This window comes from Lacinutrix sp. MEBiC02595 (genome assembly GCF_053601555.1).
On record NZ_JBSHNU010000222.1, the window covers coordinates 229727 to 691099 of the forward strand.

At 32.8% G+C, this 461373-nt stretch carries 404 protein-coding genes, 5 tRNA genes and 3 pseudogenes (2 of these 412 only partly in view); 218 read left to right on the top strand and 194 right to left on the bottom strand.

Annotated features, from left to right (window positions below):
- The 3 genes in view from xdhC to ACVCZW_RS10910 are tightly spaced (at most 58 nt apart) and all read left to right on the top strand, a layout consistent with a single transcriptional unit that may run on beyond the window.
- On the top strand, positions 1–42 hold the 3' end of the coding sequence (gene xdhC, locus ACVCZW_RS10900) for a xanthine dehydrogenase accessory protein XdhC (RefSeq protein ID WP_452232426.1). Its footprint begins 747 nt before the window's first position; the window shows 42 of its 789 coding nt (coding positions 748–789); the start codon falls outside the window, past its left edge; the stop codon is at positions 40–42.
- Between the two features lie 58 nt (positions 43–100).
- Positions 101–1108 carry a hypothetical protein gene (locus ACVCZW_RS10905; RefSeq protein ID WP_452232427.1) on the top strand — a complete coding sequence of 336 codons (1008 nt, stop codon included), beginning with the start codon at positions 101–103 and terminating at the stop codon, positions 1106–1108.
- Positions 1105–1596: a nucleoside-triphosphatase gene (locus ACVCZW_RS10910; protein WP_452232428.1), complete on the top strand. Its 492-nt coding sequence runs from the start codon at positions 1105–1107 to the stop codon at positions 1594–1596. The genes ACVCZW_RS10905 and ACVCZW_RS10910 overlap by 4 nt, the downstream gene beginning before the upstream one ends.
- Positions 1597–1772: 176 nt before the next feature.
- Here the strand turns inward: ACVCZW_RS10910 and ACVCZW_RS10915 are convergent, their stop codons facing one another.
- The 4 genes from ACVCZW_RS10915 to ACVCZW_RS10930 form a co-directional block, all read right to left on the bottom strand.
- Positions 1773–2282 carry a hypothetical protein gene (locus ACVCZW_RS10915; protein WP_452232429.1) on the bottom strand — a complete coding sequence of 170 codons (510 nt, stop codon included), beginning with the start codon at positions 2280–2282 and terminating at the stop codon, positions 1773–1775.
- Positions 2283–2399: 117 nt separating this feature from the next.
- Positions 2400–4730 carry a xanthine dehydrogenase molybdopterin binding subunit gene (locus tag ACVCZW_RS10920; protein ID WP_452232430.1) on the bottom strand — a complete coding sequence of 777 codons (2331 nt, stop codon included), beginning with the start codon at positions 4728–4730 and terminating at the stop codon, positions 2400–2402.
- Positions 4723–6132, bottom strand: coding sequence for an FAD binding domain-containing protein (locus ACVCZW_RS10925; protein ID WP_452229739.1), 1410 nt, complete (start codon positions 6130–6132; stop codon positions 4723–4725). The genes ACVCZW_RS10920 and ACVCZW_RS10925 overlap by 8 nt, the downstream gene beginning before the upstream one ends.
- Positions 6133–6293: 161 nt before the next feature.
- Positions 6294–6767: a nucleoside deaminase gene (locus ACVCZW_RS10930; RefSeq protein WP_452229740.1), complete on the bottom strand. Its 474-nt coding sequence runs from the start codon at positions 6765–6767 to the stop codon at positions 6294–6296.
- 264 nt (positions 6768–7031) lie between these two features.
- Between ACVCZW_RS10930 and ACVCZW_RS10935 the strand changes: the two genes are divergently transcribed.
- The 11 genes from ACVCZW_RS10935 to ACVCZW_RS10985 all read left to right on the top strand — a co-directional run bounded on the left by ACVCZW_RS10935 (position 7032) and on the right by ACVCZW_RS10985 (position 26727).
- Entirely contained in the window at positions 7032–10988 is a 3957-nt protein-coding gene (locus tag ACVCZW_RS10935) for a PAS domain S-box protein (RefSeq protein WP_452232431.1), read from the top strand.
- Between the two features lie 42 nt (positions 10989–11030).
- Positions 11031–13559, top strand: coding sequence for a PAS domain-containing protein (locus tag ACVCZW_RS10940; RefSeq protein WP_452232432.1), 2529 nt, complete (start codon positions 11031–11033; stop codon positions 13557–13559).
- Positions 13560–13642: 83 nt separating this feature from the next.
- The gene (locus tag ACVCZW_RS10945; RefSeq protein ID WP_452229743.1) at positions 13643–14011 is read left to right on the top strand and encodes a response regulator; all 369 of its coding nucleotides are present in this window, start codon (positions 13643–13645) and stop codon (positions 14009–14011) included.
- Positions 14012–14018: 7 nt separating this feature from the next.
- Positions 14019–19268 (top strand): PAS domain S-box protein, encoded by a 5250-nt coding sequence (locus ACVCZW_RS10950; protein WP_452232433.1) that lies wholly within the window; start codon positions 14019–14021, stop codon positions 19266–19268.
- 184 nt (positions 19269–19452) lie between these two features.
- Positions 19453–19866: a hypothetical protein gene (locus ACVCZW_RS10955; RefSeq protein ID WP_452229745.1), complete on the top strand. Its 414-nt coding sequence runs from the start codon at positions 19453–19455 to the stop codon at positions 19864–19866.
- A gap of 77 nt (positions 19867–19943) precedes the next feature.
- On the top strand, positions 19944–21920 hold the full coding sequence (locus tag ACVCZW_RS10960) for a T9SS type A sorting domain-containing protein (RefSeq protein ID WP_452232434.1): 1977 nt from the start codon (positions 19944–19946) through the stop codon (positions 21918–21920).
- Positions 21921–21922: 2 nt separating this feature from the next.
- Positions 21923–23383 (top strand): hypothetical protein, encoded by a 1461-nt coding sequence (locus ACVCZW_RS10965; protein WP_452232435.1) that lies wholly within the window; start codon positions 21923–21925, stop codon positions 23381–23383.
- A gap of 184 nt (positions 23384–23567) precedes the next feature.
- Positions 23568–23990, top strand: a complete 423-nt coding sequence (locus ACVCZW_RS10970) for a DUF7793 family protein (RefSeq protein ID WP_452232436.1) — start codon at positions 23568–23570, stop codon at positions 23988–23990.
- Complete coding sequence (locus ACVCZW_RS10975; protein WP_452232437.1) at positions 23980–24411, top strand: DUF7793 family protein; 432 nt, start codon at positions 23980–23982, stop codon at positions 24409–24411. The genes ACVCZW_RS10970 and ACVCZW_RS10975 overlap by 11 nt, the downstream gene beginning before the upstream one ends.
- The gene (locus ACVCZW_RS10980) at positions 24392–26236 is read left to right on the top strand and encodes a PAS domain S-box protein (RefSeq protein WP_452232438.1); all 1845 of its coding nucleotides are present in this window, start codon (positions 24392–24394) and stop codon (positions 26234–26236) included. The genes ACVCZW_RS10975 and ACVCZW_RS10980 overlap by 20 nt, the downstream gene beginning before the upstream one ends.
- A 14-nt stretch (positions 26237–26250) precedes the next feature.
- Positions 26251–26727: a response regulator gene (locus tag ACVCZW_RS10985; RefSeq protein ID WP_452229751.1), complete on the top strand. Its 477-nt coding sequence runs from the start codon at positions 26251–26253 to the stop codon at positions 26725–26727.
- Between the two features lie 267 nt (positions 26728–26994).
- Here the strand turns inward: ACVCZW_RS10985 and ACVCZW_RS10990 are convergent.
- A tRNA-Phe gene (locus ACVCZW_RS10990) sits at positions 26995–27070 on the bottom strand.
- A 180-nt stretch (positions 27071–27250) separates the two neighbouring features.
- On the opposite strand from ACVCZW_RS10990, the gene ACVCZW_RS10995 reads away from it, so the two are divergent.
- From ACVCZW_RS10995 to ACVCZW_RS11025, 7 genes are all read left to right on the top strand, one after another.
- The gene (locus ACVCZW_RS10995) at positions 27251–27979 is read left to right on the top strand and encodes a type III pantothenate kinase (protein ID WP_452232439.1); all 729 of its coding nucleotides are present in this window, start codon (positions 27251–27253) and stop codon (positions 27977–27979) included.
- On the top strand, positions 27979–29286 hold the full coding sequence (locus ACVCZW_RS11000; protein WP_452229753.1) for a hypothetical protein: 1308 nt from the start codon (positions 27979–27981) through the stop codon (positions 29284–29286). Before ACVCZW_RS10995 ends, ACVCZW_RS11000 begins: the two co-directional genes overlap by 1 nt.
- Positions 29287–29306: 20 nt before the next feature.
- Positions 29307–30635 (top strand): hypothetical protein, encoded by a 1329-nt coding sequence (locus tag ACVCZW_RS11005; protein ID WP_452229754.1) that lies wholly within the window; start codon positions 29307–29309, stop codon positions 30633–30635.
- Complete coding sequence (lptC, locus tag ACVCZW_RS11010) at positions 30635–31186, top strand: LPS export ABC transporter periplasmic protein LptC (protein ID WP_452229755.1); 552 nt, start codon at positions 30635–30637, stop codon at positions 31184–31186. Before ACVCZW_RS11005 ends, lptC begins: the two co-directional genes overlap by 1 nt.
- 44 nt (positions 31187–31230) lie before the next feature.
- Positions 31231–31425 (top strand): hypothetical protein, encoded by a 195-nt coding sequence (locus tag ACVCZW_RS11015; protein ID WP_452229756.1) that lies wholly within the window; start codon positions 31231–31233, stop codon positions 31423–31425.
- The gene (locus ACVCZW_RS11020; protein ID WP_452229757.1) at positions 31425–32714 is read left to right on the top strand and encodes a hemolysin family protein; all 1290 of its coding nucleotides are present in this window, start codon (positions 31425–31427) and stop codon (positions 32712–32714) included. The genes ACVCZW_RS11015 and ACVCZW_RS11020 overlap by 1 nt, the downstream gene beginning before the upstream one ends.
- 315 nt (positions 32715–33029) lie before the next feature.
- Positions 33030–35153 (top strand): peptidylprolyl isomerase, encoded by a 2124-nt coding sequence (locus ACVCZW_RS11025; protein WP_452229758.1) that lies wholly within the window; start codon positions 33030–33032, stop codon positions 35151–35153.
- An 84-nt stretch (positions 35154–35237) separates the two neighbouring features.
- Here the strand turns inward: ACVCZW_RS11025 and ACVCZW_RS11030 are convergent, their stop codons facing one another.
- From ACVCZW_RS11030 to ACVCZW_RS11040, 3 genes are all read right to left on the bottom strand, one after another.
- Positions 35238–35873: a hypothetical protein gene (locus tag ACVCZW_RS11030; RefSeq protein ID WP_452232440.1), complete on the bottom strand. Its 636-nt coding sequence runs from the start codon at positions 35871–35873 to the stop codon at positions 35238–35240.
- Positions 35874–35997: 124 nt separating this feature from the next.
- Positions 35998–36963, bottom strand: coding sequence for a GYDIA family GHMP kinase (locus ACVCZW_RS11035; RefSeq protein WP_452232441.1), 966 nt, complete (start codon positions 36961–36963; stop codon positions 35998–36000).
- Positions 36964–36966: 3 nt separating this feature from the next.
- Positions 36967–38259, bottom strand: a complete 1293-nt coding sequence (locus ACVCZW_RS11040) for a hydroxymethylglutaryl-CoA reductase, degradative (RefSeq protein WP_452232442.1) — start codon at positions 38257–38259, stop codon at positions 36967–36969.
- A gap of 190 nt (positions 38260–38449) precedes the next feature.
- Between ACVCZW_RS11040 and ACVCZW_RS11045 the strand changes: the two genes are divergently transcribed.
- The 4 genes from ACVCZW_RS11045 (at position 38450) to ACVCZW_RS11060 (ending at position 44751) form a co-directional block, all read left to right on the top strand.
- Positions 38450–40681 (top strand): S9 family peptidase, encoded by a 2232-nt coding sequence (locus tag ACVCZW_RS11045; RefSeq protein ID WP_452232443.1) that lies wholly within the window; start codon positions 38450–38452, stop codon positions 40679–40681.
- A gap of 36 nt (positions 40682–40717) precedes the next feature.
- Positions 40718–42307 (top strand): peptide MFS transporter, encoded by a 1590-nt coding sequence (locus ACVCZW_RS11050; RefSeq protein WP_452229763.1) that lies wholly within the window; start codon positions 40718–40720, stop codon positions 42305–42307.
- Positions 42308–42349: 42 nt separating this feature from the next.
- The gene (locus tag ACVCZW_RS11055; protein WP_452229764.1) at positions 42350–44128 is read left to right on the top strand and encodes a peptide MFS transporter; all 1779 of its coding nucleotides are present in this window, start codon (positions 42350–42352) and stop codon (positions 44126–44128) included.
- 74 nt (positions 44129–44202) lie between these two features.
- Positions 44203–44751 carry a thioredoxin family protein gene (locus ACVCZW_RS11060; protein WP_452229765.1) on the top strand — a complete coding sequence of 183 codons (549 nt, stop codon included), beginning with the start codon at positions 44203–44205 and terminating at the stop codon, positions 44749–44751.
- Positions 44752–44756: 5 nt separating this feature from the next.
- Here the strand turns inward: ACVCZW_RS11060 and ACVCZW_RS11065 are convergent, their stop codons facing one another.
- The 5 genes from ACVCZW_RS11065 to surE all read right to left on the bottom strand — a co-directional run bounded on the left by ACVCZW_RS11065 (position 44757) and on the right by surE (position 49668).
- Positions 44757–46793: a ComEC/Rec2 family competence protein gene (locus ACVCZW_RS11065; RefSeq protein ID WP_452232444.1), complete on the bottom strand. Its 2037-nt coding sequence runs from the start codon at positions 46791–46793 to the stop codon at positions 44757–44759.
- Between the two features lie 58 nt (positions 46794–46851).
- Positions 46852–47415, bottom strand: a complete 564-nt coding sequence (locus tag ACVCZW_RS11070; RefSeq protein WP_452229767.1) for a C40 family peptidase — start codon at positions 47413–47415, stop codon at positions 46852–46854.
- A gap of 8 nt (positions 47416–47423) precedes the next feature.
- Entirely contained in the window at positions 47424–48542 is a 1119-nt protein-coding gene (gene lpxB, locus ACVCZW_RS11075; protein ID WP_452229768.1) for a lipid-A-disaccharide synthase, read from the bottom strand.
- Positions 48543–48824: a hypothetical protein gene (locus ACVCZW_RS11080; protein ID WP_452229769.1), complete on the bottom strand. Its 282-nt coding sequence runs from the start codon at positions 48822–48824 to the stop codon at positions 48543–48545.
- Between the two features lie 61 nt (positions 48825–48885).
- Complete coding sequence (surE, locus tag ACVCZW_RS11085) at positions 48886–49668, bottom strand: 5'/3'-nucleotidase SurE (protein WP_452229770.1); 783 nt, start codon at positions 49666–49668, stop codon at positions 48886–48888.
- Between the two features lie 185 nt (positions 49669–49853).
- Here surE and ACVCZW_RS11090 point away from each other — a divergent pair, with 185 nt between their 5' ends.
- Together ACVCZW_RS11090 and ACVCZW_RS11095 are read left to right on the top strand one after the other, a co-directional pair.
- A complete protein-coding gene (locus tag ACVCZW_RS11090; protein WP_452232445.1) occupies positions 49854–51974 on the top strand; it encodes a carboxy terminal-processing peptidase in 2121 nt (706 codons plus the stop codon).
- A gap of 8 nt (positions 51975–51982) precedes the next feature.
- Positions 51983–53077: an ABC transporter permease gene (locus ACVCZW_RS11095; protein WP_452232446.1), complete on the top strand. Its 1095-nt coding sequence runs from the start codon at positions 51983–51985 to the stop codon at positions 53075–53077.
- Positions 53078–53136: 59 nt separating this feature from the next.
- On the opposite strand, the gene yihA is transcribed toward ACVCZW_RS11095, so the two are convergent.
- Both yihA and ACVCZW_RS11105 read right to left on the bottom strand, forming a co-directional pair.
- Positions 53137–53742, bottom strand: a complete 606-nt coding sequence (gene yihA, locus ACVCZW_RS11100; protein ID WP_452229773.1) for a ribosome biogenesis GTP-binding protein YihA/YsxC — start codon at positions 53740–53742, stop codon at positions 53137–53139.
- A 133-nt stretch (positions 53743–53875) separates the two neighbouring features.
- Complete coding sequence (locus ACVCZW_RS11105; protein WP_452229774.1) at positions 53876–54640, bottom strand: alpha/beta fold hydrolase; 765 nt, start codon at positions 54638–54640, stop codon at positions 53876–53878.
- A 295-nt stretch (positions 54641–54935) separates the two neighbouring features.
- On the opposite strand from ACVCZW_RS11105, the gene mraZ reads away from it, so the two are divergent.
- The 19 genes from mraZ (at position 54936) to ACVCZW_RS11200 (ending at position 76013) form a co-directional block, all read left to right on the top strand.
- A complete protein-coding gene (gene mraZ / locus ACVCZW_RS11110; RefSeq protein WP_452232447.1) occupies positions 54936–55406 on the top strand; it encodes a division/cell wall cluster transcriptional repressor MraZ in 471 nt (156 codons plus the stop codon).
- Positions 55393–56289, top strand: coding sequence for a 16S rRNA (cytosine(1402)-N(4))-methyltransferase RsmH (gene rsmH, locus ACVCZW_RS11115; protein WP_452229776.1), 897 nt, complete (start codon positions 55393–55395; stop codon positions 56287–56289). The genes mraZ and rsmH overlap by 14 nt, the downstream gene beginning before the upstream one ends.
- A 134-nt stretch (positions 56290–56423) precedes the next feature.
- Positions 56424–56744, top strand: a complete 321-nt coding sequence (locus tag ACVCZW_RS11120; protein ID WP_452229777.1) for an FtsL-like putative cell division protein — start codon at positions 56424–56426, stop codon at positions 56742–56744.
- A 61-nt stretch (positions 56745–56805) separates the two neighbouring features.
- Positions 56806–58767: a penicillin-binding protein gene (locus tag ACVCZW_RS11125; protein WP_452229856.1), complete on the top strand. Its 1962-nt coding sequence runs from the start codon at positions 56806–56808 to the stop codon at positions 58765–58767.
- On the top strand, positions 58764–60227 hold the full coding sequence (locus ACVCZW_RS11130) for a UDP-N-acetylmuramoyl-L-alanyl-D-glutamate--2,6-diaminopimelate ligase (protein WP_452229778.1): 1464 nt from the start codon (positions 58764–58766) through the stop codon (positions 60225–60227). Before ACVCZW_RS11125 ends, ACVCZW_RS11130 begins: the two co-directional genes overlap by 4 nt.
- A gap of 68 nt (positions 60228–60295) precedes the next feature.
- Entirely contained in the window at positions 60296–61537 is a 1242-nt protein-coding gene (mraY, locus tag ACVCZW_RS11135; protein ID WP_452229779.1) for a phospho-N-acetylmuramoyl-pentapeptide-transferase, read from the top strand.
- A gap of 77 nt (positions 61538–61614) precedes the next feature.
- The gene (murD, locus tag ACVCZW_RS11140; RefSeq protein ID WP_452232448.1) at positions 61615–62952 is read left to right on the top strand and encodes a UDP-N-acetylmuramoyl-L-alanine--D-glutamate ligase; all 1338 of its coding nucleotides are present in this window, start codon (positions 61615–61617) and stop codon (positions 62950–62952) included.
- Positions 62953–63071: 119 nt separating this feature from the next.
- Entirely contained in the window at positions 63072–64265 is a 1194-nt protein-coding gene (locus ACVCZW_RS11145) for an FtsW/RodA/SpoVE family cell cycle protein (protein WP_452229781.1), read from the top strand.
- Positions 64265–65359 (top strand): undecaprenyldiphospho-muramoylpentapeptide beta-N-acetylglucosaminyltransferase, encoded by a 1095-nt coding sequence (murG, locus tag ACVCZW_RS11150; protein ID WP_452229782.1) that lies wholly within the window; start codon positions 64265–64267, stop codon positions 65357–65359. Before ACVCZW_RS11145 ends, murG begins: the two co-directional genes overlap by 1 nt.
- A 51-nt stretch (positions 65360–65410) precedes the next feature.
- Positions 65411–66766 carry a UDP-N-acetylmuramate--L-alanine ligase gene (gene murC / locus ACVCZW_RS11155; protein WP_452229783.1) on the top strand — a complete coding sequence of 452 codons (1356 nt, stop codon included), beginning with the start codon at positions 65411–65413 and terminating at the stop codon, positions 66764–66766.
- A 16-nt stretch (positions 66767–66782) separates the two neighbouring features.
- Positions 66783–67475 carry a cell division protein FtsQ/DivIB gene (locus ACVCZW_RS11160; RefSeq protein WP_452229784.1) on the top strand — a complete coding sequence of 231 codons (693 nt, stop codon included), beginning with the start codon at positions 66783–66785 and terminating at the stop codon, positions 67473–67475.
- A 3-nt stretch (positions 67476–67478) separates the two neighbouring features.
- The gene (gene ftsA / locus ACVCZW_RS11165; RefSeq protein WP_452232449.1) at positions 67479–68801 is read left to right on the top strand and encodes a cell division protein FtsA; all 1323 of its coding nucleotides are present in this window, start codon (positions 67479–67481) and stop codon (positions 68799–68801) included.
- A 32-nt stretch (positions 68802–68833) separates the two neighbouring features.
- Positions 68834–70849: a cell division protein FtsZ gene (gene ftsZ / locus ACVCZW_RS11170; protein WP_452232450.1), complete on the top strand. Its 2016-nt coding sequence runs from the start codon at positions 68834–68836 to the stop codon at positions 70847–70849.
- A 163-nt stretch (positions 70850–71012) separates the two neighbouring features.
- Entirely contained in the window at positions 71013–71462 is a 450-nt protein-coding gene (locus ACVCZW_RS11175) for a GatB/YqeY domain-containing protein (protein ID WP_452229787.1), read from the top strand.
- Positions 71463–71553: 91 nt separating this feature from the next.
- Positions 71554–71627 (top strand) — tRNA-Arg (locus ACVCZW_RS11180).
- Between the two features lie 598 nt (positions 71628–72225).
- Positions 72226–73044 carry a hypothetical protein gene (locus ACVCZW_RS11185; protein ID WP_452232451.1) on the top strand — a complete coding sequence of 273 codons (819 nt, stop codon included), beginning with the start codon at positions 72226–72228 and terminating at the stop codon, positions 73042–73044.
- 26 nt (positions 73045–73070) lie between these two features.
- Complete coding sequence (locus ACVCZW_RS11190; protein WP_452232452.1) at positions 73071–74636, top strand: phage tail sheath family protein; 1566 nt, start codon at positions 73071–73073, stop codon at positions 74634–74636.
- 363 nt (positions 74637–74999) lie between these two features.
- Positions 75000–75086 (top strand): contractile injection system tape measure protein, encoded by an 87-nt coding sequence (locus ACVCZW_RS11195; RefSeq protein ID WP_452229857.1) that lies wholly within the window; start codon positions 75000–75002, stop codon positions 75084–75086.
- Positions 75087–75128: 42 nt separating this feature from the next.
- Entirely contained in the window at positions 75129–76013 is an 885-nt protein-coding gene (locus ACVCZW_RS11200; RefSeq protein WP_452229790.1) for a zinc-dependent peptidase, read from the top strand.
- Here ACVCZW_RS11200 and rpe read toward each other — a convergent pair.
- From rpe to ACVCZW_RS11230, 6 genes and pseudogenes are all read right to left on the bottom strand, one after another.
- Complete coding sequence (rpe, locus tag ACVCZW_RS11205) at positions 76010–76672, bottom strand: ribulose-phosphate 3-epimerase (protein WP_452232453.1); 663 nt, start codon at positions 76670–76672, stop codon at positions 76010–76012. The genes ACVCZW_RS11200 and rpe overlap by 4 nt on opposite strands.
- Before the next feature lie 241 nt (positions 76673–76913).
- Positions 76914–77777, bottom strand: a complete 864-nt coding sequence (locus ACVCZW_RS11210; RefSeq protein WP_055442537.1) for a sigma-70 family RNA polymerase sigma factor — start codon at positions 77775–77777, stop codon at positions 76914–76916.
- Positions 77778–78086: 309 nt separating this feature from the next.
- A pseudogene (locus ACVCZW_RS11215) lies at positions 78087–78947 on the bottom strand (SDR family oxidoreductase).
- 53 nt (positions 78948–79000) lie between these two features.
- Positions 79001–79552: a TetR/AcrR family transcriptional regulator gene (locus tag ACVCZW_RS11220; RefSeq protein ID WP_452232454.1), complete on the bottom strand. Its 552-nt coding sequence runs from the start codon at positions 79550–79552 to the stop codon at positions 79001–79003.
- A gap of 133 nt (positions 79553–79685) precedes the next feature.
- Positions 79686–80051: a VF530 family protein gene (locus tag ACVCZW_RS11225; protein ID WP_452232455.1), complete on the bottom strand. Its 366-nt coding sequence runs from the start codon at positions 80049–80051 to the stop codon at positions 79686–79688.
- A 481-nt stretch (positions 80052–80532) separates the two neighbouring features.
- Positions 80533–81261: an SDR family oxidoreductase gene (locus ACVCZW_RS11230; RefSeq protein WP_452229796.1), complete on the bottom strand. Its 729-nt coding sequence runs from the start codon at positions 81259–81261 to the stop codon at positions 80533–80535.
- 145 nt (positions 81262–81406) lie between these two features.
- Between ACVCZW_RS11230 and ACVCZW_RS11235 the strand changes: the two genes are divergently transcribed.
- Complete coding sequence (locus ACVCZW_RS11235; RefSeq protein WP_452232456.1) at positions 81407–82297, top strand: LysR family transcriptional regulator; 891 nt, start codon at positions 81407–81409, stop codon at positions 82295–82297.
- Positions 82298–82347: 50 nt separating this feature from the next.
- Here ACVCZW_RS11235 and ACVCZW_RS11240 read toward each other — a convergent pair whose 3' ends face one another.
- The 6 genes from ACVCZW_RS11240 to tamL form a co-directional block, all read right to left on the bottom strand.
- Positions 82348–83745 (bottom strand): glycosyltransferase, encoded by a 1398-nt coding sequence (locus tag ACVCZW_RS11240; RefSeq protein ID WP_452229798.1) that lies wholly within the window; start codon positions 83743–83745, stop codon positions 82348–82350.
- 225 nt (positions 83746–83970) lie between these two features.
- Positions 83971–86211 (bottom strand): polyribonucleotide nucleotidyltransferase, encoded by a 2241-nt coding sequence (locus ACVCZW_RS11245; protein ID WP_452229799.1) that lies wholly within the window; start codon positions 86209–86211, stop codon positions 83971–83973.
- 243 nt (positions 86212–86454) lie between these two features.
- Positions 86455–86724 (bottom strand): 30S ribosomal protein S15, encoded by a 270-nt coding sequence (gene rpsO / locus ACVCZW_RS11250; protein WP_452229800.1) that lies wholly within the window; start codon positions 86722–86724, stop codon positions 86455–86457.
- A gap of 149 nt (positions 86725–86873) precedes the next feature.
- Positions 86874–87731: an acetyl-CoA carboxylase, carboxyltransferase subunit beta gene (gene accD / locus ACVCZW_RS11255; RefSeq protein ID WP_452229801.1), complete on the bottom strand. Its 858-nt coding sequence runs from the start codon at positions 87729–87731 to the stop codon at positions 86874–86876.
- A gap of 296 nt (positions 87732–88027) precedes the next feature.
- The gene (gene fbaA, locus ACVCZW_RS11260) at positions 88028–89095 is read right to left on the bottom strand and encodes a class II fructose-bisphosphate aldolase (protein ID WP_452229802.1); all 1068 of its coding nucleotides are present in this window, start codon (positions 89093–89095) and stop codon (positions 88028–88030) included.
- A 121-nt stretch (positions 89096–89216) separates the two neighbouring features.
- Positions 89217–91736, bottom strand: coding sequence for a translocation and assembly module lipoprotein TamL (gene tamL, locus ACVCZW_RS11265; RefSeq protein ID WP_452232457.1), 2520 nt, complete (start codon positions 91734–91736; stop codon positions 89217–89219).
- 102 nt (positions 91737–91838) lie between these two features.
- Between tamL and ACVCZW_RS11270 the strand changes: the two genes are divergently transcribed.
- A complete protein-coding gene (locus ACVCZW_RS11270; RefSeq protein WP_452232458.1) occupies positions 91839–92558 on the top strand; it encodes a TrmH family RNA methyltransferase in 720 nt (239 codons plus the stop codon).
- Positions 92559–92959: 401 nt separating this feature from the next.
- Here the strand turns inward: ACVCZW_RS11270 and porT are convergent, their stop codons facing one another.
- Entirely contained in the window at positions 92960–93673 is a 714-nt protein-coding gene (porT, locus tag ACVCZW_RS11275; protein ID WP_452229805.1) for a type IX secretion/gliding motility protein PorT/SprT, read from the bottom strand.
- 3 nt (positions 93674–93676) lie between these two features.
- Positions 93677–94402, bottom strand: coding sequence for a bifunctional demethylmenaquinone methyltransferase/2-methoxy-6-polyprenyl-1,4-benzoquinol methylase UbiE (gene ubiE / locus ACVCZW_RS11280; protein WP_452229806.1), 726 nt, complete (start codon positions 94400–94402; stop codon positions 93677–93679).
- Between the two features lie 221 nt (positions 94403–94623).
- Between ubiE and trkA the strand changes: the two genes are divergently transcribed.
- From trkA to ACVCZW_RS11295, 3 genes are all read left to right on the top strand, one after another.
- Positions 94624–95973, top strand: coding sequence for a Trk system potassium transporter TrkA (gene trkA, locus ACVCZW_RS11285; RefSeq protein WP_452232459.1), 1350 nt, complete (start codon positions 94624–94626; stop codon positions 95971–95973).
- The gene (locus tag ACVCZW_RS11290) at positions 95974–97476 is read left to right on the top strand and encodes a TrkH family potassium uptake protein (RefSeq protein ID WP_452229808.1); all 1503 of its coding nucleotides are present in this window, start codon (positions 95974–95976) and stop codon (positions 97474–97476) included.
- 248 nt (positions 97477–97724) lie between these two features.
- Entirely contained in the window at positions 97725–97988 is a 264-nt protein-coding gene (locus ACVCZW_RS11295) for a hypothetical protein (protein WP_452229809.1), read from the top strand.
- Between the two features lie 318 nt (positions 97989–98306).
- On the opposite strand, the gene ACVCZW_RS11300 is transcribed toward ACVCZW_RS11295, so the two are convergent.
- Both ACVCZW_RS11300 and ACVCZW_RS11305 read right to left on the bottom strand, forming a co-directional pair.
- A complete protein-coding gene (locus ACVCZW_RS11300) occupies positions 98307–99494 on the bottom strand; it encodes a pyridoxal phosphate-dependent aminotransferase (RefSeq protein ID WP_452229810.1) in 1188 nt (395 codons plus the stop codon).
- Positions 99495–99529: 35 nt separating this feature from the next.
- Entirely contained in the window at positions 99530–100624 is a 1095-nt protein-coding gene (locus ACVCZW_RS11305; RefSeq protein WP_452229811.1) for a fatty acid desaturase family protein, read from the bottom strand.
- A 142-nt stretch (positions 100625–100766) separates the two neighbouring features.
- On the opposite strand from ACVCZW_RS11305, the gene rsmG reads away from it, so the two are divergent.
- On the top strand, positions 100767–101396 hold the full coding sequence (gene rsmG / locus ACVCZW_RS11310) for a 16S rRNA (guanine(527)-N(7))-methyltransferase RsmG (RefSeq protein WP_452229812.1): 630 nt from the start codon (positions 100767–100769) through the stop codon (positions 101394–101396).
- On the opposite strand, the gene ACVCZW_RS11315 is transcribed toward rsmG, so the two are convergent.
- The 3 genes from ACVCZW_RS11315 to pruA form a co-directional block, all read right to left on the bottom strand.
- Entirely contained in the window at positions 101393–101857 is a 465-nt protein-coding gene (locus tag ACVCZW_RS11315) for a cytochrome c oxidase assembly factor Coa1 family protein (protein WP_452232460.1), read from the bottom strand. The two genes, rsmG and ACVCZW_RS11315, sit on opposite strands and share 4 nt — an antisense overlap.
- A gap of 82 nt (positions 101858–101939) precedes the next feature.
- A complete protein-coding gene (locus ACVCZW_RS11320) occupies positions 101940–104324 on the bottom strand; it encodes a T9SS type A sorting domain-containing protein (protein WP_452232461.1) in 2385 nt (794 codons plus the stop codon).
- A gap of 145 nt (positions 104325–104469) precedes the next feature.
- Complete coding sequence (gene pruA, locus ACVCZW_RS11325) at positions 104470–106098, bottom strand: L-glutamate gamma-semialdehyde dehydrogenase (protein ID WP_452232462.1); 1629 nt, start codon at positions 106096–106098, stop codon at positions 104470–104472.
- Between the two features lie 144 nt (positions 106099–106242).
- Here pruA and ACVCZW_RS11330 point away from each other — a divergent pair, with 144 nt between their 5' ends.
- Positions 106243–106968, top strand: a complete 726-nt coding sequence (locus tag ACVCZW_RS11330; protein ID WP_452232463.1) for an NRDE family protein — start codon at positions 106243–106245, stop codon at positions 106966–106968.
- Entirely contained in the window at positions 106961–107956 is a 996-nt protein-coding gene (locus ACVCZW_RS11335; RefSeq protein WP_452229817.1) for a DUF6695 family protein, read from the top strand. Before ACVCZW_RS11330 ends, ACVCZW_RS11335 begins: the two co-directional genes overlap by 8 nt.
- Here the strand turns inward: ACVCZW_RS11335 and apaG are convergent.
- On the bottom strand, positions 107953–108339 hold the full coding sequence (gene apaG, locus ACVCZW_RS11340; protein ID WP_452229818.1) for a Co2+/Mg2+ efflux protein ApaG: 387 nt from the start codon (positions 108337–108339) through the stop codon (positions 107953–107955). The genes ACVCZW_RS11335 and apaG overlap by 4 nt on opposite strands.
- Positions 108340–108445: 106 nt before the next feature.
- Complete coding sequence (locus ACVCZW_RS11345) at positions 108446–109693, bottom strand: type IX secretion system plug protein (protein ID WP_452232464.1); 1248 nt, start codon at positions 109691–109693, stop codon at positions 108446–108448.
- A gap of 196 nt (positions 109694–109889) precedes the next feature.
- On the opposite strand from ACVCZW_RS11345, the gene ACVCZW_RS11350 reads away from it, so the two are divergent.
- The 20 genes from ACVCZW_RS11350 (at position 109890) to ACVCZW_RS11445 (ending at position 138070) form a co-directional block, all read left to right on the top strand.
- Positions 109890–111245 carry a Na(+)-translocating NADH-quinone reductase subunit A gene (locus tag ACVCZW_RS11350; protein ID WP_452229820.1) on the top strand — a complete coding sequence of 452 codons (1356 nt, stop codon included), beginning with the start codon at positions 109890–109892 and terminating at the stop codon, positions 111243–111245.
- A 39-nt stretch (positions 111246–111284) separates the two neighbouring features.
- Positions 111285–112490 (top strand): NADH:ubiquinone reductase (Na(+)-transporting) subunit B, encoded by a 1206-nt coding sequence (locus ACVCZW_RS11355; RefSeq protein ID WP_452229821.1) that lies wholly within the window; start codon positions 111285–111287, stop codon positions 112488–112490.
- Between the two features lie 2 nt (positions 112491–112492).
- Entirely contained in the window at positions 112493–113239 is a 747-nt protein-coding gene (locus ACVCZW_RS11360; protein ID WP_452229822.1) for a Na(+)-translocating NADH-quinone reductase subunit C, read from the top strand.
- Positions 113240–113242: 3 nt separating this feature from the next.
- Entirely contained in the window at positions 113243–113887 is a 645-nt protein-coding gene (locus ACVCZW_RS11365; RefSeq protein WP_055445098.1) for an NADH:ubiquinone reductase (Na(+)-transporting) subunit D, read from the top strand.
- 29 nt (positions 113888–113916) lie between these two features.
- Positions 113917–114633, top strand: a complete 717-nt coding sequence (gene nqrE / locus ACVCZW_RS11370) for an NADH:ubiquinone reductase (Na(+)-transporting) subunit E (RefSeq protein ID WP_452229823.1) — start codon at positions 113917–113919, stop codon at positions 114631–114633.
- 1 nt (position 114634) lies between these two features.
- A complete protein-coding gene (gene nqrF, locus ACVCZW_RS11375) occupies positions 114635–115948 on the top strand; it encodes an NADH:ubiquinone reductase (Na(+)-transporting) subunit F (RefSeq protein ID WP_452232465.1) in 1314 nt (437 codons plus the stop codon).
- 185 nt (positions 115949–116133) lie between these two features.
- The gene (locus ACVCZW_RS11380; protein WP_452229825.1) at positions 116134–117900 is read left to right on the top strand and encodes an OmpA family protein; all 1767 of its coding nucleotides are present in this window, start codon (positions 116134–116136) and stop codon (positions 117898–117900) included.
- 76 nt (positions 117901–117976) lie between these two features.
- On the top strand, positions 117977–118852 hold the full coding sequence (locus tag ACVCZW_RS11385; protein ID WP_452229826.1) for a hypothetical protein: 876 nt from the start codon (positions 117977–117979) through the stop codon (positions 118850–118852).
- A gap of 282 nt (positions 118853–119134) precedes the next feature.
- Positions 119135–120901, top strand: a complete 1767-nt coding sequence (locus tag ACVCZW_RS11390) for an OmpA family protein (protein ID WP_452232466.1) — start codon at positions 119135–119137, stop codon at positions 120899–120901.
- An 85-nt stretch (positions 120902–120986) separates the two neighbouring features.
- Positions 120987–122075 carry an MSCRAMM family protein gene (locus ACVCZW_RS11395; protein WP_452232467.1) on the top strand — a complete coding sequence of 363 codons (1089 nt, stop codon included), beginning with the start codon at positions 120987–120989 and terminating at the stop codon, positions 122073–122075.
- A 347-nt stretch (positions 122076–122422) separates the two neighbouring features.
- A complete protein-coding gene (locus tag ACVCZW_RS11400; protein ID WP_452232468.1) occupies positions 122423–122800 on the top strand; it encodes a Na(+)-translocating NADH-quinone reductase subunit F in 378 nt (125 codons plus the stop codon).
- Positions 122801–122807: 7 nt separating this feature from the next.
- Positions 122808–123788 carry an FAD:protein FMN transferase gene (locus ACVCZW_RS11405; RefSeq protein ID WP_452232469.1) on the top strand — a complete coding sequence of 327 codons (981 nt, stop codon included), beginning with the start codon at positions 122808–122810 and terminating at the stop codon, positions 123786–123788.
- A 91-nt stretch (positions 123789–123879) separates the two neighbouring features.
- The gene (locus tag ACVCZW_RS11410) at positions 123880–125862 is read left to right on the top strand and encodes a tetratricopeptide repeat-containing sensor histidine kinase (protein WP_452232470.1); all 1983 of its coding nucleotides are present in this window, start codon (positions 123880–123882) and stop codon (positions 125860–125862) included.
- An 87-nt stretch (positions 125863–125949) separates the two neighbouring features.
- On the top strand, positions 125950–126702 hold the full coding sequence (locus tag ACVCZW_RS11415; protein WP_452232471.1) for a LytR/AlgR family response regulator transcription factor: 753 nt from the start codon (positions 125950–125952) through the stop codon (positions 126700–126702).
- Positions 126703–126793: 91 nt separating this feature from the next.
- On the top strand, positions 126794–129718 hold the full coding sequence (locus ACVCZW_RS11420; protein WP_452232472.1) for a histidine kinase: 2925 nt from the start codon (positions 126794–126796) through the stop codon (positions 129716–129718).
- 205 nt (positions 129719–129923) lie between these two features.
- The gene (locus ACVCZW_RS11425) at positions 129924–132440 is read left to right on the top strand and encodes a T9SS type A sorting domain-containing protein (protein ID WP_452232473.1); all 2517 of its coding nucleotides are present in this window, start codon (positions 129924–129926) and stop codon (positions 132438–132440) included.
- A 154-nt stretch (positions 132441–132594) separates the two neighbouring features.
- On the top strand, positions 132595–135003 hold the full coding sequence (locus tag ACVCZW_RS11430; protein WP_452229835.1) for a LamG-like jellyroll fold domain-containing protein: 2409 nt from the start codon (positions 132595–132597) through the stop codon (positions 135001–135003).
- 141 nt (positions 135004–135144) lie between these two features.
- Positions 135145–136647 (top strand): T9SS type A sorting domain-containing protein, encoded by a 1503-nt coding sequence (locus ACVCZW_RS11435; protein WP_452232474.1) that lies wholly within the window; start codon positions 135145–135147, stop codon positions 136645–136647.
- 152 nt (positions 136648–136799) lie between these two features.
- Positions 136800–137600 carry a T9SS type A sorting domain-containing protein gene (locus ACVCZW_RS11440; protein WP_452232475.1) on the top strand — a complete coding sequence of 267 codons (801 nt, stop codon included), beginning with the start codon at positions 136800–136802 and terminating at the stop codon, positions 137598–137600.
- A gap of 152 nt (positions 137601–137752) precedes the next feature.
- Entirely contained in the window at positions 137753–138070 is a 318-nt protein-coding gene (locus ACVCZW_RS11445) for a hypothetical protein (protein ID WP_452232476.1), read from the top strand.
- A 400-nt stretch (positions 138071–138470) separates the two neighbouring features.
- Here ACVCZW_RS11445 and ACVCZW_RS11450 read toward each other — a convergent pair whose 3' ends face one another.
- The 4 genes and pseudogenes from ACVCZW_RS11450 to map form a co-directional block, all read right to left on the bottom strand.
- Complete coding sequence (locus tag ACVCZW_RS11450; RefSeq protein ID WP_452232477.1) at positions 138471–138839, bottom strand: DUF423 domain-containing protein; 369 nt, start codon at positions 138837–138839, stop codon at positions 138471–138473.
- Between the two features lie 21 nt (positions 138840–138860).
- Positions 138861–139625, bottom strand: coding sequence for a class I SAM-dependent methyltransferase (locus ACVCZW_RS11455; RefSeq protein WP_452229840.1), 765 nt, complete (start codon positions 139623–139625; stop codon positions 138861–138863).
- A gap of 48 nt (positions 139626–139673) precedes the next feature.
- Positions 139674–140054: pseudogene (locus ACVCZW_RS11460) on the bottom strand (GxxExxY protein).
- 68 nt (positions 140055–140122) lie between these two features.
- Positions 140123–140941 (bottom strand): type I methionyl aminopeptidase, encoded by an 819-nt coding sequence (gene map / locus ACVCZW_RS11465; RefSeq protein ID WP_452232478.1) that lies wholly within the window; start codon positions 140939–140941, stop codon positions 140123–140125.
- 123 nt (positions 140942–141064) lie between these two features.
- On the opposite strand from map, the gene ACVCZW_RS11470 reads away from it, so the two are divergent.
- A complete protein-coding gene (locus tag ACVCZW_RS11470; RefSeq protein ID WP_452229842.1) occupies positions 141065–142336 on the top strand; it encodes an acetyl-CoA hydrolase/transferase family protein in 1272 nt (423 codons plus the stop codon).
- On the opposite strand, the gene ACVCZW_RS11475 is transcribed toward ACVCZW_RS11470, so the two are convergent.
- The 5 genes from ACVCZW_RS11475 to ACVCZW_RS11495 form a co-directional block, all read right to left on the bottom strand.
- Entirely contained in the window at positions 142333–142752 is a 420-nt protein-coding gene (locus ACVCZW_RS11475) for a BT0820 family HAD-type phosphatase (RefSeq protein ID WP_452229843.1), read from the bottom strand. The genes ACVCZW_RS11470 and ACVCZW_RS11475 overlap by 4 nt on opposite strands.
- 31 nt (positions 142753–142783) lie before the next feature.
- Positions 142784–143320: a thioredoxin family protein gene (locus ACVCZW_RS11480; protein WP_452232479.1), complete on the bottom strand. Its 537-nt coding sequence runs from the start codon at positions 143318–143320 to the stop codon at positions 142784–142786.
- A 6-nt stretch (positions 143321–143326) separates the two neighbouring features.
- Positions 143327–144844, bottom strand: a complete 1518-nt coding sequence (gpmI, locus tag ACVCZW_RS11485) for a 2,3-bisphosphoglycerate-independent phosphoglycerate mutase (protein WP_452232480.1) — start codon at positions 144842–144844, stop codon at positions 143327–143329.
- A gap of 82 nt (positions 144845–144926) precedes the next feature.
- A complete protein-coding gene (locus tag ACVCZW_RS11490; protein ID WP_452229846.1) occupies positions 144927–145697 on the bottom strand; it encodes a M48 family metalloprotease in 771 nt (256 codons plus the stop codon).
- A gap of 24 nt (positions 145698–145721) precedes the next feature.
- The gene (locus tag ACVCZW_RS11495) at positions 145722–146450 is read right to left on the bottom strand and encodes a M15 family metallopeptidase (RefSeq protein ID WP_452229847.1); all 729 of its coding nucleotides are present in this window, start codon (positions 146448–146450) and stop codon (positions 145722–145724) included.
- A 63-nt stretch (positions 146451–146513) separates the two neighbouring features.
- Here ACVCZW_RS11495 and ACVCZW_RS11500 point away from each other — a divergent pair, with 63 nt between their 5' ends.
- Positions 146514–146939 carry a GNAT family N-acetyltransferase gene (locus tag ACVCZW_RS11500; RefSeq protein WP_452229848.1) on the top strand — a complete coding sequence of 142 codons (426 nt, stop codon included), beginning with the start codon at positions 146514–146516 and terminating at the stop codon, positions 146937–146939.
- On the opposite strand, the gene ACVCZW_RS11505 is transcribed toward ACVCZW_RS11500, so the two are convergent.
- Positions 146936–148072, bottom strand: coding sequence for a gliding motility-associated C-terminal domain-containing protein (locus ACVCZW_RS11505; RefSeq protein ID WP_452229849.1), 1137 nt, complete (start codon positions 148070–148072; stop codon positions 146936–146938). The genes ACVCZW_RS11500 and ACVCZW_RS11505 overlap by 4 nt on opposite strands.
- 1 nt (position 148073) lies before the next feature.
- Positions 148074–153635 (bottom strand): beta strand repeat-containing protein, encoded by a 5562-nt coding sequence (locus ACVCZW_RS11510; protein WP_452232481.1) that lies wholly within the window; start codon positions 153633–153635, stop codon positions 148074–148076.
- 177 nt (positions 153636–153812) lie between these two features.
- Here ACVCZW_RS11510 and ACVCZW_RS11515 point away from each other — a divergent pair.
- A tRNA-Gly gene (locus tag ACVCZW_RS11515) sits at positions 153813–153885 on the top strand.
- Between the two features lie 142 nt (positions 153886–154027).
- Here the strand turns inward: ACVCZW_RS11515 and pepE are convergent.
- Positions 154028–154735: a dipeptidase PepE gene (gene pepE, locus ACVCZW_RS11520; RefSeq protein ID WP_452228564.1), complete on the bottom strand. Its 708-nt coding sequence runs from the start codon at positions 154733–154735 to the stop codon at positions 154028–154030.
- A 146-nt stretch (positions 154736–154881) separates the two neighbouring features.
- Between pepE and ACVCZW_RS11525 the strand changes: the two genes are divergently transcribed.
- From ACVCZW_RS11525 to ACVCZW_RS11560, 8 genes are all read left to right on the top strand, one after another.
- Positions 154882–155685 carry a hypothetical protein gene (locus ACVCZW_RS11525; RefSeq protein ID WP_452232482.1) on the top strand — a complete coding sequence of 268 codons (804 nt, stop codon included), beginning with the start codon at positions 154882–154884 and terminating at the stop codon, positions 155683–155685.
- Between the two features lie 181 nt (positions 155686–155866).
- Positions 155867–156667 carry a carboxypeptidase-like regulatory domain-containing protein gene (locus ACVCZW_RS11530; RefSeq protein WP_452232483.1) on the top strand — a complete coding sequence of 267 codons (801 nt, stop codon included), beginning with the start codon at positions 155867–155869 and terminating at the stop codon, positions 156665–156667.
- Positions 156654–157427 carry a carboxypeptidase-like regulatory domain-containing protein gene (locus tag ACVCZW_RS11535; protein WP_452228567.1) on the top strand — a complete coding sequence of 258 codons (774 nt, stop codon included), beginning with the start codon at positions 156654–156656 and terminating at the stop codon, positions 157425–157427. The genes ACVCZW_RS11530 and ACVCZW_RS11535 overlap by 14 nt, the downstream gene beginning before the upstream one ends.
- Before the next feature lie 95 nt (positions 157428–157522).
- Positions 157523–158026 (top strand): DUF6702 family protein, encoded by a 504-nt coding sequence (locus ACVCZW_RS11540; RefSeq protein WP_452228568.1) that lies wholly within the window; start codon positions 157523–157525, stop codon positions 158024–158026.
- Between the two features lie 64 nt (positions 158027–158090).
- Complete coding sequence (locus ACVCZW_RS11545; protein ID WP_452228569.1) at positions 158091–160397, top strand: M1 family metallopeptidase; 2307 nt, start codon at positions 158091–158093, stop codon at positions 160395–160397.
- Positions 160398–160479: 82 nt separating this feature from the next.
- The gene (locus tag ACVCZW_RS11550; RefSeq protein ID WP_452228570.1) at positions 160480–160767 is read left to right on the top strand and encodes a Sec-independent protein translocase subunit TatA/TatB; all 288 of its coding nucleotides are present in this window, start codon (positions 160480–160482) and stop codon (positions 160765–160767) included.
- Between the two features lie 251 nt (positions 160768–161018).
- Entirely contained in the window at positions 161019–162533 is a 1515-nt protein-coding gene (locus ACVCZW_RS11555) for a S8 family peptidase (protein ID WP_452232484.1), read from the top strand.
- A gap of 279 nt (positions 162534–162812) precedes the next feature.
- Positions 162813–165071, top strand: coding sequence for a response regulator (locus ACVCZW_RS11560; protein WP_452232485.1), 2259 nt, complete (start codon positions 162813–162815; stop codon positions 165069–165071).
- 3 nt (positions 165072–165074) lie between these two features.
- Here ACVCZW_RS11560 and ACVCZW_RS11565 read toward each other — a convergent pair whose 3' ends face one another.
- The 9 genes from ACVCZW_RS11565 to kynU form a co-directional block, all read right to left on the bottom strand.
- A complete protein-coding gene (locus ACVCZW_RS11565; protein WP_452228573.1) occupies positions 165075–165716 on the bottom strand; it encodes an O-methyltransferase in 642 nt (213 codons plus the stop codon).
- 36 nt (positions 165717–165752) lie between these two features.
- Positions 165753–166229 (bottom strand): hypothetical protein, encoded by a 477-nt coding sequence (locus ACVCZW_RS11570; RefSeq protein ID WP_452232486.1) that lies wholly within the window; start codon positions 166227–166229, stop codon positions 165753–165755.
- A gap of 34 nt (positions 166230–166263) precedes the next feature.
- A complete protein-coding gene (locus ACVCZW_RS11575; protein ID WP_055442963.1) occupies positions 166264–167349 on the bottom strand; it encodes an amidohydrolase family protein in 1086 nt (361 codons plus the stop codon).
- A 103-nt stretch (positions 167350–167452) separates the two neighbouring features.
- A complete protein-coding gene (locus ACVCZW_RS11580; protein ID WP_452228575.1) occupies positions 167453–167980 on the bottom strand; it encodes a 3-hydroxyanthranilate 3,4-dioxygenase in 528 nt (175 codons plus the stop codon).
- Between the two features lie 247 nt (positions 167981–168227).
- On the bottom strand, positions 168228–169010 hold the full coding sequence (locus tag ACVCZW_RS11585; protein ID WP_452228576.1) for an SDR family oxidoreductase: 783 nt from the start codon (positions 169008–169010) through the stop codon (positions 168228–168230).
- Between the two features lie 113 nt (positions 169011–169123).
- Complete coding sequence (locus ACVCZW_RS11590) at positions 169124–170560, bottom strand: aldehyde dehydrogenase (RefSeq protein WP_452232487.1); 1437 nt, start codon at positions 170558–170560, stop codon at positions 169124–169126.
- Positions 170561–170639: 79 nt separating this feature from the next.
- Positions 170640–171074, bottom strand: coding sequence for a RidA family protein (locus ACVCZW_RS11595; RefSeq protein WP_452232488.1), 435 nt, complete (start codon positions 171072–171074; stop codon positions 170640–170642).
- A 312-nt stretch (positions 171075–171386) separates the two neighbouring features.
- On the bottom strand, positions 171387–172787 hold the full coding sequence (locus ACVCZW_RS11600) for an FAD-dependent oxidoreductase (protein WP_452232489.1): 1401 nt from the start codon (positions 172785–172787) through the stop codon (positions 171387–171389).
- Positions 172788–172864: 77 nt separating this feature from the next.
- Positions 172865–174124, bottom strand: a complete 1260-nt coding sequence (kynU, locus tag ACVCZW_RS11605; protein ID WP_452228580.1) for a kynureninase — start codon at positions 174122–174124, stop codon at positions 172865–172867.
- A 171-nt stretch (positions 174125–174295) separates the two neighbouring features.
- On the opposite strand from kynU, the gene ACVCZW_RS11610 reads away from it, so the two are divergent.
- Positions 174296–175057 (top strand): IclR family transcriptional regulator, encoded by a 762-nt coding sequence (locus tag ACVCZW_RS11610; RefSeq protein ID WP_452232490.1) that lies wholly within the window; start codon positions 174296–174298, stop codon positions 175055–175057.
- A gap of 153 nt (positions 175058–175210) precedes the next feature.
- Here ACVCZW_RS11610 and ACVCZW_RS11615 read toward each other — a convergent pair whose 3' ends face one another.
- Entirely contained in the window at positions 175211–175876 is a 666-nt protein-coding gene (locus tag ACVCZW_RS11615) for a hypothetical protein (RefSeq protein WP_452232491.1), read from the bottom strand.
- Positions 175877–175947: 71 nt separating this feature from the next.
- Between ACVCZW_RS11615 and ACVCZW_RS11620 the strand changes: the two genes are divergently transcribed.
- Positions 175948–176748, top strand: coding sequence for a class I SAM-dependent methyltransferase (locus ACVCZW_RS11620; RefSeq protein ID WP_452232492.1), 801 nt, complete (start codon positions 175948–175950; stop codon positions 176746–176748).
- 47 nt (positions 176749–176795) lie between these two features.
- Here the strand turns inward: ACVCZW_RS11620 and msrA are convergent, their stop codons facing one another.
- The 3 genes from msrA to ACVCZW_RS11635 form a co-directional block, all read right to left on the bottom strand.
- Positions 176796–177461, bottom strand: a complete 666-nt coding sequence (gene msrA, locus ACVCZW_RS11625; RefSeq protein ID WP_452232493.1) for a peptide-methionine (S)-S-oxide reductase MsrA — start codon at positions 177459–177461, stop codon at positions 176796–176798.
- 109 nt (positions 177462–177570) lie between these two features.
- Positions 177571–178350, bottom strand: a complete 780-nt coding sequence (locus tag ACVCZW_RS11630; RefSeq protein ID WP_452228585.1) for a zinc ribbon domain-containing protein — start codon at positions 178348–178350, stop codon at positions 177571–177573.
- 3 nt (positions 178351–178353) lie between these two features.
- Positions 178354–179448 carry a Nif3-like dinuclear metal center hexameric protein gene (locus ACVCZW_RS11635; protein WP_452232494.1) on the bottom strand — a complete coding sequence of 365 codons (1095 nt, stop codon included), beginning with the start codon at positions 179446–179448 and terminating at the stop codon, positions 178354–178356.
- Between the two features lie 152 nt (positions 179449–179600).
- On the opposite strand from ACVCZW_RS11635, the gene lpxK reads away from it, so the two are divergent.
- A complete protein-coding gene (lpxK, locus tag ACVCZW_RS11640) occupies positions 179601–180605 on the top strand; it encodes a tetraacyldisaccharide 4'-kinase (protein ID WP_452232495.1) in 1005 nt (334 codons plus the stop codon).
- On the opposite strand, the gene ACVCZW_RS11645 is transcribed toward lpxK, so the two are convergent.
- The 11 genes from ACVCZW_RS11645 to ACVCZW_RS11695 form a co-directional block, all read right to left on the bottom strand.
- Entirely contained in the window at positions 180598–182832 is a 2235-nt protein-coding gene (locus tag ACVCZW_RS11645) for an ATP-binding protein (RefSeq protein ID WP_452232496.1), read from the bottom strand. The genes lpxK and ACVCZW_RS11645 overlap by 8 nt on opposite strands.
- Before the next feature lie 48 nt (positions 182833–182880).
- Entirely contained in the window at positions 182881–183879 is a 999-nt protein-coding gene (gene gap, locus ACVCZW_RS11650) for a type I glyceraldehyde-3-phosphate dehydrogenase (RefSeq protein ID WP_452232497.1), read from the bottom strand.
- Positions 183879–184757, bottom strand: a complete 879-nt coding sequence (lipA, locus tag ACVCZW_RS11655; RefSeq protein ID WP_452228590.1) for a lipoyl synthase — start codon at positions 184755–184757, stop codon at positions 183879–183881. Before lipA ends, gap begins: the two co-directional genes overlap by 1 nt.
- A gap of 53 nt (positions 184758–184810) precedes the next feature.
- Positions 184811–186025, bottom strand: a complete 1215-nt coding sequence (locus ACVCZW_RS11660; RefSeq protein WP_452228591.1) for an Nramp family divalent metal transporter — start codon at positions 186023–186025, stop codon at positions 184811–184813.
- On the bottom strand, positions 186025–186573 hold the full coding sequence (locus ACVCZW_RS11665) for an RNA polymerase sigma factor (RefSeq protein ID WP_452228592.1): 549 nt from the start codon (positions 186571–186573) through the stop codon (positions 186025–186027). Before ACVCZW_RS11665 ends, ACVCZW_RS11660 begins: the two co-directional genes overlap by 1 nt.
- Entirely contained in the window at positions 186564–187676 is a 1113-nt protein-coding gene (locus tag ACVCZW_RS11670; protein ID WP_452228593.1) for a glycosyltransferase, read from the bottom strand. The genes ACVCZW_RS11665 and ACVCZW_RS11670 overlap by 10 nt, the downstream gene beginning before the upstream one ends.
- A gap of 6 nt (positions 187677–187682) precedes the next feature.
- Complete coding sequence (locus tag ACVCZW_RS11675) at positions 187683–187886, bottom strand: membrane or secreted protein (RefSeq protein WP_452228594.1); 204 nt, start codon at positions 187884–187886, stop codon at positions 187683–187685.
- Positions 187887–187997: 111 nt separating this feature from the next.
- Positions 187998–188789 (bottom strand): anti-sigma factor, encoded by a 792-nt coding sequence (locus ACVCZW_RS11680; protein WP_452228595.1) that lies wholly within the window; start codon positions 188787–188789, stop codon positions 187998–188000.
- The gene (locus ACVCZW_RS11685; RefSeq protein WP_452228596.1) at positions 188782–189330 is read right to left on the bottom strand and encodes an RNA polymerase sigma factor; all 549 of its coding nucleotides are present in this window, start codon (positions 189328–189330) and stop codon (positions 188782–188784) included. The genes ACVCZW_RS11680 and ACVCZW_RS11685 overlap by 8 nt, the downstream gene beginning before the upstream one ends.
- Before the next feature lie 64 nt (positions 189331–189394).
- Positions 189395–190408 (bottom strand): UDP-N-acetylmuramate dehydrogenase, encoded by a 1014-nt coding sequence (gene murB, locus ACVCZW_RS11690; protein WP_452228597.1) that lies wholly within the window; start codon positions 190406–190408, stop codon positions 189395–189397.
- Positions 190408–191598, bottom strand: a complete 1191-nt coding sequence (locus ACVCZW_RS11695) for a pyridoxal phosphate-dependent aminotransferase (RefSeq protein ID WP_452228598.1) — start codon at positions 191596–191598, stop codon at positions 190408–190410. The genes murB and ACVCZW_RS11695 overlap by 1 nt, the downstream gene beginning before the upstream one ends.
- A gap of 122 nt (positions 191599–191720) precedes the next feature.
- On the opposite strand from ACVCZW_RS11695, the gene ACVCZW_RS11700 reads away from it, so the two are divergent.
- Positions 191721–193061: an aspartyl protease family protein gene (locus ACVCZW_RS11700; RefSeq protein ID WP_452228599.1), complete on the top strand. Its 1341-nt coding sequence runs from the start codon at positions 191721–191723 to the stop codon at positions 193059–193061.
- 61 nt (positions 193062–193122) lie between these two features.
- Here ACVCZW_RS11700 and ACVCZW_RS11705 read toward each other — a convergent pair whose 3' ends face one another.
- The gene (locus ACVCZW_RS11705; RefSeq protein WP_452228757.1) at positions 193123–193548 is read right to left on the bottom strand and encodes a DUF1573 domain-containing protein; all 426 of its coding nucleotides are present in this window, start codon (positions 193546–193548) and stop codon (positions 193123–193125) included.
- A gap of 248 nt (positions 193549–193796) precedes the next feature.
- Between ACVCZW_RS11705 and ACVCZW_RS11710 the strand changes: the two genes are divergently transcribed.
- The gene (locus tag ACVCZW_RS11710; protein WP_452232498.1) at positions 193797–196433 is read left to right on the top strand and encodes a valine--tRNA ligase; all 2637 of its coding nucleotides are present in this window, start codon (positions 193797–193799) and stop codon (positions 196431–196433) included.
- Positions 196434–196645: 212 nt separating this feature from the next.
- On the opposite strand, the gene ACVCZW_RS11715 is transcribed toward ACVCZW_RS11710, so the two are convergent.
- The 10 genes from ACVCZW_RS11715 to ACVCZW_RS11760 all read right to left on the bottom strand — a co-directional run bounded on the left by ACVCZW_RS11715 (position 196646) and on the right by ACVCZW_RS11760 (position 208003).
- The gene (locus tag ACVCZW_RS11715) at positions 196646–196783 is read right to left on the bottom strand and encodes a hypothetical protein (RefSeq protein WP_452228601.1); all 138 of its coding nucleotides are present in this window, start codon (positions 196781–196783) and stop codon (positions 196646–196648) included.
- A gap of 147 nt (positions 196784–196930) precedes the next feature.
- Positions 196931–198385: a TlpA family protein disulfide reductase gene (locus ACVCZW_RS11720; RefSeq protein ID WP_452232499.1), complete on the bottom strand. Its 1455-nt coding sequence runs from the start codon at positions 198383–198385 to the stop codon at positions 196931–196933.
- A 112-nt stretch (positions 198386–198497) separates the two neighbouring features.
- Entirely contained in the window at positions 198498–198704 is a 207-nt protein-coding gene (locus ACVCZW_RS11725) for a hypothetical protein (RefSeq protein ID WP_452228603.1), read from the bottom strand.
- Positions 198705–198787: 83 nt separating this feature from the next.
- Complete coding sequence (locus ACVCZW_RS11730; protein ID WP_452232500.1) at positions 198788–200077, bottom strand: HlyD family secretion protein; 1290 nt, start codon at positions 200075–200077, stop codon at positions 198788–198790.
- Positions 200078–200142: 65 nt separating this feature from the next.
- Positions 200143–200307 carry a hypothetical protein gene (locus ACVCZW_RS11735; protein WP_452232501.1) on the bottom strand — a complete coding sequence of 55 codons (165 nt, stop codon included), beginning with the start codon at positions 200305–200307 and terminating at the stop codon, positions 200143–200145.
- A gap of 139 nt (positions 200308–200446) precedes the next feature.
- Positions 200447–202639 carry a peptidase domain-containing ABC transporter gene (locus ACVCZW_RS11740; RefSeq protein ID WP_452232502.1) on the bottom strand — a complete coding sequence of 731 codons (2193 nt, stop codon included), beginning with the start codon at positions 202637–202639 and terminating at the stop codon, positions 200447–200449.
- A 131-nt stretch (positions 202640–202770) separates the two neighbouring features.
- Entirely contained in the window at positions 202771–203034 is a 264-nt protein-coding gene (locus ACVCZW_RS11745; protein ID WP_452232503.1) for a hypothetical protein, read from the bottom strand.
- Between the two features lie 123 nt (positions 203035–203157).
- On the bottom strand, positions 203158–204768 hold the full coding sequence (locus tag ACVCZW_RS11750; RefSeq protein ID WP_452232504.1) for a vitamin K epoxide reductase family protein: 1611 nt from the start codon (positions 204766–204768) through the stop codon (positions 203158–203160).
- 41 nt (positions 204769–204809) lie between these two features.
- Positions 204810–207446, bottom strand: a complete 2637-nt coding sequence (locus ACVCZW_RS11755) for a CHAT domain-containing protein (protein ID WP_452232505.1) — start codon at positions 207444–207446, stop codon at positions 204810–204812.
- Between the two features lie 20 nt (positions 207447–207466).
- Positions 207467–208003, bottom strand: a complete 537-nt coding sequence (locus tag ACVCZW_RS11760; RefSeq protein ID WP_452232506.1) for a hypothetical protein — start codon at positions 208001–208003, stop codon at positions 207467–207469.
- 83 nt (positions 208004–208086) lie between these two features.
- On the opposite strand from ACVCZW_RS11760, the gene ACVCZW_RS11765 reads away from it, so the two are divergent.
- From ACVCZW_RS11765 to ACVCZW_RS11780, 4 genes are all read left to right on the top strand, one after another.
- Positions 208087–208650, top strand: coding sequence for an RNA polymerase sigma factor (locus ACVCZW_RS11765; protein ID WP_452232507.1), 564 nt, complete (start codon positions 208087–208089; stop codon positions 208648–208650).
- Positions 208647–209447: a tetratricopeptide repeat protein gene (locus tag ACVCZW_RS11770; protein ID WP_452232508.1), complete on the top strand. Its 801-nt coding sequence runs from the start codon at positions 208647–208649 to the stop codon at positions 209445–209447. The genes ACVCZW_RS11765 and ACVCZW_RS11770 overlap by 4 nt, the downstream gene beginning before the upstream one ends.
- Before the next feature lie 200 nt (positions 209448–209647).
- Positions 209648–212632 (top strand): T9SS type A sorting domain-containing protein, encoded by a 2985-nt coding sequence (locus ACVCZW_RS11775; protein ID WP_452232509.1) that lies wholly within the window; start codon positions 209648–209650, stop codon positions 212630–212632.
- Positions 212632–213438 carry a DNA/RNA non-specific endonuclease gene (locus ACVCZW_RS11780; protein WP_452228616.1) on the top strand — a complete coding sequence of 269 codons (807 nt, stop codon included), beginning with the start codon at positions 212632–212634 and terminating at the stop codon, positions 213436–213438. Before ACVCZW_RS11775 ends, ACVCZW_RS11780 begins: the two co-directional genes overlap by 1 nt.
- A 39-nt stretch (positions 213439–213477) precedes the next feature.
- On the opposite strand, the gene ACVCZW_RS11785 is transcribed toward ACVCZW_RS11780, so the two are convergent.
- From ACVCZW_RS11785 to gcvP, 4 genes are all read right to left on the bottom strand, one after another.
- A complete protein-coding gene (locus ACVCZW_RS11785; RefSeq protein ID WP_452228617.1) occupies positions 213478–214326 on the bottom strand; it encodes a glycosyltransferase family 2 protein in 849 nt (282 codons plus the stop codon).
- Between the two features lie 58 nt (positions 214327–214384).
- Positions 214385–214906 (bottom strand): methyltransferase, encoded by a 522-nt coding sequence (locus ACVCZW_RS11790; protein WP_452228618.1) that lies wholly within the window; start codon positions 214904–214906, stop codon positions 214385–214387.
- A gap of 51 nt (positions 214907–214957) precedes the next feature.
- The gene (locus ACVCZW_RS11795; protein ID WP_452228619.1) at positions 214958–216016 is read right to left on the bottom strand and encodes a 3-oxoacyl-ACP synthase III family protein; all 1059 of its coding nucleotides are present in this window, start codon (positions 216014–216016) and stop codon (positions 214958–214960) included.
- 94 nt (positions 216017–216110) lie between these two features.
- Positions 216111–218963, bottom strand: a complete 2853-nt coding sequence (gene gcvP, locus ACVCZW_RS11800; protein WP_452232510.1) for an aminomethyl-transferring glycine dehydrogenase — start codon at positions 218961–218963, stop codon at positions 216111–216113.
- 188 nt (positions 218964–219151) lie between these two features.
- Here gcvP and ACVCZW_RS11805 point away from each other — a divergent pair, with 188 nt between their 5' ends.
- Positions 219152–219991 (top strand): hypothetical protein, encoded by an 840-nt coding sequence (locus ACVCZW_RS11805; protein ID WP_452228621.1) that lies wholly within the window; start codon positions 219152–219154, stop codon positions 219989–219991.
- On the opposite strand, the gene ACVCZW_RS11810 is transcribed toward ACVCZW_RS11805, so the two are convergent.
- From ACVCZW_RS11810 to ACVCZW_RS11845, 8 genes are all read right to left on the bottom strand, one after another.
- Positions 219959–220222 carry a hypothetical protein gene (locus ACVCZW_RS11810; RefSeq protein ID WP_452228622.1) on the bottom strand — a complete coding sequence of 88 codons (264 nt, stop codon included), beginning with the start codon at positions 220220–220222 and terminating at the stop codon, positions 219959–219961. The genes ACVCZW_RS11805 and ACVCZW_RS11810 overlap by 33 nt on opposite strands.
- A gap of 2 nt (positions 220223–220224) precedes the next feature.
- Entirely contained in the window at positions 220225–220779 is a 555-nt protein-coding gene (locus ACVCZW_RS11815; protein ID WP_452228623.1) for a sigma-70 family RNA polymerase sigma factor, read from the bottom strand.
- A 49-nt stretch (positions 220780–220828) separates the two neighbouring features.
- A complete protein-coding gene (locus tag ACVCZW_RS11820; RefSeq protein WP_452232511.1) occupies positions 220829–221731 on the bottom strand; it encodes a TIGR01777 family oxidoreductase in 903 nt (300 codons plus the stop codon).
- Positions 221732–221735: 4 nt separating this feature from the next.
- On the bottom strand, positions 221736–222167 hold the full coding sequence (locus tag ACVCZW_RS11825; RefSeq protein WP_452228625.1) for a hypothetical protein: 432 nt from the start codon (positions 222165–222167) through the stop codon (positions 221736–221738).
- A 3-nt stretch (positions 222168–222170) separates the two neighbouring features.
- The gene (locus ACVCZW_RS11830) at positions 222171–222596 is read right to left on the bottom strand and encodes a hypothetical protein (protein ID WP_452232512.1); all 426 of its coding nucleotides are present in this window, start codon (positions 222594–222596) and stop codon (positions 222171–222173) included.
- Positions 222597–222604: 8 nt separating this feature from the next.
- Positions 222605–224641, bottom strand: coding sequence for a M3 family metallopeptidase (locus tag ACVCZW_RS11835; protein WP_452232513.1), 2037 nt, complete (start codon positions 224639–224641; stop codon positions 222605–222607).
- 351 nt (positions 224642–224992) lie between these two features.
- On the bottom strand, positions 224993–225472 hold the full coding sequence (gene purE / locus ACVCZW_RS11840; RefSeq protein ID WP_452232634.1) for a 5-(carboxyamino)imidazole ribonucleotide mutase: 480 nt from the start codon (positions 225470–225472) through the stop codon (positions 224993–224995).
- Between the two features lie 58 nt (positions 225473–225530).
- The gene (locus ACVCZW_RS11845) at positions 225531–226685 is read right to left on the bottom strand and encodes a 5-(carboxyamino)imidazole ribonucleotide synthase (RefSeq protein WP_452232514.1); all 1155 of its coding nucleotides are present in this window, start codon (positions 226683–226685) and stop codon (positions 225531–225533) included.
- 205 nt (positions 226686–226890) lie between these two features.
- Between ACVCZW_RS11845 and ACVCZW_RS11850 the strand changes: the two genes are divergently transcribed.
- The 3 genes from ACVCZW_RS11850 (at position 226891) to ACVCZW_RS11860 (ending at position 229894) form a co-directional block, all read left to right on the top strand.
- The gene (locus ACVCZW_RS11850; protein ID WP_452228632.1) at positions 226891–228000 is read left to right on the top strand and encodes an adenylate kinase; all 1110 of its coding nucleotides are present in this window, start codon (positions 226891–226893) and stop codon (positions 227998–228000) included.
- Between the two features lie 169 nt (positions 228001–228169).
- Complete coding sequence (gene obgE, locus ACVCZW_RS11855) at positions 228170–229168, top strand: GTPase ObgE (protein WP_452228633.1); 999 nt, start codon at positions 228170–228172, stop codon at positions 229166–229168.
- A 201-nt stretch (positions 229169–229369) separates the two neighbouring features.
- Positions 229370–229894 carry a DUF4136 domain-containing protein gene (locus ACVCZW_RS11860; RefSeq protein WP_452232515.1) on the top strand — a complete coding sequence of 175 codons (525 nt, stop codon included), beginning with the start codon at positions 229370–229372 and terminating at the stop codon, positions 229892–229894.
- A gap of 4 nt (positions 229895–229898) precedes the next feature.
- Here the strand turns inward: ACVCZW_RS11860 and ACVCZW_RS11865 are convergent, their stop codons facing one another.
- The 3 genes from ACVCZW_RS11865 to ACVCZW_RS11875 all read right to left on the bottom strand — a co-directional run bounded on the left by ACVCZW_RS11865 (position 229899) and on the right by ACVCZW_RS11875 (position 238177).
- On the bottom strand, positions 229899–231284 hold the full coding sequence (locus tag ACVCZW_RS11865) for a M64 family metallopeptidase (RefSeq protein WP_452232516.1): 1386 nt from the start codon (positions 231282–231284) through the stop codon (positions 229899–229901).
- A 2-nt stretch (positions 231285–231286) separates the two neighbouring features.
- The gene (locus ACVCZW_RS11870) at positions 231287–231793 is read right to left on the bottom strand and encodes a hypothetical protein (protein WP_452232517.1); all 507 of its coding nucleotides are present in this window, start codon (positions 231791–231793) and stop codon (positions 231287–231289) included.
- 294 nt (positions 231794–232087) lie between these two features.
- Positions 232088–238177: an alpha-2-macroglobulin family protein gene (locus ACVCZW_RS11875; protein ID WP_452232518.1), complete on the bottom strand. Its 6090-nt coding sequence runs from the start codon at positions 238175–238177 to the stop codon at positions 232088–232090.
- Between the two features lie 161 nt (positions 238178–238338).
- Between ACVCZW_RS11875 and ACVCZW_RS11880 the strand changes: the two genes are divergently transcribed.
- Both ACVCZW_RS11880 and ACVCZW_RS11885 read left to right on the top strand, forming a co-directional pair.
- Positions 238339–239292: a tetratricopeptide repeat protein gene (locus ACVCZW_RS11880; protein ID WP_452232519.1), complete on the top strand. Its 954-nt coding sequence runs from the start codon at positions 238339–238341 to the stop codon at positions 239290–239292.
- Positions 239293–239565: 273 nt separating this feature from the next.
- Entirely contained in the window at positions 239566–240921 is a 1356-nt protein-coding gene (locus ACVCZW_RS11885) for a UDP-N-acetylmuramate--L-alanine ligase (protein ID WP_452232520.1), read from the top strand.
- Positions 240922–240935: 14 nt separating this feature from the next.
- Here the strand turns inward: ACVCZW_RS11885 and ACVCZW_RS11890 are convergent, their stop codons facing one another.
- Positions 240936–241376: a hypothetical protein gene (locus ACVCZW_RS11890; RefSeq protein WP_452228640.1), complete on the bottom strand. Its 441-nt coding sequence runs from the start codon at positions 241374–241376 to the stop codon at positions 240936–240938.
- 448 nt (positions 241377–241824) lie between these two features.
- Between ACVCZW_RS11890 and ACVCZW_RS11895 the strand changes: the two genes are divergently transcribed.
- Positions 241825–242472 (top strand): hypothetical protein, encoded by a 648-nt coding sequence (locus ACVCZW_RS11895; RefSeq protein ID WP_452232521.1) that lies wholly within the window; start codon positions 241825–241827, stop codon positions 242470–242472.
- Here ACVCZW_RS11895 and ACVCZW_RS11900 read toward each other — a convergent pair.
- A complete protein-coding gene (locus ACVCZW_RS11900) occupies positions 242459–243064 on the bottom strand; it encodes an FMN-binding negative transcriptional regulator (protein WP_452228642.1) in 606 nt (201 codons plus the stop codon). The two genes, ACVCZW_RS11895 and ACVCZW_RS11900, sit on opposite strands and share 14 nt — an antisense overlap.
- Positions 243065–243158: 94 nt before the next feature.
- Here ACVCZW_RS11900 and radC point away from each other — a divergent pair, with 94 nt between their 5' ends.
- The 6 genes from radC to ACVCZW_RS11930 all read left to right on the top strand — a co-directional run bounded on the left by radC (position 243159) and on the right by ACVCZW_RS11930 (position 248845).
- Positions 243159–243857: a RadC family protein gene (gene radC, locus ACVCZW_RS11905; RefSeq protein WP_452228643.1), complete on the top strand. Its 699-nt coding sequence runs from the start codon at positions 243159–243161 to the stop codon at positions 243855–243857.
- A 98-nt stretch (positions 243858–243955) separates the two neighbouring features.
- The gene (locus ACVCZW_RS11910; protein WP_452228644.1) at positions 243956–245257 is read left to right on the top strand and encodes a polysaccharide deacetylase family protein; all 1302 of its coding nucleotides are present in this window, start codon (positions 243956–243958) and stop codon (positions 245255–245257) included.
- Positions 245250–245936: a YjjG family noncanonical pyrimidine nucleotidase gene (locus ACVCZW_RS11915; RefSeq protein WP_452228645.1), complete on the top strand. Its 687-nt coding sequence runs from the start codon at positions 245250–245252 to the stop codon at positions 245934–245936. The genes ACVCZW_RS11910 and ACVCZW_RS11915 overlap by 8 nt, the downstream gene beginning before the upstream one ends.
- A gap of 50 nt (positions 245937–245986) precedes the next feature.
- Positions 245987–246562 carry a hypothetical protein gene (locus ACVCZW_RS11920; protein ID WP_452228646.1) on the top strand — a complete coding sequence of 192 codons (576 nt, stop codon included), beginning with the start codon at positions 245987–245989 and terminating at the stop codon, positions 246560–246562.
- Positions 246559–247977, top strand: a complete 1419-nt coding sequence (locus ACVCZW_RS11925; protein WP_452232522.1) for a DUF5723 family protein — start codon at positions 246559–246561, stop codon at positions 247975–247977. Before ACVCZW_RS11920 ends, ACVCZW_RS11925 begins: the two co-directional genes overlap by 4 nt.
- Positions 247967–248845 (top strand): hypothetical protein, encoded by an 879-nt coding sequence (locus ACVCZW_RS11930; RefSeq protein WP_452228648.1) that lies wholly within the window; start codon positions 247967–247969, stop codon positions 248843–248845. The genes ACVCZW_RS11925 and ACVCZW_RS11930 overlap by 11 nt, the downstream gene beginning before the upstream one ends.
- Before the next feature lie 13 nt (positions 248846–248858).
- Here the strand turns inward: ACVCZW_RS11930 and ACVCZW_RS11935 are convergent, their stop codons facing one another.
- Entirely contained in the window at positions 248859–250136 is a 1278-nt protein-coding gene (locus ACVCZW_RS11935; RefSeq protein ID WP_452228649.1) for a replication-associated recombination protein A, read from the bottom strand.
- Between the two features lie 119 nt (positions 250137–250255).
- Here ACVCZW_RS11935 and ACVCZW_RS11940 point away from each other — a divergent pair, with 119 nt between their 5' ends.
- Positions 250256–251014: a rhomboid family intramembrane serine protease gene (locus tag ACVCZW_RS11940; protein ID WP_452228650.1), complete on the top strand. Its 759-nt coding sequence runs from the start codon at positions 250256–250258 to the stop codon at positions 251012–251014.
- An 11-nt stretch (positions 251015–251025) separates the two neighbouring features.
- Here the strand turns inward: ACVCZW_RS11940 and rlmB are convergent, their stop codons facing one another.
- From rlmB to ACVCZW_RS11970, 6 genes are all read right to left on the bottom strand, one after another.
- On the bottom strand, positions 251026–251760 hold the full coding sequence (rlmB, locus tag ACVCZW_RS11945; protein WP_452228651.1) for a 23S rRNA (guanosine(2251)-2'-O)-methyltransferase RlmB: 735 nt from the start codon (positions 251758–251760) through the stop codon (positions 251026–251028).
- 398 nt (positions 251761–252158) lie between these two features.
- Positions 252159–253049, bottom strand: a complete 891-nt coding sequence (locus ACVCZW_RS11950; RefSeq protein ID WP_452228652.1) for a hypothetical protein — start codon at positions 253047–253049, stop codon at positions 252159–252161.
- 20 nt (positions 253050–253069) lie between these two features.
- Entirely contained in the window at positions 253070–253960 is an 891-nt protein-coding gene (locus ACVCZW_RS11955) for a hypothetical protein (protein ID WP_452228653.1), read from the bottom strand.
- A 17-nt stretch (positions 253961–253977) separates the two neighbouring features.
- Entirely contained in the window at positions 253978–255396 is a 1419-nt protein-coding gene (locus ACVCZW_RS11960; protein WP_452232523.1) for a SusD/RagB family nutrient-binding outer membrane lipoprotein, read from the bottom strand.
- A 13-nt stretch (positions 255397–255409) separates the two neighbouring features.
- Positions 255410–258547: a SusC/RagA family TonB-linked outer membrane protein gene (locus ACVCZW_RS11965; RefSeq protein ID WP_452228655.1), complete on the bottom strand. Its 3138-nt coding sequence runs from the start codon at positions 258545–258547 to the stop codon at positions 255410–255412.
- 120 nt (positions 258548–258667) lie between these two features.
- The gene (locus ACVCZW_RS11970; RefSeq protein ID WP_452232524.1) at positions 258668–260362 is read right to left on the bottom strand and encodes a POTRA domain-containing protein; all 1695 of its coding nucleotides are present in this window, start codon (positions 260360–260362) and stop codon (positions 258668–258670) included.
- 180 nt (positions 260363–260542) lie between these two features.
- Between ACVCZW_RS11970 and rpsL the strand changes: the two genes are divergently transcribed.
- The 38 genes from rpsL to ACVCZW_RS12160 all read left to right on the top strand — a co-directional run bounded on the left by rpsL (position 260543) and on the right by ACVCZW_RS12160 (position 284755).
- Positions 260543–260917 (top strand): 30S ribosomal protein S12, encoded by a 375-nt coding sequence (rpsL, locus tag ACVCZW_RS11975; protein WP_008269190.1) that lies wholly within the window; start codon positions 260543–260545, stop codon positions 260915–260917.
- Between the two features lie 21 nt (positions 260918–260938).
- Positions 260939–261415, top strand: coding sequence for a 30S ribosomal protein S7 (rpsG, locus tag ACVCZW_RS11980; RefSeq protein ID WP_452228657.1), 477 nt, complete (start codon positions 260939–260941; stop codon positions 261413–261415).
- A gap of 3 nt (positions 261416–261418) precedes the next feature.
- On the top strand, positions 261419–263545 hold the full coding sequence (gene fusA / locus ACVCZW_RS11985; RefSeq protein ID WP_452228658.1) for an elongation factor G: 2127 nt from the start codon (positions 261419–261421) through the stop codon (positions 263543–263545).
- 12 nt (positions 263546–263557) lie between these two features.
- Entirely contained in the window at positions 263558–263863 is a 306-nt protein-coding gene (gene rpsJ, locus ACVCZW_RS11990) for a 30S ribosomal protein S10 (protein WP_010181931.1), read from the top strand.
- A 121-nt stretch (positions 263864–263984) separates the two neighbouring features.
- Positions 263985–264602 carry a 50S ribosomal protein L3 gene (rplC, locus tag ACVCZW_RS11995; RefSeq protein WP_452228659.1) on the top strand — a complete coding sequence of 206 codons (618 nt, stop codon included), beginning with the start codon at positions 263985–263987 and terminating at the stop codon, positions 264600–264602.
- The gene (rplD, locus tag ACVCZW_RS12000) at positions 264602–265231 is read left to right on the top strand and encodes a 50S ribosomal protein L4 (protein ID WP_452228660.1); all 630 of its coding nucleotides are present in this window, start codon (positions 264602–264604) and stop codon (positions 265229–265231) included. The genes rplC and rplD overlap by 1 nt, the downstream gene beginning before the upstream one ends.
- Positions 265232–265238: 7 nt before the next feature.
- Positions 265239–265529, top strand: coding sequence for a 50S ribosomal protein L23 (gene rplW, locus ACVCZW_RS12005; protein WP_452228661.1), 291 nt, complete (start codon positions 265239–265241; stop codon positions 265527–265529).
- 10 nt (positions 265530–265539) lie between these two features.
- A complete protein-coding gene (rplB, locus tag ACVCZW_RS12010; RefSeq protein WP_452228662.1) occupies positions 265540–266364 on the top strand; it encodes a 50S ribosomal protein L2 in 825 nt (274 codons plus the stop codon).
- Positions 266365–266367: 3 nt separating this feature from the next.
- On the top strand, positions 266368–266646 hold the full coding sequence (gene rpsS / locus ACVCZW_RS12015; protein WP_055442880.1) for a 30S ribosomal protein S19: 279 nt from the start codon (positions 266368–266370) through the stop codon (positions 266644–266646).
- Between the two features lie 4 nt (positions 266647–266650).
- Complete coding sequence (gene rplV, locus ACVCZW_RS12020) at positions 266651–267058, top strand: 50S ribosomal protein L22 (protein WP_452228663.1); 408 nt, start codon at positions 266651–266653, stop codon at positions 267056–267058.
- Positions 267059–267065: 7 nt separating this feature from the next.
- On the top strand, positions 267066–267788 hold the full coding sequence (rpsC, locus tag ACVCZW_RS12025) for a 30S ribosomal protein S3 (RefSeq protein ID WP_055442879.1): 723 nt from the start codon (positions 267066–267068) through the stop codon (positions 267786–267788).
- Positions 267789–267808: 20 nt separating this feature from the next.
- Complete coding sequence (gene rplP, locus ACVCZW_RS12030; RefSeq protein ID WP_452228664.1) at positions 267809–268228, top strand: 50S ribosomal protein L16; 420 nt, start codon at positions 267809–267811, stop codon at positions 268226–268228.
- 12 nt (positions 268229–268240) lie between these two features.
- On the top strand, positions 268241–268432 hold the full coding sequence (gene rpmC, locus ACVCZW_RS12035) for a 50S ribosomal protein L29 (RefSeq protein WP_452228665.1): 192 nt from the start codon (positions 268241–268243) through the stop codon (positions 268430–268432).
- Between the two features lie 13 nt (positions 268433–268445).
- Positions 268446–268703, top strand: a complete 258-nt coding sequence (gene rpsQ / locus ACVCZW_RS12040; protein WP_055442877.1) for a 30S ribosomal protein S17 — start codon at positions 268446–268448, stop codon at positions 268701–268703.
- A 2-nt stretch (positions 268704–268705) separates the two neighbouring features.
- Positions 268706–269074 (top strand): 50S ribosomal protein L14, encoded by a 369-nt coding sequence (rplN, locus tag ACVCZW_RS12045; protein WP_452228666.1) that lies wholly within the window; start codon positions 268706–268708, stop codon positions 269072–269074.
- 14 nt (positions 269075–269088) lie between these two features.
- Complete coding sequence (rplX, locus tag ACVCZW_RS12050) at positions 269089–269400, top strand: 50S ribosomal protein L24 (RefSeq protein ID WP_055442875.1); 312 nt, start codon at positions 269089–269091, stop codon at positions 269398–269400.
- Positions 269401–269402: 2 nt separating this feature from the next.
- Positions 269403–269954, top strand: a complete 552-nt coding sequence (gene rplE / locus ACVCZW_RS12055; protein ID WP_452228667.1) for a 50S ribosomal protein L5 — start codon at positions 269403–269405, stop codon at positions 269952–269954.
- A gap of 3 nt (positions 269955–269957) precedes the next feature.
- A complete protein-coding gene (gene rpsN, locus ACVCZW_RS12060) occupies positions 269958–270227 on the top strand; it encodes a 30S ribosomal protein S14 (protein ID WP_033960808.1) in 270 nt (89 codons plus the stop codon).
- Between the two features lie 68 nt (positions 270228–270295).
- Positions 270296–270694 carry a 30S ribosomal protein S8 gene (rpsH, locus tag ACVCZW_RS12065; protein WP_452228668.1) on the top strand — a complete coding sequence of 133 codons (399 nt, stop codon included), beginning with the start codon at positions 270296–270298 and terminating at the stop codon, positions 270692–270694.
- 17 nt (positions 270695–270711) lie between these two features.
- Positions 270712–271254, top strand: a complete 543-nt coding sequence (gene rplF / locus ACVCZW_RS12070) for a 50S ribosomal protein L6 (protein WP_452228669.1) — start codon at positions 270712–270714, stop codon at positions 271252–271254.
- A gap of 10 nt (positions 271255–271264) precedes the next feature.
- Positions 271265–271621 carry a 50S ribosomal protein L18 gene (gene rplR / locus ACVCZW_RS12075; RefSeq protein ID WP_452228670.1) on the top strand — a complete coding sequence of 119 codons (357 nt, stop codon included), beginning with the start codon at positions 271265–271267 and terminating at the stop codon, positions 271619–271621.
- A 6-nt stretch (positions 271622–271627) separates the two neighbouring features.
- Entirely contained in the window at positions 271628–272152 is a 525-nt protein-coding gene (gene rpsE / locus ACVCZW_RS12080; RefSeq protein WP_452228671.1) for a 30S ribosomal protein S5, read from the top strand.
- A 12-nt stretch (positions 272153–272164) separates the two neighbouring features.
- Positions 272165–272347, top strand: coding sequence for a 50S ribosomal protein L30 (gene rpmD / locus ACVCZW_RS12085; RefSeq protein WP_055442868.1), 183 nt, complete (start codon positions 272165–272167; stop codon positions 272345–272347).
- A 14-nt stretch (positions 272348–272361) separates the two neighbouring features.
- Positions 272362–272814: a 50S ribosomal protein L15 gene (gene rplO, locus ACVCZW_RS12090; RefSeq protein ID WP_055442867.1), complete on the top strand. Its 453-nt coding sequence runs from the start codon at positions 272362–272364 to the stop codon at positions 272812–272814.
- Positions 272815–272827: 13 nt separating this feature from the next.
- Complete coding sequence (gene secY / locus ACVCZW_RS12095; protein WP_452228672.1) at positions 272828–274174, top strand: preprotein translocase subunit SecY; 1347 nt, start codon at positions 272828–272830, stop codon at positions 274172–274174.
- A 10-nt stretch (positions 274175–274184) separates the two neighbouring features.
- Positions 274185–274400 (top strand): translation initiation factor IF-1, encoded by a 216-nt coding sequence (infA, locus tag ACVCZW_RS12100; RefSeq protein ID WP_007094967.1) that lies wholly within the window; start codon positions 274185–274187, stop codon positions 274398–274400.
- A gap of 10 nt (positions 274401–274410) precedes the next feature.
- Positions 274411–274527, top strand: coding sequence for a type B 50S ribosomal protein L36 (ykgO, locus tag ACVCZW_RS12105; protein ID WP_076732133.1), 117 nt, complete (start codon positions 274411–274413; stop codon positions 274525–274527).
- 2 nt (positions 274528–274529) lie between these two features.
- Positions 274530–274904, top strand: a complete 375-nt coding sequence (rpsM, locus tag ACVCZW_RS12110) for a 30S ribosomal protein S13 (RefSeq protein WP_055442865.1) — start codon at positions 274530–274532, stop codon at positions 274902–274904.
- Between the two features lie 98 nt (positions 274905–275002).
- Entirely contained in the window at positions 275003–275386 is a 384-nt protein-coding gene (gene rpsK / locus ACVCZW_RS12115) for a 30S ribosomal protein S11 (protein ID WP_055442864.1), read from the top strand.
- 176 nt (positions 275387–275562) lie between these two features.
- Positions 275563–276168: a 30S ribosomal protein S4 gene (gene rpsD / locus ACVCZW_RS12120; protein WP_452228673.1), complete on the top strand. Its 606-nt coding sequence runs from the start codon at positions 275563–275565 to the stop codon at positions 276166–276168.
- A gap of 94 nt (positions 276169–276262) precedes the next feature.
- On the top strand, positions 276263–277255 hold the full coding sequence (locus ACVCZW_RS12125; RefSeq protein WP_452228674.1) for a DNA-directed RNA polymerase subunit alpha: 993 nt from the start codon (positions 276263–276265) through the stop codon (positions 277253–277255).
- A 62-nt stretch (positions 277256–277317) separates the two neighbouring features.
- The gene (gene rplQ, locus ACVCZW_RS12130; RefSeq protein ID WP_452228675.1) at positions 277318–277788 is read left to right on the top strand and encodes a 50S ribosomal protein L17; all 471 of its coding nucleotides are present in this window, start codon (positions 277318–277320) and stop codon (positions 277786–277788) included.
- Between the two features lie 87 nt (positions 277789–277875).
- Positions 277876–278583, top strand: coding sequence for a hypothetical protein (locus tag ACVCZW_RS12135; RefSeq protein WP_452232525.1), 708 nt, complete (start codon positions 277876–277878; stop codon positions 278581–278583).
- Positions 278584–278953: 370 nt separating this feature from the next.
- Positions 278954–279673, top strand: a complete 720-nt coding sequence (locus tag ACVCZW_RS12140; protein ID WP_452228677.1) for a hypothetical protein — start codon at positions 278954–278956, stop codon at positions 279671–279673.
- Positions 279674–279774: 101 nt separating this feature from the next.
- Positions 279775–280881, top strand: a complete 1107-nt coding sequence (carA, locus tag ACVCZW_RS12145) for a glutamine-hydrolyzing carbamoyl-phosphate synthase small subunit (protein ID WP_452228678.1) — start codon at positions 279775–279777, stop codon at positions 280879–280881.
- Positions 280882–281024: 143 nt separating this feature from the next.
- Positions 281025–282317: a phosphopyruvate hydratase gene (gene eno / locus ACVCZW_RS12150; protein ID WP_452228679.1), complete on the top strand. Its 1293-nt coding sequence runs from the start codon at positions 281025–281027 to the stop codon at positions 282315–282317.
- Between the two features lie 172 nt (positions 282318–282489).
- Positions 282490–283776: a citrate synthase gene (locus tag ACVCZW_RS12155; RefSeq protein ID WP_452228680.1), complete on the top strand. Its 1287-nt coding sequence runs from the start codon at positions 282490–282492 to the stop codon at positions 283774–283776.
- Positions 283777–283840: 64 nt separating this feature from the next.
- Positions 283841–284755 (top strand): dimethylarginine dimethylaminohydrolase family protein, encoded by a 915-nt coding sequence (locus tag ACVCZW_RS12160; RefSeq protein WP_452228681.1) that lies wholly within the window; start codon positions 283841–283843, stop codon positions 284753–284755.
- Here ACVCZW_RS12160 and ACVCZW_RS12165 read toward each other — a convergent pair whose 3' ends face one another.
- From ACVCZW_RS12165 to ACVCZW_RS12175, 3 genes are read right to left on the bottom strand one after another with little or no spacing between them, the layout of a single operon-like run.
- Positions 284756–287296, bottom strand: coding sequence for a TonB-dependent receptor (locus tag ACVCZW_RS12165; protein ID WP_452232526.1), 2541 nt, complete (start codon positions 287294–287296; stop codon positions 284756–284758). It lies immediately after the preceding gene.
- Positions 287283–288194: a FecR family protein gene (locus ACVCZW_RS12170; RefSeq protein WP_452232527.1), complete on the bottom strand. Its 912-nt coding sequence runs from the start codon at positions 288192–288194 to the stop codon at positions 287283–287285. Before ACVCZW_RS12170 ends, ACVCZW_RS12165 begins: the two co-directional genes overlap by 14 nt.
- A gap of 54 nt (positions 288195–288248) precedes the next feature.
- The gene (locus ACVCZW_RS12175) at positions 288249–288764 is read right to left on the bottom strand and encodes an RNA polymerase sigma factor (protein ID WP_452228684.1); all 516 of its coding nucleotides are present in this window, start codon (positions 288762–288764) and stop codon (positions 288249–288251) included.
- 304 nt (positions 288765–289068) lie between these two features.
- On the opposite strand from ACVCZW_RS12175, the gene ACVCZW_RS12180 reads away from it, so the two are divergent.
- The 4 genes from ACVCZW_RS12180 to ctlX all read left to right on the top strand — a co-directional run bounded on the left by ACVCZW_RS12180 (position 289069) and on the right by ctlX (position 292575).
- Positions 289069–290121 carry a hypothetical protein gene (locus ACVCZW_RS12180; RefSeq protein WP_452232528.1) on the top strand — a complete coding sequence of 351 codons (1053 nt, stop codon included), beginning with the start codon at positions 289069–289071 and terminating at the stop codon, positions 290119–290121.
- A 77-nt stretch (positions 290122–290198) separates the two neighbouring features.
- Complete coding sequence (locus ACVCZW_RS12185; RefSeq protein WP_452232529.1) at positions 290199–290975, top strand: membrane metalloprotease; 777 nt, start codon at positions 290199–290201, stop codon at positions 290973–290975.
- Between the two features lie 19 nt (positions 290976–290994).
- Positions 290995–291588 (top strand): porin family protein, encoded by a 594-nt coding sequence (locus tag ACVCZW_RS12190; protein WP_452228687.1) that lies wholly within the window; start codon positions 290995–290997, stop codon positions 291586–291588.
- A gap of 51 nt (positions 291589–291639) precedes the next feature.
- Positions 291640–292575: a citrulline utilization hydrolase CtlX gene (ctlX, locus tag ACVCZW_RS12195; RefSeq protein WP_452228688.1), complete on the top strand. Its 936-nt coding sequence runs from the start codon at positions 291640–291642 to the stop codon at positions 292573–292575.
- Here the strand turns inward: ctlX and ACVCZW_RS12200 are convergent.
- Positions 292572–294662 (bottom strand): tetratricopeptide repeat-containing sensor histidine kinase, encoded by a 2091-nt coding sequence (locus ACVCZW_RS12200; RefSeq protein WP_452228689.1) that lies wholly within the window; start codon positions 294660–294662, stop codon positions 292572–292574. The two genes, ctlX and ACVCZW_RS12200, sit on opposite strands and share 4 nt — an antisense overlap.
- A gap of 385 nt (positions 294663–295047) precedes the next feature.
- Here ACVCZW_RS12200 and argS point away from each other — a divergent pair, with 385 nt between their 5' ends.
- The gene (gene argS / locus ACVCZW_RS12205; RefSeq protein ID WP_452232530.1) at positions 295048–296862 is read left to right on the top strand and encodes an arginine--tRNA ligase; all 1815 of its coding nucleotides are present in this window, start codon (positions 295048–295050) and stop codon (positions 296860–296862) included.
- A 248-nt stretch (positions 296863–297110) separates the two neighbouring features.
- Here argS and ACVCZW_RS12210 read toward each other — a convergent pair whose 3' ends face one another.
- Positions 297111–297665, bottom strand: a complete 555-nt coding sequence (locus tag ACVCZW_RS12210) for a hypothetical protein (RefSeq protein ID WP_452232531.1) — start codon at positions 297663–297665, stop codon at positions 297111–297113.
- 114 nt (positions 297666–297779) lie between these two features.
- On the opposite strand from ACVCZW_RS12210, the gene ACVCZW_RS12215 reads away from it, so the two are divergent.
- From ACVCZW_RS12215 to ACVCZW_RS12225, 3 genes are read left to right on the top strand one after another with little or no spacing between them, the layout of a single operon-like run.
- Positions 297780–298376, top strand: coding sequence for a SprT-like domain-containing protein (locus ACVCZW_RS12215; protein WP_452232532.1), 597 nt, complete (start codon positions 297780–297782; stop codon positions 298374–298376).
- A gap of 4 nt (positions 298377–298380) precedes the next feature.
- The gene (locus ACVCZW_RS12220) at positions 298381–299460 is read left to right on the top strand and encodes a mannose-1-phosphate guanylyltransferase (RefSeq protein WP_452228693.1); all 1080 of its coding nucleotides are present in this window, start codon (positions 298381–298383) and stop codon (positions 299458–299460) included.
- 2 nt (positions 299461–299462) lie between these two features.
- On the top strand, positions 299463–300974 hold the full coding sequence (locus tag ACVCZW_RS12225; protein WP_452228694.1) for a DUF389 domain-containing protein: 1512 nt from the start codon (positions 299463–299465) through the stop codon (positions 300972–300974).
- 80 nt (positions 300975–301054) lie between these two features.
- On the opposite strand, the gene ACVCZW_RS12230 is transcribed toward ACVCZW_RS12225, so the two are convergent.
- Positions 301055–301822, bottom strand: a complete 768-nt coding sequence (locus ACVCZW_RS12230) for an ABC transporter ATP-binding protein (protein WP_452228695.1) — start codon at positions 301820–301822, stop codon at positions 301055–301057.
- Positions 301822–302559 carry an MlaE family ABC transporter permease gene (locus ACVCZW_RS12235; RefSeq protein WP_452232533.1) on the bottom strand — a complete coding sequence of 246 codons (738 nt, stop codon included), beginning with the start codon at positions 302557–302559 and terminating at the stop codon, positions 301822–301824. The genes ACVCZW_RS12230 and ACVCZW_RS12235 overlap by 1 nt, the downstream gene beginning before the upstream one ends.
- Positions 302560–302680: 121 nt before the next feature.
- Here ACVCZW_RS12235 and pafA point away from each other — a divergent pair, with 121 nt between their 5' ends.
- Positions 302681–304360, top strand: a complete 1680-nt coding sequence (gene pafA / locus ACVCZW_RS12240; RefSeq protein ID WP_452232534.1) for an alkaline phosphatase PafA — start codon at positions 302681–302683, stop codon at positions 304358–304360.
- A 155-nt stretch (positions 304361–304515) separates the two neighbouring features.
- Here the strand turns inward: pafA and ACVCZW_RS12245 are convergent, their stop codons facing one another.
- The 7 genes from ACVCZW_RS12245 to rsfS form a co-directional block, all read right to left on the bottom strand.
- Positions 304516–304854: an SdpI family protein gene (locus ACVCZW_RS12245; RefSeq protein ID WP_452232535.1), complete on the bottom strand. Its 339-nt coding sequence runs from the start codon at positions 304852–304854 to the stop codon at positions 304516–304518.
- Positions 304851–305117: an acyl-CoA-binding protein gene (locus tag ACVCZW_RS12250; RefSeq protein WP_452228699.1), complete on the bottom strand. Its 267-nt coding sequence runs from the start codon at positions 305115–305117 to the stop codon at positions 304851–304853. Before ACVCZW_RS12250 ends, ACVCZW_RS12245 begins: the two co-directional genes overlap by 4 nt.
- On the bottom strand, positions 305117–305767 hold the full coding sequence (locus tag ACVCZW_RS12255) for a phosphatidylserine decarboxylase family protein (RefSeq protein WP_452228700.1): 651 nt from the start codon (positions 305765–305767) through the stop codon (positions 305117–305119). The genes ACVCZW_RS12250 and ACVCZW_RS12255 overlap by 1 nt, the downstream gene beginning before the upstream one ends.
- Positions 305757–306578: a phosphatidate cytidylyltransferase gene (locus tag ACVCZW_RS12260; protein WP_452228701.1), complete on the bottom strand. Its 822-nt coding sequence runs from the start codon at positions 306576–306578 to the stop codon at positions 305757–305759. Before ACVCZW_RS12260 ends, ACVCZW_RS12255 begins: the two co-directional genes overlap by 11 nt.
- Before the next feature lie 89 nt (positions 306579–306667).
- The gene (locus ACVCZW_RS12265; protein WP_452228702.1) at positions 306668–307276 is read right to left on the bottom strand and encodes an LUD domain-containing protein; all 609 of its coding nucleotides are present in this window, start codon (positions 307274–307276) and stop codon (positions 306668–306670) included.
- Positions 307277–307393: 117 nt separating this feature from the next.
- Positions 307394–309313, bottom strand: coding sequence for an ATP-dependent zinc metalloprotease FtsH (ftsH, locus tag ACVCZW_RS12270; protein WP_452228703.1), 1920 nt, complete (start codon positions 309311–309313; stop codon positions 307394–307396).
- Between the two features lie 8 nt (positions 309314–309321).
- Positions 309322–309693: a ribosome silencing factor gene (rsfS, locus tag ACVCZW_RS12275; protein WP_452228704.1), complete on the bottom strand. Its 372-nt coding sequence runs from the start codon at positions 309691–309693 to the stop codon at positions 309322–309324.
- 86 nt (positions 309694–309779) lie between these two features.
- Between rsfS and ACVCZW_RS12280 the strand changes: the two genes are divergently transcribed.
- Entirely contained in the window at positions 309780–310511 is a 732-nt protein-coding gene (locus ACVCZW_RS12280; RefSeq protein WP_452228705.1) for a biotin--[acetyl-CoA-carboxylase] ligase, read from the top strand.
- Here the strand turns inward: ACVCZW_RS12280 and ACVCZW_RS12285 are convergent.
- Both ACVCZW_RS12285 and pyrE read right to left on the bottom strand, forming a co-directional pair.
- A complete protein-coding gene (locus ACVCZW_RS12285) occupies positions 310508–310903 on the bottom strand; it encodes an SRPBCC family protein (RefSeq protein ID WP_452228706.1) in 396 nt (131 codons plus the stop codon). The two genes, ACVCZW_RS12280 and ACVCZW_RS12285, sit on opposite strands and share 4 nt — an antisense overlap.
- A gap of 66 nt (positions 310904–310969) precedes the next feature.
- Positions 310970–311614, bottom strand: coding sequence for an orotate phosphoribosyltransferase (gene pyrE / locus ACVCZW_RS12290; protein ID WP_452228707.1), 645 nt, complete (start codon positions 311612–311614; stop codon positions 310970–310972).
- A 90-nt stretch (positions 311615–311704) separates the two neighbouring features.
- Here pyrE and ACVCZW_RS12295 point away from each other — a divergent pair, with 90 nt between their 5' ends.
- A complete protein-coding gene (locus ACVCZW_RS12295) occupies positions 311705–312286 on the top strand; it encodes an NUDIX hydrolase (RefSeq protein ID WP_452232536.1) in 582 nt (193 codons plus the stop codon).
- Here the strand turns inward: ACVCZW_RS12295 and ACVCZW_RS12300 are convergent.
- From ACVCZW_RS12300 to ACVCZW_RS12315, 4 genes are all read right to left on the bottom strand, one after another.
- A complete protein-coding gene (locus tag ACVCZW_RS12300) occupies positions 312270–312965 on the bottom strand; it encodes an N-formylglutamate amidohydrolase (RefSeq protein ID WP_452232537.1) in 696 nt (231 codons plus the stop codon). The two genes, ACVCZW_RS12295 and ACVCZW_RS12300, sit on opposite strands and share 17 nt — an antisense overlap.
- Positions 312962–314188, bottom strand: coding sequence for a glutamate-cysteine ligase family protein (locus ACVCZW_RS12305; RefSeq protein WP_452232538.1), 1227 nt, complete (start codon positions 314186–314188; stop codon positions 312962–312964). The genes ACVCZW_RS12300 and ACVCZW_RS12305 overlap by 4 nt, the downstream gene beginning before the upstream one ends.
- A 2-nt stretch (positions 314189–314190) precedes the next feature.
- Entirely contained in the window at positions 314191–315636 is a 1446-nt protein-coding gene (locus tag ACVCZW_RS12310; RefSeq protein WP_452232539.1) for a RimK family protein, read from the bottom strand.
- A 99-nt stretch (positions 315637–315735) separates the two neighbouring features.
- Positions 315736–317469 carry a M14 family metallopeptidase gene (locus ACVCZW_RS12315; protein ID WP_452232540.1) on the bottom strand — a complete coding sequence of 578 codons (1734 nt, stop codon included), beginning with the start codon at positions 317467–317469 and terminating at the stop codon, positions 315736–315738.
- Positions 317470–317567: 98 nt separating this feature from the next.
- Between ACVCZW_RS12315 and ACVCZW_RS12320 the strand changes: the two genes are divergently transcribed.
- Positions 317568–319229 carry a SulP family inorganic anion transporter gene (locus ACVCZW_RS12320; RefSeq protein ID WP_452232541.1) on the top strand — a complete coding sequence of 554 codons (1662 nt, stop codon included), beginning with the start codon at positions 317568–317570 and terminating at the stop codon, positions 319227–319229.
- 101 nt (positions 319230–319330) lie between these two features.
- Positions 319331–321502 (top strand): ATP-binding protein, encoded by a 2172-nt coding sequence (locus ACVCZW_RS12325; RefSeq protein ID WP_452232542.1) that lies wholly within the window; start codon positions 319331–319333, stop codon positions 321500–321502.
- Here the strand turns inward: ACVCZW_RS12325 and coaD are convergent.
- Both coaD and ACVCZW_RS12335 read right to left on the bottom strand, forming a co-directional pair.
- The gene (gene coaD / locus ACVCZW_RS12330) at positions 321497–321955 is read right to left on the bottom strand and encodes a pantetheine-phosphate adenylyltransferase (RefSeq protein WP_452228715.1); all 459 of its coding nucleotides are present in this window, start codon (positions 321953–321955) and stop codon (positions 321497–321499) included. The genes ACVCZW_RS12325 and coaD overlap by 6 nt on opposite strands.
- A gap of 92 nt (positions 321956–322047) precedes the next feature.
- Positions 322048–323022, bottom strand: a complete 975-nt coding sequence (locus ACVCZW_RS12335; protein ID WP_452232543.1) for a D-alanine--D-alanine ligase — start codon at positions 323020–323022, stop codon at positions 322048–322050.
- 104 nt (positions 323023–323126) lie between these two features.
- On the opposite strand from ACVCZW_RS12335, the gene ACVCZW_RS12340 reads away from it, so the two are divergent.
- The 3 genes from ACVCZW_RS12340 to yaaA all read left to right on the top strand — a co-directional run bounded on the left by ACVCZW_RS12340 (position 323127) and on the right by yaaA (position 326155).
- The gene (locus ACVCZW_RS12340) at positions 323127–323681 is read left to right on the top strand and encodes a PASTA domain-containing protein (protein ID WP_452228717.1); all 555 of its coding nucleotides are present in this window, start codon (positions 323127–323129) and stop codon (positions 323679–323681) included.
- 74 nt (positions 323682–323755) lie between these two features.
- The gene (locus ACVCZW_RS12345) at positions 323756–324796 is read left to right on the top strand and encodes an RluA family pseudouridine synthase (RefSeq protein ID WP_452228718.1); all 1041 of its coding nucleotides are present in this window, start codon (positions 323756–323758) and stop codon (positions 324794–324796) included.
- Between the two features lie 600 nt (positions 324797–325396).
- A complete protein-coding gene (gene yaaA, locus ACVCZW_RS12350) occupies positions 325397–326155 on the top strand; it encodes a peroxide stress protein YaaA (protein ID WP_452232544.1) in 759 nt (252 codons plus the stop codon).
- Here yaaA and ACVCZW_RS12355 read toward each other — a convergent pair whose 3' ends face one another.
- A complete protein-coding gene (locus ACVCZW_RS12355; protein ID WP_452228720.1) occupies positions 326156–326287 on the bottom strand; it encodes a 30S ribosomal protein THX in 132 nt (43 codons plus the stop codon). It lies immediately after the preceding gene.
- A gap of 113 nt (positions 326288–326400) precedes the next feature.
- On the opposite strand from ACVCZW_RS12355, the gene ACVCZW_RS12360 reads away from it, so the two are divergent.
- The 3 genes from ACVCZW_RS12360 (at position 326401) to ACVCZW_RS12370 (ending at position 328244) form a co-directional block, all read left to right on the top strand.
- On the top strand, positions 326401–327123 hold the full coding sequence (locus ACVCZW_RS12360; RefSeq protein ID WP_452232545.1) for a hypothetical protein: 723 nt from the start codon (positions 326401–326403) through the stop codon (positions 327121–327123).
- Between the two features lie 96 nt (positions 327124–327219).
- A complete protein-coding gene (locus tag ACVCZW_RS12365; RefSeq protein ID WP_452228722.1) occupies positions 327220–327561 on the top strand; it encodes a hypothetical protein in 342 nt (113 codons plus the stop codon).
- Positions 327562–327563: 2 nt separating this feature from the next.
- A complete protein-coding gene (locus tag ACVCZW_RS12370; protein WP_452232546.1) occupies positions 327564–328244 on the top strand; it encodes a uracil-DNA glycosylase family protein in 681 nt (226 codons plus the stop codon).
- 1 nt (position 328245) lies between these two features.
- Here the strand turns inward: ACVCZW_RS12370 and ACVCZW_RS12375 are convergent, their stop codons facing one another.
- The 3 genes from ACVCZW_RS12375 to ACVCZW_RS12385 form a co-directional block, all read right to left on the bottom strand.
- Complete coding sequence (locus tag ACVCZW_RS12375) at positions 328246–330540, bottom strand: TonB-dependent receptor plug domain-containing protein (protein WP_452228724.1); 2295 nt, start codon at positions 330538–330540, stop codon at positions 328246–328248.
- Positions 330533–331429, bottom strand: coding sequence for a FecR family protein (locus tag ACVCZW_RS12380; protein ID WP_452232547.1), 897 nt, complete (start codon positions 331427–331429; stop codon positions 330533–330535). Before ACVCZW_RS12380 ends, ACVCZW_RS12375 begins: the two co-directional genes overlap by 8 nt.
- Positions 331430–331511: 82 nt before the next feature.
- Positions 331512–332027 carry an RNA polymerase sigma factor gene (locus ACVCZW_RS12385; protein ID WP_452232548.1) on the bottom strand — a complete coding sequence of 172 codons (516 nt, stop codon included), beginning with the start codon at positions 332025–332027 and terminating at the stop codon, positions 331512–331514.
- Between the two features lie 143 nt (positions 332028–332170).
- Here ACVCZW_RS12385 and ACVCZW_RS12390 point away from each other — a divergent pair, with 143 nt between their 5' ends.
- The 5 genes from ACVCZW_RS12390 (at position 332171) to ACVCZW_RS12410 (ending at position 339005) form a co-directional block, all read left to right on the top strand.
- The gene (locus ACVCZW_RS12390; protein ID WP_452232549.1) at positions 332171–333910 is read left to right on the top strand and encodes a LamG domain-containing protein; all 1740 of its coding nucleotides are present in this window, start codon (positions 332171–332173) and stop codon (positions 333908–333910) included.
- A gap of 205 nt (positions 333911–334115) precedes the next feature.
- Positions 334116–335444: a signal recognition particle protein gene (gene ffh, locus ACVCZW_RS12395; protein WP_452232550.1), complete on the top strand. Its 1329-nt coding sequence runs from the start codon at positions 334116–334118 to the stop codon at positions 335442–335444.
- 129 nt (positions 335445–335573) lie between these two features.
- Entirely contained in the window at positions 335574–336452 is an 879-nt protein-coding gene (locus ACVCZW_RS12400; protein WP_452228729.1) for a bifunctional 5,10-methylenetetrahydrofolate dehydrogenase/5,10-methenyltetrahydrofolate cyclohydrolase, read from the top strand.
- A gap of 17 nt (positions 336453–336469) precedes the next feature.
- Positions 336470–337192, top strand: coding sequence for a YwaF family protein (locus tag ACVCZW_RS12405; RefSeq protein ID WP_452232551.1), 723 nt, complete (start codon positions 336470–336472; stop codon positions 337190–337192).
- Between the two features lie 127 nt (positions 337193–337319).
- Positions 337320–339005 carry an alpha/beta hydrolase-fold protein gene (locus ACVCZW_RS12410; protein ID WP_452232552.1) on the top strand — a complete coding sequence of 562 codons (1686 nt, stop codon included), beginning with the start codon at positions 337320–337322 and terminating at the stop codon, positions 339003–339005.
- A gap of 3 nt (positions 339006–339008) precedes the next feature.
- Here ACVCZW_RS12410 and ACVCZW_RS12415 read toward each other — a convergent pair whose 3' ends face one another.
- The 7 genes from ACVCZW_RS12415 to ACVCZW_RS12445 form a co-directional block, all read right to left on the bottom strand.
- Positions 339009–339431: a VOC family protein gene (locus ACVCZW_RS12415; protein WP_452228732.1), complete on the bottom strand. Its 423-nt coding sequence runs from the start codon at positions 339429–339431 to the stop codon at positions 339009–339011.
- Positions 339424–340170, bottom strand: coding sequence for a pseudouridine synthase (locus ACVCZW_RS12420; protein WP_452228733.1), 747 nt, complete (start codon positions 340168–340170; stop codon positions 339424–339426). Before ACVCZW_RS12420 ends, ACVCZW_RS12415 begins: the two co-directional genes overlap by 8 nt.
- A gap of 58 nt (positions 340171–340228) precedes the next feature.
- Positions 340229–341053 (bottom strand): alpha/beta hydrolase, encoded by an 825-nt coding sequence (locus tag ACVCZW_RS12425; protein ID WP_452228734.1) that lies wholly within the window; start codon positions 341051–341053, stop codon positions 340229–340231.
- Position 341054: 1 nt separating this feature from the next.
- A complete protein-coding gene (locus tag ACVCZW_RS12430; protein WP_452232553.1) occupies positions 341055–341420 on the bottom strand; it encodes a cupin domain-containing protein in 366 nt (121 codons plus the stop codon).
- A 51-nt stretch (positions 341421–341471) separates the two neighbouring features.
- Complete coding sequence (locus ACVCZW_RS12435; RefSeq protein WP_452232554.1) at positions 341472–342443, bottom strand: YitT family protein; 972 nt, start codon at positions 342441–342443, stop codon at positions 341472–341474.
- A 12-nt stretch (positions 342444–342455) separates the two neighbouring features.
- Positions 342456–343010, bottom strand: a complete 555-nt coding sequence (locus tag ACVCZW_RS12440) for a hypothetical protein (protein WP_452228737.1) — start codon at positions 343008–343010, stop codon at positions 342456–342458.
- A 110-nt stretch (positions 343011–343120) separates the two neighbouring features.
- Positions 343121–344647, bottom strand: a complete 1527-nt coding sequence (locus ACVCZW_RS12445) for a helicase HerA-like domain-containing protein (protein WP_452232555.1) — start codon at positions 344645–344647, stop codon at positions 343121–343123.
- Positions 344648–344854: 207 nt separating this feature from the next.
- Here ACVCZW_RS12445 and ACVCZW_RS12450 point away from each other — a divergent pair, with 207 nt between their 5' ends.
- The gene (locus tag ACVCZW_RS12450; RefSeq protein ID WP_452228739.1) at positions 344855–345487 is read left to right on the top strand and encodes a 7-carboxy-7-deazaguanine synthase QueE; all 633 of its coding nucleotides are present in this window, start codon (positions 344855–344857) and stop codon (positions 345485–345487) included.
- A gap of 56 nt (positions 345488–345543) precedes the next feature.
- On the opposite strand, the gene ACVCZW_RS12455 is transcribed toward ACVCZW_RS12450, so the two are convergent.
- Positions 345544–346089: a DUF2911 domain-containing protein gene (locus ACVCZW_RS12455; protein ID WP_452232556.1), complete on the bottom strand. Its 546-nt coding sequence runs from the start codon at positions 346087–346089 to the stop codon at positions 345544–345546.
- A gap of 268 nt (positions 346090–346357) precedes the next feature.
- Here ACVCZW_RS12455 and asnB point away from each other — a divergent pair, with 268 nt between their 5' ends.
- Positions 346358–348031 carry an asparagine synthase B gene (asnB, locus tag ACVCZW_RS12460; protein ID WP_452228741.1) on the top strand — a complete coding sequence of 558 codons (1674 nt, stop codon included), beginning with the start codon at positions 346358–346360 and terminating at the stop codon, positions 348029–348031.
- A gap of 203 nt (positions 348032–348234) precedes the next feature.
- Here the strand turns inward: asnB and ACVCZW_RS12465 are convergent, their stop codons facing one another.
- Positions 348235–349731 (bottom strand): ATP-binding protein, encoded by a 1497-nt coding sequence (locus ACVCZW_RS12465; protein ID WP_452228742.1) that lies wholly within the window; start codon positions 349729–349731, stop codon positions 348235–348237.
- Positions 349732–350118: 387 nt separating this feature from the next.
- Between ACVCZW_RS12465 and gyrB the strand changes: the two genes are divergently transcribed.
- The 6 genes from gyrB to secDF all read left to right on the top strand — a co-directional run bounded on the left by gyrB (position 350119) and on the right by secDF (position 360221).
- Positions 350119–352068: a DNA topoisomerase (ATP-hydrolyzing) subunit B gene (gyrB, locus tag ACVCZW_RS12470; protein WP_452228743.1), complete on the top strand. Its 1950-nt coding sequence runs from the start codon at positions 350119–350121 to the stop codon at positions 352066–352068.
- Positions 352069–352402: 334 nt separating this feature from the next.
- A complete protein-coding gene (locus ACVCZW_RS12475) occupies positions 352403–354418 on the top strand; it encodes a T9SS type A sorting domain-containing protein (RefSeq protein ID WP_452232557.1) in 2016 nt (671 codons plus the stop codon).
- Between the two features lie 274 nt (positions 354419–354692).
- Positions 354693–355283, top strand: coding sequence for a tetratricopeptide repeat protein (locus tag ACVCZW_RS12480; protein WP_452232558.1), 591 nt, complete (start codon positions 354693–354695; stop codon positions 355281–355283).
- Positions 355284–355349: 66 nt separating this feature from the next.
- Positions 355350–356276 (top strand): malate dehydrogenase, encoded by a 927-nt coding sequence (locus ACVCZW_RS12485; protein WP_452228747.1) that lies wholly within the window; start codon positions 355350–355352, stop codon positions 356274–356276.
- Positions 356277–356381: 105 nt separating this feature from the next.
- The gene (locus tag ACVCZW_RS12490; RefSeq protein WP_452232559.1) at positions 356382–357002 is read left to right on the top strand and encodes a hypothetical protein; all 621 of its coding nucleotides are present in this window, start codon (positions 356382–356384) and stop codon (positions 357000–357002) included.
- 246 nt (positions 357003–357248) lie between these two features.
- A complete protein-coding gene (secDF, locus tag ACVCZW_RS12495) occupies positions 357249–360221 on the top strand; it encodes a protein translocase subunit SecDF (protein ID WP_452228749.1) in 2973 nt (990 codons plus the stop codon).
- 305 nt (positions 360222–360526) lie between these two features.
- Here the strand turns inward: secDF and ACVCZW_RS12500 are convergent, their stop codons facing one another.
- From ACVCZW_RS12500 to folE, 6 genes are all read right to left on the bottom strand, one after another.
- A complete protein-coding gene (locus tag ACVCZW_RS12500; RefSeq protein ID WP_452232560.1) occupies positions 360527–361375 on the bottom strand; it encodes an alpha/beta hydrolase family protein in 849 nt (282 codons plus the stop codon).
- On the bottom strand, positions 361365–361853 hold the full coding sequence (locus ACVCZW_RS12505; protein ID WP_452228751.1) for a DUF192 domain-containing protein: 489 nt from the start codon (positions 361851–361853) through the stop codon (positions 361365–361367). Before ACVCZW_RS12505 ends, ACVCZW_RS12500 begins: the two co-directional genes overlap by 11 nt.
- A 98-nt stretch (positions 361854–361951) precedes the next feature.
- Positions 361952–362878 (bottom strand): prolipoprotein diacylglyceryl transferase, encoded by a 927-nt coding sequence (gene lgt / locus ACVCZW_RS12510; RefSeq protein ID WP_452228752.1) that lies wholly within the window; start codon positions 362876–362878, stop codon positions 361952–361954.
- A 215-nt stretch (positions 362879–363093) separates the two neighbouring features.
- Positions 363094–363327 carry a membrane protein insertion efficiency factor YidD gene (yidD, locus tag ACVCZW_RS12515; protein WP_452228753.1) on the bottom strand — a complete coding sequence of 78 codons (234 nt, stop codon included), beginning with the start codon at positions 363325–363327 and terminating at the stop codon, positions 363094–363096.
- A gap of 247 nt (positions 363328–363574) precedes the next feature.
- Positions 363575–365056 (bottom strand): cysteine--tRNA ligase, encoded by a 1482-nt coding sequence (gene cysS, locus ACVCZW_RS12520; RefSeq protein WP_452232561.1) that lies wholly within the window; start codon positions 365054–365056, stop codon positions 363575–363577.
- A 69-nt stretch (positions 365057–365125) separates the two neighbouring features.
- Complete coding sequence (gene folE / locus ACVCZW_RS12525) at positions 365126–365803, bottom strand: GTP cyclohydrolase I FolE (RefSeq protein WP_452228755.1); 678 nt, start codon at positions 365801–365803, stop codon at positions 365126–365128.
- Between the two features lie 202 nt (positions 365804–366005).
- On the opposite strand from folE, the gene ACVCZW_RS12530 reads away from it, so the two are divergent.
- The 3 genes from ACVCZW_RS12530 to ACVCZW_RS12540 all read left to right on the top strand — a co-directional run bounded on the left by ACVCZW_RS12530 (position 366006) and on the right by ACVCZW_RS12540 (position 378113).
- Positions 366006–369827: a T9SS type B sorting domain-containing protein gene (locus tag ACVCZW_RS12530; RefSeq protein WP_452232562.1), complete on the top strand. Its 3822-nt coding sequence runs from the start codon at positions 366006–366008 to the stop codon at positions 369825–369827.
- 240 nt (positions 369828–370067) lie between these two features.
- Entirely contained in the window at positions 370068–376253 is a 6186-nt protein-coding gene (locus ACVCZW_RS12535) for a T9SS type B sorting domain-containing protein (RefSeq protein ID WP_452232563.1), read from the top strand.
- Between the two features lie 15 nt (positions 376254–376268).
- On the top strand, positions 376269–378113 hold the full coding sequence (locus tag ACVCZW_RS12540; protein ID WP_452228239.1) for a T9SS type B sorting domain-containing protein: 1845 nt from the start codon (positions 376269–376271) through the stop codon (positions 378111–378113).
- 76 nt (positions 378114–378189) lie between these two features.
- On the opposite strand, the gene ACVCZW_RS12545 is transcribed toward ACVCZW_RS12540, so the two are convergent.
- Together ACVCZW_RS12545 and ACVCZW_RS12550 are read right to left on the bottom strand one after the other, a co-directional pair.
- Positions 378190–379728, bottom strand: a complete 1539-nt coding sequence (locus ACVCZW_RS12545; protein WP_452228238.1) for an OmpP1/FadL family transporter — start codon at positions 379726–379728, stop codon at positions 378190–378192.
- Positions 379729–379817: 89 nt separating this feature from the next.
- Positions 379818–380801 carry a hypothetical protein gene (locus ACVCZW_RS12550; protein WP_452232564.1) on the bottom strand — a complete coding sequence of 328 codons (984 nt, stop codon included), beginning with the start codon at positions 380799–380801 and terminating at the stop codon, positions 379818–379820.
- 101 nt (positions 380802–380902) lie between these two features.
- On the opposite strand from ACVCZW_RS12550, the gene proS reads away from it, so the two are divergent.
- The 3 genes from proS (at position 380903) to rpsT (ending at position 382909) form a co-directional block, all read left to right on the top strand.
- The gene (gene proS, locus ACVCZW_RS12555) at positions 380903–382381 is read left to right on the top strand and encodes a proline--tRNA ligase (RefSeq protein WP_452228236.1); all 1479 of its coding nucleotides are present in this window, start codon (positions 380903–380905) and stop codon (positions 382379–382381) included.
- A 172-nt stretch (positions 382382–382553) separates the two neighbouring features.
- Positions 382554–382625: transfer RNA gene (locus tag ACVCZW_RS12560), tRNA-Glu, on the top strand.
- Between the two features lie 32 nt (positions 382626–382657).
- A complete protein-coding gene (gene rpsT / locus ACVCZW_RS12565) occupies positions 382658–382909 on the top strand; it encodes a 30S ribosomal protein S20 (RefSeq protein WP_452228235.1) in 252 nt (83 codons plus the stop codon).
- Between the two features lie 271 nt (positions 382910–383180).
- Here rpsT and rho read toward each other — a convergent pair whose 3' ends face one another.
- Positions 383181–384854, bottom strand: coding sequence for a transcription termination factor Rho (rho, locus tag ACVCZW_RS12570; RefSeq protein WP_452228234.1), 1674 nt, complete (start codon positions 384852–384854; stop codon positions 383181–383183).
- 197 nt (positions 384855–385051) lie between these two features.
- Between rho and ACVCZW_RS12575 the strand changes: the two genes are divergently transcribed.
- Positions 385052–385462, top strand: coding sequence for a DUF4293 domain-containing protein (locus tag ACVCZW_RS12575; RefSeq protein ID WP_452228233.1), 411 nt, complete (start codon positions 385052–385054; stop codon positions 385460–385462).
- Between the two features lie 124 nt (positions 385463–385586).
- Here the strand turns inward: ACVCZW_RS12575 and ACVCZW_RS12580 are convergent, their stop codons facing one another.
- Positions 385587–386078 carry a metallophosphoesterase family protein gene (locus ACVCZW_RS12580; RefSeq protein ID WP_452228232.1) on the bottom strand — a complete coding sequence of 164 codons (492 nt, stop codon included), beginning with the start codon at positions 386076–386078 and terminating at the stop codon, positions 385587–385589.
- A gap of 143 nt (positions 386079–386221) precedes the next feature.
- On the opposite strand from ACVCZW_RS12580, the gene truA reads away from it, so the two are divergent.
- Together truA and ACVCZW_RS12590 are read left to right on the top strand one after the other, a co-directional pair.
- Positions 386222–386971, top strand: a complete 750-nt coding sequence (truA, locus tag ACVCZW_RS12585) for a tRNA pseudouridine(38-40) synthase TruA (RefSeq protein WP_452232565.1) — start codon at positions 386222–386224, stop codon at positions 386969–386971.
- Positions 386961–388730 carry an ABC transporter ATP-binding protein gene (locus ACVCZW_RS12590; RefSeq protein ID WP_452232566.1) on the top strand — a complete coding sequence of 590 codons (1770 nt, stop codon included), beginning with the start codon at positions 386961–386963 and terminating at the stop codon, positions 388728–388730. The genes truA and ACVCZW_RS12590 overlap by 11 nt, the downstream gene beginning before the upstream one ends.
- On the opposite strand, the gene ACVCZW_RS12595 is transcribed toward ACVCZW_RS12590, so the two are convergent.
- The 4 genes from ACVCZW_RS12595 to folP are packed head-to-tail and all read right to left on the bottom strand — an operon-like array spanning position 388727 to position 391875.
- Positions 388727–389533 carry a DUF3667 domain-containing protein gene (locus ACVCZW_RS12595; protein WP_452232567.1) on the bottom strand — a complete coding sequence of 269 codons (807 nt, stop codon included), beginning with the start codon at positions 389531–389533 and terminating at the stop codon, positions 388727–388729. The two genes, ACVCZW_RS12590 and ACVCZW_RS12595, sit on opposite strands and share 4 nt — an antisense overlap.
- Position 389534: 1 nt before the next feature.
- The gene (locus tag ACVCZW_RS12600; protein ID WP_452228228.1) at positions 389535–390320 is read right to left on the bottom strand and encodes a diadenylate cyclase; all 786 of its coding nucleotides are present in this window, start codon (positions 390318–390320) and stop codon (positions 389535–389537) included.
- Between the two features lie 35 nt (positions 390321–390355).
- Complete coding sequence (locus ACVCZW_RS12605) at positions 390356–391051, bottom strand: hypothetical protein (protein WP_452232568.1); 696 nt, start codon at positions 391049–391051, stop codon at positions 390356–390358.
- A complete protein-coding gene (gene folP / locus ACVCZW_RS12610) occupies positions 391051–391875 on the bottom strand; it encodes a dihydropteroate synthase (RefSeq protein WP_452228226.1) in 825 nt (274 codons plus the stop codon). Before folP ends, ACVCZW_RS12605 begins: the two co-directional genes overlap by 1 nt.
- Positions 391876–392186: 311 nt before the next feature.
- On the opposite strand from folP, the gene ACVCZW_RS12615 reads away from it, so the two are divergent.
- The 13 genes from ACVCZW_RS12615 to ACVCZW_RS12675 all read left to right on the top strand — a co-directional run bounded on the left by ACVCZW_RS12615 (position 392187) and on the right by ACVCZW_RS12675 (position 401178).
- On the top strand, positions 392187–392723 hold the full coding sequence (locus ACVCZW_RS12615) for a DUF1599 domain-containing protein (RefSeq protein WP_452228243.1): 537 nt from the start codon (positions 392187–392189) through the stop codon (positions 392721–392723).
- Between the two features lie 102 nt (positions 392724–392825).
- A complete protein-coding gene (locus ACVCZW_RS12620) occupies positions 392826–394148 on the top strand; it encodes a BT_3928 family protein (RefSeq protein ID WP_452232569.1) in 1323 nt (440 codons plus the stop codon).
- Positions 394149–394307: 159 nt separating this feature from the next.
- The gene (locus ACVCZW_RS12625; RefSeq protein ID WP_452232570.1) at positions 394308–395384 is read left to right on the top strand and encodes an ABC transporter permease; all 1077 of its coding nucleotides are present in this window, start codon (positions 394308–394310) and stop codon (positions 395382–395384) included.
- Between the two features lie 140 nt (positions 395385–395524).
- Positions 395525–396016: a TlpA family protein disulfide reductase gene (locus ACVCZW_RS12630; protein WP_452228223.1), complete on the top strand. Its 492-nt coding sequence runs from the start codon at positions 395525–395527 to the stop codon at positions 396014–396016.
- Positions 396017–396047: 31 nt separating this feature from the next.
- Positions 396048–396797, top strand: coding sequence for a triose-phosphate isomerase (tpiA, locus tag ACVCZW_RS12635; RefSeq protein ID WP_452228222.1), 750 nt, complete (start codon positions 396048–396050; stop codon positions 396795–396797).
- Positions 396798–397598 carry a class I SAM-dependent methyltransferase gene (locus ACVCZW_RS12640; RefSeq protein WP_452228221.1) on the top strand — a complete coding sequence of 267 codons (801 nt, stop codon included), beginning with the start codon at positions 396798–396800 and terminating at the stop codon, positions 397596–397598. It abuts the gene before it with no gap.
- 46 nt (positions 397599–397644) lie between these two features.
- Positions 397645–398481 (top strand): 50S ribosomal protein L11 methyltransferase, encoded by an 837-nt coding sequence (prmA, locus tag ACVCZW_RS12645; RefSeq protein WP_452228220.1) that lies wholly within the window; start codon positions 397645–397647, stop codon positions 398479–398481.
- A gap of 21 nt (positions 398482–398502) precedes the next feature.
- Positions 398503–398778 (top strand): ATP-dependent Clp protease adaptor ClpS, encoded by a 276-nt coding sequence (locus tag ACVCZW_RS12650; protein WP_452228219.1) that lies wholly within the window; start codon positions 398503–398505, stop codon positions 398776–398778.
- A gap of 60 nt (positions 398779–398838) precedes the next feature.
- Complete coding sequence (gene idi, locus ACVCZW_RS12655; RefSeq protein ID WP_452228218.1) at positions 398839–399366, top strand: isopentenyl-diphosphate Delta-isomerase; 528 nt, start codon at positions 398839–398841, stop codon at positions 399364–399366.
- Positions 399363–399773: a 6-pyruvoyl trahydropterin synthase family protein gene (locus ACVCZW_RS12660; RefSeq protein ID WP_452228217.1), complete on the top strand. Its 411-nt coding sequence runs from the start codon at positions 399363–399365 to the stop codon at positions 399771–399773. The genes idi and ACVCZW_RS12660 overlap by 4 nt, the downstream gene beginning before the upstream one ends.
- 9 nt (positions 399774–399782) lie before the next feature.
- A complete protein-coding gene (locus ACVCZW_RS12665; RefSeq protein WP_452232571.1) occupies positions 399783–400748 on the top strand; it encodes a type I phosphomannose isomerase catalytic subunit in 966 nt (321 codons plus the stop codon).
- A gap of 27 nt (positions 400749–400775) precedes the next feature.
- Positions 400776–401045 carry a hypothetical protein gene (locus tag ACVCZW_RS12670; protein ID WP_452228215.1) on the top strand — a complete coding sequence of 90 codons (270 nt, stop codon included), beginning with the start codon at positions 400776–400778 and terminating at the stop codon, positions 401043–401045.
- A gap of 59 nt (positions 401046–401104) precedes the next feature.
- Positions 401105–401178: transfer RNA gene (locus ACVCZW_RS12675), tRNA-Thr, on the top strand.
- 445 nt (positions 401179–401623) lie between these two features.
- On the opposite strand, the gene ACVCZW_RS12680 is transcribed toward ACVCZW_RS12675, so the two are convergent.
- The 5 genes and pseudogenes from ACVCZW_RS12680 to ACVCZW_RS12700 form a co-directional block, all read right to left on the bottom strand.
- On the bottom strand, positions 401624–402316 hold the full coding sequence (locus tag ACVCZW_RS12680; RefSeq protein WP_452232572.1) for a DUF4369 domain-containing protein: 693 nt from the start codon (positions 402314–402316) through the stop codon (positions 401624–401626).
- Between the two features lie 98 nt (positions 402317–402414).
- A complete protein-coding gene (locus ACVCZW_RS12685) occupies positions 402415–403725 on the bottom strand; it encodes a DUF819 family protein (RefSeq protein ID WP_452228213.1) in 1311 nt (436 codons plus the stop codon).
- Between the two features lie 246 nt (positions 403726–403971).
- Complete coding sequence (locus ACVCZW_RS12690; protein ID WP_452228212.1) at positions 403972–404397, bottom strand: hypothetical protein; 426 nt, start codon at positions 404395–404397, stop codon at positions 403972–403974.
- Between the two features lie 2 nt (positions 404398–404399).
- Positions 404400–405323, bottom strand: coding sequence for an alpha/beta hydrolase (locus tag ACVCZW_RS12695; protein ID WP_452228211.1), 924 nt, complete (start codon positions 405321–405323; stop codon positions 404400–404402).
- A 372-nt stretch (positions 405324–405695) separates the two neighbouring features.
- Positions 405696–405833, bottom strand: a pseudogene (locus ACVCZW_RS12700) (alpha-ketoglutarate-dependent dioxygenase AlkB); the annotation flags it as partial.
- Positions 405834–405900: 67 nt separating this feature from the next.
- Here ACVCZW_RS12700 and ACVCZW_RS12705 point away from each other — a divergent pair.
- Positions 405901–406935: an alpha/beta hydrolase family protein gene (locus ACVCZW_RS12705; protein ID WP_452232573.1), complete on the top strand. Its 1035-nt coding sequence runs from the start codon at positions 405901–405903 to the stop codon at positions 406933–406935.
- Between the two features lie 199 nt (positions 406936–407134).
- Here ACVCZW_RS12705 and ACVCZW_RS12710 read toward each other — a convergent pair whose 3' ends face one another.
- Entirely contained in the window at positions 407135–407515 is a 381-nt protein-coding gene (locus tag ACVCZW_RS12710; RefSeq protein ID WP_452232574.1) for an alpha-ketoglutarate-dependent dioxygenase AlkB family protein, read from the bottom strand.
- Between the two features lie 54 nt (positions 407516–407569).
- Between ACVCZW_RS12710 and ACVCZW_RS12715 the strand changes: the two genes are divergently transcribed.
- On the top strand, positions 407570–408235 hold the full coding sequence (locus ACVCZW_RS12715) for a M15 family metallopeptidase (protein ID WP_452232575.1): 666 nt from the start codon (positions 407570–407572) through the stop codon (positions 408233–408235).
- A 1-nt stretch (position 408236) separates the two neighbouring features.
- Here the strand turns inward: ACVCZW_RS12715 and ACVCZW_RS12720 are convergent, their stop codons facing one another.
- The 3 genes from ACVCZW_RS12720 to ACVCZW_RS12730 form a co-directional block, all read right to left on the bottom strand.
- A complete protein-coding gene (locus tag ACVCZW_RS12720; protein WP_452232576.1) occupies positions 408237–409223 on the bottom strand; it encodes a hypothetical protein in 987 nt (328 codons plus the stop codon).
- A 189-nt stretch (positions 409224–409412) separates the two neighbouring features.
- On the bottom strand, positions 409413–411203 hold the full coding sequence (locus ACVCZW_RS12725; RefSeq protein ID WP_452232577.1) for a DUF885 domain-containing protein: 1791 nt from the start codon (positions 411201–411203) through the stop codon (positions 409413–409415).
- Positions 411204–411307: 104 nt separating this feature from the next.
- Positions 411308–411655: a DUF6249 domain-containing protein gene (locus ACVCZW_RS12730; RefSeq protein WP_452232578.1), complete on the bottom strand. Its 348-nt coding sequence runs from the start codon at positions 411653–411655 to the stop codon at positions 411308–411310.
- Positions 411656–411794: 139 nt separating this feature from the next.
- Here ACVCZW_RS12730 and ACVCZW_RS12735 point away from each other — a divergent pair, with 139 nt between their 5' ends.
- On the top strand, positions 411795–412385 hold the full coding sequence (locus ACVCZW_RS12735; protein WP_452232635.1) for an RNA polymerase sigma factor: 591 nt from the start codon (positions 411795–411797) through the stop codon (positions 412383–412385).
- Positions 412366–412779, top strand: a complete 414-nt coding sequence (locus ACVCZW_RS12740) for a hypothetical protein (RefSeq protein WP_452232579.1) — start codon at positions 412366–412368, stop codon at positions 412777–412779. The genes ACVCZW_RS12735 and ACVCZW_RS12740 overlap by 20 nt, the downstream gene beginning before the upstream one ends.
- A 1-nt stretch (position 412780) precedes the next feature.
- Here the strand turns inward: ACVCZW_RS12740 and ACVCZW_RS12745 are convergent, their stop codons facing one another.
- The 16 genes from ACVCZW_RS12745 to ACVCZW_RS12820 form a co-directional block, all read right to left on the bottom strand.
- Complete coding sequence (locus tag ACVCZW_RS12745) at positions 412781–414094, bottom strand: hypothetical protein (protein WP_452232580.1); 1314 nt, start codon at positions 414092–414094, stop codon at positions 412781–412783.
- A 336-nt stretch (positions 414095–414430) separates the two neighbouring features.
- Entirely contained in the window at positions 414431–415672 is a 1242-nt protein-coding gene (locus ACVCZW_RS12750; protein ID WP_452232581.1) for a DEAD/DEAH box helicase, read from the bottom strand.
- 108 nt (positions 415673–415780) lie between these two features.
- On the bottom strand, positions 415781–418039 hold the full coding sequence (locus tag ACVCZW_RS12755) for an FUSC family membrane protein (RefSeq protein ID WP_452228200.1): 2259 nt from the start codon (positions 418037–418039) through the stop codon (positions 415781–415783).
- Positions 418040–418115: 76 nt separating this feature from the next.
- Positions 418116–419123: a transglutaminase domain-containing protein gene (locus ACVCZW_RS12760; protein WP_452232582.1), complete on the bottom strand. Its 1008-nt coding sequence runs from the start codon at positions 419121–419123 to the stop codon at positions 418116–418118.
- A gap of 11 nt (positions 419124–419134) precedes the next feature.
- A complete protein-coding gene (locus tag ACVCZW_RS12765; RefSeq protein ID WP_452232583.1) occupies positions 419135–419812 on the bottom strand; it encodes a carboxypeptidase-like regulatory domain-containing protein in 678 nt (225 codons plus the stop codon).
- 116 nt (positions 419813–419928) lie between these two features.
- Positions 419929–420411: a hypothetical protein gene (locus tag ACVCZW_RS12770; RefSeq protein ID WP_452232584.1), complete on the bottom strand. Its 483-nt coding sequence runs from the start codon at positions 420409–420411 to the stop codon at positions 419929–419931.
- Between the two features lie 99 nt (positions 420412–420510).
- Positions 420511–421092, bottom strand: coding sequence for a tRNA isopentenyl-2-thiomethyl-A-37 hydroxylase MiaE (gene miaE, locus ACVCZW_RS12775; RefSeq protein ID WP_452228196.1), 582 nt, complete (start codon positions 421090–421092; stop codon positions 420511–420513).
- Position 421093: 1 nt separating this feature from the next.
- Positions 421094–422968 (bottom strand): Xaa-Pro dipeptidyl-peptidase, encoded by a 1875-nt coding sequence (locus tag ACVCZW_RS12780; RefSeq protein WP_452232585.1) that lies wholly within the window; start codon positions 422966–422968, stop codon positions 421094–421096.
- Positions 422969–423120: 152 nt separating this feature from the next.
- On the bottom strand, positions 423121–423528 hold the full coding sequence (locus tag ACVCZW_RS12785; RefSeq protein WP_452232586.1) for a hypothetical protein: 408 nt from the start codon (positions 423526–423528) through the stop codon (positions 423121–423123).
- On the bottom strand, positions 423528–424391 hold the full coding sequence (locus ACVCZW_RS12790; protein ID WP_452232587.1) for a hypothetical protein: 864 nt from the start codon (positions 424389–424391) through the stop codon (positions 423528–423530). Before ACVCZW_RS12790 ends, ACVCZW_RS12785 begins: the two co-directional genes overlap by 1 nt.
- A 184-nt stretch (positions 424392–424575) precedes the next feature.
- Positions 424576–425343 (bottom strand): M15 family metallopeptidase, encoded by a 768-nt coding sequence (locus tag ACVCZW_RS12795; protein WP_452232588.1) that lies wholly within the window; start codon positions 425341–425343, stop codon positions 424576–424578.
- A 6-nt stretch (positions 425344–425349) separates the two neighbouring features.
- Complete coding sequence (locus ACVCZW_RS12800; RefSeq protein WP_452232589.1) at positions 425350–426537, bottom strand: YARHG domain-containing protein; 1188 nt, start codon at positions 426535–426537, stop codon at positions 425350–425352.
- A gap of 519 nt (positions 426538–427056) precedes the next feature.
- The gene (locus ACVCZW_RS12805) at positions 427057–427365 is read right to left on the bottom strand and encodes a TM2 domain-containing protein (protein WP_452232590.1); all 309 of its coding nucleotides are present in this window, start codon (positions 427363–427365) and stop codon (positions 427057–427059) included.
- Between the two features lie 379 nt (positions 427366–427744).
- A complete protein-coding gene (locus tag ACVCZW_RS12810; protein WP_452232591.1) occupies positions 427745–428101 on the bottom strand; it encodes a DUF6567 family protein in 357 nt (118 codons plus the stop codon).
- 151 nt (positions 428102–428252) lie between these two features.
- Positions 428253–429092: a T9SS type A sorting domain-containing protein gene (locus tag ACVCZW_RS12815; RefSeq protein ID WP_452232592.1), complete on the bottom strand. Its 840-nt coding sequence runs from the start codon at positions 429090–429092 to the stop codon at positions 428253–428255.
- A 303-nt stretch (positions 429093–429395) separates the two neighbouring features.
- Positions 429396–430349, bottom strand: a complete 954-nt coding sequence (locus tag ACVCZW_RS12820; RefSeq protein ID WP_452232593.1) for a T9SS type A sorting domain-containing protein — start codon at positions 430347–430349, stop codon at positions 429396–429398.
- A gap of 245 nt (positions 430350–430594) precedes the next feature.
- On the opposite strand from ACVCZW_RS12820, the gene ACVCZW_RS12825 reads away from it, so the two are divergent.
- On the top strand, positions 430595–431410 hold the full coding sequence (locus tag ACVCZW_RS12825) for a T9SS type A sorting domain-containing protein (RefSeq protein WP_452232594.1): 816 nt from the start codon (positions 430595–430597) through the stop codon (positions 431408–431410).
- 188 nt (positions 431411–431598) lie between these two features.
- Here the strand turns inward: ACVCZW_RS12825 and ACVCZW_RS12830 are convergent, their stop codons facing one another.
- From ACVCZW_RS12830 to ACVCZW_RS12845, 4 genes are read right to left on the bottom strand one after another with little or no spacing between them, the layout of a single operon-like run.
- On the bottom strand, positions 431599–431934 hold the full coding sequence (locus ACVCZW_RS12830; RefSeq protein ID WP_452232636.1) for a response regulator: 336 nt from the start codon (positions 431932–431934) through the stop codon (positions 431599–431601).
- A 29-nt stretch (positions 431935–431963) separates the two neighbouring features.
- Entirely contained in the window at positions 431964–432941 is a 978-nt protein-coding gene (locus tag ACVCZW_RS12835) for an endonuclease/exonuclease/phosphatase family protein (RefSeq protein ID WP_452232595.1), read from the bottom strand.
- Between the two features lie 39 nt (positions 432942–432980).
- A complete protein-coding gene (locus tag ACVCZW_RS12840) occupies positions 432981–436433 on the bottom strand; it encodes a pyruvate carboxylase (RefSeq protein WP_452232596.1) in 3453 nt (1150 codons plus the stop codon).
- Between the two features lie 24 nt (positions 436434–436457).
- Positions 436458–437519: a hypothetical protein gene (locus ACVCZW_RS12845; RefSeq protein ID WP_452228182.1), complete on the bottom strand. Its 1062-nt coding sequence runs from the start codon at positions 437517–437519 to the stop codon at positions 436458–436460.
- Positions 437520–438074: 555 nt separating this feature from the next.
- Here ACVCZW_RS12845 and ACVCZW_RS12850 point away from each other — a divergent pair.
- Positions 438075–438932, top strand: a complete 858-nt coding sequence (locus ACVCZW_RS12850) for a YitT family protein (RefSeq protein ID WP_452228181.1) — start codon at positions 438075–438077, stop codon at positions 438930–438932.
- Positions 438933–438976: 44 nt separating this feature from the next.
- Here the strand turns inward: ACVCZW_RS12850 and ACVCZW_RS12855 are convergent, their stop codons facing one another.
- The 3 genes from ACVCZW_RS12855 to corA all read right to left on the bottom strand — a co-directional run bounded on the left by ACVCZW_RS12855 (position 438977) and on the right by corA (position 441909).
- Complete coding sequence (locus ACVCZW_RS12855; RefSeq protein ID WP_452232597.1) at positions 438977–439924, bottom strand: tRNA dihydrouridine synthase; 948 nt, start codon at positions 439922–439924, stop codon at positions 438977–438979.
- Positions 439925–439983: 59 nt separating this feature from the next.
- Entirely contained in the window at positions 439984–440643 is a 660-nt protein-coding gene (locus ACVCZW_RS12860; RefSeq protein WP_452232598.1) for a hypothetical protein, read from the bottom strand.
- A gap of 165 nt (positions 440644–440808) precedes the next feature.
- A complete protein-coding gene (gene corA / locus ACVCZW_RS12865) occupies positions 440809–441909 on the bottom strand; it encodes a magnesium/cobalt transporter CorA (RefSeq protein WP_452228178.1) in 1101 nt (366 codons plus the stop codon).
- Positions 441910–442083: 174 nt separating this feature from the next.
- On the opposite strand from corA, the gene ACVCZW_RS12870 reads away from it, so the two are divergent.
- Positions 442084–442287, top strand: coding sequence for a hypothetical protein (locus ACVCZW_RS12870; RefSeq protein WP_452232599.1), 204 nt, complete (start codon positions 442084–442086; stop codon positions 442285–442287).
- 108 nt (positions 442288–442395) lie between these two features.
- Positions 442396–443136, top strand: coding sequence for a hypothetical protein (locus tag ACVCZW_RS12875; protein WP_452232600.1), 741 nt, complete (start codon positions 442396–442398; stop codon positions 443134–443136).
- A 162-nt stretch (positions 443137–443298) separates the two neighbouring features.
- Here the strand turns inward: ACVCZW_RS12875 and ACVCZW_RS12880 are convergent, their stop codons facing one another.
- Both ACVCZW_RS12880 and htpG read right to left on the bottom strand, forming a co-directional pair.
- Positions 443299–443481, bottom strand: coding sequence for a hypothetical protein (locus tag ACVCZW_RS12880; protein WP_452228175.1), 183 nt, complete (start codon positions 443479–443481; stop codon positions 443299–443301).
- Between the two features lie 610 nt (positions 443482–444091).
- On the bottom strand, positions 444092–446005 hold the full coding sequence (htpG, locus tag ACVCZW_RS12885; protein WP_452232601.1) for a molecular chaperone HtpG: 1914 nt from the start codon (positions 446003–446005) through the stop codon (positions 444092–444094).
- Positions 446006–446255: 250 nt separating this feature from the next.
- Between htpG and ACVCZW_RS12890 the strand changes: the two genes are divergently transcribed.
- On the top strand, positions 446256–447821 hold the full coding sequence (locus tag ACVCZW_RS12890) for a GMC oxidoreductase (RefSeq protein ID WP_452232602.1): 1566 nt from the start codon (positions 446256–446258) through the stop codon (positions 447819–447821).
- Positions 447822–448022: 201 nt separating this feature from the next.
- Complete coding sequence (locus ACVCZW_RS12895; protein ID WP_452228172.1) at positions 448023–449033, top strand: 3-oxoacyl-ACP synthase III family protein; 1011 nt, start codon at positions 448023–448025, stop codon at positions 449031–449033.
- 380 nt (positions 449034–449413) lie between these two features.
- Here ACVCZW_RS12895 and ACVCZW_RS12900 read toward each other — a convergent pair whose 3' ends face one another.
- Positions 449414–451786, bottom strand: a complete 2373-nt coding sequence (locus ACVCZW_RS12900) for a TonB-dependent receptor domain-containing protein (RefSeq protein WP_452232603.1) — start codon at positions 451784–451786, stop codon at positions 449414–449416.
- Between the two features lie 120 nt (positions 451787–451906).
- Here ACVCZW_RS12900 and ACVCZW_RS12905 point away from each other — a divergent pair, with 120 nt between their 5' ends.
- Positions 451907–452269, top strand: coding sequence for a CoA-binding protein (locus ACVCZW_RS12905; RefSeq protein ID WP_452228170.1), 363 nt, complete (start codon positions 451907–451909; stop codon positions 452267–452269).
- Between the two features lie 7 nt (positions 452270–452276).
- On the opposite strand, the gene ACVCZW_RS12910 is transcribed toward ACVCZW_RS12905, so the two are convergent.
- Positions 452277–453713 (bottom strand): sodium:solute symporter, encoded by a 1437-nt coding sequence (locus ACVCZW_RS12910; RefSeq protein ID WP_452232604.1) that lies wholly within the window; start codon positions 453711–453713, stop codon positions 452277–452279.
- Positions 453714–453795: 82 nt separating this feature from the next.
- On the opposite strand from ACVCZW_RS12910, the gene recR reads away from it, so the two are divergent.
- The 3 genes from recR (at position 453796) to ACVCZW_RS12925 (ending at position 456954) form a co-directional block, all read left to right on the top strand.
- On the top strand, positions 453796–454413 hold the full coding sequence (recR, locus tag ACVCZW_RS12915) for a recombination mediator RecR (protein ID WP_452228168.1): 618 nt from the start codon (positions 453796–453798) through the stop codon (positions 454411–454413).
- A gap of 9 nt (positions 454414–454422) precedes the next feature.
- Positions 454423–455520, top strand: a complete 1098-nt coding sequence (locus tag ACVCZW_RS12920) for a glycosyltransferase family 2 protein (protein ID WP_452228167.1) — start codon at positions 454423–454425, stop codon at positions 455518–455520.
- A 102-nt stretch (positions 455521–455622) separates the two neighbouring features.
- Positions 455623–456954 (top strand): dihydrolipoamide acetyltransferase family protein, encoded by a 1332-nt coding sequence (locus ACVCZW_RS12925; protein WP_452228166.1) that lies wholly within the window; start codon positions 455623–455625, stop codon positions 456952–456954.
- A gap of 116 nt (positions 456955–457070) precedes the next feature.
- On the opposite strand, the gene ACVCZW_RS12930 is transcribed toward ACVCZW_RS12925, so the two are convergent.
- Both ACVCZW_RS12930 and ACVCZW_RS12935 read right to left on the bottom strand, forming a co-directional pair.
- On the bottom strand, positions 457071–457706 hold the full coding sequence (locus ACVCZW_RS12930) for a glutaredoxin family protein (RefSeq protein ID WP_452228165.1): 636 nt from the start codon (positions 457704–457706) through the stop codon (positions 457071–457073).
- 10 nt (positions 457707–457716) lie between these two features.
- Entirely contained in the window at positions 457717–458340 is a 624-nt protein-coding gene (locus tag ACVCZW_RS12935; protein WP_452232605.1) for a glutaredoxin family protein, read from the bottom strand.
- A gap of 64 nt (positions 458341–458404) precedes the next feature.
- Between ACVCZW_RS12935 and ACVCZW_RS12940 the strand changes: the two genes are divergently transcribed.
- From ACVCZW_RS12940 to ACVCZW_RS12955, 4 genes are all read left to right on the top strand, one after another.
- Entirely contained in the window at positions 458405–459181 is a 777-nt protein-coding gene (locus ACVCZW_RS12940; protein WP_452228163.1) for an exonuclease domain-containing protein, read from the top strand.
- 97 nt (positions 459182–459278) lie between these two features.
- The gene (locus ACVCZW_RS12945) at positions 459279–459890 is read left to right on the top strand and encodes a fumarylacetoacetate hydrolase family protein (RefSeq protein WP_452228162.1); all 612 of its coding nucleotides are present in this window, start codon (positions 459279–459281) and stop codon (positions 459888–459890) included.
- On the top strand, positions 459891–460232 hold the full coding sequence (locus ACVCZW_RS12950) for an Hpt domain-containing protein (RefSeq protein WP_452228161.1): 342 nt from the start codon (positions 459891–459893) through the stop codon (positions 460230–460232). It begins immediately after the preceding gene.
- Positions 460232–461373 carry the 5' portion of a competence/damage-inducible protein A gene (locus ACVCZW_RS12955; RefSeq protein ID WP_452228160.1) on the top strand. The gene runs 112 nt beyond the window's last position, so only the first 1142 of its 1254 coding nucleotides appear in the window; the start codon lies at positions 460232–460234; its stop codon lies off the right edge, out of view. Before ACVCZW_RS12950 ends, ACVCZW_RS12955 begins: the two co-directional genes overlap by 1 nt.

A 461373-nucleotide genomic window follows, 5' to 3' on the forward strand; every position in this document is an offset into this window, starting at 1 on the left:
CTGCAAGTGCATTATCAAATTGTGCCCTCGAGGGGACTTTAGGGGTATTTTCGAATTAATCATTATTAGATTTAGATTCCTATTTTCTCAGGAGGCAAACATGAAAAACAACAAATCCATTATAGATAAACTAACCGCACTTTGGGCTTTAAATGAGTCTGGGCTTGGTGGCTTTTTACATGTTTTTAATTCGCCATTTACGGGATTAATTGTTGGCGGAATAGCCATTTTACTCATTAGCTTAATTGCATATTATGCCGAAAACAAATGGCAAGCAATTTTAAAAGCATTAGTAATTGTCTTGATTATAAAAATGGCCGTGAGTCCGTATTCGCCATTTACAGCCTATGTTTCTGTAAGCTTTCAGGCTGTTTTTGGTGCATTTTTGTTTTCTAATTTTTCTTGGAAAGGAATTACTTTAATCCTTTTAGGAATGATAACCTTCTTACAATCTGCACTTCAAAAACTATTAAAACTAACCATTATTTACGGTACAGATTTTTGGGAAGCGATCAATATTTATGGTAGTTGGATTCAAGAAAAAATTAACTTTATTACCCAAACATCTACCACTTCCGTTTTAATTAGTATCTACCTTTTGGTTTATGGAATTAGCGGACTTCTAGCCGGACTTTTTATTAAAAGTATGATTGGTATTATTTCTGAAAAAGAAGAAACGAGTTTCTATTTAAAATCTCCCGTTATGACTTCCGAAGAGAAAAAAACTAAAAAGGGAATGAAGTCTAAAGTTATTTGGATTTGGTTAATCACTGTTGCAATTATTGTTTTGGCTTTTACATTTTTTGGATGTGCTTTATTCGGATGGCAAAAAGCGATATATATTATTGCAAGAAGCTTTTTGTTTTTAATGCTTTGGTATTTGGTTTTAGGACCTTTTGTATTGAAGTTCATTCGGAAATATCTTGCTAAAAAGGAATCGAAGTACCAAGAAGATATTACGAATGCGATGGATTTGTTTCCGTATTTCCGACAAATAATTGCATGTACATGGAAAGAAACCAAACAGCTCAAAGGCTATACGCGTTTTAAATATTTTATAGCCAATAGCATTTCTAATTGTATTCATTTTAAAATCCCTTCGAAATGATTTATATACTCACAGGAGCCATTAGATCTGGAAAAACAAGCGCTTTATTAGATTGGTCTAAAACGCGAAACGATGTCGATGGATTGTTATGTCCGGATAATGAAGATGGAAAACGTTATTTTCTGAAAGTGAAATCCAAAAAGGAATTTGAACTTGAAACGGAATCGGAATCTGAAGACGTCATTAGGATAGGGCACTTTAAGTTTTTAAAGTCTGCTTTTAAAGAATCGAATGATTATTTGATTTCTATTGCTTCGGAAGCTGAAAATAAATATCTAATTATAGATGAAATAGGGAAACTAGAATTAAGAAATGAAGGTTTACATCGTTCCGCGGAAGCGTTAATTTCTAGATTCAAAAGGGATAATTCGCAACACGTAATTCTAGTGGTTCGTGATTATTTGTTGGATGCTGTGTTGAAGCATTATGCTATTTCTGAATATAAGATTCTCACAAAAGAAGATTTGGAATTATTGGGTAAGACCTAGCTATTCAGAAAAGATTAAGAATGTAAAATAGGTTTTCTTAGAAGTTATCCTTCGAGGTTTCCAAAACCTTGTAGGTATGAAAAAACGATGTAGAGCTACAAGGTTGAAATAAACCTTGCAGGAAATACGACAGTAGTAAAGTTTCAATTTATGAGATTCCTGCCTTCGCAGGAATTTTAGCTAAAAAGCGTCTCACTCAACGCGTAATAAATGGCCATAATTGCCGAAAATACAGCAGATCCCATAAAACGCCATTTCAATTTAAATCGGTTTTGAATAATATAATTCGCAGTAAATGAAATAGGAATATTTGCCAAAAATGACCAAAAGGCAATCTCTAAAAGATGAAAACCAATCGCTTCAAACTTTCCCGAGAACAATTTAATAAACAGTAAATGTCTAGCAATCCAAAGTGGATTGAAGTATAAAATAGCTAAAACAGTTTTGGTTAGTGTAGCTTTTATACCTTTTAAAAATTGGGTCTTTTTAACAATCCAATCAAAATAGTTGGGGATTTCAAAAGCATAAAATGTTGCGCCAATGAGCATCATTCCTAATAAACGATGGTATGAAAATTCGTCTAGCAAGAAAGCAGCAATAGAATCTCCAGCACTGTAAATAAGTGCACCTTTAAGGATGTTTTGTTTTTTGTAATGCAAAGAAAATGGTTTAATTAAATTTGTCAATTCGAGTGAGTTTTACGATTGAAAATGAGTAAAATTTGTATCGAGAATAAGAATTTAGTTTCCGTAGGTTCTCGATACAATTTTCGTTCCTCAAATCACTCGAACTGACAATTGTTTTTATTTCGTGTTTTCATACAAACCCATCAAAACTTTCTCTGGAGTCATTGGCGCATGAAACTCTAAATCGTAATTCGGATTAAACGCTTTAATGGCATTTTGAAGCGCAAAATAAGCACCAATTCCGTACATTAAAGGAGGCTCACCAACGGCTTTCGATTTTAAAATAGCCATGTCATTTCCTTCCGTTTCTACGGGAATCACTTCTACCGTTTTTGGTACCGAAAAGATATCTGGAACTTTGTAAGTAGACAAGGCGTTCGATAGTAATCTTCCATCTTTATTATAGGCGATTTCTTCCATGGTCATCCAACCAATTCCTTGAATTAATGCACCTTCTACTTGTCCCAAATCAATACCTTCACTCATGCTTTTTCCGTAATCGTGAACAATTTTAACGCTGTCAAACGCATACGTACCACGTGTACAATCTATAGTTGTTGTGGTTATTGCTGTTCCGTAAACGTGATAGGCAAAAGGATGTCCTTTTTCTTTCGTTTTGTCGAAGTGAATTTCTGGTGTCGCATAATGTGCGTTTTCCGTTAAGGCAACACGTTTTAACATAGCAGAACTGATGAGGTTGGTCCATGATAAATCGGATTTCTTTCCGTTTACAAAAATAAATTCTTCCTTTAAAGTAATACTGTCTTCCGGAACATTTAAATCTTCCGAAGCTACTATTTTCAACCGTTCTAAAAGCGAGTTACAAGCCATTAGCGTTGCTTTTCCGTTTAAATCTGCAGTAGAACTCGCAGCAGAAGGAGAGGTGTTTGCAACTCTTGTGGTATTGGTAGTTTCTATCTTGATTTTTTCAATGGAAATAGAAAAGACATCCGCAGCAATTTGCATCATTTTTGTATTTACACCTTGACCCATTTCTACGGCGGCAGTACTAATTCCGATACTTCCATCTAAATAAATATGAACCAAAGCACGAGCGTGATTCATTGGTGTATTGGTAAACGAAATACCAAAAGTAATAGGCATAAACGAAAGTCCTTTTTTAAACGCGGTATTGTTTTTATTGAAGTCTGCAACATCGCGTTCTAAAGCGTCACTATTAAATATGTTTTTAGCAGAATTCCAAGTGTTTTTGGCTTCTACTTTTGTAGCTATTTGTCCGTAAGAAAACGTATCATTTTCATCTAGTAAATTAGCTTCCTGAATTTGACTAGCAGGGACACCAATTTCATGAGCAGCTTTCGCAATAGCAGATTCTATAACAAACATGCCTTGTGGTCCACCAAAACCTCGAAAAGCTGTATTTGGAGGTAAATTGGTTTTGCAACTCAATACTTTTGTGGTCACGTTTGGTACGTAATAACTGTTGGTAGCGTGAAATAATGTGCGTTCTGCAATGGCAGGAGATAAATCTGCTGCGGCGCCAGAATTTTGTAAAAACTCCGTTTGGTAGGCTATAATTTTTAAGTCTTTTGAAAGTCCGATTTTATAGGAGCTTTCATAGGGATGTCGTTTTCCAGTCATGCGTAAATCGTCATGGCGATTCAGTATTAATTTCACCGACTGGTTTAAATGGTAAGTGGCCAAAGCAGCCATTACTGCCCAAGGTGTTGCTTGGTCTTCTTTACCTCCAAATCCGCCACCAAGCCGAGTGACGTCGACTTCAATTTTATGCATGGCAATACCCAAAACTTTCGCAATAGTTTTTTGAACAGCCGTTGGGCCTTGTGTAGAAGAAGTTACTTTTATATTGCCGTTTTCTAATGGTTCGGCATAAGCACCTTGTGCTTCAATGTATAAATGTTCTTGTCCGTTGGAAAAGGTTTCCCCTTCAAAAACATAATCGCAATCTGCAAATGCTTTTTCAGTATCTCCTAAACTAAAAGATCTGGGTGCATTGATAAAGCTTCCTTTTGCTTTTGCTTCTTTTGCAGTGGTGATTACTGGTAAATCTTCAATTTCGATTTCAATTAAACCTCTTGCTTTTCTTGCGATAAATTCCGATTCGGCAACAATTAATGCAATTGGCATTCCCCAGAAATGTACTTCATCTTCTGCAAATAAAGGCTCGTCAGCAATAATACCACCAATTTCGTTTTCGCCAGGAACATCTTTGTAGGTGAAAATACGTTCGACACCTTCCAAGGCTTCCGCTTTAGAATAATCAATGCTTTTTATTTTTCCGTGTGCTTTTGGTGCGTCGAAAACTACACAGTGAAAGGTTCCTTGTCTAATGTTTACATCGTCTACATATAAGGATTCTCCACGCACATGCGTGTAAGAATCTAAGTTTTTAATGCTCTGCTTTAGTGCAATAGAAACGGCATCTAATTTAGAATCTAAGACTTTATTGGATTTGTTTTTATGCATGCTGAACAAAATCGTTTAAGGTGAATAGCTTCGGAAATAATCCCGTGAAATGTGCAAAAAATAACTGTCTTGCAAGCAAACGTTTATAGTCTGTTGTGCCACGAACATCGCTAATTGGTGCAATTTCCTTTTGAAGTATTTCGTTGGCTTCCAGTATAGTTTCTGTAGTCAACGGTTTTCCAATTAAGAAAGCGGAGGTTTCATGTAAATACTTCGGGATAGCAGCAACGCCACCAATAGAAACGTGTGCTTCTGTGATTGTTTCATTTTCAACAGAAATATGTATTGCAGAATTTACACTTGCAATATCTAAATGGGTTCGTTTACAGACTTTTTCAAAATTGAAAAAAGAGTGTTTCGTTGGTAACTTAAATCGAATTTCTTTTAAAAGTTCTCCAGTATGTAAATCGAATTTTTTATAATCTTGATAAAATGTATTTAATGGAATAGTTCTTTCTTTTTCTTCGGAATCTATTATCGTAATCGTACTATTAAGTGCTAAAAAGAATATGGTCATGTCACCAATTGGCGAAGCGTTGACTAAGTTTCCGCCTAAGGAAGCCATATTTCTAATTTGTTCTGAAGAAACCAGTTTTAAGTGTGTTCTTAAGTTTGGAAAAATGGTGTTTAATTTTTTATGATTCCATAAATCGGAAACGGTTGCATTTGTACCAATAGTGCACATTCCGTTCGCAATGGTAATCCCTTTTAAATAATCTTTTTCGGCAATAAGATGTACGTTATTACCTGCTAAATTATCTGCTTGTTGTACATATAAATCGGTTCCGCCAGAAACATATTTTCCTTTAGGTTGATTTAAATCAGCAACCTCCATGTCTTTTAAACGTTTAGGAATACTTTCAAAATAGTCTGGAATAAATTCATTTTCAATGAGCCAATTAAAAGAATTCTTTTCTTGACTCTCTAGTTTTTCAACTACTTGATGCGCTGCTTTTTCAATCGCTTTATAACCAGTGCATCTGCAAATGTTTCCGCTAATGGCGTCTATTGCGTTGCTATAATTGTTTTGTGAATTTGACAAAGCAAAACCAGTTAAAGCAACCACAAAACCTGGTGTGCAAAATCCGCATTGTGTGGCGTAATTTGCTCGCATTGCTTCTTGCGCAGTGGTTAATTTGTTTTTAAGATTAGTGCCTTCTACCGTTACAATGTGTTTGCCGTGCGCATTTCCTAAAGGAGAAATACACGATGTGATACTTTGGTATTCTATGGTATTGTTTGTTAACGTGCCAACTAAAACAGTGCAAGCACCGCAATCGCCTTCACGACAACCAATTTTGGTTCCTGTGAGACGTTGTTGGTAACGAACAAAATCTAATAAAGTCATTCCAGAATGTTCTGGTGTTTTAATAGTTTTGTTATTTAAAATGAAGGTAATCATGTTAATTATTTCAATTATAAATGAATTAGAAATCTAACTATATTGTCACTTCGAGTGAAATTCCTTTTTCGGAATTTTGTATCGAAAAGCTTCCTCTGTCCTAAAGCTTCTCGATACATTTTTCGCGCAGTCTAAACATTCGAACTGGCTTAGTCTGCAATTTAATATTCTGTTTTGTCCATTTTTTTAGTCCATTCTTGAAATGGTTCTAATGCAATTTCACGCGCTAACTGCTCAAAAGGAATACTTCGTTCTGCATAAGGTAGTGGAATTTCTTTATAAATAAATTCGTCATCAAAACCAATATTTGCAGCATCTACTTGATTGCTTCCATAATATACTTTGTCTGGTCTAGCCCAATAGATGGCTCCTAAACACATTGGACAAGGTTCGCAAGAGGTGTAAATTTCGCAACCATCTAATTGAAAAGAATCTAAATTTTTACAAGCATCTCTAATTGCTGTAACTTCTGCATGTGCCGTAGGATCGTTTGTTGAGGTTACTTTGTTGTTTCCGCGGCCTACAATTTTCCCGTCTTTAACAACTACGCAGCCAAATGGTCCGCCTTCGTTGTTATTCATTCCTTTTAAAGCTGCGTTTACAGCTTCTTTCATAAATTGATCTTTATTACTCATTTTGTCTTTTTTTCTAACAAGCTAATATACTATTTTTAAATAGTGATTAATAGAAAAGAAATTCAAACTTAATAGGTGTGAAAAATAGGAGTACTTATTTTTAATATTGCTTTTGCTAGCGTATAGAGAAGATTGTATTAGTGATTAGTTTGATTCGTTAGTGTTATGACTTCTACTGAGGCTATATGGTTTTTTTGATTTATTCTTTTTACTTTTCAAGTAAATAGCGTATTTTTAAGATCCCTAGCTTAACCAAATCATCTTATGAACATATATACTATAATACTTATTGAGTTTTTACTCATATCTGCCAGTATTCTTTTATTATTTAAATTTAGAAACGTACTAGGCTTAGCGCCTCTTTATCTTTTTTTAGGTGCAGTTAGATATTTACAAGCGCTTTCGGGTACAATGATAAGTTTTACTGTTTTTGATGAACTAGTAATTTACCCTACATCTGTTATTATATTTAGTTCTCTTTTGTTTGCGGTTTTATTGATTTATATCAAAGAAGGCGTTTCTAGTGCTAGAGCCCTTATTTTAGGTATTCTCATTTCAAACCTTCTTTTGTCTGCATTGTTCGCTGTTGCCAATGTGCAAAACTTGGGGGATATGGAATCATCCTTCGCTTTTTTAATAGACGATACGTATTTTATTACTGGTACGGTCTTGTTGTTGCTTGATTTTTTGTGGCTAGTAATAATCTATCAATTTTTGATTTCCGTAATTAATAAGCAATATTTCTTTTTCACACTCTTTATTTCGCTATTAGCCGTTTTTGTTTTTGACGCATTTATTTTTAATATAACGCTCTATTTTGGGGATGCGAAATTTTATAATTTATTGGCAGGTAGTATTATAGGGAAGTTTTTTGCAGCACTTTTGTTTTCTGTGATTCTCTATATATATATAAGGTATATAGATAATGAGAAAAGCAAAACTTCTTTTATTGCTAATCAAGAGCGAGAAGTATTTTCTATATTAAGATATGAAAAGAAATATTTAAAACTAAAGGCAGAAAAGAACCAGTTGAAGGAGAGTTTAACCTCTCAATTAGAAACCTCTTTAAATAGCATTTCAGGTGGTTTTATTTCTTTAGACACTAATTGGTGTTATACGTATGTTAATAAAAAAGCGGCGGAGTTATTAGGAAGAAAGCCAGGAACATTAGTGGGGAAACATATTTGGACCGAATTCCCGGAAGGTGTGGACCGTTCTTTTTATAAGGCGTATTATAAGGCTATGGAGACGCAAAAAACGGTATACTTTGATGATTATTATGAGCCGCTAGATAAATGGTTTGAAAACAGGATATACCCATCTCCAGAAGGGTTAACAATTTATTATACAGATATTACCGAAAAAAAGAAAACAGATGCTAATAATCAAATGTTGTTGTCTTTAATAGAAACTAATGATGATTTTATTGGCTTAGCAAGCTTAGAGGGAGAACCACTTTATTTAAATGATAATGGTAGGCAATTAATAGGGTTGGCATCCGATGAAAAAATGCCAGCTTCTATTTCTGATTTTTTTCCTGAAGATTACCGTGATAGGATTACAAATGAGCATATGTCTAGTATTTTTGAAACGAATAGGTGGTGCGGGGAAACGTATTTTAAACATTTTAAAACCGGGAATCTAATTCCAATTGAAATGTCCGGTTTCTTAATTAAAGATAAAGTAACGGGTACCTCAACAGCATTAGGAATCGTGGCTAAAGATATTACCAAACGTAAAGAAGCAGAAGAAAAGTTAATATATAGTGAGCAATTGTTTAGGCGATTAACGTCTAAAGCGCCAACTGGTATCTACCAAACAGATAGAGAAGGTTCTTGTGATTATGTAAACGAAAGGTGGTTGGAGTACGCGGGAATATCTTATGAAGATGCCATGGGATATGGTTGGGCTACAGCGATTCATCCTGATGATGAGGTAAGAATACGTAAAGAATGGGAAGCGTACGTTGTATCTGGAGCAAGTGAACTGGAGACTGATTTTAGATTTCTGCATAAGGATGATAAGGTGATATGGGTGTCTGTAAAAACGATAGGGACCTATGATGCTCAAAATAATTTGTATGGTTATATAGGTATGGCTATTGATGTTACCGAGAGCAAAGAAGCCGAAGAAAAGTTAATAAATAGTGAGCAATTATTTAGACGATTATCTTCTAATGCGCCCGTTGGGATTTTTGAAACAGATAAAAATGGTGTTTGTAATTATGTAAATGAAGAATGGATAAAATATTCTGGATTAACTTTTAATGAATCCATAGGGTTAGGTTGGTCTAACGCTATTCATCCAGAAGATAGAGATAGAGTTGTGCGCGAGTGGGAACAAGCAGTTTCTAGTAAGACGGAATTAGTTTCAGATTTTAGGTTGCTAAATAAAAAAGGAGGAATAAAATGGATTTCGGCTAAAACAACCAGTTTATATGATTCTAATACGGAGTTATATGGTTATATAGGCACGCTTGTCGATGTTACCGAGCGTAAAGAAGCAGAAGAACAAATTATTCAAAGTGAAAAGTATTTGTATAATATTATAAATAGTATTGGTGATCCTATTTTTGTAAAAGATGGAGAAAGTAGGTTTGTATTGGCTAACGAGGCGTTTTATAACTTGTTTAATTTTTCAAAAGCAGAGATAATAGGTAAAACTCTAGAGGAAAGTTTACCAATGGATGAAATGAAAGGTTTTTTAAGTATTGACAAAGAAGTCCTGTCAACAGGTATTGAAAATATTAGTGAAGAAATATTGACTTTAGATGGAGGCGATATTCGTATTGTTTCTACTAAAAAAACAAGATATATCGATGTGGCTGGTGATAAGTATCTAATTGGCGTTTTTAGAGATATTACAGAGCTAAGGAAAACAGACGAAGAAATAAGAAAGGCACATCAACGCCTTACTACACATTTAAATAATTCTCCGTTAGCCATCGTGGAGTTTAATACCGATTTTTTCATTACTAATTGGTCTGTACAAGCAGAAAATATATTTGGTTGGAAAGCATCTGAAGTTATCGGAAAACAATTAGCCGACTTGAACTTGGTTTATGAAGAAGATCTCCCTTCTACAGATTTTATTGCTAGTGAATTAAGAAGCGGTAAGGTAAAGAATAATAGGATTGTGAACCGTAATAATACGAAATCCGGAAAAGTCATTTACTGTCAATGGTATAATTCTGTTTTACAATCTCCAGACGGAGAGGTAGAAACTGTTTTAGCACTGATACAGGATGTTACCGAAAGTAAAAAAGCAGATGAAGAAAACCGAAAGGCGCATCAACGCCTTACTAGTCATCTAAATAATTCTCCCTTAGCTATAATTGAATGGGATAAGAATTTAGTTATTTGTCGTTGGTCACCACAAGCCGAAAATATCTTTGGTTGGAAAGAACATGAAGTAGTAGGAAAACATTTTGGCGATTTTAATCTCGTTTACGAAGAAGATTATGCGTCTACAGAGATTGTTTCTAGTGAATTAAGAAATGGAAAAGTAAGGAGTAACAAGATTATTAACCGTAATAATACTAAATCTGGAAAAGTGATTTACTGCCAATGGTATAATTCTCTTTTAAAATCTCCTGACGGGGAAGTAGAAACTGTTTTATCTTTGGTGCAAGACATTACGGAACATATAGAAGCAGAAGATAATGTAAAAGAAATTGCCGAAAAATTCTCTAAAGCTTTTGATTCCAATGTCATTGGGAAGGCAATACTTAATAAAGAAAAAACTATTGTTGAAGTAAACGAAGCATTGGCAAACATTGTCGGTTTTGAAAGAGAAGAGATGTTAGGGAATACGGCAGAAGAAATAGGGTTATTCAATTTTGATAATCAAAAAAATGTAGAAAATCAAAATAAACTATGGGGTGAATTTGATGAAAAAGGCTATGTTTCCAATATTGAATTAGAATACCAAATGCAGTCTGGGAAAGAGCTTTTCCTATTAATTTCTTTACAATCGCTTCAGTTAAATAATGAAGGTCATGTTTTGATTACTATCATAGATATCACCGAAAAGAAAAATATTGAAGAAGAATTGGCAAAGCATAGAAATAACCTAGAAGAGTTAATTAAAGTTAGAACCGAAGAAATCTATTTAAAAAATAATCAATTAGAACGTATGAATAAATTGTTTGTTGGTAGAGAATTAAAAATGAAAGAATTAAAGAATGCTATTAAAGATTTGCAATCGAAAATGGATAATTAAATCTGCTATTAAAATTAATAATCTCTTTAACTTTGCTTTCTTATGAATAAAAGTACTTTGCTCCTTTTTTTTAAAAAACCTCTGGTATTAGCTTTTTTGTTTTTTATAGTACTGCTTTTTGCTACGCAATATATTGCTTATCAAGAGTATATCATAAATAAGAATGAACAACAACGAGAAATAAACAATCAAGTAAATTTAATTCAAGAAAAGCTACAATCGTTAGTTATGTATAGCTATTCGGCTACTAAATCACTAGAGTATATTGTAGAAAGAAATGGAATACCATCAGATTTTGATAATATAGCAACCGAGTTATTAAATAGAAGTAAATATTTTGATGTTGTAGAATTAGTAGATCGTGAAGGGTTTATTACACACGTTTATCCTTTAAAGAATAATGAAGTTATTGGTTTTAATATTCTAACAAGCCCGGAAGCAAGTAGTGGATCGCTCACTACTATTAAAAGAAAAGATTTTTTTATTGCAGGTCCGGTGCATCTAGAACAAGGAGGTGTTGGTATGGTAAGTAGACAGCCGATATTTATAGATGGTGAGTTTTCAGGGTTTTCGGCAGTGGTTACAAAGCTTTCTACTTTTTTTAATGACTTGATTACAGCTAATTCTAATGGACATAATTTTATTTATCAATTGTCTAGGGTGAATTTGGAAACTGGTGAGGAAGATTTTTTTTTAGAAAGTGATATATCTTCTTTTAAAGAATTTGCAGTGCCTGTGGAGATGTCTGTTGGGGAGTGGAAATTGTATGTTGTGCCATTACAACAAAAATTTAATACCGCAATATGGTCTTCTATTCTTGGCGTTTTAATTGCGTTTTTTAGCAGTTGGAGCGTTTGGTATTTTGGTGGTCGATCTGCTCGGTTAAATGAATTGATTTCCTCTAAACTTTTAGTACAGGAAAAGCAATTAAAATCCATACATCAAACCACATCAGAAAAAATACAAAAAAGTGAGTCTAATTTAAGAAAAGCACAACAGATTGCTAAACTTGGTAGCTGGGAGTTGGATAAAGAGCGGAATAAATTATCCTGGTCTAATGAAATGTATCGGATTTTTGAAAAGAATCCCAAAGATTTTGAGGTTACTTATGATGCGTTTTTAGATGCTATTCATCCAGATGACATGGCAATGGTAATGGAAATCTATGCAGATTCCGTGAAAAGCAAAAATCCTTATCAAATAATTTATAGATTAAAGCTGGATAATGAGCGAATTAAGTATGTGAATGAACGGTGCGAAACATTTTATGATGAAAATCAGATAGCTATAAAATCTTTTGGTACCATACAAGATGTTACGAGTAGAATAAAAACGGAAGAAGTTCTTAAAAATAGAGAATTATTGTATCGTAGTCTTACTTCTAATGCACCAGTTGCTATTTTTAATACCAATGAAAAAGGAGAGTGTACGTATGTTAATGAAGAATGGCTAAAATATACAGGAATGAATTTTTTAGAAGCCATGGGTTTGGGATGGGAAAATGCCTTGCATCCGGAAGATAAAGAAAGAGTATTGAAAGAGTGGCAAGAAGCAGCCACTACAGGCGCAGAGTTTAAAGGAGAATTTAGATTTCAGGATAAAAATAATAAAATTACTAGCGTTGCCGTAAAAGCAACAAAGCTTTTAGATACAGATGATAATATGCATGGATATATTGGTATCGCTGTGGATATTACCGAAAGAATTGCAAACGAAAAAGAGTTGTTAATTTTTAAAAATAATCTAGAGGAATTAGTGAATTTAAGAACCGAAGAGCTCAATGATAGTAAAGAAGCTTTATTAAACCTCTTAGAAGATATAAATCTGCAATCTACCGAATTGGAAAAAGAAAAGGTAAAAGCACAATCTGCAGATTTAATGAAATCCGCATTTTTAGCAACCATGTCTCATGAGCTAAGAACACCAATGAATTCTATTATTGGTTTTACAGGGATTTTACTAAAGGAGTTGGCAGGGCCATTAAATCAAGAGCAGAAAAAGCAACTCTCTATGGTTAAAAATAGTAGCGCCCACTTATTGAGTTTAATTAATGATATCTTAGATATTTCTAAAATAGAGGCAGGGAAATTAAAAGTATCCTTTTATCCATTTAAATATCTTACATCCTTAGAAAATACCATTGATTTTCTAGAACCACAAGCTTCTAGAAAAGGGCTTACCGTAAAGACAGAGATTTCTAATTTTGATATTACGCTTATCAGTGATGAAAGACGTGTGGAACAAGTTTTATTAAACTTGCTTTCTAACGCTATTAAGTTTTCTGAAAAAGGAATCATAGTTGTAAAAGTCCATATTGAAGACAATGTACTCGTTACGCAAGTTATAGATCAAGGAATAGGAATCACTAAAAAAGATGCTGTTAAATTATTTATGCCTTTTATTCAGATAGAAGGAGGTCTTAATAGAAAGCATGAAGGTACTGGTCTTGGATTGGCTATTTGTAAAAGTCTAGTGGAAAAATTGGGTGGTACCATTCGAGTAGAAAGTGAATTAGGTAAAGGCAGTAATTTCACGTTCAAGATACCGTTAGAATATGTCGATAAAATATAATGCCCTTATAAATTAGTTTATAATATCAATTTTAATATATTTAAGGCTTAACCTGTTGATGTTAAATTTTATACGTAAAAAAAATGAAACCTACCATTTTAATAATTGAAGATAATGAACAAAATATGTATATGCTTTCGTACCTCTTAGCAAATAGTGAGTATAGTGTGCTTAAAGCTTATAACGGAATTGATGGGTTAAATTTAGCACATGAAAACCATCCGGAAGTTATTTTAATAGATATACAACTACCAGATATGGATGGTTATGAAATTTGTAGTAAGTTAAGAAATAATGGGTTACCAAAAAACACCGTAATCATAGCAGTAACGTCTTATGCAATGGCTGGAGATAAAGAAAAAGCGATGGAAGCTGGTGCAAATGGGTATATAGAGAAACCTATTAATCCAGATACTTTTGTAAATCAAATGGAAAGTATATATAAAGCATAATTAAGGCATGAAGACTATATTAATAGTAGATGATACTTTTGAAAACCTATATTTACTTAGAGTTATACTTGAGGAAGTTGGTTATGTGGTTGTAGAAGCCAAAGACGGTAAAGAAGGTTTAGAAAAACTACGCGAATGTAGTGTGGACTTAATTATATCAGATATCTTAATGCCTGTCATGGATGGGTATATGTTTTGTCAAGCTTGTAAAAAGGAGGAATCCTTTAAAAACATCCCATTTATTTTTTATACGTCTACGTATACGGAAGCGCTTGATGAAGATTTTGCTATAAAATTAGGAGCAGATCAATTTCTAAGGAAACCAACAGACCAAAATAAGATAATAGCAGTAGTTCAAGATCTATTTGGTAAAGTTAAACCAGACGCAGAGCCTGCTAAAAATGTCAAATTTACAGAGGAAGAAGTTTTAAAGCTTTATAGCAAACGCTTAATTAGTAAGTTGGAGCATAAAAATTTAGATCTCGAAAAAGAGGTTTTAGAACGAGAAAAAGCGGAGCAATTATTAATTCATAAAAATGAAATACTAGATTTAATTTCCATAAATACACCTTTAAATGAGATTTTTGACCGTTTGCTTTTAAACTATCAATCTGTTCATCCAGGTTATTATGGCTCTATTAGTTTAATGGATGAAGATGGTATACATCTTAATTTATCTTCTGGACCTTCCATGCCAGAACTTTATACTTTAGCTATAAAAAGACTTGTCATAGGTGAAAATGCTGGCTCTTGCGGTACAGCAGCATTTACGGGAAAGACCGTTATTGTTTCAGATATAAGTACAGATCCGTTATGGGTAGATTATAAAGACATTGCGCTAGAACACCATTTGTACGCGTGTTGGTCTATTCCTATTCTTTCAGAACACAAGGCTGTTATAGGTACTTTTGCTATTTATAGCAAGGCTATAAGTACACCTTCATTAAGTGATATTCGCGAACTTAATTTCACGTTAAATCTAGTCAATATTGCAATTGAGAAATCTAGAATTGTAGCAGAAATTAAGAAGAAAGATGAATCGTATAGAGCATTAATTGATCAGGCGAATGATGCTATAATTTCCTATTCTTTAGATGGCGAAATACACGATTTTAATAAATCGGCCTATACTAGTTTGGGATATACCAAAAGCGAGTTTTTAAACCTAAGAATTCAAGATTTTAATATTGGTGGTTTTGTTCAAAACCCAGAAAATCACGAGCGATTACTTGCTGGTGAAGCCGTTATTTTTGCTAGAAAGTTTCTGCGTAAGGACAAATCTTTATTAGATTTAGAAGTCTCTGCAAAACTGCAAAAAGACGGTAAAATACTTGGTATTGCACGGGATGTAACCGAGCGTAGAAGAGCAGAAGAAAAACTTTTAGAAAGCGAATATAACTTAAGACAATCTCAAATAGTTGCCAATATTGGGTCTTATACTGTAGATATTCTTACAAAGATTTGGGAGAGTTCTGCTGTTCTTAACAAGATTTTTGGAATTAATAAATCCTATCTAAGAACAAAGAAAGGTTGGAGTGATATTATTCATCCAGATCAAAGAGAAGAAGTATTAGCTTATTATGAGAATTGTGTTCTAAATAGAAAGAAAATTAATTTAGAATACAAAGCTGTAAGAGTAGATGATAACGAAGAAATTTGGGTACACGTTAGGGGAGAGTTCCTTTTTGATGACGATGCAAACCCTATAAAAATTATTGGTACTACGCAAGATATTACAGAGCGTAAAAAAGCGCAATTAAAACTTCAAGAAAGCGAATATAATTTAAGACAATCTCAAATAGTTGGTAATATAGGCTCTTACGCTATAGATTTAAAAACAATGACTTGGGAAGGCTCCTTATTCTTGTATACTCTTTTTGGTATAGATGCATCGTATGCTAAAACAATTGAAAGTTGGGGGGAGCGTATTCATCCTGAAGATAAAGAGGAAATACGTAGTTATTTAGAGTATTGTATTGTAAATAATAAAAGGTTTAATAAAGAGTATCGAGTTTTAAAACTAGATACTAATGAAGAAATTTGGGTGCATGGTGTTGGAGAATTAATTTTTGACACCGAAGGGAATCCTGTAAAAATAATTGGTACCATACAGGATATTACGAATAGGAAACATTCAGAAATAAAACTTCAAGAAAGTGAATACAGTTTAAGGCAATCTCAAGTAGTTGCTAATATTGGTTCTTATGTTTTAGATTTACGCACAAGAAGTTGGGAGTCTTCCCCTGTTTTAAATAGTGTTTTCGGTATCCCGGAATCCTATGCGAAAACAATTGAGAGTTGGGTTCGTATTATTCATCCAGATGAAAGAGAGTTGATGTTTAATTATTTAGAAAACGGCATCCAAAATAATAGAAAGTTTGACAAAGAATATAGAGTCATTAAATTAGAATCTAAAGAAGAAATTTGGGTACATGGTACTGGCGAATTTATTTATGATAGTGAAGGACAATCTGTAAAAATGATTGGTACCATGCAAGATGTTACCCATCGTAAACAAGCAGAGTTAAAAATTCAAGAAAGTGAAAAATCACTATTAGCAGCTCAGGAAGTAGCAAAAATAGGTAGTTTTAATTTAGATGTAAAAAAATTAATAGGTGTTACCTCTATCACCTTTAATGATATTATAGGAATAGATAAGAATACTATAGTAGATTTTGATCTATGGAAATCAGTAGTCCACCCTCAAGATAGGTCTCTCATTAAAGAAAATGTTTTCAAAAGTCTAAAACATAAACGAAAATTTGATTTAGAATATCGAATCCTGACTAAAAACAAAAAGGAATTAAAATGGATTCAAGGTTTAGGCGAAGTTGTTTATGTTAATGGAGTAGCCAACAGTTTTGTTGGTACTATTCAAGATATTACCGAACGTAAAAAAGCCGAATTAGATTTAAAAATAGCCAATGATTTTTCATCCAGTCTTTTAAGTGGAATGCATGAAGGCTTATATGCCATAAATCTAGACTCCGAAATAATTAGCGTAAACCCTTCGTTTTGTAAAATGACAGGTTTTACGGAAAAAGAATTAATAGGAGTTAAGCGTCCATATCCTTTTTCACCACCTGAATTAAAAAAAGAAAATACCAATCGTTATAAGTTATTAATACAAAATAAAAATAATAAAGATTATGAAAATACATACATGCGAAAAAATGGAGAGCGTTTTCCTGTGCATGTATTGGTTTCTAGTATATATGACGAAAATGGTGTAAAAACAGCCAATTTTGCTACGGTAGAAGATATTACAGTTCGAAGAAAATCGGAAGTAGATTTAAAACTAGCTAAAGAATTTAATGACAGGCTTATCATGTCTATGCAAGAAGGGTTGCTTATGCTAGATATGCCTGGTAGAATTATAAAAGTAAACGAGGCATTATGTGAAATTCTGGGGTATTCAGAACAAGAGCTTATTGGTATGGAGTTACCATATCCATTTGTGAAAGCAGAGGACTTAGAAAGAATGCAAGAAATTGAAATAAAAGTAGCTAAAGGAGAAGCGCCATCCTTTCAATTTGAATTTGTTAGAAAAAATGGTACACAATTTACAGCTTCATTTTCAGCTGGAAATATAAAAAATGATAATGGAGAAGTTATAGCCATATTTGCAACAGTGAAGGATGTATCGGAAGAAGAGAAGGCAAAAAGGTTGTTAGAGGAAAATGCCAAAAAATCATTAGAAAGAAAAAATGTCATTATCGAATTGGCTAGCTTAGTTGGTACAGATTATAAAGAAGCATTAAATAGAATTACAGAGCTTTCTGCAAAAACCTTAAATGTGGAGAGAGGAAGTGTTCTCAAATTTAATAAGAATAAAACAGAAATGTTTTGCGAGAAATTATACTCGCAAACAAATAGGGAATATGAAAGCGGCCAAGTCTATTCTAAAAAAGGTAATAACCGCTTTTTTGATGCGTTAATTGAAAATAAAATAGTTTCAGCTTCCCATGCTATTAGTCATGCGCTTTCTACAGGTTTTATAGAGGATTACCTTATCCCGCTAAATATAAAATCTAAATTAAGTATTCCTATTCAAGGTGCAGATGAGGTTTATGGGGTTTTATGTTTTGAACAAGTAGATACTACGCATGTTTGGACTACCGATGAAGAGGAGTTTGCTACTTCTATTGCTAATCTAGTATCTTTAATGGTGGAAAGTACCGAGCGAAAATCAGCAGAAAATAAAATTTTAATTACAAACCAGAAACTAACAGAAGCTAATAAGGAACTAAATGTATTAAGAAACCAGTTAGAACAAGAAAATGTATATCTAAGAAACGAGTTAGATCTAGTATTTAATTATGAAGAAATGGTGTATGGTAGTGAAGAATTTAGTAATGTTCTTACAGAGGTTGAAAAGGTGGCGCCAACAAATGCTACGGTGTTATTGTTGGGGGAATCTGGAACTGGGAAAGAATTATTAGCAAGAGCGATCCATAATATTAGTTTGCGTAATAATAAACCGTTAATTAAGGTGAATTGTTCCGCAATACCTAGAGAGTTAATTGAAAGTGAATTATTTGGTCATAAAAAAGGTTCCTTTACAGGGGCTATTAATGATAAGATTGGGAAGTTTGAATTGGCAGATAAAGGTACTTTGTTTTTAGATGAAATAGGGGAGTTGCCGTTAGATATGCAACCAAAAATATTACGATTTTTGCAAGAAGGAGAAATTGAGGTTGTTGGTGGTACTACAGGAATGAAAAAATTAGATGTTAGAGTAATTGCTGCAACCAACCGAAATTTAAAAGATGCCATTCAGAAAAAGGAGTTTAGAGAAGATCTGTATTTCCGTCTTAATGTGTTTCCAATAGAAGTCCCTCCTTTAAGGGATAGAAAAGATGATATTCCTTTATTGGTAGAGCATTTTGTAGATAAATTTAATAAGGCTTACGGAAAAAGCATCCAATATATTACCGATGACGCTATGAGTCAGTTAAAAGCATACAATTGGCCAGGAAATATAAGAGAATTAGAAAACTTAATAGAACGTGCTTCTATTTTGTCTAATACAGAAACCTTGGTAGTTCCGGGTTTTGAGTCTTCTACACAAAAGGCGAAACCAATTAACAATAAAGATCTCACTCTTGACGCAGTGCAGCGTAATCATATTATCTATGTGTTAGAACAATGTAACTGGAAAATAAGTGGGCCTAAAGGAGCGGCTGTTGTACTTCATTTAAAGCCTAGTACGTTACGGGATAGAATGACTAAACTAGAAATCTCGAAAATGCAATAAAATTGACGGAATACCGTTAATCGTTGCTTTTTATCTTAAAAATGTGCGGTATAGCGATGTTTTTAATATTGTCCAAAATTTATATTTAAATCATAAAGCGTTTATTGTGAGCGCTTTATGATTTTTTTTTGGTCCCTAACGGTTTTTGGCATCTGTATTGAAATACGTTTTTCAAAATAATACTATGGAAAACAAGAAGTTAACAAATAGTTTTAAGTTTAGAGTAGATCAAAATATAATCTTCTGTAACGTGTTTAATGATTTGAACGAAAAAGATTTGGATAACGATTTAGAAGAAATCTTTGTTCAGGCTATTTCTAAGTTATCAAGAGGTACTCATATGCCTATTTTAATAAACTTAGAAGCGCTCGATTTTTATACCGGAATAAAAGCTTTTAGGTTTTTGTCTAATAATTCAAAAATTAAATCCATAGTACTTTCGGAAACCTTCTTGGTAGACTCTTACCGTTTGAAGTTTTTTTTAATGGTTCAAAACATCATGGATATAACTATTATTCCGGATGCGGTTTTTAAAAATTTTCAATCTGCAAAGCTCTATTGTAATAAAAATAACAAGATGTATAACGCATTAAGTTAGTGATCTATAAAAATAATAATCCCTTTTAATTTTAAATAGCTATTAAACAAATTTATTCTAACCCCAAACCTTAACCTATGAGAAAGAAATATTTTATTTGTAATTGCTTCCTTCTTTTTACCTTTTTATGTGGTTATTCACAAATTGTGAATGAAGGCATATTGGAAATTGAACCAGCAACAAGTGTGTATTTTGAAAATGAATACACAAATAAAACGAGTGGTGTGCATGACAGTAACGGAAACCTTTATTTAAACAATAGTTTTGTAAATAATGGGGCTACTTCCTCTGCTTCTGGAACCACGTATTTTAAAAGTGCAGCAAACCCGTTACTCAGTATTTCCGGTTCTTCATCTGCTGTTAATTTTAATAATTTAGAAGTAGATATTACGGCAGCGAGTCAGAAAGGCCTTTCTGTAGCAGATGGTTTTGCTTTAAATATTAGCAATGCATTAAATTTAGTGAGTGGCGATGTTAGGTTAATAGACGAGGCGCAGCTTATTCAAACACATCTTGGTGTAAATGCTAACTCTATTGGCTCTGGTAAAATATTAATAGACCAGCAAGGATATGCGTCCGGATTTAAATTTAATTATTGGTCGGCACCAGTGAATAGTGGTGGGACATTCTCTTTGTTAGGAAATAAGTATGATGGTACAGATGCCAGTCAAAACCCATTTAGCCCGCAACAAATGTTATTTAGTGGTAGCTCTCCATACAATGGGGCGCCATCTGTATTAGATGGTGGTAGTAATGTGACTACTTCCTTGACGCTTAATACGAGATGGATATATTCATACTTACAAGGAACGGGAGCATATGGAGACTGGGTTGGTTTGAATGCTACTAGTGTTATAAATCCAGCAGAAGGTTATACTATGAAAGGTAGTAATACGCTTTCTGCGAATCAAAACTATGTGTATTACGGCGCGCCTAATAACGGCGAATATCTAATGCCTATAAATGCAGGAGAAGAATCCTTATTAGGTAATCCGTATCCTTCCGCATTAGATGCTACTAAATTTATACAAGATAATTTATCTATGCTCGATGCTCTTTATTTTTGGGTAGATGGAGGTTCAAATTCGCATGCTACTACAGATTATTTAGGTGGTTACGCGATACGTAATTTATCTGGAGGTATTCCTCCTTCTGTTTCATCTCCTTTAATTGCAGGTATGGGTAATTCGGGAAGTGTTACAGCTCCTAAGCGATATGTTCCAGTTGGTCAAGGTTTTTTTGTTAGTGCCTACGGAAGCGGATCTGTTCTTTTTAATAATTCACAAAGAAAATTTAAAACAGAATCTACAGGAGATGCTATTTTTTATAAATCTTCGGAGGATACAGATGAAGATCCAGAATACACTGTCAATAATCAATATATACGAATAGGTTATGAGGATCCTGAAGGATTTCATAGACAATTGCTTTTAGCTTTTATGCCTAGTTCTACTGCAGATATTAATTATAACCAAGGTTATGATGCAGTGTTAAATGAGTATAGAAACGATGATTTGTTTTTTGTAATAGAGGAGGATGTAAATAAAAAATATGCTATTCAAGGATTAGATAGTTTTAATGAAGCACTGGAGTTTCCGTTAGGGTTGTTGATTAGCGAAGCTGGTTCTCATCAAATTATGATCGATGAAATAGAGAATTTTTTAGGACCGATTTATTTAAAAGATAATATTTTAAATACTACACATAGTTTAACTGGGTCTAGCTTTAATGTCAATTTACCAATAGGACAGTATTTGGATAGATATTCTATTGTTTTTGCGCCGTCAGAAACGCTATCTGTAGACGCGGAAGAAACTAAAAACATCAAGATCTTTTATGATGGAAACAATAACATCGTGGTAAGTAACCAGGATCAACTTGCATTAAAAAAGGTCGCAATATTTAATATTTTAGGACAAGAAGTTTTAACGCTAGATACGAACCTTAATAATAAAGACAGAATAGAAATACCATTTAACCATAGTGACGGGATTTATTTGGTAAAAGTACAAACAACAAATCGCGAATTAATGCAAAAAATCTTAACCTATTAATTATGAAAAATTTTAAACTAAAATTAACCGTATTAACCATAGCAATTTGTACTAGTTGCAATTATAGTGCATTTGCTCAAGTAGGAGTGGGAACATTAACACCAGACGCTTCCGCTATGCTCGACTTAACCTCTACCAGTAAAGGTATGTTAGCGCCAAGAATGACATCAACGCAGAGAATTGCAATTTCTAGCCCAGCAAATGGTTTGCTAGTATTTGATATTACTGAAAATGCATTTTATTTTTATAATTCTAGTTCTTGGACTAAAATGGATTCCAAGTCTAGAAATAAACATAAAATTATAAGTTCAGCAGCAGATTTAAGTGCAGAGCTTGCAGCTGGTGGAGGGAGTAAGTATTTATTATCTTCAGATACTTTATATGAAATAAATGGGGAAATTACTTTGGCGCAATCCATAGATTTAAATAACGCTTATGTAACAGGAATTGATACTAATGAAGATATCTTAACTAAAACTGGTGGAACTATGTTTGTAGGAACTACTGGAGGAACTATAAAAAATGTGACACTTACAGCGACAGGAGGAACTGTTTTTAACATGACAGGAACGGCTGCTGATGGTTTTGTTTTTAGAGACGCTATAGTGAAAAATTCAACATCTGTAGGTACTATTGATGGATATGGATTAGCTTTTTTGAGTATTGTTCAGTTTTTAGGAAATACAACAGGAATAACATATAGTAATGTTAACCAATTATTACTGAGTAATATGGGATGGTTTTCTACTAATTTAGGAACCTATGAAACGTTTACAGGAACTTTTAATATTCTTGAAAAACAAGGAGGTTTTTCTCAAATGAATGGTGCTGCTGTTGGTATAGATGTTAGTTCTAATCCTGTGGTTTTATACGGTATATTAACAGGGGCTAGTTTTAGTGGTACTAGTACACAGTATGTTAAAAGATATACAGTAGGTTCTTATGCAGGATATAGTTTTACTAATGCATGGACAGTAGATTGCCCAGGTTTACCTGTAGAATCTGATCAAGTTGCAACGGGAAATATTTATTATGATGGAACGATTACTACTGGTTTCGGGCAAAGTGTTACCAATGGAAGCGCATTAAACCTGGCAGGAAATGGTAACTCAAATTCTACTACTGCAGTAAACTTAATGAGAATGTCTTCTCCTCAAGATAATAGAATTACTTATTTAGGAAAAAAGACGAGAACATTTCAAATCAATGCATCTTTATCTGTTAGAGGATCTACCACAGTTGGTAATTATTACGCCTTTTTTATTAGAAAAAATGGATCTACAACATTGGTAGAAACAAATACCTTAATGCGTGTTAATAATACATCCGATATTTCTAGTAATTCTATTACTGGAACGGTAGAACTTGCTCCAGATGATTATATCGAAATATGGGCACAAAGATTAGTTGGGTCTGGTAGCTCATCTCTAGCTGTTTTTTCATTAAACCTTAATATAAAATAAGTGACGGAATACCGTTAGTTGTTCTGTTTTGTCTTTAGAATTCGTGGTATAACGATGCTTTATTAGTCTTCTCTAATTGAAATAAAAATACGCAATAAATTGATTTACAAAGTGTTGCGTATTTTTTTTATGTGAATTAAACTTTTGGCACTCCTATTGGTTTAGTTTTTTCTAAAGGATAATAATGAGAAACGAAATACTAATAAACAATATTAAATTTTGGGTAGACCAGAAAATTGTCTATTGTAAATTATATGATGATTCTGATGTAGACTATTCAGATAAAGATATTCAAGATATATTTTGTGAGGCTATTTCATTGTTGTCAGATAGTGCTTATTTACCTGTAATATTTGATTTTAAAGAGATTAATAGTGCGCTTTCGGTGAAACTATTTAAACTTTTATCAAGCAATATTAAAATCAAAAGTGCTGTCCTGTCAAAAGCATTTTTAGTAAAAAATTATAAGCATAAAATACTTCTTTCCTTTTATGTAATGTTTAGTGATTCTAATGTGCCAAATTTAATTTTTAAAGACCCCGATTTGGCAATACAATATAGTAATCAAAATTATGCAATTTTTAATTCTGTAACCTATGACAATTAGTATGAAAGACATGATTGAGATCGGAAATTCTAAATTTTGGACAGACAATGATATTCTTTATTGTCAGTTTAGAAATAAGGATGCGAATTCTAAATTAGAAACAAGTAAGATAAAACGATATATAGACGCAATTGTTAAATTATGTGAAGGCAAAGCGATGCCTTTTCTAATTGATTCCAGAGATACCCGAGGAACATATACTCGTGAAACCGCTAATTTATTAGCGAACTCTGCAATATTAAGTAAACTAAAAATTTCAGAAGCCTTTGTTTTTAATTCTATGGAAATAAAACTAGTGATCGCTTCGTACAAAAGAATTTATGAGCCTATTACTCCTTTTGGTGTATTTAATAATCTAGAATCTGCAAGAGAATATTGTGTAGAAACTAAAAACAATTTCTATGGAAGCAATCAAATATAACCTTTCTCATGTTCTTAATGATAGCGTACTAGTGGATGTTATTGAAAATTCTATTGTATCTGTAACAGATGCGTTAGGCAGAATAGAATATGCGAATGATAAATTTTGTGAAATTTTAGAATGTGATGCTAACCGGTTAGTTGGTGAAACGCATAAACTACTAAAGTCACCTCTTTATTCAGGGGAAATATATAAAAACCTTTGGAGAACCATTAAAATGGAAAAAAAATGGAATGGGGTCTTAACAGATGTTTCTAGTACAGGAAAAATATTTTGGTTAGATACAACTATTATACCTATAAGAAACGAAGGAGAGAAAGGACTGAAGTACTTGTCCATTTATAAAGATGTTACTAAATATCACAACGAGAATGAAAAGCTTGTAGCATGTAAATCCACTAATGAGAGTTTTTTGCAATCCATGCCTTTAAATGTGTTTACTATTACAAGACATGGGAAGATTTTAAATGCGAATAAGAATTTTTGCAATAAAGAAATCGGGGAGTTAATTGGTACCTATATCTATGATTATTTTATTACTACAAGCTTTGAGGCCTTTAAAAATAATATAGATAAGGTTTATATAGATAAAGCAATAAACCAGTTTGAATTGTATGATTTTGATTCCAATGGTAAAAAAATATTCTTTTCGGCAGTAGTTTCCCCAAATTATGACAAGTTGGGCGTGATTATTTCTTCAACAATTGCTTTGCGTGAAATTACAGATTTTAAAGATTTAAGTGATGATCTTATAGATAGCGAGGCAAAATTTAGAGCAATCTATCAATCTATTAATGTCGGTATTATTGTAGTAGCAGATGAAAAAGGTAATGTTACCGAATGGAATAAAGGAGCAGAGGCTGCTTTTGGTTATGCAGAAGAGGAGATAATTGGTAGATCACTAACGGTTTTAATGTCTAAAAAGTATAGAAACGGGAATATTAAAGAGTTATTAAGAGTCGTTAATAAGATAAAAAATAAACAGAATGTAGATATCATTGAGATGTGTTGTCTACGTAAAAACGGAGAGCATTTTCCTGTAGAGTTTGCTTTAAGTAATGGTAATGTTGGTGAAAATATTTTTTATTGTGCTATGATGTTCGATATAAGTAATCGTAAATCTCTAGAAAATAAATTAAACAAAAAAACAGAAGAATTGGAGTTGTTCTTGTATCGCTCAGCACATGATCTTAAAGCGCCATTTTCTTCTGCAGAAGGAGTTCTTAGTTTATTAAAAGAAGAAAAAGATCAAGATAGAGTTGTTTTTTTAACAGATATGCTAGATACCGTCATAAAAAACGGAAAAGAATTATCAGAAAACCTTTCTCAAGCATCCTGTGTTACAGCGAAGAAAAAAGAATCTAATAAGATTAATTTTTCTAAAACAATAGATGGTATACTGGTGTTGTTAAGTGGTGCAAATAAATTTGATAACATAAAATTTAACATTGATGTTGTAGACCCTTTTGGTTATAATTCTAATCAAGAAATGATAAATTCTATACTTCAGAATTTAATTCATAACGCGGTAAAGTATTCTAGAGTACCAAAAGAAAATGAAAAGGCTTTCGTAAATATAGATGTAAAAACATTAGAAAAGGAAGTTGTAATTACTATAGAAGATAATGGTGTTGGAATATATAAGAATAAAATAGATAAAATATTTGATTTGTATTACAGAGCAAATAAATATGACGTGCCAGGGCATGGTTTGGGGCTTTATATTGTTAAAAACATGGTAGATGATTTAAAAGGAGTAATAACAGTTAAAAGTAGTATTAAAAACGGTTCTGTTTTTAAAGTGGTATTGCCTTCTGCTATATAAAAAAGATTTAAAATATGAATATGAACATTATGATCGTTGATGACAACAAGATAGATTTGTTTGTAGGTCAAAAAATTATTGAAAAAGTACATGCTGATAGTAATATTAGAACATTTGCTAGTGCGAATGCTGCTATTGTTTTTTTGAAAATTTTAGAAGGTAAAGATGTCTATCCAACCATGTTTACTCCAGATATAATATTGCTAGATGTTAATATGCCAGAAATGGATGGATTTCAATTTTTAGATGAATTTAATAAGTTAACCAGAATAAACAAAACCAAAATTAAAATATATATGCTAACCTCGTCAACGAACTCTCAGGACATTAAAAAGGCTGAAAACCAAAACTCTTGTGCAGGTTTTCTTAATAAACCACTTACAACTAGTAATTTTGAAAAGATTGTAGTAGAATTTAGACCATATCTTAACAGATTCGATGCAGAAGCAGGAGATGTAAGTTTTATGGAGAATAGAATGCAACTCCAATAAGAAAATATAGGATTAGGGATTCTGTTTTTTCAAAACATAACGTTTGTTTTGAATAGGAATCGAATAAACAGGTTTTTTTTTGGTAGTACGAACAACTACAAATTTATTTTAAGCGCCTCTCTCTGGGTAATAAAACAGTAAAGGAGTGTGCTAGAATAAGAATGGTTAAATGAATAAGGCATTAGTTATTAGAAGAAATTCAATAGCTGTGACAGTCTGTGTCTTCTAAAAACCAAAAAACCCGATTCAAAAGAATCGGGTTTTTTTTGGTGGTGCCTCCAGGAATCGAACCAGGGACACATGGATTTTCAGTCCATTGCTCTACCAACTGAGCTAAGGCACCAGTAGCATAAAATTGCGAGTGCAAATATATGTACCTTTTTGTTATTCACAAAGAAAAAATTATAAAAATTTTATATTATTTTTTCTTGGTATTAAAAATCTTGCTTTAAGTAATTATTAAAGTGGGATTTAGAATATAATTTATAACGCATTTTGTAAATTTGAAGCCATAAGAAAAAATATGAACTTAATTATTGATGTTGGTAATTCCTTTGTTAAAATCGCTGTTTTTCAGGAGGATAAGATAATCTCTAGTCATAAAGTGAAAAACAAAGAGGTTTTAAAAACCTTAAGAAGTATTAGAAAAGAATATAAAAGCATTAAGAAAACCATTTATTCATCCGTAGGGAAATTAAGAAAAACAGATATTGCGTATCTTGAAAAATATTATGATACACTTATCTTAAATCATGAAACAAGAGTTCCTTTTGCAAATTTATATAGTACTCCTAAAACTTTAGGAATCGATAGAATTGCTTTGGTTAGCGGTTCTGTGCAACAATTTCCAAATAAAAATGTTTTAATAATTGATGCAGGAACTTGTATTACTTTCGATTTTATCACCAAGAAAAACGAATACTTAGGCGGGGCAATATCACCAGGAATACGAATGCGTTATAAAGCATTACATCATTTTACAGCAAATTTGCCGTTATTAGAAACAAAGATGCCCAAAAATATTATTGGAGATGCTACGGCAACGGCGATGCATTCCGGTGTTGTACAAGGTGTTTTACTTGAAATTGATGGGGCAATTCAAGAATATAAGTTAAAATACCCTGATTTAACAATTATTTTAACAGGAGGAGACGCTAATTTTTTGTCTAAACAATTAAAAAGTAGCATATTTGCCAACTCAAATTTCCTTTTAGAAGGATTAAATTTTATTTTACAATATAATATACACTAATGATAAAAAAACTGGTTATAGTTTTTATTGCTTTTTTTGCAATTCAAAGTTTCGCTCAAGAAGGTACTTCTTCACCATATTCGTTTTATGGAATTGGTAGCCTAAAATTTAAAGGTACCGTAGAAAATAGAAGTATGGGAGGACTTAGTATTTATACAGATAGTACACATGTTAACCTAAGAAACCCTGCGTCTTATGGAGGGGATAATTTAGAGTTATATAACAATGAAGGTCGTCCAATGATATTTTCTGTTGGAGGAACGCATACCTCTACCAATTTAAAAAGTGCATCTAATAGTGATCGCGCTTCTACTTCAACCTTCGATTATCTAGCGATTTCATTACCTTTAGGGAAATTAGGTATTGGTTTTGGTTTAATGCCTTACACTTCTGTTGGGTATAAACTAGAAAACTATGATGCAGAGAATATTACCAATAAATTTAGTGGAGATGGTGGCGTTAATAGAACATATTTGTCTGCAGGGTACCAAATAACAAAAGACTTAAGCGTTGGTGTCGATGCCCAATATAATTTTGGAAACATTGAAGGAAGTACTATTGAGTATGTGTACAGTGGTGGCGAATTAGTACAATACCAAACAAGAGAAGATAATAGATCCGACTTAAGTGGTTTAAGTTATAATCTTGGTCTTACTTATAAAACGAAATTGACGAATAACCTAGAATTGACTTCTGGGGTAACTTTTTCTCCTAAAAGTGACTTAAAATCTAAAAACGAAAGATCTATTAATACCGTTACTATTATTTCAAGTACAGAACAAGAATTTGTAATAAATACGCTGGAAGCAAATTTAGAAGAACAAGGATTAAAAGAAACTACATTAACATTACCAGCTAAATTTTCTTTTGGTGTTGGTATTGGTCAGCCAAGAAAATGGTTTGTTGGTGTAGAAAGTGTTTTTCAAGAAACTAGTAAGTTTAGTAACGAACTTTATGCTAATCCAAGTACAGAAACAACATACGAAAACAGTAATACTTTTTCATTAGGTGGTTTTTATATTCCGGATTATAATGCATACAAGTCGTATATAAAACGTATAGTTTATCGTGCAGGAGTTAGAGCAGAAAAAACAGGATTAGTAATTAATGGAGAGTCCATAGATGAGTTTGGCATATCTTTTGGAGTAGGTTTACCAGTTGGAAATTTATTCTCTAATGCAAACCTAGGTTTTGAGTTTGGTAAAAGAGGAACAACGAACAAGAATTTAATTCAAGAGAATTTTATTAATTTCCAATTAAGTTTATCTTTGAATGATAGATGGTTCGAAAAAAGTAAATATAACTAACAGCATAAATTATTAAGACAATGAAAACGAAAATCACATTATTAGCAATATTATTCCTAGGACTTGGTTTTGGCTTTGCGCAAAACGAAGAAGCTATGACCAAACTATCTATCTTTCACGAATACGTAAAAGCAGGGAATTTTGATGCAGCTTACGGACCTTGGATGGAAGTGCGTACGAAGTACCCAAAATTTAACAATGCAATTCCTGTAGATGGAGAAAAAATATTAAAACATAAAATTAAGAACTCTACAGGAGCGGAACAAGTTGCTTTTATTAATGACCTTTTAAAACTTTGGGATGAAAAATTAGAACACTTTCCTAGTAAAACGAAAGTAGGTGATATGTTATCAGATAAAGCACAATTAATGTATGATTATAAAACCGAATTAGGTTTAACAGATACCCAATTGTATGAAGCTTTTGATAAAGCATTTACTACCGATTTAAAAACCTTTAAAAATGCGAAATCATTGTATGTTTATTTTTCTTTAATGGTAGATTTATTTGATGCTGGAAAGAAAACAGACCAACAATTATTTGATAAGTATGATGATGTTGTTGATAAAATTGAAACAGAAGTAAAAAGCAATTCAGAAGGATTAAATAAATTAATGGCTAAAGAAGAAGCAGGAACTGCTTTAACTAAAAAAGATGGTCAATACAAAAGATATTACGAAAGTTCATTAACCGCTTTCGAACAAATTTCTGGTAGTGTAGATTCTAAATTAGGAGATAGAGCAAACTGTTCAAACCTTATTCCTTTATACCAAAAAGATTACGAAGAAAATAAGAATAATGGTGTTTGGTTACAAAGAGCAATGAATAAGTTATATGAAAAAGGATGTAAAGAAGATCCAATGTTTGTTAAAGTTGTAAAACAAAAAAACAGCATTGAGCCTAATGCAAAAACATCATACTACTTATATTTAATAACCGGAGAGCAACAATATTTTGATCAAACGTTACAGTTAGAAACAGATCCTTTTAGAAAATCTAAACTTTACAATACAATAGCTAAAGACTTTAAGCAAAAAGGAAGCTATGGTAAAGCAAGAGAATACTTCATGAAATCTTTAAGTGCTAACCCTTCAGATAAAAGTCCTCATGTTCAAATTGCTTACATGTATGCTGCTAGTGCGAACAGTTGTGGAGATACAAACTTTAACAAAAGAGCCGTATTCTGGTTAGCTGCAGCAGAAGCGAGAAAAGGTGGTAATAGTAGTTTAGGTGCTAATTATGAAGCTAAAGCGCCAAGTAAATCTGAGATTTTCTCTGCAGGAAAAGCAGGACAGTCTATTAGTATTGGATGTTGGATTGGTAGAAGTGTAACCGTACCAAAAATATAATGCAAAACAAGAATTTATATATAAAAAGCATAGCCACAGTTTTAACTGTGGCTATGCTTTTTTCATGTAAAAGTAACTTTAACGAGGTGCAAAAAATTGGTGTTTCAGAAGATCAACCAATTGGTGTTGCAGAAGATATAAATTTAAAGTATACAGATTCTGGGAGAGTAACAGCAAATCTTATTAGTCCGAAGATGCTAGACTTTACAAATAGAGCATTTGGGTATAATGAATTCCCAGAAGGTGTTGTCTTACATATGTATGACGATTTAAATCAGGAAAATACAGTGATAGCAGATTATGCTATTTCATATAAAGAAACAAACCTTATAGATCTGCAAGGTAATGTGATAGTAACTTCGCATAAAAAAGACACGTTATTTGCAGAGCAATTGTATTATGACCAGTCTAAAGAATGGCTATTTACAAACAAACCAGTAACGTTTAGACAAGGTCGTGACTTAATCAATGGAAATGGTTTTGACTCCGATTCCGAATTTAAACAAGCAGTAGTTTTAGAAATAGATGGTATTATCACACTTGAGGAATAATACTTATCTTTGCTGCAAAATAAATTTCAACCTAAATACCAAAAATGAAAACCGCTAAGTTTTTTCAATACATATACTTGTTTTTTGCCGCATTATTTTTATACGATGCAGTAAGTAATTGGAGTGTAGACAGAAATAGAACCTATATATCTTTAGCTTTTACAGCTTTGGCTATTTTTATGTTTTTCTTCCGTAGAAAATTCAATAAAAAATTTGAAGACCATAATAACGCGAAGTAATGAGCGTATATATTGTTATTATAATTGTTTGCTTAATACTTTCCGCTTTTTTTTCAGGTATGGAAATCGCGTATGTATCTTCTAATAAAATACATATAGAAATTGAAAAAAAGCAAGACGGCTTTCTTGCCAAAATACTTTCTAAACTTACCGTAAAACCATCCAAGTTTATTGCAACCATGCTTATTGGTAACAATATCGCTTTAGTTGTTTATGGTTTTTTTATGGGAGATTTGTTAGTCCATTGGTTTCAGTCTATGTTGCCATCTAACAATAGTGTAGTAAACTATTTATTTGTAGATTTTAGTTTGTTTACACAAACCATCATTTCAACTATTGTAATACTAATAACGGCGGAGTTTTTACCTAAAGTGTTTTTTCAAATTTATGCCAATTCCTTATTAAAAATATTGGCTTTCCCTGCATATATGTTTTATATGCTTTTTACTTTTATTTCTGACTTTGTACTTTGGATTTCCGATTTTGTACTGAAAAAATTCTTTAAAACAGAAGGGGATCAAGTGCAACTAGCTTTTACTAAAGTAGAACTGGGTAATTATATTAGTGAGCAAATGGAATCTGTAGAAGAGCATGATGAGATAGATACCGAAATTCAAATCTTTCAAAATGCCTTAGAATTTGCGGAAGTAAAATCTAGAGAAGTAATGGTGCCTAGAACCGAAATTATTGCGGTAGAACTTCATGAATCTATTAAGAATCTAAATACTATTTTTACCGAAACAGGTTGCTCTAAAGTTATAGTGTATAAAGAAAATATAGATGATATTTTAGGTTATGTGCACTCCTTTGAGTTGTTTAAAAAACCAAAAACTATAAAGTCTATTATACTTCCTGTAGAGTTTGTGCCAGAAACCATGTTAATAAACGATGTGCTTAACGGATTAATAAAAAAACGTAAAAGTATAGCGGTGGTATTAGATGAATACGGAGGGACTTCTGGTATCATGACAGTAGAAGATATTGTAGAAGAACTTTTTGGTGAAATTGAGGATGAACACGATACGGTAGTTTTAATTGAAGAAAAGCTAGATGAAAATAATTATAAATTTTCAGCTAGAATAGAAGTCGATTATATAAACGAAACGTTTAAAATTAATTTGCCAGATGAAGAAAACTACGAAACTTTAGGTGGTTTAATAGTGGCACATACCGAGGAAATTCCGAAAAAAGACGAAATAGTAATCATAGAAAATTTTCAATTCACCATTTTAGAAGTTTCAAATACTAAAATAGATTTAGTAGAACTGAAGGTTTTGCAAGAAGATTAATTTTACAGTCTCCGTAATCCATTACAACTTAGATATTACATCTAACGGTTCTCTGTCTTTACCAGATGTAGTATAAACAATATCCTTTTTTTATTTGAATTATAAAAAAGAAAACAGCTTCTAGGCTTAGCAAGCGTTTTTAATATTTATTTTGAACTTGAACTTCTTAATGATAGTTTTTACTGGATAATAGATATCCGAACTCCTTTTTTAGTTCAATTTCCACTTGAAATTCATTTTATCAAAATAACCCTTTCATTATTAAATAGAAAATGGTATTTTCGCGCACTATATTGAATAAAATTTATACCAACAATGGCAATTTTAAATAACATTAGAAAACAATCATTAGTACTAATAGCAGTAATTGCTTTAGCATTATTCTCATTTGTATTAGCAGATTTGTTTAGAAACAGTGACGCACTTACAGCAAAATCACAAAATGTAGTAGCTACAATAAATGGCAAAGACATTACACGTGAGGCTTTTATGCAAAAAGTAGAAGCAATGCAACGTCAAATGGGAGGAAACGGAACGAGCACACAAGCGATGAACAACGTTTGGAACCAGGAAGTACGTCAAGCAGTTATGCAAACACAATTTGATGCTTTAGGTTTTACAGTAGAAAAAGACCAAATGCGTGATTTGTTAAGAACAAATTTATCAAATAATGCAGATTTTCAAAATGAAGCAGGTGCTTTTGATGAAAATAAAATGAACGAATACATTGCTAGCTTAAAAGAAACTTCTTCTATAGCTTACCAACAATGGATTGATTATGAAGAAGGAGTAGCTTCTAATGCACTGAACCAAAACTATGTGAATATGGTTAAAGCAGGAATGGTTGGTACACTTGCTGAAGGAGAATTACAACATAAATTAGAAGGAGATCTAAGAGATATCAAATTTATTCAGGTTCCTTTTTCTTCTATCGTAGATAGTACCGTTACGGTTTCTAATAGTGATATTACAAACTATATGAATAGCCACGTAAAGCAATATACTGTGGAAGCTTCTAGAAATATTAATTATGTGCAGTTTCTTGAAGTTGCATCTCTTGAAGATGAAAATGCTATCCAGAAAAACTTAACCAATCTTTTTAAAGATCAAGTGGTATATAATGAGGTTACAAAAAGAAATGATACGGTTTTAAGTTTCTTAAAAGCAAAAGACAACGAAGCATTTGTAAATGCAAATTCAGATATTAAATTTGATAATCGTTTTATTAAGAAATCAGATTTACCTGTAGCGGTTGCAGATACTATTTTTAATTTAAATGTAGGTGAAGTATTTGGTCCTTATAAGGATGCCAACAACTTTAAGATTTCTAAAGTGGTTGCTGTAACACAAATGCCAGATTCTGTAAAAGCAAGACATATACTATTACCTTTTATTGGATCTCGTTCTGCAACAGCAGAAACAGTACAAACAAAAGAGCAAGCTAAAGTAACGGCAGATAGTATTATGAACGTGGTTAAATCTTCGCCATCTAAATTTGTTAGCTTATTAGATTTTTCAGCAGATAAAGTAAGTAATGAGAAAGAAGGAGTTTTAGATTGGTTTACGTACAACGCTATGGTTCCAGAATTTAGAGATTTTTCTTTTGAAAACAAAACAGGTGATTTTGGTGTAGTTGAAACTACTTTTGGATATCATATTATTGAAATCTTAGGGCAAAAGAATATGCAACGTACTATTAAAGTAGGAACGATTGCTAGAAAAATTGAGCCTAGTGAAAATACAATTTCTAAAGTATTTAGAGATGCTGCTAGTTTTGAAAACGCTGTAGCAAACGGTAAATTTCAAGATATAGCTAAAGAAAGTAACTTTGTTGTTCGTCCTGTAGACGGAATCAAAGTTTTAGATGAAAATATTCCTGGTTTAAATAGCCAAAGAGCAATTGTTCGTTGGGCATTTGAAGCAGATGCAGAAGTTGGTGATGTTAAAAAATTCCCGATATCTAATGGTTTTGCAGTGGTGCAATTAACTGCTAAAAACAAAGCAGGTTTAATGAATACACAAAATGCATCTGTTACTGCTTTACCAGCAATACGTAAAGCTAAAAAAGCAGACATGATTAAAAGTAGAATTTCTGCAACAACGTTAGAAGATCTTGCAAGTGCAGAAGGACAAACAGTAAGAACTGCTTTAGCAATTAATATGAAAACACCAACAGTTTCTGGTGTTGGTAGAGAGCCTAAAGTTGTAGGTGCTGCTTTTGGTTTGAAAGAAGGAGAAACTTCTAAGTTAATTGTTGGTGAAAACGGTGTGTATATGGTACAAGTAACTAAAGCTACTCCTGCAGTAGAATTAGCAAACTACCAATCTTTTGCTAACCAAGTAGGACAACAAAAACAAATGGCAATAGATTCTAGATTATATACTGCTTTAAAAGATGCTTCTACTATTGAAGATAACAGAGCAAATACAGTGCAGTAATAAACTTACATTATAAAATATAAAAGCCCTTTTAGAGAAATCTAAAAGGGCTTGTTTTTTGTCATCGGACACTTGTTTCAATATCTATTTCAATTTTCTTTTCCAATATAGAATGTAAATCGTGCCCAGAAGAGAAGGCAAGATCCAAGAAAGGATACTTCCTATTCCTAATCCTGCCACTATAAACGCCGTAATAGATGCTATGAATGCTCCAATCATTTTTCCTACATGATTTGTCAGCCAGCCGTTTTTAGAGCCTCTACAGTTTTTATAGAAGATAAAATCTCTGATGGTTAATAGAAGTCCGAAACCACCAAAAAAGAGATAAAGGATATTTCCTGTGATTCCTTTAAATAAGCCATAAAATCCAAATAAGATCATCGTTATAGAAAGGACTAACATGCCACCCGAAATAATTTTATCTAGTGGTTTTGGAGCTAGCTTCCTTTTAGATTTAAAGGTCAGTATTTGGTTTCCAGAGAGTACTAAATAAATAGTAAATAGACCTATTAAACAAAGAAAGGTGTTTTTGTGATTCGGCAATAATGAAATGGGAATAGAGATTAAAGAACTGATTAACATGCCTATGGAAAATGATTTCCCCAATCTTTTATGTGGAACGCTACCTTTTTTTACCAATATACTACCTAATCCGGAGATTAACCCTAGTCCGCCAAAAAACGCATGTATATAAATGAAAATTTTAATTATTTCTTCCATGAGATCTTGTTTATGACAACAAGGTGAAATTAGGAATGAAATGAAGGGTCTATAAAAGTAAATTTCTGAAGTGTCGTTTTTAAACGATAGAATGTAAAACAACTGTTTTAGTGATGAAGTAGTGTTAAAAAGTACTAGAAACCATTTCATCAAACTTTAAAATAGTAGGAAAACCTTTATTCTTAAAGTAGTCTGTCGGATTCGTTTGAGAAGCCACTAAAACAAAATCTCCTCCCCAAGCACCAAGACTTTTAATACTTCCATTAAAGTCCTTAAAAAGCATTTCTTTAACGGGCTTTAATTGTATTATTTTAGCAATGATTTGCTCGTGTTTACCCATTAGTAAATCGAAAGCTTCTAGGGTTTTGCAAGTAATAATAGCTTCGGTTATTTTATTTATGGCTGCAATAGTTTCATCTAGATTAGTAGTGTTCTTTTTGTATTGCGCAATACCATCGCGACTATTTTGTTTTTTGTTTAAATGCACAAAATAGAGATGTTCCTTGAAAATAGGATTAAATAATACGAGGTTAATATTTCTGCTGTCACTCTTAGCTAGTTCGCCATCATTATGAGTTTGTCGAGAAATCTCCTGATTTAGTTGGTACGTAATTGCATCATCATGTTGCGCACAAGCAATATCATAACCACTGCCACCAAACGTTTTTTCTAAAAGTTGGTAGGCGTCTACTTCAGCCCAATTTGCAATATTATTGATTAATGTAGAAGAAGTGCCAAGTCCCCAGTTTTTTGGAAACTCTAATAGCGTTGTTATTTTGTAGCCTTTCTTGTCCTTTAAAAATTCCGGATTGAGTTGTTGAGTAGCCTGAAGTATTTCTAAAAGTCTGTTCGTTATCTCGTTGTCCTTTTGAGCTGGGCGCGAAATCTCATTATTGTAAATATCAAATGCGGTTTCACACCAAACATTCCCTTTTTCATCGAAACTTTCCCAAATTATTTTAGGCGCTTCAATTTCTTCAACAACTAAACTTTGTCCATATTTTGTTGGTACAGCAAGTGCTAGTGCACCATCCAGAACTACATATTCTCCGGTAAGTAATAATTTTCCGCTGCTATAGAAAGTTTGCATGTATTATTTTTTCAATCTTAAATTATTAAAAGCTTCTACAACGGCACTATGTGTTACAGTGTTTGTTTTAAAATGATGTACAATCGTTTCTTTTTCTGCTTCCGTAGCTTCCATTTGGTTCAAGATATTCATCAAGTGCATTTTCATGTGGCCTTCTTGAATTCCTGTTGTGGTTAAAGAACGTAAAGCACCAAAATTTTGTGCCAATCCAGCTACGGCAACTATTTGCATCAATTCTCTAGCACTTGGTTTATGTAATAATTCTAAAGCCAGTTTCACTAAAGGATGCAAATTGGTTAATCCGCCAACGGTTCCTAATGCTAAAGGGATTTCCATCCAAAAGGTAAATACGCCATTTTCAATTTTAGCATGAGTCAAGCTACTGTATTTTCCATTTCTAGCAGCATACGCATGCACTCCAGCTTCTACAGCTCTAAAATCATTTCCGGTAGCTAAAACCACGGCATCAATACCATTCATAATACCTTTATTATGTGTAACAGCGCGATATGGTTCTACTTCTGCAATACGAACTGCTTGTACAAACTTTTCAGCATCAAAATCGTCTTTTGGTAAATCTTCTAATTTGCAACTTACTTCTGCGCGAACTAAACAATCTGGAACGTAATTAGACAAAATACTCATTACAATTTCTATGGTGTCTTGTAATTGTTTTTCCGCTTCCGCTTTAAACGTTTTTGCAAACTGCTCTAAACAAGAATTTATAAAATTCGCTCCCATGGCATCTTGTGTTTCAAAGGTTGCATGCAATTGGTAGTAACCAGGGATGGCTTCAGTTTTATCTTTTAAAATAATATCTAAAACACCACCACCACGTTTTTCCATATTCTTGGTAATTGGTTTTACCTCTGTAATAATTTGTGTTTTAACTTTGTTAAAAAAGCGTTCTAGTGTTTTGAAATCTCCAGAATACATAAAATGTACTTGTCCGATTTTAGTGGTAGAAAGTACCTTTGTTTTAAAACCTCCATGTGCTAACCAAAATTTAGCAGCTTTACTAGCAGCAGCAACGACAGAACTTTCTTCAATGGCCATTGGTATGGTGTGCATTTTGCCATTTATTAAAAAATTAGGCGCAACACCAAATGGTAAATAATAGTTGGTTATGGTGTTTTCTATAAACTCATCATGTAAGTTTTGTAGTGCTATATTGGAATTCCAATATTGCTTTATGATTTTTTTAGCTTCGTCCTTATTTGAAAAATAAGTTTCAATAATCCAATCTATTTTTTTAGATTTAGTTAATTTAGAAAAGCCAGAAATAGGTGCACTCATGTACTATGTTTTTGTAACACAAAGATAGTATTCCCATTTTTAATGGTTTTCATTTAAGTCACTTAAGTTTTTGTAACTTAAAACCGAAGCTATTTTAAGTATTTACAACCTCAATTTACTGTTAATGTTTACGGTTTTTTGCTTATTTTTTAGTAAACTTGACATTCAATTCATAAAATCATTATTTTTAATGCGAACTTTTAAATTCTTCCTATTTAGTTGCTTTTTAATAACAGCGATTTCTACTACCGCACAAACCAAAAATATTTCACTTGAAGATATCTGGAATGGATCTTTTAGAACCGAAAGAATGGATGCTTTGCATTCTATGAAAAACGGACAACAATATTCTGTTTTAAATTTCGATAGAGATTCAAAAATCACAACTATAGATGTTTACGATTATAAGACATTAAGTAAAGTGAATACTTTGGTAAGCTCTTCAGACATTGAAGCGATACCTTATTTTACAGATTATACATTTAGTGATGATGAAACCAAAATTGTTTTAGCTACAGATGTAGAGTCTATTTTTAGACGATCTACACTAGGTAAATTTTATGTGTATGATACCAAAGACGGTTCGGTTACTTTAATAGCTGAAGAAAAAATACAAGAACCAACCTTTTCTCCAGATGCTACTAAAGTGGCTTATGGTTTAAATAATAACTTATATGTGAAAGATTTAGTTTCTGGTACAACGAAACAAATCACTTTTGATGGCGAAAAGAATAAAATTATTAATGGTATTACCGATTGGGTTTACGAAGAAGAATTTGGATTTGTTCGTGCTTTCGAGTGGAATGCCGCTAGTGATAGAATAGCATTTATAAGATTTGATGAAACAGATGTTCCAGAATTTTCAATGGATGTTTACGGTACTGCTTTATACCAAACACAACAAGTTTTTAAATACCCAAAAGCGGGTGAGAAAAATGCGGTTGTTTCTTTGTACTTATACGATTTGAAATCGAATAAAGCTTCCGAAGTAAAATTAGATAAAGCATACAACGATTTTTATATTCCTAGAATAAAATGGACGAATGAAGCAAATGTCTTAAGTGCGCAATACATGAATAGACATCAAAATGAATTGGATCTTTGGATGATTGATGCTAAAAAGGACAAGGCAACTTTGGTATTAGCCGAAAAAGATAAAGCCTATGTAGATGTAACCGATAATCTTACTTTTTTAAAGGATGATAGCTTTATTTGGACTAGCGAAAAAGATGGATACAACCACATTTATCATTATGATAAAAACGGAAAACTTATCAATCAAATCACCAAAGGAAACTGGGAAGTAACCAGCTATTATGGTTTTGATGAAAAAACGAATGCAATCTATTACCAATCGGTAGAAAATGGTTCTATAAATAGAGATGTGTATAGAATAGATTTAAGTGGTATAAATAAAACGCGATTAACCAAAAGCATAGGTACAAATAATGCTTCGTTTAGTGCCGATTTCACTTACTTCATTAATACGTTTTCTAACGCAACAACACCTCCAGAATATACGCTAAACAATGCTGCAACAGGAGATTTAGTAAAAAGTATAAAAGATAATGACGCACTTGCTAAAAAAATATTAGACTATACCACTTCTAAAAAAGAATTTTCTACCATTAAGGTAAATGGTAACGATTTAAACATGTGGATGATTAAACCCGCAGATTTTGATGCTACTAAAGAATATCCATTATTTATGTATCAATATTCTGGCCCAGGATCACAACAGGTTGCAAACCGTTGGAATGGCGCTAATGATTATTGGTACCAACATTTAGCACAACAAGGATATATTGTTGCTTGTGTAGATGGAAGAGGAACAGGATTTAAAGGGGCCGACTTTAAAAAAGTAACACAAAATGAATTAGGTAAATACGAGGTAGAAGACCAAATAGAAGCTGCAAAACAATTAGGAACAAGATCTTATATTGATGCGTCAAGAATTGGAATTTGGGGTTGGAGTTATGGTGGCTTTATGAGTAGTAATGCATTGTTTAAAGGAAACGATGTATTTAAAATGGCTATTGCCGTTGCTCCGGTAACTAGCTGGAGATTCTACGATTCTATTTATACCGAACGTTATATGACTACGCCTCAGGAAAACGCAAGTGGTTATGATGAAAATTCCCCAATAAATCATGTAGATAAATTAAAAGGAGACTTTTTATTAATTCATGGTACCGGAGATGATAACGTACATTTACAAAACACGATGCGAATGGTGGAAGCTTTAATACAAGCAGATAAGCAGTTTGAATGGATGGTGTATCCAGACAAGAACCATGGTATTTATGGCGGAAACACAAGATTGCATTTGTATAAAAAAATGACAAACTTTATTAATGACAAGCTTGGTGATAAATTACCAAAGGCAGAAACGAAAGAAGTACAAAAAAATATTAAAGGATAAACTAACTAACTAACTAACTAACTAAAATAAATAAACATGGAATATAAATTTGGAGGTTCTGCAGAGAACCAGAAAACAGTTTTAGGACATCCTGCAGGATTGTTCGTGCTTTTCTTTACCGAAATGTGGGAACGTTTTTCTTATTATGGAATGCGTGCTTTATTAGTGCTGTTTTTAGTATCTACTATATTAGATGGTGGCTGGGAATGGAGTAGAGCAGATGCATTGGTTCTTTATGGATGGTACACAGGACTGGTTTATTTAACCCCAATTATTGGAGGTTTTATAGCAGATAAATTTATGGGGTATCGAAGAGCTGTTGTTCTTGGAGCCTTTATTATGACCTTAGGTCATGCTTCCATGGCATTAGAAGGAATTACATCTATGTTTTTCTATGCTGGATTAACGTGCTTAATTATTGGAAATGGTTTTTTTAAGCCAAATATTTCTTCCATGGTAGGTCAATTATATAAAACACAAGGAAAAGAGAAAGATGGTGGTTATACTATTTTCTATATGGGAATTAATGCAGGTGCTTTTTTAGGTATCTTATTATGTGGATACATTGGAGAAAATATAGGATGGCATTTTGGTTTTGGACTTGCTGGAATTTTTATGTTTTTAGGAATGTTACAATTTTATTTCACACAAAAGATTTTTGGAAAAATTGGATTATCACCAAAACAAACGGAAGATTTTGAAGAGGTTATAGAACATAGTGTTGAAAAATTAGAGCATGATATTGAAGACGTTGTTGTAGAAGCAGAAAATTCGAAAGTAGTAAGAGATAGAATGTTTGTGATTGGAGTCTTTTCTTTATTTGTAGTGTTTTTCTGGTGGGCTTTTGAACAAGCAGGTGGTTCGATGACCGTTTTTGCAGCAGATTATACCGATAGAGCTTTGGTTGGTAGTGCGGCGATGACTTTTAAAATAGTAAATACCATAATAACAGTAGTGCCAATGTTGGTAATAACCTATGTTTTAGCAATGCTGTTTAAACAAACATTTAGCAAGTACTCTTTAGCTAATATCTTATTAGGTTTAAGTTTTGTAATTATTTGGATCATCGTAATTTGGATGTTAAATAGAGAATTTCAATCGGATGCAACAGAAGTTCCTGCATCATGGTTCTCTGTATTAAACTCTTTATTTATTATCTTATTTGCACCATTGTTTTCTAAACTTTGGGAAAGTAAATTAAATCCTTCAGGACCAGTTAAGTTTGCAATAGGTTTACTATTAGTAGGTTTAGGATTTGGAATCTTGGCTTATGGAGCTTCTGCAATTCCTGATGGAGCAAAAACAGCTTCTGTAAGTTTAATATTCTTAGTTGGTGCCTATTTCTTGCATACCATGGGAGAACTTTGTGTTTCACCAGTTGGGTTGTCTTACGTGAGTAAATTAGCACCGGTTAAATTAGTTAGTTTGATGTTTGGTATTTGGTTTACAGCCAATTTCTTTGCCAACCTTTTGGGAGGTTTTACAGGAAGTTATATCGATCCAATTTCAGAAGAATATGGTCTATCCAATTTCTTTTTGATATTTACGGTAATTCCAATAGCCGCAGCTGTAATTATGTTACTATTAAGCCCAATGCTTAAAAGAAAAATGCACGGCATTGAGTAAGCGGTTATTTTTATACTAAAAAGTGAACTAAACTATATATAAATGAATACAGATATTGAAAATCTATTTAAAGACAAAGTAATTGGGCATCCAGCTGGATTATTTGTGTTGTTTTTTACGGAAATGTGGGAACGTTTTTCATTTTACGGAATGCGTATTCTTCTAGTATTATTTTTAACAGCTCCTTTAATAGGTGATAACCCTGGTTGGGAATGGCCAAGAGAACACGCATTGGCATTAATTGGTACCTATGCATCCCTTTTATATTTAACGCCAATTGTTGGTGGTTGGGTTGCAGATAAGATTACTGGGTATAAATGGGCAGTTATAATTGGTTGTTTTATCATGATGCTAGGTCACGCTGCTATGGTTTTTGAAACGCGATTTACGCTGTATTTAGGTTTAGCACTATTGGTTATTGGTACTGGTTTTTTTAAACCTAACGTAACTTCTATGATTTCTGAAATGTATAAAGGCAAAGAATCTAAAAAAGATGGCGCATACACCATATTTTATATGGGTGTGAATGCTGGAGCCTTTTTTGGTATGATGCTTTGTGGTTATTTGGCCGAAAATATTGGATGGTCTTGGGGATTTGGTCTTGCAGGAATTTTTATGTTTTTAGGAATGTTACAATTCTGGTTAGCTAAAGATTTATTTGGACAAATTGGTGAAAAGCCTTCTAAGGTTTATGAAGTAGAATTACCGCAAAATATCAATGAAGTTAGTCCTACAGAACATAATCCAACAGAAGAGAAATTAAACCCTTTCACAGGAGTAGATAAAATTCTAATAATCCTTTCTGCTTTAGGAGGGCTTTTATATCTATTTAATGATCCAATGTCTAAAGTTGGGGATGTGAATCTTTTAGATTTTAGTATTGGTGGTTTAGAAGGTTCTAACGTTACCATTCTAACGGCTTTAGTCTTATTTTTATATTTAATTATTACAAGAATTTCAAGATATTCAAAAATTATAAGAGACAAAATTATTGCAGTTTCTATTTTTGGGGTCTTTACGGTATTTTTCTTCGCAGCTTTTGAACAGTCTTTAGGGTCTATGACTATTTTTGCTAGAGATTATACAGATAGAGTTTTAATAGGTTCTTCTGCAATGATATTTAAAATTGTAGATTTAATTTTAACGGTAGGACCTCTAGCTATTATTACTTGGGTTTTATATTTATTATTCCAAAAAACATATTCCAAAATACCGTTTTCCAATATTATTTTAGCAATCGCATTTCTAGCACTTTGGGGAATAGTAATTTGGAAAGTGAACAGAGAGTTTAGTAAAGACGCAACAGAAGTAGGAGCATCTTGGTTTGGTATTTTAAACTCCTTCTTTATTATTACTTTGGCACCTTTATTTTCTAAATGGTGGGAAAGTAAATACAATCCTTCTGCTGCCATGAAATATGGTTTAGGTCTTATCCTTTTAGGTTTAGGTTTTGGCGTATTAGTTATGGGAACCATGGGAATTGAACAAGGAGCACAAACAGCCTCTGTTAGTATGTTCTTTCTAATATTTGCGTACTTATTTCATACCATGGGAGAACTTTGTATTTCACCTGTCGGATTGTCTTATTTAAGTAAACTAGTACCAGGGAGAATGATTGGTTTTATGTTTGGTATTTGGTATCTAGCAATTGCTATCGGGCAAAAAGCAGCGGGGACAATGGGAGGAATGATTGATAAAATTTCGGAAGAACATGGTTTATCCACTTTCTTTTTAATTTTTACACTAGTACCAATTGCAGTTGGTCTAGTTTCTATAGTTTTAAACCCTATTCTTAAAAGATTAATGCATAACGTGAAATAATTTGTAATTTTGGAATAGTCTTTGAGACTGTAATTCTGAAAATATACAATTCATAATTAAGTTATTTATATACAATGAAAAATTTAGCACTTACACTTTTATTCGCAGTTTTAACCGTTGGATCTATTACTGCACAAGACATTAATTGGGTTTCTTTTGAGGAAGCTTTAGAACTTCAAAAGAAAGAACCTAAAAAAATCCTGATGGACATGTATACCGAATGGTGTGGACCATGTAAAATGTTGGATAAAAATACTTTTCAAAATAAGGAAGTTGCTGCCTATGTAAATAAAAATTTCTATGCAGTAAAATTTAATGCAGAAGGTAATGCCGTTGCGAACTATAAAGGGAAAGAATATACAAATCCTAATTATGATCCGGCTAAAGCAAAGAGACGTAATAGCGCACATCAATTGGCTAGATTTTTTCAAGTAAACGCGTATCCTACTATTGTATACCTAGATGAAAAGGCCGAACTGATTGCTCCTATTAAAGGATATCAAACGCCAGTTCAGATAGAGCTGTATTTAAAGATGTTTGCAAGTGATGACTATAAAGAACTAAGTACGCAAGACGCATTTGATGCATATTATTTAGCATTTAAACCAGAATTTAAAGGTTAGATTTGTCATTCTGAATTTGTTTTAGAATTTAATATAAAAGCTCCCTTTTTGCCAGTTTGGTGAAATGGGAGCTTTCTTTTTTTACAGGTCTTTTCCCATCGTGCTACATACGATTTGTAATTACTGCCATCTGCAATAATGGCTTTTGGTTTTAAAGAGTCAATCAGCCTTTCTAGATTTATTTTTGGCGAATTATGCAATAATACATAATCGGGTTTTATGCTTTTAATGGTATAAATACCAAGGCTATCTACTAATAGAATTTTTTTGTTTTGGAAGAAAAAGAGATCTTGTAATGTGTCTGTTGTAGTAGATTCAACATAGTTTGCTGTAGCAAAAGTGACTAAGGTTTTGTTGCTTGTAATGGAATCTAAATTATGAAAAATCTTCAGCATTTTGTTGCGTTTTAAACCTATAACTGTATTTCTGCTTTTATGAAAAACAATAAAGGCATCCTTGCTATTTTCGTATTTAGTATACATAATTGCTATTTGAAAACTTAATATCGAAAGACATAAAAACACCAAAGAGTAGAAGCTCTTCTTTACATATATTCGTACCAACGCTAAGAGGATTAAATACGAAGTAAGCACATAAAGGATATTAAAAGAAATCCCTTGAAATAGGAACTGTTCTTTACTCGCAATCCATTCAAAAAAAGTATTCATGAAACGTATGATACTTCCGAAGCCATCTGCAATAAATTGCGGCAATGCATGTAATAATGCCAAAATTATAACCAAAATTCCACTTGTTAAAATAATTCCTATCAACGGAATAACCACAATATTAGACAACCAAAACAATCCAGGAAACTGATGAAAATAAAACAAACTAATGGGCAGAACTCCAAATTGTGCAGCGATAGTTACCGTGGTAATTTGCCAAAGCTTGTCCGCTAGCCAAAACCGAGGTTTCCAAATTTTATAAAGTATTGGCTGAATAGCAACAATGGCAAGTACAGCCATATAACTTAATTGAAACCCAACATCAAACAAAAACAAAGGTTTAAATAGTAGAATGAAAAAAATCGAAATTGCCAATGTATTATATATGTTGCTTGGGCGTTTTAAGTGCATTCCAATGGCAACGATACTAAACATAGTTGCAGCTCTAATAATAGAAGCAGAAGCGCCAGCAAGAAGTGCATAGCACCAAAGTAGGATTAGAATGATAATCGTTTTTACCAGTTTGCCCTTTTTTATGCTTTCTAAAGGTTTAAAAAGTGTGTTTAGTAGCAGTAGTAAAATCCCAACATGCAAACCAGAAACGGCAAGAATGTGAATAGCGCCAGCATTTACATAATTGGTGTACACACCTGTACTAATACTTTGTCTTTGTCCTAAAATTAATGCGTTAATAATAGATAGCTCGTCGGGTTTAAAAGGATACTTTTTAAGTTGTTTGTTTATTGTATTTCTTAATAAACTAGCATAACCAATTAGCGTGTGTTTGGTATCGCTTACGCGGAATAGATTTTCCGTTTTAGCATATATTTGATGATAGATATATTGCTTTTCTAGATAGTTTTTATAATCGAATTGATTGGGATTCAAAGTCTGTGAAATTTCCTGAAAACCTTCCGTTGTAATTAAGATTTCGTCTACTTCTAGTTTCTTCTGAAGACTATCCTTTTTGATATTTAGTAGCGCTTTCCCGGTAACCGATTCGTCTTCCGCTTTAAGAATATCTACAACATATTTAGTGTTATAATTACCAGGTTTTAAAACTTCCTTTATCCGAAATGTGATTTGCTTTGGTGTGTTTTTTAAATGCGTATAGTGCTTTTTAAAATGTTTTGGATTATGCATATTTGTGCTTACTATTCCAATAGAAATAGTGGTGAAACATACCAAAACGCCAAACCAAATGGTTTTGATAAATTGTTTTCTAGAAAGGAATAGGGAAATAGTTAATAGTAAAAAATGGAGAAGCGCATTATACAAAGACCAGGTTAAAGGAATTACAATGGAATAGGCTAAAACAATTCCTATACATAGACAAGCGCTTAGTTTGATGACGGTAAAATTTAGAATTCGCATATATAAATATAGTAAATAATCTATATTTATAGCGAAAATATTCTACATTAGAAAAATGCTACAATATTCGTCTAGCTTGTACATAAGATAAATACCAATAGCGTTCTGCCAGGTTAGAAACCATAACGCCTTTACTTGATGACGCATGAATAAACTCCACATAGCCAACTCTTGCTGTAGTTACAATCCCAACATGGTTTACTTTTCGGCTGTTCTTTTTCGTAGCAAAAAATAGCAAATCACCTTCTTGTACTTCTTTGAGATCTATCCAATCACCAGTGGTAGATAAACCGTGGGTGGTTCTAGGAAGTGTAATGGCTTCTTTTTTAAACGAAGTATATATTAAACCAGAACAATCCATTCCTTTTTTGGTTGTTCCTCCATATTTGTATTTTACACCTTCAAAAGTTTTAGCATAATCTATAATGCTTTCTACATTTGCATTGCTTTTTGTAGTAACAGTATTAGTAGTCGCCGTTTTTGTAGTTGATTTTTTAGGAGTTTTCTTTTTAGTAACTGTTTTTGTTGTTCGTGTTTTTTTGGTAACAACACGTTTGTTTTTACTGGATTTACAAGCGGAAAAGGAAATTAAAAGAATAAGAATTAGGGCAATTTTTTTCATGTACAAATTTAAGTGTTTGGTGATAAAGCTTTATAAATAAGTTTAGCGGTTTTCTCACTTGCACCTCTTCCTCCAAGCTCTTTTTCTAATTCGTAATAGCTCATAAAGAATTTAGTTCTATGGTATTCGTCTAAAATAACGTCTAATTCTTTTTTAAGCCTTTTGGTGTTAAAATCATTTTGAATCAATTCAGTAACCACTTCTTTATTCATAATTAAATTGACCAAAGAAATATATTTTAGTGTGATGATACGTTTTCCAATTTGATAGGAAAGCCAACTCCCTTTATAACAAACAACTTGTGGTACTTTAAACAGTGCAGTTTCTAGTGTTGCAGTTCCAGAAGTAACTAAAGCAGCAGTAGATACGCTAAGTAAATCGTATGTTTTATTAGAAATAAAAGTAACATTTTTAGTGGTTATAAATTGCGAGTAAAAACTATAATCCTGACTTGGTGCGCCAGCAATTACAAATTGATAATCCGGATAGTCGCTAACCAAACTAAGCATTACCGAAAGCATTTTCTTAATTTCTTGTTTTCTACTCCCTGGAAGTAATGCAATTATAGGTTTGTCGTTGAGTTGGTGTTCTTTTCGAAAGGTGTATTCATCTACTTGCGTTCTGTTGGCAATAGCATCAATTAAAGGATGTCCAACAAAATTCACCTTGTAGTTGTGCTTTTTATAGAAATCTTCTACAAACGGAAGAATAACATACATAGCATCTACATATTTTTTTATTTTTTCAACGCGTTTCGCTCTAGACGCCCAAACTTGTGGAGAAATATAATAGTGTGTTTTAAAATGTTGTTCTTTTGCCCATTTCGCGATGCGTAAATTAAAACCAGAATTATCAATAAAAATAACAACATCTGGTTTGTAACTAGCAATGTCTTTTTTGCATAAGCTAATCGCTTTAAATATAGAGTTTATATTTAAAAGTACTTCTGCAAAACCCATGAAAGCTCTTTCTTTGTAGTGCTTTACTAAAGTACCACCAACACTTTGCATAAGGTCTCCTCCCCAGAATCTAAATTCGGCATGTACATCTTCTTTCTGTAATGCTTTCATTAAATTCGAGCCATGTAAATCGCCCGAAGCTTCTCCTGCAATAATGTAATACTTCATTTATATAAATTTAAAAAGAAGGGTTAAGATTGCTATACATATGGTAGCGATAAGTACGCCTTTTGCGCGATTATCTTGTTTTCTGCTTAAAAAGAAAAAGAACGCAATAAGGTTTAAAATAGCACCTAAACTGATGAGTTTACCAATAAAATCTTGTGCATTAGCCGTTTCAATAGCTTCCATGAAACCGCCTCCTTGACCTAATACTTTAGTCGCAATAAATAAACCTATAATGTTGGCAATAAAACCAACTACTAACCCAATTGTAATATCTTTTTTCATCTTTAGTTTCCGCGAAAGCGGTATTCTCTTTTTTGTTTTCCACGAAAGTGGCATTAATTTTTTACTGTTTTAGGCTAAAGTCCCACGTGTTTAATTTTTGTATACTATGATGCGCTGTTAAATCAAATTGCACAGGCACCACAGAAATATAACCATTTTGTAAAGCCCATTCATCGGTATCTTCTCCTTTGTCTAAATTAACAAATTTTCCGGTAAGCCAATAATATTCTTTGCCTTGCGGACTAATTCTTTTATCAAATTTTTCGACCCAATTTGCTTTTGCTTGTCTGCAAATTCGTACTCCTTTTATAGCTTTTTTTTCTAGTTTTGGGAAATTTACATTCAAAACAACACCTTCTTGCAAACCATTTTCTAAAACATTTAGTGCAATATTTTTGGCATATTCTTTAATCGCTTCAAAGTCTGCATTCCAATTAAAATCTAATAAGGAAAATCCAATAGATGGTACACCTTCTAATCCTGCTTCAATAGCAGCACTCATGGTGCCAGAGTAAATTACATTGATAGAAGAGTTAGAACCATGATTAATACCAGAAACGCACAAGTCTGGTCTTCGGTCTAATATTTCGCTAATTCCTAATTTTACACAATCTGCAGGTGTGCCAGAACAACTGTATTCTTTTTGGTCGCCATTGTCAATAGTTACTTGTTCTAAATGTAATGTAGAATCTAGAGTAATAGCGTGACCCATTCCACTTTGCGGACTATCGGGAGCAACAACCACAACGTCACCTATGGTATTCATCACTTCAATTAATGCGCGTAGTCCGGGAGCAGTTATGCCATCATCATTGGTTACTAATATTAGCGGTTTTTTTGTCATGTAGCGTCCTTTTTTTTGCTATGCTAAAATACATATTTTATACAGCTTATTCGGCATATTTACGGTTTAACAAAAAATTAGTACCTATTCGTTTTAATTGGCACAGTTTTTTCTTTAAATTAGTGAATTGAGACAAACCCCTAACTTAAGCTATAAAAGCTTAAATTAATTAATGCATTTAGAAAATGAAAAAGAAATATAATGTATTTATCCTACTGCTTTTATTAGCATTTGCATCTTGTAGTTTTACGAGTAAGACTTTTGATGATCCAGATAAAGATAAGCTACTAATACAAGTGATAACTTACGTTTTAGAGCGTGGGCACTTTGACCCTAAAGTTTTAAATGATGAATTTTCATCTGCTGTATATACCGATTATTTAGAGCAATTAGATCCTTTAAAACGTTATTTTTATAAATCAGATATAGAAGAATTTGAAAAATATAAAACAGAATTAGATGATCAACTTAAAGCGTATGATATCGCTTTCTTTAATCTAACGCATGAGCGTTTATTAAAACGTATCGAAGAAACGAAAACAATTTATAAGGATATTTTAAATAAACCTTTTAATTATTCTGTAAATGAAAGCTATAGTTCCGATTATGAAAAATTAGAATACGTTAAGAATAAAAAGCAAATGAAAGAACGTTGGAGACAACAACTTAAGTTTACTACTATTTCTAATTATGATGACTTAGTTACCGAAAATATAAAAAGTGACAAAGAGAAAAAGTCGTTAGCAAAGCTAGAAGAAGAATCTCGTAATGAAACTTTAAAATCTATTGATAATTATTACAATGATTATATAGATGATCAACAACGTAAAGATTGGTTCTCTATTTATGTAAATGCCATTGTAGAAGAATTTGATCCGCACACATTTTATTTTGCACCAGAAGACAAAGATCGTTTTGATCAGCAAATGTCTGGTAAGCTAGAAGGAATTGGAGCAAGATTATCTAAGAAAATGGATAACACTAAAATTGTAGAATTAATTTCTGGAGGTCCAGCTTGGAGAGGAAAAGAATTAGAAGTTGGTGATATTATTCAAAAAGTACGTCAAGAAAATGAAGAGCTAGCGGTTAACATTGTAGGTATGCGTTTAGACGATGCAATTAAACTTATAAAAGGCCCAAAAGGAACGGTTGTTAATCTTACTATCAAAAAAGTAGATGGTACTATTGATGTGATTTCTATTACTAGAGATGTGGTAGAGTTAGAAGAAACCTATGCTAAATCTTCTATTGTAAAGAATAATGATAAACGTTTTGGGGTAATCAATCTTCCTAAGTTTTATGTAGATTTTGAAGATTACAAAAAACGTAACGCTGCAAGTGATATCAAACAAGAAATTGAGCGTTTAAAAGAAGAAGGAATGGAAGGTCTTGTTTTAGATCTTCGTAATAATGGAGGAGGATCTTTACAAACCGTTGTAGATATGGCAGGTTTGTTTATTAAAGATGGACCAATAGTGCAAGTACGATCTACTGGAGAACCAAAAGAAGTTTTAAAAGATAAAGATAAATCGATCAGTTGGGATGGACCATTGGTGATTTTAGTGAATGAGCTTTCGGCATCTGCTTCAGAAATATTAGCAGCAGCAATGCAAGATTATAAAAGAGCTATTATTATAGGTAGTAAACAAACCTATGGTAAAGGTACTGTTCAAAATGTATTGGATTTAAATAGAATGGTGCGTAATAACTCGCAAGGAGATTTGGGAGCTTTAAAACTTACTACACAGAAATTCTACAGAATTAATGGAGGTTCTACTCAATTAGAAGGTGTGAAGAGTGATGTTGTTGTTCCAGATAGATACAGCTATATTAATGTTGGCGAAAAGGATCAAGAAAATCCATTACCTTGGGATAAAATTGAAGCTGTAGATTATACTTTTTGGGATAGTTATTTCGATTACGATTCTACCATTAAAAAGAGTCAGGAACGTATGAGTAATAATGCCCAGTTAAAGCTAATTGAAGAGAATGCAAAATGGGTAAAAACTAGAATGGATGAAAATTCACACGCTTTAAACTATACTGCATACAAGCAAAAAATAGAATTAACAGAAGAAGAAGCAAAACGATTTGATAAAATATCAGAATATCAAACAAATCTAACCTTTGAGTCTTTACCTTACGAAAGTGAATTGTTTGCAACAGATTCTATTTTAAAGGATAAGCGCGATAGATGGCACGAAAGTCTGAGTAAAGACGTGTATATGGAAGAAGCATTACATGTTTTAGAAGATTTGAAAATGTCTTACAGCATTGAAAAAGTAGCTGCAACAGTAAAAGACTAAATAAATTCATGAGTAGTAATACCAACTCATTAAGTGCATTAGCGCTCCAAAAATTTAAAAGCAATTTTTGGGGCGTTTTTAGTTTCTGGTGTATCGTGTTAATTGGCTTAATATCCGTTTTTGCTTACGCAATAGCTCCAGATAATTCGCAATATGCAAACCAGATGCATTTGGCAATACATTCCAAAAGGCCAGGGTTTAAAGTGCAAATGCTAACCATTCCTTCTACTATTAAAAATGAACAAAGTTTTTTAGATACCCTTTTCTTCGGAAGAAAAAATACAGAAACTGAAATTCCTATTACTAGTTATACCGTTGAGCAAAATAGTCTAATCTATACAGAATATGCTTCCGATGGATTAATTGGAGCAAACAAAACGATAGATTTTGAGCAATTAGATGCTGCCAAATTAAAATCATTAATTGCAACAAAAACCTTTCTTTTCGGAACCGATAAGTACGGAAGAGATCTGCTAAGTAGAATATTAGTAGGCGCGAGAATTTCGTTTTTTATTGGCTTTGTAGCTGTTTTTATATCCCTATTTATAGGTGTTTTCATGGGAAGCGTTGCTGGGTATTTTGGCGGTAAAGTAGATGCTTTTATTATGTGGATCATTAATGTAACTTGGTCTATCCCAACGTTATTATTAGTGATTGCAATTACATTGGCTCTAGGTAAAGGTTTTTGGCAAGTCTTTATTGCTGTAGGTTTAACTATGTGGGTAGAAGTTGCTAGAGTGGTAAGAGGTCAAATAATTAGCGCTAAAGAAATGCAATACGTGACTGCTGCAAGAGCTCTAGGTTTTAATAATTTTAGAATTATTACTAAACACATTTTGCCAAATATAATGGCGCCAGTAATTGTGATTTCGGCAGCCAATTTTGCAGCAGCTATTTTAATAGAAAGTGGTTTAAGCTTTTTAGGAATCGGTGCACAACCGCCAATGGCAAGTTGGGGCGCAATGATTAAAGATCATTATAATTATATTATTCTAGGAAAGCCTTATTTAGCGTTAATACCAGGATTGTGTATTATGACTTTAGTGATGGCTTTTATGCTAATTGGTAATGCACTTCGTGATGCACTGGATGTTAAGAATTAATTAGTTTATGGTAGCAGTTGCAGTTTTTAGAAATAAGTTATTCAACTTCAACTTCAACTTCAATCCAGCTCCATGTTCGCATTCAAAGAATCTATATACTCCAAAACTTCCTCTTTACCAACATCTTTAGATGAAGAAGTAATAAAGTAGTTAGGCACTTCTTCCCAAGTTTCTAAAAGAATTTTCTTGTAATCTTCTACATGGTTTTCTATAGCCTTAGGTTTAAGTTTATCCGCTTTTGTGAAAATAATAGAAAACGGAATGCCATTTTCTCCCAACCATTTCATGAAATCTAAATCTATTGGTTGTGGTTTGTGTCTAATATCTACTAAAACAAAACCAGTAACTAGCTGTTCGCGTAAAGCAAAATACTGTGTTATAAATTTCTGAAAAGTCTTTTTTGCAGATTTAGAAACACGAGCATAACCATAACCTGGTAAATCTACTAAGTACCATTCTTCATTAATTAAAAAATGATTTATAAGCTGCGTTTTTCCTGGTCTACCAGAAGTTTTTGCAAGGCTTTTTCTGCTAGTAAGCATGTTGATAAGCGAAGACTTACCTACATTACTTCTACCAATAAAAGCGTATTCCGGAATGTTTTTGGTTGGGCATTTTGCAACATCAGAGTTACTCAATACAAATTCTGCAGATTTTATTTTCATGGCGATAGCATTTCCGTGAAAACGGAAGTCTCATTAAATTAATACTAAAAGCTCAAAGGTAAAGACATCCGTGTAAGTTACCAAAATAGTTATGGTAAAAGAATAAGGGTCTTTATATATACGCTAATTTGTTTTAGAACTTTCTGTCCTCTAACCAATCATTAAGAATTTGGTTGAACGTTTCGGGATGTTCCATCATGGCAGCATGACCGCATTTGTCTATCCAGAATAAATCAGAATCTGGTAACAAAGCATTAAATTCATCAGCAACTTCTGGAGGAGTAACAGTATCGTTTTTTCCCCAAATAATACAAGTAGGTACTTTCATTTGTGGTAAATCACTAGCCATATTATGTCTTATCGCACTCTTTGCAATTGCTAATGTTTTAATAAGTTTGTTTCTGTCGTTTACCGTATCGTAAACTTCATCCACAATTTCTTTGGTTGCTACAGCAGGGTCATAAAAAACATCTTGTGCTTTCTTTTTTATTACCTCGTAATCGCTACGTTTGGTGTAGCCTCCGCCCATGGCACTTTCGTATAAACCAGAACTTCCTGTAATTACAAGCGCTTTAACTTTTTCAGGATACAGTTTTGTATGATATAAACCAATATGTCCACCTAACGAATTCCCTAATAAAATCACATTATCTAAGCCTTTGTATTCAATAAAGTCATGTAAATATTTTGCAAAAGTTTTTACATTCGTTTTTAGTAAAGACATGCTGTAAATTGGCAACTCAGGAATAATAACCTTGTATCCTTTTTTGCTAAAATGCTTAGTAACCGCTTCAAAGTTGCTTAATCCTCCCATAAGTCCATGAAGTACAATTATAGGATTACCTTCTCCTATCTCAATGTAGCTGTAATCCTTCTCTTTTTTTAAGCGATGCATCATGAATTAGTTAATCATTTCTATGAAAAACAAATATAGTTAATTCATTCAAATTATAACAACTTAAATAAAAACACTGTAAGAGTTTCTTAAATGAGATGTTAACAATCGTTTTTAAGTTTTTTACCCACAAGTTAACCCGCTGTTAGTTAGTGGTTCTTGGGCTTTAATTGTTTTTGTAATCGAAATAATGCTTCGTTTGGTCGAAAATTTATTAACAATGTGGTAAATAGTGGTAAATAGTGGTAGAATTTTCAATATATTTGACTCTTAATCGTTTTAACACGTAAAAGTTACAGTGAACTCATTAATAGGAACATACGAATGCAAGGTAGACGCAAAAGGAAGGCTTATGCTTCCTGCTGCGCTTAAAAAGCAGTTGTCTCCGGTGTTGCAAAATGGATTTGTGCTTAAACGAGCAGTTTTTCAGCCTTGTTTAGAGTTGTATCCAATGAGTGAATGGGAGGCTTTGATGACTAAAATGAATAAACTTAATCGTTTTAAAAAGAAGAATAATGATTTTATAAGACGATTTACCGCAGGAGTTAAAATAATTGAGGTAGATGCGACAGGACGATTATTGATTCCTAAAGACCTGGTGGCTTTTGCAGATATAGCAAAAAACATAGTGGTTTCTTCAGCAATTAATATTGTGGAGATTTGGGATAAAGATAAATATGAACAAACCATTGATGATGCAGCTGTAGATTTTGCAGATTTAGCAGAAGAGGTAATGGGACAAGACGATGAAGAAAATGGAATATCATAACCCAGTTTTATTGAAAGAAACCGTGGACGGTTTAAACATTGTTGAAGATGGTGTTTATGTCGATGTCACTTTTGGAGGTGGAGGACACAGTAAAGAAATATTAAAAAGACTTGGAGTAAACGGAAAGTTGTATGCTTTTGATCAAGATCCAGATGCGCTTGAAAATACTATTGATGATGCTCGTTTTACGTTAATTCATGAAAATTTTAGACACATGAAGCGCTTTTTAAGGTTTTATGGTGTGAAGGAAGTAGATGGTGTTTTGGCGGATTTCGGAGTTTCATCACATCAATTTGATGTTGCAGAGCGTGGTTTTTCAACCAGATTTGAAGCGGATTTAGATATGCGTATGAATCAGAAAAGCGAAATTTCTGCATATCATGTAGTTAACGATTATGAAGAAGAGCGATTGAAGCAAGTGCTTTTGCAATATGGCGAATTAAGGCAAGCTCCGGCAATGGCTAAAGAAATTGTAGAGCAAAGAAAAGAGTCGCCAATCATAACTAGTGATCAATTAAAAAAAGTATTAAAAAGCTTTTTACAGCATAAAAAAGAAAACAAGGTTTTAGCGCAGATTTATCAAGCTATTCGTATTGAGGTGAATCAGGAAATTGAAGCTTTAAAAGAGTTTTTATTGCAAATGCCAGAGGTTTTGAAGCTTAATGGTCGTTTGAGCTTTATATCGTATCACTCTTTAGAAGATAGATTGGTAAAGCGTTTTATTAGAAATGGTTTGTTTGAAGGGGAGCCAGAACGCGATATGTTTGGAAACTTTGAAGTGCCTCTTAAAAAAGTTGGTGGTTTAATAGTGCCAAGTAGAGAAGAGGTAAAAATAAACAATAGAGCAAGAAGCGCTAAACTTCGTATTGCTAAAAAAGTATAAATAAGTATCGCCCCTCGCGTTGGTTGCGATGGAAATGTGTTTTCGTGGAAAGCACATTGTAAAGCAAAACGAGAGGTCTCAATAGAAAAGAAATAACTTAAACAGATGGATTACCGCTTTCGCGGAAACCGAAGATGAAAAAAAATATCTATAGCATATTAAAAGGAAGGTTTCTCGTTAGCGATGATGCCTTTAAAAACTGGAAAATGATTCTATTTATTTCTGGTTTGGCTATAGTGATGATTGCGAGTTCGCATAGTGCAGATAAAAAAGTACATGAAATTGCAAAACTAAATAATCATGTTAAAGAGCTTCGTTCTGCTATGATAGATGGCAGGGGAAGACTCATGAAGCTTAAAAAAGAGTCGTTTTTAGAAGGAGAAATGGCAGGGAAAGGAATTGCTATATCAGAAGTTCCACCAAAAAAAATAAAAGTTAAATCACAAAAAGAATAGTTCCATTTTGGCAGCAAGCGAAAAGAACATATTAAACCGATTGTATTTCATAGCAGGATGTATGTTCATCTTCGCTCTAGCAGTTGTGTTTAAACTTTTGACTATCCAGTTTGTGCAAGGGGACAAGTATAAAGCATTAGCGCAAAGTAGAACGATTAAGCCCGTGCCAATTCTTGCAAACAGAGGAAATGTTTATTCTGTAAACGGAAATTTATTAGCAACGTCTGTGCCTAAGTACGATATAAGAATCGACGCTATTACGCCTTCCGCTAAAACCTTTGAAGAAAATTTAAAACCTTTGAGTCTGGCACTTTCAAAATATTCAGGAAAGCCAGCTTCGTATTATCAAAAAGAACTCCGTAAAGCAAGAGCAAATAGAAATAGATATTACTTATTGGCTAGAAATATTGGGTATTCCGATTATATTAAGTTTCGCAATTTCCCAATGTTAAAACTTGGTGCTTTTAAAGGTGGTCTTATTGTAGAGCAAACTACAAAACGCGAGCATCCAATGGGAGGAATTGCAGAGCGTACCATTGGTTATGAGCGTACAGATGAGGATGGAAATGTTACTAGACCAGGAATTGATGGTGCTTTTGGAGTGAAATATTTACGTGGCACAGATGGTTTGCGTTTAAAGCAAAAAATAGGAAAAGGACAATGGAAGCCTATTGTAGATTATGACCAAGTAGAAGCTAAAGATGGTTATGATGTGTACACAACAATAGATGTAAATATTCAGGATATTGCACATCATGCCCTTTTAAAACAATTAGAGTATTACGAAGCAGAACATGGTTGTGTGGTTGTAATGGAAGTGAAAACAGGGGAGATTCGAGCGATTTCTAATCTTGGTAGAACAAGTAAAGGTAATTATTACGAAAAACTAAACTATGCTGTTGGGGAGTCTCATGAACCTGGATCTACATTTAAGGTGATGGCTTTAATGGCTGCTTTAGAAGATAAAGTTATAGATACATCTACGGTTGTAGATACAGGAAATGGAAGAAAACGATTTTATGGAAGAACGATTAGCGATTCGCATCGTGGTGGTTTTGGTAAAATTTCGGCAGCAAGGGCTTTAGAGGTTTCTTCAAATATTGGTTTGGCTACTATTGTGGATGATAACTATTCCGAAAATCCAGAGAAATTTCTTAAAAGGTTACGAAAATGGAAATTAGATCAGCCACTGGGTATTTCTATTATTGGCGAAGGTAATCCTGTAATACCAAGACCAGGAGATGCTATTTGGAGTAGAAATGCATTGCCATCTATGGCTTACGGTTATAATATGCAATTAACGCCATTGCAGACTTTGGCTTTTTATAATGCTATTGCTAATGATGGCGAATTGATAAAGCCTAGGTTTTTAAAAGCGGTAAAAGAATTTGATAGAGAGATTGAAGTCTTTGACAAAGAAGTGATCGTGGATGAGATTTGTTCTGCGGAAACACTTGCTCAAATGAAAGATATTCTAAAAAATATTGTGGTTAGAGGAACAGGAAAGAAGTTGTATTCTGAAACTTTCTCCATGGCTGGAAAAACAGGAACGGCAAGAACAGATTATGCTAATAATGAAGAGTGGAAGAGGAATCCTAAATACATTTCTTCTTTTGCAGGATATTTTCCAGCGGAAAACCCTAAATATTCTTGCATCGTAGTTATTCATAAACCAAGTACAAAAGTCGGCTATTATGGAGCAGATGTAACGGGGCCTGTATTTAAGCGTATTGCGCAAAAAATATTTACAGATACGCCAATTGTAGATGAGGTAGAATCTTTAGAGGTGCAAAATGCTTCGGTAGATAAGGAATACCAAGGGTATTATAATACGGCGCAAACCTATAAAACAATTATGCCGAGTGTTATCGGTTTGCCTGCAATGGATGCTATTTCCTTATTGGAAAATATGGATGTAGATGTGCAAGTAAAAATATCAGGTTCTGGTATTGTTAAAAAACAATCGGTAGATAAAAACACCAAACTTAAAAAGAAACAAACTATAGTTTTAGAAGCATCGTGATAGATTTTAAAGACATATTATATAAGGTAAATATCAATGCGGTTGTTGGTAGCACAAACGTGTATATACGAAACATAGATTTCGATTCACGTAAAATTGCTATTAATGATGTCTTTGTTGCTATTAAAGGTTCTCTTGTAGATGGTCATGACTATATTGATATTGCGATAAAGCAAGGAGCAATGGTTGTTGTTTGTGAAAAAATGCCACACAATCTGAATGCTAAAGTGACTTATGTGCAAGTGGAAGACGCAACAAAGGCATTGGCAATTATGGCGAATAATTATTATGGTTCTCCTTCTAAAAATTTAAAGCTTGTTGGTGTTACGGGAACGAACGGAAAAACTACTATAGCAACCCTTTTGTATCAGTTGTTTAAAAATGCTGGTTACAAGGTTGGTTTGCTTTCCACAGTAAAAGTGATGGTGGATACTAAAGAATATAAGGCAACACATACAACGCCAGATTCTTTAACGATCAATCGCTATTTAAAAGAAATGAATGATGAAGGCGTTGAGTTTTGCTTTATGGAAGTGAGCTCGCATGGAATTCATCAAAATAGAACAGAGGCGCTTTATTTTGAAGGCGGAATTTTTACGAACCTATCCCACGATCATTTAGATTATCATGACACGTTTGCGGAATATCGCGATGTGAAAAAATCCTTTTTTGATAATCTTCCGTCGGAAGCATTTGCACTTGTGAATGTGGATGATAAAAATGGAATGGTGATGCTTCAAAATACGGCAGCTAGAAAATATACGTATGCTTTAAAAAGTTATGCGGATTATAGAGCGCAAATTTTAGAGAATCAGTTTAGTGGTTTGTTGCTTAAGGTGGAAGATGCTGAAGTTTGGACAAAACTTATCGGAAAATTTAACGCTTATAACGTATTGGCAATTTATGGTACTGCGGAATTATTAGGATTAGAAAAAGGTGAAATCCTTCGTTTAATAAGTGAATTGGAAAGTGTAAGCGGAAGATTTCAGTACTTAATTTCAGAAGAAAAGATCACGGCAATTGTAGATTATGCGCACACTCCGGATGCTTTGCAAAACGTGTTAGAAACCATAAATAGTATTCGTACAAAAAACGAAGAACTGATAACGGTTGTTGGTTGTGGAGGCGATAGAGATAAAACTAAAAGACCTAAAATGGGAAATATAGCTTCTGCTTTAAGTACTAAAGTGATTTTTACAAGCGATAATCCTAGAAGTGAAGTTCCAGAAACTATTATAGAAGAAATAGAAGCAGGAGTGGATCCTGTAAACTTTAAAAAAACCATGTCGATTGCAGATAGAAAACAAGCTATCAAAACAGCATGTCAGCTAGCAAAAGCAAACGATATTATATTAATAGCTGGGAAAGGACATGAAACGTATCAGGAAGTTCATGGTAAACGTCATGATTTTGATGATTATAAAACCGTGCAAGAGTTTTTAAAACAATTGCAAAAATAAATCTTGTCATTCCTGCGAAGGCAGGAATCCATAAAAAATAATAAAAAAAATAATAAAAAATAGTATAAATGCTGTATTACCTATTTGAATATTTAGAAAAACATTACCAGTTTCCAGGAGCTTCACTTTTTGGGTTTATAACCTTTAGAGCAGCTGTGGCTATACTAATATCTCTATTGTTTTCTACCATATTTGGTAAACGCATTATTCGTTTTCTACAAAAACAACAGGTAGGAGAAACGATTAGAGATTTAGGTTTAGAAGGGCAAGCAGAAAAAGCAGGAACACCAACTATGGGAGGAATTATTATCATTCTTGCTACGTTAATTCCAGTCTTACTACTTGCAAAGCTAGAAAATACATACATTATTTTATTAATTGTTACCACGTTATGGATGGGAACTATTGGTTTTATTGATGATTATATCAAAAAATTTAAGAATGATAAAGAGGGTTTAAAAGGAAGATTTAAAATTTTAGGTCAAGTTGGTTTGGGTATTATTGTAGGTGCTACTTTATACTTCAGTCCTAATGTGACCATTAAAGAGAAGCTTCCAGTAGCGCAACAACAAGAGATTTTGGCGGAAAACCCAAATGCTTTACCAGGAAAGTTTTTTGCAGCAGAAGAGCAATCCACTAAAACAACAATCCCTTTTGTAAAAGGAAATGAGTTTGATTATGCCGATTTAATTACATGGATAAATCCAGAATGGGGAAAATATGCTTGGATTATTTTTATCCTTGCTTCTATTTTTATTATCACAGCCGTTTCTAATGGTGCAAATCTTACCGATGGAATTGACGGACTAGCAGCAGGAACTTCAGCTATAATTGTACTAACCCTTGGGATTTTTGCCTTTGTGTCTGGACATATTGTGTTTTCAGATTATCTGAATATTATGTACATACCAAGAATAGAAGAAATTACTATTTATATCGCTGCATTTGTTGGAGCGTTAATTGGTTTTTTATGGTACAATGCCTATCCAGCGCAAGTGTTTATGGGAGATACTGGAAGTTTAACTATTGGAGGAATTATTGCTGTAATTGCAATTGCCGTTAGAAAAGAATGGTTAATCCCCGTTTTATGCGGAATATTTTTAGCAGAAAATCTCTCTGTAGTAATGCAGGTAAGTTGGTTTAAATACACGAAGAAAAAATATGGTGAAGGACGACGCATTTTTAAAATGTCGCCTCTACATCATCACTATCAAAAATCGGGATATCACGAAAGTAAAATTGTTACCAGATTCTGGATTATCGGAATCTTATTAGCAATTGTATCTATTGTAACACTGAAAATTAGATAATAGTTGTCATTCCGCGCTGAATGCGGAATCCATATTAACAAAAGCAGATTCTGCGTCGTAGCGCAGAATGACAAATAATGAAAAAAAAGAGATTAGTCATATTAGGAGCAGGAGAAAGTGGTGTGGGAACAGCGCTTTTAGCAAAGGCAAAAGACTATCAGGTTTTTGTTTCCGATAAGGGATTAATTAAAGATAAATATAAAGAAGTTCTTATACATAATGAAGTGGAATGGGAAGAGCAGAAGCATACAGAATCAAAAATTCTTAATGCAGATGTGGTAATGAAAAGCCCAGGGATTCCTGAAAAAGTTGCTATAGTGCAGCAGTTAATTAAGAAGGGTATTCCTGTTATTTCAGAAATTGAATTTGCTTCCAAATATACCAATGCAACACTAGTTGGTATCACAGGAAGTAATGGTAAAACTACAACGGCTACACTAACAGATCATATTTTAAAACAAGAGTTAAACGTTGGTTTGGCAGGTAATATTGGAGACAGTTTTGCAAAGCAAGTTTTAGAAAAAGATTATGAAAACTATGTCTTAGAGATTAGTAGTTTTCAGTTAGATGGTATAGTAGATTTTAAACCGCAAATTGCTGTAATAACCAACATTACTCCAGATCATTTGGATAGATATAATTATCAATTTGAAAACTATATCGCTTCCAAATTTAGTATTGCTAAAAATCAGACAAAAGAAGATTATCTGATTTATGATGCAGACGATGAGGTAATCACAGATTGGTTGAAAACGCATCCAGTACAATCCACATTATTGCCATTTTCTTTAGTAAAGAAAATTGAGAATGGCGCGTATTTAGAAAAAGAAAATATAATAATAACAATAGATAACAACCAAATAATTATGCCAACAAGCAAAATAGCATTAGAAGGTAAGCACAATGTTAAGAATGCAATGGCTGCATCGACAGTAGCGCATTTATTAAAAATAAGAAAGCAAACGATTCGTGAAAGTCTGGAGAATTTTCAAGGAGTAGAGCATCGTTTGGAGCATGTGTTAAAAATTAACAAAGTGCAATATATAAACGATTCTAAAGCAACAAATGTAAATGCAACATACTACGCGTTAGAAAGTATGGATGCACCAACGGTTTGGATTGTTGGAGGCGTAGATAAAGGAAATAATTACAATGAATTATTCTCTTTTGTAAACGAAAAAGTAAAAGCAATTATTTGCTTAGGTGTAGATAATGAAAAGTTGATGCGCACTTTTGGTGGCATGGTAGATATTATTGTGGAAACGCAATTTATGAGCGAAGCTATAAAGATTGCTTATAAAGTTGCTGAATCTGGTGATAATGTATTGTTGTCTCCAGCTTGTGCAAGTTTTGATTTGTTTGAAAACTACGAAGACAGAGGAAGACAATTTAAAGAAGCAGTACGAAGTTTATAATAAATTCCTGCGAAGGCAGGAATCTATAAAAGTAATGCGTGAAGCGAAATGAAATTCGTGGATAAAAAGAAGAGCGTAATAAATTTAAAAAGAGATGTCTGCCTACGCAGGAATAAGGAATGCAAGAAATATTTAATAACATAAAAGGAGATAGATTAATTTGGGCAATAGCAGCGCTATTGGCTATTTTTTCATTCTTACCTGTGTACAGCGCAGCAAGCAATTTAGCTTACGTTGGTGGTACAGGTAATACTTTTTCTTTTTTTATTAAGCACTTTATGCATTTGTTTTTAGGTTTTGCTATAATGTATGGCGTGCATAAAATTCCGTATCGATACTTTAGAGGTTTATCGATGGTTTTAATTCCTGTAGTACTAGTATTATTGGTTGTTACAATGCTACAAGGAACTACTATTGAAGGAGCCAATGCTAGTCGTTGGATTCAAATCCCAATAGTAAACATGTCGTTTCAAACATCTACTCTTGCAGCAGTCGTACTTATGGTATATGTAGCAAGATATATGTCTAAAATTCAAGAAAAAGAAATTACTTTTGTCGAAACTATTTTACCGCTTTGGATACCTGTATTTCTGATACTAATACTAATCCTTCCAGCAAATTTTTCAACCGCTGCAATTATGTTTGTTATGGTCGTTATGTTGGTGTTTTTAGGGGGGTATCCTTTACGCTATTTAGCGGTGATTATCGGTTCTGGTATTTTCGCATTGGTGCTGTTTGTTTTGGTTGCAAAGGCGTTTCCTGATGCGATGCCAAATAGAATTGATACTTGGATGAGTAGGATTGATAGTTTCTCTAATGATGATAATACAGAAGCAGACTATCAAATAGAACATGCAAAAACAGCAATTGCCTCTGGAGGAATTCAGGGTGTTGGTCCAGGAAAAAGTATTCAGAAAAATTTTTTACCTCAATCATCATCCGATTTTATTTATGCAATTATAGTAGAAGAATATGGTTTAATAGGTGGCTTTTTACTCATGATATTATACATGTGGTTGCTGTTTAGAATTGTAATTGTAGCGCAGAAATCCGATACCATTTTTGGTAAACTCTTGGTGCTTGGTGTTGGTTTGCCAATTGTGTTTCAAGCATTAATAAATATGGCCGTTGCTGTAGAATTGTTTCCGGTAACGGGACAAACTTTACCATTAGTGAGTAGTGGAGGAACATCCATTTGGATGACCTGTCTTGCAATTGGGATTGTATTGAGTGTAAGTGCAAAGAGAGAAGAAGATAAGAATAAAGAGAATAGTGAAGATAATCCGTTAGAGGTTTTAAGCGAAGCAATTTAATGAAGAAACATAAAATCATATTATCTGGAGGAGGAACTGGAGGACATATTTATCCTGCAATTGCCATTGCTAACGAGTTAAAATCTCGTTTTCCAGATGCGGAGTTTCTGTTTGTTGGTGCAAAAGACAGAATGGAAATGGAAAAAGTACCGCAAGCTGGTTTTGCAATCAAAGGACTTTGGATTTCAGGTATTCAGCGTAAGCTTACATTAAAAAACCTATTGTTTCCGTTTAAATTATTAAGTAGTTTATATAATGCAAGGAAAATAATAAAACAGTTTAAACCAGATATCGCTATTGGTACAGGTGGATTTGCAAGCGGACCATTATTACAAATGGCAACTGTAAACGGCGTGCCTACTTTAATACAAGAGCAAAATTCGTATCCGGGAATTACAAACAAACTGTTATCTAAAAAGGTGCAGAAAATTTGTGTTGCTTATGATGGTTTAGAACGCTTTTTTCCGAAAGAAAAAATGATTAAAACAGGAAATCCTGTTCGCCAAGATTTATTAGATATAGATTCTAAAGTAGCCGAGGCTAAAAAATATTTTAATCTAGTAGAGGGAAAGAAAACCCTTTTGGTTATTGGTGGTAGTTTAGGTGCAAGACGCATAAATGAGCTGATAAGAGAAGAGCTAGATTATTTTAATACGTTGAACATGCAAGTGATCTGGCAATGTGGAAAACTGTATTATAAAACGTATAAAATTGATGGTAATGAAAAGCAAGTGCAGCTGCATCAATTTATAAATAACATGGATTTAGCGTATGCTGCAGCAGATATTATTATATCTAGAGCAGGAGCAGGTTCTGTTAGTGAATTGTGTATTGTTGGTAAACCAGTAATTTTTATTCCGTCACCAAATGTGGCCGAAGATCATCAAACTAAAAATGCGATGGCTGTTGTAAATGAAAATGCAGCGATGTTAATTAATGAAAGTGATTTGGTAGTAGATTTTGAAAATAAATTTACGCAATTAATGGCTTCACCAGAGAAACAAAAAGAGCTAGGAGCAAATATAAAAAAGCTAGCATTAGTAAATGCTACTAAAGAAATAGTAGACGAAGTGGAAAAGCTTCTGAAACATTAAACTAAAAAGAAAATGTTTGGTCGATCGCAATCGCGACCTTATTTAAAAAGAATGAACTTAAACAACATACATAACATCTATTTTATTGGCATTGGTGGCATTGGCATGAGTGCGCTTGCGCGATACTTTAAGGCGAGCAATAAAAACGTGGCAGGTTATGATAAAACCCAAACGGAAATTACAGATAGTTTGGAAGATTTAGGTATTCAGGTTCATTTTGAAGATTCTATAGCGCAAGTAGAAGATGCTTTTTTAAATTATGATACCACGTTGGTTGTTTATACTCCAGCGGTACCAAAAGATAATAGAGAGCTTGCTTATTTTAAAAACGACAGAAATTTTACCGTTTTAAAAAGATCTGAAATTTTAGGCCTAATTACAGAAAACACGTTTTGTTTAGCTGTTGCTGGAACGCATGGTAAAACTACAACGACAAGTATTTTAGGACATTTGTTATACGAATGTAATGTAGAATTAACCGCTTTTTTAGGCGGAATTAGTGAAAATTATAATTCTAATTTAATCTTAAATGGAAACAAAGTTTCTGTGGTAGAAGCAGATGAATTTGATAGATCCTTCTTAACTTTGTCTCCAGATTTAGCATGCATAACATCTATGGATGCAGATCATCTAGATATTTATGGAGATGCTTCCGAATTAATAAAAACATTCAAAGATTTTTCAGAAAAAATAAAACCTAATGGAAAGCTGTTTGTTAAAAATGGTTTACCGCTAAAAGGAATTACCTACGGAATGGAAGACGATTCCGATTATTCCGTAAAAAATATAAAAATAGAAAATGGTGCGTATGTATTTGATGTGAAAATGCCAAATGCAACACTAGAAAGAGTTCAATTTAACCTGCCTGGTAGACATAATTTGTCGAATGCGTTAGTAGCCTTGGCGATGGCTGTAGAATATGGTTGCCCTCACCAGCAGCTCGCCAAAGCTTTAGCATCTTATAAAGGTGTGAAACGCAGATTTACGTACCAAATTAAAACGGAAGAATTGGTGTTTATAGATGACTATGCACATCATCCAGAAGAAATTAATGCAGTGTATCAAGCCGTTCGAGAAATGTACCCAAATAAGAAAGTGTTGGCAATATTTCAACCGCACTTATTTTCTAGAACCAAAGATTTTGTAGATGATTTTGCTGAAAGTTTGTCGCAGTTTGATGAAGTATTATTGTTAGATATTTATCCAGCAAGAGAGCTGCCAATAGAAGGCGTTACTTCTAATTGGTTATTAGAAAAAATTAAAAATGAAAACAAACAACTTGTTGCTAAAAATGAGTTAGTTGCAAAAATAAAAGAAAGTACAGCACAAATAATTTTAACTATTGGTGCTGGTGATATTGGAGCAGAAGTGAAACATATTAAAAAAGCGTTGCTTGGTGAAAGTTAACTGGAACTATATAAAAATGTTTGTACTACTAGTGTTAGTAGTGTTTTTGTATGCTTTTTCGGCAACAAAAAATAAGGTTAGAGATGTGTCTCAACCTCAAGTACAATTTTTAGGCGATAATAACCTGTTTATTACGCAGGCTAATGTTAGTAAGTTGTTAATACAAAATCAACAATCTGGTGCAAAGGCGTCTAAAGAAATTTTAGATTTGAACAAATTAGAATCTGCCCTGAATTCTAATCCAATGATCAAATCTGCCGAAGTGTATCTTTCTGTAAATGGGGAACTTAAAGCAGAAGTGAAACAAAAAAAACCTATAGCTAGAGTTAGTACTAATTCGTCGTATTATATAGATGACCAAGGAAGTTATATGCCTTTGTCTTCTAATCATGCAGCAAGAGTGCCTTTGGTAACCGGTTTAGTGAAAAAAGATGCATTGGATAATGTGTTTAAAATAGCAAAAAAGGTAAATAGCGATGCCTTTTTAAATAAATACGTGATTGAGATTCATCAAAATGAAGACAATAGTGTTTATTTAAAATTGAGACAATCCACTTTTATAGTGCATTTAGGGGATTTAAATCAATTAGATAAAAAGATAAATAACCTAAAGGTATTTTATCAAAAAGCGTTAAAAGAAAAAACACTTAATAGTTACAGTAAAGTTAATTTACAGTTTGATAACCAAGTAGTGTGCACCAAAACGTAAACTATGGAGAATAATATAGCAGTAGGATTAGACATTGGAACCACAAAGATTGTGGCTATGATTGGTCGTAAAAATGAATATGGTAAGGTAGAAATTTTAGGTATTGGTAAATCTAAAAGCCTTGGTGTACATCGCGGTGTGGTAAATAATATTACGCAAACCATTCAATCCATTCAATTAGCAGTGCAAGAAGCAGAAACTGCGGCAGGAATGAAAATTGAAGGAGTAACCGTTGGTATTGCTGGGCAGCATATAAGAAGCTTACAGCATAGCGATTATATTACGAGATCAAATTCTGAATTGGTTATAGATGAAGAGGATATTGACCGATTAATTAATCAAGTGCATAAGTTAGTAATGCTTCCTGGTGAAGAAATTATTCATGTTTTACCACAGGAATATAAAGTAGATGGTCAAGCCGAAATAAAAGAACCAGTAGGAATGTATGGCGGAAGATTGGAAGCTAATTTTCATGTGGTAGTTGGACAAGTTTCTTCTATCCGAAATGTGGGAAGGTGCATACAAAGTGCTGGATTAAATCTGGAAGGAGTTACACTAGAACCTTTAGCGTCTTCTAATGCTGTATTAAGTCAAGAAGAAAAAGAAGCAGGAGTTGCACTTATAGATATTGGAGGAGGAACAACAGATTTAGCCATTTTTAGAGATGGTATTATAAGACATACTGCTGTAATTCCTTTTGGAGGAAATGTAATAACAGAAGACATAAAAGAAGGCTGTTCTATTATAGAAAAGCAAGCCGAACTTTTAAAAATAAAATTCGGTTCTGCATGGCCAGGAGAAAATAAAGACAATGAAATTGTTTCTATTCCAGGATTAAGAGGCAGAGAACCAAAAGAGATCACATTAAAAAATCTCTCTAAAATTATTCATGCTCGCGTAGTAGAAATTGTGGAGCAAGTGTATGTAGAGATTAAAAATTATGGTCACGAAGAGCAAAAAAAGAAACTTATTGCAGGAATTGTTTTAACAGGTGGTGGTGCACAATTAAAGCATTTAAAACAATTAGTAGAGTACATAACAGGAATGGACACTAGAATAGGGTTTCCTAATGAGCATCTTGCAGGAGATAGTGATGATGAGATTACAAGTCCATTGTTTGCTACAGCTGTAGGTTTAGTAATGGATGGCTTAAAAAGAAATGAAAGAAAAAAAGCCGAAGTTATTGTGGAGGAGTCCGATTTTCTAGTCGATGAAACAGAAGAGGCAAAAGAAGAAACGGAAGTAAAACAAGTAGTAAAAGAGAGACGGACGTTTTTAGATAAACTGACCGAGAAAGTAAAAGATTTTTTAGATAACGCAGAGTAAAGTAATTAAGTAAGAAAATAAAACCGAAATTCATGAGCAGCAACAAAGAATTCGAAACCAATATAGCATTCGATTTACCAAAAAATCAATCCAATGTGATTAAAGTTATTGGAGTAGGTGGTGGTGGTAGTAATGCTATCAATCACATGTTTCAACAAGGTATTAAAGGAGTAGACTTCGTAATCTGTAATACAGATGCGCAAGCACTTCAAAATAGTGGTGTACCCAACAAAATTCAATTAGGTCTTAACCTTACCGAAGGTTTAGGTGCAGGAGCAAATCCAGATGTAGGAGAGCAATCTGCTATAGAGAGTTTTGAGGATCTACAACGTATGTTAGATACCAATACCAAAATGATCTTCATTACCGCAGGAATGGGTGGAGGAACAGGAACAGGAGCAGCCCCGATTATTGCTAAAATGGCTAAAGATTTAGATATTTTAACAGTTGGAATTGTTACTATGCCTTTTCAATTTGAAGGAAAAATGCGTAACGAACAAGCGCAAAATGGTATTGAGAAACTACGAAACGTAGTAGATTCATTAATCGTAATAAACAATAATAAACTTCGTGATGTTTATGGTAATCTTGGTTTTAAAGCAGGATTCTCCAAAGCCGATGAAGTATTATCGACTGCAGCACGTGGTATTGCAGAAGTGATTACACATCACTATACACAAAATATTGATTTACGTGATGCTAAAACGGTATTAAGTAGCAGTGGAACAGCTATTATGGGTTCTGCTAGTTCTTCTGGGCAAAATCGTGCACATGATGCCATTCGTAAAGCTTTAGATTCCCCATTATTAAACGATAATAAAATTATAGGTGCCAAAAACGTATTGTTGCTAATCGTTTCTGGAGCACAAGAAATTACTATCGATGAGATAGGAGAAATCAATGATCATATTCAAAATGAAGCTGGTCATGGAGCAAATATAATTATGGGAGTTGGTGAAGATGATTCTTTAGATGAGTCTATCGCTGTAACCATTATTGCTACGGGTTTTGATATTGAACAACAAGATGAAATTTCAAATACCGAAACAAAAAAGGTTATTCACTCTTTGGAAGAAGAGCAAACTTCGGATAAAGATTTATCTAAAAAAGATAAAAGTCCAGCAATTATAACTCCAAATATTGAGTTACAAAAAAAGGTAGAACCAGTAATTGTAAAGCACACTTTAGATTTAAATGAATTGGAAGATGCTTTTGAAACAAGAAGAAAAGTAGGTGCTAAACCATTAAATTTAATTCCAACTTCAGAAATCATCAAAAACATGAATGTGGTTTATGATGAAGTACTTGCAACGAAGGATGCACATGTAGAAGAAACTTTACCAGAAGAAGATTTTGTAATCACTAACGCCACTCCGGTAGCTGAAGCTGCTAATGATTTTGAAGAGGAGCAACAAATCACGCTAACTTTTGATATGCCATTAAGTGAGCCTCTTGCGCCTATTGCACAAGAAATTCAAGAGGTTAAAGAAGAAGTTAAAGAAGTTGTACAGGAAGAAAAAGTAGTTCATAATCTAAATGCAGAAGAGATTAAGGCATTGCCTGTGAATGACTTTATAGAGCTTGTAAATGTTACAGAAACAAATAAAGATGGCGAAATTCGTTATGCTTTAGATGATTATTTAGAATTTGAAGCTACAAGCGAACCAAAGAAAAAAGAGCCAGTTGTAGAAGTGGTAGATAAGGTCTTGGATCAAGAAATTGTTTTCGAAAAGAAAGTGGTGAAAAACAATGTTGTTGAAGAGCAAGTGGAAGAAATTGACCCAATGAACAGTCCGATTTCAGACATGTTAAAAGAAAGAGCAGAAGAACGCAGACGTAAAATGAAGGACTTTAATTATAAATTCAATACTTCAAAAATTGATGATATAGAGAAGATTCCCGCGTATAAGCGCCAAGGTGTAGATTTGCAAGATGTGCAACATTCATCACAAAGAACTAGTATTTCTGGTACTTCTATAAGTACAGATGATAATGATGATATGCTTTTAAGAAGTAATAATTCGTTTTTACACGATAATGTAGACTAAGTTAAGTTTAGTGTTTAACTTCAACTAACCCGAAAAACTCACCCAAAGGTTTTTCGGGTTTTTTATTTTAATCATTTCTTATATTTTCTAAATTTAGGTTGCTTATGGAGTACTATCAACTGCTCACTTTTTTATATCTTCGCAATTCAAAACAAATAAGATTATGAGCTTACAAGAAAGTATCATGACAGCTATGAAAGCTGCAATGAAATCTAAAGACCAAACAGCATTAGCTGCTTTAAGAGCAGTAAAATCTGAAATACTTTTAGCACAAACAGAAACTGGATCTAAAGAAGAAATTACAGAAGATCAAGAAATAAAAATATTATCTAAATTAGTAAAGCAACGTAAAGATAGTGCTGCTATTTTTTCGGAACAAAACAGAGAAGATTTAGCAGAGCCAGAAATAGCACAAGCGGCAGTAATTAGTCAGTTTTTGCCAGCGCAACTGGACGAAGCAGAAATTGAGAAAGTGGTAGTAGAAACTATTGCAGCAACAGGAGCAGCAGGTATGAAGGATATGGGAAAAGTTATGGGAATGGTAAACCAAAAACTTGCAGGACAGGCAGATGGTAAAACCATTTCTACTATTGTAAAGGCTAAATTGTCTTAAATAAATAATAAGATTCCTTCTAGGAATTTGATGGCCTCGTAGTTCAATTGTCTTTTTTGAGATTTAGTTGTACTACAAGTCCGAAAAAAATGGCCTCGTAGTTCAACTGGATAGAATATCAGATTTCGGCTCTGATGGTTGGGGGTTCGAATCCCTTCGAGGTCACGAATAAAAGAAAAAGCTGTGCGTCAAATCAAACTCGTTTGAATTTGTAAGTACAGCTTTTTCTTTTTCAAAGCGGAGCTTTATAGGGAAAAGCGAGTGCAGCGAGTTAATCCTCTTTTTAATTACGTCAAATCAAACTCGTTTGAATTTTTAAATGCAACTTTTCTTTTTTCAAAGCGGAGCTTTATAAGGAGAAACGATTGCAGCGAGTTAACCCTCTTTTTAAAGTCAAATCAAACTTACTTTTCAAAGATTTTAAATATTGTTTTTTTTTAATGATCTCGGAGTATTAATTTTTCCGAATAATCTAACTGTTTTTAACTTATTTTTCACCTAACTTACTTAGTGTTAAATATTTTTGTACATTTAAGTTCTCCCTAAAACTTCCGCGTTTATTCTGTTAAGTGGAATAAAAACAACGAATAGCAAGATGGTATTTTTATACTGTCTTAGATTTTTATTGGTATTATTTTCTAAAAATGGAAAACCTACCGTTTAAAATTAGAACAAGTCTAGCACTAATTTTAAACCATGCCGTTTGTTGCATTCTATTCTTTAGAAATTAATCTTTAACTAGAAATTTTTTTAATAAAATTCGATGATGAGCGTAGTTTCGTATAAAAAAATATTCCGTATTAAAATAACCCACGATTATTTTAGTGACTTAATAGATGGAAGTATTTCTTTAACCCTAGGATTAATTATGGAAGAATTAAAAAAACGATTTGATATTCAAATTCAGAATATACAAAGTGCTTACAACATATATATAAATTCAGAAGTATCAACCGAAGTATTTTTAAGCCATTTAGAAAGTACAACTTCTAACCATTTCTTTGATTTTAATATTCAAGTTTCAAATCCGAACTTTTATAACTATTCAGATATTCCTACCGACTTTATTGGAACTTATGTATATGAAAGTAATGCTTCAGAAAACAGGTTAGATACTAATGTTACATTATTAAATCCTAAAATAAATACTACCGTTTCTCATAATTTATTAGGTGAAGTAAAAATCTATTTTCACGATATTTTGGAAAACCCTTCTGGAGCAACTACTTTTTTGATTGCTTTAAAAGCTAGAGCAACTTTTTGGCAATATGATATCGTTCAAAGTAAACTAGATCGTTTCTCTAATCTATATGTGGATGGCAGTTTTTCTAATTTTTTTGAAGGACCAGAACAAGTCACTTTACCAAATAATAAAGTAGCAGTTCGTTTTATCACACCGCAACCTTTAAAATTAAGCGAAGTACCAAAATATAAATTCCAATTGTTTGGTATTCGAACTACGGCAAGCGCTTTAAATAAAAATCTTAATATGGAATTACCAATTCCTGATGGTAGATTTACTATAACAAATAATGAAAATCGAGACCATAAGGTGTTATCACCAATGTATATATATCTATAAACGTAACACAAATAAAATAGAAACGTATGGCAGCAAAATATAAAACACCCGGAGTATATATAGAAGAGTTAAATGGGGTTCCAAATTCTGTAGTTCCAGTAGCAACGGCTATTCCTGCATTTGTTGGTTATACGCCACAGGCTATCTTTGAAGGAGAGTCGCATATAAATGTGCCAATCAAAATTTCTTCCTTTGCCGACTTTCAGGCCATTTTTTGCTTTCCAGATACCGATTCTAAAAAACAATATAATCCGCACTATTATTTAATAAAACAAGCTAGAAATCCGGAAAGAGGGAGTTTTATGCAAATTGGTAATGATTTTTATGCTGTAGTTCCAGACCCTAACACTATTTATTATATGTATAATAGTATCCAGTTGTTTTATCAAAATGGAGGGGGTGATGCGTACATTGTTTCTGTTGGTAGCTATGGTGAACCTTCTAATGATCCATTGCGACCAGGAGATGTATTGGTGAATCCTAATGTGCAATTAGACGACTTGCAAAATGGGATTGCTTTGTTGAAAAATGAAACAGAACCGACTATGTATATTTGTCCGGAAGCTACTTTGCTTTCCGTTGTAAATAATGGAGCACTCATGCAATCTATGTTATTTCAAAATTCTGAAATGCGCACAGCAATTAGCATTTTTGATGTTATTGGAGGAGCTAATCCAGATCCAATATTATATACGAATGATATTGATAACTTTCGGAATAATACTGGAGCCAGAGGATTATCTTTTGGTTGTGCTTATTATCCTTTTATAGGAACTGTTATTATGCAGGAAGATGATTTAGATTTTACGAATTTATTTGGTGGCAATTTGGATGCATTAGAAGCGCTTTTAAATCCTTCGGAAAAACCAAATAAAGATGTTGCTGAAATTTTTAAAAAGATCAAATGTCTAGACGACGCAAAGTATACTCTTTCAGAATTTCATAAAGCATTATTAAACGGAAGCACTTTATACACATCCATTATCCAAAAGGTATTGTTAGATGCTAATGTACTTCCACCAAGCGGAGGGATTGCTGGCGTTATTACTAAAACAGATAATCAAGAAGGCGTTTGGAAAGCGCCTGCAAATACTTCTATAGTTGGCGCTGTTTCTTTACCTATTAGACTTACTAGTCAAGAACAGGAAGGTTTAAATGTAGACGCTATTTCTGGTAAATCAATTAACGCCATTCGTCTTTTTCCAGGAATGGGGATTCTAATTTGGGGAGCACGAACCTTAGATGGTAATAGTAGGGAGTCGCGATATATTTCGGTACGACGGACACTCATTTTTATAGAACAATCTTGTGGGGCTACCATACAATCTTTTGCTTTTGAACGAAACGAAAGAAATACTTGGGATGCTGTAAACAATAGTGTAAGTAGCTTTTTATATTCCATTTGGAAAAAGGGAGGATTACAAGGAAGCATGCCTGATAACTCGTTTTTTGTGCGTTGTGGTTTGGGAGAAACAATGACTGCAGACGATATATTAGAAAGTAATATGATAGTTGAAATAGGTGTTGCTGTAGTTCGTCCTTCGGAATTTATTGTTATTCGAATGTCACAAAAAATAACAAGTCAAACCTAATAGATTTAAATTATAAAAAAGAAATAATATGGCAGACGATGGAAGCGCAGGAGCAACATCTAATAGCCCAAGTGAAGGGCCTTTTTTTCTTTTCCTTTAAAACCGATGGTATCAAGATACCAGAAATATATTTTGTTCATGCTTTAGAAATTGCCAAAGAAGCATATGTAGTGCGCCATAAATGGATTTGTCTCTAGATTAAAAAGAACTTATAGAAGGATTACTCAAAGTTGCTATGGATTATTGGCCTGCAATTAGTTAAAGGTATATATCTGGATTTAGAGGTAATTGGATGCTGCGAGAAGGCATTCTTTCTGAAACATCGGATAACTTTGTGTTAACTGTCGAAAAATAGCTTATGATATTTTACTGTCTAAAGCACCTTTTTCCTTCTCAATAATTAAATTGCCTTGGATGTTAAAACCATTACGTGTAAATTGGGGCTATTAAATAGTTTCCATACATTAGATAAAGCAAGCCTACTAAAACTTTATGATTAGATCCCTTTTACTTAATCAAACCGATTATGAAACGCCACCACTAGCAATTATAATACTGACCGTTATATTAATCGTGTTTACAGTGGTGTTAACAATCATTATGACGGTTCGAGGGACTTTTACCTTTTTAGAAAAGGTACGCGTAACGTATTTTAAAAAGAAACAATTCTTTACACATGTTTACTTGAAAAGGAATAAACTTGCTATAGAACATAAAGCTATTCTGCAAAAAGAATTTGATTTTTATAAACGGTTAAGCCTTTTAGAAAAAAAGAACTTCGAGCATCGACTTAATTACTATATAGAAAACTGGGAATTTATTGGGAAAGAATCCAAAATAACCAATAGCATGCAAGTTTTAATTTCTGCTACCGCTGCAAAGCTTACTTTTGGGTATAGAGATTATAAAATTGAGTGTATAGATAAAGTGATTATTTATGATAAAGCATATTATTCTACCATGAATAAAGACATGCATAAAGGGGAATTTAATATGGCTTACAATGCTTTAGTTTTTTCTTGGGAAGATTTTGTAAAGGGATATAATATTGAAGATGATAATATGAATTTAGGAGTACATGAATGTATTCATGCCATGCATTTTTCGTTTTTGAAATCGCGAAGTTATAGTACTAGTGCTGCAATTTTTTTAGATTCTTTTCAAGAACTTACACAGTTAGTGGATACAAACGAGGTGTTAAAGCAAAAGCTGACGACTTCAGGTTATTTTAGAGACTATGCTTTTGAAAACCAGTTTGAGTTTGTTTCCGTTTTAGTAGAAAATTTCATAGAAACCCCAAGCGAATTTCGATCGGAGTTTCCTAAAATTTATGACAAAGTAAAACAAATGCTAAATTTTAACTTTCCTGGTTATTAAGCATTAGCAAGCTTCTTTAAATTAGCAATAGCAGCAGTTGGATTCGCACTTTTAAAAACATGACTTCCAGCTACAAAAGCATCTGCTCCAGCGGCTACTAGTTTTTCTATGTTTTTATCGGTAACACCACCATCAATTTCAATTCTAGTATCTAAACCTTGCTCGTCTATCATTTTACGAAGCTTTCTCACTTTTTGATAGGTGATTTCTTCAAACTTCTGACCACCAAAACCAGGATTAATAGACATTAATAAAACCATATAGCATTTCGGTAAAATATCTTCTAAAACACATACCGGAGTCGTTAAGTTTAAAACCACACCAGCTTTACAACCAGCATCTTCAATTTGTGTAAGTGTTCTGTGTAAATGCACCGTAGATTCGTGATGCACCGTAATAATATCGGCACCAACTTTTGCAAATTCTTCAATATAACGCTCTGGCTTTTCAATCATTAAATGCACATCTAACGGCTTTGTTGCATGCTTTTTAATAGCGGCGATTACTGGCATTCCGTAAGATATGTTTGGTACAAAATGACCATCCATTACGTCAATATGAAACCAATCGGCATCACTATTATTAACCATTTCTGTATCGCGTTGTAAGTTACCAAAATCTGCGGCAAGCATAGAAGGAGCAATTAATTTGTCAGACATTTTCTTAGTTTTTGTTGTGTTTGCACAAATATAGAAAAGTCTTTTTGAAGTAGCTTCCCAAAGGAAAGATAAAAATTTCTAGAAGGATAAAGAGAAAATAAGGAAAGTATTAAAATGAGTGAACCCAGAGTAATCAGCTCTGGGTTCTTTCATCAATCAAAAAACGAACAGCTTTCGTACCCACGAAAGTGGGTATCTAATTCTGTTTGTTGGGGTAATTTAGTTGTAATTTTTAAAATTACTATCCTAAATAAGTTTTTAATATTTTACTTCTAGACGTATGTTTTAATCTACGAATAGCTTTTTCTTTAATTTGTCTTACACGCTCACGAGTTAAATCAAACGTTTCACCAATTTCTTCTAAAGTCATTGGGTGTTGGTTTCCTAAACCAAAGTATAAACGAATAACATCTGCTTCACGAGGCGTTAATGTTTCTAGAGCACGCTCAATTTCGGTACGTAAAGATTCATGTAATAAATCACGATCCGGATTTGGAGACTCACCAGAATTTAATACATCATATAAGTTAGAATCTTCCCCTTCTACCAAAGGCGCATCCATACTTACGTGACGACCAGAATTTTTCATAGACTCCTTAACATCGTTAATAGTCATGTCTAATTCTTTAGCAATTTCTTCCGCACTTGGAGGTCTTTCATGTGCTTGTTCTAAAAATGCAAACGTTTTATTAATCTTATTAATAGAACCAATTTTATTTAAAGGCAAACGTACAATTCTAGATTGTTCTGCTAATGCTTGTAAAATAGATTGTCTAATCCACCATACCGCATAAGAGATAAATTTAAAACCACGCGTTTCATCAAAACGTTGAGCCGCTTTAATTAAACCTAAATTACCTTCATTAATTAAATCTGGTAAAGTTAAACCTTGATTTTGGTATTGTTTCGCTACAGATACAACGAAACGTAAATTAGCCTTTGTCAATTTCTCTAAAGCCAATTGGTCACCAGCTTTAATACGTTGTGCTAATTCTACTTCTTCATCAGCTGTAATTAAGTCAACTTTTCCTATTTCTTGTAAATATTTGTCTAATGATGCGGTTTCTCTATTGGTAACCTGCTTGGTAATTTTAAGTTGTCTCATCTAATGTCTCGTGTAAAATTAAGTGTGAATAAAACGTTCTATATAGTTATACGTGGAAAGAGCAGTAAATGTTACAAAAAAGTTTATTTATTTTTTATGAATTGTAAATCAAAGCATTAATAAAGGTTTGGGCGTTCCGTTTTTAAACCTAAAATGGTTTTAAAACGTCAGGCTATCACTAATATCCTCCCTCGAACGAAGTTCTCAAATTCCCACAATAAACCAAGCCTCCCAATAAACAAAAAACCACCAAGCTTTCGCTAAGTGGTTTTATAATTAGATAGATATAATAATCACGTAAATAACAGCCTACAAAAAACTAGCTCTTACTTCTGCAACTAATTTAGTGCCGTCTGGATCTGCTTTTGTTTTAAGCTTACAAAAATCTTCAGCCCATTGTGAGGTTCTAATACGTAAAGGCGGATGGTTATTTTGTGCCACTTGTAAAGCCACGGTTGCGACTTCTAATCCGGTTTGATAAAGTGATACTTCGCTTAATTTGGATCTCTTTTCAATTCCAGCCATGTATTGATTAAAAATAGGTGCGTACTCTCCGGTTGCTAACTGTCCTTCGGTGGTTGTTTTAGTAATGGCTGAGGTCATAAATGCTGTTGCAATTCCTCCTGGTTCTAAACACGTAATTTTAATATTAAAAGGATCGCTAACATAGGTTGCTAAGGCTTCCATAAAACCTTCTACCGCAAATTTGGCTCCGCAATATAGCTCGTTAAAAGGTTGTCCAACCAAACCACCAACAGAGGTAATACTAATTATTTGTCCCGATTTTTGTTTGCGCATGTGTGGTAAAACAGCCTGTGTACAATACACCACACCAAGATAGTTTACGTTTGTGACCCATTATATTTCGGCTTGGGTTGCTTGTTCAGTTGTTTTTGCAAAACCTGCACCAGCGTTATTCAAAAGGAGGTCTATTTTTCCATCGTTTTTAATAATGGTATCTACTGCAGCTGTTATAGTTTCTGTTTTTGTAACGTCTAATGGGAGTAAATGGATGTCTAAATTATGGTTGTCAATTTGATCTTGTAATGCTGTTGCTTTGTCTAGATTACGCATGGTAGCGTAGACCTTAAAATTATTTTTAGCAAATAGAATAGCGCTTTCAAAACCTACTCCTGTAGATGTTCCTGTGATTAATATATTTTTTTTCATAATTTTTGTTTTTATTGGAGTGAATGTTCATTCCAAATTAATAATAAATTTTTTTATGCTTTTATTGCATCCCAAAGCATGTGCATTTGGTTGCTAAGTGATGTTTTGTTGTGTGCTTTCTGATTAAAATACCAACGTAAATAGGCTAATATAGAGCTACCAATAAACATTAATATTTCGTCTATATTTATGGCTTTAATATGGCCATCTTCTTGTCCTTTTGTTAGCAAATTGCAAACTGGAATAATAGATTTTCCGCCTTCGTTTCTACTGTCTTCTGTAATAATAGGAGAGGCTTGCAACTGCTCCATAAATTTAAAATAGGTAGGATTGGCTATAAAAAAATCAATCATAGCTGTGCAGTAGGTTTCAAATTGCGTTTGAATAGATTTGTTAGCGTCGAACTCTAAAAACAGGTCTTTTTCTTCGTGTTTTATGCTAACGTAAATGGTATTTATTAATATTTCTTTGTTTGGGAAATAGTTGTAAATCGTACCCATTCCTGTGCCTGCTGCTTTAGCAATAGCAGACATTGGTGTGTTGTGTACCCCTTTTTGAGTTAATAGCGTAATGGCAGCAGATAGTATGGCTTCTTTTTTATTCACGATGCAAAGATATATTTTTTTTGGAATGATTATTCCAAAAGTTTAACTTTATTTTAATTATTGGCTTTTGGGTTGGATTTTGATATGCTGTTGCGTCCAATTTTTTAGCAGATGTAACAACCTTAGTAAAGATTTATTTTTTTAGTATTTTATCTTGCGCTCTTTTTCTTTCCACCATTTCCAAATAGATGTCCTCTACATGTTCTCGTGCCCAAGTGGTACGTCTTAAAAAACCGAGACTTGATTTCATGGTAGGATTGTAGATAAAACAGCGAAGATTAGTACGGTCGCCCAAATATTCCCAACCATAATGTGCTACTAAACGCGCTAATACTTGTGCTAGTTTTACACCATGAAAAGGGTTGTCTAACTGCTCTTGAGTCGCTTGTTTTCTTATGCGTTTGGTCGGTTTATCTTCATTGGTGTTGTTATCCAACAATTTATCTGGCTGCATCTGTTTATTAGTCTGCTCACTTTTGTTATTGTTTTGTTTGTCCATTATGGTGTATGGCTTGTGGTGTTCTTTTTTATAATGTATAGTTGCAATTTAAACAAAAAACACCTTGCTATCGCAAAGTGTCATTTTTATAAAACACTCCTTTTTAAAGGTCGTAAAAGTTGTTACGTTATCTACTGTTGCAAGTTTACGGGATTCTGAGAATTTTTCTGCATCAGCGATTACAAATAAGATGTTTTAGTTTTCTGTAACCCATTTTTTTAATATTGGATGTTCCTTTAATACTCAAGCGTTTGGTTTGCTAGTGCGTTTTATACGACTATAAAAACAATCCAAATGTTGAATTTTGGTAGCATCGAGAAAGTTGTTTTGTGTTCCTGAGGTTACAAGTTGCTTTTGGGTAGGGGCGTTTTCGATTTTTAAATAAAAACAAATAAGAATTTTATATAAAAAAAAAACAGCAGTAAAAGCCAAAGATATATTGGATTTATACTGCTATTTTTAATTTGTATGTAAACGATGATTAGGCGTCTTGCATGGTGTCTGAAATAATTATTTCACGTAATAAAACGGCTTGTGGTAATTGGTATGCAAATTTTATGGTGTTTGCTACATCAGCCGCTGTGATATTTATAGCACCCAGATTTTGATTCCAATCGTTATAATCATCGATTATCGACTTGTCGGTTGTATGTCCTAATAATTCCGTTTTCACTGCTCCAGGCTCTATAGAAATCACTCTAACGTTATAAGGTGATAACTCTAATCGTGCGGTTTGTGTTAAACCTCTAACGCCAAATTTACTAGCCGCATATGCTGCGTGATTTTCAAATGCTTGTATCCCAGCCATAGAAGACAGGTTAATGATAGTACCGCTTTTGCGCGCTTTCATTTTTTGTATTACTGCAGACATTCCGTTCATAACACCAAGAATATTAACGTCTAGCATTTTTTTCCATTCCGCAGGATCTTGTGTTGTTATATCTCCTAAAAGCATTACTCCTGCATTGTTTACAAGCAAATCGGTTTCACCATAAATTGCTTCCGCTTCAGCGATAACTTTTTCAAAATTTTCTTTGTTGGTAACGTCCAATTTTCGGCATAACGTATTCGGTAAGTGTAAAGCCTCCATTTTTTCAACTCTTCTTGCTAATAATAAAAGCGGATACCCATCTTTAGAAAATGCTTTCGCCATTTCTAATCCAAATCCTGAACTTGCTCCTGTGATTACGATAAGTTTTTTAGTTTCCATACTATGTTTTTGTTATAATAAATATTAATGATAATTTTGATTTTTGAATTTTAACGGAGGTGTTTTAGATTGAATACAAAGATAAGCTATCAAAAAATGACATCAAAATACTATGTTTTTATGTTTATCATAATTTAAATTTATAATGGAAGAACGTCTTTTAAAATTTTTTGTAGCGGTTTACGAAGAACAGAATCTAACTAGAGCAGCAGAAAAATGCTTTGTATCACAGCCTAATATTTCTAACGGAATAAAGCAGCTGGAAGAAAAGATGGGTAAAAATCTTTTTAGAAGGCATAAAAGAGGAGTAGAACTAACTAATGAAGCACATTATTTGTATCCTATTGCTAAGCGCTTGTTAGGGGAATTAAAAGAATTACCAGACTTATTTTTGAAGCAAGACTTAACCAACGAAGTTACTATTGGTGTTGCAGATAGTTTACCACAAGAATATAAATTGCAATTTTTTAAAACAGCGACTCGTTTAAACACTTCTGTGTTGTGGAATGTAAATGAAATAGGAAGAGGAAATGAACTGAATTTATTAGTGCGGGAATGGAAAGATGAAGAAGATTTATTTTTACCAATTTGGAAAGAAAATTACGTGCTGTGCATACCAAATGGGCATTCTCTTTTAGAAAAAGATGAAATTGATTTAGTGGAAGATTTAAAAGACGAAAATTTTATACATTGTCCGCCTTGTGAAGCTCATAAACAATGCATTTCTATACTTAATTTTTCTAATCAATCCGTGAATACAGTTGGGAATTGTTCTACTAAAACCGAAACCTTAACGCTTTTAATGGCGGGATTGGGCTTGACTTTTTTACCAGAATATTTTATTGATGGTTGGTATGGTTTTGAAACCAGACCATATAAAGGTCCGGTTTATTATAGAGAAGTAGGTTTGGCCTATTCGCGTAATAGTTTACAAAATCCTGCAATTGCTAAAATGGTAAATCATTTTTCTAAAAATGAATTAAAAGGAAATAAGTTTAGTGATTTGGGCGCTTATAAAAAAGTGCAGACTAAATAGTTGATCTGTTAGTATTTATGCAGATAGACTCCTTTTATTTCGTATATCTATTAACGTGTTAACCAACCACTTTTATTGGCTGTAGCTATGGCATAAGGTGTAATCCAGAATAGACCAAAGGTGTATAGAATACTATAGGTATAAGCCCAAAATCCTTGGGATGTTTTATATCTATTGGTAAAGAATACTAAAGAAAAAGTCGATAAAATTAAGATACTAACCAAAGTAGATCCTACAAATAGTAAAGGATGTATCAAAATAAAAAATAGCATAAAAATTAGTAATGGATAACTCATAACAAGTCTAGAGAAATGACTAATAAATAATAAACGCGTTCCCATTTTTTCGCCTTCTCTAAAGTTTGTAAAAACGTATTTAGACATTTCTAGATTTTCACGTACATTACTGCGACCCCAGCGGATAAACATTTTATATAAACCTAAATATTCTTCAGGAACATTGGTGTATGCAACCGCATTCTTTTGAAATAGTACATGTTTCCCTTGTTTTAAAATCATGTTTGTCATGGCGCGATCTTCACCAATATCTGAAGGTTGTCCCATAAATGTTTGATTTATCCATTCTGGTAAGCATTTAAATACTGCAGTACTTCTATATGCAGCCAAAGCTCCTGGTGTGCATAATACGGAATTTAAATTGCTTTCTGCAGATCGTACAAATTCAAAACTCATTACAAAACTAACATCCAACATTTTAGGAAGCATTTCCTTTTTGTTATTTAAAACACGGATGTTTCCTGCAACGGCACCACATTGTTCGTTATTAACAAACGGACTAACTAGATTTCTAAGGGTATCTTCGGTAACAATAGAATCACTATCTACGGTCACGTAAATATCTCCTGTACCTAAATTAAATCCACGGTAAAGGGCGTGACGTTTTCCTTGGTTTTCAGGTTGTTGGTAGATTTCTAATCGATCTCCTAATTTATCTTTAGCATCCAGCATCCAATCCCAAGTATCATCCTTGCTGCCATCATCTATAGATATAATCTGAATTTTATGTTCTGGATAATCACTTTTTGCTAGACTCATCAAGGTGTCCCATACTTGTTTTCCTTCATTATAAGCAGGCACAATTACCGTACATGTTGGTAATTCATTGTCTGTTACAGAAGCAACGGGTTTGTATTTTATAAAGTTGTATGCGGTATATGTGAAAAATATTAATTTATAAGCAAATAGGGTTGCTGCAATAAGCATAAAGCTAACGCCAAGAGAAGATTCCATATTATTGGTATTGAATGTTTCAAAATCGGTATGAAAAACATAAAAAAAGTAAACCCCTATTAGTAGGAGTAAAAAAGTACTTAAAAGAACTATTCTATTTTGAGGGTTTTCTAATTTTCTATTACTTCGGAAGAAAGACGTAATTTTGGATTCTCTTTTTTTATGATTTGGCTGGAGATTACTAGTGTTTTTGGTCATAAATCTATTTGGATGGGTGGGTTGACTTAAAATAGATGTACGTGACAAGCTTTGGTTTAGATGTTTATAAATATTTATTTAAGAAAAATTTATAATTTGATGGGTTATGGAATGAAAATGATAAGGGATCTTTTCCTATCCTAAAATGGTGATTTAAAGAAGGAAACGAAAAAGCCTATTCAAATTAATGAATAGGCTTTTAAATATATTAAGAGCTAAAAAGAATTAATCCTTTTTATCTTCTCTTGGTTTTCTGTCATCACGACCTCTATTGTCACGAGAGCCTCTGTTATCACGTCCACCAGAACGTTTATCATCTCTTGGTGGTCTTGCAACATAACCTTCTGGTTTTGGTAACAAAGCTTTTCTAGAAACTTTTTCTTTGCGTGTTCTTGGATCTTGTCCAAAATACTTTACATCAAATACGTCTCCCATGTTTACAACATCGGTTACGTTTTCTGTACGTTCCCAAGCTAATTCACTTACGTGTAATAAAACTTCGTTTCCTGGCGCATCCATATACTCAACAACAGCACCAAAATCTAACATTTTGATTACTTTTACTTCGTAAACGCTACCAACTGTTGGTTTAAATAAGATAGAATCTATTTTTGCCATAACAGCATCAATACCTTTTTTACCTACACCTAAAATTTCAACAATACCTTCTTCAGTAACAGGATCCTCGTTAATAACGATTGTAGTCTCTGTTTCTTTTTGCATTTCCTGAATTACTTTTCCACCAGGTCCAATTAAGGCTCCGATAAATTCATTAGGAACACGTCTTGTTACCATGGTAGGAGCATGCTCTTTTACATCTGCATTTGGAGTAGCAATTGTATCTGTCAATTTCTCTAAAATATGTAAACGACCAGCACGTGCTTGTTGTAAAGCATTTACAAGAATTTCGTAAGAAAGACCTTTTACTTTAATATCCATTTGACAAGCAGTAATACCATCGGCAGTACCAGTTACTTTAAAATCCATATCTCCTAAGTGATCTTCATCTCCTAAAATATCAGATAATACAGCATATTTTCCAGATTCTGCATCCGAGATTAATCCCATTGCAATACCCGAAACAGGTTTTGTCATTTGCACACCAGCATCCATAAGTGCCATGGTACCAGAACAAACTGTTGCCATAGAAGAAGAACCGTTAGATTCTAATACTTCAGATACTACTCTTACTGTGTAAGGGCAGTCTGCAGGAATCATTCCTTTTAATGCACGTTGTGCTAAGTTACCATGTCCAACTTCTCTACGAGATGTTCCACGAATTGGTCTTGCTTCTCCAGTACAAAAAGGAGGGAAGTTATAGTGTAAATAGAAACGTTCTTCACCTTCTTTAGATGGCATATCTATTTGATTTGCATCTCTAGAAGTTCCTAAAGTTACGGTTGCTAAAGCTTGCGTTTCTCCACGAGTAAAGATTGCAGAACCATGTGTTGATGGTAAGTAATCTACTTCACACCAGATAGGTCTGATCTCATCGGTTTTACGACCATCTAAACGTAAACCTTCATTTAAGGTTAAATCGCGAATGGCAGCTTTTTCCGCTTTGCGGTAATAGTCAGAAACTAAACCACCATAATCTGCTAATTCTTCTTCCGAAAAAGTAGCTTTAATATCTTCTTTGATTTGTTGAAAAGCAGCACTTCTTTCATGCTTAGCAGATCCAGCTTTTGCAATAGCATACACTTTATCGTAAGCCATGTCATGCACTTTCTTCTCTAAATCTTTTTCTTCTCTTTCTCCTGCATATTCACGAACTTCTTTCTTTCCAAATGCTTCTGCTAATCTTAATTGAGCAGCACATTGTACTTTAATCGCTTCATGAGCAAACTTAATTGCATCTGCCATTTCTTCTTCAGAAATTTCATCCATTTCACCTTCTACCATCATTACTGAATCTGCAGAAGCACCAATCATCATGTCTAAATCAGACAATTCCATTTGTGCTGGTGTTGGGTTGATTACAAATTCACCATCTATACGACCAACTCTAGCTTCAGAGATAGCACATTCAAAAGGGAAATCTGATAATTGAATAGCTGCCGAAGCTGCTAATCCTGCCATTGCATCTGGCATAACGTCTGGATCATGAGACATTAACTGAATCATCACTTGAGTTTCAGAGTGATAATCTTTTGGGAATAATGGACGTAAAACTCTGTCTACTAAACGCATCGTTAATACTTCACCATCACTTGGTCTTGCTTCTCTTTTGAAGAAACCACCTGGATAACGACCTGCAGCTGCAAATTTCTCTCTATAATCTACCGTTAAAGGAAGAAAATTAAGATCTTTCTGTTCGTAATTGGAAACTACTGTACATAATAACATACATTTTCCCGATTGCACAACAACGCTTCCATGCGCTTGTTTTGCTAATTTTCCGGTTTCGATAGAAATTTCTCTACCATCACCAAGGTCTATGACCTCTCTAAATACTTTTGGAATCATAAATAAGTTTTAATACTAATTAAACATTGGTAGTTGTGTTGTGTAGTTGTTGTGGCCAATGAAAAACTGTAATTTAGCTTCTTCAATTTTTTGTCATTCCGAGTCCAAACATTTTTGTTTGGATGTGGCAATCTGTTTCTTTTGGAAGAGATTACCACGTCGTTACACTCCTCGTAATGACACTGTAACGTTGTTAGTTTATACCAAAAAACCACGCCGTTAAGCGTGGTCTTTGTATCGAGATTATTTTCTTAATCCTAATTCTTTAATTATTGCACGATATCTTAAGACATCTTTCTTAATTAAGTAATCTAGTAAGCTTCTTCTTTTTCCTACTAACATTACTAACGAACGCTCTGTATTATAATCTTTACGATTACTTTTTAAGTGTTGTGTTAAGTGCTCAATTCTTTGCGTAAATATTGCGATTTGTCCTTCTGCAGAACCAGTGTTTTTTGCGTTACCACCGTGTTTTTTGAATAATTCTTCTTTTGCTTTTTGATCTAAATACATGCTAATATTGTTGTAAATGATTTTTATGTACACGAAAGCCTATCTTTCGAGCGGCAAATATAGTTATTTTTATTTATATAGATATATAAAAAATAAAAAAGACCTTTATTTTTAAAAAATAAAGGTCTTTTTTATTAGTGTGTTAATCTTTAAGCTCTTAAAGGTTGGTTTTGTACTAAATCTATATACAGATTTACTCTGTTTTTTAATTCTTTTCTATGTGTAATAAAGTCTAGAAAACCATGTTCTAATAAAAATTCTGAGGTTTGAAAACCTTCTGGTAATTCTTTTCCAGTGGTATCTCTTACAATTCGTGGTCCGGCAAAACCAATTAATGCTCCGGGTTCTGCAATGTTAATATCTCCTAACATGGCAAAGGAAGCTGTGGTTCCTCCAGTGGTTGGATCTGTACATAATGAAATATAAGGTATTCCTGCATCTGCAAGTTGTGCTAGTTTTACGGAGGTTTTTGCTAATTGCATTAGAGATAATGCTGCCTCCATCATACGTGCTCCTCCAGATTTAGAGATAATCATGAATGGTAGTTTTTTATTTAGGGCATAGTCTGCGGCACGAGCTATTTTTTCTCCTACTACGCTTCCCATAGATCCACCAATAAAACTAAAATCCATTGCCGCAATTACTAAATCTTTTCCTTTAGATTTACCAACGGCTGTACGTACAGCGTCTTTTAATTTGGTTTTTTCTTGTGCTGCTTTTAAACGGTCTGGATACTTTTTTGTGTCTTCAAATTTTAAAGGGTCTTTAGATTCTAGTTTAGCATCTAACTCTTTATATTTATTGTCGTCAAAAAGTATTTCAAAATATTCGTTACTACCAATTCGTACATGGTAACCGTCTTCTGGACTAACGTAAAAGTTTTTTTCTAGTTCTTTTGCGTCTACTATTTTACCTGTTGGTGATTTGTACCAAAGGCCTTTTGGTGTGTCTTTTTTTTCTTGAGTCGAGGTGGTTATCCCTTTTTCTTTTCTTTTAAACCAAGCCATATAGATTTACGATTTTAGTTTTCTAAAATTAATTTAGTTCGTTCTTATTTAAAATAAAATAAGTGTACAAAATTACTCATTTTATTAATACAACTCAAAAATAGATGTAGCTATCTTGTTGTGTTGTATTATTAATGCATAAAAAATTCCGTTTAAGTGCTGATTGTATTCAGTTTAAACGGAATTTTAATTTTTATAATTACCTGGATTAGCGTTAGGGATTGAGCAATTGTTGGAGCACATCTTTGATTGCGACTTGTGAAAGCCCGACCCTTTTGGGTAACGCCAAAATAATTTTAAAGCGTATTTACGTTGTTAAGGTCTTCAAATGCTTTTTTAAGACGTTCTACAAAGGTAATCTCTCCTTCTCTTAACCATTTTCTTGGGTCGTAATATTTTTTATTTGGAGATTCTGGTCCGTCTGGACTACCAATTTGGGATTGTAAGTAGTCTGTTTTTTCTGCCATGTAATCTCTAACTCCAGACATGAAAGCGTATTGCATGTCGGTATCGATATTCATTTTAATAACACCATAACCTATTGCTTCTCTTATTTCTTCTAATGTAGATCCAGATCCACCATGAAATACGAAATCAATATGGTTGTGAGGTAAATTGTGTTTTTTAGATAAAAATTCTTGAGAGTTTTTAAGGATTTTTGGAGTAAGTTTTACGTTTCCTGGTTTGTAAACGCCATGTACATTACCAAATGCTGCTGCAATGGTAAATTGGTCACTTACTTTGCTTAACTCTTCGTAGGCATAGGCTACTTCTTCTGGTTGCGTGTATAGTTTAGACTCGTCTACATCACTATTATCTACACCATCTTCTTCTCCTCCAGTAATACCTAATTCTATTTCTAGGGTCATTCCCATTTTGCTCATTCTGGCAAGATATTCTTTGCAGATTGCTATGTTTTCTTCTAGTGGTTCTTCACTTAAATCTATCATATGTGAGCTGTACAATGGTTTGCCAGTTTCCTTAAAATGTTGCTCACTAGCATCTAATAAACCATCTATCCACGGTAATAATTTTTTTGCACAATGGTCAGTATGTAAAATAACAGGGACCCCATAAGCTTCTGCCATTAAGTGGACATGTTTTGCACCTGCAATACTTCCTGCAATTGCTGCTTTTTGGTTTTCATTACTAAGTCCTTTTCCTGCATTAAAAGCACCACCTCCATTTGAGAACTGTATAATTACAGGAGCATTTAATGCCGCTGCAGTTTCTAAAACACCATTTATAGTGTTGGAACCAATAACATTTACTGCTGGTAAAGCAAAGCCTTTTTCTTTAGCAAGTTTGAAAATTTCTTGTACTTCACGACCTGTTGCAACTCCTGGTTTTATGTTATGTGCCATTTTATTATTTATTTTTGTTGATAATTTGTTTATCCAAAAGTACGAAATTTTTAAATAATTATTAAAGAATAAGTGGATTCTTAACGGAAAATTATACGATAACGTTTGCGTTATAAATGGCTTAAAACGGATAGTTTATACCAATGTTATAGACCGCATTTCCAAAGTTGTAGTCCTGAAACCAACGGTTGTTATCATCTGCAGGGTTGTAGGTTTTAAAGCCTAAGTCTAATCTTGCTACTGCGAAACCAAAATCATATCGAATTCCAAAACCAGAACCAACTGCTATGTCTTTTAAAGAGGATAAACTGGTGAAAGTTGCATTGTCATCTTCTACATCATCCAGCACATTCCAGATATTACCGACATCGATAAAAAGTGCTGCGTTAACATCTCCAAAGACATTAAATCGGTTTTCAAAACTAAAAGCTAGTTTTAGGTTTGCTTCATTAAACTCATTGTTTGATCCAGAGCTTCCAGGTCCAAGGCTGTAGGCTGTCCATGCGCGATTATCATTGGTGCCTCCGGCAAAGAAACTTTTAGAGAACGGTATGTTGGTAGAGTTGCCATAAGGAATTGCAATACCAATAAAACCTCGCGCTGCAAGTACATTCTTTTTTCCTAAATCCCAATGGCGAATATAATCGAACTCGGTTTTTACGTATTGTGAGAATGCTACATTAAAAAACTCATATTGATCGTTACTGTTTTTTTGTAAGCCAAAAGCACTCGATGCTGCGGAAAAAACATTTCCCGCTAATTCTAGTTTAAATCGGAAAATAGAAAAGGTTTCATCGAATAAATTTTCACGCTTATCTTTGGTATAGTAGTAATTTGAAGAGAAAATAAGATTGTTCTCTGTCAATCTATCTTTACGCTCGCTAATAGCAGAAATGGTCTGGTAATCCTCATTACTTGAGGTTAACGAAGTGTTTCCGTTTAATACATCAGCAATAAAAAGATTAGCCTGATCTGGAATGCTTAAATCTGCATTGTCTGTATTGTAGTTTAAATCTTGTGCAATAGTATTTAAATTATCATAAGAGGTTTGATAAACGTTAAAATAATTATCAGTATTTAAGTTTCTTACGTATTGCGCATTAAAAACATCTAATCTATTGGTTACCGTTTTGTTTGGAACCCATTTATAGTTAAAAGCTCCTGTAACCGTTTGTTTATCTAAACCAATATTTGTTTGACTAGACATAGCTAAGGATATGATAGTGCTGGGAAACATGTGTTTAGGTATTATTTTTTCGGTGTTAAAAGGAAAGAATAATCTAGGTATGGTTAATCTAAGGTTTGCACCTATTTCATTAATGTCAAAAAACGGATCGCCATCAGTGGATGCATCTTTGGAAGCACCAATAGATCCAATAGCAGAGAGTTCAAGGGTTTCTGCGCCTCTAAATACATTACGCATTAAAATACTAGGGTTTAAAGCAAAACCTACGGTTTGTATATCGCTTTGCGAAACTTCTGCGCTAAAACCAAACTTAAATTTCTTTAAAGGGGATAAATATATGTTTGCAGTTAGCGTGGTATCCTGATTTTCTATATATTCTATGTCCGGGTATTTAAACGTTTTCAAGTTGCTTAAATGTCGGTAAGAGCGCGTTTTGCTGATGTCTTTAAAAATGCTATTTGGGGTAATAAAAACAGCATCGGTTAGTGCTTTAGGTTTAAAACGCATTTTACCAACGCTAAATAAATTATAACCGTTATAAGTTAAAGTATCGGTTATCGTTTTATTTCTGTTTTCGTAAGAACTATTGGTAAAAATATTTACGTCTTTAACTTTATAGATTTTAAAAGGGATTCTGTAAGCAGAATCTTGTTTTCTAACCTGGCGATTTTTTATTTGTAAATCCACCAATACTTTTTGGTTGTTGTCAATAGAATCCATTTCAAAATAAATATATTCTTGACTAAAATGATATACACCAGAATTTTTAAAATGCTCTGTAATACGTTGTAGTTCGTTATCGAACGTACTTGTTTTGTATTGTTCTTTTTTAAGGAATGATTTATGCGATTGCGTTTTATATAGAGAATCTAAAATAGGAGAATCAATAGATGTGGTTAGAGAATCTACAAAATAAGCTTTGCCAGTATTTACCATGTAATCTACAGTTGCTTTTTTATTGCTAAGTGTGTCTATTTTTGAGCTAGCTTTAACATTAAACCACCCATTGTTAAAATAATACGCTTTTAAAAGATCTAATGATTTTTTTGTTTTGGCTTCCTTAATAATTACCGGAGCTTCCCCTGTTTTTTTAATCCAAGAATTAAAATCTATTTTTGCTTGTAAGTAGTTGTCTAGTTGTTTTTTAGATAAAAAGCGCTCTAGCCTTTTCTTACGTTTTGGATTTCTGTTTATTTTTTCGTTTACAATAGAGTCAATGTTTGGTCTTGCAGTGTTGTAAATATGTAGACGTAGTGGGATGCCTAAAAGTTTTCGGTTTGGGCTTTGGTATAAAAGATTGTTTATTCTTTCGGAATTTACTTTTTTGTTATTCACCACAATAGTGTTGTTAACCAGTAAGTGTTCCTTTTCGCCAACTCTTTTAACGGTATCACAAGAAGCAAAAAACATTGCAAGTAATACAAATAATACTATATTAAAGGGTTGTAATTTCAAGAATGTTATGTGATAAATTAATACTAATTTTGCTTTAATGAATTTAAGGTTTCATCTTTAACCCGTAAAAACCTTTTATAGTTTCAAAAATACATTATTTACATGTTATCCAAAAGCCAAATAAAATTAATAACTAGTTTAAAGCAAAAAAAGTATAGACAGCAGGAAGGCTTGTTTGTTGCTGAAGGTTTAAAAACGATAAAAGAGCTATTAAATTCTTCTTTAAAACTGTATCATGTTTTTACTACAACGTCTTTTGAAATGGATGTCATAGAAGAAACGGTTATTTCGGAAAAGGAATTAAAAAAAATCAGCTTTTTAACGACACCAAATACCGCTTTGGCAGTTTTTAGAATTCCGGATGCTACCGAAATAAAGACTAACCGTTTAATTGTTGCTTTAGATGCTGTTAGAGATCCTGGCAATTTAGGAACCATTATTAGGTTGTGTGATTGGTTTGGAATTGTAGACCTGGTTTGTAGTAATGCTACTGTAGATTGTTATAACCCTAAAGTAGTGCAAGCAACTATGGGCTCGATAACCAGGGTTAATGTGAGTTATTTGAATTTAGAAAACTTTTTAAAGCAAAGTAATACCGACGTTTTTGGTGCTTTTATGGATGGCGAAAATGTATATAAAAGCGAATTGCCAAATGCAGGTATTTTGGTTTTAGGAAACGAAGCTAATGGCATTTCTGCAGCTATGGAAGCTTTAGTAACAAAAAGAATTAGTATTCCAAGGTTTGGACAATTGCAAGCAACAGAAAGTTTAAACGTTGCAACAGCAACCGCTATTTTGTTGAGTGAGTTTAAGCGGGGTTAGTAAACAGTGTTCAATAAACAGTGTTCAGTAAATAGTGTTCGGTAAGCAGTGTTCAGTAAACAGTGTTCAGTAAACAGTGTTCAGTAAACAGTGTTCGGTAAGCAGTGTTCAGTAAACAGTGTTCGGTAAACAGTGTTCGGTAAACAGTGTTCAGTAAACAGTGTTCAGTAAATAGTGTTCAGTAAACAGTGTTCAGTAAATAGTGTTCGGTAAGCAGTGTTCAGTAAACAGTGTTCAGTAAATAGTGTTCAGTAAATAGTGTTCAGTAAACAGTGTTCAGTAAACAGTGTTCGGTAAACAGTGTTCGGTAAACAGTGTTCGGTAAACAGTGTTCGGTAAGCAGTGTTCAGTAAGCAGTGTTCAGTAAACAGTGTTTGGTAGGCAGTGTTCTGTATTCTAGATTATTGAAAAGTCAAGTTTATAAACATACCTCTAGTTTGCATGCTAGAAACATTTCCTGTCCAAGGACTATTAGGATCTACATCAGGAACAATTTCATCATTAAATGCAAATATACCACGAATGGAAGGTGTGAATTTAAAAAAGAACATATAGAAGTCGATACCAAAGCCAATTTCGTAAAACAAATTATTCTTTTTCATTCTAAACTCACCAGCCGAATTATCGTCCGGATTGTCTTGATTACTAGAAAGGTTTAATGCAGTAGAGATACCACCAACTATAAAAGGTTTGAAATTATTAAGTCGTTTTGTAGAAAGTTTCACTAATAATGGGATGTGTATATAAGTAGATTTAACTTCTCGTATTAAATCTGCATCTGAGAATTCTGTTCCATCAAAATAGCTTTCATCATAAATTAAATTTCTAGAAGTTATTGATAAGCCTGGCTCTAATCTAATATCTATGTAATCGTTAATTCTTAAGTTTCCAATAAGTCCAACATTAAAACCGGTGCTTGTTTCTACTTGAATATCTTTTTTGTCTTCGTAATAGTCAAAATTGAAATCATAACTATTAAATCCAAGGTAGTAACCATAGCTTAAACGAGCTTTATCTACGTTTTCATTGTTTTTTATTTTCTCCTTACTAAATAGTTGTGCAGAAGAAGATTGATAAATAAAAAGGGTGATTATTATGACAAGTATATTTTTCATAAATTATTTTGACGATTTATAGATTGTTGCCACACCAAAAGTTTGGGGAAAATCTTTAACATTAATAAACCCCGTTTTTCTTAAAATATTGTTTAAAGCTTCTCCAAAAGGAAAAACCGAAGCAGATTCACATAAATATTTATACGCACTTCTATCTTTAGAGAACATTTTACCTATTAAAGGCAAAATATTTTTTGTGTAAAAATTGTAACCTTGTTTGTAAGGTGTTTTTGTTGGCATAGAAGTTTCTAGAATAACAAAAGTACCTTTAGGTTTTAAAACGCGGTGTATTTCTTTTAAACCTTTTTCTAGCGTTTCAAAATTTCTCACACCAAAAGCAACGGTGATGGCATCAAAAGAATTGTCTTCAAAAGGCATGTTTTCACTGTCTCCCAAAACCATTTCAATAGTATTCTCTAAGGCACGTTTTTTTATTTTGGTCTTACCAATATTAAGCATGCCACTGCTAATATCTAAGCCTACAATTTTTTCGGCATCTGTTTCTGCTAGATTTATAGCAAGATCACCAGTTCCTGTTGCAATATCTAAAATGGTTTTTGGTTGCATTTCTTTAACCATTGCCACCACTTTTTTTCGCCATGAAATATCAATTCCAAAAGAAATAACTCTATTTAAGCCATCGTAATCTTTAGAAATAGTATCAAACATTTTGGTAACTTGTTCTTTCTTACCTAAATCACTATCCTTATATGGTTTTATTTTCGACAAATCTATTTTTTTGGCAAAACTACATATTTTTTTTGTTTAAATACTTATTGAGGAATCAAATCAAATACATGCATCTTATTTGTATCTTAATAATTTGAGTATATTTGCATACTTTTTTGTTAAAACCACAAATGAAACATGTATCACAAAATTTTTAATATTTTGTATATTTATAAAATGCATATTACATCTGACCTTTTAAAAATAATACGTAACAATAGATGAAAATAATTATTGCTGGAGCTGGTGAAGTAGGATTTCATTTAGCAAAATTATTGTCTTACGAATCGCAAGAAATTACCTTAATAGATACTAATAAAGACAGTCTGTCTTATGCAGACAATCATTTAGATATTAAAGTTATAAAAGGAGATGCTACGTCGATTTCTATTCTAAAAGACGCGAACGTTAAACAAAGTGATTTAGTGATTGCGGTAACCGCTTCTGAAACGACAAACATTACAGTGTGCGTTTTAGCGAAACAACTTGGGGCAAAACGTACTATTGCTAGAATTTCTAATACAGAGTTTATACAACACAAAGAAGAAGTTGGTTTTACAGAATTAGGTATCGATGAATTGATCTCTCCAGAAGCTTTGGCAGCTGCAGAGATTAGTCTTTTACTTAATAAGTCAGCATTTAATGATAGTTATGAGTTTGAAGGAGGAGCACTTACTATGGTTGGTTTAAACTTGGCTAGAACGGCATCTTTTGTGGGTAAAACGGTAAGGGAAGCAGCTCAGTTGTTTTCTGAAATTCATTTTGTGCCAATTGCAATTCAACGTTTTGGTACACAATATACCATTATTCCTAGAGGAGATACGCAATTTAAAGAAGGCGATAATGTGGTCTTCATTACTAGTGAAGGCGGCGGAGATGAGTTGTGTAAAATGACTGGAAAAAGTAACGCTGAAATTAAAAACGTAATGATTCTTGGAGGTAGTAAAATTGGTTACAAAACGTCCAGAGATCTATGCGCAAAAAGTTTTAATGTAAAGCTTATTGAAAAAGATAAAGAACATGCTTTCGACTTGGCAGATGAGTTAGAAAAAGTGCTAGTAATAAATGGAGATGGTAGAAATGTCGATTTACTAGAGGAAGAAAATATTGCAGATATGGATGCTTTTATTTCTGTAACAGGAAATTCAGAAACCAATATTATGTCTTGCTTAGTGGCAAAATCTAAAGGTGTGAAAAAAACGATTGCCCTTGTGGAGAATATGGATTATTTTGAATTATCACAATCCATAGGAATTGATACACTGATCAATAAAAAACTACTTGCAGCAAATAATATTTTTAGATATATCCGTAAAGGAGAAGTGGTTGCAATGACCAAACTGAATAACATGAATGCAGAGTTATTAGAGTTTAAGGTAAAAACGAAATCAGAAATCAACAACAAACTTATTAAAGACGTAGATTTTCCTAGGTCGGCGATTATAGGTGGTGTTATTAGAGACGGAAAAGGACATATCGCATTAGGTAGTTTTAGAATACAAGAAAACGATAATGTGGTAGTATGTTGCTTACCAAGATCTATTAAACGCGTTGAAAAAATATTCTTGTAAATGAGAGCAATAAAGCTTAACTACAAAATTATTTTCCATTTTTTCGGATTACTGCTATTGTTTAATGGTGGTTTTATGTTGCTGTCTGCACTCATAAGTTTAATTTATAAAGACGGTGTTACTTTAGAATTATTCCTTTCCGGAATTGTAACGCTTTTAGTGGGTGTTTTTGGTATGGTTTATACTAGAAAACATAGCAAAGAAATGAATAAACGGGAAGGTTACATTGTGGTAACTTTTGGTTGGATTGTTATGTCGCTATCTGGGACGCTACCTTATGTGTTTACAGAAAGTATTCCGCAATTTACGGATGCTTTTTTTGAAACGATGTCCGGTTATACTACAACAGGAGCATCTATTTTAAACGATATTGAAGCAGTTCCTGAAGGTGTTTTATTCTGGCGAAGCCTAACCCATTGGATTGGTGGTATGGGTATTATTGTACTTGCAATTGCTATTTTACCGCTTTTAGGAATTGGAGGAATGCAACTTTTTGCAGCGGAAGCTCCGGGACCGAGTACCGATAAACTACATCCTAGAATAACAGATACTGCAAAACGTCTATGGCTTATTTATTTTGGATATACTATAGCTGAAACTATTTTGTTGCAAGCGGCAGGAATGACCTTTTTTGACGCTATAAATCACTCTTTATGTACTTTATCTACAGGAGGTTTTTCTACTAAAAACGCGAGTGTTGCATATTGGAATAATGAACCCGTTATTCAATATATAATCATAGTATTCATGTTTTTAGCGGGAACAAACTTCGTGTTAAGCTATTTTGCTTTTAAAGGGAAAGTGCAAAAAATTATTCATGATGAAGAGTTTAAGTTTTACTTTAGGTTTATAATTATTTTTACAGCAATTGTGTCTTTGATAATTTATTTTAGGGCAGATCTTACAGAGTCAACAATAGCGCATCCTATGGTTTGGGGGAAAGCAGAAAGTGTTTTTCGTCATGCTCTATTTCAAGTGATCTCTGTAATAACAACAACTGGTTTTGTAACCGCAGATTATACCTTATGGACGCCATTTTTAGTGGTATTCTTTTTTGGTATTATGTTTCTTGGTGGATCGGCAGGAAGTACTTCTGGAGGTGTAAAAGTAGTACGCCATTTAGTGTTAATTAAAAATGGTTTTTTAGAGTTTAAACGTACTTTGCATCCTAATGCTATTGTTCCTGTTCGGTATAATAAAAAAGCAATTTCTAAAGAAATTGTATTTAATATACTTGCCTTTTTTATTCTCTATATGCTTTCCTTTATTGTTGGGGCTTTGGTGTTTTCTATGATGGGAATAAATTTTGAATCTTCGGTCGGTTTGGCAGCTTCTAGTTTAGGTAACGTTGGTCCTGCACTCGGCGATTTTGGACCTGTAAATAACTATGCAGCATTACCTAATTTAGGGAAATGGTGGTGTAGTTTCTTGATGCTAATTGGTAGATTAGAATTGTTTACGGTACTTATATTATTTACACCATTTTTCTGGCGAAATAGATAAGAACTTTTGCATACTTTTCTTTTAGTATTCTTCGGAAGAAATTCTTTTACCATATAAAAAGTGTAACATTTGTGTAAAAAAGACTACATATATGTAAAGCAGCTTTGTACTCGATTGTTAACGGATGCTCTTTTGAGCAAACCTCAAAATAATCTTTTATAGTATTTAAATAGAAATAAGAATCTACATTCTTGTAATACACTTCTATTGTCTAAAATTTAATGTTTCACTTTTAAAACCTGAAAATTATGGGATTTGGTGGTTCTGCACAAGCAATGATTACTATTCTTAAGAATAACGAAAAAATGCGTGCACAACGTAGTAAACGTAAAGCGTATGGAGGGAGCTATACTAGTGTAAGACTAGAGTTTCCGAATACTGCGACCGAACAAGATTTGAAAAAAATTGAAACGCGTTTACAGCGGGAAAACAAACAATTAAAATTAAAACGAATGCTTGTTTTCGGTTTCCTTTTTAGCATATTAATGTCACTAATTATTATTTATATATAAAACGATGTCTTTAGGAAAATTGATGCTATTCACGTTGAAGAATAATGAAAAATCTCAAACGTTTAAAAAAGAAAATTGCGAGACCATTTTTTGGTAAGATTGCCAAAATCGAATCCTTGTATAATTTTCCGAAAGCGACACCTGAAATTTTAGAAAAAATACGTTTGTAAATGGCTATTCAGAATAAAAAAGAAACTGTTTATTATCTAGTACGTTTGGTAATTACTTTGCTTTTATTTTTGCTAGTAATGGTATAAAAAAAGAGGCTATTAATAACAATTGTTTTAATAGCCTCTTTTAAATTTTATAAAGATAGAATTAACTAACCGCTTCTTTAATACGTTTTATAGCTTCTTTAATTTGCTCTTGACTTGCAGCATAAGAAATACGAATACAGTTTTTATCACCAAAAGCATCTCCTGTAACAGTAGCTACTAAAGCTTCTTCTAAAAGATATAAGGAGAAATCGGTAGCATTGTTTATTGTTTTTCCTCGTAAAGTCTTTCCGAAGAAATAAGAAACATCTGGAAATACGTAAAACGCACCTTCTGGAGTATTGGTTTTAAAACCTTCTATGTCATTCAATAAATCTAAAACCATATCCCGACGTGTTTTAAACTCGTCTATCATGTATTTTACAACACTTGGATCTGCATTTAAAGCCGTTATAACAGCACGTTGCGCTATACAGTTTGTTCCACTAGTTACTTGTCCTTGCATTTTATTACAAGCACGTGCAATCCAATCTGGAGCACCAATAAATCCAACTCTCCAGCCTGTCATGGCAAAAGCTTTAGAAACACCATTTACGGTAATTGTATTATCAAACATACCCTCAATTCCTGCCATACTTGCATGCGGCTTTCCTGTGTAGTTTATGTGTTCGTAAATTTCATCGGAAACGACATAAATATTCGGATGCTTTACTAAAACAGAAGCCAAAGCTTGTAATTCTTCTTTACTATATAGGGATCCACTTGGGTTACAAGGCGAACTAAACCAAAGCATTTTTGTTTTTGGGGTAATGGCAGCTTCTAATTGTGCGGCTGTCATTTTGAAGTCGGTATCTATAGACGTTTTTACTTCTACAGGAACGCCTTCAGCAACCTTAACAATATCACTATAACTTACCCAATACGGACAAGGTAAAATTACCTCGTCACCTTTATTTAACATTACTTGTGCTATGTTATATAAAGATTGTTTTGCACCTGTAGAAACAACTACTTGTGGTAAAGTATAGGTTAGATTATTGTCGCGTTTAAACTTTGTAATAACAGCTTCTTTTAAATCTACATAACCATCTACTGGGGAGTACGAATTGTAATTGTCGTTTACTGCCTGTATTGCAGCGTCCTTAATGAAATCAGGAGTATTAAAATCTGGTTCCCCAAGACTTAAACCAATAATATCTTTTCCTTCTGCTTTTAATTCTCTAGTTTTTGCTGCCATAGCTAAAGTGGCAGAAGTAGACATGTTTATTATTCTTTCTGAAAGTGGATTCATGTATGAAATGTTGTTTTGAGGTACAAAAAATGATGTTATGCCATGCTAGGTTTTTTACCTAGTACTTTTAGTTGTTGATAGTGTTCTCCTATTGCTTTCCACATCGTATTGTACTCGTTGTAAGGTAAGCTGAATTCATGCGCAGTATCTTTAACTATTTTGGCTATGTTTTTGTAATGAACATGGCTAATATGTGCGAATAAGTGGTGTTCTACTTGTCTGTTTAAACCTCCAGTATAAAATTCTACTAACCAATTTTTAGGAGAAAAGTTAGAAGTGGTGAATAACTGATGGATTGCCCAAGTATTCTTCATGTTACCGGCTTCATCAGGGATAGGCATATCTGTGTTTGGCATTACGTGTGCTAGTTGAAAAACAACACTTAAGATAATTCCAGCTGTATAATGCATGATTAAAAACCCGATTAAAACTTGCCACCAAGCATACCCCATTGCTAAAGGAAGAACTACCCAAATAGTGTAATATAGTATCTTACCAATAATTAACTTTGTCCATTGTGTAGCTGGTTTAGGGAATTCACCATAAGACAGTTTTCTTTTTAAATAAATATAGGTTTGTTTGAAATCTGTAGTAATTGCCCAGTTTACAGTTAGTAAACCATATAGTAAAAAGGCATAATATTTTTGGTATTGATGAATTTTTAACCATTTAGAATGCTTAGAAAAACGAATGATTCTTCCCGCATCGATGTCTTCATCATGTCCTTGAATGTTGGTGTACGTATGGTGTAATACATTATGTTGTACTTTCCAGTTGTAATCGTTTCCAGCTAAAATATGTATGCTGCTTCCCATTAATCTATTTACCCATTTTTTGCTAGAAAAAGAACCATGATTTGCATCATGCATCACATTCATTCCTACACCAGCCATCCCAATACCTATAACCATCATAGATATAATTTGAAGCCAAGTTGGTAAATCAACCGTTAATAAAAGTACTAAAGGACCAAGTAATAAAGTAAACATTACTATGGCTTTAGTATATAACTTCCAATTACCGGTTTTTTTAATTTTGTTCTCTTTAAAGTAGTTGTTAACACGTTTGTTTAGTGTTTTAAAAAACTTTGCCGAGTCTGTCCTTGAAAAAGTTATTGTTTGTTTTGTCATGCTATTATTTTTTACTGTATTATAACGTATAAATACAAGTATCAATTATTACACCAAAGATAAATAATATTGACGTGCATCTTAATAAAATTTTCATAAAAATGCACAATAATTTATCTACTTTTGTGCAAAATTAAAAACCATGGAGCTAATTCTTAAGTATTTCCCAAACCTTACAGAAGATCAGATTGATAAATTTACCAAGTTAGAAGCTTTGTATCAAGACTGGAATTTAAAGATTAATGTAGTGTCTAGAAAAGATATTGACGAACTATATTTACGTCACGTTCTGCATTCTTTAGCTATTGCAAAAGTCATTGATTTTAAACCGAAAACTAAAATCATGGATGTTGGTACTGGTGGAGGATTTCCAGGAATACCTTTAGCTATCTTGTATCCGGAATGCTCTTTTCATTTGGTAGATAGTATTAATAAAAAACTGAATGTTGTTAGAGAAGTTGCCGAAGGTTTAGGCTTAGAAAATGTAAAAACAACCCATTGTAGAGTCGAGGAAATTAAAGATACCTACGATTTTATTGTAAGTAGAGCAGTAGCCGCAATGCCAACTTTTGTACATTGGGTGAAAGGTAGAGTTGCTAAAAAACAAAACCATGAACTTAAAAATGGTATTATTTATTTAAAAGGAGGTGATTTAGCGGAAGAGTTACAGGATTACCCAAAAGCAACCATTTATAATATTTCAGATTATTATACCGAAGACTTTTTTGAAACTAAAAAAATAGTGCATGTGCCTTTAAAATATAAAGGTTAGAATCTTGATTTATATTCTGTTGGCGTAATAATAGTAATGATTTCTTTCTTTTCTATTGGCTTTTTAATTCGAACATTAATTTTTTTGTAATGCCATGTTTCATTAATTCTGTCCGCAGAAATATCTAACATAGCTTTACCCTTTTTACATGTTATTTTAATCGTAGTAAGTATGGATTTGTTGTTGTTTGAATATTGTACCGCGCCATTTAGTATAGTCATATTATCTATGGGGTCAATCGTTCCTAAAACTTTAATCACACGTTCGTTAATGCTCGCTTTTTCTATGGCTTCGTTGTACAGTTCTATATCTGTATAGGCTTTTGTGTAATCAATCAAAATGCCACTAAAGCCAGAAGAAGAAAACACAAACAGGAATAGAATAAAACTTATAGCTACAGCGGTAAACCATTTCCAATTACGATACCACCAACTTTTATGTGCAATAATCTCGTTATTCATTTTGTTCCATTTACTTCAAATATATCTAAAAAGAAAAACGCTTCAAAATAGAAGCGCTTTATATTCTTAAATTTCTAGGTTGTTATTTTACCATAAACTTTGTTTTTAAGTTTTGGTTTTCTGAAGTTTCAATATGTAAAATATATAAACCGGAAGCAACATGTAACGGTATTCTGGTTTTTGTGTTTAATGTTAAATTAGTATTATAAACCATTTTGCCTGTAACATCTACAATAGTAATTCTAGCATTGTTAAATGTTTTGGTGCTTAGAATATGTAAAGCATCTGTAATTGGGTTTTTTTCTAGTTTAATACTGGTTTCTAGGTTCGTATTTGTAGATAATGGTTGTTGAAAAATTTCATTTAGAGCAAATGCGACATTAGCTTCCGTTAAAGTAACGTGAGGTTGATTCTCTGTTGGCATATACCAAGCATCAAAAGGGGTGAGGTTAGATGTTGCTCTGGCGGTTGTAATTCCAGATGGGGCATGAAACCAATTAATTTCATTCGCAGATATTTCAAAAGCCATGGCGCTTACACTTGGTATAAAGTTAAAGTGATCTGTGGTTAAGGAACCTAAAAATTCACCTACTAAACCATCCGTTGCCAAATCTTCGGTAAGTCCTAAAATATCAAAAAGGCCACCGGAAGCCGAATCAATACCATCCGAGTATGTAAAAGAAGTTGTACTTGCATTGTTTCTTCTGTCATTTGCCAAAGGAAACCAAAGCGGAAAATCTAAGTGTACTTGGCTCATTTCAATTTGTGTTCCTGCAGCTGGTGTAAAATAGGTTTTAGCTTTTAGCTCTGCAACATCAAAAAGATCAATATTTGCATTTACAATTCGGCTACCAGGAACTAAGTTGTTAGTATTTGAAGTGTTGTCTTGATACCGACTATTATTACCGCTACCATTAATTATAGAAACGTTTCTGGTTAATTCTGGAAATCCGTAAGCATTATTACTAAGCGCATTCATACTATGGAAAAAAGTGTTTTTAAAGCCATGTGCTCTTGGTGTGGATAAACTGCTATTAAAAGTTACACCGTCACTATTTGTAATATGTGGTTCAAATTGATCGGTAAGCATTTGTCTTGCGGCTGCAGAGGTTAGCATACCATCAATAATTGGTTGTAGTTCCTCTACATTTTGGTCTCCCAAAAACCAAAAATCATCTAAACCAAAAGCAAGGAAATTAAATTGATGTTGAAAACCGATTGGCACGTTTGCGCCATGATGTGGTGCATCAAAAGAAATATATAATCTTGTGTCATGGTTCAGGGAAGGCACACTTTCCATATAATTTAATGCATATCTCGCGATTAGTCCGCCCATACTTGGGCCAATAACTACGTTTTGTGCATTTCCTACTTTCTGTGCATTAATTTCTTCAATCAAATGCACTAGTAACATAGCGTTACGTTCAATAAAATCGGAACCTCCATCAATAATGGCATTGTCGGCAGCCCGAGCATATACTGGAAAGTTTAAATATACCACATCAAAACCTTCTTCTTTAACTAGTGCTTCTAGGTTGGATGTGGAACCATTATCATCAAAATCTAATAATTCGCGTAATCCTGTAATGTCTCTTCCGTCACCTGGGTCAAATCCGTCGACTAAAAAAATAGGTTTGTCCAAAATGTTGTCATCACTTAAATATATTTCATATTCTCCAACTCCTGGATAGGAAGTAGCTTCACCATAAGCAGATAAATTAGGAGTAATACTAGAAGTGAATGTGGTAATTACTCTATTTTGGTAAGTATTTAAATCTTGATTGGAGTATTTAATTTCAATAGTTGAAGTGCTTGAAATTACTTCGTTATTATCTAAAGTTAGAGCGAAATGGAGCGTTTTTTTACCTGCTTCGGAATAATCGATAACTATGTTTTGATTTAGGTTTATATTTTTAAAACCTTTACCGTCATTAAAATCTATTGCAATATTTTGAAAGCCATTTTCTGTAGTATTAAATACATTGGAAGCATCTAAGCGAAATGTTGTTTGCAGCCCTTTTGTTGTTGCACGTAGCGCAGAAGCAGTGGTTATAGTGCTTTTTTCAAAAACAGGTGTTTCTACATTTGTTCTTCGCAAATTTCCTTGCGTATCTCTAGTTACTATGTGGTTTCGCATAGCGGTTTCTGTTATAGATTCAAAGTCGCTATGTAATATTGCTAACGGAATTACATTAGTAAAGTAACTCTGGTTGCGCTGCTCTTTTAAGCTTTGTACAGGTAAAAGACGTTCTTGCAGGTCTCCTTGAGCAATTGTTTTGTATGCTTGGTAAAACCCTAGGTTGTTAATTGTTTTGTGGTTATAACTGGTAATATCTCCAATTACAGATTTTTGTGCAAAAAAAGAAGTTTCCATATCTGAGGTGTCAAACTTAAGAAGGGCTTTTTTGTTTTGAGAGAATGTGGTTAAAGTAATAAAGGAAAATAATAAAAAGTATAAATTTTTCATATAATAGAGGGATTGATTAATCTTTTTAAATATATGAAGTTCTCTCAGTATTTTTTTAATTATGTATAGATTTAAGATAAAAGGTATAAAAAAACCCTTGAAATGATAAAATTTCAAGGGTTTTTTTGTGTATAATTAATTTTGTTTACTCTCCTAAAAATGGATATCTGTAATCTGTTGGTGTTACAAATGTTTCTTTAATCATTCTTGGTGAAACCCAACGTTGTAAGTTTAAAATACTTCCAGCTTTATCGTTTGTTCCAGAACCTCTAGCACCTCCAAAAGGTTGTTGTCCTACAACAGCACCAGTTGGTTTGTCGTTAATATAGAAGTTTCCAGCACAGTTTTCTAAAGCTTTTGTTGCTTCAATAACCGCATATCTATCTGTTGCTAAAATAGCACCAGTTAACGCGTAGTCACTAGTTTCGTCAACTAGTTTTAAGGTTTCCGAATATTTGTCATCCTCATAAACATAAATAGTCATAACAGGTCCAAATAACTCATCACACATCGTCGTATATTTTGGGTCTTCTGCTACAATTACAGTAGGCTCAATAAAGTAACCTTTGCTTTTATCGTGACCACCACCAACAATAATGTCGGCACCTTTGTCTTCTTTAGCTTGGTCAATATATTTTGCAAGTTTATCGAAAGAACCTTCATGAATTACAGCAGTAATAAAGTTGCTCATATCTTCTGGAGATCCCATTTTAAAAGATTTTACATCTTTAATTACTTGCTCTTTTACTTCATTCCAAATGCTTTTAGAAACATAAGCACGAGAAGCAGCACTACATTTTTGTCCTTGAAATTCAAAAGCACCTCTAACAATAGCAGTTGCTACTTGTTTTGGGTTTGCAGTTTTGTGGGCAACGATAAAATCTTTACCTCCAGTTTCTCCAACAATTTTTGGGTATGTTTTGTAGTTATGGATATTGTTTCCAATTTGTTTCCATAATTCTTGAAATACATAAGTAGAACCTGTAAAGTGTAAACCAGAAAAATCTGGACTAGCCAATACGGTGTCTGTAATCATAACTGGATCACCAAATACTACATTGATCACACCTGCAGGTACGCCAGCTTCTTCAAATACATCCATAATTACTTTTGCAGAGTATATTTGAGAATCACTAGGTTTCCATACTACTACATTTCCCATCATTGCCATACAAGCAGGTAAGTTACCAGCAATAGCAGTAAAGTTAAATGGAGATACCGCGTATACAAAACCTTCCAGAGGTCTGTATTCAATTTTATTCCATGCGTCACTTGTACTTTCTGGTTGTTCGTGGTACATATCTGTCATAAACTGTACGTTAAAACGTAAAAAGTCTATTAACTCACAAGAAGCATCAATTTCTGCTTGGTGAATGGTTTTAGATTGTGCCATCATAGTAGCAGCATTTATTTTTGCTCTATATGGACCAGCAATTAATTCGGCAGCTTTTAAAAAGATAGCAGCACGATCTTGCCATGGCACTTGAGACCAACCTTTTCTTGCTTCAAGAGCAGTAGAGATAGCTTCATCTACATGCGATTTGTCAGCGATATGGTATTGACCAACAATATGTTTATGATCATGAGGCGGAGACATTGTTCTAGTGTTACCAGTAGTAACATCTTTCCCGTTTATGTACATTGGCACGTCTAAATTGCTGTTGTACATTTCTTTATATGTTTTTGAAATAGCTTCACGATATTCGCAACCAGGAGCATACGCTCTTACAGGTTCGTTTATTGCGATTGGAACATTAAAAAATCCTTTTCCCATTTTATTTTGAGTTTTTAGTTGTAAAATTTGAAGTGCAAAGTTACGATATTTTTATAGATTAGTAATTCTTTGAAATATTAAAGGCAAGTTAAATTATAAGATATTTTTTGTAAGTTGCCGTGCAGATTAAAGACTACAAAAAACATGTGTACAGTAACTATTTTTGCTAAAGGAGAAAATGATTTTGTGTTAACCTCGAATAGAGATGAAGCACCAAATCGTGTTTCTTTATCTCCAGATTTTTATTCGGTAAATACCACTAAAATGTTGTTTCCTAAAGACGAAAAAGCTGGAGGAACCTGGATTGGTGTTAGTGAAAAAAGCCGATTGATTTGTTTATTAAATGGCGGTTTTGACTTGCATAGTAGAAAGGATAACTATAGATTGAGTAGAGGAGTTGTGGTTACAGATTTATTAGCTTCGGAAGAAATTGTTACCGCAATAGAAGCATATGACCTTCACGATATTGAGCCATTTACTATAGTAGTTGCCGATTGGAATACGGATTTACAATTTTATGAATTGGTTTGGGATGGAACTCAGAAATATTTCAGTAAGTTACCTAAGGAAGCTAGAGTTTGGTCTTCATCTACTTTGTATACTAAAGCCATGCGAGAAGAGCGGAAACAATGGTTTGCAAATTTTAAAACCAAAAACGAACTGTCTTCCGCGAAAGCGTTACAATTTCATCAAAATACACATATAGATAATACGGAATACGGTGTTATTATGGATAGAGGTTTTGTGAAAACGACTAGTATTACTCAGGTGGAGAAAACAAAAGATAAAGTTTCTATGCTTTTTAAAAACCTGCAAAGCAATACGCAATCTTCTAAATTATTTTTATTTCCTGAAAAAATTCATGAATAATACAGCAATTATTGTAACACTTGCGTATCCAGAAACTATTGTGATGGTTGCAGACGAATGGTATTCGCCATATTTACGTTTTATAGGGATAGGAAAAAAAAATTATCTAAGAGCGGGGCATGCTGCTTTGGTTTTAATTGAAAAAACGACAGGTGTTTTAGAGTATCATGATTTTGGGAGATATATTACACCAGAACCTAACGGAAGAGTTAGAGGTCGAGATACCGATCATGAGTTAGATTTTCCTGTTACCGCTAGTATTAAAGATGACGAAATACAGAATTTAAATGAAATTTTGGAATTTCTTGGTACACACCCAAAACTAACCCATGGTGAAGGTAAATTAATAGCTTCGGTTTGTGATGCTGTAGATTATGATTTGGCAAGGCAGCATATAACAAAAATGCAGCAACGAGACTTTATTCGGTATGCGGCTTTTGTGAAAAACGCATGTAATTGCGCACGCTTTGTTACGGATGCTTTAATAGCTTCCGTAACCGATAAAGTAATACATAATAAGTTGCAAAAATCGAAATGGTTTACGCCAAGTACGGTTGGTAATGTAGTAATTGCAGATACGGGAAATAGGATTTATGAAGTTTCGGAAGCTGGAGAAATCTCTGAATATACATCTTCGGTTAGTAAAGATAATAGGCGTTATTTTTTAGATAAATTAAAAGAGCATACGCCAAATTTTGTGGGTACTTTAGAGCCTAAGCATGTTGCAGATTTACATGAAAAAGCACAATGGCTTTCTGGTATTGCTGCTGGAGCTTGGTATGAGTTGCATGAAACCGAAAAGAATTTAGAATATTGGTATAAACGAATTTCACCGCATGGAAATATCGATGTGCACGCTTTATATGAAGTGAATGAAACTGGGTTTAAGTATCATGAATCTTATGAATTTATACATTACTCCAATTGTAAATTCTTTCATGTAGAACAAAACGGAAGGGTGTACAGATTTGAAATTAAAGAAAATTAATTTAAAGCAAAAGGAGCGCTTAGTTTAAACGTCGGTATTGCTACATGAAATTTTTTGGTATTGCTAAAATTCACCATTTCGTAATATCCCTTCATCGCTCCAAAAGGAGAAGTAAGTAAGCAACCAGAATTATAGGTGTGAGATTCTCCCGGTTTTAAAACAGGTTTTTTACCAATAACACCTTCACCAGAAACCGTTTCCACGTGGTTTAGCGCGTCAAAGATTGTCCAATGTCTTGCATTAAGTTGCACAGAGTCTTTACTCTGATTTTCAATAGTTACTTCATATCCAAAGGCGAATTGTATTTTATAATTTTTATAAAATGTGCCTTCAAAAGTAGTGTCTACCGATATTTTTATGCCTTTTGTAACTTGTTGAACCATTTTAACTTCTGATAATCAGGGGTTTTAGTAATCAAAAATACTAAAAAATAAATAATTAAAACTTATTTTAGTATTTCTTTGATAGGAATATAATGAAATATTCTGATTAATTAGTAATATTAACAGAGCTAGCTTCGCCAAGACCAATAATCTTATCATAACGAGCGCCTAGATCTCTATAGTAAACCAATACTTTGTAATTGTTTTCTGCTTGCCAAAAATTTCCGCTAATGGCACCTTCGTCTACATTACCTTTTTTATCTACAACTACATATTTATAATTGTAAAATCCTTGTTTTAATAAAATTGCATTTTTATAAACACCTCGTTCTGTATTAAAAGCCATTTTTGTAGTTTCATCAATGGTGTAATTATTGAAATTACCATAGACATGTAGTTCTTTGCCGTCTGGCAGTTGATCCAATTGCAAAGAGAAAAACATCCAAACATAATCTGCTTCAATACTAGAATTACTAGCATCTATTGCGGTTACCAAATAATTACCATTAATATCTGGGTTATACGTGTAAGGTTTGTCGTGTCTTACCAGATTAGTGTATAAATAATTGTGGTACAAATCTTTTAAATCAATAAACTGAATACCTGTATTTGCTGCTCTAACATCTTTATTTTCAAACCATAAATATTCGTTTCCAGCCCAAAAACTAGTTTCTGTATTATACTTGTAAATAAGTTCGTTACCTAATGTGTACATTGGTTTAATACCAGAAATTGCAGTATTTAAATTGTTGTTTTGAACAATAACTGTTTTAATGGTTTGTTTTGGATTGTTAAAATGAGAATTAGTAGATGATATGGTGATATCCACCGTTTGTTTACTTTCTATTTCTCTAACATCACGTGATCTTTTTATCGCTACACCTACATTTGCCGCTACTTCATAAATCATGAATTTTCTTGAAAAAACAAGGTCGTCATAATCATCATAAATTTTAAGCATATAATTCCCAGAAATTTTTAGTCTGCGTGTTTGTTCATTAGGAATGGTTAGTTGGTAATTCGAGTAAATTTGTAGGGTATTAAAGGAGTTTTCGTAAGTTCGTATACGTTGTTTGTCGAAACCATCTAAATATTCAATTTTAGATAAAACGGAAGGCGTCCAATCATAATTATAATGTTCTATCACATAATAAAAGTCTTCTTCGTCACCATTTAAGGCGTCAAATTCTAGTTTTAAATATTCGCCAAGTTTTAAAACAGGCAATTGACTTTCTGCTGTGTTCCCTTTAAAAGTGATTGTTTTGATATAATCTGGTGGCGCAACTTCTTGTGCTACTTGTGCCAAAAGTGTTGTGGAAAACAAGAGTGTTACTAGTATGTATTTAAAATTCACAGGTGTAAAATTGTTGATTTGCAGTAAATATAAGCAAATTTTATGCCTAAGTTAATCAATTTATTTAGATTGAATATAAATAGTATGGAAGACGATTTTTAACCATGTTTTTATGGATTTATTCGTAAATTTGCATCGATTTTTAAGATAATTAAGAATTAGAAACACTATAACTATTAACAAATAGATTTATAATATGTCAAACGACATTAAGATTAAAAAAGGTCTAGATATTAAGTTAAAAGGAACTGCAGAAAAGGCAAAAGAAAATGCCATTATCAGTAACTTTTTTTCTGTAAGACCAGAAGATTTCCACAGTGTTATACCCAAATTAATCGCGAAAGTTGGAACTAAAGTAAAAGCAGGAGAACCTATTTTTTACGATAAGACGAACGAAGCTATACAATTTGTTTCTCCAGTTTCTGGTGAAATTACAGACATTCCTCGTGGAGAAAAACGTAAAATTTTAGCAATTAAAATTCAAGCCGACAAAGAGCAATCTTACCAAGATAATGGTAAGTTTAATGTAGATGCTGCAAAAGCAGAAGACGTTAAAGCACATTTGTTAGCTTCAGGATGTTGGCCTTTTATTAAGCAACGTCCTTATGATGTAATTGCAAATCCAAACAAAGCGCCAAAAGCAATTTTCGTTTCTGCTTATGCTTCTGCACCATTGGCTGCAGATCTAGATTTTACCCTTCAAGGTAAAGAAGCAGAATTACAAGCTGCTGTTACAGCGTTAACTAAATTAACCGAAGGACAAGTTCATATTTCTGTTGGTAAAAACAGTAACTCTCCATTAGCTAACCTTTCTGGTGCAACTATTCATAAAGTTTCTGGGCCACATCCTTCTGGGAACGTGGGTACACAAATAAACAAAATAGATCCTGTTAATAAAGGAGAAGTTGTTTGGACAGTAAACGCACAAGACCTTGTTATTATTGGTGAATTATTACTAACGGGTAAATTTAATGCAGAACGTATTGTTGCTTTAGCAGGTTCTTCTGTGAAAAGTCCAAGATACTTTGTTACTAAACTTGGAGCTGAGGTTGCGTCTATGATTTATGATAACGGCGTAGATAAAAATGAGGATATTAGAATCATTTCTGGAAACGTATTAAGCGGTAAGCAAGTACAACCAGATGGTTATTTAGATTATTACAGTAATATAATTACCGTAATACCAGAAGGTAACGATTACGAATTATTTGGTTGGAATAAACCCGTTTTTAATAAAGTGTCTACTTCAAGAGCATTTACGTTCTCTTGGTTAACACCTAACAAAGAATACGATTTAAATACCAATACCAATGGAGAACATCGTGCTTTTGTTACCACTGGAACATACGAAGAGGTTTTTCCTTTAGATATCTTTCCAATGCAAATTTTAAAAGCTTGTATGTATAAAGATTTAGATGAAATGGAAGCTTTAGGAATGTACGAAGTTGCTCCTGAAGATTTTGCTTTAACAGAATTTGTATGTGTATCTAAACAACCGCATCAAGATATTATTAGAAAAGGGTTAGACTTAATGCTAAAAGAAATTGGATAAATTATTCATTGAACAACGAGAAATGAAAAATATTACAAAATGGGTTTAAAAAGTAATTTACATAACTTAAAAGAAAAGTATAAAGGAACAAAGATGGCTCCTGCGTTTAACGCAATCCATACTTTTTTGTACTTGCCAAATGAGACTACGCATAATGGTACTCATATCAAAGCAGCAGACGATTTAAAACGTACGATGAATACGGTAATCATGGCACTTGTACCATGTTTAATATTCGGTATGTTTAACGCTGGTTATCAACATTATTTAGCTTCTGGAGCTATTGAAGCAGCTAACGGATTTTTTAGTTCTTCTTTCTGGGCGTGGGACAACTTAGTTGTTGGGCTTTGGAAAGTGTTACCATTAGTACTTGTTTCTTACGGAGTTGGTTTACTTGTAGAATTTATTTTCGCAGTAATTAAAGGTCACGAAGTAGAAGAAGGGTACTTAGTAACGGGAATGTTAGTACCACTTATAGTACCAATCGATATTCCTTTATGGATGCTTGCAGTAGCAGTAATCTTTGGTGTTGTTATTGGTAAAGAAGTTTTTGGTGGTACAGGAATGAATATATTAAATCCTGCATTAACCATTCGTGCATTCTTATTCTTTGCATATCCTACTTGGATGTCTGGAGATAAAGTTTGGGTAGAAGGTGCAAAAGAATTGGCTGGAACTCCAGATGCTATTTCTGGGGAAACGATCTTAGGAACTTTGGCTCAAAATCATGAAGTCACACACTCTGTAGCAGATATGTTTTTAGGCTTTATTCCTGGTTCTGTTGGAGAGACATCCACATTGTTAATTGTATTAGCCGCATTATTCTTAGTGTTTTCTAAAATAGGAAGCTGGAGAATTATGTTGTCTTCTGCTGTTGGAGCTTTAGCAATGGGATTAATATTTAATGGTCTTGTAAATGCGGAAGTAATTGCAGATGGAAGTAAGTTTTACGGATTAATGAGTACACCATTTTGGCAACACTTACTTATTGGTGGTTTTGCTTTTGGTACGGTATTTATGGCAACAGATCCTGTTACTGCATCACAAACCAATAAAGGAAAATGGATTTATGGATTTTTAATAGGATTCCTTTCTATATTAATTAGAGTATTTAATCCTGCATATCCAGAAGGAGTAATGTTAGCCATTCTATTAATGAATGTGTTTGCGCCAACTATTGACCATTACGTGGTTCAAGGAAATGTAAAAAGAAGAATGAAGCGTTTAAAAACTAAAGTTGCTTAAACATGGAAAAAAGAACAGATAAAAACTCATACACTATACTTTTTGCCATTGCAATGGTAATTGTAGTAGGAGGTTTGCTAGCTTTTACAGCTTCAGCATTACGACCAAGAATTGATAATAACGAAAGATTAGAAAAGCAACAAAACATTTTGTATGCTATGGGAATCAACGAAAATGAAGGTAACTCTGCCATTTTTGTTTCTACAGATAAAGCTCCAGAATTGTTTACAGAATACATCAAAAAACAATTAGTAATTGAAGGAGATAAAGTATCTGAAGACGATAAAGCATATCTAATCGATGTGAAAAAACAACAAACAAGAGCAAAAGCTGGAGAGGTAAGAAAACTTCCTTTATTTGTTGGTGAAAAAGATGGTCAAACATTTTATATCGCACCAATTAGAGGAAAAGGACTTTGGGATGCCGTTTGGGCTTATATTGCTATGGATGAGAACATGGTGGTACAAGGTGCTTATTTTGATCATAAAGGAGAAACAGCAGGTTTAGGTGCAAACATTAAACAACGTTTCTTTATGGATGACTTTATTGGAGAACACCTAAAGTCTAACGGAACTTTTAAAGGTATTAATATCTCTAAAAGTAACAACGATCCTAAAAACGAAGATAAAACAGATAACGAGGTAGATGCAATAGCTGGTGCAACAATTACTGGAGACGGTGTTTCTGCAATGATAAAATCAGAGCTTAAGCAATATGTACCTTATTTCGAAAACTTAAAAAAGAATTAATTTATGGGACTTTTATCAAAAAAAGACGCAGCATTAATTACAGATCCATTAGCAGATAATAACCCAATTACGATTCAAGTACTTGGTATTTGTTCTGCATTAGCAATTACTGCAGAATTGGAAGCAGCCATCGTAATGTCTGTTTCGGTATTATTTGTATTAGCTATTGGTAACGTAGTTATCTCTTTAATGCGAAACATTATACCTTCAAAAATTAGAATTATTGTACAACTTATTGTGGTTGCTGCATTAGTAATTATTGTAGATCAAGTATTAAAAGCTTTTGCTTATGAATTAAGTAAAACACTTTCTGTATTTGTCGGATTAATTATTACAAACTGTATCATTATGGGGCGTTTTGAAGCTTTCGCTTTAGCAAACAAACCTTGGCGTTCTTTTCTTGACGGTATTGGAAATGCTTTAGGATACGGAGTGATTTTAATTATTGTAGCATTCTTTAGAGAGCTTTTAGGGGCTGGAACTTTACTAGGTATTCCTGTATTAGGAGATCCTATTGAAAAAACAGGATTATACGCTTTAGGTTACGAAAACAATGGTTTCATGATTATGCCTCCTATGGCATTAATTGTAGTAGGAATTATTATTTGGGTACAACGTAGTAGAAACAAAGCATTAATAGAAGATTAAGCTAGTAACTACTAACAAACTATAAAAAAATGGAATATTTAGAATTATTTTTAAAATCGATATTTATAGATAACATGGTGTTTTCCGTATTCTTAGGAATGTGTTCATACCTTGCCGTATCTAAAAAAGTAACTACAGCCGTTGGTTTAGGAGCTGCAGTAATCTTTGTATTAGCAATTACAGTGCCTTTAAACTGGTTATTAGATCAGTATGTGTTACAACCAGGAGCATTAAAATGGTTGGGTGCAGAATATGCAGACTACGATTTAAGTTTCCTTTCTTTTATCATGTTTATTGCAACTATTGCAACCATGGTACAATTAGTAGAAATAGTAGTGGAGAAATTTTCACCATCATTATATAATTCCCTTGGTATTTTCTTACCATTAATTGCAGTAAACTGTGCCATTTTAGGAGGGTCTTTATTCATGCAATCTCGTGAAATTCCAACATTAGGATTAGCTACTGTATATGGCGTTGGTTCTGGAATAGGATGGTTTTTAGCAATATTAGCTATTGCAGCTATTCGTGAAAAAATTAGATATTCTAACGTTCCTCCAGCATTAAGAGGTTTAGGAATAACATTTATCATTACGGGTTTAATGGCTATTGGGTTTATGAGTTTTGGTGGAATGTTAACCGGAGGTGATGAAGAAGAAACGAAAGCCGATAAAACAGTACAAGTAGAAACGGTAGATAAAGAAAGCTCAAAGGAGTTAGCTAACAACACAACAATAAACGAGTAACATGATATTAGCAGCAAGCACATTAGGAATCATAATAGCAACTGTAGCAGCTTTTTTACTAGTAACTTTAGTATTAGTATCTCTGTTATTATTTGTTAAACAAAAGTTATCTCCATCTGGTCCTGTAAAGATTACGATCAACGGAGAACGTGAAATAGAAGTAAGTTCTGGAGATAGTTTATTATCTACATTAGGAGCTCAAAAAATATTCTTACCGTCTGCATGTGGTGGTGGTGGAACTTGTATTCAATGTGAATGTCACGTCCTTTCCGGTGGTGGCGAAGCATTACCAACAGAAACACCGCACTTTTCTAGAAAAGAATTAGCGCATGGCGCACGTTTATCTTGTCAGGTAAAAGTGAAACAAGACATGGAAATTACAATTCCTGAAGAAGTTTTCGGAATTAAAAAATGGGAAGCAACCGTAGTTTCAAACTATAACGTTGCTACATTTATTAAAGAATTTGTAGTGGAGATCCCAGAAGATATGAACTACAAAGCTGGTGGATATATTCAAATTGAAATCCCTAGTTGTGAAATTAAATATGCAGATATGGACGTTTCTGCACACCCTCAAGATCATCCAGGAGAACCAGATAAGTTTAAAGGAGATTGGGAAAAGTTTGGTTTATGGCCGTTGGTTATGAAAAATAACGAACTTGTAGAAAGAGCCTATTCTATGGCTTCTTACCCTGCAGAAGGAAGAAAAATTATGCTTAATGTACGTGTTGCAACGCCTCCTTTTGATCGCGCCAAAGGCGGATGGATGGATGTAAATCCAGGTGTTGCATCTTCTTATATTTTTAATCAGAAAGTTGGAGATAAAGTAACCATCTCTGGACCTTATGGTGAATTCTTTATTAATGATTCGGAAGCAGAAATGCTTTACGTAGGTGGTGGAGCAGGAATGGCGCCAATGCGTTCTCATTTATATGAATTATTCAGAACATTAAAAACTGGAAGAAAAGTAACATATTGGTATGGTGGACGTTCTAAAGCAGAATTATTCTACATACATTACTTTAGAGCATTAGAAAAAGATTTCCCGAATTTCAAATTCTTTATTGCATTATCAGATCCTACGGAAGCAGATAACTGGCAACTAAAACAAGATGTTGAAGATCCTAACGGTGATGGGTTTACAGGGTTTATACACCAAGTAGTAATCGATCAATATTTATCTAAACATGAGTCTCCAGAAGACATTGAATTATATTTCTGTGGACCTCCATTAATGAACCAAGCAGTTCAAAAAATGGGTGAAGACTTCGGAATAGATGATGAGAATATCCGTTTTGATGACTTTGGTGGATAGACATTAATTGTTCACGAAACCAGTTTAAGTGGTTAACTATAAATTAAAACCCAATACATTTTGTATTGGGTTTTTTTATATCCATTATTTTTATATAATTTCTTGCTATACAGTTTATTAATATTAAAAAAGAAAGTATATTTATTGTCATATATTACTTACAAGTTTAAAAGCTATTTTACGTTATGAAAAAGACTTTAAAATTATTGTTATTGCTATTCGTGTTTATAAATATATACACCGTTTTTGCGCAACAAGAAACATTAGATGAAAACTATTTTCAATTTAGTCCTAGAGTTGGTTATGACTTTCCTACCTATGACAATAATACGCCATATATGGATTATGAGGCAGGATTAAATGTAGGTGCATCTGTAGATTACTATTGGAACTGGTTTGGTCTAGGTTTTGATTTTGATTATATCAACAACACATCAAAAAACACGTATCCTACATCCGATTTGTATTTGTCAGACCGAGTGACTCCTATAAATTCTTTTAATCTTAGTGAAGATAAAATCACACGCATGTTTTATGGTATTGGTCCAAATGCGCAATACCGAACGAATTCAGGAAAGTTTAAAGTGGAAGCGAATACTCGTTTTGGTTTGGCTTCCATAAAAGGAGGTAGAACACTTCTAGAAGGAACTTCTACATCACCAAATGTACCACTAAATTTTCATGCTGGTTACAAAGATTCTGGTGTTTTTACCTTTAAGGGACAACTTCGTTTTACCTATTTTTTAACGGAAAAATTAGGTGTTCATCTTGGTGGATATTACATGAGACATTTTGGTATTGAAGAGTTAAACGAATCTGGAGTATCTGCTTTTTACGAGTCTTTTACTTCTAATACAGGAAGTACAGGAGAATCTATTTATACTCTTCAGGATGATCTAAAATCAAGAAATGAAGCTTGTGATTGTGATATTTCGTCTGTTGGTGTATTTGCAGGATTAACCTGGAAACTAAATAAAAAAGATAATATATGTCCGGTTTGTAAATTAGACCATTTTCCACATTGTTGTGCAGATTGCGGATGCGCTATTACTATAATAGCAAAAGATAAATTGACAGGAAGTATTTTACCTGATGTTGGTGTTGTTTTAAAAGATTTAGAAGGTACTATTGTGAAAAGTGGTACAACCGATGTTCTAGGAATGGTAGTTTTTGAAGATGTTGTAGAAGATGATTATATCATAGAATCCCAATTATATAATGTAAAATTATTAGGAAATAGTATTACAAAAGATGAATTTATAAAGTGTAAAAGAGAAAACACAGGAATTCAAAAAGAGATTTTATATACCGATGAAAATTTCATCCTAAAGGGAACTGTATTCGAATGTAATACGGAAGAAAAAATTCAAGGTGTAGATATTTTATTAAGAAATAAAATAAAAGCAGGAGAGAAGCATACTTTGTCTGATGATAAAGGAGATTTTATCTTACACATAATACAAGAATCTACCTATGCTATTAGTGGTAAAAAAGGTGGTTATTATTCTAATGAAATTGAAGTTTCAACAGGTTGGTATAATAGAAATACAACTCTTTTTATTGATTTAGAAATGTGTATGGATCCATGTGGTAAAGCTATCAATTTAGATAATATTAATTTTAATTTGAATAAATCTGAAATTTTACCAGCATCTATTCCAGATCTACTTCGTATTGTAAAACTAATGAATAACAATCCGAATATTTTAGTAGAAATGTCATCACATACAGATAGTCAAGGATCAGAAGAATACAACAAACAATTATCGCAAAGACGAGCAGATGCTACAGTAGAATATATAGTGAGTCAAGGTATTTCCAGTAGTAGGTTAATTGCCAGAGGAGCAGGTGAAAGCGAACTTAAAAATCTCAAATGCTCTAATAATGTACCATGTACAGATAGCGAACATCGTATTAACCGTAGAACGGAATTTAAAGTAGTCTGCTATTAATTTTTTATTGTGTCCATAACCCATTAACGAATCTAGATTTTTTATAAATCTGAATTTAAATTAAAATTTAAAAAAAATGAAATATTTAAATTATAAAAACCAAATAGATAGAAGTACGAGTAAAATTCTAATGCTTTTATGTGTATGCTTTCTATTGGTTAATCTTTCTTGTAGCGATGAAGACTGTGAATATACTAGTGAAGTTGTAGAGGTAGATACTTTTCCGTTTGCATGTAATGAAGGCATGGACGTTGCTTTTCTAGTAGATTATTCGCGATCTATGTCTTTTGTTGTAGAAAATATTCAAAATTCTTTGACTCCAATTACCGATGCTGTAATAGATCAGTCTGGCGGAGATTATAGGCTTTCGTTATCCTTTTATGATACCTATGATAGCCAATTTGAACCTACATATGCAAACCAAGCAGATTATACAAGTCTACCTGCAGACCAAAAAATTATGACAAGTACAAACCCGAGTAGTAATCATTACTTCACCATGATGGAAAAGTTTGCACCAAGCAATGCAGCCTCCTTTAGCACACAATTTAATAAGCTATTTGTAACTTTAGATTCGGGGTTTGGTAATTTTGCTACTAATATGGAACCAGGAGGTTTATTGTTAAATGAAATTTTGAATAATAATTTTGCAGGTAGTTATAGAACAGAGAATCTTACTAAACTTGCTATACTTATAACAGATTCTCAAGCGGGAGGAGAAGATGATATTTACGATGTTGCCGATGATGCGTACTTGGCAGATCTAGCTAATACTGCAAATAACTTAGGTGTTCAGTTGATTTTAGTTACCACTTTAGATGATTCCAATTTAGAGATTAGTTTGATAGATAACAATACAGGAGGATTAAAATCGATGAGTATTGCTCAAGACCTTTTCTCAGAAAACATTGTAAGACTTATAGAAAATGTGTGTGTGAATAATGAAGGATAATATATATTAAGTGTAATTAGTAACTTACAAATTACATAATTTTACTTTAAAAGACCTTTCCGTATTTAAACGGAAAGGTCTTTTTTTTACCCAACATATTCCTGTTGGGTTCTTGTGCTTATAGCTCCTTTTGTCATAGGTATAGCTAATAGAAACTTCTTTATGTATAGTGCGTTCTAAAATTATATTTATGCTGCTATTAATTATTTTATAAAAAAGAGGTAACAATTTTGCATCCTTCTTGATATAAGTATGAGTAACAAAAAACAAACGCTTTTTATCATGAAACATTTATTAAAAATAGTATTAATGTTCTTTGTATTTGCAAATACATGTAATGTAATGGCACAGCAAGAGCCATTAGATCAAAATTATTTTCAATTAAGCCCAAGAATTGGTTATGATTTTCCAACCTACAAAAACAATACACCTTATATCGATTATAAAGGAGGAATAGATTTAGGTCTTTCTTTAGATTATTACTGGAACTGGTTCGGACTAGGTTTCGATTTGGATTACATTAAGAACCAACCCGAAAGTACGTATCCAACTTCCGATCTTTTTGAAGCAGATGGAACAACAGCTATAAACTCTTTCCAATTAAGTGAAGATAACATTACTCGCGTATTCTATGGAATTGGTCCAAATGTGCAGTTTAGAAGTAAATCTGGTAGGTTTAAAACCGAACTTAATACACGTTTTGGTCTTGCTTCTATAAAAGGAGGAAGAACGTATTTAGAAGGTGCTTCTAGCTCTGGAACAACTCCTTTAAATTTTCACGCTGGTTATAAAGATTCGGGAGTATTTACTTTTAAAGGGCAATTACGTTTCACTTACTTTTTAAGCAGAAGTTTTGGGATTAATGTTGGAGGATATTACATGAAGCATTTTGGGGTACAAGAATTAAGTGAATCTGGAATTTCTGCAATGTATCATCCTTTTAGAGTTACGCCAAGTAGTGCAGGAACGCCAATAAATGGGTTAGAAGATAATGCAATGTTAAGAGAAGAACCATGTGATTGTGATATTTCTTCTGTTGGTTTATTTGCAGGAGTAACGTTTAAATTCAATAAAAAAGAGAATGTTTGTCCGGTATGTAAAGAAGATCATATGCCACATTGTTGTGCAACTTGTGGATGTGGGGTTACAGTAACTGCTAAAGATAAATTTTCGGGAATAGTATTGCCAAATACAGATGTAGTTTTAACAGATTTAGATGGAAACATTGTACAATCAGGCATAACAAATGCGTACGGAGTTGTTGTTTTTAATGATGTAGTAGAAGATAATTATATCATTAAAGGAAAACTATATACTATAGATTTAGTCGAAGGAAGCATTGCAAAGAGTGATTTTGAAAATTGCCAAAAAGAAAGTGCAGGAATTCAAAAAACTATTTTATATACCAATGAACAATTCATACTAAAAGGAAATGTTCTAGAGTGTAATACGGACCAAGGAATTCAAGGTGTATCTATTATTTTAAAAGATACAATAAAAGCAGCACAGAAAAATACTTTATCAGATGAAGAAGGTGATTTTATTTTCCACCTAACGCAAGAATCCACTTTTGTTTTAAATGGAAGAAAAGACGGTTATTATTCTAATGAAGTAGAAGTTTCAACAGGCTGGTATAATAGAGATACTACCTTATTTCTAGACTTAGAAATGTGTGTAGATCCTTGTGGTAAGGTAATTAAACTAGACAATATTAATTTCGATTTAGACAAAGCAGAGATATTGCCAGTATCTATCCCAGATTTGCAACGTGTAGTAAAACTAATGCGTGATAATCCAAACATTCAAGTAGAAATGGCATCGCATACAGATAGTCAAGGATCTGATGCTTATAACAAACAACTATCCCAACGTCGTGCAGATGCGACAGTAAATTATATCGCTAGCCAAGGAATATCTAAAGATCGCTTAATAGCTCGAGGAGCAGGAGAGACCGAATTGAAAAACACCAAATGTGCTAATAATATACCATGTACAGATGATGAGCATCGTATAAATCGTAGAACAGAATTTAAAGTAATATGCTTTTAATAATATGATTAGTCTGCTATTAATCAATAACCAAATCCAAGCAGTTGTTAATTGCTGCTTGGATTTAAATTAAAACTTAGAAAATATGAAAACAAGATATAAAATATACAGAACCCAAATAAATACGATTTCCGATAAATTTTTAAAACTGTTATTTTTAAGTTTTATATGTATGCAATTTTCTTGCAGTAAGGATGAATCTTGCGAATACATAGAAAGTGTGCCAGTAATATCTGCTAGTTGTAATTTACAATCGGAACTAAATTTATCTACAGGAATAGATACTAATGGGAATGTAATTGCTCCTGGAAAAGGAATTGTAGATCCATTTTGGAGAGTAATTAATAATCCTCCTTTATTATCTTGTTCAGACCCTTTAGTCTCTACCATTAATGGAGATGCTTATGTAATTAACTTTGCTAGTTTTGGTCCAGATGGTTGGGTTAACCAAACAGGATCTACCACTTTAGCTCCTATGGATTTAGGAACTACAGATACTTTTGGTTGTAATAACGCAAGTAACAATAATGGAGACAAAGTGCCTTATGTTTTTGAAAGACCTTTTTGTGTATTAGAAGATACTTGTATTGATTTTAGCTTTACTTTAAAAGGAGATGATCAAGTATATTTAGAGTTAATAGATAATTCGAATAACTTTCCTATAGATATAAGTCCAACATATATTTGGTCTAGTACTACGGTACAAACATGGAGTGCTTCCAATTTATGTTTATCGTCTGGGAGTTATAGTTTAAGAGCGTATTTAGTTAATACTAACGCCACGGTATTAGGTTTCTCTCTTGTTGGAAATTTGGTGACTACTAATGGAGATGCATCTATTTCTAATAACGTGGAAGGTTGTTGTCAAAACAATGTAATAAGTGTTTTAAATATTTTAGAAGAAAATTGTGATGCTGTTTTTGATAATGGACTAGATCAATTAGGAGATGGTTGGACATTCCAATTAAAAGATGCTACTAACACAGTTATACGAACAGAAATAACAGATGCCAACGGAAACGTTTTCTTTTCCGGATTAGAAGACGGAACGTACACCATAGAAATTGTAAATCAAGCAGGTTGGGTACAATCTAATCCAAGTGCAGGCTCAATTACAGTAACGGTTGCAAATAATGAAGCTACTATATTAGAGTTCTTCAGTTGTATTAATTAAGACTACTATAGAAGTTAAAAGGAATAAACGAATACGGTATCTATTTATATTGTAAACAATAGATATACCTTAAATATTTGAAGAAGCTATTAATTAGTTTGAGGGAGAAAAGGCAATGGAGATAACATCAAAGTTGCCTTTTTATTTAAAAAATCTTTTTAATACAGACTCCATACGAAAGTGTTGGGTTTTTGCGTTAAAATAAGATGAAGAGATTTCTCCTATTTATTGCATTGCTGCTTGCTATTGTGTTTTTTGAGAAATAACGCTACAATTCCTGTGTCAAACTATACTTTTCAAAGTTCAAAATTTGTTCGTTTTAAATAGCAAGTTTGTATCTTTGTATTATGAGTAAAGAACTAACAAAACAAGAACTACACAACCTTGCCATGAATCATGTTGGTAAAGATTTAGAAAAACGCGGATTTGAATTTGTAGCCATAAATAGTAAGCTAACAAAACATCCGCAATTTGTTTGTATAGATAAAAGTAGCCAATACTTTTTTGTGATTGTTCGCGCAGTATTACTTCCAGCGAATCCCAATAATTATGATGTAATTTGGATGGAATCCTTTAAAAAGCACGCTACCGAAAAAGATGCCAAAGTATTGTATGCAGGCGTTGGACTAGGAAACCCAAACGGTGAAGATTTGCCAGTGTATTTAAATGAAGAGTATCTCATTGAATATAATGGTATTCAGGTTATGGAAACAAATTTAAATTGATTTTAAGATGAAGAAATCTGCATTCCTATTATTACTTATAGTACTCTTTTTATCCTGTAAACAAGAATCCAAAAATATAAAGCTTTCGGGTGCTGTTTTCGGAACCAGTTATTCCATAATATATGATGCGTCAAGCAATTACCAAAAGCAAATAGATAGTTTGTATTATGTGATTAATAAATCGATGTCTACCTATCAAACCAATTCTGATATTTCTAAACTGAATAGAAACGAAAGCAATTCCGTAGATACACATTTTGAAAAAGTATTAGCAACTTCCAAGCAAATTAATAAGGAAACCGAAGGTGTTTTTGATCCTACTATTGGGACTATTGTAAATGCTTTAGGCTTTGGTCCAGAAAAGAGAATCGAACGTTTAGATAGTCTTAAAATAGATAGCTTAATGCAGTTTGTAGGATTAGATAATGTACGTATTGCAGATCAAACAGTCATTAAAAAACACAAAAATACGTTTATCGATTTTAATGCGATAGCAAAAGGATATGGCGTAGATGTAATTGCTGATTTTTTAGAAAGTAAAAAGGTGACCAATTATTTAGTCGAAATTGGCGGAGAAATTCGTGCTAAAGGAATGAATATAGAAAGAAATTCGGCATGGACCGTTGGTATAGATAAACCTAATTTTGAAGGGGAACAATCCGTTCTAGAAGCTATTACATTACATCAAGAAGCGATGGCAACTTCAGGAACGTATAGAAAATTTAAAATAGATGAAAACGGAAATCGCTACGCACATATTTTAGATGCTAAAACAGGATATCCAAGTAAATCAAACATCTTAAGTGTTTCTGTAATTACATCCAATTGTATGACAGCTGATGCCTATGCAACTGCATTTCAAGCGATGGGAATTGAAAAAACCAAAGCCTTCTTAAAAAAGCATCCAGAATTAAAAGCCTTTATTGTTTTTGAAAATAATAAGCAAGAGCTAGAAACCTTAAACCTCAACGGATTTCCAGAAGCATAATTTGTCTGTTAAAAGCTCAAAACCGCATTTCAGCAAATGAAAAGGTGGTTATTATAATATTTTTTTCATTTTTACAATATATACCTCATAAATGAAAAGAATATTTCCCTTATTTATTATCCTATTTGTTTTTCAATATAGTTTTTCGCAACAAAAAGTTATGGACAGCTTAGAGCAAGTTTTGTCTAAAATGGAAGGAGATAGTTTAAAATATCAAGAATCCGTTAAACTTGTGAATTTTTATAGTGGAAGAGATTCTGATGTTCACTTAAATCTTTTAAGGAAGTTTTATAATCAAAGTCTTGAAGATAAGGACGAGATTCGTCAAGGTAAATGGATTAATGAAAAAGTATTGTACTACATCGTACAAGGTAATTTAGATTCTGCAATGGTGCTCAGTGAAAGAGCACTTAAAATGGGTAAAAGATTAGAAAATCAGGAACTTATAAGAAGTTCGAAATCCTCTCTTGGTGCTGTTTATCGAACTATGGGGGAATCTTTGAAAGCTATAGAACTGTATAATCAAATGCTTAAGGATGATGAAGTACGTGGTAAAGAAGAAGAGAAAGAGCATCTAACTACAATATATAGGCTTTCTGGGGCGTACTATAATATAGCAGAATATAATAAATCTTTTGACTTGGTAGCGTCGTTATACAATAAGCCAAAGGTCAAAAAAGACCCTGAGTTTTTGTCTAAAGTATATTTACAAATGGCCATGAATAAATATCAATTAGATGAAAATAATGCTGCATTGCAATATGCCAAAGAAGCAGAGTCTATAGCAGAGAAGACTTCTCTGAAATCTAACATTTATAATGTTTTTAGCGCGCTTTACACGGATGCTGAAGATTATAAAAAAGCGAATGAGTACCAACTAAAGGCACTAGCAATTTCTGAAGAACTAGGAGATCAAGTTAGAATTATTATTAACAAACAAAACATTGCGAATAATTCCGTTTTTATTGAAGATTACGATTTGGGGGAACAACAATTAAAAGAGGTAGAAACCATTTTATCTACTATGAAATATCCAAACTGGCATAATATAGCAGTTAATTATGAAATGTTATCCTACCTATACGAGAAAAAAACAGACTATAAGAAAGCCTTAGTTTATGCAAAGAAGAGAGCAGATGTACACGATAGTGTTTTAGGTATAGAAAAGAAAAAAGCAATTTCAGAGATAGAAATAAAATACGATACAGAAAAAGTTAAAAGGGAAAAGGAAGTTGCAGAAAAGCAAGTAGTAATCACCAAACTAGAAAGTCAGAGAAATAGAAACTTATTTATAGGTGCATTAGCTGTTGCGGGATTATTATTGCTAGCATCGGTATTTTATTTTAGTCGATTGAAAGCAAAAAAGAAAGCCGAATTAGTAACCATAGAACTTAAGGAAACACAGAAACGTTTAGCCATTGAAAAGCAATATAGAGATTCCGAATTAAAAGCATTGAAAGCACAAATGAATCCGCATTTTATATTTAATGCTTTAAATTCTATTCAGGATTATATTGTTTTAAATAAGAAAAATCTAGCCAGTGATTACTTGGGGAAGTTTGCAGATTTAATTCGTAATTACCTTCATTTTAGCGATACCGGTTTTATCTCTATTCTGGATGAAGTTCATAATTTAAACCTCTATTTAGAACTAGAAAAATTACGTTTCGAAGAAAAATTGGAATATACCTTTCAAGTAGACGAAGCTGCAAATTCAGAAGATATACATATTCCAACCATGCTAATTCAACCGTATGTAGAAAATGCTTTAAAACATGGTTTATTGCATAAAAAAGATAATAGAAAACTGAAAATTTCCATAGGTAAACCTTCCGATAAAACTATAGAATGTAGTATTGAAGATAATGGAATAGGAAGAGAAAAGTCTAAAGAAATTACTAGTAAAAGAGAATCACATCACAAATCTTTTGCCTTAAAAGCAACCACAGAACGGTTAGATTTATTAAATTATGGTCGTGAGAAAAAAATAGGTGTAGCTATTATAGACTTGCACGAAAATAATTGTGCAACAGGAACAAAAGTGATTTTAAGAATTCCAATTCTAAAACAATAGTTTGGAACACGTTAGAGTAAATTTTGAATTAAAACTAGAGCGTTCCTAACTATTACATTTTACTTATTAAAACAATAAAGATACCCAATGAAGGCACTTATAATTGATGACGAAAAAAAAGCAAGGCAAGTTCTACGTATTTTAGTAGAAGAAAATTGTCCAAAAATTACAGAAATTTTTGAAGCAGAAGATTTGCTTTCTGGAGTAGCACTTATAAAAAAAGAACAACCAAGTATTGTTTTTTTAGATATAGAAATGCCTGAACATTCTGGTTTAGAGATTTTAAATTTCATTGAAAAAGAAGTGCATAATTTCGAAATTATTTTCACAACAGCATATAGTGAATATGCCATACAAGCCTTTCAGCTTTCTGCAATAGATTACTTGTTAAAACCCGTAAGACCAAGTCAGGTAAAAGCGGCAGTTGATAAAGCGGTTGCCTTTTTGGGGAATACGCAAATCAATAAACGGCTAACAGAATTGAAAGCAAGTCTGGAGGATTCGAACTTTAAAAAAATAGGATTGCCAAATGCCGATGGGATTAAGTTTGTTAATTTTACCGATATTATTATGCTGGAAGCTGATGGTATGTACACCAACGTTTCCACCGTTACACATGGTAGTATTTTGGTGAGTAAACCATTAAAATTCTTTGTAGATATCCTTCAGGAACTAAAGACATTCTATCGTCCACACCGTTCCCATCTTATAAATCTTTCTTATATTAAAGAATACATTAAAAAAGATGGAGGATATATTGTCATGGAAAATGATAAAACCGTATCTATTTCTAATGATAAAAAAGAGGAATTCTTGACCATTGTTCAAAGTATTGGATAGAAATAATTTTTTACAGCTTGTTGTGTATTTTTAAAATGGAATGCCATTTAAGTCTGTATTTTATTGTAGTTTTAAATGCAATTCCTAGATCTTGAATAAAAACCTACTTTTTATATTCTTTCTGTTATTTTTCCGCATAACCTATGCGCAAGAACCTGTATCTATACATATTACTGAAAAAGATGGATTGCCCGATATTGAATTCTACGGTGTTTTAGAAGATCCTAAAGGTTTTATTTGGCTTGCTTCCGATAGTGGTTTGTATCGATATGATGGTAAAACCTATACACAATATACCAATGCAGAAAAACGAGGCTTGTCGGTTTTTGGACTTTTTGAAGATGCGCAAGGACGCGTTTGGTGTACCAATATTTCAGGACAATTCTTTTATGTTGAAAATAATCAACTAGTTACTTTTATAGATTTAAAAGAAGAATTAAAAGGGCAGCTTGCAAATTTTGAAGTGAATAATAATAAGGTTTTAATCACTACTAGTAGGGCTTTTTATGTTGTTGATTTATTGTCCAAGAAGATTCTTTTAAAACAGATAATTGACGAAGGAGGAAATCAATTGTTATCCATAGAAGATGCATATTTAATTATGAGCTTTCAGTCCATTAAAATCTTAGATAAAGACCTAAAAGAGACGCGTAATTTTTTGTTTAATGTTAATTATAGAGATGCTAAAGGGCTAGCTACAGCACAAGGACAAACGTATGTATTTGAATTAAACGGGACTTTATTTTTTTCACAACAGTTTCATTTTAAAAATACATTTAGAAGTATAAACCTAAATGCAGGCAATACTACCTTAATTAAAGGACTAGACGTTTTAACAGATTTAAGAATTATTTCAATAAAAGTAATTCATAATGATTTATGGGTTTTGACGAATAATGGAATTTTTATTTATGAAAATGATAAAGAAGAATTTCACCTAAAAAGACAAATTTTAAAAGAGGAAATAGTTACGGATGTTATTATTGATAAAGATTATAATTATTGGGTAACCACACTTACCAATGGTATTTATTTAATACCTAATATCGAAGTGGTAAAGCACATGTTGCCTGAAAAAAGCAACGATATCATGGCTATTAATAAAGTGAATGATTCTGTTGTCTTCTTTGGTTCTAAAGTGGGGCAAGTTGGTTTCCTTAATGTAAATACTTCTGCGTATAAAACATCTCCTTTTTTAAATAATAAAGTCTCTGCTATTCAATATAACCCAAAGCAAACACATAGTTATGTTAGTACAGATGATGGCTCTTATTTTGTAAATAACAACTCCTTATTGGCAACAACAAAAGGAGAATTTAAAGGGGTGAAAAGTTTTTCTCGTCTAAGCGCAAACACGACATTGTTTGGAACGTACATTAGATTGTGTTTTTTTAATGAAGATTCTGAAAAAGTAAAAATATATTCAAAAAATAAACGGGTATATACTACGCACTATAGTTCTAGAGATAATACTGTTTTTGTTGGTTTTGTAGATAATTTATTAGTGTTAGATGATGCTTTAAAAGCGACAACCATACAATATGAAGGTAAAGAAATTTCGGCTATCTCTATTACAGAAACTGCAGACGGCATCGTTTGGGTTGGTACCTTTAAAAATGGAATATTAGCGATACGAGATAATCAAGTTATTGCACGCTATTCTACAGAAAACGGGTTGCTTTCTAATCAAATTACATACTTAAAGGGAAATCAAAATTCTGTTTGGATAGCAACTCCAAATGGGCTGCAATTGTTTAATGCCGATTTGAAGACGTTTAAGAATTTAACAGAAACAGACGGTATATTGTCTTATAAAATATCTGGTATTGAAATTTTAAAGAATCAAGTGGTCTTGTCTTCAAATAAAGGTGTTTTTTCTTTTGATAAGGATAAAGTATTTAAAACCATTTCATTCCCAGAAATTTATTTTACCGACATAAAAATCAATGAAAAATCAGTAGAGCTAACAACCGATTATGATTTAGATTATAATCAGAATGCGATACAATTTGGTTTTAATGTGAATGGTATTCTTTATAATAAAAATAAAACCTATCAATACCGTTTGTTAGGATATAATGAAAATTGGATTACTACAGATTTAGACATAAATAGCATAAAATATAGTAGTTTGCCTGCAGGTAAATATACGTTTCAAGTACGTCCTACAAATGATAAAGAGGTTAGTGATAATGGAATTAAAAGTATTAAACTACATATAAAATTACCCTTTTGGAAAAAATGGTGGTTTATTTTGTTCTATAGTTTATCCATAATAAGTCTTATTGTTTTTTACTATAAAAGGAAGTTGAAAAACAAAGAAAAGGCAAAACAATTAGAGATAAAACAACTCTCTTTAGATAACGAATTAATCGCTTTGAAATTAGAGAATTTGCGGTCACAAATGAATCCGCATTTTATCTTCAATGCACTTAACTCTATTCAAGATTATATTGTTTTAAATAAAAGTAAACTAGCAAGTGAGTATTTAGGGAAGTTTGCCGATTTAATTCGAACCTATTTAAGCCATAGTACAAGAGGAAAGATCACATTACAAGAAGAAATTAATTGCTTAGAAATGTATTTAGAATTAGAGAAACTACGTTTTGAAGATAAGCTAAACTATGCTATTCTCTCTACTGGAGATTTAAAACCAGATCAAGTATATATTCCCACAATGCTAATTCAACCCTATGTAGAAAATGCATTAAAACATGGATTGTTGCATCGTAAATCAGGTCGTAATCTAGAGATTAATTTCCATATTAATGTAGATAATTATACAATAAAGAGTGTTATTATAGATAACGGTGTAGGACGTGAGCAAGCCGATATAATTAAAGCAAGAAGCCTTAAAAAACATGAACCTTTCGCTACCAAAGCAACACAAGATCGTTTAGCATTATTGAATTACGGAAAAGAAAAACAAGTAGGTGTAACTATTATTGATTTGCTGGATGGTGAAAAACCAGTGGGTACGCAGGTAACTGTTATCATTCCATTTACAATAGATTAAATAAGGAATGGAAAGCAAGAACATTTCTTTCGTTTTACGATACTAAATCTAACCTAAGGCCTGTAATTTATATAGGAAAATGTATTAATTGGTATAGAAATGATTTTTTGTTTAGAAGTTGAAAGTTACATTTCAGAAGTTCACTTCATTTTTAGATAGCCTTGACTAGTAATTTTGTTTTCATAAAACTATAAACTTATTTATTATGAAAACACGCTTACTTTTATTATTTGTCCTTTTTAATGGACTATTATATGCACAATACCCAATAACAAATTTAATAGGTGCTTATGATTTTAATGGCGATTTAACAGACCAAGCAAATGGTGTAAATATGACCGCTAATGGCTTGATATTATATCCGCCAGATAGATTTGGTACTCCAACTTCGTCTGCACGCTTAATATTTGGGGATGCTAGTAGAATTAATGTGGATTTCCCTAATAACAACAATATACAATATAATTTTTGGATAAAAACAACTATAGATGATGCTAATAGAAGAACTATTATAGAAGATTCAGATAGAACAGATGATACAGATTCAGATTATGATGGGTATTTTGTATATCTAGAAAATGGAGCTATAGGAGTGCGAGCTACTTTAAGATTTGGTACTACTCTTATACCCTTTGCTAATATTCATCCTACAGCAATATCAGATGGAGAATGGCATAATATAAATGTACATATAGATTATTATTATGATTTTACATATAATGATACTTATGGGGTTATAAGTATTAAAGTTGATGGTGTTGAAGATGTTGTAAATCCAAGAGTAAACAATAACTCAACAAGTGTAACAACATCGTATAATAGTATTGATGGAAATGTTGCACTAGGAAATAATAGAGCAGGAGATATGCCAGTAGCTAATAAATATGTAGGTGAAATTGATAACTTATTGATTTATTCTCTAGCTTTATCGCAAGCACAAGTAGAAAGTATTATAGATTACGGTAATTATTGTCAAAAACCAGATGCTTCACTAGTTTCTATAACATCCATAACAAACGATGGTGGTACAGTAAATATAAACGATTCTGGAACTTACGATATAGCTTACCATGTTCAAGGCGAACCTTTTTCTAGCGCAACAATAGTAAATAATGTTACAATCAGCCATGTAATAACTGGTTTAGAAGCTAATTTGGATTACGATGTTTACATAAGAGAAATCTGTGCAGTAACAACATCTTGGTCTGAGGTTGTTAGTTTTAAAACAGATAGACCAACAGGAACGGTTTATGTAAACCCAGCAGCTACAGGTTTAAATACGGGAACAAGTTGGGCAAATGCTTATACAGATTTACAAAGTGCTTTAGACAATTCTAGAATAAACGAATCGGTTTGGTTAGTAGGTGGTACGTATAAGCCAACAGTAGCTAATGGCGATAGAACTATTGCCTTTACAATAAATTCGAGAATTAATGTACTTGGTGGCTTTGCAGGAACTGAAGCTGCAGCAACCGAAAGAGTTTACGGCGCAAACCAAACCATTTTATCCGGTGATTTAAATGAAGATGATGATGCCAACATAGATCCTTTAAATGCGTTAAGAGCAGAAAACAGTTACCGTGTGCTTGTTACCAACTCAATTGTTAACAGTGTTAATGTTGGTATTATACTAGATAGACTTACCATTACTGGAGGAAATGCAAACGGAACTGGAGTTTATAATCGTGGTGGAGCAATTACAAAAGGAGCTATAACAAGAGCGATTACTATTAAAGATTGTAACATAGAAAACAATAGTGGTTTAAATAGAGTTGTAGATATGAGAGTAGGAGGAGGTCAAGCAGGTAATATAACTATAACTCGTTCTAAGTTTAGAAATAATTATAGTCGTGGAGGCGCTTTGTATTGCTTCTCTCAAGCTACAACAACTGTAAATGTTTTAAACTCTTTGTTCGAAAACAATATCGCTGCAGATATTTCAGGAGCTGGACAAGCAGGAAGTAGTATTTGGTTGAAATCTGATGTTAGTAGAAGTGTTAAATTAGATGTCCGTAATTCTACATTTGTAGATAATCAAGATTTAGGTACAGATACTGGATATAATAATTTCAATAGAGCAACAATTGTTTTAGAAAGAAGTATAAGCGCTGGAGGTACTCCATCTACAACGGATGCAGATGTTTATAATTCTATATTTTATAATAATACTACAATAGGAGGAAACACAGCAAAGCTTATTTCTGGTGGAATTACAACCATTCCAGGAACAGATGTTTTTAATTCTATAGATGAAAATGGATTTTCACAATTAGATCCAGCAAGAGTAATAAATAGTACAAATTCTAATCCAATGTTTAATAATGCATCTATGGGAGATTATACCTTAACTTCTAGCTCACCAGCCGTAGATTCTGGAGACAACACTTATGTAACTGGAACAGAAGATTTAGATGGGAATATAAGAATTTTTAACGCTGCTGTAGATATGGGAGCTTATGAGTATGGTTCTACACTAGGAGTTAGTGCATTTCTGTTAAGTAAAAACCAAATCCAACTGTATCCAAATCCAACATCTTCTGTTTTAAATATTAAAATGAAGAATAACCTAAAACTAGCAACAGTGTATTCTGTTTTAGGAGCTACAGTTTTGGTGACAACATCAAAAACCCTAAATACCACTAATTTAAAAAGCGGACTCTATTTAATCACTATAGAAGATGAAGCAGGAAATGTTTGTACCAAGCGTTTTATCAAGCAATAGATTGTAGTTTTAATTATTGTTATAAATCTCGTAAGTGTTATGCTTACGAGATTTTTTGTTTTAGAAGTTGAAAATTAGGTTTCAGAAATTGAGACACCTTTTTAGAAGGTCTATAATAGATATTTGTTTTAAGGATTCTAAAATTTAACCTATTATGAAAACAAAATTATTTTTAATGCTACTTTTTATAAGTAGTATAGCTCTTGCACAAACACCTATTGATGAAGTTTTACATTACTCTTTTACAGGAGGAAATTTAGTGAATGAGGCAAACCCAGGAACAGGAGATTTAACGCAAACAGGGAATGCGGCTACTTTTGTAGCAGATCATTATGGAACATCTGGTAATGCTATAGAATTAAATGGAGATCAATTTACAGGAGGAAACGTAACCTCTACGCATTTAAGTTTAAGTTTTTGGATAAAACCTAATTCCGTAACGAGTACAGAACGTATTATACAAATGTATAATGGGCCTAATGGTTTAAGGTTAGAACTTGCGGCAGGAAACAGACTCGGTTGGGTAGGAAGTTTATACAACTCTAGTGGCGCGCAATCCAATGATTCAAGAAGTACTGTTGTAAATAATCTATATGATGGAGATTGGCATCATATTGTTTTGAGGGGTACTAGGCATTCTGTTCAAGATTGGAGAAGCATTCATGTGTATATTGATGGGGTTTTAAATAATGATCTAACAGGTGATATTGTTTTAGATAGTAATATTACTAGTTTTTTAGGAAATGGGCAATTGGCTATTTCACCTTCATCTGTAACTAATTATAACAAATCTATAGATGATATTAAGGTTTTTAATAGAGCACTAAATGGCACTGAAATTATAGCATTATATAATTTGTGTGAAAATTGTTATGCATTAGATACCAGTATTGTAGGAGATGGAACAATAACAACAAGTCCCGCTGCATCTTCCCCATATGGTACATATGCTTCTGGTACAACAGTAACTTTAGCAGCAACTGCAAATACAGGTTCCGTTTTTTATCAATGGACGGGAGATGCTTCTGGAAATACAAGTACAACAACCGTTGTTATGAATGATGATAAAGATGTTACTGCTAATTTTGTAATACCTTCATTATCCCATGTATATGTAGATAAAAATGCAAGTGGTAATAATGATGGTGCCACTTGGACAAATGCATTTGTTAATTTACATGATGCGCTTGTCTCTGGAGCAACCACTATTTGGGTAGCAAAAGGAATGTATAAACCAGATGTTTCCGATAGAAATGTTAGCTTTAATATAGTAACAAATATCTATGGTGGTTTTGCAGGTACAGAAGTTAATCTGGCAGATAGAGATCTAAGCCTAATACATACTACTAATGAAACAATATTAAGTGGTGATTTAAATGGTGATGATGCTGCTACGGTTGCTTTTGGTGATACTACAAGAGATGATAATAGTTATCATGTGGTAGAAGTTACGCAAGAAGATTTGGTTATAGATGGTTTAACTATACAAGATGGTTATGCCAATGCTACAACTGGCGATGACCGTTTTGGAGCAGGTATTTTTAAAACTGCAAGCATCGCAAATTTTACTTTAAAAAATAGTATTATAAAAAACAATGTAGCGTATACAGGAGCAGGTTTGTCCATGACAACTACAGCGGCGCTATCTACTATAAGTATAGATGCTTGTATCATTGAAAATAATTTAGCAAATGCTGGAGCAGGTGGTGACTTTCATCATGGTTCAGGTAATGGAGCCGTTATGAATGTTAAGATAACAAATACCTTATTTAAAGCTAATAAAACCGCTGATGATGTTGCGAATAATAGAGACGGAGTTGGAGCACCAGCAGTAAGAATAAGAGCTTATTGGTCCATGCAACTTTATGCGGACTTAATAAATAACACATTTGTAAACAATAGTAGTTTAGGTAGTGAATGGAGTTCCGATTATTCTGTGGTAGGAATTTCGCGGAGAACTGGAATATTTCAAAGTTTTGCTATAGCAAATAATATTTTCTGGGGCAACACAGCAAATGGTGGAGTAATAAGTCCTGCAATAGGTAGAACCAGTTCTACGTATACAAGATTAACAGTAAGTAGTAATAGAGTAGTAACAAATAATACAGATGAAAATAATTTTTTACTTATCTCAGGAACTACTAATACAAACGTTGTTAATCCAAATTTAGATGCTAATTTTCAATTAACATCTACTTCGCCAGCATTAGATATAGGAGATAATAGTTATGTAACTACAGCTTCCGATGTGTTAGGTAACCAACGTATTTTTAATACCACAGTAGATTTGGGAGCTCATGAATACAACTCTACGCTAGGAGTTAATGATTTTCAGTTCGCTAAAAACGAAATTAAACTCTACCCAAATCCAACAACATCTGTATTAAATATAAAAATGAAAGCCAATTTAAAACAAGCAACAGTGTATTCTGTTTTAGGAGCTAAAGTTTTAAATACCACATCAAAATCCCTAAATACGGCTAATTTAAAAAGCGGACTCTATTTAATCACTATAGAAGATGAAGCAGGAAATGTTTCTACCAAGCGTTTTATTAAGCAGTAGTTTGTAGTTTTAATTATTGTTATAAATCTCGTAAGTGTTATGCTTACGAGATTTTTTGTTTTAGAAGATGAAAACTACATTTCAGAAAACAAGAATTTTTTCAAGGGTTTTTAGGAGTAAATTAGATGCAAAAAAAATATTATGAGAACAAAATTACTTTGTATATTATTATTATTATTAACTGCGTTAAAATTAAATGCGCAAACTCAAATTGGACAAGATATAAATGGAGAGGCTACTTCTAATGGATTCGGACTTTCAGTAAGTATTAATGATTCAGGAAATAGAATTGCGGCTGGAACTCCTTTCAATAGCGGAAATGGAAATTCGGCAGGACATATAAGAATGTATCAATTAAATGCTAGCAATCAATGGCTTCAAATGGGGCAAGATATAGATGGGGCATCAGCTAATGATCAAATGGGGAGATCGGTAAGTTTAAATGGAGTGGGTAATAGGGTTGCAACAGGATCTCAATATAATGATACCAACGGAAATAATTCTGGAAATACGCAAGTGTTTGAATTTAATACGAGTAACCAATGGGTGCAAATAGGACAAGATATTAATGGAGAGGCGGCTGGAGATTTTTCAGGTTTATCTGTACGGTTAAATAGTGTTGGAGATCGTGTTATTATTGGTGCATACGGTAATGATGAAAATGGCCCTTCCTCAGGACATGCTCGGGTCTATCAATTATATAACAATAACCAATGGTTAAAAATAGGACAAGATTTAGATGGAGATGCAGCATACGATAACTTTGGAGGAGAAGTAGATATAAATGGATTGGGTGATAGAATAATAATAGCTTCTTGGCAAAACGATACTAATGGAAACAATGCAGGACTTGTTCGCGTATACCAGTTAAACAGTAGTAATCAATGGAGCCAGTTAGGGCAGGATCTTTTTGGCACAAATGCAGAAGATAATTTTGGTCGTTCTGTTTGTATGAATTCCGCAGGGAACAGAATAATTGTAGGAGCTATTGGTAGTGATAACGGAGGGACTAACAGTGGGCAAAGTTATGTTTATGAGTTAAATGTTAATAGCCAATGGATACAAATTGGGCAAGGTATAAATGGAGAAGCTAGTGGAGATAAATCTGGTTTTTCTACAAGTATAAATGCCTTGGGTGATATAATATCTATTGGTTCTTTTTATAACAGCGGAAGCGCTTTTCAAGCTGGACATGTAAGAACTTATAAGTTAAATACGAATAGTAATTGGGTTCAATTAGGAGACGATATAGATGGTGAGGCAGCTGACGATCAGTCCAGTTTTTCAATTTGTTTAAATGCAAATGGACAAAATATAATTACTGGAGCAATGGGAAATGATGGTAACGGTAATAGTTCTGGACATGTTAGAGTGTTTGATGTAAACCCGTCGACATTAAGTCTAATTCAAAAGCTAGGAAATCTAAACAACATAAAAATGCACCCAAACCCAACAACATCTGTTTTACATATTAAGATGAAGCATAACTTGAAAAAAGCAACTGTTTATTCTCTTTTAGGTGCAAAAGTTTTGGAAACAAAATCGACTATAATAAACACAGCGAATCTAAACACCGGATTGTATTTAATTACCATTGAAGACGAAAACGGAAGCGTTGCTACCAAACGTTTTATCAAGCAGTAGTTAATAGTTTTAATTATTTTTATAAATCTCGTAAACGCTGTGTTTATGAGATTTTTTGGTTTAGAAGTTGAAAATAAGGTTTCAGAAATTGATGTAGTTTTTAAATACGTTTACCAAGTAGTTTTGTCGCATAATCAATAAAAAAAAGAATTATGAAGAGAAAATTACTTTCCATTTGTGCCTTTATTTCAATATTTACGGCAACAAATGCACAAAATGTATCCATTCCAGATACAAACTTTAAAACCATATTAGTAGCAAATACGAATATTAATACAAATAACGATGCTGAAATACAAGATACCGAGGCCGTTGCATATACAGGAACTATTAATGTTTCCGGTTCAAGTATTCAAGACTTAACAGGGCTTGAAGCGTTTACCGAAATTGTAGGTTTACAGGCTTTTGGAAATCCTTCGCTTACCAGTATTGATGTTTCTCAAAACACAAAACTGACACAGTTATTAGTAGAGCAGACTGGTATTTCTGGTATTTTAGATTTAAGTATGCTTACCCATTTAGTCGATTTTAAAGGGCATACAACATCCATAACAGCTATTAATATGGCAAATGGGAATAATAGTAATGTAACCCGTTTTAATGTTGTAAGTAGTACTGTAGATTGCGTGCAAATTGATGCCGGGTTTACACCTAATTCTAATTGGAATGCACCACCTAATGCTAGTTTTTTGGAAGATTGTCCTACTATTCTAAGTGTGGATGAGTTTCAGGTAAAGAAAGTGTCTTTATACCCAAACCCAACAACTTCGGTTCTAAATATTGAAATGAATAGTAATATAAAAAGCGCAGCAATCTATTCTGTTTTAGGAGTAAAAGTTTTAGAAACAACATCCAAAAAAATAGTGACTTCAGGATTAAGAAATGGTGTGTATCTTATTATAATTAAAGATGAAGATGGAAGCGTAGCAACCAAACGATTCATCAAACAGTAGTATATCGTTAAGTTTTATTTAGAAATCCCGTAAGTGCGAGGCTTATGGGTTTTTTCTAGTTTAGAAGTTGAAAGCTAGATTTCAGAAAGTAGAAGCATTACTTAATCGTTTTTAATAACATATTTGCAGCAGTAAATTTAAAACAATTCAACATGAAAACAATAATTATCGCATTAAGTGCATTCGTATTACTTTCTTTTTCAGAAGAAAAACAAATTGTAAAAGCATCCCAAAATATGGAGATTTCTATTGCAAGTAGTTTCTCATTAGTTAATGATACTAAAGAAAAAGTGAGCATTTATACAGGAACAGGTTTTGTTTCTTTAAACAAAGGCTCTAAAACTAGTATTACTTGTAATATAGGGAAAGAAGTACGTTGGGCAAATAAAGGGAGAAAAGGAGACGTTATTTTTAAAATTACAAGTGATATGTGTGGGAAAACGATTAAGCTTTCCAAAGTCATGGACTAAGTAACGATCCATAAAAATATTGAAAAATTAAAGACGCTATTAATTCGTTCTTAAAAGTTGAGTTACTTCTGTAGTTCAGCTTTTTTTATTATAAAACATATATGAAAAAATATAAACTAGAACTCTGTATTGCGCTATTATATATAGCCATAGGTGCTGTTTTAATCCAGTTGTTTTGAAATCAAACAATTTTTTTAACGGTTAAAGGACGTTGAAAAAGATATGGCATGCATTCCACTAACTAATGAAGGCTTTTCATTAAAAAGCGATATATTTCTTTTCTTTTAAATTGTAGTTTTAGGAGATGCAGTCTTTTTAATTACGAAATATTTAAAACAAAAAAGCTTAGAACTGTACTTTACACGGCAAGTACAATGGTGCTATTTGTACTCTGGTTTTTTTATAGGGAATTAACCAATAACAGTAACCAGCCTGCTACTAAAAGTAAACCACCTATTGGAGTAATAGGCCCTAAAAAACGAAGCTTCTTTCCTTTGGCATCCGATAAAACTAATCCGTAAATACTAAAAGAAAATAAAATAATTCCTATAGTAAAACACCAGTAAACAGCTGCCGTTGTAAAATTAGATTGTAACCCTAAAGCCAATAAAACAATAGCGTGATACATTTGGTACTTTACACCAACTTCAAAACTTTGTAGTTGGTCTGTAGATAAAATTTTCTTTAAAGCATGGGCTCCAAAAGCGCCAAAAATTACAGAGAGCATTCCAAAAATAGCAGCGGTAACAAGTATAATTTGTTGTGTCATTAAATATGTTTAAAAGTTGTTTTATTTATAAACCACAGGAATAATTTCACCTTTGGCTAAGCAATATCTTTTAATATTTTCTTCGGAAAGCCTTGCGGTATAATCCTCTTCATTGACCATAAAACCAATTTCACGTAGTTTGTTAAAATAATCGTAACCATACACACGAACGTGATCGTATTGCCCAAATATTTTTGCGCGTTCTTTTTTATCTGTAATCGAATTATCTTCAAAAGTAGTTTGTCTAGTTAGGTCTTGCGGAATTTGAAAAATCCCATAACCACCAGGTTTTAAAACTCGAAATAATTCTTGCATTGCTTTCGTATCGTCAGGAATATGTTCTAACACATGATTACATAAAATAACATCATAACTATTATCTTCAAACGGAAGGTTGCAAATGTCTGCCTTTACATCAGCAATTGGCGAAAGTAAATCTGTAGTGGTGTACTTCAGATTTTTTAGCGCTCTAAAACGATCTAAAAAACATTGCTCTGGAGCAAAATGAAGTACACTTTTTTCCGCAGTAAAGAAATCGGTTTCATTTTTTAAATACAACCATAACAATCTATGACGCTCTAAGCTTAAAGTAGAAGGCGATAATACATTCTCGCGTTGTGTTTCATAGCCATAAGATAAAAAGCTTTTAAAACTTTTACCGTCAATAGGGTCTGTAAATGTATTTCCTTTTAAAAAGAAAGCTAAAATAGGGCGTGCTACATAACTTAACCTAATTAATAAAGGTCTCGGAATACTATTTAAAATTATTTTGAAGAGTTTTTTCATTCGTTTTTACACTGAGATTCAAAGAGACACACAGAGATTCACAGAGTTTTACTCGTTTGTGTTTATGAATCTTTTTATTCCGTATTTTAAAAGTTTGGTTTTAAAATTTAATAATAACCCAATTGGGTAATCGCTTAATTTCATATAGGTTAAAATTTAAGCAGCATGTACTTCCGTAAATTTATCAACGGTTTTCAATTCAATTACTATTTTATTTTCAACTAATAAATCTATTCTATAACCATGATCTAAGGTTATATCTTTATAAATAATAGGTTGTGTAATCTCTTTTTGAACAGAATAGCCCATAGCTTTAAGTTCATACAATAAACATTCTTGATAAGCAGATTCCAGTAAGCCTGGTCCAAGCGCTCTATGAACTTGTATAGCGCAGCCAATTATATTCTCAGTAATCTTATCGTAACTCATTATTAAATATTGAATCTAAAAACGCTCTGTGAATCTCTGCGGAACTCTTTGAATCTCCGTGTAATAGTCTATAACACTAAAGCCTTCTGTCTAAACGCATCTTCTTCATCACTAACAATTCCTAAAGCTTCATAAATATAAGCAAAGGTAGAAAGTAGTTCTGGCTTGCCATCTAGAATTGCAACGTCATGTTCAAAATGTGCAGATGGCTTATTATCCAGTGTTGTGATTGTCCAACCATCTCTATGTTGTTTGATGTTTTTTGTACCAAGGTTAATCATAGGCTCTATAGCTACAACCATACCTTCAATAAACTTTTTACCACGACCACGTTTTCCGTAGTTTGGCATTTCTGGATCTTCGTGCATTTTTGTTCCTAAACCATGACCAACAAGTTCTCGAACAACACCATAACCATGATCTTCACAGTACTTTTGAATGGCATAACCAACATCACCAACACGATTGCCTACTTTAAGTTCTTTTATTCCAACATAAAGAGATTCTTTAGTGACTTGTAAAAGTTTTTCGGTTTCCGGATCAATTTCACCAACAGCAAAAGTGTAGGCATGATCGCCATAATAACCGTTTTTGATAGAACCACAATCGATGGAAATAATATCGCCTTCTTCTAAAGGTGTGCTGTTCGGAATTCCGTGAACTACTTGTGCGTTGGGACTCATACAAAGTGTGTTCGGAAAATCATATAAACCTAAAAACCCAGGAATTGCACCTTGGTCTCTAATACATGCTTCTGCAATTTTATCTAAGTCTAAAGTGGTTACTCCAGGTTTCACTGCTTTAGCTACTTCCCCTAAAGTTTTAGATACTACTAATGCGGCTTCACGCATTAATTCTATTTCTTCTCTTGTTTTTACTATAATCATAGGACATAAAAATATGGTGCAAAGATACTAAAAATAACAAAGTATACTTTTTTATTGAAACATGATATTTGACAGTTTTTAAACTTTATTTATTCTATAGTTTTGTGGCACAAATAAAACCATATGTATAGATCCGTTAGTGCTGAAGAAGCAGTAAAAGTAATTAAATCTAATAGTAGAGTTTATATTCAAGCGGCAGCGGCTGCACCTCAAACTTTAATAAAAGCAATGACTGCTCGTCATGAAGAATTAAAAAATGTTGAGGTATGCCATTTGCATACGGAAGGCCCAGCTCCTTATGCAGATCCAGCGTTAAAGGATAGTTTTCATGTGAATTCTTTTTTTATCGGAAAAAATGTAAGACATACTTTAAAAGCGGGAAACGGTTCATACACTCCAGTTTTTTTAAGTGAATTACCATTGCTTTTTAAACGGAATATTATTGATTTAGATGTGGCACTAATTCATGTGTCTGTTCCCGATAAACATGGGTATTGTTCGTTGGGAGTTTCTGTGGAAGCTACTTTAGCGGCAATTGATAATGCGAAACATGTAATTGCACAAGTAAATAGAAATATGCCAAGAACGCATGGTGCAGGAATTATTCATGTTTCAGAAATTGATTTATTTGTAGAGTCTAACGAGGATTTACCAACTCATGATATTGTTACACCTACAGCTATTGAAAGTAAAATTGGGGATTATGTTGCTGGTTTAATTGAAGATCGAAGTACCCTGCAAATGGGAATTGGTAGTATACCAAATGCTGTTTTAACTCGATTAACAAACCATAAAGATTTAGGGTTGCATACCGAAATGTTTTCCGATGGTGTAATCGATTTAATCTTAAATAATGTTATTAACGGAAACTATAAAGGTGTAAATCGAGGCCGTGCATTGTCTACTTTTTTAATAGGATCAAAACGTTTGTACGATTATGTAGACGATAATCCTTTTGTAGAAATGCGTGCATCTAATTATACCAATGATGTTTCTATTATCAAACAAAACCCTAAAATGGTAGCTATTAATTCGGCAATTGAAGTAGATGTTACTGGGCAAGTCTGTGCAGATTCTATTGGAGCACATATGTATTCTGGAGTTGGCGGACAAGTAGACTTTATAAGAGGTGCTTCCTTAAGTGAAGGCGGAAAAGCTATTATTGCATTACCAGCGACTACTAAATCTGGTTTAAGTAAGATTGTTCCTTCTTTAAAACCAGGAGCCGGAGTTATCACGACTAGATCGCATGTGCATTATGTAGTAACAGAATACGGAATTGCAAATCTATATGGAAAAACAATTAAAGAGCGTGTAAAAGCATTAGTAAATATCGCGCATCCAGACCATAGAGAATCTATTGATAAACAGTATTTTGATTTGATAAACAGCTAGTGGTTTTTTCTTAAAAAAGAAAAGAATCCTTTCTTTTTTTGTGGTGTTTTTTGGTTGTATTTTGGATTTGAAAGATATTGATATACTTCTCCCCAGCCTAAAAATCCACCAATATTTCTATCGTCTATAAATAAATCTGCGTGAATTTTTCTGCTTTTGGATGTATCTAATTGTTCTTCCGGAAAACTTTTATTTATCGCATAGAATTCAATGCCTTTACTTTTACAAAAAGCAACAGCTTCTTCTAAAGGTACACCACATCTGTAGGTCCATAGAATTAAACGGTGCCCATCTGCTTGTAGTTTTTTAAGGGTTTCGATTGCAAAAAGTTTTGGTTTCCCAACTTTTGGATATGCATCATCTACAATAGTTCCATCAAAATCAATGGCAAGAATAAGTTTATCGTTTAAATTCATAGAAATTCATTAGCTGCAAATATATAAATTATTATTCTTCGAAATAAGCATTTTTATAAGGTTGATTCGTTAAAATATGTAGAATATCTTGTTCTAAACTTTCTATAGGATATTCCACTATTCTATTCATTTCTTTACCATCCTTGAAAAATATTAGTGTTGGAACATTCGTGATATTTAGGTTTTCTTCCAGCTTTTGAGGGGTTGTCTTGTCTCTGTCTACAGCAACTAATTGAAGATTGTCTAAATTAAAATTTGCGGCATCCAGAATTTTATAGAAGCTAGGTGTTTCTCTCTGGCTGTCTTCACACCAAGTTCCCATAAATAGTTTTATAGAAACATCGGTTAGTTTTGGTTTTATAAGTGCCACTAAAGAATCATTTACTTTGTAGTCGGTATAGGTTGTATTATACCAACTGTTAAAAGGAGCTTGTTGTAAGCCTTCTTCATTTGCTGGCCCTAATAACATCATAGAATCTTCCTCTTCATCCGGGACTGCTATATTTATTGACTGTTCTTTACAAGCAAAACATATTAGGACAATAAGTATTATATATAAATTTCTCATAGGTTCTTAAATTAAAGAATGTTGGGTCATCGCTTTAGGTTGTTCTACGCCAATAAGTTTTAGAATAGTAGGAGCGATGTCTCCTAAAATACCATCCTTAATATGTTTTAAATCTTTATCAATTAAAATAATTGGAACTGGATTTGTGGTATGTGCGGTATTTGGTGATCCGTCCGGGTTTATCATGGTTTCACAATTACCATGATCTGCAATTAGTATGGTTGTGTAATCATTTTCTAAAGCAGTTGTTATTACTTTTTTCACGCAAGCATCTACAGCTTCACAGGCTTTTATAGCAGCTGCCATAACTCCGGTATGCCCAACCATATCCCCATTTGCAAAGTTTAAACATATAAAATCTACCTCGCCTTTTTCAAGTTCAGGAAGAAGTGCATCTGTAAGTTCAAAAGCACTCATTTCTGGTTTTAAATCGTAGGTAGCAACTTTAGGAGAGTTTTTTAGTATTCTACTTTCTCCTTCAAAAGGTGCTTCTCTTCCTCCTGAAAAGAAAAAAGTAACATGTGGATATTTCTCTGTTTCGGCAATACGGATTTGCTTTTTGTGGTGCTTTTCTAAAACTTCACCAAGCGTTTCTGTTAAGTTATCTTTATCATAAATTACGTGCATTCCTGTGAAAGAATCGTCATAATTGGTCATGGTAACATAGTACAAGTTTAATTTATGCATGTTCTGCTCATGAAAGTCTTTTTGCGATAATGCCTCTGTTAATTGTCTTCCTCTGTCTGTTCTAAAGTTGAAAAACACAATAACATCACCTTCTTCAATTTTTGCGATTGGTTGGTTATTTGTGTCTACAGCGATTATTGGTTTAATAAACTCGTCGGTAATATCATTATCATAATTTTCTTGAATAGATTTTAAAATATTGGTGGAATGTTCCCCTTCGCCATTAACCATTGCATCATAGGCTAGTTTAACACGTTCCCAACGTTTATCTCGGTCCATCGCATAATATCTTCCAGTAATCGAAGCTATTTTGGTGTTTTTATTTTCTAAATATTCTTCTAATTCTGTTACAAAACCATAACCAGATTTTGGATCTACATCTCGACCATCTGTAAACGCATGAATGAAAGACTTTTCAATTCCGAAGTTCTCAACAGCATCTACCAAACCTAATAAATGACTAATATGAGAATGTACACCTCCATCACTAAGTAAGCCTAAAAAATGTACCGCTTTATTGTTTTTTTTAGCGTATTTAAAAGCATCAACAAGTACTTTCTCTTGTGCTAATGTTTTGTTTTTTACTGCTAAATTTATGCGTACCAAATCTTGATATACAATCCGTCCCGCTCCAAGGTTCATATGTCCAACTTCCGAATTTCCCATTTGCCCTTCTGGTAAACCAACATGTAAACCATCTGTGCGTAAAGTTGCATTTGGGTATTTTGTATAAAGCGAATCTATAAAAGGAATATTCGCATTATCTATAGCGGAGACTTTAGGGTCAGGAGATTTTCCCCAACCATCTAAAATCATAAGAATTACTTTTTTGTTCATGTGATGTTCATTTTGTAAACCAAATATAAAAAAAGAATCCCGACGAGTCGGGATCTTATATAAGGATTAAAATATTTTTATGTTATTGTAACTGACCTCTATATTTTTTTATAGATTCTCTAATTTCTTCTATACGATTATCAGGATCTGGATGTGAACTTTGAAACTCAGGAACACGATTTGGTCCAGCAGCAGTTTTTAATATTTCCATAACATCAATCATTTCTTCTGGGTCATAACCGGCTCTTAACATAAAACGTACGCCAAGATCATCACTTTCTAATTCGTCACCACGACCATTTTTTAAAATTAAGTTCTGTCCAACACCTCCAATTAATCCACCAACATCACCGCCAACAGAACCAGCGGTAGAAAGTCCTTGCCACAGTTCACTATTTGCAATACGTTCTGCACTATGTTTACCAAGTACATGACCAATTTCATGACCTAAAACACCTGCTAATTGGTCTTCATTTTCTAGCTGAGAAAACAAAGCGTAGGTGATAAATATTTGTCCGCCAGGTAATGCAAAAGCATTTATAGTTTCCGGATCTGCCAATAAATGAAACTCATATTTATAAGGTGTTTCTTTAGCAATACTATTGTTTATTAGTTTGTTGCCTACATTATCTACTAAGGCTTGGTAATTTTCATTAGGATATAAGCCTCCATGCTGCGCAGCCATTTGATCTCTACTTTGCAAGCCCATTTGTATTTCTTCATCTACCGTCAATGAAATAGCTTGCTTTTTTCCTGTGTATGGATTTATTTCTTGTGATGAGAAGTATTTAAAGCCAAAATAAGCAGCTATGCATAGTCCTATAATTAATCTTACTTTTAAATTCCCTCTCATTTTAATGGTTTTATTATGAATAATTTACAAAAGTTCTGGGTTAATGTCTAAAATATTTTCATTTCGATAGGTGCTTAAAAATGCTTCGGAAAAATATGCGTTTCCTAATAGTTTTTCGTTTTGAAGGACCTCTTGAATATTTATGCATTTGTACGCTTTTAAATAGTCTTGAGATAGTGGTTTGTAGCTATAATGCCAAGGTTCATATTTAAAACCTTTTCTGTCTAAATCGCTAGTGTACACTAGATAAAAACCAAAAGAATTGGCATGTGTATCCATCCATTTTTTTAAATAGATGTACGGACCGTCTCTATGAAAATTCTCTTCGCGAAGCACATATTTTGGTGCATGCACATTGCCGTCAATAATATCCATATCTGTTCCCCAATGATGTCTTGAAGTTCCTGGAATGGTGGAGTATTCAATTATTTTTTCCATACTTTTTTCTTCGGAAAAACCTTGACTTCTATAGCGTTTGTATTTACGTTCCCAAATACGTTTTTGATGTTCAAAATTTCTATAACTAGAAACTATCTGAATCTTTATGCCTTCTTTTAAAGCTTCCGTTTTCATTTCCTGAAAGGCAAGATGTGCTGCTTCCCTTAATCTATAGTCTTCACCAAAAAGAATCGGATTTCCTTTACCTATAAGTTCTTCCGAAGAAATTATATTTTGAGCAAAAGCAAAACTAGGAATTGCAGCTAAAGCTATTCCGGTTAATGTGGTTTTTTTTATGAAGTTTCTTCTTTTCAAATTCAGATAAAGTTTTACTAATTACGAGCCAAAATTAATTAAATTTACATCAAAAATTAAGGTATGCATTTTTCGTTTAAAATAATTGAAAAAGAAAATATTTCAACAATCCTTCCTTTGGTTATAAAGTTAAATGAAGGGAAAGTTTCTATAGAAATACTAGAAAAACGTTTTCAAGAAATTATAACCCAAAATTATGAATGCGCTGGTATTTATGATGGCGAAAAACTGATTGGTATTTCGGGTATGTGGTTTTGTACTAGACATTATTCTGGAAAAAGTGTGGAATTAGATCATGTGTATATCGATGAGACTTATAGAAATCATGGTTTAGGAAAACAGTTTATGCTATGGATTACAGATTATGTGAAAACTAAAAATGTGGAAGCTATGGAGTTAAATGCCTACATTGAAAATCCTGCATCGCATAGATTTTATGCTAATCTAGATTTTAAAAAACCAGGCTATCATTTTCTAAAAAAACTTTAGTAATTAATATATAAATAACCAGCATATTCTTTGTTTTCATCTGGTAAGATTAAAAGGTAAAAATAAGTGCCAACAGGAAGCTTTTTGTTTTTACCAATTAAGATTTCTTTGTTGGTATATCCATTCCAATCGTTTTGATAATTTTCTGCATCGTATACCATTCTTCCCCAACGATTATATATTTGTAAACTGTTTCTAAATAATTCGACACCTTCAATTACAAAGACATCATTTTTACCGTCTCCATTCGGACTAATACCATTATAAACAGTAATACCATCGCTGCCAATTAAAGATCCAAACGTTATGATTTCATAGTCGTTTGGTACAAAAGAAGTAGAAGTTATGGTTCCTGTATTTATATTTCCTGTAAAATCTACATTGCCCAAATCTTTCCATTGGTTTTCTGTATTGCTCCATCCTACAACGCGAAGGTTTAGTAAATCGTCTACTAAAACATTAATGTCACTATCTGTATTCCACGTTAATGTTACTTGGGTTTCTTCGGTACCATTAAAATCCCAAAATTCTTCCAAATTTATGGTGTTTAGGATACCTTCAGAATTATTGGTGTCAAACGAAGTGGAAAAGGTAGAAGGGAAATTAGGGTCTTCATTAAAATAGGCTGCCGAAAACTTAGGGTTTCCAGACTGAAAAGGAGTAATTAAAGGTCTTAACTTATTATCGTCTCCAATAGGGAAACTGAAAGCGTTATTTCCTGTGAAGGAAGCGTAGCCATCGGTTAATCTCAAGTCGTCTTCGGCAACAAAAAAGGCATTACTTAAATAATCTAGAGATATGTTTGGATTGTTTCTAGGAGTTATTACATCTCCAATAATATAGTTTAGTCCGTTGGAAATTTCGGTACTTATTTCTAGGAATAAATTATTATCCACAGCAACATCCATATCAAAAAATCTGGGGCTTTCCGTTCCAGAAATAGTTATTACATTGTCTTCATTGTAAAACCCTGCTAAACCTAGATTTTCATTAAATGTTCCGTCGTTTTCTAAATCGATATGAAAACCTATTTGACCTTCATCATGAATTTGAACATTTCCAAAGTTGTGAAATGCCTGTTGCGCAATGCTTACTTGAAATAAGAAAAGCGCTATGTATTTTATCGTTTTCATATTATTTATAAGCCGTATATATTACAAGTATATTTTCTGTTTTGTTATCGACGTTTATTACAAATCCGGTTGGATTCGCAGAAACGAAACTGGCAGATGTTAAACCTAAACTGTCACCATTGTTATTAGCGTATCTTATACCAATACAATGTGTGTTGGATGCATAACGAGAAATGTCATTAATGGAAGATCCACTACCACCAACATAAATTACTTGTTGCGTTGTTCCTCTTGCGTAACCTGTCATTCCTCCAAAAGTATTATTAAATCCATTATTGTTATTGCCGATCCCATTATCTTCATTTATGTTTTCGCTTTCCACATTGGGATACGCTTGAAATGTGATTTGTGAAGGTTCAAAAGGTAGGTCTGCAATAGTCTGATTACCTGTTGCTGTTATTATAAAATGTCCAACATAAACCGTTGGTCCTAAATAAGCACCTCCATTTGCACCAACCTCAATTAGGTTGTCCGCTTCTGCTGCTATAACTTGTGCTTTGGCAGCAGTTCCAGCTTCATTGGTGTAGGTTATTTCTCCAGTAGGACTGGAATCATTTTGCGATAATGTTGTTGTTGTTTCTGTAATATTAGTTGTTGTTGCTCCGCTAGTATGCGTTGCGATGGTATTGCCAGTAGTTACTACTGGTGTTACATTTGAAGATAAGGAAGAAAGATCTGTAGTAATTGTTCCTCCAGCATCTGTCGTTTCCAGATTGGTACCATTCAGAATAACCGTATCGTTAAGTTCGTTTGTGCTATCATTATCATTATTAGTAGGAAGGATTACAGATAAATTGTAATTATCACTACCGTCGTTGGTAACAGACACGGAACCATCCGTAGATTCTACCGTTTGAATTTCGTTGGTTGCATCTGTATCTTCATCTGCAGTAATATGATCTGCGATTGCAGTTGCATTGTCTGTTATGTCTGAAGCGTTATCTGCAATGGCGGTCGTGTTATCGGCAATTGCGGTGTTTTGCGTCGTTTGTTGCGTTTCTAAAGTATCAATATCATCTGCATTGGTAGTGATTTGCGATTGTAAAGCAGTTTCATCAAAAGGCGTAACACTTAAATTGATATTGTTATTTGCATCTGTGGTTACTGTAACGGAACTATCCGTAGATTCTACCGTTTGAATTTCGTTGGTTGCATCTGTATCTTCATCTGCAGTAATATGATCTGCGATTGCAGTTGCATTATCTGCAATGTCTGAAGCGTTATCTGCAATTGCAGTATTTTGCGTTGTTTGTTCCGTTTCTAAAGTGTCAATATCATCCGCATTAGTAGTGATTTGCGATTGCAAAGCCGTTTCGTCATAAGGAGTAACACTTAAATCGATATTGTTGTTTGCATCTGTGGTTACTGTAACCGAACTATCGGTAGAAGCTACGGTTTGAATTTCGTTGGTTGCATCTGTATCTTCATCTGCAGTAATATGATCTGCGATTGCAGTTTCATTGTCTGCAATAGCTGTGTTTTGTGTTGTTTGTTCCGTTTCTAAAGTGTCAATATCATCCGCATTAGTAGTGATTTGCGATTGCAAAGCCGTTTCGTCAAAAGGAGTAACACTTAAATCGATATTGTTGTTTGCATCTGTCGTTACGGTAACGGAACTATCGGTAGAAGCTACAGTTTGAATTTCGTTGGTTGCATCATTATCATTATCGGCAATTGTGATTGTTCCTCCTCCATTGGATAAGGTTACATTTGTTCCAGATTGCGCTAATGTTTGAATTTCATTCGTTGGATCGTTGTCATTATTAGTAGCGATTATAATACTTAAATCGAAATCATTTCCATTTTGAGTTACGCCAACGGAACCATCAGCGGACGTTACAGTCTGTATTTCATTTGTAGGATCATTATCTGCATCGTCCACATTATCTATGCCATCGTTGTCTAAAGTGATATTTCCTCCATTGACATCTGTGATTGTTGTTGTTCCATTTCCATTATCCGTAACTGTAGTAATTTCGTTTGTGGCATCATTATCATTATCTGTAATGGATATGATTGTTGCGGTTCCGTTTTCATCCACATACGTGAAAGTGCCATTTGTATTGTCTGTAATGGTAGTTACAGTTTCTAAATTATTAATTAAAGCGGAAAGGTTTATTTGTGTAATAATACCATCTTCATCTGTATAATCAATATTTGTATTGTCCGGGTTTAATGCTATAGAAGTTAGTGTTTCTAGGTTCGCAACGTTTAAAATAGTTGGATTTCCATCTTCATCGGTGTAAGTAAAGGTTCCATCATTATTATCTACTAAAGTTGTTAAAGTTTCTAGATTTGCCACGATTGCAGATAAATCTAATTGCGTAGTAATACCGTCTTCATCTGTATAATCAATATTTGTATTGTCTGCGTTTAAAGCAATAGATGTTAAAGTTTCCAAGTTAGCAACATTTAAAACAGTCGGATTTCCATCTTCATCGGTGTAGGTTAACGTTCCGTCGTTATTATCTACTAAAGTGGTAAGTGCTTCTAGATTTGCAACGATTGCAGATAAATCTAATTGTGTAGTAATACCGTCTTCATCGGTATAATCAATATTTGTATTGTCCGGGTTTAATGCAATGGTGGTTAGTGTTTCTAGGTTCGCGACGTTTAAAATGGTTGGATTTCCATCTTCATCGGTGTAGGTTAGCGTTCCATCACTGTTATCGACTAAAGTGGTAAGTGCTTCCAGATTTGCTACGATTGCAGATAGGTCTAATTGCGTAGTAATACCATCTTCATCTGTATAATCAATATTTGTATTGTCTGGGTTTAAAGCAATAGAAGTTAGTGTTTCTAGATTGGCAACGTTTAAAATAGTTGCATTTCCATCTTCATCGGTGTAGGTTAACGTTCCATCGTTGTTGTCTACTAAAGTTGTTAAAGCTTCTAGATTTGCTACGATTGTAGACAGATTTAATTGCGTAGTAATACCGTCTTCATCTGTATAATCAATATTTGTATTGTCCGGGTTTAATGCAATGGTGGTTAGTGTTTCTAGGTTCGCAACGTTTAAAATAGTTGCATTTCCATCTTCATCGGTGTAGGTAAAGGTTCCATCATTATTATCTACTAAAGTGGTAAGTACTTCTAGATTTGCTACGATTGCAGATAAATTTAATTGCGTAGTAATACCGTCTTCATCTTTATAATCAATATTTGTATTGTCCGGGTTTAAAGCAATGGTGGTTAGTGTTTCTAGATTGGCAACGTTTAAAATGGTTGCATTTCCATCTTCATCGGTGTAGGTAAAGGTTCCATCATTATTATCTACTAAAGTGGTAAGTGCTTCTAGATTTGCTACGATTGCAGATAAATTTATTTGTGTAGTAATACCATCTTCATCTGTATAATCGATATTTGTATTGTCTGGATTTAATGCTATAGCGGTTAATGTTTCTAGATTGGCAACGTTTAAAATCGTTGGGTTTCCATCTTCATCGGTATAGGTTAACGTTCCGTCGTTGTTGTCTACTAAAGTTGTTAAAGCTTCTAGATTTGCTACGATTGCAGATAAATCTAATTGTGTAGTAATGCCATCTTCATCTACATAATCAATATTAGTGTTATCGGTATTAAGTGCAATAGAAGTTAAAGTCTCTAATGCTGAAATATCTATTGTTATTGGGTTTCCGTCGTTATTATCAAAAGTATAGGTACCATTTAAATTAGCTGTTAGTGTCGCTTTATTTACAGTATCCATAGTTCCGTCTGGTTTTTGTAAACTAAAAGTTCCATCGCTATTATCCACTAAGCCAATAGCATCCACATAAGATTTTGGAGTCGCATCGCTTGGTCCAGTTGGTTGACCTAAATCCGTTACCGTGTTTCCGTTCATGTCTAAGTTTCCAACCATAGTATCTCCGGAAACATTTACATATCTAGGATCATAAAGTGCCGCATTAAAAGGGTCTATTGCAATCCAAACGGAGGAATCGTTATCATAAATATAAGTCGCTCCAACTTGAGTTGGATCTGGGGCATCACTGTTTACAACATATATATCTCCTTCTTGCGGTGTTCCACCAACTTCAATTACTCCGATATCTCCGGTGCTTGTTGTTGGACCTGTATATACATTTCCAATAGGGATATTTATATTTCCACTCGGATCTGGTACAGAATTATTAACACTTACTACACGAATACCATATACCCATTGTGTGCCATTCCAATATATTTCGCTATTCGGATTTGGAGCATCGACAAACATTTCTAACGTAATTTGACTAGTTAAATCCACTAAATTATTAGGAGTAGCAGGATTAGATAACTGTAATTCTGTTCCATTTAAAAACAAATCTTGTAGTTCATTTGTGGAATCGTTGTCGTTATCTATTACGGAAATTTCAACTGGTGTTCCGGCTTCATTTAAATAGGTATAGGTTAAATCTCCATTATTCGTTAGGGTTGTAAGTGTTTCTAAGTTTGCAGCATTAATTATTGTTTGCGCTCCGTTTTCATCGGTGTAAGTGAATGTTCCGTCGTTGTTGTCAACTAAAGTTGTTAAAGCTTCCAGGTTAGCTATGATTGCAGTTAAATCTAATTGTGTAGTAATGCCGTCTTCATCCGTGTAATCGATGTTTGTATTGTCTGTGTTTAAAGCGATCGAAGTAAGTGTTTCCAGATTAGCAACATCTAAAATAGTTGGGTTTCCATCTTCATCGGTGTAAGTTAATGTTCCGTCGTTGTTGTCAACTAAAGTTGTTAAAGCTTCCAGGTTCGCTATGATTGCAGATAAATCTAATTGTGTAGTAACGCCGTCTTCGTCTGTATAATCGATGTTTGTATTGTCTGTGTTTAAAGCAATCGAAGTAAGTGTTTCCAGATTAGCAACATCTAAAATAGTCGGATTTCCATCTTCATCGGTATAAGTTAATGTTCCGTCGTTATTATCCACCAATGTTGTTAAAGCTTCCAGGTTTGCTATGATTGCAGATAAATCTAATTGTGTAGTAACGCCATCTTCGTCTGTATAATTGATATTGGTGTTGTCGGCGTTTAATAATATTGTAGTTAATGTTTCGGCGCTATTTGTATCAATGGTTGTTACTGTCCCGTTTTCAGAAGTATAAGTGAAAGTCCCATCTGCATTATCTAAAAGGGAAGTAATCGTTTCCAATGTAGAGACGTCTAATGTTAGTGGTGCACCATTTCCATTATCAAATGTAAAAGTTCCATCTCCATTGTCTATAAATGCCGATTTAATAATTGTTGTAATGGTTCCTTCTTCGTTTGTATAACTTATAGAGCCATCATTATTGTCTATCAATGCAGTTATTGTCTCATTTGCCATTACATCAACGCACAAGCTTGTCCAAGAAGAATTATTGTATTGGTATAAGCAATCTTCTTCTGTATTATAAATGATTGCTCCATTTATAGGAGTAATTGCATTCATTTGCGCACTCGTTATTCTGGTAACCACGAAGACTTTTTCTGTGCTTTCTAATTCTAAAATAGAATTATTGTCTATCGCGCTAGGATTGTCTCCAATTTTAACTTGGGAAAACATACTAGAAGAAAGTAGGAAAGCAAATAGTAATAGGACATTTTTCATTTTATGGACTTTTTTATTCAGATAACAAAAGTACTTTATAAATGCCTATTTACATGATTCACAGGCTTAAAACAATATTACACCGACGAAAGGTTATTTATTCCCGATAAAAAACATAATATTTTTTTTGAAAAAGCTTTGTTATATGATAAAAATAGTTAATTTTGCCATCCGAATGCGAGAGTAGCTCAGTTGGTAGAGCGTCAGCCTTCCAAGCTGAATGTCGCCAGTTCGAACCTGGTCTCTCGCTCACAAAGCTTCATCTAACGATGGAGCTTTTTTGTTTTATAGAGTTGAAAGTAGGGAAGATTTAAGGTGAGAAGTTTATGCAGCGCATAGCCGAAGTAAACCTGGTCTCTCGCTCACAAAGCCTTATTTTATTGGATTTTTTTTTATTTTAAAAGACTAAGATCTGTATTTGTTTCCACCTCATAAGGGGTTTGGTTGTGTTCAAAAATTCTTGCAGATAATTTTCCTTTTAATGTAATCGTATTTCCTATTACTTCTAACCAACTTCCTTCTCTTAAGCCAACAACTGGTTGTGAGTTATACGCATGAAACTCTTTAATTCTAGTTTCTCGGGTTTCTCCTTTATGTGTAGAGTTTGGGTCTGGATCTAAATAATGCGGATTGATATTAAAAGGTACTAAACCAATAGTTTTAAAACTTGGAGGTTGCATTATTGGCATATCGTTGGTGGTATGCATCGTTAAACCACAAATATTACTTCCTGCACTTGTTCCTAAATATGGTGTACCTTTTTCTACAGCTTCTTTAATAACTGTAAGTAGCTTATTTCTGTATAGTTGACTAACTAATACAAAAGTGTTTCCACCACCAACAAAAATAGCTTCCGCATTTTCTATAGCTTCGGTTGGGTTTTCAAAAGTGTGAATTCCAATGACCTGTTTGTTGATTTTAGAAAAGGCTTCGCTTACTTTTTTAGTATACTCGTCATGCGAAATCCCACTTGGTCTTGCATAAGGAATAAATAAGATAGTAGATGCGTTTCTAAAAAAGACTGCTAGTTCTTCTAAAAGATATTCTAAATAATCACTTTCATGTATGGTAGAAGTACTGGCTATAATTATGTTTTTCATGTTTACTTTATATAGTTGAAAATCTCTTTTTAATGTAATTAATTTGTTGTAAATTTAAGTAATAAAGACTTTGAACAAAAATTAAATCGACTTTTGCTTCCTCTATAAGGTTGTAGTCGTTTTCTTAATCTAAAAAACCCAATATTATGAAACACCTATTACTATGCTTCACTTTTTTATTTTCTATTTCTTACGCATTTGGCCAAACCTCAGAAAGAGTGTCCATCCAAGGGAAAGTTATTTTTGAAACGAATGAGGTAGAAAATTTAGTGATTTATAATAAAACAGCAAATGATCGTACATTAACGGATGTTAATGGAGGATTTATAATAGATGTTGCTTTAGAGGATCATTTAGAAATTTCTGGTTTACGATTTAAAACCTTTCTAGTAACCATTACTCCAGATATTATGGTTTCTAAAGAGCTTACCGCTTTTTTAGTGGAGCGTGTAAATGATTTGGACGAAGTTGTTATTTTACCATTCGGACTTTCTGGGAACTTAACTTCAGATTTAACCAAACTAAGAACTTTTGATTTAGATTTAGATGCCATTTATACCAATGTAGAAAATGAAGAGCAATTTAAATATACAGAGCCTCAATATCTCGAAGTAGAAAATATGATACTTAAAAAAGATCAGTTTTATAATGGTGTCGATTTTGTTAAAATCACAAATTGGTTAATTAAACCAAGATTAAAAACGCAAAGTAATCTTAAAAAAGATCCAGCAACGTTTTCAAATTTTGATGATTTAAGGATGAAGCATAGACAAGATTTTATAAATGCAAATTTTGGTATTCCAAAAGATAGAGTAGAATCTTTTATTGTTTTTGCTGAAAATAATAATTCAGACATAACGCTTTTAGATGCAGGTAAAGACGTGGAACTTATAGAATATTTAGTGCAACAAAGTAAGTTGTTTTTAGCGTCCGAAGAAATCAAAAACTAAGCATATTCCTCTTAATTTGTTTTTTAAAACCTGCTAATTTTCCTAGTAGTAATTTTGAACGGCATAGTATTAAAGAGATAAAACCTTCTTCTTCCCGATTGCTTTTAACAAAAGTTTATATAGTCTTTTCATTTTCTTTAAGATTTGAAATACGTTCTTTAAGCTATTAAAAACTAACAACTTGAAAACTACATATTTTTTATTGCTAGTGATAAGTCTTTTTTGTGTGCAATTCTCTTGGTCACAAAGTATAGAAATCCAGGGTAAAATAGTTTCGGAAGCATCTGATTTAGAAAACATTACTATTTATAATAGTACTTCAAAAAAAGGAACCATTACAGATGTAAATGGAACCTTTACTATGGAAGTAAAGCTAAAAGATGTTCTAAAAATTTCGGCACTGACTTTTAAAAAAGTAACCGTAATTATTAATGACGAAATAATTAAAAGTAGAGCGCTTACCATTTTGGTAAATGAAGAAGTAAATACGTTAGATGAGGTCGTAATTCTTACGCATAATTTAACTGGCGAATTATTAGTAGATGTTGAAAATGCCGAATATTTTAAACCAATTCCTATAGATATTGGAAACATGGATAAATTAGAATTTGAGGATATTAGAATGAATAAAGTAGATAATGTCTTAGTGAAAAAAGGACAGCTTTATAATGGTTTTGATCCGGTAGAAATGCTGAAGTTATTTGGCGTGACATTTAAAAAGAAAAAGAAACTTACCTATCAGGAACTTAAAGAAAGGGATAAAGATACGAAGGAAGTTTTGGATTTGGCCGATATCTATTCCGCAGCCTTTATTAGTGAGAATTTCAATATACCTATAAATCAAACCGAAGCTTTTCACGCTTTTGTGGAAGCAAGTCCGTTAGATTATACCTTACTTAAAAAAGAAAATGAAGTAGTATTACTTGAATTTTTACTTACACAAAGTAAGTTGTTTCTAAAAAAAATAAATGGGGAAGATTAAGGGTATAATTTTCTTGCTGATTTGCTTGGCTTGTTTTCAAATATCTTGGACACAAACCGTAGATATTCTAGGAGAAGTAAAAAGTGGGGATGATGTGGAAAACATTCATGTCATTAATAAAACTTCGCAAAAGTTCACCATTACAAATGCCAAAGGAAAATTTGTTATTCCGGCAAAACTAAACGATACTTTGGTGGTTTCTTCTATTCAAAATAAATTAGAAACTTTGATTGTTAGTATAGAACATATTTTGTCTAAAAAAATAACCATAACATTAGAAGAGCAGGTCAACGAACTAGACGAAGTGGTAATAGGTAAAATGTTAACAGGAGATTTAATGACAGATCTAAATGCTGTGGAAGGAAAACCAATTACTTCCTTAAGTATTGGTATTCCAAGTTATCAAGGGCCACTAAAAACCCATAACGAAAGATTACTGAATGAAGCAACCTCAGGAGGTGGTTTTATTGCGTTAAATCCCATTTTAAATGCCATAAGTGGTAGAACAAAAAAACTGAAAAATAGAGTAAGATTAGATGAAATTGAAGTCTTTATGTATCGCGTGAAAACTAAATTTTCTAAAGATTTATTTGAAGAAAACCCATTACACGAAGATAAAATCATGGATTACTTTTATTTTGTTTCCGATGACCCCGATTTTACTAAAATATGCAAAAACAAAAGCGATTTAGAAATATTGGTTTTTTTGAAAGATAAATTAATAGCATATAAAGCAATTTTAAATAACAAAGAAGATTAAGTTGCTTTGGAATGCTTTTTGAAATGCAATTCATCTAAAAAATAATTACTTTTACGTTTAATAAAAAAAACAATTCCGGTTAACGGAAAATAAATATGAAGCACTTAAAATTTGCCTTACTACTTTTAATTATACCAGCACTTGCATTTACAACGGTACATAAGTACTATGTAAGTGTTACAAAAGTAGAATACGTAAAAGAAAAAGAATCGGTACAAATAATTTCTAGAATTTTTATTGACGATTTTGAAAGACTACTTCGGGAACGTTACGATTCAGAAATCACATTAGATATAGAAAATGAATTGTCTACCATAGATATGTATATCGAGCGATATCTAAAGGAAAAAATACAAATAGAAATTAATGGAGAACTTATACCTTTTCATTATTTAGGTAAGGAATATGAAGATGAAATTATTTTTGTTTACCTTGAAATAGAAGGTGTTAAAGAGATTAAGAGTTTTGAAATAACCAATAAAGTTTTAATGGATTTATTTGAAGAACAAGAGAATATAATTCGAACAAATATTAATGGTAAAAATAAAAGCTTACTATTAAGAAAAGGAAAAGATACAGACGTGTTAAACTTTAATTAAAAAAAGGTTAATATTTTTAAAGTTTCACTAATTTACGCATCATTTTCTAACCAAATTTTATCCAATGAATAAATTAAAGTATGTATTCCTTTCCGTTATATTTCTAACAGCTGGTGCGTTTGCACAAGAAGGAGAAACAACAGAAAGAGAACAAGGACACACCAATAGCAATAAGTTTAAGCAACTCTATGATGAATTTGCTACTCCAAATATGTATCGAACAGCCTCTGGAGCTCCAGGTGCAGCGTATTACCAACAACAAGCAGATTATAAAATGGATTTGGTATTAGATGATACTAATGCTAAGCTTTCTGGTTTCGAAACTATAACGTATACTAACAATTCGCCAGATACTTTAAAATATCTTTGGGTACAGTTAGACCAAAATATGAGAGCTAAAGACTCTAAAACACCTTTAATTAGTGATGATGCTTCACAGCCAGCTGAAACACCAGGAGCCTTTGCTAGCAAGTATTTATCCGAAGGTTTTGATGGAGGTTTTAATATTCAAGAAGTAAAAGATACAAATGGTCGTGCTTTACAACACATGATAAATCGTACCATGATGCGTGTTGAATTACCAACGCCATTAGCAACGGGACAAAAATTCTCATTCGCTATAAAATGGTGGTATAATATTAATGATCACGTAAACGGAAGAGGAAGATCTGGTTATGAGTATTTTTCAGAAGATGATAATAGAGCATATGTAATGGCGCAATTCTATCCAAGAATGGCAGTTTACAATGATGTAGAAGGATGGCAAAACTCACAGTTCTGGGGAAGAGATGAATTTGCTTTACCTTTCGGAAACTTCGAAGTAAACATTACCGTTCCTGCAGATCATATTTTAGATGGTACAGGAAAACTTACCAATAGAAAAGAAGTATATTCTAAAGAAATGATGAAGCGTTATGACCAAGCAAAGAAGTCGTATGACGAACCTGTTGTAATCGTTACGCAAGACGAAGTAATTGAAAAATTAAAAACAAAATCATCCAAAACAAATACCTGGAAACTGTACGCAGAAAATGTACGTGACTTTGGTTTTGCAACGTCTAGAAGATATATCTGGGACATGATGAGTGTTAAGATTGGAAACAGAGATGTTATGGCTGTTTCTATGTATGGAAAAGAAGGAAACCCTTTATGGGAAGATTGGTCTACCAAAGCTGTTGCAAGTACATTAAAGTCGTATTCTCGTATGACTTTCGATTACCCGTACCACAAAGCAATATCTGTTCATGCAAAACAACAAGGTATGGAATACCCAATGATTTGCTGGAACTATGGTCGTCCAGATGCAGAAGGTAACTATAGCGATAGAACAAAATTTGGAATGATGAGCGTAATCATTCATGAAGTTGGTCATAACTTCTTTCCAATGATTGTAAATAGTGATGAAAGACAATGGACATGGATGGACGAAGGTTTAAACACTTTTGTACAATACGTAGCAGAACAAGATTTTGGTAAATGGTATCCTGCAGCATTGTCAGAAGGACAAACAGCATATCCTTCGCGTCGTGGTCCAGCAGCTAAAATTGTAAACTATATGGGAGGAGATCAAGATTTTATTGCTCCAATCATGACTAAAGGATTAAACACGTACCAATTTGGTAATAACGCTTATGGTAAACCAGGAACTGCTCTTAATATATTAAGAGAAACAGTAATGGGGCCTGAGTTATTTGATTATGCATTTAGAGAATATGCAAACCGTTGGATGTTTAAACACCCAACACCAGAAGATTTCTTTAGAACCATGGAAGATGCTTCAGCATTCGATTTAGATTGGTACTGGAGAGGATGGTTTTACACAACAGATTATGTAGATATCGGAGTGAAAGAAGTGAAGAAATACTATGTGTCTAATGAGCCAAATGCAGAAATTAAGAAAATTGCAGAACAACGTGGTATGAAATTAAGTGATTTACCACCTTTAGTATTCTTTGTAGAAGAAGGAAGTGAAGATTTTAATGAGACTTTAAAAGGAAAGTCAGCTTTAGAGAACTCCACAACATTAAGTGAATATGTAATGGATAATTTTACGCCGGAAGAAAGAGCTAAAATAAAAGAACCAAAATTCTTTTATAAAGTAACTTTCGATAAGCCAGGAGGACTAGTAATGCCTATTATTGCTGAGTACACGTATGCAGATGGGACATCAGAAACCATTACATATCCAGCGCAAATTTGGAGATTAAATGATAAAGAAGTTAGCAAAGCTATAGCTTCAGAAAAAGAAATTGTATCTATTAAAGTAGATCCAAATTTAGAAACTGCAGATGTAGATACTTCTAATAATTCTTGGCCAAGAGAGGTGTCAGAAAGCAAGTTTGATAGCTTTAAAAAAGAAGTTAAAAACTAGTTTTAAAAAATATTATTAACAAAGCCGACTTTTATTAGTCGGCTTTTTTTATTTGTATTAAACAACTCACTATATTTGTACTGTGATTTTAAAAACAACATTTTTATTTATAAGCAGCCCAGAAATAGTCTTAATACTATTTGTGGTGGTTATGGTATTTGGTGCAGACAAAATACCCGAGATAGCTAGAGGTTTAGGTAAAGGAATGCGCACACTTAAAGACGCAACCAATGACATTAAACATGAGATTACCAAAAGTGCAGATAAACACGGTATAGACACTTCTATCACTAAAGATGTAGATGACGAACTTAAAAAAGTAAAAGACGATCTTGAGGATTTTACGGGTTCTGTGCGTCGTAAATTATAGATTCATTATTTGGGCGTTACCACAAGGGTCGCGTCATTCATTGTATCTTTTTTTGCCATATATAGCAGCAAAAAAAGGATGCCATTTCTACCGCTAACGCAATTCAGAACGATTATTAAACTTCCGTATTACAAGTTTAAATATGTAAATTTAATATAAATAATGCGGTTTATTTGTTAATTCATTATTCGTGTTCGGGTTTTTTTAAGAATAATTCATATATTTAAGCACCAACCTTAATATATATAAAAATGAAAAAACCATTACTTAAGCTATCCATACTTTTGGTAGCCTTTACTCTTTTTAATGCTTGTGAAGACGAAGCGTATTTAGAAAATCAAGAAGAAAGCATTTCGATAGAAGAACAAAAAGAAGCATTAACTATTTCAGAATTAAATGCCATAATTAATGAAAGCTTAACTACCACAGGAACTTTTGACTGGGAAAATGTAGATGCCCACACACTTTGGAGTGCAGTAGTTCGAGGAGATAATATTTTAACCATTGGCTACGGACAAGAAGACGAAAGTTTTGCAGAAGTAAAAACAGATCGCTTAAAGTCCACTTTAGCTAATGTTTTACAAATAGTAGAAGATTACGAAGGGTATTCTAAAAGCAGAGAAACGGTTATAGAACATGATATCATCAATGTGGTAGATGTAAAAGTAGAAAACTTAGAAACCATCCAACAACTTTTTAAAAGTGAAGGTGTTCGGTATCTAGAGCCAAATGGCTATAATCACTACGAGATTGTAAATAACGCACGTTCCAGTTCTGGCTGTGATAAAAATGGCGATTATATTAATCCAGCACATTACACAACAATAAGCCCAAATAATGCGCAAGTTTCATGGCATTTTGAAAAACATAATATTCCACAAGCTTGGAATTATAGTACAGGATCAGGTATTACTATAGGTTTAATAGATACCGGTGTTTCTGCATCACAACCACTATTAAACTCGTCAGGAATTAATGATGGATATTCTAACGGACGTTTTGTGCAAAAATATGGAACCTTTATCGACTCTAATTGGTGGTGGTCCAGTAATTATGATGGGCCTCATGATAAATGTGGACATGGTACAGCGATGGCGTCTACCATGGCAGCACCTCGTAATGATAACGGCATGCCTGTTGGTGTCGCTTACAATGCTAATTTAGTAGCGTATAGAGCGACAGAAGATGTGCTATTAAATGATTATCACGAACGTAAAGGGGTTTCTGCAGCATTAACAGCATTAGGAAATAGAAGTGATGTAAAAATAATCTCGATGTCTATTGGTTATTTATGGTCTATTGGTAATATTAAAGATGCGGTAAGGTATGCAAATAGCAAAGGGAAATTAATCTTTGCAGCAGGAGGGACTTCAACCAGTTTTACAAATGGTTATGGCGTTATTTTTCCAGCAACTATGAGTGAAACAGTTGCGGTAACAGGAGTAGATGATGGATCCAATTATGATAGATGCGAAGTGTGCCATAGTGGAAGTAAGATTGATTTTACGATCATTATGGAAGGCGATAATAATACCAGTAAAGCGCCTCCAGTTTTAGGCTTTTATAATGGAGATAGACGGTATACAGGCGGATCATCTGTGGCAACAGCAACTACTGCAGGTATTGCAGCTTTAGTTTGGGCAAAACACCCAACTTGGTCTAAAACCCAAGTGCTAAATAAATTAAAACAATCGGCTGAGTTTTATCCTAACAAAAACAGTAGTTTCGGTTATGGTAATATTGATGCGTTACAAGCGGTGCAGTAAAATGTAGACGGTCGCATGGTGCATAAAAAATGGTCCTCCTATTATAGCAGGACCATTTTTTATACTATTATTTTTCAAACACATTTAACTATATATGTAGTTCAGTAATAGTGTTTGTAAAGCAGTTAAGCGTATCAAAAATAAAATGAAATTATATGGCAACATATAGTGTAAGTCGTTATTTTGTGCAGATAATCTGATTTTAGTGTTATTTTACCGATATTTTTTTTGGCGTTTGCTATTCGTTTATATATATTTGATAACCGAAATTAACTATAATTGAAAAGTCACCTACATCTATTTTTCTTCTTTTTAGTGCTAAGCAATTTGTTCAGCCAGAATGAAAGAGCAATTATTACTAAAATAGATAGCTTAAATACTATTGGTGTTGACTTGTACGATAATCACAAAATCATGCAATCCATTGACTATTTTAATGCCGCAATAAAACTATCAAATTCTATTGATGATAATTATGGAAAAGCAGTTGCAAATATTACTTTAGGTAATATTTATAAAGATTTGAATGAAAATATAGATGCAGAGAAATCGTATTTAAAAGCATTAGATGCAGCATCAAATATTAATGAAAAATACTTATTAGCAAGTGCATATTTAAATATTGGAGAGGTTTATTCCCTAGGCTATCTTAAAAAGGATGAAGCCATGCTTTACTTTCGAAAAGCACTAAATGCTGCTGAAGAAATAGATGTTATTGTCAAAGAAAATAGAAAAGAAAAATTACATATAATTTCAAATACGCTATTAAGTATTAGTGCTATACATTTAGATTATAAACAACCTGATAAAGCTTTTACTCTAATGTTAAGGGCTAAAAAAATTCAAGACTCCATAGATATTTCGCCAATAAAGAGAAGTCAAATGGCATTCATGTTTGGTAAGTATTATACACAAAAAGAAGCGCTATATAACGCGATTGTGAATTTTGATAATGCTTTAATTATTTTAAAAAAATTAGACGAAACCAATAACGAAAGAAATTTATTAATTTCAAATATTTATAAAGAATATGCTACCTCTTTAGCAAGCTTAAATAAAAACGAAAGAGCCTATGCAGCACTATTAAAACACAATACGTATAGAGAGAAAGTTATCAATGAAGAAAAAATTAAGCAATCTAAACTAGCAAAAACAAAGTTTAATGTAGAAGATTATAAACGTAATGCAAATGAAGCTAATAAAGAAAAAGATGTACTAGTTAAAGAAACGGAGAAAACCCAAAAAGCAAATACCATTTTTGTTGTCGCCCTAGCGTTTTTAGTAATTAGTTTAGTAGCATTGTTTATAAATTACTTATCCAAAAGAAAATTAAGTACTACGCTTCAAATAAGAAATAAGGAATTAGAAATCGCGAAAAACGCCGCAGAAAAAATATCGATATTAAAGTCTGGTTTTATTTCTAATGTAAGCCATGAATTACGAACACCTTTGTATGGTGTTGTTGGGTTGACCTCATTGCTTTTAAAAGATAATAACCTAAATCAACAAGATCAAAAATATTTAAAATCGTTAAAATACTCTGGTGATTATCTTTTAAATCTAATTAACGATGTACTTCAGGTAGGTAAAATTGAATCTAAGAAAATAGAACTACAAAACAATTCTTTAAACCTAAAGAAAATGGTTATTAATATAACCGATTCTTTCGAATATCAATTAGAAGAAACAGCGAACAAGTTATATCTAGAATACGATAATAAAATACCACAATATATTTTTGCAGATAATATACGTCTAAGCCAAGTTATTCTTAATCTATTAGGAAACAGTCTAAAGTTTACAAACAAAGGAAATGTATGGCTTAAACTAGTCCTATTGAAGAAAAATAAAGACTTAGTTAACATACGATTTGAAATTATTGATGATGGTCCAGGGATTCCAAAGGAGCAACAAAAAATAATTTTTGATAATTTTTCCCAATTAGAAAGAAATCATAATGAAAATTATCAAGGAACAGGTTTAGGGCTATCTATTGCGAAAAACTTAGTAGATTTATTTGGAAGTGAAATAGAGTTAATAAGTGATGAAGGACTAGGTTCTAAATTTGCTTTTAATATTACGTTTAAAATAGATAAAGAAGCCAAAGCAAAAGAAGATAAAAAATCGTTTAAAGAAAGATTATTAGAAAATAAAGGAAGAAGAATTTTAATTGTTGAAGACAATAAGATTAATCAAATAGTAACGCAAAACATTCTTAAAAAAGAGAACTTTATTAGTGATGTGGTAGAAAACGGACTTTTAGCATTAGAAGCCGTTAAAGAAAAAGATTATGACTTAATTCTTATGGATTTAAATATGCCTGTAATGGATGGATTTCAAGCTACCAAGGCTATTAGGCAGTTTGATAAAGAAATACCAATAGTTGCGCTTACAGCATCTAATATTGAAGAAGTTAAAGAACAAGTATTCTCCAATGGGTTTAATGATATTATTATAAAACCGTATGATGACTATGAATTCTTTCAAACTATTATAAAAAACATTAGCCAAAGAGTTCCTGTAAACGATTTACAATAATGCTTATTTTTTTCTGCTAATCGTTAATCCATCACGTATTGGTAGCAATACCGTTTCAATTCTATCATCGTTTCTAAGAAGTGTATTAAAGTCTAAAACAGCTTTGGTGGAAACATCTTTTTCATTTAGAGGTTCAATCACTTTTCCGTGCCATAATACGTTATCAGAGAGTATGATTCCTCCCGGATTTAACTTGTCAATGATTAAGTGAAAGTAGTTGCTGTAATTTGGTTTGTCGGCATCAATAAAAACTAAATCATAGGTTTTGTCTAAGGTTGGAAGTATGTCTATAGCACTTCCTAAATGTTGCTGTATTTGTGAACCATAACCAGACTTATCAAAGTATTTTCGTTGAAAATCTAACAACTCTTCATTGACATCAATCGTGTCAATCTCTCCTTCTTGTTGTAAACCTTCCGCTAAACATAAAGTAGCGTAACCGGTAAAAGTACCGAGTTCTAAAATAGATTTCGGACGAATTAGTTTAGAGAGCATACTCAATACGCGCCCTTGATACGGACCACTAAGCATAATAGGTTGTAATATTTTTTGATACGTTTCGCGTGTAAGTTGTTGCAGTAATTCGGGCTCTTCTTGTGAATGTGCAACTACGTAATCGTCTAATTTTTCTGGTAAAAAGTGCATTGATGTTTCGTTGTGTGTTGTAGCGTTGTTTGCTGCCTAGTCCTGCGTAGTCGAGTCCTGTTTTTTAACTGGAAAATTGAATTTATGAATCAAATCCTCCTCGTTTTTAATTTTTTCCGTTATTTCAATTTCTATAAATCCAGATTCTAAATTTTCTTCTGTTGCTGTTAGTGATAAATTTGCATCATGCATATGTACCTTAAAATCCTCCATTAAATCTATTTTAACATGCTTAACAACCACTTTATTTAAAGCTTTATATAACATCTTTCTTTTAAAATATATAACTGTGGGTTTTCCAACGATTATAAATTCTGCATTATTTTCAAGAAATACTTCAATTTCATGATTTTCACTGGATTCAACTAGCAACAGTTGGTTTTTATCTTCACCTTTTGATTCTATTTCTGTTGCTGTCGAATTATTCGTTTTTGCTTCAGATTTATTGCCACAACTTATTAAAATTATATAGATTAATCCATAAATTAAATGAATCAAAATTTTATATTTCATGTAATGATTTAGCTTTTCTAGTTAATATTTCAAATTACCCTAAAATACGTTTTACTAATTTATCTTTAGCATCTTGATCATCACCACATAGCCATTGTATCACATTATTTTCCCAAATATCGTCACGCTCGGTTTCTGTAATAATGTTTCTCTCGATAGCTAAATCTAAAATTTTACCCGGATAAGAACTTTGTTTTTCACTTTCCATTTCTCCTAAAGGATACGGATCATCTAATCCCATGATTACCTGTTTAGATCCTTGGTTTTTTAATAATAAATCTAATCCTCCAGTATCATGAACCAAAGTGTCAAAAAAGATATTTTTATGTCCAACCGCTTTTCTTGGGTGACTTTTACCTTCAAATAAATCAGGTCTTCCATCAAAACCTTGAATACGTCGTCCTAAATTTATTTGCGCTAATTGTCCGCCATGTGCAAAACAAGTACGCATATTCGGATACTTATCTTGATAGCCATTTAACGTTAAAAAATGATATGCATCTGCACATTGTGCAAGCATCCAAATTAAGTGAAAACGCCAAGAAGTATTTTCTAGTTTTATAAATTTTTCTCCATCATAAGGGTGAATTTCTACCGCTAAATTATACTTGTTTGCCAATTCAAAAATAGGCTCGTTTTCTTCATCAAAAATACAACGCCAAGTACCAATAGTATCCATATAATGCGTTGGTAAACATAATAAACGTAAACCTAATTCTTCTACACAACGTTCAATTTCCCAACAGGCACCACGAACAAAACCAGGGTGTACCACAAAACCACAAGTAAATTTACTAGGGTTTTCACGCTGTACTTTGGCATTAAAATCATTCTGAAATTTTAACGCTTGCTTCATTTCTTCCACACGCAATCCATTTCCATATAATTGCGATAAGTTTAAAACAACCGCATGGTCAATTTTAAAACGCTCCATCCAAGCTAGCTTTTCATCTAAAAAGAAACTAGAATCCGTAATTGGACGATTCCAATCTTTTTGAAGCATGAATTTTCGATCTTTATCTACCCAAAAAATCTCTTTGTCTTGCATAAACTGAGGGATTTCTTCAGGATATGGAAGTAAGTGTGAGTGACCGTTAATTCTAAGTTTACGTTTTTCCATTTTGTCTTTCCTGCGAAGGCAGGAATCTTATTAATGTCTTCTGTCTTATTAAACAGATTGCCAAGCCAAAAGGCTTGCAATGACTGGTTGGTTTTTGTTTAATCTATTTTATTTTACTCGGTGGTTGCATTACTGTGCTACATTTTTTACAGGTACGTTTTTCTTCATTACTGTAAAATTTATCAAAAATTATTGGCATATCTGTTTCAATATTGTCCAGTTTAAATTTTTTCTTATATAGTTTTTCATTACAATTTTCGCAATACCATATTAGTGCATCCTTCATTTTTTTAGAACGTGGATATTCAATTACCAAACCAACAGTATTGGCACCTCTTTGCGGAGAATGCGGTACTTTTGGGGGTAACAAGTAGATGTCACCTTCATTAATATGTACGTCTTTTGGCGTGTCTCCATCCATTATTTTTAAAACCATATCGCCTTCCAATTGGTAGAAAAACTCAGGGGTTTCGTTATAATGATAATCCTTTCTATTATTTGGTCCACCAACAACCATCACGATAAAATCGCCATCTTTCCACACACATTTATTGCCAACTGGTGGTTTTAAAAGATGTCTGTTTTCTTCTATCCAAGCTTTAAAATTTAAAGGCGAAACTAATTTACTCATAGTATTATATTTTTGCTATTCCTACGAAGGCAGAAATCTATATTGTCTTGTTTTTTTATTTGGGCGTTACTTTTGCGCATACCTATCAGGTTTTAGATACCAAAATAAGATTGGTACTTCGCCTTGCAGGATCACAAAAGTCAGGCTTTCAAGGCTCGCTCTCTGCGAGGAGCTCAAACAAACCTTTCTATCCTTAACGCAGATTCAGCCATGCAATAAAATTAGTGATAAAAAACGAAATAAAGAATTATAACGACTTCGTTCTTCCGCCATCTACTGGAAGATTAATTCCGTTAATATATGCAGCACGTGCACTTGCTAAAAAAGTAATCGCATCGGCTAATTCTTCAGGCTTTGCAAAACGTTTTGCGGGTACAGCACTTTTCATCGCATTTGCAGATTCTTCTTCTGTGTTGCCAGATTTAGCAGATTTGTTTTTAATAATTTCTGCCAAACGATCGGTTCCTGTTGCGCCTGGTAATACATTGTTTACCGTAATTCCAAACTGTCCAAGCTCATTCGCTAAGGTTTTACTCCAATTAGCAACTGCTCCACGAATGGTATTACTTACACCAAGTCCGTCTAAAGGTTGTTTTACCGAAGTAGAAATGACATTTATAATTCTGCCATAACCTTCACTTTTCATAAACGGAACCACCGCTTGCGCCAACACATGATTGCATTTTAAATGCTGTGTAAAAGCACTTTCAAATTCTTCTAAGTCTGCTGAAAATACAGGTCCGCCTTTTGGACCGCCTGTATTATTTACCAATACATGAAAACCATGATTTTCATTTATATAGGCTGTTACTTTTTCTTTTAGTTCCTTCGGGTTAGAAAAATCGGCTACAATGTAATCGTGATTTCTATGTTGCGGTAATTCGGCTAGCGTTGCTTTTAACTTCTCTTCGTTTCTAGCAATAAGGGTTACTTGTACGCCTTCTTCTGCTAAAGCCATTGCTGTTGCTTTTCCTATTCCTGCTGTGCTTCCGCAAACTAATGCGTATTTGTTGTTTAAGTCTAGATTCATAATAACTTCCTGCGAAGGCAGGAATCTGTTTAATGTGATTCTGAAATAAACTCAGAATTACGTATTATTAATAATTTCGTTTCAATTTATGAGATTCCTGCATGCGCAGGAATTTAATATTTTATACAAACATTCTTAGCTTCAGTGAAAAAGCGTAAAGCTTCAAAACCACCTTCACGACCAACGCCAGATGCTTTTACACCACCAAAAGGGGTTCGTAAATCACGCATCATCCATGTGTTAACCCAAACTATTCCGGCTTGTAATTGGTTACTCATTTTCATGGTGCGTTTTAAGTTGTTCGTCCAAAGTGTAGCAGATAGTCCATACTTCACTTTGTTTGCCATGATTAATACTTCATCTTCGGTATGAAATGGCATAATAGTTACTACAGGTCCAAAAATTTCTTCTTGATTCACGCGGCATTCATCGGTTGGGACTTCAATAACGGTTGGTTCTAAGTAGTAGCCGTTTTCATAACCTTTTACAGTCACTTCTTTTCCGCCACAAAGCACTTTTCCATTTTCTGTTTTTGCAATTTCTATGTATTCTTTTACTTTTTCTAAATGGGCTCTTGAAACTAAAGCTCCGATATTTGTTTCTGCTTCCGATGGATGACCGACTTTTAAAGCCTTTATTTTTTCGACAAAATCTTTCTTGAATTTCTCATAAATAGAAGCTTCTACAAAGATTCTACTTCCGCATAAACAAATCTGACCTTGATTTGCAAAAGACGAACGCACGGTTGTATCTAACATATCTTCATAATTACAATCTGCAAAAATGATATTTGGGTTTTTTCCGCCAAGCTCTAATGATAATTTTTTAAACATTGGAGCTGCTATTTTTGCAATATGTGCTCCTGTTGCGGTTCCTCCAGTAAAACTAATTGCCTTAATGTCTTCATGTTCTATAATGGCTTGTCCTGTAGAACCGCCAAGTCCGTGAACAATATTTAAAACGCCTTTTGGGAGACCAGCTTCGTTGCAAATTTCGCCTAGTAAATACGCGGTCATTGGCGTGACTTCACTTGGTTTGGCAACTACGCAATTTCCTGCTGCAATTGCTGGAGCTATTTTCCATGTAAATAAATAGAGAGGTAGGTTCCATGGGGAAATACAACCGACAACCCCAATTGGTTGACGAAGTGTGTAATTTATTGCTTGTCCGATGCTTTCATGACTTTCACTTGCGAATTGTGTAATTGCATTTCCGAAGAATCTAAAATTACTTGCTGCTCTTGGTATATCTACGGCTTTTGCTAAGGTGATAGGTTTTCCGTTGTCTTTACTTTCTGCTTCTGCAAAACGCTGTAAGTTCGCTTCTAGTAATTCTGAAATCTTTATTAATATTCTGCTACGTGCTTCTATAGAAGTTTGTGACCAACTAGGAAAAGCTGATTTTGCTGCGATATATGCGTTCTCTACATCTTCTTTGGAAGAGTTTGGTATTTGTCCGTACACTTCTCCATTACTAGGATTATAGTTGTCTATCCAATGATCTTGTATTGGATTGTGGAAGTTTCCGTTTATGTAGTTTTTGATGTTCATGTTTTTGTCTGGTCGAGCGCAGTCGAGACCTATTTAAGTAACCTCTCGACTGCGCTCGAGGAGACAATAGATTTATAAATTAATTTCCAACATACGCCATCACCTTAATCTCTACCACCAAATCTGGATGCGGTAATTGATGCACAGCAACGGTTGTTCTGGTTGGTCCTGTTTCTTTTTCGAAAAACTCTGCGTAGGCTTTATTATAACCAGCAAAATCATTCATATTTACTAAAAAAGAAGTCACGTCAACTACGTCTTTTAAACTTGCTCCAACTTTTTTTAAGTTAGTATCTATGTTTTTTAAAACTTCGCGTGTTTGTACTTCAGCGTTTAATCGTTTGGTTCCCATTTCGTCAATAATATCTACTCCTGCAATGCTATTGTCTGCTCTACGCGAACTGGTTCCGGAAACGAAAATGAAATCGCCTACTTGTTTAACGTGCGGATATGCGCCTCTTGGTGTTACCTTCGTTCCTGCGGAAACAGGAATCTCATTTTTATTGTCACTCATCTTTTTATTTTTTGTCATCCTGAACTTGATTCAGGATCTAGTATTTCTTTCTTTATTTCTTTTTCTGTTCATTTTGCCTGGATGCAAAACGAACCAAAAAATCACAGTCAAGCCAAGGAATTTTCAGTTTTTCAAACTGAAACCGATTTGAAAACTCCGCGTCGTCTAGCCTAAAAAGGCTGCACTCCTGTTTTCGGAGCTTTTCTACATCTATTCTTCGCCTTGACGCTCAATTCTGTGAATGGTTTTGGGACTTTTACTTTTCTTATGTTCTTGTTCGGCCCAAGTTTTTTCATTCTTGCTAACTGCTAACTATTTCAATCCAGCAATTCTATCATCTTTCAGAATAGCTTCAGTTTCTTGTTGTACTTTTTTAAAGATAGTCTTTAAATCTTCGTTGGTATTTATTTCTTTATTGACCAATAAGTTTAGAATTGCTTTGTCTTGTGCTCTTCCTTTGGTCATAGCGGTGTGATACGCAATATCTTCTTTAAAAGTTACCATAGAATATTTTGAAAAATAATCGTTTGGAAATTCTTTTTCTAAAGCCATTTCAATCGCTCGTTTTTCCTTAAAAATAGGATTGGCAACGTGGTCGCGCATTTCGTAATAATTATCGATAGCTAAATCTGCAATGGCATCCGTATCTGCTTTTCTAGTTTTTTCGTACACTTTAAAAATGGTTTCCCAATCGCCTTCATGTTGTTCTAAAATAGCATCAAAAACGGTTACATCTTCAAAGGACGCGTTCATTCCTTGTCCGTAAAAAGGAACAATAGCATGTGCTGCATCTCCTAATAAAACGTTTTTATTTTGGTAATGCCACGGCGAACATTTTACGGTTCCTAAAGCGCCTGTTGGATTGTTAGAAAATTCTTCTGCTATATTCGGGATTAATGCTAATGCATCCGGAAATTGTGTAGTAAAGAATTCTTTTATGTTTTCTTCGGTAGTCAGATTATTGAAATTGTATGTTCCTTCTTCGTAACTTAAAAAGAGTGTTACGGTAAAGCTTCCGTCTAAATTAGGAAGTGCAATTAACATATAATCACCTCTTGGCCAAATGTGTAAATAATCTTTACTGATAAGATGTTTTCCTTCCGCGGAAGCTGGAATCTCTAACTCTTTATAACCATGCGTTAAATAGTTTTGTGAGTAGCTAAACAAGAATTTGCGTTCTAAATAATAGCTTTTTCTTAATGAGGATCCTGCGCCGTCGGTACCAAAAATAACATCTCCTTTTACTTCTAATTCTGTTTTAGTTTCATAATCGTATAAACTGGCAGCGTTGTTTTCGATATCAATTGCATTGCATTTTTTGTTGAAATGAATGGTAAGGTTATCGTATAAATCGGCTTCGGTTAAAAGCAATCCGTTTAATTCGCCTCTAGAAATGGAGTTGATGTATTCGTTATCTCTTCCGGAGTAGTTTGATGGAAAGGTGTTTCCTTCTATGTCATGCACTAATCTTCCGTACATTGGAATGCAAAGTGGTTTTACTTTATCTTCCACTCCCGCTAATCGCATGGCTTTTAAACCACGATCGGAAAGTGCTAAATTTATAGAACGTCCTGCAGAAATATCTGTAGTACGTAAGTCGGGTCTGCTTTCGTAAACGTTTACAGTGTAGCCGCGTTGTGCTAAACGTAAAGCTAGGAGGGAACCACAAAGTCCAGCTCCAATAATTAGTATGTTTTCTTTTTTGCTATTCATAGTTTCTTTGTCTGGTTGCGCGCAGTCGAAACCTATTTGAGACCTCTCGACTGCGCTCGAGAAGACATTTAAATTTATTATAGGAAGTCTTTTAACTTGTCCACCATTCTATACACATCTTCAAAAGTATTATATAATGGGATTGGAGCACAACGTATTACATCTGGCTCACGCCAATCGGTGATAATATGTGCTTCGGTTAATTTTTTATGTAAAGTTTTATCTGCATCTTTTACTTGAATAGATAATTGACAACCACGCTCTTTAGGGTTGGTTGGTGTGATTATTTTAATCTTGTCGTTATTTAATTCATTAATTAAGTATTCGAAATAGCCGGTTAGCTTTTCAGACTTCAGCCGAAGGGCATCCATTCCTACTTCATTAAACATATCTAGAGACGCTTTAATGGCTGCCATAGATAAAATTGGAGGATTACTAAGTTGCCAACCTTCGGCACCAGGAATCACGTCTAATGGTTGTCGCATATTAAAACGTGTTTTTTTATTATGACTCCACCAACCAGCAAATCGTTTTAAATCTTTGTTATGTGCGTGTTTTTCGTGGACAAACAATCCGCCTAAACTTCCTGGTCCAGAATTTAAATATTTGTATGTACACCAAGCGGCAAAGTCTACACCAGAATCATGTAACTCTGGTTGTATGTTTCCTGCGCCATGTGCTAAATCAATACCAACCATACAGTTTTTTGCATGACCCAATGCTGCTATTTTTTTAAGGTCTAAATATTGCCCGGTGTAATAATTTACGCCTCCAATAAGTAATAATGCGATTTCGTCTCCTTGTTCTTCTAGAATCGTTTCTAAATCTTTTATGTTAAGAAGTTCTTCCCCTTTTCTAGGTTTCCATTCTATAATCCCTTCATTAGGATCAAAACCATGAAAATCTAACTGTGTTTGCACCGCATAGCGATCACTAGGGAAAGCATCACTTTCGATTACAATTTTATATTTTGTTTTTGTGGGTTGGTAAAAACTTACCATTAACAAATGCAAGTTGGTAGTTAGGGTATTCATGATAACTACTTCAATTGGTTTTGCGCCAACCACTTTTGCCATGGATTCGGTTAAGAACTCATGATATGGCATCCAAGGATTTTTTGCTTCAAAATGTCCTTCTACTCCAAAATTAGCCCAATCATCTAGTTCTTGCTGGATGTATTCTTTTGTGGCTTTTGGTTGTAGTCCTAAAGAATTCCCTGTAAAATATAACCAATCGTTGCCATCCTTATCTTTAGGAATGTGAAATGCATCTCTATATTTTGAAATAGGATCGTTTTGGTCTTGTTGCTGTGCGTAACTTAAAGTGGTTTTATTCATTTTTTAAAGTAAAAAAAGTCTTTTCGGATTTGAAAAATAATCAAAACGTTTCATTATATGAAACACTGTTTCAAAAATAAACATTATTTTTGAATAATGAAATGAATTTCCTAAAAGATAATAAAGGAATTCGGTTACTTTTTTTAATAGAACTTAAATGGTTAGGAGTTTATGAATGAAGATGTTAAGGATCTCAATTTGTCTGTGGTAAAAGCTTTTACGTTGTTGGACGCTTTTACTATGGATAAGCAAGAATGGGGTGTTCGGGAACTAGCAATAAAAAAAGGCTATAACAAAAGCACCACGTATAGATTATTAAACACATTAGAATCCTTAGGTGTATTACAAAAGAATGATAACGATAAATATCTTTTAGGACTAAAGTTGTTTGAATTGGGGAATTTAGTAGCGATACATAAAACGTTACGAAAATATTCTAGAGCACCATTAGAAAACATTGCTAGAGAGATTAAGGAAACTGTACATTTTGGGGTTTTGGATAAAAATAAGGTGCTTTATTTGAATAAAACCGAAAGTCCACAAGGACTTAAAGTGAGCACGCAAATAGGTTCTTATCAAAAAGCATATTGTACCGCAATTGGAAAAGTGCTTTTGGCTTATTTGCCTGAAAACAAAATAGCGGCCTATTTAAAAGCTGTTTCTTTAGATCCATGTACAGAAAATACCATTACAAATCGCGAAACTTTACAGAAGGAGTTAAAGAAAATAAGAGGGCAGGAATACGCTTTAGATATGGAGGAATTGGAATTAGGGCTTATTTGTATAGCAATGCCTGTTTTTAATAATAAGAACCAAGTTATAGCTAGTATTAGTGTTTCTGGTCCATCTAGTAGATTTAAGCTTGAAAATATAGATAATTATCTGTCCATTATTAAAAAAGGAGCTCGGGCTATTGAGGCGCGTATCAATTAAAACGAATATTTTAAGCTTAGAAATGAAGCACAAAAAACGCCTTGTAATAATTATTACAAGGCGTTTTTCAATTTATATATAGACGCAATACTAATATTGCGGAGGGTATAATATATACGTGTAAAAGATTCGTTTAGATGTTTTATTCTTAAATTAATTGGTATCTACTTGGATATTAGTGAAGTTAAGATTCCAATTTTCTCCTTTTTTAATATGATCTAAGGCAATCTTAAGGCCATTAAAATCTTTGTGATTTTCAAAAGAAGTAATCATGGAAGGTTCTTTTGCATTCCCTTTTCTATAAATCCATTCTTTAATAATATAATTGTCATCATAATAAAAATCATAAGCATCACCCGGAGTATAGCCGCCTTCATTAGAATATACTAGTGTGATTTTATTTAATAGTATTTCACTAATTGGTGCTTTTTCTTTTGTAGATTCTGAAATGGTTGTTCCACTATCCCAAACCAATTGAAAGGGTGCAAGTAGCCAGAATTTGTCATTAATAAAACCTTGATCCGCTTTAAGTGATATGCTATCTACGTTTTTTCTGTTGTAGTGAATAGTGTCTTGATTACTAATTAAGCGAATATCATTTGTTCTAGGTTTCCAGGTCCAAGATCTTTCAAAATGCGTACTGTCTTTATCTACATTAAAAGTGAAAGCTATTTCTGAAACGGTATCCCAGTTTTCAAATCCGTGTGCATTTGCAATTTTTTCTGCTACAGATAATTCTTTTATTACTTCTTTCTTTTCTTCCTTTTTACAAGAAATGAAAATTATAAGTGCGCAGAGTATAAGGAATGTGTTTTTCATTTTTTCTAGTTTTTTACAAAGATATAGAAGATTGCATAAGAAGTTTTATCTTAGGCATTCAATTTAGTATTATGGATAAGAATCAAGATTATTTTAAGGCAAATAAAGTGACATGGAATGATAAAGTAAAAGTACATTCTAAAAGCGACATGTATAATATGCAAGCTTTTAAAGATGGTAAATCTTCTTTGATGTCCTATGAAACGAAAGCGCTTGGAGATGTTTCTAGTAAGTCTCTTTTGCATTTGCAGTGCCATTTCGGACAAGATACATTAAGTTGGTCTAGACTTGGTGCAACTTGTGTTGGTGTGGATTTAAGCGATGGCGGAATTGCTCTAGCACAAGAGTTAAATAAAGAACTACAGCTAGATGCTAAGTTTGTTTGCTGTAATGTTTTAGATACTTCTGAATATGTAAAGGAAACTTTTGATATTGTTTTTACAAGTTACGGCGTTATTGGTTGGTTGCCTGATTTAAAACCTTGGGGGAAAATGATTGCTGAAAAACTAAATAAAGGAGGAACGTTTTATATGGTAGAATTTCATCCCATTGTTTGGATGTTTGATTACTTAGAAGAGAAGCCTATTATGAAATATGGCTATATGCAAGACGAAGTTATTTATGAAGAATACGAAGGCACGTATGCGAATCAAGAGTCTAAAATGGTGACTAAAGAGTATGGATGGAATCATGGTTTAAGCGAAGTGATAAATGCTTTAACCGAAGCTGGATTGCAAATAGAATATTTAAAAGAACACGATGAAGCTCCTTTTGATGTTTTGCCAGGTTTAGAAAAAACAAAATCTGGAATGTATGTTACAAAAGATAAATTATATCCTTTGATTTTTGAAATTAAAGCGACTAAATTATAAGAAGAGAAACCTTTCCAGTTCTAAAAACGGGAAAGGTTTGAAAAATATTAATGCTTGCTTTTTAAAACCTCTGGCATCTTAGCTTGAAATTTTCTTAGTCTTGGTATAGAAACACCTTGGATATATCTGTTTTCAGGATGTAATCTTTCATAGTTTTGATGATAATCTTCGGCTATCCAGAATTTTTGAAAAGGATAAACTTCTGCAGCAATGGTTTTGCCTAAGACTTTAGCTAATGCTTCTTTTTTATTTATGATGATTTCTTTTTGCGCCTCATTTTGATAAAAAATTATAGAACGATATTGACTTCCTTTATCTGGACCTTGACCATTTACTTGAGTTGGGTCTTGTGATGCAAAATACACATCTACTAAAGTGCTAAAAGATACTAATTCTGGGTCGTAAATGATTTCTACAGCTTCGGCATGACCTGTTCTTCCTGTGTTGCTTGCCTCGTAAGTTGGGTTTTTAGTATGTCCGCCAGCATATCCTGAAATAGATTCGTCTACACCTTTTACGCTCTCGAAAACAGCTTCAACACACCAAAAACAACCACTAGCGAAGTATGCTTTTGCTTTTCCGTTTTCTAATGCAACTTCCATAGGTGCTGCGTTTATTATTGCTTGTTGGTCTTTATTTATTTGTGCTGTGTTAGTACAGCTATAAAAAGCGATAAGAAGAAAGGATAATAAAAAGGTTTTGTGCAATTTCATAATGTATTTGTTTTATGCTTAAGTCGTATATAAGTTCTATTCCTTAAAAAAAAGCATAAAAAAAACCTTTACAAAAAGTAAAGGCTTTTAAATATAATTTGAAAACGGATTATAGTTTTTTAAACATTTTCTCCATTTTTTCTTTTTGTTCTTCCGCTAAAGCAGCATCAACCAAAATACGTCCACTATGCTCATCTGTAATAATTTTTTTACGACCAGCAATTTCCACTTGTACTTGTGGTGGAATGGTAAAGTAAGAACCTCCAGCAGCACCTCTTTCGATTGGTACAACAGCTAAACCGTTCTTTACGTTTACTCTAATTCTAGTGTAAGCAGCAACTAAACGAGCTTCGATAGATTCTTTATAATCATCTGACTTTTTAATAAGTGCTTTTTCTTCTTTTTCCGTTTCTGCTAAAATGGCATTTAATTCACCTTGTTTGTGCTTTAAATGTGTTTGACGCGCTTTTAAACGATCCTTGTTTTCAGAAATTACTTCTTTCTTTTGCTCAATTTGCACTTTAAATTCTTTAATGTGCTTATCTGCTAATTGAATTTCTAATTCTTGAAATTCAACTTCTTTAGTTAGGGAGTTAAACTCTCTATTATTTCTAACATTTTTTTGTTGCTCTGCATATTTTTTAATTAAAGATTTTGCTTCTTCAATTAAATTCTTTTTAGAGGTAATGTCATTGTTGATAGTTTCTAAACTTAATTCAAGCTTTTCTAACCTTGTCTTTAAACCAGTAACTTCATCTTCTAAATCGCGAACTTCTAATGGAAGTTCTCCACGTACATTTCTTATTTCGTCTATACGAGAGTCTATGAGTTGTAAATCATACAACGCTCTTAAGCGATCTTCTACAGTTACTTCTTTCTTTTTTGCCATACTTTAAAAATATTGAACAGGATTGGTGTTTGTCTTCGATAAAACGACTGCAAAATTAGTAATTTTTTTTGTAAGATGCGCTACTAAACCGTTTTTTGTGTACTGTTCGCTCTCATAATGTCCAATATCGGCTAAAACAATGCTACTTTCTGCAGAAAAGAAGTCATGATATTTTAGATCCGAAGTCACTAAAACATCAGCTCCTGAGGCTTTTGCAGCAGGAATAGCAAAACTTCCCGAACCACCTAGAACGGCTACTTTTTTTATAGGTTTGTTAAGTAAATTAGAGTGTCTTATACAGGTAGCTTGCATTTTAGTTTTTAAATACTTTAGAAAATCTGCTTCTGTCATCACATTTTCTAATTCGCCAACCATTCCTATTCCTATATGTTGGTTGTTATTTTCTAGCGTAACTATTTCATATGCTACCTCTTCGTATGGATGCGCTTTAAAAAGTGCCTTTAAAACTTCTGCTTGTAAGTGTTTAGTAAAAGTTACCGAAACTTGTGTTTCTTCTTCTTGATGTGTTTCCCCTTTTTTACCAATAGTTGGGTTGGAATTCTCATTGCCTTTATAGGTGCCAAATCCTTGGGTGTTAAAACTACAATTACTATAGTTACCAATATTTCCTGCTCCTCCACTAAACAGTGCTTTACGTACTTTTTCGGCCTGTTCTTTAGGAACAAAAGTGGTTAGCTTTTTTATGGTTTGCGATTGCGGAATTAAGACACTTCTATTCTTTAATTGTAATTGGTTGCAAATCATATTATTTACACCTTGCCATGCATTGTCTAAGGCTGTGTGCATAGAAAAAATAGCAATATCGTGTTTTATAGCCTTAATAACTACACGCTCTACATAGGTTTTTCCTGTGATTTTTTTTAAGCCTTTAAAAATGATAGGATGAAAGCTCACAATCAGATTACAGTTTTCACGAATTGCTTCGTCTACAACTTCTTCTAAAGTGTCTAGTGTTACTAGAACTCCTGTTAAGTTTGTGTTTTTGTTTCCTACTAGTAGACCAACATTATCAAAATCTTCAGCATAAGCGAGAGGCGAAAATTCTTCAAGGTAATTTATAACATCTTGAACAATCATATTTTTTAGTATTAGGTTTGTAACAAATATAAAATATTTACATTCATGTGTTGGTATTTATTCTTTTTAAAATGTTCATGTAATCCCTATTGGCGTAATAATTATTATCTTCGATTTTTAAAAATTAATCAACTATTTCCTATTTGTTTTATATGAAATTATTAAGATACATTTTATTCCCTATTGTACCTATATACTATTTAGTAACGTGGTTACGCAATGTGTTTTATGATATTGGTGTTTTTAAATCTAAGTCCTATAGTTTTCCTATAATTGCTGTTGGTAATTTAAGTGTTGGCGGCACTGGTAAAACACCGATGATAGAATATTTAATTGCTTTACTGAAAGATAAAAAACAAGTTGCCACGTTAAGTAGAGGGTATAAAAGAAGTAGTGAAGGATTTTATTTGGCTGATAAATACGCTAATGCAAAGACTTTAGGTGACGAGCCTTTTCAGTTTTATAGAAAATTTAATGAATCTATTCAAGTTGCAGTGGATGCGGATAGGCAAAACGGAATAGCTAATTTAATGCAGCAAAAAACTGCTCCAGAAGTTATTTTATTAGACGATGCTTACCAACACCGAAAAGTACAAGCAGGATTTTATATTTTATTAACTACGTATGCTAATTTATATACCAACGATTGGGTTTTGCCAACAGGAAATTTACGAGAACCAAGGGCAGGAGCTAAGCGCGCAAATTGTATTATAGTTACTAAATGTCCAGAAAAACTAAAGGATGTTGATAAAGAAAATATTATAAAGAGAATTAGACCTAAAGCAAATCAAAGTGTGTTTTTTAGTTCTATTTTTTATGCAGATGCTGTTTTTTCCGAAGAAAAGAAACTTAGTCTGAATGCGGTAAAAGATTTTACTTTGGTTACTGGAATTGCAAATGCAGCGCCTTTAGTACATCATTTAGAAAAGGAAGGTTTGCATTTTGATCATTTAGAATATAAGGATCACCATGATTTTACAGCAGAAGATATTGCCCTTTTTAAAAGTAAGTCGCTTATTGTTACTACAGAAAAAGATTATGTAAGATTATTACAGTTCGAAGCTTTAAAAAATAAAGTGTTTTATTTACCTATAGAAGTACGTCTAGATAAGCCCGAAGTTTTTAATACGCAAATTTTAGAGTTTGTAACTACTTAACTATTGCAATTTCTTCTTCTATTAGCGCTTGGTAAAGTTTCTTTTCAAAGTCTTCTTGCTTAAATGGTTTTGATATAATGTCATCAAATCCTGCTTCTTCAAACTCATGCATTTTATCTTCAAGAGTTACCGCTGTTAAAGCAAATATGGTAAGGTCTTTTTTAAATCCTCTAATTATTTTTGTAGCTTCTAATCCGCTAATTCCAGGCATGTGTATATCCATTAAAACCACGTCGTAATTTGTGTTTCTAACTTGCTCTACAGCATCTTCTCCGTTCTCCACAATGTCACAATTAAGATTCATTTTATTAAGAATCTTTTTGGTAATCATTTGGTTGATTTTGTTGTCTTCGACTACTAAGATTTTTATTGTGCTCAATTCTATTTCGCTTATGTTTTTAAAATAATTCTTTTTATTTTCTTCTTCTTCAATGATCTGTTCTGTATAGTTTAATGGTATTTCAAAAATAAAAGTGGAGCCTTTGCCCAGTTCACTTTTAAGGTAAATCTTTCCTTTTAAAATATCTATTAATCCTTTTACAATCGATAGACCTAAACCAGTACCTCCATATTTTCTATTGATTTGAATAGAGCCTTGCGAAAAGCTTTCAAACATATGTTCTTGTTTTTCTTTGCTAATACCAATTCCATTATCTTCAATTTCAAATCTTATAGAATAACTTTTACCTGTTTTACTAAGCTTATATACTCTAACCCAGATATCACCATCTTTTGTAAATTTAATAGAATTACCAATAAGATTAATTAATATTTGAGAAATTTTAAGTTGATCTGCATTATAGTTTTCTGGTAAGTCTTTGTCGTATTCAAAATGAAGTTTTATGCTATTGTCTAATGCCGAATTGTTTAGTGCTGCAATAACATTAGCGACTTTCTTTTTTAAATTGAATACTTCCGGTTCTACTTCCACCTTATTCGCTTCAATTTTATTTATTTGAAGAATATCATTAATAAAAGTTAATAGGTAATCTCCTGAAAATTTTAAGGACTTTAAATGTTGTACTTGTTCTGGTTTCGGGTTTTCGTCCAAAAGCATATTACTTAAACCAGTTACTGCATATAAAGGAGTTCTTAATTCATGTGTTACCGTAGATAAAAAGTTAGCTTTTGTTTTTGAAGCTAATTCTGCTTTTTCTTTTGCTAGAATAAGTTCGCCATTCTTTTTATGCAACATATTGTTGGTTTTTAACCGTATTCTGTTGTTTTTGTATAGCGATAAAGTTAATAGCGATAAAATGGTAATTAGTGCGACACTTAAAATAGCTGTTAATTTACTAAGGTTTTTAGAGTCTTGGAGTTCTTCCAGATCTGCAGCTTGCTTTTCTTGGTATTCTGTCTGGCTTTTAATTAAATGTTCCAATCGTTTTTCTGGAGACATGTTTTGTCTTTTAACGCTTAAAAGTGAATCCGATAATTTGATATGTTTTTTTAAATAATCATTTGCAAGTTTGTAGTTATTGCTTTCTTGATTTAAATCGCTTAAAACAAAATACCCATGACTTAAAACATTGTCAAAACCATTGTTAATGGCTTCATTTACACCATTATTAGTAACCTCAATAGCTTTATCAATATTATTAAGTTTAGCATACGCGATACCTAGATTTATTTGTGCACTACTATGTATTTTTTTTAAATTGTATCTGCTAGCTAAAGCTATAGTGCTTTCAAAAAGCAGTTTGGCTTCTTTATAATCATTTAATGCTATATAGGTTAGTCCTTTATTTAGTTCAACCTCTGCCACAAAATCATTTAGTCCTTCTTGCTCAAAAAGATTTTTTGAGGATTTATAATAATCTAAAGCAGTGTTGTATTCTTTTTTTGCAACATAAACATTACCAAAAGTTTTGTAGGATTCTGCTAGGTTAATTTTATCATTTGAAATACGCTGTGTGGCAACAGCTTTTGTTAGATGCTTTATTGCTGCATCCGGTTCTTCAAGGATGTATTCAATTTTTCCAAGTTTAGAATGTACTAAGCCTATACTCTTGTGGTCTCCAATAGTGGTAGCATGCACAAGCGCATTTTCAAGGGCATTCTGAGCCTTGAAATAATTAGAATTGTCTATGTCTTTTTGTGCTAATCTTATGAGGTTATTTACATTTTGTTGTATAGTGTCTTTCTCTTGAGTAGTGATTTCTTGAGAGAAAACACTGCAACTCAACAACATGATAATAGCACATATATAGTAGTTGATTCGGAACATTTTTTTTAACTATGATATAAACAAATATAGATATTTATTCGATAAAAGTTAACTTTTTACCGATAAATCGCTAATTAAGTCGATTAATCTGCTAGAATAACCTGTCTCATTATCATACCAACCTATAATTTTCACCATATTTCCTATGGTCGAAGTCATTTGTGCGTCAAATATACAAGAATGTGTATTACCTACTATATCAATAGAAACTATAGGGTCTTCGGTATACTCTAATATACCTTTGTATTTATTTTGTGAAGCTTTTTTAAAGGCATTATTGATCTCCTCGATGGTTACATTTCTCTCTACATTTAAAGTGATGTCTGTAAGTGAGCCATTAGCTACAGGAACTCTTATGCCACAACCACCAATTACATTGGCTAAATCTGGAAATATTTTGGTGAGAGCCTTTGCCGCTCCAGTAGTTGTTGGTACAATAGATTGACCAGCAGCTCTTGCACGACGTAAATCTCTATGTGGTTGATCGTGTAAACTTTGGTCTGTAGTGTACGAGTGTACTGTTGTAATATATGCCTGCTTAATACCGCAAAGTTCTTGCATTATGGCAAGCATTGGTGCGGCATTGTTGGTTGTGCAAGATGCGTTAGATATTATTTTTTCGGTACCATCTAGAATAGATTCATTTACACCTAAAACGATTAGCTTGATGGCATCATCAATAGGAGGAACAGTTAATATAACGCGTTTTGCTCCATTTTTAATATGAAGGTTTAGGGATGCTTCGGTTTTAAATTTTCCTGTGGCTTCAATAACAAAATCGATATTAAAAGGTTTCCAATTAATATCTTCTAGTTTTTGCTTATTTAGTAAAGGAATGTTTTTATTGTTCACTATAATATGATCTTCGGTACAAGAAATATCTTCATGAAAAATACCATGAATGCTATCATACTTTAGTAGATGACTAAGTGTTCTTGCGTCTGCTAAATCATTTATAGCAACGACTTGAATGTTTGGGTTGTTTTGAAGTAATCTGAAAACACGTCTGCCAATTCTTCCAAATCCGTTTATTGCAACATGAATCATTAGTTAATATGTTTTTGTGCTTTGTAAGAGGAACGCACCAATGCGCTACTTTCTACATGGCGAAAACCAAGACCTAAACCAATTTCTTTATATTCTTCAAACTGATCTGGAGTAATAAATTGTTTTACTGGTAAATGTTTTTTGCTTGGTTGCAAATATTGGCCAATAGTAACTACATCTACATCATTAGCTCTTAAATCATGTAATGTTTCTATAACTTCTTCACGCATTTCACCAAGACCTAACATAATACCAGATTTTGTACGTCTTTGTCCTTGTTGCTTTAGGTATTTTAAAACGCCTAAACTTCTGTCATATTTTGCTTGAATACGCACTTCTCGAGTTAAGCGTCTAACAGTTTCAATATTATGGGAAACCACTTCTGGCGCAACATCTATTATTCTGTCTATATGTAATTCTATACCTTGAAAATCTGGAATAAGTGTTTCTATTGTCGTTTCCGGATTCATTCTGCGGACAGCTTTCACGGTTTCACTCCACATAATGCTTCCCATATCTTTTAGGTCATCACGATCTACACTTGTTAAAACGGCATGCTTGATATTCATTATTTTAATAGAGCGAGCTACTTTTTCTGGTTCATCCCAGTCTACCGTTTCCGGTCTTCCTGTTTTTACACCACAAAAACCACAAGATCGTGTGCAAACGTTACCAAGAATCATAAAGGTTGCTGTGCCTTCTCCCCAGCACTCTCCCATATTTGGGCAGCTTCCGGAAGCGCAAATAGTATTCAGTTTATATTTATCTACTAAACCACGAAGTTCTGTGTATTTCTTACCTGTTGGTAACTTTACACGAAGCCATTTAGGTTTTGCTATACGTTCTGGAATTATATTTGAAGCAGTATCTGTATTCATTTACTTTGTAATTTCTAAGTACAAAGATACAAAGTATTCTATTAAAAAAGCCTTTATAGAATGGTGAGATACCAAATACTAAAACCTATTAAAAACAAAATGCCCAATATGCTTAATGCGTGTAGTGTTTTTGTAGGTCGCCATTCTTTTGGAGTATGTTTTCCGCTAATAAGTATGTAATTTATTATGGCGTAAAAAGGAGCCGTTAAAAAAGATAATATGGTCGCTATTTTTATTAATAAACCCATTTCTGAAGCAAAATAAAAAAAGATTAAAATACTACCAATAACTAGAAAAAGGATCCAAAATAGATATCCTTTACTATGGGTTTTATTGGTTAATAGCTCCACCGTTTTAGACATTGCTCTTGGGGATGCATCTAATGTGGTTAGTGTAGTACTAAACATGGTGGTAAAGGCAGCAATGCCAATTAAAACATAAGACCAGCGACCAAGGTTTTTTGTGTACATTTCTATTAGCTGATTTGAAAAAACTGCGGCAGAAGCACTAAAGGTTTCTCCGCTATTATGCATTACTAAATAACCTAGTAATAAGAAACCAATACCTAAAAATATAGCAACAATGTAGCCAACGTTAAAATCTAATAATGCCGATTTTGGTGTATAATATTTAGTGCCTTTTTGTTTTTCAATAGTCCATAAAGATTGCCAAACAGCAATGTCTAACGGTGCGGGCATCCAGCCCATAAAAGCAATGAGGAAAGCTATTTCTATACTGTTTTTTGGAAGTATTTGGGTGAGTATTAAGCTGTCATTATGTTTAGAGAAAGCAAAGGAAACTGCGATAAGTGTACTTATGGTAAGTGTAATAATGATGATTTTCATTAACGTATCTAGTAACTTGTATTTTCCTAGAAATAGAATAATTAGGCAAACACCTAGGATTAGAATAGTCCATGTTTTAATATCAATAAAATCTCCAAAAAGTGTAGTCGCTAAACCCGCACTAACGATAGTTACGGCAGCTTGTATGGTAAACATAGTGGCTATATTGAGAATAAAATAAAAGATTAAAACACCTTTGCCGAGTTTTTTATAGCCATCTAAAAGACTTTCTCCTGTAGCCGATGCGTAACGAGGGCCAAATTGAAAAAAAGGGTATTTAATTAAATTTACCAGTAATAATGCCCAAAGTAAACCTAATCCAAAATCTGCTCCTGCTCTTGTAGATTGTACTAAATGTGAAACGCCAATGGCAGCTCCAGCAAATAATAGTCCAGGACCAAATTTTTTTAAAAGCTGTGTCATTATTTTTTCTGAATAATCTCTGCTAATAGTTTTTTGGCACGTAAGAGTTTTACCTTGACGTTGTTTATAGGTTCGTCTAGCTTGGTCGATATTTCTTTGTAGCTTAACTCTTGAAAATAGCGAAGGTTAATAACTTCTTGGTAATGTGGTTTTAGTTTTTTAATATCACGAAGTAGTTTGGCTAAATTTTGCTCTGTAATAAGTTTGTCTTCTACGGAAGGGGTTTCGTCTAAAATTTGAAAAATAGAATCTTCATCATCTTTAGATATTTCAGTAGAAATGGAACGTTTTTCTTTTCGTAATAAATCGATATGAATGTTTTTCGAAATGGTAATCAGCCAGGTTTTAAACTTGTATTCCGACTTATAGGTATCTATTTTATCGAAAGCTCTAGAAAAGGTTTGAATGGTAACATCTTCTGCATCGTTTTCATTTTGAATACGTTTTAACTGAAAACCATATACGTCATCCCAAAAAGTATTTAATAAAAAATTAAAGGCCTTCTGTTCGTTTTTTTTTGCTTGTAGTATAGCTTCTTCTATTTCCAATATTTCGGTTTTGCAATAAGATTGGTTATAAATATAGTTAATTGCATGCCAATTAAAAAAATCTCTAAAAAAGGAAGAAAAATAATAAGGTCTTTTTCGTCTAGTTTTTTTGAGGTTTTACCAAACACTATATAAAAAATAAGGAATCTTAAGATGAATAAAGGCAAAACTATTTGCCAAGAATACGTCGATATAAGTAATATAATGGCCAAAGCATAAAATGAAAATTGTGAAATATAAAAAATAGCAAGTAGCACTTTGTGTATTGGCTTATAATGTTTGGCAGTAGAAACATGTCTTCTTTTCTGTAAAATCCAATCTTTAAAAGTTGTTTTCGGATTAGAAATAGTAAAACTCTCTTTTGTAAAACAGATGCTTGTGTTTTTCTTTGTTGCCACTTGATTTATAAATAAATCATCATCACCAGAACGAATTTGCATGTGGTTTATAAAACCATTTGCTTTAAAAAATTCTTCCTTTTTATACGCTAAATTTCTACCAACTCCCATAAAAGGTATTCCAGATTGGGCATAAGAAAAATATTGTAAAGCGGTTAATAAAGTTTCAAATCGTATGAGTTTATTTAAAAAAGAACTTTTAATTTTAGCGTACGCTCCGTAACCTAAAACAATACTTTTTGTGTTGTTAAAGTGTGCGCTTATTTCTTGTAACCAGTATTTAGAATTTGGTTTACAATCTGCATCTGTAAAAAGCAAAAGTTCGTTTTTTGATGCTTTTATACCAAGTGTTAATGCGTATTTTTTATTGCCATAAAAAGCTTCGGTAGGTATTACATTTACAATTTTGATATTGTTGTGTTTTGCGGCAAAGGCTTCCATGATGTCTAGCGTATCATCGTGAGAGTTGTCGTTAATTAAAACAACTTCAAAATCTGGATAATCTTGATTTAATATATATGGAAGAAATTTCTTTAAATTATCGGCTTCATTTTTAGCACAAATAAGAATAGAAACCGCATTTTTTTTTTGTGGTTTTTTCTTCGGGTTTAAAAAAGCAAATTTTGAAAATAAGAAAAGATAATATATAATTTGAATAAATACTACAGCTATAAAAGCGTAGAAGGTAATATTCAGTAGAACCATGTACTTTTAAGAATGTTGAGGTTCGCTACAATCTTGGTATTGCTCAGGAGTTTTTCCGCAAAAGCCGCAAGATTCTCCGTCTTTATTTAACATAGGGTTTTGGCTAGCACAAGTACCGGCAAATTTCCCGTCTTTTTTTGCCCAAATTTTTATTGCTATTCCAGCGATTGCTAAACCTAAAAGTACTAATGTAATTGCTAGTAGTTTCATTTGTGTATTGTTGTTAATAATTTCTACAAAGATACTACTTTTTAGGAAATGGATATACTAAAAAAGCCTCGCTTTTTAAAACGAGGCTAGTGATTATTATATGGAAGTAATTTACTTTTTTAAGCTAATTTCTGCAACAGATTTTTCAACCGAAGCATTTTCATTTCCTCCTTTTGGTTCGATTGTTATATTTAAGCCTAAAGCATTTTCTGTGTATGGTAAAGGTATAAGTTGACTATCTGTTTCGTTTAATATACCTAAACTAACCATTTTGTCTTGTACTTCGGCCCAAATTTGGTAGCATTGTTCTTCTGGCAATTGCGGTAAAGAAACCACATCTATCATCGATGTTTTATCTATAGGGTTTATATATGCAACCGTTTTCAAGTTTTTAGCTCTTGCGTTTCCTTTTATAATATACTTTTGTGTTTCCGGATTGTTAAGCTGTTTAAATTGTAGCATAATATCACTTAGCATTAGATTGTTTTGGTCTATGTCGCTACGTAGATCAAAAATCTCATCTGCTATAACTTGATTTTCGCGTAATAGTTCTTGATTATTCATGTAAAACATGAAGGTAGAACCTGCAAAAATTAAGGCAGTTATACTTGCGGCTACACTAAACTTATACCAGGTTTTTTGTTTTGGCGCAGTTGGTAGTGCAATAACTGGTTTTTCGTCAAGCGCAGAAAGTATATTGTCTAATATATGTTCTGGCGCTTCCATGGCATTACTTTTAGCAACAATCTCAAGGTTGTGCTGTAAAGTGTTGTAGGCATTCTTAACTTCAGGGTATTTGGCAATATAAGCTTCTACCATTTCAGATTCCTCTGTACTGGCGTTGCCTACTAAATATTTGTCTAATAGATCTGAATTTAAAAATGTAATTATTTTATCATTCATTACTTTTTGGTTCTGGATCGTAAATCTTTTTTAATTCACGTAATCCAATTTTTAATCTTGATTTTACGGTACCAAGTGGAATATTCAATTCATCACTTGCTTCTTGTTGTGTCATGCCTTCAAAAAACAGGGCATTAATTACTATTTGATATTTTCCATCTATTGTTTTTAGATGTGTTTTAATATCAATAACGTCTTGATTCAAGCTGTTGCTTGTTAGTTTATATACGTTAGAATTTTCAATTTGGACTTCTTTACTTTGTTTATTTGATACCGATCTTATTTTATCAATTGCTGTATTGTACGCAATTCGGTATAGCCAAGTAAAAAGTTTTGCTTTTTTAGCATCGTAAGTTTGGGCTTTTTTCCAAACTTTTATAAAGGTTTCTTGCAATGCATCTTGCGCTAAATCTTGGTCTGCGATGACTTTAGAAATCACACCAAGTAGCGTGTCTGAGTAATTTTGGTACAACAAAGTAATGGCTTTTTTGTCGCCTTGTTCTAGTAAACTAACTATTTGTTGCTCTATTGGTGTACTCAAAAGATATTTTTGTTTAGTGTTGAACTAACTTATAGGAAATCAAAGTTATAGATTTATTTTAGATTTAAATAATATTTACTTCGGCTTCTATTGATATATTAAATATACGCTTTATTGTTTCTTGTATTACTTGAGATAGTTTTAATATTTCAATTCCTTTAGCATTATTATAATTCACCAAAACTAATGCTTGCTTTTCATGTACACCATAATTGCCAAAACGTTTTCCTTTAAAGCCCGCTTTTTCTATAAGCCAACCTGCAGGTATTTTAACAGATGTGTTGGTAACAGGATAGTTTGGTATTTCAGGGAAATTTTGTTTTAAACTTTCAAAATCCTTTAATGAAATCACGGGGTTTTTAAAAAAACTTCCGCTATTCCCAATTTCTTTGGGGTTTGGTAACTTGCTTTCGCGAATTGCAATAACCGCTTTAGAAACATCTTGAATGGTTGGTTTCTCTACGTTCATTATTTCTAGTTGCGTAGAAATTGCTCCGTAATTGGTGCGAAGGGTATGGCTGTTTTTGGTTAATTTAAAAAGAACACTTGTAATGATATATTTTCCTTTTAATTCTTGTTTAAAAACGGAATTTCTATAGTCAAAATGACATTCGGATTTTGTGAAAATTTTGGTTTTTCGTGTTCCTATTTCCAAGGCTTCGCAAGAAATAAATGCATCTTTTAACTCGACACCGTAAGCACCAATGTTTTGAATTGGAGCAGTACCCACATTACCAGGAATTAAGGAAAGATTTTCTATACCTCCAAAATTATTTTGCAAACACCAAAGTACAAACGCATGCCAATTTTCACCAGCTTGTGCTTTTACTAGGACAGAGGTGTCCTCCTGCGAAACAATTTCTATTCCTTTTAAGTTAATATGCATTACTAATGCCTGCACGTCTTGAGTAAGTAGCATATTGCTTCCACCACCAAGAATAAACCTTTCAGGATATTCTGGCAGTTGAAGCACGCTTTTTAAACTTTCTATAGAATTTATAGATACAAAATGTTTTGCTTTTGCATCTATGCCAAAAGTGTTGTGTTCTTTTAAAGATATGTTATGTTGTATTTGCACTAGTCTTTATAAACTTTAAGAGCTTCTTTAAGAATATGTACCGCTTTCACAAGGCTTTCTTTATTAAGCACATAAGCAATACGTATTTGGTTTAAGCCAACTCCAGGAGTAGAATAAAATCCGCCAGCAGGAGCTACCATAACGGTTTCTCCATTTAAGTCAAAATCTTCTAAAAGCCATTGCGCAAAAGCATCACTATTTTTAATAGGTAATTGTGCAATACAATAAAAGGCACCTTTCGGTTTTGCTACTTGAACCCCTTCTATTTTTTGTAATTCGGTAATAAGTACGTTACGTCTTTCTACATATTCTTCAATAACATCATCAAAATAACTTTGAGGCGTATCTAAAGCAGCCTCACTTGCAATTTGCGCTAGTGTTGGCGGACTTAGTCTTGCTTGTGCGAATTTTAGTGCCGTTTGTATTACTTCTTTGTTTTTAGAAACCAAACAACCAATTCTTGCACCACACATACTATATCTTTTAGATACAGAATCAATCATGATTGCATTTTCTTCTAATCCTTCTTCTTGCATGATAGAGTAATGGGTATTACCATCATAGGCAAACTCTCTATATACTTCATCCGCGATTAAAAACAAATCGTGCTTTTTTACTATAGCAGCAAGTTTTTTAATTTCTTCTTTAGAATATAAATACCCTGTAGGATTTCCTGGGTTACAAATTAAGATTGCTTTGGTTCTTGGAGTAATAAGTTTTTCGAACTCTTCAATTGGAGGTAAAGCAAAGTTATCTTCAATTTTAGATATAACAGGAACCACTTTTACTCCAGAAGAAGTGGAGAAACCATTATAATTTGCGTAAAATGGTTCTGGAATAATAATTTCATCATCCACATCCATAATGCTTCCAAAGGCAAAAAGCAACGCTTCACTTCCTCCTGTAGTTACAATAATATCATCATGTTTTACATGAATATCATTTTTAGCATAGTAGTTCGCTATTTTGTTTCGGTATTGTTCAGAGCCTTCCGATCTGGAGTACGCTAATACTTCTAAAGAAATCGATTTTACAGCATCTAATGCTATTTTCGGAGTCTTAATATCTGGTTGGCCAATGTTTAAATAATATATAGATTTTCCATTTTTTGTAGCTTCTTCAGCAAATGGAACTAGTTTTCTAATAGGTGATTGTGGCATTAATTGCCCTTTTTTTGAAATTGCTGGCATTTTATAAATATTTGAGATACAAAGTTGCGAAAATTATATCGAATTTTTTTTAAAAAGTAGTACTAAATACAGATTTAAGAAGAAAGATTTGTAAATTGATGGAGAAGTATTTTTTTGATCTTATGAAAAAAATAGCCTTTACTTTTCTATTTCTATTTAGTTTCTCCTTTTTGGGTTTTTCTCAAGGCACTTTCGTAATTCAAAATAAAAAGAAAAGAGATAAAATAAAGTTTAAATTAATTAATAATTTAATTGTAATTCCTGTAAAAATTAATGGGGTAACGCTTTCTTTTATATTGGATACAGGAGTGAGTAAGCCTATTCTTTTTAATATTTATAATATAAATGAAACCTTAAAAATTAATAATGCCGAAAAAATAGTAATTCGAGGTTTAGGGGAAGGAGAATCGGTAGAAGCATTACGATCTAGAAATAATTTAATAGAAATTGGGGAGGCAATTAATATAGACCAAGACCTGTATGTGGTTTATAATTCTAAATTAGATTTTGCGCCAAAATTAGGAATCCCTATTCATGGTATTATAGGATATGATTTTTTTAAAGATCTAGTTGTGAAAATAAACTACGCGTCAAAAATCATTAAGATTCATGAAAATGAAACGTATAGGTCTAAAAAATGTAAAAAGTGTGAGTATCTGCCTTTGTATTTTTATAATAAAAAACCGTATATAAACGCACAAGTTACTATCGAAGATGTGAAAATCCCGGTTAAATTATTAATAGATTCTGGCGGAAGTGATTCTCTTTGGTTATTTGAAGATGCTTCCTTAGGTATAAACGCACATGATAATAGTTTTATAGATTTTTTGGGACACGGATTAAGCGGAAGCGTATATGGAAAACGTGCTAAAATAGAAGCTTTTGCTATTAATAGATTTATTCTAAAAAATGCAAATGTTGCTTTTCCGGAAGCTACTTCAATTTCGTTTGCAAAAAACCATAAAGATAGAAATGGTAGTATTGCTGGTGATGTTTTAAAAAGATTCCATATTATTTTTAATTATAAAAAAGCTTCTATGCAGCTAAAAAAAAATAAATATTTTAAAGAAGCTTTTAGTTATAATAAAAGCGGCATTGAGTTAGAGCAAAGTGGTATTCGATTAGTACGAGAAAAAGATTTTTCTAATATCATTAAAAACCAAGAAAACACTAGTAGTTTAGATAATGGTCAAGGTACTAGAATTGTTTTTGATACGAATTATAAACTTTCCGTTAAACCTGCATTTACAATCGTAGAGTTGCGTAAAGACTCGCCAGCAGAAAAAGCAGGACTACAAGTTGGTGATATCATTTTTAGAATAAATGGAAAGGAAACCTATAATTTTACACTACAACAAATGACGCAATATTTTTATGATAAAGATGGTAAGCATATAAAACTGAAGGTGGATAGGTTTGGCGCGGAATTAGACTTTCAGTTTAAATTAGAAAGTTTGTTTTAACAAAAAAGGCTGTTTACTAATGCGTAAACAACCTTTTGAAATTATAATTATTGTAAGAAAATTAATTTTCTATTACACTTTTCTGTCTTTTTTCAAGAACACTTGTTTTGCTAGGATCAATAACTTCTCCTTTAATTTTTAGCGCTACAGTTGGTGTTTCTGCATTAGAAAGAACGGTAATTGTTTTTCTAATAGGCATAACACGTTTTGTGTCATACTTTACTTGTATTTCTCCAGTAGCTCCAGGCATAATTGGGTCTTTAGGGCTAGATGGTACTGTACAACCACAACTAGAAGATACTTTAGAGATAATAAGTGGCGCGTTTCCAGTATTAGTAAACTCAAAAGTTCTAACGCCATCCGCACCTTTTTCTATCGTACCATAATCTACTGTCGTTGCTTTAAATTCAATTTTCGCCATTTTTTCTTGGGCAGTCATTGAAAAACTAAATATTCCGATAAATAAAATTGTAAGTATTTGTTTCATCATTTTTTAATTTAAATTATTTTTATTTTAAAACACATTTAGTTGATTGCTAATCACTTGTGTTATTTTTGTCTTTAATTCTATTGTAAATCTACTTACTTTTCAGTCATTCTACAAAAATAATGGATGTAATGCACAAATCTTAACATAAACTTTATTGTTAAGGGTACATTAAACAGCATTAATATTTTTCAAAATATAAATTATAAGTACTTTTGCATAATATTATTCAAAAACTATTCCAAAGTATGAACATTCCATCAAAATATGATGCAAATAGTGTAGAAAGTAAGTGGTACAGCTACTGGACAGAACATAAATATTTTCATTCCACACCAGACGACAGAGAACCATATACCATTGTAATTCCGCCACCAAACGTAACTGGAGTTTTACACATGGGACACATGCTTAACAATACTATTCAAGATGTTCTTATACGTCGCGCACGTTTGTTGGGTAAAAATGCATGTTGGGTTCCTGGAACAGATCATGCATCTATTGCTACAGAAGCAAAGGTGGTTGCTAAATTAAAGGAACAAGGAATAGATAAAAACGATTTAACAAGAGAAGAGTTTTTAGCGCATGCTTGGGAATGGACCGAAGAATACGGAGGTGTAATCTTAGAACAACTTAAAAAATTAGGGTGTTCTTGTGATTGGGACAGAACGAAGTTTACCATGGACGACGATATGTCTGAAGCAGTAATTAAAGTTTTTGTGGATTTACACGAAAAAGGATTGATTTATAGAGGTTACCGAATGGTTAACTGGGATCCAGAAGCAAAAACAACACTTTCAGACGAAGAAGTAATTCATGAAGAACGTCAAGGGAATCTTTATTATATCAACTACAAAATTGAAGGAAGCGACGATACATTAACTATCGCAACTACACGTCCGGAAACTATTTTTGGAGATACTGCAATTTGTATCCATCCAGAAGACGAACGCTTTGCTCACTTACGTGGGAAAAAAGCGATTGTGCCAATTTGTAATCGTGTCATCCCAATTATTGAAGATGCCTATGTAGATATTGAATTTGGAACAGGTTGCTTAAAAGTAACTCCGGCACATGATGAAAATGATAAAAACCTTGGAGATAAGCACAAACTGGAAGTTATCGATATCTTTCATGAAGATGCGACTTTAAATAGTTTCGGATTGCAATTTGAAGGTCAAGATCGTTTTGTCGCTAGAAAATCAGTAACCAAAGAATTAGAAAAAATAGGTGCTTTAGTGAAGACTGAAACACATATGAATAAAGTAGGAACTTCAGAAAGAACAAAAGCAGTTATTGAACCAAGATTAAGTGATCAATGGTTCTTAAAAATGGAAGAGTTGGCAAAGCCAGCTATTGAAGCTGTTTTAGGAGAAGATGCCGAGATTAAATTATTTCCAAAGAAATTTGAAAATACATATCGTCACTGGATGGAGAATATTCGCGATTGGAATATCTCTCGTCAGTTACTTTGGGGACAACAAATTCCTGCGTATTTTTATGGTGACGGAAAAGAAGATTTTGTAGTTGCAGAAACTATCGAATTAGCGTTAGAGAAAGCAAAACTAGTAACCAAAAACCAGCAACTAACAACTAGTGACTTACGTCAAGATACCGATGCTCTAGATACATGGTTTAGTTCATGGCTATGGCCAATGTCTGTTTTTGACGGAATTAGAAATCCGGAAAACGAAGACATAAAATATTACTATCCAACTAACGATTTAGTAACTGGACCAGATATTTTATTCTTTTGGGTAGCACGTATGATTATTGCGGGTTACGAGTATAAAGATGAAAAACCGTTTCAAAACGTGTACTTAACAGGATTGGTTCGTGATAAACAACGTCGTAAAATGAGTAAATCTTTAGGGAACTCACCAGACGCTTTAAAACTAATTGAAGAATATAGCGCAGATGGCGTTCGTGTTGGAATGCTATTTAGTAGTGCTGCAGGAAACGATTTGATGTTTGATGAAGCACTTTGCCAACAAGGAAAAGGATTTGGAAATAAAATCTGGAATGCATTTAACCTTACCAATATTTGGGAGGTTAGTGAAACTATTGCGCAACCAAACTCGAGTAAAATTGCTTTAGATTGGTACGAAGCAAAGTTTCAAACGGCCTTAGTAGAAATTGAAGATCACTTTAGTAAATACCGTTTAAGCGATGCTTTAATGTCTATTTATAAGTTGATTTATGATGATTTCTGCGGATGGTTATTAGAGATTGTTAAACCAGCATACCAACAACCAATTGATGCAGTAACGTATAAACAAGTAATGGCTGCTTTTGAGGATAACTTAAAAATATTACATCCATTTATGCCTTTCTTAACGGAAGATATCTGGCAATATATTGCAGAAAGAACTCCAGAAGAAGCCTTAATCATTGCAAAATGGCCAGAAGCGAAACCAATAAACAAGGAGATTATTACGCAGTTTGAATTTGCTTCGGAAGTAATTTCGGGAATACGAACCGTTAGAAAAGAAAAGAATATTGCATTTAAAGATGCCATTGGTTTTTCGGTAATTAATAATGAAAATTCAGATACTACATTTGATGAAGTTATTGCAAAACTCGGAAACTTAGAAGCTATAGCATATGTAAATGAAGCTGTAGAAGGAGCGCTTACGTTTCGAGTAAAATCTAACGAGTATTTTATCCCAATGGATGGTGCCATTGATGTGGAGGCTGAGATTATTAAGTTAACAAAAGAATTGGAGTATACCGAGGGTTCTTTAAAAATAGCACAGAAGAAATTATCTAATGAGCGTTTTGTTGCTGGTGCGCCAGAACAGGTTATTGCTTCCGAGAGAAAAAAGGAAGCAGATGCTTTGGCTAAAATTGAAACTTTAAAATCTAGTTTAGCTAGTTTGAAGTAAGATTATAGAATTATATAATAAAAAAGCCTTTCCGTTTGGAAAGGCTTTTTTTGGTTATTCTAACCATTGATTTATAGGTAGTTTAAAAAAATGATGCTTGAGTTAAGATAGAGACCTCAAACGCTACTTCTAATGATGTCTATTATTCAGAAAAAAGAGCCAATTGTTAATTGACTCTTTTTAGTGTATTTTGATACCTTGTTACGTAAGATCTATACCCAGTATAAACCCCATCTTAAACAAACAGTGTGATTAAGATTCCATTCGATACATTCAATACCTCTTCCTCCATTAACTTCTTTTTGTTCTGCTTTAGTTAAAGCCTTTCCTAAGTTTTTTAAATTTTTCATAATAAAAATATTTGTAAATTAGATTTGCCTAGATCATTTAAAGACACTCCAGGTTTGCGTCTATTTCTCGCGAGAGAATATTTTAAACAGTTGATGCTAACTTTATTGTGTTTAACTATTTTAACGCAATTCTTCAATAAAATAAATTCATTGTATAATATTCAATGAATCAATCTTTTTTATAATAGCATTAAGTTCTAAAGTATCACTTGGAGAAGGAGAGTTTATTAGAAACACATTGTTTTTATTATCTAGAATTGCATAATGTGGAATAGTGTTAAAATTAAAAAAAGTTTTTATAGCTGCATTATTTTTGTCCGTAATTAGGTATTGATCTTTGTTCATTCCAAACCTTTTTAATTCACTTACTTTTTTTCTCCAATTATCTTGTTTTTCATCTATTGAAAAATAAAGAAATTCTACATTTTTTTCTTTAATTAACCTTTGTCTGTATAAGTAACTTTCTTTAATGTCCTTTATACATGGTGCGCACCAACTTGCCCAAAAAGCAATAATTTTAATTCTGTCTCCTTGTTTATTTAAAACATCTTTAAAAGTAATATTGTTTCCATCTATGTCCAATACAATTGAATTAAAGATTTCATCACTTAAGGAGTTGTTAATTTTATTTATTTGGTTAAAAATTCTATTTATTACAACTCTATAATCTTCTACATTTATTTGGGGTAAATAGAACTTTATTTTATCTTTTAGATAGTTTATATCTTTAATATTTAAATGATTATTAAATTCAAAAATCATTTTTGTAATAGCATATTCTTTAGTTTTACCTTTTAAATTTTGATTAATTAAGTCTAATTGATATTCTAATGCTTCTTTTGAATTATTATTATTTTCTGTTATAATTTTAAGATAGTTGGTTAAAGCTAACTGAAAATACAAATTATCATCTTGATCATTTCTTTTAAACAGTTCAATAGTTATATCTTCAAGGTATTCTGTATAATTAGTTATTGTTCCTTTAGGGAATATGTTTGTATTCATTATCCCACTTAGATATTGAAATCTTAAAACTTCTTTTATTTTTTTATAAAAAGAAATAGAAGTTTGTTTATTATTTACATATTGCTCTAAAAAATCTAATCTTTTTTGATATTCTTTTTTTTTGATTTTCTTAAAATCTAAAACACCTAATTTCTCATCATATTTAATATACTCAAACTTTAAATCATAAAGTTCTTTAAAAAAATTATAGTGTGCTGCATTAGTACCTTTAAAAACAATTACTTGTTTTTCTAATCTATAACTAATTGTGTCTCCTGGTGTAACATAAATTATGAATGGATTGGACATAGGTTCAAAACTATAAAACCTAAATAGCCTTGGGGTTTTTAGATTGAAACTTAAGTTTAAATTTTCTTTTTTAGATTTTAGTAAAAATGGTTTATTGGTATACTCAACATTAGTTTCATCTAGTAGTACCGATTTTATTATAGTGTCACTAGTTTGTTCCGGAAATAAAAAAACTGATTTTGCTATGCTTTCTTTTTTTGATATTTCTGTTTTTTGCTTACAATTTAAAAATCCAACAAGAATTGTAATCAGTAATAAAAAAAATGTTGATTTTTCGTTTTTTTTCATAGTAATTAATAGTGTTTTTATTTAAAATAAACCAATGTTATTTAAAATAAAGCCACCTCAATAAATAAGATGGCTAAATTTAAAATATAAGTATTAGCTACTACTAGAGAATTTAACCTAAAGGTCCAGCGTGACCACAACTACAACTTTTCGCACCACCAGAATCTTCACCACACCCTTGTACAGAACAACTTGCTACTGTTACAATACTACCATCATTACAGGTTGCTTTACATACAGTTGCAGGGTATGTACCTCCTAAAATAGATTTCTGTGCCTCTTTTGTTAAAGGCTTACCTAAATTTAATAAATTTTTCATAATATAAAGATTATAAATTAATTTTGCGTCGATCATTTAAAGACACTCAAGGTTTGTGTCTATTCCTCGCGATAGAGTATGTTTTATTTAAATATGTCTTTTATTTGGTAGAAAAACCGGTCCATTAAACGCAAGTCTTCTGTTATGATTTCTGCAGTACCTGACATTTCTTGTTTGAAGTCTATTGGTTTTTTATACGAGGTTATTAAATTTTCTGGCAATTCGGCTAATACTAAATAGAAACCATCTTTATCAGGGACTAGTGAGATGCGATTTACTTTGGCTTGTAAGGTTCCAAACTCCGCTTCCGGATAGTTCTCTAATTTAATATGGACGCTTTGTCCTACTTTTAGTTTTCCAGAGTTGGTCGCTGGTGTTTTTAGCTTAGCAATAAATGTGGAGCTTTCTGTTGGGATAATAGTAAATATTAGATCATTTTGATTTACGGTTTGGTTCGTTCTCCAGTAATTAGAAAATGCTACTTTTCCATTAGTATTCGATTTTAATACATATTGTGTTTCCCAGTCTTTAACAGCTTTTTTAAGTTGCTTGAAAGATTGAATGACACTTTTTAGTAGCATCATCTCTTCTTTGGTTCTATTTATTTCTGTGCCTTTAGAAGATTTGTTTCCATTACTAATAGATTCTCGGATTTGAGAAATGGAAGATTCAAAGCTTTTTATGTTACCAACTGCTTGATGATATTCTATTTGTTTTTGATCTAAATCTAATTTGGAGATTACGCCTTTATTAAATAATGTTTTGTTGCGTTCTAAGTCTATTTTTTTTAGACTTAATTCCGAACGATGTAAAGCTAATTGTTGGTTCGCATTTTGAAGTCTTCTGTGTAATTCGGAAATAGAATTTTTGTTAGCCAATGCTTCATTAGAGAAAGGTTTTAAATCTTTGTTTAATGTATATTGCAGGTAGCTGTTTTCAAATAAAGCATATTGTGTATCGATATCTCCTAAAAATAAAACAGGTAATTCATCTACAGGAAAAGTAAAGGATTTGGTATTCACCTTTATAGTATCTATAATGGCTTTTAATTTGTAAACATCTTCAAAGTTTGAGGTGTTTTCTATAATAGCTAAAGGGCTATTGGTAAGAACCAAGTCGTTGTCTTCTATTAAAATGGTTTCTAGTTTACCTGTACTTTGTGCAATTAGCTTTTCTGGTGGTATTTTGGTAGTTAATAATACTTCGGTAGCAATTACATCTGGATATTTTATAAGCCAACTTAAACTAAAGAACAAAAGGATTAAACCTAAAAACAGGAGGTTACCATAACGTATCATCCAATGTGGCACATAAGATAATATGTCTTGTACTTGTTCGCTTCGTAATTCTATTTCTTCTAGTTTTTTTGACATGTTTTATTATAAATGATAGTAAATAAGAGAGTAGAATATTAAAATTTTACTCTCTTAAAGTCTAATTAGAAAATTGGGTCAGTATAATCTGGTTGACATTGCATTTCCAAACAACTTGTGCTTACTATTCTACATGAACTTCCTGTCCAACAACGTTTTCTCGTTCCACCATTAATAGTTTGTTGTTCTGCTTTAGTTAAAGCTTTTCCTAAGTTTTTTAAATTTTTCATAATAAAAATATGTGTAAATTAAGTTTGCCTCGATCATTTAAAGACACTCCAGGTTTATGTCTATTCCTCGCGAGAGAATGTTTTTGTTCCTTTCTAAATCCTTCCCAAAGAGAAAGGACTTATTAAAGGTCGGTATTGTTTAGTTTCCTAATTCCAATTGGTTTTTAACTAGGTTATAATAGTTTCCTTTTTTTGCTACGAGCTCTTTATGGTTTCCTATTTCTACTATTTTCCCATTATCTAAAACTACAATTTGGTGTGCATTTTTAACTGTACTTAATCGGTGCGCAATCACGACTACGGTTTTGTCTTGAAAAAAAGTATCCAAGTTTTCCATAATTACTTTTTCATTATTCGCGTCTAAAGCAGAAGTTGCTTCGTCAAAAAACAAGTAATCCGGATTTTTATATACCGCTCTAGCAATAAATAAACGTTGTTTTTGTCCGGTACTCAAACCTGTTCCTTCTGCTCCAATTTTAGTGTTATAAGAAAGAGGTAGCGATTCTATATATTCTCTAATGTTAGCAACGTCTATAGCGTGTGCTAATCTTTTTTTGTCTACAGTGTCCTCTCCAATGGCAATGTTATTAGCAATGGTGTCATTAAAAATATAGCCTTCTTGCATCACCACACCATAATGATCTCTCCATGATTTTTGAGAGATGTTTTGTAATGAAAATTGATTGATTAAAATATCACCGTCGTTAGGTTTGTAGTATCCTAAAAGTAATTTCATTAATGTGGTTTTTCCGCTTCCGCTGGTACCAACAATAGCGGTGGTTTTGTTCGCGGGAATATTCAAGTTTAAATCTTTTAAAACTTCAATATCTGTCCCTGTGTAAGAAAAGGTTACCTCTTTAATAGAAATAGAACCACTTTTTGGAACGTCATGAATTTTGTTTTGCGGATCGATTTCTTCATTATCCATATTATGGATTTCGCTTAAACGGTCTAATGAAATCTTAGCATCTTGTAGTTCTCTTACAAAATTGATTAGTTGCTGCACCGGAGAATTTAATTGTCCGACGATGTATGAAATAGCAAGCATCATACCTAGCGTTATCTCACCATCTATTACTAGTTTGGCAGATAAAATAGTTATGAAAATATTTTTTAATTCGTTGATAAAAGAAGAACCAACACTTTGGGTTTGCTCTAATGCTAAACTTTTTATGGATACTTTAAATAGTCTTGCTTGTGTATGTTCCCAAGCCCAGCGTTTTTGTTTTTCGGCATTATGCAGTTTAATATCTTGCATACCATTTATAAGCTCGATAACCGTGCTTTGTTCCTGACTCATTGCAGAAAAACGTTTGTAGTCTAGAGTTGCACGTTTTTTTAGGAAGATTTTAATCCATAGAAAATAAAGAAAACTACCAACTAAAAAAATAGTAAAAATTTGAATGCTATAGTAACATAGTACAAAACTGAATACTATAAAATTTACCATAGAAAATAGTACGTTTAATGATGAGGTTGTTAGTATTTGTTCAATACGTTTATGGTCGTTAATACGCTGTAATAAATCTCCTGTCATTTTCACATCGAAATAGGAGATAGGAAGTAGCATTAATTTGATAAAGAAATCAGAGATTAACGAGATGTTTATTCTAGCGCTGACATGCAGTAAAATCCAACTTCTAACAATCTCTATTCCCGTTCTACCAATAAATAAAGCAATTTGGGCAAATAAAATAAGATAGATAAAGTTGAGGTCTCCATTTTCTATACCAACATCTACAACGCTTTGGGTTAAAAACGGTACCACTAACTGCAATAAACTTGCCGCTAGTAAACCAATACATAGCTGAATAATAAAGCTTTTATACTTGTATAGGTATTTGGATAGATAGGTGAAGTTAAATTTTTGTTCTTCATCTTCTTCAAAATCATTGGTGTAAAATTTTGGAGTTGGGTCGAGCAATAATGCAATACCATCTTGTGTGGTTTCTTTTGCGTTATTTCCAATCCAGAATTTTAAAAATTCTTCTTTGGTATAGGTTATTAATCCATGTCCAGGATCTGAGATATAGAAGGTGTCTTTTTTAATTTTATATAAAACCACATAATGATCTTTGTTCCAATGTAAAATACATGGTAGTGGTGCTTTTTTTAATTCTTCTAAAGTTAATTTTACTCCCAAACTTCTAAAGCCAATAGTCTCGCTAGCATCACTTAAATTAAGTAAGTTACTGCCTTCTCTGGTAGTTTCACTTATTTCTCTAATTTGTGCTATAGATAAATTCTTACCATAATGCTTGGCTATAATTTTTAAGCATGTTGGGCCGCAGTCTTTCGATTCTGTTTGTTTGTATGTAGGGAATTTTGGCATTAATTATCAGAATAAATGATAGTTATTGTTTTACTAAATTTGTTGTGCTTTAAATAATAGAAGATTGTTTTTATTTAAACGGGATAATTTTAAACTATCCCGTTTAAGTGAGTTCATAAGTTTATTAAAACTTATGGTAAAGAAGGACCTCCTTTAGGTCCAGGGCCAAATGCATCATCACGGCCATCACATAATCCTTGGTTATTGTTTTGTGGATGACAATGGTTGTCCCAACGTCCACAACATTGTCCCGTTGGACATTGAGAGTGTACTGTACATGTAGGCTGTGCTCCTCCTCCTCCAGGTGGCAACCAAGTTCCATCAGGAATTCCACCAAAAACAACTTTTTGTTCCGCTTTAGATAAAGCTTTTCCTAAGTTTTTTAAATTTTTCATAATAAAAATATTTAATAAATTATATTTGCCGTGAACATTAAAGACACTCACAGTTTGTGTCTATTCTTCGCGAGAGAATATTGTTCTAAACGCAAAACCCTTTTCATTAAGGGTTTTGCTGTTTTATAGTGTTTCTTGTAATTGAGATGTGTTTATAGTGCAAGACTCGTTTAGGTCTTCTATAAAATAGATTAAATCACTTCTGTCATACGCTTTTGGAAATGACTTGCCATTAATTAATATTTCTGGTGTAAAATTGATGTTGTTATCTAAACACCAATTATTTTCTGTTTCCAGGATTTCTCTATAAATATTCACATTGTCAGGTTTTTTCCATGTTGTTAACCAGGATGTTGCATCTGCGTTATTGTAAATGTCATGCATTGCCTCTAAGCATTTTAGTTCGCCTTCGATATGAAATAATTCTAATAACCTGCTAGAAACTAATACACCATTACTTTCTACGTTACTTGTATTTATGTTGAATCGAACCGTAATGTTTACTTCATTGTGATGTGATCTTAAAATAGTTTCTACTAAATTATGCACGCTTTTACAATGTCCGCAAAAAGGGTTTGTGATTATCGTAATGTTTAAAGGAGCATTTTTATTTCCTAAAATTATTTCAGAAGTATTCTCAATTACAGGATTTATGGTTTCCGATTGTTGTAGTAGTGTATTGAATAAATCAAAATTTCTTTTAAATTTATTGGATGCTATTCTTAACTTTTTAAAGGCTTGCTCTTGCTTTAATTTGGAATTAATAAACAACCAGATAGACGCTATTATAATAAAGGAGAACCCTATTAATAAAGCGGTTTCCATACGGAATGCATTAAAATTAGATGGTGTAAAAAAGAAAACGGAAGCTTGCAAGGCCAAAACGGAAGCGATAGCTAGGCAAAGTACACACCAATTTTTAGCTGTTTTTATTTGATAGTAAACGGAGTATATAATTATTGGAGTAGCAGCTAAACTTATAATATATAATGCATTTAAAGTGGTGTTTGTTATGCTTAGTAAAAGAGAAGAAATACTAATAGCCACAAAATAAATAAGGCTGATATCGCTTAATTTTATGTCTTTATAAAGTGTTGCTCCTTTAGAGTTTAAAACCGCATTACAATTTGTTGTTTTACTTTCCTGGGAGCAAATGCTCTCTATTATTTTAGAGCTCAATCCCAAGTCATGCTGAACGATTAAAAGGCTAACTCCAATTCCTATTAAGGATAAAATAAAATATAGGGATGCACTTAAGCTTGGATTTGAAATGAAAAATAAGATGCCAAATAATACTAAGGAAATAGCAAATAATAGCTTTTGAATATTGGCAGTACTTTCTTGACTTGTAGTTTTTGTTTCGTCTTTTTCTATAGCGACTATAATGCCTGTAAACTGCTCTAAAAAAGGGATTTCAGAAATGGTTTCGTTTTCTTTATTACTAGATATGGTTTTGTATTTCTTACCTTTTTTTACAACTAACGCAAAATCGGTAACCTCATTACGTTTTATTTGTGCGATAAAACTATTCGGTAATTGTTCTAGAGTTTCTTTATCTATAGGAACTCTAATAGCAGCATTCTCAATATCAAAATGACTTAACACTCCGGTTATTGCATGTAAACTAGGATAAGAAGGATGGCTTTGTATTTGAAAATCTAATTCGTCTCCATCTATTTTAATTTTATTTTTTTGAAGAAGTGATTGTACTAAAAAGGATAAAGTGTCTTTCAAAATAATTAAGAATTAGTTGTTTTCTTAATTGTTCCATAACTCTAGGACTTGTTACCCACGATTTTTAATTTTTTTAGAATAAAAAATAAGAATATGAATAGAAAAACACTTAAAATAATGTAATACAGTGTGTTATTGCCGGAATAAATTGCGGAATTATCACCAATTAAAATTAATGTAGACCAATAATAAGGGGAAGTTTCACTTAAAGAATGGGAATGTAAATAATCTAATTTAGCTTGCCTTAACGAAGCGCTTTTTGTTTTGCCATCTTTAACATATTTATAAAAGCTAGTCGTTATTGCTGCATTAGATTTATCGTTTACATTCCAAAGCGAAGAGATTACGCTATTGGCACCAGAATAAAAGAAACCACGTGCTAGACTAAAGACGCCTTCGCCAGATTTTATTTCTCCTAAAGAGCTATTACATGCATTTAGAACGACTAATTCGGCTTGGTTTTTTGTGGTGTATAATTCGTTTAGATATAGTTTGTTATTTTTAAATGCAATCCATGGGGAAATGGAATCATTAGCGTTAGCGTGTGTTGCTAAATGAATGATTTTATATTTATTAATTTCTTTAAAGAAATTGGTTTTATTCGCAGAAGTGTCTACGAATACTTTTCCGTTTAATAGTTGGCTTATGGTTTTTGCTTCATCCTCACTTCTTGGTAAGGTTTTAAGGTTGTCATAAGTAAAAGATTTTGGAGCAAAAGCTATAAGCTCTTGTTTTGCATCTCGATTCAGTTTTTTATTTTTTTCTAAAAACGATAAGGAATAGGTATAGGATATTTCAAAGTCTTCAATCAAGTATCTATTGTCTTTTTTTAGACTTTCAAAAGGTAGATTCTGCAGGGTGTAATCGGAGACTATTATTAATTTGTTTTTTAAGATGTCCATGTCTTTAAAAGGGAATAAATAACTACAAAGTTGCTGCGATAATTTTTTATAATTTTTAAGTTCTTCTGAAGTATTTAGTGGTTTTTGTAAGAGTTTTAGATATTTGTTAATTTCTGTTTCTAGGCTTTCTGTATCGTTTAATTTAAAAAGTCTGACACTGTTTTTAGTGATGGTTAAAAGGAAGCCTTCCTCTTTGTTTACTATATATTCTAGTATGGTAGTATTTCCATCTAAACTATTTTTAATAACATCTATAGTGGTAACTGCAATAGTTTGTTTAGAAGAATAATATTCTGGATAGGTAGAAACTAAAGATTCTTTAAAGCTATTGTATTCAATTTTTAAACTATGATATTCATCTTTTAATGCCTTGTTGAAATTTTTATTTAATTCATTTTCTATGGCGAAAATATCTTTCTTAAAATCTTGTTCTTTTTGTAAGATTTCTGAAGGAATTTTAGAACTCAATCGAAGTCTGTTTTGTTTAATGTTTTCAAGTAATAATAAGGCTTTGTTTTTTTCTATAAAATAAAATGCTTCTTCCGGTTTGTTGAGTTTAAAGCAAGCTTTTACACCTAGCATAAAAGTTTCTGAAGCTTCTTCTTGCCAAAGTAATTTGGATTGACTTTCATTACTTTCCATTCTAATTACATCTATAAGTTTATCTGCTAGAGATATGCTCTCATAAGCAACCTGAAGCATTTTTTTATCTTTAGATAGTGCTTTGTTTTCTAGTATATATCTAGATTTTTCTTTTAAAATTAATAAGGAGAGTGTTTTGTTTTTGGAAGAAGCAAGAGCTTTAAAGTTTGGCGAAAAAATAATTGCACTATCTATCTTGGTCGGTACTGTTAACTGTAATGCTTGTTGTAATATTTTTAAAGTTTCCTTTGTCTTTCCTTTATTAAAATAATATTCGGCTTTGTTAATATAGAGTCTTGATATATCTGTGTCTTTTTTTGCGTATTCGATTCCTTTATTGATGTAGAATAAAGCGCTGTCTTTTTTTTCTTTATTGTATAAAACGCCAAGATTATTATAGGATGATGCAATCATTTCTTGGTTCTCGTTTTCTAAATCTTTTTTTAAATTTTTTAAATAATAGTATTTGCTTTTGTTAAAGTTATAGTTTAAATCACTTTTGTAAAATATACCATATTCATTATTTAATGAGTATATACTGGCACTATTCAAAGTGGTTATGGTACTTAAGGAGTCTACTATTTTAAGAAGTCTTTTGTTTTCTGTGATGCTTTTATCGCTACCAATTTTATTGTTAAGTATTATAAAGTTTAAATAGATTCTAGGTAGTCTTTTGGTTGCTATTTTTTTAGGGTTTTCCAATCCTTTTTTAAAATAGTTTACAGCTTGAAAATAATCGCCTAATTCTTTATAGTTTCTAGCATTTTGAGAGTAAGCTATATATGTTTGTTCATCAATATTAAAGCTGTCAATGACTTTATTATATGCCTCTATAGATTTAGCGTAATTATTGGTTTTAAAAAAAAACAGCCCTAAATTAAATAGGCTGTTTTTTTGTTTTACTAAGGAGAGATGTTTTTTGAATTTCACTTCTAATAATCCATATTTAAGGGCTTTATTAAAGTCTCCTTTTTTATTATATGATAGTGAAATGTCATGTGCTAATTCTGCGTATTTTGTTAATTCATTTTGTTTTTTATAAGCAACGAGTAAGCTATCAGTATTACTTTCTGGCTGTTGAGCAGATAATTCACAAAAAGAGAGTATTAAAAATAAAAGGATTAACTTTTTCAATATTAGTCGGTTTCAATACGTTATTCTGTGCAAGGGATATTAGTTGTGCTTACTGCAGCTCTTATAATATCAGGGTCTTGTTCAATATGGGCATCTTTTTCTGGTTCCGTGTTGCTTTGAGAGCATGCATAACAATTATAAGGAGGCGCCGGAATGGTATCGTCATTATAAGTTACTGTGTCTAGCGTCCAAATTTCTTTATCTGGATTTGTGTTACAAATCGTTATATCCATAATACCTAGATAGGGTCTATATCTAGCTCTAGCATCTTGCTTTTTGGTTATAGTAAGGCCAGGTGTGAATTCTATTATATATAACATGGTTCCATCTGGTTGTCCGAGATCTACAGGATCCATTTCTCTACCAGGAGGAGTCCAACCTTGTGGTCTATTATTGATAGTAGTGGATGTGTCTGAATTTGTTTTTGTTATAGAAGAAGCTTCAGCCTTTTGGAATACAGTTTCTGCTTCATTTTCATTCACAAATGTTTCTTCAGTAGAGCATCCAATAAATAATACAAAGCTCAACGTTAATACTAAAATTAATCTTGTTTTCATTTTGTTCGTTTTTAAATTATAACTACTCGTTCCTAAATATATATATTTGTTACCCAATAATTAATTTTTTTTCAGATAATTAAATGAAAGACCCTAATTACTTTATCACTGGACTTAAAAAGAAGAATGAAAAGGTAATATTAGAAATCTACCAAGAAGTTTTTCCAAACGTAAAACATTTTGTGTTGGAGAATAAAGGGCAGCATGCGGATGCAGAGGATGTTTTTCAAAAAGCATTGCTGCAAATTATGGCACGTGTTCAAGTTAAATTCTTTGAAATCAACTCTTCTTTTGAAGCATATCTCTTTGTTGCATGTAAAAATTTATGGCGCCGTGAATTAAATAAACGAAAAAGGTTGGTAACAAATGATGCTATTAAGGAACAAGGAAGTGAAGAACGTGAATTAGCAAGAAGTATTTTAGAACAAGAACGTTGGGAATTCTTTCAAGAAAAATTAGAAGAGATCTCTGGGAATTGTAAAGAAATTTTAAAACGATTTTTTAATAAAATGCCGTATAAGCAAATTGCTGAAGAGTTAGACTATAATAGTGAATCTGTAGTGAGACAACGCGTTTTTAAGTGTAAAAACAAATTAACCGAAACGATTAAAAAAGACGTTAGATTTAAAGAATTAAAAGAACTATGAGCCTGTCTGAAAACCTACAAAACCAAGCAGATGATTATCTAAAGGATACCTTATCTATTCCTGCTAAAAAAGCCTTTGAACTGCTTTTACAAGAAAATGAAGAATTAGCAGACTATATTTCTATTAATAAAGAAATGCAGGCGCATTATAATGAAGAAGATTGGTCTTTTGTCGATCCGGATGAAGAAACTGTAGAATTGGAGTCTTATTTAAAAAGTAACGAAGCAAAAGCACTCCAAGCTTCTGTTAAAAAAGTAAATGATAGCTTTGTAAAGGAAAGACCTTTCAATAAAAAAAACTACTTCTCTTATTTAGCAATTGCAGCTAGTATAATTGTATTTGTAGGTTATTTTGTGTTTAGTGATTCGCCTACAAATCTAGAGGTCTATTCCGATTATAACGACTGGAGCAATTTGCCATCATTAACTTCTCGAGGAGATTCGGATAACATATTATTGGTTAATGGCGAAAAGGCATTTTTAAATAAAGAATATCAGGAAGCAGTAGTTTATTTTGAAGACTTTTTAACGACTACCAATACGAACGCAACGGCATTATTATATTATGGTATTTCTAATATAGAGCTCGGTAATTACGAAAAGGCTCTCGATGCTTTTAATCAATTAATTTCTAGTGAAACATTAGATAGTTCTAAAGGGTATTGGTATAAAATGCTAACGTATTTAAAAATGGAAGACAAAGCAAATAGTATCAAACAACTAGAACTTATTGTTCAAGATTCTGGAAACTATAAATTTGAGGAAGCACAAGAATTATTAGAAAAACTTCGAGACTAAATGAACTATTTAAAAAAAAGCCTTTCTAATTTAGAAAGGCTTTTTTTTAAAATTAAGGCCTATTGCACATGTAAAAAGGGTGTATAGGTTCCAATCATCGGCTATACGTATCCTCTTAGCGAATAAGGTCTAAGAGTAATGTTAAATGATTTTTAATAGGGTTTTTGTGACTTACCTTCGCGCTCCCTAAGATTAATAGCATGTTTAAAACAACCTTATTACCAATAATGCTTCTTGCTTTATTGGCTCCTATTTATATGTTTTCGCAAACCGGTCCAGGTGGCGTTGGTAATGTATCTACAAATGGCTTATGGCTAAAAGTAGATGATTTAGAATTATTAGATGGAGAAGCCGTTTCTAATTGGCAAGATGCTTCAGGTAATAATAATGATGCAAATCAAACCATTGCCGGTGAGCAACCATCTTTTATTAGTAGCTCATCTTTTAATAGTTACCCAAGTGTGGACTTTAATGGTGTTAGAGATTATTTAAAAGTGGATGATGCCGATATTTTAGATGGTACTACTGGAATTACTTATTTTTCTATCTTTAGACCAAAAGGTCTTTATACAAGTAATAATGTGCACGCTATAGTTGGAAAGAGATTAACTTATAATGTTAATTCAAACTACGCGTATACCTTTTTTCTATATAATAATAAGCTTACAACCGATATTGTAACTTCAAACAATCGTTATACTAGTTCCGCATCTTTTTCTAATGATCAAAATTATATTTTAAGTTTTGATTTTGATGGAAGTAAACCTGCTAACTCTAGAAGTTCTATGTCTAGAAATGGAAGTGTTTTGTTAACAAGTACAGAAAGCAGTACGAGTATTATAAATTCAAATCAGCCATTAACAATTGGAACCATGAATGTGGATTACAGTCGTTATTCAAAAGGTGAAATGTCTGAGCTAATTCAATATAATTATAAGTTGAATCAAGCAGAAACCATAATCGTTAATAATTATCTTTCCGCAAAATATAATATCGCATTAACTTTAAACGATCTATACAAACAAGACGATAGTGCTAATGGTAATTTTGACCATCATGTGGCAGGAATAGGTCAAGCATTAGATGGTAGTAAGCATTTAGATTCACAAGGATCTGGTATTGTTAGAATCCATACACCTTCCGCTTTAGCTAATGGAGATTATTTATTTTGGGGAGAAGACACCAAAGATTCTTCCTATAATTTTGTTACAGAAACCGTAAATTATAGAGAGCAACTAGATTCAAAATGGCGCGTTAGTAAAATTGGAAACCTAGGAACTGTAAATGTTAGTTTTAATATTTCCGCTTTAGATGTAACAAAAAAACAAAGTTGCCAACCATTACAATTAGTAGTAGGTAGTGATAGTGGTTTTTCTTCTGCAACAAGTTATGATTTAACAGTTTCAGGATCTACAGCAACAGTATCGGGAGTTTCTTTTTCTGATGGAGATTATTTTACATTACGCTATTTAGATCAAATTGTTTGGGATGGCATATCGTATTATAATGGTTCTGGTATTGGGAATGCACCAGGAGTAACAGACTCTTGTTTAAAATTAACAGTACAATCTGGAGCAATAGGATTGTTAAGTGAATCTGGATATGTTAGAGAGGTTGAGGTTGAGTTAGGAGCAACATTACACGTTAATGATGGTTTACTATTAGAAGTTGAAAATGGGATATTAAATAATGGAACGATTACTTTTATAAAGGAAGCGCAATTAATTCAAAACCACACAGGAACATCTTTAAATTCGGGAAGTGGTGATTTAACCATTACGCAGGAAGGTTCTAATAATTTATATAATTATAATTATTGGAGTGCTCCAGTACATAGAAATGGTAATTGGCAAGTAAATTATTTAGAAACGGAAACGGCACCTATTGGGTTTACAACTAGTTATGATGCTAATCCGTTAGCTAGTCCAATGGAATGGAGTAGTCGTTGGTTGTACACTTTTAATGGCTTAGCCAATACGTATGCAGATTGGCATTATATCACACCAACAACACCAATTCTTCCGGGATTTGGTTACACCATGAAAGGTTCTGGAAATACATCTGTTTTAGAACAAAAATATACTTTTAAAGGTACAGCAAACGACGGAGATATATTTATAAATGTATTAGCAGGGGATGAAGTTTTAATAGGTAATCCATTTCCTTCTGCATTAGATGCTACGCAATTTATTAATGATAATCTTTCTGTAATAGATGGTTCCCTTTATTTTTATGAGCAATTTGCTTCCAATGATACACATGTATTATCCGAATATCAAGGTGGTTATGCAACCTACAATTTATTAGGATCTGTAAGTTCTCCTGCTCCAGTAAATGGAGGAGTATCCTCTAAAGGAAGTCCGAAAGATTATATTCCTGTAGGGCAGAGCTTTTTTGTTAAAGCGCATACAGATGGTGTCATTGTATTTAAAAATAGTCAACGTGCCTTTAAAAAAGAGTCTTCGGGAGATGCTGTTTTTTATAGAACGTCAGAAGAAGACGTTACAGATACTCGAATTAAATATTGGCTTAAGTTTAAAGACGCAGGTAGCAACGAGTCTACCATTGCTTTGGGTTATGACACGAATGCTAATGCGGATTTTAATAATGGTTATGATAGTAAAACGTTTAATGCACTTTCTAATGAGATATATTGGGCGATTACAGAGGATGCGCTATGTATTCAAGGGCTTAATCGTTTTGATGTATTAGAGGAAATACCTTTAGGAATACATATTACCGATTCTGGTGCTTATACTTTTGAGATTACAGAAACCTTAAATTTTCCGGAAAATGAAACTATTTATTTGAAAGATAGTGAGACGAATATGTTTTATAATATAATAGATAACCCAATAACTTTAAATATAAACAGTAGTGTAGATGTCTCTCGTTTTTCAATAGTTTATCAAAATAATGAAACTTTATCTTTACAAGATTTTAATGCGAATCCAGTTTCCGTTTTTTATAATATGGAAAAAGAAATATTAGTATTAAATGGTATAGAAGATTTAAATGAGATTCAAAGTTTGCATATTTATAATTTGCTAGGACAAAATATAAAATCTTTAAGTAATGTGAATTCAGAAAATATAGATGTTTCCTTTTTAAATTCAGGAATGTATATTGCAGAAATTATGCAAATTTCTGGTCGAAAAATAAAGCTTAAATTTATAAAAAGGTAATGGCTAATAAAAAAGTATACTCTGTAATTGCTATCCTAATTCTTGTTGGGGTTTATGGATATGATGCTTATTTTGATAATGAAGTTAAAGTTGGTATCATAGAACAAGGTGGAACGGTAAAAACCAACACCAACGAATACTTTTTACCAACGAGTACCACAGGTCAGATTGTCCATCACGAAGGATATAGTTTAAGTTATAGCGAAGCACATGAACAAGCAGAATGGGTTGCCTATGAACTAAAGAAATCACACTTGTCAAGCACCAATTTTAAACGTCCTTATTTTGAAGTAGACAAAGCAGTGAAAACCAAAGCAGCACATTGGCGAAACTATAAAAAATCTGGTTATGATCGTGGGCATCTTTGTCCGGCAGGAGACAGGAAGTATAGTAAATTTGCACATGACGAAACTTTTTTAACTTCTAATATTTCTCCTCAAAAACATGACTTTAACGCAGGTATTTGGAATAGATTAGAACAAAAAACTAGATATTGGGCAAGTAAGTATGATGGTGTTTTTGTAGTTTCTGGAGGTGTTTTAAAAGGAAGTATGAAAACAATTGGTGCCGAAAAAGTATCGGTTCCAAATCAGTTTTATAAAGTATTGATTGATACGAATTCGGGGACAACGAAAGTACTTGCTTTCTTAATGCCTCATAAAGATTCTAAGGAGCCTTTATACAACTTTGTGGTTTCTGTAGATGAAGTGGAAGCATTAACCGGAATCGATTTCTTTAGCGAATTAGAGGATACTGTAGAAAATAAATTAGAAGCTTCAGCAGATTATAAAGATTGGAGTTTTTAGTATAATTCGGATGGCATGCTGAGCACAGTCGAAGAATCTTTAACTAAATTTATTCAAAATTCCTTCCCAACGCAATTTTCTAATAAAGGTACCTTGATCTTCGGTAACTAGATATTCTGTTTTATTGTTTTTCGCTTTGAAATAACCAGACATATAGTCTTGAAATAAAGTAAAACTCCCTTTTTTATATGCCAATTTTAACGCAGAGATTAGTGTGATTATAAATCCGTAACGCATTTTATACATCGCTTCTCCTTGCATGTGTTTAGATGCTTTATTATAGCTTATTCCAGTTGGTTTTAAATGCTTAACATGTAGCGTTTCATCGGTTAAAATTTCCCAATCGTAATATTTAGATAATAGCTCATCCACAGTGTCCCAACCCATCGAAGGTTTTAGTTTTCCTATTTGCTCAAAACAATCCTTTCTATAGGCTTTTAAAGCACCTCGAATATGATCTTTTCTGGTTAGGTTTTCTAAAATCCATTGGTTGTTTTTTTCAATGTAACAGAAACCAGCAGCCATTCCTAATTTCTTATTTGCATTAAAATGATTCGCTAATTGCTCTAAATAATTATTCGGAAAGATTAAATCTGCATCAAATTTACAAATCACATCATAGTTGGTATCTAGAATTTCGAAGCCTTTATAAAAAGCATTGATAATTTTAGTGCCAGGTAAATGGGCGTCTGAAGAATTAATATTTACAAGAGATATCCAGCTGTATTTGGATAAATAATACGAAACTATCTTTTGTGTTTTGTCTGTAGAATTATCATTTACAATCACAAGTTGCTTCGGACGCAACGTTTGATTGACCAAAGAAACTAAAGTTTTTTCAATAAACTTTTCCTCGTTATGTGCAGGAATGACAATGGATATATTCAAAGTTTAAGATTTAGAATGCAAAGTTATCTTATTTTTTGGAATTTAGTTTTTTGAAGTTTTATATGCGTTCAGCATACACAATATAATATCTAGGTGTAAACCAGCGTAGAATTGGTCGGATTCCTATTTTTTTGGTAGGATTAGTCCATTTTTGCCTATCTATAATTTTCCATCCTGTTTTTTCTAATAGCCAATCTAATTGCCAATCTTCAAACTCGTGGTAATGCCTGTCCCATTTGTCTGTTTTACTTCTATAAGCGGAAGAAAACCATAACCGAAGTGGAACACTTATCACTAGTTTATCTGCTTTTATAGCTTGTAAAACGGTAAAAGGAGAGAGTAGATGTTCAAAAATTTCAAAAGCAGTAACTACCGTAGCTTCTGTGTTTTTAATAGCAGAGGTATCTATGTCTAAATCTTCACCTTTTGTATTTTCAACAGAAAAACTATTCTCTTTTAATATTTTAGTAAACGGATTTGCTACACCTAAATCTAAAATAGATTCGGATTTAGAAATGTGTTTTTCTAAAAACTGATAAGTAAGCTTGTATCGTTTATGCGGAAATGTTTGTTCGTACATATTTATTTTCCACGTTAGTGAAAATCTTGTGAATTTAAGAAATCTTGCCTTTTAGTGCTTGTAAACTATTGCGTTAATATTCATACCAGCGCCAACACTTGCAAACATAATGATATCTCCTTTTTTGATTTCTTGATTTTCCAGTTTACCTTTTAAAATCATATCATATAAAGTAGGAACCGTCGCTACGCTAGAATTACCGAGCATGCCTATAGACATGGGCATAATACCTTCTGGCGTTTCCATGTTATGAAGCTTGTAAAAACGATTTACAATCGCTTCATCCATTTTTTCATTTGCTTGGTGAATCAATATTTTTTTGACATCATGGATAGAATATCCACTTTTGTCTAAACAAGATTTTAATGCTAATGGCACGTTAGTTAAGGCAAATTCATAAATCTTTCTGCCATACATTTTAATGTATTTACGTTGGCTCGCATTTTCTAGTTTATTGGTTTCCCCAAAATAAATGAAATGCGCTTCGTCTAAGGCAAAAGTTGCAGATTCATGACTAATAATTCCTCCTTCTTCCGCAGATTCTTCAACAATAACTGCTCCAGCGCCATCACTATATATCATAGAATCTCGATCATGTTTATCTATAACTCTGGATAACGTTTCCGATCCGATAACCAAACAGCGTTTTGCTATTCCTGCCTTAATAAATGCATTGGCTTGTATTACTCCTTCAATCCAACCTGGACATCCAAAAAGTAAATCGTACCCAACACATTTTGGATTTTTAATTTGTAACAAGTGTTTTACACGAGAAGCTATACTTGGTACCGTATCACTTTGTTGGGTATTATGTTTTACGTCTCCATAATTGTGAGCTACAATAATATAATCTAAAGTCTCTTTGTCAATTTTGGCGTCAGCAATAGCCTTTTCTGCCGCATAAAAAGCAATGTCTGAATTTACCAATTCAGGCTTTGCGTAACGTCTTTCTTCAATTCCTGTTATCGCTTTAAATTTAGTAACGATAATTTCATTTGAACTGTTTATTTTAGAACCATCTGCATTTAAAAATTCATGATTATAAAAATCTTCATTTTTTTCTATAGTGCTTGGTATATAACTTCCTGTTCCGGTAATTTTGATATTCATAAAAAAAGGATTGCCTTTAATTGTTTATCCGCTAAGATAAGCAGTAAAAATTAAAGGCAATTTTAATTAATTAATTATTTACGATGTTCAACCGTTAGTTTGCGTCCATATATGCCTCAATAGGAGCACATGTGCATATTAAATTACGGTCTCCGTAAGCATCATCAACACGTCTTACGCTTGGCCAAAATTTATTATCCTGTACATATTCTAAAGGATATGCAGCAGTATCTCTTGTATAAGGGAAATCCCAATCATTAGCAGTTACCATGGCTAATGTATGTGGTGCGTTTTTTAAAGGATTATTTGCATCCTCTTTAGTTGCTAGGTTTATTTCTTTTCGAATAGAAATCATAGCATCACAAAAACGATCTATTTCTTGTTTGCTTTCACTTTCAGTAGGCTCAATCATTAAAGTTCCTGCCACTGGGAAAGATACTGTTGGTGCATGAAAACCATAATCCATTAAACGTTTCGCAATATCTGTAACTTCAATACCATTCGCTTTAAAAGCACGACAGTCCACAATCATTTCATGTGCTGCGCGACCACGTTCACCAGAATATAACGTGTCAAAATGACCCTCTAATCTCGTTTTAATATAGTTGGCGTTTAATATTGCTATTTTAGTAGATGCTGTTAATCCTTTTGCTCCTAACATTTTTATGTAACCATAAGAAATCAAACAGACTAAAGCAGATCCAAAAGGAGCAGAGGAAATTGCAGTAATAGCCTTTTTTCCTCCCGTTTTAATGATTGGGTTTCCTGGTAAAAAAGGAGCCAATTGTTTTGCAACACATATTGGTCCAACGCCAGGACCTCCACCTCCATGGGGAATAGCAAAGGTTTTGTGTAAGTTTAAGTGACAAACATCTGCGCCAATATTTCCAGGATTGGTTAATCCTACTTGAGCATTCATATTTGCTCCATCCATATAAACTTGACCTCCATTATCATGGATAATTTTGGTGATTTCTTTTATAGAAGCTTCATAAACACCGTGAGTCGATGGATACGTTACCATTAAACAAGATAAATTATCTTTGTGTAAAATTGCTTTTTCACGTAAATCTTCCACATCTATATTTCCTTCATCTGTAGATTTTGTAACCACTACTTTCATTCCTGCCATTACTGCACTTGCTGGGTTTGTACCATGTGCAGAACTAGGTATTAAACAAATGTTTCTATGATTGTCTTTACGAGATTCATGATATGCTTTTATGACCATTAAACCTGCAAACTCTCCTTGAGCACCAGAATTTGGTTGTAATGATGTTGCTGCGAAGCCAGTGATTTCTGTAAGTTGGTCTTCTAATTCTTTTAAAATAGTAGCATAACCTCTAGCTTGTTTTAATGGCACAAAAGGATGAATACTTCCCCATTCTGATTGGCTTAAAGGTAGCATTTCTGCTGCTGCATTTAATTTCATAGTACAAGAACCAAGTGAAATCATAGAATGATTTAAAGATAAATCTTTACGTTCTAATTTTTTAATGTAACGCATTAATTCCGTTTCAGAATGGTGCGAATTAAAAATATCTAGTGTTAAGAAATCGGTAGTTCTTTGCAGTTCTTTGTCAATATTATTTGCTTCCGTAAAAGAAGAAATGGTAAATGCTTTTTTATCCGCAACTTTAGCAAAAACAGAAATGATCGTGTTTATATCTTTAACCGAAGTTGTTTCGTTTATAGAAATAGTTACCGTTTTTTTATCTGGATAGTAAAAGTTTACTTTTTTGTCTTTTGCTATTTTCTTTACTTTTTTAGCTTTGGTTTTAATTTGAAGCGTATCAAAATAAGAAGTATTAGTTTGTTTAAAACCTAACTTTTCTAGAGATTCAGCTAAAGCTGAAGCTGCATTATGCACTTGGTTCGCTATAAATTGTAGGCCTTTTGGACCGTGATATACAGCATACATTCCAGCCATAACGGCTAGTAATACTTGCGCAGTACAAATATTAGATGTTGCTCTATCTCTTTTTATATGTTGTTCTCGAGTCTGCAAAGCCATACGTAAAGCTCTGTTTCCGTTTACATCTTTAGTAACACCAATAATACGCCCAGGAATATCACGTTTGTAAGTTTCCTTTGTTGCAAAATATGCAGCGTGTGGTCCACCATAACCCATTGGGACTCCAAAACGTTGTGTGGTTCCAAGTACTACATCTGCACCAAATTTTCCAGGAGCTTCTAATTTTACTAAGCTTAAAATATCGGCTGCAACAGCAACTTTTATTTGTGCTTCATTCGCTTTAGCTATAAAAGATTTAATATCGGATACTTGTCCGTTTTTTCCTGGATATTGTAAGATTGCTCCAAAGAATTCCGAAGAAAAATCAAAAGTATTTTCATCACCAACAACAAGTTCTACACCAATAGGATTCGATCTAGTTTGTAATAAGGAAAGTGTTTGTGGTAAAATATTTTCAGAAACAAAAAACTTATGTATTCCTGCTTTTTTTTGTGAACGTTCTCTAACTGCAAATAATAAGCTCATGGCTTCAGCAGCAGCAGTACTTTCATCTAAAAGCGATGCGTTTGCAAGTTCCATTCCTGTTAGGTCCGTAATCATGGTTTGGTAATTTAGAAGTGCTTCTAAGCGACCTTGTGCAATTTCCGCTTGATACGGTGTGTAGGCAGTATACCAACCCGGATTTTCTAAAATGTTACGTTGAATAACTGCCGGTAAAATAGTTGGATGGTATCCTAAACCAATATATGTTTTGTAAACTTTGTTTTTTTTAGCAACCTCATTTAGGTATCCTAAATATTCTTGCTCACTCATGGCTGCCTCTAATTCCAGGTCTTTTTTTAATCTAATATCATCTGGAATAGTCTCGTAGATAAGTTGGTCTAAACTATCTACACCAATAGTTTTTAGCATTGATTTTTGGTCTTCTTCTCTAGGACCAATATGACGTAGTGCAAAAGCGTTTGTATTCATGCTTAAAAAGTTGTGTTAGATTCCCGCTTTCGCGGAAATTACAATTTATTGTTGGCCTTATTTAGTAAAAAATAAAGCGTGTTATTTTCAGGCGCAAAAATACGGAAATTATAAGGCATTTTAGTTTTGAATTATGAAAGTTTTTAACCAAATAACTTCTTTATTAACAGTTTGTGTAACTTTGCTATATGCGAATATTAAAACACCTTTTCGATTTTTATATAAACGCGAGTATTCATGTGGCTTTAAGTGTCTGTGCTTTAACGTGGATCACACTTTTAGAATTTGGGACTTCTTATGATACTACGGTGTTATGGTTTAATTTTTTTGCAACCATAACGGGTTATAATTTTGTAAAATACTTTGGCTTGGCAAAGTTTCATCATAGAAGTTTAGCAAATAAATTGAAGGTTATTCAGGTGTTTTCGTTTCTCTGTTTTGTGGCATTGTGCTATTATACTTTTATGCTAGAAATAAAAACATGGCTGTATATTGTGCTTCTTGGTGCTATTACTTTTTTTTATGCGATTCCTTTTTTACCAAGAAATATATTTGTGGATAGTAACCAAAACCTAAGGCAGATAGGCGGATTGAAAATTTATGTTATTGGTATGGTTTGGTGTGCTGTAACGGTATTACTTCCTGTTATAGATAATGAGATTGCTATAACTGCGGATGTTCTTTTAACTACTTTACAACGTTTTATTTTTGTTTTAGTACTTATGATTCCTTTTGAAATAAGAGATTTACAGTACGATAGTTTGAAATTATCTACCATTCCGCAACGTATTGGAATACGAAAAACCAAAATTATTGGCGTTTTATTGTTAGTTGTTTTCTTCTTGTTAGAATTTTTCAAGAATCAAACTAGTAGTGGAAATGTATTTATTTTAGGCCTATTTACACTAATAACTTTATTGTTTGTAGTATTGGCTAGAAAAAATCAGTCGAAGTATTATAGTTCTTTTTTTGTGGAAGGTCTGCCAATTTTAGGGCTAGTTTTGTTGCTCTTTTATGGCCTTAGATAGGTTTTGTTTTAAAGCCTCTTTTTCTTGTTTATGCATACATTCTACATTCGCATTATGCATTTTTTTGGTAAGCTTTTTATTGTTGCTTGAGTATTTTCTGCAAGCTTTGCAAAATGCTAGGTGAAGTGTGAGCTTCATTTTTTCTAAAAGAGATGCTTCTTTATATTGCGATTTATCACAAACATGATTTGCTTTTTCGCAAGCTTTATTTATATTCATTTGTGTATTCATAATTAAAACCAATTTTTCTCCATACAAGATGCCATTGCCGTTCTTGCTCTATGGATGATAACCCACAGGTTAGACGCTGTAATGTTTAGTTCATTACAAATAGTTTCGGTATCTATTCCTTCTATCGTTTTCATTTTAAAAACAGTGGCTTGTTTTTCGGGGAGTTTAGACAGACAACTATAGATAGCTTCGCCTAGTTCTTCGTTTTCGATAACACTTTCTGCATTTTTATCAAAGGGATCGGCAACACGTTCTTCTAGCCAGTCGCCTTCCGATTCTGTATCGCTATTATAGCTCATTCTAACTTCTGCTTTTCCTTTGTTAGAGTTTATTCTTCGGTAATAATCTATAATTTTTCGCTTTAAAATAGAAATTAACCAAGTACGTTCACTTGCTTCTCCTTTAAAATTTTTCATCGATTTTAAACCAGCAAAAAAAGTATCTTGAACCAAGTCTTTAGACAAATCTCTATCGTTAACACGAGAAATAGTGTAGTTGAATAGATAATCTGAATATAAATCAATCCACTTATTTGGATCTATTACGTGTTTTGGCATATTCTTTTTTTAGCTAATTTTCAACAAAAGTAAGCAAAAGGATTTATATCTAACCGATTAAGTTTTTTATAGCGGAAGTAATTGTTGGAAATTGAAATGTAAAACCACTTTCTAAAAGTTTTTTCGGCACCACATTTCTACTGTTTAAAATGAGTTCGGGTTCTGTTTGCATAAATAAAGCACCAATTTCTAGGATGAATTTCGGACTAGGAATGCCAATCGGAACGCCTAATGTTTTTCTAAAATCTTTCATCATCGTAGCATTGTCTGTTGGTTTTGGAACACAAAAATTATAAGCGCCTTTAGCATTTTCTTTATGAATTAGAAAATCTACAGCTCGTGCAAAATCGGTTTGATGAATCCAACTTACTTTTTGTTTTCCGCTGCCTTGTTTTCCTCCTAAACCAAATTGTGTTAGTTTTTTTAGCGGCACAAAAGCACCTTCGTCATTGCCTAATACGATAGAAGTACGTAAAACAATTTTTCTTGTTTGTGGGTTTTCTGTTTTGTAGAATGCTTTTTCCCAAACTTTTGCGACTTCGCTTTCAAAATCGTTTCCAAATACTGTGCTGTCTTCGGTTCTTTCTTCTGTAAAGGCTTCTTTATATATAGAAGTAGTGGAGGAGTTCATCCATATTTTCGGTGGATTTTCACAGCAGTCAATAGCTTGTCCGAGAAGTTGTGTAGAGACAACTCTAGATTCTTTTATTGCTTTTTTATTCGCATCTGTAAATCTGCAATTAATTGTTTTTCCGGTAAGGTTAATAAGTACATCTAAATTTTCAAGATGGGAAACCCAAGAATCTTCCATCGTTTTGGCATCCCAATAAATTTCATTTTCACGTTTCGGACTTCTGCTTAATATGTTTACAGAATAGCCTTTACTGGTAAAATGCTTTTCTAAGGTCTGACCAATAAAACCTGTTCCTCCAGCGATAAGTATTGTTTTCATGGTTTTAATGATTTGTTATATTCACAATAACTAAAAGCGAATAAACTACTGCGAAAAATACAAATAAAGTATTCATGAAATAGCTTCCGATTTTGAATATTTTTTTCTGCGGAATATCATACATAGGGTAATATGCGATTTGCGTTAATACCTTTCCAACCCAATAGGCAGCAATTAAACCCGTTAATGCAATTGCCAGATTCGTATGGTTTTTTAAATCCGAAGGTATTAGAATAGCAATTAATCCAAATGAAAAATTTAAACCTTGAATATATCTGCCATAGGTTTTTGCGATTTCTTGGTTTAAAGGCTTTAGCTGCTTTACATCCGTATACCAATCAAAAACGTGATGTCTTATGTACGGGTAAATTAATGCTGTGAAAATCTGACCAATTCCACCGAGAATAATAATCCAATTCGGAATGTCTAATTTCATATCTTAATCTCTATCAATAGTTACATTTACATGAATATCTTCTTTTTCCACTTGCTCATCAAACTTTAAAATAAAACGCGCTATCTTATCTGGATTGAGTTTACAGTTTTCTATAACCTTACTAGCTAAAAGTCTCCTTAAAAGCATTTTTCTAGTGAAGATAATCGATTTGGAGGTCAAGGAAAGCTTCTCATCTAAAAAAGTTACTTTCGCATAGCTCTCACCTCGTTTAGTCTCCAGATATTTCATGAAAATAATTTCTTCGCCATCCAAATCATAAAAAGAGGTTTTTACAGGATAACCTTCTGTCGATAAACATTCCGTTCCATCCACATAGATAACTCCTTTTTTAATTTTAATTTTTTGTGCTTGCATCATACTTATAGAAAGCATTAAAATTAGTACGGTCAATATGTGTTTTAGCTTCATGTTTTTTTTTATTTAATTAAACCAGCTCTTTTTAATAAAGCTTCAGGTTTTGGTTCTTGACCTCTAAAGCGTTTGTAAAGTGTCATTGGGTTATCTGTTCCACCTTGACTTAATACATTTTCTTTAAATTTAGTAGCTACGGTTTTGTTGAAAATACCTGCTTCTTTAAAATACTCAAAAGCATCCGCATCTAAAACTTCGGCCCATTTGTAACTATAATATCCAGAAGAATAACCGCCTTGAAATATATGTGAAAAGGCTGTACTCATACAATTTTCTGCAACGTCTGGAAATAATTGCGTATCACCAAAGGAAGCATTTTCGTGCGCTTTTACATTTGTGATTTTTGAAGGGTCTTCGGCATGCCAAGACATATCTAATAAGCCAAAACTTATTTGTCGCATGGTTTGCATACCTTCATGAAAGGTTGCAGATTCTTTTATTTTCTCCACCAATTCCATAGGAATTACTTCTCCTGTTTCATAATGTTTAGCAAAAAGTTCTAATGCTTCTTTTTCATAACACCAGTTTTCTAAAACTTGACTTGGTAATTCTACAAAGTCCCAAAATACACTGGTTCCAGATAAACTTGGATACGTTGTGTTGGCAAGCATACCATGTAATGCATGTCCGAATTCATGAAATAAAGTGGTTACTTCATTAAAGGTTAAAAGCGATGGTTTACTTTTTGTAGGTTTTGTGAAATTACAAACTATAGAAACATGCGGTCTATCATTAACACCATTTTTGATGCTTTGCGGTTTGTAACTAGTCATCCATGCACCATTTCGTTTTCCTTTTCTTGGGAAGAAATCGGCATAGAAAATAGAAACTAATTCGCCGTTTTCATCTTTTACTTTATAGGTTAAAACATCTTCGTGATATTTATCGATAGTATGAATTTCTTCAAATTGTAAACCAAATAATTTGTTCGCAATAGTAAAAGCACCTTCAATGACGTTTTCTAATTTAAAGTATGGTTTTAGTTGTTCGTCGTCTAAGTTGAATAACTTTTGTTTTAGTTTTTCGGAATAATAACCAGAATCCCATTTTTGTAAGGTATCAATGCTGTCTAGCTCTTTAGCAAAATTCTCCAGATTCGTATATTCTAGATTTGCAGCTGGTTTTGCTTTTTCTAATAATTCGTTTAAAAAACTTTTTACTTTTTCTGGCGTTTTTGCCATACGTTCTTCTAAAACAAAATGCGCATGTGTTTGATAACCTAAAAGATTTGCTCTTTTAAAACGAAGCGTTGCTATTTGTAAAACGTTATTTTGATTATCTAAAGCATCGTTATGAAACGCTTTACTTCCACCAGCTAATGACAGTTTTTCACGCAGCTCACGATTGTCAGCATACGTCATAAATGGAATATAACTAGGATAGTCTAAAGTAATAAGCCATCCTTCTTTTTCCTTAGATTCTGCGAGCTGTTTTGCAGCCTCTTTAGCGCCTTCTGGCAATCCTGCTAAATCGGCTTCCTTGGTAATTAGCATTTCAAACTTGTTGGTTTCTGCTAAAACATTTTCGCCAAACTTTAATTTTAGTTTACTAAGTTCTTTATCTATAGCACGAAGTTCTTGTTTTTTGTCTTCGGCTAAATTGGCTCCGTTTCTAGAGAAACTTTTATATTTTTTATCTAAAAGCGTTTCTTGTTCTGTGCTTAAATTTAATTCCGCTTTTTTAGTATAAACGGCTTTTACACGTTTAAATAAATCTTGATTTAATGTTATGTCGTTCCCGAAATCGGAAAGTAAAGGCGAAACTTCTTGTGCGATTTTTTGAATTTCATCATTGGTTTCGGCAGAGTTCAGATTAAAAAATATGCTGGATATTCTATCTAATTGTTCGCCCGAAAAATCTAAAGCTTCTATGGTATTTTCAAAAGTGGGAGCTTCCGGATTAGTAACAATAGCATCTATTTCTGCTTTTGCATTTTTTATTCCTAGTGTAAAAGCAGGAAGGTAATCGGTAGTTGCTATTTTAGAAAAAGGAGCGGTTTGAAAGGCTGTGGTGAATTTTTCTGTAAGTATATTCTTGTACATCTTTTAAATTTATGTTAAATGTAGATTTTATTATGCATGCATAGCATGTAATCTCTATCTTTGTATTGATTTTTTCATATAAGAGCTGGTTACTCGTTGATAAAATTATTGATTAATAGCGAAAAACCTTGATGCAAATCAAGGTTTTTTTTATTTTTAAAAACACTTGATTTGCATTTTAACTGATTTATGTGCTTTTCATCTAAAAATCTGAATTGACTCTCCTTTTCATTAAGAATAACATGAAATAGTTGAACCTTTGCATAAGTTTTTTCATATGAGTTCAATCTCATGTTTAAGAAAATTGATTAATAGCGTTATAACCTCAAGAGCAATCTTGGGGTTATTTGGTTATAGACCTTTTGCAGATTCTATTACTTTAACTTTTAAGCTTTCTTTATACGCAATTACTTTATCTAGTACTAATTTATCGGAAGTTGCAATAATTTGTGCTGCAAGTATTCCTGCGTTTTTTGCTCCATTTAAAGCTACTGTCGCTACAGGCACTCCTCCAGGCATTTGAAGAATAGACAAAACAGAATCCCAACCATCTATAGAATTACTGCTTTTTACAGGAACGCCAATAATAGGAAGTGGCGATAAAGATGCAATCATTCCTGGTAAATGTGCAGCTCCTCCAGCTCCGGCAATGATAACAACAATGCCTTTTTTATGCGCGTTTTTACCATAATCGAACATTTTTTCTGGTGTTCTGTGTGCCGAAACAATATCTACTTCTACTTCTATATCGAAGCTTTTTAAAATATCGATAGCTTCTTGCATTATTGGAAGATCACTTTTACTTCCCATGATTACTCCTACTTTCATAATAAATTTCAAATATTTAAATTCCGAAAGGATACTAGGTATCCAATTTGATTGTTTCGATTTACTCGCTAATCACTTTTATCGTATTCTTAACCTGTTCCGCAATTTTACGTGCTTCGTTGATATCTTGATTTACAATAGTAACATGTCCCATTTTTCTAAAAGGGCGTGTTTCTTTTTTACCATAAATATGAGGTGTTACACCTTCCATATTCATAATGGCTTCCATGTTTTCATAAACAACACTTCCTGTGTACCCTTCGGCGCCAACAAGATTTACCATGATTCCACCACCTTTATTTGCTGTGCTTCCTAAAGGTAAATTTAAAATGGCTCTTATGTGTTGCTCAAACTGCGAAGTATAATTCGCCTCAATAGTTTGATGTCCAGAATTGTGTGGTCTTGGTGCTACTTCGTTGATTAATATTTTATTGTCTTGCGTTAAAAACATTTCAACAGCCAACAAACCAACATGTTTAAATGCTTGGGATGCTTTTAAAGCTACTTCTTCTGCTTTTTCAGCAATCTCAGTATCAATTCTTGCAGGACAGATTACATATTCTACTTGATTTGCTTCTGGATGAAATTCCATTTCTACAACAGGAAACGTTTTTACATCACCTTTTGCATTTCTAGAAACAATAACCGCTAATTCATTTTTAAAAGGAATTAATGCTTCAGCAATACATTCGCCAGTTGTTAACCCTTTTAAATCTTCTAAACTTCTAACTACTTTTACGCCATTACCATCATAGCCAAATTGTGCGGCTTTCCATACAAAAGGGAATTGTAATCCGCCGTTATCTACAGCGTCTTCAATTTCAGAAAGGTATGCAAAACGAGAAAATGGTGCAGTTGGTAAATTATGATCGATATAAAATAACTTCTGTTTTGCTTTATTTTGAATAATGCGGAGCGTCTTTGATGAAGGGTATACGGTAACTCCTTCTTTTTCTAACCTTTCAAGCGCATCTACATTTACGTTTTCAATTTCTATAGTAAGTACATCTACTTGTTTTCCAAATTGGTACACCGTTTCAAAATCCATTAAGCTTCCTAAATGAAATTCATTGCTTCCTATTTTACAAGGTGCTTCTGTGCTTCCGTCTAAAACACAGGTGTAAATATCTAGTTTTCTAGTTTCGGTGAGTAGCATTTTGCCAAGTTGTCCGCCACCAAGAATACCAAGTTTAAAATTTGAAGAAAAATAATTCATATGTTTTCTGTCTTTCGACTTCGCTTAAGATAGACTCCAGCGAAAATTTGTTTTTAATGAAACATTTGTTTTAAAAATCGATCTAATACTACAAAAATACACTTAAAATTAGAATGAGTTTTAAAAACTTCCAGTTTCTAGCTTCTGACTTCTAACTAAAAGAATTATCTTTGCAAAGAATTAATAAAAAACAAGTTAGTCTTACATGATTAAGCTAGACGATTTATATTTTAAACCATTTATTTCGGCAGAAAAAATTGATGCTGCTGTTCAAAAAATGGCGGATGATGTTGCTGCAGACCTAGGAGATATAGTACCTGTATTTATAGGTATTTTAAATGGCTCTTTTATGCTAGTCAGTGATTTTGTTAAAAAATACCCGAAACCTTGCGAAGTTACTTTTATAAAACTTGCTTCTTATGAAGGGATAAAATCGACAGACGACATACAAAGACTTATTGGTTTAACACAGGATTTAACAGGACGTACCGTTGTGATTCTAGAAGATATTATAGACTCTGGAAAAACATTAGCAGAAGTACATCGAATTTTTAAAAACGAAAATGCTAAATCGTTACTAATAGCTACTTTGTTTTTTAAACCAGAAGCATATAAAAAGGACTTTAAACTGCATTATGTCGGAATTGAAATTCCGGACAGGTTTATTGTTGGTTATGGTTTAGATTATAATGGATTAGGAAGAGATTTACCAGAAGTATATCAATTACAAACAACCCAACACATGACAAATTTAGTCCTATTTGGACCTCCAGGAGCAGGAAAAGGAACACAAGCTAATTTTTTAAAGGAAAAATATAATTTAGTACATATCTCTACAGGTGATGTGTTTCGTTATAATATAAAAAACGAAACTGCTTTAGGTATGCTCGCTAAATCTTTTATGGATAAAGGCGAATTGGTTCCAGATCAAGTGACTATTGATATGTTGGAAGCGGAAGTAGATAGAAATTCGGACGCCAAAGGATTTATATTTGATGGTTTTCCTAGAAATGAAGCACAAGCGGAAGCTTTGGATAAAATACTTGAAGCTAAAGATTCTAAAGTTAGTGCAATGGTTGCGCTAGAAGTAGAAGATGAAGTGCTAGTACAACGTTTACTGGAAAGAGGTAAAACTAGCGGAAGAAAAGATGATTCTGATGAAGCAATTATAAGAAACAGAATTAAGATTTATTATAATGAAACCGCAATTTTAAAAGATTACTACTCTGCACAAGATAAGTATTTTGGTGTAGATGGTGTTGGTGGTATTGAAGATATTACAAAGCGATTAAATATAGTAATCGATACACTATAAATGTAAGAATGCTACTTGGAGCGCAATCGAAAAGTAGCAGTATCAAACGTTTATAAAATACAATTCCCTGTTTTGATGGGATATTTACAACGGAAAATTTGAAATAATAAGGAGGACAACTAGTGGTTGTCAGGAATTTTTCAAATTAAAGTTTTTACAAAAGATAATTATGACTGAAGGCAATTTCGTAGACTACGTAAAAATGCATGTTTCTTCTGGAAATGGAGGACAAGGATCAACGCATTTACATCGCGAAAAATATTTAGAAAAAGGTGGCCCAGATGGTGGAGATGGAGGTCGTGGTGGTCACGTCATTCTTAGAGGAAGTTCCAATCTTTGGACACTGATACACTTAAAATTTAAGAGACACGTAAGAGCTACACATGGTGGACATGGAAGTAGCGGAAGAAGTTCTGGTGCAGATGGTGAAGATCAATATGTAGAAGTGCCATTAGGGACTGTAGTTAGAGATACAGAAACCAATGATGTTCTTTTTGAAATTACCGAAGAAGGTGAAGAAAGAATCATTGCAGAAGGAGGAAAAGGTGGTCGTGGTAACTGGCATTTTAAAAGTTCTACCAACCAAACACCTCGTTATGCGCAACCAGGAATTCCGTTAGAGGAAAAAGATGTTACCTTAGAATTAAAATTGCTAGCAGATGTTGGTTTAGTAGGTTTCCCTAATGCAGGAAAATCTACCTTACTTTCTGTAGTTACTTCTGCAAAACCAAAAATTGCAGATTATGAGTTTACCACGCTAAAACCTAACTTAGGGATTGTAAAACATAGAGAATTTCAATCTTTTGTAATGGCAGATATTCCTGGTATTATTGAAGGTGCAGCAGAAGGAAAAGGTCTTGGTTATTACTTTTTACGTCATATTGAGCGTAACTCTATTTTGTTATTTTTAATTCCTGCAGATGCGGAAGATATTAAAAAACAATACGATATTCTGTTAGATGAATTAAGACGTTACAATCCAGAAATGCTAGATAAAGATCGTATGATAGCTATTTCTAAAAGTGATATGTTGGATGCAGAACTACAAGCAGAATTAAAAGAAGAATTAGATAATACCTTACCAATAGATTATATGTTTATCTCTTCGGTAGCACAACAAGGCTTAACAGCACTTAAAGATAAGCTCTGGAATATGTTAAATGATTAATTTTTTGGCGTTACACTACTACGCTTAGGCTGCGTAGTGTCAGGCTTTTCGTTGTATCTTTTATTTTGAAATAAAATAAAAGGATGCCACTACAATCCTTAACGCGATACATCATATATTAGGATTACTTTAAAACTACCATCTACATGGTAGTTTTTTATTGGAATAGTTTTTGATTATTTTTACAAAAAAATAATTCCTATGAAGTCTATTAAAATATTACTCTTATCATTTCTAGTTACGGCTTGTGCGCCAATTTATTTCACTACAGATTTTGAAAAGGGCACCGATTTTTCTAAATATAAAACCTATAATTATTATTCAGATATAGAAACGGGTTTAAGCGAATTAGATGCTAAACGATTATTTTACGTTTTAGATAATCAGTTGCAACTTCAAGGATTAACTGTTTCCGAGACTCCCGATTTCTTTATTAATATTCAAAGTGAAGAATATCAAACAACGCCACGCAGAACTGTTGGAGTAGGCGTTGGTGGTGCAGGAAGAAATGTTGGAGGTGGCGTTGGTATTGGTATTCCTATTGGACAAGCAAAAACAACACGACAAATTATATTTGAATTTGTAGACGAAAATGGGATTGGCCTCTTTTGGCAAGCAACGAGTGAAAGTACATATAACCCAAATGCAAATCCAGAAAAACGAGAGGCAAGTCTACAAGCACTTGTAGAAAAAGTATTTAAAAAATATCCTCCGCAACAAAAATAGAAAACTAGTTCTTAATTAGCTTTTTACTAGCGATTAAAACATTGTTTGCATAAAAGTTAGTAATGTATAATCCTTGACTTAAAGCACTAATATCGATTGGTGTGTTTTGGTTATTCGTAAGGTTTATAGTTTTTACTTCTTTACCATCCATACTTGCTATTTTTACAATAACAGTATTGGCTAAGGTATTTTCTAATTTAAAATGAACTACGTTATTAGCAGGATTTGGATACATCGTTAAACTAAAATCATTAGCAACAACATCTTGAATACCTAAAGTATTATCAATGGTCCAAGAAACTGTTGCTACGTGAATAGATTCATGACCATCTATATTAATTAAAGTGGTCGCATCATGTACCACTGCAGTTAAGTTATTTGTTCCAGCATTTAAATCGCTTTCTAATAGGTTTAAAGCATCTACATTGGTTGCAAAACTAGTACTGTTAAGTGTCCAAGTGTTTTCTAAAGTATTTGTTGTTAATGTTGGTATGGTGTTTATTTGAAAACCTAAAGGAAAGGAAGGATTACTTATAGTAGCTTCTGTTGGTGTATACGAATCAATAGTAGAGACTAAACTGTGAATTTTCTCTATAATTCCTTCTTTACAAACCGAGCAAAAAGGATAGCCTAAATAGCGCATTTTGCAAAATTCGTGAGGTCTATTCCATGTAGCAGCAGTTCCAGAAGCAGCATAAGGATAAATACCTATATTATTAATACCTATCCAGTTTTTCCATTTTACTAAAGTAGGATCTGTTTGTTGCGTCATATTAATGGCTTCTGCAGCTAGCATATCACCAGGGTAATATTCGTCTTTTAAATCTGCAAACGAATGTCCGATTTCATGAATAGCAATTTCGCCACCATCTTGTCCGGTAGAAGCAATAGGAAACATTCCTCCGCTACCTCCATAATAAGGAGAATTTACTAATATCATCGCTTGATCATACATAGGGAAATTCATAGCTAAAACAGTAGCAATGGTTCCTTGGTTTTCGGTATAAAGTAATCTGTGAATGTCATAACTATCATAGGCTGTATCAAAATAGTTGTTTACAATTTGTGTTGGCACCGTGTAGCTTGCTTCGTCTGCAGCAGTTCCTGAATGCGCTGCACCACTTTCTGTAGAAATAACTTTTACTATATGTACATTAAAGTAGTTTTCATAACTAGCAAAGGGTTCATCAGCAAATAGATCATTCATAAAACTAGTTGCATCTATTTCAAATTGTGAAAGTTCACTTGTTTGATAACCTTCACTTAAAATAACTAAGTTAATTCGCTTATCGTCATCACCAGAATCTTTTATTTTTTGTACATCAAAAATTTGGGAAAAAACCAACTGAAGATTAAAAACAAGAAGTGTTATAAGTAATAGTTTTTTCATATCTAATCTATTTTAGTGGTAAGGTGTTTTATTGGGGCTGCGTTGGTTATTTCTGAAATTACAATATGTTTAGCTTCCGGAGATACTTGCATTCTAATAGAGAATTGTACACTATCTAAGTCTAAAACTTTTTTTTCAAAATTACCATAATCATTAACAAACTCCACTGTTTTTTTTAACGGATTTTTTAAAGCATATTTTTTAATCGCTTTAAAGTCTTTATCTAGAAGCATATATTCTAGATCACCAATAGTCGCGTTTGGTATGTTTTCTGGTTTGCCTTTTAATTTTCCTTCGGTATTAATTTGATTTATTAAAGTGATGCTTTTTTTACCTCCAGTATTTTTAACCAATAGATAATTTAAAAAAAGAATTTTGGAAGTTTCAATAGTTTTAGTTTCCTCTATTACTATTATGTCTTCTGCAGTAACTTGCCTTTTTGAAGCACAAGAAAGCATAGAAAATAGAAGTATTATAAGTGAGAAATATTTAAATATTCTAGGAGTCATCTAAATGTAGCTAATTAGGAATGGTTAAAGTTACACATTAATGAGATTGTATTAGAATTATAGGTGTAAAAAAGAAGGACTATAAGTAGTTCTCCTTTTTTGATGAAAAGGGGATTAAAACCTTTCCATCCTTCGGACACCTTCCCTTGAAATAAGGGAAGGGAACTTAAAAAGATACTTTGGTTTTTTAGTTAGGAAAATCTCTCCCTGCGTCTCTTTGTAAACGCTGCGAGTCTCAATGAAAATAATAATTTTAGTTTTTATTCATGCGATTCCTACCTACGCAGGGATTTTCTATTCTACCGTGATTTTAACGCCTTCGCTATGACTACTAAATTCTGGCGCATACATACTTTGAATAGTTGTAATTCCATTACTCATATAACCCGAATTATTAACACGTAAGTCATACTCAAATACAAAAATACCTTTAGGTAAGTAGTCGAAAAAGAAATTAGTCGAAGCATCTTTTGTAGCTTCATAATAGCCCAATCCATCCTGCCATTTATAATGCGAAAGTACATTTATTGGCTCTAAACCAGAAGCTCGCATATCTTTCATATGAACAAATTCCATAGCACGATCGCTTTTTAATTCTATACGAACACGTACTAAATCGCCAACCTGTAACTTCGTGTCTATAGTAACTTCTTGAAGTTCTTCCCCTAAATCGGTATTCTTTTTTAGGAATAGTTTTTTCTTCAATTTTAAAGGCGTTTCTGCTGATGTAATTTTATCTAAATCTTCAAAATATTGCCAGTACAAACTTCCCCAAGCGATTCCTTTTCCTTTTTTAGTAATCTTCACTTCTGCCATTTCTGGTTTTATCTCTTCGCCTTTCCAAGACGTTTTAAAATAACCAGTTCCAGCTTCCACTTGTACATCTTCCAGTTTTTTAGGATCTATTTCTTGGTTCCCAATTACAATATCAACCATATCTGTAACCGATAACCAATCGCTTCCTTGTAATAATAAAGCATACACAGCTTCGGTAGTTGCTTTGGTGGTTTTCCATCGGTTGGTTTGCTTGTTTTTAAGGAGCCATATTTTTAGATTGTCGATGGTTTCTGTATCCTTTTCAATTTCGGCAAACGCTTCAATCAACAATGCTTGGGTTTCTATTGGTGCTTGATACCAATACCAAGAATTTGTATTTGCTTTCCAATACATTCCTAATTCTTCGCTAGTAATACTGTTTTCTTTTAACGATTTTAAAATGGCTTTCGCAGTTTTTGTATCATCGAATCTTTCAGCAACTAAAGCCATCATTCCTTTTGCATATAAACTTCTAGACAACCAATATTTCTCTATTTGCGTTTGATAATAATTGGTAATCTCTTGTACTTCTTGGCTCTTTTTAATTTCAGGGAAAAAGCTTCGCATGTATAAATAATGCAATTGTGTGTAGCTTAAATGATCTTTACTTAAGTCGATATCTTTGTTATATTTTTTGATGTTTTTGTATTCCTGAATAAATTCTGCATCTAAATAATCAATTGCTTTTTCAATCATAGAAGACGTCTCGACGCCACTCGGCGTGATACCAAGTTTATCTAAATGTCCAAAACCAGTAATGATATGTTGTGTGATGTAACGGTTTTCTCTTCCGCCAGCAAACCAAGACCAAGCACCATTTTGCATTTGATTTTGTTCTAATTTGCGTTTTGCCGATTGTAATTCATTATTCATTTTGTTTAAATCGAATAACAAAGCAATTCGTTTTTTCTGTTCGGATTCACTTTGTGCATCGCGTAACCAAGGCGTTTCTTGAATTAAAAGGGACTTCAATTCTTCATTCTTTTCTAAGTTAGAAAGTAATGCGTCTGTGTTTTTCCATTGATTAAAAACATCTTGAATTCTCGGATTGCTATTTGCAATATGACTTGCCAAAGCATTTGCATAATATCTGCTGAAGGTTTGCTCATTGCAATCATAAGGATATTCCATTAAATACGGAAGCGCTTGCACAGCATACCATGCAGGATTGCTAGTCATTTCTAACGTTAGGTTATGATTTTTAAGCGTGGTTGAAGTTGTATTCTTTAACTTATCTAAAGTAAAGGTTTTTGTTTCGTTACTTTTAATCCACATAGGAAGCGTTTCTGTCACCAACATTCTATTGGTTAATACAGGAAGCACGTTTTGCTCGCCATCACTATATTTACCAGATTGTGCAATAATTTTGTATTGTACTGCTGCTATATCTTCCGGAATGTATAACAGCCAAGCCACTTGTGTATTTCCATTGGCGTCTACTGTAAATTCTCTAGTTCCGTAGGTTCCAGAATAATTCGGACTAGGAATTTCTGCTTCTGTGTACAATTTTTTGTCAATACGTTCGCCAGTTGTAGCATCAAAAAGTTGAAGCACAGCTTCACCAGAAATTTGCTTTTCGGTAAGATTTGCAATTTTAGAGCTAATAACAATTTCATCTCCTTCACGTAAAAAACGAGGCGCATTTGGTATTACCATTAACTCTTTTTGAGTAACTGTTTCTAAACTAGTAATCGTGCTTTCTAGGTTTTTAGTATGTGCTAATAATTGTAGATTCCATTTGGTTAAAGCTTCCGGAGTAGTAAAACTAAAGCTTATGTTTCCGTTTTTGTCTGTTTGTAATTGCGGAAAGAAAAATGCGGTTTCTTGTAAGTTTTCCCTAATAGTAACACCAGAGAAATCAGTTTCTTCTTTGGTTGTTTCTGTATTATCAGTGGTGTTTATTCCTGCTGTCTTTCCGCTTAAAGCATCAGCAACAGTGATAACTTCTTCGTCTAATTCTTCTCCTGCCATATTCATTTCAGCAACTGGGGCACCAGCAACTCTTTTAGATCTAGAAGCACTTTTAACCATATACTCTGCTTCATACATAAGCCTTCCATGACCAAAATAAAAACCAAACCAATTCCATTGATCATAATTTTGCTGCGAATAGGATACTGTATTTCTATTTTGATTATACACTCTAAACCCAGTAGTACCAAAACTCTGTCTTGCATTTGCTCGATTATATGTGTAATAGTTTTGTTGGCTAATCGGATTAAAATTCCAACTGTGAGGTTTAAACGGATCTAGTGAAGCATCATACATACTTGCCAATAACTCTGCACTAACTTTTTCTCCTTGCGGTCCTTTAATTTTAAAGCTCCAAGTTTCCTCTGTTCCGGGTTGCAGTTTATCTCTAAAGGTTAGCGTTTCTATTTCTAATTCGGTTTTTGGATACGGAACAGTTATGTTTAAAGTTCCTGCATCATAACTATTAAAAGTAGACAAACTATATTGTACTACAAAGCCACCAACATCTTCTTTGGTCACAGGAATGCGAATCGTTTTTTTGTTATTGTTTAAGTGAATAACCTCTTGCTTGATAATCTCATGTTGCTTGTCTACAGTAACCGTTAGATATACATCTGTTGCCGCCGAAGCAAAAGTTACTATAGCGGTTTCACCAGCTTGGTAGCTATCTTTATTAGTGGTAATACTAAATAGCTGGTTGTCTGCTAGCGTTTCGTCCTTATCACTAAAAAGAGTTGTTTTTATTTCGTCTTTTACTTCTTGTCCGAATTTATCTTTGCTTTCTAGAAGAATAATATACCCGCCAGATTCCCATTTTTTAAGGTTTCCTAAATCGAACTCTTTCGCTTTTGAAGTATCAAATTTTTCGTCTAAAACAAGTTTGCCTTTTTTCCAGGTAGTGCTATTGTGTTCGTCTTTATATGCTTCGTGCGGAAAGGTATTTTTAAATTCACTTTCTGTGATATCTTGATAATCTGGAGCAGTCCAAGGTCTTGGTCTTAAAACTTGTTTGGGCGCTTCTAGTTTATAGATTTTAATGCTTCCTTTTGCAGGAACAAATTCGCCATTTAAGTTTTTAGTATCTATTTTTAAAGTATGGTTTTTATTGCTTTTTTCTAATTTATCAGCAATAGAAAGATTCGCTAATAAAGCATGATAACCAACATTTACAGTGGTAGTAGCACTTCGTGTTTCGCCATTAAGATCTGTAATATCTGCGGTTACTTCATAATGAAAAATTGGTAAGCTATTGTTGTCTGCACTTTGGTCTGGTTGTGCTTTAAAAGTAATTTCAAACTCGCCTTTATCATTCGTTTTACTTTCTCCATGTTTTATTTCTTGAGGTTCGCTAGAAAAATAAGGACGATACCAATAATACCATCTCGGATATTGTACTTTTCTATGTACTCGATATACCACTTTTGCATCTGTGATAGTACTTCCCGCGTAAGCAAGTGCATTTCCTTTTATAGTAATTTCATCGTTTACTTTATAGGTTTCTGTAACAGGAAGAAAGGTCGCTTCAAATTTTGGTCGTTTGTATTCTTCTACGGAAATATTTGCGTTTCCATTTAAATTTACTTTTTCGGAAGAAATATTTAAGTTGAAATTTCCTGTTAATCCTGTGTTTGGTAAAATGAATTCTCCCTGAAAAGAACCAAATGCATTGGTAACAAATTCTAACGTTTTTAGTTCTTGATAATTCGCGTCTTTTAGAGTAACGGTTAGTTTTGTGTTTGTAAATACTTCCGATTTGCCATCTTTAGTTTTCATGGCAATACCTTTAAAGAAAACTGTTTGTCCTGGTCTGTAAATACTTCGGTCTGTAAAAAGGAACCCTTTATAGGTTTCTTTATTTTTATCGGGCTGGTTGTAATTACGTTGATAAATGTAGTAATCGCCAAAATACGCTTTCTCGTCCTTGTGAGTGACTTCAATTTTTACATTACTATATCTTTCTACAGATTTGGAAACAGAAGCTTCTCCTTTATTATTGGTGATTACGTTTTCCGAAACTCGCGTACGATTATTATTTTTTAAATAACTGATTTTAAGTTTGGCATCCGGAATTGGTTTTCCGTTATTTCTATCTATAACTTGAAAAACGGTTTTGTCATTTATCGTGTTTTCTACAACTGCCATGTCGGTGATTTGTGCATTTGTAAACCCGAAAGTGCTAGTGTTATCTGTTGTTTCCGCTAAAAAGATATAACGACCATTGCCTAATTTAGGTACAATAACTTCGGTAGTATGTGATTGGTAATCGTTTTCGTTACGTAAGCTGCTTTTCCAATTGGTTACTAGTTTTAGATCTTTTATAAAAGCAAACTGTTCTTCTTTTCTATAGGTTTTGTTTAACTGTTCTAATTCGTTTTCGGTTATTTTATATACCGTAAAAGACAAATCACTCATGTTTTTATAACGAATTAAAAGCCGAGCTTCTTTTTGAATTGGTAAATTGGTTTCTGTAGTAATTTGTAAACTTTCTTGTAAGATTTGCTGTTTTAAAACTTGGCATTTTTGAGCCCCAATACTTTTTGGGAATTGTGCAATAACAGCATCACAAAGAGCAAGAGCTTCCTTGTTTTTCCAACGGTTTTCTTCTTTTGTTTCTGGTTGAAAATCGTTTCCTTGCTGAACATAAAAAGTTGCAATTTCAAAATCATATAAACCAGAAACAGCATTACCTTTTAGCTGTTTGCTTTCCGCTTGAAGTGCATTTAAATAAATAGCATCTTTATTTTTGAAGGTTGCATGGTTTCTAACAAAATTCAGCCTTTTAATATTTACATCTGCTAAAGCTTCTGGTGATTTATCCTTACTATGAAACTGAATTAGATCTTGATATATTTTTAAAGCATGAAGCTGCAAGGAAGTGCTGTCTTTGGAAGTGATTTTTAGTTTAGAAAAAGCGGCCGCTTCACTAAGGTATTCTTCTTTGTTGATTTCAAACTTGTAAGCAGGTTTAGTGATGCTATTCTCGTCTGTTTTGTAAAACTGTAATGCATTATGATTTAATAAATCGAAAAGCGTAGGTCTAAATATTTTGGAGTTTTCTTGTTCTTGTAAAAGCGTGGTGTAATTGTTTAAACTTGTTTGTTGTAACAATAAACCGTTTTTTAGAGAACTTTCGTAATACGTGTTAATCTCTGCAAATAGCGTTTGTAAATCCCAAGTTCTAAAATCTGTAGCATCTACTTTTTCTTCCGTTTTTGTTCGGTTATAAAATGCATATCTGTTATCCTGAAAATATTGCCAATACAAGTTGGCAAGCATGCTTTCTAATACATTTTTGGTAGGAGAAACATTTTCATTAATTGCTTCTTTAAAATCGTTTATAATGTTTAGTTGCGCATCTTCTTCCAGTGTTAGTGCATATTTACTTTTATACAGAAGTGCTTTTATAATTTGTGGAGAGTTCTTATCTGCTCTTGCTTTTTTGCTAATGGCTTCAACCGCTTTTAATGCTGATTTTGTTAATCCTTCTTTTTCCAATTGGGCAATTTCCTTCCAAAGACTTTCGTAATTGTAGGTTTGTGCTTGTGAAAAATTAGCAAAAAGGATAATCATAAATATAGTGGTGATTTTTTTCATATTCATAGTTTTACGTAAAACTAACTTCAAAATGTGTTCCAAAAAATACAGAATTAGGGATTCTGACGTTTGTATGAGTGAAGTTAACTTTTTTTTAAGGAAACGTAGCTTTTTCCATTTAGTTTATGAAAGGTTATCTTTGCTTTACAGACTTTTATCTTATGCGACTTTTTTATGTTTTTTTATTATTTCCATTATTCAGCTTTAGTCAACCAAGTCTGGATAAAGCAGAAGGATATCTTCAGCAGAAAAAATATGTAAAAGCAGAACAGTTATTGTCGATTTACGTTTCTGAAAATCCGAAAAACGAAAAAGCAATCGAACTTTTTGGGGATGCGTATGGGTATCAGAAAAAATGGGATGATGCTATTATTCAATATGAAAAATTAGTTTCCGCAAAACCATTAGAAGCAAATTATCATTATAAATACGGAGGCGCTCTAGGGATGAAAGCTTTGAGTGTCAATAAAATAATGGCATTATCTATAATTGGCGATGTTAAAGAAGCTTTTTTAACAGCAGCTAAATTAGATGTAAAACATATTGAAACACGTTGGGCTTTGGTAGAATTGTATATGCAGTTACCAGGAATTATTGGCGGAAGCCAAAGCAAATCCATGCAATATGCAAATGAGCTAGAAGCCTTATCTAAAGTAGATGGCTATTTGGCAAAAGGATATATTTATGAATATGATGCGCAACCAGAACTTGCCGAAAAATATTATAAACAAGCCATTACCGAAGGCGGATCTTTAACCTGTTACCAAAAGCTTTCTAGTTTTTACGAAAACATAAATGAACCCGAAAAAGCTTTACATACTTTGATTGCATCGGAAGCAAAGCACAAACGAAATGCTTTGCATTATCAAATAGGAAAAGTGGCTGCGGAGTATAATATTCAGTTAATAAAAGGCGAACAGTGTTTGCAAAAGTATATTGAAAATTATTCTGCCGAAGATGGTGTTCCTGTTGCTTGGGCAAATTACCGATTGGCTCAGATTTATAAGCATACTAAAAATAAGGAAAAAGCTTTACAGGCTATTGATTTAGCGATTGAAGAGCTTCCAAAAATTAAAGTTTTTAAAGAAGAAAAAGCGGAGATAAAGAATTTATAATCGTTTGGAATATTATTCGAGCATGAAATGATATGTCCTTCCGAGATTTTTCAATAAAAAAAATGTGAATCTGTTTCTTTATGGATAAGGAATCCATTTCAAGAGATTGCCACCGTCGGGCCTCCTTCGCAAGGACAGTTTCTTTTTGATGTTCGTTTTTATTTCTATGGGTATCTCTGTGAAATTCTCCGTCTGTCTCTGTGTAATAACCAAAAAAACTATTCGAGAATTCGTAGCAAAAAACTATCTTTGAGACTTCTACAAAATTAAAACATGAACGTACATTTTATAGCTATTGGCGGATCTGCAATGCACAATCTAGCATTAGCATTACACAACAAAGGATACCAAGTAACAGGAAGTGATGATACTATTTTCGAACCTTCTAAATCTAGGTTAGCAGCTAAAAACCTTTTGCCAGAATCTTTTGGATGGTTTACTGAAAAAATCACTGCAGATTTAGATGCAATAGTTCTTGGTATGCATGCAAAAGAAGACAATCCAGAATTGTTGAAAGCACAAGAATTAGGTTTGAAAATCTATAGCTATCCGGAGTTTTTGTACGAGCAATCGAAACATAAAACCAGAGTTGTTATTGGTGGAAGTCATGGTAAAACAACTATAACTTCTATGATTTTACATGTGATGCATTATCACGATCGCGATGTAGATTATATGGTTGGTGCGCAATTAGAAGGTTTTGATGTGATGGTAAAACTTACCGAAGAAAATGATTTTATTGTTTTAGAAGGAGACGAATACCTAAGCTCTCCAATAGATAAACGACCAAAATTTCATTTATACAAACCCAATATTGCTTTATTAAGCGGAATAGCTTGGGATCATATTAATGTGTTTCCTACCTATGAAAACTATGTCGAACAATTCGACATCTTTGTAGATAGTATTGTTAAAGGCGGAAGTATCACCTATAACGAAGAAGATGCGGAAGTAAAAAGAGTAGTGGAGGCGAGTACAAACACGATTAGGAAACTGCCTTACCAAACTGCGGAATATACTGTTGAAAACGGACAAACACTTTTAGAAACTCCGGAAGGACCATTGCCAATTGAAGTCTTTGGAAAACATAACCTTAACAATCTTGCAGGAGCAAAATGGATTTGCCAGCACATGGGAATTGATGAAGATGATTTCTACGAAGCGATTGCAACTTTTTCAGGAGCAAGCAAACGATTAGAAAAAATTGCAGAAAGCAAAAACGCAGTTGCTTATAAAGATTTTGCGCATTCGCCATCTAAAGTAGAAGCAACTACAAACGCTGTAAAAGAGCAATATGCCAATAGAACTTTGGTTGCTTGTTTAGAATTACATACCTATTCTAGTTTAAATGCTGAATTTTTAAAAGAATACAAAGGCGCTTTAGATAAGGCAGATGTTGCTGTAGTTTTCTATTCGCCGCATGCTGTTGAAATTAAAAAATTAGAAGAAGTAACAGAAGTACAAATAGCAAACGCTTTTCAACGAGATGATTTAATTATCTATACTAATCCCGAGGAATTTAAAGACTTTCTTTTTAAACAAGACTTTGAAGATAAGGCTTTGTTGTTGATGAGTTCTGGTAATTATGGTGGTTTGGATTTTGAAGAGGTAAAGGGTTTGATAGGGTAATTGGATGGAGCGTTTTATTCTATAACTAAAATAACTCTTATTTTTCCATCTCTGCCTTTGTATTCTCGATTGAAAACCTTTTTTCCAATAATCTCTTTAGCTTTTTTCAGTTCGGCTAAATAGCCACCTAATTCTAGTGTGTACGTATTTGTATTTGGCTTATTTTCTGATTCCATGGAGTCGGAAACATGTATTAAGTATTTATCTAAAATATCCTCTAATGGATATTGGTTATTCGTTTCATCCAATTCTAACTGGTAAGAGATGGTCATTAAATAGATAGCATCTTCTTTACTGTTTAAGTCTCTATAAATGCCGTTTTCAACAAGCTCATATTGTTTTTCGTTTTCATATTTCTTGTTTTTTTTCAATGCGATATTCTGCATTACATTGAATTCTAATTGAAGTTCTTGGTTATTTGAAGCTTCAGAATTCTTTTTTTCAGTTTGCCCCAAATAGATTACTAAGAAATCCCATAATTAATAATAAGGTCAGTATTTTTTGTCTAATTGTACTAAAGACTTTAATCATGGTTATTGGTCGGTTCTAATGAAACATAATTCCTTTTTCTCCAAGGAAAAGAAAGTAGCTTTCCTTTAAAAATAATTTTTAGTTTGTGGTTAACTAGCTCCAAGACTAATTACATGCTTACAATTAAGATTCTGCATCTGCCAATTTCTTGGTATCCGCGTATTGTTGAAAAGTCGTAATTTTACCTGCTTATAATTAAAATTTTAGATAAGCAAGTTACATGTTTTTCTGATAAAATAAAACAGGTGCAATCACATGTTTTTTCTTATATAATAAAGTCGTAAAACCTGCGTTAAAGTATAACGTTAATCAAATCAGTCATTTATAAAACAATACTACATTTTTAATTTTAACCAACCAAACCAATTTAATATGAAACGTATTCTTTTCACCGTATGCTTTTTTGCCCTTTTCTTTTCTTGTAATTCGGATGATGATAATAATGGTACGCCAACAGCAGAAGCGGGTTTTTATGCCTTAACTGTTGGCAATTCTTGGGAGTATCGATATTATGATTTAGAGACTTCTAGTGATAGTTTTGTAGCGAGTACTGTTGTGGAGAGTGTTTCTATTGTTTCTACAGAAGAAATAGAAGGCAAAACCTATTTTAAGTTTAGATATTTTGTTACAGGTAACGATCTTAACTCCCTTTATTATCCAGCGAATGGAGAATCTTTTAAATATCTTAGAGAGGATTCGGATAATTTGATAGATGACAACAATACCATTATTTTTCTTAGAGAAGATTATGAAGAAAGATTAATAGGAAACTTGGGTGATCCTATTGTTCAGTATTTACGATTAACGGAAGGTACACATAACATTTCCACAATAGCAGGAACATTTGAGACCTTAGAAATGGAATTATATGCAAGAGATAGCGATGGTAATCTGTATCCTGGTATTGCACATTACTACTATGCAGATGGTATCGGAATGGTTGTAAGCACCACTGCTTTTCTTTCTAGGGCACAACATTTTCTAGAAAAACGTTTAGAATCCTATACTATTTTGAATTAAAAATACGATCCAAAAATACCTGAATACTTTCTTGGCTAGCACGAATCAATTCCGCTTTAGCGTAAGCAGTATCTATGGTTTTTTTATCTTGTGAAAGTTTAAATTTGCCTTCCCAAGAGTCTATCGTTATTTCAAACATTTTAATATAATCGATAGCGCCTTCCATTCTTGGGTTATCTGCTTCCAGCACATATTTATGCTCTGGAGCTTCCATGAATTCCGTCATTTTGACCAAAGACTCTATTAATGCGTCTTTATTATCAATAGCTTTAACGGTTCCTTTTAGGTGCACTTTTATGTAATTCCAAGTTGGTAATTGCGTAGTGGTATAAATACTAGGCGATATATAACATTGCGGTCCAGAAAATATAATGGTAAGTTCTTTATTACCTTGCATTAATTTGGTTTGCGGATTGTAAATATCAATATGACCAATCAATTTACCATCGGATTCTCTGTAAATTAATGGTAAATGTGTAATGTATGGTTGGTTTTCTTCTACAGAAATTACGGTAGCAAGCGGATAGGTTTTAATAACTTCTAATAGATGAAGCGTATCCTGATCTTGATGGTGTTTTGGTGGATATTTCAAGTGTATATAAATTAAGGATTAAAAGTTACACATTTTGTTTATCGAAAATATTCTCTATATTTATTCTCTATAAAAATAGTAATTAACAAACAATATGTCTAGTAAACCAGAATCCTTTTCTATAAAAAACTGGAGTCAAGACGATCAACCACGTGAAAAACTTCGCGATAAAGGTAAAGCTGTTTTAAGTGATGCAGAACTGGTAGCCATTTTAATAGGTTCTGGAAATAGGCAAGAAAGTGCGGTTGCTTTGTGTAAACGGATTTTGGCAAGTGTAGATAATAATTTAAGTGCACTTGGTAAATTGTCTATAAAGCAACTCATGACTTTTAAAGGTATTGGAGAAGCAAAAGCTATTAGTATCACAGCTGCTTTAGAGTTAGGAAGAAGACGTCGTGGAGGAGAAGCTTTAGAGAAAAAGAAAATTACGTCTAGCGTTTCGGTTTTCGAGTTTATGCAACCTATAATTGGCGAGTTGCCGCATGAAGAATTCTGGATTCTATATTTAAATAATTCCAATAAAGTGATTCAGAAAAACCAATTAAGTAAAGGCGGAATAACAGGAACTTTAGTCGATGTGCGCTTGGCATTAAAAACAGCTTTAGAGGTTGGAGCAACAGGAATTATCTTGGCACACAACCATCCTTCAGGAACTTTAAAACCTAGCGAAGCCGATAAACAACTCACCAAAAAACTAAAAATAGCAGCAGAAAGTTTAGATATTAAAGTATTAGACCATCTTATTATAACCGAAAATGCATACTTTAGCTTTGCAGATGAAAATCTCCTTTAGGTTACATCTCAAATTACAAAACCTAAATTCCAAAAACACATAAGAAAGCAATTGTCATTTGGAATTTGTAATTTTAATAATTGGAATTTGATTAACGGATGTTATTAGTATATACACATAAAATTACACCAAGAGTAAAGTATGTTTTTAAGCATATTTGTACCAGAATTTTGGGACTTCCAGTTACATTTACAACTACAATTGAAGAGTTTATTGCACACGATAGTTTAAAAATATCGTATACCAAGCAACCATTAAGTCATGAGATATTTATTCGTAGTAACGAGTTGTTATTTGAGCAAGGATTAAACGATGTAGAGATTCATGTACAAGACTGGGAAAACACAAAAGGTTTTTTTCCTACAGGAGAAATAAGCGTTTTACCTTATGATATTTTTGCAGCATCTTTTTATCTGCTTTCTAGATATGAGGAGTATTTACCACATGTAAAAGATGCCTATGGGCGCTTTACAGCGGAAGAAAGTCTTGCATTTCAAAATGATTTTTTAAAGCAACCTATTGTGGATATTTGGGCGTACAAGTTTAAAAGGATACTACAAGAAAAGTATCCAGATTTTGAATTTGCAACAAAATACTATCAAGTAAAACCAGTAATAGATGTCCCAGAAGCGTTTACCTTTAAACATAAAGGACTCATGCGAAGTTTTGGTGGGACACTTAATGATTTAGTGAGCTTTGAATTTAAAAGACTGTATACTAGATTTTCGGTTTTATCTGGACTGCAAAGAGATCCATTTGATACTTTTAAGTACCTTATAAACAAGCAGAAGCAATCTGAATTTAAATTTATATTTTTCTTTTTAATTGGCGATTATTCTACATACGATAAAAATATAAACGTAAACAAAGCACAATTTGTTTCGCTAATAAAACAAGTAGCAGATTATAGTATTGTTGGTTTAAAAGCATCCTTTTTTGCCGTATCTAGCTTTAAAACTTTAAAAAAAGAAAAGGATAAAATGGAAGCTATAATAAACACGTCGTTATTAGCTTCCCGAAATTCGTTTTCCAAACTAAACCTGCCAGAATCGTATAGAAATTTGGTGGAACTGGAAGTGCCTGAAGATTACACCATGGGATTTGTAAATCATATCGGTTTTAGAGCAGGAACTTGTACACCGTTTTTCTTTTATGATTTAGATTATGAAGTGCAAACACCTTTAAAAGTATACTCGTATAATCTATTAGATTATTCGTTACTTAAAACCAATTCACTTTTAGATAAAAAGAAGGTTTTAAACGAAATTATTAGAGAAATAAAAAAAGTGAATGGCTATTTTATTCCTGTTTTTCATAACTATACTTTTAGTGATATGGAACGCTGGAAAGGCTTTAAAGAACTTTTTAATAGTATTATAGAATCGCCAAACGATGCATAAAACCATAACAGATATTTTTTTCGATTTAGATCATACCCTTTGGGATTTTGATAAGAACTCGGGTTTAACTTTCGAGAAAATCTTCAAAATGAACGCCGTTAATATTGATGTTTCCGAATTTTTAAAACATTATGAACCCATAAATCTAAACTATTGGAAACTCTATAGAGAAGAAAAAATTGATAAAGAATCTTTGCGTTTTGCTAGACTTAATGATACTTTTCAAGCGGTACATGTTTCCGTAGAAAAAGAATTAATTCATCAATTAGCAGAGGACTATATCACACACCTTTCTAGTTTTAATCATTTATTTGAAGGCACAATAGATCTTTTAGAATATTTAGAACCTAAATATAACTTGCACATTATTACGAATGGTTTTCATCAAGTACAAAATGAAAAATTAAAAAATTCTAATATTGACACCTACTTTAAAACAGTAACCAATAGCGAAATGGTTGGTGTTAAAAAACCAAACCCTAAGATTTTTAATCATGCATTAGATTTGGCACAAACTACAAAAGCGCAAAGTATCATGATTGGTGACAATTATGAAGCAGATATTCTTGGTGCTTTAGACTTTGGTATAGACGCTATTTGTTTTAATTATCATAAGTTTTCTTTAGACTCGAAAATCAAAAAAGTAGACAGCTTATTAGAGCTAAAGTGCTATTTTTAAATAAATTAGCTTAAATTTAGTAACGCTCTTATTTAAAAAGGGCGAAACGGATGCTTAAATTTAAACTAAAATACCTTTTTGTTTTTTGTCTAATTGGAGTGCTTTTATCTGCTTGTGTAAACGATTTAGATTTTTCACAAGGTGAAGATTTTGCTATTTCACCAACCTTAGATGCTAGTCTAATTTATTTTGAAGAATCGGCAAGCTCTTTTATAGATGAAAATGGCGCAGAGCAAATCGTGGTTCGGGACTCTGTGAATATAGAGATATTTACCGATCCATTTACCGTAGATAATTTAATAAAATCGGAATTTTTATTTCAAGTATCCAACAGCATCAATAGATCTTTCCAAGCGCAAATAGACTTTTTAGATGAAACCGGCGTACTACAACATAGTTTTACTTTTTCGGTAGATGCTTCGCCAACAAATGAAGCAATAGTAATAATGCATCTGGAAACGTTTGAAAATGAATCTTTACTCGCCTTAAAGCAATCGGTACAAATAGTTATTACCTTAAGATTATTGCCAAGTAGTGATGGTTCTGTTATAGATGAAAACACCCCAGGAATATTAAAGTTTAAATCTAAAGCGACGTTTTACTTACTTTTGGATACTTCGACATGAAAAATATAAGGCTGTTATTTCTTTTAGCTACTTTTTGTGTCAGTTTTGCGCAAAACAAGCAGCTTCTGTATGGTTTTAATGAAATTCCGCAAAGTCTTCTATTAAATCCTGGAGGGCAAGTAAATAATGACTGGTATATTGGAATCCCTTTTCTGTCTCATGTACATGCTAGCTTTGGGATGACAGGATTTTCTGCATATGATATTTTTGCAGACGATGGGAGAGATTTTAATAGCAAATTACAGCGTACTATTTACGCAATGAAAGACACCGATTATTTTGCGCTAAACCAGCAATTTGATTTATTTTCTGGTGGATTTGCTTTTGGTAAAGATTTTATAAAAGACAAATATCTTTCTTTTGGTATGTATCAAGAAACCAATGCATTTATATATTTCCCTAAAGATTATGCTATTTTGGCTTATGAAGGAAACCACGGTAACATCGATAGAGTTTTCGATTTAAGCGATTTAAATATAAGTGCAGAGTTGCTTACTGTTTTTCATTTGGGATATAATAAGAAGGTAAATAAGAAATTTTCTTATGGTGTAAGAGGAAAAATTTATACGAGTGTTTTGGATATAAAATCGATTAATAATAGAGGGACTTTTGTTACAACGGAAGGAGAAAACAATTTTCTTAAGCAGGATTTCATATTGGATTTAGAAGTACAAACGGCCGGATTGAAAAGTTTTCTGGATGACGAAAATTCAGAGGTACGGAAAGACATGAAAAAGCTGCTAAGTAGCGCCTTTTTTGGAGGTAATTTAGGAGTAGGAGTAGATATTGGTTTTAGTTATAATATCACCGAGCAATGGACTTTAGATGCCAGCGTGCAAGACATTGGTTTTATAAGATATACAAAGGATCTGGAACACTTCAATTTAGATGGCGACTTGTCTTATGAAGGTATAAACCCATTATTTCAAGAAACGGAAGATGGACAAACAGCAGCGGAATATTGGGATGCCGTAGCAACAGATTTTGAAGATTTGTTTGTAATAGATACCACTTATTCTAAATACAGTACAGCTCGGCCAATTAAGTTTAATGCAGCGTTGCAGTATGCTTTTGGAAAAAAAAACGGCGAAGATTGCCACTGTTTACTAGCACAAGAAGAATACCAGAATAGAGTAGGAGCACATCTTTTTTTTATGCGAAGACCAAAAAGACCGCAAGCCGCAATAACCGCATTTTATTACCGAAGACTCTTTTCTAGTTTAGGTATTAAAGCTAGTTATACTTTAGATTCTTATTCGTATACCAATCTTGGTTTCGCACTTTCAGCAAATATTAATAATATAAATTTTTATATTGCAGCAGATAATTTATTAAAATATCAAAACGTAGCAAAAGCACAAAGTGTATCTTTACAGCTAGGTTTTAACTATATATTTAAAAACAATGAAGAATAAGATCGTATTATTATTTATAACCGCTATATGTATGTGCAATATGGCAAAAGCACAAACCAATATTAATGATTACAAATATGTAGTTGTGCCAAATACGTTTGATTTTTTAAATAAACCAGATCAATATAGATTAAATACATTGACCAAACTTCTTTTTGAAAAACATGGTTTTGCAACGATCATGGAAGAGGATACCTTTCCAGATGATGCTATTTCTAATGGTTGTTTGGCTTTACATGCCGATGTACTTAAAGAATCTGGAGTTTTTAATTCTAAGCTAAAAGTACAGCTAAAAGATTGTAAGAATAATATCGTTTTTACTTCTAATATTGGAAAGTCTAAAGAGAAAAATTATCAAGTAGCTTACAATTTGGCCTTACGAGAAGCTTTTAAATCTTTTGAGACTTTTAAATACCAATACAAAGAAAATGAAACCATACTAAGTTATGGTAAAAAGGACTCGCAAGAAAGTAGTGCAGAAATTGAAAAACTAAAGGAAGAAATTAAGACCTTAAAAGAAGAAAAAGTAGTAGTAGCAGAAGTAACTAAAGAAGTGGTTGCAGAAAAAGAGGTCGTTGCGGTGAAAAAGCCAGAGATTAAAGAAGAAGTAAAAAAAGAAACAATAGTTCAACCTTATAAACAAGAGTCTAAAAATATAGATTTTTTATATGCGCAAAAAACGGACAATGGTTTTCAGTTAGTAGATAGTACACCTAAAGTGGTTTATAAAATAAAAAAAACAGGAATGCCTAATGTTTATTTAGTGGAAGGTAAAGATGCCATTATCTACCAATTAAATAGCAATTGGTTTTTGGAGTATTATGATAATGGAAAGCTGCAAACTAAAACAGTACCTATTAAATTCTAGTAACAACTAATAATTAATAGCCATATTTAGCTTTCCAACGTTGTTTTAAAAACTCTCTGTGCGCATTTTCCCTAGCATTATTACTGGGATCATATAGTTTGGTGTTTTTAATTTCCTCGGGTAAGAATTCTTGTTTTGCAAAATTATTTTCGTAGTTATGGGCATATTTATAGTTATCACCATAACCTAGTTCTTGCATTAATTTGGTTGGTGCATTTCTAATTTCTAAAGGCACAGATAAATCTCCAGTTTCTCTAACTAATTGTTGTGCTTTACCAATAGCTTGATACGCAGCATTACTTTTTGGTGAGCAGGCTAAATACGTAGCGCATTGGCTGAGTATAATTCTTGATTCTGGATAGCCAATAGTAGAAACAGCCTGAAATGTATTATTTGCAATGACTAAAGCGGTTGGGTTTGCATTACCAATATCTTCACTAGCGGCAATTAATAAACGTCTTGCAATAAATTTCACATCTTCTCCACCTTCAATCATTCGTGCCAACCAATAAACAGCGCCATTAGGATCGCTTCCTCTAATCGATTTTATAAATGCTGAAATAATATCATAATGCTGTTCTCCGGTTTTATCATAACGAACCGTATTGTTTTGTACTTTTTCTAAAACACTATCATTCGTAATTATTACTTCATCGCTTTCTTCGGCATTTACAAGCAACTCAAAAATATTTAAAAGTTTTCTTGCGTCACCTCCAGACAGCTTCAGTAAAGCATCTGTTTCTTTGAGGGTTATGTTCTTTTTAGAGATGTACTCGTCTTTTTCTATAGCACGCTTTAAAAGGCTTTCTAAATCGTTTTTATCGAATGCTTTTAATATATATACTTGACAGCGTGACAAAAGCGCAGATATAACCTCAAAACTTGGGTTTTCTGTGGTAGCACCTATTAAAGTAACCCAACCTTTTTCTACTGCTTGTAATAAGGAGTCTTGTTGTGATTTGCTAAACCTATGAATTTCATCAATAAACAAAATCGGGTTTTTGGTGGTGAATAGTCCGCCACTTTGTTTGGCCTTTTCAATAACTTCTCGTACATCTTTTACTCCAGAATTTATAGCACTTAAGGTATAAAAAGGTCTGCCAGATTCATTAGCAATAATGTTGGCAAGTGTTGTTTTTCCAATACCTGGAGGTCCCCAAAGTATTAAAGAAGGTATTAAACCTAACTTTATCTGTTTGGTTAAGGACCCATTTTCACCAATCAGGTGAGCTTGACTAATATAGTCTTCTAAAGATTTAGGTCTTAAACGTTCTGCTAATGGTTCATTCATAAATGTAAAATTACAAATTCCTTTGTAGGCAGGAATCTCTTTTGAGTATTTTTAATGAAAAGAATATGACAATTTAACACACCAAATACTATTGGATAACAATTTGCTATCTTTAAAATATGCAAGAACAGTTTAAATTTACAACAGGAGTCTTAGGGTATCCAATAGCATTTGTGTTAATGCTATGGATTGTCTTTTGGTTTGAAATCCGTTTTCATGTAAATTTAAATAGCCATGGTATATATCCTAAAAGACTTTCTGGGCTGCAAGGTGTTTTGTTTAGTCCGTTTATACATTCCGGAATAAAACATTTATATTCTAACACCATTCCGCTATTTGTATTATCTACAGCGTTATTTTATTTCTATCGGCCAATTGCTTGGAAAGTATTGCTTTATGGTATTTTATTTTCCGGCTTCTTTACTTGGTGTATTGGTAGACCTTCTTATCATATAGGAGCTAGCGGACTTATTTATGTTCTTGTAAGTTTTACTTTTTTTAAAGGAATTTTGGCCAAACATTACCGGTTGATTGCTCTTTCGTTATTAATTATATTTCTATATGGTAGTATGGTTTGGTATACAATGCCAATAGAAGAAGGTATATCTTGGGAAGGACACTTGTCTGGTTTAATAACAGGATTACTGTTTGCTTTAGTTTTTAGAAAGGAAATTGCTAAACCTAAAAAATATGTTTGGGAACAGAACGATTTCAATCCAGAAGAAGATCTTTTTTTGAAACAATTTGACGCCGAAGGAAATTTTGCGCCAATAGAGGAACCTGAACCTGAAACAGAAGAGGAAATTCAAGATGGAAATCTTTCCGAAAAGCAAGAGAGCCCTACATTTCATTATATTTTTAAAGAAAATAAAGAGTAGCTTTCCTAATTCTACATACGTTGTCTAACTGCTTCGTATAGAAAAGCACCACAAGCAACAGAAACATTTAATGATTCGATTTCGCCAAGTAAAGGTAGTTTCGCTTTAGCATCTACCAGTTTTAAAACCGAAGGATTTATACCGCGACCTTCGCTTCCCATGATAATGGCACAAGGCTCTTTAAATGATACATCAAAAAGCATATTATCTGTTTTTTCTGTAGCAGCAATGACTTTTATACCAGAAGCTTGTAAAAGAAACATAGCGTCTTTTATATGATCTACTTTACAAATAGGAATTTTAAAAACTGCTCCAGCACTCGTTTTTATAGTATCTCCATTTACAGGAGCACTACCACTTTTTTGAATAATTATACCATCTACTCCAGTACATTCTGCAGTTCTAATAATAGCACCAAAATTTCGTACATCGCTTAATTGGTCTAGTAGTAAAAACAATGGTGTTTTACCAGATTCGGTAACTTGGGTTACAAGATCTTCTAAGTTATGAAACGCTATAGGTGAGATTTGAGCAACTACACCTTGATGGTTACTTTTAGTAAATCGGTTTAATTTTTCTACAGGAACATAGGAAGTGTTAATTTTCTCTTTTCGAATTAAAGATTCTAGTTCATGAGAAAGTTCTCCTTTAAGACCTTTCTGAATAAAAACTTTATCAATAGCTTTTTTTGCATTTATTGCTTCAATAACTGCTCGTATACCAAATATTTGTGTACTGTTTTCCATCGATACAAAGGTATAAAAAAACCAACTCTGTTTCGGTGGTTTTTTTAAGATATAAATTTATCTTTTATAGTGGTGTTATTGTAATGGGAAATCGTAAATATGGGAAAGGTAGGATACCTTAATAGGTGATTGGATTGGGAGAATGTTTAATGGAGCGTATAATCTAGGATAAATGTTATAACATAAGAATAATAGGTAACTATTTTTAAGATAGGACATATAGTATTGCTTGCTCTTAGGAAAGAGATTAGGAAGACAATACCTTTTTATATAATGGGAATACCATGGTAGAGATACTGTATTCTTTTTATAGGATTTAAAAGGCGTTTTTTGTTAAATAAAGGATATAAAAAAACCACCTCTATTGAGGTGGTTTTTGGTATTTAAATGGTTAAATATTATAAAGATGTAACTGTATAATTATAACCGGATACTTCAATTATTGCTATACCAGCAGCAGCATCAAAAGCTGAGTTCCCTACAGCATCATGAGTTGATTGCACGGTACCTAAAGTATGGTTTGCATTTGTAATTACACCACTTGTAGTAAAATATTCTTGAGAATATTCTAATGTTAATGGTATTGTATCTGTAAAACCATCACCACTATACGGGTTTTCATACATATCTGCAAGAATATAGTATGTTCCATCTGCAAGACCAGAAATTGAACCCACTTCAGGACAATCAGCTGTACCAGCAATATAGGAAACAATTGCACCTGCACTATTAGCTAATACAATATCATAATCAATTGCACAAATGCTAGTTAATGTTAAATCTCCGTTTTCGAATTCTCCATCCCAAGATAAAGTTAAATCTAACACATCGTTAATGTAATCATTTTCGATATCAATAGTTAATTCAAAAGGAGTTACTGTCATTCCAGCCGCATCTACACCAGTTAATACTAGTGTTTCATTACCTTCAACATATCCATTTTTAGCGATTTCAATTTCAATCGTAGCAGAAGTTTGTAAAGCAGGAATAATTAATTCTGCCATGATAAAATCATCAGCATCTGCAGTACTTGAATTTGCTATTACAATTGGTACTCTTAATGAAAGAGGGTTTGGCTCTGCAATAGTAGCAGTAAGCGTTACCACTGGTAAATCATCTGGGTCTATTAAAGACTCATCAATTACCGTATTATTCATTGTACTAGATAATGTTACTTCAACGGATGAGTAGTCTATTATAGAGTCTCCGGTCGCATCATCATTATCACAAGCAGTAAAAATAATACCTGTAAACAAAAGTAATGCTATGTTTTTAATTGTTTTTTTCATTTTTTTCATTTTAGTTTATTTTACTGTTTTACGTATGTAGAACTGTACTCATTATTTCCAGCATCAAATGTAATGGTATATATTGTTACAATATCTCCGTTAGCTTGAACTTGTCCATCAGCATGACTAAAAACATCATTACTATAGAAGCCTTGCGCTAGTTTTTGAGCAGGAACAGTTATTATGTTACAAGTATCTTGAAAATTGTAACCTTGTGTAGCTGCGGGAGCAGTACCTAGACCTCCTAAAGTCCAAGTTCCTGGAGTTTGAGCGTAATAGTATCCTGGAGATACTTCTGTTATTGTTTCAATACCTTGTACTCTAATGAAACCAGTAGTAGTATTTGTACTAGTAACGCTATAAGTTCCTGCTAAATTTGAAGCACAATTTACAATTACTTTAAAAGTACCAAACTCATCATTGAAATAGATAACAGATCCATCACTCTTAAAAAGTTTAACTCTAAAAGTAAATACATCTCCAATACGGATAGCATTAGATGCTAAAGATAAACCAGAAGTGTAATCATCAATACTAGAGTAAATCACATTAAAAGGAAGAGTAGTAGTTTCTGCAGCAACTGCTTCTTCGCTCACGATATCAACAAGTTCTCCATCTACTGTTTCATGTGCAGTATGTGTTTTTACTACTTGCACTTTTTCTATACCAGCAAGGCTTCCAAATCTTAATTTTAAATCAAAATCTAGATTCGTTGACGTAAAATCAATATCAGCATCTGATAAGGGAAGTCCTGATGCAGGAATTCCTAAAATAACTCCTGAAGAATCGTTATTATCTATTGTAAATCCAGCAACAGCTGAAGCTTCAATACTTTCAGAATCATCTGAGTCACAACTAACCACTACAAGAGCAATAGTTAATATTCTTAATATATTTTTTAAATTTTTCATTTTTTTCTTTTTTTTGATTATTGCCAGAATAATGTTGAAGTTAATTCATCACCACTGCTTAAAGAAGCTTTCGCTGCTTCATAACTAGCGTTGTTTAATGAAACTTCAGTAGTTGGGTAATATAAACGAGTTGGTATAGATGAGATATCACCTTCAACAGCTGGTGTTAAAGCTGGAAAACCAGTTCTTCTCCATTCTGTCCATGATTCAAATCCTTGACCAAATAAAGAAATCCACACTTGAGTAGCGATTTTTTCTCTTGCATCGCCTTGAGTCGTAAGTGCAATAGTAGCAGCATAATCAGCACCACCATCAGCTTCGTTGAAATCAAAACTAGCAATAATACCTTCGTCCATGTACATTTTAGCAGCAGCTAAGCTACCTCCAATTTTTCCTTCATTAGCAGCTTCTGCCATTAATAATTTTAATTGAGAGTGAGACATAATTACACCAGGTAATGTTGGACTTAAATAAAAGTCACCTAAAGGACTAATGTTTCCATAAGTATATCCTAAAGCATCACTAGGTAAACCAGTATATCCTGCAGGCTTTCCAATAATGTTTCCATCTACATTTTCACCTGCATAAATAGGTAATCTAGGATCTGACAATCCAGTAAGAATATCTACAACTGGTGAACAAATTTTATATTCAGATCTGTTACCATCTACGATAGTTTCATAAATAGGGTTAGCATCTGGTGCGATTTCATTATAAACTAATTGTGCACTATCTGCATTAGATGCAAACATTTTACCTTCAGTTACTAATGTTTGTAATTCTGACGCAGAACCATTAGAGCGCATTAACACTTTAAATTTTAAAGAGTTACCAAATTTCTCCCATTTAGATACATCACCTGCATATAATAAATCTGAACTAGCAGTTATTTCACCAGTACCAGAAGCTAATAATGCGTCTGCTTGAGTTAACATCTCTAATATACCTGCATATACTTCTTGAGAAGTACTGTAAGCTGGTTGCTCAATAGCAGGGTTTAAAGCTTCTGCAAATGGTATTGGACCATATAGATCTGTTAAGATTTGAAAAGCGTTAGCTTGCATGATTAAAGATACAGCTTGTAAGTTCGTGTTACCTTCCGCTTCCGCTAATTGGTACATCGATTTTGCATCACTTAAAACATCTGCATAAAGATTATCCCAAATTCCATCAATTACAGCACGTCTTGGAACATAACGAGCTTCGTCGTTATATTGTACTTTAGACCAATGTTGTGCCCAACATTCACCCATATCTCCACCACCTTGAGCGTTGTATACAACGTTTTGGTTGATTCTAATGATATTACCTAATAATAAATGCGCAGGAACTTCTGTGGCGTTATCAGGATCTGTATTTACTTCTCCAAAATCACTATCACAGCTAGCAATAACTAATGATAAAAGTAGGAGAAAAATTATTTTTGTATTTTTCATGTTTTATTTTTTTTTAGAATGATAAGTTTACATTAAATCCAACTGAACGAGCAGATGGTATTTGACCAAATTCTTGTCCTTGATCTCCATTATCACTACTGAAACCAGTTTCAGGATCAATGTGAGGAACTTTAGAATATAATAAGGCTAAGTTTCTACCTACAACCGCAAATCTAGCATTTGTAATAAAAGTGTTTTTTAATAAAGTCTTAGGTAATGAGTAACCTAAAGAAACAGATCTTAATTTAACATAAGATGCATCAAAAATAGCACTTTCTTCTACACCATTACCAAATGCTGCTTGGTTAAAAGCTCTAGCAGGAGCAGCTACATTATTTGCAACATATCCACCAGCACCATCAGACATAACTCCATTTCCAACGATTCCAGTTTCTCTTCCTACAAGAGTTTCTTCTAAGACACCTGCATATCTACCCCAAGCATAAGACATACTATGTACCTCTCCACCTATTTTAGCATCTATTAGTGTACTTAATGTAATCCCTTTGTATTCTAAGTTTAAGCTAACACCTCCTGTCCAGTCTGGTGCAATATCTCCTAATACTTTGTATTCTTGATCTACAACAGGTAAACCATTTTCGTAAATTACTTGTCCAGCATCATTGGTTTCAAAACCTCTACCTACAAGAACTCCATAAGGCTCTCCAGTTCTAGCTTCTAATCTAACTCCCCATTGACCACCTAATATGTATGAATCAAGACCTCCTAAAGAAACAACTTCGTTCTCATTTTTAGCCCAGTTTAAATCTACACCTAATTTAAAGTCATCGTTATCAATTATAGAAACTCCTAAAGATAATTCAATACCTTTATTAGACATTTCTCCTGCATTTTTCCAAGCACTTGTTTGTCCTGTAGAAGCAGATAATTGAATAGGTAAAATTAAGTCCTCACTTAATTGATCGTAGTAAGTTGCACTAAATTTAATTCTACTTTTAAACATTCTTACATCTATACCAGCTTCAAAACCAGTTACAGACTCAGGAGTTAAATCATCATTAAACCTTGTGTTAGGAGTAGATGCTAAGTTACCAAAAGCATTATTTGCTAAAGAATATGTTTGATTTAAGTTGTATGGTCCTAATGCACCAGTACTACCTACTTTAGACCAACCACCTCTTAATTTTAAGTAATCAATTTTAGCACCATCTAAGTCCACCATATCTGAAACGATTGCAGATAAAGAAACAGAAGGGTAAAAGAAAGAATTGTTTTGTACAGGCAATACTGAAGCCCAGTCATTTCTTCCAGAGAATTCTAAGAATAAGTAATCGTTATATCCAATAGATCCAAATCCGTACACACTATTAATTCTTCTATTACTAGTTGTATTAAAGTATGTTGGTGTTGCACCTGTTTTGATATTAGATAAATTGTATAAACCAGGTAACTCTAATTGAGCAGCTTCACCAATTAAAGAAGAATAATTTCTTTTCATTCCATTGGTACCAGCATTAAGAGATAAGCTAAAGCTTTCTGATAAATCGGTGTTGTAAGATAATAATAACTCTAAGTTAGTTTCAGAGTAATCTCTTTTGAATTCTGCGTAATAACCAAAAAGATTTTCGTTAGATCCTTGGGATTTAATTCTTTTTTCAGATTGTGTATATTGATCTCTACTGTATTTTGTAGTAATAGAAAATTTGTCTGAGAAGTCATAAGTAAAGAAAATATTACCAACGAAACGATTTTTATCAAATGTATTTCTGTTGTTTTCTAATACCCAGTAAGGATTGTTTTGGAAGTTTGCATTCCAGTTTAATGGAGTACCTTCTGCTGGCGTTCCTGCTGCTGCTAATGGTAAGTTTCTCCAGTCTTTAAAGTCTGAGAAATTTACCTGTCTTGCAGACCAGATGAACTGTTGCATTGGGTTTTCATTTGTATAACCACCAATTGGTAAGTTATCACTTTCTGTATTGATATAACTTACAGACATTCCTGCATGAAACTTTTTACCTAAATCCATTTTACCGTTGAAACCAAGGTTCAATCTATTAAGTTCAGTAAAAGGTAACATACCATCTTGTTCAGACTTACCTAAAGAGAATCTCATGGATCCTTTTTCACCACCTGAAGTTACAGTAATACTGTTACTTAAAGCAACTCCTGTATCAAAAAAGTCTTTTACGTTATCAGGACTTGATACCCATGGTAAAGCTTGACCTCCGTTTAATTGAGAATCCCATTGAATAAATTCAAAACCTGAATCTAAAGCAGGACCCCAACTTTCATCAACACCATCATTAACACCACCATTAGCACCATCTACAAACTCGAAATAATCAGGGTTAGAACCTTGACCATAAGAATTTTGGTAATCTGGTAATCTTAAAGGATTAGAGAAACTTGCGTTAGAGTTAATACTCACAGCGAAAGAACCATCTTTGTTACCACCAGACTTGGTAGTAATTACGATAACTCCATTTGCCCCACGTACACCGTATAAAGCAGCAGCATTAGGCCCCTTTAATACAGAAATAGACTCAATGTCATCTGGATTGATATCCGAAGCACCATTTGGTAAATCAGCTCCACCAGTAGAAGATGCTCCACTATAAGAAGAGTTATCTAATGGCACACCATCAACAACAAATAAAGGTTGGTTGTTTCCTGTAATAGTAGAGTTCCCTCTTAATACTATTCTTGAAGAAGCACCTACACTACCTGAACTGTTGGTAACTTGAATACCTGCAGCTTTACCAGAAAGCGCATTTACTAAGTTTCCTTCTCTAGCTTCAGTAAGACCTTCACCAGATACTTTTTGTACTGAATAACCAATTGCTTTCTCTGATTTTTTAATACCAAGAGCAGTTACAACAACTTCATCTAAAGTGTTGTCTGGTTCTAGAGAAGCATCTATTTTGTTAGATGCACCTACAGTTTTTGTTTGGTTTGAATAACCAACATAACTAAAAATTAAAACATCACCTTGTTTTGCATTAATGGTATAGTTACCATCAAAATCAGTTGATGCCCCAGTAGTAGTTCCTTTAATGATTACCGTTGCCGTTGGAAGAGGCAAACCGTTTTCATCAGAAACTGTTCCCGAAATTGTTTTTTCTTGTGCAAACGTAAATTGCACAACAAACGCCAGTAATAGCGTTAAAATTCCACTAAACTTTGTTTTCATTTTATATTTTATTTGAATTAGTCTATGCCAAAAATCATAATAAAAAGTTAATAAAACAATAATAATTGGTTAAAATTTTGATTTTTTTTTCAAAACATCACTTTTAAGGCCAATATTACGTTAAAAAATGGCTGTTAAGCTTAGGTGGATTTTGGAATTAGAGAATTTGAATTTTTGATTTTCGCTTTTACCATTAGCATAATTAAATTTTAGTAATCCTGCCTTAGTTAATAAGCCAAAACCAAAGCCAAAACCATATAATTTTTCTTTTTGACTGGTAAGCGTATTTTCCAAATAGGAGAAATCAATAATGGAATGTATATATAGGGAGTTGCTTAGCTGGTATCTGTATTCGGTGTTGGTAAGCGCATATAAGGAGGCCGTAAGACTATTTTCTTCAAAACCCCGAATAGAGTTTATACCACCAAATCTAAATAATTCATTTTCTAAATAATTTTTTGAGAATAAACCAGAACCATTAATTCTTATATATGCGCTGTTTTTTTTGTTTAAATTAAAAATTTTAAAAGCATCTATAAATAGAAGCGTTTGATTTTCGGTGTTATTAGCAAAACTTCTTTTTCCATTACCTACTTCGAGGGCCAAAAAGAGATTCTTGTCAAAGAGAAAGTTGTTTTGAAGTTTATTGTAAGTAAATCTTAAATTATAGATATTTGAGTTATAGTCTTGTATTTCTGGTAAAGTATTAGACTCGCTTAATAAACTATTGGATTTTGTGCTATTAATACCAAAGTGAATTCTGGTTTGCGGATTTATTTGATAAAATAATTTAGCAATTTGATTAACGGTTGTAAAGGAGGAATCTTTTTTAAAAATCTGCAAACCAACTTCAGCTCCAAGAGGAGAATTAAATAAATAAGGCAAACTTAGATTGGCATTAAATGTTTTTTGCTCATTCTCATCACTCTTATAAATGAGTTGAAAAGATTCACCAGTATTTAGATTATTATTTAAGTTGAGATTAAGGTATCCATTAAAATCTATTTTGTTGGTAGTTTCATTCGTTCCAAAACCTAAAAAGCCATCAAAATTATTGCTTTTTGCCTTTTTAAGATATAGATATAATATGGTGGAGTCTTTTGTGAATAAAACTTCGGGTTCTTTAATTTGATTTGCAAATTTTAATTCTTTTAAGACGGCGGTCTTTTTTTTGATTTCAGAAAGGTTAAATGTTTTCCTCTTTTTTAATTTTAAATAATGCTTTAAATAGGATTTTGGGAATTTCTCGTAACCCTTTAAGATAATTTTATCTATAGTTCTTTTATCTAGTGTTTCTTTTAAAACTAAAGTTGCCTTTAAGGTAGTTTTGTTTTTTACGGATATATCTTGAAGGGTAATTTCGCTAAATGGAAAACCTTGATCGCTAATTTTGGAGTTTATGGAATATAGAGAGCGTTCTATGCTATTAAACGGTAAAATAAAAAAATCGTCATAAACTAGATTGGAAACTTGCTCTAGTACCGATTTTCCGATTATGGCTTCATCATAATATATATGTATGTTATGATATCGATGTTTTAAACGGAATAATACCGAATACGTAGAATCATTCTCTTTGTTTAAATTTTGGAAGTCATTTTCAATATAGCCAATTTGGAATAACTTTATTTGAAGCGAATCTATTTCCTTTTTAACGGTATTTAAATCTATGTGCTTCTTTTGGTAAGAAATAGAATCTATTCGTTTTGTTTCCAATTCGGTTTCACCAGTAACTTTTAAATATAATTGCTGACTAATCGCTTCCGAAGAAAATAGAATACATAGAATAAGCGGTAAAAAGAAAGATTTAGACACAGGTATATGAAAACTTTTTATTGTGTAAATCTAACGGAAAAACAACAAAATTAATATAGATTGAATCCTAAATTTTAATTTATGTAAAAAATTAATGCCCAGTTGTTTGATATTTTCAAATTAATTCCTACATTTGCAGCCCTCTAAGAAGAGGACTTTAAAAAATTATATATAATATATATGCCAACAATTTCACAATTAGTACGAAAAGGAAGAGCCAAAATAACCAAGAAGAGTAAATCGGCTGCTTTAGATTCGTGTCCACAAAGACGTGGTGTGTGTACTCGTGTTTACACGACGACACCTAAAAAACCTAACTCAGCAATGCGTAAGGTAGCAAGGGTTCGTTTAACAAACGGTAACGAGGTTAATGCATACATCGGTGGTGAAGGACACAATTTACAAGAGCACTCGATAGTATTGGTTAGAGGTGGAAGGGTAAAAGATTTACCAGGAGTTAGATATCACATTGTTCGTGGTGCCTTAGACACAGCAGGTGTTGCAGGTAGAACGCAACGTAGATCTAAGTATGGTGCAAAACGCCCTAAGAAGTAATTTAAACTTTAAGAAGAAGACATGAGAAAAAGAGCAGCGAAGAAAAGACCGCTTTTGCCAGATCCAAAATTTAACGACCAGTTAGTAACTCGTTTCGTTAATATGATGATGTGGGATGGTAAAAAGTCTATAGCTTTTAAAGTATTTTATGATGCAATTGCAATCGTAGAAGAAAAGAAAACAGACGACGAAAAAACAGCCTTAGAGGTTTGGAAAGAAGCGTTATCTAACGTTATGCCTCACGTAGAAGTGCGTAGTCGTAGAGTTGGAGGAGCAACATTTCAAATACCAATGCAAATCCGTCCAGACAGAAAAGTTTCAACAGCAATGAAGTGGTTAATTAGTTATTCTCGTAAAAGAAATGAGAAATCTATGGCACAACGTTTAGCTTCAGAGGTTTTAGCAGCAGCTAAAGAAGAAGGAGCAGCAGTTAAAAAGCGTACTGACACGCATAAAATGGCAGAAGCAAATAAAGCATTCTCTCACTTTAGATTTTAAGAAATGGCAAGAGATTTAAAATATACAAGAAATATTGGGATTGCTGCTCATATTGATGCTGGTAAAACAACAACAACAGAGCGTATTCTATATTATACAGGAGTTTCACATAAAATTGGTGAAGTACATGATGGTGCTGCAACAATGGACTGGATGGAGCAAGAGCAAGAACGTGGTATTACTATTACGTCTGCTGCTACAACATGTACATGGCAGTTTCCAAAAGAGAACGCTCAAGTTCTTGCAGAAACAAAGGATTATCACTTTAATATTATTGATACTCCAGGTCACGTAGATTTTACGGTAGAAGTAAATCGTTCTTTACGTGTATTAGATGGTTTAGTATTCTTGTTTAGTGCAGTAGATGGTGTTGAGCCTCAATCTGAAACGAACTGGAGACTAGCGGATAACTATAAAGTGCCAAGAATTGGTTTCGTTAATAAAATGGACCGTCAAGGATCTGATTTTATGATGGTTTGTGGCCAAGTTAAAGAAATGTTAGGTTCTAATGCAGTGCCTATAGTTTTAAATATTGGTGACGAAGAGAACTTTAAAGGTATCGTTGATTTAGTTAAGAATAGAGCTATCGTATGGCATGAAGAAGGAATGGGAGCAACATTTGATGTTGTAGATATTCCGGAAGAGCTTAAAGAAGAAGCAAGAATTCTTCGTGGTAAACTTATTGAAGAAGTAGCTAGTTACGACGAGAATTTATTAGAGAAATTCATGGAAGATGAAAACTCTATTACAGAAGAAGAAGTGCATGCTGCACTTAGAGCTGCTGTAATGGATATGGCTATCATTCCAATGATTTGTGGTTCTGCTTTTAAAAATAAAGGGGTACAGTTCTTATTAGATGCTGTATGTCGTTACTTACCTTCTCCTATGGATAAGGAAGGTATTGTAGGTATTAACCCAGATACAGATAAAGAAGAAATTCGTAAGCCAAGTGTAGACGAACCTTTCGCTGCATTAGCTTTTAAAATTGCTACAGATCCTTTTGTAGGTCGTTTAGCATTCTTTAGAGCATATTCTGGTCGTTTAGATGCAGGTTCTTATGTGTTAAATAATCGTTCTGGTAAGAAAGAGCGTATTTCACGTATCTACCAAATGCATGCAAACAAACAAAATGCAATTGATTATATAGAAGCTGGAGATATTGGAGCTGCTGTTGGATTTAAATCTATCAAAACAGGAGATACACTTTCAGCTGAAAAATTCCCTATAGTTTTAGAATCTATGGACTTCCCAGATCCAGTAATTGGTATCGCAGTGGAGCCTAAGACGAAGGCAGATGTGGATAAATTAGGAATGGGCTTAGCTAAATTAGCGGAAGAAGATCCTACGTTTACTGTACGTTCAGACGAAGCTTCAGGACAGACTATTATTTCAGGAATGGGTGAACTTCACCTAGATGTAATTGTAGACCGTTTAAGACGTGAGTTTAAAGTAGAAGTAAATCAAGGGCAACCACAAGTAGAGTATAAAGAGGCTATTACACAAGCTGCAGATCATAGAGAAGTTTATAAGAAACAATCTGGTGGTCGTGGTAAGTTTGCGGATATCGTATTTACGATTGAACCAGCAGACGAAGGTGTTGTAGGTCTTCAATTTGAATCTGTAATTAAAGGTGGTAACGTTCCTAAAGAATTTATCCCTTCTATTGAAAAAGGATTTAAAATGGCAATGGCTAACGGACCATTAGCAGGTTTTGAAGTAGACGCAATGAAAGTGACATTGAGAGATGGATCTTATCACGATGTCGATTCAGATCAGTTATCATTCGAATTAGCAGCTAAACTTGGATTTAAAAATTCAGCGAAAGCAGCGAAAGCGGTTATAATGGAACCAATCATGAAATTGGAGGTGATTACACCAGAAGAAAACATGGGTGATATTGTTGGTGATTTAAATAGAAGAAGAGGTCAAATGAGTGATATGGGTGATAGAGCTGGTGCAAAAACTGTAAAAGCTACTGTACCATTATCGGAAATGTTCGGTTATGTAACTACATTAAGAACATTATCATCTGGTAGAGCAACTTCTACTATGGAATTTTCACACTATGCCGAAACACCTTCAAATGTATCTGAAGAAGTGATCAAAGCAGCTAAAGGAGAACAATCTTAAAAAGTTAAGAAAATGAGTCAAAAAATTAGAATCAAATTAAAGTCTTACGATCATAACTTAGTAGACAAGTCTGCTGAAAAGATTGTAAAAACAGTAAAAAGTACAGGAGCTGTTGTAACTGGACCAATTCCATTACCAACACACAAGAAAATTTTCACTGTATTACGTTCACCTCACGTAAACAAGAAGTCAAGAGAACAATTTCAATTAAGCTCTTATAAGCGTTTATTAGATATTTACTCTTCATCTTCTAAAACAATTGACGCTCTAATGAAGTTAGAGTTGCCAAGTGGTGTTGAAGTAGAGATCAAAGTTTAAGTTTAAACTTACATGTCCTTAACGATGGTTAAGGAAAAACGGTAAAAATACAATTCAAGGCTGAAACGTATTTTTCAGCCTTGTTTTTTTAATAAATAGTAACAAATAAATAAATAATAATATGTCTGGGTTAATTGGAAAGAAAATCGGTATGACCAGCATCTTTGATGAAAACGGGAAAAATATTCCTTGTACAGTAATCGAAGCTGGACCATGTATCGTTACCCAAGTCAGAACTGAAGAAGTTGATGGTTATGAAGCCATTCAACTTGGTTTCGATGACGCGACAGAAAAGAGCGCTACTAAAGCTGACTTAGGTCATGCTAAAAAAGCGGGTACTTCTGTTAAGCGTAAAATCGTTGAATTTCAAGGTTTTGATGCGGAGTACAAATTAGGAGATGCTATAACAGTAGAACACTTTACAGAAGGTGAGTTTGTTGATGTAGCTGGAACTTCAAAAGGTAAAGGATTTCAAGGTGTTGTAAAACGTCATGGATTTGCCGGAGTTGGTCAAGCAACGCACGGTCAACACAACCGTTTAAGAGCTCCAGGTTCTATTGGTGCTGCTTCATATCCTGCGAGAGTATTCAAGGGAATGAAAATGGCAGGTAGAATGGGTGGAGACACAGTAAAAGTTCAAAATTTAAGAGTTTTAAAAGTAGTTGCTGATAAGAATCTACTTGTGGTTAAAGGATGTGTTCCTGGTCATAAAAACGCTTATGTAATTATTAGAAAATAATGAAAGTAGCAGTTGTAGATATTAACGGAAAAGACACAGGAAGAAAGGTAGACCTTTCTAAAGATGTGTTTGCTATTGAACCTAATAATCATGCGGTATATTTGGATGTTAAGCAATACTTAGCAAACCAAAGACAAGGTACTCATAAAGCTAAAGAAAGAGCGGAGATTACTGGAAGTACGCGTAAGATTAAAAAGCAAAAAGGAACAGGTACAGCAAGAGCTGGATCTATTAAGTCAGGAGTTTTTAGAGGTGGAGGTCGTATGTTCGGTCCAAGACCAAGAAACTATAGCTTTAAATTAAACAAAAACCTTAAACGTTTAGCTCGTAAATCAGCTTTAAGTATTAAGGCAAGTGAGAAGTCAATTGTAGTATTAGAAGATTTAAACTTCGATACGCCAAAGACTAAAAATTTCACTGCAGTTTTAAAAGCTTTAGGACTAGAAAACAAAAAATCACTGTTTGTGTTGGGTGCGTCAAATAATAATGTATATTTGTCGTCACGCAATTTAAAAGGCACTGAAGTGTTAATAAACTCAGAGTTAAGCACTTACAAGATTTTAAATGCAAATCAAGTAGTTCTTTTAGAGAGTTCTTTAGAAGGAATTGAAACGAATTTAAGTAAATAAGAAACAAATGAATATCTTAATTAAACCGATAATCACAGAAAAAGCGACAGCAAATAGCGAGTTAAACAACTGCTATACTTTTCAAGTGAAGACAAAGGCGAACAAGGTAGAAATTAAAAAAGCAGTGGAAGCTGCTTATGGAGTTTCTGTTGAAAAAGTTCGTACTATAAATGTCCGTCCAGATAGAAGTACTAAGTTTACAAAAACTGGTATTCAACATGGTAAAACAAATGCTGTTAAAAAAGCAATTGTACAACTGGCGGAAGGTGAGATCATTGATTTATACACTAACATGTAATTAAAGACAAATGTCAGTAAGAAAATTAAAACCAATCACACCAGGACAGCGATTTAGAGTAGTAAACGGATTTGACGCCATTACTACTGATAAGCCGGAGAAAAGTTTATTAGCTCCGAATAAAAGGTCTGGTGGTAGAAACAGTCAAGGAAGAATGACCATGCGCTATATAGGTGGAGGTCATAAACGTAAGTATCGTATTATCGATTTTAAACGTGACAAAGCAGGAGTTCCTGGTGAAGTTATGTCTATTCAATACGATCCAAACAGAACCGCTTTTATCGCATTATTGAATTATCAAGATGGCGAGAAAAGATACATTATTGCTCAAAATGGCTTACAAGTAGGTCAGACAGTAGTGTCAGGTGATACAGCAGGTCCAGAAATTGGAAACGCAATGCCTTTAGGTAAAATACCTTTAGGAACTATTATTTCTTGTTTAGAGTTACGTCCAGGTCAAGGAGCTGTTATGGCTCGTAGTGCTGGAGCATTTGCTCAATTAATGGCGAGAGATGGTAAGTTTGCAACTGTAAAATTACCTTCAGGTGAAACACGTTTAGTGTTAGTAACTTGTATGGCTACAATAGGAGTTGTTTCTAACTCAGATCATCAATTGTTAGTATCAGGTAAGGCTGGTAGAACAAGATGGTTAGGTAGACGTCCACGTACTAGACCAGTAGTAATGAATCCTGTCGATCATCCAATGGGTGGTGGAGAAGGAAAATCTTCTGGAGGACATCCTCGTTCTAGAAATGGTATACCTGCTAAAGGTTATAGAACCCGTTCTAAAACAAAAGCGAGTAATAAATATATTGTAGAACGTAGAAAGAAATAAGATATGTCAAGATCATTAAAAAAAGGACCTTACGTTCATTATAAACTAGAAAAGAAAGTTGCAGCTAATGTGGACGCTAACAAAAAGACAGTAATCAAAACTTGGTCAAGAGCAAGTATGATTACTCCAGATTTTGTTGGACAAACAATAGCAGTACATAACGGTCGTCAATTTGTACCAGTTTACGTAACAGAAAACATGGTAGGACATAAGTTAGGAGAATTTTCACCAACAAGATCTTTTAGAGGTCACGCTGGTGCTAAAAATAAAGGTAAAAAGTAGAGCTATGGGAAGTCGTAAAAAACAAATGGCAGACGCTATTAAGGAAGCAAAAAAGGAAATCGCTTTTGCAAAACTTAATAACTGTCCTACATCACCAAGAAAAATGCGTTTAGTAGCCGATTTAGTAAGAGGTGAACGCGTAGAAAAGGCACTTAACATATTAAAATTTAGCCAAAAAGAAGCTTCAAATCGTTTAGAAACATTATTGTTGTCTGCAATTGCAAACTGGCAAGCTAAAAACGAAGATGCAAGCATAGAAGAGGCTGAATTATTTGTTAAAGAGATTAGAGTAGATGGCGGATCTATGTTAAAAAGATTACGTCCAGCACCTCAAGGTCGCGCACACAGAATTAGAAAACGTTCAAACCACGTTACAATAGTGGTAGGAGCTAACAATAACACACAAAGCTAAGGTAGATATGGGACAAAAAACAAATCCAATCGGAAATCGCTTAGGAATTATCAGAGGATGGGAATCTAACTGGTATGGAGGAAACGATTATGGTGACAAACTTGCTGAAGATTATAAAATCAGAGAGTATGTTCATGCACGTTTATCTAAAGCTAGTGTTTCAAGAGTAATCATTGAGAGAACTTTAAAACTTGTAACCGTTACTATCACTACTGCTAGACCTGGTATTATTATCGGAAAAGGTGGACAAGAGGTAGACAAGTTAAAAGAAGAGCTTAAAAAGATTACAGGTAAAGAGGTTCAAATAAACATATTTGAAATCAAAAGACCAGAACTTGACGCATTTTTAGTAGGATCGAGTATTGCTCGTCAAATTGAAAACAGAATTTCATACAGACGTGCTATCAAGATGGCAATTGCTGCTACAATGCGAATGAATGCTGAAGGAATTAAAATTCAAATTAGTGGTCGTTTAAATGGTGCTGAAATGGCACGTTCTGAACACTACAAAGATGGACGTATTCCTTTATCAACCTTTAGAGCCGATATTGACTATGCTTTAGTTGAGGCACACACTACTTATGGTAGATTGGGTGTAAAAGTATGGATCATGAAAGGTGAAGTATATGGTAAAAGAGAACTTTCTCCGCTTGTTGGATTATCTAAGAAGCAAGGAAAAGGTGGAAGAGGCGGAAGAGATAACAAGAATCAATCTCGTCGTAGAAAGTAATTTTTTAAAGAAAAGACAAAATGTTACAGCCTAAAAAAACAAAATTTAGAAAAATGCAAAAGGGACGTATGAAGGGGAACTCTGGTAGAGGTCACCAATTATCATACGGTACTTTTGGAATAAAATCATTAGATTCAAACTTTTTAACTTCACGTCAAATTGAAGCTGCACGTATTGCTGCTACTCGTTACATGAAAAGAGAAGGATCTTTGTGGATAAAAATCTTTCCAGATAAGCCAATCACAAAGAAACCTCTAGAAGTACGTATGGGTAAAGGTAAAGGTGCCGTAGAATATTGGGCAGCGGTTGTTAAACCGGGAAGAATATTATTCGAAATTGGTGGTGTGCCATTAGAAGTAGCGCAAGAAGCATTACGTTTAGCAGCACAAAAATTACCAGTTAAAACTAAGTTTGTAATTGCTAGAGATTATCAAGCATAATAATTTAAGATGATGAAACAATCAGAAGTTAAAGAATTATCTATTGCTGAGTTACAAGAGAAACTTAGTGAGACAAGAAAAAGTTATTCAGACCTTAAAATGGCTCATGTAGTATCTCCTTTAGAGAATCCAATTCAATTACGTTCTGTAAGAAGAGCGGTAGCTAGAATTGCGACTGAATTAACTAAAAGAGAATTACAATAATTCAGCTGAAAAGATGGAAAAAAGAAACTTAAGAAAAGAACGTGTAGGAGTAGTTACTAGTAACAAAATGATGAAATCAATCGTTGTTGCCGAAGTAAAAAAAGTAAAACATCCTATGTATGGTAAGTTCGTGTTAAAAACAAAAAAATATGTTGCACACGACGAAACAAACGACTGTAACATTGGAGATACAGTAAAGATCATGGAAACAAGACCTTTATCTAAATCGAAATGTTGGAGATTAGTTGAAATAATTGAAAGAGCTAAATAATTATGGTACAAACAGAATCAAGATTAAAGGTAGCTGATAACACTGGAGCAAAAGAGGTTTTAACCATTCGTGTTCTAGGTGGTACAAAAAGAAGATACGCATCTGTAGGTGACAAAATTGTTGTTGCTGTAAAAGACGCAACTCCTAATGGAAACATTAAAAAAGGAGCTGTTTCTACCGCAGTTGTAGTACGTACTAAGAAAGAAGTAAGACGTCCAGACGGATCTTATATAAGATTTGATGACAATGCTTGTGTGCTTTTAAACCCAACGGGTGAAATGAGAGGAACACGTGTATTTGGACCTGTTGCTAGAGAACTTCGTGATAAACAATTCATGAAAATTGTATCATTAGCACCAGAAGTGCTTTAAGACAATATATTAAGATGACAAAGCTTAAAATAAAATCAGGAGATACTATTAGAGTAATTGCTGGAGATCATAAAGGATCAGAAGGGAAAGTACTTAAGGTATTAACCGATAAGAACAAAGCGATCGTTGAGGGAGTAAACATGGTTAAGAAACATACTAAACCAAGTGCTCAAAGTCCTCAAGGTGGAATCGTAGAAAAAGAAGCTGCAATTCAAATTTCTAACTTATCATTGTTAACTTCGAAAGGAGAAACAACAAGAGTTGGTTATAGAATGGAAGGCGATAAGAAAGTAAGATTTTCAAAAAAATCTAATGAAGTAATATAGTTATGGCATATTCACCAAGACTTAAAGAAGAGTATAAAAGCAAAATAATTGCTGCTCTTACAGAAGAATTTAGTTATAAAAATGTAATGGAAGTTCCAAAACTTAAAAAGATAGTTTTATCTAAAGGAGTTGGAGCGGCAGTTGCAGATAAAAAGTTAATCGACTACGCGTTAGAAGAAATAACAACTATAACTGGACAAAAAGCTATAGCAACAATTTCTAAAAAGGATGTTGCTACATTTAAACTACGTAAAGGTATGCCAATTGGTGTAAAAGTAACTTTACGAGGGGAAAGAATGTATGAGTTTTTAGACCGTTTTATTACATCTGCCTTACCTCGTGTAAGAGATTTTAACGGAATTAAAGCTACAGGATTTGACGGAAGAGGTAACTATAACTTAGGAGTTGTAGAACAAATTATCTTTCCAGAGATTAATATCGATAAGGTAAACAAAATCTCAGGAATGGATATTACATTTGTAACTTCTGCGGATACAGATAAAGAAGCAAAATCATTATTAACAGAACTAGGGTTACCTTTTCAAAAGAACTAAGTTATGGCTAAAGAATCAATGAAAGCCCGCGAGGTTAAAAGAGCAAAGACAGTAGCAAAGTATGCAGAGAAACGTAAAGCTTTAAAAGAAGCTGGAGATTATGAAGCATTACAAAAGTTACCTAAAAACGCTTCGCCTGTGCGTATGCATAATAGATGTAAATTAACAGGAAGACCTAAAGGATACATGCGTACCTTTGGTGTTTCTCGTGTTACATTTAGAGAAATGGCAAATCAAGGGTTAATCCCAGGAGTTAGAAAAGCAAGTTGGTAAAATTAAATATAAACAGATTTTAGGTTCAACACCAACGTTGAAAACCAAGATCACAAAATCAATTAGTTATGTACACAGATCCAATAGCGGATTATTTAACTAGAGTTAGAAATGCGGTAAGAGCAAACCACAGAGTGGTGGAAATTCCTGCTTCTAACTTGAAAAAGGAAATTACTAAAATATTATTCGATCAAGGATATATTTTAAGTTACAAGTTCGACGATTCTTCAGTACAAGGGACAATTAAAATTGCTCTTAAGTACAATAAAGAAACAAAAGAACCAGTAATCAAGCAAATTCAAAGAATAAGTAAACCAGGTTTACGTAAGTATGCAAGTTCTAAAGAATTACCTAGAATCTTAAACGGTCTTGGTATTGCCATCATTTCTACTTCTCATGGAGTAATGACTGGTAAGCAAGCACAAAGAGATAATGTAGGTGGTGAAGTACTTTGTTACGTTTACTAATTTAAAGCCCAAAAGAAATGTCAAGAATAGGAAATAATCCGGTAGCCATTCCAGAAGGCGTAACAGTAGACATTAAAGATAATGTTGTTACTGTAAAAGGTAAATTAGGAGAATTAACACAAAACTTTGATTCAGTAGAAATCAAAGTAGAGGAAGGTAACGTAATGGTTACTCGTTCTTCAGACTCTAAAGATCAAAAAGCCAAACATGGTTTATATAGATCCTTAATTAATAACATGATTGAAGGTGTATCTAAAGGATGGACTAAAAATTTAGAGTTAGTAGGTGTAGGATATAGAGCATCAAGCCAAGGGCAAAAATTAGATTTAGCTTTAGGTTTTTCGCATAACATAGTATTGGATATAGCTCCTGAAGTTAAAATTGAAACAGTTTCAGATAAAGGAAAAAATCCAATTATAAAATTAACTTCTTTCGACAAACAATTAGTTGGTCAAGTTGCTGCAAAAATACGTGGCTTCCGTAGACCAGAACCTTACAAAGGAAAAGGTGTGAAGTTTGTTGGAGAAGTACTAAGAAGAAAAGCAGGTAAATCAGCTTAATAAGTAAGTTATGGCACTATCAAAATTCGAGAGAAGAATAAGAATAAAAAACAGAATTCGTAAGACTGTATCAGGTACAGGATCTAGACCGAGATTATCTGTTTTTAGAAGTAATAAAGAAATTTATGCTCAAATAGTTGATGATGAAACTGGTAATACTATCAGTGCTGCATCTTCAAGAGATAAAGACATTAGTTCTGCAAAAGGGAATAAGACAGAAATAGCTACATTAGTAGGGAAAGCTGTTGCCGAAAAAGCAATAAAAGCTGGTATTAATACAATCTCTTTTGATAGAGGTGGTTATATTTATCACGGTAGAGTAAAATCATTAGCTGATGGAGCTAGAGAAGCAGGACTTAAATTCTAAGAAATTATGAATCACAAATACAAAAGCGCAGAGCTTGTTAAACCAAGTGGATTAGATCTTAAAGATCGTTTAGTTGGTGTACAAAGAGTTACTAAAGTAACTAAAGGTGGTAGAGCATTTGGTTTTTCAGCAATCGTAGTGGTTGGTGATGAGGCAGGTGTAGTAGGACACGGTTTAGGAAAGTCTAAAGATGTTGCTAGTGCAATTGCAAAAGCAGTAGAAGACGCAAAGAAAAACCTAGTACGTATTCCTTTAATAAAAAGTACGTTACCACATGAACAAAAAGGAAAATTTGGTGGAGCAAGAGTAAACATCATTCCTGCAGCTCCTGGTACAGGAGTAATTGCTGGTGGAGCTGTGAGAACAGTTCTTGAGGCAGTGGGAGTACACGATGTATTATCAAAATCTCAAGGTTCATCAAACCCTCATAACGTAGTAAAAGCAACATTTGATGCTTTATTACAACTAAGAGATGCAAGAACAATTGCTCGTGATAGAGGAGTTTCTCTTGATAAAGTTTTTAAAGGATAATAAAGGAAAACGATGGCAAAGATAAAAGTAAAAAAAGTAAAGAGTGCAATCAATCGTACGCAAAGACAAAAGAGAACATTATTAGCTCTTGGTCTTAAAAAGATTGGTCAAGTAGTAGAGCACGATGCCACACCAAATATCCTTGGTATGGTTGCTAAAGTTTCACATTTAGTTTCTGTTGAAGAAGCAAAATAATATAACACTTACAAATGGATTTAAGTAATTTAAAACCTGCAGAAGGTTCAGTAAAAAATCAAGGTAAACGAATAGGTCGTGGACAAGGTTCTGGAAAAGGTGGTACTGCAACACGTGGTCACAAAGGAGCTAAATCTCGTTCTGGTTACTCTAAGAAAGTTGGTTTTGAAGGAGGTCAAATGCCTATCCAACGTCGTGTACCTAAATTTGGTTTTACTAATATTAACCGTAAGGAATATCAAGGTGTAAATCTAGATAAACTACAACAGTTAATTGATGACAAAGTAATTAAAGATACTCTTGATCTAGATACAATGATAACGTTACGTTTAGCTGGCAAAAATGAGCTAGTTAAAATATTAGGACGTGGTGAATTAAAATCTAAATTAACAGTAACAGCTCATAAATTTACAGCAACTGCAAAAGCAGCTATCGAAGCAGCTGGAGGAGAAGCAGTAACTTTATAATTAATTAAGAAGCATGAAATTTATAGAGACATTAAAAAATGTTTGGAAAATTGAAGAACTAAGAAACCGAATAATCTTAACATTAGGTTTATTATTAGTATATCGTTTCGGAGCACAAGTAGTACTTCCAGGTATTGACGCTTCACAATTAGAAGGTATACAAGGTAATACAGAAGATGGTTTATTAGGTTTATTAAATGCATTTACAGGTGGAGCATTTGCTAATGCATCTGTGTTTGCTCTTGGTATCATGCCCTACATTTCTGCTTCTATTGTAGTACAGCTAATGGGAATAGCAATTCCTTATTTGCAAAAACTACAGAAAGAAGGAGCAAGTGGACAAAAGAAAATCACGCAAATAACAAGATGGTTAACCATAGGAATCTGCTTAGTGCAGGCTCCAGGTTATTTAGCAAGTTTACCTGCTTTAGGTATTCCGCAATCTGCCTTTTTATTAGGTCAAGGTGGTTTATTCTATTTCTCTTCTGTTATTATTTTAGTAACAGGAACTGTATTTGCAATGTGGTTAGGTGAGAAGATTACAGATAAAGGTATTGGTAATGGTATTTCCTTATTAATTATGGTTGGTATTATAGCAACTTTACCTAAAAACTTCTTATTAAATGCATCTTCTAGATTAGAAGGAAATAACGTGATGTTAATTCTTTTCGAACTAGTAATTTGGTTAGCAATTATTGCAGCATGTATCATGTTAGTAATGGCGGTTAGAAAAATTGCAGTACAATACGCAAGAAGAACAGCATCGGGAGGATACGAGAAAAACGTATTTGGTGGTGCAAGACAATTTATTCCATTAAAGTTGAATGCTTCTGGAGTAATGCCAATTATATTTGCACAGGCAATTATGTTTGTACCAGGTTTAATAGGTGGCTCTTCTTTCTTAAAAGATACGGCAGCTGGACAATGGATGCAGACAAATTTTTCAGATATGTTTGGTTTCTGGTACAATTTAATATTTGCTTTATTAATTATTATATTTACATATTTTTATACGGCAATTACAGTACCTACAAATAAAATGGCGGATGATCTAAAACGTAGCGGAGGATTTATTCCTGGTATACGTCCTGGATCTGAAACCTCAGAATATTTGGATAAAATAATGTCACAAATAACATTACCTGGTTCTATATTTTTAGCACTTATTGCTGTGTTCCCAGCATTCATAGTTAAGCTAATGAACGTACAATCTGGTTGGGCCTTATTTTTTGGTGGTACATCACTATTAATTATGGTTGGAGTTGCAATTGACACTATGCAACAAGTAAATTCATACTTGTTAAATAGACACTATGATGGCTTGATGAAAACTGGTAAAAATAGAAAAGCAGTAGCTTAATTTATATACTATGGCAAAACAAGCAGCAATAGAACAAGACGGAACCATTATAGAAGCATTATCAAATGCTATGTTTCGTGTTGAATTAGAAAATGGTCACATTGTGACAGCACACATCTCAGGTAAAATGCGTATGCATTATATTAAATTATTACCAGGAGATAAAGTAAAATTAGAAATGAGCCCTTATGATTTAACTAAGGCTCGTATAACTTATAGATACTAATACCAATACGATGAAAGTAAGAGCATCAGTTAAAAAAAGAAGCGTAGATTGCAAAATAGTGCGTAGAAAAGGTAGACTTTACGTGATTAACAAAAAGAATCCTAGATTCAAACAAAGACAAGGGTAATTATGGCAAGAATTGCAGGTGTAGACATACCAAAACAGAAAAGAGGAGTAATCTCTCTAACTTATATCTACGGAGTAGGTAGAAGCAGATCAAAAGAAATTTTAGCAGAAGCTAAAGTTGATGAAAGTATTAAAGTTCAAGATTGGGACGATGACCAAATAGCAGCCATTCGTGATGCTGTTGGTACGTTTACAATTGAAGGTGAATTACGTTCTGAAACACAATTAAACATTAAGCGATTAATGGATATTGGATGTTACAGAGGTATTCGTCATAGATCTGGTCTTCCATTAAGAGGACAACGTACGAAAAACAACTCTAGAACTAGAAAAGGTAGAAGAAAAACTGTTGCTAACAAGAAGAAAGCAACGAAATAATAACATAGTCTTTAGTCTTTAGACGTTGGAAAGAATCTGTTTGAAATTAAGGTTTAGGATTCTAGCGACTATTAACTATTACTAAAAGCTAAAATAATATGGCAAAGTCAAGTACTAAAAAACGTAAAGTTATAGTAGATGCTGTTGGAGAAGTACACATTACAGCTTCTTTTAATAACATCATTATTTCACTTACCAACAAAAAAGGAGACGTAATTTCATGGTCTTCTGCTGGTAAAATGGGGTTTAGAGGTTCTAAAAAGAATACTCCTTATGCAGCACAATTAGCTGCAGAAGATGCTGCAGGTGTAGCAAAAGAAGCAGGTTTAAAGAAAGTGAAAGCTTACGTTAAAGGACCTGGAAATGGTAGAGAATCTGCTATTCGTTCTATCCACAATTTAGGAATCGAAGTAACAGAAATTATTGATGTTACTCCATTGCCTCATAATGGATGTCGTCCTCCAAAACGTAGAAGAGTATAATTTATATATTTTTAAATTTAATAGCAACTGTAATTATATAGTTGCTATTAAATTTTTTATACGTAAATTTGCAAACTGAAAAATAATAATAATCAAGTATCAACAAGAGATCAACGTTTGTCGAAGGATAAGATTAAGACCTTAATTCATAAACACTCTTAAAAAAACAATTTGAAATGGCAAGATATACTGGTCCTAAAACTAAAATAGCACGTAAATTTGGCGAAGCTATATTTGGAGAAGATAAATCTTTTGAAAAAAGAAATTACCCTCCAGGACAACACGGAAACGCAAGACGTCGTGGGAAAAAATCTGAATACGCAATCCAGTTAATGGAAAAACAAAAAGCTAAATATACGTATGGTATTTTAGAGCGTCAATTTAGAGGTTTATTCAAAAAAGCAACAGCTGCTCAAGGTATTACAGGTGAAGTTTTATTACAACTTTGCGAGTCTAGATTAGACAACGTAGTGTATAGAATGGGAATCTCTCCTTCTAGAAGTGGAGCAAGACAATTAGTATCTCACAGACATATTACTGTAAATGGTGGATTAGTAAATATTCCTTCATATTCTTTAAAAGCTGGAGATGTTGTTGCAGTAAGAGAAAAATCGAAATCACTTGAATCTATTGATAGATCTTTATCAAATTCAAGTAATGTATACGAATGGATTACATGGAATAACGATACTAAGCAAGGAACTTATGTTTCTGTACCTGCTAGACTTCAAATTCCAGAAAACATAAACGAGCAGTTTATCGTTGAATTGTATTCTAAATAATAATTAATCATATTGGTATTTAGCCAAAGGATTTATTTGTGTTCTTCAAACTTATAAATCGCGCAACTAAATAACAATTAAAACGAAGAACAATATGGCAGTATTTAATTTTCAAAAGCCTGATAAAGTAATCATGATTGATTCTACTGATTTCGAAGGTAAATTCGAATTCAGACCACTAGAACCAGGTTATGGATTAACAGTTGGAAATGCTTTAAGAAGAGTTTTACTTTCTTCTTTAGAAGGATTCGCAATCACATCCGTGAGAATGGAAGGTGTAGATCATGAATTTTCTACCATTGCAGGTGTAGTGGAAGACGTAACAGAAATGATATTGAACTTAAAACAAATGCGTTTTAAGCGTCAAATAGAAGATGTGGATAACGAGTCTGTTTCTATTTCTATTTCTGGTCAAGATAAAATTACAGCTGGAGATTTTCAAAAATTTATTTCAGGATTCCAAGTATTAAATTCAGAACTAGTAATCTGTAATTTAGATCCTAAAGTAAATATTAACATGGAAATCACCATTGAAAAAGGAAGAGGTTATGTTCCTGCAGAAGAAAATAAAAAATCATCTGCACCAATAGGTACCATCTTTACAGATTCAATTTATACTCCAATTAAAAATGTTAAGTATAGCATTGAGAATTTTCGTGTAGAACAAAAAACAGATTACGAAAAATTAGTTTTCGAAATCATTACAGATGGTTCTATTACACCTCAAGATGCTTTAACCGAAGGTGCTAAAACTTTAATTCATCACTTCATGTTATTCTCTGATGAGCGTATCACATTAGAAGCGGATGAAATTGCACAAACAGAAACTTATGATGAAGAATCACTTCACATGAGACAATTGCTTAAAACAAAATTAGTGGATATGGATTTATCTGTACGTGCTCTTAATTGTTTAAAGGCTGCAGAAGTAGATACTTTAGGAGACTTAGTTTCTTTTAATAAAAATGACTTAATGAAGTTTCGTAACTTTGGTAAAAAATCGTTAACAGAGCTTGAAGAGCTTGTAAATGTTAAAGGTTTAAACTTTGGAATGGACCTTTCAAAATATAAATTAGATAAAGATTAATTACTTCATATTTTGCTCCTCAATAGTGAGTTAGAGCAAGATGAAGCTAAAACAAAAATGTCATGAGACACGGAAAAAAAGTAAATCACTTAGGTAGACAAACAGCCCACAGAAAAGCAATGTTAGCTAATATGGCTTGTTCTTTAATAGAGCACAAACGTATTAACACAACTGTAGCAAAAGCTAAAGCTTTAAAAGGATTTGTTGAACCAATGATCACAAAATCTAAAGACGACACTACGCACAATAGACGTATTGTTATGTCTAGATTAAGACAAAAAGAAGCAGTAACGGAATTATTTAGAGAAGTTGCTACTAAAGTTGGAGATCGTCCAGGTGGTTATACACGTATCATCAAACTTGGAAACAGACTTGGGGATAATGCAGATATGGCAATGATTGAACTTGTAGATTACAATGAAATTTACAATGCAGATAAAAAAGCTAAGAAAACTACGCGTAGAAGTAGAAGAGGTGGAAACAAAGATGTTGCTCCGGCTGTAGAGACTAAAGCTACAAACGAAGAAGAATAAAATAACATTTTTTTAACAGTGCAAAAAAGGCAAACTTATTTAAGTTTGCCTTTTTTTTTATAGATTTACGTACACAAAAAACAAATCATGAAAAAATTATTTTTAATGGCATTTCTAGTAAGTGCTACATTCTCTTTTGCGCAAACTGGTTCCGAAATTCTTCCTGATGGAGGAGGGAACAATGGTAGTGATCTACAAAATATTAATAGTAGAAGTGGGTTTTGGATTAAATCTACAACTTCTAATAATTTAGATGGTACATTTTACCTGTATGATAAATGGGTGAATAGAGCACAAGTGTATGTTTCAAGCGGTAAAGGATATAACATTCCTAACTGTAATTTCAATGTGAAATTCAATCGTTTTGAGGCACTTTTAGATAATGATACCAAAGGAAAAGTTTTTGCATTTAATACTAGAGATGTGACTAAAGTGAAAATTGGTCCTAAAACCTTTGTTACAAAGGCAATTGATCAAGGTGCAACGTACTTATTAGAGGTGATTCAAAAGGGAGAAAAAGTTGCTTTATATAAAGCATATAATTCAAGTATTATTGAAGCAAGAATTAACCCTATGACACAAGAAGCTATGGGGAATAATAAAGTAGATATTGTATCTAGTTATTATGTGGAAAAAGACGGTAATATTGAGCTTGTTAAAATGAAAAAATCTTCTATATTAAAGTTAATGGCTAATAAAAAAGGAGAAATGAAAACCTTTCTTAAAGAGAATAAATTATCTATTTCAGAGGATGCAGACCTTTTTAAGATATTCGATCATTATAATGCATTATAAATAGTCGTAATACTTATGTATATAAAAAGGATAAACTATAATAGTTTATCCTTTTTTTTTATGCCTTTTTTTAAGGGCTTATTGTACTAGTGTTTTAGGACAAGAAGTATTTAGCTTATAAGCTTAACTTCCTTAAGTAGTAAAGTAATAGTTAACATAGGCAACGTTGCTTTTTTTAGATATTTTATAACTCGGTTTACAGATTTAAGATATATTTTTCTAACGCTTTATTGGTACTGACTTACCATATGCAGAAACAGAAGGTTGGGATGGTAATGACATACGTTTTGAAATGCATGTATGATTTTTCTTTAATTTTTTAGGGCAAGTACCGTTATTTTAGTTATATTTAAGATAAAATATACAGATTATGAAAAAAATTTTAGGTTTAGCGCTTTTATTATGCACGGGCATGTCATTCTCTCAAACGAGTTCAGCTACTATTATAGGTGGTGGTGGTGGAAATAAAATTAGTGATCTTTTTGCTAATGATAATATGAACACTAACAGTGGCTTTTGGATAACGACAACAACCTCTGGTGACATGAATGGTTCATCTTATCTTTACGAGAACTGGATTAATAGAGGCGAAATTTATGATGCCACAGGTAAAGGATATAACATACCCAATTGTAATTTTAATATAAGTTCTAATAGAATTGAAGCGCTTCTAAATGAAGATAGTGCAGAAAAAGTTTTTGTATTCAATACTAGAGATTTAAAAAAGGTAAGAATAGGCCTTAAAACCTTTGTAAATAAAAATATAGATAAAGGGCAAAATTATTTACTAGAAGTAATTCAAGAAGGAGACAAAATTGCTTTATATAAATCGCATAGTACTCTTGTTATTGTTGCAGAAGTTAACCCTATGACAAATCAAAAAATGGGTAAAGATAAAATGACAGTAGAAAATAGTTACTACGCAGAAAAAAACGGAAAAATACAAGAGGTTAAGATGAAAAAGTCTAACCTTTTAAAACTAATGTCTAATAAAAAACGTGAAGTTAATAGCTTTATAAAGGAGAATAAAATATCTACATCTAAGGAAGCAGATCTTTTTAAAATTTTTCAATATTATAACACATTATAATAATTGTTAATAAGCAATAATAATATAAAGGATAAACTATTTTAGTTTATCCTTTTTTTTATGCAATTTTGCAAACCAAACAACACTACAAAAATTACACAATGAAATACCAATCTCTTAGAAAAGCAATAATTCTATTAGCAGATGGAACCATTTTTCATGGGAAAGCAGTCGCTAATAAAGAAGGTACTGCCTTTGGCGAAGTATGCTTTAATACTGGAATGACAGGTTATCAAGAAATTTTTACGGATCCTTCTTACTTTGGGCAACTTATGGTTACAACCAATGCACATATCGGTAACTATGGTACCAAGGTAGAAGAAGTAGAGTCGGATGCTATAAAAATTTCCGGTCTTATCTGTAAGAATTTTAGCTATGATTATTCTCGTGATGCTGCAGATGCTTCTTTAGAAGAATTTTTAGAAAAGAATAATCTCCTTGCAATTTCAGATATAGATACAAGAGCACTGGTAAGTTATATTAGAGATAATGGCGCAATGAATGCTGTAATATCTACCGATGTTGAAAATGTAGAAGGACTTAAACAACAATTAGCCGAAATACCAGATATGCAAGGTTTAGAGCTAGCGTCCAAAGTTTCAACCAAAGAGGCTTATTATTATGGGGATGAAAATGCTACCTTAAAAATTGCAGCTTTAGATATAGGAATTAAAAAAAACATACTACGTAATTTAGCGAAAAGAGATGCCTACATCAAAGTGTTTCCATACAATGCTACGTTTGAAGAATTAGCGGCATGGAATCCAAATGGATATTTCTTATCTAATGGTCCTGGAGATCCGGAGCCTTTGGTAGAAGCACAACAAGTAGCTAAAGAAATTATTAAAAGAGATTTACCATTATTTGGTATTTGTTTAGGGCATCAAGTAATTGCTTTAGCAAATGGAATATCCACTTTTAAAATGCATAATGGGCATAGAGGTATTAACCATCCCGTAAAGAATTTAATTACAGGGAAAGGAGAAATCACTTCGCAAAACCATGGATTTGCTGTGAACAGAGAAGAAACAGAAGCACATCCAGATTTAGAAATTACACACATACATCTAAATGATGATACTGTGGCAGGAATTAAAATGAAAAGCAAAAACTGTTTTTCTGTACAATATCATCCAGAAGCAAGTCCTGGGCCACATGATTCCTCTTATTTATTTGATGAGTTTATTGAAAACATGAAATCGAAATAATATAAAAAAGACAACGAAAATAGTAATTCGTTGTCTTTTCTGTTTTACTAAAACGATATAGGAACAATTTTAAACAATTCTTTAAATAACTTACTTACTAAAAGAGAATTAAAAAGTAAATTTGAGGAACAAAAACATATTTTATGAGCATTATAATAAATATTCACGCAAGACAAATTTTTGATTCAAGAGGAAACCCAACAGTAGAAGTTGATGTTATAACAGAAAATGGCTTCTTAGGAAGAGCTGCTGTACCATCTGGAGCTTCTACAGGAGAACACGAGGCTGTAGAGTTACGTGATGGCGGAAAAGCATATATGGGAAAAGGAGTTTCTAAAGCTGTGAAAAATGTGAATACTATAATTGCAGAAGAACTATTAGGTGTTTCCGTTTTTGACCAAAATGATATCGATCAAATTATGATTGATTTAGATGGTACTCCAAACAAATCAAAATTGGGAGCAAACGCAATTTTAGGAGTTTCTCTAGCTGCTGCAAAAGCTGCTGCAAATGAGTTAGCCTTACCTTTATACAGATACGTTGGTGGTGTAAGTGCAAACACACTTCCAGTTCCAATGATGAATATTATTAATGGTGGTTCACATAGTGATGCACCAATTGCATTTCAAGAATTTATGGTAATGCCTGTAAAAGCTAAAAACTTTACACATGCCATGCAAATGGGAACAGAGATTTTCCATAACCTAAAAAAAGTATTACACGATAGAGGTTTAAGCACTGCTGTAGGAGACGAAGGTGGATTTGCACCTAACTTAGAAGGTGGTACAGAAGATGCTTTAGAAACTATAGCTAAAGCGGTAGGTAACGCTGGATATACTTTAGGGGATGATGTTATGATTGCTTTAGATTGCGCTGCTGCGGAATTTTTTGTAGACGGGAAATATGATTACACGAAGTTTGAAGGAGATAAAGGGAAAATAAGAACCAGCAAAGAGCAAGCAGATTACTTGGCAGAATTAGCTGCTAAATATCCAATTATTTCTATTGAAGATGGAATGGACGAAAACGATTGGGAAGGTTGGAAATACTTAACAGAAAAAATAGGAGATAAAGTACAGTTAGTTGGTGATGATTTATTTGTTACAAACGTAGAACGTTTATCTCGCGGAATAGAAAATGACATCGCAAATTCTATTTTAATTAAAGTAAACCAAATCGGTACATTAACAGAAACTATTGCTGCCGTAAATATGGCGCACAATGCGGGTTATACATCCGTAATGTCCCACAGATCTGGAGAAACTGAAGATAATACCATTGCAGATTTAGCGGTAGCGTTAAACTGTGGTCAAATTAAAACAGGATCTGCTTCTCGTAGTGATAGAATGGCAAAATACAACCAATTACTTCGTATTGAAGAAGAATTGAATACCGTAGCTTATTATCCGCAAGAGAAAGCGTTTAAAATAAAATAATAGTATTTCGAGTAATTGTAAAAAGTGCTTATTTGTATAAAATAAGCACTTTTTTTATGCCATCAATTTTAGTGATATTAATATTGTAAAAAGCTTTGTTAAATCGCTTTAAAAATCGAGTGGTTTTTCGTAATTTAGCATTCCGCAAAACAAATAATATTCAAAATTAAATATGTCAAAAACAGCTACAATAGAAATTGATGGAAAAAAATACGAGTTTCCTTTAATTAAAGGAACAGAAAACGAGGTTGCTATAGATATCAAAACCTTAAGAGGAGTAACAGGTGGTGTAACAACCATTGATCCTGGATTTAAAAATACAGGTTCTTGCGAAAGTGCTATTACGTTTTTAAATGGTGAAGAAGGTATTTTAAGATATAGAGGGTACTCTATTGAAGAATTAGCTGAAAAAGCTGATTTTCTAGAAGTAGCATTTTTGTTGATTTTTGGTGAATTACCAAATAAAGAAGAATTAGAGAAATTTCAAAAAGACATTAAAGAACAATCTGTTGTTGATGATGATATAAAGAAAATTTTAGATGCTTTTCCTAAGTCGGCACACCCAATGGGAGTTTTGTCTTCTTTAACAAGTGCATTAACCGCATTTAATCCTTCTTCTGTGAATGTAGATTCTGAAGAGGAGATGTATAAAAGCGTAGTGAGAATATTAGGGAAATTTCCAGTATTAGTAGCTTGGACAATGCGTAAAAAACAAGGCTTACCATTAGATTATGGAGATAACTCTTTAGGTTATGTAGAAAACATCTTAAAAATGATGTTTAAAAAACCAAACGAAGAATATGTACAAAACCCAATTTTAGTTAATGCTTTAGATAAGTTATTAATATTACATGCAGATCATGAACAAAACTGTTCTACATCTACTGTACGTATCGTTGGTTCTGCACACACAGGTTTATTTGCATCTATTTCTTCAGGTATTTCTGCTCTTTGGGGACCACTTCACGGTGGAGCAAACCAAGCGGTTTTAGAAATGTTAAGTGGTATTGAAGAAGATGGTGGAGATACTAAAAAATACATGGCTAAAGCAAAGGATAAAAATGATTCTTTCCGTTTAATGGGCTTTGGACATAGAGTCTATAAAAACTTTGATCCAAGAGCAAAAATTATTAAAGTTGCTGCAGATGAAGTTTTAGGAGATCTTGGAGTAGAAGATCCAATTTTAGATATCGCTAAAGGATTAGAAAAAGAAGCTTTAGAAGATAAATACTTTGTAGATAGAAAATTATATCCAAATGTAGATTTCTATTCTGGAATTATTTATAGAGGTATGGGAATACCAACAGATATGTTTACAGTAATGTTTGCACTTGGTAGATTACCAGGTTGGATTGCACAATGGCGTGAAATGCGTTTGCGTAAAGAGCCAATTGGTAGACCAAGACAAATTTATATTGGAGAAACGCAAAGAGCTTTTAAAGACATAAAAAACAGATAAGATTAAAAATCTTTAAACTAAAAAGCTTCATAAGAAATTATGAGGCTTTTTATATATTTACAGTATGCTAAAACTAAACGTAAAAAACGAAACATCTAGACTAAGAGCAGTGGTTCTTGGTACTGCAATAAGTAATGGGCCAACACCAAGTTTGGACGAAGCTTATGATCCTAAATCTGCACTACATATAAAGGCAGGAACCTATCCTGTTGAAGCAGATATGGTTAAAGAAATGGAAGCAGTAGCTAACGTTTTTAAGAAATATAACGTAACCGTTTACAGACCAGAATTAATAGAAAACTGTAACCAAATTTTTGCAAGAGATATCGCATTTGTAATAGATGATGTTTTTGTAAAGGCAAATATTTTACCAGATAGAGAAGAAGAGTTGGACGCGATACAATATGTTGTGGACAAAATTAATCCTGATAAAGTTATTCGTCCTCCAGAAGAAGTTCATATTGAAGGAGGAGACGTCATGCTTTGGAATGATTATATTTTTGTTGGTACCTATAGAGAAGAAGACTATGCCGATTATATTGTTGCTAGAACTAATTTACAAGGTGTTGCATTTCTAGAAAAAACCTTTCCGCATAAAAAAGTGAAGTCTTTTAATCTTAGAAAATCGCAAACTGATCCAAGAGATAATGCCTTACATTTAGATTGCTGTTTTCAACCTATTGGAAAAAATAAAGCGATTTTGCATAAAGAAGGTTTTCTAGAAGAAGAAGAGTATTCTTGGTTGTTAAATTTCTTCGGAAAAGAAAATTGTTTCATAATTACCAAAGAAGAAATGTTTCATATGAATAGTAACGTATTCTCTATTTCGGAAGATGTTGTTATTTCAGAAAAAAACTTCACTAGATTAAACAGCTGGTTACGAAAAAATGGTATTACGGTAGAAGAAGTGCCTTATGCGGAAATATCGAAACAAGAAGGTTTGTTACGTTGCAGTACGATGCCTTTAATTCGCGATTAATTAAAAGGTAACTCGTAAGCTTGCGTTTGGCGTAAATTTTAAAGATTTGTTATTTACTTGTATTGTTTTTTCCGTATCCGTTTCGTCTACAATATAATAACGATTAATAACATTGTCTTGATTGGTAATGTTTTTAATGCCAAATCGTAGAGATGTTTTTAGTTTTTTAGACACATGAAACGTATAGCTTAACGAAGCGTCAAAACGAATAAAAGCATCTAGGTTTTCGTTATTTGGTACATCGTAATTCACAAAATAGAAACTACCATTTTGTGTGGTTTCATTCCCTTCCAAAGGTTTGGTATATGGTAAACCAGATCGGTACATGCTACCTAAAGATATTTGTAAATCTTCAAAAAGATTATAATTAAAAGCGAAGGATATAGAATGTCTAATATCTGTGTTGTTGGGGAATTTCTTAGGAGTAAAACTATGAAAGGTATAGTCGTTAGTACTATATGTATAACTTAACCAAGTACTATATTTTATCGAAGTTATATTAGCTAAAAACTCGATACCTTTTGCAGCGTAACTTCCTGTCGCATTTACGTATTGAAAGTTGTTATAAAAACCTTGATTAGATGCTGTGATACCATCAACTTTTTTATAAAAGCTAGTTAGGTCTACATGAAAATTCTTTTTGTTAAACGCTACACCGAAAGAACCTTGTTTACTTGTAGATATTGGTATGTTTTCTTCGTTAGCCAAAACCCATCGCCTATTTTCAACGCCTAAAAAATCATCTTGAAAATCTACTATTTGGTTAGTCGATTGGTTTTTAAACTCGCCTTCTATTTTTATAGCAAAGTGTGGAGACAATTTTTGTCTAAAATTTATTCTAGGTTCCATAAGTAATTTGCTAAACTTTTGAAAGTAATTAAAACGTACACCAACTCTTAAGTAGGTATTGTTCTTTTTGTATTCTCCTTCCGAGAAGAAAGCATGATTTAATAGCACATCCTTTTTTTCTTTAAGGTAAGATGGACCACTAACAGTAGTTTTATTTAAGATTCCAGTTTCATTGAATTGATAACCATTAAGGAGTACTAAATTATCATTAACAGAAAAATAGGAGTTTAGTTTTAATCCAGTTTCTAATACTTCATTACCTTGTTGTAAACGTTGGTCTGTTTGTACTCTATAATCATCTGCATTTACTGTATATTTAGAGGAGTAACCAATTAATTTTGTTTTAAACTTTTTACTCCATTGTGCCTGCCAATTTCCTCCGAAACCTATGTTTTCTTGCGATAAGGTGCTATTTTTAGAAGTGGTTTCCTCTTCGGTATTGGTAATCGTTTCCGCATAATCTAAATTATTATAAATGCCAATAACGTTGGCACGGAGTTTATGCTTTTCGTTTAGATTAAATAATAACTTTGCAGAATAATCGTAAAAGAAAAAATCGGAAGATGTGTTATTTTCATTAATTTCTTGCGTATTGATATCGCTATCTTGAAAACTTCGTTCAAAATAATTGGCATAGGTTGGTGTGCTTAAATAATCTGTAAAAGAACGTCGGCCAGAAATATGAAACTCTATTTTTTTTGAAATTGGTATTTGTAAAAAAGCGTCTGCACTTATTAAATTAAAACCAGCTCCTCCAGAAAATGTATTGGATATTTCGTCTTTACTAAACATGTTTATGGTACTAGAAACACCATCGCTAAATTCGCTACTTGTGCCGTTTTTAGTTACAATAACTTTGTTTGTTAGATTGGGGTTGTACGCAGAAATTAATCCGAAGAAATGCCCAGAATGATACATTTTAATCGCATCCCAAATAATTAAATTTTGGTCATTAGTTCCACCTCTTACATTGATGTTTGCAATACTTTCATTAGCACTCTCTACACCTGGAAGCGCTTGTATAGATTCTAAAATATCTGGTTCTATCAAACCGGGTAAAATGCCAAATTTATCTGTGTTTAAAATAGTGCTACCATCCATCCTTTTTTGTAAACCAGTGGTTAAAAATTTAGTGATGGTAATTTGGTTTAACTCTTGATTGGTTTCACTTAAATAAACGATTTTACATTGGTTACTTTCATTAAAAAAGTGATTTGCTTTTAAGTGTACCGTTTTATATCCTAAATATGAAATACTAATTATAGCATCACTTGGTACATTTGTAAGTTTAAATTTCCCAGCGTAATTGGTAGCTGTTCCTATTTGCGTATTCGTAATTATAATAGAAGTACCCAATAGCGGTTCGTTATTTTCTTGGTCTACTATGATACCGCAAATAGCAATCGTTTTATTAACAACAGAAACTGTTATGTATCTATTATCTAAAACATTAAAATTTAGTAACGTTTTTGTGTTTAAAAAGTTTATGGTTTCGGTTAAGGATAATGTATCTGAAGGCGTTTCAATAAAAATAGCTTTTACATCTTCTACGGAATAAGAGAATTTCACATCAAATTTTTCTTCTATAGAGGTAATGATACTTGTAAGTGCTTTTTTTTCAGAAGTATTTTGACTGAAACTTAAAGTAGAATAAAAACAGAGTATGTATAAAAAACATTTAGTGAGCCTCATAGTTGCTTAAAGTAATAGTATTACCAGTAATGGTATAGCTTAATTTTAAGGGAATACTAACAGATTGCAATGCTATATCTTTATTGTTATGCGTGAAAGTTCCTGTAAATAATTGATCCGTATCTATATTATTTGCTGTTATTTTAATATTATACTGTCTTTCTAGCTCTTCCATTACTTGGCGTAAAGGTACATTGGTAAAGCTAGATTCTTGTTGCAACCAAGATGGGTTTGTAGCATGTAAGTCTTTAAATTCTGTTTTGTTATTTAATATTCTGAAAGATTTTCCTTTAGCTAATTTTATCGTTTCCTTATTGTAAGTAACACTTACTAAACCTTCATAACAGGTAACTTCAAAATAATTATCTCTCTCTTTTACATTAAACTGCGTTCCTAAAACTTGAACTATTCCAGCAGCTGTATGTACGGTGAACTTTTTACCTTTTGCTACTTTAAAAAAAGCTTCTCCATCTAATTCTAAACTTCTATTATCCTTCCATGATTTTTTATTAAAGCTTAATTTGGATGCTGCATTTAAAATCACCTCCGAGTTATCCGGAAGTAATAATGTTTCTGTTTCTGCATATTTAGTTTCAAAGGATTGCATATTATTGAAAAACAGAAAGTAGGATGAAGTTAATAGAATAACAAAAACAGCAGCTATTCTATAAAACTGTTTAAAGTTTAAGGTTCTAATTTTGGGGTCGCTTTTGGTGCTTTTTCTGTTTTTAAAATCTTCTAAAGTTTTTTGTGCATCTATTTTTGGAGCTTCTAGTTGTGAAGCATAATGTGCTATTTTACTAAGCGTTTTTGAATTTTCAGAGGTATTTAAATCTGCAATCTCTTTTTCAGAAAGGTCGTGGTTAAACCATTTTAATATGTCTTTTTCTTCTTTCATTTTTAGCGTTCTAATAATAAGACAATTACATTAGTCTTTTCCCTACCACAAATATTAAATATTTTCTATTTTTGATCTTAAGGCTTTTAATGCTCCAGACATTCTTTTCTCTACTGCTTTTTGCGAAATATTTAAAATTTCAGCAATTTCTCTATATTTTTTACCATCAATCCTATTCATTAAAAAAACTTCACGTTGCCCTTCTGTTAGTCCAGAAATAGCATTTTGTAGTTTGATTTTAAACTCATCTTCTTCTAATAAGTATTCCGGGTTTTGGTTATTAGTGTCTATATAAGGAGATGCTTTTGCATATTCTAAAACTACTTTATTATGTTTTATAGTATTTAAAAACAAATTATTTACTGTAGTGAATAAATATGTTTTGGCCTTGGTGTAGTCAATTTTAGAACAGTTTTCCCAAATTTTAGAAAAAGCGTCTTGAACCAAATCCAAAGCATTATCTGGATCCCCACATTTGTAATACGCAAAATTATTTACTGCTTGAACCTGTTTTAAATAGAAAGAATTAAAATAAGATTCATCACAGAGGTTGTTAGTAGTTTGGGTCATTTAGTGTTCATTATAATTCTCGAAAGATAATATTTTTTAAGGTAAGGTAGGGTAAACTGTTTTAGAGATGTCTTAAGTGCATAAAACCCTTAAAACAATTTATTATGGAAAACAGAACATTAGAATTTATAGAAATTACTTTAATCGTATTTGCAATGGCATTAATTATTGCATCCATCCTATTATTAAATCAAATAAATTAAAAGAAAAGTAGGGTAAAATTAAAACGAGTTGTCTTACTAATAGAAAATGAAAAAATCGTTAAGTAAATAAATAAAGTTAAATTTGTAAACATTAAAATATTATGAAAAATTTAAAATTAATTACCTCCATCCTATGCATCGCATTATTTTCATTGCTGTCTTGTCAAGATGAAATAGATAATGAAAATGGTGAAAATCCAAATACCAATTCGGCAGATTCTCAAACAGCAGATAACCTAACAAGAACATCTATGTTTGATGGTTCTTTTGATGATTTTCTAGACGGCGTTTCCTGCTCTTCTATTTTATTACCAGTTACAGCAACTATAAATGGTACATCCATAACTATTCTAAATGAAGTAGATTACACGCAGGTGCTTAATATTTTAGGCCAATTTAATACCGATGAAGATACCGTAGTACTTCAGTTTCCGTTAACAGTTTCCTTAAGTAATTATACAGAGGTCGTTGTTACAAGTCAAGGAGAATATGATGCTTTGGTAGATGCATGTGAAGCGGCAGAAGCAGCAGGAGAAGCAGCAATATCTTGTTTAGATATAGAGTTTCCAATAACAGTATTAACATATAGCTTGTCTTTAGAACAAACGGGAAGTGTCGTGTTAGAGTCTGAACAACAGTTGTATGCATATATGAATGGTTTTAGTGATGATGAATTATTCTCTATTAGTTATCCAATAGACTTAACTTTTACCAACGGAACTTCAACAACAGTAAGTAGTGATTCAGAATTACAAGCAAGTATTAATGATTGTGTAAATGAAGCCGGAATTATCGAGGATGCAGAAGATGAAGCTAATACTTTAGAAGTACTATTAGTAGATGGTCTTTTTCAAGTGGATTCTTTTGTGATTGCTGGAGTAAATACAGCAACGGATTATGTAGAATATACTATTGATTTTGCAAACGATTTAAGTTTAGTAGCAGAAAATATAGTAAATACAACCAGCAATGATGTGCAGGGAACTTATGAAGTTACTTCGCAAACAGAAGTGTTTTTAAACTTAAACTTTACTGGTAATGCTACTTTTAGTTTATTAAATCAGGAATGGCAAGTAACGAGTTATAGCAACACTACAATAGAATTGCAAAGCTCTACAAATGCAGCAATAACGTTAGTTCTTACGCAAGTGTAATCTAAATATATTTGAAATTAAAAGGATTAAAACAGCTGTTAGAATTTTCTAGCAGCTGTTTATAAAAAAAAACTAAAATGAAAAAGATAGTATTTGTATTAAGTTTTTTGTTAACTATTGTAGCCTGTACAACGGACGATTCTTCAAACAGCGAATCGAACAATAACAACAATAATACCAGTGCTAACCAACAATCAACTGGTAGCTCATCTAATGATTTATTATCCGATGCAACATATACAAGTATGAAAATAGAACTTGTTTATGTCGACGGTTTTGAGCCTTCGCAGACAGCAATAAACAATTTTGTAGCTTTTTTAGAAGCAAGAACGTTTAAACCTAATGGTATACTAGTTGAAAAAAGAGCAATAGCTTCGCCTGGAAATGCACCATATACAAACGCAGAAATAAGAGCCGTTGAGGATGCAAATAGAACAGCATATAATACAGCAGATCAAATTGCAGTTTGGGCTTTTTTTGCAGATGGAGAGTCGGATAGTAACACAAATAACGGCGTAGTTTTAGGCACAGCATATAGAAATACATCTTTTGTTATTTACGAAGAAACGCTACACGGTTTTAGTGATAGTGCTTTTGAACCTAGTAGAAGTCTATTAGAAACGACTGTAATAATGCATGAGTTCGGACATATTTTAGGATTAACAAACTTAGGAGCAGACTTACAATCTAATCATGAAGATGCAGAACACCCAAAACATTGCGATGTAGAAACCTGTTTAATGTATTGGTCTGCCGAAACTGGAGACGGTATTGCTAATTTAGTTTCAGGAGGATCTGCTCCGCAATTAGACGCACAATGTATTGCAGACTTGCAGGCTAACGGCGGAAAATAATTTATAACATTTAAGAAATATGAAAAAAGTATATTTAATAACTATAGCATTGCTATGCCTAGTTTTTACTAGTAATGCACAAGAAGAAAATTCAAACGAATCTAACTTTGGTTTAAAAGGAGGATACAATTTAGCAGCAGTGCACTTCGATGGAGAAGGAGAAACTGGGCAAAGACATGGTTTTCATGTTGGCTTTTACGGAGAGTCTTTTGTTTCAAACAACTTTGCAATACAATTAGAATTACTGTATGCACAACAAGGCTACGAAATAAAAAACGATAGCGGAACCTTTACACAAAAACTAGATTATATCAACGCTCCTTTAATGTTTAAGGTGTACCCCAATAATAATTTTTATTTGGAAGTTGGTCCACAAGCTGGTTTAGCTATTTCACACAAAGAAACTTTTGATAGTAGCTTCAACCTTTTTGATACTTCGCAAGAGTTTAAACCTAATAAGTTTGATTGGGGAATGAATTTTGGAGGCGGATTTAAAACAAATTCCGGTATTAGTCTTGGTGTAAGATACCATTTAGGATTAGGTGATATTTATGAAGAGGAAGGTAGTCCCCGAAATAGAGTATGGCAATTTTCAATTGGGTTCGATTTATAGCCGAAAATTAGAATTAATTAGTTTAGCTTTGCTCTGCTAAAAAGAACAAATATGCAACAAACTACAAATACTATATTGATGATTCGTCCTATTAATTTCAGGAGGAATGAACAAACCGCAGTAAATAATTTCTATCAAAAAGAAGCCGACAATGTATTGCCGGAAACGGAGAATGTAAAAGCGCAAAAAGAGTTTGATACGTATGTAGACAAGTTACGTAATATTGGTGTTCATGTAGTTGTTGTAAATGATACGGAAGAGTTTGATACTCCAGATTCTATATTTCCTAACAATTGGATTTCTTTTCATGAAAACGGAACCGTTGGTTTGTATCCAATGTTTGCAGAAAATAGAAGAAATGAAAGAAGAGAAGATATTTTAGAATCTCTTGAAAAGGAAGGTTTTACAATTGAGAATGTTGTAGATTATACAAGTGCAGAAGACGAAGGTGTTTTTCTGGAAGGAACCGGAAGTTTACTTTTAGATCGCGTAAATAGTATTGCATATTGTGCGTTATCTGCTCGTGCTGATGAAGGTTTATTTATAGAATTTTGTGAAGATTTTGAATATACTCCAGTAGTCTTTAAAGCGAACCAAACGGTAGACGGTAAACGCGAAGCGATTTATCATACCAATGTAATGATGTGTCTAGCAGAAACTTTTGCTGTGATATGTTTAGACACTATAGATGATAAAAAAGAACGTAAAAACGTTGTTAAACATTTACAACAAAGTGGCAAAGAGGTTATTTCAATAACAGAAGAGCAAGTAAGTCATTTTGCTGGTAATATGTTACAAGTAAAAGGTACAGGTGATAAACGCTTTTTAATTATGAGTCAAGCGGCTCACAATTGTTTAACTCCTGCGCAAATTAAGACCATTACAAAACATTGCGAAATTGTAAGTAGTAGTTTAGATACTATTGAATCTTGTGGTGGTGGAAGTGCACGCTGTATGATGGCAGAGGTGTTTTTACCTAAAAATTAAACGCCTCCAGTAGGATTTGTTTTTGGTAACTCAACATAAAAAGTACTGCCAATGGCTTCTGTGCTTTCTACCCAAATTTTGCCATGATTAAGTTCTACTAGTTCTTTGCAAATAGTTAAACCTAATCCAGTGCCTTTTTCGTTTTTAGTACCAATAGTAGTAAAAGTATTGTTTTTAAATAACTGGTCTTGATTTTCTTTAGAGATACCTACACCAGTATCACCAATACTAATTAAAGATTGTCCATTACTAATGTGGTTTTGAATTGTAATCGTATCACCAGATTTACAAAATTTAACAGCATTAGTAAGTAGATTTTGTACAATAATTTCTACCATACTTCTGTCTGCGTAAATAAAATCATGTAAAGAATTATCCTCTATTCTTATGTTTTTCTTTTCTGTTTTTTGTTCAATAAGTTTTAATTTATCTAAAAAGACTTCTTGCACATCAAACAAGCTTGGTTTAGACTCTAAGGATTGCATTTGTGATTTGGACCAATTTAATAGATTGAATAAAAGCAAAGAGGCATTATTCGCATTCTCACTTAATTCTGGTAATAAATGATTAAACTCATCTTTACTTAAGGAACCATCTTTTAATAAATCTATAAACCCTTTAATAGAGGTAAGTGAGTCTTTTAAATCATGAGATACTATAGAAAAAAGTTTATCCTTTACCTTATTAATATCTTCTAAGTTTTTGGTCTGATCTAAAATAGCTACATTTTGGATATTAATTTGCTTGTTTTTGTCTTCTAATTCTTTCGTATATTTAATACTATTGTTTCTTTTTAAGTAGATTAAAATTAAAAAAGTAGATACTACTAGCAATGCCAGTAATAGCAAATAGAAAATAAGGTTTAACCGGTCTATTTGTTGTTGACTTGCTTTCTTTTCTTCTTCATGTTGACTAATTAATGCTTGATTTGTAGCATTACTAGTTGTATTTAAGTCTTGACTTTCAATAGGAACTATTGCCGTGTTTTTCTCTATTTCTTTAGCCGAAGCATTTTGTTGTTGCCGCTTCTCCACTTTACTTTTAAGCTCATAATGCCTTCTTTGCCAAATATAAGCTAGTTTAAAATTATTTTCTACGGAATCTAATTTAGCTCTTAATCCATAATTTTTTATCAGTTGTTCTTCATCTTGCACCGTTCTAGCTAAAGTGGTCGCTTCATATAGCAAACGTTCGGCAACAATTGGTTTTCTTTCTCTTAAATATAGCTCTCCAGAAGTATTAAGTGCTATTAAAGTACCCAGATCATTATTAAGTCTCCTATTTAATCGAAGACCTTGTGTTACATATTCTTTAGCTTGATCTAAATTATTAAGGGAAAGATAGGAGCTTCCTATTTTTGTTAAAACATCACCTCTTAATATCGTGTCACTTGTATCTATACTTGCAAGTACATTATTGAAATAATAAATTGCTTTTTGGTATTCATTTTTGTTATAAAATAAATCTCCTAAATTTTTATTGGTTTGTATAACTTCTTCTTCCTTACCAAGAGATTGTTCTAAATCTAGTGTTTTTTTGTAAAACGTAATCGCTAGATCGTAAGCTTCCATTTTGTCATAAGCCGTAGCTAAATTCCGGTAAGCATCACAAAGCTCTTCTTTTAAATCTCGTTTTTCAAGTATCTCTATTGCAGAAAGAGAAAATTGTAAACCTTTGTCATAGTTACCTCTTGCAATTTCAATTAGACCAATACTATTATTAATTTTAGCAATTCCTAAAGTATCAGTTAATGCAATGTAAAGATCTTTAGATTTTGTGTAGTTGTCAATGGCATTAAGGTAATCTTCTTTTTTAGCAAAAATAAGTGCTTTATAATATGTGATCTCAGCAATACCTGCAGTGTAGTTTAAGTCATTAGATAGCTTTTCACTTTCTCTAATAAATTGTAATGCTTTGTTATAATCTTTTGTGTGGTACAGTAACTTAATTATCTGTAAGGAAGTGTTGATCTTTGTCGTGTCCGGTTTCTGAAACGCTAGCTGAATAGTGAGATTGTCAAGATCCTCGGTTTGCGAGAAGCCCAAAAGTGCACTAAGACAAAAAATAAGTGTAATCAGTTTCCTCATTTAATACATTTACAAGAGTAAGGTATCAACTAAGAGTCTTTTTTGAGGGAATCAAAAACGCTTTGTTAAATTATAATTAGTTAATAGTTATTAAAAAATATCCAGTTTTTTAGGGATTGGATAAAATCCTTGAAAGACAAAACTCAATAAAACAGATTGAATAAACTAATTAAAGCGATTTAATGCAGAAAAATTAGATAAAGTGAGAGTTTATTTTGGTGCGATATAATTTTACAGACAAAACACTAAAAATAAGGACAAAAGGAGCTTGGTTTTCACTCTTATAAAGTCAGAATTTATAGTTTTTCGTATTTTAGTTTATTGTTTTTAACAAATATTTTCAGCAATAAAATGCTATATTTGCAACCTTAAAATGAAAAGCAAAATGAGCCTTCAAAACACTTTATCAAATCATATAAAACAAGCTATTACATCTATTTATAAAGTAGATTTAGAATCGGTAGAATTTCAAGCAACCAGAAAAGAGTTTGCAGGAGATATTACGGTGGTTGTTTTTCCTATGTTACGGGTAATAAAAGGGAACCCAATACAAATAGGGGAAGCTATTGGTAATTATTTAGTAGAAAACGTGGAGGACGTTAAAGCATTTAATGTGGTTAAAGGCTTTTTAAATGTAGAAATTAATGATGGCTATTATGTCGATTTTTTCAATGCCATTAAAAACAATACTACTTTTGGTTTTGTAAAACCTGCCGCAAATGAAAAAGCGGTAATGGTCGAGTATTCTTCCCCTAATACCAATAAGCCGTTGCATTTAGGTCATGTACGTAATAATTTATTAGGATATAGTGTTGCCGAAATTATTAAAGCTTCTGGTAAAAAAGTATACAAAACGCAGATTATTAATGATAGAGGAATTCATATTTGTAAAAGTATGTTGGCTTGGCAACGTTTTGCTCCCAATGGGAGTGATGGAGAAAAGGAAACTCCAGCAACCACATTGAATACGGATTTAAAGAAAGGAGATAAATTAGTTGGTAACTATTATGTAAAGTTTGACCAAGAATATAAAAAGGAAATTCAAGATTTAATAGCTAAAGGGCAAACGGAAGACGAAGCAAAAAAGAACGCTCCTATTTTATTAGAAGCACAAGAAATGCTAATTAAATGGGAAGCAGGAGATGAAGCTGTTGTTGCGCTTTGGACTAAAATGAATAATTGGGTTTATAGTGGTTTTGATATTACCTACAAAAATTTAGGAGTAGATTTTGATACACTGTACCACGAAAGTAAAACCTATTTGTTAGGAAAAGAGTTTGTTGCCGAAGGTTTAAAAACCGGAGTTTTCTTTGCAAAAGAAGATGGTTCTGTTTGGTGTGATCTAACAGAAGACGGCTTAGACGAAAAAATTGTATTGCGCAGTGATGGAACAGCTGTTTACATGACGCAAGACATTGGTACTGCAATACAACGTGTAAAAGATTATCCAGATGTTGGTGGTATGGTATATACCGTTGGTAATGAGCAAGACTATCACTTTCAAGTATTATTTTTAATTCTGAAAAAGCTTGGATTCGATTGGGCTAAAAACCTATTTCATTTAAGTTACGGAATGGTAGATTTACCTTCTGGAAAAATGAAAAGTAGAGAAGGTACCGTTGTAGATGCAGATGATTTAATTGAGGAAATGGCAACTACAGCAAAAGAAATATCTCAGGAACTAGGGAAGCTAGAAAGCTATTCGGAAACGGAAAAACAAGAACTTTACCAAACCATTGGTCTTGGCGCATTAAAATATTACATATTAAAAGTAGATCCTAAAAAACGTATTTTGTTTGACCCTAAAAGTTCTATAGACTTTCAAGGGAATACAGGGCCTTTTATACAATATACCTACGCAAGAATACAATCTATTTTGCGTAAAGCCGATGTAGACGCCACTGTCACACTGAGCGCAGTCGAAGTGTCTTTACACGAAAAAGAAAAAGAATTAATTAAACAATTACAGCTTTTTCCAGAAGTAATACAAAACGCAGCAGCAAACCATAGTCCTGCTTTAGTTGCAAATTACACCTATGACTTGGTGAAAGAGTTTAACTCGTTTTACCAAAATGTATCTATTCTTGGTGCAGATACCGAAAACGAAAAAGTTTTTAGAGTACAATTAGCACAAATAGTTGCGAATACTATTAAAAATGCATTTGGTTTATTAGGAGTTGCAGTTCCAGAACGTATGTAACCAATTCTTGAAAAAGCATTCATTTTATTAGGTTTTTATCGGTTGGTTTACTCGCGCTCGTTTGTAACGAGTGCGTAAGCTCTTTTACTCATAAAAGAGGTGTGCTAGCCAGAGGTGTCTAGTGTGTTTTCGTTTAAAGAAACTCTTTTTACGCTAATAATATGTGTGAATTATTTTTTGTGCTACTTCAAATAACTAGACTATTTTGTGTGTAATACAACATCGATTTTAATCTTTTTTAAATAGATTTATGCTACGTTATTTTCATCTCCCAATTCAAGTTCTTCGAAATTAAATTTTAAATTAAGAACACCAATATCTGCTCTTATAGAAGTGATTAAAGTGGCGGTTTCTTTGTTTATATTTTTCTTAAGTTCATTACTAAGTGCTATTTTTCCATCCTTGATTTTAGCAGTGTCTATTAAATCATGTATTTTATTTCTAAAGGAAAACAAATGGGAACGCGTAGTTTTTCCTAAGAAAATACCGTGTTCTGAAAAGAAAAAAGTGGTAACATCATTACAAAAATTACGACTGGGTTTTTCATTTAAAAACCAGGTCGTTTTATTTTCTTCTATCCGTTTAGAAATAATAGTGTGCTTATTATAAAGCCTAGAAAGAGGCTTTAGTTCTATCCAAAATTGTTGATACGCATTCAGTTGTTTTTCAAAGAAGACCTTTCTGTAATTTTCGTGAATCGTTTTCTTGAATTTTTTGATTAATATAAACTGTGTGACTACGGTAGAAGCTATTGCAGCAACAAAAGCGATTAGAGCTATTAATATTTTAGAGTCTATTTCCATTAAATGTTTATTGAATTACGACTATATGTGACTGATTTAGTGTTAGTTGTTCTGTGAAAACTAAGTTAGCTGTTTTTTTTCACTAAGTCAAATAGATAAACTATTTTTGCTTTCATGCAAAACACGCTTCAAAACTACATTCCAAAGCAAGCAATACCTTATGTTTTAAACTTATTGAAACATGATAACTTGGTGGTTAAAGTTAAAAAAGAACGCAAAACGAGACATGGTGATTATAGAAAATTACCAAACAATAAACACCAAATAACGATTAATGCAAATCTAAATAGTTACCGATTTTTAATTACCTTAATTCATGAAATCGCACATTTAGAAGCTTTTACTAATTATGGGAGACTAATAAAACCACATGGCAAAGAGTGGAAGCGAACGTTTCAGCATTTAATGCTTCCTGTTTTAAACCCAGAAGTGTTTCCTATGCAATTATTACCTTTATTGGCTAAGCACTTTAAAAACCCAAAAGCGTCAAGCGACACAGATACGCAATTGGCCTTAGCTTTAAAGCAATTCGACGAACCAAATGATAATCACTATGTTTTTCAAGTACCTTTGGGTAAATCTTTTAAACTCTACAATGGTAGAGTGTTTGTTAAAGGACAACAACGAGTTAAACGTATTGAATGTATAGAAGTTGCATCCGGAAAAATGTATCTTTTTAATCCCAATGCAGAAGTAGAATTATTAAATTAGTAATATGAATAAAAATAATTATGCCATATTAATGGCTGGAGGAGTAGGATCAAGATTTTGGCCAGTAAGTACCAAAGAGTTTCCAAAACAGTTTCACGATATGTTGGGGACAGGAGAAACACTTATCCAAAAAACATTCCATCGCTTAGCAAAAATAATTCCACAAGAGAATATATTCATATTAACTAATGAGATTTATAACGATTTGGTGTTTGCTCAATTGCCTCAAGTTACCAAGCGTCAAGTGGTTTTAGAGCCTGCAATGCGTAATACAGCACCTTGTATTTTGTATGCTTCTTTAAAAATTCAGAAAGAAAATAAGGATGCAGTTATGATTGTGGCACCAAGCGACCATTGGATTGAAGATGAAAATGCCTTTATTGATAACGTACAACAAGCTTTTGATTTTTGTGCCGAAAATGACGCCTTAATGACACTGGGTATACAACCAACATTTCCCAATACAGGCTTTGGTTATATTGAGTTTGATAAAGAATCTAGCGATGCCATTAAAATGGTAAATCAGTTTAGAGAAAAACCAGATTATAAAACAGCTAAAGAGTTTCTTGCAAAAGGAAATTTTTTATGGAACGCAGGGATTTTTATGTGGAGTGCAAATAGCGTAGTTGCTGCCTTTAAAAATAAACAACCCGAATTATTTGCTTTGTTTGAACAAGGTTATGAAGCGTATAATACCGATTTTGAAGATGACTTTATTTTAGAAAATTACGCTAAAGCGGAAAATATTTCGGTAGATTATGCTATTCTAGAAAAGTCTAAAAATGTATATGTTTTACCAGCAACTTTTGATTGGAATGATCTAGGAACTTGGGGAAGCTTGTATGATAAACTAGATAAAGACGAAAATAATAATGCTGTTGTAAATGCTAGAACATTAACAGAAGATGCTTCTGGAAACATGATACGTACCAAAAAAGATAAAATTGTGGTTGTGGATGGTTTACAAGATTATATTATTGTCGATAAAGACGAAGTTTTGCTTATATTTCCGAAAGCAAAGGAACAAGATATTAAAAAAGTACTCCAAAAGGTGAAAAATAATTTTGGTGAGAACTATGGTTAATTATGAGTGACGAAAATAAATTTAATTTTTCTGAAGAAGAAAATGCAGCAAAAGAAAATGCAGCAAAAGAGAATATTGCTAAAGAGAAAGCAGTAGAGCAATCTAAAAAGGCCGTAAAAGATGATGCTAAAGGTTTATTCCAAAGTATTAAGCAGTTCTTTAGTGAACTCTTAGATTTTAGAGAAGATACCGATAGAGACGCAACTATTGAAGCCATAAAATTAGATATTCCTTTTAAAGGAGCAACCGCATGGATTTTAATTTGTTCCATCTTTGTGGCATCGGTTGGTCTAAATGCAAACTCTACAGCTGTGGTTATTGGAGCCATGTTAATTTCACCATTAATGGGGCCAATTCTTGGTATCGGACTTTCGGTTGCCATAAATGATATTGATACATTAAAAAAATCACTAATTAATTTTGGTGTTATGATTCTGTTAAGTGTATTAACGGCATTTTTATTTTTTAAATTCTTTCCGCTACAAGAACAATCTTCCGAATTATTGGCAAGAACAAAACCAGATATTCGCGATGTTCTTATAGCCTTTTTTGGTGGTTTAGCATTAATTATCGCAAGAACTAAAAGAGGAACAATTGCTTCGGTTATTTTTGGAGTTGCAATTGCTACAGCCTTAATGCCACCTTTATGTACGGTTGGTTACGGATTAGCTTATGCGTTAAATGATGATCTTTCCGAAGGATTGCAATATGCATCTGGAGCCATGTATTTATTTACTATAAATACCATTTTTATTGCCCTAGCAACCTTTTTAGTGTTGAAGGTTTTACGATTCCCAATGCTTAAATATGCAAACTCGGCAAAACGTAAACGTATTTCTAGATTAGCTTCCTTTGTAGCCATTTTAGTAATGATTCCTGCAGTACTTACTTTTTTAAATGTATTACGGGAAAGTAATTTTACTAATGATGCAAAACGATTTATTTCGCATGAATTAGAAGCTTTGCCTAATGCTAGTTATATTAAAAAGAATGCTAGTTATATCTACAATCCTACAGAAATATCGACCATTGAGTTAACTACTTTTGGTGCAGATGAAATACCAGAAGCTACTGTTGCTGTTTTGCAACAACGTTTTAATAATTACAATGCGTTAAAAGACGTGAAATTACAGGTGAATCAGGTTAAAAATAGAATTGTAAATAACCTGGAATATATGGAAGAATTGCGTACTCGGGATTCTTTAGACTTAATGACGCAGCAGCAAAAAATCACATATCTAGAAGATAAAGTTAGAGAGCTTTCTAAATTTGAACATGATTTTATTCCTTTTGAAGAATTAAGCCAAGAAGTGAAAATCAACTATGAAAACGTAGAACAGTTTTCTTATGCAAATGTTATAAATTCTAACTTTTCAAAAATAGATACGCTTTCTGTGTTTACCGTAAAATGGAATGATTCGTTAACCACTCCAGAAAGTAGAATAAAAGATAAAAAGAAATTAGAAAGCTGGTTGAAATTAAAATTGAAACTAGATACGTTAGTGGTGCAATAGTAACTTTAAGATTGTTGCAAAGTTATTGGAATTGAGAATGTGATTTATTAAAAGTTTTCATAAGGAACAAGCAACACCGCCTACTTGTTCTCTTCCAAATACATTTGTCTAACCTTCTTAAACAACTCCGAAGAATACACAAAGTCTGTTACAACTTCATTGTCTGTAATGAAAATGTTTTCTTTAGATCCTTCCCAAGCTTTTAATCCATCTTTTAAAAACACAATTTTTTCACCAATTTCCATTACAGAATTCATGTCATGTGTGTTTATAATAGTCGTTATATTATATTCGTCTGTAATTTCTTGAATTAAATTATCGATTACAATGGCTGTTTTGGGGTCTAATCCAGAGTTGGGTTCATCACAAAACAGATATTTTGGTTTGTTTACAATTGCTCTAGCAATAGCAACACGCTTTTGCATTCCACCAGAAGCTTCACTAGGCATTTTATTATGTGCATCCGGAAGGTTAACACGTTTTAAAACAAAATCTACACGATCTTGCATTTCGCTTTTACTTTGCTTGGTGAACATACGTAAAGGAAACATGACATTTTCTGCTATCGTCATAGAGTCAAATAAAGCAGAACCTTGAAAAACCATTCCCATTTCACTACGTAAATCACGTTTTTGGTCACTAGTTAAATCGGAATATATTTTGCCGTCATAGCTTATAGATCCTTCGTCTTTTTCAAAAAGACCTAATAAACACTTTAAAAAAACCGTTTTACCAGAACCACTCTGGCCAATAACTAAACTGGTTTTTCCATTTTCAAAAGTGGTAGTAATTCCTTTTAAAATATGTGCATCTCCAAATGACTTATGTATGTTTTTAACTTCTATCATTAGCTTAGCAGCATTTGGGTTAGTATATAATTTAAAAGAATAATAACAACACTTGTCCACACAAAAGCCGTGGTACTTGCTTTACCAACTTCTAAAGCACCACCTTTCATAAAATAACCATGAAAAGAAGGAATCGTTGCTAAAAGAAAAGCAAAGGCAAATGTTTTAATAAATGCGTAGGTAATATGAAAAGGTATAAAATCTGTTTGAATACCAATAATATAATCATCTATAGAACTATAACCACCAAAAAAACAAGCTGCCATTCCGCCAACTATTCCTAAAAACATAGCGATTGAAATCACAAAAGGATATAGCATTAGTGCAATAAATTTTGGAAAAACAAGATAGTTAATGGCGTTAATCCCCATAACTTCTAAAGCATCAATTTGTTCTGTAACTCGCATGGTGCCAATACTAGAAGTAATAAAAGAACCTACTTTTCCTGCCATAATAATAGAAATAAAAGTTGGCGCAAATTCTAAAATAATAGACTGTCTAGTGGCAAAGCCAACTAAATACTTTGGTATTAGCGGACTATCAATGTTTAATGCAGTTTGTATGGTTACAACACCACCAACAAAAAATGAAATAAAGGCTACAATACCTAAAGAACCTATGATTAAATCATCGATGTCTTTAAAGATTAATGTTTTCATTACAGACCATTTTGTTGGCTTGCGAAACATGTCTTTAATCATTATAAAATAAGCTCCTATATTATGAAGGTATGTCATATATAAATTTGTTAGTGCTAAAGTATAAAACTATGACGTATTTAACGATAAATTAATTGAAAAAGGAAAATTTAAAAGCTATAAATCTGTATTTTTGAAGTATAAATCTAATCATACTATTATGAAGTCTTTATTATACGTTTTTGTCTTTGCCTTATTTTTTAGTTGCAAAGCACAAACAGAGTACACTGCACAAGCAGATCAAGCAAGTAAAACAACAACTACAACCAATGCAAATGCTAGGCCAAAACTAGTAGTTGGTATTGTAGTTGATCAAATGCGTTACGATTATTTAACGCGTTTTTACAGTAAGTTTGGTGATGGTGGTTTTAAAAAATTAATGAGCCAAGGTTTTAATTGTAAAAACAATCATTATAATTATATACCAACGTATACAGGACCAGGACATACTTCTATTTATACAGGAACAACCCCAAAATATCATGGCATAATTGCTAATAATTGGTATGATAAAGAAATTAAAAAAATGGTGTATTGTGCTAGCGATGATACAGAGCAATCGGTTGGTACGGAAGCTACTTCCGGACAAATGTCTCCGCGTAGAATGAAAACAACCACCTTTGCAGATGAAAACAGATTGTTTACGCAAATGCGAGGAAAAACGATTGGAATTTCTTTGAAAGATAGAGGAGCTATTTTACCCGCAGGACATACGGCTAATGCTGCATATTGGTTTCACGGAAGAGATGAGGGTAACTGGATTACAAGTACTTTTTATAGAAGTGAGTTACCAAAATGGGTTAGCGATTTTAATGCTTCGGAAGCTGCAGAATCCTACCTAAAACCATGGAACACATTATATGATATTAATACATACACAGAAAGTGGAGCGGATTTAAATACTTTTGAAGGTGGTTTTAAAGGAAAAGAAACAGCAACATTTCCTTACGACTTAAAAGCGTTAAGCAAAGAAAATAGGGGATTTGATATCTTAAAAGCAACAGCTTACGGAAATGCTTTAACTGCAGATTTTGCTATTGCAGCTATTGATGGAGAACAACTAGGTCAGGATGCGATTACAGATGTTCTAACGGTTAGTTTTTCTAGTACAGATTATGTTGGACATAATTTTGGCGTAAATTCTAAAGAGGTTCAAGACACGTATTTGCGTTTAGATAAAGATCTGGAGCGTTTATTAGAAGCTTTAGATGCTAAAGTTGGAAAAGGGGAATACACGTTGTTTTTAACATCTGATCACGGAGCAGTAGATGTGCCATCCTATTTGCAAAGTGTTCATATTCCTTCCGGATATTTTGATTCTAAAGAGTTTAAAAGTAATTTAAATGCTTTTATGTCTAAAGAATTTGGAGCAAGTGATTTGTTAGAAAACAGAAGTAATAACCAATTGTTTTTAAATAGAGAACGTATTGCTTTATTAGGTTTAGATTTAACAGAAGTGCAAGAAGCATTAGTAAACGAAATAATTAGTTACAAGAATATTGATAAAGTATATTCTGCAACTACCATGCGAACTACAGATTTTACTAGCGGAATAGAAGAATTATTACAAAATGGATTTAACCAAAAACGTTCTGGTGATGTTCTAGTCGTTAATGATCCCGCTGTAATTTCTTATAGTAAAACAGGTTCTACACATGGTTCTGGTTTAAATTATGATACACATGTTCCTCTTTTATTCTACGGAAAAGGAATTAACCAAGGAAGTACTTTTCAGAAAACAAAAATTACAGATATAGCGCCAACTATTTCTGCACTTCTAGGAACTAGCTTTCCAAATGGAGCAACAGGCATTCCTTTAGAGTTTGTGATTGAAGAATAAGTAGAAGTATCGCTATTTGTTATTCCTAGCGTAGTTTAGTAATTTCAAAAAATATAATAAGCGTTTTATAAAGTGGGTAACTACTTCGTAAAACGCTTATTCTTTTTAAAAGGAATTCGTGTGAAAGTTTGATTTTTCAGAAGTAAAAGAGACTCCTATAAACCTTTAAGCTTGCCTTCTGTTTTAATAAGTAAAAAGATAACAGCTCCAAGTATTAAAATAGCACTAATTATTTTTTCTAAATTTCCCTGAATATTAAAGAAAATATTTAAAGTCGAAAGTAGCAAAAGAACAACGCCAATTATAGTTAATAGTTTTGCAGCGTATTTTTGGGCAAAATCCCAATTATTCTGGTTTTTCATAGAATTTCTAGTTCTATAACCATAAAGAGGATTGATTTTTTTTGGAGGAAATAGCTGCATGATGATTCCTGTTAGAATAAAAATAATGCCAACTAATGCAGGCATTTCTAGCAAGAAATCTGTAGCTATCATTTTCTATACAAAAAGTAGTTGTTTACCAAGTCTATGTAGGTTTGTTTCGCTTCGTCTTGGGTAATCTTTTGAATTTGAAATAAAGCATTTGTTTTAAACGCATTTATTATTTCCTTCTTACTACTTGGTCTACTGTAGTCGTTCGTAGATTTTTTATAGTATGCATATAGACGTAACAAGAGATCGGCAGGAAAAGGCTCTTCATGCGCATTTATTCTTGCAACAGCATCTCTAAACGTTATGTCTAATTCTTCAGAAGTCATTATTTTTCTGCTATAATACTTTCACCACCACGAACTTTTTGGTTCAGTGAAACTTTAATTTTAGTATCTAAAGGTAAATATAAATCTACTCTCGAACCAAATTTAATAAAACCAGAGTCGCTACCTTGAATTGCAGCATCTCCTTCTTTCGCATAATTTACAATACGTTTCGCTAATGCCCCAGCAACTTGTCTGTATAATACTTTACCGTAAGAAGTGTTTTCTACAACTACCGTAGTTCGTTCATTTTCTTCACTAGACTTTGGATGCCAGGCTACTAGAAATTTACCAGGATGATATTTACTAAAAACTACTTTTCCATTAATAGGATAGCGCGTTACGTGCACATTTAATGGCGACATAAAAACGCTTACTTGTAATCTCTTTTCATTAAAATATTCTTTTTCAAAAACTTCTTCAATAACAACCACTTTACCATCTACAGGGGAAACTACGTTATTGTCATTACTTACAGTGTTTCTTTTTGGGTTTCTAAAAAACTGAAGTATTAAATATAAGAATACACCAACTATAGTAAATAATACTATTTGAAGCCAATTAATGCTAACAAGCGTATCTATTAACAAACAGGAAACAACTACAAGTATAAATGCAATTGTTATGATTTTATAACCTTCTTTATGAAACATAATGTATAATTCTTAAAAATAAATAAATAAAAGGAGCCGCAAATATAATACTATCAAACCTATCTAGCAATCCGCCATGTCCTGGCATAATTACACCACTATCTTTTACTTTGGCTTGACGTTTAAATTTAGACTCTATTAAATCTCCTAAAGTACCAAATACGCTAACTATTATACTTAGAATTAACCAGTATGTGAATGTTAATGTATGGGTGTATTCCGCAATAAAATAACTAGAAATACATGCAAATAATAAACCTCCAAGAAAGCCTTCAACCGTCTTTTTAGGTGAAATACTAGGGAAAAGCTTTTGTTTTCCAAAACGCGATCCAACTAAGTAAGCAAAAGTGTCATTAACCCAAACTAATATGAAACAACCTAGTAGAATATTAGGATTATATACCGTGAAGTAATTGGCTATAAGTATTAGAAATACAAATGCACTCGAAATATAAAAGGTGGTAAGTGTAAATCTTTTAGAGATAAAAAGAGGGATTTTTTTTTCTGAAAATAAATCTTTAATTAAAAATAAAAGAACAAAAATAGTGATTACTTGTAGTATTTGTGTGGCTTCGTCTAGTCCTACAGAAGATTGCATTACTAGTTGCCAATAGCCAAAAATAAAATAGAGGATGGTAAAAATAATATAAGAAATAAACCCTTTTAACCGAATTAGCTTTTTAAACTCTGCTAAACAAATAAGGCCGAAAACAAAAAATAGAAGGATTAATGCATGTTTATTATACAAAGAAAGGACTAGTAGTAGTACATAAATTAATCCTGAAAATGCGCGAATAGCAATGTCTTTCATCTGTTGGTTTTGGTTTTTTTTAAAGGACAGATGCAATGTCTTTACCGTTTTTGTCTACAAGTAGTACATGCATATTGTTACATTTCATCTTAAAGGTCTTCTAAAAGCAGCAAATATAGGTTTTTTGAACTACTTCCATAGGTTAAGAAGTCTTTTTCATCGCAAGATTTAAAGTGCTTAATGGTAGTAATGTTTGTAGGAATTCTTTGTAAGTTTTTCTTTTTAATTCCTTTTAAACCTTCTCCTATATTTTCTACAATTTGACTTGTAGTAGAGAAAATTATAAAGTTATCGGGTAATTCATTTAACTTTTTTTCCGCAATTTGGTTAGAGGAAATAAGTAAAGAACCATCATCTGCAATTAGATTTTCACAAGTGGTAAGCATATATTCTGCTTCCGAAATTTTTTTGGTAACTTTTAAATTAGAATTAGAGAATTTATCTTTTAAATTTTCATCTAGTATAAATGCGCTAGCTTCTTGCCAATTATTTTCACTAAGAATATGCTGCATACAATCAAAAACTTCGTTTAAATTTTCACAATACAAGAACTTTCCGCCATTAGATTTAAAGTTTATAGTAAACTTTTCATCTATTGGTAGCTTTATTTCTGGCATGTATTTGCCACGTTTGTCCGATTGTAATTCTTCCTCCGATGTATCAGATTTGGAACCAAAAATTTTTCTAAAAAGGCTCATTTAAATTATAGCTGATTATGCTTTAGCTATGGCGTTTTTCAAAGATAAAAAATCTTAAACTAACCAATGGGCTAATTTAAGATTTTAAATTAATGTTAACATTTTATTTAGAAAAAATTACTTATCTAAAATAGGTTCTTTTTCCGTGTCAAAAGGTCGTTTTCCTAAAAGTTCTTCTAAATCATCTTTAAAAATAACTTCTCTTTCTATCAGTCTATTTGCTAATTTATCAAGTACATCTCTTTTAGATTCTAATAAATCTAATGCACGTTGAAATTGTGTTTCAATAATGTTTTTAATCTCACTATCTATTAGCTCTGCTGTTTTTTCGCTATATGGTTTTACAAATCCGCCTTCTCCTGCAGGATCGTAATAGGTAATGTTTCCTACTTTTTCGTTTAATCCATATATCATAACCATTGCTTTTGCTTTTTTAGTTACGTTTTCTAAATCGCTTAAAGCACCAGTGGATATTTGATTAAAGATTATTTTTTCGGCAGCACGTCCTCCCATAGTAACACATATTTCGTCTAGAAACTTTTCTGTTCTAGTAATATATGCTTCTTGCGGCAAGTACCAAGCGGCTCCTAAAGATCTTCCTCTAGGTACAATAGTTACTTTTACTAATGGATCTGCATGTTCTAAAAACCAACTTACCGCTGCGTGACCAGCTTCGTGGTATGCAATAGTTTTCTTTTCTTCTACAGAAAAAAGATTACTTCTTCTTTCTAGACCACCAACAATTCTATCTACAGCATCTAAGAAATCTTGTTTCTCTACTGCTTTTTTGTTTGTTCTAGCAGCTATTAATGCCGCTTCATTACATAGGTTGGCAATGTCTGCTCCAGAAAATCCTGGTGTTTGTTTTGCTAAAAAGTCTATATCTAATCCTTCAACCTTTTTAAGTGGTCTTAAATGCACATCAAAAATGGCACGTCTTTCCGTTAAGTTTGGTAAGTCTACGAAAATTTGTCTATCAAAACGTCCAGCACGCATTAAAGCTTTATCTAGAATATCTGCTCTATTGGTTGCAGCAATTACGATTACATTGGTATTTGTACCAAAACCATCCATTTCTGTTAGTAATTGGTTTAAAGTGTTTTCACGCTCGTCATTACTTCCAGACATAGCATTTTTACCTCTTGCACGACCAATAGCATCTATTTCATCAATAAAAATAATTGCTGGTGATTTTTCTTTGGCTTGTTTAAATAAATCTCTAACACGAGAAGCACCAACACCTACAAACATTTCTACAAAGTCAGATCCAGATAGAGAAAAGAAAGGTACTTTAGCCTCTCCAGCTACGGCTTTTGCTAATAAGGTTTTTCCGGTTCCTGGAGGTCCTACTAGTAAGGCTCCTTTTGGTATTTTACCACCAAGTGAAGTATATTTTTCTGGGCTTTTTAAGAAGTCTACAATTTCTTGAACTTCTTCTTTTGCTCCTTCTAAACCAGCAACATCTTTAAACGATGTTTTTACTTCTGTATTTTCATCAAAAAGCTTGGCTTTAGATTTACCAATATTGAATATTTGACCACCAGCGCCACCACCAGAACCTCCAGACATGCGTCGCATAATAAATACCCAAACACCAATTAAAAGTACAAATGGTATTAAGCCAATGATTAAATCTCCCCAAGCATTAGAAACCGTTTTATTACTTAAAATATCGTATTTACCAATTGCCTTAAGGTCATTTTCAAAGTTTTGTAAATCACCAATTTCAAAACTGTAATTTGGTAATTTTGTAGAACTAGGTATAAAACTAGAAGGTTTAGATTTTTTGTGTGTTTCTTTGTCTTGCGCCTCTTTAGTTAAATAAACGTTTGCTTCGTGTCTATTTATTATTTCAACTTTTGCAACCTCATTATCTTTTGCGTATTCAAAAAATTGTGATGGAGTAATTGTTTTAGCGTCTTGTAAACCACTTCCGTTTAAAAATTGCATTGCAATAAAAATGGCTATTACGCCACCATAAATCCAATAATAATTAAATTTAGGTTTTTTGCTATTTGTGTTTTTTTCGTTTGCCATTAATTTGTTTAATAGTTAGATTCTATAACTGTAGTTTTTGCGTCTCCCCAAAGACTTTCAATGTCATAATACTCTCTAATGTGTTTTTGAAATACGTGAACAACAACGTTTACATAATCCATTAAAACCCATTCCGCATTATCTAAACCTTCAATATGCCAAGGCTTATCTTTTAAATCTTTGCTAACTTTTTTCTGTACAGAATTAACAATAGCACTTACTTGGGTGTTAGAAGTACCTTCACAAATTATAAAATAGTCACAAACCGTATTTTCTATTTCTCGTAAATCTAGAATGTTTATGTTTTGTCCTTTTACATCTTCAATTCCAGCTAAAATCCCAGTGATTAGCTCGTCTGGATTTGTTTGTTTTTTTGTCATTAATATCAATTAAATTTGTGCAAAGTTATTATTTTTTTAGTTCTTTATAGTGTTAAAAATATATAAGATTTAAAAGCACTAATATAATGCGTATAATCAAACTTAATGCCATCAACTCCACGAATACTTTTTTAAAAGAATTAAGTAGCGAAGAGGCAGTTGTGGATTATACTATTGTACAGACAGATTACCAAACAAATGGACGTGGGCAAATGGGGACTTTGTGGTCTGCTAATTCTGGTGAAAACCTTATGTGTAGTGTGTTCAAGGATGTTTCGTTTTTAAATTTTGATCAGCATTTTTATATAAGTATAACGGTTTCACTTGCTATTATTAAGACTTTACAAGCACATAAAATTCCTAAATTAAGTATTAAATGGCCTAACGACATTTTGTCAGAAAACAAAAAGATTTGCGGTGTTTTAATTGAAAACAGCATTAAACAGAATAGATTTAAAGATTCTATTATAGGAATTGGTATCAATGTAAACCAAACTAATTTTCAAACTTTACCTCAAGCTTCGTCTTTACAACTGCTAACTGGAAGGGTTTTTAATGTAGACGAAATCTTATTTGACTTTATGGAAAATCTGAAGTATTACTTTTCCATTTTAGAAAACGGAAGTCTAGAAGAATTGAAAACAACTTATGAAAAATACTTGTTTAGAAAAAAGAAACCTTCTACGTTTAAAGACATAGAAGGTGAAATGTTTTCTGGTATTATACAATCTGTTTCTCAAAACGGAAACCTTCAAGTACTTTTAGAAGATAACATTTTAAAAGAATACGATTTAAAAGAAATTAAACTATTGTACTAAACAGCTTCTGGCATATTTGCAGCCAAAGTTTCAATAAATTTGCTAATGGGCTTTTTTATCATCATTCCCATCATGGCATTAAACTCACCAGCAAAAGCTAATTGTACTTCGCTTGAGTTTTCTGTAATTGCTATAATATTTGCAGTTAAAGAAAAGTCTAATTTTCCACCTGCTGCACCTAAAACAATTTTGTTAGGAGCTATCGTTTCTTTCTTTTTTAGAATAATTTCTGGCATACCTTTTAAAGCAAAAAGAAATTTGTCTTCACCTAAAACTTCAAATTTGCTAATATTTTCTGGCATTAAACTTTCAAAGTTTTTTACGTCGCATAAAAAATCAAAGGTTTCTTGTGCAGATTTTTGAATGGTTGCTTTTGGAGATTGTAAATTCATTGTATTGTATGTTGTTATTAGTTTAGTTGTTTATTGTGTTTACAATATAACAATATTTGTGTTACTTCAAAAAGCGTTCCATTCGCTAGGATTTGCATTCCATTCTAATAAAGTTTGTAACTCTTTTTCTGTAATATATTTTGTGTCTAATGCTTGCTCTAGTAGGTTTTCGTAGTTGCTTAAAGTATTTAAAGTAATGTTTTCTTCTTTAAAGTTTTGTTCTGCAACGGCAAAACCATAAGAAAAAATAGCTACCATTCCTTTCACATTTACACGAGCTTCTTTTAGAGCTCTTACTGCATTTAAACTGCTTTTTCCTGTGCTAATTAAATCTTCAACCACCACCACGTTTTGACCAGATTCTAGAAATCCTTCAATTTGGTTTTGTCTTCCATGAGATTTCGCTTCTGGTCTTACATAAACAAAAGGGAGTCCTAAATATTCAGCAACTAACATCCCAATACCAATGGCACCTGTGGCAACCCCAGCAATTACATCTGGTTTACCATATTCCAATTCAATATGTTTTGCCATCGTTTCACGAATGTAATTTCGTATTGGAGGAAAGGATAAAATGATTCTGTTGTCGCAGTAAATAGGAGATTTCCATCCCGAAGCCCAAGTGAATGGTTCTTTCGGACTAAGTTTTATAGCATTAATTTGCAATAAAACTTCTGCGGTTTTTTTGGCTGTGTCTTTGTTAAAAATCATAGTTACAAAACTACATATAAATTTAATTTTAATGCTATTTGTTTTGTGCAAAAAAATGATATTTTTACAAAACTAAATGAAACGAATATAATGTATCAAGTTTTTGTAAGCGATAAACCTATAGTACTAACTAATATTGTAGAAAAAGAATCTGGTTTTAAAAACTATTTACTTGACTCTGTGGATATTGGTAAGGTAATAAAAGAACTCCAGACTACTTCCTTAAAAGAAGTTAGACTGATACATAAAAAGCCTGAAAAACTGCTTAAAAAGTTTTTGAAACTGTTACCAAATGTGGTTGCTGGTGGCGGAAAAGTTTTTAATGATGCGGGCGAAATTCTGTTTATTTATAGAAATGATAAGTGGGATTTACCGAAAGGAAAAGCGGAGAAACATGAAACCATCGAAGAAACAGCTGTGCGAGAAGTTGCAGAAGAAACTGGTGTTGCCGGATTGAAAATAGGGAAACCTTTGCAAACTACCTATCATATTTTTAAGCGTAACGGTAAGAACAGAATTAAGATTACTTATTGGTTTGAAATGAAAACTAGTTTTAAAGGCCATTTATACCCTCAAGAAAATGAAGGTATCACTAAAGTGGAATGGTTAAATACTGAGCAAAGCAAAAAAGCCTTAGAGAATAGCTATGCTAATATTAAGCTATTGGTTTAATAATGCTATTTTTGATTGCTGAAAAAAGTACCGCTTTTAATTTAGAATCCATTTTGTTACTTGTAGTAAATTTCTGATTTATTTCTAGTTCAATACCTATATAGTTTTTGTGAAACTGCTTGCGCAAATGTGTTGTAAATCCGTCTGCCTTTCCTAAATAAGGATAGTTAAATCTTACGTTTAGTGTATTATCTAATTTTAATATTTCTTTTTTTAAATTTTTGCTGAATGCTTTTTCTGAAGCAATTCTAGAATCATATAATAATCCAATATCACAATCTCTTTTTTTGTCATTTAAAATAGGAGTGAAGGAATGCACAGAAATATGCATGACTTTTTTATTTGGTTTTAACAGCTTTGCAAGCACAGCTTCTAATCCTTCTCTATATTCTAAATAATAACGAGAAATAAGTTTCTCTTTTTCGTTTTCTGAAAGTTGCTTCGAAAATTCGGAAAACAAATTTTTATGATGTAGACTTCGGTTTAATTCAATTAATAGACGACTGGTTTCGCTGTATTCGGAAAAATCAGCTAGAGATTTCAAATGATTAAAGACATCTAATGCTCCTAAATCATAACCGCGATGGGAGTTTAAAATCGCTTCGTGATTAGTAAAATGCGATTGATATTGCATCGGAATTTTATTTCCGCCATGCTCACAAGTTAGTAAGAGTTTCATGGAACAAACATGGCATTCTCCTGTAAGCAGGATCCTAGATTATAATATACTTTTTTGATGTTCTCTTGGGAATAATCTTCGTTTACCGATTTTAATATTCTCGTTGCTAAAGTACCTTCTTTTAAAATAATATCTAATGCTTCATAATGCGATGCATCTATATTAGGTTTTGCAATTTCATAAAGGTGCTTCCAAATATTTTGAACGGTTGTGCTATCTTCTAATTGAAACAATTCTAAATATTCAAGATTAGAAATGGTATAGGTTTCACCATCTTTAATAATAGGATTTAAAATTGCAAATAGATCTTGTTTTAACCATTTTTTTTGATGCGGTAAAGAACCTAGTTTTTTGTTTACGAACAGTTTTAAAACTTCAATGATTAGTACGCAAATGGCAATGTCTGCTTTCGGACTTTCTTGAATGTCTACCAAGCGGATTTCAATTGCATTTCTATCAAACCTAGCAATGGCACCACGAGAGTTTAAAAAATGATGATCTAGTATTTTCTTCGTGTCATGTGGTCTTATCGCTCTTTTTATCGGTTCAAAAATAGTAGCATAATAATCTACTTTACTAAAAACACGTTCCGGAATTACTAAACCTGTCATTTCGGGGATTTCCTTTTGGTTGGTTTTATAGTATTCTAAACGGGTATCTTTAAAACCTGTATTTTTTCCTTCTAAAATAGGTGAACTTGCGCTTAAACCAGGAATTAATGGTAAAAGGATTCGTATGGCAGCATGCAGTTTTTCAAACTCTTTATCATCGTAAAAAGGAAGATTTATATGTGTACTTTGCACATTACTCCAACCATGACCTTTACAATTAAAAATGCGATTATAAAGCTCGTACACTTCGCTGTAACTATGTTTCCAAAGTTGCGTGTCTGTTAATGGATTCATTAAAGGATGACAAGCGGTTGGCAATAGTTGTGCGTTTTCGGCTTTTAAAAGCTGGTTGATTTCCATAACATTGTTATGAAACAGACTAGATAATGAATTTAAATCTGCAGTTGGTCCATTGGTTTTTAATTCAATAACGTGTGCAACCAATTCATTGCTCCAAGCAATTTTTCCGTTATCAATATCTGCAGCAAGTTTCCCCGCTTTTTTGGTTAATAAGGTGTCTACAATAGGAGCCACTTTAAAGCTACTATTGTTAATTAGCATGTATTCTAATTCTATTCCAAAAACTTCGAACAAATGGTATCTTTTACTCATGATTAAAGGAGTCTGCTTTTAAATGCGGAAAGAATTTCGGTGTACACCAAATCGCCATAATGCAGATCTTCGACACCAAAATCAATATTTGGGTTATCGTTAATTTCAATAACCATTGGTTTGTTATTTACTACTTTAATATCAATGCCATATAATCCTTTACCAATTAGTCTTGCCGATTTTAAAGCCATATCTAAAACCTTTTTTGGTACTTCTTCTATTGGTAAGCAATCTGCATCACCATCTTGATCCTTTTTTTGGGTAGCTTTCCAATTATATATTTGCCAATGTCCTTTTGCCATATAATATTTACATGCAAAAAACGGTTTGTCGTCTATAATACCAATGCGCCAATCGTAATCGGAAGGGCAAAATTCTTGGGCAATAATAAGGTCGGATTCTTTAAGCATTTCATTAACCAAAGTATGATATTCTGCTTCTGTTTTTGCTTTTTTTACTCCAAATGAAAAAGTAGAATCCGGTGCTTTTAAAACACAGGGTAAACCAACTTCTTGTATTACTTGATCTCTATTGTCTTTATGAACAATGATAGTTTTTGGTGTGTCAATATTCGCATTATTTAGAGCTTCTGCCATATATACTTTATTGCAGCATTTTAATATGGCATCCGGATAATCAATAATAGCAATACCTTCTTGTTGCGCTTTTCGAGCAAAAGCATAGGCTTCGTTGTTTACTTCTGTACTCTGACGAATAAATAATGCATCAAAAGAAGATAAACGCGAAAGATCTTTAGGTTCAATGACTTCTGCATAAATATTCATTTTTTCAGCAATATCAATAAACTTTTTTATGGCTTTTGCATTACTTGGTGGTGCAGGATCATTAGGGTTTACTAGAATGGCTAAATCGAAATCCGATTTGGTCAGCTTTGGCGTATCATAGCGTTTTTTTGCAAAATATTGATTCGCAAATTCGTGCACACTTTCTAAGTGTTCTTCAGGGATTTCAGATTCTGAAATAGCCTTGATACTTTGAATATTCCATTTTGTGTTATGGTTGAAATTGACGCGTAAAAATGGAACCTGAAAGTGTTTGTAAAATAAGCCGCTTAACTCCTTGTATTTTTGTGCTACGTTTTGTCCGAAATAAATACTTAAAGTAAACTCGCGAGATTTAATGTTTTTTAAACTTTGTTGAATAACATCATCAAATTCATCCGAAACTATTCGAACTAGTTTTAGCGTTTTTAAATCCACAATGTTTTTAACCGTAGGAATTGCTAAATGCCCTCTTGCTTCTGCTAAAAGAGATACGTAATATCCTTTAGATTGGTAGGAGTAATCTTTACAAAGGTTAAATATTCTAGCCTTTTTTAAAAGGGAGAATTTAGGATTAGTAAGATACTCTTGCGAGGAAATTACCGTAATATTCTCAATCGAAAAATGCCATTTTTCAGGTTGATTGACAACAATGTATTTGTTCATTAAAAGCGATAATCGCGATATAGATTTTAAACAAAATTAAATTATTTTTCAATTGGTTTTACAAAAGCATAAAAATATTTTTAATTCTTTTAACTCCTTCTATTTTAGTCTGTAAACTGGATATTGTAAGTGTGCTTTTTCATAGTTTTCACTTTGTTTATGTAGCCAATCCAATTGCGCATACCAATTATTTGCAAAGTCTTTATTATACGATTTTTTTACGTTGAATGCTATTTGAAGTTTAGGGTTGTTTGCTAAAAGCGCTTTCGCTTTGTCTTCCCATACATAAGGTGAGAAACCTTCTTTTTGCTGAAGAATCGTATCGAAGAAATTCCAATTAAAAAAGGAATCTGGCGCTTGTGGTTCTAAAGTTTCTATTAAATAACGTAAAGCATTCTGATTGGTATTAATTATATAATCGCCTTTTCTGAAGGTTACATTTTTTACCGAAGATTTCACAGTTGTATTATAATGTTGATAATGCCCTTCATACGGTGATTTTCTAGTTTCAAAAGTATCCATTTTATAAGATTCTACTTCTATAACGGTGTCGTTTTTTAATTCCGTTATTTCTACTTGATTTAGTTTTAACAAATCCATTACGTGCCACCAACCTTTCGGAATGATATAAGCACTTGGAATGATAACGCTATCTTTTGGTTTAAAATAATTTTGATAGGTTACTTCTTTTGTAAATGGTTTGCTTCTGTCAAATTTTAAGCGTTCTTTTCCTGTAACATCACTAGGTATGCGATTACCTTCAAAACCTTTAAAGTTTAAAGTAGATGTTTTTGTCGTGTCTACTTCCCAGTTTAGCGGATACGTTTTATTTGTTATGATTTTTTGGTGAATGTTGTGACGAAGTGTTTTAATATTTTCACCATCGGCTTCCGTAATTTCTATCATGCTTTTTAGTAACTCATACGTTCCTTCGACTCTTTGTTTGTATGGTTTTAGCATGTGCGTTTCTACCATCATTCCTAAGGTGTTAAACAAAGTCGTGTAACCTGTAGAGTATCTTGGTGAATCCATAAACTGGCTAAAACCTTTTTCAGGAACTTGATTGAAAACATTTACATAAGGTGTAATATCCCATTTTTTTTCAGAAAGCTTTTTTTCTAGTTTTGGCATCATTTCGGTATGCAGATAATTCCCTAAAGCACCACCTAGTTTATTGTGTTGTGTGAATAAATGCGTCAATGTATATTGGTAATCGGCCCCATTACTTACATGGTTATCTATAAAAACATCTGGTTGCACACGATGAAATATTTGTGCAAAGGTTCTTGCATTTTTGGTGTCACTCTTTATAAAGTCTCTGTTTAAGTCGTAGTTTCTAGCGTTTCCTCTAAAACCATATTCTTTTGGTCCGTTTTGGTTGGTTCTAGTAGTGGCGTTTCTATTTAAACTTCCACCAACATTATAAACAGGAATCGTAACTAAAACCGTGTTTTTGGGAGTGTCTATTTTTCCTTGAACAATATCTCTAAATAATAGTATAGTAGCATCAATACCATCCGATTCTCCTGGATGAATCCCATTATTTATGAAAAGAATGCGTTTGTTTTTTCTGATTTCTGAAAAATTAAAATTATTTTCAGGGTTTAATATAACCATATGTAAAGGTTCTCCCGAATCTGTTTCTCCTATCGCTTCCATTGAAATTTCAGGATACGTTTCTGCTAATTGCGAATAGTAATTTATTACTTCCAAGTACGTTGCTGTTTCTGTGCCTTCACTTTTTTCAAAAACAGTAGTAAAATCAAAATTCGGCTTGCTTTTCTCCGTTTTACAAGCTGTAATTAATAGGAATAAGAAAAATATTTTCTTCATCTTCAAACGTTTTAGTAGATTGTTGAACCACAAATATAGTAATATGCACTTGCCTTTCTGTTAATTAACAGTACTTTTGCTGCTTCAAAAATAAAGAAATGACAGAGTTTATAAGAAAAATAGTGCCAAATGCAAAGGATGATGTATTAGCCGGAATAACGGTGTCTTTAGCTATGATTCCAGAAGTGGTTGCATTTGCATTTGTTGCGCAAATAGATCCTTTAATGGCATTGTCTGGTGCATTTATTATTGGTTTAATTACCGCTATTTTTGGAGGAAGACCAGGTTTAATATCTGGAGCAGCAGGAGCAGTTGCCGTAATTTTTGTTAGTATGATAGCAGACGGACATACAAAAGGGATGTTGTTTGATGCGCCAATTGAAAATATGGGTTTTTTCTACCTTATGGCTTGTGTTGTTTTAATGGGTTTAATACAAATTCTAGCGGGTGTTTTTAAGCTTGGACGCTTTGTGCGTTTAATTCCGCATCCAGTAATGATGGGCTTTGTAAATGGTTTGTCGATTGTGATTTTTATGGCGCAAGTAAAAATGTTTTCGCATAAATCAATGGAGGTTTCAGATGCCGGTGTAAAAGAATATGTAGGTACTTATATGCAAGGATCGGAGCTATATGTTATGATAGGATTAGTGTTATTAACTATGGGAATCATTTGGGGTTTACCTAAAATCACCAAAAAATTGCCTGCCGCATTAACAGCCATTTTAGTTACTAGTTTAATTGTTATTGGTTTCAATATGGATGTTTCAACAGTAGGGTCTTATATTATTGAAGGAGGAGGAACCGGTTTAAAAGGAGAGTTTCCAACACCAAATATGGAGCTTTGGGAGAAGTTGCCATTTAATTTAGATACCTTGAAATTTATCGCTTTACCTGCGTTTTTAGCAGCTTCGGTTGGGTTAATAGAATCTTTAATGACTATGAATCTAGTAGATGAATTAACAGAAACTAGAGGAAACGGAAACAGAGAATGCGTTGCACAAGGAGCAGGAAATATTGTTTCTGGTTTATTTGGAGGGACTGGAGGTTGTGGTATGATTGGTCAAACCGTAATTAATGTAAATGCTGGCGGACGCGGAAGATTATCCGGAATCATGATGGCCGTTACTTTATTATCTTTTATCCTATTTGCAGATAAGTTAATAGAAATGGTGCCAATTGCTGCTTTAGTAGGTGTAATGTTTATGATGGTTATTGAAACCTTTGCATGGTCCAGTTTTAGAATATTAAAGAAAATACCAATGGCCGATGCTATTGTGTTAATTACAGTGTCTTTAGTAACCGTATTTGTGGATTTAGCAGTTGCAGTATTTGTAGGTGTAATCATTTCCGCTTTAGTTTTTGCTTGGGAAAATGCTAAGAAAATTAGAGCGAGAAAACGCATAAGAGAAGATGGTACTAAGATTTACGAAATTTGGGGACCTTTATTTTTCGGAAGTATTCAAGCCTTTAATGATAAGTTTGATGTGAAAAGCGATCCTGAAAAAGTAGAAATAGATTTTGTAGAATCTCGTATAAGTGATCATTCTGCAATTGAAGCTATTTTTAATTTAGTAGGGAAATATGAAGCGGAAGGAAAGAGTATCAAGCTGAAACATTTAAGTGAAGATTGTAAAATATTATTATACAAGTCGAGTCCTAAGTTTAGAGATGTAGTTGTGGAAGATATAGAGGATCCTAGATATCACCTAGCAGCAAACCCAGAAGATTTCCCAAAACCTCTTTCTGAATATAAGTTTTAAGCGTATTCAAACGTTGTTTAATTTGATTTTTATCGATTAAGTGTGTTTTTTCACGTTAAAATGTTTTACGTTTGCATTATTATATTCCCTAAATTTAACCTATGACACGTTTGGTTTTTGTAGTTATACTTCTTATAACTACGCCTTCATTTCTGCAATCCCAAGAAATTCGCGATAAAGAAGTTGATTCTATCAATAGTGTGCTCCTATATGTAAACGACTTAAATAATAAGGGAGAATACGGTAAAGCGATACATGTAGCTAAGCAAACTTTAGAATATATAGAAGGTTCAAAAAGATACGAGCTCATAGGAAAAGCCCTTAATGGCCTAGCATATTCTTATGCCGAATTAAAGGATAAAGACAAAGCTTTTGAATATTCTTTTAAAGCACGCGATTACTTTATCAAAACAAAAGATACATTAAGTATTGTTTTGATATATAATGATATTGGCGTGACTTATGAAGATTTTGGTATGGTTGAAGAAGCCAATAAAGCATATAAACAAGCGGTTGATATTGCAAAACTAGCTAAGCCTCATAGATATTTAATTTATCCAAAAGTTAATGTTGGTAAAAACTTAATAGAGTATTCTAATAATTATAAAGAAGGTTTAGCGTATTTAGATCAAGCGATGTACGCTTCCAAAGAACTAGGCTTAGACGAAAAAAGTGATCATATTTTTGGCGAAATTTATTTGAGTTATGCGTATGCATATCATAAATTAAAACGTTTTGATGCCTCTGAAATCTATTTTCAAAAAGCAATAGATTTAGCTAATAGCGAAAAGTATTTACATAGTAAAGAAGAAATATATAGAAAAAAAACAAAGTTGTATAAAGAGGATGAAAATTACGAACAAGCTCTTCATATGATGGATAAATACCTGGAAATTAAGGATTCTATAAATAAGTTGAATAATATGTCTCTGGCTAAAACCATAGAAGCAAGATATAAAATAAAGGAGAGTGAGGAGAAACTAAGCTATCTAACAAAAGAAAAAAATATTAAAGAAGCGCAATTGGTGAAATCTAACCGATTTATGGTGCTTCTTAGTATCTTAATAGCACTGTTAGTTTTAGCGACTTATTGGACTATAAAAAAGAATAGAGAATTACAAATAGCTCGAGATGTTGCAGAAAATTTATCTAAAGTTAAAAGTGATTTTTATTCAGAAATTAGCCATGAGCTAAGAACACCTTTATACGCAGTTATTGAGTTGTCTAGTCTATTACAAAAGGAAGATCTTAATGTCGAACATAAAGAATATTTGGAATCTCTTCAGTTTTCTGGAAATCAATTGTTATCCTTAATTAACAATGTTTTAGAACTTAATAAAATGGATTCACAAACCATTAAAATTGAACAATCCAAATTCTGTCTAAAAGATATTTTATCTAGTACTATTGATAGTATTGAGTTTGCATTACGTGAAAGTAACAATGTGATTTTTTTAGATTATGATGATACCATCCCAGAAAAACTTTTTAGCGATTCTTTAAAGTTAACGCAGATCTTTATTAATCTGATTTCTAATGCGATAAAATTCACCAATAATGGGGAAATTACGGTAAGCGTTAAAAAGGTTAAAGAGAGTGATCATGATGTAAAAATTCATTTTGAAGTAATAGATACAGGTCTTGGTATCGCAAAAGAAAAACAAGGCTTAGTGTTTAAGAACTTCTACCAAGAACATGCTAAAATAGAAAAGTCATATAGAGGAACCGGATTGGGATTGTCTATCGTGAAAGAGATATTAAAAGCAATGGGAAGCGAGATAAAAATAGAAAGCGAAGAAGGAAAAGGGAGTACTTTCTATTTTGATTTGATATTTAATAAAAGTGAAGAAACGAATCGTTTAGATGATTTATTTCCAATGCAATTAGAAGCTCTTGAAGGAAAGCGGATTTTAATTGTGGATGATAATAAAATCAATCAACTAGTAACTAGGAAAGTGCTGGATCATTTAAAAATTAAATCTATAACTGTAGATTCTGGGATAAAGGCTATCGCATTGATTGAAAAAGAAAAGTTTGATTGTATCTTAATGGATTTGCATATGCCAAAATTAGATGGTTATGAAACCACAAAACGTATAAGAGAATTTAATACAGAAATACCTATTGTTGCTTTAACAGCAGCGTCGATAGAGGATGTAGAAGGAAAAATTAAGCAACAAGATATGAATGGTTATGTATTAAAACCTTTTAATACCTCAGACTTTGTTGCAACGCTACATGATGCTATATATCAAAAAAGTATATCCTTATAGTTTTACTCTAACACTATCTGGAACTAAAACAGTATAATCGCCATCGTTTCGTATCACTTCTCTAACAATACTAGAACTTATGTAAGAGGTTCTTGCAGCAGTTAAAAGGAAAACAGTTTCTATTTTAGATAGTTTTCTATTGGTATGTGCAATTGCTTTTTCAAATTCAAAGTCGGCAGGGTTTCTTAAGCCACGTAATATAAATTGAGCTTTTACCACTTTGCAAAAATCGATGGTTAAACCTTTATAGGTTACCACTTTTACTTTAGGTTCGTCTTTAAAAGATTCTTCTAAAAAACGCTTTCTCTCTTCTAAAGAAAACATATATTTTTTTTCTGAGTTTACGCCGATAGCAACAATAACTTCATCAAAAAGTTTTACACCACGTTTGATGATGTCGTAATGTCCTAGTGTTATTGGGTCGAAGGATCCTGGGAAAAGTGCTCTTTTCATTGAAAATTTATTTTTAATTCCCACTTTCGTGGGAATCTCTATTATCAAATATAATAATTTATTATCTGTTTAGTGTTGCTGTACATTGCGTACTACTTTAATGCTTCCACAATCGCGTTGTCGAATAACTCAGGAAGTGTTATTCCTGCAACAGCTGCTTGTTGTGGTAAAATACTTTGTCTGGTTAACCCAGGAACCGTATTTACTTCTAAAAGATGAGGTTCACCATCTTTAAAAATAAATTCGCTTCGGCTAAAACCTTTCATTTTTAAGATTTCGTAAACCTTTTTTGCAATCGTGTTTACTTTTTCCTCTTGTTCTTCAGTTAATCTGGCAGGAGTAATCTCTTGCGATTCGCCTAAATACTTCGCCTTATAATCAAAAAAATCATTGTTAGATACAATTTCGGTAATTGGTAGTACTTTGGTTTCGCCTTTATAGGTGATTACACCAACAGAAACTTCCGTTCCATCTAAAAAAGATTCTACAATAATCTCATCATCTTCTTTAAAAGCAACATTAATGGCGTTTTGTAAATCTTCTTTTTTATACACTTTGGTAATACCAAAGCTACTTCCAGCTTTATTCGCTTTTACAAAACAAGGCAAGTCCACTTTTTTTACAATAGCATCCTCATCTATTTTATCTCCAAGATTTATATAAAAGCTTTCCGCAGTTTTAATTCCATAAGGCTTTAATATACTCAAGCAATCTCGTTTATTAAACGTTACGCTCGCTTGGTACATATCACAACTAGTTTGTGGTAAATTAAGTAGTTTAAAGTAGGCTTGCATGTAGCCATCTTCACCTGGGGAACCATGAATTGCATTAAAAACACAGTCAAAAGTTGTTTTTTTGTCGGCAATAGTCACCGAAAAATCATTTTTATCTATGGCAAATTCACTATTGTTGGCATCTACATAAACCCATTTATTTTTAAAAATGTGTACCCTGTAAACGTTGTATTTTTTAGCGTCAAGTAGTTCATAGACAACGTTTCCGCTTTTTAAAGAGATCTCATATTCGCTAGAATATCCTCCCATTATAATGGCAATGTTTTTCTTCATATTAATAACAAACGATGAAAATAATCGTTAAGCTAAAATATCATTAATTAATCAAAAGTAAAAACAGTTCTGTTTTTATATATTTGCCTATCTAAAATAAGATCATGAGCATTGTTAAATTTATTACCAGTAAAACGTTTTTAAAACAACTAGTGTTAGCATTTATAGCTATAGCAGTACTGACTTTTCTTATGTTAAGATGGTTGAGCTATACTACTAATCATGGCAATTTTGAAACTGTTCCAGAATTAAAAGGAAAATCTATTGCAGTAGCAGAAATAGAGCTAAAAGAGAATAATTTGGTGATGCAAATTCAAGATTCGGCAAATTACAATCCGAAATATCCTAAATTTTCGGTAATAGATCAAGATCCGCCATCTGGTGAAAAAGTAAAAGAAGACCGAAAAATTTACTTAACATTAAATCCTTCTGGTTATAGAAAAATACAAGTTCCAGATTTAAGAGAACGTACTTTCCGACAAGCAAAACCAATGTTAGAAGCCTTAGGTTTTACTATCGGAAAAATAACGTATATTGATTATTTAGGTACAGACGAAGTGGTACGACTAAGCTTTGAAGGAAAAAAAATAAATGCAGGGGACTTACTGCCAAAAACTTCTAAAATAGATGTCGTTTTAGGAAACGGAAAAAGACCATAGTCTAAAATAAATCCAATGATTACAAGATAATCGATTACGTTTATCTTAAGAACCGTCGAAAGACAAAACGAATAATGATAGAAGATTACACACCAGAAAGCCAAAACGAAAAAGATTCTCTTTATGAGCATCATGCATTTACTGTAGATAAAGGACAAGCGCCTTTACGAATCGATAAATATTTAATGAATCGCATAGAAAATGCCATTCGTAACAAAATTCAAACAGCAGCCAAAAACGGAAACATTTTTGTGAATGACGAAGCTGTAAAATCCAGCTATAAAGTAAAACCTTCCGATGAAATTCGTGTCATGTTCGAGCATCCACCTTTTGAAAACTTATTGGTTGGTGAAGATATTCCATTAGATGTAGTTTATGAAGATGATGAACTGCTTGTAGTAAACAAACCAGCTGGAATGGTGGTACATCCCGGTCATGGTAATTATTCTGGAACACTTATAAATGCACTTATTTACAGATTTGACAATCTGCCAAATAACTCTAGTGAACGTCCAGGATTAGTACATCGAATTGATAAAGATACTAGCGGACTTCTAGTAGTTGCCAAAACCGAAGAAGCCATGGCGCACCTTTCTAGCCAATTTGCCAAAAAAACGAGCGAACGCGAATACGTAGCATTAGTTTGGGGAAATATGGATGAAGACGAAGGAACCATCGAAGGTAATATTGGTAGACATCAAAAAAATAGATTACAAAATACGGTCTATCTGGATGATGAAGAAGGAAACGGAAAACCAGCCGTAACACATTACAAAGTCATCGAGCGTTTAGGCTATATTACTATGGTTGCTTGTAAATTAGAAACCGGTAGAACGCACCAAATTCGTGTGCACATGAAACATATTGGTCACACGCTTTTTAACGATGAGCGTTATGGTGGAAACCTGATTTTAAAAGGAACCACATTTACCAAATACAAACAATTTGTAGATAACTGTTTTAAAATTTTACCAAGACAAGCACTGCACGCAAAGACACTTGGTTTTATACACCCAAAAACGGAAGAGTTCATGCGTTTTGAGTCTGAAATCCCAGAAGACATTCAACTATGTATCGAAAAGTGGAGACATTATTCTAAGCATGTAGATCATTAATGAAATGTAGGATTGCCCAACGGAACTTAGGTGAAGTTGGGCGTTCCATTTTTTATACCTACAAGGTTTTTAAAACCTCGCAGGAAAAAAATGTCAGGCTTTCCGTTATATCTTTTTTTTCGTGTTCTCGATACAATGCTCCTATGGTCGCATCACTCGAACGGACACAAAAAAGGATGCCACTGCAATCCTTAACGCAGATTTGTTTTCATAGTAAACATTTATACACGCATAGAATATTTCAGTTTGCATATTTAAAAAAGGAAAGAAGTAAGTTGTAAATTTGTAATTGAGTTATTAGATAATTAATTGTATTATTAGCGTACTTGAAATTCCGACATAGTCGGAAAATATCAAAATTCAGAAATAATGAACGAAGAGATGTAGATGCGAAGCGCAGCTTCAAGCACGAAATCTCGAAAGAGAATGATGCTTTAGCAATTCCCTGATTTTGATTGTGATCTTTTGGCTTGGTTTATCCTGAGCGTAGACGAAGGGTTTTCTTCAAGGCAAAATGAACATAAAGAAGAAGAAATTATTAACCTTAAATGAGATTCCTGCTGAAGTTTATCTTGAGCGCAGTCGAAAGACAGAAATGTTATGAAACTAGTACTATCTCCAGCAAAGTCCTTAGATTTTGAAACCCAATTGCCAACAACAAAAAGCACGGAAGCGCACTTTTTAACCGAAGCAGATCGCTTAAATAAACTATTGAAAAAGAAATCTGCAAAAAGCTTATCAACGTTAATGCATATTTCCGATAATTTAGGACAACTAAATTATGAGCGTAATCAAGAATGGAACTTGCCATTTACAAAAGAAAATGCAAGACCAGCAGTATATACTTTTTCAGGCGATGTATATAAAGGTTTAAATGCAAATACAATTCCGACAGAAAAATTAGATACTTTACAAGATACCGTTCGTATTCTTTCTGGATTATATGGTGTTTTAAAACCATTAGATTTAATGCAGGCCTACCGACTAGAAATGGGCACAAAAATGCCTATTGGTAAAAACAAAAATCTATACGAATTCTGGAAAAAGAAAGTAACACAAGCTTTAAACGAAGAACTAGAAGCAGACGAACTATTCTTAAACCTGGCTAGTAACGAGTATTTTAAAGCGGTAGATGTAAAAGCTTTAAAAGTACCTGTTATAACTGCCAATTTTAAAGATTTAAAAAATGGCGAATATAAAGTGATTTCCTTTTATGCAAAGCAAGCTAGAGGTTCTATGGCTAGATATATTGTAGATACAAATGCCAAAACTATAGCCGATTTAAAAAGTTTTAACTATGAAGGTTATGGTTTTAGCGAAGCGATGTCTACAGAAAAAGACTTACTATTTATTCGATAATTAAGCCTTTGCTTTTTTAGTAATATCTATTTTAGCTTCCGGTTTTATGCGTTTTTTTATTCGTGGTCTTCTGGCTCCAAAAGTACCTCTGTTTATTTTTCCGCGTTTTGTTTTTTTATCTCCTTTTCCCATAAATAGTATTTTTATTTCTCTTAAATAAGAGGATTTCTAATTTCAAATAAAATACAAAACATTTAGGTTTTACTTTACTATTTTAACACTTTATAATAAACAGTTATTAATCCATGTACTATTACGTAATAATCGCTTTGCAAGCCTATTGTATTTATCACCTTATTAAAAACAGGAATCCATACTACTGGATATTCTTAATTATATTTTTGCCATTTATTGGATGTCTTATCTATTTAATAACGCAAGTGTATAATAAACGGGATGCAGAAAAAGTGACCAATGAAATTGTAACACTTATCAATCCTACCAAAAAAATAAAAGATTTAGAAAAGAAACTGGAGTTTTCAGAAACATTTCAAAATAGAATAAATCTTGCAGATGCGTATTTGGCAAATAAAGAGTATCAAAATGCTATTAGCTATTATGAAAAAGCATTAGACAGCGATTATCAAAATGATTTTTATGTGATTAAGAGTTTGATTACTTGCTACTACAATACAGAATCTTATGACGAAGTAGTTCGTTATTCAGAAAAGATTATAGAACATCCCGAATTTAAAAAATCTAAAACACAGTTTTTTTACGGATTGGCTTTAGAAAAATTAGAAAGAATAACCGAAGCAGAAACACAATTACGAGCTATTGATGTTCGTTATTCTAACTACGATGAGCGTTTAGTTTTGGCAAAATTTTTAATGGCTAAAAACAAAACAGAAGATGCTAAAGAGATATTAAATGAAATAAGTATCGAATCGGAACACATGACGAAAATGAATAAAAAAATCTATAAAGCAACAATTAGTGAAGTGGCTAAATTATTAAAAACTTTATAAGTTTTTGTTTGAAATTAATTGCTGGTTCCTTATTTCTTTTCTCGTGTAGCGAATTAAGATGTATAGAAAACAGTTAGTATTTATAAGATAAATAAAATGAGTACGGAAGAAAAAAAAGTAGTTTGGTCCTTGCAAAATAACAAACGTACCGAAGCAGAACGCAATGTTTTTAAACCAACTGGTATTAAGAAAAAACAAGTTTCAACATCGCAATACATTGTTATTAGCTTACTGGTTGTTTTAATTTCTAGTTTTTCTCTAACATTTATGGTAGAGGAGTCTTCAGAGATTTGTTTTATGTCTAGTTTTTGTTTTCAGTCTAAAGAAAATATTTTTCTATATACACTTTATGTTTTTTTTAATATTATAATCATTTTACTAGCTATTATTGTGGCGTATATTATTGGTAAGAAAATTGGGAATAAAATAAAAAGATAAACGTGTTTCTTCATAAACATCCATATAAACCATTTATACAAAAAGACACTAAGAAATTAATTGTTGGTACAATTCCTCCGCCAAGGTTTAGTGTTGGAGAACTTTTAGAAAAAGATGTTAATTTCTGCTATGGCAGTTATTACAATTCCTTGTGGTTATATATCGATAAAATCCATAATTTGAATTTACGTTATGATAATTCACAAGAAGCAATAGACGAACGCAAAGCATTTCTTATAAAACATCAAATTGGCGTTTGCGATATTGTAGCTAGTGCAGAACGGGAGAAAATAGATGCTTCCGATTTAGGAATGCAAAATATAAAACTTCGGAATGTAATCGATTATATAAAAAAGCATCCAAACATTGAAACGCTATTATTTATTGGCGGAAATAGTAAAAATGGCCCAGAGTATTTCTTCCGAAAACACATAAAAGAACAGCATATAAAATTAGAATTGGTTTCTAATGAAGTACCAAGAGTGCATCAATTTGTCATTCCTAGTATAGCGAAGGAATCTGGAAAAAAGGAGCGAGTAATAAAAACCGTTTCGCTTACTTCTTCTTCGGGATCTGCTAATAGAGCTATTGGGAGTATGCCTTTGTATAAGCACCTTAAATCTAGTGATTCTACATTTAACACGTTTGATTTTAGAGTGATGCAATACCAAGAATATTTATAGTCTAAAAATATACACGAAAACTTACGTTTGGCGTTATGCCTAACGATTGGTTTTCTACTTTCGAAATGTTATCCTCAGCATCCAAAACATAGTATCTGTTAATCGTGTTTTTGGTGTTTAAAAGATTCCAAACAGAAGCGCCAATTTTAGCCTGAATTCCTTCCGAAATTTTTAAATCTTTTGTTGCCGAAAAATCAACACGTAAATAATCTTTTAAAGGATTACTGTTTGGTGCGTTGTAGTTTATATTGCCTGATGAAATGGTGTTGTCGTGAGTTGTATAAGGCTTCCCAGAATGCCAGTTTACACCTAAGGCAAACTTGTATTTGTTTATCGTGTAGGTATTAGAAAAATTAACCGCATGCGTAATGTCTGCGTTATTAGGAAAAGGGTTTCCGTTATTTAAGTTCTTAAAAGTGTAATCGTTTTTACTATACGAATAACTTAACCAGGTATTAAAATGAATAAACTGTTTATGGATTAAAAAATCCACTCCTTTTACTTGATAGCTTCCTATAGCTTTTATATACTGAAACTGGTTTTGAAAACCCTGGCTTCTGGTGGTGATTCCGTCTACTTCTTTATAAAAAGCTTCTGCACTAATTAGTAAGTTATTTTTGTTATAGTGTGTTCCTAAAGAGGCTTGTTTGCTTTTTATAATTGGAATATCGCTGTTGTTTGCTAAAATCCAACGACGCTTTTCAATGCCTAGAAAATCATTTTGTAAATCTATGATTTGTGACGTGGTTTGACTCTTGTATTCTCCAAGAAATTCCAATCTAAAATGATTCGCAAACCGTTGGCTAAAACCTATTCTTGGTTCTGCTAAAAAAGCGTCTAATTTTGGAATGTAATTAAATCGTATTCCAACTTTTGCATTGGTGTTTTTGTTGTTAGCTATTAGTTGGCCTTCCGTGAAAACGGAATGACTTCTAATAACCTCCTTAATATAACTTCTAAATACAGGGTTATTAACGTTTTCTAAATTGCTAATACCGACTTCAGAAAACTGATAGCCAATTTGAAGATTGGTGTTTTTATTAATGTCCCATTTGGTATCTGCTTTTAGAGCGTTATCAAAAACTTTGTTTTCTTGAATTAAACGTTGGTCATTCAAAATGTCAAAATTCTTGGCGTCTAATTCATAGTTAGAAAGCGATACTTGTAGGTTAGAACTTAATTTAGAATGCCATTTTCTAGTGTAGTTAATGCCACTTGCTAAATTACGCTGAATAAGTTTACTGTTAAAAGACTCGTTAATATTGTTTATGGTGGACTGTTCTTCGTAATCTAAATTATTATGAATGGTTAAAAAACTAATTTGAAGTTTGTCTTTTTTGGAAAGGTTTAATAGCAATTTTCCCGAGAAATCATAAAAGTAAAAATTTTCGTTTTTAGAGATGGTATTATTTTGCGCTTCCTGATTACTTTCAAAATCCGAATCTTGAAAAATACGTTTAAAATACTGCTTGTAGGTTGGCGCAGTTACTAAATCGGTAAACGAGCGTCTTACCGAAAGCTGTAACTCTGCATGTTTACCAAGTGGTGCTTTAGCATAGCCATCTGCATGTACGAAGTTAAAACCGGCTCCAGCTTTAAACTCATTTTGAAGCGTGTTTGATAATTGCATATCTATAACGCTAGAAACACCATCGCCATATTGTGCTGAGGTGCCGTTTTTAGATACATTTACTTGCTTGGTTAAATATGGATTGAATGCTGAGATAAGTCCGAAAAAGTGACCAGATTGATACATTTTTATACCATCCCAAAGTAGGAGATTTTGATCGTGTGTTCCACCTCTAATATTAATATTCGATACCGTTTCATCCGTACTTAAAACTCCGGGAAGTGCTTGTATGGTTTGTAGCACATCTGGTTCTATTAAACCAGGTAAAATACCAAACTGTTCTGGTTTTATGGTAATGCTTCCTGTGGTATTTTTGTTTAATCCTGTGGTTAAATAGTTAGTAATTACTACTTCCTCTAGTTTTTGAATGGTAAAAGGAGGAGTTACTTGCCTTACAATAGTAATAAACTGGTTGTTTAATTTGTTAAACTTTAAGTGCGTTTGTGTTTCTAAAGAAGTTAGAATTACCTCTAAGTTTTCATTACTATCCAAAAACACATTTACATCTTTAATCGTGTTATCGGCATAAGAAAAGCTAACTTTAAATTGTTGCTCTATTATAGTCAATACTTGCGCTAGAGGTTGCTTTTTGTTTTGCGATAAAACAGTCGAGTAACCGGAGAAAAATAAAATTAATACTAGCGCAATTTTTAGCGATTTATTCACGCGATAAAATAATGGTTTTGTTTGTTTTTGTATAGCTTAATTGTAAAGGTTCTGTTATCGATTTTAGTGCAATATCTATGTTTTTATGTGTGAATTTTCCAGTAAATAACGTACTTGTCTCTATATTGGAAGTTTCAAATTTAACGTTGTATAGTCTTTCAAACTCTGCTAAAACCTTGCTTAATGGTACACTTGTAAAAGCACTAACATGATTTATCCATTCTGGTTGTTTGACATTTGTAGTTATGGCTGTAGTCACATTTCCATTTAAAATTAAAAAAGAATCTCCAGCTTTTAAACGAGCCTTCCCTGTATTGTAGTTTATTTGCACGCTGCCTTCATAACAAACTACTTCAAAATAATCCTTTCGTTGTTTTACATTAAATTGTGTACCTAAAACGGTTACTGTTCCTGCATCTGTTTTTACGTTAAATGTGCTGCCTTTTTCTACTTTAAAAAAAGCTTCACCATCTAATGTAATGGTTCTGTTTGTATTCCAACTCTTTTTATTAAAGGTGATTTTAGAAATCGCATTTAAATGTACATAGGAATGATCAGGAAGCTCTATTCTTGATTTTTCAGTGAAATCTGTGGTAAAAGAACTATCTAAAGTTGTGGTGTAATAGTAACTACCTAAACAAATAGCTAGAATAGCGGCTACTTTGAGAATGGGTGATAGCCATTTCTTTGGAGTAGTTTTTTTTGCATTTATACCGCGTAAGGTGCTTTCTAAAGCAGCTTCGGTATTAAACTCTGGTGCTTTAAAACCTTTGCTGTACTTGGCTAGTTTAATTAACGACTCATAATCTTCGAGCGCTTCAAATGCTTCAAGTTCTTGAGGACTTAAGTCGTTATCTAACCATTTTAATACTAATTCTTCTTTATTCATTGTATGCTATTCAATTATATAACAAGTAAGGTTTAGAAACTCCTACCTCGAAATTAAAATTATTATTCCTGTAAAACAGAAATCATAATTCATCAATTTCTTCTCTTAATTTTTTTAATGCGCCGTAAATTCGTTTTTCAACTGCTTTGGTGCTAATATCTAAAAGCGATGCAATTTCTTTAAACCGTTTTCCTTCCACACGATTCATTAAAAAGGCAACGCGTTGTGCTTCGGTTAAATTTGCAATGGCATTTTCTAGCTTTTTGCGGTATTCCTTTTCTTCCATTAAAAACTCTGGCGACTCGTTAGAATGTTCTGTTGGTTTTATTTTCTGATGTTTTAAAACTACTTTTTGATGTGCAACGGCATTTAGCATTAAATTATTCGCTACCGTATATAAATAGCTTTTCGCTTTTTCAGGAGAAACGGTACTGCAATTCTGCCAAAGTTTTATAAAAGCATCTTGCACTTTGTCTTTAGGATTTAAATGATCCCCAAATTTATAATACAAAAAGTGATGCAAGTCTTTAGCGTGTTTGTTAAATAGGTTATTGAAACGGTTTTCATTACAGACATTATTGTTTAAAGACTTTTGCATGTATAGTTAAAAAGGTTTCTGCAAAGTAGGAACATTTTTTTTAAAAAGTCAAGGTAGGAGTTTTTTAAACGAAGATGTTATAGTAGTATACAGCAATTAAAAGTTGCTATGAAAAGAAATAATTATTAATAAAAAACGAAACAATGAAAACCATCCATTTTAAATCCTACCTTTTTTTATGCTTACTTTTTTTGATGTTATTTTCAGCATGTCAAGAAGAAGTTGTAGAAGTTACAGAGCCAGATAATGAAGAAACGATTGCGCCAAATTCTAATTTAGCTAATTTAATGCGCAATGTAGCTTCCAATGATGGTTCCTTTGATAATATTATCGATTATGCGAATTGCCTAGAGGTTGTCTTGCCAGTAACCGTTACCGCAAATGGTGTAACAATAACCATAGAAAGTATTACCGATTATGATGCGTTAGAAACTATTTTAGACGCTTTTTCCAGTGATGGTGACGAAATAGAAATAACGTTTCCAATAACAGTTATTTTTAACGATTATTCCGAGTTGGTTATTAATAGCCAAAACGAATTAGAAGCACAAATAGAAAATTGTAATGAGGAAGATGAAGAAGATGATGATATTGAATGTGTTGATTTTCAATTTCCTATTACTATTTCCGTGTATAATACAGATTTTCAAGTTGTAGATACCGTTACCATAACTGATGATGAAGCTTTATATTCTTTTATTGAAAATTTAGAAGGAGGAGTTTTAGCTAGTATAAACTTCCCTGTTACTATGGTATTAGCAAATGGGGATACCGTTGTTGTAGAAAATAATACAGAAATGGAAGCAGCTATTGAAGCAGCAGAAGATACTTGTGATGAAGATGATGACTACGATTGGAATGACGATGATATAGAAGATTGTGATGTTAATTTATCCGAAATAGAAGCTTACTTATTAGCATGTAATATTACAGCGCCAACCTATGATGCGTCTGGTAATATTTTAGATGAAAATTATTTAATGTTTGATACGAATGGCGAAGTAATTGTTAATGGAGAACCAACGGTTACAGAATTTGGTTCTTGGTCTCTTTTAGAATCGGGTTCTGGTTATACCTTAACCATTGAAGGATTGACTGTTTTTGATTTGTTAAATGGGGAATGGTTGCTTTTAGGTTGTGATGAAGATACATTTGTCTTTAGTCGGGTAACAAATTCTGGTGATGTAATTAATATGGAACTGGAGCAAGATTGTGAAGATTGCAATACCCCAGAAGTTTTAATAAACGATTTGGTGATATATATGCCTTTTGCCGAGGAAGTTCACGATTTAATAAGTGGTTTTAATACAGAAAACATTACCAACACATTTGTAGAAGATAGAGCAGGAAACTCTGCTTGTGCTATATCTTTTACCGGAAATGATACCTTTGAGATTCCTGTAAATACAGACAGTGCACTGGTACAAGGCGATAGTTTTTCTATAAGTTTATGGTTTAAAATGCAAAATACAGCAGTAGGGGATTTAGAACTATTTTTTAGATCACCAGGAAATGCAACAGAAGGGTTTCAATTAGGAGTTTATGATTTAAATACACCATTGTTTACAGATAATACAAGCTTTTATCTTTGGGATAATGACTGGAATGGTGAAGTAGATGTAGTGTGGGAAAACACAGATTGGCATCATCTAGTAGTAACAGTATCTGCAGACAATACCGTTACATTATACAGAGATGGTGTACAAAGAAATATCGATGAGAATTCGAGCCTGAATATTGGTTCTCAAGCTTCCGATAGATACATTATTGGAGAAGGTTTTGTTGGTCATTTGGATGATTTAAGAGTTTATAAAAGAACTTTAAGTCCAAGCGAAGTAGGAGAATTATTTAATTTAGATGGTGAATGTTATACTTGTTTGTAAGTCAAGTTTAACGAGTGCATTATTAATAAAAAAGAGGCTTCTTAAAAGAAGCCTCTTTTTTTTATTTTTAATTGTGAAAACTAAAATAGAGACAGCTGTTTTTTAAGGATGTGGTAAATATGCTTTAATTCCAATTAAACAAGCTTTTCCAGTAAAGAAAAACAAAATATTTCTTTACTTTTGCAACTATTGAAATAAAAAAAATATGTTTAATAATTTAAGTGAAAAGTTAGATAAAGCGTTACATGTACTAAAAGGTCATGGAAGCATTACAGAAGTTAATGTTGCCGAAACCCTAAAAGAAGTACGTAGAGCGTTACTAGATGCCGATGTTAACTTTAAAATTGCTAAAGATTTTACTAATAAAGTAAAAGAAAAAGCACTTGGACAAAACGTTTTAACAAGCTTACAGCCAGGACAATTAATGGTGAAGATTGTTAAGGATGAACTTACCCAATTAATGGGTGGAGATGTAGAAGGTCTTAACTTAACAGGAACGCCAAGTATTATTTTAATGTCTGGTTTACAAGGTTCCGGAAAAACAACCTTTTCAGGTAAACTTGCCAACTATCTTAAAAATAAAAAAACAAAGAAACCTTTATTGGTAGCTTGTGATGTATATCGTCCGGCGGCCGTAGATCAATTACATGTTGTAGGAGATCAAATTAAAGTGGAGGTTTTTAGCGATAGAGGAAATACAGATCCTGTAGCTATTGCACAAGCTGGTATTGCACATGCAAAGGCAAACGGACATAATGTGGTTATTATAGATACTGCTGGTCGTTTGGCTGTAGATGAAGCCATGATGGCCGAAATATCTAACATCCATAAAGCAATACAGCCACAAGAAACCTTGTTTGTTGTAGATTCTATGACAGGTCAAGACGCTGTAAATACAGCAAAAGCCTTCAATGATATTTTAAATTTTGATGGTGTTATTCTTACCAAATTAGATGGGGATACACGTGGTGGAGCAGCAATTTCTATTAAGTCTGTTGTAAATAAACCAATAAAGTTTATTGGTACTGGTGAAAAAATGGAAGCAATTGATGTTTTCTATCCTTCACGTATGGCAGATCGTATTCTTGGAATGGGAGATGTTGTGTCTCTTGTGGAAAGAGCACAAGAGCAGTTTGATGAAGATGAAGCTAGAAAATTGCAAAAGAAAATTGCCAAAAATCAATTTGGTTTTGATGATTTCTTAAAGCAAATTCAGCAAATCAAGAAAATGGGTAATATGAAAGACCTTATTGGAATGATTCCTGGAGCTGGAAAAATGATGAAAGATGTAGATATAGATGATGATGCTTTTAAAGGTATTGAAGCTATAATTCATTCTATGACCGTAAAAGAACGTACAAATCCATCGATTATAGATGCAAGCCGTAAAAAGCGAATTGGAAAAGGATCTGGTACTTCGGTGCAAGAAGTAAATCAGTTACTAAAACAATTCAACCAAATGTCGAAAATGATGAAGATGATGCAAGGTGGTGGCGGAAAACGTATGATGCAAGCAATGAAAAACATGAAGTAGTTCCTGTTTTTTATAGAATAAACAATGAAAAGAATGTGTCACCTCGAGCGCAGTCGAGAGGTCTCATTTGTAAATAGGTATAAAATTAGGTCTCGACTGCGCTCGACCTGACAGATTTAAAACTTCAACATGACTATTCTAGACGGGAAAAAAGTAAGTAACGACATTAAAGACGAAATTACAGAACAAGTAAAAAAAATGGTTGCTAAAGGCGAAAAAGTGCCACATTTAGCTGCTATTATTGTTGGTAATGATGGTGCTAGTTTAACGTATGTTGCTAGTAAAGTTCGCGCTTGTGAGCGTGTTGGTTTTGAGTCTACAATGGTAAGAATGTCTAATACTACTAGTGAAGTAGAATTATTAGATAAAATTGAAGAATTAAATACCAATAGTGATGTAGATGGTTTTATTATCCAATTACCACTACCTCCACAAATTAATACACAAAAAGTATTAATGGCTGTAAATCCAGATAAAGATGTGGATGGATTTCACCCAATGAATTTTGGTAAAATGGCATTAGATATGTCTACTTTCATTCCTGCAACACCATTTGGTATTCTAGAACTTATGGATCGTTACGGCGTAGAAACCAAAGGAAAGCACACTGTTGTAATTGGTAGATCACATATTGTGGGAAGACCAATGAGTATTTTAATGGGAAGAAAAGGGTTTCCAGGGAACTCTACAGTAACACTTACACATAGTCACACTAAAAATATTACTCAAATTACAAGTCAAGCAGATATTATTATTTCGGCTTTAGGAGTACCAAACTTCTTAAAAGCAGAAATGGTAAAAGACGATGTGGTAATTATTGATGTTGGTATTACTCGTGTTGCAGATGAAACAGCTCCTAAGGGTTATGTGATTACTGGGGATGTTGATTTTGAAAATGTAAGTAAAAAAGCGAGTTATATAACGCCAGTTCCTGGAGGAGTAGGACCAATGACGATTGCTATGTTACTTAAAAATACGCTTTTAGCTAGAGAAAGACATATGCAATAAACTACTTATATTGCAGTATGAATTTTTTGCTAATTTTATTAATAAACATACAGCGAGTAACTATTGGTAGTGTACAACATGTGCTACCAATAGTACTCGCTGTTTTGTTTTGTGTGGTTTTATTTCGTTTTGCTAAAAGACGACCTCAAAAACAAAAAGAAGTCCTATTTCAAGCTTTAGGTGTCTTCGTTTCTCTAACCATTATTATTTTTCATAGTTATAAAATTAGCCAAGGTAATTATGCTGTTTCGGTAGATTTGCCTTTGTATTTATGTAGTTTTTTAGCTTTGATTATTCCTGTTTTCACATACTATAGGAAATATTGGATGTATGAAATTCTATTGTTTTGGATTATTGCAGGAACCTCGCAAGGTGTGATTACTCCAGATATTGCGGAAGGTTATCCTAGTTTCGACTTTTTTAGATATTGGATTGCGCACTTGGGCCTATTAACCATTATTTTTTACGCAACTTTTGTTTTAAGAATGCGGCCAAAACTAAAAAGTGTTTTTAAATCGCTTGTCGCAATACAAGGCTATTTAATCGCTTCGTTTGGTATAAATGCGCTTTTAGGTGCTAACTATTCGTATTTAAATAGAAAGCCAGATTCGGCTTCGGTTTTAGATTATTTACCAGAATGGCCTTATTATATAATAGTCGTTGAAGTATTTTTGATTCCGCTGTTTCTTCTTGTTTACTTGCCTTTTTATTTTGGGAATATAAAGCGTAAAAAGGAATAAAAAGGATAGTTTGATATATAACGATTGTATTTTCGTGAAATAATGAGTATCTTTTTTTTAAATTTATTCCTCATGAAATCATTAAAAGTAGTTTCCTTTTTTTTGCTTGTTTTTCTGTTTAATTGCGATGCAACCTCCGAAAAAAAAAACATCTAATAATTTAGTAAACGTGTCCTTTTCAGATGCCATAAATTCGCGAAATTTAGACGGAAGGTTATTGCTTATTTTTGCAGATAGTAATGAAAAAGAACCTCGTTTTCTAGTGTCTGAAGGATTAGATGCGCAACCCATATTTGGAAAGAATGTAGAGAACTTAAAGCCAAATGAAAAAGTGTCTTTTGATGATACTGTTTTTGGATTTCCATACGAAAGTTTATCGCAATTAAAACAAGGAGATTATTATGTTCAAGCTGTTTTACATGTATATGAAACCTTTAATTTATCTACAGGACATACTGTGAAATTACCGATGGATAATGGAGAAGGACAACAATGGAAAACGTCTCCCGGGAATTTGTATAGCACACCAATAAAAGTTACAGTGACAGAAAGTGGCATAAAAGATTTAGACATCGTTTTAGATCAAGTTATTCCGGAAATGGAAGTTGCTGCGGATACCGAATGGATAAAACACATCCAAATAAAATCAGATTTGCTCTCTAAGTTCTGGGGAAAAGATATGTATCTAGGAGCACATGTTCTTTTGCCTAAAGGCTTTGAAGAGCATCCAGAAGCTAAGTATCCTTTAATGGTTTTTCACGGACACTTTCCTTCCGATTTTGGCGGATTTAGAACCACGCCACCAGATAAAAATTTAAAACCAGAATATTCCGATAGATTTCATGTAAATGGATATAATATTACGCAGCAACAAGAAGCTTATGATTTTTATACGCGTTGGAATGCACCGGATTTTCCTCGTTTTTTAATTATTGAAATTCAACATCCTACACCATATTATGATGATTCCTATGCCGTAAATTCTGCGAGTCAAGGACCTTATGGAGATGCTATAACCTACGAGTTGATTCCGTATATCGAAAAATTATTTCGCGGACAAGGAGAAGGTTGGTCTCGTTTTTTATATGGAGGATCCACTGGTGGTTGGGAAGCTTTAGCGGTGCAAGTAAAATATCCTGACGAATACAATGGTTGTTTTGCCGCTTGTCCAGATCCAATAGATTTTAGATCCTATTGTTTAAATAATATTTACGAAGATGAAAATGCATATTATGCGAAGAGTAATCATAAAAAGATAGAGATTCCTTCACATCGAGATTATTTGGGTAATGTGAGTGTTACTGTAAAAGAATCCAATCATTTAGAATTGGTTTTGGGTGATAAGTCAAGATCGGGTGGTCAGTTTGATATTTGGGAAGCAACCTATTCTCCGCAAGGAAAAGATGGTTATCCAGAACGATTGTGGGATAAATATTCTGGGGATATAAGTAGTAATGTTGCCGAATTTTGGAAAGAGAATTACGATTTACGACATATTTTAGAGCGCGATTGGGATGCGCTAGGTGAAAAATTAAAAGGTAAAATTCATATTTATTGTGGAGATATGGATAATTATTATTTAAATAATGCGGTGTACTTAATGGAAGATTTTTTAGAAAGCACTACAGATCCTTATTATGAAGGGGAAGTAGATTATGGAGATCGCGCAGAACATTGCTGGAATGGAGATCAAGAAAATCCAAATCATATTTCTAGGTTGCGCTATAATAGTTTGTATGTACCAAAAATAATGAAACGGATTTTAGAAAGCGCACCAAAAGGAGCGGACTTAACAAGTTGGCGTTACCAATAGTGCTTATTTCGCAAATAACTGATTTATATCTTTAAAAGCTTTAAACTCTAAAGCGTTGCCAGAAGGATCATTAAAAAACATCGTTGCTTGTTCACCTACTAAACCTTCAAAACGAATATATGGTTCAATAATGAAAGATATGTTTTTTAGTTTTAAGTCTTCCGCGAAAGCGTGAAAATCTTCCCAATCTAGAACGACACCATAATGCGGTATAGGAACTGCTTTTCCGTCGACAGGATTGGTTGGGGTTTCTCCGTTAGATTGTGCCTTGTAATGAATAACTAATTGATGACCAAAGAAATTGAAATCTACCCAGTGATCGCTACTTCTACCTTCTTCACAGTTTAAAATATCTCTATAAAATGTTCTGCACACTTCTAAATTATGCACTGGAATTGCAATGTGAAAAGGAGAAAGTTTAGCCATTGTTTTCTAAATAGGTTTTTGTAGAAGCTTCTAAAAGGGAGTTTAAATCTTCTAATTCTTCACTTGTGAATTCTCTATATTCACCAACAGGAACATCTAGTTTTATGTTCATAATACGAACACGCTTTAAGCTGTTTACTTCGTAATTTAAATATTCGCACATTCTACGAATTTGTCTGTTTAAACCTTGCGTTAAAATAATTTTAAACTTGTACGTACCTAGTTTTTCAACAATACAAGATTTAGTAGTTCGGTCTAATTCCTCTAAATAAATGCCGCCAGACATTCTTTCTAAAAAGGTTTGCGAAATTGCTTTATCTACCGTTACAATGTATTCTTTATCGTGATTATTACTAGCACGAAGTATTTTGTTTACAATATCACCATCGTCTGTAAGAAAAATTAAACCTTCACTTGGTTTATCTAATCTCCCAATAGGGAATATACGTTTTGGATATTTTATAAAATCGATAATATTGTCTTTTTCTACTCTAGTATCGGTAGTACAAACAATGCCAACAGGTTTGTTAAAGGCTAAATAAGTGAAAGCTTTTTTGGTGTTTATAACCGGTTTTCCATCTACATGAACCTCATCTGTTGGAGTTAATTTGGTGCCCATTTCTGGAACAACGCCGTTTATAGTTACTCTTCCAGCTTCAATAAGTCTGTCTGCTTCTCTACGTGAGCAGTAACCAACTTCGCTTAAATATTTATTTATACGTTTAAGATTCTCTTCCATCTGGCAAAGATACTATAAGTTTAATCACTATATGAAATTTAAAATGCGAGACTCTAGCTTAATTAGTGATGTAATTATTAATATATTCGGTTATGGTTTCATTGTTTAAGGAATGACCAAAACCTTGTGTGGTTATTAATTTAGCATTCGCATAGTTTTGCACAAAATGTTCGGCATCTTGATACGGGATAATTCTATCGCGTTCATCATGTATTAAGAGAGCTGAGGTAGTAATCTCTTTGGTGAAGTCTGCAGCAGAAAAATATTCTGGTACGTGACCATAAGTTTCTAATACAATTTCTCCTATTTTTTTATGAACTCTTTTGTTGTATCCCATCATTTTTACATAGCGATTAAAAACACCTGTAAAGTTGGAAGGAGCTCCTAATAAAACTAGTTTTTCTAATTCTGCATTCTGATATTTATGTTGGTAAAAAACAGTAGCCATACCACCAACAGAGTGTCCAATAATAATATCTGGATTGAATTTTTTAGAAACTATATTTATGAATTCTGAATAGAGAATGGCATTAAAGCGTTTACTTCCCGAGCGTCCATGTGCCGGAGCGTCTAAAGCAATTACGTTATAGTTTAGCTTTTTTAAGCTTTCTATTAAAGGTTTCCATCTTGCGGCATTACTTTCCCAACCATGAACCAATAGTATGGTTTTGTTTTTACCAAGCCATCTATAGGTCATGATATTAAAACCTTCATATTGCAATTCTTCTTTGAAAGCAGTATCTAAAAAATCAAAATCTTTTTCTTGAATTTTTCCTTTTAAAGGTTTAGAAAATAAGGATAGTGCTAGGTTTCCAGCTAATTTTGGTGAAATAAAGCTTATTAAGTTAATAATGAAGCCAATAGTTTTGGATATAAAATTCATTTTAATCTTCTCTGTTTACTAAATCCATGGAAAATGCGGGAAGGCAAATAGCTATATATTCGCAAGCAATGGTAAATGGATTGGAATACTGAATACGAGTATTCTTACTAATTTTTATGGATTGTCCGGCTTCCAAAATTACAACTTCATCTTCAATTATAAATTGTTTTTTGCCTTTAATTATGTAGGTGTATTCATCAAACCCAGGAGTTTGAAAAGGTTCACTCCAGCCAGCAGGAGCAATCATGCGTGCTATGCTTATTTGTGGGTTGTTGTCGGTGGCCAAACCAAAATGCTCTTCTATAACTTTTCCGTCTGCTGTAGGAACAACAAATGGTGAATTCTGTACGGTATATTTCTTTTTCATAATTAAAAATAGTATTGTATTGTTCTATACGTAATCTTTCTAGTAATGGTTTTATTTTAAAGGTTTACGTTTAATCATTCCTCCTTTTAAATCTTTTACTATACCAATGGTTAGAAAGGCATTTTTATCTATTTTATCTATTTCTGTATATAGTTTAGATAATTCTAACCTGGTCATTACGGTGTAAATAATGTCTTTGTCGTAACTTTTTCCATTAACACCAAAACCACCTTTTCCTGCATATATTGTGCAGGCTCTACGTAGTTTTTCTGTAACCATGATTCTTATTTCTTCATGTTTTTGGGAAATAATAGTAATACCAACATATTCTTCTACACCATCTACCACAAAATCTACTGTTTTGGCTGCAGATAAATAGGTTAATATAGCATAAAGTGCCGTTTCAATAGATAAAACATAAGCGCCAAAAGAAAAAATAACAATATTTATAAGTAATAAGACATCACCAACGGTGATCGACATTTTTCTGCTTAAGTATATGGCTAAAACTTCTGTTCCATCTATAACGCTTCCACCACGCATGGCTAAACCAATTCCTAAGCCGAGAAAGAAACCACCAAATACAGCGATTAACAACTTATCTTCTGTAATTGTTGGGTAATTTACAAAGTGAACGACTAGTGCTAAAAAAGCAATGGCAACGACGCTTTTAATGGCAAATTTCTTGCCGATAGTTTGTGTAGCAAGAATAAGGAATGGGATATTTACTATAAGTAGTAAAACACCAAGTGGTAAAGAGGTTATGTTTTTAAGAAGTAAAGAAATACCTGTTGCGCCACCATCTATAAAGTGATTTGGTAATAGAAAACCTTTTAAACCAAATCCAGCAGAAAAAACACCAATAATTATAAAAATAGATTCTTTAAAGGCATGCGAAATCTCTACTTTTATGTTATCAATAACAGGAGTTATTTGCGATTGGGTATATGGAATAGGAGTGTGTTTAGCTTTAAGTCTTTGCTTAGCTATATCTACTAATAGTTTACCAAATAATGGATTCATAACGATTAAGTATTAATTCCAGCCTATCATGAAATGTTTTATTTTTGCTGTGTCCGGAATCTGTACTGCTTCAATTTTCTTGTTTACATCCATGCGTAATTCTGCAGGCAGTTCCATTTTGTCAATGGTGAAAAATCCATTTATATCATTTACAAAAACTACAACGTTTCGTAATGTATTTTGAATACTAGAAATGGTATAGTGGTTCTTAATATCTCCAAATGTGCTAGCGGTATTTAAGCCTTTGGCTGTTTTGTACCTTGGGTCTACGACTTTAATAGTCGTGATAGTAGCCGTAGAATCTAACGCTTGGTTAGGGGAAAGTATCAATAATTGCTTTCCTGTTTTGTCATAAATTTTTATGTCATTGACGCTTCCTGTAAATTCATCTCCATTAATTCGTTTTACAACAGAGTCATTAGCGTAAATGGCTTCTATATCTTTTACTTGAGTAGAGTCTGTTAAAAGTCCAATATTATTTTTAGATATTAAAAATGGGTTAACTTCTTTTTTGCATGAAGTAAAAACGATGCTTAATAAACAAAGTGTAAAAATTATGTTTTTCATATTTATTTTCCGAGAAAGCGGGAATCTTATTTGATTTTATTTCCGTGAAAACGGAAAATATATGGTTTGTTATTGTGTGTTTATTTGTAGTTCCAAGCTTAAGCCAAGAACTACATTACTTTCTTTAAAATACCAAAAACAGAACGGATGAACGTTGCGCTTGTAAGTACTTTGATAATGGGATTCATTCTAGTACTACTTCTACTAGAGCTAGATCGAGTAGCTTTTTTTTGTTCTTTTTCTTTCGCTTCTCTAGCGTCTTCTTTAATTTGTAATGCTTCTGCTTTTTCAATCTTTTTATTCAACATTTCATAAGCCGATTCTCTGTCTATGGTTTCGTTGTATTTCATGACTAGTTTAGAATCATCTAAAAGATTGTTTAATTCCGTTTCTGTTAAAACATCCATTCTACTCATTGGTGCTCGCATCATTGTTGCTGCAAGTGGAGTTGGTCTTCCTTTCTCATCTAAAGCAGAAACTAGAGCTTCTCCAATTCCTAAGGAAGTTAAAATTTCGGCAGTATCATAATAATCGGTGTCTGGATAGTTTTGAGCTGCAAGCTTTATAGCTTTTCTATCTTTAGCTGTAAAGGCACGTAAAGCATGTTGTATTTTTAAACCTAACTGACTTAATACTCCTTCTGGAACATCGGTTGGATTTTGTGTTACAAAGTATAAACCAATTCCTTTACTACGTATTAGTTTTACAATGCTTTCAATTTGATTCAATAATGCTTTAGAAGCTTCATTAAAGATAAGATGCGCTTCGTCTATAAACATAATTAATTCTGGCTTGTCTGCATCTCCTTGTTCTGGAAAAGTTTCGTAAATCTCCGCCAATAAGCTTAACATGAATGTAGAAAATAATTTAGGCTTATCTTGAATATCTGTTAATCTAATAATATTAATATAGCCTTTACCATCTCTTGTGGTGCGAACTAAATCTTCCACATCAAAACTTTTTTCACCAAAGAAAAGTTCTCCTCCTTGTTGTTCTATTTCTACCACTTTACGTAAAATAGCACCTGTAGATGCCGAAGAAATTCTGCCATAAGCATCCGAGAATTCTTCTTTTCCTTCTTTGGTAGCGTATTGTAATATTTTTTTAAAATCTTTTAAGTCTAATAAAGGCAGTTTGTTGTCGTCACAATATTTAAAAATAACAGCAACAACACCAGATTGCGTATCCGATAAATCTAAAATTCTAGATAATAAAACTGGTCCGAACTCACTAACGGTAGCGCGTAAGCGAACACCTTCTTGTTCCGATAACGACATGATTTCTACAGGAAATCCTTTTGCTTCAAAAGGTAATCCTATTTTTGCGTGACGCTCATCTATTTTAGCATGTCCGGGACTTGGTTGTGCTAAACCACTTAAATCCCCTTTAATATCCATAAGTAAAACAGGAATTCCTTTTTCGCTTAAGTTTTCAGCCAAAACTTGTAATGTTTTTGTTTTACCTGTACCTGTTGCACCGGCAATTAAACCATGTCTATTCATGGTTTTTAAAGGTATTTTTACAAAAGCATCTTTAATGGTTTCTCCATCTAACATTGCAGAACCTAAGGTGATAAAATCGCCTTTGGTTGTGTTTCCTTCTTCTATATGTTTAAAAAAATCGTCCTGTCTGCTCATAGTATTCTTCAAAGTTTGCATAAAAATAGTAATCTTTAATGTAAAACCTTTTAAAAAAGTAATCAACTTTTCAACTTAAAGGTACAAATATCTTAAGTCATTAATGTCTTGTCTTGTTATTATGAAAATGAAACACTAAGCTTTTTAACTTTAAATATTTTGGGCTCTATTAAACTTTAAATACTTAAATAACTATCTTTGCAAGCTATGACAAGAAGTGAAAGACAAGAGTTGCTAGATAAAGGGTTGTTATTACCTTTGATGGAAGAGTTTTATACGATTCAAGGAGAGGGTTTTCATAAAGGAACAGCTGCGTATTTTGTAAGAATTGGTGGTTGTGATGTTGGTTGCCATTGGTGTGACGTTAAAGAAAGTTGGTTGCCAGAATTGCATCCTGCGACAGAAACAATTAAAATTGCCGAAAACGCTGCGAAGTACAGTAAGACCATTGTAGTTACAGGTGGAGAGCCTTTAATGTGGAATATGAATCCGTTAACCAACGCGCTAAAAGAAAGAGGATTGCAAGTGCATATTGAAACTTCTGGAGCGTATAAGTTAACTGGAATTTGGGATTGGATTTGCCTTTCACCAAAAAAGAATAAACTTCCAACCGAAGAAGTATATGCGCAAGCACACGAGTTGAAATGTATTATCTATAATAAGGATGATTTTAAGTTTGCCGAAGAACAAGCAGCAAAAGTGAATAAAGATTGTATTTTATATTTACAACCAGAATGGAGTAAACGGGATAAGATGGTTCCTGAAATTGTAGATTATGTAATGGCTAATCCGCAATGGAAAGTTTCTTTACAAACACATAAATATTTAAATATACCGTAATAAAAAAGCCTTAGAATTATTCTAAGGCTTTTTTGTATACTTTTATTGTGTGTTTCTTATTTAGTAAATGGCACAGCTACTACTGTGGTGTCCCAACCTAAAAACATATCTACTCCTTTATCACTTTCTTTAAAAGCTATAGAAAAAGCTTCAATAGATTTTTTGCTAGATGTAACAGGAACTGTGATTCTTGCTACGTCGTTAGCTTCTTCGTAAAAATAACTTCCCCAAGCATTTAAATCCGAGTTGATAATGATAGTCCACTCTTTTTCTCCTGGAATAGTTGCTAAAGAGTAGGTTCCCGCTTTTACTAAAGTACTTCCTAATTTCATGTCTGTATATAACGTGATTTCAGCGGCTTCATTAGCTCCAGTACGCCAAACTTTACCATTTGGAGCAAGTTTGTCTAAGCTTCTTTCTTTTAATTGTGGTCTACTATAAACTACTTTTATTAATTTGTCTGGGTTTTTATAATCTGTAGGGAATGCTGCAGCATCCATTGGACTCTTATCTAGTCCAGCAAAATCTTGAGCATTCGTGTTTAAAGAGAAAAGCATTAAAAATGCCATTGCAGTAGTCGTAAGTAATGTTGGTGTTTTCATAATTTGTTTTATATATTATTGAATGATTAAGTTATACTATCTACGTAGTAAACCATGCTTAAAGTCGTAATTGAAAGTTAAAGTTTACAATTTTATAAGAAATAATAGTAAATATATTTGACGGACTTTCATTTTGTTTAATAAAATGTAAATTATGTTATATATTGTAAGTAATTAGTTGTTTTGTGTTTTAAATATGAAACATCATTCGCATATTTGCCTCAGTAATTATAACAACAAAGAATAAAAAATTAAAAAGATATAAGTTATGTGTGGAATTGTATGTGCTTTCGACCTTAAACAAAAAAGTGAAGATTTAAGACCTCAGGTTTTAGAAATGTCTAAAACTATTCGTCATCGTGGACCAGATTGGTCAGGAATTTATAGTAATGATAAGGCGATTTTAGCACATGAGCGTTTAGCTATTGTGGATCCAACTTCCGGAAAACAACCATTGTTTAGTCCAGATAATAAACTGGTTTTAGCAGCAAATGGCGAAATATATAACCATAGAGAATTACGTAAACAATTTGAAGGTAAATACGATTTTCAAACACAAAGTGACTGCGAAGTTATTTTAGCATTATACCAAGAAAAAGGAGTGGATTTTGTAGATGAAATGAACGGAATCTTCGGATTTGCAATCTATGATGTAGAAAAAGATGAATACTTTATTGCTCGTGATCACATGGGAATTATTCCTTTATATATAGGATGGGATCAAAACGGAACATTTTATGTGGCTTCCGAATTAAAAGCATTAGAAGGAATTTGTACTAAAATTGAATTATTTCCTCCTGGACATTATATGTCTAGTAAAGATGGCGAATATGTAAAATGGTATAATAGAGATTGGAGTGAGTACGATGCAGTAAAAGATAACGAAACAAGTATTGCTGAAGTTAAAGAAGCATTGGAAGCAGCAGTGCATAGACAATTAATGAGTGATGTGCCTTATGGTGTATTACTTTCAGGAGGTTTAGATTCTTCTGTGGTATCTGCAATCGCAAAAAAATATGCGCAAAAACGTATAGAAAGTGATGACACTTCAGATGCTTGGTATCCGCAATTGCATTCCTTCGCTGTAGGATTAGAAGGTTCTCCAGATTTAGCTGCAGCGCAAAAAGTAGCAGATTTTATAGGAACGATTCATCACGAAATTAAATTCACCATCCAAGAAGGTTTAGACGCTATTAAAGATGTTATTTATAATATTGAAACGTATGATATTACTACGATTCGCTCTTCTACACCAATGTATTTAATGGCAAGAGTTATTAAATCTATGGGAATTAAAATGGTACTATCTGGTGAAGGAGCAGATGAAATTTTTGGAGGCTATTTATACTTTCATAAAGCGCCAAATGCACAAGAATTTCATGAAGAAACCGTTAGGAAATTAAATAAATTACACATGTACGATTGCTTAAGAGCAAACAAAAGTTTAGCTGCTTGGGGAATTGAAGGTCGTGTCCCATTTTTAGATAAAGAGTTTATCGATGTTGCTATGCGCATCAATCCACAAGATAAAATGATTAACGGAGAACGCATGGAAAAATGGGTGGTACGTAAAGCATTTGAAGATATGTTGCCAGAAAGCGTAGCTTGGAGACAAAAAGAACAATTTAGTGATGGCGTTGGTTATAGCTGGATTGATACACTTAAAGAAGTGGTTGGTGAAGCAGTAACCGATGAGCAAATGGCAAATGCTAAATTTAGGTTCCCTATTCAAACACCAAATAACAAAGAAGAGTTTTATTACCGTTCTATTTTTGAAGAACATTTTCCAAGTGATGCAGCGGCTTTAAGTGTGCCGCAAGAAGCAAGTGTAGCTTGTAGTACTGCAATTGCTTTAGAATGGGATGAAGCGTTTAAGAATATGAATGAACCATCTGGTCGTGCAATATCTAATGTGCATGATAAAGCATATGCAAAATCGTAGTTTCATGAATTTGTGAATATTTAATATAGATTAATAGCTTTAAAACCTCGCTTCGGCGAGGTTTTGTGTTTTTCATAATAACGAATTATAAAATAGCTTGAGAATGCAATGAAGCATTTAGAAATAGTGATAGGCGTCTAGAAGCGTGCAGGATAAAGCATGTTGCATTGATGTATAGCTACCTGTTTAAGCTTTTTAGTTTGCTAAAGTAAAGTCGTGTCTATATCTGGAGTGAGATGCTCAATCCTATCAATAACTCTAAACAGTTTTGTTTTGTCTAATGGTTTTGTAATGCAGTCAATAAAACCAGCATTAAAAACCTTGCTGTTTGTTTCTGTAGAGGAGTATGCTGTATGCGCAATTACAGGTAAATAGGGCTTGAATAGTTTTATTATTTTTCTTGCTTCAAAGCCTCCCATTATTGGCATTTTTATATCCATGATTACTAATTGAATCGAATCATTTTCTTTACATATTTCTACTGCTTCTTTTCCGTTTTTAGCGCGTATAACATGGTAGTTTCTAATTTTCATTACTTTTTTTATGAGCATGAAATTAATCTCATCGTCTTCGGCAATAAGAATATTTAAAGGTTTTATTTTGTCTTCTGTTTTAAGAGCAACTTCCGTTATAGGCAGTGTGGCTAGCCTATTTAATTTTAATGGTACGGTGAATGAAAAAGTAGAACCGAAATTCTCTGTAGATTCTAACCAGATTTCACCACCTAACATTTCAATGTACGCTTTAGAAATAGCGAGACCTAAACCTAAACCGCTTAAATTAATTGTTTTGTCATTTTGTATTCTGTTAAATCGAATAAAAATATTTTTGGTGTCTTCTTTCGACATGCCGATGCCGGTATCTGTAATGTGAAATTCTAAGGCGTTTTTTTGAGTACTTATTTTGTAGCTAAAATTAACGCTTCCTTTTTCACTGTATTTAATAGCATTGTTTAAAAGGTTAACTATTATTTGTCGTAATTTGGTTTCATCACTTATTAATTGATATACAACAGCATGTTTTGGCTTATCAAAAAACAATCGCAAAGGTTTATTTTTAGGGATTGTAATTTCGACTGCCTGTTTTATTTCCAATAACGTTTCGTCTAAATTAAAAGCTTTTAAATTGGGGGTTACTTGGTTGGTGTCAATTTTAGACATTTCAATTAAATCATCTATAATAGATACCAGATTTTTTCCACTTCTCTTAATGACATTAATATAATCTAATCGTTCTGCCTCGGATGGGTTTTGAGTACTCAGTAAATCCGAAAACCCTAGAATAGCATTCATTGGCGTTCTTATTTCATGCGATAGATTGGTTAAAAAAGAAGCTTTTAATAAGTCACTTTCTTCTGCTTTTTCTTTCGCTTTTTGAAGTTCTTCTTTTTGCAAATAACTTTTAAATATAAAATGACCTATTTTATTGAAATTACCATCGGTATTAAAATGAGATAATAAATTAAAGTCATTAGAATTTATAGCGTGAATAATTAAGTCAAAAGGCTGTTTTACTACTTTTACGAAGCGAAAAGTGATAAATGAAATAATAGCTATGGCGCTAAATATGAAAGAGCTAATAAATAAAGCACTATTATCTTTATGAAAAGAAAAAAAGATAACATTGTAAATTATAAATAAAAGTACTGAGCTAGCTATAGGTATTAAAAACCTGATTAGGGCAGGATTGAAAAATTTCATTTAATGTAAATTAGGGGCTCCAATATAATAAAATAAAACCGATTTGTGCTTTGTTAAGAGATAAGCGCTTAAGCACCTATTTACTTTTGAATAAAGTGCTAAGTATTCTATGGTAACAAGTTCAAATAGGAGTTTTAACGTGTTTTTGTTATTTTATTTTTTTTAAGCGTTATTAAAAAAATGAAAATCAATTTTAAGGTTGTTTTTAGCTACTCTAAGGTCTTTCTTGCGTTTTTAACAAATGTTAATAATTATCGTGTTAAATCGATGAAAAGCTTTTAAAACGCATCAAAATTTAGTATCTTTGGTTGTATTCCAAAGGATGCTGTACAGCGTCCTTTTTTATGCCTTAAACAATAGAAAACAGATCATAAATAACATATAAGTATGAGCGAAAAAAAAGAAGAGTTTAACAAACACAATTATTCGGCCGATAGTATTCAAGCGCTAGAAGGAATGGAGCACGTGCGTATGCGTCCTTCTATGTATATTGGAGATGTTGGTACTCGTGGTTTACACCATTTGGTATATGAGGTTGTAGATAACTCGATTGATGAAGCATTAGCTGGTCATTGTGATAATATTACAGTAACGATTAATGAGGATAACTCGATTACCACAGAAGATGATGGACGTGGTATTCCTGTAGATTTACATAAAAAAGAAGGTGTTTCTGCGCTGCAGGTTGTAATGACTAAAATTGGTGCAGGTGGAAAGTTCGATAAAGATTCTTATAAAGTATCTGGTGGACTTCACGGCGTTGGTGTAAGTTGTGTAAATGCACTTTCAGAACATTTAAGAGCTACTGTTTTTAGAGACGGTAAAATTTGGGAACAAGAATATTCTAAAGGAAAAGCCCTTTATCCTGTAAAAGCAATTGGAGATACGGATAAAAGAGGAACAACAGTTACGTTTAGACCAGATCCTACAATATTTACACAAACCTTAGAGTATAACTACGATACTCTAGCAAGTAGAATGCGTGAATTAGCGTATTTAAATAAAGGAATTACCGTTCATTTAATTGATAAGAGACGTACTAAAGAAGATGGTTCTTTTGAAGGGGAAACATTCCATTCGGAAGAAGGTCTTAAAGAATTTATCAAGTTTTTAGATGCAACCAGAGAGCCTTTAATGAAAGAAGTGATTTCTTTTGAAGGGGAAAAGAATGGCGTGCCTGTTGAGGTCGCTATGATTTATAATACATCGTATGCAGAAAATTTGCACTCGTATGTAAATAATATTAATACACATGAAGGTGGAACACATCTTTCTGGTTTCCGTCGTGGTTTAACACATACGCTTAAAAAGTATGCGGATGAATCCGGAATGTTAGACAAATTAAAGTTTGATATTGCTGGAGATGATTTCCGTGAAGGACTAACAGCAATTATTTCTGTAAAAGTTCAAGAGCCTCAATTTGAAGGACAAACAAAGACAAAATTAGGTAACCGTGAAGTTTCTGCAGCTGTAAGTCAGTCTGTTTCCGAAATGCTAACAAACTACTTAGAAGAGCATCCAGACGACGCTAAAATTATTGTGCAAAAAGTAATTCTTGCCGCACAAGCACGTCACGCAGCACAAAAAGCGCGTGAAATGGTACAGCGTAAAACAGTAATGAGTATTGGTGGTTTGCCAGGAAAATTATCAGATTGTTCCGAACAAGATCCTACAAAATGTGAAGTATACTTAGTCGAGGGAGATTCGGCAGGTGGAACTGCAAAACAAGGTCGTGATAGAGCATTTCAAGCTATTTTGCCATTACGTGGTAAAATTCTAAATGTAGAAAAAGCGATGACACATAAGGTGTTTGAAAATGAAGAGATTAAAAATATCTTCACCGCTTTAGGGGTTACTATTGGAACCGAAGAAGATAGTAAAGCATTAAACCTTTCTAAATTAAGATACCATAAAATAGTAATCATGTGTGATGCCGATATTGATGGTTCGCACATCGAAACGCTAATTTTAACGTTCTTCTTTAGATACATGAAAGAGTTGATTGAAAATGGTCATATTTATATTGCAACGCCTCCTTTATATTTAGTTAAAAAAGGAGCGAAAAAACAGTATGCTTGGAGTGATGAAGAACGTATAGCGATTATGAATGATTTTGGAGAATCTTCAAAAATACAACGTTATAAAGGTCTTGGGGAAATGAATGCATCACAACTTTGGGATACAACCATGAATCCAGAATTTAGAACCTTACGTCAAATATATATCGATAATGGCGTAGAAGCAGATCGTGTATTCTCTATGTTAATGGGAGATGAAGTTCCGCCTCGTAGAGAGTTTATCGAGAAAAATGCAATCTATGCAAATATTGATGCATAATTATATCCTTGTAGGTTTTTAAAACCTGCAAGGTATTTGTATCAACAACATTTTAAAACCTGTAAAGTTTCATTGCTTTACAGGTTTTTTTTGTTTAATAATTAGGATTCTAAATATTTTAAAAAACAGCATGGCGTAAACGGGATCGAAAAGCATCGATATACTTTCCCTGTTTATTATTCCTAGCAATTACGAATTAAAAACCTTTTTATTAATTAATAAAAGTATGAGTTAAAAGTTTATATTTGAGTAGGATATATATTTAAGACGACGTCATTTTCGATAGTTTTTATATCCAAAAAAAAAGAGTGACTAACCAATAAAACCACTATAAATGAAAAAGCTACTGCTATTAAGCTTTCTTTTATTGACGTCTTATTTTACAAAAGCACAAGAACATTGTGCACAAGACATTTACCAACAAAAAAATTATGAAGAAAACCCTTCTTTAAGGCCAGAGAATAATTTGGCACACCAAGAGTTAGAAGAATTTACTAGAACATTTCAGTCTAGTTCTAATAATCAAAGAGATTGGAATATTGCAGATCTTGTTATTGGAACAGATTACATTATTCCTGTTGTGGTTCATGTTATACACAACAACGGGCCAGAAAATATTTCAGATGCTGCAGTAAAACGTTCCATAGAGATGTTAAATATATTTTATGCAGGAGAATCTGCTTTCGATAAAAATATCGATCCAGAATTTGTTGCGGTTAGAGGTGCTTTTACAGAAAAAAAACTAAAATTTGTTTTGGCTAATTTTGATCCAAACGGAAATGCTACTAACGGTGTCGATAGACATGTCGATGCAATGTATACCTACGCAGGTAACGATCCAAATATGAGACTTACATACCATTGGCCAAGAGATCAATATTTCAATATCTATGTCGTTGCTCAATCTTTGAGTTCCAGTTCTAGTTCTGGTTTTGCTACTTTTCCGCCGGATGTGGATGCTGCAGCAGATGCCCATTTAGACGGGCATGTAATGTCTGCATGGGCCTATGGAGAACATGGAGAAATGTGGCAAACTTGGTATCATAATTTAGCACATGAAGTAGGACATTGGTTAAATGTCTATCATATTTGGGCGAATGCTGGAGCAAATGGAAATACATATTATTGTAATGAAGATGATTCGGTTTTAGATACACCAAATACGTACGGAAATAGCTTGTCCGATTTGGATGGTTTTCCAGGTGTAGGGACTGTTGTTAAGTGTTCTACAAAAGATAATTATACCAATATGATGGATTATACTGCCGCAACCTATGCGATGTTTACTAATGGTCAAAAAGCACGTATGGAAGCTGCATTAAATTCTACTGTTGCACAAAAAAGTAGTTTATGGCAAACGGCAAATGTTTTAGCAAGAATCTATGGCTGTACAACTGGTGTAGACTCTGATGGAGATAGTATTCCGGATGCCTGTGATGTCTGTCCGAATGATATTAATAATGATAGTGATGGTGATGGTGTTTGTGATGAATATGATCAATGTATGGGATATCCGGATATTAATTTAGACGGGAATCCAGCAGCTATGGATGCGTGTGATCCATTAACGCCAATAATTAATTTTAATTCTGAAACGGTATTGTCTTATGATACTACAAAAGATAAAGGTGTCTCTATTAATTATGATAATGGAGCTACGCTGCATGTTTCGATAAATGGATGGAAAGCCATTGCGATAAATTATAATATTACGCCTTCAACAATGTTAGAATTTGATTTTAAAAGTACCATTGATGGTGAATCTCATTTTATTGGTGTGGATGATGATTTGAGTTTAGATCCGCTTATGGCATTTAAATTATATGGTACGGAAAGTATTCCGGAAACATCGGTTTACAACATGGATTATGATACTTATGAAGATACCGATTTGTATACTTACAAGCATTATTCTATTCCAATAGGGACATTAATTACCGGTGCAGCACCATATTTATTCTTTTCGGCAGGAAATGACGAATATACCGAAGTTTGGAATACTGCTGGTTTATATTATCCTGGAGCAGGACGCTACAATGACGCTACTTCGTTCTTTAGAAATGTAAAGCTTTATCAAACGGAAACTTTATCTTTAGCAAATCAAGATCTTACACCATATATCTCCGTGTATCCTAATCCTGCACAAAATGAGATTACCGTTACTTTAAATAATGGCATCACTTTAGAAACTGCAACCATATTAGATGTAAATGGACGCATCGTACACTCTCATAAATTTAATAATCTAACACAAGAAAATATCGATATAAGTAATCTCTCGGCTGGTGTATATTTTATAAAAATACAATCTAACAGCGGGATAGGTGTGAAAAGAATAGTGAAAAACTAAAAGTCATTTATTTTAATATCCAATAACGATGATATATTCTTATAAAACATGTGCCCTTTTAGCCTTTTGTAGTCTCTTTTTATTTGCTTGTAACAGTAAATAAGAGTCGAAAAATAGCTGGAAACATTTAGGTAATTCTGAAATAGAAAAAGCACCTATAATAGAAACGGAAGCTTTAAAAGCATATAGCGTTAAAAATGACTATTATCAAAGAAAATTAGATTCTTTAATTTTAGAAACCCCAAGTGAAGCGCATAATTATCAGCAAAAGGCAATGCTTTTATATAAGCAAGATAAAGATGAACTTGGTTTGCCTTTTCTCGAAAAAGCAGCAGCGCTCGAGCCTGAAAAATGGCTAGATTATATGGCTTTTATGAAATGCATTTTTTCTAAAAACTACAAAGATGCCATTGTAGATTTTAATAAAGCTTTAGCGTTAAATGGCGAATCTTATGTGATGGATCATTCCTATTATTTTTATTTAGGTTTATGTTATTTGCAGTTAAACGAATTTGAAATAGCCAAAGGTTTTTTTGAAAAAAGCATCGCGCAATCTGTAAAAGAAGATGGCGAAGAATGGATTCATTTTACCGATTTAATGTACTTAGGAATTGCAAATTACGAATTAAATAATTTTGAAGAAGTCATTAAAATGTTTGATGAAGCTTTACTTCTTCAGCCAAAATTTAGCGATGTGAAATATTATAAAACAAACTGCTTAGGAAGATTAGGAGAAATAGAAAAAGCAGAAATTATGTTTGCAGAAGCCAAAGAAGATTTTATAAACGATGACATTATGTATGAAGATAATACCATATATGAACGTTATCCATATCAAGTGCGTAAAAGCTGGTTTGGATTATAGTAAAAGTCATTAGAAATCGTTAATTTTACACCTATAATAACTCAACACAAATTAAAAACATAAAAAATGAAAGTAACAGTAGTAGGAGCAGGAGCAGTAGGAGCAAGTTGTGCAGAATATATTGCTATTAAAAACTTTGCTTCAGAAGTAGTTTTATTAGACATTAAAGAAGGTTTTGCCGAAGGTAAAGCAATGGATTTAATGCAAACTGCATCTTTAAATGGATTCGATACAAAAATAACAGGAATTACGAATGATTATTCGAAAACAGCAGGTTCTGATGTTTGTGTAATTACGTCTGGTATTCCTAGAAAACCAGGTATGACTCGTGAAGAGTTAATTGGTATCAACGCAGGAATTGTAAAAATGGTGTCTTCTAGCTTAATAGAACATTCTCCAAATACAATTATAATTGTGGTATCTAATCCAATGGATACGATGACTTATTTAGTACATAAAACTACTGGTTTACCAAAAAGTAAAATTATAGGAATGGGAGGCGCTTTAGATTCTGCTCGTTTTAAATACAGATTAGCAGAAGCTTTAGGTGCACCTATTAGTGATGTTGACGGAATGGTAATTGGTGGACATAGCGACAAAGGTATGGTGCCATTAATAGGTAAAGCTGCTAGAAATAGTGTAAAAGTTTCTGAGTTTTTATCTGAAGAACGTATGGATCAAGTAGTACAAGATACTAAAGTTGGTGGTGCAACACTTACCGGTTTATTAGGTACTTCTGCATGGTATGCTCCAGGAGCAGCTGTATCTGGAATGGTGCAAGCAATTGCTTGTGATACTAAAAAGATATTCCCTTGTTCTGCTTTATTAGAAGGCGAATTTGGATTAAGCGATTTAGCGATTGGTGTTCCTTGTGTTTTAGGAGCTAACGGAATTGAAAAAATTGTTGAAATTAGTTTAACAGATGCGGAAAAAGCAAAATTAGCAGAATCTGCTGAAGGTGTGAAAGCAACTAATGGTTTATTAGAATTGTAATCTATCTAGTTCTCAATCTGTAAGGTTTTCTTTAACCTAATAGGTTTTATTTAATATTTATGTAAAGACTGTAGAAATACAGTCTTTATTTTTTATATTTGGCGCATGAAAAAGTGGTGCATCTGTACTTTAGTTATTGCTTTTACCTTACTAGGTTATATTAGTAAGGAGCAATCTGCTTTGCCAAATCAGAAAATTGTATTACAATTTTCGGACACTTCGATTACTTCTGCCGAAATTGAAAACACGGTTGCCATTGTAAAAAAGCAATTATTTGACTTAGGTGTAGCCAATATTCAAATTCATGAAATAGACAATAAGCAATTCAAAATCACGTATTATAGTGATGCCGATGTTGTTAGTGTAAAAAATAAACTTTCCAAAGAAGAGCATCTCGCAATAGATTATGCTTCTAATGGTAAAGAGGGATTTCCTAAAAAACCTGCATCTAACGAAAATTATAATCTGGATGTTTTTAAAATCCAAGAGGCAAGTGATGCTAATTCCGGATTTGATGGTAAAGTAGCTATAGAACCTAAATTAGAAAGCGATCGTTATTCTAATCCTAATGTATATAGTTTTGCAGCTTCTATAGAAGTAAGTGAAATATGTGCGTATACACAAGTTGCCTATAAAGTAAATACAAATGTTGCAATAGCAATAGATAATACTTCGTATAAAATACCTGAAGTTAGAGCAGGACCAAATACAAATACTACTTCATAAATCAAGCAGCGTTTTTCATATTGCCTACTAAAAGTATAAATGAGAGCCAGCGAACACCAATAACTTTTAAAGTTTCATAGGTGTAACATTACATTTAAACATAAAAAAGAGTCAATAAACAACGCGTAAATTATATATTTGCACGTTTTAAAAATAAAACAAGCTTAGAGCAAGGCGTAACCTTGTGAAACAAAATAAACTTGTCATTCTCACGAAAGTGAGAATCTAACACAAAAAAATATACAAATGCAAAACAAAGGATTAGTAAAATTATTTGCACTATTGTTTGGTTTGGTAAGTATTTACCAATTATCATTCACGCTTAAAAACAGTAGTATAGAAAGCAATGCAGCAGCTTATGCAAATGGAGATTCTGTAAAAGAAACTAGGTATTTAGATTCACTTTCTAATAAAGAAGTGTATAACATCGGAATAGCAAAATACACCTATGATGAGGTAAAAGAAAATGCTATGAATTTAGGACTTGACCTTAAAGGTGGAGTTAACGTTATATTACAAGTTTCTGTAAAAGACATATTAAAAGGATTAGCTAATAATACAACAGATCCTATTTTTAATAAAGCATTAGACGATGCTTCAGAACTTCAAAAAAATAGTCAGAATACCTATTTAGAAGATTTTTATACTTCGTTTGAAGCTATAAAAGGAGATACTAAATTAGCTTCACCAGACATATTCTATACTAGAGCTTTAGATGGTGAGATTGACGGAAATATGACCGATTCTGAGGTGAAACCAGTAATCTCAAGAAAAATTGATGAGTCTATTGTTTCGGCTTTCGAAGTATTACGTAAGCGTATTGATGAGTTTGGTGTAACATCTCCAAATATTCAACGTATGGGGAATTCAGGACGTATTCTAGTAGAATTACCTGGAGTTAAAGATGTAGACCGTGCTACTGCATTATTACAAAGTACCGCACAATTAGAGTTTTGGGATGTGTACAACAAAACGATCTTTAATAGCTTTTTAGTAGAAGCTAATGAAACGATTAAAAGCATTCAAAAATCAAATGAAGTAAATACAGAAGAGGTTAAAGAAACTACAGCAGAAGAAGATAAGATTGCAGACCTTTTAGGGGATGATCCAGATTCTACAGCTGTTGTTGTAAATCCGCTTTTAGACAAATTAATAGGTTCTCAAGACCCAGCAGCAATTGCTTTAGTTAATATTAATGACAGAGAAATTATTAGTGAGTATTTAAATATGCCACAAGTAAGAAACTTGCTTCCTGCAGAACAACGTTATGTAAAATTTGCATTCGGGAAACAAAAAGGAGATAGTGAATTAGTAGACTTATATGCATTAATTGCAAATAGAGAAAATGTGCCAGAATTAGGTGGTGGCGTTGTTGTAGATGCAAGACAAGATTATGATCCTTTAGGAAAACCTCTTGTAAGCATGCAAATGAATGGTAAAGGAGCTAAAATCTGGGAAGAAATGACTGGAAGAGCTTTTACACAAAGAAGTCAAATCGCTATTGTTTTAGATGACGTAGTATATTCTGCACCTGGAGTAACAACAGGAGCAATTGCAGGTGGTAATTCACAAATTTCTGGAAACTTTACACTAAATGAAGCAACCGATTTAGCAAACGTTTTAAGAGCAGGTAAATTACCAGCTAGAGCAGATATTATTCAAAGTGATGTAGTTGGTCCTTCTTTAGGACAAGAAGCTATTGATAGTGGTAAAATGTCTTTCGCAATTGCATTAGCATTAGTATTACTATGGATGATTCTTTACTACGGTAAAGCTGGTTTATTTGCAGATGTTGCAATGGCATTAAATATTTTATTAATATTTGGTATCCTTTCTGGTTTAGGTGCTGTATTAACACTTCCTGGAATTGCAGGTATTGTATTAACAATTGGTATGTCTGTAGATGCAAACGTACTTATTTTTGAGCGTATTCGAGAAGAGCTCGCTAAAGGTAAAGATCAAGCAACCTCTATAAAAGATGGTTTTTCAAATGCATTATCTTCTATTTTAGATGCCAATGTTACTACTGGTTTAACCGCGTTAATTTTATTCGTATTTGGTACAGGACCAATTAAAGGTTTTGCAACTACTTTAATTATTGGTATTGCAACTTCATTATTTACTGCCATCTTTATTACTAGATTATTAGTAGATTGGTATTCTAATAAAGGAGGGAAGTTAGATTTCTCAACAAGCTTAACTAAAAACTTATTTAGAAATATAAATATCGATTTCTTAAAGAAACGTAAGATCGCTTATATTGCTTCTGGAGCTTTTATTCTTTTAAGTTTAGGTTCTTTATTTACAAATAAATTAGATCAAGGTGTAGATTTTGTTGGAGGAAGAACGTACCAAGTGCGTTTTGAACAACCAGTAAGCGCTTCAGAAATTGCAGGAGTACTTTCTGCTGAAGATGTTTTTGGAAGTGCAGATGCTAAATTAATTGGTACTAGTAATGATGTGAAAATCACTACTAAATATAAAGTAAATGAAGCTTCTTCTGAAGCAGATGAAGAAATCAGACATAAATTATTTAACGCATTACAACCTCATTTATCTAACATTAGTTATGATGAATTTATTAATCTTAACGATGACGATAAACAAATTGGTGTCATGGAATCTTACAAAGTAAGTCCTTCTATTGCAGATGATATTAAAAGAGCTTCATTCTGGGCTATTTTAGGATCTCTAATCGTAGTATTCTTATATATCTTATTCCGTTTTAAAAGATGGCAATTCTCACTTGGTGCAGTAGCAGCAGTATTTCATGATGTACTAATTGTATTAGGTGTATTCTCTCTTACATACAAATTCATGCCATTTACAATGGAAATTGACCAAGCATTTATTGCAGCAATCTTAACGGTTATTGGTTACTCATTAAATGATACGGTAGTTGTATTTGATAGAATTAGAGAATTCTTCAACGAGCATACCGCTTGGGATTTTGATAAAGTAATTAACGCATCTTTAAGCAGTACATTAAGTAGAACTTTAAATACTTCTTTAACTACTTTAGTAGTATTATTAGCAATCTTTATCTTTGGTGGAGATTCTATTAGAGGATTTATGTTTGCATTAATAGTAGGTGTCGTTGTAGGTACATACTCTTCATTATTTATTGCAACGCCAATCATGTACGATTCTGTAAAAAGAGGTGGTGCAACAGATGCATTAAAAATTAAAGAAAAAGACGAAGAAACGTTAGAAGCATAAGTAACTAGCAATTCTCTTTATATTAAAAAACCTTTCCGTGTTAAGCGGAAAGGTTTTTTTTTGCCTTTTTAGTACTGAAATATTCTGAACAGTGAAATAAAGTTATACAGAAAAGCTTCTATTTGTTTCTTCTTCCAGCCGAAGAAAGGAGGATTTTGATTTCGTAAAAGTCGGAAGGATGGAAAAAAAAATGAAGCTCCTTATTATTTAGCAAGCGTCAATTAAGAATTTAGTTTTATGTAATTATGCTAAGAATAGGAAGCCACAATTCACTGCGAAAGATCCCTTATTTAGGTATTACGGATTTAATTTTTAGATAGCCAATCCTCCGTAAGTTTCCAAAGTGAATTTTTAAATTGTTCTCTAAAAAAACCAAAATGTTGTACATCATCTATTTGTAGATCTTTAGGAATAAGATGTCTTCGATCTACTTTGGTATTCGTGAATTTTAAAGCTAACCAATCTACAGCTTCTTTTGGAGCGAAGGTATCTCTAGGGAAGCTAAGCGATAAAACGGGGCATTGTATATTGCAAAATTGTAAATCGGTATATGCACTAAACATATATTCCGGATGAATTCCCCATTTTCGCCATTGATATACTACGCGTTTTGGTAAGTTTTCAAATAAGCCTAATTTTTTTGCCGGGAAATAACCAAATAAAGGTGTGGTTATAGGGATTAATGCATACCAAAAAACGAACATTCTAATCTTAGAAAAACCTTTGAAATATTTCCAGTAACCGGTTTGAGAGGCAATAGTGATTATGGAATCTACGAGATGTATTTCTGGGTTTAATCCAAGGAGTTGCCCGCCAATACTATGTGTAATTAGCGTTAATTGGTGCTGCGCTTGTTCTTGCTTTGCTAATTTTAAAACCGCGGCTTGATCTAAAGCCCAAGTCTGTAAATCGGCAGTATTTTGTTTTAAATTTAGAGATCTTGATTTCCCGATTCCATAATAGTCAAAAGTGTAAACCGTAAATCCTAAAGCGCTAAAATGAAGTGCGAATTTAGCGTAGAATTTTTGTAAAACTCCTGTAGCAGAAGAGATAACGATGCTTTTGTGGTTTGTTTTTTTAGGTAGAAATATGGACACATGAATAATGTGTCCTGAAGCAGTTTTTAAAGATAAGCTGCTCGCATTATTTTTCATTTATTTCGGTGTATTCTATGCGGTCACCAACTTCTAAAAGCCATTTTTGGGCTAGTCCCGCATGGATCTCTAAAACGTATTGTGCAGGTACTTTAGATGGAAGGGAAGTTTCATCAAAAGGCTGTGCATTCTCTTGAAAACTAACAATGTGTTTATTATTGTCTAGGTAAAGTAAATCTAATGGAATTCTAGTGTTCTTCATATAGAAAAAACGTTCGCGCATCGTTGGAAAAACAAATAACATTGCTTGATTCTCTTGCATAGAATTTCTGTACATCAAGCCGGTTTGTACATCATAATCGGTATCTGCAATTTCTATATTTAAGGTCGTAACAATAGAATCTGTTGCCGCTTTATAAAGGGTGAGAGTCCCTTCTTTTTTAAAGGAAACCTCAATTGGCTTTATATCTTTTTTTTGTTCTTTACAGGCGCTTAAAAATAAAACAGCACATAAAAGAGTAAGTATTTTTAATTTCATAATTTTAATGTCTGGTCCAGCGCAGTCCAGACCTATTCAAAAAATAGTAGCATAGTAAAGACCTCTCGACTGCGCTCGAGGTGATACTTCCTGGTGTTTTATACAACAGGAGTTTTTGGTTTGTAAACAAACATAAAGTATAAACCAATTAAAATAAATGGGATACTTAACCATTGTCCTGTATTTAAGGCCCATGTTGCACGATCATCTACTTGTGCTTCTTTAACAAATTCTACAAAGAATCTAACGGTCCAAAGCAGGACTAAAAATAGTCCGAATAAGAAACCTGTTTGGTTTCCCTTATTGGTTTTTGTATAGAAGAACCATAGTATTAAAAATACGAATATGTAACTAAATGATTCGTATAGCTGTGCAGGATGTCTAAAAGGAACAGCGTCTAATAAGCTTTGAAATTGTGGATTATTAGCAATGGCATTATATGCGTCTTTTGGTGTTTTCATTCCGGTAAGTTGCATCGCTTCGTACTTGTTGTATTCTTCTTGAATAAAACGAACACCAAAAGGAGAATCTGTAACTTTTCCTATAATCTCCGAATTGATAAAGTTTCCTAAACGAATAAAAATCGCACCACTTGCAACAGGAATTACCACTCTGTCTAAAATCCACATTAAAGATTTGTAGTTGTACTTTCTTCGGTATAAATACATACCAATAATAATTCCAATAGCAGCACCATGACTTGCTAGTCCTTGAAAACCTGTGAATTCAAATTTTGGAACAAAGCGAAATGGTAAAAAGATGCTGAAAAAATCTTGCGATATTAATTCCGATTGGTAAAAAATAACATGCCCCAAACGTGCGCCAAGCATGGTTGCGATAATGGTATATAAAAAAAGAGGATCTAAATATTCTTCCTTTATGTGATCTCTTTTAAAGATACGTTTCATGATTTGTAATCCCAGTAGGAATGCTATAATCCACATAACACTATAAAAATGTAATGTGAAAACGCCAAAAATATCAAGTCCGCTTAAAGGATTCCAATCGAATGTTAAAAGATGCATAGATTTTATTTTGAGATGGTAAATATAGACAATTGCCAATGGATTAAAAAGAAAGGATACTTAATGAAATGTTATTTTATGGTTTACTGCGTTAAGGATGGAAGCGACATCCTTTTTTGTTAGGTGAAGCGCAGCGAATCCTATAAACAAAAAAGATACAGCGTACAGCCTGACACCACGAAGCCTAAAAGCGAAGTGGTGAAACGCCCAAAAAGTTAATCTTCCTTTTCAGGAACAGGATCATAACCAGAACCACCGAATGGGTGACAACTAAAAATCCTTTTTAATGCGAGTTTGCCACCTTTAAAAAAGCCGTGTTTTTCTAAAGCTTCTTTAGTGTAATGGGAGCAGGTTGGTTGAAATCTGCAAGTAGAAGGCGTTAAAGGTGAAATTAAAGTTTGATACACTTTAATTAAGAACAGGAAAGGAGCTAGTAGTATTTTTTTCATATTCATTTTCCTCGAAAGTGGAAATCTTATTAATGGCAGGTGAATTTTAAAAACAACTTCGCATTTACGTCCAATTTCCTAGATTTTATTTTCAGAAAACGCACCTCTTTTTTTAGTTAAGAAGGACGCAATTGTTGCTGTGATTTTAAATCAAAAAGTGGTATTCAAAAATCAGGAATCGTTATCAGATGGATTATTAGATGAACTAAAATCAAATAGCTTTACAACGCCACAACAAAAAACGAAACTAATTTACAGAAAAACTGGTGCCTTCTTTACCGTCTTTGAGTTGAATACCAACAGCAGCTAATTCATCTCTAATTTTGTCAGACATGGCAAAGTCTTTATTCGCTCTAGCTTCTTGACGAAGTTTAATTAAAAGGTCTACAGCTCCAGAAAGTTTATCGGTGCCTTTTTCCTCTTTACTAACATTTTCAAGACCAAGAATATCAAAAACAAAACTGTTTATAGTAGTTTTTAATACTTCTAAATCTGCAGCAGTGATACTTGCACTTTCGTCTTTAATCTGATTGATATATTTAACAGCTTCAAATAAAGTAGCAATTAAAATAGGGGTGTTAAAGTCGTCATTCATGGCATCATAACATTTCTGTTTCCAAGCGGATACATTAAATGTCGATGTGGTAGATGTAGGTAAAGTGTCTAAAGCGTTAACCGCATCTAAAAGTTTGTGAAATCCTTTTTCACTTGCTAATAAACCATTATCGGTAAGATCTAAAACACTTCTATACGAAGCTTGCATCATGAAAAAACGAACTACACTCGGACTGTATGCCTTAGACATAATGTCGTTTTTACCAGAAAGTAATTCGGCAGGGTTGATATAATTCCCAGTAGATTTACTCATTCTAGCACCGTTAAGTTCTAGCATGTTGGCATGCATCCAATACTTTACAGGATCTTTTCCTTTTGCTGCTTTATTTTGAGCAATTTCACATTCGTGATGTGGGAATTTTAAATCCATTCCACCACCGTGAATATCAAAATATTCACCAAGATATTTGGTGCTCATTGCTGTACATTCTAAATGCCAACCAGGAAAACCATCGCTCCAAGGAGAAGGCCAACGCATGATATGTGTTGGTTCTGCTTTTTTCCATAGTGCAAAATCTTGCGGATTTTTCTTATCGCTTTGTCCGTCTAATTCACGTGTATTATGAATTAAATCTTCCAGTTTGCGTTTGCTTAAAATGCCATAATCATTCGTTTGATTATACTTATGTACATCAAAATAAACAGAGCCATTTACTTCATATCCAAAACCGTTGTCAATAATGGTTTGAATTAGATCAATTTGCTCTATAATATGGCCTGTTGCAGTAGGTTCTATACTTGGAGGAAGAAAATTAAACGTGTTTAACACATTATGAAAATCGACAGTATAACGCTGTACAATTTCCATAGGTTCTATAGCTTCTAGTCTTGCCTTTTTAGTGATTTTGTCTTCACCAACATCGGCGTCATTTTCTAAATGGCCAGCATCTGTAATGTTTCTTACGTAACGTACTTTATAACCTAAATGTAATAGGTAGCGAAAAATCATATCAAAAGACATAAACGTTCTTACATTTCCTAAATGCACATTGCTGTAAACCGTAGGTCCACAAACGTACATTCCAACATAACCATCTGTGATAGGTTTAAATTGTTCTTTTTTACCAGAAAGGGAATTGTATATTTCTATGTTTTGCTTTTGTGAAATTTGCATTGTTGTTTCGTTTTTATGCGTTGGCTTTGTAGTGGAGTAGTTGTTTTTAAAATCAACCTCCATTGCAACTTAAAAAGTAGTATCTAATTTAATGTAATCTAAAAATTCTCTACGCGTTTCTGTTTCTTTGAATTTACCTCCAAATTCACTGGTTACGGTACTAGAATCTACGTCTCTAATTCCTCTAGAATTCACGCATAAATGTTTCGCGTCAATAACACAAGCAACATCTTGCGTATTTAAAACTTCTTGTAATTCTTTTACAATTTGAATCGTTAAACGCTCTTGTACTTGTGGTCTATTCGAAAAATAATCGACAATACGATTCATCTTCGATAAGCCAACAACAGTTCCGTTAGAAATGTATGCAACATGTGCTCTACCAACAATAGGAAGTAAATGGTGTTCGCAAGTAGAATACACCGTAATGTTTTTTTCTACAAGCATTTCTCCATATTTGTATTTGTTATCAAATGTAGAAGCACTAGGTTTATTTTTAGGGTCTAAGCCACTAAATATCTCCTTAACAAACATTTTTGCAACTCTATTTGGTGTTCCTTTTAAGCTGTCATCTGTTAAGTCAAGACCTAATGTTTCCATGATATGTCTAACATCGTCTTTAATACTATCTATTTTTTCCTCATTCGTAAGTGCAAAAGCATCTTTACGCATTGGTGTGTTTGTAGATGTACCAATATGGTTATCTCCTAAGGAGTTAAATTCGTCTAATTTGCTGTCCAATTTCATCAAAAATAATAATAATTATAATTTGCAAAGATAAGTAATTCCCACTTGTTATAGTTTGAATTGAAGTAGAATTAATTTATAATCGATTTCGATTTTTTTTACTTATTTTTTAATAACTTTTAAGGCTAATTGCTTTAAGTTAAGTATTTTGCGTTGTTAATGTGGTTTTTTTTATTACTTAAAAAATGTTAGGTCTTTTTTTATGAAGGGAATTTTAGTGGTTATTTGTTTATTTCTTGCTCAGCTTGCAATTGCCCAAGGACCGGGTTGTTCCAATGTGGATGCTGGACCTGCGCAAATAAATTTAGATTGCACCACAACTTGTACAGACTTGACCGCCACTTTTCTTGAAACAGGGGAAACTACATTTTATACTATTTCAACCATACCTTATGCGCCGCCATCTTCTTTTTCCGGATTAACTAATCCATTATTTTTAACAGATGATTATTGGTCAGATGTAATAGCATTGCCTTTTGAATTTTGTTTTTTCGGTAATCAATATAATGAATTGTTGGTTGGAGCCAATGGCGTATTAAGCTTTCAATTAGCATATGCAAATATGAATAGTGGTTTCCTTTTTACCGATATATTACCAGATAATTCAAATACAGCACTTGCTGAAGCTAATATTTTTGGTGCTGGTCATGATATGGGGCCAGGATTAAATTTCACGAATGAAATTGGATGGGAAATACAAGGCGCTTATCCTTGTAGAAGATTGGTTGTAGCTTATTATAATGTACCTCACGTTTTATGTTCTGCCATTGTAACTACGCAAATGATGGTGCTTTATGAAGGCACAAATACTATTGAGGTATATATAGAAGAGAAACCAACTTGTGATTCTTGGGTTTTGGGTAATGGAGTTGTTGGTATACAAAATGATAATGGAACGCAAGCATTTCCAGCACCTGGAAGAAATGCCACGAATTGGATTGCTGCAGATGAGGCATGGCGTTTTACGCCTAGTGGAACACCGAATTATAATGTTACTTGGTACGATGGCGCAAATCTACCAATTGGTAATACTTCAACAATAAATGTTTGCCCAACTGCAGATGAAACTTTTACGGTAGAAGTGGAGTATACAAACTGTGATGGTACCATGTTTACGGATAGTGACACTATTGATGTGATCGTAAATACAGGAGGCGATGCTTCTTTTAATACGACAGCAACTTGTGATGGGGGAACCGCAAATATCACAGGAGATCTTGGCGGGAGCTTTACGTTTAATCCAATACCAACCGATGGTGCAACCATAAACGCAACTAGCGGAACGGTAACTAGCGGAATTTCAGGAACTACTTATACGATAGAATACGCAAGTCCAGGAACCTGCGGAACAACTAGCACACAAACGGTAACTGTTTTAACCTCCGGGAATGCTTCTTTTAATACGACAGCAACTTGTGATGGCGGAACATCAAATATAACCGGAGATCTTGGCGGAAGCTTTACTTTTAATCCGATCCCAACCGATGGTGCAACAATAAACGCAACTAACGGGACGGTAACTAGCGGAATTTCAGGAACTACTTATACGATAGAATACGAAAGTCCAGGAACCTGCGGAACAACTAGCACCGAAACAGTAACTGTTTTAACCTCCGGAAACGCAGCTTTTACTATGACAGCAACCTGTGATGGCGGAACCGCAAATATAACCGGAGATCTTGGCGGAAGCTTTACGTTTAATCCAATACCAACCGATGGTGCAACAATAAACGCAACTAGCGGAACGATTACTAATGGTATTTCTGGGACAACCTATACTATAGAATATGCAACAAGCGGCACATGTGCAGCCAGCAGCACACAAACGGTAACTGTTTTAACCTCCGGGAATGCTTCTTTTACTATGACAGCAACTTGTGATGGCGGAACATCAAATATCACAGGAGATCTTGGCGGGAGTTTTACTTTTAATCCGATACCAGCCGATGGCGCAACAATAAACGCAACTAGCGGAACGATTACTAATGGTATTTCTGGAACAACCTATACTATTGAATATGCGAGTCCAGGAACCTGCGGAACAAGTAGCACACAAACGGTAACTGTTTTAACCTCCGGAAATGCTTCTTTTAATATGACATCTACTTGTGATGGCGGCACCGCAAATATTACCGGAGATCTTGGTGGGAGCTTTACGTTTAATCCGATGCCAACGGATGGAGCAACAATAAACGCAACTAGCGGAACGGTAACTAATGGACTTTCAGGAACCACATATACGATAGAATACACGAGTCCAGGAACCTGCGGAACAAGTAGCACACAAACGGTAACTGTTTTAACTTTAGGAAACGCTTCTTTTAATACGACTGTAACTTGTGATGGCAGCACCGCAAATATAACCGGAGATCTTGGCGGAAGCTTTACTTTTAATCCTGTTCCAACAGATGGTGCAACCATAAACGCAACTACCGGAACGGTAACTAATGGAATTTCCGGGACAACCTATACTATAGAATATGCAAGTCCAGGAACCTGCGGAATAAATAGCACACAAACGGTAACTGTTTTAACGTCTGGAAATGCTTCTTTTAATACAACAGCAACTTGTGATGGCGGAACCGCAAATATTACTGGAGATTTTGGTGGGGGTTTTACGTTTAATCCAATACCAACCGATGGAGCAACAATAGATGCAACTAGCGGAGTGGTAACTAATGGAATTTCAGGAGCGACCTATACTATAGAATATACGAGTCCAGGAACCTGCGGAACAAGTAACACACAAACGGTAACTGTTTTAACTTTAGGAGACGCTTCTTTTAATATGATAGCAACTTGTGATGGCGGAACCGCAAATATAACCGGAGATCTTGGTGGGAGTTTTACTTTTAATCCTGTACCAACCGATGGGGCAATAATAAACGGAGTAACTGGAGAAGTGACTAATGGTGTTTCCGGAGTCACGTATACTATAGAATATACAACCACGGGAACAGCCTGTGTAGCAAATAGTACAGAAACAGTAATCGTTTTACCATCAGAAGATGCATCCTTTAATATGACGGCAACTTGTGATGGAGGAGTGGCAAACATAACAGGGGTTAGTGGAGGTGTTTTTACTTTTCATATTCATCCTACCGATGGTGCAAGCCTAGATGCAACAACAGGAGAAGTCATTAATGCTATTCCGGATTCCACTTATTCCATAATGTATTCCGTAAGTGGCATATGTAATGTGGATTTTCAGATAGTTAATTTTACCGTTCTTCCTTTACCTGTCATTGATTTAGAAGATGAATTTATATTGTGTTTAGATTCCGAAGGAAATAGTATTAATCAACCAAGAATCGATTCCGATTTATCGATGTCGGACTATTTATTCGAATGGACAGAAACAATGAATCCGGGAATTGTTTTAGGAACCAACTCGTATTACGAGCCTACACTTCCGGGAACTTATAACGTGTTAGCGACTAATATTACTACCGGTTGTTCCACCGTTATAGGAGATTTAAATACCATGACAACCGTCATTCAAAGTAGTACTCCGAGTGGATTACAGGCAATAATTACTTCGGAAACATTTGTAAACGAAAATATAATTGAAGTACATGTAAATGAAGAATTAGGGATTGTTTATGAATTTAGTTTAGATGGAAATAGTTTTGAAAGTAATGGTACAAATTCATATGTATTTTATAATGTGTCCTCTGGAGAACATGAAGTAACGGTTAAAGATGCAGAAGGTTGTGGTGTATTAAGTACAAGCGTTTTTATAATAGATTATCCTTTGTTTTTTACACCAAATAATGATGGACACAATGATACATGGCAAATTATAGGTTTAGGGAACCAAGTAGCTGCTAAAATTTACATTTTTGATAGATATGGTAAACTATTAAAACAAATAAATACTAATAATGAAGGTTGGGATGGGACGTTAAACGGACAACCACTGCCAGCTAGTGATTATTGGTTTACTTTAGAGTATAGTGATCCAAACAATAGATTAGATACTAGTAAAAAAGTTTTTAAAGCACATTTTACATTGAAAAGATAATTTTAATGAAAGATAGGAATGTATTATATTCTTTTTCCATATTATTGAAAATAATAAATGATAATAGTTTAGGGTATTAATTCTTTGTATTCTAGCTTAGAAGGGGAGTATTTACTATTTCATGATAATTTAACGATAAGTTTACTAAAATTTTCTTAATTTTAAGCAATTATTTTAAATATTAATAGCTATTTAGTTGATAAGCTATGTGTTAATTAAATTACACCTTTATTTCTCTCTATGAAAAAGTTACTTATTTTATGTTGTTTACTATTTATTAACACTACTTATGCGCAGCTTATTGCTATAGATGATGTAGTTGTAGGTCGATCGGATAATCCAGGCCCAGCAAACGCAGCTGGACCGCGAATGTGGGCAAATGATTATTTTAATGGTACAGCGCTTATTAATACCACTTATGGTGATTTTACACTAACGGAAACTATTCCTGATCCTTTAGGATTTATAACTTTCAATCCATTGGGTTTTGTTAGTATTGCAGCAAATACGCCGCAAGGCATTTACTATATTACATACCAGATTTGCGAAAATGCCGTTCCTTCTAATTGCGATACTGCCCAAATAGAAATTAGAGTGTTTCCTGCTACTTATAGTGCAGGTACGGGTTCTTCACAAATCTCATTAAATACAAGTAGTGGTAGCATAAGCTGTGGTGCTAATGTTTGTATTACAGATGCTTTTTGCGTTGATTTAGATACAGGTACGATACCAACTTTAACTTTAACAGCAGATTATACAGAAGTCGGTACTTCTGATAGTTATGACGTGAGATCCATACCAGTAAATCCTCCTTTTTCTTTTGGAGATACTGCCGCAGATACACCTTTAACTACCGATGATAATTGGAGTTCCGTTTTAAATTTTGCCTTCGATTTTGAGTTTTACGAACAAAACTACTCCTCCTGTGTATTATCTACTAACGGAGCGGTAAGTTTTGATACTAGTAATGCAGGTGCAGGTCATTATTGGACTCCAGCCGCGGGAGCATTAATCCCTAATAATACAGATGCAGCTTTAAGAAATGGAAATATTTTTGGAGCTATTCATGATATGTACCCTAGAACTACAACGGGAACGGACCCAATCACTGCTGGGAGTTATAGAACAACCTATAGTATAAAAGGAGAAGCTCCTTTTAGAGCTTTTGTTTTTACATTTTTTAATGTAGGACAATATTCTTGTTGGGGAGCAACACGATCTACCCAAATGATAATATTTTATGAAACCACAAATATTATTGAAAACTATCTTTTTCAAAAAGATATTTGTGCAGCTTGGGCAGGTGGTAGAGCAGCTGTAGGGATACAAAATAATGCAGGTACAGAGGGTATTTCACCTCCTGGTAGAAATACAGGCGTTTGGAATGTTGCAACACCAGAAGCTTGGCAGTTTTATCCTAATGGAACTGCAAATACCGTTACTAGCTTTCAATGGCTAGATGAGTCTGGCGCTGTAATTGGTACAGATCCAACAGGGTTAGATGTAAACCCAAGCCAAACAACAACGTATGTAGCTCAGGTAACGTATACAGATGCTCTAACAAGTGATGTAATCTTAGCCTACAAACCAATAACGGTTGTGGTATCGCCAACGCCAGTAATTACAGTAACAAGTAGTCCAGATACATGTCCAGGTGGAGACGCGGTGTTTACTATTTCTGGTTCAGAAAACGATGTGATAGAATATAATCTTAATGGAGGAACTACACAAACGATTACTTTAGATGCTACAGAAGAATTTGTAATTACTATAACAGGAATTACAACATCACAAACACTTAATTTATTGTCTTCCGATAATTTGAATTCTATTTGTGGTGGACCATTAACTACATCAGCAACAGTAAATATTGTAGCAGCACCTGTAGTTACATTAACTTCAAACTCACCAATTTGTTCTGGTGATGATGCCGTGTTTACTTTAACAGGATCAGCAGGAGATGTTGTAGATTATACAGGAGTAACAGGAACTCCGGCAAGTCCAGTAACCTTAGATGCTTCTGGTGTAGGAACAGTAACAGTAGCTGGAGCAACAACAGATCAAACGATTACATTAACTAATATTAATAACCCAAGTGCTACTTGTGGCGGACCAGTATCTACTTCAGAGACGGTTACCATAAATGCTAGTCCAACATCCATTGGCTTAACTAGTAATGTTTCTACCTGTTCTGGAGGAAATGCAGAGTTTACTATTTCAGGAACAGCAGGAGATGTTGTTAGTTATACAGGTATTGCAGGATCTCCAGCAAGTCCAGTAACATTAGATGCATCCGGAGTAGCTTTAGTAACAGTAGCAGGTGTAACAACAGATCAAACGATTACTTTAACCAATGTTACCAATCCAAGTACAACGTGTTCGGGAACACTAACCAACACCGAAACCGTTACTATAAATGCGAATCCGTCCATTACTTTAGCAAGTAATAGTAGTGCTTGTTCTGGCGAAGATGCAGTCTTTACTATTACAGGAACTGCAGGAGATATTGTAGATTATACAGGAGTAACAGGAACTCCAGTGAGTCCAGTAACCTTAGATGCTTCAGGTCTAGCAACAGTAACTGTAGCAGGAGTATCTACAAATCAAACGATTACACTAACTAATGTAAGTAACCCAACTACAGGTTGTGGTGGTGCTTTATCAGAAGTAGAAACCGTTACCATAAATGCGAACCCTACAATTACATCATTAACAACAAATACAGATATCTGTTCTGGAAATGATGCCGTGTTTACTATAACAGGAACAGCGGGAGATGTGGTAGATTATACTGGTGTAACAGGAACTCCAGTAAGTCCAGTAACTTTGGATGCTTCAGGAGAAGCAGTAATTACAGTTACGGGAGCAACAGTAGATCAAACCATTACATTAAGTACGGTAACAAACACAACAACTACTTGTTCTAGTGCTTTATCGGATACGGCAACAATTACCGTAAATGCAAATCCAACAATAACATCCTTAACAAGTAATGTTTCTACCTGTTCTGGTGGAAATGCAACGTTTACTATAAATGGAACAGCAGGCGATGTTGTCGCTTATACAGGAATAACAGGAACTCCTGCAAGTCCAGTAACTATAGATGCATCTGGTGTAGCATTAGTAACTGTAACAGGAGTAACAACAAATCAAACTATAACATTAGGTTCTGTGACTAACGCAACAACTACTTGTTCTAGTCCATTAACAGATACAGCGACGGTTACTATTAATGCAAATCCAACCATTGTTTTAACAAGTAATGGTAGTGCTTGTTCTGGAGATGATGCGGTATTTACTATAACAGGAACAGCAGGAGATGTAGTAGATTATACAGGAGTTATAGGAACACCAATAAGTCCGGTTACATTAGATGCTTCTGGTGTAGCAACAGTAACAGTAGCAGGAGTAACAACAGATCAAACGATAACGTTAACTAATGTTAGTAATCCAAGTACAGGTTGTAGTGGTGCTTTGTCAGAAATGGATACGGTTACTATAAATGCGAATCCAACAATAATCTCATTAACAACGAATACCGATGTTTGTTCTGGAAGCGATGCTATATTTACTATAACAGGAACAGCAGGAGATGTGGTAGATTATACAGGAGTAACGGGAGCGCCAGGAAGTCCGGTTACCTTAGATGCTTCAGGTATAGCAACAGTTACCGTTACAGGAGTAACAACAAATCAAACTATGGTGTTGTCTACGGTTACGAACCCAGTAACTACTTGTTCTAGTGCTTTAACAGATACGGCAACGATTACCATAATCGCTAGTCCAACAATAGTATCGCTAACGAGTAATATGAATATTTGTTCGGGAGAAGATGCCGTTTTTACAATAACAGGAACAGCAGGAGATGTAGTAGATTACACGGGAGTATCGGGAACACCAGCAAGCCCAGTAACTCTAGACGCTTCAGGTATATCAACAATTACAGTAGCAGGAGTAACCACAAATCAAACCATTAGTTTAACAACTGTAACGAATACCACCACTACTTGTTCTGGTACATTATCAGATACGGAAACGGTTACAATAATTGCAGCACCAACGGTTACATTAGTAAGTAATGGTAGTACATGTTCTGGAGGTGATGCAGTATTTACTATTTCAGGAACAGCAGGAGATATAGTTGATTACTCTGGGATAACAGGATTGCCAGCAAGTCCAGTAACTTTAGATGCTTCTGGTACAGCAATGATAACAGTAACTGGTGTAACTACAGATCAAACGATTACATTAGATACTGTGAATAACCCAACAACTACATGTTCTAGTGCGTTATCAGATACAAATACGGTTACGGTAAATGCAAATCCTACAATAGTATCTTTAACAACAAATACAGATGTTTGTTCTGGAAGTGATGCAGTGTTTACGATAACAGGAACCGCAGGAGATGTAGTAGATTATACAGGAGTAACAGGAACTCCAGTAAGCCCTGTAACTTTAAACGCTTCAGGGGAAGCAACGGTAACAGTAACAGCAGCTACAACAGACCAGACAATTTTCTTAAGTACAGTAACTACTCCAGCAACTACTTGTTCCAGTACGCTTACAGATACCGCAACAATTACTATAAATCCTAATCCAGTCATATTATCCTTAACAAGTAATACAAGTGTATGTTCTGGAGATGATGCGATATTTACCATAACAGGAACAGCAGGAGATATAGTCGATTATTCTGGCGTGACAGGAGTTCCTGGAAGTCCTGTAACGCTAGATGCATCCGGTTTGGCTACAATAACAGTTTCGGGAGTAACAGCAAATCAAACAATTACTTTAGATTTGGTAACAAACACTACAACGACTTGTTCTAGTGTGTTGTTAGATACAGAAACAGTTTCCATAATAGCGCCACCAACAGTAGTTTTAACAAGTGATGGAAGTGCTTGTTCAGGAGAGGATGTTTTATTTACTATAACAGGAACAGCAGGAGATATAATTGATTACTCAGGAGTGACAGGAATTCCTGTAAGTCCAGTAACTTTAGATGCTTCCGGTGTAGCAATAGTAACAGTAACTAGCGCGACTGTAGATCAAACAATAGTATTAACGAACGCTAGTAGTCCGAGTACAGGTTGTAGCGGGACTTTATCTGAAACGAATACAGTTATCATAAATCCTAATCCAACAATAATATCATTAACAAGTAATTTTAGTACTTGTTCAGGAACAGATGCAGAGTTTACTATAACAGGAACAGCAGGAGATGTAGTTTATTACTCGGGAATTGTGGGAGTTCCTGCAAGTCCAGTAACACTAAATGCTTCAGGTGTAGCAACGGTAACGGTTTCTGGGGCTACTGCAACTCAAACTATTCAATTAACAAGTGTAACTACGCCAACAACTACTTGTTCCAGTGTATTATCGGATTCAGAAACGGTTATGATTATTCCATTAGAAGATGCTTCGTTTAGTATGACTCCAAATTGTTTTGGAGGAACAGCAAATGTAACAGGAACTTCAGGAGGTGTATTTATATTCGATATAGATCCTGCAGATGGTTCTATAATTGATAGCGCTACAGGAGAAGTAACAGATGCAATTCCTGGAGCTACATATTCTATTTTGTATACCACGGGAGGAACATGTAGGGATTCTCAAGTAGAAACATTTACAGTAAACCCTAGACCAATTGTAGATCTTCAGGATTCGTTTATATTATGTTTTGATAATGACGGTAATATTGTAAATGATCCAACAATAGATACTGGTTTAAGTACATTGGATTATTCTTTTGAGTGGACGGAAGCTAGTAATCCAACTACTGTTTTAGGAACAAATTCTTTTTACGAGCCTGTAGCAGCTGGAACGTATAGTGTATTTATTACAAATAATAGTACAGGTTGTGTAACGGTTATGGGAGATCCTAATACCATGTCTGTAGTTACAAATAGTATTCCGCCAACAGGATTAGAAGCTGTTATTGTTTCTGAAACATTTGCAAGTGAAAATGTTATTCAGGCAAGTGTAGATGATATTCCTGGTGCATCTTATGAATTTAGTATTGATAATGGTCCTTTTGTAAGTAATGGAACAAATATCTATACCTTTAATAATGTAACAGCAGGAAATCATACCATAACGGTAAGAGATGCAGATGGATGTGGAGATGATAGTACTACAATATTAGTAGTAGATTACCCATTATTCTTTACGCCAAATAATGATGGACATAACGATACATGGCGTATTTCTGGTATTAATCCAGATGCTGTAATTCATATTTTTGATAGATATGGTAAATTAATAAAACAACTAAGTCCTACTAGTATTGGTTGGGATGGAACTTTTAACGGACAACCTTTACCATCAAGTGATTACTGGTTTTCTTTAGAGTACAGAGACCCTAATAATTTAGAAGATACAAGTGTAAAAGAATTTAGAGCTCATTTTACTTTGAAGAGATAATTTGTAACTTATAAAATGAGAGTATTATTGGTGCTTCTTTTTCTTTTTTCTAGCTCCTTAGTTTCTGGACAACTAAATGGTGGTGCGTCTTCGTGCGTAACCGCTGAGCCTATTTGTAGTTCCACAGATTTATCTTTTTTAAATACATCAGATTATTCTACAGCGGAGCTAGGACCAGATTATGGCTGTCTTACAACGCAACCTAATCCAGCTTGGTTTTTTCTTCAAATAGGAATAAGTGGTGAAATTTATTTAACCATTCAGCAAACTAATGATTTACTGGGAGTACCTAATTTGGATGTGGACTTTATATTGTACGGGCCGTTTGTAGATACTACAGAAGCATGTAATTCTGGGTTAACCAGCTCTAATATTATAGATTGTAGTTATTCCCCAAATGGTGTTGAAAATGTTTTTATTACAAATGCTGTTTCGGGTGAGTTTTATATGTTATTAGTGACCAACTTTTCTGGAGAATCCGGAGTTATTTCCATAAATCAGAATTCTGGAGATGGTACTACTAATTGTGCTATTTTAGAGGGGTTAAAAGCCTGTGAAGGAGAGTCTATAGCGTTAAATGCGCATACTGAAAATGCAGAAACATATATTTGGTACGAGGAAGATATAGTAAATCCAGGATCTTACCTTTTAATAGCAGGTGGAGATGAAGAAGTATTTCTATCTATGCATACTAATAATTATATGGCAGAAGTTTATGATATACATGGCGGTTTGCTTAATGTATTTGAGTATGAAGTAGAATTTATTGAGACACCTATTGTTAAAGAGGATATCGAACCATATATTATATGTGATAATTTAAATGAAAATGATGGCATTGGTGCGTTTGATCTCGACTCTTGGAATGAAGAAGTTTTAAATGGTTTGAATCCAGACCTATATTCCGTTTCTTATTTTTCGTCAGAGGAAGATGCTATTGCTCATGAAAATCAACTTCTTAGTGCATATGTTAATACGTTTGCTCATGAAATAATTTATGTTAGAATTGATAATACTGCGTCCCCTATAATAGAATGCTTTAGTGTTGGGGACTTTGATTTGTCTGTTCTTTTAAATCCAATAGTACATTTAGATAATTTTTATATTTGTGAAAATACTAATGGCACGGAACTTATTGATAATCCAATTCTAGATACCGAATTATCTACAGCAGAATATAGTTTTGAATGGATGGAAATAAGTAATCCTACTACTATATTAAGTGTGGATTCGTTTTATGAACCTTTAGAGCCTGGCGTTTACAGTGTATTAGTTACTAATAATAGTACGGGTTGTACCACAGCTATAGATGATGAAAATACGATTTCACAAGTAATAGGTAGTTATACACCTACAGCTTTATCGGTTGAAGTTATTTCTGAAGTATTTAATAGCGCGAATGTTATTGAAGTGCATGTTAATGAAGAATTAGGATTAGAAGGCAATTATGAGTTTAGTTTGAATCATGGTGTTTTTGAAGGGAATGGTAATAGTTATACCTTTAGTGATGTTATTATGGGTGAAAATAGTATTACCGTGAGAGATATTAATGGTTGCGGACAAATAAGCACTTCCATATTAGTAGTAGACTATCCGTTAGTTTTTACACCCAATAATGATGGGTATAATGATGTATGGCGAATTACTGGTATTAATCCGGATGCCGTAATTTCTATTTTTGATAGATATGGTAAATTAATAAAACAATTCAATGCTGCTAGTATTGGCTGGGATGGAACTTTTAATGGACAACCAGTGCCTCCTAATGATTATTGGTTTTCTATAGAGTACAAAGAGCCAAACATTGTTAATGGTATAGGTAAAAAAGAATATGTTTCTCATTTTACTTTAAAGAGATAAAAGCAACAAATAATAATATAAAAAAACCGGAACAATGAATGTTCCGGTTTTTTTATATTAAATAATTATTTTAAGGTTATAAGTTAAAACTAACAGACATAGTCACGTTCGCATTTTTACTATCTAAATTTGCTGCATCCGTTAAACCAACTTGATATAGTTGATAGTTCGTTTCTCTTTGCCATTGATCGAAAGTTATATCTAATTTTAGTTTTCCAAAATTATATCCTAAACCTAAAGAATATCCTGTTAAGTCTCCAATGGTTTCTTCATCCTTATATGGGCTTTCTTCCATTCTATAGCCACCTCTTAAGCTAAACTGCTTTATTTTATATTCACCACCTATTTTATACGTAGCTGCAGTCGTTAATCTATCGTTCATGATATTATTCTGATAAGCAAAATCTATATCCGACGCCGGTTTAAATTTAGTATTGCTGTAGTCTTTTAAAGAATAATCAAAACTTAATAAACCACGAGTTCCAAAAACATAAGCTAAGCTTCCTGTTAACTTCCCTGGTGTTTTTAAATTGTATTGTTCGTATAAATTGAGTACTCTTGGATTGATGTTGGCGTTGTAAAAAGTGCCGCCATCTTCTAATGCAATTCCATCATAACTCAACGTTTTAATAGATTGGCTGGTTTCATCTTCTATGGTGTACCAAGTTGGTGTGTCATAAGATAAACCAACTCTAAATTGTTCTGTAACCTTAAAAATTCCTCCAAGTTGTAATGAGATTCCAGAGCCAATTGTTTTTAAGTTATTTTCAAAACCAACTTCATTAATTAGGGAACCTGTATTATCATTTCCTTCAAATAAATAAGTAGAACGTTCGTAGTTTATAAAATGCGTGTTTACGTTTACTCCTAAATATAGGTTTTCGCCATATTGAGTAGAAGCATTAATGGTGAATTTTCCATTATAACCAGTTGCTGCATAGGTGTATTCTTGGTTGTATTCTCCATCTCCGATATTCGAAGTGTAAAAGATGTTATCATCTGTATTCGCATCTGGTTCTAAAATATAAGATTCATAACCTAAAAAAGCCTGTTGGTTTTGATCTCCATAGGTGACACCAATATCACTATATGCCTCTCCATAAGACTCTCCTTCAAAACGTGAAATACGATCTAATCGTAATCCGTCTGCATTTTGTAAAAAATAATCACCAATAGAATTGTTATTATTTGTCCCTTGAGCAAACCAATCCGTATTGTAATCTTCTATTTTATTGTAAGTAACACCTAGTGTGAATTTTTTCCAATTAGAATTAGCGTTTCCATTATTAAATATAAAGGCAGCACCAATTTGGTTTAAATCGACATTCGATTCTGAGTCATTATTTTTTCCATTAAAATATCGAGTATCGGTCTTTTTGTTTTGATTAGATAGGGATATAGAAATGTGGCTATCGTTAAAAACGGAAGAACCTGCAGGATTAATAGTTATGGCACTCATATCTCCACCAAGTGCTCCAAAAGCACCACTTAATGCTCTATATCTTGCAGTTCCTTGAACGTCATCTTTGGCATAACGTAGTGCATCTGTAATGTCTTGTGCGTAAGTTAGCGACATAGACATAAAGCCTATGCACAGTAAGATTCCTTTTTTCATGTATAAATAATTTAATTAGTATAAATAAAACGAGCTAACACCTTTAATAAAATGGGTGGTTAGCTCGTTAGTGATTTTTTTATTTTGAATTATCTTCTACTGCTACTACTAGAAGAACTTCTACTGCTAGAAGAACTGCGGCTACTTGATGAAGATCCTGATGCAGAGCTACCTCTATTAGATGAAGATCTTGGCGTAGAATACGTGTTGCTTCTTGGTGTTGTTGTAGTCGTGTTTGTTCTAGTTCTAGTGGATTGTACTCTAGGTTTAGTCGTTGTTCTAGGTTTAGTCGTTGTTCTAGGTTTTGTTGTAGTAGTCCTTGTTCTAGGTCTTGTAGACGTTGAAGTACTCGTTCTAGGTCTGGTTGTTTGCGTTGTTGTACTATTTCTTCTTCTAGGAGTAGTTGTTCTCACATTAGATCTAGTTGTGTTTCTACCGTAGATAGCACTATTTCTTCCGTTAATTATACTGTTACCACGTCTTGAACTGTGATATGCTACACTATTTCTACCATGGTAATTGTTATACCCATAATTATTCCAGTATGGAGAATGGTAATATCCTCCATAACCATATCCGTAAAAGCCACCATAATAAGGAGAACCCCAGAAAGGATCATAAAAGCCAGAATATCCCCAACCAGAATTCCAATAAGAAGAATAACCATATCCATAAGGTCTATTCCAGTAATTGTTGTATCCATAACCTCCAAAGTTAGAGTATACGTTTATGGTTACATCGTTATTGTCTTGTCCCCAACCTGCGTAAGATTGTGGTTCTGTAGTTTCTTGTTCAACATAATTACCTTCATAGGAATCAATATCTGTAAATACAGCATCTTCCTCTGTTATGTAATCATATTCTGTAGCGTTTTCTTGAAAATAATTTTTGTAGTATAAGCTGTTTTCATCATTAACTACATCATTGTGTTCTACAGGTTCTTGCGTCGATCCATAAATACCATCATTATCTTCGCTAACGTATTGTGATGAACCACATGAGGTCAAAACAAAAGCAATAGCTAATAGTGCTAAAAAGGGCATTTGTGCTTTGGTGTATTTTTTAAATTGCATATCTCTTAAGATTTTATTGTTGAACTATACAAAAATAGTTAGTTTTGCTGAACTATTTCATTATTTAACATAGTCACAATATTTGTGCCAAAACCCTGTATATGAGCAAAAAACTAACAAGTAGAGCAGAAGACTACTCCAAATGGTATAACGAATTGGTTGTAAAGGCTGATTTAGCAGAGAATTCAGCAGTTCGCGGTTGTATGGTTATTAAACCTTATGGATATGCCATTTGGGAAAAAATGCAAGCAGAATTAGACAAAATGTTTAAAGAAACAGGACATCAAAATGCCTATTTCCCTCTTTTTGTACCTAAAAGCTTGTTTGAAGCAGAAGAAAAGAATGCGGAAGGCTTTGCAAAAGAGTGTGCCGTTGTTACACATTATAGATTACAAAACGATCCAGATAACCCAGGGAAACTTCGTGTGGATCCGGAAGCAAAACTAGAAGAAGAATTAGTGGTAAGACCAACTAGTGAAGCTATTATATGGAGTACCTTTAAAGGATGGGTGCAATCCTATAGGGATTTACCTTTATTAATAAACCAATGGGCAAATGTAGTACGTTGGGAAATGCGTACTCGTTTATTTCTTCGTACTGCAGAGTTTTTATGGCAAGAAGGGCATACGGCGCATGCAACAAAAGGAGAAGCCGTTAAAGAAGCAGAATTAATGAATAACGTGTATGCCACTTTTGCAGAAAATTTTATGGCAATGCCTGTTGTTAAAGGTGTGAAATCTGAAAGTGAACGTTTTGCGGGTGCAGATGAAACCTATTGTATTGAAGCTTTAATGCAAGACGGAAAAGCATTACAAGCAGGTACCTCTCACTTTTTAGGTCAGAATTTTGCAAAGGCTTTCGATGTAAAGTTCACCTCTAAGGAAGGAAAGAAAGATTATGTATGGGCAACATCTTGGGGTGTTTCTACAAGATTAATGGGTGCTTTAATCATGACGCATAGTGATGATGAAGGATTAGTATTGCCTCCAAGTTTAGCGCCAAACCAGGTGGTTATTGTTCCTATTTATAAAACAGATGAGCAATTTGAAGAAGTAAGTAAAATTGCAAACCTGATAAAAAGTGACTTAAATGCAAAAAACGTTTCTGTAAAATATGATAATAGAGATGGGTATAGACCAGGAGCTAAGTTTGCACAACATGAATTACAAGGAGTGCCATTACGTATTGCTATTGGACCAAAAGATCTAGAAAATGGTACTGTAGAGATCGCTAGACGAGATACAAAGACAAAAGAAGTGATTGCAATAGACAATTTAACTTCTACAGTAGAGCGTTTATTAGAAGAAATTCAGAATAGTTTATACCAAAAAGCACTAGATTTTAGAGATTCTCACATCACTGAAGTGGAAAATTTCGATGATTTTAAAGATATTTTAAAAAATAAAGGAGGTTTTATTTCTGCGCATTGGGATGGTACAACAGAAACCGAAGATAAAATCCAAGAGATCACAAAAGCTACAATACGCTGTATACCAATGGATACAAAAGAAGAAGATGGAAAATGTGTATTTACAGGAAACCCTTCTAAACGTAGAGTGTTGTTTGCAAAAGCATATTAATTCATTTTTTTTGAAAAAAATATTGCTTAGCTATTGCAACATTTAAAAATAGTTGTATTTTTGCATCCGCAATGGAAACGTTGTGAGTTTTTTGAAAAGTATTGTAAGTTTAAAAATAATTTATTGCAGGTTTAAAAATTATTATTATATTTGCAATCTCAAAAGCAAAAAAGGCCCGTTCGTCTATCGGCTAGGACGCATGGTTTTCATCCATGTAAGAGGGGTTCGATTCCCCTACGGGCTACAATTTTTTAATAAAAAGAAAAAAACAAACAAATGGCAAATCATAAGTCAGCGTTAAAAAGAATTAGAAGTAACGAAGCTAAACGTTTAAGAAACAAATATCAGCATAAAACAACGCGTAATGCTATCAAGAAGTTACGTGAGGTAACGGATAAGAAAGAAGCAGATGCTTTATTTCCTTCTGTAATATCTATGTTAGATAGATTAGCGAAGAAAAATGTTATACATGCTAATAAAGCTGCGAACCTTAAGTCTGGTTTAGCAAAGTATGTTGCTGCTTTATAAGTCGTAAAAACTTCTACAAGAAATTATAAGAAGCTTCTCCATTGGAGGAGCTTTTTTTGTTTACTATATTTAGATTAGGTGTTACTAACTGCGTTAGGGATAGCAACGGTTAGCTTTTGGCGAGCGTACGCTTCGAGCCAAAACTAGTAGTGCATAGCACGACCCTTGTGGTAACGCCTAAATAGTTAAGTGAATAAGTATATAAGAAGCGCATAAAAAAAGCCTTGAGACGATTCTCAAGGCTTTTTTATGTATTATAAGTGAAGTGGTTTTATCCGTTCATAGAAATTAAAAACTCTTCGTTGTTTCTGGTTTGTTTAAATCTTTCATTAATAAACTCCATCGCTTCTACAGGGTTCATATCTGCAAGGTATTTACGCATTACCCACATTCTTTTAATGGTTGTTTCATCTAATAGAATATCATCACGACGTGTACTGGATGAGGTTAAATCAATAGCAGGGAAAATTCTACGATTAGAAATCTTACGATCTAATTGTAGTTCCATGTTACCAGTTCCTTTAAATTCTTCAAAGATAACTTCGTCCATTTTCGAGCCTGTTTCTGTTAAAGCGGTAGCTATAATAGTTAAAGATCCTCCATTTTCAATGTTACGTGCTGCACCAAAGAAACGTTTTGGTTTGTGTAATGCATTTGCATCTACACCACCACTTAATATTTTACCAGATGCTGGTTGTACCGAGTTGTATGCTCTTGCAAGACGTGTAATAGAATCTAAAAGAATAACCACATCGTGCCCGCATTCTACAAGACGTTTTGCTTTTTCTAAAACAATATTTGCGATTTTTACGTGCTCGTGTGCTTCTTTATCAAAAGTAGAGGCAATAACTTCACCACGCACATTACGTTGCATGTCTGTTACTTCTTCTGGTCTTTCATCAATTAGTAAAATCATTTGGTATACTTCTGGATGATTTGCTGCAATAGCATTTGCAACATCCTTTAATAACATGGTTTTACCAGTCTTTGGTTGGGATACAATCATACCACGTTGTCCTTTACCAATTGGCGCAAACAAATCCATGATACGTGTAGAAATAGTAGCTTGCTTTTCAGCTATGTTAAATTTTTCTTGTGGAAATAAAGGCGTTAAATGCTCAAAAGCAACACGGTCTCTTACCACATTTGGATCTTGACCATTTATTTTACTCACTTTAATTAATGGGAAATATTTTTCACCTTCTTTTGGCGGACGAACATTTCCTAAAACAGTATCTCCAACTTTTAATCCGAACAAACGAATTTGCGATTGCGATACATAAATATCATCTGGTGATGATAAGTAGTTATAATCTGAAGAACGTAAAAATCCGTAACCATCTTGCATAACATCTAAAACACCTTCACTTTCTATAATAGCATCAAATTCAAAATCTGGTTCTCTATAGCGATTTCTGGTGTCTTTGTTTCCGTTATTTCCAGCGTTTTTATTCTGGTTTTGGTTTTTATGTTGCGGCTTTTTGTTTTCTCTAGGCTTTTCTGCTCTTTCCGGTTTGTCGCTGGTAGAATCTGTTTTTTCTTTTTGCGCTTTTTGCGGTTCTCTTTTTGCTTGCGGCTTTGGTCTTGGATTAGGTTTAGACTTTGGCTTTGGTTGTTGTTTTTCTTCTACTTTAGTTTCTGTAGTAACAACTTCTTCGCTTTTTTCTGGAGTTGTAGGAGTAGTTGGCGTTGTTTTTTGCACTGCTGGTTTTGGAGTAGCAGGCTTTTGAACTCTTTGTCTTGGTTTTTTTACTTCTGTTTTTTCAACAGGTTTTGCCACTGGTGCAACTGCTGCTACAGCTTTAGGATTTGCAGCTTGGTGATCTAGTATTTGATATACTAAGTCTAATTTTTTTAAAGTACGGTACTTAGATACGTTTAAAGTTTTAGCTATTTCCTGTAATTCAGGTAGCTTCATTTCTTTTAATTGTGTGATTTCAAACATTATGTTGAATTGAATATTTTGTGTTAGATATAGAATTTGAATTATTTTGAAGAAAATAGATCTTATTCTGAAGAATTAACAAGGTATAACCGTGTATGTTACACATTGTTATTGCAATTATACAACTTTATTTTAAGTTTTTCTGTCCTTTTTATAAAAGAAACTGTTATTTTTGTCTTCAAGATTTAAAGAATTTTATGATTCAACGTATACAAAGTATTTATCTTTTATTGGCCGCAGGAGTTTCTGCAGGTTTAACTTTTGTGTTTAATTTATGGACTACTGTAAATAACACTTTAGTTTTTGCAAAAGATAATATGTTGTATTTTGGATTGTTTTTAGGCTCAGCAGCTTTATCTTTAATCTCTATATTTATGTTTAAAAATAGGAAGTCGCAATTTATGTTGGGACGACTTAACATCATATTAAATCTTTTTTTACTAGGATTATTTGTGTATCAATCGCTAAACGTATCTGGAGAGACTAACGTTTCTGAGAAAGGTATTGGGATTTTTCTTCCTATTATTTCTATCGTGTTATTAGTTTTAGCTAATAAGGCCATTAAGAAGGATGAAGATCTTGTAAAATCTGTAGATAGATTACGATAAACCTATCATCTTAGTAGTATTAGTGCGTGAGCCCAAGGTGAAGATCTTGGGCTTTTTTTTGCCTAATTTTTTGTAAGAAGGAAGCTTTTACCTATTGATAATTTTGTTTAATCTTTAGGCGTTTTTATTTCTTAGATTCAATAACTTCTAAATCTTTAATCGTTGTTCCTTCAATAACAAAACGAAGCATAGTTCTTACTTGTTGAAATCCGTGTTTGCCAGCAGCTCCAGGATTCATGTGTAATAGGTTAAGTTTTTTGTCTTGCATCACTTTTAAAATATGCGAGTGACCAGAAATAAAAAGCTTTGGCGGGTTCTTTTTTATTTCGTCTCTTATTCTAATATCGTATCTATTTGGGTAACCGCCAATGTGTGTAATCCAAACATCGACACCTTCACACATAAACCTATTGTTTTCTGGGAATTCCATTCTAGCTTCGTTGTTGTCAATGTTTCCATAAACAGCACGTAGCGGTTTTAATTTTTGAATAGCATCTGTTACTTTTAAATCGCCAATATCACCAGCATGCCAGACTTCATCCGCTTGTTTTACATGCTTTAATATGGCATCGTCAATATAACTATGTGTGTCTGAAAGTAGGAGAATTTTAGTCATGCATACTTCCCACGAAAGTGGAAATCTATTTTTTAGGAATTAAGATTTATAAAGTGAAAATCTTAAGATTAATTAACTTTTATTTGAAATTTAAAGATAGATTAAAATTCTATCTTTGCCTTTTACAAAAATACTACTTTAACTTGAAATATTTTTTACAACTTTCTTATAATGGTGCAGCTTATCATGGTTGGCAGAATCAACCAAACGCTATTACGGTACAAGAAGTTATAGAAAAAGCGTTGTCTGTTTTACTTAAAGAAAAAACACCGATTGTTGGTGCAGGTCGTACAGATGCTGGAGTTCATGCTTCTCAAATGTATGCCCATTTTGATACGGAAGTTGTCTTTTTAGAAACAGAATTAGTCTATAAATTAAATGCTTTGCTGCCCAAAGATATTGCAATTCAAAATATTTTTAAAGTAATTGAAGATGCACATGCTAGATTTCATGCGGCAAGCCGAGAATATTTGTACCGAATTGCACTCAAAAAAGATGTTTTTAATTCGGAGCAATCGTATTACGTAAGGCCTAAATTAGATATTGTTAAAATGCAGGAAGCATCTCGAATTTTATTGCAGTATAAAGATTTTCAATGCTTTTCTAAAACGAATACAGATGTAAAAACGTATAATTGTGATATTACACGCGCCGATTGGAAATTGGTAAATCAAGAACTACAGTTTACCATAAAAGCAGATCGTTTTTTGCGAAATATGGTACGAGCAATCGTTGGTACTTTAGTTCGTATTGGTTTAGGAAAAATAGAAGTAGAATCCATGCATGATATCATTAATTCTAAAAACAGAAGTAAAGCTGGCTATTCTGTTCCAGCACATGCCCTTTATTTAATAGAAGTGGCATATCCAGAGTCTATAAAATATGATAAATAAAAAACAAGATAAAATATTAGATGTCGGACTTTTAAAACGTCTAACGTATTACATAAAGCCGTATAGAACGGTCTTTATTGGTGTGTTTTTAGCAGTTGTTTTATTAGCCGCTTTTAGTGCTGCAATTCCGTATTTAACACAGTATGTGATTGATAATAATATTATTAAGCAAGATGCAGAAGGGTTTCTGTTGTTAATATTAATTATGATTGGTTTGTTAATCGCGCAAACCGTCTTTCAATTATTTTTTATTTATTATGCTGGCTGGCTTGGGCAAAATGTGGTTAAAGATATTCGTGTAAAATTATTTAATCATTTGCTTCAATTTAAAATGAAGTATTATGATAATTCTTCGGTTGGCGTTTTAATTACAAGAGCGGTGACAGATATGGAGCGTATTGCCGATATTTTTGGGGAAGGTTTATTTATGATTTTTAGAGACCTATTAACTATGGTGGTGGTTTCTGCAGTGATGGTTTTTATGAATTGGAAACTAAGCCTTATTGTTTTTGCTATGCTTCCGTTAGTATTGTATGCGACTAGAGTTTTTCAGAAATATATGAAACGCGCTTTGGAAGAAGTACGTACCGAAATTTCAAATCTAAATTCCTTCGTACAAGAACGCGTTACAGGAATGAAAATATTACAACTTTTTACCAGAGAAGATACCGAGTCTAAAAACTTTAAAGCAATTAACGAAAGACATAAAAAAGGATGGCTAAAAACCGTTTGGTATAACTCTATTTTCTTTCCTATTGCAGACCTTTCTTCTTCGATAACTATCGGACTTATTGTTTGGTATGGTGGATTGAATGCGGTGGCAGATAATACCGTTTCCCAAGGAGATTTGTTTGCATTTATTATGTTTATTCCTATGCTTTTTAGACCATTACGCCAAATTGCAGATAAGTTTAATACGCTTCAAATGGGAATGGTAGCTGCTAATAGAGTGTTTAAAATTTTGGATACCACATCGCAAATTGATGATGCAGGAACGCAAGAAGTTTCTTCTTTTAAAGGAAATATAGAATTCAAAAAGGTGCACTTTAGTTATGTGGAAGATGAAGAAGTTCTAAAAGGAATTTCTTTTAGCGTAAAGGCAGGAGAAACCGTTGCTATTGTTGGAGCAACAGGAGCAGGGAAATCTACGATTATTAATTTATTGAATCGTTTTTACGAAATTAATAGTGGTACCATTACTATTGATAGTTTTAATATTAAAGCGCTTACATTAGCTTCATTACGTGCTAAAATAGCAGTGGTTTTACAAGATGTATTTTTGTTTGCAGATACGGTTTTAAATAATATTACTTTAAATAATCCGGAAATTACCGAAGCGCAAGTGCAGCGTGCCGCAAAAGATATTGGGATTCACGAGTTTATTATGAGTTTACCTAATGGCTACCAATATAACGTAAAAGAAAGAGGCGCAATGCTTTCTTCTGGACAACGACAATTAATTTCGTTTTTAAGAGCGTATGTTACCAATCCTAGTATTTTAATTTTAGACGAAGCTACTTCTTCTGTAGATTCCTATTCGGAACAATTAATACAAAATGCTACCGATAAAATTACCAAAGGAAGAACCTCTATCGTAATTGCTCACCGACTTGCAACCATTAAAAAAGCCGACAAAATTATTGTTATGGATGCTGGGAAAATTGTGGAAGAAGGAACACATCAAGAACTACTTCAAAAGAAAGATGGTTACTACAAAAACTTATACGAAGTGCAGTTTATGAAAGCCGAAGAGGTTTAAAACTTGAAATCTAGGTTAAATACTTTGATTAAAACAAAAACAACAATAAAGAAAGTTATCATTATAACAAGGAATATAAATAAAAAAGCAATCAATATTAATAGTATTCTTAATAATAAAGCGCCAAATTTTAAATTAAAAAGACGTTTAAAAATATAGGCAAGATAAAAAATAGAAAGCACAGTTAAAATAGTGCTAGTTGTAAGAAAATCAATCCCAAAAAACAATAATAGAATAGTAATTAGCGAAGTTACAATAATAACTTGCCCAGAATAATAAAGGTTAACTACTACATGTTCTGTGTAATTATAAGTTCTGTTTTTTGAAATATAGAAAGCAATCCAAGTAGCAAAGGCAGTAAAAGGAATGGTAATAATATATAATAAACTTTGATAATTACTAATTATTTTTTGAAACTGTTCCTGTGATTTTATAAAATCTTCCGGGGATTCAAATCCAGAAGCAGCCGATTTGTTAAAAGAGGATAAATCAAACGCATCTTTAAAAAAAGTATTCATTATAAATAACTGTAAACCAAAAACAGTTAACGAAACAGCAAAATAGCTAATAACATTTACATACTTCTTTCGTGTTCCATCAATATAACAGCCAATTACAGCTTCGGGCTTTGTAAATAAATGAATAAATGTTTGAAGAAACTTATTGTCATAGTTAAAAAAGGTTTCCGTAAAATGTTCAAAAAGATTTTTAATAGTTAGCCGATTCCGAATCACTTTTGCGCCACAACTATTGCAAAAATCATCGGTTTCGTTTAAAAAAGTATCGCAGTTTTTACAAGTCATATTATGCTAAATCTTTCTTTATTATTTCTACTAGGTCTTCGGTGTCTTTAAACATAACAAATGCACCACCTTTAAAATACGAAATCTGTCCTGTTTCCTCACTAACAGCCAAAGCCAATGCATCCGTTTTTTCGGTAATTCCAACTGCTGCTCGATGGCGTAAACCAAAACGCTGTGGTAAGGTTTTTTCATTATTTACGGGTAAGATTACTCGTGTCGCTTTGACTACATTGTTTTCAATAATAATGGCGCCATCATGTAATGGGCTATTTTTAAAAAAGATACTTTCTATAATAGGTTGCGTAACTTCAATATTCATTAAATCTCCGGTAGCTTTTAAAAAGTCAAGACTGTTATTATGTTCTAAAACAATAAGTGCTCCAGTTCTAGAAGCTGCCATTTTAGTACATGCCGCTATAATGGTTTCTATATCGGTACCATCACTAGTTTCGGTTTGTAAGAACTTTAGTTGTTTGAAGAATTTTTTTCTACTTCCAAAATTGGTAGAACCAATCATAAGTAGAAATTTTCTAATCTCTTGTTGAAAAACCACAATAAGTGCAAACATACCAACGCTAATAAAACCACCAAGAATATTACTTAAAAGCTGCATTTGAAGTGCTTGTGTGATTTTCCAAATAATATAAATAATTACAATCCCGATAAAAATATTAATGGCAACGGTGCCTTTTACCAATTTGTAGACATAGTAGAGTAGCAGTGCAACTAGAATAACATCTATAAAGTCTATTGCTGTGAATTTTAAAAGGTCATCAAATATTTCCAAAGGTCGGGGGTTTTTGTAAATTTAGTAAAATAAGATTAATAAATAAATTCGTTGGTAGAAACCATAGGTCCGTCTGCATCAAAGTCTAGGAATAGCGATTTGATACTAATATATTCTTGGAAACTTAAATTTCTATTAAAATGCAAGTTTATAGTAAAACCACTAGAATCGAAATCAAACCCATTCGAAAATTTTATTGTTTTGATATCCGAAAGAATGCCATCTATAATAGTCTTATCAGTGTTTACGGTTTCTGGTAAAAAAGATTGAATGAATATCTCTTCCATACTGTTTACCATAACATCCACTACAAAAATAGTTTTTTCTATTTCAGCGTCTTTTTCGTCTGCGTAGGTTTTATAATCCACATTTGTAAAGTCCAAAAAACCTAAGTTTTTAATACTTGTATTATTACAGGTGTAATAGTTTTTTACGCCTTCTTTTTTATGACTAGAATTCTTTTTTTTGTCTTGTAAAAAAATAATTTGCGGAATCACTTGATCTAGCGTTAATCTTTTATCCACGTTAACTAGCCAATTGGTGGTGCTGATTAAATTTTTTCTATTGAGCTCTAAGCTATCCGGTTTTGTTTCGTCATAAAAAATATATGCAGGCGAAATATCTAATACTTCTGTGGTTTTAGTATTGCTTATTTCTGGTAATTGGATTGCTTTTTCCGTACCGCAAGAGGTAATAAGAATTAAAATAAATACGTAAAATAAATGTTTCATTAATCGTTAAGTTGGTCTGTTAATTTAATAGTTTCTATAGCTTCTTTTACATCGTGAACACGTAAAATATTTGCTCCTTTTTGTAAAGCAATGGTATTTAAAACGGTGGTTCCGTTTAAAGCTTCTTGCGCTGTGTTTTCTAAAGTTTTGTAAATCATAGATTTTCTAGAAATTCCTGCAAGTATTGGGAATTCTAATATTTTAAGAAGTTCTAAATGTTTCAAGACTTCAAAATTTTGTGGGGTGTTTTTTGCAAATCCAAAACCAGGATCTATAATTATATCTTTAATACCACGTTTTTTAGCCTCGGAAACTCTTTCCGAAAAGTAAAAAATAAGATCTTTCATGATATGCTTATAATCGGTTTGCTCTTTCATGGTTTGCGGCGTACCTTTCATATGCATCATAATATAAGGAACTTGTAAATTAGCCACCGTTTGCAACATGTCTTTGTCTAGTTTTCCAGCCGAGATATCATTAATTAAAGCAGCTCCAGCTGTAATAGATTGTTTTGCAACTTCACTTCTAAACGTATCTATAGAAATTATTATTTCAGGGAATTCCTCCATTAATAATGCTATAATGGGAAGCAAACGTTTTAATTCTTCTGCTTCACTAATATGCGTTGCATTTGGTCTAGAACTGTAGGCGCCAATATCGATAAAAGTGGCTCCGTTATTAATCATGATTTCCACTTGCGATAAAATTTCGCCTTTATTTTTATATTTTCCGCCATCATAAAAAGAATCTGGAGTAAGATTCAATATGCCCATTACTTTGGGAGTTGCTAAATCGATGAGTTTGCCTTTGCAATTTATTGTCATATGCATTTCCTGCGCAGGCAGGAATCTCTTTTTAGGTTATATATTATTCCGTTTAGCAAAAGTATTCGTGGCAGAAGTAAAACTTTAAAACCCGAAACTTTGAACTCTGAACTATTTATGCGAAATTTACGGAAAATTGATTTTGAACTCATCTTGATTTTTTGTTTTTAACCGAAAATGAAATAAAAATTTTTTAGATGAGATACTTTTTATAAGGCATAGTATATCTATACACAATAAAAGTAACAAAATATAAATGAATTTTAATCATTTTTTAGGAAATAGAAAAAACCAATATGAGTTCATTAGATATGCAAGATACTTCAAAACAATATGACGCGGTAGTAAATACGTGCAGAAGCTTATTTATTAATAAAATGTCGGATTACGGAAGCGCTTGGCGAATACTTCGTTTACCATCGCTTACGGATCAAATTTTTATAAAAGCACAACGCATTCGAAGTTTGCAACAAAACGAGGTTAGAAAAGTAGATGAAGGAGAAGTAAGTGAGTTTATTGGTATCATTAACTATAGTATCATGGCGCTAATTCAGTTAGAAAAAGGAGTTGTAGAACAACCAGACTTATCTACCGAGGAAGCGACAATACTCTATGATGATAAAGTTGCTATTACCAAACAGCTTATGGAAGATAAAAATCATGATTATGGCGAAGCTTGGCGAGACATGCGTGTGAGTAGTTTAACGGATTTAATTTTACAAAAATTACTTCGTGTAAAGCAAATTGAAGACAATGCCGGAAAAACTATTGTTAGTGAAGGTATAGACGCTAATTATCAAGATATGATTAACTACGCTATTTTTGCTATGATTCATTTGAAAGAATAAATAAATTAAATAACAAATTTCAAAAACTAAATTCCAAAGAAATTAGGAATAATTATATTAACTAAATGTCACCTTGAGCGCAGTCGAAAGGTCTTTATATTTATGAAATACTTAGTGCACCTTTGCAGAATCCTAGTTGGAGGATTATTTATATTTTCAGGATTAATAAAACTAAATGATCCATTAGGTTTCTCGTATAAATTACAGGAATATTTTAGTGCAGACGTTTTAAATCTGCCATTTTTAGAACCTTATGCTTTAGGGATTTCTGTATTGGTAGTCGTTCTAGAAGTGGTATTAGGAGTCTTTTTACTTATCGGTTATAAACCAAAATTTACGGTCTGGAGCCTTTTTGCCATGATTGTATTTTTTACATTCTTAACTTTTTACGCTTGGTATTTTGATAAAGTAAAAGATTGTGGATGCTTTGGTGATTTCTTACCAATGAAACCAATAGAGAGCTTTATCAAAGACTTAATATTACTAGCGTTAATTGTAGTTTTACTCATTGGGTTGCGACATGTAAAACCATTATTAGGTAAATTCCCGACAACCATTTTAGCGCTTTTAGGCTTTTTAGGAAGTCTTTGGTTTGGTTATTACGTGTTAATGCATTTACCAACTTGGGATTTTAGAGCGTATAATGTTGGTGCTAATATTCAAGAAGGAATGGAAACGCCAGAAGATGCACCAAAAGCAATCGTAGAATATGCTTGGAAATTTAATGTAAATGGCGAAGAAAAAATTATAACAACCAACGGAAGCTATCCAACGGTAGACGGTGAATATATTGACGTAGAAACTAATATTATAGATGAAGGATATGATCCTCCAATTAAAGACTTTTCTATAGAAAGCGATGATGAGAATTTAACCGAACAATTTTTAAATGAAGATCATCTTATCCTGATAATCTCGTATAATTTAGAAACTGCGGAAGCTTTAGGAATGCAGGCAATAAAAGCAGCAACAGATAAAGCGATTAAAAATGGATATACTGTTATTGGTTTAACAGCATCTGGAACAGACGTAAAGCTAAAAACAAATGCAGCGTATAATCTGGATTTCGATTGGTATTTATGTGATGAAAAAGCACTTAAAACAGTCGTTCGTGCTAGTCCTGGAATTGTAAAGTTGAAGAAAGGAACCGTTACTCAAAAACTACATTGGAATGATATTGACGATTTAGAATTGCCAGTTGTAGAAAGAAAACCAGCTCCTAAAACGGAAGAAGATTTCGCTACAACTTTATTCTTAATAGATAATGAAATTGCTACAAAAGAAGATGCAGATGCGCTAGATGCAGATGCTATTGAAAAAATGAATGTTATTAAAAGAAGAGCTGATGGTGATGTTTTAGATTCTATTAATGTTGTAAATAATACTTCTTATGAATCGTTAGTAGAGATTATATTGAAAAAATAAGACAACGTCACTTCGAGTGAAATTGCTTTTTTTGCGATTTTGTATCGAGAAGCGCAGTGATTCGTGAAGCATGAACGAATTGTATCGAGAAGCGCAGTGATCTCTAGGGAAGGAATAATTTGTATCGAAAAACAAAACAACAATTAACAAAACCACTTATTGATAAGTTATTTACTAAATAAAATCGGTTATGCAATACTCACCTTATTTGGGGTAGTAACCGTTATATTCTTTTTGTTTAATATACTTCCTGGAGACCCAGCACAAATGATGCTTGGTCAAAATGAAGATAGCGAGCAGTTAGCATTAGTAAAACAAAAATATGGTTTCGATAAGCCTATTGGGACACAATATTTGTACTATTTAAATGATTTGTCGCCTATTTCGTTCCACGCTAAAAACGAAAATAATTATACCTATTTAAGAAAAAACAAATACACAGCCACCAAACTGTTTTCTATTGGTAATACCACTACCGTTTTAAAATTCCCATATCTAAGAGAATCCTTTACTAAACAAGGTAAAAAGGTTAGTCAGGTGTTAGCAGAAACTTTGCCAAATACGTTTGTTTTAGCCGTTTCGGCAATCGTAATAGCAATGCTTCTCGGTGTGTTTTTAGGAATTATTTCTGCATTAAAAAAAGATACCTTTTTAGATAAAGCGATTCAAATATTTAGTACCATTGGTATGTCTGTTCCTTCGTTCTTTTCTGCTATATTATTCGCTTGGCTATTTGGTTATGTATTGCATAAATACACCAATTTAGAAATGACAGGAAGTCTATATGAATTGGATGATTATGGTGAGAATTTCAACCTGAAATTAAAAAACTTAATCCTTCCGGCAATCGTTTTAGGGATTCGTCCATTGGCAGTTATTATTCAATTAATGCGAAATTCGTTATTAGAAGTTTTTAATCAAGATTACATTCGCACAGCTAGAGCAAAAGGTTTGAGTGAGTTTCAAATCATTAAAAATCATGCAATCAAAAACGCATTAAATCCTGTGGTAACTGCAATTTCCGGTTGGTTTGCATCGATGCTTGCTGGCGCTGTTTTTGTAGAATATATTTTTGGTTGGAATGGCTTAGGAAAAGAAATTGTAAATGCATTAAACACCTTAGATTTACCTGTAATCATGGGTTCTGTATTAATTATTGCAACACTTTTTGTAATTATTAATATTTTTGTCGACATAATTTATACTTGGTTAGATCCAAAAGTGAATTTAAAATAAAATAACTTTAATAAAAGCAGATAATAACTCTTTTCCTTTTTTCAAGGGAAGGTGGCTTCATTTTTAATAAAAGAAATGAAGTTGGATGGGTTTTGTCTATTTAAAAAGAAGAAATTATCCTCAATTGCAAAAAATAAAACATGAAAAAACACCTACTAATATTCCTTGTTAGCATCCTATTTATTAGTTGTAAAGCGCAAGAAACACCTACACAATTTTCAGAAGAAGCATTAAATTTTAATTTTATTTCTTCCGAAGGAGAGAATATTTATTTCAAAAATATTTTAGAAAAACATAAAGGAAAAACCATTTTAATAGATGTTTGGGCATCTTGGTGTGGCGACTGTTTAAAAGGAATGCCAAAAGTAAAAGCATTGCAAGAATCGAATAGCGATGTGGTGTTTATATTTCTATCTGCCGATAGATCGCTGGAAAGTTGGAAAAAAGGAATTGAGAAGTATCAAGTGAAAGGCGAGCACTATTTTATGGCAAAAGGAATGAAGAGTGATTTTAGTAAATCTATTGACTTAGATTGGATTCCACGGTATCTAGTTGTCGATCCTCAGGGACACATAAAATTACATAGAGCTATAAAAGCTGACGATACAAAGCTGTTACAAGCATTAAATTAGTTACTTTTGTTGTATACGTAAATTAGACAACATGAGAAAAAACATAGTAGCAGGAAACTGGAAGATGAATAATGATCTTTCACAAACAGAAACCTTAATAACAAGCCTTAAAAACCAAAAGCAAACTTCTAATGCAGAAGTAATGGTTGCGCCAACATTTACAAACCTTTGGCATGCATTTGAAGCATTAAGAGAAAGTAATATCGAGGTGGTTGCACAAAACATGCACTTTGCAGAAAATGGCGCGTACACAGGAGAAGTTAGTGCTTCCATGTTACAAAGTGTTGGTATACAAACTGTGATTTTAGGACACTCAGAACGTCGTGCGTATTTTCATGAATCGGATGAGTTACTAGCCAAAAAAGTAGATACAGCTTTAGTAAATAACATGCGAGTTATCTTTTGTTTTGGTGAAGAATTAGCAGATAGAAAAGGGAACAATCACGAAAATATAGTAGCATCTCAAATAAAGAATGCTTTATTTCATTTAGATGCAACAGCTTTTAAAAACATCGTCTTGGCTTATGAGCCTGTTTGGGCCATTGGTACTGGTGAAACAGCGAGTCCAGAGCAAGCACAAGATATGCATGCATTTATAAGAAAAACGTTAGCGGATACATATGGTAATGATGTAGCGCAGTCTGTTTCTATTCTTTATGGAGGAAGTGTTAAACCGGCAAATGCGAAAGAGATTTTTTCTAAGCCAGATGTAGATGGCGGATTAATTGGTGGAGCAGCGCTTAAAGCGGAAGATTTTTACGCTATAGTAAATGCGTTTTAAATGGGGAAAGCATCCATAAAAAGACTTTTAAGAAATTTAGGTATTATTAGAGTATCAGACAATTTGAGATATCAAGTTGTGAAAATTCGTAATAAAACCGAAAATAGTAAATTTGTAAAAGAAAACCCAGGTGTAAACCTACCACCAGATTACTTATTATACGAATCGCATCTTTTAAACTATAGCGAGTATATTAAAAATGGAATTATTGATGCTACAGCGCTAAAAGAATTATTAGAAAAACATATCGATTTAAACGGAAAAAAGGTTTTAGATTGGGGCTGTGGTCCAGCAAGAGTTATCAGGCATTTTCCAGATTTGTTGCCAGCAACTACTTTTTATGGAACAGATTATAATGCCGAGAGTATTGCATGGAATTCGAAGTATATTAAAAATGTGCAATTTCATAGTAATGCTATAAACCCGCCAACAAGTTTTAAAGAAAATACTTTTGATGCCATTTATGGGTTATCCATTTTTACCCATTTATCTAAAGAAAATCATAGTAATTGGATTCATGAGTTGCATCGAATAGCAAATACAAATGCCATATTAATTATTACAACACATGGCGAAGCATTTAAAGAAAAGTTGATTAAAAAGGAACAACTTAAATTTGAAGCGAATGAATTGGTGATTCAAGCAAATACATTAGAAGGTCATAGAACGTATGCAGCATATCATCCTCCAAAATTAATGAAAAAGATGTTTGAAGGTAAGTTTACCATCATGGATCATATTGCAGGTAGAAAAGAAGATTGGGGAACCTCTCAAGATTATTGGATTATTAAAAAGCTTTAAATTTAGAATTACCTTATTTTATTTTAGTTATATATTTTAGAAAAACATGTCAAACACAATATATTTAGGCTTCTACTTTAAAGTAGAACCGTTACAGCCAGGAACAGAAATCTTAATAGCAGAATTAGGCTATGCAGGATTTGAAAGTTTTGTGGAAACCGAAGAAGGCGTTACCGCATACATTCAAAAAGAAGAATGGAAAGAAGATATTTTAAATGATATTCAGATATTAGATTCTGAAGAATTTACAATTACACATACTTCTGAAGAAATAGAACCAACCAACTGGAATGAAGAATGGGAAAAGAATTTTAACCCAATTGTTGTAGATAAATTATGTTCTGTTCGTGCCCCTTTTCATGAAAAACCAGATACAGAATTTGATATTATAATAGAACCTAAAATGAGTTTTGGTACAGGACATCATGAAACGACACACATGATGCTGCAACATATACTTCAAAATGATTTTAAAGGAAAAACGGTTTTAGATATTGGTTGTGGTACAGGAGTTTTGGCAATTCTAGCAGAAAAAAAAGGAGCAATACAATTAGATGCAATAGATATCGATAATTGGTGTTATTTAAATAGCGTAGAAAACGTAGAACGTAATGACTGTCACAAAATCACCGTTTTTGAAGGAGATGCAAGTTTAATAAAAGGGAAAAGTTATGATGTCATTATAGCCAATATAAACAGAAACATCCTTCTAAATGATATGGAAGCATATGCGAAGTCATTAAATAAGAATGGAATACTTTTTTTAAGCGGATTCTATAATAATGATATTCCTACAATTGAAGCAGCATGCAACAAGCATATGTTAAAGTTGGACGAAAAATTGGAAAAAAACAAATGGGTTTCGCTAAAATTCATAAATTAGTAAAACCAAATTGCCTTAATAATGAGTACAAAAGAAAAAATACAGGAACAAACTCAGGTAGATACTAAAGAACAGAATCTTAATGAAATAGTGGTCTATAACGACGATGTAAATACATTTGATCATGTTATCGATACCCTTATTTATGCTTGTGATCACTCACCAGAACAAGCAGAACAATGTGCTATTCTTGTACATTATAAAGGACAATGCACAGTAAAAACAGGTGTTTATGATGAATTAGAACCTCGTTGCACTATGTTGTTAGATGCTGGGCTAAGCGCAGAAATTATTTAATTACTTCTAGAAATAAATTTCAAATTAGAACATTCAAATTATTACTCGTATTTTTGTAAAATGGAGGAAGAGCAGGTAATTCTTGTAAACGAAAATAACGAACAAATTGGCTTAATGCCAAAATTGGAAGCGCATGAAAAAGCAGTATTGCATCGTGCATTTTCGGTTTTTGTATTTAATGATGCCAATGAGCTCATGTTACAACAACGTGCTTTAGGTAAATACCATTCGCCAGCACTTTGGACCAACACATGTTGTAGTCATCAACGTGATGGAGAAAGTAATATACAAGCAGGAAAAAGAAGATTACAAGAGGAAATGGGTTTTGTAACAGAATTAGAAGAATCTATTTCTTTTATTTACAAAGCGCCTTTTGATAATGGTTTAACAGAACATGAATACGATCATATATTAATCGGTAAATACAACCAAACACCAAATATTAATCCAGACGAAGTTGCAGACTGGAAATGGATGCCTTTAGAATCTGTTAAAGAAGATATTGCAAACCATCCCGAAATATATACCGCTTGGTTTAAAATTATTTTCGATAAATTCTACCAACACATAAACATTGCGCAAAAATGAAAGTAACGGTTAGTAGAAAGGCACATTTTAATGCAGCACACAGACTGTATAGAAAAGATTGGAGTGATGAGAAAAATACCGCAGTTTTTGATAAATGTAGTAACCCCAACTTTCATGGTCATAATTATGAACTTATAGCAAGTGTAACAGGAGAAATTGATCCAGAAACAGGTTACGTAATTGATATTAAAGTTTTAAAAGATATTATTAAAACAGAAGTAGAAGACGCTTTTGATCATAAAAACTTAAATATCGAAGTGCCAGAATTTAAAGACTTAAATCCTACGGCAGAAAATATAGTAGTAGTCATTTACAATAAAATTAAAAAACAATTAGCATCAAACTTAGCACTAGAGGTTACACTTTATGAAACGCCTAGAAATTTTGTAAGCTACTCTGGAATATAGATGTTGAATATGTTAATATACCCTATAAAGTTTCGACCCATTTTAAAAGAAAAAATTTGGGGAGGACAAAAACTTAAAGAACTTTTAAATAAAGAAAGTGATTTGCCAAATATTGGTGAAAGCTGGGAAATTAGTGATATAGAGAAAGATATTTCTATCGTCAGTAACGGTGTTTTAAAAGGAAAAACTTTAAAAGAGCTTTTAGAAATTTACAAAGCAGATTTAATAGGAAAGAAAAATTACCGTGTTTTTGGTAATACATTTCCGTTGCTAATTAAATTTATAGACGCCAAAAAAGATTTATCTATTCAGTTACATCCAAACGATACTCTTGCTGCTAAGCGACATAATTCCTTCGGTAAAACAGAAATGTGGTATGTTTTACAAGCCGAAGAAGATGCAAATCTAATAGTAGGCTTTAATCAAGAAATGACTCCGGAAAAATATGTAAAGCATTTAGAGGCCAAAACACTTCCAGAGATTTTAAATTTTGAGAAAGTAGAAGAAGGAGATTCGTATTTTATAGAAGTAGGGCAAGTACATGCTATTGGAGCAGGAGTACTACTAGCAGAAATACAACAAACAAGTGATGTTACCTACCGAATATACGATTGGGACAGGTTAGATAATAAAGGCAATCTAAGAGAGTTACACAATGATTTAGCAATAGATGCTATTAACTTTAGAAAGCAAGATGATTTTAGGGTGCGTTACTCTAAAACGGAAAATGAGGAAAACCAAATGGTAGATTGTCCCTATTTTACGACAAATTATTTAGAAATAACAAAGACCATTAAAAAAGAAAATAAAGTAGATTCCTTTATTATTTATATGTGTGTATCTGGTGAAGCAGAAATAAAAACAGAGCAATTTAACCAAATAATTACAAAAGGAGAAACCGTATTACTTCCGGCAGCAATTAAAACGTATCAAATTAGTTCTAAAAAAGCTAGACTATTAGAAGTTTATGTTTAATTTTGCAGGAAATTAAAATTTTACATTATGGCAAATAAAAGAATCCTAAAAAAAGACATAAACTATGTGTTAGGAGATATTATTGAAGCAGTTTACGTTTGGGAATATGCAAATCCTGCAAAAGACGCAAAAGGAAGCGAAAAAATTATTGATGAAGCTATTGCAACATTTGACGAATTAATTTCAAAAGTTAATGATAGAAGTGTTGAAAACAAAAAGGCTCATTTTAAGGCTATTAACCAAGAGTTAGAAACTAAAGGTCTTGCACTAATTGAAAAAATTAATAAATTAGGATAAATTTGTTGTAAAAATATTTGCAAATATGTTCTACAAGATTATATTTGCATTCGTTTTTCGCCGATGTAGCTCAGCTGGCTAGAGCAGCTGATTTGTAATCAGCAGGTCGTGGGTTCGAGTCCCTCCATCGGCTCTTTAAAAAACCTCTCCTTTTTTTGAGAGGTTTTTTTATGCGATATGTTTTGGGGCGAGAAGTTTATCCTGAGCGTAGTCGAAGGGAGTCCCTCCATCGGCTCTTTAAAAAACCTCTCCTTTTTTTGAGAGGTTTTTTTATGCGATATGTTTTGGGGCGAGAAGTTTATCCTGAGCGTAGTCGAAGGGAGTCCGTCCATCGGCTCTTTAAAAAACCTCTCCTTTTTTTGAGAGGTTTTTTTATGCGGTACATTTTGGGGCGAGAAGTTAGTCTATAACGTAGCGGATAAGAGTTGCTCGATAGGCTATTTAAAGCCACTCTTCTTTTAGATAATCTTTTTTTACTCCTTTGGTATACCAGATGGAAGTATTCCTCTCACGTGTAGCAATAAAAAATCCCAAACATTGCTGTTTGGGATTTTGAATGTATACTAAAAGTTGTTTTTTTAGTTTCTTTTCTTTCTCTCGATTATAAAAGCTTCCAATTCTTTACCATATTTAGATGCTTTTACTTTTGGTGTTAAAACATTATTTATAGTATCTAACCATTTTGTTTGTGCATCTGCAATTTCAGATAGTGCTAAATAAGGAGCAATTTCATTGTCTTTATTTGCTATTGCAAAGTTTACGGTATATAAGTACTTGCTTTTTACTAAACTGTTATAGGCTTTTGTATTGGCAATAATTTTAGCAGTATCCTTAGCTACTTTTGCATCAAACTCTTCTTTTATAAGATTCAGGTTTCTGTCGTTAAAACGAGACATTACCAATAGATACTCTTCTAAAGCTTTTTGCTGCTTAGAACCTTTGATTTTAGCGTCCATACCAAAATTTTTCACACTAGTAGTAATTTCTGTAATTCCTTTATCTGCAAAAAAGGAAATAGTTTCATCATCGCTAGTATTCTTGTTTAATTGTAAGAAATACATTTCAGGAGTTTCTAAAGTGCTATTAAAAACAATTGGAGCTTCGCCTTGAATAACTAAAGAGTCTACGGTTATAATAGTGGTGTCTTGTGCTTTTTTTAGATAAACGGTTCCTTTTTTTAATCCCTTGATATTAACTTTTATAGTTAAATCTTGCTCTTTTCCACAAGAAAAAAGAATTGCTAATGCGAGTACAAATATTGTTTTTTTCATTTAAGCTGAATTTATTTCAGAATGATTTCCGTGAAAACGAAAACCTATATCGTGTTATTTTTAAGATGCGCAAATATGCTATAAATAATTAATAAATGCTAGCCAGCTGCTGCTATTTGCATTAAAATAGTACAACCAATTGCCGCAATAGTACCAACGGCATAACCAAATACTGCGAGAAGTACACCAACGGTTGCTAAGGATGGGTGGAAGGCAGAAGCCACAATTGGTGCAGAAGCTGCTCCACCAACATTTGCTTGACTACCAACAGCCAGAAAGAAATAAGGGGCTTTTATAAGTTTTGCTACTAGAATTAATAGGATGGCATGAATGGTCATCCATACGACACCAATTGCTATTAAGCCTACATTGTCAAAAATCATGGTTAAATCCATTTTCATACCAATAGAAGCTACTAATATGTAAATAAAAATACTTCCTATTTTGCTTGCCCCAGCACCTTCGTAGTTTTTGGCTTTGGTATACGATAAGATTATGGCAATAAGTGTTGAAATACTTATCATCCAGAAGAAAGAAGATCCTAAAAAGGTAAGCATGTTTCTTGTGGTAGCAGATGCTATTCCTGCGACGGCATTTTTAAAAAATGGAGCTAAAAATCCGGAACATAAATGGGCAAAACTAACAGCGCCAAATGCGATCGCTAGAATGATCATGTAATCTGTTAAGCTTGGATTTCTTTTTACACTTTCTGTAAAGGACGATACTTTTTCTTTAAGCGCTTCAATAGAAGCAGTATCTGCTTTAAGCCATTTATTAATTCGGTCTCGTTTACCAATACCAATAAGTATAATTGCCATCCAAATATTGGCAACTACTATATCAACAAAGACCATTCCTCCATATAGTTTTTGGTTATAGCCATAAATTTCTAACATGGCTGTTTGGTTTGCACCTCCACCAATCCAGCTTCCTGCAAGCGTTGATAATCCTCTCCATACTGCATCTGGACCAATACCACCAACCGTTTCTGGAGAAACCATGGAGATTAGTAATATAGCAATTGGACCTCCAATTATAATTCCTATCGTTCCTGTGAAAAACATAATAAGGGCTTTCCAACCTAAGTTGAAAACGGATTTTAAATCGATACTTAGCGTCATTAATACCAACGCTGCGGGAAGTAAATAGCGACTCGATACATGATAAATACTAGATTTATGACTCACTATTTCACCAGCGGTATCTACCGTTTCCCACTCTGGAGAAATGAAACCAAAAGATGTTAAAACGGCAGGTAGCATATATGCCATAAAAAGTCCTGGCACAATTTTATAAAATTTGGACCAAAATCCTGTTTTAATATTTTCGGTATAAAATACAAAGCCTAGCGCAAGCATTAAAAAGCCAAATACTATTGCATCATTTGTAATTAGAGGTGTGTTTTCCATGTTCGTTAGTTTATACACGCAAAATACCAAATTAAATGGGAATTTTAGAAGTTTGGCACGAGATTTGAAATATACTTTTCAGTTACTATGAGAAGCTTTTTAGAGTGTGGTTACTTTTAATAAAAGTGTAGTAACTAATTTTTGGTTGGTTAGTTAGGAAAAGCATTCTTCGGAATGCTTTTCTTTTTTTATACCATGTATTCAAAATATAGAATAGGAATAGGAATAGGAATAGGAAAGAACTTGTTATAACTTCCTCATTTCAATTCCTTTTATCCAACCTATATTAGAGGTATAGAATTTAATTTTAGTTTTTACCACGCTATTTGATTTGTCCCGTGGTGATTTACTTATATATCGTGCTTTAGAATTATTGAGGTCTAGGGTGTATATGTTGTCAAAATCGGTATTAGAATTTGTAGTAAATGAAATATTTTTTTTTGTTACTGTCCAAGTTCCTTTTCCATATTTGTTGGACTCGGGAGTATTTGCTTGTAAATGGTATGTGTAGGAATGAAATGTAAATGTGCCGTTTGGTTGTAGCGAGAGTGTATATTTAAAATTTGCGTTTGTGGTATCGACAATCCAAACGTATTCTCCTGCAAATTGTTCAGATTGTGAAAATACATTTAAAGAGATAATAGCTATTAGTATGAAAAAAGCCTGCTTCATTTTTAGTTTATAAAAGTGATAATACTAGAAATTACATCCGGATTTATTTTTCTAAAAGACTCATTATACGATTTAGAGTTTTCTAAAGTACCGCCTGCAATAGTAAATAAAATATGATTCATATTTTCTATAATTTTAATTTCTGCCTTTGGGTTGGCTTCTTTTAAAAGATTTGCTTCTGCAGTAGTCACTTGTAAATCTTTTGTGCCATTTATAATAAGTATTGGCATGTTTAATTCTTTAATTTTTTCCGTAGGATTATATTGTATCCAGTTACTCATAAAAGGTTGTAAGCTAATATCAAAAACGGAAGCTAAAGCAGGAGGATAGTCTGGTGTTGTTTTGTTTTCTTTTAAAATGGCAAATACTTTTTTAGAGTCTTCGGTATACATTGCCATGTTTTTTTCTATTTGCTCTTGAATAACGGCATCTATCGATTGTCCGGCTCCAGCTAAAGAAATAAAACCATCTGCTTTATCTTTGGCAGCAAGCATACCAACTAAACTACCTTGGCTATGACCAATAATGTATATTTTTGAAAAATTATTTTTTTCTTTGAAGTAATCTAGTACAGAAACGGCATCCGTAATAAAATCATCAAACATAATATTTTTGTCTACTTTTCCTTTTCGGATTTGTTTCACGATACGTTTATCATATCGAAAGGATGCAACTCCTTGGTTAGATAATCCTTCCGCTAGCTTTTTTAAGGAGTTATTCATTAAGAAATTTTGATTTCCATCTCTATTCGTTGGACCGGAACCTGCGATAATAATTGTTAATACCGATTTACTATTGTCTATAGGAGTTAAAAGTGTACCATCAATTAATTCATTAATAGCAATTTCTTCCGCAGTAAAAAGCTTGTCTTGTCCAAAAAAACGACAAGTAATGAATATGGTAAGAATTAAAAGTTTCAATTTCATGGGTAAGATTTTAATGTTTTTTGCTAAAAAAGAATACTAAATAGTATCTATAACGTAAAATTAGATGAAATTAATCTACATAAAGCAAAAATAATTAGATTCTTTTATAATGTTAAAATATGTATTTTATCGATTTTTTAATGATTTTGACCGCTAAATGTTAAAAAAACACGCATTTCAACGAATATAAATACTTTTAAACGTTAACTATGGGATATAATTCTATATTTGAGGTGTACTAATAACACACTTTTAGTATAATGGATTAATTAATTAATATTTGCATTATGTTGTTGATACTAGAGACCCTAAATCATACCATAATATAATATGCAAATTACAAGAACAGAGGTTGAGGGACCTCTGTTTTTTTTATGCAATAATTCTAAAAGTTAGATTAATTCTTTCTCCAATTTCTTTCTTTGTTTTTGGTATTTGATGAAGCCAATTTTCTTGCGTGGCACCTTTTATAAGGAGTAAATTACCATGTTCTAGATTTATTTTAAGCTTGTGTGCTTAATGTCCTAACTGTAACAAAAGTCTAGATAATTCGTCACATATATAAACGAACTATTTTATGAAATTAATAAAACGAATTACAATATCTATCGGGATTTTAATACTAATTGGATTTCTTTTTTTAGGTTTAAAATTTGGAACAAAGTATTACAAATCTTATCAAAATTCGGAATCATTAACCAATACAACTCTAGATTATAAAATTAGCGTTGACGACTACAAGAATGCATACAATCTAAAAAATGGAGCTATTATATCTAAAAAAATAATAAACCTTTCAGAAATACCACCGATTTGGAATAGCATCTCTGAAAATAATTCTTTAACAAAAAACTATAAATATTTAGATAACATTAATTTTTATGTTATTCTTTATAAGAGTGATTCTCTATTAGTTAATGGAATAATTGCTGAACCCAAAAAAGAAGGCAAATTCCCTGTAATTATTTTTAATAGAGGAGGAAATAAAGAAGTTGGAAAAATGGCTAAAGCAAAAACGCTTCATTCTTTAATACAATCGGCTTCAAAATTAGCAGACCAAGATTATTTAGTTATAGCCAGCTGTTATAGAGAAAATGATGAGTTTGGAGGTAATGACATTAACGATGTTCTAAATTTAACAGAAACGATTAAAACAATTAAAAAAGCAGATTCAAGTCGTATTGGAATGTTTGGATGGTCAAGAGGCGGAATGATGACTTACCTATCTCTTAGATATAGTAATCTAATTAAAACCGCAGTAATTGGAAATGGACCATCTGATTTAGAAAAATTAATTATTGACAGACCTGAAATGGAAAGTTTAGTATGTGCTAAACTAATTCCAAATTATAAAGAAAACAAAAGGGAAGAATTAAAAAACCGTTCTGTTTCTTATTGGGCTAATGAATTAGACAAAAATGCTAGTTTACTTATTCTTTGCGGAACCGAAGATCAGCAAGTAAACCCTAATCAAGCTGACATAATAGCTGATAAGTTGACTAAAATAGATTATGATTTTAAGCTTGAGAAAGTAAAAACTGATCACAAGTTTTCTAATAAAAAAGATGAGCTAAATAAGTTATTAATTAATTGGTTCAAAGAAAAATTATAAAAATACTAAGCACAACACCATGTATATTTAATTGCTTGGTGCTCGCCTATTCGGAAAATCTTTGCAGATTTTCTATTCCGTTTTTGTTGACTAAATTATACACGCCACTAAGCATACAAAAACACGTTCTTTTATTGTTTTATGTTTTAAATGAAAAGATCGAGTAGCGCCAAAGCGCACCGAAGCGATTATTAGCTGTTTACCCAATTCTTTTTTCATTATCTGCATACCAACTGTTACTATCTTTTCCGTCGCGATATAAGTTTGCTAAACAGGTAGTAAAATGTGTATTACAGGTAGTTCCTATATGTTGCTTAATATCTAAAAGGGCTTTTGTAAAAGTTTTAGGTTGCATGGTGATGTTAGAATAGGAGTAGGCTTTGCTATTGTTTGCGTATAATACAGTAAGTCTAGGTTGGGCATGTGTTTTACCAAAGAGTGTTATGGCATCTTGTTGCCAAGCAATCGTTTTTAACAAAGTTTTAAAATATGCATTCGCTTCTGTTGGATGAAAACATTCCGGATAGTAAATTACTTCTCCATCTTTTAAAGGTGATGTTATGGCATCATTGAAAAGCAAAATATTTATCGTTTAAAAATTAATTTTTCTAAATTAGCATTTAAAGATTCTAAAATGAAAATTAAGGTTATTTTTTTACTATTTATACTTCCATTGTCTGTTTTTGCACAATTACCAGAAGGTTTTGTTTATGTAGACGAAGTGATTCCAGATATACAATTAGAGCTGCGTTATTGCTTGAACAATAATTTTGTTGGCCAACCAGTAGATGGTTACAACGCTGAGGTTTGCATACTTACTAAACCAGCTGCTTATGCTTTAAAAAAAGTACAAGAAGATCTAAGAAAAGATAGTTTGTCTTTAAAAGTATTTGATTCGTATAGACCGCAACAGGCAGTAAATCATTTTTCAAAATGGGCAAAAAATGTGAATGATACTTTAATGAAACAACAGTATTACCCAAATGTAGATAAACGTAATTTGTTTAGAGACGGTTATATAGCATCACGTTCTAGACATAGTAGCGGTAGTACTATAGATCTCACTATTGTAGATTTAAAAACTGGAAAAGAGCTAGATATGGGAACGCCTTATGATTATTTTGGAGAAGCTTCTTGGTATCTACATGAAGATTTAACGACAACACAAAAAGCCAATAGAGCCGTATTGCATAATATAATGAGTACCCATGGTTTTAGACATTACCCAAAAGAATGGTGGCATTTTACGTTGCGAAGTGAACCTTATAAAAATCAGTATTTTGATTTTCCTGTGGAGTAATTTACTCTTCCTCTTTATACACCTGCAATCCTAAACCAATCGCATAATTATTTAAACCAGCTTTTAAAAGATTGGAATCTTGAATGTTTTCTTTATCAAATAAAACCCATTGGTTATTGTTTAAAAACACACGTTTTACGAATGTTTTTGGCGTTTTAATTTTATCAGTAAAAGGTAAAAGAGGTCTAAAAGTGGTCGATACCTTTATAATGCCACGTGCTGTTTTTACTTCTCTGTATTTTTTATTTGGTAATAGTTTTCCAGCTTTATCTGTATAGCCCAAAACCTGAAGCGAAACATACATACCATCTTTAGGTATAAAAATATTATTGCTAGAAACATCGACTTCAAAGATACTTTCACTCGCTTCTGTTACTCTAAAAATTATTTTATCGTAGGTTAAAACATCGCCTGGAAATCCGTTGTTGTTTTCATAAAACTGTACGCGAAATAAAGTAGAAAACGGAAGTTTATTAGACGTTTTTGTTTTGCGTTTACTCCAATCTTTTGCTTCTACTTTTATTGGTAAAAGTAAAGTGCTTACTTTTTTTTGTTTCGCAGGGTTTTCATTTTCAAAATAAACTGCGATTTCACTTTCTATGGTTGGCAACCAACATTTATAATAATCATCGTGAACGGTTGGTTTTAAGGTTTCCGATTTCGATTTACCTTTTGGTGTGTAGCGCAAAAGTACTTCGTCTAAAGCATCTTGAAAGGCATCTAGTTCCAATGTATCTGTAAGATTGACAGTTGCCACTTTTGCGTTTTTATATCCTAAAGCAGAAATAAAAAGCGTGTCTATATCTGCATATAGTTTTTTTGTAAAGGTGAATTTACCTTCGTCATCGGCAAAGATTCCATTTCCATTTCCAAAGGAAACGGTAGCATAAGACACCGGATTTCTATTTTCTTTGTCTACAATTGTAGTTTGACTAAAAGCAATGCTGCTTAGTAAGTAGGTAAATAATACAATTAGGTTTTTTGTCATTTTGTTTTTGATATAATTTGCTCGTTCCTCAAAATTAAAGCACTTCTCGATACAAAATTGCAAAAAAAAGCAATTTCACTCGAAGTGACATCACGATTATGTTTTTGTCAGTTCGAGTGTTTCGACTTTAGGCTTTTGGATACAATCTCGAAGAAAGATCGGGATCACTCGAAGTGACATAACGAGAACTTATTTATTAGCTGCAATCCAATTATCAATTTTAGTTTCTAATAAAGCTAAAGGCACACAACCCGTTTCTAATACTTGGTTGTGAAACTGTCTAATGTCAAATTTTGCTCCTAATTCTTTTTCTGCTTTTGCACGAAGCTCTATTATTTTAAGTTGTCCGATTTTATACGATAATGCTTGTCCGGGATTCGCCATATAACGTTCGATTTCTGAAGTAATGCTTGCTTCGCTTTCTGCTTCGTTATCTAATGAATATTGAATTGCTTCTTCACGTGTCCAACCTTTTACATGCAATCCGGTGTCTACCACCAAACGGATTGCTCTGTGCATTTCCATACCAAGCATTCCAAAATATTGGTAAGGATCTGTATATAAACCTAATTCTTTTCCTAAAGATTCGGTGTATAAAGCCCAACCTTCACCATATGCACTATACCAAAGTGTTTTTCTAAATTGTGGTAAATCTGCATCTTCTTGTTGCAAAGAAATTTGGTAATGATGCCCAGGAATTGCCTCGTGTAAAAATAACGCCTCATCACTAAAAGTATTGTATTTGGTAACATCAGGAATTGGTGTGTAAAAAATTCCTGGTCGTGTACCATCTAAAGATCCTTGATTGTATTCTGCACTTCCAGATGCTTCTCTAAAAGCTTCTGTTCGTCTTACCTCGAAAGCTGTTTTTGGAGTTACATCAAACAATTCTGCCAGCTTTGGTTTCATTTTTTCATGAATTGCATTAAAGTTATCTAGAACTTGTTGCGGATCTGTAAACGGCATAAGTTCTTTATTGTTTCTTACAAAGTCGAAAAACGAAATAATATCTCCTTCATAACCAACTTCGGTTTTTATTTTTTCCATTTCCGATAAAATTCTAGCGACTTCTTTTAAGCCAAGTGTATGAATTTCTTCGGCAGACCTATTGGTAGTTGTATAGGTTTTTATTTGATGGTTGTAATATTCTTTTCCTTTAGGAATTGCAGAAATTCCGCTAGATGTTCTTCCTGCTTCTAAATAGGAGGTACGCATAAAGTCATGCATTTTCTGATACGCAGGAATTACTTTGTCCTTAACCATTGTAGTATAAGAAGCTGTTAGTGTCTTCTTGTCTTCGTCTGAAAAACCTTCCGGAAGATTCTTAATTGGTTGATAAAACAAGTGGTTTTCTACATCTGCTTCCGCCATTGCAGCCATTTGCGGAATCACTTTTGTAATCAACGATTTTGGTAAAACATAACCCGTTTTCATTCCGGTTTTCATATTGCTTTCTGCGGAAGCGAGCCACTTTAAATAACCATCTACACGTTGTAACCAGTTGTTATAATCTGTAACAGTCTCAAAAGGTTGTGCTCCCGAACCACTTGCTAATTGCCCGATACTTAGATGTAGCGACCACATTTGATCGATTGGCATTAAATCTTTCTTGAATTTTAAATTGGCAAGATTAATATCGATATCCCAATTAAGTACCGCTTTGCTTAATTTTTCACTTTCGTTTAAGTCGTCGTCTTTATAGGTGTTTAAAATATTCTTATAATTGGTGTAATATGCTTTTACTTTCTCTTTGTATTCTGGAGCAAGAAAATTTGGCATTTTATCATTATATCTATGGTCTCCAGCAAATGTTGCAGCTATAGGATTTAGCTTTAAACCATCTTGATAATAGGTATCCAACATGTTTTTAAAGTCCGCATTTACAGATGCAACCGTTTCTGTGGTTTTTGCTTTTTCCGAATCGTTTTTGCAAGCTGTCATTATAATACACAAGCAAAGGATTGCTAAAATATTTTTCATAAGTATAGAAATTATGTTTTCTGAAAGCTAAAGATACAGTTTTAAATAAAAAAAACCGCTAGTGATTGGCTAGCGGTTTTTAAGTACTGTTTAATTGGGTTGTACTAGTCTTTGTCTAAATTTTTAGTTAGATTGAATCCTATAAATAGTCCAACACCAGCCATAAAGAAAATAGTTGCAGGGTAGATAGCGTCTTCATCTAGCGCTGTAAAGCTGTCTAATAAAGAAGCGATAAAAGTGCCTAGCCCAATTCCCATTAATAATAAGGCTAAATTTAAAATGAATACTTTCCATATTGGAGCGGTGTGTCCCTTTGCTTTTGTAAAAATACTAGCGTCTGCACCTTTTTCAATAAGTGCTAAGCGTTCTTTGTTTCTAGTAGAGAAGTATAAATAAAATACTCCGAAAATTGCACCAAATATCACTGGTAAAATAATTAATTCTGATCCCATAATTGTTCGTTTTAAATTGATTAATTTTATGTGTTCTTATGCTTAAGACGACAACTTTTAAAGGATGGTTACAACTTTTTCTAAATATTTTTCTTTTATAGATGTAACCACGTCTATTGTTTTGTCGTCCAATACCCAAATGACCACTAACCAAGATCAAATAACCATCCATCAAATCCTACAAGGAGATACCAAAGCTTTTGCTGTATTGGTAGATCGTTATAAGGACTTGATCTTTACTTTAGCAATACAAATGCTGAAGAATAGGGAAGAAGCAGAAGAGGTTTCGCAAGATACTTTTATTAAAGTATTTAAAAAGCTGAAGAACTTTAAAGGGGATTCTAAGTTTTCCACTTGGGTGTATAGAATTGCTTACAATACTTGTTTAGATCGATTGAAAAGTAATAAGCGAAAGCAAAACACCGTTGCTATTAATGAATTTACAGAACACGAAGTAAAAACTTTAGATAATGCTTTAAGTATGATGGAAGCGCAAGAAAGTAAACAAGCTATTCAAGACTGTTTGCAAATGTTACCAGCAGACGATTGTGCTTTGTTAACCTTGTATTATTTTGAAGAACTTTCTTTAGAAGAAATAGCGAAAGTTATTGGTGTGAAAGCGAATAATGTGAAAGTGAAATTATTTAGAAGTAGAAAAAAACTGACTACCATTTTGCAGCATAAATTAGAACCAGAAATCATTGAAAGTTATGCAAGAGAAAGAAAATAAAAATATAGAGAAATTAGTAGATAAGATGATGCATGCGTTAGATTTAGAATCTCCTTCATTAGATTTTACCAATACGATCATGGCGCAAGTAGAAGCTTTAGAAAGTAAAAAGGTAACGACTTACAAGCCTTTAATTCCTAGTTATTTGTGGTTTGTTGGCGGATTTTTGTTAGTTGCAATAACGGGCTATTTATTTCTGAGTACTACTACCGAAGAATCTACTTGGTTTCATGCTTTAGATTTTAGTAAACTCACTAATAATGCAATAACACAATCCCTTATTGGATTTAGTTTGCCAAAAACTGTCATTTACACCATTCTATCTTTAGGATTAATGATTTGTATTCAAGTTCCTGTTTTAAAACATTATTTTGATAAACGATTATCTATGTAAGCTATTCGGGATAATACCAAAAAGGAATGCTAATAATAGTTCCTAAAGAATCCTTTTCTGGTTTCATTTGTCTTTTAAAATGTAGTGTATGTCTTCCTTTTTTTAAGCTGTCGAGTTCTATTAATGTTTCAAATCCAATTTGCTCTTTTTTGTTTTCCGAAAGGATATAATCTAGATTATACTCTGTGCTATCTATAGAAACGTGATAAATACTTTTAAATGTTTTTAAATATTCTGTAATTAAACTGTCTTTATTCGTTTTTAAATTATTGTTTACAGTGACGACATCTGTACTTAGACCTCGTTTGTCTTTTTCAGGTTTTAAAGATGGGTTGAATTCTATAATTCGATCTTCAATGCCTTCTATAAAAGGAATGAAAAAAGGAAAATACGGTTTTGAAATAATCTTACTTGGAATAGCAGCAATATTAATAAACTCTTTTTCAGGTAATACATTATAGTAATTATTATTACTAACATATTGACTTGTTGAAATATTAGTTCTTTTTATATAGTTAGAATTTTGGTAATAGGTTCCTGTGGAAAAAAAAATAATTAGGTACAAAGGAAACAAAAGGACGCTAATTCGTTTTCCGAATTTATTGTCTAAAAAATTATAGACAAGCGGTCTGTATAAAAAGGAAAGTGTTAAAATACTAAAAACCCTATAAAAAGGAAAGTAGATTTTAGATAACCACTTTTTCTTTTTTAAAAATCCTTGGGTTATAAAATCTATAAAAGTTAAAAGAATTCCAAATAAAAATATAATGCCTACAACATTACCTATTGCATCTAAAATATTGGAAAAAGGACCTTCATATAGATTGAAATAATACTTCCCTAAAACGAATACTAAAGTCAACGTGGCGAATCCTATGATGTAAAAAACCATTAAAAAGGAAACCGCAAACATGATACTAGAATAATCTTCTAATCTGGAAATATATCTATCGAAAGAACCTACTTTTTGTTTTAAATAGTTGGTGAATTTTTTAGAATACTTTAGTTTTTCATAATCAATATCGCCAGAAACATAACGTAAACCTAAAGCGCCAATCCATAAACCACGAAGTAAAACGTGAACGATAAGATTAAATAGTAAAATGAGAATAATTGGAGCTACACTGGTTAATAAGGCAATGGAGTATACGTTCGTGTTTTGAGAGCTATAGATTAGTTCATCAAAAATATATCCTTTTAACCCAATTAATCCGAAGATTGCAAAACCAGAAATCAGTAATTCTAATTGCCAACTTTCTTGTTGTAATTTATCTAGTAACTTTTTAAAGACATCGGAAGTGTAATCGTTTCTCATTACCAATTGGTTATGCCAAGCAAGATAAACAAATTATTAGTTTTTAATACGTACGTCGAAAAATGGTGTTTTTATTGGGTGAAAAGGGAAAAAAGGGATAAGTGAAAAAGGTTGAAAAAGAGGTTTCTCGACATGCTCGAAATGACATGGGTTTCCGTCTTCCGCCGTTTTTCAATTTTTAATATAAATTAGTTCTCGATACTAAATTGCAAAAAAGCAATTTCACTCGAAATGACATAAGTTTTAGTCATTAGTCTTCTGTCATTGTCTTGCAGGAGTAATTGTTTCAGAGATTTCTTGACATGTTCGAAATGACATAGGTTTCAATCAACAATTCTAATACCAGCGTTTCTTCTTTTTCTTTGAAGCTTCGCTTTTGCGTCCTTTTTTGTGCTTACTTCCTGTTTTTTTAGAAGTATGTCGCACCGCTTCTGCTTTAGGATCTAAAGGATACGGATGCTCTTCTTCTACAGGAATCTGTACATTAATTAACTGCTGAATACTTTTTACATACGCTTTTTCATCTGCAGAACACAGCGAATATGCCGTTCCAAAATTACCAGCACGACCAGTTCTACCAATTCTATGTACATACGTTTCTGGTACGTTTGGCAAATCAAAATTAATAACCGCATCTAACTCGTTAATATCAATTCCACGAGCAGCAACATCTGTTGCAACCAAAATATTTACATAACCATTCTTAAACTTTTTAAGTGCATCTTGACGCAAGTTCTGGTCTTTGTCCCCATGAATAGTTTCTACTTTAAAATCATTATTCAAAAGTGTTTTTTCTAATTTATCGACACCATATTTAGTGCGTCTGAAAATTAGAATATTTCCTTTAATCGTTTTACGAAGTAAGTGTAAACACAATTCTATTTTATCCTTTTTTGGTACATAATACAACACCTGACTTACATTTTTTGCAGCAGTCGAAGTAGGCGTAATGTCTACACGTTCTGGCGTTTTTAAAATCGTATTTGCAAGTTGCTCTACTTTAAAAGGGATGGTTGCCGAAAACAATAAAATCTGTTTATCTTCTGGGCAAAGACGTTCCACTTTTTTAACATCATCAATAAATCCCATGTCCAACATAAGATCGGCTTCATCTAAAACCAATGTTTCCACATAATCCAGATTTATACAATCTTGTTTGTGTAAATCTAATAACCTTCCAGGCGTAGCAATTAAAATATCTACTCCTTTTTTTAATACGTCTTTTTGTGGTTCTATGCTTGTTCCTCCATAAATAACCATACTCGTTAAATCGGTGTTTTTGGCATAGATTTTAAAATTCTCATGAATCTGCGCTGCTAATTCTCGTGTTGGACTTACAATTACTGCGCGTATTTTTTTTCCTTTTTTGGATCCTACTTGCTTATCATATAATAATTGCAAAATAGGTAAAGCAAATGCAGCAGTTTTACCTGTTCCTGTTTGTGCAGAGCAGATAACATCTTTTTTGTCTAGTACAAAAGGAATGGTTCTTTCTTGTACTAATGTTGGGTTATCGTAACCAGCTTCTGCAATAGCACGTAGCAAAGGTTTATTTAGTTGTAAGTCTTTAAATGACATGTAATTTATTTTGTGCAAAGATAACTTAAAAGTAATTGCAGATTAGATATAAAAGAATCCCTTTTTGTAAACGGCGTTTTTAGACGAATAATTAGAGCGAAGTATCGATTAATTAAAAGCCAATTTATACTTTAATGCCACATTATTTAAATTGATAGATAACGATTTTAGCCAAAGTAATTGATTGCTAATTAAATGTGCCTCTTGTAAATGTAATAGTTCAATATCTTCAATTTGTGTCTGACCAGCTTCAATAGCTAAATCTCGTTTTGATGATAGATCTGCATATTTTTTTTGCAGTTTTTCATGTGCTTGCCCTATTTCTTTTTCTTCGGAAAGAATAACGCTTTTGGTACTTTCTAATGTGGAAGCAGCGTGTTTTAATGCGTTGGTAATACTTTCAATAATGGTATCAAATTCCTCGGAAGCGGAAGTGGTATTATGATTTAAAATATAACTTCCAATAGATGCTATTGCCGAAAGTATGGTGTGGTTTAAAGTTACTATATCATAAATTAAAGCAGCTTCTTTTTGTTTCGATTTAGGATCTTGTGTCACTCTTTGAAATGCAGCATTTAGATTACTCATCGCTAAAAAAGCTTCTTTCCTATGTAATTTATATACTAATCTGTTTGCTTCTTTATGGTGGTATAAATTTTTGGTAGCTTCTAAATAACTGCTATTAGATAACATTACGTTTACAATAACCGAATCTAAATTTTTATACTCCCAACTTGGAAAAAGTAAGTAATTCGCCAAAACAGCAATAGTAGCGCCAAGTACGGTATCTATAACCCGATATTGTACGACCAAAAAAGCGTTGGGATCTATCAATGCATAAACAAATATAATATGTAGCGTTATAAATGCAGCTCCTGTTTTATAGCTTTGCTGTATTAGTGAAAACGCAAAGGTTAAGGATACTACAGCTAATACCATGTAAACCGTAGTATTTTGTGTAATTAAAATAATAGTTATTGCTATTAGTGCTCCAATCAAGGTTCCTATAATTCTATTTTTAGAGCGTTCTTTGGTAAGACCATAATTTGGACGCATAATAACCACGATGGTTAGCACAATCCAATAGGCATTTTTTAAGTCTAAGAAACTACCTAATAGAAAGCCAAAAGCGATAGCAGTAGAAAGTCGTAAGGCATGTCTAAGCATTGGTGACTTTAAACTAAAATGTTGAAGCAATACATTGAACCTATACTCTTGAGAGGTTAAAAATTGCTTCGACTCTTGGGCTTTTAAAGAGGCCTTGGTATTATCTTTTACTTTCTTTAAAACACGTCTTATTGCTTTAACTTCTTGTAATAATTGCTTTTGGTAATCTTGAAGGTTTCTTAGCGTGATAGCTCCTTCTCGTGCTTTTGGTAATCCTATTTCATCGACATAATCTCGAATTGCCTTTTCGGTATTTTGATAGGTTGTATTTAATACATCTATTTCTGGAAGTTTTCCTTTTTTTATTAAAAGTTCCGATAAGGTGATGAGGTGATTCCCCATCACTTTATTCATTTTTTTAAAGGATTTTAAATGCGTTTTATGCGCACCGAATAGCGAATCTATTTTTGAATAATCTAAGGAGTTTGCTAAAGCCAATTCAAAAATATCGACTAAAGATATAAATATTAAAAGGCGGCGCTCGTTAGAAAAAGATCTACCAGAACGTTTTCTTCCTTCTAAAAGTAATTCTCTTAAGGTTTCGTGTTTCTCGCTTATTTGTGTTTGTAGGATTAATGCTTTTTTTGAAAACTTTTCACGCTTATTTGGTTTGGTAAGTAGCTTGGCTCTTACTTTTAAATATTGTCCAGTAAGGGATAAGGTATCCGAAAGCAGTTGGTCATCATCTTTTCTTGGAAACAACCAATTAGAAAGTAAGGATACCGTTAAATACCAAATTCCTCCAATACCCAATAATCCAACATGAAGAACAATCGATTTTAAATCTGTTTTTTCTACCGCTAATGCTAATACAATAGCCAACAAACCAGAAAAAGAAATTAAAGAAGCTCTAAATCCGTATACCGAAATTAAACTAATAGCAAAACTTAAAATAACAATGGCTAATAGTAATACTATAAAGATAGGTTTGGTTACAAGTATTATAAAGGTAACCAGCATGGTAAGTATAATACTAATTAGGATCCCGTTAATTTTACGTTTTAAACTTCCAGGAACATCACTTGGTGCATTTAAAAAAGTACCAAGCGCTAGCGCAGGAGCGAACTGAAATAAGTCAATAGCATTAAAAATAACTAAAGGAGAAACTACAGCGATAGTAAGTACAATACCTCTGTAAAAGCTGGAGCCTTTAAGAAATAATTCGGTAGTTATTAGGTAGTTTTTTAACTTGTTTTGCATAGCGCTGCAAAGGTAGTTTAATTGTTTTTATCGCTATTAATCTTATGTTGATTATAATGTTAAGAAATTATTTTTTTTAACTTTTAGAAACTTTTATAGTATAGGTTGCAACAATATCATCTTCCATTTTTAAATGCACATCATAATCGCCTTTTTGTTTAAACTGAGTTGTAAAAATTAGATAGCCGTTTTCGTTTTTAAGATCATAAATTGGGAACGCTTTTTCCAGCATTCCTGCATATTGAATAAGCGCTATTTTATTGGTATCCATAGCTTTTAATGTTTTAAAACGAAACATGATTTCTTCGTTTACCTCGGAATAGATTTGCATTTCTTTTGGAAGCATTGGAATTATTTTATGCGTAAACGTTTCGCCGTAAACTAGAGGTGAAGCCGTAAATTCGGAAGCTATTAAAGTAGCATCTAATAACCATTTTTTTTCTGTCGGATAATGATTCTTGGCAAACAATACAGGATCGGTTAAAAAATAACCATCATTATAATCTTGCACAAAACGCGAATAGTTCATCATATAACCACTAGACCAAGTAGCATCACTTAGATACCATTTGTTGTTTAGTTTTATCGCATTCCAAGAATGGTTTTCTAATTCCAAATTAAAAATATTCGCTTCTGTAGATCTACCATAACCATTAATAATTACACTTTCTATATTTGCTAAAAAGCACAATTCTTTTATTAAATACGCATAACCGGTACACATGGTTTTTTTGTTTTTTAATAACTTTTTAAAAGCTGTTTTCCTGTAAATATTATTCCATTTTAAATATGCTGCACTATCGTTTTTTAGTTTTTTTCTTTGCTTGGTAACTTTGCTATCTTGTCTGGCATCTCCTTTAATATTGGTGCAAACCCAAGTGTAAATAGCTCTAAATTTCTCAACATCTGTAGGTAGTTTATACGTAAGGTGATACGCAAGTAGCGGAAGATTTTCTAAACCTTTGCCTTCGTGAAGCCTTGCAGTATTATCTGCAATGGTGAAGTCGATATCTTTAAAATCGGATACTTGCGCAATAGCACTTTGTAAAAAGAAAATAGCAATATAAAAGAGAATGTTTTTCATGAAGATCTGTTTTATTTTCTTTTAGAAGTATACACTTTTTTAGAAGCCACTTTTCCCATAAGAACAATATCTCCCATCGCCATATCTACTTGTAGATTTATTTCAGAATTGGAACTTTCATTACTAATAATTACTTTTTTGGTTTTATAACCAACATAGCTAATTAATAAAACATCTCCTTTTTTTAGTTTTTTAGGAAAGGCAAAGTAGCCATCAAAATTAGTACTTGTTCCTATGGTAGAGTTTTGTAAAAGGACTGTTGCCGTAGGTAATGCCAAACCGTTTTCGTCTAAAATAGTTCCTTTTACGTCTATTTCTTGTTGTTGGTCTACGGAATTAATTACGGAAGAATTTCTTGTAGTTTCTCCTATTTTTGTGTCTTGCGCTTGCGCGGAATTGATGCTGAAAATAGATAAACATGCGAAGCCAATTCCTGTAGCAAAACTTCGGATACTGCTCGTTGTTGGTTTTTGATTGTAGCTTGTTAATTGGCTGCTGTTAAATCTTCCGCAGGTATTTTCTGTTGTTTTATTTTTAAAATAAGAGCTAATTTCTGAAGCAGGCATGGCAGTGAAGTCGATAACCTCTTTTTTACAAGAACCACAAAATCCGCCTTTTGCAGTTGGTGAAAATTGGTTGAAATCTTCAGAACAAGGAGTTTGGATGTGTAATTGAATTTGATTTTTCATGATATAAAGTTTTAATGTTAGTATACATCAAAGCTATATATCTTATAAGGGTTTTAAAACCGGCAATTAGTAAACGACGCTTTTCAATGCGTGAAGTATCTTTTTTAGCAAGTTTGCTAATTACTCAAATTTGCTTTTATGCCCAATTGGTTGGCAAGCTTACGTCTTCTTACCGTTATTTTATTCGGATTGGTTTTTAAAAACGGAATTGGTAATTCGGTTTCTAAGGTAATTGCTTCATAAGTAGCTTTGTGTGTCCAGAGGCATTCACTGGCATATATTTTACTGTTATAGGTAAACTCAAATGCAATAACATAAAGAAATTCTGCAATCATTTCAGAATTACCGCCATCCAAAGAACTTGTGCTATGCGAATAATCATCTATTCTTTTATTGGTCACTTTTGCAGTAGTATAGCTTCCGTGTTTTTTGGTAAGTGCTTGTTCGTAATAATGTAGAATGCTAGAAGGAAGTACATAGAGCATAAAGCCGGTACTTAGTATAATAAAGTCAAATCCGAAAAGCATAAACCCAAAACCTTCTTCGGTTGCTTTGCTTCCTAAAAAAGCAAAAAAACCTCCAACAAGAAGAAAAGCCAACCAAATACCAAAAAGCCCTAAATGTTGTTTTAGGGCAAATTGTATACAATTTTTTCTGTCTGAAAAAGAGCGTTTTAAAAGGTGTTTGGTTCTAAGAAGTTATCCGTGAATAGTTTCACTTTTACCATAACTCTTAATCAGTTCGCCTTCAAAATCTAAAAATTCCTGCCAGCGTTTTTCTACATCGATACCTTCACCATATTTTCTTGCAAAACCTATAAAAGTAGTGTAGTGACCAGCTTCGCTAACCATAAGGTCATGGTAAAACTTGGCTAGTTCTTGGTCTTTCATCGTGGTAGATAAAAGCCTAAAACGTTCGCAGCTTCTTGCTTCAATCATTGCCGAAAACAAGAGTCTATCTACCAATTGTTGGTTTCTGTTGCCGCCTTTCATTATAAACTTTGCCAACTCATTGACATAAGAATCTTTTTTTACCGGACCTAAAGTGTACCCGCGCTCTTTAATGATATTATGCACCATTTGAAAGTGCTCTAATTCCTCTTGCGCAATCACTAAAAGATCGGTGACTAAATCTACATGTTGTGGATTTAAAGATACCAATTTAATAGCATTGGTGGCCGCTTTTTGTTCACACCACGCATGATCTACTAGAATATCTTCTAAGTTAGATTCTGCAATATTTACCCAACGAGGATCTGTTTCTAATTTAAGTCCGAGCATATTATTTTGTAGCTTTTTTTAATGCATCTATTCCTCCAACTACCGGAATGGAAATATTTGTTTTATTTAAGTCGATAGTTAATGCTGTTCCTGGTTTTGGGTGTAGCGTAAATTCTTTATCACTAGAGAATATCACTAAACCTATTTGTTGTCCGGCAGGAATGATTTGGTCATCTGGTTGTAATTTGAATTTTAAATCGTAGAATGCTCCTGGTTTTAAAGGCGCACTTTCCGTTAATGATTTAGAATTTTGAGGATCTGCCCAACCACGAGTAATGATATTATCTGTAATTAATTTGGTGTTTTCTTTCCACGGAAGGGAAACCATCCAAACTGATAAATTTGCTGCAGATTTACTACTTGCAACGCTAATGGTAATTTCACTTTCACCAGAAAGATGTATATCTGATTTTAATATAGGCGTAACATATAATAATCTGTTTTCCGATTTTAAAGCTTGTGCATGTTCTTTTCCAGAGATATTAAAATCATCCACAAAAGTTTCCGTTTTAGGTTTTGTATTTGGAGCATTAATCGATCCTAAGTTTTTTGCTTGTCCTTTTTGTTTATTCCAAGTTAAAGCACCTGTTTTATTTCCGCCTTCTTCCAAATAAAGTGTTACACTTTTAGCTTCCGGATTTGGATATGCTTTATATGCCGTAGGATTTTCATGTTTGTCATGTTCTCTTACAATCCAAGCTTGGGCATCGTTTTCCACACCATTATCTATTCCATGTAAATAATGCGTAAACCAACGATTCATCATCGTCATTGGTGGTGGTCCTCCATGTCCGTTTTGATGGTAATACACTTGGGTGTCTAATCCCATTTCTTTCGCTTTTTGATAAATACGATTACTATGTTCTGGCATCACATTCCAATCATTAAAACCATGCGACATTAATAAAGCCGCTTTCATGTTGGACATCTGATTTAAATAATCACGTCCTTCCCAAAATTTATTATAATCTCCAGTAATTCTGTCCATACCGTTTTTCATTTCGGTATCTCTAACGATTTTATTGCTATACGGACGTTTACTTTCGTCGCCACTATGAATAAAATCATACAACACATCAATATCTTCACCCAAATAACCACCTGGAGAACGCACTAATCCGTTAGATCTATAATAATGATAATAGGAAGTATTTGGCGCAATAGGAATAATAGCTTCTAAACCTGCAACACCTGTTGTCGCTGCGGCAAGCGGAATGGTTCCGTTATACGAAGTTCCTGTCATACCTACTTTTCCGGTAGACCAAGTCGCTTTCACTTCTTCGTTTCCATCTGGTGTTGTATATCCTTTTGCGCGACCATTTAACCATTCGATAACGGCTTTTGGTGCAAGTGATTCATTTTGTCCACCAACCGTTGGACTACCTTGTGATAATCCCGTTCCAGGTGAAGAAGAATGTACCACAATATAACCACGAGGTACCCATTTTTTTAGATGCGAGTTTGAAATTATTGGACGTTCGCCTCTACGAATTACTTCAGGATGTACACGTGCTTCTTTTGCTGGTTCCCCAAGTTCATGTTCTACATTCCACATCACGCCAGGAAGATCGCCGGCAACACCTGCAAAATATGGACTACTCACATAAACAACCGGAAGCTTTAAACCTTCGGTATCGGTTTGTTTTGGTCTAGTAACGGCAACATGCATTCTGTCTAAGGTGTCGTCTCCATCGGTATTAAAGGTGGTTTCTACCCAAAGGTCATGACGAATCCATTCTTTATAATCGCTAAAGCCTTCTACTATTTGTGCTTCTCCGTTTTCAAAAACAGGAACCGTTTTTTCTTGTGCAAAACCAATAGTAATTGCTAAAAATAAGAGGGGAAATACTCCCAATGCATGGTGTCTTTTTTTCATAATAACGCTTGTCATAATTTGTTGGTACAAGTTAGTTATTTTTTAGGAATAGGGAAGTGGTAGAATGTTAAGGGAATTGTAAATGTTTTGGGGGTATTTGCAAGTAGGCTAGAATTAACTTTGGATTTTATACGGTGTTGTGCATAGTATTTTTATTCGTCTAACATTTTCTGTCCAATAGAACCAACTAAAAAAAAGACAAAACAGCTTATTAAAAATATAATAAATTGAGCAATGTACATTCCAAAATGTATTTCGGTATTAATTAAGTTTAAAATCAATATTATTACAGAAGGAACCAAACCAAAGATAATTATTAATGAAATAATTAAAGCAACAAATTGCCACCTTACTTGTTCATTTGTATTAGAAATACCTGATGAAAATTTCACAACGGATTGTCCAAATAATATTATTGCTATTACTGACCATTCTGTATTATAAAAAATTGATTGAAAGTCATTTTGAAATAGTCGAACCATCACTAAAATAACAATGGGTAACAATGTAAATAGAAATTCAGATGATAGAATATATGTTATAGTTTTGTCTACTTTCATTAATTGTTATGAATTACGTCTAATACTTTAATGATTTCTAACTTATCTGATATCAAATAACCATTTGTATTATATTTCGAGGTTTGTTTAACTTTTACTTTTAATGAATCTCCAGGAACTACTATTATTTTTCCTGAATGAAATTTTTCTAACCATTCTAAGTGAGAAATTTTAATAGAAGCTGATTTATTTCCGTGTTTGAACGACCAAGCAGAATCTCCTAAGAAGTCTGGTTTTTTTATTAAATATATCATTTCTGTTTCATTCACTATTTCATTTTCGGTTAGAGCGTTTTCTACAGCATCAATATCAATTTTTTCTGTTCCTGATTTAATATTCTTTATTTCTCTGTTTTTAGATTTTAATTCAAAAGACTCTTTATCGTTAAGCTCTTGTGTAGATTCATTAATTTTATTTATAGTTTTTGCTAATTTTAGAATGTCGTGTTCTGCATAATTAAAAGAATCTGCTAATGATTTTTCTTTAGCAATTTTTTTTAAGTTGTTAGCTAATTCTTTAAGGTCTTCAATAGATGATTTTTGTTCTGAAATGAACTTTAAAGCCTCAGCGCGAGATTCCTCAATGTATTCTTCAATTTCTTCATTCTCTGGTGAATTATCAATTTTACTATCTTCATTAATTGTCAAAGCACTCCAAAATCTACCAATTATTGAACCTTTTTCAATATCATCTAATACTATTTTAGATTTTACAGAACTATTAACCGTTTCCGCTATTAAATGGTCTAAATTATTTACACCATCAATCATTTCTGCAAAAGCACGAAAAAGTCTACTTGGATTTTCAGTTTCTCTTTTAAAATCTAACCTAATTTCGTATTTATTATTTAATTCTTTTTTCATTTAGGTTTTTTGGTCTGAGTGAGACATGTCTTGTCCTGAAATATGCCAACGTTGATGTATATGGTTTGTTGAATGTTTCAAGTAACTAATTTAGTAAATAATTATCGACCAAGAAAGGCCGTTTAGACTTTCGTAAGTAAGCCTAAAAAAGCAATAAATTATATACGGTGTTAGCAAATGTTATTTATTCAAATGCCTTTGCTTTCAATGAAATTCCATTAACATATTCAGTTATCATTTTTGCTTTTTCGGCTAATTCAGAACCTTTAAAATCACTTATGTCTAAATAAGTAATATTCTCATTGTAGTAATTTAAATATCTACTTGCTAATGGTAAATATGACCAATGCCATTTCTCTAAATTATAACCAGTTCTTCCATTTTCTTTGTTTGTATATACTTGGTAAAATCCGAAATTATTTGCGTTTTTTAATAGCCATTCAAATTCCTTTTTTCCTTTGCCTTTCTCAAAATAAGAATTATTTAAATTATTCAAATCCATATCAGTTCCCCAATGATGTCTGGATGTTGAAGGCATAGAACTATATTCTAAAATCTTTTTAGCTCTATCTAAAGGTTCTAAATTTTTATATTTATTCCATTTTCTTTCCCAAATAGATTTTTGTTCATAAAAATTTCTTGTCCCAGAAACAATTATTAAATTAATTCCATCTTTTTTAGCTGAACGATGCATTTGCTTAAATGCATCGGAAACTTCTCTGTTTAGATAAATTGTTTTAGAAGAATGATTAGTATTGATTTTAACAAAACTGCTATCATTTTTATAATCGAACTTACCTAAAACAAAATCTTTTGTATAATTATAAACGGGTTTAACTATTAATTCATTTTGAGTTATAGTTTCTTTCTGTTTTACAATCTCTTTAGAAACTTCTTTTTTGCAAGAAACAAAAAAGACTAATAAAGAGAACGATGCTATTATTCTATTCATATTGAATTATTTGTCAAAACAACAACCGTGAATCCATCCAATTTTTCCACTTGGTGTTTTTACTTTATACCAATATTCTGTAATTTCATTATTCTTAATTGTTACAGTTGTTTGATTATTTGATTTTTCAAGAAACTCAACTTCACTTCCAATAGCTAAATTTTCTATTTTTTCACTGTCTAATTCAGGACTTTTTCTTACTCTTAAATTATCAACTGATATTGTTAATTTTTGATTATTATCTTGTTGTTCTTGACTTCTTATAAATTCGATATTCTTTTTTTCAATTTCGGTTAATAAACTAGTTGCATCAATATTTTGCGAATTGTACCAATCTTGTTTTGTGAAATATTTTTCTATTTTTCCTCCTTCATTAAATTTATGTCCATATCGAGCAAATACTTCGTTTCTCATTATACTTAAATCATCTTTAGACAATGAGCTGACGTCATCAATAGTTAATAATCTTTTACTTGCTTGAGGATACAACCCTAAAATATTATTTTCTGATTTCTGTTTAGTTTTATCAGAAATAATTTCATCATTTTCTTCAATTACTTCTTTTTTTGATTTAGTTGAACCAAAATTAAGGTTGCTTTTTTTTCCTTGCAGTTCTTTTTTCTCTGCATCTTTAGAGGTTATTACATATGACATATTCCAACCCATTTGCACACCTAACATTTCAATTCTTTCCAAATCGTATTGGTGTAAAAAGTCTTTCTTTACATATTGTGATTTTTTTCTTGAGTCATCCCATTCAGTAATGCTGTAGTTAAGCATGGCATCTCGTACCCAATTTTTTCTTTGCTCAAGCATTGCATCAAAAACAGTGCCTGCAACACTTGTTGACCCAAAAAAACTATCTCCACTATTAAATTCAATTTTTTCAATAATTGAGTTTGAAACAAAAAGTTTTAGATTTCCTTCAAGTTCATTTATTGTTGTTTTTTCTTTATTAATATATATATCAAAAAAATTATCTTGTTTTTCATCATGTTTGTAATCTGGATGTTGTGTAATATTATCTCCAATTTGAACTGAATTTAAGGTTATAAACTCTTTATCAATTTTTGGTTCACTTATTTGTTCTTTCTCTACTGTTTTTTCCTCGTTTTTAGTTTTACTGTTTGAATTGCAGTTTGTAAATAGCATTAAAAAAATTAATGATACTAAAAATAAATTTATTCTTTTCATAGTTTAATAATTGGTTAAAGTTGGTTTTTAATATTTGCTAACAGCTTATGTCGTAATTTTTACTACTCATATCTGGTAAACGTAACTGATAAGCGTATGTTTTTTATTTGTTGTTTCCTTTCAGGATATGTCTAACAAGCCTACAATTATTCCTGCCCAAATAAAACACGTACTTTACGTATATTTAATTGTTAAACAGTGATTTAATACACTGTAATTGTTAGAGTTAACAGTTGGCTATAGTTTTGTGTAATGTATGCAAGAAACAGCCAAGAGATGATTTTTTATATAGTTTGTTGAAAGTTTAATAACTAGATTAGTACATTAAAACTAAATAGGAAATCTGCTAGGTTTGGAGCTAGTAATAAATGATATAAGGTGTTTTTTAAATTTAATTACCTGAAAAATAGTACAGTTTTGTTTTTACAACTTCATTATTTAATTGTGGAAAACAAAACTGCATTTTCCTTTTTTCTAAATTTAAGGAATAACTATTTTTCATAATTCATTACCTGACTTTTATTCAGCTGTATTTCTTTCAGCTTGAACTGGCACGTGTTGAACAGGTGCAGGTTGAACAGGTGCTGCCACATTAACAACAACATTTTGATTTACATTCCCTCTGTTTGGTCCCATAAATCCGTGCATTAAATTATAGTTATCCACCATTCCTCCAAGTGTAAATAGATCAATTATCCAACCGATTCCAAATAATTGGAAAGTACATAAGTACAAAATTCCACTTCCTGTTTTTTCAAGGTAAAATCTATGGGCTGAAAAAAAACCAAGAAAAAACCATAATAAAAATGCTACTCCTTTTGACTTCATAAAAAACTTTTTTTTGCCTATTAGATTTAAATTCAGCGTTAGTTAGTTTATTTAGTTTGCAAATCTTTATCAGAATTTAATCTAATAACAAACTTTTATTAAATGATTGTTCATTCCTTATTGTGCCTAACGGCTTATTGATTATACCACGTAATTGTATCCAGTTAATGTGCGTCCAATCTTGCTTGTATGCTATTAGGTTATGTTAATAATATAATTTCATCTACATCACTAAAACTCCTAGTTCTGTGTATCTTTTATTATTACGTAGCAATGTAAAACAGTTTGAAATAGAAACTTTACGGTTTCCCATAATCCAAAAATAAACGCATAAAAAAACCACCAAAAAAGGTGGTTTTTTCTTTAGGAAAAATTATTTTTATTTAAACTCAATAATTTCGGCAGAGATGGTTGCATTGATTCTCTTTTTAGTTTCTGTAACATCAATAGTTACGTTAATAAGTGCTCTACTACCGGTTAATGTTACACCTGCAGCTTTTGCGTTTTCTAGTAATTTTGCTTTGGCTTGCGCAATAATTCCTTCTTTATTCGTGATATTACCCGTTACTATTTTTTCTGTTGCTGTACCTGAAAAACTACCAAGTACATTAAAATTAGAACTAGATAATACGGTTTGGGTTTGGTTTAATTGGTTGTAGCCACCACGATGTAAACTCGCCGATTTACAAGATGCAAATAGTGTGATAATGGCAAAGGACAAAATAATTTTTTTCATGTAATATAGTTTTGGGTTTCTAGTTTGAAGCGGCAATATAAAACAAAATAGAAACGAAACGTTACGGTTTTCCGTAAGTGTGAAGTAATGGCATAAAAAAAACCACCAAAAGAGGTGGTTTTTTAGATTATTAAAACGTGTTTCGTGCTACTTATTTTTTTATGAATTTAAAAGAATTTCCTTCTTCTAATTTTAAGAAATACATGCCGTTGGCAAGGCTTTGAATATTAATTTCAGTGTTTTTAGTTGCGCTTCCTTGTTTTATTTGGTTTCCAAGAATATCATAAATAGAATATGTCGTTGTGCTTTTTAATCCCGAAATTTTGATAATTTTTGAGGTTGGGTTTGGGTATACCTGTATTTGCGAATCCATGATGTTATTGTCTACAGATAGTGTGTTTCCTGGTGCCCATGAAAATGCATCTAGCGCCATATAATCTAAATCATTAGTACCTGTAATCACCAATTGGTCGATTCTTTTTTGGGTATTATTAGCACCGCCTTCTGTAGTAAAATCGATAAAAGTAAATCCGTTAAAAGGAGTTAAAGTACTGACATTTGAAAATCCAGAAGTTTTTGTAAAGGTATATTGCATAACACCAGCTTTATATCCTGTAATTGTTAAGCTTCCAGAATGTGGGCTAAGACTAGTTGTAGCACAAAATAGGTATAAAGAAGTTACGCCAATTTCGACACCTCCAGTAGAAATGGTAAAGCTACTACCATTGTTAGTACCATTAGATCCACTTGAGTTTTCGATGAATTGTGCATCTGTTGCTGAACCATTCCAACCACAACCAATACAATTATAGATGTCATAGGTTTCTCCAGTTGTTGGACTTGTTACGTTAAATATTTGTCCGCTATCTGTGAAGGAGCTAGACATTAGGCCTTCATCTTCGAAATCCTCAGTAGATTGTGCAAAAATGCTTGTAACTCCTAATAATAAAAGGCTTAATGTTAAGAGATTTGAAATGTAGTTTTTTTTCATAATGGTATTTTATTTGGGGTTTAAAAATGGGGTTACTATTTGTTAATGTTTAGGAGGGAAGTAGTTGTATTAACAGGCTACAAATTAAATGGTTTTTAATTAAAAGAACTACAAACGTTTGCCTGTTTTGCCTGTTTTTTTAGCTCGTTATTAATAATAATGCGCATTTGGCAAACTTATGTTTTTTTTCCATAAAAGAATCAGGTATAAATACGTGATTTTGTTTTAATAGGAATATAAGCGTTTAAAAAAACCACCTAAAAAAGGTGGTTTTTTAGATTATTAAAAGGTGTTTTATACTGCTTATTTTTTCATGAATTTAAAAGAATTTCCTTCTTCTAATTTTAAGAAATACATGCCGTTGGCAAGGCTTTGGATATCTAATTTTTGGTTTTCAGAAATAAAACCACTTTTCACTTCTTGACCTAAAGTATTATAGATAGTGTAGTCTTCGGTTTTTGTTAGGCCATTAATTTGAATATAATCTGTAGCAGGATTTGGAAACAATGTAACTTTATGGTTTTGCGTAAAATTATCTGTAGATAAAGCAGCTGCATTTAAAATAGTTACGTCGTCAATTATTGCGAAATAATAATCTCCATCAAAAGTGAATTTTAGTCTACATTGTGATAAGTTAGAAACTCCTTGAGTCGAAGTTGCAGGTAATGCTAAAGTCAAAAAGCCTTCATCGAAAGGAGTTGCTTGTAATGTAGTATAAGCAACCGAAGTTCCCCAAGTCGTTCCATCATCAGAAGAAAAGGAAACACTTAATTCTGAAATAGCAAAATTTCGATATTGGGAATAAAATTTCACAGCTAGAGGTACATCTGTGTTTCCTGTTAAATTTATTCTTGGCGAAATCAGTTCTCCTTTATGAGTAGATGGTGATGTGCCCGTACCGAATGCATTAGGTGTGCCACCATTGTCCATGAAGTCGGAATCAAAAATAGCGATACCATTAGCCTGTGATGGCGCGTTTGTTGGCGTGGGTGCAGACCAATATGCACCTTGAGAATAGCCAAGTGTATTTCTTGTCCAATATGCTGCTCCTGGTGTTACGGTACCGCCGTTATCATTTATAGAAAGTGCTGTCCAAGTGGAGTTAGAATAATTTCCTGCAGTTCCAGTTTCTATAAAGTCATTTTGAAATTCAGCATTCGCGACATCTACAGAAGCGTCTACTCCCCAATAATTTTGAGCATGTATATTTGGCGTTAATGTGATAAATAATAAAATAAGTACGTAATTTTTTTTCATGTTTTACCTGTTTTTTTAGTTCGTTATTAGGAATATTAGGTTTTGGCAAACCTATGGTTTTTTCTTACCATAAAAAACGGGTATAACTACGTGGTTTTGCTTTAATAGGAATATAAAGGCATAAAAAAACCACCAAAAGAGGTGGTTTTATATGTATGCAAAAGGGAACTTATTTTTCTTGCATTTCTTTTAGTATTTGTTTAAAATAAAAATACTAGTTTTACAAAAATTAAAAATTAAAAATTATGAAAAAAATTTACATTTTATTTATTCTTTTAGCACAAGTGACTTATGGTCAAATAAGTATTGGGCAAGAAAGCACCTTTAGTACAGATAATGATTTTGAAGGTTGGGATAATTTAAATACATCGTTTACTCCTGTTTCTGTAGCTGGTGGGTTTTTGACAGCAGGTGGATCACCATCTATATTTCCAGGAACGTTACCTCCTAATAGATTAATTCTTGACAATATAACTTGGGGAGGGAATTATACTAACGTAGGTGTTGGTGGTATTAGATTTGACGCAAGGAATTTGTCTGGTGAAGATATGGAATTAGTAATTCTTTTATTTGATAACGAAACAGGAACAAATGTGACATCAGCGGAGTCTTTAAGTATTACAGTGCCTGCTTCTGCAACCAATTTTGAAACGTATACTATTTCGTTATTACCCGCAGTACTAACCGTGGATGGTCCAAAGAGTCTTGATGATTTACTTATAGATGTATTAGGACTTTCTATTACTCGAATAGACGATAATGGGGATGGTACCGAAAGTCTGGATTTTGATAATATTAGAGTGCTTTCTGTTGCAGACTTATCTCGAGAACATTATTTAAATAATAATACTGCTGTTCGCGTGTTTGTGAATGCTGGAACTTTAAATGTTACATCTTCTAATAGTACTATAAAGACGGTTCGTATTTATAATATTGCTGGTAAATTAATTAGTGAATCATTAGGAAACAAAGCGAATGTTAGTGCCTTAAGTAATGGTGCTTATGTTGCTGTTATAGAGGACGCCAACAATCAAGTGGTTTCTAGAAAGTTTATAAAGTAAAATTACTAGGAACTTATTGCAAATAATGGTTTAGGCCAGTACTAATGTCATTTTAAAGAGTGTGTATAGCGCACTATTTAAAATGACATTTTTTGTTTAAGAATAATAACTTCATCTTTTATTCACAAAGAACTAAACTAAATCTAAACATTCGTTAGTTGGGTTGATGTACGTTACCGTTTCTTGTGCTATAGCAGCATATAGTTTATCCATTTCAAGCGACTTCCAAAGGATCTATTAAATAATGGAGAGGTCTCTTTATTTTTACTAGTCATTACATCTGCTGTTATTGCAAAAACAGGAGTCTGCGCATTTAAACTGCCTGGTTTTTTAATCCTTCTGGTAGCATCCAAACTATGTAACTCTGGCATGTGTAAATCCATTAAAATAAAATCGTACTTTTTCTTTTTGGCATGTTCCACAGCCATAATACCATTGGCAACATGTTCTGTTACAACGCCCCATTTACTAAGAATTTGTTTCATTAAAACGGCATTCATTGAAGTATCTTCGGCTAAAAGAATCGTTTTGTTTGAAGAAAAACTTTAGTACATTATTTAAATTTAAAACGCATTGCAATAGGCAAGTGGTCTGATGCTTGTTCAAACTGGTTGAGTACTTTTCCATCTACATAATGGATGGTGTTTTTGCTGTAAAAAATATAGTCGATACGTACCTCTGGTTTTTCGGAGTTAAATGTGAAAGCATAATCACTATTTGTAAATGCAGCATTTCCAATACTGTTATTTTGTAGTATGTTTTGAATCACTGCATTTTCGTCATTGGCATCACTATTAAAATCGCCTAATAAGATGGTTGGATTTGTAGCAGCGTACTTTTCGAACACTTTCATAACCGTTTTAAATTGGTTTTCGCGAGTTTGTTTATCAAAAGCTTCCAAGTGTACATTAATTAAAACGACTTCTTTATTTTCAATTTGCACTTTAACTACTTGTGCTAAACGGTCAATGTAAAAAGCATTCCGATAGAATGGACTACTTTGAACACGTTCTAAAACGATTCTTTCTTGGCTTTTTATTGGATATTTACTCAATACAGATTGTCCAGAAAGTACTTTGCCAAAGTTTGTGGAAATCGGCCAATATGGAAAAGGAACATACGTTTTGTCCCAGTTTACAGCTTCCGCTTCATAGGTATAACCTAATGTTGCTATTTCATTATGCTGATTTATATGATACGATCTCGATGCATCAAAATCAATTTCCTGAAATGCAATAATATCTGGTTTTAACTTTTTAAATTCCGCTAAAACCTTTTTTAAATTGGCATCAAATAACGTTTTCGGCTTTGCAACCGGAAGGTTATTAGTCATACCGCTTAAATAACCAATATTATAGGTAACAATGCTATATATAGAATCGGTATCTGTAATAGATTTAAAATTATTTACTTCTATCTTTTGGTAATCGCTTTCTGCTAAAACAGATGTAGAAGCCCAAAAGAAAAAAATAATGGCGCATAGTATTAATGTTACGAATAATACTAGAATTGTTTTAAATATGTGTTTCATGTTTGCTTTCCGTGAAAACGGAAATCTTTATATATCTTATTATTCCATAGTAATCACTAAATCATCCTGTTTTACCATGCTTCCTTCTTTTAAAGTAATCGATTTAATTTTTCCAGACTTAAACGCATTTACCGTAGTTTCCATTTTCATGGCTTCAATAACAAAAAGCGCATCGTTTTCTTTTACTTCGTGTCCTTTCTTAACTAGTATTTTATAAAGCGAACCTTGTAAAGGAGCTCCAATTTGATTGGTATCTGCAGGATCTATTTTAGCGTTTTGCTCAATTTTAATATTTAAGGAGGTATCTAAAATGTCCACAAATCGATTCTCCCCATTGACTTTAAAGAAAACGGTTCGCATCCCTTCATTGTTAGGGATACTGATAGAAAGAAGTTTGATTATAACGGTTTTTCCGGGTTCTAATTCGATTAGTATTTCTTCGCCAAGCTGCATCCCATAAAAGAAATTCTTTGTAGGTACCAATGCTAAGTTTCCGTAGCGTTTATAATTTTCATGCGCCTGCTCAAACACTTTAGGATATAAAGTGTAGGACAAGAAGTCTTCTATTTCTATGGCTCTTGTAAAACCTTTTTGAAATTTCTTTTTAAAGGCTGCATATTCTACCGTAAAATCTATTGGTTCTAAATGCGCATTTGGCCTGTCGGTATATGCCGTTTTATTTTTAAGTATAATTTTTTGAAGCTTTTTAGGAAAGCCACCAACCGGTTGCCCAAGATCTCCTTTAAAGAAATTAATAACCGATTCTGGAAACGAAATTTCTTCGCCTCGCGTCATTACATCTTCTGGAGTGAAATTATTAGTAACCATAAAAATAGCCATATCACCAACTACTTTAGAGCTTGGTGTAACTTTTATTAAATTACCAAACATGGCATTTACTTCTGCATACATTTTTTTAACTTCATCAAAACGATCTCCTAAACCTAAAGCAGTTGCTTGCGGACGTAAATTAGAATATTGTCCGCCAGGAATTTCATGTTGAAAAACTTCGGCAGTTCCAGCTTTTAAACCAGATTCAAAAGGATAATACAAATCGCGAGTGTCTTCCCAGAAATTAGAAAACTGATTTAAACTATGCATATCAAAATCATGTGCACGATCTTGGTATTTCATCATTTCTACAACCGCATTAAAATTGGGTTGCGAGGTTAAACCAGACAAGCCACCAAGAGCAACATCTACAACATCAACTCCAGCTTCAATAGCTTTTAAATACGTTGCTGTTTGTAAAGAAGAAGTATCGTGCGTATGTAAATGAATAGGAATGTTTACGGTGTCTTTTAAAGCACCAACCAACTCGGTTGCCGCATAGGGTTTTAATAAACCTGCCATATCTTTAATAGCAATCATATGCGCTCCAGCATTTTCTAAATCTTTTGCTAGTTGTGTATAGTATTTAAGGTTGTACTTGGTTTGATTAGGATCTAAAATATCGCCTGTGTAACTAATTGCTGCTTGTGCAATTCCGCCCGTTTTGTTACGCACATAATTAATACTAGGTTCCATCGCTTTTACCCAATTTAGGGAATCGAAAATTCTAAAAATATCGACACCATTTTCCCAAGATTTCTCTACAAATTTCTCGATAAGGTTATCTGGATATGCCTTATAACCAACCGCATTAGAACCACGTAATAGCATTTGGAATAATATATTTGGAACTGCTTTTCGCAATTCGCGTAAACGTGTCCACGGACTTTCATGTAAAAAGCGCAAGCACACGTCAAAAGTAGCGCCTCCCCAAACTTCCATACTAAAAGTGTTTGGATGATTTTTCGCAAAACTTTCGGCAACTTTAAGCATATCAAAACTTCGCATTCTTGTGGCAAGAAGCGATTGATGCGCATCTCGCATCGTAGTATCTGTATATTGTATTTTATTTTCGTCTTTTAACCATTGGCAAAATGCTTCCGGACCAAGTTCGGTTAATAAATCTTTGGTTCCTTTTGGGAAAGGAGCCGATGCACTAAATTTTGGTGCTTTTGCATTTCTGAAAATCTTGCTATCGTCTTTAAATTTTACATCGGAGTTTCCGTTGACGCTAACTTCAGATAAAAATTTCACCACTTTAGAAGTTCTGTCTTGTGGTAGTTTTATTTTGAATAAACTAGGTGTATTTTGAATGAAGTTTACGGTTACTTTTCCGCTTAAAAAATCTTCATGCTGAATCACATTTTGTAAAAAATGAATATTAGTTTTCACACCACGAATTCGAAACTCTTTTAAAGCACGAACCATTTTACGGGTTGCCCCATCTAAACTTCTACCATGCGCAGAAACTTTTACAAGCATAGAATCGAAAAACGGACTCACCTGATAGCCTTGGTAAATACTACCCGCATCTAAACGAATTCCCATTCCCGAAGCACTTCTGTAGGTAGTTACAATACCATAATCTGGCGTGAAATTATTTTCGGGATCTTCTGTGGTTAATCTACATTGTAATGCAAAACCATAAGTAGCAATGCTGTCTTGGTCGTACATTTTTATTTGCTCGTCAGATAATTTATAACCACCAGCAATAAATATTTGTGTTTTCACCAGGTCAAAACCAGTCACCATTTCGGTTACGGTATGTTCTACTTGAATTCTTGGATTTACTTCAATAAAGAAAATATTATCTTCTTGGTCTACCAAAAATTCTACCGTACCAATATTATTATAGTTTACTTCGGAAGTAATTGCAATGGCATATTTGTATAAGTTTTGTTTTACTGCTTCGGAAACATTAAAGGAAGGTGCAATTTCTACTACTTTTTGATGTCGTCTTTGTACCGAACAATCTCTTTCATGCAAATGACGAATATTACCATGTCTGTCTGCTACAATTTGGACTTCGATATGCTTCGGATTTTCTACATATTTTTCTAAAAACATAGTGCCATCACCAAACGCATTTAATGCTTCGTTACTTGCAGATATAAAATGAAGTTCTAAATCTTCCGTATTTCTAATAATGCGCATACCACGACCTCCACCACCAGAAGCTGCTTTTAGCATTAAAGGATAACCAATTTTATCTGCTTCCGAAATGGCGATTTTTAAAGAAGTTAATTTCTTTGTATTGCTTTCAATAATAGGAACATTACATTTTACTGCTATTTTTTTAGCGGTAATTTTATCGCCTAAAGCATCCATTACTTCTGGATCTGGACCAATAAAAATAATATCGTTCTCGGCACATTTTCTAGCGAATTCGGAGTTTTCAGAAAGAAAACCATAACCTGGATGAATGGCATCTACATGTTTAGATTTTGCTAAATCTATAATCGCTTCAATATCTAAATATGGTTTTAAAGGCTGATTGTTTTCGCCAATTTGGTACGATTCATCCGCCTTATTTCTATGTTGCGAGTACCTATCTTCATACGTGTAAATCGCAACTGTAGCAATGTTTAATTCTGTACAAGCACGAAGTACTCTAATCGCAATTTCGCCTCTATTGGCAACAAGAACCTTTTTTATTTTCATTGTATGGTGGTAATTATAGTTATGTTATCTTAGAATATATGGATTTCCGGTTTGGTAATTTCTAATCACAAATTCTAAAGCTGCTTTTAGCAATTCGCCCATGTTTTTTGCGCGTTTAAATCGAACATCCCCCGTTAAACTAAACAATCCTGTTTTTAATTCCTTAACTTTTTCAGGATTAGAAATATTGTCTTTTTTCATGCATTGTATTAAGAGTTTTAAACGTTTTTGTTCGCTCTTTGCACGTTTTGCTAATAGGGAACGTTCTTCATTTTTATACTGCTCTATCGACTCTTTTGCTAAAAGCTCTAAGCTCATTTTTACAAACGGATTATTTTCTTTTAAAAACTGCGGTTTGTAAACCTTGACATTTCCTTCATAACTCTGTTGATCAAAATCGACTGCACGAATACGGTATTGTTTACGATCAAAATCGTAGCTAATTACAATAACATAATTGTAGGAACGCATATCTCCTAATAGTCTAACAAAACAACGTTCATTAAACTTAACAAACTCTTTTGCTAATTCTCTTTTATCCTGTTCTGAAATGGTATGTAAATACTCTTTTATATAGATATCTCCTGGGATTCCAGAAATATGTTCTTCTATTAAAGTGTCTTTGTGGACTAAAAAATTAATGTGATTTGGGGATAATATATCCTCTAATTCTAAGCCGTAAATACGGGATGCATCTGCCTTTTTTATATAAAGAAAAAGATAGTTATCGTTTAATATATTTCTAACTTTTATACGAAAAGGTTTACTATTACCAAAGGTGCAAAAATCAATACTGTCAATATTTAAATACGGTAAAATGCTGTCACTTCCGTCGGAATGTAAGATAGAATACATTTGTTTTAAGCTATGGTGTATTTCTTCCCGTTCATGCTCGGAGTAGTAACAACTAATCCATAAGGTGTCATTTCCTTCCGCATCAAAAACTTCTATAGCACCTTGAAACCTTAATAAATCATCATAGTAAATAGGGATTTTTATGTTTCTACCTTGCTTGGTAAGATATTTAGACAGGGATTCTGTTATTGGAAACGCTGGTTTTTTCTTCGAAATTAACTTTTTGTCCATGGTAATTATGTAAAGGCTATAAGGTAATTTATAATTCTTAAAAATACAATGCGTGCATAGTATTTATTTTGACTAAAATAGAGGTCTAAATCCTATTGTTAATCGTTTCAAGATAGTTTGTTTTGGTAAACAAAAAGTACGAAATTTGAAATATAACAGCTGTATTATATCATTATATTTTTGTTAAAGTTAATTATGTGTAAAAGAATGGTTTGTATGTTCAAAATAATTTTACCTTTGCATTATAATTATGAAAAACAATAACTTAAATACTATTTGTAAAAAGCATTCGATGTTTAAACTCGAAGGCTAGAGCGTATATATATTAATTAATATTTAAAAGCGTTCTATTTATATAGAACGCTTTTTTTTATACCTATAATAAAATGAATTTTTTAAACCTGATTTTAATTAATAGTGCCAAGAATACACGTATATATATGTGTAATAAGTTGTCTATTTTTCAATATCAGAGCTTTTAAAATTAATTAAACTTAAATTTTTAATCCCTTTGATATCATTTGAAATCAAAGGGATTTTTTTATACCTAATGTTATGATAAAAAGAATCACATTGTTGTTGAAAAGAGAGCAAGTACTTACAGAACTGAAAAGTTATACGCATGTTTTGCTAGGTTCGTTTGTATTGGCAATTGCCTACGTAATATTTATTATTCCGCATAATATAGTGCCAGGTGGAATTTTAGGATTAAGTATTGTTATTAATAAGCTTACAGGAATGTCTATTGGGTTGGTAGCCTTACTTATTAATATTCCTTTGTTGCTTTGGGGAACAAAAGTGCTTGGTAGAAAAACGGGTATAAAAACTGCTTTTTCTATGGTATCTGTATCTTTTTATATTGATGTTTTTTCAAAATTCTCTGGAAATAAAATCTTTGTAGAAGATGTTTTATTGTCTTCTATATTTGGAGGCGTTATTGTAGGCTTTTCTGTTTTTATGGTAATGAAAGCAGGAGCTACAACTGGAGGAAATGATATCTTGGTTCGAATTTTGGCTACCAAAATAAAGCTTCCATATAGCAAACTTATTTTAATGGTTGATGGTGTTGTTATTTTCTTAGGGATTTTAGTTTTTGAAGATTTTACCATGGCAGCATATAGTATTGCAGCAATTATAGCTATTAGCAAAACGATAGCTTATTATATAAAACAGTCTACAACACATATGACCGTTTTTGTGTTTTCGAAACAGAATTTACGTATTCAGGAAGCTTTTTTAAAACATAAAGATTATACCAAAACGATCTTTAAATTGATTCATCACGACTCACAAGGAAAACTGATTTTAATTACTAAAAACACCAAGCAATTGGAAGCTATTAAAAGGATTGTTTATAAAGTTGATGCTAAAGCAGATATTAGTATTTTAGAGTCTAATACAGAATCGATTTAAAAAAATGAGATAATAAAAAAACCACTTCTTTCTAGAGGTGGTTTTTATTTTTCTTTATTTAAAATTTCTTTTACTGCCTGTTTGTACTTTACAGGATTCCCCGCTTTTTTAATAGCTTTGTATGTTTTTTGCGGATTGGAAAACGATTGGGAAAAGTATTCCCAAAAGCCAAGCATTTTCATTTTTATTGGTGTTGGTCCAGATAAAGAAGCATCGTATTGTTGATAGATTTCATTATGAAACTCCTCAAATATTTCCCATCGGTTTTTAGGGTATTCTAGCGTATCGTTTTTTATCATACTCGGTAAAAAAGGATCCGCAATTAATCCGCGACCAATCATAAAATGATCAATACTAGGAAAGCGTTCTCGCATTTTTTTAAACTGATCTACACTCGTAATATCGCCATTGTAATACAGTTTGTGCTTTGCAACATCAATACATTTTTGAAAAGCCTCTAAATCGACGCCACCTTTGTATAATTGCTTTCCAATACGCGCATGAATAGCAACATTTTTAAGCGGATACTTATCTAGAATAGGGAAGGTGTGGAGTATTTCTTCACTGTTTTCATAACCCATTCGCATTTTCATAGAAACCAGAATATCGGTTTCATTATGCGCACGCTCTAAAATATGGTCTATTTTATTTGGATCGCAGATGAGTCCAGAACCCATACCGCGATTGGTAACCATTGGATACGGACAACCTAAATTCCAATTGAGTTCTTTATAGCCAAGATCTTGTACATATTTTGCGACGAATAAAAATTCTTCCGCATCATTGGTAATTACTTGCGGAATGACTTCTAGCGTTGTATTGTTTTCTGGAAGTAAATCGCGTTCATACGAAGACTTTATTTTTAGCTTTCCGTTTAAACGAATATAAGGTGCGTAAAAAGTATCCATACCTCCAAAATATTTGTTTTGTGCATTCCGAAAACGAAAATCGGTAAAACCCTGTAAAGGCGAAGATAATAAAGTGAAAGGCATAGTTTATGGTTGGCGCAAAGGTAATAGAATTGTTTTTTAGTTAAATACTTTAATAAAATTTATTTCACTTCAAAAGTTTTCTTGTTAATTTGCTTCTCACTTAATTCCACAGCAGAATAAGATAATTTGAACTGATCGGTCTCCATAGAATATTTTAAGTATGGTCTTTTAGTAAATTCATAAAATGTATTCAAAAAGAAATCGTTGTGTTTTGAAAATAATTCAGGATCAATTTCTGGGCTATCTAAACTAAAGCAATAATTTAAAGTTACATCTACGTTCTTTTTTTTCCAAATAGTTAGGTATTCATAACATGCACAATCTAAACCCATGATTTTCTCATTGTCAATTTTTCTTTTGCTTAAAAATTTTAATGAATTTGTCATTACATTTAATTCCTTTACTATTCGAGCTTCTTTATTGGTGATAATTACATTTCCCTTATTTGCGTTATAATATTGTGCGTCAATACCATTTTTGCCCGTATTTATATGTTGTCTTTTAAAATCCCCTGTTTTAGAATAATACATATATAAACTATCTCCATATCTATCATCAAGTCTCTGTTGTAGGTTTTTTGAAGCTTTTTGAGTAGTTGTAATTGTAATAGCGAATTTTATTTCTCCTTCAAAACTAGTGGAAGTTTCATTTTCAGAGTTTGTGTGAGACGACTTACAGCCTGTTAAAACTAAAAGGATTAATACTAGTAATCTATTCATATAATATAATGGTAATATAAAGTGTGAGAAATATAAACTTGTTTTAAATACGTTAGATAAAACGGAAACGAAATCTAACTGTTTTTTCTCACTAAGCCAATAAAAAAAACACCTCGAAAGACAGTTTTAAATATGCTTCGTGAAATATAAGATGAATCTATTTTATTAAAACCATTTTTTCTTTTTAAAAAATAACAGCATGCCTATTGCAACTAAGATCATTATAATCCACATTATGAAATAACTATATTTATAAGAAAGTTCTGGAACATATTCAAAGTTGGTTCCATAGATTCCAGCTATAAAAGTTAATGGAATAAATATTACTGAAAATACAGTAAGAAATTTCATTATATCATTAAGCTTACTGCTTATGGTGGTGTGATAAATATTAAGCTGGTCGGATAATATCTCACGATAATCGTCTGAAGCATCATTGGCTTGGCTAATGTTATCTTCCAGTTCTTTGAAATGAAGATAGGTGCTTTCTGTTATAAAATCAGAATCTGTTTTAGCTAATGAAAAAATCATTTCTTTGGCAGGCTTGATACTTTTACGTAAAAAGTTTAACTCTCGTTTATAGTTATTAATTTCGTTAATAATATTTTTATTCGGGTTCAGTAAAAGGTTTTCTTCTAAGGTTTCAATTTTTTCTCCTAATACACTTATAACGTATAAATAATTATCGACAACAATATCTAATAAGGCAAATGTTAAATAGTCGGTACCTCCATTACGAATCCTCTTTTTTTGCTTTCTAATTCTTTCTCGTACTGGCTCAAATACATCTCCTTTTTGTTCTTGAAAAGAAATTAAAACTGTTTTTGTGAGAATTAAACTTAGGTTTTCTACTATCGTTTTTCCTGTGGTTTCGTCTAGCCTTAACATCTTAACTGTTATTAAGGTGCAATTGTCATACTCAATAACTCTTGGTCTAGCGTCTGTATTTAAAACTTCTGCCATAACCAAGGTGTCTAGGTTAAATACAGAGGTTATTTCTTGCATTATTAACGTATTATGAAGACCATCGACGTTTATCCAAGTAACTGTGTTTTTATACTGGAACTCGCCAACTTCTTTGACTGTTTGTACATCATCTTCCGTTAAATTTTTTGCGTCAAAGTCAATAATCCTTAGTAATACTTGGTCCGTTTTTATTTGCCCTCTAAAAACTAAATCGTCAGGAGATAAACCAATTTCTAACTTATTCTTTTTTATAAATCTTGTCATATTCTTATGTCGTGAAATGGTTTTTTTTATTGCCATTGGGTGTATTGTTTAACAAAATATCTTTAAAACGCACGAATAGCTAAATGTTCTAAATCCGTTATAGTAACCTATACGGAAAGCGAAACGAATTTGCCTAATATTTATCAATAAGTCAATAAAAAAACCACCTCGAAAGGTGGTTTTTTTGTGAATTATAAAAAGATTATTTCGATGTTTGAAAGTCAAGGGTTTGAATCTGTTTTTTCACTAGATTCCCTTTTTAGCAAACGTTTCTTTAATGATGGTTTTTTTGGAAGTGATTTTGGGTCAGACTTTATGGATATCGATAAAATAAGACAGCAAATGATTACTAGACAAAAGAAATTTTTAGAGAAATACCAATCCAAATTAATCCAACCTGAAGACGAAAACTAAATAGTTTTCGTCTTTTTTTAATTTTTAATTTTTTAAGGATTAAACCTTTCTAAATTTTAATAGTCTTTATACCATACTATAAATTTTAAAATCTAACTTTTAACAAAAATGAAATATTTAATAATCGTACTCTTTGCACTTATAAGTTTTAATTCTTTAGCATCCAATAAAAAAAGTTTTCCAGCAGATACTACGCAAATAAGCAATGAAAAAGTTTTGTATAAAGTTTCACAAGACGGCAATTATGTGCACCTTAATGTAAGTACGACGGATAAAAAGACTGCAATGTCAATAATTAGAAATGGTCTTACCATTTATTATGACATTAAAGGAAAGAAAAAAAAGAATGTCTACGTTAAGTATCCAACTGGTAACGAACCAAAACAATTTGTACAAGGTTCACGAAATATGGATCCAAATGCTATAGATTTAAATAGCATGATTGAAAAATTACCTGCAGAGGCAGCGTATAGTTCTTTTAAAGTAAGTCAAAATTTTAATAAGGACTTAAATAGTTTAGACATTGCGATTAAAACGAAGTATACAAACTCGAATCAACTATTTGAATTTTCAGTTAAAATTCCAAAATATAGAATAGCTTCAAAAGAAAACACTGATTTTTCTAAATTATCCATAGGCGTTGTTGCTAATAAAAAAGAAGGATCTAATAGTAAAGATAGAGGTCAAAGTCAAGACCAAGGAATGCGAAGTGGTGGTGGAGGCCGTGGAAATGGCGGTGGCCGTGGCGGAAATGGAGGAGGTCGTGGCGGAATGAGAGGCCAAGATACGCAACGATCTGATGCAGGAGCAGAAAAAGTAGCTGTAGATTTTTGGTTTGATGCCAAATAAACACCTAGGTATTCTAAAGGTGTTATGATTCACGCACTTTTGTTAACTATACAGGTTCATAACCAAAGTAAACTTATTTTTTTTGATACCTATAAGTAATAAAAAAACCACCTCGAAAGGTGGTTTTTTTGTGAATTATAAAAAGATTATTTCGATGTTTGTTTACTCTTTTTTATCTTGTTGTTCTGTTTGAATCTGATTGTTTTTAACGTTTTTTTCTTCGTTATAAATGCCGTTCGACATGCCAATCATAAGTGCGGCAAGGATTAAAAATAATTTTCTTTTTATCCAATAGGCAATGTGCTTGAATTTCTCCAAGACGGTTTTATTTTTTTGTTTATACATTTTAGTAATGATAAAGGATTATACATTTTTTTATCATGGTACTAGCGTAGATCGTAAATGGGCTCTAGGCTAGGTATAAACATGAATCTATAGTGCTAGAAGTGGTTCTTTGGTTTAAAAAAACGGTTTCCGCTATTTTAGAATCTATCTTTTTATAAAGCGTTATTCGTAATTTTAAAAGAATTTGTATTTGTGTAGTATACGCATCTCGTAGATTACGATATGTAATTCTTGCAATTTCTGCTTTTTTAGAACGTATTTTTTTAGCATAAACATATACTTTTGAATGTTTACGATTTATTTTTTTTCGAGTCTTTACCGAAGAGACTTGATGATAGTTTTTAGAATTTAATGGAGAATATATAGAACACGAATTAACCGTCAGTCCGAAAACAAGAAGGAAAGTAAACAGATATTTTATATACTTCATCAACTTGTATTGCTCTAGTTTTTGTTGTTATACTTTTTAATGTAAAAACCACCTTGTAAACATGATGTTAGCAAGGTGGTTTTTTATTTTAGGTAATTTAAAGAGATTGCTTCGTTGTTAAAAAACGACTCGCAATCACATTTAATGTCCCTTTCCTTTGGGAAGGATTAGGGATGGGAATTACTTAATCATCTCGTAACTACGTTTAATAAAGTTAGTCAATTCTTCTCCTTTTAGTAAACCTTGAGAAAGTCTGGCTAAATCTAAACTTTGCGTAATTAAACGTTCTTGTTTCTTTTTGGTTTTGGTGCTTAAAATTTCACTTACCAAATCCGAATTTACATTTACAATCAGGTTATGCATTTCTGGCATGTTACCAAACATTTGCATTCCGCCACCACCAGTTTGCTGCATTTCTTTCATTCTGCGCATAAATTCTGGTTGTGTAATCATAAATGGTGAAGCCGCACTGTCCATAGCTTCTAATTGTACCATGAATTTATCAGAAGGAATTACTTCTTTCAATAATTCGTCTAAAGTTTTCTTTTCGTCTTCACTTAATTTAGAAATGGTAGTTTCGTCTTTCTTGATTAAATTATCAATATGATCCCCATCTACACGAGCAAAAGAAATGTTTTCTTTCGAGCTTTCTAATTTCTGAATTAAATGAGAAACGATAGGAGAATCTAACATTAATACTTCGTAACCTTTCGCTTTTGCAGCTTCAATATAACTGTGTTGCTCGTCTTTGTTTGAAGCGTAAAGAATAATTAATTTACCGTCCTTATCGGTTTGGTTCGCTTTTGTTTTGTTGAATAATTCATCATACGTATAGAATTTTCCATCTACCGTAGGATATAATGCAAATGCATCTGCTTTTTCAAAGAATTTATCTTCCGAAAGCATTCCGTATTCAATAACAATTTTAATATCATCCCATTTCGCTTCAAAATCTTTACGATTCGCATTAAATAAAGATTTTAATTTGTCTGCAACTTTTCTAGTAATGTAAGACGAAATCTTTTTTACTGCTCCATCTGCTTGTAAATAACTACGAGAAACGTTTAACGGAATATCTGGAGAATCAATTACACCACGTAACATGGTTAAAAATTCTGGAACAATTCCTTCCACATTATCGGTTACATACACTTGATTTTGATATAGTTGGATTTTGTCTTTTTGAACGTTTAAATCGTTCGTCATCTTTGGGAAATATAAAATTCCGGTAAGATTAAAAGGATAGTCCACATTTAAGTGAATATGAAATAATGGATCTTCAAATTGCGAAGGATATAATTCGCGATAAAATTCCGTGTACGCTGCATCATCTAAATCTGCTGGTTGTTTTGTCCAAGCTGGATTCGGATTATTGATAATATTATCTACTGTAATTTTTTTCTGAGGTTCTGTAGTTTCTTTTCCTTCCGCGTCTTTTGTAGTTGCAGGCGTATGCTCTGGATCATTAATTTCTTTCGTTCCAAATTTAATTGGAATAGGCATAAATTTATTATACTTATAAAGTAAAGTACTAATTCTAGCTTCTTCTAAAAATTCTGTAGAGTCTTCTGCAATATGCAATATGATTTCTGTTCCTCTATCTTGTTTATCCGATTCCGTTAAAGTAAATTCAGGAGAACCATCACAAGTCCAATGTGCAGCAGTTGTTCCTTCTTTATGCGATTTCGTGATAAGTTCTACTTTTTCTGCTACCATAAAGGCAGAGTAAAAACCTAATCCGAAGTGTCCAATAATTCCAGAATCTTTTGCGGCGTCTTTATAATTGTCTAAAAACTCTTCTGCTCCAGAAAAAGCAATTTGGTTAATGTATTTTTCAACCTCTTCTGCAGTCATTCCTAATCCTTGATCGATAATATGAAGTTTTTTTCCTTCCTTGTCAATCTTTACTTCAATTATCGGGTTTCCATATTCTGATTTAGATTCTCCAATACTTGTTAAATGCTTCAGTTTTAAAGTTGCATCTGTACCATTACTTATAAGCTCACGTAAAAATATTTCGTGATCACTATATAAAAATTTCTTTATTAATGGGAAAATGTTTTCAACCGAAACATTAATATTTCCTTTTGCCATTGTTATGTTTTTTGTTTTCCGTCACTTCGAGTGTTTGGAATTTAGCGAAAAGTGTATCGAGAAGTTCTCGGTACTTCGGTAAAAACCGCAAATAGATTTGACGAAATATTATTATTAATTTGCTTGAAATGATATAGTCAACAAAAATGCCAATACTATAAAAGTGACAAACTGACATCTTGAAATTCCATTTAAAAAAGTCTGAAATAAGGAATAATAGCTTTAGTTTTATAAAAAAACGAATCTCATTGTGGAATTAGAATACGATTACGTCATTATTGGAAGTGGTTTTGGAGGATCTGTATCTGCTTTGCGACTTTCTGAAAAAGGCTATAAAGTACTGGTTATAGAAAAAGGAAAATGGTTTGTAGGCAAAGACTTCCCAAAAACAAATTGGCATTTAAAAAAATGGCTTTGGGAGCCTCGAGCAAGTCTGTATGGTATTTTTAAAATGACTTTTTTAAATCACGTTACAGTACTTTCAGGTGTTGGAGTTGGAGGCGGTTCTTTAGTATATGCCAATACATTGCCTATACCTAAAACAGATTTTTTTAATACAGGAAGTTGGGCCAATTTAAGCAATTGGGAAAACGATTTAAAACCGTTTTATGATACTGCATATAAAATGTTAGGAGCGGCTACCAACCCGAAATTATACGAATCCGATTTGTTAATTAAAGACCTTGCCAAAGATATTGGTAAAGAAGCGCATTTTGAAGCTACAAAAGTAGCAGTGTATTTTGGAGAAGCCGGAAAAAAAGTTGCAGATCCGTACTTTAATGGTAAAGGTCCAGATAGAACTGGTTGTGTGTTTTGTGGTGCTTGCATGACCGGTTGTAGATATGATGCTAAAAATACTTTGGATAAAAATTACTTGCATTTAGCGCAACAATTAGGAACTAAAATTATAGCCGAAAAAGAAGTTTATAATGTTTCTGTTTTAGGAAATGAAGATGGTTCTGATGGTTATAAAATAGATTATAAGTCGAGTATGGGCAAAAAAAATAAAGCTAGTGTTACAGCCAAAGGCGTGATTTTTTCAGGAGGTGTTATGGGGACTGTTCCTTTATTATTAAAACTGAAAGTAGCATCTTTACCAAACTTGTCGGATGCTCTAGGGAAAAATATTCGAACCAATAATGAATCTTTGTTATTGGTGACTTCTACAGATAAAAACCCAAAAGATTTTTCTAAAGGAATTGCTATTGGTTCTATTTTACATACCGATGAAAATAGTCATTTAGAACCCGTTCGTTATGGCGAAGGTTCTAGTTTTACTAAAGCTCTCACCATACCAACCATTCATAATAAATTTGCACTTTTTCGATTTCTCGGAATTATAGGATTATTTTTTAAGCAACCTTCCCGTTTTTTTAAAACTATCTTTTCAAAAAACTATGCAAAACGAACCACCATTCTTTTGTTTATGCAAACCTTAGATAGTACACTACAAATTAAATTAGGCAAGTTTACCAAAATGAAAACCGTTACAGAGTCTGGAGCAAAACCAAGTGCTTTTATTCCAGAGGCTATGGGATTAGGGAAAAAGGTTGCACAAAAAGTAAACGGAATTCCGTACGCTAATTTTACAGACTCTTTATTAGGAACACCAACCACTGCACATATTTTGGGAGGGTCGGTTATGGCAGAAGATGCATCTAAAGGTGTGATTGATAAACACAATAACGTTTTTGGATATAAAAATATGTTGGTTTGTGATGGTTCGATGATTTCTGCAAATCCGGGTGTAAACCCATCTTTATCTATTACAGCAATTTCAGAACATGCAATGAGTAAAATAGAAGCTAAAGCATAATGCAATAGTTCAGGTTATCCATAACTTCTAAAATAACACGTCTATAATTAGTAGTCGTAGGTCTGCTCTTTCCATATGTTTTGTTAAATTCATATTAAAAATTAAATATCTTAAGAATACTACTTTTAATGATTAAATTGCGGCTCCTAATATTGTTATATTAACAATACCATTGGATTTAGATTTTAATTAATAGCACTTATGTATAATTCTAAAATAATAGGACTTGGTCACTACGTTCCTGATAATGTGGTGACAAACGATGATTTGTCTGTAATGATGGATACCAACGATGCTTGGATTCAAGAACGAACAGGAATAAAAGAGAGACGTTGGGTAAAAGACGGTTCTGGAGATACTACAGCAACAATGGGAGTGAAAGCTGCTAAAATTGCTATAGAACGCGCAGGAATTGATAAAGACGATATCGATTTTATTGTATTTGCAACCTTAAGTCCAGATATGTATTTTCCTGGTCCAGGAGTACAAGTGCAACATGCTTTAGATATTAAAACGGTTGGCGCTTTAGATGTAAGAAATCAATGCTCTGGATTTGTATATGCTATTGCAGTTGCAGATAATTTTATAAAAACAGGAATGTATAAAAACATCCTTGTAATAGGAAGTGAATTACATTCGCATGGTTTAGATAAAACAACAAGAGGAAGAGGCGTTTCGGTGATCTTTGGTGATGGCGCAGGAGCTGCAATTTTAACTAGAGAAGAAGATAATAGTAAAGGAATTTTATCTACACATTTACATAGTCAAGGAGAACATGCCGAAGAATTAGCACTAATAGCGCCAGGAATGGCAACACGTTGGGTGAATGATATTCTTGCGGATAATGACCCTAATGACGAAAGTTATTTTCCACATATGAACGGACAATTTGTATTTAAAAATGCAGTAGTTCGTTTTAGCGAAGTGATTATGGAAGGTTTAGAGAAAAACGGATTGGGTAAAGACGCGATCGATATGTTAATCCCGCATCAAGCTAATTTACGTATCGCACAATTTATTCAGAAAAAATTTAGCTTACGGGACGATCAGGTTTTTAATAATATTCAAAAATACGGAAACACAACCGCTGCATCTATACCAATTGCTTTAACGGAAGCTTGGGAAGAAGGTAAAATAAAAGAAGGAGATACGGTAGTACTTGCTGCTTTTGGTAGTGGTTTTACTTGGGGAAGTGTGATTATTAAATGGTAAAATTCTTGCAAAGCAAGAATCTTATTATAGAATCCAAAATAATAATAATTTAGGTTTCATTGGAAGCCATAAAAAAAATCCGAAAACTTAGCAATTTCGGATTTTTTCTTATTGTTAATTTAAATATAACAATAACTTCAATTAATATATTTTATTAAAAGACTAATTCAAACATAATATAATAGTTGGTAGTTGTTTGAGTTTAACGTAATGTTTTTTCTTTTATTGTGTTGGTAGTCAGGTTTTAACGAATTTTAACAGTTATTATAATAAAAAACAAAAACCCAAAGCAATGACACCTTGGGTTTTCTATATTTAATAACCAAACATTAACACTAACCATCAACTATTATGAAGGTTATTAAATTTCTTTTATTTTTTTATATAAATCCGCCACCAGATTTTTCGTTATTATCTCTTTGTTTTCTACTTAACGCTTTATATTTTCCGCCTCCAAATCGGTAGTTCAAGCCAACTTGCCAAGCATTACTTTCCCAATTAAATTCGCCATGCGTAGGATACGGACGTTCTTGATCAAATTCAAATTTCATCGTATTGAAAATGTCATTATAGCCAAAACTTAAAGTCGCTTTGTTATCTAAGAAAGTATAGCGTAAACCGGTATTTACCAGTACCATTGGTTTTGTTTTAAACTGTAAACCTTCGTCTTCGCCGCGATACATACCAAATAATGAAAAGCTTAATTTTTTAGTAAGTTTAAAGTTGTTGTTCATTCTAATATTGAAATTGGTATTATTTATATCCACATTCTCCAATTCTACAACACCTTTCACACTCTTGAAATAATATTCTGCACTTGCGTTAATATTCCACCATTTTGCTGGTCTGTAGTTGCTAGAAGCTTCAAAACCATAAGCTGCATTTTTGTCAAAATTATCATAGGTTAATAAAAGTCTATTGGCATCTTCTGGGTCTAAATATACCGCTCTGTTAATTTCGTCTTTTATATTTCTATAAAATGTTCCTGCGGTAATGCTTCCTTTTTCTAATTGTCTAGTATAATTAAACTCGATCGAATTGGTAAACTGTTGCTGTAATTCTGGATTACCAACCGAGGTTAATCTTGGTGTGCTCCATTCTCTAATCGGATTAATTTGGCCTAATCCTGGTCTGTCTACACGACGACTAAAGCTTACTTGGTAGCTGTTCTCATCGGAAGGTTTATAGGTGACAAAAGCCGAAGGATAAACACTTAATTGGTCATCTGTAAACTTTGCATTGTCTTGTGTGTCTTGTACAAAATTAGCTTCTACATCGTACTGCTCTACACGAGCACCAACTTGATACGACCATTTTTCATAGGTTTTTCCAAAAGTGGCATAAAAGGAATAGATCGTTCTTTCATATGCATAGTTCGAATCAAAGAAATTGGTATTGTTCGTGTTGTATTCATTTTCTGATTTGTTTAATCGGTATTCTGCGCCAATTTCTAGTTTTGTGTTTTCCGATAATGGATTCGTATAATCTATGTTTAAAAGCGTATTTGTTCTTTTGTCATCTACCAAGTCTTTATATTTTGGCGCATTAGAAAAGCTAAAGTCCGCTATTTCATCACCATTATAAGTACTGTAATCTCCTTCTAAAACGAGGTTATGTCCTTCTTTTTTAAAATCGTGTTTAAACGAACTGTTGTATGTGGAGGTTTTATTGTCGCCAGTATTAATGAATTTCTGACCAAAATTAGTTTCGTTATTATCTAAATAAAGTACCTGTGTAATACCTTGCGTTGTGCCATCATAAATATTTTGATTGGTATAGATAGAAAAGGTGTTTCTGTCATTTATATAGTAATCTACACCAACTTTATACAGGTGCGATTTTCCCTTATCACGTATCGCAAATAACTGTCTTGTGTTATCGTCAAATCGATCTATTTGTCCGTCGTTATTGTTTTTGCCATAGCTATTACCATAGTTGCCGTAAAAATTAAATTTTCCGTTTCGGTAATTTAGATTAATAGCACTATTAAAGTTGGCATTAATTTCTTTTCGTAAACCTAAATCGATACTTCCATTAAAACCTAATTTAGTGTTTTTATGAAGTATAATATTGATGATTCCGCTCATGCCTTCGGGATTGTATTTTGCGGAAGGATTTGTAATAAGCTCTACACTTTTTACGGAAGAAGAAGGAATTTGTTTTAATAATTGTGCGGCAGGAACATTAGTAGGTTTGCCATCTACTAACACTCTTACATTTTCATTACCACGTAAGCTAATGTTTCCGTTTTGGCTATCTACACTAACCGAAGGAAGATTATTCATAATCTCACTTGCCGTGGTTCCGGTAGTCGTTAAATCTTTACCAATAGTAATTACTTTTCTATCTACTTTTTGCTGAATGGTGGATACTTCGGCTATAATAGTAACTTCATCCAGTCCTGTGGTTTGCTCTTCTAATGCAATAGTACCAAGGTTTACTTTATTGTTGTTCGCTGTAGTGTTCGTTTCTTTAGTGATTGTCTTATAACCTATAAACTGGATGCTTACAAAGTTTTTTCCTAAAGGAATATCGGAAACTTTAAAATCGCCATTATCGTCTGTAATACTTCCAGTAATTATTTTTCCTGTGCTATCCTTAATAACAATGGTTACATAAGGTAAGGGTTCGTTTAATGTTGCGTCTATTACTTTTCCTGTAAGGGTTGCAGATTTTAGTAAAGATGGTGTTGCGGTTTGTCCTTGAATTGTAAGTGCTAACAATAACAAGAAAATAGTGATTAGCTTTTTCATTGGTGAATTGATTTTTGATTGATTGATGTTTGTTAATACTAGTATAGACGACTACTTTTACAACTTGTTACTGTTTTATACAGTAGTTAACAAAATTTAACATTTTGAAAATAAGAATATATGAATAAGAAAACATTGGTATTTGGCGCTTCATTAAAACCGAATCGATACTCGAATATGGCTTTGCAAAAATTGGTGAATTATGGACATGAAACCGTTGCTTTTGGTATGAAAGCAGGCGAAGAATCTGGAGTAATTATAGATACTGTTTTAAAGCCATATGAAGGATTAGATACCGTGACTTTATATTTAAATCCAACACGGCAAAAAGCGTATTACGATTATATCATTTCTTTAAAACCTAATCGTGTTATTTTTAATCCAGGAACCGAGAATCCGGAATTTTATGCAATTTTAAAAGAAAATAATATTGCTTTTGAAGAAGCTTGTACTTTGGTTTTACTTTCTACGAAACAGTATTAATTAAGGACTATTTTTTCTTAATAAGAAATAATCCTAGAAAGGTTAAAAATCCGTTTAAGATTAGGATAAAGAATCCAAATTCAAATCCAAACCACTTTAAACTATTCACACTTATTATATAGGATAGAATAGGAGAAAGGATGGCGATAATTGGCACCAGTTTATCTTTCACTTGCCATTTTGTAAATAAACCAAAAGCATATAAACCTAATAACGGACCATAAGTATATCCCGCAAAAACAAAAAGTTTTGCAATCACACTGGCATCTTTAATGATGTATTTAAAAGAAACAATTACAAGTATTAAAACAATAGAAATCAATATATGAATACGTTTTCTTATGTGTACTTGTTTCTCTGGACTGTGTTTCTTTTCGATATCTAAAATATCAATACTAAAAGAAGTGGTTAAAGAAGTTAAAGCAGAATCGGCACTACTATAAGCAGCAGCAATCAATCCTAAAAGGAAAAAAGCAAATACACCAACACCTAAATGGTTTTTGGCTAGAATAGGAAATAAGTCGTCTTTATGTGCATCAATACCGTTTTGTTGTGCATAAACCGTTAATAATAAACCAAGACTTAAAAAGATAAAGTTTACAATAGTTAATACAATAGTAAACCAAAACATGTTTTTCTGTGCGTCTTTTAATGTTTTACAAGTTAGATTTTTTTGCATCATATCTTGGTCTAAACCAGTCATTACAATAGCTATAAATGCTCCAGAAATAAATTGTTTCCAAAAGTAGTTTCCAGATTTAAAATCATCAAAAAAGAAAGTTTTACTTAAATCACTATCTAATACAAAACTTAAGACGTTGCTTCCGTTTAAATCCAATGCATCACTAACAAAATAAATAGCGACACCAACAGCGACTAACATGAATAAAGTCTGTAAAGTATCCGTCCAAACAATGGTTTTTATTCCAGATTTAAATGTATAGAGCCAAATTAATAGTACCGTAATAGTTACCGTTTGCCAGAATTCTATTCCGAGTGCATCGAACAAAATAATTTGTAAAACATTAGCAACTAAAAACAATCGGAAACTGGCACCAATAACTCTAGATATTATAAAAAAGGAAGCGCCCGTTTTATATGCATAATTACCAAAGCGTTCTTCCAAATAGGTGTAAATAGAAGTAAGGTTCAATTTGTAGTATAAAGGAAGTAAGACCGTACCAATTACGGCATAACCAACAATGTATCCCAAAACAACTTGCATATAGCTAAATTGTGAAGCTTCAATCCAACCAGGAACCGAAATAAAGGTTACGCCAGAAAGCGAAGCGCCAATCATTCCAAAAGCAACGACGTACCAAGGAGATTGTTTGTTCCCTTTAAAAAACGCATCATTCCCAGCCTTTTTTCCAGTAAAATAGGAGATTAAAATAAGCACTCCAAAATAGGCTGCTATGAGTAAAATAATTTGTGTAGCGGACATAAAATTTATTTAAAGTGAGCAAAATACAAATTACTTTAAAAGATACTCAAACAAGTTGATAATAAATATTAAATTCGCCATAATGGAATTTTCTTCAAAACTATTAGAAAGCGCAGTAAACGAAATGTCACAATTACCCGGAATTGGTAAACGTACGGCCTTACGTTTGGTTTTACATTTGTTAAGACAACCGGAAGAACAAACTTTAAAGCTGTCTAGAGCATTAGAAAATATGCGCTCTCAGATTAAGTTTTGTAAGTCTTGCCATAATATTAGTGATGTCGATTTGTGTGAAATATGCGCAAATCCGCACAGAAATCAAGAGTTAATTTGTGTGGTAGAAGATGTTAAAGACGTTATGGCAATAGAAAATACAAGTTCTTTTAGAGGTTTGTATCACGTGTTGGGAGGAAAGATTTCACCAATGGATGGTGTTGGACCTCATGATTTAAACGTGACCTCTTTAGTAGAAAAAGTAAAATTGGGTCATGTAAAAGAGCTTATTTTTGCTTTAAGTTCTACTATGGAAGGCGATACCACTAACTTTTATATTTTTAAACAAATTCAAGATTATGAAGTAATAACATCTACTATTGCTCGCGGAATTTCTGTAGGAGATGAGCTAGAATATGCAGATGAAATTACACTTGGAAGAAGTATTATTAATAGAATTCCGTTTGAAGCTTCTCTAAAATCATAAATTTTTCATTTGAAACTGTCTATAATCATATTAAATTATAATGTACGCTATTTTCTAGACCTATGTCTTCAAAGTGTACAAGCTGCAATTGTAAATCTAGATGCAGAAATTATTGTGGTAGATAATAACTCTCCAGATGATAGTTGTGCTATGGTAAAGCAAAACCATCCGCAGGTAAAACTAATTGAGAATAAAGAGAACTCCGGTTTTTCAACAGGAAATAATATTGGAGTAGCGCAAGCTAAAGGCGAATATATCTGTATCCTAAATCCAGATACCGTAGTTGCTGAAGATACGTTTACCAAACTTTTAAATTTTGCGGATAAGCAGGAAAAACTTGGCGCCATTGCATGTCGCTTAATCGATGGAAGCGGAAATTTTCTTCCAGAAAGTAAACGTAATGTTCCTGTTGTAAAAGTCGCTTGTCAAAAAATGATCGGGAATTCTAAACACTATTATTCCAATCATTTAAAAGAGAATGAAGTCGGTGAAATAGATATTCTCGTTGGTGCATTTATGTTTATGAAACGTAGTGTTTACAATGAAGTGAAAGGTTTTGATCAGGATTATTTTATGTATGGTGAAGATGTAGATTTGTCGTATAAAATATTAAAAGCAGGATATCAAAATTATTATTTTGGCGAAACTACAATTATACATTATAAAGGAGAAAGCACTCTAAAAGACGCCGAATATGCAAAACGTTTTTATGGTGCCATGCAGATTTTTTATGAAAAGCATTTTAAGAGCAATGTTTTTTTTGACGCAATAGTATGGTTAGGTATTCAGTTTGCAATACGGTTTCGAAAGGCTCCAGCAGTTGCTGTAAAGTCGGTAAATAATTATGCTGTTTTTTCTTATAAGAAGGATCCTGTTTTTCTGAAAAACTTCCCAGTGGATGCATATCAAATAACGGATGCGAAAGAGGTTAAGGAAAATGCGGAAGTGATTTTTGATGCAAATACCATGAGTTATAAAGAAATTATAGCGCATATAGTAGATCTGCAAAAAAATAATACGCATACTTTTAAAATTATTCCAAAAAGAGCTAATTTTATCATTGGAAGTAACGACTCGCAAAACCGAGGAGAAATCCTTCATTTTTAATAAAAATAAGCTTTGTTAATTTTTAATGAATATGGAAAGAAATCATTCCTTTTTTATTAATTTTGCAAAACAAAAATAAAAACTAAGGTTTACATTATAGATATGGCAAGATTTGAACTAAAATTACCTAAAATGGGAGAGAGTGTTGCAGAAGCAACAATTACCTCATGGTTAAAACAGGTTGGAGAAACTATCGAAGAAGATGAAGCAATTCTAGAAATTGCTACAGATAAAGTAGATAGTGAAGTGCCAAGTGAAGTAGATGGTGTTCTAGTCGAAATACTATTTAATGTAGATGATGTTGTGCAAGTAGGACAAACCATTGCTATTATTGAAACAGAAGCTAGCGCTTCTACAGCGACTTCTGCTACCAAAGTAGAAGAAGTAAAGGAGGAAGCTTCAATGCCAGCTGTTAAGGAGGTTGCTCAAACGGTAGTTGCAGCCCAAGGAACAACTGCTACTGTAACTTCTAGTGAAGAGCGTTTTTATTCGCCTTTAGTGAAAAACATAGCGAAAAAAGAAGGAATTGCGCAGGCAGAATTAGATGCACTTCCAGGTTCTGGAAAAGAAGGACGTGTTACTAAAAATGATATTTTAACATATTTACAAAATAAAGGTACGCAACAATCTACAAGCGTGACTCCAGCACAATCTAATGGTGTAGCAGTTACAGCTAGTAAAGGTGCAAAACCAAAAGCAGAAGCTGCTCCGGTAGTAGTTAGTGGAGAAGATGAAATTATAGAAATGACCAGAATGGGCAAATTAATTGCACATCACATGGTAGAGTCTGTGCAAAAAAGTGCGCACGTACAAAGTTTTATTGAAGCAGATGTAACTAAAATTTGGAATTGGAGAAAGAAAGTAAAAGACGGTTTCATGAAGCGTGAAGGTGAAAACTTAACCTTTACACCAATTTTTATGGAAGCAGTTGCAAAGGCACTTCGTGATTTTCCAATGCTAAATATATCTTTACAAGGAGATACTATTATTAAAAAGAAAAACATCAATCTTGGTATGGCAGCAGCTTTACCAAATGGTAATTTAATAGTGCCTGTAATTAAAAATGCAGATCAATTAAATTTGGTTGGTATGACGAAGCAAGTAAATAGCTTGGCTAATAAAGCTCGCGAAAACAAATTAAAACCAGACGATATTCAAGGTGGAACATATACAGTAACTAATGTTGGTACTTTTGGAAGTATTATGGGGACTCCTATAATTAACCAACCACAAGTTGGTATCTTAGCTTTAGGAGCAATACGTAAAATGCCTGCAGTTATAGAAACTCCAGAAGGAGATTTTATAGGTATTCGTTACAAAATGATTATGTCACATTCGTATGACCATAGAGTGGTTAATGGAGCGCTTGGAGGTCAGTTTGTAAAAGCGGTTAAAGATTATTTAGAAGCTTGGGATTCAAATCGCGAGATCTAATAAAAAGGATAGATGTCATTCCGAGTATAACGAAGAATCTCATATTTAAATTATAAAATATATTAATAGAAAAGCACCATTTTAAAATGGTGCTTTTTTTATAGACTTAATTTATTCTATTTATAATGTTCTTGCAGCGTTTCAATTAATTGCTTTTGTGTTTTGATATTTGTGTACAGCGAATCATCCATTTTTAAAACTGGTGCGTGCGTTTTATAATTTACCTTGTTGTTTTTAAATTCTTTAATTAGGAGCACTAAATAAGTAGAATCTTGATCGATATTAAACTCTTTATAATTTATTTTATTATTTGCCAGAACGTCCTTTGTTTGGTTACATAATAAACAATTGTCTTTAGTAAATAACGTCACTGTTTTAGCTTTTAAAGATTTATCTATTTTAAAATTTAAACCGGTATCATCTTTTTGCATCGCTAAATCAAAGCTAACTTCATTTACAACCAAAGTATATTTGTAACTAGGTTCTGTGTTTACAAGTTTAACAAGCGTTATCATTCTAATTTTAGAATGTGCAGGAATATTTTTTATAATTGGTCTTGCACTACTTCGTCGATAACCAATAGCGTCTACTTTTAAAAAAATATCATACGCAATATCATTTGTGTTTATGGCAAAAAGCTCCACGCGTTTTCCGGTTACTTTTTCTTGTATACTAACAAATTCATGTTCGTTTTGTGCAGTGGTAGCTATCGTAAAGAGTAGCGTAAATACACTAAAAAATATAAGTTTCATTACTTGTAAATTAAAAATGATTCTTTAACGCTTTAATCAATTTGTCTCTGCTTTCTAATCTATTGTAAATAGAGTCTTCCACTTCTATTATAGGAACAAGTGACGTTTTATCATTTTTTCGGTTTAAAAGCTCTTGTTGTATTTTCTGATAGTACTCTTTGTCTTCATCTATATTATAAATGGTATGTACAATATTATTATCGCTAAATAATTTAATAGTGCTTTCGCATAAACTGCAATAGTCTTTCACAAAAATAATAACTGGTTTGTTCTTTTTGTTTTCGTCAAAAGTGAAATCAATTGCATTGGCTACTTTTTCCGTATCGTGTCCAATTTCATTAACTATCATGCCGAAAGTAACGTTAGAATCATCAGAGATTCTAATTAGCGAAGCCATTTTCACTTCCGATTTAGCAGGAACCGCTTTTGTAACCATGTTTTCAGCGGATTTTCTAAACCCAACAGCATTGATTTTTATGAAAACCTCATAATCCGTATTGCTTGAATTAACGGCGTAAACATCTACTCGTTTCCCTTTTTCCTTTTTTTTAATAGAAATATGTGCATGGTTATTTTGTGCAAAACTGAATGCGGAAACAAAAAAGAGTAGAAAATAAAATGTAGTTTTTTTCATTATTAGTTATGGATTAAAAAATAAATATAATAAAAAGTATATTTGCATAAACCATTCCAAACTAATGAATTTAAATTTAATAAAACCAATTTGTTTTTTCGACTTAGAAACAACAGGAATTAATATTTCAAAAGACAGAATAGTAGAGATTTCTATTTTAAAAGTTTTTCCTGACGGAAAGCAAGAAAGTAACACTTGGAAAGTCAATCCGGAAATGCATATTCCAGAAGAAGTAACGTTAATTCACGGTATTTCTGATGAAGATGTAGCAGATAAACCAACCTTCAAGGAGCTTGCAAAAGAGATCCATAATGTAATTAAAGATTCCGATTTAGGAGGGTTTAATTCGAATCGTTTTGATATTCCCCTTTTAGCTGAAGAAATGCTTCGTGCAGATATGGATTTTGATATGAAAAATAGAGCCTCTGTAGATGTGCAAACCATTTTTCATAAAATGGAACAACGTACACTAGTTGCCGCATATAAGTTTTATTGCGATAAAGATTTAACAGATGCGCATAGTGCAGAAGCAGATACAAATGCAACCTTTGAAGTTTTAAAAGCACAAATAGAAAAATATGATGAGCTAGAAAATGACACGAAGTTTCTTGCCGAATTTAGCTCTCGTAAAAAGTTTGCAGATTTTGCTGGATTTCTTGCTTTTAATAAAAAAGGAGAAGAGTGTTTCTCTTTTGGGAAACATAAAAATAAACGTGTTGTAGATGTGTTAAAGGATGAACCTGGTTACTTTGGTTGGTTGCTAAATGCTGACTTTCCGTTGTATACAAAAAAAGTGCTTACAGCAATAAAGTTAAGATCTCTAAATAATAAGTTAGGCTAATTGTTATTCCTGCGAAGTTGGGAATTCATATGAAGCCGCATCGTAATTTAAAAATAAGATTCCCATTTTCATGGGAATGAAAAATTAAGAATTTACCATGAAATTAATCTGTATAGGAAGAAATTACACAGACCATATTAAAGAACTGGAAAATGAAAAGCCAACAGATCCTGTGGTTTTTTTAAAACCGGACACTGCTATTTTACTAAAAAAGCAACCGTTTTTTATTCCAGATTTTTCACAGGATGTGCATCACGAAGTAGAAATTCTAGTGAAAATCAATAAAGTGGGAAAGCATATTCAAAAAAAGTTTGCACATAAATATTATGATCAAATCGGACTAGGAATAGACTTTACAGCGCGTGATTTACAGAAGCAATTAAAAGAAAAAGGCTTGCCTTGGGAGAAAGCGAAATCCTTTGACGGAGCAGCAGTAATAGGGGATTGGTTAGATAAAACGCAATTTCCAGATGTAGATAATTTAAATTTTTCACTTCAAAAAAATGAAACCCTTGTACAGCAAGGAAATACAAGTCATATGCTTTGGAAAATTGATGAAATTATAGAATATGTGTCAAAATATTTTACTTTAAAGATTGGAGATATTATATTTACGGGAACTCCGGCAGGAGTTGGCAAGGTCATTGCAAATGACAAACTAGTAGGATGTATAGAAAACACGCAAATGTTTTCAATAACAGTAAAATAAATGGAACAACATTACAAATTATTTCGAGTACGTGAACTAGCAGAAGGAGATGAAGAGTTCATTAATATATTAGCACAAACTTTTTTAGAAGAGGTTCCTGCAGATGCGCAAGTTTTAAAAGAGTCTGTAGAAAACAACAACCATCTTGCAACATATCAAGTTGCGCATAAGATGAAACCAACTATAGATATGTTCGAGTTGGGAGTTTTGGAGGACTTGATAGAAGTGCAAGACTGGGGAAAACATGAAAAAAAAGGGGTAGATATACTTCCTAAACTACAAATTGTACTTGCGGCAGTAAAACAAGCTTCAGACGAAATCCGTTCCGACTTTAATTTATAATGCAAGCAGAAATAATAACCATAGGAGACGAAATTCTTATAGGTCAAATAATAGATTCCAATTCCGCATTTATTGCACAGCAACTAAATAAAATTGGTGTATCTGTTTATCAAATAACTTCGGTTCAAGACGATAAAGAACATATTTTAAAGTCACTACGCGAAGCAGAAGAAAACGCAGATATCATTATAGTCACTGGTGGATTAGGTCCAACAAAAGATGATATTACAAAAAAAACCATTGCAACTTACTTTCAAGATACGCTTGTACAAAATGCAGCAGTTTTAAAGAATATAGAGCTCCTTTGGGAGAAATATATAAAGCAACCACTTACCCAAGTTAATATAGACCAAGCCTTAATACCAAGTAAAGCAACCGCTTTAATGAATACTGTTGGTAGTGCTCCAGGAATGTGGCTAGAAAAAGGAAATAAAACCTTTATTTCACTTCCAGGAGTTCCTTTTGAGATGGAAGCATTAATAGATAATGAAGTGGTACCAAGGCTTCAAAAAAAATATAAATGCCCATTTATACTGCATAAAACCTTGCTTACTTATGGTTTAGGAGAAAGTAGTTTAGCGGAAAGAATAGAAGTTTGGGAAGATAATTTGCCAAAACATATTAAATTGGCATACTTACCCAATTTAGGGAAAGTACGTTTACGTCTTTCTGCAAAAGGAGACAATAAAGAAGAAATAATAAAAGAAGTAGACGAGCAAATTCGTTTATTACTTCCGCAAATAGAAGAATATTTTACAGGTTTTGAAGATCAAGAAGAATCCTTAGAAGCTTTAATTGCAAAAGAATTAACTTTTAGTAACCAAACTTTAGCAACAGCAGAAAGTTGTACTGGCGGAAAAATAGCAGAACGTATAACGTCAATATCAGGAGCGTCATCGTACTTTAAGGGAAGCGTGGTAAGCTATGCAACACAAATAAAAATAGAGGTGCTAAAAGTGCCAGAGGAGCTTATTGCAAAACATACGGTTGTAAGTGCTGAGGTAGCAGAAGCAATGGCATTAAATGTTTTGCAACTATTTAAAACCGACTTTGCAATAGCTACAACTGGAAATGCAGGGCCAACAAAAGACGATACCGATGAAGAAGTTGGAACCGTTTTTATTGCAATTGCAACAAAAGA

Coding starts and splice junctions, on each gene's coding strand:
- ACVCZW_RS10905 (WP_452232427.1), top strand. CDS start 101: ATGAAAAACAACAAATCCATTATAGATAAACTAACCGCACTTTGGGCT.
- ACVCZW_RS10910 (WP_452232428.1), top strand. CDS start 1,105: ATGATTTATATACTCACAGGAGCCATTAGATCTGGAAAAACAAGCGCT.
- ACVCZW_RS10920 (WP_452232430.1), bottom strand. CDS start 4,730: ATGCATAAAAACAAATCCAATAAAGTCTTAGATTCTAAATTAGATGCC.
- ACVCZW_RS10925 (WP_452229739.1), bottom strand. CDS start 6,132: ATGATTACCTTCATTTTAAATAACAAAACTATTAAAACACCAGAACAT.
- ACVCZW_RS10930 (WP_452229740.1), bottom strand. CDS start 6,767: ATGAGTAATAAAGATCAATTTATGAAAGAAGCTGTAAACGCAGCTTTA.
- ACVCZW_RS10935 (WP_452232431.1), top strand. CDS start 7,032: ATGAACATATATACTATAATACTTATTGAGTTTTTACTCATATCTGCC.
- ACVCZW_RS10940 (WP_452232432.1), top strand. CDS start 11,031: ATGAATAAAAGTACTTTGCTCCTTTTTTTTAAAAAACCTCTGGTATTA.
- ACVCZW_RS10945 (WP_452229743.1), top strand. CDS start 13,643: ATGAAACCTACCATTTTAATAATTGAAGATAATGAACAAAATATGTAT.
- ACVCZW_RS10950 (WP_452232433.1), top strand. CDS start 14,019: ATGAAGACTATATTAATAGTAGATGATACTTTTGAAAACCTATATTTA.
- ACVCZW_RS10955 (WP_452229745.1), top strand. CDS start 19,453: ATGGAAAACAAGAAGTTAACAAATAGTTTTAAGTTTAGAGTAGATCAA.
- ACVCZW_RS10960 (WP_452232434.1), top strand. CDS start 19,944: ATGAGAAAGAAATATTTTATTTGTAATTGCTTCCTTCTTTTTACCTTT.
- ACVCZW_RS10965 (WP_452232435.1), top strand. CDS start 21,923: ATGAAAAATTTTAAACTAAAATTAACCGTATTAACCATAGCAATTTGT.
- ACVCZW_RS10970 (WP_452232436.1), top strand. CDS start 23,568: ATGAGAAACGAAATACTAATAAACAATATTAAATTTTGGGTAGACCAG.
- ACVCZW_RS10975 (WP_452232437.1), top strand. CDS start 23,980: ATGACAATTAGTATGAAAGACATGATTGAGATCGGAAATTCTAAATTT.
- ACVCZW_RS10980 (WP_452232438.1), top strand. CDS start 24,392: ATGGAAGCAATCAAATATAACCTTTCTCATGTTCTTAATGATAGCGTA.
- ACVCZW_RS10985 (WP_452229751.1), top strand. CDS start 26,251: ATGAATATGAACATTATGATCGTTGATGACAACAAGATAGATTTGTTT.
- ACVCZW_RS10995 (WP_452232439.1), top strand. CDS start 27,251: ATGAACTTAATTATTGATGTTGGTAATTCCTTTGTTAAAATCGCTGTT.
- ACVCZW_RS11000 (WP_452229753.1), top strand. CDS start 27,979: ATGATAAAAAAACTGGTTATAGTTTTTATTGCTTTTTTTGCAATTCAA.
- ACVCZW_RS11005 (WP_452229754.1), top strand. CDS start 29,307: ATGAAAACGAAAATCACATTATTAGCAATATTATTCCTAGGACTTGGT.
- lptC (WP_452229755.1), top strand. CDS start 30,635: ATGCAAAACAAGAATTTATATATAAAAAGCATAGCCACAGTTTTAACT.
- ACVCZW_RS11015 (WP_452229756.1), top strand. CDS start 31,231: ATGAAAACCGCTAAGTTTTTTCAATACATATACTTGTTTTTTGCCGCA.
- ACVCZW_RS11020 (WP_452229757.1), top strand. CDS start 31,425: ATGAGCGTATATATTGTTATTATAATTGTTTGCTTAATACTTTCCGCT.
- ACVCZW_RS11025 (WP_452229758.1), top strand. CDS start 33,030: ATGGCAATTTTAAATAACATTAGAAAACAATCATTAGTACTAATAGCA.
- ACVCZW_RS11030 (WP_452232440.1), bottom strand. CDS start 35,873: ATGGAAGAAATAATTAAAATTTTCATTTATATACATGCGTTTTTTGGC.
- ACVCZW_RS11035 (WP_452232441.1), bottom strand. CDS start 36,963: ATGCAAACTTTCTATAGCAGCGGAAAATTATTACTTACCGGAGAATAT.
- ACVCZW_RS11040 (WP_452232442.1), bottom strand. CDS start 38,259: ATGAGTGCACCTATTTCTGGCTTTTCTAAATTAACTAAATCTAAAAAA.
- ACVCZW_RS11045 (WP_452232443.1), top strand. CDS start 38,450: ATGCGAACTTTTAAATTCTTCCTATTTAGTTGCTTTTTAATAACAGCG.
- ACVCZW_RS11050 (WP_452229763.1), top strand. CDS start 40,718: ATGGAATATAAATTTGGAGGTTCTGCAGAGAACCAGAAAACAGTTTTA.
- ACVCZW_RS11055 (WP_452229764.1), top strand. CDS start 42,350: ATGAATACAGATATTGAAAATCTATTTAAAGACAAAGTAATTGGGCAT.
- ACVCZW_RS11060 (WP_452229765.1), top strand. CDS start 44,203: ATGAAAAATTTAGCACTTACACTTTTATTCGCAGTTTTAACCGTTGGA.
- ACVCZW_RS11065 (WP_452232444.1), bottom strand. CDS start 46,793: ATGCGAATTCTAAATTTTACCGTCATCAAACTAAGCGCTTGTCTATGT.
- ACVCZW_RS11070 (WP_452229767.1), bottom strand. CDS start 47,415: ATGAAAAAAATTGCCCTAATTCTTATTCTTTTAATTTCCTTTTCCGCT.
- lpxB (WP_452229768.1), bottom strand. CDS start 48,542: ATGAAGTATTACATTATTGCAGGAGAAGCTTCGGGCGATTTACATGGC.
- ACVCZW_RS11080 (WP_452229769.1), bottom strand. CDS start 48,824: ATGAAAAAAGATATTACAATTGGGTTAGTAGTTGGTTTTATTGCCAAC.
- surE (WP_452229770.1), bottom strand. CDS start 49,668: ATGACAAAAAAACCGCTAATATTAGTAACCAATGATGATGGCATAACT.
- ACVCZW_RS11090 (WP_452232445.1), top strand. CDS start 49,854: ATGAAAAAGAAATATAATGTATTTATCCTACTGCTTTTATTAGCATTT.
- ACVCZW_RS11095 (WP_452232446.1), top strand. CDS start 51,983: ATGAGTAGTAATACCAACTCATTAAGTGCATTAGCGCTCCAAAAATTT.
- yihA (WP_452229773.1), bottom strand. CDS start 53,742: ATGAAAATAAAATCTGCAGAATTTGTATTGAGTAACTCTGATGTTGCA.
- ACVCZW_RS11105 (WP_452229774.1), bottom strand. CDS start 54,640: ATGATGCATCGCTTAAAAAAAGAGAAGGATTACAGCTACATTGAGATA.
- rsmH (WP_452229776.1), top strand. CDS start 55,393: ATGGAATATCATAACCCAGTTTTATTGAAAGAAACCGTGGACGGTTTA.
- ACVCZW_RS11120 (WP_452229777.1), top strand. CDS start 56,424: ATGAAAAAAAATATCTATAGCATATTAAAAGGAAGGTTTCTCGTTAGC.
- ACVCZW_RS11125 (WP_452229856.1), top strand. CDS start 56,806: ATGTTCATCTTCGCTCTAGCAGTTGTGTTTAAACTTTTGACTATCCAG.
- mraY (WP_452229779.1), top strand. CDS start 60,296: ATGCTGTATTACCTATTTGAATATTTAGAAAAACATTACCAGTTTCCA.
- murD (WP_452232448.1), top strand. CDS start 61,615: ATGAAAAAAAAGAGATTAGTCATATTAGGAGCAGGAGAAAGTGGTGTG.
- ACVCZW_RS11145 (WP_452229781.1), top strand. CDS start 63,072: ATGCAAGAAATATTTAATAACATAAAAGGAGATAGATTAATTTGGGCA.
- murG (WP_452229782.1), top strand. CDS start 64,265: ATGAAGAAACATAAAATCATATTATCTGGAGGAGGAACTGGAGGACAT.
- murC (WP_452229783.1), top strand. CDS start 65,411: ATGAACTTAAACAACATACATAACATCTATTTTATTGGCATTGGTGGC.
- ACVCZW_RS11160 (WP_452229784.1), top strand. CDS start 66,783: ATGTTTGTACTACTAGTGTTAGTAGTGTTTTTGTATGCTTTTTCGGCA.
- ftsA (WP_452232449.1), top strand. CDS start 67,479: ATGGAGAATAATATAGCAGTAGGATTAGACATTGGAACCACAAAGATT.
- ftsZ (WP_452232450.1), top strand. CDS start 68,834: ATGAGCAGCAACAAAGAATTCGAAACCAATATAGCATTCGATTTACCA.
- ACVCZW_RS11175 (WP_452229787.1), top strand. CDS start 71,013: ATGAGCTTACAAGAAAGTATCATGACAGCTATGAAAGCTGCAATGAAA.
- ACVCZW_RS11185 (WP_452232451.1), top strand. CDS start 72,226: ATGATGAGCGTAGTTTCGTATAAAAAAATATTCCGTATTAAAATAACC.
- ACVCZW_RS11190 (WP_452232452.1), top strand. CDS start 73,071: ATGGCAGCAAAATATAAAACACCCGGAGTATATATAGAAGAGTTAAAT.
- ACVCZW_RS11200 (WP_452229790.1), top strand. CDS start 75,129: ATGATTAGATCCCTTTTACTTAATCAAACCGATTATGAAACGCCACCA.
- rpe (WP_452232453.1), bottom strand. CDS start 76,672: ATGTCTGACAAATTAATTGCTCCTTCTATGCTTGCCGCAGATTTTGGT.
- ACVCZW_RS11210 (WP_055442537.1), bottom strand. CDS start 77,777: ATGAGACAACTTAAAATTACCAAGCAGGTTACCAATAGAGAAACCGCA.
- ACVCZW_RS11225 (WP_452232455.1), bottom strand. CDS start 80,051: ATGGACAAACAAAACAATAACAAAAGTGAGCAGACTAATAAACAGATG.
- ACVCZW_RS11230 (WP_452229796.1), bottom strand. CDS start 81,261: ATGGAAACTAAAAAACTTATCGTAATCACAGGAGCAAGTTCAGGATTT.
- ACVCZW_RS11235 (WP_452232456.1), top strand. CDS start 81,407: ATGGAAGAACGTCTTTTAAAATTTTTTGTAGCGGTTTACGAAGAACAG.
- ACVCZW_RS11240 (WP_452229798.1), bottom strand. CDS start 83,745: ATGACCAAAAACACTAGTAATCTCCAGCCAAATCATAAAAAAAGAGAA.
- ACVCZW_RS11245 (WP_452229799.1), bottom strand. CDS start 86,211: ATGATTCCAAAAGTATTTAGAGAGGTCATAGACCTTGGTGATGGTAGA.
- rpsO (WP_452229800.1), bottom strand. CDS start 86,724: ATGTATTTAGATCAAAAAGCAAAAGAAGAATTATTCAAAAAACACGGT.
- accD (WP_452229801.1), bottom strand. CDS start 87,731: ATGGCTTGGTTTAAAAGAAAAGAAAAAGGGATAACCACCTCGACTCAA.
- fbaA (WP_452229802.1), bottom strand. CDS start 89,095: ATGGCACATAACATAAAACCAGGAGTTGCAACAGGTCGTGAAGTACAA.
- ACVCZW_RS11270 (WP_452232458.1), top strand. CDS start 91,839: ATGTTATCCAAAAGCCAAATAAAATTAATAACTAGTTTAAAGCAAAAA.
- porT (WP_452229805.1), bottom strand. CDS start 93,673: ATGAAAAATATACTTGTCATAATAATCACCCTTTTTATTTATCAATCT.
- trkA (WP_452232459.1), top strand. CDS start 94,624: ATGAAAATAATTATTGCTGGAGCTGGTGAAGTAGGATTTCATTTAGCA.
- ACVCZW_RS11290 (WP_452229808.1), top strand. CDS start 95,974: ATGAGAGCAATAAAGCTTAACTACAAAATTATTTTCCATTTTTTCGGA.
- ACVCZW_RS11295 (WP_452229809.1), top strand. CDS start 97,725: ATGGGATTTGGTGGTTCTGCACAAGCAATGATTACTATTCTTAAGAAT.
- ACVCZW_RS11300 (WP_452229810.1), bottom strand. CDS start 99,494: ATGAATCCACTTTCAGAAAGAATAATAAACATGTCTACTTCTGCCACT.
- ACVCZW_RS11305 (WP_452229811.1), bottom strand. CDS start 100,624: ATGACAAAACAAACAATAACTTTTTCAAGGACAGACTCGGCAAAGTTT.
- rsmG (WP_452229812.1), top strand. CDS start 100,767: ATGGAGCTAATTCTTAAGTATTTCCCAAACCTTACAGAAGATCAGATT.
- ACVCZW_RS11315 (WP_452232460.1), bottom strand. CDS start 101,857: ATGAATAACGAGATTATTGCACATAAAAGTTGGTGGTATCGTAATTGG.
- ACVCZW_RS11320 (WP_452232461.1), bottom strand. CDS start 104,324: ATGAAAAATTTATACTTTTTATTATTTTCCTTTATTACTTTAACCACA.
- pruA (WP_452232462.1), bottom strand. CDS start 106,098: ATGGGAAAAGGATTTTTTAATGTTCCAATCGCAATAAACGAACCTGTA.
- ACVCZW_RS11330 (WP_452232463.1), top strand. CDS start 106,243: ATGTGTACAGTAACTATTTTTGCTAAAGGAGAAAATGATTTTGTGTTA.
- ACVCZW_RS11335 (WP_452229817.1), top strand. CDS start 106,961: ATGAATAATACAGCAATTATTGTAACACTTGCGTATCCAGAAACTATT.
- apaG (WP_452229818.1), bottom strand. CDS start 108,339: ATGGTTCAACAAGTTACAAAAGGCATAAAAATATCGGTAGACACTACT.
- ACVCZW_RS11350 (WP_452229820.1), top strand. CDS start 109,890: ATGTCAAACGACATTAAGATTAAAAAAGGTCTAGATATTAAGTTAAAA.
- ACVCZW_RS11355 (WP_452229821.1), top strand. CDS start 111,285: ATGGGTTTAAAAAGTAATTTACATAACTTAAAAGAAAAGTATAAAGGA.
- ACVCZW_RS11360 (WP_452229822.1), top strand. CDS start 112,493: ATGGAAAAAAGAACAGATAAAAACTCATACACTATACTTTTTGCCATT.
- ACVCZW_RS11365 (WP_055445098.1), top strand. CDS start 113,243: ATGGGACTTTTATCAAAAAAAGACGCAGCATTAATTACAGATCCATTA.
- nqrE (WP_452229823.1), top strand. CDS start 113,917: ATGGAATATTTAGAATTATTTTTAAAATCGATATTTATAGATAACATG.
- nqrF (WP_452232465.1), top strand. CDS start 114,635: ATGATATTAGCAGCAAGCACATTAGGAATCATAATAGCAACTGTAGCA.
- ACVCZW_RS11380 (WP_452229825.1), top strand. CDS start 116,134: ATGAAAAAGACTTTAAAATTATTGTTATTGCTATTCGTGTTTATAAAT.
- ACVCZW_RS11385 (WP_452229826.1), top strand. CDS start 117,977: ATGAAATATTTAAATTATAAAAACCAAATAGATAGAAGTACGAGTAAA.
- ACVCZW_RS11390 (WP_452232466.1), top strand. CDS start 119,135: ATGAAACATTTATTAAAAATAGTATTAATGTTCTTTGTATTTGCAAAT.
- ACVCZW_RS11395 (WP_452232467.1), top strand. CDS start 120,987: ATGAAAACAAGATATAAAATATACAGAACCCAAATAAATACGATTTCC.
- ACVCZW_RS11400 (WP_452232468.1), top strand. CDS start 122,423: ATGAGTAAAGAACTAACAAAACAAGAACTACACAACCTTGCCATGAAT.
- ACVCZW_RS11405 (WP_452232469.1), top strand. CDS start 122,808: ATGAAGAAATCTGCATTCCTATTATTACTTATAGTACTCTTTTTATCC.
- ACVCZW_RS11410 (WP_452232470.1), top strand. CDS start 123,880: ATGAAAAGAATATTTCCCTTATTTATTATCCTATTTGTTTTTCAATAT.
- ACVCZW_RS11415 (WP_452232471.1), top strand. CDS start 125,950: ATGAAGGCACTTATAATTGATGACGAAAAAAAAGCAAGGCAAGTTCTA.
- ACVCZW_RS11425 (WP_452232473.1), top strand. CDS start 129,924: ATGAAAACACGCTTACTTTTATTATTTGTCCTTTTTAATGGACTATTA.
- ACVCZW_RS11430 (WP_452229835.1), top strand. CDS start 132,595: ATGAAAACAAAATTATTTTTAATGCTACTTTTTATAAGTAGTATAGCT.
- ACVCZW_RS11435 (WP_452232474.1), top strand. CDS start 135,145: ATGAGAACAAAATTACTTTGTATATTATTATTATTATTAACTGCGTTA.
- ACVCZW_RS11440 (WP_452232475.1), top strand. CDS start 136,800: ATGAAGAGAAAATTACTTTCCATTTGTGCCTTTATTTCAATATTTACG.
- ACVCZW_RS11445 (WP_452232476.1), top strand. CDS start 137,753: ATGAAAACAATAATTATCGCATTAAGTGCATTCGTATTACTTTCTTTT.
- ACVCZW_RS11450 (WP_452232477.1), bottom strand. CDS start 138,839: ATGACACAACAAATTATACTTGTTACCGCTGCTATTTTTGGAATGCTC.
- ACVCZW_RS11455 (WP_452229840.1), bottom strand. CDS start 139,625: ATGAAAAAACTCTTCAAAATAATTTTAAATAGTATTCCGAGACCTTTA.
- map (WP_452232478.1), bottom strand. CDS start 140,941: ATGATTATAGTAAAAACAAGAGAAGAAATAGAATTAATGCGTGAAGCC.
- ACVCZW_RS11470 (WP_452229842.1), top strand. CDS start 141,065: ATGTATAGATCCGTTAGTGCTGAAGAAGCAGTAAAAGTAATTAAATCT.
- ACVCZW_RS11475 (WP_452229843.1), bottom strand. CDS start 142,752: ATGAATTTAAACGATAAACTTATTCTTGCCATTGATTTTGATGGAACT.
- ACVCZW_RS11480 (WP_452232479.1), bottom strand. CDS start 143,320: ATGAGAAATTTATATATAATACTTATTGTCCTAATATGTTTTGCTTGT.
- gpmI (WP_452232480.1), bottom strand. CDS start 144,844: ATGAACAAAAAAGTAATTCTTATGATTTTAGATGGTTGGGGAAAATCT.
- ACVCZW_RS11490 (WP_452229846.1), bottom strand. CDS start 145,697: ATGAGAGGGAATTTAAAAGTAAGATTAATTATAGGACTATGCATAGCT.
- ACVCZW_RS11500 (WP_452229848.1), top strand. CDS start 146,514: ATGCATTTTTCGTTTAAAATAATTGAAAAAGAAAATATTTCAACAATC.
- ACVCZW_RS11505 (WP_452229849.1), bottom strand. CDS start 148,072: ATGAAAACGATAAAATACATAGCGCTTTTCTTATTTCAAGTAAGCATT.
- ACVCZW_RS11510 (WP_452232481.1), bottom strand. CDS start 153,635: ATGAAAAATGTCCTATTACTATTTGCTTTCCTACTTTCTTCTAGTATG.
- pepE (WP_452228564.1), bottom strand. CDS start 154,735: ATGAAAAACATAATTATAGCCAGTACTTCTACCATACATGAAAGTGAT.
- ACVCZW_RS11525 (WP_452232482.1), top strand. CDS start 154,882: ATGAAACACCTATTACTATGCTTCACTTTTTTATTTTCTATTTCTTAC.
- ACVCZW_RS11535 (WP_452228567.1), top strand. CDS start 156,654: ATGGGGAAGATTAAGGGTATAATTTTCTTGCTGATTTGCTTGGCTTGT.
- ACVCZW_RS11540 (WP_452228568.1), top strand. CDS start 157,523: ATGAAGCACTTAAAATTTGCCTTACTACTTTTAATTATACCAGCACTT.
- ACVCZW_RS11545 (WP_452228569.1), top strand. CDS start 158,091: ATGAATAAATTAAAGTATGTATTCCTTTCCGTTATATTTCTAACAGCT.
- ACVCZW_RS11555 (WP_452232484.1), top strand. CDS start 161,019: ATGAAAAAACCATTACTTAAGCTATCCATACTTTTGGTAGCCTTTACT.
- ACVCZW_RS11565 (WP_452228573.1), bottom strand. CDS start 165,716: ATGCACTTTTTACCAGAAAAATTAGACGATTACGTAGTTGCACATTCA.
- ACVCZW_RS11570 (WP_452232486.1), bottom strand. CDS start 166,229: ATGAAATATAAAATTTTGATTCATTTAATTTATGGATTAATCTATATA.
- ACVCZW_RS11575 (WP_055442963.1), bottom strand. CDS start 167,349: ATGGAAAAACGTAAACTTAGAATTAACGGTCACTCACACTTACTTCCA.
- ACVCZW_RS11580 (WP_452228575.1), bottom strand. CDS start 167,980: ATGAGTAAATTAGTTTCGCCTTTAAATTTTAAAGCTTGGATAGAAGAA.
- ACVCZW_RS11585 (WP_452228576.1), bottom strand. CDS start 169,010: ATGAATCTAGACTTAAACAACAAATACGCATTAGTTTGCGGAAGCACA.
- ACVCZW_RS11590 (WP_452232487.1), bottom strand. CDS start 170,560: ATGAACATCAAAAACTACATAAACGGAAACTTCCACAATCCAATACAA.
- ACVCZW_RS11595 (WP_452232488.1), bottom strand. CDS start 171,074: ATGAGTGACAATAAAAATGAGATTCCTGTTTCCGCAGGAACGAAGGTA.
- ACVCZW_RS11600 (WP_452232489.1), bottom strand. CDS start 172,787: ATGAATAGCAAAAAAGAAAACATACTAATTATTGGAGCTGGACTTTGT.
- kynU (WP_452228580.1), bottom strand. CDS start 174,124: ATGAATAAAACCACTTTAAGTTACGCACAGCAACAAGACCAAAACGAT.
- ACVCZW_RS11610 (WP_452232490.1), top strand. CDS start 174,296: ATGAATGAAGATGTTAAGGATCTCAATTTGTCTGTGGTAAAAGCTTTT.
- ACVCZW_RS11615 (WP_452232491.1), bottom strand. CDS start 175,876: ATGAAAAACACATTCCTTATACTCTGCGCACTTATAATTTTCATTTCT.
- ACVCZW_RS11620 (WP_452232492.1), top strand. CDS start 175,948: ATGGATAAGAATCAAGATTATTTTAAGGCAAATAAAGTGACATGGAAT.
- msrA (WP_452232493.1), bottom strand. CDS start 177,461: ATGAAATTGCACAAAACCTTTTTATTATCCTTTCTTCTTATCGCTTTT.
- ACVCZW_RS11630 (WP_452228585.1), bottom strand. CDS start 178,350: ATGGCAAAAAAGAAAGAAGTAACTGTAGAAGATCGCTTAAGAGCGTTG.
- ACVCZW_RS11635 (WP_452232494.1), bottom strand. CDS start 179,448: ATGATTGTTCAAGATGTTATAAATTACCTTGAAGAATTTTCGCCTCTC.
- lpxK (WP_452232495.1), top strand. CDS start 179,601: ATGAAATTATTAAGATACATTTTATTCCCTATTGTACCTATATACTAT.
- ACVCZW_RS11645 (WP_452232496.1), bottom strand. CDS start 182,832: ATGTTCCGAATCAACTACTATATATGTGCTATTATCATGTTGTTGAGT.
- gap (WP_452232497.1), bottom strand. CDS start 183,879: ATGATTCATGTTGCAATAAACGGATTTGGAAGAATTGGCAGACGTGTT.
- lipA (WP_452228590.1), bottom strand. CDS start 184,757: ATGAATACAGATACTGCTTCAAATATAATTCCAGAACGTATAGCAAAA.
- ACVCZW_RS11660 (WP_452228591.1), bottom strand. CDS start 186,025: ATGACACAGCTTTTAAAAAAATTTGGTCCTGGACTATTATTTGCTGGA.
- ACVCZW_RS11670 (WP_452228593.1), bottom strand. CDS start 187,676: ATGGTTCTACTGAATATTACCTTCTACGCTTTTATAGCTGTAGTATTT.
- ACVCZW_RS11675 (WP_452228594.1), bottom strand. CDS start 187,886: ATGAAACTACTAGCAATTACATTAGTACTTTTAGGTTTAGCAATCGCT.
- ACVCZW_RS11680 (WP_452228595.1), bottom strand. CDS start 188,789: ATGAATGATAAAATAATTACATTTTTAAATTCAGATCTATTAGACAAA.
- ACVCZW_RS11695 (WP_452228598.1), bottom strand. CDS start 191,598: ATGCCAGCAATTTCAAAAAAAGGGCAATTAATGCCACAATCACCTATT.
- ACVCZW_RS11700 (WP_452228599.1), top strand. CDS start 191,721: ATGAAAAAAATAGCCTTTACTTTTCTATTTCTATTTAGTTTCTCCTTT.
- ACVCZW_RS11705 (WP_452228757.1), bottom strand. CDS start 193,548: ATGAAACAAATACTTACAATTTTATTTATCGGAATATTTAGTTTTTCA.
- ACVCZW_RS11710 (WP_452232498.1), top strand. CDS start 193,797: ATGAACATTCCATCAAAATATGATGCAAATAGTGTAGAAAGTAAGTGG.
- ACVCZW_RS11715 (WP_452228601.1), bottom strand. CDS start 196,783: ATGAAAAATTTAAAAAACTTAGGAAAGGCTTTAACTAAAGCAGAACAA.
- ACVCZW_RS11720 (WP_452232499.1), bottom strand. CDS start 198,385: ATGAAAAAAAACGAAAAATCAACATTTTTTTTATTACTGATTACAATT.
- ACVCZW_RS11725 (WP_452228603.1), bottom strand. CDS start 198,704: ATGAAAAATTTATTAAATTTAGGTAAGCCTTTAACAAAAGAGGCACAG.
- ACVCZW_RS11730 (WP_452232500.1), bottom strand. CDS start 200,077: ATGTCAAAAAAACTAGAAGAAATAGAATTACGAAGCGAACAAGTACAA.
- ACVCZW_RS11735 (WP_452232501.1), bottom strand. CDS start 200,307: ATGAAAAATTTAAAAAACTTAGGAAAAGCTTTAACTAAAGCAGAACAA.
- ACVCZW_RS11740 (WP_452232502.1), bottom strand. CDS start 202,639: ATGCCAAAATTCCCTACATACAAACAAACAGAATCGAAAGACTGCGGC.
- ACVCZW_RS11745 (WP_452232503.1), bottom strand. CDS start 203,034: ATGAAAAATTTAAAAAACTTAGGAAAAGCTTTATCTAAAGCGGAACAA.
- ACVCZW_RS11760 (WP_452232506.1), bottom strand. CDS start 208,003: ATGAAAACAAGATTAATTTTAGTATTAACGTTGAGCTTTGTATTATTT.
- ACVCZW_RS11765 (WP_452232507.1), top strand. CDS start 208,087: ATGAAAGACCCTAATTACTTTATCACTGGACTTAAAAAGAAGAATGAA.
- ACVCZW_RS11770 (WP_452232508.1), top strand. CDS start 208,647: ATGAGCCTGTCTGAAAACCTACAAAACCAAGCAGATGATTATCTAAAG.
- ACVCZW_RS11775 (WP_452232509.1), top strand. CDS start 209,648: ATGTTTAAAACAACCTTATTACCAATAATGCTTCTTGCTTTATTGGCT.
- ACVCZW_RS11780 (WP_452228616.1), top strand. CDS start 212,632: ATGGCTAATAAAAAAGTATACTCTGTAATTGCTATCCTAATTCTTGTT.
- ACVCZW_RS11790 (WP_452228618.1), bottom strand. CDS start 214,906: ATGTACGAACAAACATTTCCGCATAAACGATACAAGCTTACTTATCAG.
- ACVCZW_RS11795 (WP_452228619.1), bottom strand. CDS start 216,016: ATGAATATCAAAATTACCGGAACAGGAAGTTATATACCAAGCACTATA.
- gcvP (WP_452232510.1), bottom strand. CDS start 218,963: ATGAATACAAACGCTTTTGCACTACGTCATATTGGTCCTAGAGAAGAA.
- ACVCZW_RS11805 (WP_452228621.1), top strand. CDS start 219,152: ATGCGAATATTAAAACACCTTTTCGATTTTTATATAAACGCGAGTATT.
- ACVCZW_RS11810 (WP_452228622.1), bottom strand. CDS start 220,222: ATGAATACACAAATGAATATAAATAAAGCTTGCGAAAAAGCAAATCAT.
- ACVCZW_RS11815 (WP_452228623.1), bottom strand. CDS start 220,779: ATGCCAAAACACGTAATAGATCCAAATAAGTGGATTGATTTATATTCA.
- ACVCZW_RS11820 (WP_452232511.1), bottom strand. CDS start 221,731: ATGAAAACAATACTTATCGCTGGAGGAACAGGTTTTATTGGTCAGACC.
- ACVCZW_RS11825 (WP_452228625.1), bottom strand. CDS start 222,167: ATGAAATTAGACATTCCGAATTGGATTATTATTCTCGGTGGAATTGGT.
- ACVCZW_RS11830 (WP_452232512.1), bottom strand. CDS start 222,596: ATGAAGCTAAAACACATATTGACCGTACTAATTTTAATGCTTTCTATA.
- ACVCZW_RS11835 (WP_452232513.1), bottom strand. CDS start 224,641: ATGTACAAGAATATACTTACAGAAAAATTCACCACAGCCTTTCAAACC.
- ACVCZW_RS11845 (WP_452232514.1), bottom strand. CDS start 226,685: ATGAATTATTTTTCTTCAAATTTTAAACTTGGTATTCTTGGTGGCGGA.
- ACVCZW_RS11850 (WP_452228632.1), top strand. CDS start 226,891: ATGATTAAGCTAGACGATTTATATTTTAAACCATTTATTTCGGCAGAA.
- obgE (WP_452228633.1), top strand. CDS start 228,170: ATGACTGAAGGCAATTTCGTAGACTACGTAAAAATGCATGTTTCTTCT.
- ACVCZW_RS11860 (WP_452232515.1), top strand. CDS start 229,370: ATGAAGTCTATTAAAATATTACTCTTATCATTTCTAGTTACGGCTTGT.
- ACVCZW_RS11865 (WP_452232516.1), bottom strand. CDS start 231,284: ATGAAAAAACTATTACTTATAACACTTCTTGTTTTTAATCTTCAGTTG.
- ACVCZW_RS11870 (WP_452232517.1), bottom strand. CDS start 231,793: ATGACTCCTAGAATATTTAAATATTTCTCACTTATAATACTTCTATTT.
- ACVCZW_RS11875 (WP_452232518.1), bottom strand. CDS start 238,177: ATGAAAAAAATCACCACTATATTTATGATTATCCTTTTTGCTAATTTT.
- ACVCZW_RS11880 (WP_452232519.1), top strand. CDS start 238,339: ATGCGACTTTTTTATGTTTTTTTATTATTTCCATTATTCAGCTTTAGT.
- ACVCZW_RS11885 (WP_452232520.1), top strand. CDS start 239,566: ATGAACGTACATTTTATAGCTATTGGCGGATCTGCAATGCACAATCTA.
- ACVCZW_RS11895 (WP_452232521.1), top strand. CDS start 241,825: ATGAAACGTATTCTTTTCACCGTATGCTTTTTTGCCCTTTTCTTTTCT.
- radC (WP_452228643.1), top strand. CDS start 243,159: ATGTCTAGTAAACCAGAATCCTTTTCTATAAAAAACTGGAGTCAAGAC.
- ACVCZW_RS11910 (WP_452228644.1), top strand. CDS start 243,956: ATGTTATTAGTATATACACATAAAATTACACCAAGAGTAAAGTATGTT.
- ACVCZW_RS11915 (WP_452228645.1), top strand. CDS start 245,250: ATGCATAAAACCATAACAGATATTTTTTTCGATTTAGATCATACCCTT.
- ACVCZW_RS11920 (WP_452228646.1), top strand. CDS start 245,987: ATGCTTAAATTTAAACTAAAATACCTTTTTGTTTTTTGTCTAATTGGA.
- ACVCZW_RS11925 (WP_452232522.1), top strand. CDS start 246,559: ATGAAAAATATAAGGCTGTTATTTCTTTTAGCTACTTTTTGTGTCAGT.
- ACVCZW_RS11930 (WP_452228648.1), top strand. CDS start 247,967: ATGAAGAATAAGATCGTATTATTATTTATAACCGCTATATGTATGTGC.
- ACVCZW_RS11935 (WP_452228649.1), bottom strand. CDS start 250,136: ATGAATGAACCATTAGCAGAACGTTTAAGACCTAAATCTTTAGAAGAC.
- ACVCZW_RS11940 (WP_452228650.1), top strand. CDS start 250,256: ATGCAAGAACAGTTTAAATTTACAACAGGAGTCTTAGGGTATCCAATA.
- rlmB (WP_452228651.1), bottom strand. CDS start 251,760: ATGGAAAACAGTACACAAATATTTGGTATACGAGCAGTTATTGAAGCA.
- ACVCZW_RS11950 (WP_452228652.1), bottom strand. CDS start 253,049: ATGAAAAAAACAATTAAAAACATAGCATTACTTTTGTTTACAGGTATT.
- ACVCZW_RS11955 (WP_452228653.1), bottom strand. CDS start 253,960: ATGAAAAATTTAAAAAATATATTAAGAATATTAACTATTGCTCTTGTA.
- ACVCZW_RS11960 (WP_452232523.1), bottom strand. CDS start 255,396: ATGAAAAATACAAAAATAATTTTTCTCCTACTTTTATCATTAGTTATT.
- ACVCZW_RS11965 (WP_452228655.1), bottom strand. CDS start 258,547: ATGAAAACAAAGTTTAGTGGAATTTTAACGCTATTACTGGCGTTTGTT.
- rpsL (WP_008269190.1), top strand. CDS start 260,543: ATGCCAACAATTTCACAATTAGTACGAAAAGGAAGAGCCAAAATAACC.
- rpsG (WP_452228657.1), top strand. CDS start 260,939: ATGAGAAAAAGAGCAGCGAAGAAAAGACCGCTTTTGCCAGATCCAAAA.
- fusA (WP_452228658.1), top strand. CDS start 261,419: ATGGCAAGAGATTTAAAATATACAAGAAATATTGGGATTGCTGCTCAT.
- rpsJ (WP_010181931.1), top strand. CDS start 263,558: ATGAGTCAAAAAATTAGAATCAAATTAAAGTCTTACGATCATAACTTA.
- rplC (WP_452228659.1), top strand. CDS start 263,985: ATGTCTGGGTTAATTGGAAAGAAAATCGGTATGACCAGCATCTTTGAT.
- rplD (WP_452228660.1), top strand. CDS start 264,602: ATGAAAGTAGCAGTTGTAGATATTAACGGAAAAGACACAGGAAGAAAG.
- rplW (WP_452228661.1), top strand. CDS start 265,239: ATGAATATCTTAATTAAACCGATAATCACAGAAAAAGCGACAGCAAAT.
- rplB (WP_452228662.1), top strand. CDS start 265,540: ATGTCAGTAAGAAAATTAAAACCAATCACACCAGGACAGCGATTTAGA.
- rpsS (WP_055442880.1), top strand. CDS start 266,368: ATGTCAAGATCATTAAAAAAAGGACCTTACGTTCATTATAAACTAGAA.
- rplV (WP_452228663.1), top strand. CDS start 266,651: ATGGGAAGTCGTAAAAAACAAATGGCAGACGCTATTAAGGAAGCAAAA.
- rpsC (WP_055442879.1), top strand. CDS start 267,066: ATGGGACAAAAAACAAATCCAATCGGAAATCGCTTAGGAATTATCAGA.
- rplP (WP_452228664.1), top strand. CDS start 267,809: ATGTTACAGCCTAAAAAAACAAAATTTAGAAAAATGCAAAAGGGACGT.
- rpmC (WP_452228665.1), top strand. CDS start 268,241: ATGAAACAATCAGAAGTTAAAGAATTATCTATTGCTGAGTTACAAGAG.
- rpsQ (WP_055442877.1), top strand. CDS start 268,446: ATGGAAAAAAGAAACTTAAGAAAAGAACGTGTAGGAGTAGTTACTAGT.
- rplN (WP_452228666.1), top strand. CDS start 268,706: ATGGTACAAACAGAATCAAGATTAAAGGTAGCTGATAACACTGGAGCA.
- rplX (WP_055442875.1), top strand. CDS start 269,089: ATGACAAAGCTTAAAATAAAATCAGGAGATACTATTAGAGTAATTGCT.
- rplE (WP_452228667.1), top strand. CDS start 269,403: ATGGCATATTCACCAAGACTTAAAGAAGAGTATAAAAGCAAAATAATT.
- rpsN (WP_033960808.1), top strand. CDS start 269,958: ATGGCTAAAGAATCAATGAAAGCCCGCGAGGTTAAAAGAGCAAAGACA.
- rpsH (WP_452228668.1), top strand. CDS start 270,296: ATGTACACAGATCCAATAGCGGATTATTTAACTAGAGTTAGAAATGCG.
- rplF (WP_452228669.1), top strand. CDS start 270,712: ATGTCAAGAATAGGAAATAATCCGGTAGCCATTCCAGAAGGCGTAACA.
- rplR (WP_452228670.1), top strand. CDS start 271,265: ATGGCACTATCAAAATTCGAGAGAAGAATAAGAATAAAAAACAGAATT.
- rpsE (WP_452228671.1), top strand. CDS start 271,628: ATGAATCACAAATACAAAAGCGCAGAGCTTGTTAAACCAAGTGGATTA.
- rpmD (WP_055442868.1), top strand. CDS start 272,165: ATGGCAAAGATAAAAGTAAAAAAAGTAAAGAGTGCAATCAATCGTACG.
- rplO (WP_055442867.1), top strand. CDS start 272,362: ATGGATTTAAGTAATTTAAAACCTGCAGAAGGTTCAGTAAAAAATCAA.
- secY (WP_452228672.1), top strand. CDS start 272,828: ATGAAATTTATAGAGACATTAAAAAATGTTTGGAAAATTGAAGAACTA.
- infA (WP_007094967.1), top strand. CDS start 274,185: ATGGCAAAACAAGCAGCAATAGAACAAGACGGAACCATTATAGAAGCA.
- ykgO (WP_076732133.1), top strand. CDS start 274,411: ATGAAAGTAAGAGCATCAGTTAAAAAAAGAAGCGTAGATTGCAAAATA.
- rpsM (WP_055442865.1), top strand. CDS start 274,530: ATGGCAAGAATTGCAGGTGTAGACATACCAAAACAGAAAAGAGGAGTA.
- rpsK (WP_055442864.1), top strand. CDS start 275,003: ATGGCAAAGTCAAGTACTAAAAAACGTAAAGTTATAGTAGATGCTGTT.
- rpsD (WP_452228673.1), top strand. CDS start 275,563: ATGGCAAGATATACTGGTCCTAAAACTAAAATAGCACGTAAATTTGGC.
- ACVCZW_RS12125 (WP_452228674.1), top strand. CDS start 276,263: ATGGCAGTATTTAATTTTCAAAAGCCTGATAAAGTAATCATGATTGAT.
- rplQ (WP_452228675.1), top strand. CDS start 277,318: ATGAGACACGGAAAAAAAGTAAATCACTTAGGTAGACAAACAGCCCAC.
- ACVCZW_RS12135 (WP_452232525.1), top strand. CDS start 277,876: ATGAAAAAATTATTTTTAATGGCATTTCTAGTAAGTGCTACATTCTCT.
- ACVCZW_RS12140 (WP_452228677.1), top strand. CDS start 278,954: ATGAAAAAAATTTTAGGTTTAGCGCTTTTATTATGCACGGGCATGTCA.
- carA (WP_452228678.1), top strand. CDS start 279,775: ATGAAATACCAATCTCTTAGAAAAGCAATAATTCTATTAGCAGATGGA.
- eno (WP_452228679.1), top strand. CDS start 281,025: ATGAGCATTATAATAAATATTCACGCAAGACAAATTTTTGATTCAAGA.
- ACVCZW_RS12155 (WP_452228680.1), top strand. CDS start 282,490: ATGTCAAAAACAGCTACAATAGAAATTGATGGAAAAAAATACGAGTTT.
- ACVCZW_RS12160 (WP_452228681.1), top strand. CDS start 283,841: ATGCTAAAACTAAACGTAAAAAACGAAACATCTAGACTAAGAGCAGTG.
- ACVCZW_RS12165 (WP_452232526.1), bottom strand. CDS start 287,296: ATGAGGCTCACTAAATGTTTTTTATACATACTCTGTTTTTATTCTACT.
- ACVCZW_RS12170 (WP_452232527.1), bottom strand. CDS start 288,194: ATGAAAGAAGAAAAAGACATATTAAAATGGTTTAACCACGACCTTTCT.
- ACVCZW_RS12175 (WP_452228684.1), bottom strand. CDS start 288,764: ATGACCCAAACTACTAACAACCTCTGTGATGAATCTTATTTTAATTCT.
- ACVCZW_RS12180 (WP_452232528.1), top strand. CDS start 289,069: ATGAAAAATTTAAAATTAATTACCTCCATCCTATGCATCGCATTATTT.
- ACVCZW_RS12185 (WP_452232529.1), top strand. CDS start 290,199: ATGAAAAAGATAGTATTTGTATTAAGTTTTTTGTTAACTATTGTAGCC.
- ACVCZW_RS12190 (WP_452228687.1), top strand. CDS start 290,995: ATGAAAAAAGTATATTTAATAACTATAGCATTGCTATGCCTAGTTTTT.
- ctlX (WP_452228688.1), top strand. CDS start 291,640: ATGCAACAAACTACAAATACTATATTGATGATTCGTCCTATTAATTTC.
- ACVCZW_RS12200 (WP_452228689.1), bottom strand. CDS start 294,662: ATGAGGAAACTGATTACACTTATTTTTTGTCTTAGTGCACTTTTGGGC.
- argS (WP_452232530.1), top strand. CDS start 295,048: ATGAGCCTTCAAAACACTTTATCAAATCATATAAAACAAGCTATTACA.
- ACVCZW_RS12210 (WP_452232531.1), bottom strand. CDS start 297,665: ATGGAAATAGACTCTAAAATATTAATAGCTCTAATCGCTTTTGTTGCT.
- ACVCZW_RS12215 (WP_452232532.1), top strand. CDS start 297,780: ATGCAAAACACGCTTCAAAACTACATTCCAAAGCAAGCAATACCTTAT.
- ACVCZW_RS12220 (WP_452228693.1), top strand. CDS start 298,381: ATGAATAAAAATAATTATGCCATATTAATGGCTGGAGGAGTAGGATCA.
- ACVCZW_RS12225 (WP_452228694.1), top strand. CDS start 299,463: ATGAGTGACGAAAATAAATTTAATTTTTCTGAAGAAGAAAATGCAGCA.
- ACVCZW_RS12230 (WP_452228695.1), bottom strand. CDS start 301,822: ATGATAGAAGTTAAAAACATACATAAGTCATTTGGAGATGCACATATT.
- ACVCZW_RS12235 (WP_452232533.1), bottom strand. CDS start 302,559: ATGACATACCTTCATAATATAGGAGCTTATTTTATAATGATTAAAGAC.
- pafA (WP_452232534.1), top strand. CDS start 302,681: ATGAAGTCTTTATTATACGTTTTTGTCTTTGCCTTATTTTTTAGTTGC.
- ACVCZW_RS12245 (WP_452232535.1), bottom strand. CDS start 304,854: ATGATAGCTACAGATTTCTTGCTAGAAATGCCTGCATTAGTTGGCATT.
- ACVCZW_RS12250 (WP_452228699.1), bottom strand. CDS start 305,117: ATGACTTCTGAAGAATTAGACATAACGTTTAGAGATGCTGTTGCAAGA.
- ACVCZW_RS12255 (WP_452228700.1), bottom strand. CDS start 305,767: ATGTTTCATAAAGAAGGTTATAAAATCATAACAATTGCATTTATACTT.
- ACVCZW_RS12260 (WP_452228701.1), bottom strand. CDS start 306,578: ATGAAAGACATTGCTATTCGCGCATTTTCAGGATTAATTTATGTACTA.
- ACVCZW_RS12265 (WP_452228702.1), bottom strand. CDS start 307,276: ATGAGCCTTTTTAGAAAAATTTTTGGTTCCAAATCTGATACATCGGAG.
- ftsH (WP_452228703.1), bottom strand. CDS start 309,313: ATGGCAAACGAAAAAAACACAAATAGCAAAAAACCTAAATTTAATTAT.
- rsfS (WP_452228704.1), bottom strand. CDS start 309,693: ATGACAAAAAAACAAACAAATCCAGACGAGCTAATCACTGGGATTTTA.
- ACVCZW_RS12280 (WP_452228705.1), top strand. CDS start 309,780: ATGCGTATAATCAAACTTAATGCCATCAACTCCACGAATACTTTTTTA.
- ACVCZW_RS12285 (WP_452228706.1), bottom strand. CDS start 310,903: ATGAATTTACAATCTCCAAAAGCAACCATTCAAAAATCTGCACAAGAA.
- pyrE (WP_452228707.1), bottom strand. CDS start 311,614: ATGATTTTTAACAAAGACACAGCCAAAAAAACCGCAGAAGTTTTATTG.
- ACVCZW_RS12295 (WP_452232536.1), top strand. CDS start 311,705: ATGTATCAAGTTTTTGTAAGCGATAAACCTATAGTACTAACTAATATT.
- ACVCZW_RS12300 (WP_452232537.1), bottom strand. CDS start 312,965: ATGAAACTCTTACTAACTTGTGAGCATGGCGGAAATAAAATTCCGATG.
- ACVCZW_RS12305 (WP_452232538.1), bottom strand. CDS start 314,188: ATGAGTAAAAGATACCATTTGTTCGAAGTTTTTGGAATAGAATTAGAA.
- ACVCZW_RS12310 (WP_452232539.1), bottom strand. CDS start 315,636: ATGAACAAATACATTGTTGTCAATCAACCTGAAAAATGGCATTTTTCG.
- ACVCZW_RS12315 (WP_452232540.1), bottom strand. CDS start 317,469: ATGAAGAAAATATTTTTCTTATTCCTATTAATTACAGCTTGTAAAACG.
- ACVCZW_RS12320 (WP_452232541.1), top strand. CDS start 317,568: ATGACAGAGTTTATAAGAAAAATAGTGCCAAATGCAAAGGATGATGTA.
- ACVCZW_RS12325 (WP_452232542.1), top strand. CDS start 319,331: ATGACACGTTTGGTTTTTGTAGTTATACTTCTTATAACTACGCCTTCA.
- coaD (WP_452228715.1), bottom strand. CDS start 321,955: ATGAAAAGAGCACTTTTCCCAGGATCCTTCGACCCAATAACACTAGGA.
- ACVCZW_RS12335 (WP_452232543.1), bottom strand. CDS start 323,022: ATGAAGAAAAACATTGCCATTATAATGGGAGGATATTCTAGCGAATAT.
- ACVCZW_RS12340 (WP_452228717.1), top strand. CDS start 323,127: ATGAGCATTGTTAAATTTATTACCAGTAAAACGTTTTTAAAACAACTA.
- ACVCZW_RS12345 (WP_452228718.1), top strand. CDS start 323,756: ATGATAGAAGATTACACACCAGAAAGCCAAAACGAAAAAGATTCTCTT.
- yaaA (WP_452232544.1), top strand. CDS start 325,397: ATGAAACTAGTACTATCTCCAGCAAAGTCCTTAGATTTTGAAACCCAA.
- ACVCZW_RS12355 (WP_452228720.1), bottom strand. CDS start 326,287: ATGGGAAAAGGAGATAAAAAAACAAAACGCGGAAAAATAAACAGAGGT.
- ACVCZW_RS12360 (WP_452232545.1), top strand. CDS start 326,401: ATGTACTATTACGTAATAATCGCTTTGCAAGCCTATTGTATTTATCAC.
- ACVCZW_RS12365 (WP_452228722.1), top strand. CDS start 327,220: ATGAGTACGGAAGAAAAAAAAGTAGTTTGGTCCTTGCAAAATAACAAA.
- ACVCZW_RS12380 (WP_452232547.1), bottom strand. CDS start 331,429: ATGAATAAAGAAGAATTAGTATTAAAATGGTTAGATAACGACTTAAGT.
- ACVCZW_RS12385 (WP_452232548.1), bottom strand. CDS start 332,027: ATGCAAAAGTCTTTAAACAATAATGTCTGTAATGAAAACCGTTTCAAT.
- ACVCZW_RS12390 (WP_452232549.1), top strand. CDS start 332,171: ATGAAAACCATCCATTTTAAATCCTACCTTTTTTTATGCTTACTTTTT.
- ffh (WP_452232550.1), top strand. CDS start 334,116: ATGTTTAATAATTTAAGTGAAAAGTTAGATAAAGCGTTACATGTACTA.
- ACVCZW_RS12400 (WP_452228729.1), top strand. CDS start 335,574: ATGACTATTCTAGACGGGAAAAAAGTAAGTAACGACATTAAAGACGAA.
- ACVCZW_RS12405 (WP_452232551.1), top strand. CDS start 336,470: ATGAATTTTTTGCTAATTTTATTAATAAACATACAGCGAGTAACTATT.
- ACVCZW_RS12410 (WP_452232552.1), top strand. CDS start 337,320: ATGCAACCTCCGAAAAAAAAAACATCTAATAATTTAGTAAACGTGTCC.
- ACVCZW_RS12415 (WP_452228732.1), bottom strand. CDS start 339,431: ATGGCTAAACTTTCTCCTTTTCACATTGCAATTCCAGTGCATAATTTA.
- ACVCZW_RS12420 (WP_452228733.1), bottom strand. CDS start 340,170: ATGGAAGAGAATCTTAAACGTATAAATAAATATTTAAGCGAAGTTGGT.
- ACVCZW_RS12425 (WP_452228734.1), bottom strand. CDS start 341,053: ATGAATTTTATATCCAAAACTATTGGCTTCATTATTAACTTAATAAGC.
- ACVCZW_RS12430 (WP_452232553.1), bottom strand. CDS start 341,420: ATGAAAAAGAAATATACCGTACAGAATTCACCATTTGTTGTTCCTACA.
- ACVCZW_RS12435 (WP_452232554.1), bottom strand. CDS start 342,443: ATGAATCCATTATTTGGTAAACTATTAGTAGATATAGCTAAGCAAAGA.
- ACVCZW_RS12440 (WP_452228737.1), bottom strand. CDS start 343,010: ATGAAAAACATAATTTTTACACTTTGTTTATTAAGCATCGTTTTTACT.
- ACVCZW_RS12445 (WP_452232555.1), bottom strand. CDS start 344,647: ATGAGCAGACAGGACGATTTTTTTAAACATATAGAAGAAGGAAACACA.
- ACVCZW_RS12450 (WP_452228739.1), top strand. CDS start 344,855: ATGACAAGAAGTGAAAGACAAGAGTTGCTAGATAAAGGGTTGTTATTA.
- ACVCZW_RS12455 (WP_452232556.1), bottom strand. CDS start 346,089: ATGAAAACACCAACATTACTTACGACTACTGCAATGGCATTTTTAATG.
- asnB (WP_452228741.1), top strand. CDS start 346,358: ATGTGTGGAATTGTATGTGCTTTCGACCTTAAACAAAAAAGTGAAGAT.
- ACVCZW_RS12465 (WP_452228742.1), bottom strand. CDS start 349,731: ATGAAATTTTTCAATCCTGCCCTAATCAGGTTTTTAATACCTATAGCT.
- gyrB (WP_452228743.1), top strand. CDS start 350,119: ATGAGCGAAAAAAAAGAAGAGTTTAACAAACACAATTATTCGGCCGAT.
- ACVCZW_RS12475 (WP_452232557.1), top strand. CDS start 352,403: ATGAAAAAGCTACTGCTATTAAGCTTTCTTTTATTGACGTCTTATTTT.
- ACVCZW_RS12480 (WP_452232558.1), top strand. CDS start 354,693: ATGCTTTTATATAAGCAAGATAAAGATGAACTTGGTTTGCCTTTTCTC.
- ACVCZW_RS12485 (WP_452228747.1), top strand. CDS start 355,350: ATGAAAGTAACAGTAGTAGGAGCAGGAGCAGTAGGAGCAAGTTGTGCA.
- ACVCZW_RS12490 (WP_452232559.1), top strand. CDS start 356,382: ATGAAAAAGTGGTGCATCTGTACTTTAGTTATTGCTTTTACCTTACTA.
- secDF (WP_452228749.1), top strand. CDS start 357,249: ATGCAAAACAAAGGATTAGTAAAATTATTTGCACTATTGTTTGGTTTG.
- ACVCZW_RS12500 (WP_452232560.1), bottom strand. CDS start 361,375: ATGAAAAATAATGCGAGCAGCTTATCTTTAAAAACTGCTTCAGGACAC.
- ACVCZW_RS12505 (WP_452228751.1), bottom strand. CDS start 361,853: ATGAAATTAAAAATACTTACTCTTTTATGTGCTGTTTTATTTTTAAGC.
- lgt (WP_452228752.1), bottom strand. CDS start 362,878: ATGCATCTTTTAACATTCGATTGGAATCCTTTAAGCGGACTTGATATT.
- yidD (WP_452228753.1), bottom strand. CDS start 363,327: ATGAAAAAAATACTACTAGCTCCTTTCCTGTTCTTAATTAAAGTGTAT.
- cysS (WP_452232561.1), bottom strand. CDS start 365,056: ATGCAAATTTCACAAAAGCAAAACATAGAAATATACAATTCCCTTTCT.
- folE (WP_452228755.1), bottom strand. CDS start 365,803: ATGAAATTGGACAGCAAATTAGACGAATTTAACTCCTTAGGAGATAAC.
- ACVCZW_RS12530 (WP_452232562.1), top strand. CDS start 366,006: ATGAAGGGAATTTTAGTGGTTATTTGTTTATTTCTTGCTCAGCTTGCA.
- ACVCZW_RS12535 (WP_452232563.1), top strand. CDS start 370,068: ATGAAAAAGTTACTTATTTTATGTTGTTTACTATTTATTAACACTACT.
- ACVCZW_RS12540 (WP_452228239.1), top strand. CDS start 376,269: ATGAGAGTATTATTGGTGCTTCTTTTTCTTTTTTCTAGCTCCTTAGTT.
- ACVCZW_RS12545 (WP_452228238.1), bottom strand. CDS start 379,728: ATGAAAAAAGGAATCTTACTGTGCATAGGCTTTATGTCTATGTCGCTA.
- ACVCZW_RS12550 (WP_452232564.1), bottom strand. CDS start 380,801: ATGCAATTTAAAAAATACACCAAAGCACAAATGCCCTTTTTAGCACTA.
- proS (WP_452228236.1), top strand. CDS start 380,903: ATGAGCAAAAAACTAACAAGTAGAGCAGAAGACTACTCCAAATGGTAT.
- rpsT (WP_452228235.1), top strand. CDS start 382,658: ATGGCAAATCATAAGTCAGCGTTAAAAAGAATTAGAAGTAACGAAGCT.
- rho (WP_452228234.1), bottom strand. CDS start 384,854: ATGTTTGAAATCACACAATTAAAAGAAATGAAGCTACCTGAATTACAG.
- ACVCZW_RS12575 (WP_452228233.1), top strand. CDS start 385,052: ATGATTCAACGTATACAAAGTATTTATCTTTTATTGGCCGCAGGAGTT.
- ACVCZW_RS12580 (WP_452228232.1), bottom strand. CDS start 386,078: ATGACTAAAATTCTCCTACTTTCAGACACACATAGTTATATTGACGAT.
- ACVCZW_RS12590 (WP_452232566.1), top strand. CDS start 386,961: ATGATAAATAAAAAACAAGATAAAATATTAGATGTCGGACTTTTAAAA.
- ACVCZW_RS12595 (WP_452232567.1), bottom strand. CDS start 389,533: ATGACTTGTAAAAACTGCGATACTTTTTTAAACGAAACCGATGATTTT.
- ACVCZW_RS12605 (WP_452232568.1), bottom strand. CDS start 391,051: ATGAAACATTTATTTTACGTATTTATTTTAATTCTTATTACCTCTTGC.
- folP (WP_452228226.1), bottom strand. CDS start 391,875: ATGACAATAAATTGCAAAGGCAAACTCATCGATTTAGCAACTCCCAAA.
- ACVCZW_RS12615 (WP_452228243.1), top strand. CDS start 392,187: ATGCAAGATACTTCAAAACAATATGACGCGGTAGTAAATACGTGCAGA.
- ACVCZW_RS12620 (WP_452232569.1), top strand. CDS start 392,826: ATGAAATACTTAGTGCACCTTTGCAGAATCCTAGTTGGAGGATTATTT.
- ACVCZW_RS12630 (WP_452228223.1), top strand. CDS start 395,525: ATGAAAAAACACCTACTAATATTCCTTGTTAGCATCCTATTTATTAGT.
- tpiA (WP_452228222.1), top strand. CDS start 396,048: ATGAGAAAAAACATAGTAGCAGGAAACTGGAAGATGAATAATGATCTT.
- ACVCZW_RS12640 (WP_452228221.1), top strand. CDS start 396,798: ATGGGGAAAGCATCCATAAAAAGACTTTTAAGAAATTTAGGTATTATT.
- prmA (WP_452228220.1), top strand. CDS start 397,645: ATGTCAAACACAATATATTTAGGCTTCTACTTTAAAGTAGAACCGTTA.
- ACVCZW_RS12650 (WP_452228219.1), top strand. CDS start 398,503: ATGAGTACAAAAGAAAAAATACAGGAACAAACTCAGGTAGATACTAAA.
- idi (WP_452228218.1), top strand. CDS start 398,839: ATGGAGGAAGAGCAGGTAATTCTTGTAAACGAAAATAACGAACAAATT.
- ACVCZW_RS12660 (WP_452228217.1), top strand. CDS start 399,363: ATGAAAGTAACGGTTAGTAGAAAGGCACATTTTAATGCAGCACACAGA.
- ACVCZW_RS12665 (WP_452232571.1), top strand. CDS start 399,783: ATGTTAATATACCCTATAAAGTTTCGACCCATTTTAAAAGAAAAAATT.
- ACVCZW_RS12670 (WP_452228215.1), top strand. CDS start 400,776: ATGGCAAATAAAAGAATCCTAAAAAAAGACATAAACTATGTGTTAGGA.
- ACVCZW_RS12680 (WP_452232572.1), bottom strand. CDS start 402,316: ATGAAAAAAACAATATTTGTACTCGCATTAGCAATTCTTTTTTCTTGT.
- ACVCZW_RS12685 (WP_452228213.1), bottom strand. CDS start 403,725: ATGGAAAACACACCTCTAATTACAAATGATGCAATAGTATTTGGCTTT.
- ACVCZW_RS12690 (WP_452228212.1), bottom strand. CDS start 404,397: ATGAAGCAGGCTTTTTTCATACTAATAGCTATTATCTCTTTAAATGTA.
- ACVCZW_RS12695 (WP_452228211.1), bottom strand. CDS start 405,323: ATGAAATTGAAACTTTTAATTCTTACCATATTCATTACTTGTCGTTTT.
- ACVCZW_RS12705 (WP_452232573.1), top strand. CDS start 405,901: ATGAAATTAATAAAACGAATTACAATATCTATCGGGATTTTAATACTA.
- ACVCZW_RS12715 (WP_452232575.1), top strand. CDS start 407,570: ATGAAAATTAAGGTTATTTTTTTACTATTTATACTTCCATTGTCTGTT.
- ACVCZW_RS12720 (WP_452232576.1), bottom strand. CDS start 409,223: ATGACAAAAAACCTAATTGTATTATTTACCTACTTACTAAGCAGCATT.
- ACVCZW_RS12725 (WP_452232577.1), bottom strand. CDS start 411,203: ATGAAAAATATTTTAGCAATCCTTTGCTTGTGTATTATAATGACAGCT.
- ACVCZW_RS12730 (WP_452232578.1), bottom strand. CDS start 411,655: ATGGGATCAGAATTAATTATTTTACCAGTGATATTTGGTGCAATTTTC.
- ACVCZW_RS12735 (WP_452232635.1), top strand. CDS start 411,795: ATGACCACTAACCAAGATCAAATAACCATCCATCAAATCCTACAAGGA.
- ACVCZW_RS12740 (WP_452232579.1), top strand. CDS start 412,366: ATGCAAGAGAAAGAAAATAAAAATATAGAGAAATTAGTAGATAAGATG.
- ACVCZW_RS12745 (WP_452232580.1), bottom strand. CDS start 414,094: ATGAGAAACGATTACACTTCCGATGTCTTTAAAAAGTTACTAGATAAA.
- ACVCZW_RS12750 (WP_452232581.1), bottom strand. CDS start 415,672: ATGTCATTTAAAGACTTACAACTAAATAAACCTTTGCTACGTGCTATT.
- ACVCZW_RS12755 (WP_452228200.1), bottom strand. CDS start 418,039: ATGCAAAACAAGTTAAAAAACTACCTAATAACTACCGAATTATTTCTT.
- ACVCZW_RS12760 (WP_452232582.1), bottom strand. CDS start 419,123: ATGAAAAACATTCTCTTTTATATTGCTATTTTCTTTTTACAAAGTGCT.
- ACVCZW_RS12765 (WP_452232583.1), bottom strand. CDS start 419,812: ATGAAAAATCAAATTCAATTACACATCCAAACTCCTTGTTCTGAAGAT.
- miaE (WP_452228196.1), bottom strand. CDS start 421,092: ATGCTCGGACTTAAATTAGAAACAGATCCTCGTTGGGTAAATATTGCA.
- ACVCZW_RS12780 (WP_452232585.1), bottom strand. CDS start 422,968: ATGAAAAAAAGACACCATGCATTGGGAGTATTTCCCCTCTTATTTTTA.
- ACVCZW_RS12785 (WP_452232586.1), bottom strand. CDS start 423,528: ATGAAAGTAGACAAAACTATAACATATATTCTATCATCTGAATTTCTA.
- ACVCZW_RS12790 (WP_452232587.1), bottom strand. CDS start 424,391: ATGAAAAAAGAATTAAATAATAAATACGAAATTAGGTTAGATTTTAAA.
- ACVCZW_RS12795 (WP_452232588.1), bottom strand. CDS start 425,343: ATGAATAGAATAATAGCATCGTTCTCTTTATTAGTCTTTTTTGTTTCT.
- ACVCZW_RS12800 (WP_452232589.1), bottom strand. CDS start 426,537: ATGAAAAGAATAAATTTATTTTTAGTATCATTAATTTTTTTAATGCTA.
- ACVCZW_RS12805 (WP_452232590.1), bottom strand. CDS start 427,365: ATGAAGTCAAAAGGAGTAGCATTTTTATTATGGTTTTTTCTTGGTTTT.
- ACVCZW_RS12810 (WP_452232591.1), bottom strand. CDS start 428,101: ATGAAAAAAATTATTTTGTCCTTTGCCATTATCACACTATTTGCATCT.
- ACVCZW_RS12815 (WP_452232592.1), bottom strand. CDS start 429,092: ATGAAAAAAAACTACATTTCAAATCTCTTAACATTAAGCCTTTTATTA.
- ACVCZW_RS12820 (WP_452232593.1), bottom strand. CDS start 430,349: ATGAAAAAAAATTACGTACTTATTTTATTATTTATCACATTAACGCCA.
- ACVCZW_RS12825 (WP_452232594.1), top strand. CDS start 430,595: ATGAAAAAAATTTACATTTTATTTATTCTTTTAGCACAAGTGACTTAT.
- ACVCZW_RS12835 (WP_452232595.1), bottom strand. CDS start 432,941: ATGAAACACATATTTAAAACAATTCTAGTATTATTCGTAACATTAATA.
- ACVCZW_RS12840 (WP_452232596.1), bottom strand. CDS start 436,433: ATGAAAATAAAAAAGGTTCTTGTTGCCAATAGAGGCGAAATTGCGATT.
- ACVCZW_RS12845 (WP_452228182.1), bottom strand. CDS start 437,519: ATGGACAAAAAGTTAATTTCGAAGAAAAAACCAGCGTTTCCAATAACA.
- ACVCZW_RS12850 (WP_452228181.1), top strand. CDS start 438,075: ATGATAAAAAGAATCACATTGTTGTTGAAAAGAGAGCAAGTACTTACA.
- ACVCZW_RS12855 (WP_452232597.1), bottom strand. CDS start 439,924: ATGCCTTTCACTTTATTATCTTCGCCTTTACAGGGTTTTACCGATTTT.
- ACVCZW_RS12860 (WP_452232598.1), bottom strand. CDS start 440,643: ATGAATAGATTACTAGTATTAATCCTTTTAGTTTTAACAGGCTGTAAG.
- corA (WP_452228178.1), bottom strand. CDS start 441,909: ATGGCAATAAAAAAAACCATTTCACGACATAAGAATATGACAAGATTT.
- ACVCZW_RS12870 (WP_452232599.1), top strand. CDS start 442,084: ATGTTTGAAAGTCAAGGGTTTGAATCTGTTTTTTCACTAGATTCCCTT.
- ACVCZW_RS12875 (WP_452232600.1), top strand. CDS start 442,396: ATGAAATATTTAATAATCGTACTCTTTGCACTTATAAGTTTTAATTCT.
- ACVCZW_RS12880 (WP_452228175.1), bottom strand. CDS start 443,481: ATGTATAAACAAAAAAATAAAACCGTCTTGGAGAAATTCAAGCACATT.
- htpG (WP_452232601.1), bottom strand. CDS start 446,005: ATGGCAAAAGGAAATATTAATGTTTCGGTTGAAAACATTTTCCCATTA.
- ACVCZW_RS12895 (WP_452228172.1), top strand. CDS start 448,023: ATGTATAATTCTAAAATAATAGGACTTGGTCACTACGTTCCTGATAAT.
- ACVCZW_RS12900 (WP_452232603.1), bottom strand. CDS start 451,786: ATGAAAAAGCTAATCACTATTTTCTTGTTATTGTTAGCACTTACAATT.
- ACVCZW_RS12905 (WP_452228170.1), top strand. CDS start 451,907: ATGAATAAGAAAACATTGGTATTTGGCGCTTCATTAAAACCGAATCGA.
- ACVCZW_RS12910 (WP_452232604.1), bottom strand. CDS start 453,713: ATGTCCGCTACACAAATTATTTTACTCATAGCAGCCTATTTTGGAGTG.
- recR (WP_452228168.1), top strand. CDS start 453,796: ATGGAATTTTCTTCAAAACTATTAGAAAGCGCAGTAAACGAAATGTCA.
- ACVCZW_RS12925 (WP_452228166.1), top strand. CDS start 455,623: ATGGCAAGATTTGAACTAAAATTACCTAAAATGGGAGAGAGTGTTGCA.
- ACVCZW_RS12930 (WP_452228165.1), bottom strand. CDS start 457,706: ATGAAACTTATATTTTTTAGTGTATTTACGCTACTCTTTACGATAGCT.
- ACVCZW_RS12935 (WP_452232605.1), bottom strand. CDS start 458,340: ATGAAAAAAACTACATTTTATTTTCTACTCTTTTTTGTTTCCGCATTC.
- ACVCZW_RS12940 (WP_452228163.1), top strand. CDS start 458,405: ATGAATTTAAATTTAATAAAACCAATTTGTTTTTTCGACTTAGAAACA.
- ACVCZW_RS12945 (WP_452228162.1), top strand. CDS start 459,279: ATGAAATTAATCTGTATAGGAAGAAATTACACAGACCATATTAAAGAA.
- ACVCZW_RS12950 (WP_452228161.1), top strand. CDS start 459,891: ATGGAACAACATTACAAATTATTTCGAGTACGTGAACTAGCAGAAGGA.